We start from the raw sequence: 416,628 nt of genomic DNA on the forward strand, positions 1-416,628 counted from the left end.
CCGCGCGCTGGAACACATTCGCAAGCATCCGGACATCTGGGTTCTGAGCTTCCGCTTCGTTTACGGACTGCGCACGGTGATGCCGGTGGCGATCGGCCTGTCGGGTTATCCGCCGGGACGTTATCTGTTGCTCAACGGTATCGGCGCAGCGATCTGGGCCACCGCCCTGGCAGCCGCCGCCTACCACTTCGGCGCGGTGCTCGAAGGCATGCTCGGCAGCATCAAGAAGTACGAGCTGTGGGTGCTCGGCGCGCTGCTGATTCTTGGCGTTGGTCTGTGGCTGCGTCGCCGCTTCAAGAATGCGCGACTGGCAAAACAGGTTTACGCCGACGAGCAAGCAGCAAAAGCGGCACTGCTGAATCAAGCCGAAGTGGCCAAACCTGCCGAACCGAAGACGCCAGCCGAATAACGCGCTGACGCCTGGCGCACAGCCCTGCGCAAAGCCCGGGCTGGCCGGCTCTTTTAGTCATTTATCCCCTCTGCGCCAGCGGACTCCCGTTCGCCAGCGGTGTTCTCACGCCAAAAATCTCCTGCTCGTCACGAGGCAGGCAACCGCAAATAATGAACACCCCGCCGTTGTTGCGATCCATTTAGAAAGCGCTCCATGCAGGTGCCGCCGCCACTTCAGCCTATGGCAACGCGCGATAAATTAGTGGACATTTAGCGCCATGAATCTGGAGAGAAACCCATGAGCAAAAAAGTTGCAGTGATCTTGTCCGGCAGTGGTGTGTACGACGGCGCCGAGATCCACGAGAGTGTCATCACCCTGCTGCGCCTGGATCAACGCGGGGCGCAGGTACAGTGCTTCGCGCCGAACATCGCGCAATTGCATGTGATCAATCACCTGACCGGTGAAGAAATGCCCGAAACGCGCAACGTGCTGGTGGAGTCGGCGCGCATTGCCCGCGGCAACATCAAGGACATCCGCGAGGCCGACGTCGATGACTTCGACGCGCTGATCGTACCTGGCGGTTTTGGCGCCGCGAAAAACCTCTCGAATTTCGCCGTTGAAGGCGCCGGTTGCGCAGTACAGCCTGAGGTGCTGGCCTTGGCGGAAGCATTTGCCGAAGCGGGCAAACCGGTGGGCCTGATGTGCATCTCGCCGGCGCTGGCAGCGAAGATCTACGGCCCGGGCGTGACCTGCACCATCGGCAACGATGCCGACACCGCGACCGCGATGAACAAGATGGGCGCCAGCCATGAAGACTGCGCGGTGACCGACATCATCGAAGACAAGGCACGCAAACTGGTGACGACCCCGGCTTACATGCTGGCGCAGAACATCAGTGAGGCGGCTTCGGGGATCAACAAACTGGTGGACCGGGTGCTCGAACTCACCCACGAAAACGATGTTTGATCTCTGACTGCATGCAGAGCGAAATGTGGGAGCGGGCTTGCTCGCGAAAGCGGTGTGTCATTCAAATCAATGTTGTCTGATTCGACGCCTTCGCGAGCAAGCCCGCTCCCACAGGGGAATGGTGATTATTTCAAGGTTTGCGGGTCAGGCGGGTGAGGATGCGGTCCAGCGCATTGGCAAACGCCTGCTTCTCACGCTCGCCGAACGGTGCCGGGCCGCCGCTGATCTGGCCCTGCTCACGCAGGTCGGTGAACAGGTTGCGCACCGCCAGCCGCTCGCCCATGTTCTGCGCATCGAACTCCTTGCCGCGCGGGTCCAGCGCCGCCACGCCCTTCTTCACCAGACGATCGGCCAGCGGGATATCGCTGCAGATCACCAGTTCACCAGGCACCGCGTGCTCGACCAGATAATCGTCCGCCGCATCCGGACCGCTGGGCACCACGATCAGTTTGACGATGGCCAGCCCCGGCTTGGTCTGCGGCTGCCCGGCCACCAGCACCACTTCGAACTGGCGCTTGAGGGCGAACTTCACCACCAGATCCTTGGCGGCCCGGGGGCAAGCGTCGGCATCGATCCATACACGCATGATTTTTTCCTCTTCAAAAAAGCATCGCGGGCAAGCCCGCTCCCACAAGGTTAACGCTAAACCTGTGGGAGCTTGGCTTGCCCGCGAATGTGAGCGCAGCGAATGTGTTAAGCAGTGACCCGCTTCTTCTCCGCGATCCGACTCCGTCCGTACAGCACAACAATCGCCAGAATCGCCACGGCCTGAGCCGTCAGCGAATAGGCGTCGGCGTGAATCCCCAGCCAGTCGAATTCAAAGAACGCCACCGGTCGCGTGCCGAAGATCCCGGCTTCCTGCAGCGCTTTCACGCCATGCCCGGCGAACACCACCGACAAGGCACAGAGCAGACCGGCGTTGATGCTGAAGAACAGCGCCAGCGGCAGTTTCGCCGAACCGCGCAGGATCACCCAGGCCAGACCGATCAACAGCACCAGTGCGGTCGCACCACCGGCCAGCACCGCGTCATGCCCGGCGGGGCCGGCCTGCAGCCACAGGGTTTCGTAGAACAGGATCACTTCGAACAACTCGCGGTACACCGAGAAGAACGCGAGGATCGCAAAACCAAAGCGCCCGCCGCCGCCGACCAGACTCTGCTTGATGTAATCCTGCCAGGCCGCGGCGTGGCGCCGGTCGTGCATCCACACACCGAGCCACAGCACCATGACGCTGGCGAACAGCGCCGTGGCGCCTTCGAGCAGTTCACGCTGCGAGCCGCTGACGTCGATCACATACGCCGCCAGCGCCCAGGTGCCAAGACCGGCGAGCAGCGCCAGGCCCCAACCGATGTTGACGCTGCGCACTGCCGACTGCTGGCCGGTGTTGCGCAGGAACGCGAGGATCGCCGCCAGCACCAGAATCGCTTCGAGGCCTTCGCGCAGCAGAATCAGCAGGCCGGAGATAAAGCTCAGCGACCAGCTCAGACCATCGCTGCCGAGCAGTTCGGCGGACTCTTTCAACTTGCCCTTGGCTACGTCCAGACGCTGTTCGGCCTGCGCCACCGGCAAGCCGTCCTGCAACGATTGACGGTAGGCCATCAGCGATTTTTCGGTGTCCTTGCGCACGTTGGCATCAACGTTGTCCAGCGAGCTTTCGACCAGCTCGAAACCTTCCAGATACGCCGCCACCGACAGGTCGTAAGCCTGATCGTGTTCACCGGCGCGATACGCCGCCAGGCTCTTGTCCAGCGTGGCGGCAGTGTAATCGAGCAACTGCGCCGGGCCACGCTTGACCTGCGGCGGCTGCGCGCGTTGGGCACGGAAGCTTGCGGCGACCTGCGGGCCTTCGGCGGCCTGCACTTCGGCCGGCGTCTGGCGCGCCAGATCAGCGATGTTGAAGTTCTTGTCGGACTTGGCCGCAGCCGGGTCGGCACTGAAACCGGCAATGTAGGTCGCCAGATCCCAACGCTGACGGTCGTCCAGTTGATCGGCGAACGCCGGCATGTCAGTGCCTTCGACGCCTTGGCCGAGGGTGCTGTAGATCGCGTACAGGCTCAGGTGATCGATGCGTGCGGCATCGCGCAGATTGGCTGGCGGCGGCGTCATGCCGAGCCCCGCCGGGCCGTCACCGGCGCCGGTTTCACCGTGGCATACCGAGCAGTTCTGCGCGTACAGCGCCGCGCCCCGGGTCGGATCGGGAGTGATGATCGGCGCTTGGCTGACTTCATACGCCACCGCCAGTTTCGCCCCCAGTTGTCGGGCCTGACGCGCGACTTCAGCGCCGTCCTGTTTCGCGGTGATGGCGGCGTGCAGAGCCTCGACACCCTGCTCCAGCTCAGCCTTCTCCGGTTTGGCCGGCAGATCGCCGATCAGCCCTTGCAGCACCTGGGTGAATTCCAGTTGCTCGCGGTATTCGCCGTCGTCGACGACCTTGCCCGCCTCGACCGTCGGCGGATAGTCGGCGCTGATGTAATCGAGCAGGTGCAGCGCCTGCGGGGCGCCTTCCACGGTGTCGGCCAGCAGGTTGAAACTGCTCAGGGCAAACAGCGGGAACACCAGCCAGGCCAGGAATCGGGACGCGGCAGTCATGAATGAGTCTCAAATGGAAATGCGAAGTTACATATTGTTCACTTCGAACGCCTTTCACTCAAGCTTTGTCGACGTCTCGTGGCGTTTTAACGCAGCGCTGCGGCGGTGTTGCGGTAGTGCTCAAGCATGAATTCGACGAACACTTGCACCTTTAGTGCGACGTGCCGGGCATGCGGATAGAGCGCGTAATAGTGGCGCCGCCCAAGGCTGTAGTTGGGCAGGATTTGCACCAGCCGACCGCTGAGCAGATCGTCCTGCACTGTGGCCCGGGTGAACGCGGCGATGCCAACCCCAGCCAACGCGGCGGCGTGCAGCGAACTGATCGAATCGGCCTTGAACCGGCCCTGCACGCGCACGCTGGTGGTGAGTCCACGCGTATCGGTCAGCACCCAGTCGCTGCCACCGGCAAACGCCAGCAACTGCTGCTCGGCGAGTTCGCGCACCTGTCGCACCAAACCATTGCGCGCCACATACACAGGCGAAGCCACCAGCAACATGTCCGAGACAGTCAGCAACCGCGCCACCATGGATGAATCGGCCAACGGCCCGCAGATGCGCAGGGCCACATCGAAACCCTCGGCGATCAGATCGACGAAACGGTCATCGCATGACAGGTCCACTTCAATCTCGGGATAGCGCTGCTGAAACGCCGGCAACCAGCTCGCCAGTTCCAGCGTACCGATCACCATCGGTGCACTGATGCGCAGCACACCGCTGGGGCTTTCATGTGCCTGCCCCACCGCCAGTGCGGCTTGATCGAGGCGATCGAGAATGTCCACGCACGCCGCGTAATACTGCTGCCCCGCCGTGGTCAGGCTGAAACCTCGGGTGTTGCGGTTGATCAGCCGCGTGCCCAGCTCGCGTTCCAGCTGCTGCAACTGCCGGGAGATGGTCGAGTGAGTGGTGTCGAGGCGCTCGGCAGCGGCGCTGAACCCGCGACACTCGACGATGCAACGAAACGCGCGCATGGCTTGCAGTTGATTCATTAAAGCCCCGGATCTGTTGAGCGCTGAGCGCGCAAGCCTAGCGCAATCCTTGTCCACCCGGCAGCAGCAAAGCGCCCCTATAATGCGTCACCTCCGTGCTTTTGCCGTTCAAGGAAGAACCCGTCTCCATGCGCCATTGCCTGCCGCTCTACCTGCTGCTTAGCCTCATCATGCAACTGAGTGGGTGCGCCGCTTACCGCAATTACGATCAGGAAATGCAGCAGACCATCGATCAGATGGCGCAGGGCAATCTCAACGAAGCGCTTTATCTGATGGAGCTGCACAATCCTTGGGAAGACAAGGATCTGCTGTATTTCATGGAACGCGGCGCGATCCTCAGCGCCGGCACCAACCTGCCAAAAAGCCAGGAAGCGTGGCGCAGTGCTGACCGGATGATTTTTCAGCGCGAAGAAGCCGTGCCCTCCGCAGGCATGAAGTTGCTGACCCGTTTCGGTAATGAAATGGGCACCATGCTGGTCAATGACAAGCTGCAGCGTTACGAAGGCTACGACTACGAAAAAGTCATGCTGACCACCGAAATGGCCCTCAACCAACTGGCGGAAAACGATTTCGACGGGGCCCGCGCCGACATCAAGAAAACCCACGAGCGCGAAACCCTTATCGCCCGCCAGCGGGAGCGGCAATACGAAGAAGCGCAAGAGCAAGCTACGCAACAGGGCATCACCCTGCACTACAAGGATCTGGAAGGCTATCCGGTGGCCATCCTCGATGCCCCGCAAGTGCTTGAGCTGAAGAACGGCTACCAGAGTGCATTCAGCCATTATCTGGCCGGCTTCACTTATGAAGCGCTGGGCGAACGCGCGCTCGCAGCGCCGGGGTATCGACAGGCGATCGAATTGCGCCCGGGCGTGCCGCTGCTCGAAAACGCTTTGCGCAACCTGGACAAACCCGGACCGGCAGCCGATGAAAGCGAGATTCTGATCGTGGTCCAGGCCGGTTTCGCCCCGGCACGCAGTTCGGTGCAAGTGCCGATCCCGGTGCGGCTGAACGAAAACCTGACGATTGTTGCACCGATCTCGTTCCCGGTGATGGTGCCCGACACCCTCACACCTGGCGTGACCCAGATCCTCGTCGACGGTAAAAAGCACCCATTGACCATGATTAACAGCGTGTCGGACATGGCCATCCGCACCTTGCGCGATGACATGCCGGCGATCATCTCTCGCGCCATGTTCCGCGCCAACATGGCCGCCATCAGCCAGGCGCAAAAGAACGAGCGCGATCCGTCCAAGGCGTCGTTGGTGGTGACCGATCCTGATCCTTTTGAAGAGGCTGACACTAGAACCTGGCGCACGCTGCCGGACAAAACCCTGGTCGCCCGTCTGCGCCTGAAAAAAGGCCTGCACCGCGTGCGTTTTCCGTATTTTCGTGCAGAAGACGGGTTCACGGTACGCGTCGACCGCAGCCATCAAGTGTTCAACCTGCGGGTATTCATGGGCCAGAACTATTACATCGGATCGGCATTGGTCCTGCCCGAAACGCCATGAACGAAAGGTGTCAGATAATGCAGAGGAGTAATGGCACCAAACTAACAAGTGCGATTAAAAAGCTATTACATGGCCAGCATCGCCCGCTTATAATGCCGCGCCCGCGCTATAGCGACGCGGCATAAAAGCTCCTCTGGTTATGAGGAATTGGCAGGAGGCCAGCGCCACTGTCGATGGGTCACACCAGCCCGACCAGCACCGGCGGCTGATGCAGTTTCTAGCTCAGGGAAGAAGTACCCCCATGGCATTGCGCACTCCCACCTTGATCGCGCTCAGCGCGGTTACTCTGCTGTCCGGCTGTTCGGCGTTTCGCAACTACGATTCGGAACTGGCCCAGACCAACCAGCAACTGGCCACCGGCAACGTCGACGCCGCGCTGAGCCTGCTGGAAAAGAACAACACCGGTCCGGACAAAGACCTGCTCTATTACTTCGAGAAAGGTGAGTTGCTGCGCGCCAAGGGCGACCTGTCCGGCAGCCAGAACGCCTGGACCAGCGCCGATCAGGTGGTTGGCCAGTGGGAAGATTCGGTCAAGCTCGACACCGGTAAATACCTGGCTCAGTTCGGCAGCTTCCTGGTCAACGACAAGGTGCGTCGCTACGAAGGCTACGACTACGAAAAAGTCATGTTGACCACGCAGATGGCCCTCAACCTGCTGGCAGTCAATGACTTCGATGGCGCCCGCACCGCGATCAAGAAAACTCACGAACGTGAAGCGGTGATCGCCGACCTGCGCGACAAGGAATACCTCAAGAGTGAGGAAGAGGCCGAGAAAGAAGGCATCAAGACTCAGTACAAGGATCTGCAAGGCTACCCGGTCGCCAGCCTCGACGCGCCAGAAGTGGTCAGCCTGAAAAACAGCTACCAGAGTGCGTTCAGCCATTACCTGGCCGGTTTCGTCTACGAAGCCCTGGGCGAGAAAGACCTGGCTGCGCCGGGCTACCGCAAGGCGGCCGAACTGCGCCCGAACACCCCGCTGCTGGAGCAGGCGCTGGTCAACCTCGACAAGCCGAGCAAGTCCGACGACAGCGATATCCTGATCGTCGTGCAAAGCGGTCTGGCACCCTCGCGTGATTCGATCCGCGTGCCGCTGCCATTGCCGATCTCCAACAACGTGGTGATCACCCCGCTGTCGTTCCCCATCATCAAGCCTGACACCTCTACCGCACCATTCACGCAGATTGGCGTCGATGGCCAGCAAGTCAACCTGACCGCCCTCAACAGCACCACCGCCATGTCGCGCCGCGCCCTGCGCGATGACATGCCGGGGATCATCGTGCGCACCACCGTGCGCGCGATCACCAAAGGTGTGGCGCAGAAGAAGATCAACGAAACCAACCCGCTGGCCGGTCTCGCCGTGGGTATTTCTTCAGCGGTGCTGGAAGGTGCCGATACCCGTACGTGGCGCACCCTGCCGGACAACACCCAAGTGGTGCGTCTGCGCTTGAAGAAAGGCGAGCATCAAGTCAGTCTGCCGAGCGCTGTCGGCGGCTCGCTGGTCAAGGTCACCGTCGATCAGCGTTATCAAGTGATCAGCCTGCGTGCCGTGGGAAATCAGGTATTTGCCGGTGGCGTCGCCGCCCACGTCATTCCGAGCGCCGGCGCGACCAACGTCGCCAGCCTCAAACAACCTTAAGAACGGAGTCTTTGCATGCGCTTCAAACTCTTCACCGTTGCCGCCCTCGCCGTGCTGGCCAGCGGCTGCGCCACCCCGCCACCTCCTGAGCCGGGCAGCGCCGCGAGCAAGGTCGTTGCCATGGGTCCGCAGAAACACATCGCAGTCGGCGCCATGCGCGTCGCCCGAGAGAACGGCTTCATGACCGTCAATGTGCAGTTGACCAACACCCTCAACAGCAACAAGACGTTCTACTACCGTTTCGCCTGGCTGGGCCCGGAAGGTTTCCCGATCGCCGAAGAAGAAGTCTGGAAAAGCCAGATGATGTACGGCGCTCAGACCAGCTTCATCCAGGGCATCGCCCCGACCCCGAAAGCCGTGGATTTCCGTCTCGAACTCAAGACGCCTTAAGTCCGCCACCCTATTCCTGTTTTAGAGAGCATTCCCATGTTTGCACGCTTTTCCCTGATCGCTGTCCTCGCCCTGCTGGCTTCCGGTTGCGCCAACACCTCGCCGACCCTGGGCAGCAAGAACATCAGCTACGGCGACACCAAAGCGGTTGAAACCGTGACCAACGAATTCGGCTCGACCGACCTGCAAATGATCGCCGAATCGATGACCCGCTCGCTGGCCCAGTCCGGCATTCTGCAGGGCCGCCCGGTGGTGCAGGTTTACGACGTGAAGAACAAGACCAGCGAGTACATCGATACCCGCGAAATCACCACCAGCATCAAGACTCAGCTGATGAAGTCCGGCACCGCCCGCTTCGCCAGCGACAACACCGCGATGCAGAGCCAGGTCGACCAGCTCAAGCTGCAGAACCAGAGCGGCCTGTACAAGAAGAGCACCGTGGCCAAGACCGGCAACATGATCGCCGCCAAATACCGTCTGGAAGGCTCGATCAGCTCGATCGTCAAGCGCAGCAGCGACTACAAGGACGTCTTCTACAAATTCAGCCTGCAACTGATCGACGTCGAAAGCGGTCTGGCCGAGTGGATGGACGAAAAAGAGATCCGCAAAACCACGGAGCGTTAATTGATGCGCGCATGGATTGGCATGATGGCCCTGGCTTGCGCGTTCAGCGTGCAAGCGGCCCCGAAAGTCGCGGTAACGGATCTGGCGTATCAGGAACGGGTGGAGCAGTACATCCACATCGTTTCGGCGCAGAACAATTACCGCGAGGGTTACTACAGCTCCAGTGGTTCGTCGAACTACAACGAGCTGGAAGCGACCACCAGCTACATCGAACAAGGTGAGCTGCGTAAATTCACCGGCGACATCAAGGGCGAGATCCTCCGCACCGGCATGTTCCAGCTGGTGCAGGGCACGCCGTACACCGCGTCGTCCAAGGGTGACGTCTACGACGTGATCAAGCGCATCAAGGCCGGCAACTTCAAGGGTGCCGACTACGTGCTGTTCGGCACCGTGTCGGACATCGACTTCACCCAGGACATGAACGAGCTGGCGCACACCGACAGTTATTCGGCGGTGCTGGGCCTGACGCTGGTGGCGGATTTCAGCCTGATCAACACCAAGACCTACGAGATCACCTCGGCCTTCACGGCAATGGGCGAAGCGCAGGACACCAAACTGGTGAACGGCCGCGACATCAAGATCTCGCTGAATCGCCCTCGCGTGGTACGTGAAGTTTCGAAAGCGCTGGGTGAGGACGTGGCCGGGCAACTGAGCATGCAGCTCGGTGGCGGCGGTTACGAGCAGCCGCGTGAGGCGCAGCAGCGCAACAATCTGCCGCGTGATACCGCGCCGGTGATTTTGCACTGACCGGCTGAGTGAATAACTCTGTGGTGAGGGGATTCATCCCCGATGGACTGCGCAGCAGGCCCCTTCTTGTCAGGTCAAGAGCGGGGCCGCTTCGCGCCCCATCGGGGATGAATCCCCTCGCTACAGCGGAGTTCACTGGAGAAATCAGTAGGAATAAAAAGGCGACCTCAAGAGGTCGCCTTTTTTCTGCCTGCGGGTTTTACACCGCCGCTTTACGCAACGTCGCCATGAACGCCGCCGCACCGATGAACAGCCCGGCAAAGGTGCGGTTCATGCGTTTCTGCTGCTGCGGTGTACGCAACAGGCGCAGCACCTTGGACGCCAGCCCGGTGTAACCGGCCATGACAATCAGATCCACGCAGATCATGGTCGCACCGATCACCACATACTGAATCAGCAGCGGTGCGTGGGGATTGATGAACTGCGGCAACACCGCGAGCATGAACACCAGCGCCTTGGGGTTACTGATGTTCACCAGAAACCCACGGAACACCAGCGCCAGCGGCTTGCCGATCGGCCGTACCGCCGCGTCATCGCTCATGTCCATCGGCAGCGCACGCCACTGCTTGATCGCCAGATAGACCAGATACGCCACACCGAACCATTTGATCGCGTGGAATGCGGTGGCCGATGCGGTGAGGATCGCGCCGACACCGGCGCCGACAATCGCGATCTGCACCGCCAGGCCGATCTGCAGGCCGAGGGCGTTCCAGTAACCGCGCCAGAAACCGTATTGCAGACCGCTGGACATCGACGCAATGGCGCCCGCGCCCGGGGACAGACTGATCACCCAGCAGGCGGCAAAGAATGCCAGCCATGTTTGAAGCTCCATCGCACACCTCGACTCATGCTCGTGACAAGACGTCAAAGCTAATGCGCTTTGGCGCGGATGACTACCGATTTTTGCTGGAGGGTTCGGGCGCGGCTGATGGCCTCTTCGCGAGCAAGCCCGCTCCCACATTGGATTTGTGTCGATCACAGATCCAATGTGGGAGCGGGCTTGCTCGCGAAGGCGTCAGATCAGACGCCCGAGGACTACTTCTCGAAACCGCTCGAAGGAAACACATCACTCCCGCGCCAGCGCCGCACCGAACGCTGGAAGAACAGGCTGTTCGGCACTTGCACCATGGCGCTGCCCGTCCCGAGCTCCTCGGCTTCGACCAGCGTGGTGTAGAGCAGATTGATCGCCACCACCCGGCCTTTGACACCCGGCTTGTCGGTGGTGTCCACCAGCTCGACCACATCGCCCAGGCGGAACGGGCCGACGGTGAAGATCAGAATCGCGCAAAGCAGGTTCGACAGCACACTCCACATGGCGAAGAACGCCACCGCCGCCACCGCGACGAAACCCGACAGCGCCGTCCACAACACCGTGGCCGATACGCCGAGGCGCTCCAGCACAAAAATCACCGCGCTGCCCATGATCAGCCAGCGCAATACGCCACGCAGGGGCATCAGCAACTGCGGCGGAAACGGATAGCGCTCGCCCAGGCGGGTGAGGAATCGAGCGACGACACGTTGAGCGAAGTAACCGGCCAACAGGATCAGCAGAATCTGCACGCCGAGCCAGATCGGCTCGACCCACATCGCCGGCAGCGGCAGCTTGAACGCTTCCATCAGGACAGCGCCTCCAGCTCCGCCTGCATGCTTTCCAGCGTTTCGAGTGCCTCCATCCACGCTTCTTCCAGTTCGGCTTCGCGCACTTTCAGCTTGGCCTGCTCTGCCAGCAGATCACGCAATTCGTTCTTGCGCGCCGGCTCGTAGATGTCGCTGTCACCGAGGCTGGCATCGACCTTGGCGAGTTTTTCGTGGAGCTTGCCCAGTTCGGCTTCGAGCTTGTCGGCCTCGCGCTTGTGCGGTGCCAGTTGCTGACGCAATGCAGCAGCGGCCTGGCGCTGGGCCTTTTTGTCGGTCTTGTCCGGGTTGACCGGGGTGTTGCTGACCGGCGCATTGCGTTGACGATATTCCACCAGCCAGCGCGCGTAGTCTTCGAGGTCGCCATCGAACTCTTCGACCTTGCCGTCCGCGACCAGGTAGAAGTTGTCGGTGGTGCTCTTGAGCAAGTGCCGATCGTGAGACACCACCAATACCGCGCCGCTGAATTCCTGCAGCGCCATGGTCAGCGCCAGGCGCATTTCCAGGTCGAGGTGGTTGGTCGGTTCGTCGAGCAGCAACAAGTTCGGCCGTTCCCAGGCGATCAATGCCAGCGCCAGACGCGCTTTCTCGCCACCGGAGAAATTCAGCACCGGCTCGTCGATGCGTGCACCACGGAAATCGAAACCGCCGAGGAAGTCGCGCAGGGTCTGCTCGCGTTCGGTCGGCGCCAGACGCTGCAAGTGCAGCAGCGGGCTGGCCTTGGCATCCAGCGAGTCGAGCTGATGCTGGGCGAAATAGCCAACCACGGTGTTTTCGCCACGGGTCAGGCGCCCGGCCAGCGGTTCAAGCTCGCCGGCGAGGTTCTTGATCAGGGTCGATTTACCGGCACCGTTCGGCCCGAGCAGACCGATCCGCGCACCCGGGGTCAGTTGCAGCTTGACCTTCTCCAGGATGGTTTTGTCGCCGTAACCCAGGCGCGCATCGGACAGGTCGATCAGTGGACTGGAGATCTTGGTCGATTCGCGGAACACGAAGTCGAACGGTGAATCGACGTGGGCCGCCGACAGCTCTTCCATGCGCTCCAGGGCCTTGATCCGGCTCTGCGCCTGACGGGCCTTGGTGGCCTGAGCCTTGAAGCGGGCGATGTAGCTTTCCATGTGCGCACGTTGCGCCTGCTGCTTCTCGTAGGCCTGTTGCTGCTGGGCCAGACGTTCGGCACGGGCGCGTTCGAACGCGGTGTAGCCGCCACGGTACAGGGTCAGTTTGCGCTGATCGACATGAGCCACGTGATCGACCACTTCATCGAGGAAGTCGCGGTCGTGGGAAATCAACAGCAAGGTGCCCGGATAGCTTTTCAGCCACTCTTCGAGCCAGATGATCGCGTCGAGATCCAGGTGGTTGGTCGGTTCGTCGAGCAGCAACAGGTCCGACGGACACATCAAGGCCTGCGCCAGGTTCAGACGCATCCGCCAGCCACCGGAGAAATCTCCTACCTGACGATCCATCTGTTCATTGGTGAAACCGAGACCGGCCAGCAACTTGCGCGCCCGCGCATCGGCGGTATAGCCGTCGGCGCTGTCGAGTTCGGCGTGCAGACGGGCCAGAGCCGTGCCATCGTGGGCCGCTTCGGCGGCGGCGAGGTCACGTTGCACTTCGCGTAGACGCAGGTCGCCATCGAGCACATAGTCGACCGCCAGGCGTTCGAGGGTGTCGACCTCCTGGCGCATGTGCGCGATCCGCCAGTCGGCCGGCAGCAGGCAATCGCCCGAGTCCGGGTGCAACTCGCCGCGCAGCAAGGCAAACAGGCTGGATTTGCCGGCGCCGTTGGCACCGATGAGGCCGGCTTTGTGGCCGGCGTGCAGGGTCAGCTCGGCGTCTTCTAGCAGACGTTGCGGGCCACGCTGTAAAGTCAGGTTCTGAAGTCGGATCATAATGGCGGCGGAGTCTACCAGCTTCGCTCACAACTGGCGCGAGTAGCACGATGTCCTCTGACCTGTGGAGCTTTTCCCTTGCCACCTACGCCAGACCGGGCGTGGAACCTGCCTGCCTGCAACTGCAAGCGGCGGGGGCCAATGTCTGCCTGCTGCTGTGCGGTTTATGGCTGGAGCAGCGCGGCGCGGCCTGCGACGAACAGCGCGTGCAGCAGCTGAAAACGCTGGTGGGGCCGTGGGATGCGGAGGTGGTGCAGCCACTGCGTGCGTTGCGTACTCAGTGGAAAACCCTGGCCGAGGAAGATCCGGTGCTCAAGGGGCTGCGAGCACAAATGAAGGCGCTGGAGCTGGAAGCCGAACGGCATCTGCTGTGGCAACTGGAACAGGTTGCGCAGGATTGGCCGCGCGATGACGCATCAGCGTCGGGGGAGTGGCTGGAGAGTCTGACGGGATCGGCCGCCAGCCCGAACCGCGACGCGCTGCAAGTGCTGCGCGTCGCGGCAACCGGCACTTAGGAAGCGCTGGTCGGGTTGCTGCTGGCGCTCGACGCAGCGGCTGGCGTTGGCGCAGTCGTGGTGGTCGAGGTGGAAGCGGCTGGAGCAGGCGCGGCGGCGGCCGGCGCCGGAGCGGCTGGCTTGGCGGCAGGTGCAGTCGCCGGCTTGGCGGCAGCTGGTTTGGCAACGGCCGGTTTTTTCGCGGCAGGTTTGGCAGCTGGCTTGGCGGCTGGTTTAGCGGCTACTGGTTTGGCGGCAGGCTTGGCTGCAGCGGTCGCAGGTTTTGCTGCTGCAGGTTTGGCAGCGGTTTTAGCGGCAGGCTTGGCCGCTGGTTTGGCAGCAACCTTGGCAGCAGGCTTTGCCGCGACTGGTTTGGCCGCAGTCTTGGCTGCCGGTTTTGCCGCAGCGGTTTTCGCGGCAGGTTTGGCAGCCGGTTTTACCGCTACTTTGGCAGTTGGTTTAGCAGCAGCGGTTTTTGCCGGAGCGACTTTGCGCGCAGCAGGTTTTGCTGCTGGCTTGGCAGCCGGTTTGGCCGCTGCAGGTTTGGCAGCGGCAGTACGTGCGGCCGGTTTCGCAGCGCTCGCCGCAGCCGGTTTTTTCACTGCGGTTTTGGCGGCGGTTTTAGCCGGTGCCTTGGCTGCTGGTTTGGCTGCCGGTTTGGCTGCCGGTTTTGCCGCAGCGGTTTTCGCCGGGGCTTTCGCCGCAGCAGGTTTGGCTGCCGCTTTTTTCGCAGGCGCTGCTGCTGGTTTGGCGGCGCGGGAGGACAGCGCTTTGCCGGCGGCCTCTTGCACCCGGCCGACACCCTGGGCCAGTTTCAGGCTTTCCTGGGCATCGCGCTTGAGTTGCAGAATGTAGCCGCGAGTGTCGGACTGACGATCCTTCAACGCATCGAGCAGGTCTTCAAGTTCTTTGACGGCAGCCTTGGCCTTGTTCTGCGCCTTGGCTTTACCGGCAGAGGCTGCGTCCTGCAATTTGGTGCGGGACTTGTGCAGTTTTTCTTGCGCCTTGCCGCGTTGCTTTTCCAGTTTGGCGAGCAGTTTTTCAGCATCAGCCAAGGCTTGGGAGCAAGCGTTTTCCAAATGCTCGAGCAGGCTGCCCGAGAGTTGTTGGAGTAAGTGCAACGGAGTGTTTACAGGCTTCTTGGTGGCCGACATGGTTTACCTCCTGGCTGACGTGAGTGCGGCTCATACTAGACCTCTGCAGTTACCGCCGCTAGGTCATCTTGACAGTATCGAAACCGTTGCGTTGCAACGAAGCGAAAATGTTCTGCACAAAGACAAAAGCAGTTCACCGTTGCAGACCTTCGCGCTGGCATAATCGCCCGCATCTCAGGACGGAGAGTGCCCATGTCGCGCTACCTTTTTTTATCCCTCTGGATGATTTTTTCCGTGGCCTACGCCGAGGAAAAAACCACCGCGAACGATGCTCACGATCTGGCCTACAGCCTCGGCGCCAGCCTCGGTGAACGGCTGCGTCAGGAAGTGCCGCAATTGCAGATCCAGGCATTGGTCGACGGTTTGCAGCAGGCCTATCAAGGCAAGCCGCTGGCACTGAGCGAAGCGCGGATCGAGCAGATCCTGGCCGATCATGAATCGCAAAACGCCGAGCACTCATCGCTGCCGTCGAGCGACGCCGCGATGGAAAACGAACAACGTTTTCTCACCGCCGAAAAAGCCAAACCGGGCGTGAAGGAACTGGCCGACGGCATCCTGCTGACCGAGCTGACACCGGGCACCGGTGCCAAGGCCGGCCCCGATGGAAAAGTCCAGGTGTTGTATGTCGGACGACTGCCGGATGGCACCGTGTTCGATCAGAACACTCAGCCGCAATGGTTCAGCCTCGACAGCGTGATTGCCGGCTGGCGTACTGCGTTGCAGAACATGCCGGTGGGTGCCAAGTGGCGACTGGTGATTCCATCGGATCAGGCCTACGGCGCTGACGGTGCGGGCGATCTGATTGCGCCGTTTACCCCGCTGGTGTTTGAGGTCGAGCTGCGGGGCGCAACGAGCTGATCGCACCCAGCACGCAGGCATAAAAAAACGCGGTGCGCTTTCGACGCACCGCGTTTTTTTGTATGCGAGAAACGAATCAAGCCTGAACCGGATCTTCCTGCTTGTGTGCCGTGTGCAGCACTTCAATCAGGCAGTCTTCCAGTTCGAAGCGTTCGTGCAGCAGGCCACCCAGCTCCTTGAACTTCTCGGCGACGCATTTGCCTTCATCGCAAAGGTCGTTGAACGCGAGGAGTTTTTCGGTGATGACGTCGATTCGCGGATAGAGCGTTTCGGCAAGTTCGAGGCCGCGCTTGTCGTTGAAGGCCTTGGCTTCACCGGTCAGCTGTTCGTAGATCTCGAAGTGCCCGGCCGACACGTAATCGACCAGCACGCCACAGAACTCCTGCAGAGGCTTGCGGCTCTCGGAGAGCGACTCAGGCTGTGCACCGAGATTATCGTAGGCGTCGATCAGCTCCTTGCGCTCTTGCAACCAGCGGTCGATCAGCAGATGAACTCCACCCCAGCGTTCCTGAGCATTCTGACAACTTTCGAGCATGGCGATCTCTCTTCCCTTGTGGGTCATGCTGCTCTACACCCGCGCCCCTCTTCTGGCTGTTATCGCTTGGGGGCCGACCGGGCAGAGCGTCATCGAGCAACATAAATCCAATGACACGTGCGGGCCAGATTATGCCCGCACGCCTATGGCTTCAAGGTACGCAGGAGATAAAGTTCATACAAGTGTTTAATCCCTGACCAGCGTGTGGTGCGACGCTTCGCCGCTGAGCGGTCGCTGCAGAGCGCTCCAGACCAGCCGCAGCAATTGATAGACCGCCAGGATCGACATCGCCACAAAGAACAGCAGGCTCCATTCCGGAATGCTCAAATCGAACAGCGTCCAGGAAATTTCTGCGCAATCTACACCGCCCCTAAGCATCCGCAACGTTGCACACAACCACGGCAGGTTGCTGAACAACGCTTCGGCATCAGGCGCGCACCTCGTCATCTGCATCAACGGGTCACTCTGCAACAACACCTGTCGCCAGGCCGCCGTCGTCCCGCCCAGGCTCAGGCCAAGCGCGGCGACCCAGTACAGCGACAGGCCGACACGCCGTGGGCCGTGGACCGCCGCCAACCCGCAACAGAACGTCAGCAACGCCATGAAAAACCTTTGCGCCAGGCACAGGCTGCAGGGCGTCAGCCCGACCGCATACTCGAGATAATAGGAAGCTCCCAGGGCCATGGCCCCTGCAGTGAAAGCCGTGAAAAACAAGGAGCGTGAACAGGCCAACGACATGGCTTTTCCGTAACAGTGGAGACAGGCAGTTACGGTAGAGGAAAGCTTGTCAGCCTTTCAAGGCGGGGCCTTGGCGACAGTTCACCAGAAGTGTAGGGAAAACCCGACAGGTGCGAGAGGAATAGGTGTAGTCCGTTGTAGGACTTTGCCCAAGACGCCCGCCACAGGTAATTTTTCGCTCACTGAACGTTAACGAGGGAGCATGCTCCCTCGCGATATCAGGCGTGAACCGGCACCGGCAACGGCGCGGCCAGCAGACGCTCATCCAGCAATCCGAGACCCTCCTGGAACAGCTGGTTACTGCGCTCGGTGTCACCCAGTTGCGCAAGCAGACGTGCCAGCTCGGCGCAGGCTTCCGGGTTACGCTGCACTCGCAGACTGCTTTCCAGGTAATCCCGTGCCTTGCCCCACAAGCTGGCTTGCAGACAGAGACGACCGAGGGTCAGCAACAGGCTCGGATCCGCTGGATGCTCCTTGAGCCAGCCTTCAGCGGCCTGCAACTGACGCGCCGGATCGCTGCCGCGCACCAGGCCATACTGACGCGCGAGATGGCTGTCGTACTTGCGCTTGAGGGCGCTGCGCAGGATTTCTTCAGCTTCGACCTGAGCACCCAACTGACGCAATTGCTCGGCGTATGCCAGCACCAGCGCCGGCTCCTGACGCTGCGCGGAGGTCAACTGCTCCCAGGCACGAGTGAGTGACTGCAGACCGACCTTGCCGTCCTCGTCCCGATGCGCCGCCAGGGACAGGTTGTTACCCCAGGCACGCCGCTCCAGTTCAGCCAGTTCGGCCGCAGGCAAAGCCTTGTCCTTGCGCAGCTCCGGCAACAGGCGAATCACCGCCGACCAGTCGCCGCGCTGCTGATGCAGACGCTGCAACTGACGCAGGGTCTGCACGTTATGCGGATGCCGTTCGTGCATCGCCTGCAGGGTCACCAGAGCGCCGTCGGTGTCACCACGATCGGTCTGCAACTGCGCATGGCTCAAGGCAATCGCCAATTCGGCCTGAGGCTGGCGCTCCAGCGCACGTTCAAGCAACTGATCACACTCTTCGTACTTGCCTTGTTCGTTGGCCGCGCGTGCCGCGCCGAGGTAATACAACAGCGGCTGGCGCTCGGCCTCGGCGGCGCGAGACAGATGACGTTGCGCGCTGGCCCAGCGACCTTCGGCCAGATCCAGCTGCCCGTGTTCGATGGCCACCTGCACCCGCCGGCTGCGGTTGCGGCGCGACCACGGATTGACCACGCCACTGGAGGCCATGACCAGCTCGACCAAGGCCTTGATCCCCCAGATCAGCAGCCACAACACCGCGATCAGGCCCAGCGTGGCCCACAGACTGGCCTCGTAGCGGAAGCTCTTGTAGGCAATCAACACGTACCCGGAGTGTTCGGCAATCGCCAGGCCCAGTGCCGCCGTCGCCGCGATCACCAGAAACACGATCACATACAGGCGTTTCATGGCGTGGTCTCCTGCGCGGTGTTGGCGGCAGGTTTGGCGAACGGTTTGACCGACTCTTCAGCGTTGACGTTACGGCGCTCCAGATAAGCCTGCACCGCACTCAGCGTGCCGGTCAGGTCCGGCGTCTTGACGGTGACCGGTTGCTGGCTCAGCTCGGCAACCTGTTCAAGCATGATTTTGCTCTGCGGATTGTCCGGATTGAAATTGCCCTTGAGCACGTCCCGCGCTTCGGTCAGTGCCTGGGTGTAGACCGGCGCCTGGCCATTGAGCGCAGCCCACTGCGCCTGCTCCAGCGCGAGACTCAGGGCCAGACGCACCTGACTCAGGCTCTGCCCGGCCAGCAGTGGCTTCACATTCTTGTCGGCATTGAAATCGATGCGGATGTAACGCGACACCTGATCCCACCACTGCGCCCAGCGACTGGCGCCATCGCCGTCAGCGGTCAGGCCCAGCAGCGATTCGCCGCGATCCTTGTACTCAGGCGCCAGCTCGGTCAGTTCGATGACCTGATCACGCAAGGCACCAATGCGCAGGAACAGACCGGTGCGATCCGGCTGCTCGGTGCTGCGCAGCGCCACGAGGGTTTTCGCCACTTGCTCGCGGGCGGCGAACGAGCCGGGATCGTTCTGCTCACGCAGAATTTCGTCGGCACCCTGCACCAGCGCCTGGGCGCTGCTGATGTCCTGCAAGGCCGACAGACGCAGGCTGGCCAGACGCAGCAGATGCTCGGCCTCGGCCAGACGCCAATCCTTGCGGCTGGCGCCGAGAACGGTTTCCAGACGCTGATTGAGGCGCTGCTGATCCCCCTGCAATTGCGTCACCAGACGCTGACGTTCGGCGAGTTCATCGGCACCGGGCAATTGCGCGAGGCGCTCGGTCAGACGCTGTTCGTTGAGTTTGAGGCTCTGCGCCTGATCGTTCAACGCCTGCACCTGATCCGACTGCTGTGCGGTGTTGCTCTGCAGGTGACGCACCTGCCAGACACCCCAGCCACCGATCGCCACGCCGGCAGCGCCGAGCAACAGGGCGACAATGGCCAGTCCGTTGCCTCGGCGCGGCTCTTTGGCCGGCGGTGGAGTTTCAACCTGGGCATCGATCACAGGCTGGACATCAACTTTAGGCAAGGCTGTTTCGCTCACGTATCCATCCTTTGCATTAGAGAACGGGCACGGGATGCTCCCGTAACGCCGTCAGCAAAGCCGCGGCATTCGCGCCGCGGCAATCCACAACTGTTCGGGCCCCGGCGGCATGTGCCAGCTCGGCAACCCTTGGGCTTGGCACAAACAACGGCAACTGCGCAATTGAAGGCCAGGCATCGCCGGCCATCTGGCGCAAGTGCTCGAAACCCTGTCCACTGCTGACCACCAGCCCGTTCAAGCGTTCCGCTGCAATGCGCCGCGGCAGCTCTTGCGGCGGGTAGGCCGGCAGGTCACGCCGATACAACTCCAGATACTCGACACTAGCACCAAGCGCGCGCAGGCGCTCGGCGAGCAGCTCGCGGCCACCCTCGCCACGCAGGATCAGCACCTGCGCGCCGGGCTCGGTGACCGCCTCGCGCAGACGCGACAATTGCAGCAGGGCTTCACTGTCATCGCCGTCGGCGGGAAAGTGTACGTCGAGACCGTGATCGCGAAGAATCTGCGCGGTCGCCGCACCGACGCTGAACCACGGCATCGACAGCGACTGAAGCCCATGAGCGTCCAGCAGATCAAGCGCAATCCGCGCCGCCGGCTTGCTGACCACGATGACCGCGCTGCAACCCGGCAGCTGCGCCAGCGCCTGACGTATCTTGTCAGAGACCGGCAGCGGCGCGATGTCCAGAAGCGGCAGGCAACTGCTGAAAATCCCCTGTCCGGCCAACACCGCGGCCAGCGCCGCACAGTCATCCGCAGGGCGCGTCAGCAGCAGGCGCCAGCCAGTCACTCGTGACCTGCCTCGCCATACACCGCTTTGAGAATGTCGTCGGCACCCTGGCTGAGCAAGTCTTCGGCAACCTTCACCCCCAGCGTCTCGGCATCGGCACGCGGCGCGCGCGCCTCGGCGCTGAGCAGCTTGCCACCACTCGGTTCGCCCACCAGCCCACGCAACCACAACTGCTCACCTTCGAGCACGGCGTAGCAGGCAATCGGCACCTGGCAGCCGCCATTCAGGTGTTTGTTGAGGGCACGTTCAGCGGTCACGCGCGAAGCGGTGTCGGCGTGATGCAACGGTGCGAGCAAGGCGTGGATTTGCGTGTCGGCGCTGCGGCACTCGATGCCGACGGCGCCCTGACCACCGGCCGGCAGGCTGTCATCGACGCTGATGGCCGAGGTGATGCGGTCTTCAAAACCGAGACGGATCAGACCGGCCGCCGCGAGGATGATCGCGTCGTACTCGCCGGCATCGAGCTTGGCCAGACGAGTGTTGACGTTACCGCGCAGGAAGCGGATTTCCAGATCAGGACGACGGGTCAGCAACTGCGCCTGTCGCCGCAGGCTGGAGGTGCCGACGATGGCGCCGGCAGGCAGCGCATCCAGGCTGGCGTAGGTATTGGAAACGAAAGCATCGCGCGGGTCTTCGCGTTCGCAGATACAGAACAGGCCAAGGCCTTCGGGGAAGTCCATCGGCACGTCTTTCATCGAATGCACGGCGATGTCGGCTTCGTTTTCCAGCAGCGCGGTTTCCAGCTCCTTGACGAACAGGCCCTTGCCGCCGATTTTCGACAGCGGCGAGTCGAGCAGCTTGTCGCCGCGACTGACCATGGGCACCAGCGTCACCAGCAGACCCGGATGGGCCGCTTCCAGACGGGCTTTGACGTATTCGGCCTGCCAGAGGGCCAGCGCACTTTTACGGGTGGCGATGCGGATTTCGCGAGAGGACATGGATCAATCCGTACTGAATAGATACGGCGGATAATAACAGCTCAGCCAAATCCACTTTGACTTGAATCAGAAACGGCGTGGCCTCCCTGGCCTGCGATGCCCGGTAGAAGAAAGTGAAACCAAGCGCGAAGGCCGGGTCAGAGGCCCTGCATCATCTTGCGCACACCGGCCACATGTCGACGACTGACGATCAGCGCATCACCATTGAGGCCTTTGAGGAACAGCTGGAAATGCCCCAGCGGCGTGCGTTGCAGACGCTCGATGCGGTCACGGGCGACCAGCGCGTTGCGGTGGATACGCACGAAACGCTCGCCGAATTCGTCTTCGAGGGCTTTCAGCGGCTCATCCAGCAGCACCTCGCCGCTTTCATGGCGCAGGGTCACGTATTTGTGATCGGCAATGAAATAGACCACCTGATCCAGCGGGATCAGCTCGATGCCTTTGCGGGTGCGGGCGCTGATGTGACTGCGCGGGCCATTACCGCTTTCGGCGGCGGGACGGGTCAGGGCCGAGAGTTGCGCCCGGTTGGGACGTTCAGCCCGTTTCAGGGCGTCATGCAGATGTTCGGTTCGCACGGGTTTCACCACATAGCCCACGGCGCTGGCCTGCAGGGCTTCCACGGCAAATTCATCGGGGCCGGTGCAAAACACCACGGCCGGTGGCGTTTCGCGTTCGCACAGACGGGCAGCGACCTGCAGGCCATCGAGGCCCGGCATGCGGATATCGAGCAGCACGATATCCGGCTTGTGGCTGTCGATCAGCGCCAACGCCTCTTCGCCATTCGTGGCGCTGGGCTCCAGGACTGTATAACCCTCGAGCTCGCTTACCATTCGGCTTAGGCGCTCGCGAGCCAGTGGTTCGTCATCAACGATCAGGACATTCATATTGCGCTGGATTCCTGCGTGAGTCTCGCACAAGGATAGCGTAGACAGGTGAAGTGACGTCCGTCACCGCGATCCACGCTAAGACTAGCCCGAGCGCCAAAAAGTGCCGTACGTCGGCCAGCAATATTTGCCAGTGTCCGGGTCGTACTGCTCAAAGCCCGCTGTTTCCTGCGTTTTTCACGGGGTATGCCAAAGGACAAAACCACCCACCCCCTCTTCTTATAGTCGGCGTCCGGACCTTTGTGCGATCCGCAGTCGCGCCGACCCTTATGTCCAACTGTAGACGCTTGCCGGGCCGATATTGCTCAATCGAAAAATATCCTTGCGCAAATCCCCCACAGACGGCGCCGACTATGAATGAGCAGATGAGAAAAAAACGTATCGACCGGTGTCAGCGACAGGATTGGCAACCCTGTTATTATCCGCGCCAGCGTTTCACGCCTTCTTTCTTCAAGCCGATACGAGCGAATTCATGAGCACTGACAAGACCAATCAGTCCTGGGGCGGCCGCTTCAGTGAACCCGTCGACGCCTTCGTCGCCCGCTTCACCGCCTCCGTCACCTTCGACCAGCGCCTGTATCGCCACGACATCATGGGCTCGATCGCCCACGCCACCATGCTGGCCAAGGTCGGCGTGCTGACCGATGCCGAGCGCGACAGCATCATCGACGGCCTGAAGACCATTCAGGGCGAAATCGAAGCCGGCCAGTTCGACTGGCGCGTCGACCTCGAAGACGTGCACATGAACATCGAAGCGCGCCTGACCGATCGCATCGGCATCACCGGCAAGAAACTGCACACCGGGCGCAGCCGCAACGACCAGGTCGCCACCGACATCCGCCTGTGGCTGCGCGACGAGATCGACCTGATCCTGGCCGAGATCACCCGCCTGCAAAAAGGCCTGCTGGAGCAGGCCGAACGTGAAGCGGCGAGCATCATGCCCGGCTTCACTCACTTGCAAACTGCTCAGCCAGTGACCTTCGGGCATCACATGCTGGCCTGGTTCGAAATGCTCAGCCGCGACTACGAGCGCCTGGTCGACTGCCGCAAGCGCACCAACCGCATGCCACTGGGCAGCGCCGCGCTGGCCGGCACCACCTACCCGATCGATCGCGAATACACCGCGCAACTGCTGGGCTTCGACGCCGTGGGCGGCAACTCGCTGGACAACGTTTCCGATCGCGATTTCGCCATCGAATTCTGCTCGGCCGCGAGCATCGCGATGATGCACCTGTCGCGATTCTCCGAAGAGCTGGTGCTGTGGACCAGCGCGCAGTTCCAGTTCATCGATCTGCCGGACCGCTTCTGCACCGGCAGCTCGATCATGCCGCAAAAGAAAAATCCGGACGTGCCGGAACTGGTTCGCGGCAAGACCGGCCGCGTGTTCGGCGCCCTGATGGGTCTGCTGACCCTGATGAAGGGCCAGCCACTGGCCTACAACAAGGACAACCAGGAAGACAAAGAGCCGCTGTTCGACGCCGCCGACACCCTGCGCGATTCGCTGCGGGCGTTTGCCGACATGATCCCGGCGATCAAACCGAAACACGCGATCATGCGCGAAGCGGCCCTGCGTGGTTTCTCCACCGCGACCGACCTGGCGGACTACCTGGTGCGCCGTGGCCTGCCGTTCCGTGACTGCCACGAAATCGTCGGTCACGCGGTGAAGTACGGCGTCGACACCGGCAAGGATCTGGCCGAGATGAGCCTGGAAGAACTGCGACAGTTCAGCGACCAGATCGAGCAGGACGTGTTCGCCGTGCTGACCCTGGAAGGCTCGGTGAATGCCCGTGACCATATCGGCGGGACGGCGCCGGCGCAGGTCAAGGCAGCGGTGGTTCGCGGTCAGGCCGTCATCGCCAGCCGCTAAAGGTCAAAAGCTTCGCGAGCAAGCCCGCTCCCACATTTGGATTGATGTTGAACACAACATTGTGACCAACGAAATCCCCAGTGGGAGCGGGCTTGCTCGCGAATGCGTCCTTCAGAACGCCAAAAAACTTACTTCTTGGCAGCGATCATCGCCAAAAACGCCGGCATCGCCGCCTCTTTGTCCGCTGCAATCTTCTGCACATGCGGATTCTGCTCTAGCCGCTCCAGCAGCGCCTTGGCTTTCGGCATCTCTGCCAGCAAATCGATCCCGAACAGTTTCTGCCCGACCGCACAGGCCAGCGGCACGCTGTACAGGAAATACAAATCCGCGATGCTCAAACTGTCGCCCGCCACGTACGGGGCGAATTTGCCGTGGCGGCCCAGTGCCGCGAAACCCAGCAGCAGCTCGGCTTGGGTTTTCTCCTTGATCGCCTCCGGCACCGGCGAGCCGAAGAACGCTTCGCCATAACAGGCGCGGCCCGGCAGTTCGATGTACAACTCGATTTCCTTGGCGATCGCCAGCACCTGCGCCCGCTCGAATGGATCGCTCGGCAGCAGCGGCGTGCCCTTCTGGGTCTGCTCGAGGTATTCAAGGATGATCGCGGTTTCGTTAATAAATCCGGCATCGACGCCGAGTACCGGTACTTTGCCGCGCGGGCTGATCGCCAGCGATTGCGGGGTCGGCGTCGGGTAGAACGTCACCTCTTCGAACGGCAGGCCTTTTTCCAGCAGCGCCAGCTTGACCATGTTGTAGTAGTTGCTGACAGCGAATCCGTAGAGCTTGAACATCACATAGCCTCCAGGCCGTGCGGGGTGGGCAGTCACTGTTTATAGATCGCCGGGCGTGATCCTGCCAGCAGCATCACGCCGCTGAATGCGGGTAAACTGGCGCCTTTCCTTGAGGAGCCTGCCATGAGCGAGCCGACTGACATCGACAATGATGAAGAAGAGTTCACCGAATCGACGCTGATCGAAGCGATCGAGAACCAGATCGAAAGCGACAACCCGCCAGCGGCCAAGGCAACCTTCAACAAGCTGACGCTGGTCGGTTACGAGCGTGATGACATCCTGAATCTGATGGCCCACGTGCTGGCCTACGAAATCGACGCGATGCTCGACGAAGACCGCGCGTTCAATACCGAGTGGTATGAAACCGCGCTGCGTGCGTTGCCAGAGTTGCCACCGGAAAAGCAGTAACAACACATTTCCCCTGTGGGAGCGGGCTTGCTCGCGAAGGCGGTGGATCAATCACGAACAGGGCGACTGACCCGACGCCTTCGCGAGCAAGCCCGCTCCCACAAGGTTTGTAACGTATCCATCCAGCCATCTCTCCGGCCCCGACTACACTGGAATTCGCCTCAAGACAAAATCCCTGATCTGAGCACTGGACATGCCGCAAAAGCGGGTTCACCTTAGGGGCGCTGTCGTCCAATTCCTAGAAAGTCTGGAGTCCTTATGTCGCTTACCCCTGAGCTGGTTGCCGAACTGGAAGTCCTCGCACTCTTTCCCCTGGACAGTTCCCAGGAAGGTTTGAAAATTCATCAGACCGCTGCCCCGAAACATATCGCCGCCGCCAAACGCCTCTTCGAGAAAGACCTCACCGACAAGCCCGATGGCGGGTATCTGACCAGCCTGGGTCGTGATGCCGCGCAAAATGTGCAAACCGTGCTGACCATTCTGAGAGAACAGGAAACCGCCTGATTTTTCCCGTCTTCGCCCACGGGAACTCCTGCCACGGGATTTCCGCGGGCCCGCTTGATCGCTCACCGCTAAAAATCTGACGTCAAAAAACAAATTCAGCTTAAAAGTCCCGCTGCGCAAAGGCTAAACTGCCTCCCATTCCGAGACCCTCTTCGTCCGAGCCTGCGAGCCGGTTTGAGCTGACATGACGCGCACCCATGAAATCCGCCCCGACCTGGACGAAGGCATCGACCGCAAGGTGCTCAGCCAGCTGCGCGCGCGTTTTCTCAAACTCAATGAAGGCCGGCTCGGCCGGGCACTTGAAGGCCTGTCGAGCCGCCAGCAAGGCGTGCTGACCCTGCTGCCGCTGTTCTTCCACGTCAATCACCCGCTGTTGCCGGGCTATGTTTCCGGCAGCACCCCCGCCGGGCTGTCCAACTATGAACCGGACGCCAGCGCCCTCACCGAAGCGCAGCGCCTGACCCGCTCGTTCTCCTACAAGCCGCGCCATGGCAGCAACCCGCCTCGGCCGATTCACGGACTGTTTCTGATGGGCAGCCTCGGCACCCTGGCCCAGGCCGATCAGAGCGACATGGACGTGTGGGTTTGCCACGCACCGGACCTGAGCGAAAACGAACTCGCCGAGCTGCGCAAAAAATGCCAGCTCCTCGAAGCCTGGGCCGCGACCCAAGGCGCCGAGGCGCACTTCTTCCTGATCGACCCGGTACGCTTCGTCAAAGGCGAACGCGACACCCAGCTCAGCTCCGAAAACTGCGGCAGCACGCAGCACTATCTGTTGCTGGACGAGTTTTATCGCACTGCGATCTGGCTGGCCGGGCGCACACCGATCTGGTGGCTGGTGCCGGTCTACGAAGAAAGCGCTTACGACCTGTACACCCACACTCTGCTGTCCAAGCGTTTCATTCGCGCCGACGAGACGCTTGATCTCGGGCATCTGGCGACAATTCCGCCGGGCGAGTTCATCGGTGCCGGCCTGTGGCAATTGTTCAAGGGCATCGAATCGCCCTACAAGTCGGTGCTCAAGCTGTTGCTGACCGAGGTCTACGCCAGCGAACACCCGCAAGTGCAGTGCCTGAGCCTGCGCTACAAGCAGGCCGTGTTCGCCAATCAGCTGGATCTGGATGAGCTGGATCCGTACATGGTGGTGTACCGACGCATCGAGGAATACCTCAGCGCCCGCAACGAGCCGGAGCGTCTGGAGCTGGTGCGGCGCGCGCTGTACCTCAAGGTCAACCGCAAGCTCACCGGCAACAGCCGCACCCAGAGCTGGCAGCGCTCGTTGCTGGAACGCCTGGCGCACGAATGGCATTGGGATCAGCGCCAGCTGGCCTTGCTCGACAGCCGCAGCCAGTGGAAAGTCCGCCAGGTCAGCGCCGAACGCCGCGCGCTGGTCAATGAGCTGAATTACAGCTACCGCTTCCTGACCCAGTTCGCCCGCAGCGAACAGACCGTCAGCCTGATCAACAAGCGCGACCTGAACGTGCTCGGTCGTCGCCTGTACGCCGCGTTCGAGCGCAAGGCCGACAAGGTCGAATTCATCAATCCCGGCATCGCCCCGGATCTGGCCGAAGACACCCTGACGCTGGTGCAATCGCCGAATAAAAAAGAGCCTGGGCAAACCCAGTGGGGCTTGTACAACGGCAGCCTGAATGCCCTGGAATGGGAGCACTTCGCGCCGATCAAGCGCAGCCGCGAACTGCTCGAACTGCTGACCTGGTGCCATCGCAACGGTGTGATCGATAGCAGCACCCGACTGGCGCTGCACCCCGGTACCAGCGACATGAGCGAGTTCGAGTTGTTCAACCTGCTCGGCAGCCTGCAGCAGTGCATCGCCCTGCCCCTGCCGACCGTTGCCGAAGAACGACTGCTGCGCGCTGCGGTGCCGAGCGAAGTGCTGATGCTGGTCAACGTCGGTGTCGATCCGCTCAAGCACCACCGCGACCTGAACATCCTGATGACCACCGAGCGTACTGACTCGCTGAGTTACGCCGGGGTGCGCGAAAACCTTGTGCTGACCCTCGATCAGGTCACGCTCAACAGCTGGAATGAAGTGCTGGTCAACCGTTTCGACGGCCCCCACGCGCTGCTCGATTGCCTGCGCGACTACCTCAACAATCTGCCGCGCGGCGCGCAGCAGCCGTCATTGAAGGTGCGCTGCTTCTGCCACAACCGCGCGCAGTTCATTGCCCGGCGCGTGGAAGAAGTCATCGACACCGCGCAGACCCTGCTGCTCAGCGAGCTCAATCACCGCTACCTGATTCAGGTGCAACAGCACTATCACGTGCTGGAGCTGGTGCCGGGCCAGGTCAACCATGTCGCACTCGCCACACTGCCGGCGCTGCTCGATTATCTGGGCGAAGAACAGCCGCGCTACAGCCCGCTGCACCTGGACCCGATGGCGCTGGAGGATCACGACCTCGCGTTGATCCTGCCGATGGGTCAGCCGGAATCGATTCAGGTGTTCTACCGGATCAGCGAACAACAGGCCGAGCTGTACGTGCTGGATGAGTTCAACGCGCTGTGGCAACAGCATCTGCCGTATCACGATGAACAGAGCCTGCTGGTACCGCTGCAGCGCTTCCTGCAATCGATCCAGTACCGACGCGAAGCGCTGTTGCCGATGGATGGCAGCCCGGCGGTCGGCCTCGACACCTTGTATTACCAGCTATTGCCTTCCGGCCCCGGGCGGGCGCGCCGGGTCGAACCACGACCGGCGCCGCAGACACCGGTCAACAAACCGTTCTACGACGTGCAGGCGATCGTCGGCAAAGCCGCACCGGGAGAGGTGCAGGTCACCTTATATTGCAATCAACGGGAATTCAGCGAGCTGGAATATGGCGACCAGCTGTTCCATGTGGTCGCCCGGGAGATCGTCGAGCAGCGCCGCGAGACCGAGCGCTATCGCTGCTACATCACCGACCTGGACCTCTCGGGCCTGCTCGGTGATGGTCAGAGTTCAAGCAATTTGTATCTGCGCTACAAGGCCGACCTGGAGCGCGCCCTGAACGAGGCGCTCGAACAGGTCTGAGGCGGGATCACTCGCGGAATTCACCGCCGTTGGCAGGCTGCGATTCAACTTCCAGCAACGTCAGTTTCAGGGTCTTGCCACCCGGAGCCGGCCAGTCGATGTGCTGACCGACCTTCAGGCCCAGCAGCGCGCTGCCGACCGGCGCGAGGATCGAGATCTTGCCTTCGTCGGCGTTGGCATCCTTGGGGTAGACCAGCGTCAGGTGATAGTCCTTGCCGCTGCCTTCTTCGCGGCAGTGCACGCGGGAATTCATCGTCACGACATCGGCGGGCACTTCATCGTGGCCGACCAGCGTATCGGCGCGGTCCAGTTCGGTTTGCAGCGCGATCACGCCCGGCGCAGCCTGGTCTTTCTCATTCAGGTTGTCGATCAAGCGCTCCAGACGTTGCACGTCCAGACGGGTAAGAGTGATGGAAGGTGCGGTCATGATCCGGGCAGACTCCTTTCTTCTGCACACAAAAAAAGCAAAACCCCGCCAAAAAAGACGGGGTTTTCACCATGCCTCGATGGGTTGAGGCGTGTTCGGACACTATCACAGCTCAAAAAATATACAAGCCACCCACTTTTGATCTGGCAAGAACCCCTGTGGCGAGGGGATTTATCCCCGATGGGTCGCGCAGCGGCCCCAAGCTTCTGAGACTGCTGCGCAGTCTATCGGGGATAAATCCCCTCACCACAAGGTCGAGTCAAGTCAGGGCTTTTCGTGCGGCAGCCTGCTGGCAGATGATCCGACGGCGCTGATCGTCTGCCGAGCGCCATTCGCGAATATCCTCGACATGGCGGAAGCAGCCGAGACAAACCTTCTGTTCATCCAGCCGGCACACGCCGCTGCACGGCGAAGGCACGGCCGGGCTGATGTTGCTGTAAAGCGGCTTTGGCGGACGAACAGGTGCGCTATCAGTCACGAAATCACAGACCTTCGAAATCGAATTCGACACCGGCCTGCTGCTTGACGATGCGCTCGAGCATCTCGCCCAGTTGCTCTTCGCTCTTGTCGCACATCCAGCGCTCGCTCTCTTCGTCGTAGTCGAAGTGGAAACCGCCGGAGACCGCCGCCAACCACAGCTGGCGCAACGGCTCCTGACGACTGAAAATCAGCTGCGTGCCGTTTTCAAACTTCACAGTCAGTACACCGGCCGAGCTTTCCAGGTCGATATCCAGGTCGCTTTCGTCAAAGATGTCCTCCAGTTTTTCCTGGGTTTCATCGACCAGATCGTGGAAACGCGCTTCGGACAAACTCATTGTGGCAACCTCAAAAAATGTCTGATCAGGCTCAAGCGCCGCAAGATACGGACGCTGCCGGCCGATTGCAAAGATTAACGACCAAGCACCTGCCGGCACATCCAACACAACACTTGTGGGAGCGGGCTTGCTCGCGAAGGGGCCGGCACATCCAGCATTTTTCTCGACTGGACCGACGCCTTCGCGGGCAAGCCCGCTCCCACAGGGGTTTATGCGTATTCAGACAGCCCCGCCGGACGGGAACCCCCTCGCATAGGCAAGCTGCCGGGTGGCCGGTATACTCCGGCGCAATTAACGCATTTTCAAGGATTTCGCCATGAAGCGCCTGATCTCTTCCCTTGCTGCGCTCGTCGCGGTTGCCTGCCTCGTTTCGGCCTGTGGTCAAAAAGGCCCGCTGTACCTGCCGGATGACGATCAGGACCCGGCCGAGCAAGCCCAGTCTTCGCAGAAGCAGCCGTCCAAAGCACACAAGCACGACGTTTACCAATAAGGGATCGCCATGGACGCTTTTAACTACCGTGGCGGGGAGCTGTTCGCGGAAGGTGTGGCGCTGTCCGCCATCGCCGACCGCTTCGGCACGCCCACCTACGTCTACTCGCGTGCGCACATCGAAGCCCAGTATCTGGCCTACGCCGACGCGCTGGCCGGCATGCCGCACCTGGTCTGCTACGCCGTCAAGGCCAACTCCAACCTCGGGGTTCTGAATGTCCTGGCCCGTCTCGGCGCCGGTTTCGACATCGTTTCCCGTGGCGAGCTGGAACGTGTACTCGCCGCTGGCGGCAGCGCCGACAAAATCGTGTTCTCCGGCGTCGGCAAGACCCGTGACGACATGCGTCGCGCGCTGGAAGTCGGCGTGCACTGCTTCAACGTCGAATCCACCGACGAGCTCGAGCGCCTGCAAGTCGTGGCTGCCGAGCTGGGTGTTCGCGCACCGGTCTCGCTGCGCGTGAACCCGGACGTCGACGCCGGCACCCACCCGTACATTTCCACCGGTCTCAAAGAGAACAAGTTCGGCATCGCCATTGCCGACGCCGAAGACGTGTACGTGCGTGCCGCGCACCTGCCGAACCTGGAAGTGATCGGCGTCGATTGCCACATCGGTTCGCAATTGACCACGCTGCCACCGTTCCTCGATGCCCTCGATCGCTTGCTGGATCTGGTCGACCGCCTCGGCGATTGCGGCATCCACCTGCGCCACATCGATCTCGGTGGCGGCCTGGGCGTGCGTTATCGCGATGAAGAGCCGCCGCTGGCCGGCGACTACATCAAGGCCGTGCGCGAGCGTCTGAACGGCCGTGACCTGGCGCTGGTGTTCGAACCGGGCCGCTTCATCGTCGCCAACGCTGGCGTGCTGCTGACTCAGGTCGAGTACCTCAAGCACACCGAACACAAGGATTTCGCCATCGTCGACGCGGCGATGAACGACCTGATCCGCCCGGCGCTGTATCAGGCCTGGATGGACGTCACTGCGATCAAACCGCGTGACTCCGCTGCGCGCAAATACGACATCGTCGGCCCGATCTGCGAAACCGGCGATTTCCTCGCCAAGGATCGTGAGCTGGCGCTGGAAGAAGGCGACCTGCTGGCCGTGCATTCGGCCGGTGCCTACGGCTTCGTGATGAGTTCCAACTACAACACCCGTGGCCGTGCCGCTGAAGTGTTGGTAGACGGTGATCAGGTTTTTGAAGTGCGCCGCCGCGAAACCGTGGCCGAGCTGTTTGCCGGCGAAAGCCTGCTGCCGGAGTAACCCATGCTGCTGCGTTTTACCAAAATGCACGGCCTGGGCAATGACTTCATGGTTCTCGACCTGGTCAGCCAGCACGCGCATATTCAGCCCAAGCACGCCAAGCAATGGGGCGACCGGCACACCGGTATCGGTTTCGACCAGTTGCTGATCGTCGAAGCGCCGAGCAACCCGGACGTGGATTTCCGTTACCGGATCTTCAACTCCGATGGCTCGGAAGTGGAACAGTGCGGCAACGGTGCGCGCTGCTTCGCCCGCTTCGTGCTCGACAAACGTCTGACGGCCAAGCGGCAGATTCGCGTCGAGACCAAGGGCGGCATCATCGAGCTGGACGTGCGTAACGACGGCCAGATCGGGGTGAACATGGGCGCGCCGCGTCTGGTGCCGGCGGATATTCCGTTCGACGCACCGGCGCAGGCCAGCAGCTATCAGCTGGAAGTCGACGGCACCACGGTCGAACTGGCCGCTGTGTCAATGGGCAACCCCCATGCGGTACTGCGCGTACAGGACATCAACAACGCACCGGTGCATGAACTGGGGCCGAAAATCGAACACCATCCGCGCTTCCCGGCGCGGGTCAACGTCGGCTTCCTCCAGGTCATCGACCGCAACCGCGCGCAGTTGCGCGTCTGGGAACGCGGGGCCGGGGAAACCCAGGCCTGCGGCACCGGCGCTTGCGCCGCGGCTGTCGCGGCAATCAGCCAGGGGTGGATGGATTCGCCGCTGTTGATCGACCTGCCCGGCGGGCGTCTGTCCATTGAATGGGCAGGCCCTGGCCACCCGGTGCTGATGACCGGCCCGGCAGTGCGTGTATACGAAGGACAAGTGCGTCTTTGAGTGAGCAGAAGCCATGACCGATAAGCCTCAGGTACCCGCCCGACAGTCCGACGAATCAGCGTCCGAGAGCCTGGAGGCGGCAGCGGTTGCCGCATACCTGGAGGCTCATCCGGACTTCTTCGTCGAGCACGAAGAACTGCTGCCTGCCATGCGCATTCCCCACCAGCGCGGTGACACCGTTTCGCTGGTCGAACGCCAGATGAGCATCCTGCGCGACCGCAACATCGAGATGCGCCACCGCCTCTCGCAGTTGATGGACGTCGCCCGCGACAATGACCGGCTGTTCGACAAGACCCGCCGCCTGATCCTGTCGCTGATGGACGCGGCCAGTCTGGAAGACGTGGTGATCAGCGTCGAAGACAGCCTGCGCCAGGACTTTCAGGTGCCCTTTGTCAGCCTGATCCTGCTCGGCGACAACCCGGCACCGGTTGGCCGCTGGGTGACTCATGCCGACGCGCAAACCGCGATCGGCGGTCTGCTCACCGAAGGCAAGAGCGTCAGCGGCACTCTGCGAGAACATGAGCTGGACTTCCTGTTCGGCGAAGAACAGCGCAAGCAGATCGGCTCCACCGCGGTAGTCGCGGTCAGCCATCAAGGCATCCACGGCATTCTGGCGATCGCCAGCCGTGATCCGCAGCACTACAAGAGTTCGGTGGGCACGCTGTTCCTCAGCTACATCGCTGAAGTCATGGGCCGCGTGCTGCCACGGGTCAACAGCTCCCTGCGCTCGGTACGCTGAGCATGGAACGACAACTGGACGCTTACTGCGAACACTTGCGCAGTGAGCGACAGGTGTCGCCGCACACCCTGTCGGCCTATCGCCGCGACCTCGATAAAGTCCTCGGCTGGTGCCTCAAGCAGAACATTGGCAGTTGGGCGGCGCTGGATATTCAGCGCCTGCGCAGCCTGATCGCCCGCCTGCATGCGCAGGGGCAGTCGTCACGCAGTCTCGCCCGATTGCTTTCGGCGGTGCGCGGGCTCTATCACTACCTCAATCGCGAAGGCCTGTGCGACCACGACCCGGCCACCGGACTGGCGCCGCCGAAAGGCGAACGGCGCTTGCCGAAAACCCTCGACACCGACCGTGCGCTGCAACTGCTTGAGGGTGCGGTCGAGGACGATTTTCTCGCCCGTCGTGATCAGGCGATTCTCGAATTGTTCTATTCCTCGGGCCTGCGCCTGTCCGAGCTGACCGGGCTCAATCTCGATCAGCTGGATCTGGCCGACGGCATGGTTCAGGTGCTCGGCAAGGGCAGCAAGACCCGCCTGCTGCCGGTCGGCAAAAAGGCGCGCGAAGCACTGGAGCAATGGCTGCCGCTGCGGGCCATGACCAACCCGGCCGACGACGCCGTATTCGTCAGCCAACAAGGTCGGCGCCTCGGCCCACGGGCGATTCAGGTGCGAGTAAAACTGGCCGGCGAGCGCGAACTGGGGCAGAACCTGCACCCGCACATGCTGCGGCATTCCTTTGCCAGCCACTTGCTGGAATCCTCGCAGGACCTGCGCGCGGTGCAGGAACTGCTCGGCCACTCGGACATCAAGACCACGCAGATCTACACCCACCTGGACTTCCAGCACCTGGCGGCGGTCTATGACAGCGCCCACCCACGGGCCAAACGCAGCAAAGGCGACGATTCATGAACATCCAGTTGATCACCTTCGACCTCGACGACACTCTGTGGGACACCGCCCCGGTGATCGTCAGCGCCGAAGCGGTATTGCGCCAATGGCTGAGCGAACACGCGCCGAATCTGGGCGCAGTGCCGGTGGAGCATTTGTGGGGGATTCGTGAGCGGGTGCTGGCCAGCGAACCGGGCCTCAAGCACCGCATCAGTGCGTTACGTCGGCGGGTGCTGTTCCACGCACTGGAGGAAGCCGGGTACGCCCACGGCGAAGCTGCGGATCTGGCCGACAAAAGCTTTGAAGTATTCCTGCATGCGCGGCATCAGATCGAGGTGTTCCCGGAGGTCGAACCGACCCTGGAAATCCTTGCCAACCATTACGCACTCGGCGTGGTCACCAACGGCAACGCCGACGTGCGTCGGCTGGGCCTGGCGGATTACTTCAAGTTTGCGCTGTGCGCCGAAGATATCGGCATCGCCAAACCGGATGTGCGGCTGTTTCAGGAGGCGTTGCAGCGTGGTGATGCCACAGCCGAAACCGCCGTACATATCGGCGATCATCCCGGCGATGACATTGCCGGTGCGCAGCAAGCCGGCATGCGCGCAATCTGGTTCAACCCGGCGGGCAAGGTCTGGGAAGCGGAGCGGCTGCCGGATGCCGAGATCCGTAGCCTGACCGATTTGCCGGCAGTGCTCGCCCACTGGAATGCCCTCTCGAACTGATCCACTATCCCCTGTGGGAGCGGGCTTGCTCGCGAAGAGGCCGTGTCAGTCGACATACAATTTGAATGACACACCGCTTTCGCGAGCAAGCCCGCTCCCACAGGGGATTGCGTGTATCCATGACCTCTTTGTTTCAGGCATGAAAAAGCCCGCAGCGACGGCGGGCTTTTTCAGCAAGCAGGTAGCACGCCTCAGATAGGGCGGCTGCCGTACTTGTTATCCGGCTTCTTGGGCGGATCGGCGACCACGTTGGCCTCCACTTCCTGCACCTTGCCGCCGCGCGCAAGGAATTCTTCCATGGCCTTGGCCAGGGCGTCGCGCTCCTTGTTCTTGGCTTCGATGCTCGGCAACTCGTCGATCGACACCGCAGCCTTGGCTTTGCCTTTGGCAGCCGGGGCCGGCGTATCGTCACCGCCATCGTCGTCAGCAACGTCTTCCGCTGCTGCTTCCAGGCCTTCCTCGGCCTCGTCTTCGTCGCCTACTTCGAGGTCGTCGTTTTCCAGATCATCGTCGCTCATGTTCTACCTCATGACTTGCGAAAAGCAGATTAGTTATAGACCAGCTTTGGCGACTGTCGAAAGTCGCCGTAAAAAAATCGGTAACCGCTGGTGACCAACGGTTTACGCCCCTTCACCGTGCAGGGTGGCGAGGACTTTACGGGCACCGCCATGATCACGGTGCTCGCCCAGATAAACACCTTGCCAGGTGCCCAGAGCCAGTCGCCCTGCCGAAACCGGCAGACTGATCTGACAGCCAAGTACGCTGGCCTTGAAGTGCGCCGGGAGGTCGTCCAGGCCTTCGTCGTTATGCTCATAGCCGTCTGTTCCTTGTGGGATCAGACGATTGAAAAATCGTTCGAAGTCGCGACGGACCGCCGGATCGGCGTTCTCGTTGATGGTCAACGACGCCGAGGTATGCTGCAGCCACAAATGCAACAGACCGACCCGGCACGCCTTGAGTTCAGGCAGGCCGGCGAGTAACTCGTCCGTTACCAGATGAAAGCCCCGGGGCCGTGCCCGCAGGGTTATCAGAGTCTGTTGCCACATACAGTTCTCCGCACGTTCGGGGCGCATTCTAGCGCGCTCTGGGAAAAAACAAAGGCCCTAATATTCCTGCAATGATGTAAGCGATTGGCCGCAGAAAAATGCCCGCCGTAAACACGACCAAAGCCGTACGAAAAATCCTTTCAGCCTTCCTTTCAATGACAAATTCCAGACAAAAAAATGCCCGGCGAACCGGGCAAGTTTTTTAATGCGCGTACTTACAGGTTGTAGCCGCGTTCGTTGTGTTGTGCCAGATCCAGACCCACTGCCTCTTCTTCCTCGGTGGCACGCAGGCCCATGACCACGTCCAGTACCTTGAGGATGATGAAGGTGACGATCGCGGTGTAGATCACCGTGAAGCCGACACCTTTGCACTGAATCCACACTTGCGAAGCGATGTCGGTCACGGTGCCGAAGCCACCCAGCGCCGGCGCGGCGAACACGCCGGTGAGGATCGCGCCGAGGATACCGCCGATACCGTGCACGCCGAAGGCATCCAGGGAGTCGTCGTAACCGAGTTTGCGTTTCAGCGTGGTCGCGCAGAAGAAGCACACCACACCGGCCGCCAGACCGATGATCAGCGAGCCCATCGGGCCCACGGTACCGGCTGCCGGCGTGATTGCCACCAGACCTGCAACCACACCCGAGGCAATGCCCAGTGCGCTAGGTTTGCCGTGGGTGATCCACTCGGCGAACATCCAGCCCAGTGCAGCGGCAGCGGTCGCGATCTGAGTCACCAGCATCGCCATACCGGCGGTGCCGTTGGCGGCTGCGGCGGAACCGGCGTTGAAGCCGAACCAGCCGACCCACAGCATGGCCGCGCCCATCAGGGTGTAACCAAGGTTGTGCGGTGCCATCGGGGTGGTCGGGAAGCCTTTGCGCTTGCCCAGCACCAGGCACGCCACCAGACCGGCGATACCGGCGTTGATGTGGACCACGGTGCCGCCCGCGAAATCGAGCACGCCCCAGTCGCCCAGCAGCGAACCCGGACCGCTCCAGACCATGTGCGCGATCGGCGCATAGACCAGCGTGAACCAGACGCCCATGAACACCAGCATCGCGGAGAACTTCATGCGCTCGGCGAAGGCACCGACGATCAGCGCCGGGGTGATGATGGCGAAGGTCATTTGATAAGTGACGAACACTGCTTCAGGGAACAGCGCTGCCGGGCCGGTAATGCTGGCAGGCGTGACGCCCGCGAGGAAGGCCTTGGCAAAGCTGCCGACGAAGGAGTTCAGGTTGACGACGTTGGCTTCCATCCCGGTGGTGTCGAACGCCATGCTGTAGCCATAAAGGAACCACAGGATGGTGACCAGGCCGGTAATGGCGAAGCACTGCATCATCACCGAAAGAATGTTTTTCGACCGCACCATGCCGCCGTAGAACAGCGCGAGGCCCGGAATAGTCATGAACAGCACGAGGGCTGTGGAGGTCAGCATCCAGGCGGTGTCGCCGGAATTGAGGACTGGAGGCGCCACCGGATCTGCCGCCATAGCCAGGCCGGGCATTACGATGGACAACAGGGCGCCTAGCCCTGCGAATTTACGCAGAGTCATATTGTTTTCTCCTGGGGCGTTGGGTTTGTGGCGGCGTTTAGATCGCGTCGGTATCGGTTTCGCCGGTACGGATGCGGATCGCCTGTTCCAGATTGACCACGAAGATCTTGCCGTCACCGATCTTGCCGGTGTTGGCAGCCTTGGTTATCGCCTCGATAACCCGATCCAGATCCTTGTCGTCGATAGCAACGTCGATTTTCACCTTGGGCAGAAAATCGACCACATACTCCGCGCCGCGATACAGCTCGGTGTGACCCTTCTGCCGGCCGAAGCCTTTGACTTCAGTAACGGTAATGCCCTGCACGCCGATTTCGGACAGCGACTCGCGCACGTCGTCCAACTTGAACGGCTTGATGATGGCAGTGACTAGCTTCATGAAACTCTCTCCCGAATTGGTGGACTTGCCCCAGGAAAACAAACCCGACTCAAGTCTAAGCGCAGTGCCTGGCTTTGTAACGCATCGTCGGCCTTACCTGCCCGACTGACGCCAGCTAACCGCTGCCGGCGAAACTCCCCGTCCCGCCTGCCGCACTGCATTCGTCACAGCGACTGCATCAGTGCATGGGTCACTACCGACTAAGCAGAAAGCTTGCCATCTCGCCAAATTCCTCTGATTTCAAGCCCTTGGCCGCTGCCACAGGCGCCCGCGCAAAAAAGCCCCGACGGTTACGCACAACAACGGTGCGCTGCCGTCCGTCCGCTTGCGCGAAAAGCGTGCATCCGTGCCTGCGTCAATGACTATAGACACTGCGTGATACACTGCCCGCCACTGTTTACAGGACACATTCCATGCTCGCGCCCAAAGACTTCCTCGACGCCCTGAGCGGTACCGCCTCCCGCCTGTTCAGCGGCGACACTCCGCTGCCGAAAGCCGAAATCGAAAGCCAGTTCAAGATGCTGCTGCAGAGTGCGTTCAGCAAACTCGATTTGGTGAGCCGTGAAGAGTTTGATAGTCAGATGGTTGTGTTGGCGCGTACCCGCGCTCGCCTCGAAAGCCTTGAGGCCAAAGTCGCCGAGATGGAAGCCAAGCTGACGCCGCCGGCCGAGTAAGTCTGCAGACCCTGAGCAAAAATGCCTTGAAGTTTGCGAAAGAAATTAAACCGCTCCTGCCGAGGCAGGAGCGGTTTCCGTCAGATCAATCCTCTACAATGAATTATTCCAACGGTCTCGCAGAAACTCGTACAGGCGAAAAGCCCATAACGCGATTCTGACGAGGCGCCACATATGTTTAAGAAACTTAGACATACTTTGGCCCTCCTTGCGTGGGGCCAAACCTCCGATGCACTTTCCGGCGTACGAACACCTTCGGGACTACACGTGAGTGTGTCCGCCAAGGCGGCCGGGTGTGAGTCCCTCAAAAAAAGCACCGGCACGGGTCTCACACCGTGTCGAGGAACATGAAGTCTTTGCGCTCCCGGCCACACTTCGCGAATACCCCATGAGTGGGCATCGTCATTGCGGACTTTATGACCGCCCTTAGAAAGCGATTTAAACAACTTGTATCAAGTTGTTAGGAGGCGCTATCAACGGGACCGTTGCCCCCCCTTTCAAGCCCATCTGATACTTGCGCCAATGAGCAAACATGCATAACCTGATCGCACGTGAGTGTGTCCGCAAAGGATACGCAGGCCTTGGCCTCACCGAAGCCTGCAAACTGAAAACCGTCTCCTCAAGGCGGTTTTTTTTCGCCTCGAAATTGGTTGACCGCTTTCCCGCAACATCCAGTGAAAGTTCGCCCCCGCCTGATCGCCCTTCCCCAACTACCCTTCAAAAACCCGCAGGAAGCGGTCCCCGATTCAGCTCAAGGAACGACCATGTCCCTCTCCATCGTCCACAGCCGCGCCCAGGTTGGCGTGGATGCTCCCGCTGTCACCGTCGAAGTCCATCTGGCCAACGGTCTGCCGTCGCTGACCATGGTCGGCCTGCCCGAGGCGGCGGTAAAGGAGAGCAAGGATCGCGTGCGCAGCGCGATCATCAATTCCGGGCTGCAGTTTCCGGCGCGGCGGATCACCTTGAATCTCGCGCCGGCGGACTTGCCCAAGGACGGCGGGCGCTTTGATCTGGCGATTGCCCTGGGGATTCTGTCGGCGAGTGTGCAGGTGCCGTGTCTGACGCTGGATGAGGTGGAATGCCTTGGTGAACTGGCGTTGTCCGGTGCTGTGCGGCCGGTACGCGGGGTGTTGCCGGCGGCACTGGCGGCGCGCAAGGCCGGGCGGGCACTGGTGGTGCCGCGGGCGAATGCCGAGGAAGCGTGCCTTGCTTCGGGTTTGAAGGTGTTTGCGGTGGATCATCTGCTGGAGGCAGTGGCGCATTTCAACGGGCATACGCCGGTCGAGCCTTATGTCTCGGACGGGCTGATCCATGCGGCGAAACCTTATCCCGACCTCAATGAGGTGCAAGGACAGATGGCCGCGAAACGGGCGCTGCTGATCGCGGCGGCGGGCGCACACAACCTGTTGTTCAGCGGGCCGCCGGGGACCGGCAAGACCTTGTTGGCAAGTCGCTTGCCGGGCCTACTGCCGCCACTCTCCGAATGCGAGGCGCTGGAAGTGGCGGCGATTCAATCGGTCGCCAGCGGCGTGCCACTGACCCATTGGCCGCAACGGCCCTTTCGCCAGCCACACCACTCGGCCTCCGGGCCGGCGCTGGTCGGTGGCAGCTCGAAACCGCAACCCGGCGAGATCACCCTCGCCCACCACGGTGTGCTGTTTCTCGACGAGCTTCCGGAATTTGATCGCAAGGTGCTGGAGGTGCTGCGCGAGCCGCTGGAATCCGGGCATATCGTGATTGCCCGAGCCAAGGATCGCGTGCGTTTTCCGGCGCGCTTCCAGTTGGTGGCGGCGATGAATCCGTGCCCTTGTGGATATCTTGGAGAGCCGAGCGGCAAGTGCTCTTGTACACCGGACATGGTGCAGCGCTACCGCAACAAGCTATCGGGGCCGTTGCTGGATCGGATCGATCTGCACCTGACGGTGGCGCGGGAAGCGACGGCGTTGAATCCGGCAGTGAAGCCAGGCGAGGACAGCGCCAATGCGGCAGCCGTGGTGGCCGAGGCACGCGAACGTCAGCAAAAGCGTCAGCGTTGTGCCAATGCGTTCCTCGATCTGCCAGGCCTGAAGCGGCACTGCCAGTTATCCACAGCCGATGAGAAATGGCTGGAGTCAGCCTGCGAACGGCTGACCTTGTCACTACGCTCAGCTCATCGTTTGCTCAAGGTCGCCAGAACCCTGGCAGACCTTGAGCAAGTCGATGCAATCAGCCGTGAGCATCTGGCCGAGGCGCTGCAATACCGGCCGGCGACGCCTTAATGCTCGGTCAGATCCACCAGCGGCGCCTGTCGCACTTCGGTTTCACGCCCGGCCTGGATTTCGCTCACGCGCTTCAAGGCGTTATCCACAGCGCCTTTGTCTGCCAGCAGGCTGTAGCTGATCTGAAACTGTTGGCTGGCCTTTGGCGCAATGGTCGGCACCAGATTCAGCGGACGCTGATAGCGGCGGTTGTAGGAAAAGCTGGTGCCCGGCTCAAGCCCAGTGACATAGCCCTGCCCTTGGGTATCGGTATTTTTCCACAGGGAAAACACTGGCAGCTGTTGTGTATTGAAGCCAACAGAGACACCGAGGCTGCCAGCCTTGTTGTGCAAAACAGTCAGGGTTTCGCCTTTTGCGTCGGCGTAGGGCACGACGTTATAGACGGTTTCGTCGTAGTCCTTGGTTGGACCGCGATAAGTCTGCCAGTCCGCCAACTCGGCTTTGGCCTTGTCGTTGAACGGCGAGACCTGTTTCACCGGCGCCGCGAACCGCGCGCCCTGCTCAAGGAACGGTGTACTGAAGTTGCTGTGATACAGCGCCTGGTATTCCTTCGGATAATCGCCGTTGTTGGTCAGCGTATCGTTGAGGGCAAAGCGCACGCTGCCCGGCTCGGTGACCAGCTCAGTGACGACCGAGAAATCGACTTTCTTGAACGCCTGTTCCTTCAGTTCACCGCGCAGACTGATGGCGTAGGGTGGTTTTTCATCGATGTGCAGCGTGACAGTGCTGGCCGGAATGTTCGCGGCGCGGCCGTGCAGGGTCAGCATCTCGCCATTGTCGATGCCCGGATGGCCGACCCATTCGTAACCGCAGCGGGTCACCAGCTCATTGAAGCCTTCCAGCCAGCCCAGACCACCGCGTCCATTGAGTTCGATGAAGGCCGGGTTGACCACTTCCTTGACCGGCGAATCCCAACCCATGCGCACGTTACCAACCGACGCCTGCAAGACATTCATGCCGCGGGTCGGCACCACCGAGAGTTTCATCGTGCCGTTATCGATATCGACGATGCTGACACCTTCCTGTCGTCCGCCGTGCAAGGTTCGCAGACTCACGGAGAAAGGCTTGTCGGTTTTCAACCCGAGCTGCTCACTGGTAATGCTCCAGTTTTGCGCGGGCTTGTTGGTATCGAGGAGTACGTAATCCCAGGCCATGGCGTGGGAAGCAGCAGAGAGTGCGCCGAATGCAACGGCGAGTTTGAACGGGGTCATGGCAGCAGCCTTTATTGGAGTTGTGCCATTTTTATAGCGCTGCGGAAACGTTTCAGCAAGTCCAGGAGAGTAAGAGATCGAGTGCTTTATCCAGAATTGGCAGTGATGCATTCGCGAGCAGGCTCACTCCTACAGGGGTCTTCAGTGATCACAAATATTGTGATCGACCAATACACCTGTAGGAGTGAGCCTGCTCGCGATAGCTATTTCATCTGCGCATCAACGAAAACGATCAACCTCAGAACGCAAGTCCGCCGCCAATTTCTCAAGCTCCTTGGCGGTCACGGCCAAGTTAGAAACAACCTCACGCTGCTCACTGTTGGCCAGCGCAATGCTCTGCAGGTTACTGCTGAGCAAAGTAGCCGTGCTGCTCTGCTCCTGGGTCGCGGTGGTAATCGCGGCGAACTGCTGCCCTGCCGAACGGCTCTGCTCATCGATCCGCGCCAGCGCCGACGCCACGTTGGCGTTGCGCGACAGGCCTTCCTGCATCAGCAGGTTGCCCTGCTCCATGGTGCTGATGGCGTTGCCGGTTTCCTGCTGGATGCTGTGAATCATCCCGGAGATTTCATCAGTGGCCTGACGGGTGCGCGACGCCAGGTTACGCACCTCATCAGCGACCACGGCAAAACCACGGCCCTGTTCACCGGCACGGGCCGCTTCGATGGCCGCGTTGAGCGCCAGCAGGTTGGTCTGTTCGGCAATCGAGGTGATCACACTGACAATGCCGCCGATTTCCTGGGAACGCTGGCCAAGGGTGTTGATCACGGTAGCCGTGGTGTTCAACGCACCAGCGATTTGCTCAAGCGACGAAGACGCTTCGTCCATGGAAGTACGACCGATCTGCGTCTGCTGAGCGTTTTCCTGGGCCAGACGCTGGGTGGCACCCATGTTGTCGGCAATGTTCAGCGAGGTGGCGCTGAACTCTTCAACTGCGCCGGCCATGCTGGTGATTTCGCCGGACTGCTGCTCCATGCCTTCGTAGGCACCACCGGACAAACCGGACAATGCCTGGGCGCGGCTGTTGACCTCTTCCGAGGAGCGGCGGATGTGTTCGACCATCGTCGACAGCGCCTGGCTCATCTGGTTGAACGCACGGGACAACTGTCCGATCTCGTCGTTGCTCGACACGTTCAGGCGCACGCTCAGATCACCTGCGCCCAGCGCTTCGGCCTGACGCACCAGATCACTCAGCGGCGCCAGTTTGCTGCGCAGCAACCACACCACCGAACCCACCGCCAACAGCATCGCCAGCAGGCTGCCGATGGCCAGTTGCGTGCCGACGCTCCAGGTCACCGCGCGAATCTCGGCTTTCGGCATACTCGCCACCACCGCCCACGGCCCACCGTCGAACGGTACCGAAACACTGTAGAAATCTTCGTTCTTGTCGCCCCAGAACTGACCTTTGCCAGGGGTCTTGGCCAGAGCGCCAATCACCGTAACCGCCTGATCCAATGCCTGGACGCCCGCCGGGGACACCAACCATTTGTTCTGCTCATCCAGCAGCGCCAGCGAACCGGTCTGGCCGATGCGGAAGCGCTTGAGGTTGTCGAACTGGGCGTTCTGCGCATCGGTGTAATCAAAACCAACGAACAACACCGCAATCACCTTGCCGCTGCCATCGCGCACCGGGGTGTATTGGGTCATGTAGGAACGATCGAACAGCAGCGCGCGGCCGACGTAACCCTGACCCGCCATCAACTTCGCGTAGGCCGGATGTGCGTGATCGAGCAAAGTGCCGATGGCGCGCGTGCCGTCCTGTTTGGTCAGCGAGGTGCTGACCCGCACGAAGTCTTCGCCGCTACGCACGAACAGCGTGGCAACGCCGGCGGTCATCTGCTTGAACTCGTCGACTTCCTTGAAGTTGTTGTTCAACACTTCGCTGCCCAAGTGCAGGCCCGGGGTCTGGGTGCCGGCGACGTTCACCGGTTCATCCGGGTGAATGCTCAGGCCCGCGCTGAAGCGCTTCTCGAACAGCCCGCTCAGGCGCTGGGTGCTTTCGCGCAGCGTGCCGTGGAAAGTGCTCAACTGGTCGGCCAGCAGCCGCGCCTCACTGGCGAGGTGCTCTTCACGGGTGGCGAGGTTGGCGGAATCCAGCGAACGCAGGGCGAACACCGTACTGCCGCTGATGACGATCGCCAGTATCACAGCGAGCGCGAGGCCCAGCTGCGAGGCGATCCGAGCGCGAGGTTGAGACATGGACAGCTCCTGGCCGAACTTGCCGATCCTCCTTGATCGCAGCTCGGATAATTTTCTAATGGGGGTGAATCGTGGATACCTGCACGGCGGTTCCACATGCACGTATTCGGCGGTAAAGCCGAATACTTGAGCGAACAGCAGGGTTATGGCACAAGGCCGGCATTGTGGCGGCTCTAACGTTTCAGCTCAAGCGCTTGACCACCGGCAACGCCATGGCCCGCACTTCGCCTTGCAGGAAGTCGCTGAGACGGCGCAAACGTTCACCTCCCGGACGGGTTTTTGGCCATACCAGGTAATAATTCAGGCCGCTGGCGACCGCGGTCGGCCAGGGCAGGCTCAGTCTTCCTTGCGCCACATCTTCGGCGACCATCAGCAGATCGCCCATTGACACCCCGTAGCCTCGCGCCGCGGCGATCATCCCAAGTTCGAGGGTATCGAACACCTGTCCGCCCTTGAGCGAAACCTGATCGGACAGCCCCATATGTTCCAGCCAACTGCGCCAGTCACGCCGATCCGGGGTCGGATGCAGCAACTCCGTGGAGGCCAGCCGCGCCACATCCCACGGCTGGTCATTCAGCAGGTTTGGCGCACCGACCGGGATCAACTCCTCGGGAAACAGCAGGCTGGCCTCCCAGTCGGGCGGGAAGTGCCCATCGCTCAGCAGCACCGCGCAGTCGAAGGGCTCGTTGTTGAAGTCCACCGAATCCACGTCCATCCACGCACTGGTCAGCTGTACCTCATTGCCCGGTTGTAGATGGCGAAAGCGGCTGAGTCGCGCCAGCAGCCAGCGCATGGTCAGGGTCGACGGCGCTTTCATGCGCAGGATGTCGTCTTCGGCGCGCAAGGTGTTGCAGGCGCGCTCCAGCGCCGCGAAACCATCGCGAATGCCGGGCAACAGCATCCGCGCCGATTCCGTCAGTTGCAGGTTGCGCCCACTGCGATGAAACAGCTTGCAGGCGAAATGTTCTTCCAGCGTCTTGATGTGCCGGCTGACTGCACTCTGGGTGATCGACAATTCCTCGGCCGCCCGGGTGAACGAGCTGTGCCGCGCCGCCGCTTCGAATGCGCGCAGGGCATACAAGGGTGGAAGACGACGGGACATACACAAAGCTCCTTTGGCGGCATCCGGCCACCCCGGCGAGGTTTACTCATGATGAGTTTTAATCATGCCACCCATCCTTTTTATCCTTTTGTGCAAACCCTGCCAAGCGCCGAGAATCGACGGTCTCTTGTTCCCTCTGATTGATGGGTGGTGATGACCATGCAGCATCCTGTGCGTACCGAACTCTGGGCCATCCTGCGGCTGGCGGGGCCGTTGATTGCTTCGCAGTTGGCGCACATGTTGATGGTGCTGACCGACACCCTGATGATGGCGCGCCTCAGCCCCGAAGCCCTGGCCGGCGGCGGACTGGGGGCAGCGAGTTATTCATTCGTGTCGATTTTCTGCATCGGCGTGATTGCAGCGGTCGGCACGCTGGTGGCGATCCGTCAGGGCGCCGGCGACATCATCGGCGCGGCCCGCCTGACCCAGGCCGGGTTGTGGCTGGCATGGCTGATGGCGCTGGGCGCCGGGTTGCTGCTGTGGAATTTGAAACCGGTGTTGCTGCTGTTCGGCCAGACCGAAACCAACGTCCATGCCGCCGGGCAATTCCTCATCGCCCTGCCCTTCGCCCTGCCCGGCTACCTGAGCTTCATGGCCCTGCGCGGTTTCACCAGTGCGATCGGCCGGGCGACCCCGGTGATGGTCATCAGCCTCGGCGGCACCGTGGCCAACTTCCTGCTCAATTACGCACTGATCACCGGCATGTTCGGCCTGCCGAAACTGGGGTTGACCGGCATCGGCCTGGTCACGGCAATCGTTGCCAACTGCATGGCGCTCGCGCTGGCCTGGCACATCCGCCGGCACCCGGCCTATGACGCTTACCCGTTGCGCGCCGGCCTGTCGCGGCCAAATCGTCAGTATCTGAAAGAACTGTGGCGCCTCGGTCTGCCGATTGGTGGCACCTACGCGGTCGAAGTCGGCCTGTTTGCCTTCGCGGCCCTGTGCATGGGCACCATGGGCAGCACGCAACTGGGCGCACACCAGATCGCCCTGCAGATCGTTTCGGTGGCATTCATGGTGCCGGCCGGGATGTCCTACGCGATCACCATGCGCGTCGGCCAGCACTACGGCGCCGGGCAACTGAGCGATGCGCGGATGTCCGGCCGGGTCGGCATCGTTTTCGGTGCGGTGGTGATGCTGGGTTTTGCCATGGTGTTCTGGCTGTTGCCGAATCAGTTGGTCGGGTTGTTCCTTGATCACAACGATCCGGCCTTTGCCGAAGTGATTCGTCTGGCGGTGAGCCTGCTGGCGGTGGCGGCGTGGTTCGAGCTGTTTGACGGCACGCAGACCATCGCCATGGGCTGCATCCGTGGACTCAAGGATGCGAAAACCACGTTTCTGGTTGGCCTTGCTTGTTATTGGTTGATTGGCGCACCGGCGGCGTGGTGGATGGCGTTCCACCTGAACTGGGGGCCGACGGGCGTCTGGTGGGGATTGGCGCTGGGCCTGGCCTGCGCGGCGGTGAGCCTGACGCTGGCGTTTGAATGGAAGATGAAGCGGATGATTCAGCGCGAACCTCTGTCATCAAACCAGTACACAGTCGCTCAGGCAGACTGAGATTCCCTTGTGGGAGCGGGCTTGCTCGCGAAAGCGGTGGGTCAGGCAGCCTATGCTTTGACTGACACGACGCCTTCGCGAGCAAGCCCGCTCCCACAGGGATTCATGCCTAACCCGGAGATTGCGTTCAACTGACGATTTCGAGGGCTGGCTGCTGGCTAGAGCCGAAGGTCAGGTATTCAACCAGCTCTGCCAACGGCAACGGCCGGCTGATCAGATAGCCCTGCACCTGATCACAGCCAAACCCGCGCAATAACTCCAGTTGCTCCGGGGTCTCCACGCCCTCCGCCACCACTTCCAGATGCAGGTTATGCGCGAGGTTGATCATCGCGTGCACCAGTTTGCGATTCTCTTCGCGCTGCTCCATGCCGCCGACAAAGCTTTTGTCGATCTTCAGCAAGGTGATCGGCAGGCTGTTGAGGTGCACGAACGAGGAGAACCCGGTGCCGAAGTCATCCAGCGAGAAACGCACGCCGAGACGGCCGAGGGCGTCCATGGTCTGTTTGACCAGATCGCTGCGCCGCATGACGGCGGTTTCGGTGAGCTCAAACTCCAGCCACTGCGCCTCGACCCCGCGCTCGGCAATCAGCCGGCTGAGCGTCGGCAGCAACTGGCTGTCCTGAAACTGGCGGAACGACAGGTTGATCGCCATGTGCAGCGCCGGCAGCCCGCGCTCGCGCAGTGCCTGCATGTCGCGCAACGCGCGGGAAATCACCCAGTAGCCCAGCGGCACGATCAGACCGCTCTGCTCGGCCAGCGGCACGAATTCGCTCGGCGGTAGCAGACCGCGCTCGCCATGGCGCCAGCGCACCAGGGCTTCGAGGCCGACGATCTGCCCGTCTGCAAGATTCAGCCGTGGCTGGTAGTGCAACTCCAGCTCATCGCGGCGCAAGGCCCGGCGCAGCTCACTTTCGAGGTCGGCCATGCTCCGGGCGTTGCGGTTGATGCGTTCGTTGAAGATATGGAAGGTGCAGCCCTGCGTACTCTTGGCCTGCTGCATGGCAATGTGCGCGTGCCACATCAGCGGGTCGGCACCACCCTGTGCACGGGCATGGGCGATGCCGAGGCTGGAGCCGATCAACAGGCTTTCGCCATCGACCCAATACGGTTCGGCGAGGGCTTCGGTAATGCGTTCGGCCATCCACTCGGCGCGTTGCGGCGCGCGGCGGGTGTCGATCAGCAAGGCAAACTCGTCGCTGCCCAGCCGCGCCAGTTGATCCCCGGCCTCAAGCTGACTTTTCAGCCGCGCGACGACTTGCAGGATCAACCGGTCGCCGGCCTGATGACCGAGGGCGTCGTTGGCGTGACGGAAGTTGTCGAGATCGAGATGCCCGAGGGCCAGACCACGGCCGTCGTTTTCCGCCAGGCGCGCCGCGAGCAGGGTCTGGAAGCCCTGGCGGTTGGCGATGCCGGTCAGCGGATCCTGTTCGGCCAGGCGTTGCAGGGTGTTTTCGAGGACGCCGCGTTCACGCACATGGCGCAGACAACGGCGGAGCATGCCGGCGTCGAGGGCGTCGAACACCAGCCAGTCACTGACGCCAACCGGCGCGGTGGCCGGTTCGTGATCCAGCAGCAACACCGTCGGCAGGCTGCAACGGCCCGGGGCCGGCTGCAACGCGGGAACGGTCAACAACACCGCGTGACGATTGTCTTCGAACAGACTGCTGACCGACTCCCAGCTCGGCGCACTGATCAGCACCGCCGCGCTCCCCATCGGAGCCAGACACTCGCGCAATAACGCTGTCCACGCTGGCTCTTCGGCCAGTAGCAGCAAACGCAAGGGTTCGACAGGCGTAGACAAGCTAGCTCCCTAGACTCTGCAATGATGTGGGCGGGGCATTATGCCGTTGCGATGTTCAATGACAACGATTATCAGAACGTTATTTTGTGTCACGAATGAGAACATTAGCCGCAAAATCACCGTGTATCCTCCGCGAAAGTAACAAAACCGGCAAATTTGAGTCGCGTGGTACGTCACAAGTCGGACAGAGCAGCACAAATCGCTGAGCCTGTTAAAATGCCGGCCCATTTCGTCAACGACTCCCGAATTTTCGTATGTCCCGACTCAATCCCCGGCAGCAAGAAGCCGTGAACTACGTCGGCGGCCCTCTATTGGTGCTCGCCGGCGCTGGCTCCGGCAAGACCAGCGTGATCACCCGCAAGATCGCGCACCTGATCCAGAACTGCGGCATCCGTGCGCAGTACATCGTCGCCATGACCTTCACCAACAAGGCTGCGCGCGAGATGAAGGAGCGGGTCGGCACCCTGCTGCGTGCCGGCGAAGGTCGCGGCCTGACGGTCTGCACCTTCCACAACCTGGGCCTGAACATCATCCGCAAGGAGCATGCGCGGCTGGGCTACAAACCCGGTTTCTCGATCTTTGACGAGACCGACGTCAAAGCCCTGATGACCGACATCATGCAGAAGGAATACGCAGGCGACGACGGCGTCGACGAGATCAAGAACATGATCGGCGCCTGGAAAAACGACCTGATCCTGCCAGCCCAGGCGCTGGAAAACGCGCGAAATCCGAAAGAACAGACTGCCGCCATCGTCTACACCCATTATCAGCGCACGCTCAAGGCGTTCAACGCGGTGGACTTCGACGACCTGATCCTGCTGCCGGTAAAGCTCTTCGAAGAGCACGCCGACATCCTCGAAAAGTGGCAGAACAAGGTGCGTTACCTGCTGGTCGACGAATACCAGGACACCAACGCCAGCCAGTACCTGCTGGTGAAGATGCTGATCGGCAAGCGCAATCAGTTCACCGTGGTGGGCGACGACGACCAGTCGATCTACGCCTGGCGCGGCGCACGGCCGGAAAACCTGATGCTGCTCAAGGATGACTACCCGTCGCTGAAAGTGGTGATGCTCGAGCAGAACTACCGCTCCACCAGCCGCATCCTGCGCTGCGCCAACGTGCTGATCTCGAACAACCCGCACGAATTCGAAAAACAGCTGTGGAGCGAGATGGGCCACGGTGACGAGATCCGCGTGATCCGCTGCCGCAACGAGGACGCCGAAGCCGAGCGCGTGGCCATGGAAATCCTCAGCCTGCACTTGCGCACCGACCGCCCGTACAGCGATTTCGCGATCCTCTATCGCGGCAACTACCAGGCCAAGCTGATCGAACTGAAGTTGCAGCACCACCAGGTGCCGTACCGCCTGAGCGGCGGCAACAGCTTCTTTGGCCGTCAGGAAGTGAAGGACCTGATGGCCTACTTCCGCCTGATCGTGAACCCGGACGACGACAACGCCTTCCTGCGCGTGATCAACGTGCCGCGCCGGGAAATCGGCTCGACCACCCTGGAAAAACTCGGCAACTACGCCACCGAACGCAAGATCTCGATGTACGCCGCCACCGACGAAATCGGTCTGGGCGAGCATCTGGACAGCCGCTTCACCGATCGCCTGTCGCGCTTCAAGCGCTTCATGGACAAGGTCCGTGAGCAGTGTGCCGGCGAAGACCCGATCTCGGCGCTGCGCAGCATGGTCATGGACATCGACTACGAGAACTGGCTGCGCACCAACAGTTCCAGCGACAAGGCTGCGGACTACCGGATGAGCAACGTCTGGTTTCTGATCGAGGCCTTGAAGAACACCCTGGAAAAAGACGAAGACGGCGAGATGACCGTCGAGGACGCCATCGGCAAACTGGTCCTGCGCGACATGCTCGAGCGGCAGCAGGAAGAAGAGGACGGCGCCGAAGGCGTGCAGATGATGACCCTGCATGCGTCCAAGGGCCTGGAATTCCCTTACGTGTTCATCATGGGCATGGAAGAGGAAATCCTCCCGCACCGCTCCAGCATCGAAGCCGACACCATCGAAGAAGAACGCCGCCTGGCCTACGTGGGTATCACCCGCGCCCGTCAGACCCTGGCGTTCACCTTCGCCGCCAAGCGCAAACAGTACGGCGAGATCATCGACTGCGCGCCAAGCCGCTTCCTCGATGAGCTGCCACCGGACGACCTGGCGTGGGAAGGCAACGACGACACACCGACCGAAGTCAAAGCCGTGCGCGGCAATAGCGCATTGGCTGATATACGCGCGATGTTAAAGCGCTAGAATTGACCACTTTTTTAAAGCTTAGGGCGCACAAGCGCTGAACGAGGACAGCTTCATGGAAGCATTGCAGCAGAAAATCCGCGAACAAGGCATCGTGCTTTCCGACCAGGTCCTGAAAGTCGACGCCTTCCTGAACCACCAGATCGACCCGGCCCTGATGAAGCTGATCGGCGACGAATTCGCCACGCTGTTCAAGGATTCGGGCATCACCAAGATCGTCACCATCGAAGCCTCGGGCATTGCCCCGGCGATCATGACCGGTCTGAACCTGGGCGTGCCGGTGATCTTCGCCCGCAAGCAACAGTCCCTGACCCTGACAGAAAACCTGCTGTCGGCGACCGTTTACTCGTTCACCAAGAAGACCGAAAGCACCGTGGCCATTTCGCCGCGCCACCTGACCAGCAGCGACCGTGTGCTGATCATCGACGACTTCCTGGCCAACGGTAAGGCTTCGCAGGCGCTGATCTCGATCATCAAACAGGCTGGCGCCACCGTCGCCGGTCTGGGCATCGTGATCGAGAAGTCGTTCCAGGGCGGCCGTGCCGAGCTGGATTCGCAGGGCTATCGCGTTGAATCGCTGGCCCGCGTGAAATCGCTGAAGGATGGCGTCGTTACCTTCATCGAATAAGCCACACCGCATTACCCCCTGTGGGAGCGGGCTTGCTCGCGAAGGCGTCGTGTCAGTCGAGCTATTCTTTGACTGACACGACGCCTTCGCGAGCAAGCCCGCTCCCACCGTTGGTTTTGGGGTGGCCCGTTACTGTGCGGTGGCTTTGAGGCCGGTGAGCAGCAGACGCTGGAACAGGTCTTCTTTCAGGCCTTCCGGGTGGGTCAGTTGCATACGTTCAAGGTGTTCGGGGAACGTCGAAGCCTCCGGCGCATCCAGCGCAGCCTTGCCCAGCTCCAATATCTCACTCAGCTTGAACTTACTTTTCAGCCAGTTCAGCGCCCGCAGCAGATCCCGTTCGATCGCGGTGAAATCACAACCCAGCGGATACTCGGGAAACAGATTCGGATGCTTCGCGGCGATCGCCTGCAAGCGTTGCGGGGTGTTGTCGGCAAAGCGTGGATCGAGGCGGAAATCCTTCGGCAGTTTGCCGACCTTCTGCGCCTGTTCGATCAGCCCCGGTTGAAAGCGTGAATCGCTGATGTTCAGCAACGACTCGATTACCACCGCATCGGTCTTGCCGCGCAGATCGGCAATGCCGTATTCGGTGACCACGATGTCGCGCAGGTGCCGTGGAATCGTGCAATGGCCGTACTCCCAGACGATGTTCGAGCTGACCTCGCCGGCGGACTCGCGCCAGCTGCGCAGGATCAGAATCGAACGCGCATCGTGCAGCGCGTGGCCCTGGGCGACGAAATTGTATTGCCCGCCGACACCGCTGAGCACCCGCCCGTCTTCCAATTGATCGGCCACACCCGCGCCCATCAGCGTCATAGTGAACACGGTGTTGATGAACCGGGCATCGAGGCGCTGCAAGCGCTTGAGCTCTTCCTGCCCGTACAGCTCGTTGATGTAGCTGATGCGGGTCATGTTGAATTCGAGGCGCTTGCTCAGCGGCAGCTCGCGCAGGCGCTCGTAGAAACTGCGCGGGCCGAGGAAGAAGCCGCCGTGCACCGAGATGCCATCGGTCTGCGCCGACTCATCGAGGGTGCCGGCGTTGGCCTGCTCCTGAGTGTGCACGTCGGGGTAGACCTTGCGCCGGATGATCCCGGCATCGGCCAGCACCAGCAGGCCGTTGACGAACATTTCGCTGCAGCCATACAGACCTTTGGCGAATGGCGCAGTGCCGCCCTCGCGCTCGATCAACTGTGCCCACTGACTGAGATTGATGTCGTTGAGCAAGGCTTGGTAACCGGCGTTGTCCGCCTGCCGCGCGAGCAACGCGGCGGTGAGTGCGTCGCCCATCGAACCGATGCCGATCTGCAAGGTGCCGCCGTCGCGCACCAGGGTGCTGGCGTGCAAACCGATGAAGTGATCCTGAAAACCCACCGGCATGTTCGGCGTGGAAAACAGCGTGCTGCTGTCCTTCGCGTCGATCAGCAGGTCGAAGGTGTCGATATCGACTTCGGCATCGCCGGGCATGTACGGCAGATCGGTGTGCACCTGACCGACCAGCAGAATGGTCTCCCCGGCGTCGCGACGCTTGGTGATCATCGGCAACAGGTCGAGGGTGATGTCCGGGTTGCAGCTCAGGCTCAGGCGATCGGGATGCTCGCTGCTGCTGGCGAGCAATTGCGCCACCAGATTGAGGCCGGCGGCATTGATATCGCGGGCGGCGTGGCTGTAGTTGCTGCTGACGTAATCCTGCTGGGCCGGCGGGCTGTTGAGCAGGCTGCCGGGCTGCATGAAGAACTGTTCGATACGGATGTTGGCGGGCAGGCTGTCACGCTGCAGATCGGCGAGGAAATCGAATTCGGGGTAGTCGCCGAACACGCGCTCGACGAAGGGTTCGATGAAGCGCTTCTGCAGACCGTCGCCCAGCGTCGGCCGCCCCAGGCATAGCGCGGTGTACATCGTCAGCTGTCGTTCGGGCAAATCCTTGATCCGCCGGTACAGCGCGTTGACGAAGTGATTGGGCTTGCCCAAGCCCAGCGGCATGCCCATGTGGATATGCGCCGGCAGGCGTGCAAGCACCTCGTCCACTGCCTGTTCGATCGAACACAACTGCACCATCTGAAGCCTCCTGCCCGTTCCGTGAATAGGGGTAGACCGAGCTTGCCTCGACTTTGCTGCAAAGGACAGCGAAAGCCGTGAATCGCAGGCACAAAAAAACCGTCCGAAGACGGTTTTTTTCGTCAGAAGCGCGGCTTATTTCAGGCCGGACATCTTCTGGATCGCGCCTTTCAACTCGTCATCCGAGCAGTCGGCGCAGGTACCTTTGGGTGGCATCGAATTCAGGCCAGTGATGGCTTTGGCCAGCAGGCCGTCGAGGCCGCCCTGGTGATCAGCACGGTCTTTCCAGGCCGCTGCGTCACCGATTTTCGGGGCGCCCAGCAGGCCCGTGCCGTGACAAGCGTTGCAATGTTTTGCAATCACTTCATCCGGCGTCTTCGCCCCACCACCGCCTCCAGCGGAGGCAGCGACTTCCATCCCTTTGCATTCCTGCCCCTGAACGCACACCTGGCCGACCGGCTCGAGGCGCTTGGCAATGTCGTCATTCGTCGCAGCTTGAGCGCTGACAGCCCAGAGGGCCAGTACGGTTGCTGGTGCGGCCAGCATTTTCATAATTAGGTTCACGCGTTCACCCTCAATGGTGGCTATTCACGCCTGCGGCCACGGTTCGCAGGCGGGCGCAAGTATAGCGGGTAGCCCGCCACACTGAAACAACCCCATAGTCGAAGGGGTTATACCGCGCGGTGAAAAAACTCTGCGGATGCCTTCGCCGTCATGGCTTGGCGCCTCTATCGTTAAAAATTTGCCGGCGTGGCTGCGCTGATTAGTCGCGCAGGCGCGTCGAACGGATTACGGAAACGGTGCGGCTTGGTACTTTCAAAATAGTAGCTGTCGCCGGCTTCGAGAATAAAAGTTTCCAGACCCACCACCAGTTCCAGACGCCCTTCCACCAGAATCCCGGTTTCTTCGCCTTCATGGGTGAGCATTTCTTCGCCGGTATCAGCGCCCGGCGGGTAGATCTCGTTGAGAAACGCGATGGCCCGGCTCGGGTGCGCACGGCCGACCAGTTTCATGGTCACGGCGCCGTCGGAGATGTCGATCAGCTCGTTGGCCTTGTAGACGATCTGAGTCGGGACTTCCTGCAGGATTTCTTCGGAAAAGAACTCGACCATGGACATGGGAATCCCGCCAAGAACCTTCCTCAGCGAACTGATCGAAGGGCTGACGCTGTTCTTTTCGATCATCGAAATGGTGCTGTTGGTGACGCCCGCGCGTTTGGCGAGTTCACGCTGGGAAAGCCCTTTGAGCTTGCGGATCGATTGCAGTCGTTCACCGACGTCCAAGGCGGGAGCCTCCTGATGTTGTAAGAATATTGAGCGTTATCATGGCGACAGCGTTCAGTATTTACAACACTTGGCCCCCGCAGCGGCGTCAACCCTCGGAATAGAGCCTTGGCACGCGACGCAGGTTGCAGAAGATCTGGTACGGAATGGTGTCCGCCCACTGCGCCACTTCGCTGGCGAGGATGTTTTTGCCCCACAGTTCGACGGTCGAACCGAGGTCCGCTTCCGGCACATCGGTGAGGTCGATGCAGAGCATGTCCATCGATACGCGGCCAAGCAGGCGGCTGCGTTTGCCGGCCACCAGCACCGGCGTGCCGGTCGGGGCATGACGCGGGTAGCCATCGGCATAGCCCATGGCAACCACGCCGATGCGCATCGGCTTGTCGGTGATGAATTTGGCGCCATAGCCGATCGGCTCGCCGGCGGGCAGTTCGCGCACGCAGATGACTTTCGATTCGAGGGTCATCACCGGTTGCAGGCGCTCGGCCACGGCGTTGGCTTCTTCGAACGGGGTCGCGCCGTAGAGCATGATGCCCGGGCGCACCCAGTCACTGTGGATCTGCGGCCAACCGAGCACGGCCGGCGAGTTGCGCAGGCTGACTTCGGCAGCCAGACCCTGACGCGCCGCTTCGAACACCGCGACCTGATCGGCGCTGCTCTGCTCATGCAGTTCATCGGCGCGGGCGAAGTGGCTCATCAGCACGATTTTCGCCACTTTGCCGCTGGCCAGCAGGCGCTGGTAGGCGGCTGCGTAATCCTTCGGATGCAGGCCCACACGGTGCATGCCGGAATCGAGCTTGAGCCACACGGTGATCGGTTTGCTCAATGCCGTCTGCTCGATGGCTTCGAGCTGCCACAGCGAATGCACCACGGTCCAGAAATCATGTTCGACGATCAGTGCCAGCTCGTCAGCCTCGAAGATGCCTTCGAGCAACAACACCGGGGCCTTGATGCCGGCCGCGCGCAGCTCCAGCGCTTCTTCAATGCAGGCGACGGCAAACCCGTCGGCCTCGGTTTCCAGCGCCTGGGCGCAACGCACCGCGCCGTGACCGTAGGCATCAGCCTTGATCACCGCCAGCGCCTTGGCGCCGGTGACTTCGCGGGCAATTCGGTAGTTGTGGCGCAGGGCTTCTAGGTCGATCAGGGCACGGGCAGGACGCATGGCGGCAGACTTCTAGGCGGTCATGGAAATAAAAAACCGGCGCCGACTGACGACGTGAACCGCCAACAGCGCCGGGAGAGGGATCTTTGAAACGGTTACGGCAACGCGGCGACGATGGAAATCTCGACCAGGATGCTCGGCTTGGCCATCTTCGCTTCGACGGTGGCCCGGGCCGGCGCGGCGCCTTTGGGCAGCCACTGATCCCACACCGAGTTCATCCCGGCAAAGTGCGCCTCGATGTCGTTCAGGTAGATCGTTGCCGACAGCAGATGCTGCTTGTCAGTCCCGGCCAGATCCAGCAAACGCTCGATATTGGCGAGCACCTCGCGGGTCTGCTGTTCGACTCCGGCGTCGAAGTCGTCGCCGACCTGCCCGGCCAGATACACGGTGCCGTTGTGGGTGACGATCTGACTCATGCGCTCATTGGTGAGCTGGCGCTGGATTGCCATGTTTTGCGGACTCCTGAGGCTTGTTGCCGTAACGGGAAATATCGAGGCCTTCGGCGCTGATCTGCGGCTTTTTCTTCGCCATCAGATCGGCCAGCAAACGACCGGAACCGCACGCCATGGTCCAACCCAGGGTGCCGTGACCGGTGTTGAGGAACAGGTTCTTGAACGGCGTGGCGCCCACGATCGGCGTGCCGTCCGGGGTGGTCGGACGCAGGCCGGTCCAGAAGCTCGCCTCGGCCAGATTGCCGCCCTGAGGATAAAGGTCGTTGACGATCATCTCCAGGGTTTCACGCCGACGCGGGTTCAGCGACAGGTCAAAACCGGCGATTTCGGCCATGCCGCCGACGCGGATGCGGTTGTCGAAACGGGTGATCGCGACCTTGTAGGTTTCGTCGAGAATGGTCGAGGTCGGGGCCATGGCCGGGTTGGTGATCGGCACGGTCAGCGAGTAACCCTTGAGCGGATACACCGGAGCCTTGATGCCCAGCGGCTTGAGCAGTTGCGGTGAGTAGCTGCCGAGGGCCAGCACGTAGCGGTCGGCGGTTTCCAGCTTGCCGTCGATCCATACACCGTTGATGCGGTCACCGGCGTAGTCGAGGCGCTGGATGTCCTGGCCGAAGCGGAATTCCACACCAAGTTTCACGGCCATTTCCGCCAGGCGCGTAGTGAACATCTGGCAGTCGCCGGTCTGGTCGTTCGGCAGACGCAGGGCGCCGGCGAGGATGTCGGTGACATTGGCCAGGGCCGGCTCGACACGGGCAATGCCGGCGCGGTCGAGGACTTCAAACGGTACGCCGGATTCTTTCAGCACGGCGATGTCTTTAGCGGCGCCATCGAGCTGTGCCTGAGTGCGGAACAGTTGCGTGGTACCGAGGCTGCGGCCTTCGTAAGCGATGCCGGTTTCGGCGCGCAGTTCATCGAGGCAGTCGCGACTGTACTCGGACAGACGCACCATGCGCTCCTTGTTCACTGCGTAACGGCTAGCGGTGCAGTTGCGCAGCATTTGCGCCATCCACAGGTACTGGTCGATGTCGGCAGTGGCCTTGATCGCCAACGGCGCGTGGCGCTGCAGCAACCACTTGATGGCCTTGAGCGGTACACCCGGCGCAGCCCATGGCGAGGCATAACCCGGCGACACCTGGCCGGCGTTGGCGAAACTGGTCTCCATGGCCACGGCTGGCTGCCGGTCGACCACCACCACTTCAAACCCGGCACGGGCCAGATAGTAAGCACTGGCGGTACCGATGACGCCGCTACCCAAGACCATTACGCGCATTTTTGTATCCCTCATCGCGGCGGGGCCGCGTACGTCTGTTGTTAGAGCAATGATGCGCGCAGTGTAAAAAAGAATGGCCAGTGCATTTCACTATATAAGCGCCTATATTTGGCGACAATTCTCGGCAAAAACCCTTTTCACGGAGGCGCATCCCCTATGCGTACCAACACTCAGACCAAACGTGAGCTGGACAAGATCGACCGCAACATTTTGCGGATCCTGCAGGCGGACGGGCGCATATCGTTTACCGAACTCGGGGAGAAGGTTGGTCTGTCCACCACACCGTGCACGGAGCGGGTGCGCCGGCTGGAGCGCGAAGGGATCATCATGGGCTACAACGCCCGCCTGAATCCGCAGCATTTGAAGGGTAGCCTGCTGGTGTTCGTCGAGATCAGCCTCGATTACAAATCCGGCGACACCTTCGAAGAGTTCCGCCGCGCGGTGCTGAAGCTGCCGCACGTGCTGGAATGCCACCTGGTGTCAGGAGATTTCGACTATCTGGTGAAGGCGCGGATTTCCGAGATGGCCTCGTACCGCAAACTGCTGGGCGACATTCTGTTGAAGTTGCCGCATGTGCGTGAGTCCAAAAGCTATATCGTGATGGAAGAGGTGAAAGAGAGCCTGAGCCTGCCGATTCCGGATTGAGATTTGTGCTTCCTGATCCGGCCCCATCGCTGGCAAGCCAGCTCCCACAGGTTCAGTGATTAACACATATTCTGTGAACGACAACGATCACTGTGGGAGCTGGCTTGCCAGCGATTGGGTCGACTCGGTTCCAGCAATTGCGCTAAACCAGCACCTGCCGATTCGCCGCCATGTATTCGAAGATCTGCTTTTCAACCCGTGGATGAATCAACTCCACCGGCCCCCGCCCGTTCGGGCATGGCAGGGTTTTGGTGGTACCGAACAACCGGCAAATCAGCGGTCGCTCGCCATACACCGTGCAGCCATTCGGCCCCAGGTGTACACAGTTCAGTTCTTCCATCGCCGCATCCTGCTCGGCGCGGGTCTTGCGCGGCAGGCGTGACATTTCTTCCGGCGAGGTGGTCACCGGCCCGCAGCAGTCATGGCAGCCCGGCACGCACTCGAACGTGGGGATCTGCTGACGCAGGTCGCGAATGGTCTGGCGGTTGCAACTCATCGAAACGGTAATCCACATGAAATAGGCGGCAATTGTGCCGCAAAAGCCGAGATCCACACAGCAACGGCCGACCAGTGTTGCCCGTCTTCGGCCGTGCGGCTTATGCTCCGTCAAATTTTCTCGACACCCAGCCGTTGGATGATGCCCATGAATGCCCGCGCCCGAACCTTCGCGAGCCAACCCCACGTTGCCTCTTACTACGCCGCCAGCAGCCTGCCACAGCCCGACTATCTGGTTCTGCAAGGCGAGATGAGCGCAGACGTGTGCGTGGTCGGCGGCGGCTTTTCCGGGTTGAACACCGCGCTGGAACTGGCCGAACGCGGCCTCAGTGTGGTGTTGCTGGAAGCGCACCGGATCGGCTGGGGCGCCAGCGGCCGCAACGGCGGGCAGTTGATTCGCGGGGTCGGCCACGGCCTCGACCAGTTCAGCAACGTCATCGGCGCTGACGGCGTTCGCCAGATGAAACTGATGGGCCTGGAAGCGGTGGAAATCGTCCGCCAGCGCGTCGAGCGTTTCCAGATCCGGTGCGATCTGACCTGGGGCTACTGCGATCTCGCCAACAAACCGGCCGATCTCGAAGGCTTTGCCGAAGATGCCGAAGAGCTGCGCAGCCTCGGCTATCGCTACGAAACCCGCCTGCTGCAAGCCGATGAAATGCACACCGTGGTCGGCTCCAAACGCTATGTCGGTGGCTTGATCGACATGGGTTCCGGGCATTTGCACCCACTGAACCTGGCGCTGGGCGAAGCCGCTGCCGCACAGCAATTGGGCGTGCAGCTGTTCGAGCAATCGGGGGTGAAGCGTATCGATTACGGCACCGAGGTTCGCGTCCACACCGCTCAAGGTTCAGTGCGGGCGAAAACCCTGGTGCTGGGCTGCAACGCTTACCTCAACGATCTCAATCCGCAACTCAGCGGCAAAGTACTGCCCGCCGGCAGTTACATCATTGCGACCGAACCGCTGTCCGAAGAACTGGCGCACAGCCTGCTGCCGCAAAACATGGCGGTCTGTGACCAGCGGGTGGCGCTGGATTACTACCGGCTCTCGGCGGATCGGCGCCTGCTGTTCGGCGGTGCCTGCCACTATTCCGGGCGCGACCCGAAGGACATCGGCGCCTACATGCAGCCGAAGATGCTCGAAGTGTTTCCGCAACTGGCGGGCGTGAAGATCGACTATCAATGGGGCGGCATGATCGGCATCGGCGCCAACCGTCTGCCACAGATCGGCAGGCTCAATGATCAACCGAACGTGTATTACGCCCAGGCCTATTCCGGGCACGGAGTGAATGCCACGCACCTGGCGGGCAAGCTGCTCGCCGAGGCGATCAGCGGGCAGCACAGCGGTGGCTTTGATCTGTTCGCAAAGGTGCCGCACATCACCTTCCCCGGCGGCAAGCATTTGCGCTCGCCGTTGCTGGCGTTGGGGATGTTGTGGCATCGGATTAAAGAGTTGGTCTGATGTTTTTTTGAGGCCCTGAATACGCCTTCGCGAGCAAGCCCGCTCCCACAGGTGACCGCGCTCCACCTTGAGAACACGGTCGAATGTGGGAGCGGGCTTGCTCGCGAAGGGGCCGAAACAGGCGCTAAAACGTTCAGATCCGCCAGAACGGCTTCAACCCCTCTTCATTTGCCTGCTCCCGGGTCAACCCGACGTCCTTGAGCTGCTCCGGCGTCAGATTCATAAGCGCCTTGCGCGTGTGCAGACGATGCCAGAACAGGCCCCAGCGACTCAGGCCGGATGGCGCGTTACGCATGGCGCTATTCCATGCACTGTCCTCCTGCCCTGCCGCCAGTTCCTGACTGCGTAACGTCAGCCGCACATCGCTCAAGCCGTTCATTTTTGTTGCTCCTGTTTACTTGGGTAGCCAGAGATTCCATGATGCGCGGGTCGGCAAAAGCATTACAGATTCAACACATCTGTATTAACTCCATACAGATTTGCCATTCCTGAGACTGAATTACCGATTTTTGCTGCATCTGTACTGGTTTAACGAATAACCTGCATCGAGGCAGTGCCATGACCCTGTATGTGAACCTCGCCGAACTGCTCGGCACCCGCATCGAACAAGGCTTCTACCGTCCTGGCGATCGCCTGCCTTCGGTGCGCGCCTTGAGCGTAGAACACGGGGTCAGCCTCAGCACGGTGCAGCAGGCCTATCGCATGCTTGAGGACAGCGGTCTGGCGACACCGAAACCCAAGTCCGGCTACTTCGTGCCGGTGGGTCGCGAGCTGCCGGAGCTGCCCGCAGTCGGGCGCCCGGCGCAGCGGCCGGTGGAGATTTCGCAGTGGGATCAGGTGCTGGAGCTGATTCGTGCGGTGCCACGCAAGGACGTGGTGCAACTGGGTCGGGGCATGCCCGACGTGACCACGCCAACGATGAAACCGCTGTTGCGCGGACTGGCGCGGATCAGCCGACGCCAGGACATGCCCGGTCTGTATTACGACAACATCCACGGCACCCTTGAACTGCGCGAACAGATCGCCCGGTTGATGCTCGATTCCGGTTGCCAGTTGAGCGCCAGCGACCTGGTGATCACCACCGGTTGCCACGAAGCGCTGTCCACCAGCATCCACGCCATCTGCGAACCGGGCGACATCGTCGCGGTGGATTCGCCGAGCTTCCACGGCGCCATGCAAACGCTCAAAGGCCTGGGCATGAAAGCCCTGGAAATCCCCACCGATCCGCTCACCGGCATCAGCCTCGAAGCGCTGGAACTGGCGCTGGAGCAGTGGCCGATCAAGGTCATCCAGATCACCCCCAACTGCAACAACCCGCTGGGCTACATCATGCCGGAGTCGCGCAAGCGCGCCCTGCTCAACCTGGCACAGCGTTTCGACGTGGCGATCATCGAGGACGATGTGTATGGCGAACTGGCCTACACCTACCCGCGTCCGCGCACGATCAAGTCCTTCGACGAAGATGGTCGAGTGCTGCTGTGCAGCTCGTTTTCCAAGACCCTGGCGCCGGGGCTGCGCATCGGCTGGGTCGCGCCGGGTCGTTATCTGGAACGGGTGCTGCACATGAAATACATCAGCACCGGTTCCACCGCACCGCAGCCGCAGATCGCCATCGCCGAATTTCTCAAGGGCGGCCATTTCGAACCGCACTTGCGGCGGATGCGCAGCCAATACCAACGCAATCGTGACGCGATGATCGACTGGGTTACCCGCTACTTCCCGGTCGGGACCCGCGCCAGTCGCCCGCAGGGCAGCTTCATGCTTTGGGTCGAATTGCCGGAGGGTTTCGATACGCTGAAACTCAATCGCGCGCTGCACGATCAGGGCGTACAGATTGCCGTCGGCAGCATCTTTTCCGCCTCGGGCAAGTACCGCAATTGTCTGCGGATGAATTACGCGGCCAAACCGACACCGCAGATCGAAGAGGCGGTGCGCAAGGTCGGCGCAGCGGCGATCAAACTGCTGGCCGAAGCCTGATCATTCCAGCTGAAACGTACCGAATCCCTCAAATCGCTGAAGGTCGGCGACACGACTTGAGGCATCACTGACGCGCGCTTCGATTTCCAGCTCCACCTCCAGATGGCGCCCGGCGGCGAGGCTGCCAGAGCGCCAGGCGGTGATGCGATCGCCAGGCTGCAACAGGCCCGCCTCGCCATCATCGCGCTGCCATTGCACCGGCGCGCCATCCAGACGCGCTGCCACAATGCGTATCTGCAACCGTCCCGGTGCCCAGCGGTAATGCAGCGCATCGCTGCTCGGGGCAGCAAAGTACCACCTGATCGCGCGCGCAGCCGGACATTGAATCCGTAGATGAACCGTGCGCACACCAAAACTGCCTTCATTGCCCGATGGCCGGGCGAGCAGCTCCGCCCGCGTCGAAACGCCATAGTCCACAGCGCTCGGTGAGAGTGTCATCTGGCAGGCCTCGCTGGCCATGACCGAGGTCGATGCCAACGATGCCAGCGTGATCAGGACAATCCATCGATGCATGCGCAATAACTCGGTCATGTAAGGTTCAAAGGCTGACAGAGCGCGTCGACGGGCTCGATCAATGCTTGCTCGTCCGGCGCTTCAGCCAAATTGAATTGCAGGTCGCAGTGCGCGCTATCCGACAGTTGCACCCGCAGCGACTGACCGGGTTTGATGTCCGGCAGAAAGATCGCCCCGGCCTCAAGCACCGTGGTCACGTATTCGCCTTGCCCGTTCTGTACGGCGAGGCCACTGGGCAACCATTGCCGGTCAAGCGTCCTGGCCTTCAACAGCACACGCCGCACGCGGGTGATGGAAAAATCCATATGCTGAACCGAGCCACGCCCGGCCTCGACCTCCTGATAACCGTCGAGCACCTCGACGTTGCGCGGCAAACTCAACGGATCGACTTCCAGCCGGGCTGTGGAATAGGCCGGCAAACTCGCCACCACCGCCCGGCCCAATCCATCCGTCCACACCGGGCCTTGCGGCGTGTACAGCTTCAGACCCGCACGGTCGCCAGCCTTGAGCACGGCAAAGGTCTCGCGCAGCGGATACGGCGACAGCGTCACACCGTCGCGATGCAACGCCATGCCGCCGCGCAGCCCCAGGTCGAATTCGCTTGCCCCGGCTCGCTGGTTCAGGCCCAGATCCAGACTGGTGTAATGCGCCAGTGCGTTGACCCGCAAACCCAGCGATGGCGCCGCAGCTTCACGCTGTTCGGCACTGGCGCTATAGGCCAGGGTTTCACTGAGCACTTCACTCATCGACACGCCACTGCGCACCCCTGATCGCGGATCGCTGCGCAGGTAACTGCGAGCCCTGCGCTGATCGCCCAATGGTATCCCGGCCGTCAGATAGACCGAGGTGCCCCGCTGCCTCGCGTCGGCATCGCCGATCCCTCGCTCCAGACTCAACGACAGGCTGATGCGCGCGGGCAGTGTCTGCGACCAGGACAATCCCAGGCGCATGTTGGGTGGCTCGTCCACGCTGGTGTAGCGCGACCAGGTCATGCCGAATGCCCCCCAGCGCTCGACAGTACCGTTGAGCGAAAATGTCCAGTGATCGCGCCCGGAGGCGTCGGCCCGTCCCTGCTGCTGGCTCCAGCCGGTGTCCGACAGGCTGCGAAAGCCCTTGCCACGGTGCACCGCAACCACACTGGTGGACAGATTCGGCGACAACACGGCACTGACGGTCATTTGCACCTCATGACCTGCAATGCCTGTGTCTCGATCGCTGGACAGCACCTGGCGCACACCGGTGCTCAGATTGCCCGGCCATTGACGCTGCAGCCCCCAGCCTGCCGACAGATAATCCGCCCCACCGAGGAACCCGCCGCTCACGCGCAACGCTCGTGACAGACTCCACTCCCGGCCAAGGGTGGCAAATGACGGCGCCTGACGATCATCCGAACCCTGGCGTCGCACCGTGCCCAGCGCCAGATTGAAGCCGTCGGCGCGATCGAATTGTGGATCCTGCAGGCTGGCTGCCGGGACGCGAAAGCGCCGCACTTGCCCTTCCTGCTCGTGCACGCTGACCTCGAGGTCGAGCTGGTTGCTCAACAACGGCAGCGCGCGCAAGGTGAAGGGGCCGCCGGGAACCAGCGTGGTGTAGATCAGCACGCCGTTCTGCCGGACTTCGATTCGCGATGGCGACCAGGCTATGCCCTCGACCTCGCCACGTGCGCCCTCCTGTGCCGCGCGCATTTGCGCGAACGCACCTTCCGGCAGAATCTGCACTCCGTTGAAAGATTCGCCGGCGAACAATGGCGACTGCAAGTTCAACTGGCCGATCTGCACGTTGGCTTCGTAAGCTTCCAGAGTGCGCGTGCCATAGGCATACAGATGCTCGAAACGCGTGCTGTCGGGCAACTGCGTATAGGACTGGCGACTGCGCAAGACCCAGTTGCCGGCATTCAGGCCGAACTCCGAACCCAGCCTGCGAAAATCGCTACGTTGCCCCTCGTGCTGGCTGCCCATGACCAAAACATCGTAGTTGAACACGCCGCCCACTCCGCCATTGGCGAAGCTGCGTGGCTGAAATTCCGGCAATGCCAACAGGTCCGTCGGCAGCAGCAGGTCGATCTGTTCCTTACCGGGATGCAATGCAACGGTGGCCGCTGGCAGACCTTCGCCCAGCGTCAGGCACTGCTGCGGTTGAACGGGGGGCAAAGCCGCTTGCGCGCGCACACCAGCAGCCTTGAGCAAGGCCGGTTGCAGGCACGGCTCGCCCTGTTCATTGAATGTCACGAACACCCGCCCCCGTGGCTGTCCATTGACCTCAAGCGCGACCAGCCATGTGCCTTGGGAGAAACGCGGTGCCTGGCGAAAGTACTCAGCCAATGCGGGGTCGAGCCCGCGCTCGCGAAGCACCTGCGCATCGAATTCCACCCCTTCACTGGCCATCGTCATGCCGATCGCATTCGCCATCAGCAGTGCCAGTCCCTGACGGGCACACGTGCGCATCAGTGCGTAACCGGGGCATCAAAGTGATCGACCGCAAAGCCATATGTGGTCGCCGGAAAGATCCGCACTGCCATGGTTCGCACTGTTACGTTCAACGGCAAGCCGACAGACAGGCGCTCCCCTGGCAGGATCCAGGTACGCGGCAGATCCACCGCCTGCGTGCCCGGCAGCGGAACAATCGCTTTAGCCAGGCGCACCACGTAAGGACTGGGATTACTGACCAGCAAACCTTCAGCCGTGGCTGACCAGCTCAGGCGTTTCCATGGCTCGCGCTCCACTGGCAGATCGGCGGGGCGCAGGATCACCGGCAGGTTTTGCCGAACACCCAGATTGACCCGGGCACCGTCGACACCTGCCACAGGATTGATCCCCTCAAAAATCACCCGTTTCAGACGCTCGGTCTGCAATGGTTCGGCGCTCTGCAACATGAACCGTACCTGCTGCACCGCACCAGGCTCGACACGGGCAATCGGCGGACTGAACAGCAACAGCTGTTGATCGTGCGGCTCGATATTTTCGACCGTGGTGTGCAGCAGGGCCGGACGCGTTTCGGTGTTTCGCACATTCATCGTCGCTTCACCGACACCCTCATCCACCACCAGCACAGGGGTTTGCGGCACCATTCCGGCAGCGTGAACCCCGGGCATCAAAATCAAGACGAGCAGGCACAGTGGCAACGCCCGCAAGCCTGGGCGGCACATTGAAATCGGCATCGGTATTGCTCCGCAGGGGGCAGCGCACCCGGCAAAGGGCGCGCTGAATGAACCTGAAAGAACCCGGTAATGGCCGGGTTCTGACGATCAGAGGTAGAACATCTCGAAGGTCACCGAGCCATCGAGCGGGATCTCGCTGGTGATCGGCAGCGCGTTGCTCGGGCCGATGATCGGCAACAGGCTCATCGGAAACCCGTGGTGACGGGCCGCGACCGGGCCAGCTGCCACGCCGGAACCCCATGAGTAGAGCGCCGGGGCATTGCCCACCAGCGGCGAAGCAGGCAGTTGCCACGCCGGTGCTGCCAGAGTGCGTGTCATCAGAGTCTGCGGCGCACCGTCGGCTTCCGGACGACCGTGACGCAGCGCAAATCCGCCGATACGGATGCCGTTGATTTCACCCAGGCCGTAGAACAAAGCCGGATCGTTATTACCGGCACCATCGTTGATGCCCGGCAATTTGGTGGCTGTACGATTGTCTCTGACCGACACCTCGACCGATGCCTCTGCATCACAGTTGATGTGCAGCGAAATGTCGTGGGTCGGCAGCAGCGTCTGCGTGGTCTTGTTCAGGGTGGCTGCGGATATCTTGCGCAAATCTACCGTGCCGCCACCGGCAAATGCGGGGATGCACGACGTCGGAATAATGGTTCCGACCACACTCAGGTCTACGCTCTCGGCGACCACCAGGGTGGGTAATACTGCAGCCGCGACGGCTACCATCCATGTTGTTTTTTTCATCAGTCCCTACTTCATCGGTTATTGATCAATGGCAGTTGTTCAGCGCATTGCCTTCACAAGACGCTGAACACCGGGGGCGATGATTTCGTTTTTTGCAGGATTCGTATGTAGGAATAGGCACCGACCAGGAGCTGAAAAAACAACAAAGCAAATAGTCCAAAACCACAGGCGAACTCATTCCTACTTTTGAACGACTAATTGTTTACACAGTGTGGCGAGGATCCGCCGGAAACGGTCTTGGAAATCCTCTGCGTGCCATACTCCGTCACCCCCTGCCTCCAGCCGAGAAACCAACGTGCAACCCGGAAAAAAATTGCTCGCTGTCTGTGTGTTGTGTTCGTTGGCCAGTGGTTGCGCCACCCTCGATGCGCCGCGCGAACCCAGCCAGGCGTTGCCGGCCGCGGGCTCCGCATTCGGTCGCTCGATTCAGACCCAGGCAGCGCCCTGGCAGGGCCGTTCCGGCTTCCGCTTGCTGTCCAACAGCACAGAAGCCTTCACCGCCCGCGCCGAGCTGATTCGCAATGCGCAAACCAGCCTCGACTTGCAGTACTACATCGTCCATGACGGCGTCAGCACGCGGATGCTGGTGGAAGAACTGCTCAAGGCCGCCGACCGCGGCGTGCGCGTACGCATCCTGCTCGACGACACCACCAGCGACGGCCTCGACACGATCATCGCCACGCTGGCGGCGCATCCACAGATCCAGATCCGCCTGTTCAATCCGCTGCACCTGGGCCGCAGCACCGGCGTTACCCGCGCTGCCGGACGCCTGTTCAACCTGTCGCTGCAACACCGGCGCATGCACAACAAACTGTTCCTGGCGGACAACAGCGTGGCCATCGTTGGCGGGCGCAATCTGGGCGACGAGTATTTCGATGCCGAGCCGAATCTGAATTTCACCGACATCGACATGCTCAGCGTCGGCCCGGTGGCCGAGCAACTCGGGCACAGTTTCGACCAGTACTGGAACAGCGCGCTGAGCAAGCCGATCAATGAATTCCTCTCCAGCAAACCGAGCATCAAAGACCTGCAAAACACCCGCACGCGCCTGGAAGAGTCGCTGGATGAAACCCGTAAACAGAATCACGCGCTGTATCAACAGTTGATGACGTTCAAGACCGCGCCACGCATGGACATCTGGCGCAAGGAACTGATCTGGGCCTGGAACCAGGCGCTGTGGGATGCGCCGAGCAAAGTGCTGGCCAAGGACGAACCGGACCCGCAACTGCTGCTGACCACGCAACTGGCGCCGGAGCTGCGCGGCGTCAGCAAAGAGCTGATCATGATCTCGGCGTACTTTGTGCCCGGCCAGCCGGGGCTGGTGTACCTGACCGGGCGCGCCGACGCCGGGGTCTCGGTGAGCCTGCTGACCAACTCGCTGGAAGCCACCGATGTGCCGGCGGTGCACGGCGGTTATGCGCCGTATCGCAAGGCGCTGCTGGAGCACGGGGTAAAACTGTATGAGCTGCGCCGTCAGCCTGGGGATAACTATGGCAGTGGCCCGCACCTGTTTTACAGCAAGTCTTTCCGTGGTTCGGATTCCAGCCTGCACAGCAAGGCGATGATTTTCGATCGGCAGAAAGCGTTTATCGGCTCATTCAACTTCGATCCGCGCTCAGTGCTGTGGAACACCGAAGTCGGGGTTCTGGTGGACAGCCCGGAACTGGCCGAACACGTGCGCGAACTGGCGCTGCAAGGCATGGCGCCGGCTCTGAGCTATCAGGCGAAATTGCAGGATGGGAAGATTGTCTGGGTGACCGAGGACAACGGCCAAATACACACGCTGAGCAAGGAGCCGGGGAGTTGGTGGCGGCGCTTCAATGCGTGGTTCAGCACCACTGTCGGTCTTGAGCGGATGCTCTAGTCGAATTGAAAACTCATTTGTGGCGAGGGAGCTTGCTCCCGCCTGAGTGCGCAGCGCTCACGAAGTCTTTGGGGCCGCTGCGCAGCCCAGCGGGAGCAAGCTCCCTCACCACAAGAATTCTTTCGCTTTAAGAGCTGACTTAAGCAGGCTCGGCCACTGTGCCGAATGCCCCCTGACGCATCAGTAGAATCACCAATCCAAACGCCCCCGCCGCCATCAACAACGGCAACGCATGCCCGCTGATCCACTGACTGCCCGCCCCCGCCAGCAACGGCCCGATCAGACAGCCGACACCCCACAGCTGCGCAATGTGCGCATTGGCCCGCACCAGCGCATCGTCGCGATAACGCTCACCGATCAGGATCAGCGACAGAGTGAACAAGCCACCCGCGCTGGCGCCGAACAACACCCACAACGGCCAGATCAGCAGCGTATCGATCAGCATTGGAATCGCCAGGCTCGACAGCATCAGCACCACCGCGCAACCGGTGAACAACGTGCGTCGAGACAGGTAATCCGCCAGCGCGCCAATCGGCAGTTGCAGTAGCGCATCGCCGACCACCACCGTGCTGACCATCGCCAGCGCAATCTCGGCGGTGAAGCCCTGTTGCAGGCAATACACCGGCAACAGCGTGAGGATCATCGCTTCGAACGCGGCGAACAGTGACACCGCCCAGGCAATCGCCGGCAGCTCCCGGGCAAACCCCCACAGATCGCTGAACGTCACACTGCTGGCTTCACTGCTCGGCGCACCGCTGCGGCCCATCAACAGCAATGGCGAGACTGTCAGCAGCCCGACACCGACCCAGAAACCATAATCATGCTCAGTGCCTAGCGCACCCAGCAGCAGCGGACCAGACAGTTGGCTCAGCGCATAGCTGCTGCCATACAGAGCGACGAGACGACCGCGCCAGTGTTCGACGACCAGTTGATTGATCCAGCTCTCGCCGAGGATGAATACGATGGTCAGGATCACCCCAATCATCAGGCGCAGCACCAGCCAGACCGGATAACTCGGCAACAGCGCGAGCAAGCCGATCGACAACGCCCCGGCCCACAGGCAAAGACGCATGAGGTTCGCGGTGCCGAAACGTGCCGCCAGATGACTGGAAATCTTCGCGCCCAGCAATACGCCAATCGCCGGCATCGCCGCCATCACGCCGATGGCGAAAGAGCCGTAACCCCAGCTCTCCAGACGCAACGACACCAGCGGCATGCTGACCCCCAGGGCCAGGCCGACACTCAAGACAGACGCCAACACGGCGAAATACGTCGCCCAACGCATGGTCCACGCTCCTGTGGATATTCTTATGTGCGCCACAAAATCAAATGTGGGAGCAAACCCTGTGGTGAGGGGATTCATCCCCGACAGGTCGCGCAGCGACCTCAAAACCTGCACCCTCGCATGCACTGGTTTTGCGACTGCTTCGCAGCCGATCGGGGATAAATCCCCTCACCACAGAGACTTGCTCCCACAGGGGATCTCCGTAAGTTCGAAAGCCTGAACGAATCAGGCTCCCGCTAACGGCTTACAGCTTGATCCACGTCGCCTTCAGCTCGGTGTATTTGTCGAACGCGTGCAGCGACTTGTCGCGACCGTTGCCCGACTGCTTGAAGCCGCCGAACGGTGCGGTCATGTCGCCGCCGTCGTACTGGTTGACCCACACGCTGCCGGCGCGCAGTGCTTTGGCAGTCAGGTGCGCCTTGGAGATGTCCTGAGTCCATACCGCAGCGGCCAGGCCGTACGGCGTGTCGTTGGCGATCTGGATCGCTTCTTCGGCGGTATCGAAGGCGATGACCGACAGCACCGGGCCGAAAATCTCTTCCTGAGCGATCTTCATCGCGTTGCTCACGCCGTCGAAAATCGTCGGCTCGACGTAAGTGCCACCGGTTTCCTGGAGGATGCGCTTGCCGCCCGCCACCAGTTTGGCGCCGTCGGTGTGACCGGATTCGATGTACGACAGCACGGTGTTCATCTGCTGGGTATCGACCAGCGCACCGACATTGGTTGCCGGGTCCAGCGGATTGCCCGGCTTCCAGGCTTTCAGCGCCTCGATCACCATCGGCAGGAATTTGTCCTTGATCGAGCGTTCGACCAGCAGACGCGAACCGGCGGTGCAGACTTCGCCCTGGTTGAAGGCGATGGCGCTGGCGGCGGATTCGGCAGCGGCTTGCAGGTCCGGCGCATCGGCGAAGACGATATTCGGGCTCTTGCCGCCAGCTTCCAGCCACACGCGCTTCATGTTCGATTCGCCGGAGTAGATCATCAGCTGCTTGGCGATCTTGGTCGAACCGGTGAACACCAGCGTGTCGACGTCATTGTGCAGCGCCAGCGCCTTGCCGACGGTGTGGCCGTAGCCCGGCAACACGTTGAGCACGCCTTTCGGAATGCCGGCCTCAACCGCAAGCGCAGCGATGCGGATGGCGGTCAGCGGGGATTTTTCCGACGGTTTGAGGATCACCGAGTTACCGGTCGACAGCGCCGGGCCGAGTTTCCAGCAGGCCATCATCAGCGGGAAGTTCCACGGCACGATGGCGCCGACCACGCCCACCGGCTCGCGGGTCACCAGACCCAATTGATCATGCGGAGTGGCGGCGACTTCGTCGTAAATCTTGTCGATCGCCTCACCGCTCCAGCTCAGCGCTTGCGCCGCGCCCGGGACGTCGATGTACAACGAGTCGCTGATCGGCTTGCCCATGTCGAGCGTTTCGAGCAACGCCAGCTCTTCAGCGTGCTGCTTGAGCAGGCTGGCGAAACGAATCATGGTGGCTTTGCGTTTGCTCGGCGCCAGGCGCGACCAGACGCCGGAATTGAACGTGGCACGAGCGTTTTCCACGGCGCGCTGGGCGTCGGCGGCGTCACAGCTGGCGATCTTGCCCAGCAGACGGCCATCGACCGGGCTGATGCACTCGAAGGTCTCGCCGGAGACGGCGTCGGTGTATTCGCCGTTGAGGTAGGCGCGGCCTTCGATCTTCAGGTCGCGAGCACGTTGTTCCCAATCGGCACGAGTCAGGGTGGTCATTCGAGTGTCCTCCTCTTGTTGAATACGAGCGCCGCGTTCTTCGCGGACGTCTTCAGGAATGCTGCCCGGCCGGCCTGCTTTTTCGGCCCAAGGCACCCGCCACCCTAAACCAGCGACCGGGGTTGTTTCAATATATTTGACATAAGAGCGCCATACGGCCTTGCGGTGTTCATTTTAATAAACATAGACTTTGGCCCTTTCAAGCCACCGCGCCGTCATCACGGGAGAAAACAACAATGAACATCCAGAACGTCGTCGATATCAGCCTGACCAGCAGCGAAGCCGAACGCTATCGCCCGGACCCGGCCAAAGTGCTCAAGGGCGATCCCGAGCAAGCGGTGTTCAACCAGTACGACAGCCCTTGTGGGCAAATGGGTGTTGGCGTGTGGGAAGGCGCGGTCGGGCAGTGGACGGTGAACTACACCGAGCATGAATACTGCGAAATCCTGCAAGGGGTTTCGGTGCTGCGTGACAGCGATGGCAATGCCAAGACCTTGCGTGTTGGCGACCGCTTTGTGATTCCGGCCGGTTTCCGTGGTACCTGGGAAGTGCTGGAGGCTTGCCGCAAGATCTATGTGATCTTCGAACAGAAGGCCTGAGTCTTTCGCTGATATTACCGGCCCCTTCGCGAGCAGGCTCGCTCCCACATTCGACCGCATTCCATTGTGGGAGCGAGCCTGCTCGCGAAAGCGTCGCAACAGTCAGCACAAAACTCCAGGCAACAAAAAAGGCCCGTATCGTGAGATACGGGCCTTTTTCGTAAGTCGGGAAAAATCAATTACTTGATTTTGCCTTCCTTGTAGATCACGTGCTTGCGAACAACCGGATCATATTTCTTGATCTCGATTTTGTCCGGGGTAGTACGCTTGTTCTTGTCGGTAGTGTAGAAGTGACCAGTACCGGCGCTCGAGATCAAACGAATCAATTCACGCATGATTAGCTCCCTTAAATCTTGCCATCGCGGCGAAGTTCGGCGAGCACGACACTGATGCCACGCTTGTCGATGATGCGCATGCCTTTGGCAGATACGCGCAGACGCACAAAACGTTTCTCTTCTTCAACCCAGAAGCGGTGATGCTGCAGGTTCGGCAGGAAACGACGACGGGTTTTGTTGTTTGCGTGGGAAATGTTATTCCCGGTTACCGGACCCTTACCGGTAACTTGACATACTCTCGACATGCCTCAGCCCTCTAAAACCACATGCCCAACCCGGCATGGGTTGGCCGCTTAATCTCTCAGTCATTTGGCGCCAGGCGCCGCGTTTCTTTAGAGGTCTTACCGGCTACACCTACAGTGAAGGAACCGGGCCCCTAGAAAAGAGCGCTGCTTTATACCAGAAAGACCGGGGTGCAACAACAATGGATGTGCAATCAAGCGGTAAAAAGGCGCATTTTCCGCCTGCAGACGCTTTGGATAAAGGCTGAGGCGAGTTTTGACCACTCGTCGCAGAAAACCGCTCTAACAGACGTTTCCGACTTTTCCTCGTGCACCGCGGTCTGAAAAACGTCACTGCGCTGCCCCAAAAATGCAAAAAGGGGATAGTCATTTGCAATCCAGCCCTCTAGGGTAACCCTTTTCCAGACTGCACCTGCAGATGGCCTTCGATCTGTAAAGGAAGCCGACCATGCGCCTCGCTGCCCTACCCCTGTTGCTCGCCCCGCTTCTGCTGAGCCCCCTGGCCCAGGCCGCCGCCCTGAGCGTCTGCACCGAGGCCAGCCCTGAAGGGTTCGACGTGGTGCAATACAACTCGCTGACCACCACCAATGCCTCGGCCGACGTGCTGATGAATCGCCTGGTGGACTTCGACACCGCCAGCGGCAAAGTCGTGCCGAGCCTGGCCGACAGCTGGGAAGTCAGCACCGACGGCCTGACTTATGTGTTCAAGCTGCACCCGCAGGTGAAGTTTCACAGCACTGACTATTTCAAGCCGACCCGCACCCTGAGCGCCGAAGACGTCAAATTCAGCTTCGATCGCATGCTCGATCCAGCCAACCCATGGCACAAAGTGGCGCAAAGCGGCTTCCCGCACGCCCAGTCCATGCAGTTGCCGGCGCTGATCAAGAAGATCGACGCGCTTGACCCGCTGACCGTGCGCTTTACCCTCGACCACCCGGACTCGACGTTCCTCGCGACCCTGAGCATGGGCTTCGCCTCCATCTATTCCGCCGAATACGCCGACAAGCTGCTCAAGGCCGACGCCACCGACAAGCTCAACAGCCAGCCGATCGGCACCGGTCCGTTCGTGTTCACGCGCTTTCAGAAAGACGCCTCGGTGCGCTACAAGGCCAACCCGGACTATTTCGGCGGCAAGCCGGCGGTCGACCCGCTGATCTTCGCCATCACCCCGGACGCCAACGTGCGCCTGCAAAAGCTGCGGCGCAACGAGTGCCAGATCGCCCTGTCGCCAAAACCGCTGGACGTGAAGGCTGCGCAGGAAGAGCCGACGCTGAAAGTAGAAAAGACTGACGCCTTCATGACCGCTTTCGTCGGCATCAACAGCCAGCACCCACCACTGGACAAACCAGAAGTGCGCCAGGCGATCAACCTCGCCTTCGACAAGGCCAACTACGTCAAAGCCGTGTTCGAAGACACCGCCGAACCCGCCAATGGCTCTTACCCGCCGAACACCTGGAGCTACGCGAAGAACCTGCCGGGCTATCCGCACGACGTGGCCAAAGCCAAGGCGTTGCTGGCCAAGGCCGGACTCAAGGACGGCTTCCAGACCACCATCTGGACGCGTCCGTCCGGCAGTCTGCTCAACCCGAACCCGAGTCTGGGCGCGCAGTTGCTGCAATCGGATCTGGCGGAAATCGGCATTCAGGCGGAAATCCGCGTGATCGAGTGGGGCGAGCTGATTCGCCGCGCCAAGGCTGGCGAGCATGACCTGCTGTTCATGGGCTGGGCCGGCGACAACGGCGACCCGGATAACTTCCTCACGCCGCAGTTTTCCTGCGCGGCGGTCAAATCCGGCACCAACTTCGCCCGCTACTGCAATGCCGACCTGGACAAGTTGATCAGCGCCGGCAAGACCACCAGTGAGCAAGGCGTGCGCACCAAACTGTACGAACAGGCACAGGCGCAGATTCAGCAGCAGGCGCTGTGGCTGCCACTGGCGCACCCGACCGCCTATGCGCTGACGCGCAAGGATGTGCAGGGTTACTCGGTGAGCCCGTTCGGGCGGCAGGACTATTCCAAGGTCAACCTGAAATAACCCGTCACAACACAATTCACCTGTGGGAGCGGGCTTGCTCGCGAAGGCGTCGGATCAGCCAAACTCTTATTGACTGACACATCGCCTTCGCGAGCAAGCCCGCTCCCACAGGGGTTGGTGTTTGTTGTTGAAAGCTACATCCAGCCACATTCCGCCATCGACAGCGGCTCGCCGTCGCCAATGATGAAGTGATCCAGCACCCGTACATCAATCAGGTCCAGAGCCTTCTGCAAGCGCTTGGTCAGTTGTCGATCCGCCTGGCTCGGATCGCTGTTCCCCGACGGGTGGTTGTGGCAGAGAATCACCGCCGCCGCGTTGTTGGCCAATGAGCGTTTCACCACTTCCCGGGGATGCACGCTGGTGTTGTCGATCGAGCCGCGAAACAGCGCCTCGAACGTCAACACCTGATGCTTGGAATCGAGAAACAGGCAGCCAAACACCTCGTGTGGCTCGTGGCGCAGCATGGATTTCAGATAGTCCCGAACTGCCTGCGGATTCTCCAGCGCCGGTTTTTTACGCATGCGCTCGGCCAGATGTCGCCGCCCCATTTCCAGCACCGCCTGCAACTGCGCGAATTTCGCAGGCCCCAATCCCAACTGTCCGCTGAACGCCGCAAGATCGGCCTCCAGCAACGCGCGCAGGCTGCCGAATTGCGTCAACAGGTGTCGCGCCAGATCCACCGCGCTTTTTCCCGTGACCCCGGTTCGAAGAAAAATCGCCAGCAACTCGGCGTCCGAAAGACTTCCCGAGCCCTGTTCAAGCAGCTTCTCCCGCGGCCGCTCCGCCGCAGGCCAATCGCGAATACTCATACACCTTCCTTGTCTGTGGGCACCGCTGTTCCGTAGCGGTCGCTGTGATATCGTAGCCCATCTTTTTTGCGGGCGAATTCACCCTGGGGAGGGGGTTTCGCCACGTATGTCACCCACGAAATGTAAAGGCAGACCTATGCAGCGGCTGTATCGGAAACGCATCGTTCTGGGCGTCGGCGGCGGCATTGCGGCCTACAAGAGCGCCGATCTGGTTCGTCGCCTGATCGACCAGGGCGCCGAAGTGCGTGTGGTCATGACCCATGGCGGCGCCGAGTTCATCACCCCGCTGACCATGCAGGCCCTGTCCGGGCACCCGGTTCACCTCGACTTGCTCGACCCGGCCGCCGAAGCGGCGATGGGCCACATCGAACTGGCCAAATGGGCCGATCTGGTGTTGATCGCCCCGGCCACCGCCGACCTGATCGCCCGTTTGGCCCAAGGCATCGCCAATGATTTGCTGACCACTTTGGTTCTTGCTACCGACGCCGTGGTGGCCGTCGCGCCAGCAATGAATCAGGCGATGTGGCGCGATCCGGCAACCCAGGCCAACCTGCAACTCCTTGAAAGCCGTGGCCTGAAGACTTTCGGCCCGGCCTCTGGCAGCCAGGCCTGCGGCGACGTCGGCATGGGCCGGATGATGGAAGCCACCGATCTGGCGCAGTGCGCGGCGGACTGCTTCCAGCGTCAGGCGCTGACCGGCAAGCACGTGGTGATCACCGCCGGCCCGACCCAGGAAAACATCGACCCGGTGCGCTACATCACCAACCACAGCTCCGGGAAAATGGGCTTCGCTCTGGCCGAAGCCGCGGTGGAAGCCGGCGCCCGCGTGACCCTGATCAGCGGCCCGGTACACCTGCCGACGCCGGATCGCGTCACGCGTATCGACGTGGTCAGTGCCCGCGACATGCTCGCAGCGTGCGAGTCGGCCATCCCGTGTGATGTGTTCATCGCCTCGGCAGCGGTGGCGGACTACCGTCCGGAAGTCGTTGCCCCGCAAAAACTCAAGAAAGACCCTACAAGCGGCGACGGCTTCGTCCTGCAAATGGTGCGTAACCCGGACATCCTGGCCACCATCGCGACCCGTCCCGACCGTCCGTTCAGTGTCGGCTTCGCCGCCGAGACCGAACACCTGCTCGACTACGCTGCACGCAAGCTGAAAGACAAGAATCTCGATTTGATCGTCGCCAACGACGTCGCCAACCCGAGCATCGGATTCAACAGCGAAGAAAACGCCTGCAGCGTGATCGACCGTGAGCTTCATGCCACTGTTTTCGCCCAGACCAGCAAGAGCAAGATCGCTCGCCAACTGGTCACTTTTATCGCCGAACGTCTGAACCAGGTTTAATTTACATGCACGCTTTGCAAGCCAAGATCCTCGACCCACGCATCGGTACCGAATTCCCGCTGCCGCAATACGCCACCCCAGGCTCCGCCGGCCTCGACCTGCGCGCCATGCTGGAACAGGACATCGTGATCAAGCCGGGTGAAACCGTGCTGATCCCAACCGGTCTGTCGGTGTACATCGGCGACCCGAACCTCGCCGCACTGATCCTGCCGCGCTCGGGCATGGGCCATAAGCACGGCATCGTGCTCGGTAACCTCGTTGGCCTGATCGACTCCGATTACCAGGGCCCGTTGATGGTGTCCTGCTGGAACCGTGGCCAATCCGACTTCACCATGACCGTCGGCGAACGTCTGGCGCAGCTGGTGCTGGTACCCGTGGTGCAGGCGCACTTCGAAATGGTTGAAGAGTTCGTCGAAACCGAACGCGGCGCGGGCGGTTTTGGCCATACCGGCACGAAATAACCCTGAAATATTATTGTGGCGAGGGGATTTATCCCCGATGGGCTGCGAAGCGGCCCCAAGGCTTTTGGATCTGCTGCGCAGCCATCGGGGATAAATCCCCTCACCACAAAATTTGTGCTTTTTCGGCAGCAGGCTTTAACACCGAAAATCAAGGTTTTGCCGGCCGCAGGCCACGCCAGACGAGGCGTCATGGCCCTTTCACACCACGAACTCTCTGCGGAAAACGCCGTCATACCCTTCAGTTTGAGCCTGCCGCCGAGTGAATCGTCGGTGTGTCCCGCCACTTTCGAGATGGAGCATTTGTGCAGATGAGCACCCCCGCCAAGATCGCCCCGAAGCTTCCCGACAGCATCTTCCGCGCCTATGACATTCGCGGCACCGTGCCGGAATTCCTCAATGCCGAAACCGCTTACTGGATCGGCCGCGCCATCGGCTCACAGAGCCTGGCCCAAGGTGAACCGAATGTTTCCGTCGGTCGCGACGGTCGCCTGTCCGGCCCGGAGCTGGTTGCAGAACTGATCCGCGGTATCGCCGAGAGCGGCTGCCACGTCAGCGACGTCGGCCTGGTGCCGACACCGGCGCTGTATTACGCGGCCAACGTGCTGGCTGGCAAGTCGGGGGTAATGCTCACCGGCAGCCACAACCCGTCGAACTACAACGGCTTCAAGATCGTGATCGCCGGCGACACCCTGGCCAACGAGCAGATCCAGGTGCTGCACGAGCGCATCAAGACCAATGACCTGACCAGCGGTCAGGGCAGCGTGACCCAGGTCGAAATCCTTGACCGCTACACCACCGAAATCGTCAAGGACGTCAAACTGGCCCGCCGCATGAAAGTCGTGGTCGACTGCGGTAACGGCGCGGCCGGCGTGATTGCCCCGCAACTGATCGAAGCGCTGAACTGCGAAGTCATCCCGCTGTTCTGCGAAGTCGACGGCAACTTCCCCAACCACCACCCGGACCCGGGCAAGCCCGAGAACCTCGTCGACCTGATCGCCAAGGTCAAGGAAACCAATGCCGACCTCGGTCTGGCCTTCGACGGTGACGGCGACCGCGTCGGCGTGGTGACCAATACTGGCAGCATCGTCTACCCGGATCGCCTGCTGATGCTGTTCGCCCGCGACGTGGTGGCGCGCAACCCGGACGCGGAAATCATCTTCGACGTCAAATGCACCCGCCGTCTGGTGCCGCTAATCAAGGAATACGGCGGTCGCCCGCTAATGTGGAAGACCGGTCACTCGTTGATCAAAAAGAAAATGAAACAATCCGGTGCTCTATTGGCCGGTGAGATGAGCGGCCACATCTTCTTCAAGGAGCGCTGGTTCGGTTTCGACGACGGCATCTACAGCGCCGCACGGCTGCTGGAGATCCTCAGCAAGGAAAAATCCACCGCCGAAGAGCTGTTTGCGACCTTCCCGAACGATATTTCTACGCCGGAAATCAATATCCATGTGACCGAAGAGAGCAAATTCAGCATCATTGATGCACTGCACGACGCACAGTGGGGCGCAGGCGCCGACCTGACCACCATCGACGGCGTGCGAGTCGATTACGCCAAAGGCTGGGGCCTGGTGCGCGCCTCCAACACCACACCGGTGCTGGTGCTGCGTTTCGAGGCCGATGACGAGGCAGAACTTGCGCGTATCAAGGCTGTGTTCCACGCCCAACTGAAACGCGTTGCACCTGATCTCCAACTACCGTTCTGATTCACCCGGAGCCCTGAATGACCCTCGAACGCGAAGCCGCCGCCCACACCGCCCAGGTCCTGTCCGAAGCGTTGCCTTACATCCGACGTTATGTCGGCAAGACCCTGGTGATCAAATACGGCGGCAACGCGATGGAAAGCGAGGAGCTGAAAACCGGCTTCGCCCGCGACATCGTCTTGATGAAAGCCGTGGGCATCAACCCGGTGGTGGTTCACGGCGGCGGCCCGCAGATCGGTGATCTGCTCAAGCGCCTGTCGATCGAAAGCCACTTCGTCGATGGCATGCGCGTCACCGACGCCGCGACCATGGACGTGGTGGAAATGGTCCTCGGCGGTCAGGTCAACAAAAGCATCGTCAACCTGATCAACCGTCACGGCGGCAGTGCCATCGGCCTGACCGGTAAAGACGCCGGGCTGATTCGTGCGAAGAAACTGACCGTCACCCGCCAGACCCCGGAGATGACCCAGCCGGAAATCATCGACATCGGTCAGGTGGGCGAAGTGGTCGGGATCAACACCGAGTTGCTGAACCTGCTGGTCAAAGGCAACTTCATCCCGGTGATCGCGCCGATCGGCGTCGGTGAGAACGGCGAGTCGTACAACATCAACGCCGACCTGGTGGCCGGTAAAGTCGCCGAAGCGCTGAAAGCCGAGAAGCTGATGCTGCTGACCAACATCGCCGGCCTGATGGACAAGTCCGGCACCGTGTTGACCGGCCTGAGCACCCAGCAGGTCGACGATCTGATCGCCGACGGCACCATCTACGGCGGCATGCTGCCGAAGATCCGTTGCGCACTGGAAGCGGTTCAGGGTGGCGTTGGCAGCTCGCTGATCATCGACGGTCGCGTACCGAACGCGATCCTGCTGGAAATCTTCACCGACACTGGTGTGGGCACGCTGATCAGCAATCGCAAGCGTCCGTAAGCCGTCGCGGAAACAAAAAGACCCCGCTCAGCCTGACTGAGCGGGGTCTTTTTTTGCCTGCGGCCTTCCATCTATTGTGGCGAGGGAGCTTGCTCCCGCTTGAGTGCGCAGCGCTCACAAGCTTTTCGGGTCTGCTACGCAGCCCAGCGGGAGCAAGCTCCCTCGCCACAAAAGCTCATTCCACAGTTCAGACGCCGAACTGGGCGCGATACGCTTCCACGGCTGGCAAATGCTGCTTGAGCTGCGGGTCGTCGGCGAGGAATTCCAGCACCTGGTTCAGCGAAACGATGCTGATCACCGGAATACCGAAGTCACGCTCGACTTCCTGGATCGCCGACAATTCACCGTTGCCACGCTCCTGACGGTTCAGGGCGATCAGCACGCCCGCCGCCTTGGCGCCGTCCTGGGACGCGATGATCTGCATCACTTCGCGGATCGCGGTGCCGGCAGTGATCACGTCGTCGATGATCAGCACGTCACCGGTCAACGGCGCGCCGACCAGGCTGCCGCCTTCGCCGTGGGCCTTGGCTTCCTTGCGGTTGAAGCACCATGGCAGGTCGCGGTCGTGATGCTCGGCCAGCGCGACAGCGGTGGTGGCTGCCAGCGGGATGCCTTTGTAGGCCGGGCCAAACAATACGTCGAAAGGAATGCCGCTTTCGGCGATGGCTGCCGCGTAGAAACGCCCCAGCTGCGCCAGGGCCGAACCCGAGTTGAACAGGCCGGCATTGAAGAAGTAAGGACTGGTGCGCCCGGACTTCAGGGTGAACTCACCGAAGCGCAAAACGCCGCGATCGATGGCAAAACGAATGAAATCGCGCTGATACGCTTGCATGAAAAAAACCCCAAATACCACGGATTTAGCTAATTAGCTTGACGCCGTGTATCATACACGCACGCGATTTTTGGGGCCATTTATGCGGATCATCAGTGTGAACGTCAATGGTATTCAGGCTGCAGTCGAGCGTGGTTTGCTCAGTTGGCTGCAAGCACAGAATGCCGACGTCATCTGCCTGCAGGACACCCGTGCCTCCGCCTTTGAACTGGATGACCCAGCCTTCCAACTGGATGGCTACTTCCTTTATGCCTGCGATGCTGAAGTCCCTGCCCAAGGTGGCGTGGCTTTGTATTCGCGGTTGCAACCGAAGGCTGTCATCAGCGGTCTCGGTTTCGAGACGGCCGACCGCTACGGGCGCTACCTGCAAGCAGATTTCGACAAAGTCAGTATTGCCACCTTGCTGCTCCCTTCGGGGATGAACGGCGATGAGGACTTGAACCAGAAGTTCAAGCTCATGGACGACTTCGGCAAGTACCTGGACAAGCAGCGGCGTAAACGTCGCGAGTACATTTATTGTGGCTCGCTGTACGTTGCGCAGCAGAAGCTCGACATCAAGAACTGGCGCGACAGCCAGCAATCCCCGGGCTTCCTGGCGCCAGAACGCGCCTGGATGGACGAGATTGTCGGCAACATGGGCTATGTCGATGCCCTGCGCGAAGTCAGCCGCGAAGGTGACCAGTACAGCTGGTGGCCGGACAACGAACAGGCCGAGATGCTGAATCTGGGCTGGCGCTTCGACTACCAGCTGCTGACCCCAGGCTTGCGCCGTTTCGTACGCAGCGCGCGCCTGCCACGTCAGCCACGGTTCTCGCAGCACGCGCCGCTGATCGTCGACTACGACTGGACGCTGACCATCTAAGCGTCGATCCGTCGTTAAAAAAATGCCCGTATCGCGAGATACGGGCATTTTTTATGCCGCGCCTGAAGCCGTCCTGACCTCAGACGGCGACAAAAAACGGCAAGGCCAGGTAAAGCTTGATGACGATCACGTTGATGATGTCGATGAAGAATGCACCGACCATCGGCACCACCAGAAACGCAATCTGCGAAGGCCCGAAACGCTGCGTCACCGCCTGCATGTTGGCAATGGCGGTTGGCGTTGCGCCCAGGCCAAAACCGCAATGCCCCGCCGCCAGGACCGCCGCGTCGTAGTTACTGCCCATCACTCTGAATGTCACAAAAATCGCAAACAGCGCCATGACCAACGTTTGCGCAGCCAGGATGATGAATATCGGCAGTGCCAACGCTGCCAGATCCCAGAGTTTGAGAGACATCAAGGCAATTGCCAGAAACAGCGACAGGCTGACATTGCCCAGCACCGACACTTCACGCTCGAATACCTGATACAGGCCCAGCGCCGATAGCCCGTTACGCAGCATCACCCCCACAAACAAAACGCAGACAAACGTTGGCAACTCGAATGCGGTTCCGTGCAGAAAGCCATTCAGAAGATTGCCAGCCAATAAACTGACCGCGATCAATGCAAGTGTCTCGATAAACGAAAAGGGCGTAATCGAGCGCTCTTTGTTCGGCTGCTCAAAACCCTTTGGCATCCGTGGCGTTTCTTGAAACTGGCAACCGGGCACCTCAACGCGTTTGATGAGCAGGCGGGCCACAGGCCCACCTATCAAACCGCCCAGGACCAAGCCGAAGGTTGCCGAGGCGATTGCAAGCTCGGAGGCCGAAGCAAGGCCGTACTTTTCACTGAATACCGTGCCCCACGCCGCCCCCGTACCGTGACCGCCCGCAAGCGTGATCGAACCCGTCAGGAGCCCCATCAACGGATCAAGACCCAACGTTTTGGCAAGGCCAATGCCCAAAGCGTTCTGAACCACCAGAAGCCCGGTAACCGCCAGTAGAAATATGCCGACTACGCGACCACCCTTTTTCAGGTTGGCAAAGTCTGCGCTCAAACCGATTGTGGCAAAGAACGCCAACATCAACGGCGTCTGCAGTGAAGTATCGAATCTGATTTCTATATCAAAAGTTCGCAATATCAATAAACCCAGCGCAACCACCAGTCCACCGGCGACGGGTTCAGGAATATTGTAATTACGCAGAAATCCGACTCGTGCAATAAGTCCGCGCCCCAGTAATAGCACCAGAGAGGCGGCCACGAGCGTTCCATAAAAATCGAGCTGGATCATTGGGGATATTCTTGGCTATTTATTCATCAGGCGCACTTTTACCCGCGCACGCCTATTGAATCGGCTGATTGTCTCAACACTGATTGATGTGGAATTCAAGGGCCTTTGATGGCTTGAATATATCGAGATATTTCTGAAGCAATGTTGCGCGGAGCAACCTTAACAATCGACAAGTCCTGTTGCCAAGGACTGAGATCGCGTTAAAGCATTGCAGTTGTGACTAAAAGTGTAGGCGTTAGATATATAAAAATATCCACTACCGCTTGTCGCAGATAGAACTGCTCCTACACGAAAGAGTAATTATTCGAGTTGCAAAAACACAAATGCCCTGACAAGTCAGGGCATTTACATTAAAACTTTACGAGTCACGGAGGCTTTGCATTGATCGTTATTTGATCAGTCGCCAAGTGAATGGATAACGGTAGGGAAAGCCTTCGTTCGCCTTCACCCCGGCAATGATCGTCAGCACCAACGCGCCGATGGCCAGCAGGCCCAGCAAGAAGAAGCCGATGATCAACACCATCAGCAGCAGACAGATCGCGGCAGCAATCGCCACGGTGATTTGAAAGTTCAGCGCTTCCTTGCCCTGTGCGTCGATGAATGGATCGGTCTCGCGCTTCATTTGCCACAGGATCAGCGGCCCGATCAGGTTGCCGAACGGAATCCAGATCCCCAGCAAGGCGGACAAGTGACAAAACATCGCCCATTGGCGAACCTCCTGGCTCGGCTTGGGCAGCAACTCTTGCTCATCACTCATCACGTCCTCCTTGCGGGTTGCGAACCTGCTCAGTCGGCCAGTGCAGCCTTTTGCAGTTCGAAGATTTCGTTCATGCCTTTCTTCGCCAGTTCCAGCATGGCGTTCAGATCTTCAGGCTGGAACGGCGCGCCTTCGGCGGTACCCTGGACTTCGATGAAGCCACCGGTGCTGGTCATCACCACGTTGAGGTCGGTCTCGGCGGCGGAATCTTCAAGATAGTCCAGATCCAGCACCGGCTCGCCCTGATACATGCCGACCGATACCGCGCCGATCATTTGCTTGAGCGGGTCGCCGCCTTTCAGGCCGCCGCGCTTCTTGATCACTTTCAGTGCATCGACCAGTGCCACCATGGCGCCGGTGATAGAGGCGGTGCGGGTGCCGCCGTCAGCCTGGATCACGTCGCAGTCGACGTACAGGGTCACGTCGCCCAGCTTGGACATGTCCAGCGCAGCGCGTAGCGAACGGCCGATCAGGCGCTGGATTTCCAGGGTGCGGCCGCCCTGCTTGCCACGGCTGGCTTCACGCTGGTTACGCTCGCCAGTGGCGCGCGGCAGCATGCCGTACTCGGCGGTCAACCAGCCCTGGCCTTGCCCTTTGAGGAAGCGCGGCACGCCGTTTTCGACGCTGACGGTGCAGATGACCTTGGTATCACCGAATTCGACCAGTACGGATCCCTCGGCGTGTTTGGTGTAGTTGCGGGTAATGCGGATCGAGCGAAGCTGATCGGCAGCGCGACCACTTGGACGTTTCATAGGGAATACCTGTACTGGGGACGGAAAACTGCCGAGCATTATAGAGCGCTGCACCGCGCCTGGGCACGGGTTAAAAATTCCGACCGTCGACCCAGAGGCCTGAAACGCGCATAACCGACGGCCTGCAGCCCTTTGTCACACCGTGTGTTTGGGCGCATCCGCCGCACTGCGCTACAATCCTGCGCCTTTGCTGCCAGTCGGCTTAAATTCATTGATATCGAGCCTGCGGAACATCCCTTCTGCGCCGATCTGCATTGCGAGGTCACCGCCATGGTGCACAGCATGACCGCCTTCGCCCGCGTCGAGAAAGCCGGCGTCCAGGGCACCCTGAGCTGGGAGCTGCGCTCGGTCAACAGCCGCTATCTGGAACCGCACCTGCGCTTGCCGGAGTCGTTCCGCGACCTCGAGGGCGCGGTGCGTGAAGCCCTGCGTCAGGGCCTGTCGCGGGGCAAACTGGAATGCACCCTGCGCTTCACCGAAGAAAGCACCGGCAAGCCGTTGCAGGTCGACCGCGAGCGCGCCGCGCAACTGGTCGCCGCCGCCGAAACCGTTGCCGGCCTGATCAAGAACCCGGCAGCACTCAACCCGCTGGAAGTGCTGGCCTGGCCCGGCGTACTGGTGGCCGACGCCACTGATCCACAGGCGCTGAACGCCGAGGCGCTGGCGCTGTTCAATCAAGGTCTCAAGGAACTCAAGGCCGGCCGCGAGCGCGAAGGCGCGGAGCTGGCACGCCTGATCAACGAGCGCCTGACTTCCATTGAAGAGGACGTCGTGACCTTGCGTGAACTGGTGCCGCAGATGCTCGCGACCCAGCGTCAGAAAGTCCTCGACCGCTTCACCGACATGAAGGCCGAACTGGATCCGCAGCGCCTGGAACAGGAAATGGTCATGCTCGCGCAAAAAAGCGATGTGGCCGAAGAACTGGATCGCTTGAGCACCCACATCATCGAAGTGCGCCGGGTGCTCAAGTCCGGCGGTGCCGCCGGTCGGCGCCTGGATTTCCTGATGCAGGAGCTCAACCGCGAAGCCAACACACTGGGCTCCAAGGCCTTCGATCCGCGCAGCACCCAGGCCGCCGTCAACCTCAAGGTGTTGATCGAGCAGATGCGCGAACAAGTGCAGAATATTGAGTAAGGCAACAGACATGACCCACAGCACCGGCACCCTGTACATCATTTCCGCGCCATCGGGCGCAGGCAAGAGCAGCCTGGTCAAGGCTTTGACCGATGCCAATCCGGAGATCCGCGTCTCGATCTCCCACACCACCCGCGCCATGCGTCCGGGTGAAGTGGACGGCGTGAACTATCACTTCGTGACTCGCGAAGAGTTCGTGAAGATGGGCGAGCACGGCGATTTCCTCGAACGCGCCGAAGTCTTCGGCAACTTCTATGGCACCTCGCAAAGCCGCCTGCAGCAGACGCTGGACGAAGGTCACGACCTGATTCTGGAAATCGACTGGCAAGGCGCCGAACAAGTGCGCAAGCTGATGCCGCAAGCACGCTCGATCTTCATCCTGCCGCCGTCGTTGCAAGCATTGCACCAGCGCCTGACCAACCGTGGCCAGGACAGTGACGAGATCATTGACGGGCGGATGCGCGAAGCCGTCAGCGAGATGAGCCACTATGTCGAGTACGACTATCTGATCATCAACGACGATTTCGCCCATGCACTGGACGATCTTAAGGCGATTTTCCGCGCCAATCAGCTGCAACAGAAACGCCAGCAGGTACGTTTCGGCAAATTACTGGCCGAACTGCTCGGTTAATCAGCACTTCCCAAAACCGCTGCAAGCGCTTTACATTGGTGCTTGCAGCGCGTTGAAGGGTCTGGTCAAAAAATCAGCGCTTCCCTAATCGCTGGTGATTTTTTAAACTGCTCAGTCCGCTCGCCCAACCGGGCAGCGCGCATATTGCATTCGCTCCGAGGAATACCATGGCCCGCGTAACCGTTGAAGACTGCCTAGAACACGTGGAAAACCGCTTTGAGCTGGTCATGCTCTCTACCAAGCGTGCCCGTCAACTGGCCACCGGCGGCAAAGAGCCACTGGTCCAGTGGGAAAACGACAAGCCGACCGTTGTCGCCCTGCGTGAAATCGCAGAAGGCCTGATGAGCTACGAGTTCATCGCCGAGCAGGAAATCGTCCACGAAGACCCGGTCTTCGCTGCGTTCGAGGACGAGTCCAACGAGGCCGTCTAAGCCTATGCCTGGTCGACGTAGCACGGCGCGGGAACACAGCCTACGGCAGGAGTCATCATGCCGAGCATAGACGCCCTCGCCGATCGCTTATCGACCTACCTCGGCAATGACCAGGTCAACCTGGTCCGCCGAGCGTATTTCTACGCCGAACAAGCCCATGACGGCCAACGCCGCCGCAGTGGCGAGGCGTACGTCACGCATCCCCTTGCCGTGGCAAATATTCTTGCCGACATGCACATGGACCATCAGAGCCTGATGGCCGCGATGCTGCATGACGTGATCGAAGACACCGGTATCGCCAAGGAAGCGCTGCAAGCGCAGTTCGGTGAAACCGTGGCCGAACTGGTCGACGGGGTCAGCAAACTGACCCAGATGAACTTCGAGACCAAGGCCGAAGCCCAGGCTGAAAACTTCCAGAAAATGGCCATGGCCATGGCACGCGACATTCGCGTGATCCTGGTCAAGCTCGCCGACCGCCTGCACAACATGCGCACGCTGGAAGTGCTGTCCGGGGAAAAACGTCGCCGGATCGCCAAGGAAACCCTCGAAATCTACGCGCCCATCGCCAACCGGCTGGGCATGCACGCGATTCGTATCGAATTCGAAGACCTCGGCTTCAAGGCGATGCACCCGATGCGTTCCGCGCGGATCTACCAGGCGGTCAAGCGCGCCCGGGGCAACCGCAAGGAAATCGTCAACAAGATCGAAGAGTCCCTCGGCCACTGCCTCGCGATCGACGGCATCCAGGGCGAAGTCAGCGGTCGCCAGAAACACCTTTACGGCATCTACAAGAAAATGCGCGGCAAGCGTCGGGCCTTCAACGAGATCATGGACGTCTACGCGTTCCGGATCATCGTCGACAAGGTCGATACCTGCTACCGCGTGCTGGGTGCTGTGCATAATTTGTACAAACCGTTGCCGGGACGCTTCAAGGATTACATCGCGATTCCCAAGGCCAACGGCTATCAGTCGCTGCACACCACGCTGTTTGGCATGCACGGCGTACCGATCGAGATCCAGATCCGCACCCGCGAAATGGAAGAAATGGCCAACAACGGCATTGCCGCTCACTGGCTGTATAAATCCAGCGGTGACGAGCAGCCGAAAGGCACTCACGCCCGCGCCCGCCAGTGGGTCAAAGGTGTGCTGGAAATGCAGCAACGTGCCGGCAACTCGCTGGAATTCATCGAGAGCGTGAAGATCGACCTGTTCCCGGACGAGGTCTACGTGTTCACGCCCAAAGGCCGGATCATGGAGCTGCCCAAAGGCTCCACGGCGGTCGACTTTGCCTACGCGGTGCACACCGACGTCGGCAACAGCTGCATCGCCTGCCGGATCAACCGCCGACTCGCACCGCTGTCCGAACCGCTGCAAAGCGGCTCCACGGTCGAGATCGTCAGCGCCCCTGGCGCGCGGCCGAACCCGGCGTGGCTCAACTTCGTGGTCACCGGCAAGGCACGTACGCATATCCGCCATGCACTGAAACTGCAACGTCGCTCCGAGTCCATCAGCCTCGGCGAACGCCTGCTGAACAAGGTGCTCAACGGTTTCGACAGCTCACTGGAGAAGATCCCGGCCGAGCGCGTCAAGGCGATGCTCACCGAATACCGCCTCGAACTGATCGAAGATTTGCTCGAAGACATTGGTCTGGGCAACCGCATGGCCTATGTCGTGGCGCGCCGCCTGCTCGGCGAAGGCGAGCAGCTGCCGAGCCCGGAAGGCCCGTTGGCGATTCGCGGTACCGAAGGTCTGGTGCTCAGTTACGCCAAATGCTGCACGCCGATCCCGGGCGACCCGATTGTCGGGCACCTGTCGGCGGGCAAAGGCATGGTCGTGCACCTGGACAACTGCCGCAACATCAGCGAAATCCGGCACAACCCGGAAAAATGCATCCAGCTCTCGTGGGCCAAGGATGTCACCGGCGAATTCAACGTCGAGCTGCGCGTCGAGCTGGAACACCAGCGCGGCCTGATCGCCCTGCTGGCCAGCAGCGTCAACGCGGCCGACGGCAATATCGAGAAAATCAGCATGGACGAGCGCGATGGCCGCATCAGCGTCGTCCAACTGGTGGTCAGCGTCCACGACCGTGTGCACCTGGCCCGCGTGATCAAGAAACTGCGCGCCCTGACCGGGGTCATCCGCATCACCCGCATGCGTGCCTAATTCACACCTAACAAGGAGTCATACATGACCAAGACCGTTATCACCAGCGACAAGGCCCCAGCCGCCATCGGTACCTACTCCCAGGCGATCAAGGCCGGCAACACCGTCTACATGTCGGGCCAGATTCCTCTGGACCTAAAGACCATGGAACTGGTTGAAGGCTTCGAAGCCCAGACCGTCCAGGTGTTCGAAAACCTCAAAGCCGTGGCTGAAGCCGCTGGCGGTTCGTTCAAGGACATCGTCAAGCTGAACATCTTCCTCACCGACCTGAGCCACTTCGCCAAGGTCAACGAGATCATGGGCAAGTACTTCGACCAGCCGTACCCAGCGCGCGCCGCCATCGGCGTTGCTGCCCTGCCGAAGGGTTCGCAAGTCGAAATGGATGCCATCCTGGTCATCGAGTAATGCGCACGGCGCAGCCTTCAAACGCTGCGCCGACTGCTCTGCGGTAAAGAAAAGGTTTTGAAAGGATTCCACCATGCGCAAAGCGCTTGCTCTCTCGCTGCTCGCCATTTTCCTCGGCGGCTGTGCCAGCGACCCCGCCGACCGTGACATCAGCGGCACCTGGATCAACCAGGTGGCGATCGACGCTGCTGCCAAGGGCGGCCCCCTGCGCGAAGCGCTTCAGGCCTATGGCCCGAACCTGGAGTGGGACGTCAACACCAAGGCCGGTCAGGCCCGCTACACCAACGGTTTCGAGAACGTCGAAGGACGGCTGCAGGGTGAACAGTCCGGCGCCTGGAAAGTCGACTTCTATGGCAGCTCCGGCAGTGAGCTGAAGCGCGACGGCGGACGGATGAAACAAGCCGCCACCGAGAACGAGCCGGATCAGTTGTTCGACCGCGCACAAATCCCCGTGCCGGAAGGCGCACCGATTGGCGCCAGTTTCGAACGCGCACTGTATTCGGCCTATCTGGGCGGCAGCTGGAAGATCGCCAGCGGCGACGGCGAAGGCAACACCGTGCAGTTCCAGGCCGATGGCCAGGTCTCCGGCCTGCCCGGCGCCGACCGCTATGCCCTGTGCCTGGCAGGCGACTGCGCCTCGATGAACAGCGACCACGACAGCATGTGGCTGCAACTCAACGGCCAAGGCAACAACTGGATCTTTGCCCGCAAAGGCAAGGCGCTGGAGATCTTCCAGGCAGTGAACAGCGCACTGGCGGATGAAATGCCGCAGTTCACCCCGGGTGAGCGCAAGTGGTTGCTTGAGAAGCAGTAAGCTTCCCCGAGACAGCACATAACCTTGTAGGAGTGAGCCTGCTCGCGATGACGGTTTAACAGCCAACATAAGTGTTGAATGTTATAGCCACATCGCGAGCAGGCTCACTCCTACAGTTGTTTTTGGGTGTCTGGAAGTCAGCACTTACCTTCAAGAATCGCCGCATAGCCTTCACGGTAACTCGGATACTTCGGCGTCCAGCCCAGCGCCTTCGCCCGGGCATTGCTGCAGCGCTTGCTGCCGGTGCGGCGTACGCTGGCATCTTCCGCCCAATCGGTGACCCCCTGATACTCGCGCAGCCAGGCGACCACCTCGGCCAGCGGTGCCGGCGCGTCGTCCACGCCAATATAGATATCCTGCAATGGCTCGCCGCGATTAGCCGCCTGCAGCAGAAATGCCATCAGCCCCGCCGCGTCATCAGCATGAATACGATTGCCGTACAGCGGCGGCTCGACCGCCACCCGATAACCGCGACGCACCTGGGTCAACAGCCATTCACGTCCGGGGCCGTAAATGCCGGTCAGGCGCACGATGCTCGCCGGGATACCGCTTTTCAGCGCCACTTGCTCAGCCTCAAGCATCACCTGCCCGGAATAGCCGCTGGCGACGGTCGCTGAATGCTCGTCGACCCACTCCCCTTCCTGCTGGCCGTACACGCTGCTGCTGGACACGAACAGCAGTCGCTCAGGCACCTGGCCAAAGTCATTCAGCCAGCTCAGCACATTCTGCAAACCCTGTACGTAGGCGGCGCGATAACCGGCTTCATCGTGATCGGTGGCGGCCGCGCAATACACCAGATAATCCACCGCCCCGAACGGCCAGTTTTCCGGGCAATCTTCCTTGAACAGGTCACCAGCGACGCCGATGACGCCATCCGGCAAACGCGAAACATCACGGCGCAGACCATGCACCTCCCAGCCGGCGGCCAACAATTGCGTAGCCAGACGACTGCCGACGTCACCACAACCGGCAATCAAAATAGAAGGCGCGGACATCAAAAAACTCCCAAACGAAAGGAACAGACTAGCCCTCGCAAAGGACGAACGGCTAGCAATGAAGGAAAAAAAGAAACTCTATTACTTTTGTTAACAAGAATTACTTGCAATAATGCACCCCACTTTTGTTCTCGGCCTCACGAGGCCTGGAAGAGCATCAACCGTTTTCTACTTCAGGTCCGGCCAGCATGACACGTAATCAAAACCCCGCTTCGCCAACCACACGACCTCGCGCCTGGAGCGCGGTGGCGGCCCTGCTGCTCAGCCTGATGCTGGCGCCGACCGCTGCTTTCGCTGACGCACAAGCGCCAGCCGCTCCGGCTGCCACCGAACAGCACGCGCCTGCTACCGCCGCGCCAGCCGCCACCGACCCGGTACAGGCTGTAGACGCCAGCGCAGCAGACGCGCCTGAAGTGCTCGAACCTGACAACAGCTTGGGCATGGCCCACGACCTGTCGCCATGGGGCATGTACCAGAACGCCGACATCATCGTGAAAATCGTGATGATCGGTCTGGCCATCGCTTCCATCATCACCTGGACCATCTGGATCGCCAAAGGCTTCGAGCTGATGGGCGCCAAGCGTCGTCTGCGCGGTGAAATCGCTGCCCTGAAAAAAGCCGCGACCCTCAAGGAAGCCAGCGCCACTGCGGCAAAGGAAGGCACCCTCGCCAATCTGCTGGTGCACGACGCCCTCGAAGAGATGCGCCTGTCGGTCAACAGCCGCGAGAAAGAAGGCATCAAGGAGCGCGTCAGCTTCCGTCTTGAGCGTCTGGTCGCAGCCTGTGGCCGCAACATGAGCAGCGGCACCGGCGTCCTCGCCACCATCGGTTCCACCGCGCCGTTCGTCGGCCTGTTCGGTACCGTGTGGGGCATCATGAACAGCTTCATCGGCATCGCCAAGACCCAGACCACCAACCTCGCCGTCGTGGCGCCGGGCATCGCCGAAGCGCTGCTGGCCACCGCGCTGGGGCTGGTTGCCGCGATTCCTGCGGTGGTGATCTACAACGTGTTCGCCCGCTCCATCGCCGGCTACAAGGCGCAGGTGTCCGACGCTTCGGCGCAGGTCCTGTTGCTGGTCAGCCGTGACCTCGATCACCAGCCTGAGCGCAGCAGCTCGCAACCACACATGGTGAAAGTGGGGTAATCGGCCATGGGCCTGCATTTGAAAGAAGGCGCAGACGACGATCTGGCCGAGAACCACGAAATCAACGTCACGCCGTTCATCGACGTGATGCTGGTGCTGTTGATCATCTTCATGGTGGCCGCGCCGCTGGCTACGGTGGACATCAAAGTCGACCTGCCGGCCTCGACCGCCAAACCGGCGCCGCGCCCGGAGAAACCGGTGTTCCTCAGCGTAAAAGCTGATCAGCGCCTGTACATCGGCGACGATGAAGTGAAAGCCGAAACCCTTGGCGCCGTGCTCGACGCCAAGACCCAGGGCAAGAAAGACACCACCATCTTCTTCCAGGCCGACAAGGGCGTGGACTACGGCGACCTGATGAGCGTGATGGATAAATTGCGTTCCGCCGGTTACCTGAAGGTCGGTCTGGTGGGCCTTGAGAGCGCAGCCAAGAAATGATCACGACGCGCCATAAGCTGACGCGTTACAGCGGTAGCCTGGCCGTGGTGCTGGGCGTTCACGCGCTGGCCATCGCGCTGGCGCTGAACTGGACCGCCCGCCCGCCCATCGAACTGCCGCCGCAGGCAATGATGGTCGAGCTGGCACCGGTTCCGACCCCGCCACCGCCTGCTCCGCCGAAAGTCGTCACACCGCCGCAGCCACCGGCTCCGGTCGAAGAGTTGCCGATTCCGAAACTGGCTGAAGCACCCAAGGCCGAGATTGCCGTACCGAAGCCCAAACCCAAGCCAAAGCCGAAACCGCAGCCGCCCAAACCGGTGGAGAAAAAACCGGAACCGGTGAAGGAAAAACCTTCCGAGGAAAAACCGGCGGAGACGCAGCCGACCCAGGCCCCGACGGAGAAATCCGCCCAGCCGGCACCGGGACCGTCGGCCGCACAAATGGCCGCCAAGGCCAGCTGGCAAAACACCCTGCTCGCGCACTTGGGCAAGTACAAGAAGTACCCGCAAAGCGCACAGGCACGGGGCAAGGAAGGCTTGAACCGTCTGCGTTTCGTCGTCGACGCTGAAGGCAATGTGTTGTCGTTCGAACTGGTAGGCCGCTCGGGCAACGCCGATCTGGACCGGGCCACCCTGGAAATGATCCGCCGCGCGCAACCGCTGCCCAAGCCACCGGCCGACATGCTCAATAACGGCTCGATCGAAATTGTCGCGCCGTTTGTGTACTCGCTGGATAAACGCCGCTGACCCATTGTGGGAGCGGGCTTGCTCGCGAAAGCGTCGTGTCAGTCGACATCCATGTATCTGACACACCGCATTCGCGAGCAAGCCCGCTCCCACAGGGTCGACAGTGAGATCGAAAAGGCACCGAAAGGTGCCTTTTGCCTATCTGGCAACGGCAAACTCACATTGCCCGGTGTCGCATTCCTCACTCAGTCTGATAACGTGCGTCTATCGATTGCAGCCGTTATGCTTGGCCCGCAACTTCATGGACGCTTGCTATGACCCTCACAGAATTACGCTACATCGTTACCCTCGCCCAAGAGCAGCACTTCGGCCACGCCGCCGAGCGTTGCCACGTCAGTCAGCCGACCCTGTCGGTGGGCGTGAAAAAACTTGAAGACGAACTCGGTGTGCTGATTTTCGAGCGCAGCAAAAGCGCCGTGCGCCTGACCCCGGTCGGCGAAGGCATCGTCGCCCAGGCGCAGAAAGTCCTGGAACAGGCGCAAGGCATCCGTGAACTGGCCCAGGCCGGCAAGAACCAGCTGACCGCCCCGCTGAAAGTCGGCGCGATCTACACCGTCGGGCCGTACCTGTTCCCGCACCTGATTCCACAACTGCACCGGGTCGCCCCGCAGATGCCGTTGTACATCGAAGAAAACTTCACCCACGTGCTGCGCGACAAACTGCGCAATGGCGAGCTCGACGCGATCATCATCGCCCTGCCGTTCAACGAAGCCGACGTGCTGACCCTGCCGCTGTACGACGAGCCGTTCTACGTCTTGATGCCGGCCCAGCACCCGTGGACGCAAAAGGAATCCATCGACGCTGCCCTGCTCAACGACAAGAGCCTGCTGCTGCTCGGCGAAGGCCACTGCTTCCGCGACCAAGTGCTTGAGGCCTGCCCGACCCTGACCAAGGGCAACGACGGCGCCAAGCACACCACGGTGGAATCCAGCTCGCTGGAAACCATCCGCCACATGGTCGCGTCCGGTCTGGGCATCTCGATCCTGCCGCTGTCAGCGGTGGACAGCCACCACTACGCCCCGGGCGTGATCGAAGTGCGTCCACTGTCGGCGCCGGTGCCATTCCGCACCGTGGCGATTGCCTGGCGCGCGAGCTTCCCACGGCCGAAAGCCATCGAGATCCTCGCCGACTCTGTTCGCCTGTGCTCGGTGGCCAAGCCCGCCGCACCGGTCACGGCCGGTTAAGCCAGGGTCATGACCGAGCTGTCGCAAGTGTCGGTGACGGCACTCAAGGGTGTCGGCGAAGCCATGGCCGAGAAGCTGGCCAAGGTCGGCCTGGAAAATCTCCAGGACGTGCTGTTTCACCTGCCGCTGCGTTATCAGGATCGCACCCGCGTGGTGCCGATCGGCCACTTGCGCCCTGGCCAGGACGCCGTGGTCGAAGGCACCGTCAGCGGTGCCGACGTGGTCATGGGCCGGCGTCGCAGCCTCGTCGTGCGCATGCAGGACGGCACCGGCGGCCTGAGTCTGCGCTTCTACCATTTCAGCAACGCGCAGAAAGAAGGCCTCAAGCGCGGCACACGGATTCGCTGCTACGGCGAAGTGCGCCCCGGCGCCTCGGGGCTGGAAATCTACCACCCGGAATACCGCGCCATCACCGGTGACGAACCGCCGCCGGTGGACGAAACCCTGACCCCGGTTTACCCGCTCACCGAAGGCCTGACCCAACAGCGCCTGCGCCAGTTGTGCATGCAGACCCTGACGCTGCTCAAGCCGAACACCCTGCCCGACTGGCTGCCGACCGAACTGGCCCGCGACTACCAACTGGCGCCGTTGGCCGACGCGATCCGCTACCTGCACAACCCGCCCGCCGATGCCGATGTCGATGAGCTGGCCCTCGGTCATCACTGGGCCCAGCATCGGCTGGCCTTCGAAGAGCTGCTGACCCATCAACTGTCGCAACAACGTCTGCGCGAAAGCATGCGTTCACTGCGCGCGCCAGCGATGCCGAAGGCGAAAAAGCTGCCGCCGAAATACCTGGCCAACCTCGGTTTCAACCCGACCGGCGCCCAGCAACGCGTCGGCAACGAAATCGCCTACGACCTCAGCCAGCACGAACCGATGCTGCGGCTGATTCAGGGCGACGTCGGCGCGGGCAAAACCGTGGTCGCCGCCCTCGCGGCACTGCAAGCACTGGAGGCCGGTTATCAGGTCGCACTGATGGCGCCGACCGAGATCCTCGCCGAGCAACACTTCATCACCTTCAAGCGCTGGCTCGAGCCGCTGGGCATCGACGTGGCGTGGCTGGCCGGCAAGCTCAAGGGCAAGAACCGCGTCGCCGCGCTGGAGCAGATCGCCAGCGGCACGCCGATGGTGGTTGGCACCCACGCGCTGTTCCAGGACGAAGTGCAATTCAAGAATCTCGCGCTGGTGATCATCGACGAACAACACCGCTTTGGCGTGCAGCAGCGTCTGGCGCTGCGGCAGAAAGGCGTCGGCGGGCGCATGTGTCCGCACCAACTGATCATGACCGCCACGCCGATCCCACGCACGCTGGCGATGAGCGCCTACGCCGATCTCGACACCTCGATCCTCGACGAACTGCCGCCCGGTCGCACCCCGGTCAACACCGTGCTGGTCACCGACACCCGTCGCGTCGAAGTCATCGAACGGGTGCGCAGCGCCTGCGCCGAAGGGCGTCAGGCCTACTGGGTGTGCACGCTGATCGAAGAGTCGGAAGAGCTGACCTGTCAGGCCGCCGAAACCACGTTCGAAGACCTCACCGCCGCACTCGGCGAGCTGAAAGTCGGGCTGATCCACGGGCGCATGAAGCCTGCCGAGAAAGCAGCGGTCATGGCCGAATTCAAGGCCGGCAACCTGCAACTGCTGGTCGCCACCACCGTGATCGAAGTCGGCGTCGACGTGCCCAACGCCAGCCTGATGATCATCGAAAACCCTGAGCGTCTGGGCCTCGCGCAGTTGCACCAATTGCGTGGCCGCGTTGGCCGGGGCAGCGCGGTCAGCCATTGCGTGCTGCTCTACCATCCGCCGCTGTCGCAGATCGGCCGCCAGCGCCTGGGCATTATGCGCGAGACCAACGACGGTTTCGTCATCGCCGAAAAAGACCTCGAACTGCGCGGCCCCGGGGAAATGCTCGGCACGCGTCAGACCGGCCTGCTGCAATTCAAGGTCGCCGACCTGATGCGCGACGCCGATCTGCTACCCGCCGTGCGCGATGCTGCGCAAGCGCTGCTGGAACGCTGGCCGACTCACGTCAGCCCATTGCTCGACCGTTGGTTGCGCCACGGGCAGCAATACGGCCAAGTGTGAGCACCGTCGCAGTTTGTGCAGGATCGTTCCTACAGAGCTGGTTATACTCCTGCCATTGTTTCAAAAACGGATACAGACCATGACTGACGCAGCTCTCGCCCCTGAACTTCCGCACGCGCCGTCTGTAATTCGGCTGCTGCTCGGCAAGCTGGGGATCGCCTACGAAGAAGTGCTCGACCACCACGGCCTCAACGCTTCGCGCAAGGTACAAGCCGTGTTGCTGGACGATGCCGTCGGCGCGCTGATGGTGCTGTTTCCGCAGAGCCAGTTGCTCGACCTCAACCGCCTCGCCGAACTGACTGGCCGACGCCTGACCGCCGTGTCCACCGAGCGCCTGGAAAAGATGCTCGGCAAACACAGCCTGAGCCTGCTGCCGGGCCTGCCGGCACTCACCAGTTCGCCGTGTCTCTACGAAGAGAGCCTGCTGCGCGAGCCGAAGCTGCTGATCAACTCCGGCGAGCCGGGCCTGCTGCTGGAAATCACCAGCGAAGCCTTCAAGAGCATGCTGACCAAGGCCAGCGCCGCCAACTTCGGCGAAGCCCTGAGCAGCATCCGCCCGAACCTTGATCGCCCGGACGATGACCGCGAGGAAATCACCCAGGCTGTGCAGGCGTTCACTGCACGCCGGATTCAGCAGCGTCTGGAAGCGACCATCGAAATTCCGCCGCTGGCCGAGACCGCGCAAAAAATCATCAAGCTGCGCGTCGACCCCAACGCCACCATCGACGACATCACCGGCGTGGTCGAAACCGACCCGGCGCTGGCTGCACAAGTGGTGAGCTGGGCGGCGTCGCCGTACTACGCCTCGCCGGGCAAGATCCGTTCGGTAGAAGACGCGATCGTTCGCGTGCTCGGTTTCGATCTGGTGATCAACCTCGCGCTGGGCCTGGCCCTCGGCAAGACCCTGAGCCTGCCGAAAGACCACCCGCAACACACCACACCGTACTGGCAGCAATCGATCTACACCGCCGCCGTCATCGAAGGCCTGACCCGCGCCATGCCGCGCGCCCAGCGCCCGGAAGCCGGTCTGACCTATCTGGCCGGTCTGCTGCACAACTTCGGCTACCTGCTGCTGGCCCACGTGTTCCCGCCGCACTTCTCGCTGATCTGCCGTCACCTGGAGGTCAACCCGCACCTGTGCCACAGCTACATCGAGCAGCACCTGCTGGGCATCAGCCGCGAACAGATCGGCTCGTGGCTGATGCGCTACTGGGACATGCCCGACGAACTGGCCACCGCCCTGCGCTTCCAGCACGACCCAAGCTACGACGGCGCCTACGCCGAATACCCGAACCTCGTCTGCCTGGCCGTGCGCCTGCTGCGCAGCCGCGGCATCGGTTCCGGCCCCGACGAAGACATCCCCGACGCCCTGCTCGAGCGCGTTGGCCTGACCCGCGACAAGGCCAATGACGTGGTCAGTAAAGTCCTCGAAGCCGAAGTCCTGCTGCGTGAGCTGGCTTCGCAATTCAGCCAGGCTTAAAAACTTCGCGAGCAAGCTCGCTCCCACAAGGTTTCGGTGACCTCCTGTGGGAGCGAGCTTGCTCGCGAAGAATCCACCCCAATCTACCTGCCTGACACAAAACCTGTGGTGAGGGGATTTATCCCCGACCGACTGCGCAGCAGTCGCAAACCCAGGCAACAGGGTGTGTCAGTTATATCGAGGTCTCAGGTTTTGGGGCCGCTGCGCAGCCCATCGGGGATAAATCCCCTCGCCACGACAGCCCATCTTCTCAAGCCCTTCTACTCAAGCCTTGGGCTTGGCCTTCCTCGGCTTCAAATACTTCATCAATCCCTGAAACCACATCACCAGCGCCGGATTCCCCTTCAGTTGGATCGACTTGTCCTGAATCCCCTGCATAAACGCCAACTGCTTGTTCTTCGCCTGCATCGTGGCAAAGGCATAACCCGCATCCTTGAACGCAATCGCAAACGCCGGCTCCGCCACCACCCCAGACTTGCTGGTGATGCGCTGATTCTTCACCACGAAATGCCGCGCCACCTTCCCGTCCAGCGTTTGCAGCTGAAACACCAGATCCTTGTCACCCAACTGCTGCTGGAACGCAGGATTTGTCCGGCTGGCCTTACCCATCAACAGACCCAGCATCCACAGAAGAAAACGAAATTTCATGCGCACAGCCTCAAAAGGAAAATGAACGGCCGGGGCAGTGTAAGGGATTCAGACGATAACGCCACTATCGGCCGCTATTGGAAGATGATGCAGACCATTTCCCGCACGATGACCGCCAAGTCACGCTTCTGCATCCCACTTCCTACACCTGTTGAAACACATCCCTGTAGGAGCTGCCGAAGGCTGCGATCTTTTGATCTTCCGGCCTGCAAACCTATGGGAAATTTCCTGCAAGGCGTGGTGTTGTGCGTGAACTAGGCAGGATGAGGGTTCATCGATAGCCTCAATAGGTCACCACGAATTGGTGATACGGACGTGCAAGTCCGGCGGGAGTCCACATTGGTTATGGCAATTCGCCGAGCGTTTTCCTATGCTCGCGGATCGTTATGGCTGCTGTGTATGGGAGGCCTTCGGGTCTGCCGGGTGACTCCACCGGTCTTGCACACCTATGCACAGCTGCCACCACTTTCGAAGTGCGAGCGAAACGGTGTCGGCTCCTGAAACTGGAGTAAGACCGAATGATCAAACCAACACCCAATCCCCCCGAAACCCCAGACATATCGCCCTACGAATCGCTTGAATCCAAGAAATTCCACGAAGCCGCCGAACGCGCCCTCGACCACCACTTCAAACCGCGCACCGAATCCCAACCCAAACGTGAAACCGGCCTCTTCAGCCTCACCCCAGGCACCGATGCCGAAGCCCTGATGGCCAACGCCTCCGAAGACCTCCTGTCCATCAGCGCCATCGCCTGCGACCTCGCCGACGACCTCCACGGCTCCCGCCGCTCGGTAGCACTGGCCCTGAGCAGAATGGCGGATGGGGTGCGATTGATGGTGGAAGGGACGCTCGACCATATTGAAGTGCGGAACCTGGCAGCCAAGTCCTAGCGAAATTTGCGGATGAAAAAAGGGGACGTTAAGTCCCCTTTCTGCACCTATCGGTAAAAAATCCAGACACAAAAAAACTGCCAATCAGGCAGCTTTTTCGAGAATCCGAAACCTTCAGCCGGCCAGTCGACCGACAGGCTCGAAATCACTGCCTTTGGACAGTGCGACATCCAGAAAGCGGCTGCGCTTACCGGAACGTTTGGCCAAAACCTCACGAGCTTCGGCCTGGAACCGGGCAGCCATCATAGGCTTGGGTTCATGTTTGGACTTTTTCATGGAAACCTCTCGGGTCTCGAAATTTGACTGGATAGTATTACCGCTCAACCCCAATAACAAGCCGGCCCGTCGGATCAAAGCCAAACCCTAAACTCTCATACAACGGTATAGCAGCGGCGGCTGGTTCTTGAACTTCAATTTCCGTACAACCTATTAAGATCGCGTAGTTTTCAATCGCGGTTAGCGCCAAAGCAGCCACGGTGCCTCGCAACGGATGAGATCTGTCCGGCTTGCCCTCCAGAATCACAATCTTGATGCACAGCTTGCTCTTGCGAGGTGAGGCATAACACAACCCACATAATTCCCGGTCGAACCAAAGCGAGACATCAAAGCCTCGGATGTCAGCCTGCTTCCATTGATGCACGTCATGCCATGGGTATAGCGTAGCCTCATCCCCCCACAGATCGGCGGCTTCAATGGCAGCAAGAGTAATGGGCTCATATCGAATTTGAGTTGTATCAATACCTCTGGTTATGAGGTTCTGGTTCTCGCGCGCCAGGGCTTCCGCTGCCTTACGCGCCTCAGATCTCCAGATCTGGTAGCGATACCCGTTCCCTCGACTCTTGGACATGGACAACCACTGGCAATTTTCAAGGTCGAGAGAGTAACGGCGTTTGAAAGCTTTTGAACATCAACAGAAATACCCTGACATTGATTATCTGGTCCGAGCAATCCGCGGCCCTTTAGCCTCAGCCCACTTACGCCATCGTTCATCGGCAGGACGGGTGAGATTGGTTACGCCGTAACGAGATTTGTGGATGTAAAAAAGGGGACGTTAGGTCCCCTTTCTTCAAGACTTTATCCCCACTGACAACCCGTCTCTGGGGAGGCCTCGATGCTGAAGTCTTCATCGAACGAATACTGTTTTCCGGATTTGTAATTCGTGTAACGCATTGAGTTCACCCGAGCGCCTTGCGTTGCAATGACATACTGCCCTGTCACTGCACCGTCTGAAACTTCCACCCAAGTCGTCGTGAATTCGTAGGGGCCGTCCTCCGTCATGACGTATTCTTCGGTTCGGTGATGAACCAGAGCAATGGCGTTCTTCGACTTGCTATACCTGACACTTGCGCCGCTCCATTTGGCGGCCGCGTCGTAATAGGTTCTGAATTCAAAATCGATATTTTTGCCTTCCAGCGAGCGGAAGCACCTTACCTGTGTAGAAACTTCACTGTGCGCAGCCAGTGGCATTAGAAGAAGCACAGAAATAAACGCAGGCAAAAATTTCAAACCGAACATTCCTTTAGCGGTTTCATGAGGTATCAGAAAACACATCTACAGCAACTCAACGAGCGTTGATCACGCCTCGGGCGCCAAAGCGCAGCGCTCACCCACCCTCGCCGGGATCTTCGAAGCCTTCCCCGCTTCAGACATTCGCGATGAGTATTGCTTGTATGCCGCCACCGCCCGCTCTTTATCGTTCAGGGCCCAATAACTGTCAGCGAGATTCAGATAAGCAACCGTCCTGTTTGGGTGGTTGGCAATCACTGCATTGAGCAACTCAATCGACTCAGCGTAGTAATCCGCCTCGCCCAGTAAAAACCCAAGGTCGTTGGACCAGCCGGGACGCTGCGGGTAGTAGTACTTTGCGACGATATAGCTTTCCGGGGGACAAGTGTCATGCGAGCCGCCGCCCATCAACGCGTAGCTCATCGTATCCTTGAAGGAAGAGTCATCACCCTTTCGGTAGGCTGCCAGCGCCATATCCAGCAAATCAGCCGAATCGACGGTCATCAATTTCTTTCTCACGCCCTTAATACTGCCAGTACGAGCAACCTGCAGCTTCTGCAGCGCTTCACGCCCATCGAAAGAAGCGAGAGTGATGGGGCCCAATGTCTGCACCGGCAACTCCACTACGCTGACAAGCGACCGGTCACAGGAGTCGTTGTTCGCCACTTCCAGGAGAGCTTTCAGCTCAAACTGCTTTGAACCTCTGTTGAAGGCGAACAACAGGTTGAAGTTATAAACCGCGTTATCTTCTTCGCTGGTTACTAGCGCGATGTAATCCCCAGCCTCAACAAACGGTTGCTTGACCACAGCTTCCTCAGCCTGTGGATCAATGACGGTCATTACGCCAGGGCGACCTTTGAGTACATGGACGCTGAATTCACCCTGAAGCGCAGACGAGTACTGACTTTTGATCAGAGGCAGCGCCTTCGACGTATCGAGCAATATGTCCTCATCACGTGCCTGTACCGGCGCAATCAACAACCGGTTAGAGGCCTCGTCCGCGTCTCCTGCCAGAACGAATACGTTCTGCCGTGATGCATCACCCAGCAAACTCGCAGGAATTTCCTTGAGGACTTGCGGGGTAGAAAATGCGTAGGAAGTGGATAAAAGCCCAAGGCTCAACACGATAAAGCGGAAGAACATATTCACTGTTTCATTCCCTGAATTTCAGATCGCTCAACGACGCGTTGCGAAATCTTCTGCGCTTTGCCGGCGGCACTCATCGCGTCGCGGTACTCGCGGTAATACCGCTGCGCTTCCTCTTGCCGATCAAGTCGCCACAGCGAATCAGCCATGTTCAGCATCAGCACTGTGCGTTTGCCGACAGCTTCAACGCCTCGATAAAACTTCATTGCCAACTCATCGTTACCGCCCTCGGCCAGATAAAAACCGAGGTCGTTGTAAGCCTGAACATTTTGCGCCGGGGGATGACACGCCATATAGGATTCCGGGCTTAAAAAGCTCAGGCTCCATTCGATGGACTCTGCTCGGGACTGCGCAGGCTTAATACTCGAAGAATTTTTCAGAAGGTCCTTTGGTGGCTTAGTCTCCAAGACAGGATTGAGTACCTCGCCCTCTTCAGAAACCCATTGATTACCCACCCATTTACCCTCACAAAACCGTTCGTAAGTCTCAGCAAGTACGCAACCGGTTTCCATCGAGATCACATCGCAATGTCCCTGTGATGTCGCTATTTCCTCGCCGTTCTCACCTATGACAACGCCGTACTCCACCGCAGTCGCCAGTAGAAATTTTTTGTCAGGGCTGAGCCACTCGGGATAGGCCTGAGCACCAATGCCGGCATGGAACAAGGGGAACGTTTGTCCATTCGCGGTGAACCAGGCGGTCGTAGATTCCACGACGGGCGTTGTCCATTTTTTTGCCTGGAACGTAACGGTGTTTCCGGCGGCTCCCACTATTGGCGGGTCAACGGCAAAGACATTGGCAGCGCTGAACAAACTGCCGATCATCAACACCCACTTAAGGCTGGCCATAGCTAATCCTTTTCGCCGTTAGCCGGCCTTTTGTTTTGTCAGGCACTTTGCATAGCCGTCCGCAAACTTGGCATCGAATGACAATGCCACTGGCTCCTCCAACTCCGCCGAGCTATTGAGCAATACACGGGTAGCCGGGGTGTATTTGATCCAGCCAATCGTGCCGGTGCCGTCGGTGTCGAAAAACAGCTGAGCGCGCACTACTTCACCGTCGTCCTCATCGATCAGCAAATTGACCTTGTCCTTGCCGACATAACGAAACGGAAAATCGCTGCTCCTGACAAGCTCAGTAAGGTAGCCGTAGCAACTCCCTTCGCTGGCAGTCGCGGTCAGTGAATGAGGTAATAGCGAAAGCGCAATCAGCACAGGCCGAATGAAAAACCGGTTCATCCACTCACTCCTCATCCATCGGCGGCGATTCCACGTCGGTCATGCTCAGCAGCCGAAACTCATTGTTCACAAACTCGTAGTAACGATCCCGATTACCACTTTCCAACGCATTCCCCTGCGCATCTTCTTCGCCGTCGAGCGTGATGCCGGAGACGATGATCAAGCGGCTATCTGGCTGGTAAACCATGCCAAAAGTGCTGCCGTCGTAAGCATTCGGCAGACCGCCAACTACTTCACCGGTCTGGGCGTCCAGCACTTCGCCGCAAATGGCGCTACCGCCACAGCCGAGCCTGTGCAGGATGTAATGGCCGGCGAAGTTGACCTTGCCTTTCAGGGCTTGTGCCCGCGCTTGGTCCATCATTGGGCTGCTGTTTTCTTGCGGCACCAGATTATGGTTGGGGCCGTTGAAAACTGGCGTGACGGTGTAATCCTTGAAGGTTGGATCTGCAGCGAAGGCCATGGCGGTTGAAATTGCCAAGAGACAGCCCGCTAACAGTGACAGCCAGTTCATACGCAACAACCGTCGTTTCACTTCGTATCCTTCGAATTCATCAATTCCAGTTCACCATCCCGATACAACACCTCACACCCCAACCACGCCGGATCCACCTGCGGCATCACCGCCGACGGCTTGCGCAACTCGCGCAACAACGTCGAACCATGGGACAACCGCCCGCCCATACGCGCAATCACCGCTCGTGCTGCTTGATAGTGCGCATGCCGCCCCGGATCTAGGGTGTCTTCCAACAAAATGTCCACGCCGAGAATGCCTTGCACTTGCCCCGGATAAATCATGAAACCGGTGGCCTGCTCCGCACCTTCGCGACCGTCCTGCCAGAAGCTGCCGTCGCGAGTGCGTACGTCCGGATGCGGCGCGAACCAATGTTCGCGATCCGCCATGGGCATGGCGTGGTGCAGACGGAAGAAGATGCGCATCAGGTTGTCGCGATACCACTCGCGTACTTGCAGGTAGTAGCCGCGCAGGCCCGGCAGGCCGGTCGAATGCGCGAGGCGGATCAGCCCGGACCATTGCGGGAATGGCTGTAGCGGCAGTTCGCTCGACGCGGGTCGCGGGGTGGCCGGGTCGGTTTCCCACGGCAGTCGATGAGGACTGTTTTCCAGATTGTCGTAAGCGGTCGGCGGACGGCCCAGCCAATCGCCACCGCTGCTGGCCAGTGCCGTGGCGATGCACAGATTGCCTTGCACCACGAACACGTAGAACCGGGTGAACCAGTCTGCCAATTGCTGGCCATCGGCAGCTTGGGCGACCAGTTCGGCCAGCTCCCGATCGAAGCGCTGCAAGCCGTTTTCAAGGTTCAGCAAATGGCTCCGAGCCTTGCGTTGCATACGCAAAAACAGCGGCAACGAACGCAGCATTTTGAGTGGTTGCCACGGCAGATGCGGGGTCGCGCCACCGACTTCACCAGCGTAGTTGCTGGCGCTGATACCCCAGTCGGCCAACCGGGCAAGAAACAGATCATTGTTGATGTAGGACGCACCGCCGAACACAGCAGTGAACGGCTCGTTGTCCTGCAACACTCGCGCATCCCAGCGCGCCATGATCGCCGGAATACTCGCAGCGGCTCGGCGCTGGGCGTACTCCACCAGCACGCTCGGTTGCGGTGGCAGAATCTCGGCGATGTTGGCGGCGGTCAGGTGGCGGCGCCAGCCGTAGTCACTGATCGGCCGGTATTGCAGCAGCCAGAGTTGCGAGCCGTCCCAGGCCCATTCGACGTCGCCGGGCACGTAGTGGAACACGCGCAACACGTCTTGCAGAAAGCGCCAGAGCAGGTCCTCGGTCAAGCCGTGAGATGGCGTGAACATGCCGCTACGCCACGCATCACCGAGTCGCGAAAGCGTTGCTCGTGAGGGGCTGACGTGACCGTCGGCCAACGATTCGAGATGGCCTTCAACCCATTCCAGTTCTACCGAGAGATGGCGCACGAACGCGATCCCGGAAACTACCGGCGTGATGAAGCGTTGCACCACCACTTCCTCGACGCCCTCGGCCGTCAGTTCAGCGATGCGTTTCGGCACATTGGCGGGCGGCTCGCGCAGATAGGTTGTGCTCAAACCGGCATTCGCCGAATCGGCCTGATCCTCGCCATAACTGGAGGAGCGCACCGCCCAGGTCACATCAGGTTGGGCGGCGAGAAATGCCGGCAGACGCGGATCGGTGCAATCGTTGAGCGTCAGCGCCGCCGGCACCGCTTGCCGCGCCAGTTCAGCCAGGCGCAAACGCCCGCCCTTGGTGTGCGCGACAAACCCGCGCTCGCCCGACTCCAGCCACTGTGCGAACTGCGCGGGCGAGTCGATCCACGGGTAATGGCCCCAACCGGGTTTGAGACTGATAGTCAGATCAGCGCGAGCGAGAATCGCAGACCACGCTGCCGCTTGCTCGATGCCGAGTACAGCGTCCTGATCGCCCCAAACCAACTCGACCGGATCGGTGATCCACTCCAGCAGTGGCAGCGCGGTGTCGGCGCGAATCAGGTCCCAATGCGGAACGAACGCACGGCAACGCGCATAGCCGGCGCCCATGCGCTGGTACTGCGCGGGCGTCCAGGTCTGGTTGGAAAACTTGCGCGCGAACAGTGTGGGTTTGTTCGAAAGCAGCCAATGAATGCTCTTTCGGATTGGCAGCGGTGACATCAACGCCGGCAATCGACGCTGCCACAAAAAGGCGCCCACCGGCGCCAGCAACACACTGCGAGAAAAGTGCCCGGGCCGACGTTGCAGCGCATGCAGCACCAGCAACGCGTTGACTCCGACGGCCATGATCGCGCTGCCCTTTTGCGTCATCGTCAGCAAGGTCTGCGCATAAGCCGCCAGATCCTCGCAGGGCGGCTGCGGGTTGGCGCCGAAACCCGGCAGCTCCAGCGGCACCACCTCGTAACGCTGAAAATGCGGCAGCGCGTCATCCCACCAATCGGCGGCGCTGCCGTTGCCGGCCAACAGGTACATCAGGGGCTTGCTCATGGGCGATCCTCAGGTCAGGTCGCGCAGAGCGGCGTCGAGGGTTGGATAACGGAACGTGTAGCCAGCCTCCGTCAAACGCTGCGGCACCACGCGCTGACCGTCAAAGAACAACTGCGCCATCTCCCCTGCCAGCGCACGCACTGGCGCGGCGGGAATATGGAACCACACCGGACGCTTGAGGACCTTGCCGGCCTGCTCGGCGAACGCTGCCTGACTGACCGTTTCCGGCGCCACCATGTTGTAGGTACCGCGCAGACTGTCGTCATCGAAAGCCCTTGCGATCACCTGAAGCACATCATCGCGATGCACCCAACTCATGATCTGCCGACCATCGCCCATGCGCCCGCCGAAGCCCAAGCGGAATGGCAGCAGCAACGGCGTCAACGCGCCGCCCGGGCCGAAGACCACGCCGAGGCGTAGCACCACCTGACGCACGCCAAACTCAGTGGCCGGTTGCGCGGCGGCTTCCCAACGCGCGCAGAGTTCGGCCATGAAACCGTCGCCCTTGCTGGCGTGTTCGTCGAGGTTTTCACTGGCGTCGCGCACGCCGTAGAAGCCGATGGCCGAGGCTTGAATCCACAGCGTTGGTTTTTGCTTGGTGTTCTTCAGCCAGGTCATCAACGCTTCGGTGGTGCCGACTCGGCTGGCGAGCAGTTGCGCCTGACGCTTGGGACTCCAGCGTGGGCCGGCGACGGGTGCTCCGGCGAGATTGATCACTACGTCGAAGGCTTCGTCGTGGCTGAGTTCGCCGAGCGAATGCATACAGCGGACGCGGCCGTTGAACAAGGTGGCGGCGCTCAACGGATCACGCGTTAGAACGCTAATTGAATGACCGGCGTCGAGTAACTGGTGGACTAAAGCTTCACCTATAAACCCTGTGCCGCCGGTGATCAGTACGCGTTTGAAAGCGCTGCCAACAAACGGGTTGGATGTGCTCGGAGTCTTTACTGAAGGGGATTTTCGGCGGTCATGGCGATATAGCCAAACCAGCGGTGGCAACAACACCAGCAACGCAAAGCCGTCGAGCCACAGGTGCGACCAGACCTGCCGTTGCGCTGAAAGCCACATGTCCTGCGGCGCCCATAACAGGATGCCCGCGATCAACCAACCCCAGACTGCCGGGGCTTTCAAGCGATTGCCCAAGTGCACCAGAGCGAGCATGTACAGCGAATAGCTTTGCAGCGTCGCGCCGAAAAGCGCGAGCCACCAGACTTGTTGTTCGTGGCCGGCCGCAGGCACCGCATCGGCGCCCCAGAATGCGAGTTCGAGGGTGTGCAAATAGCCGTCGAGTAAACCGGAGTGACCGGCCCAAGTCAGGGTGAGGCCGGCGAGAATGTGCACGATTGCGGCGGCGTATAGCCAGAGCACTAGCGCAGGGCGAAGGGAGTTCGAGGGGGCTGGCATTCCGTGTCCTGAACGCATTCCTTGGGGGTGGGGGAGTTTAAAGGAAAATGGGAGTTGTCAGACGCTTAAGCACTAAACGTTTTATGGTGACGGATTCAGGCTCAGCGCGTGCGAAAGCGCATCAAACATGCCCCAAAATTCAAATGCAGTGGCAAGCCTCAATCGGCGCGGCGCCTGACGATCCCAATCGCCCCACGATGAAGAGGCCCAACTGATTACCTTTGTCAGCCGCCATTTGATAACAGGCTAACGCCCGAGACATATCCTTCGTTCTAAGCTCGCCACAACAAACCGTTTCACTGTGTTCTTCCTTGAGTCATTCAGGCTTTGCGTTTGGAGAACCGGGTGACGCATTGCTTGGTTATGTTCATTTCCCAGTAGGTGCTGAGCAACACTTTACGCTTTTTGTCGACGCGCAAATTAACGAATCCATCGCCGCAATCCGGCTGCAATTCTTCGAAGGTGCCGATTCTGGCTTGGTAAATGAACACCCGGTAGTAGTCGTAAGTACCCATGCCGTCATCAAGCTGCCAGATCGCGAAATCCTGAGCGCCGTCGAAATTGAAATCGTCGAACTGCATGTGGAGTTCGTTTACGGCTTCAAAATCGACCGTCCGCGACTCGTGATGCGTTTCGCCTTTAACCGCGACGTTCAGCGTGGAGCCTTTGAGAACCAGCGTTGTTTCAACGCCTTGGGTTGGGCTGAACGTAGCGGTTTCGGCTAGCGACGGGATCGTCCACAGCAGGCCCAGCAGTGATAACGCTAAAGTTTTGAAATGCATGTACTCGCCCTATTCCCACTTGCATCCGGACTCCGGAGAGGAGTCGATGCTGGTATTGATTCCGAAGCTGTACACCTTGCCGTTGGACTGCTTTGTGTAAGACATCGAGACGATCTGCGAGCCTTGTGTCATTAACTCATAAGTGCCCGTGACCTCGCCGTTGATGACTTCGGACCAAGTTCTGGTGTGCTGCCAAGGCGCGTCCGGATCGAGGATTTCATTCTGAGAATCCGTCAACACAATGGAAATAGGCTCGCTGGATTTGGCGTACTTCACAAAACCACCGGACCATTTGCTGGCTTCGTCATAGTAGGTACGGAGTTCGAACTTTACCGGGCTCGATTGGGATAGTTCGAAGCAAAGTGATTCGGTGGTGACTGCGCTTTGAGCGCCTAAAGGAAATAGCGCAAAAAAGAGAAAGAAAAGTTTATGCATGCTCATCCAAGTCGTCGCTTTCGCGCGAATGCTCTGGCTTGTCCGTTTCAACGTCTGCTCTTGTCCGGTGCCAAAGCCAATTGGCGAGCACGCTCTATCGTCGCGCGAATTAGGCAGGCATCGGACCACTCACCGAAAACAGATTTATACGATTTCGGGTCGGCCTGGCACTCCGCATCTCGAAATTTCATCCAGGCTCTTTGAGTTTCCCTCAGTGCTTTCTGACCGCTTTCGTCCAGCCGACTCATACGATCCCGATATACAGAGTTCAACAATGCATCCGCGTCAGGAACCATCAGATCAAGAACACCATTTCCCGAGGGAAACCACTCAACGTCCGCCAATGCCTGTTCGCTTTCATTGTTCCAATTGTAGAGGCCGTTTTCTTCGATCTTCAGTGTGGCGGATCGCTGATGGTGATTCGTCGGATCACTCTCGCTGACCTCCGAGCGATAAACAATTTCCAAATAGATAGGGTCGGTTGTTCGCTGAGGATCATTCAATAGCGTTTGCCGAACAATGGCCCGTTGCTTTTTGCTCTCAGTGATCTCTATCGAAAAGCACGGATCCGGCCCAGGACGTTCTGCGGACGCCTTCCTCTCCAGGCATTGATTACGAACCGCCATGGAAGGGCTATCCGAACCGCCACCCACATCAACGACTCTGACAAGCAACCGGACTTCCGGATCCTCGGAAAAGTCGGCCTGAAGGATGGTGGCAATCATCGTGCCCTCAGCCATGACCACAGGCGACAGTATTGAAAGTAAAATAATGAGACTGAATCTGAAAATCTGCATTCCTTGGCGTCCGTAAAAAAGTCAGTGACCCGTTCAATTCTGAACGGGTTTGCGACAGAAAATAGAGTCAGAACCGACAAACGGGCCAGATCTATTTAAGTTCTCAACCAAATTCAAAGCGGTCGAGCGCAAAAAATAAATCCGGCTCCTTTACCAGAACAGATCCATTAAAGCTTCGTAGTAAACGTCCCATCAAACAATAACGTTTCTAAGGCCTAGTCATGACCCGTGAGCCTTAACAGAAGAAGAGAAGTCTGCAACTTCTTCTATTACTGCGTTGTAGCACGCTGCCTAACCCGATCAGGAACCTTGGCTTGCTTGCCATTCTCGCTCATGAGATCGGTGTATACCTTATAGTTCTTTCCAGCGGATGCTTTATCACCCGCCTCCCAATAAGCATCTGCGAGATTAAGATAGGCAACTGTCCGCTTCGGATTTTCTGAAATAACTTTTTTCAAGAGCCAAATTGCGTCGGAATTGAAGCCTGCTTGCTGCCAAAAAAATGCTACGTCATTGAACACTTGTTGGCTGGCAGAAGAGTAACCATACTCACCAATGTAGCGTTCAATAAAATTACGTTTCGGAAAGCGAGAAAATCTTGCTTTATCCTTATAAAGGCGCGACGTGGCGTTTTTGAACTCGACCAAAAGTTCTTCTTTTATATTTTTCTCAACACCAGAAACCATTTCTAGCTTACTCAGACATTCAGCGCTTTCACATTTCTGCGCTTCATCATGTTCAAGCACTGAATAGCAATATGGTTGTGGTTGCCCAGCGGAGCTAGGACCTTTCTGTATATACACCAGACTTTCACCACTTGCATTAATTGGTTGGCAATAAGGAACCACACCGAAAGCGTCAGGTACTCCGGATTTATTTTTGATAATATCCACGCCACTTACGATCTTGCTCGCATCAAGTGTTTGCACCTTTCCGTCAGCACTCAAAATCCAGAAGCTGTTTTCCTGAGAGCTACAGTTACATTCACAGCTCAATATATAACTCTGGCTCCTGATATCAAACTTTGCCTTTGGAACGCCATCAGAACCACAGAAGTTCTCAGAAATAGCCACTGAGCAAATATTGGTATCAGGATCGCATGCCAGCTTTTTCCCTTCGCTCCACGCTGGAGACGAAAAAAAAATCAAAATAATAAACCAGCGAAATTTAAAGCTCACAGATGTCACCCTCTACGATTATTCCGTAATTGCCATTTTCTCGCGTGGCAGTATTGCCACTCATTGTAGCGGTATACTTTTGCCCCTGAATGATTCCCATCCGGCGACTGAAGGCATCGGCCCTATACGCCTCTGAGGCTTTTTCCGCTCGTTTTTTACAGACAAAAATCAGTAGCTCTTTTTGGGTAGTAATATTAGCACTAGGGAACTCGGTTCTAATAAGCTGCTCCGCCTTCGCGAGATGATTTTGCTGAACACACAAGTCGTATAGCGCACAGTAAGTACGCAGTTGAATTTTCACCATCAGATTCGGTGCCAATTCGCGCATCAACTTGATACAAGCCATCACATTCTCATTATATTTCGCCGCATGATTCAGCTGAATCTTTTGAAACGCTTCGACCTCGCCAAGCTTCTTGAAAGCCGATTTCCATCCTGCATTGTTGCTGGCGATTACTCCCGTCGCCCAACTCATTTGGGCGGCGGTATTCGCAGAGTTCAACGAATTTATCAGTGTCTGGAAATTCATGTTGGCACCAAAACATCCGTCAAACGTGGCTTGATCTGCTCCACGCATCTCCAGCAGAACTGGCCCTAACGTGCCCTGCCCGAAGTTCCACTGAATAACACCGAAAGACATGCCTTGACCATCGAAATTACCGGCCAGTGCCTCATAATCCAACTTGCTCTTTCCTTCGTATCCGGAGGAAACCAATAGTGCGATTTCTTTGGCCTTGTTGAGTGGAATGCAAACGGCCGACAGCGCATTCGCTACAAAGGCAATCGAATGGAAATGCCATATCAAGTCGGTACTGATAGCAGCCTTTTCTTTCAGTTCATCCCAAAACACATAGCTGCTGATCCTTTCTTTCTCATGCTTCAGTGTCTTCGGGGCGTGCTCAAGCTCGGTATCAAGCCGGCTCCATTTTGGAGCATCTGCTTTCGCTTTCCACTCCGTCGGATGATGTGCAACCAGCTTGGACCATTGCGACCGCGTATCAGGGTTTTTCAACGCCTCGGCCAACTCGGCCGGATCGACGTCGCCGCTCTGGTCTTTATCGACCTTCGTGAACAGATCCTGAAAGAACGCAGGCATGTCCTTCGGATCGAGAAACCCGTCCGCTGTCGCATTGGTTTCTTCGACGATCTGAAACCCCAGCTTTTCCCAATCATGCTGAGTGATAATTTGTGCGCCCACTTTCTTGACTAGACCATTGACGGCCTGAGCATTGTCAGTAACGGTCACATCGTAGTAATCGTCGGTACCCACCTTGATGACCGGCGTCTTGTTCAAATCAACTGCATGTTCCTTTTTCAGCACCGTACTGTCTGTCGCAGGTGCTTTTTTCTTCAGATCGCTTCCGGCTGGCAAGTACAGGTATTGCTTGCCGATCTTCAGACCAGCCGTATTCTTGAGGAAGTCTTTTACGTCTGCTTCAGCAGTGAATATCTCGACGTGCACTTGATACTTACTCGCTACACCGCCATCTTCGCCGGTCAGGTTTTCAGTCAATCCCAGGTAGCCAATCGGATCTCCAGCCTTGATTCCAATGCTTGCGGACTCCACAGAGTCAAAGCTGCTCGGGATTACATCCCAAGCAACAAAGTCGTTTTCCACAATTGCCCAGAAGCTGGGAGGAAGGTTTCCATCCCCAGCCAAGCTACCGCTGCTCGTACATTTCGCCATTCGACGAATTGTCCCTGCAACATTGAGGTTCAGTACCTCTTTGCTTTCAAATTCCACCGAACTTTGAGGGTTAAGTTGCAGTGAGCCAATCTTATCACCGGCATTCTGCCCATTTTGGGCAGAGATAGGACCCTGATAAAGATCCAATCTTGTCAACGCGGTTCCTTTCACCTTACCTTGCCAATATTTTGGCTTTAAACGCTCCGGGATCGGGTCTGCCAGCCATATACGTGCGGGTTTGGAGTTTTTGTAGGGTTCTCCGTCTTTCAAATATGCGAACCAGACCTCCTTTCCAGTCTCGCGAACTTTGTGACCGTTCTTTTTAACGCTACCTGAAAGAATTTTCCCTTTCGCATAGGTAACGTTGCCTAGGGCCTTTTGATCCAGTATTTCAAGTTTGGTCCCCGCAACGAGCTTGCCAACGTTCTGAACGCTACTGGATTCAGGGAAATCGTCGTAAGCGTTGAAGTCACTTACCTTCATGGTCACTTGAGGCTTCGGAGTTTCTTCCTCAGTCAGCGGATAACGCTTGAAGGGCAGAAGGTGCATGTACAAGCTGTAGAAATTCAGCTTGTTTTGCTTGCCTTTATTCGGTCCTTCTTCTGGGTTTGGCGCAGATTTGTACTCATGTCGCACCAAACAAAACGAGTTGGAATACTGCAGTTTTTTCTCATTTTCGCCGAACGTAGATTCTAGATAGTCTTCGTTAAGCCGATAGGCCACAACCTCGCCGTCAGCCATGCAGCGGATCGGTTCGTTCAAGATGCATTGAGGGGCACTGGCATTGCTAATGTGAATACCACCATGCCAGAACTTATTACTGCCCAAGAGATAGTGGCCCGATGTTTCTTTTTCTAGTGCTTTATATATTTCGTCGGCGCTCTCGAATTGCTTCCCGTCCGCCTTTCTGAACGGGTATTGAAAACTCATGAGCGGTGATCCTGCCGGAGCCGGGGTCGCTGCAGGGGCCGGAGCAGGAGCAGGCGTCGGTTGCGCACCGCTCCTATACTCCGCCTTAGGCCGGAGGTACTTGTTTGGCATCGGCCAATAGCCGCTGCCCTCACCGTACTTTGCGGACTTTGGCCCGGTCGAACTCTGTGAGCCAAAAAAATTTCCCTTGACCCGATTAGCGTCCATGTCCTCGATCACACCGGTATGGTGCATACCTGTCCATAGCGCGATATCACCCGGCTGAACGCTGTTAAGGGCAATGAACTCGAAATGCGTGGTGTCTGTCGCAAGTTGACTTGTAGTGCGGTAGGGGATGTCATACCCCGCATCACGGAGCATTAGGTTTAGTAAGTGAGAACAATCAATTTCCTTCCGACCGTTACCGTTTTCGTCCGCAGATCCGCCCTTACCATAGCCGTATTCGTATCCGCTGTAAGGGTATTTGGCGCGCTGTTCAAGTAGACCCGTGCTCATTGATAGCATCCTGCTTTAAAGGCAATGAATTGAATTATTTGCGGTAATGCCTTGGGTGCTTAGTCGTTCGACGCCTCTAGCACCTGCCTCATTGCCTTTCTTGTCGGCCTCCTGATAACACGCCATCGCCCGAGCCAAATCACTAGGGATGATTGCGCCGGCTTCATAGGCGCCGCCTAGTTGAATCAATGCACTCGGGGAACCGAGCCGGGCAGAGCTTACAAGAGCCCCCAGTGACTTTTCTGGATTTACACAGGCTCGCTTCTCTTCGTAATTGCCTTCATCGCAATAGAAGTCAGCAAGGGCAATCCCTGCTTCAGGTACGCTCTTGGCAGCTGACTCCAGTAGTTGAAGGATCTTTACGTTTTCCAACCGCGGCGCTTGACCTGAAAGGCTGATACCCGCTGCTGCGAAAGCCGCCTCCGCGGAGCCTTGGTCTGCCCCATGCAAATAACTGTTCAGAGCAGAAATGTACAACTGGCTGGAAGAGGAGGATTCGATATCGATAGCCAGTTGGTTATACATCGCCCCTCTTTTTAGTGCGCGCTCAGCCGGTGAAGCCTTTAACTTCGGGTATTGAGCATCAAGTGCAGACTCAAGCGACCAGTCTTCAGCACGGCTCAATATCCAACAGTCGTTATGTTTGAAAGTGAAGATCTTAAGTACTTCACCGTTTGAATCGCGAACAATCACATTGTTTGGCAGCTGGACTTGCATGCTCAGCCCAGACTTCGCGATGTTGGCAGGAGCAAGCATCACCAGCGATTGAAGGTCCAACACCCTCGACTTTCGCTCCACCACTCGCGGCTTTGACTCGGTGGAGACTACCTTTTGCTCGATCACGGGCGAGGCGATAAACGCTTGCTGCACCTCAGGCTTGGACGAGAACTCTTTTACGAAATCTGCGAAGTTGTCGCTCGGGCATTGCACGGTGCTAGATTGTGCCGCAAAGGCGTCTGAACAAAACCCAAACGCCAAAAGCACCAGACATTGCAGCTTGAATTGACGCACTCGATTGTTCCTTGTCATCACGAACTCATCACTCAGAAAACACAAAAAAAGCCTTCGGCTTAACCTTCTCAGGCACCGCATTCCCCAACGCCTGATCCATCAAACTCCCCGCCTTATCCTTATCCGCCGCCCCCGGCAGCACCGGCGGTTTAATCCCGATCCCGGTGCCATTCCCCGGCGAGCCCCCGGCATTAATCTTCACCACCGGCCCAACCACGGTCACACCACCACCATCAAGCTTGATAAAGCTCCCACCCCCCAGGATGGTCAGCTCCGTCCCCGCCTCGATAACAATCTTGTCCCCAGCCTTGAGGTGAATCTCTTTCCCCACGCTGGTCAGTTGTGCCGTGCCCAGCTTCACATGCTGGTTCTGCCCAACCGTCAGGTGGTCATCCAGCTTCGCTTCAACCTTGCGGTCGGAAATCGTGGTGCGATGTTCTTCGGCCTTCAGCTCGGTGTAGGTGTTCTTCACCACCGTGTCATGACGTTCGTTGCCGACGCGGATTTTCTGGTCGTGCTCGATGTTTTCGTCCCAGTCGCGCTGGGCGTGGATGTAGATCTGCTCCGCACCCTTTTTGTCTTCAATGCGCAGTTCGTTGTAACCGCCGCCACCCGGGGAGCTAAGGGTCTTGAACACGCTGCGGGTTTTGTTTGCCGGCAGGGCGTACGGCACCGGGTTTTCCTTGTGGTACAGGCAGCCGGTGACGAGGGGTTGGTCGGGGTCGCCTTCGAGGAAGGTGACGAGGACTTCCATGCCGATGCGCGGGATGCTGATCGCGCCGTAGCGGTCGCCGGCCCAGGAGCTGGAGACGCGCAGCCAGCAGCTGGTTTTGTCGTCGGCCAAGCCTTCGCGGTCCCAGTGGAACTGGACTTTGATGCGGCCGTATTGGTCGCAGTGGATTTCTTCGCCTTTGGGGCCGGTGACCATGGCGGTCTGGCTGCCGAGCACCCGCGGTTTGGGGTGCTCGAGGGCCGGGCGGTAGAACACGTCCCACGGGGTGGCGAGGAAGGTGTTGCGGTAGCCCTGGTGGAAGTCGTCCTTATTGTCGGTGGTGTCGCTGGTCACGCCTTCTTCGAGGACTTGCGGCTGTTTGCCTTCGTGGAAGATTTCGGTGAGCAGCCACAGGTCGTTCCACTCGCTGCGCGGGTGGTCGGACAGGGCCATGAAGTGGCCGCTGACCAGTTTGGTCTGGTCGCCGCGACCTTCGGCCTGGCGGTAGTCGGCGCGATGGCGTTCGAGGGCGCGCTGGCTGAGGAGCTTGCCGCGCGCGCGGTCGATGAATCGGCCCGGGTAGTCGTAGTCTTCGAGATCCGGTTCAGTGCTCTCGCCATCGGGTTTGTACGCGGCTTCCATTTGCAAGCGCGGTTTTTCAAAGTCGTAATCGCGGCGCGTGGTGCGGCTGGTGCGGGTTTCCAGGCGCATTTTGAAGCCTTTGATCACCGGTTCTTCGGCGACCATGCCGCTGCCCTGTATGTAGGCGGTCGGCTGGCCGAGGTCGGGGAACACGGTCTGGTCGTCGCCGAACACCAGCAGGTGAGCCTTTTCGCTGTGCTGGAAGTGGTAGTGAATACCCTCCTCTTCGCACAGGCGCTGGACGAAGTGCAGGTCGGTTTCGTCGTACTGCACGCAGTAGTCGCGATCCGGGCACGGCTGGCTCAGTTGGAAGCTGTAGGCGTTGCCCTTGATCCCGTGTTCGTCGAGGATCAGCGCGATGATTTTCGGCGCCGACATCTGCTGGTAGATGCGCTGGTTGGTGCGGTGATGCAGGTATTGCAGCTGCGGCACCAGCGAGACCTTGTAGCGGGTCAGGCGCTTGCCGGCATCGCCCTGGGCGACGCGGTAGATCTGCCCGTGGATGCCCGAGCCCTGTGGATCGAACGCGAGGAACGCCTGCTTGTGCAGGAGTTTTTCCAGGTCCAGATCGGGGTTTTCGCTGACCAGTTCGAGGTCGAAACGAAACGGCTGGCTGATGCCTTCAGTGCCGGTGAACGACAGCACTTGCAGGTCGCCCACGTAGTCTTCGACCTTGAGGCTGAAGTGGGTTTCGTTAGCTGGGTTGAACATAAAGCGCTCCCTGTTCGAATGTCGTCCGTTACGCCCGAAGTCGCAACCGTTGCAGCCAGGACGAAGTGGCGCCCAAGGCGTCACGCAATTGGTCGGCAGTGATGGTGCGTTCTGCCGCATTGAAGCTCAGCGCGGTTCGCAGCGCTGGCCAGCCGTGTTTCGGTAAGTTCGCCGGGGCTTGCAGCTCGCGCTCCAGGTGCTCGTCGCGGGCCTGGGTCGAGGGCAAGCGGCGGAACGGGTGTTTGCCGCTCGCCAGTTCATAGATCACGCAGGCCACGCCGTACACGTCCGCGCTGGCCGACAACGGTTGGCCCTCAAGCAGTTCGGGGGCGGCGTAGCCCGGGGTCCAGGCGTTGAAACGCTCGCGGCTCAGGTGCGGCAGGCCGGGCAACACGCCCTCGTCTGCCTGACCGAGACCGAAGTCGAACAGGCGCAGGCCGTCTTCGCTGAGCATGACGTTGCTCGGTTTCATGTCACCGTGCAGCACGCCGCGACGGTGGGCGTAGGCCAGCGTATCGAGCAGCGGCAGCGCGATGTCGCGCGTTTCTTTCCACGGCAGGCCGAGGGGCCGCTCGCAGAGCAATTTGTCCAGGGTCAGGCCACGCATGTATTCCATGGTGATGAAGGCCCGCTGGCAGTCGGTGTCGACTTCAAAAGTGTGCGCACGCACGACGTTGTCGTGGCGCAGGCGTCGGGTCAGGGCGAACTCGCTGTAAAGCAAGGCACTGGCGTCCGGCGATTCGGCAAATTCTTCGCTGAGGATTTTCAGCGCAATGTAAGGGTCGGGATCGCCGAACTGTTCGTGCAGCAGATCCCGTGCCCGATAGACCGCACCCATGCCGCCCGCCCCGAGCAGACGCTCGAGGTGGTAACGGCCGGCGAGTACGTCCGGCAATGCACCGATGCTGGCCTTGGTCGGCGCCAGCAACGGCTCGGCGTTGTTTGCCTTGGCGAAGGCGAAGTAGGTCAGGTTGCTGGCCTGCTCTTCGCTCATCAGCAAGTCATCGACTGAGGATTCGATTTCAGTCATTGGCGGATCACCACGGCAGTCAGGTTGTCCCGGGCGGCGCCACGCAGGGCGCCGTCGAACAGACGTTCCAGCGCCACATGCGGCGCGCTGAGGCTGAGGGCGTTGCCCAGGGCATCGCTGCTCAGGCCCTGATACAAACCATCGCTGCACAGCAAAAACGCATCGCCCGGATAGACCTCGAGTTCGAGGACATCCAGGGTCAGCTGTTCGGCGGCACCGACGGCGCGGGTCAAGGCCTGAGCCGCCGGGTGCGCTGCCGCCTGTTCGACGCTCATCTGTTGCTCGTCGATCAGTTGCTGTTGCAGCGAATGATCCTTGGACAGCTGATACAGCCGCTGCCCACGCCACATATAGCAACGGCTGTCGCCAGCCCAGATGCAGGCCGCGCGATTGCCCTCCACCAGCAGCGCCACGACGGTGCTGCCCATGATGCTGTCGTGACGCCCGGCGGTGACCGTCAATTCCTGCCCCAAACGCCGGTTCAGCCAGTGCAGGCACTGGCGAATGGCTTTGAGGCGTTCGTCGAAGTCCTCGTGTTGCGGCAGTTCAGCCAGGCTGGCGACGATCAACTGGCTGGCGATGTCGCCACCCTGATGACCGCCCATGCCGTCCGCGACCACCCACAGCCCCTGCTGTGGCGAGTCGAGGAAGGCATCTTCGTTGCGCGCCCGCACCTTGCCCGGGTCGGTACGCGCCGCGCTGCGCCAGGGACTGGCCACCAGCATCAGAGCTGCACCGGCATACGGAAGGTACGCAGCACGCCCATGTCGAACGGGTTCGGCGTGCGTTGGCTGGTCAGCAGGTAGTTGGCGCGCAGGCCACCCACGTCGGCTTTGAGCACCAGCACGTCGCGACCGGTCAGGTACTCGGTCTGCATCAGGTCGAACAGACGGAACAGCGACCATGGGCCGGAGTTCTTCTCGATGCCGATCGGACGCCCCGCCATCTTGTCCATCACCAGGCTGGTGCGACCGTCTTCAGCATCGGTCGGCCACTTGAACGTCATTGGCAGGATCGGACCGTGGCGGTACTCCATGGTCTTGTCGCCGAACTTGAACTCGGAACGGCTCACCGCCGGATCGAGGGTGTACGGCTCCAGTTTGAACTGCACGGTCGGCTCGGCCGGGTTGATCGAGAAGAAGCTCTGGCGAATGGTCAGGGCTGCGGCCATCTGGTCGAGGTACATCTTCGATACCGGCAGGCTGTGACCGTCGACGCTGCGCATCCGGTAGTTGCCCGGATCACCGCTGACGAACGGACGCATGTAGCTGTCGAAGAAGCGGTCGACGGTGCCTTGAGCGCGGAAGAACTCGCGGAAGTCGCTGATCGCCACGTCGCTGGTGCTGCTGGCGCTGAACGGATAACGCTTGCTGATGGTTTTGCCATACACGCTGTACAGCTCGTTCTGATAACGGCCGTTCAGGTATTGGTAAGCGTCGTTAAGCACCAGGCGCCACGAGTCTTCGGCCAGCACGTTGAACCACACGCTCAGCGGACGCGGCAGGCGACCCGAGGCTGCACGCAGGTTGGTCAGCGCATCACGCTGGCCGCTCATGCGGGTTTTCGCCATTTCGAACGCGGCTTGTTCCGGCGTGCTGGAACGGGCCAGACCGGACAGTTGCAGTTGCAGGTCGTTGAGCGCGCTGATGGCCGGGGTCAGGTCAGCGGCCGGGCCGTTGTTGTCATCGAGCAAACGGTGCAGCGGCTCGAAGCGGCGTTGCAGCGACTTCTTCGCGGTGTCCGGCAGGCTTTTCGCCACGGCCATCGCCGAAGCCTTGTCGGCGACAGCCGAGGCCAGTTTGCCGACCTTGCCCAGTTTGCCCTTCTGCCCGGCCAGTGCATCGGCGGCATCACCGGCTTCATCCACCGGATCGGCGGCGGCCGGGAAGCGCGTGTTCTCGCGCACTTCAGTGAGCAACGCCAGCACCGGCGAGTTGGCTGAAGTCAGGCCCGCCAGTTGCTCGGCGCCTTCACCGGCGTCGCTGATCGGCGGCAAGGCCACCTGGCCAACGGCTTCGCTCCAGTAGTTGGCGTAGTCGCGGAAGTACAGTTGCTCCAGTTCGACCATCAGGCGACGCAAGTCCATGTCGCTGATGCCCGCGCCTTCGCCCAGCACCCAGTTGTCACGCAGGATGTCGGTGACCAGCGCCGAACCCTGCACCGAGAAGTACTGCTGATAACCCTGCTGGGTGTAGAAGCCCGGGATCACATATTCGGTGCCGATGAACAGCGAGCCCTGCGGGCCGAGGTGTTGGCTGAAACGGTATTCCGGCAGGTTGCGCGCCTGCTCGCGGAGCATGCGGTACACCACGGTAGCCAGCGATTCGGCGCGCAGCACCTGACGTGCCTGAGTCACCAGTTGATCGTTCAGCGGGTAGATGAACGGCTGCTTCAGCAGGCGCTCAAGGTGGGTGTTCAGACCATTCTGCACCGCGGTGTTGCCGGTGTAGCGCTGCGACCAGTCAGTGGCGACCCAGTCCTTGAGCCACACGGCGTCACGACGGTCTTTCATGTTCAGCATCAGGTACGCACGCAGGCTGTTGAGCAGCTTGTCGCGGTCCTTCATGTTGGCGCGGATCTGCCCTTCGAGCATCGTCGCGACCCGTGGCAGCAATTGTGCTTCGAGCTCATGCTCGTACGCTTGCTTGACCACCGGATTGACGTCTTCGCCCTGATACAGGCCGCCACGCTCGTGGTACGAAACGTCGCCTTTTTTCGGGAACACCTGAGTCGCGGCGTAGCTGGTGTCGAGGGTTTTCAGCACGCCCATCGCGTCATCACGCGGGGTCAGCGACGAACGCTGCTGAGTCCAGTTCTGCGCCAGCGTGCGCAGGTTTTCCAGACGCTCATAGTTGGCCGAGAAACCACCGGCCCAGAGCATGCCGAACAGCGCCAATGCCGCCAGTGCGCCAACGTACAACGCACGCTGACCCCAATGGATGCGGCTGCGCTCGCGTTTGTCGAGGCCGGCCAGATCCGACTCGGGGAAAATCACCCGACTGAACAGATGATGGATGAAGCGCGAACGGCCACTGCGCAGGGTCGGCAGCACGCCGGCATTCATGCCGAGGTTGGCGCCGATGCCGGCGGTGGTTGCGTCCATTTCCTGCGTCAGGTGCGGAGCACTGGTCAGGTAGAAACCCCGCAGCAGCGACGCGCGCTGGTAGCGGTTGCCAGTGAACGCCATGTCGACGAACAGGCACAGGCGCTCGCCGATCTGCCCCAGTTGATGCGGGAAGTCGAGGATGCGGCCACGGCGCTGGGTATCGCGCTCGGAGTGCATGCGCATGATCACCTGATTGTTCAGGCGCCGCAGCAGTTCTTCGAACTCGCCGCGCAGTACCGCGACGTCGGTGCCGACCTGATCCTTGCGGAAACTGGTACCCAGCACCTGATCGCTTTCTTCGCGGGTCAGTTGATCGAAGAACTCGTCGAAACCGAGCAGCTTGTCCGCCTTGCTCAGCACCAGATACACCGGCACATCGACGTGCAGTTTCTGATAGACGTCTTGCAGACGGCCGCGCACCTGGCGCGCCAGGGTGTCGATGTCCTGCTCGCTGCCACCGATCAGCGATTCCACCGGAATGGTCACCAGCACACCGTTCAACGGACGCCCACGACGACGCTTGCGCAGCAGTTCGAGCAAGGTAGTCCAGGCATTGCCGTCGACTTCCGCGTCCGGCTGGGTGGTGTAGCGCCCGGCGGTGTCGATCAGCACACCGTGATCGGCGAAATACCAGTCGCAATGACGGGTGCCGAGGGTGTCGCGGGTCAGCTTGCGGTCGATCTTGTTGATCGGGAATTCCAGCCCGGAGAAGTCCAGCAGACTGGTCTTGCCGGAAGCCTGCGGACCGATCAGCAGGTACCACGGCAAGTCGTTGCGCCAGCGTTCGCTGCGGCCGCGATACAGGCTCGAAGTCTTCAGGGTTTTCAGCGCGTCCTTGAAGCGCGCCTTCAACTCTTTCTGCTCTTCTTCGATCAGCTCGTCACGACGGATGCGATCCTGGCCATCTTCGGTTTCTTCGACGGCTTTCTTGCGGATGCCCGCGCGCCAGCTGACGAAGACCATGGTCAGGCCCCAGATCAGGAACAACACGGCGATGGTCAGCAGACGCGAGGTCGCGCTTTCCCAGAACTTGTAGTCATCCACCGCCAACAACGGGCCGACGAACCACACCAGCAGCGCCACGAACAGCACCAGCAGCAGAGTCCAGACCCAGGTCTGGCGCAGGAAGGCGCCGACTTTCTTGAAAAACTTTTTCATCACACGTCCCTGTTTACGGCTGCGACTGCGGTTGCACCGCGGCCGGATCAAGCGGCTGATAAGGTTGCAGAACGGTGTCGCGCTGCTCGCCCAGGACCCAGGCGAAGCCCGAATACATCACCACCAGGCAGACCAGCGTGAACAGCACCACCATCCACGCCGGCACGATGCGCACCAGGTTGCGGCGCTGGTCGTTGAGGCCTTCCCAGTGCGGCGACAACTCGCGCGGCACGTCGCCACGCAACTGACGGATCTGCCGGTACAGGGCGTCGCGGATGCCTTCAAGCTCAAGCATGCCACGGGCCTGCACGCGGTACTTGCCTTCGAAACCAAGGGACAGGCACAGGTACATCAGCTCGAGCATCGGCAGGTGTTTGACCGGGTTCTTCGACAGCCGATCGAGCAGCTGGAAGAACTTCTCGCCACCGAACGTCTCGTTATGGAAGCTGCTGAGCAGGCTCATCTGCGACCACTCGCTTTCGTTGCCCCACGGCGTGGTCACCACAGCTTCGTCGACCACGGTGCAGAGCACGTAACGCGCGGCCATCACCTGGCTGCTTTCGGCGCCGTTGTGCAACGCGCGCACTTCAAACAGCTTGAGCCCGGCGGTCAGGCGCTCGTTGAGCGCGTAGAGGTCTTCGCGGGTTTCGCTGTGCTTGAGGCGCACCACTTCCGAGAGCAGTTCGGACGACGCCGCCACCAGCGAATTCAGGCTGATGTTGAACGCCTCCGCCGGGCGCAGGCGCGCGGCGTAGATCATCCGTTCTTCCAGTTGCTCGAAGCGCGGCGGCGCGGCGAAGTCGGTCAGCGGACTGGCTGCCGGTCCGTGGCCCTGACGATCGAGCAGGACGGTTTTGTCGTCCTGGTTGTAATCCGTTTCCTTGATCATGTCGGTCAGTTCCTGATGGCCCAGAATTTCAGTTCAAGCTCGGCGAATTCGCCGGACACGTGGAACGCGAAGCCGCCGGAGCGCTCGAGTTGCGCCAGGTCTTCGGAACTGAGTTCGAGGATGAAGTAGGTTTTGTTCGAGTGGAACGCGATCTGCCGCGGGGCCACCGGCAACGGTTTGACCTTGATCCCCGGCAAGTGCAGGTTGACCAGTTGGCGGATACGCTCCACCGGGCCGACCTTGAGGTGCGCCGGCAAGCGGTGGCGCAGTTCTTCGGAGTCGCAGTTGGCACTTGCCGCCAGCACGAACGATGCCGAGCCGAGCAGTTTGTGGTCGTGCAACGGCGACACGATGATGCCGTACTGACGCGCTTGCAGGATCAACTCGATGGCGTGCTGTTCCAGCACCATCGACAGCACCTGACGAATCGCTTCCATCAGTTTGCGGAAGCTCGCGCCCTGATCGGCGTGGGAATAGCGGCTGTCCAGACGCGGGCGCTTGCTGTCGCTGGAGAAGGTCGCCAGATCACCGAGCATGGTCAGCAGCGTGCGGTACAACTCTTCCGGGTGCACCTGCTCCAGACCGAGGTAGTGGCGCAGCAGCAGTTCGGTACGGTTGATCAGTTGCAGCATCATGAAGTCACCGACTTCCGCGCCGCCGACCTTGCCGTTGGAGCGGATCCGCTCGGCAATCGTGTCGCCCCGGTGGTTGAGCATGCTGATGACTTCTTTCAGGCACGACAGCAGATAGCTGGACGCGTGGGCCTGGATGTAGGTCGGCACGAAATCCGGGTCGAGGCTGATCACGCCGTCCGGCGTGGTGTCGAGCACGTCGCAGATCTTCAACTTCACGTAGGCCTGATCGCTCTGCTGCTCGCCGAGCAACAGTTTGAAGTCCGGGCGACCACAGCTGACCTGGCTGGCGGAATCGTCGCCGGCGTTGGAGTCGGCCACTTCGGCGTCGTACGCGGTGTAACGTGCGAGCACGTCGGACTGCTCCGGGCGGCGCGCTTCGATGTGGTTACCGGTGACCAACGGCAGCGCCAGGTAAATCGGCGTGTTACCGGTGTTCGGCGGCACGTCCAGCGCCAGCGGCTCGGTGTTGCCGCCGAGTTCGAACAGGCTGCCGTCCGGCAGGATCCCCGAGGCGGCACTGATCACCAGTTTGCCCATGTTGAGGAACTGCAGGTCGATCTCCAGATTGAGGAAACCCCAGGTGTAGCCACCCAGCAACTGGGTGCGGGTTTTCATCTGGTGATCGTAGTAGCGATCGTTGTGCTGGAAGTGCTGCGGCCGCAGCAACATGCCTTCCTGCCAAATGACTTTATGGGTATTCATGTTCAGTCATCCGCCTTGGCGAGCGCTTCGTGGGTGTTGCGGATACCCGCCTGATCGAGGGTCAGATCAGCTTCGGTCAGCTCCAGCGGCGTGACCTGAACGGTGTAGCGCCACTTGGTTTCCGGCAGATCACGGTACGCAGCGAGGACACCGACGTAGCGGCTGCCCTCCTCCACGCTGAGTTTCATTTCCACGGTTTCACCCGGGCGCAGTTCGAGTTCTTCGCTGGCCACCAGATCCGGGTTGAGGGATTCCTTGGCGCGCTCGTAGAGGCTGAAGAAATCAGCGTTCTCGAAGGTCACCGGGTGCTTGAGTTCGAACAGGCGCACGACGATCGGCGAAGGACGGCCGTTGAGGTCCGGGTTGAGCTGATCGCTGCCGGTCAGCTTCAGATTGATCTTGGTCACTTTCGAGTACGGCGACAGCGACGAGCAACCGGCGAGCAGCACCAGCACGGTGAGCGCAGTCAGCGTCTTGAAAAAAGCGGTCGAGCGGCGAGACATGCGCATCATCCTTGGTGGTCGGTGTGGAGGGTGGAGATCAGGCGGATCTGTTCTTCGTAGGCCTGGGCGAAATCGCGGGCCAGCAGACGCTCGCTCCAGTCATCGTCCTGACGCAGGGCCTGGTGGTAACGGCCGAACGCTCTCCAGCGTCCGCCCGAGGTGGCGATTAACGGCTTGTTGTCGCGCTCGAAACGCAGGGTCAACTGCTCTGGCGAGAAGTGCTCCAGCGTGCCGCGCACGGCGGCGCGGCTGGCGGTGAGCAGCGCGACCTGATGCGCTTGCAGATCGCGGAATGCACGGGAGATCGCCTGCTCGGCCGGCAGGTGCCCTGGCTTGTGCGGCTGCAACAGAATCTGCAGCGCTTCGCTCGGATCGACGGCGAATTTCAGCGGGTTCTTGTTGGTGCCTTGCACGGTGGTCTGGGCCAGACGCAGTTCGTTTTTCAGCTCCGAACGGGTGCGCAGGCTCTGCTGCAAACCGCCGATGCTCTGGCGCAGCAGACGCGCGGCGTTCAGCGCCAGGGCTTCGCGGGCGTCGTGATCCAGGCCTTTAACATCCACGCCCAGCGCCGCGCCGAAATGCTCCCAGAAACCTTCGCTCTGACGCTCGACGGCTTTCGGGGCCGGAGCTGGCTCGGGCTCAACCGGGGCGATCAGCTCCGGCACCATCAGGCTTTCCATGTCGATGCGCGCATAGTCGGCACGCTGACGGGAGTCCTCGGGCTTGGCGGTCGGGGCCAACAGTTCGTCGATTTCCGAATAGACGCGCTCTTGCTGCTCGATCGCGTTCAGCGGATCAAGATCGAGGAAGGCGTCGTCCGGAATGATGCTGCCGGCGGCACGCGGACGGCCGACCTCACCGTCGAAGGTCGCCGGGTCACGCACCAGCCGCGCACGAATCTCGAAGTCACCGAGCACGTAGGTGCTGCCGTGCTCGATGCGCACCGGCTCGCCCTTGTGCAGGCGTGCGCCGCTGCCGCCGTCCTGGACCCCGTTGCTGCTGGTGTCGGTGAGGAAAAACGTGCCTTCACGGTAGCTGACAATCGCGTGGTGATTGGACAGATGCCGCTTGCGGTCAGGAATGATCCAGTCGCAGTCCTCGCCCCGCCCGATTACGCCGCCGGCCTGTTTGAAGGTCTTCTGGCACAACTCGGTGGGCACGAACTGCTTGGTGTTCAGCATTTCGAAAACCAGTTCCATGTTTGATGCTCCTTGCGGTCACTTGCCGCGATTGACCGCTTGCGGGTCACCCAACGGGCGATAGTCGTTGTCGTTGAATTTGTAATTGCCGCTACAGCCGCCAAGGCCGCATAGAACGACGAGGGTCAGCAGGACAGCGTTCCAGTGACGAACAGACATCAGAGGGTCTCCAGGGGTAGACAAAGCACAAAGCGCCGACCCTTGCGGGCGGCGCTGAAATTAATTCTTTGAATGGTCTCGAAGGCTCTACATCGGGGCCTTGAGCCAGACCACCGAGGCGTACGCACCTCCTGTGGCAAGTGAGCAATTTGTGGCGAGGGGACTTGTCCCCGATGGGCTGCGAAGCAGCCCCAAAACCTGATTACCGGTTCTTTCAGGAGAACCGCGTTTGCTGGATTACGGCTGCTGCGCGGCCGATCGGGGATAAATCCCCTCGCCACAGAGAAGCCCTTCAAGACAGGAGTTGTGCAAACGGCAAGAGCCAGGTTCAGATCAACCATCGAAGTCACCCAAATTGATATTCAGGCGCCCGAGGCGGTACAGCAGGGTGCGGCGCGGCAGGCCCAGTTCGCGGGCGGCGAGGGTCTGGTTGCCGTCGTTCTTGCGCAGGCAGTCGAGCAACAGCGTGCGTTCGACCTTTTCCAGGCGTTCGCGCAGATTCAGGCCGCTGTGGTCTTCGGGCATCGGCTCCATGCGCAGGGAGAAATGCTCGGCCAGCAACTCGCCGCCCTCGCACAACAGCACCGCGCGTTCGACCAGTGCCTTGAGTTCGCGCACGTTGCCGGGGAAGGTGTAACCGGACAGGTGTTCCAGCGCCGCGCTCGACCAGCGCACCGGATCACGCTGCAAATACGCGCAGGTCTTCTCGGCAAAATGCTGAGCCAGTTCGAGGATGTCGCCTTCGCGCTGACGCAGTGCCGGCAGCTCGATCGGGAATTGCGCGAGGCGGTAATACAAGTCCTCGCGGAATTTGCCTTCGCTGACCAGCGTCGACAGATCGCGGTGGGTCGCGGCGATGATGCGCACATCGATTTTGTGCGTGTCGTTGGAACCCAGTGGACGAATCTCGCCCTCCTGCAACACCCGTAGAATCTTCGCTTGCAGCGACAGCGGCATGTCGCCGATCTCGTCGAGCAACAGCGTGCCACCGTTGGCCGCATCGAACAGCCCCGCGCGGTCGCGATCGGCACCGGTGAAAGCGCCTTTGCGATAGCCGAACAGCTCACTTTCCAGCAGGTTTTCCGGGACGGCCGCGCAGTTCTGCACGATGAACGCCTGAGAGCGGCGCGGGCCGCAATCGTGAATCGCCCGGGCCACGACTTCCTTGCCGGTGCCGGTCTCACCGCGCAGCAGCACGGTGTACGGGCTGTGCAGGACTTTGCTGATCAACGAGTGGGTCTGGCGCATGGCGGCGCTTTTGCCGATCAGGCCATAGCCGTTGATGCTCGGCACACTGCGCGCCACCGTGGCCGATTCTGCCGGCGGCTGGCGCAGACGCTGCAGCAAGTGCAACTGACCGAGCACGAACGAGCCGAGCTGGCCGAGGGAATCGGCGAAGCCTTGCAGGTCGACGTGACGACGACTGGCGCACAGCAACAGGCCTTCAACCGCCTTCTGCTGATTGACCAGCGGCACGCACAGCAGCGATTGCCAGGCACCAGCGGTGGCCGGCAGGAAACTGGTTTCGTGCAGGCTGGCGCCCAGATCATCGAGGCAGACCACGCGGTTCTGGCACAGGGCAAACTGCAGCAGCTGCTCACCGTTGTAGTCCGCCGGCAGGCTGGTGGCGGCGCGCGGTTGCAGCGCGCCGTCGAGGCATTCGGCGTTCATCCCCAGGCAAGTGTGGGTGGCGTCGAGCAGGTACAGCTGGGTCAATTCGCAACCGCTCAGTTCGGCCAGCCCACGCACGAAGTCACCCAGCAGCGCAGCACCGTCCGCCGCGCGCGACAGGCTGGCGAACTGCGCCAGCAAGGCTTCGGCATAGACCAGTGGCTGCGGTACTTGAGTGAACATCACACCCACCTCAGGCGAACTCGCACGTCACGCTGGCGTTGCCGTCGAGCGTGGCATGCACACGCTTGAGGCTTTCACCGGTGGCCATCGCATCGAGCAGGCGGTCGGCTACCAACGGCAGCACATGCTGATCGAGCAGATGGTCGATCAGGCGCGCGCCGCTTTCGCTTTGCGTGCAGCGCTCGGACAGGTGATCGACGAGGTTCTGGCACCAGCTGAAATCCAGCTGACGACGGTTGAGGCGCTCGCCGAGACGACCGAGTTTGATCTCGATCAGCTCGCGCAACACCGGACCGCCCACCGGGTAGTACGGCACCACTTTCATCCGCGCCAGCAGCGCCGGTTTGAAGTGTTTGCTCAGCACCGGGCGAATGGTCTCTTCGAGCAGCTCGGCGGTCGGGCGGGCGCCGTCTTCGCAGAGGTCGCTGATCTTGTCGCTACCGAGGTTCGAGGTCATCAGGATCAAGGTGTTGCGGAAGTCGATCTCGCGACCTTCGCCGTCGTTGGCCACGCCCTTGTCGAAGATTTGGTAGAACAGGTTGAGCACGTCCGGATCGGCCTTCTCGACTTCATCGAGCAGCACCACCGAGTACGGCTTCTGGCGCACCGCTTCGGTGAGCATGCCGCCCTCGCCGTAACCGACGTAGCCCGGTGGCGCACCGATCAGACGCGATACGGTGTGCTTCTCCTGGAATTCGGACATGTTGATGGTGGTGATGAAACGGTCGCCGCCGTACAGCAGGTCAGCCAGGGCCAGCGCGGTTTCGGTCTTGCCGACGCCGCTCGGGCCGACCAGCAGGAACACGCCGACCGGTGCATCAGGTTTGTTCAGGCCGGCGGCAGTGGCGCGCATCGAGCGATCCAGCGCGTGCACGGCTTGTTCCTGACCACGGATGCGCGTGCGCAGGTCGGTGGCAAAACTCGCGACCTTGGCGTTGTGCTCGCGGGCCAGTTGCGCCAGCGGCACGCCGGTCCAGGCGCTGATCACTTCGGCCACCAGACGCGGGCAGACTTCGAAGCTGACCAGACGTTCTTTGACTTGAGCAGCGGTCAGGGCGCTGTGGGTCTGGTGCAGTTCGGCTTCCAGCGCTTCAACGCTCTGGCCTTCCTCGACCTCGGCGGCGATGGTTTCGATCACCGTGCCTTCGGCGTCTTCTTCAACGCTGACGGTCGGCTCGACAGCGGCAGCTTCACGGGCCTTGGCCAGTTGCTGACGCAGTTCCAGCAGGCGCTCGGCCAACTGCTTTTGTTCAGTCCACAGGCTTTCCAGCGCGACCATTTCGCTTTCCGCTTCGTCCAACCGCGCTTCCAGCGCATCCAGCGCTTCGTGGTCGATCAGCAGACCGGCCTCGGCATCGCGACGCAGAGCCTGACGTTGACGGCCACCTTCAGCCAGTTCGCCACGCAGGCGTTCGAGGCTTTCCGGAGCAGCGGCGAGGCTGATGCGCACGCGGGCACATGCGGTGTCGAGGACGTCGACGGCTTTGTCCGGCAGTTGGCGACCGGCCAGATAGCGGGCCGACAGCTCGGCAGCGGAGACCACCGCGTCATCCCGCAGGTAGATGCCGTGGCTCTTCTCGTAGACCTGCGCCAGCCCACGGAGAATGGTCACCGCTTCGCTGACAGTCGGCTCATGCAACTGCACCGGCTGGAAACGACGGGCCAGCGCCGGGTCCTTCTCGAAGTATTTCTTGTACTCGGCCCAGGTGGTGGCGGCGATGGTGCGCAGTTCTCCGCGAGCCAGCGCCGGTTTCAGCAGGTTGGCCGCGTCGGAACCGCCGGCGTTGCCGCCCGCGCCGATCAGGGTGTGGGCTTCGTCGATGAACAGAATGATCGGTTTCGGCGAGGCTTTGACTTCGTCGATCACGCCTTTGAGGCGACGCTCGAATTCACCTTTGACGCTGGCGCCAGCCTGCAGCAGGCCCATGTCCAGCGACAGCAGCTCGACGCCCTTGAGCACCTGCGGCACTTCACCGGCAGCGATGCGCGAGGCCAGGCCTTCGACGATGGCGGTCTTACCGACACCGGCCTCACCGACCACGATCGGGTTGTTCTTGCGGCGACGGGCGAGGATGTCGACCATCTGCCGAATCGCGCCATCGCGGCACAGCACCGGGTCGAGTTTGCCCTCGCGCGCCTGCTGGGTCAGGTTGTGGGTGAAGCGCTGCAACAGCGATTCGCCCTGCGCCGCCGGCTTGCCGTTGGCCGCCGGTTGCTCCTGTTGCGACAGGGCGAATTCCTTCAGGCGATCGATGTTCAGCTTGGCGAGCAGCGGCTGGTAACGGCTGCCGGCGTAGCGCATCGGGTTGCGCAGCAGCGCGAGGATCAGCGCAGCGTCTTCGACCTGGGTCTGGCCCAGTTCGAGGTTCGCCACCAGCAGCGCGTCTTGCAGCCATTGCACCAGTTCCGGGGCGAACACCGGGTTGCGCGAGGCGCTGTGTTCAACGCGAGATTGCAGTGCGGCGCTCAGCTCACCCGCGTCGACATCCGCATCCTGCAGCGCGCGCGACAGCAAGCCGTTCGGACGCTCCAGCAGACCCAGCAACAGGTCTTCGACGAGGATCTTGCTGCCGCCACGGGCCACGCAACGTTCGGCCGAACGCTCCAGATCGCGACGGGTTTCGGCGTCCAGCGCCTGGATGAGTTGTTGCAGGTCTACGTTGATCATGGCTCACGTCCTTAATGAATTTTGCTGCCCAGGGTGACCACGCCGTCTGCTTTTTCGCAGCCCAACCAACTGGTCCACCCCAGGCGACAGTCGTTCTTCTCACCAATGCGCAGTTCGCGGATTTCTTCCGGGCGCAGCACCAGGCGAATGTCGTAATCGAGCGGGTCACGCAAGGTGAACCGCACCAGCGCGCACAGCGGCTGGTAACCGAAACCGATCGGCAGGAATTCGTGGAATCGCTCCCAGTCGAGTTCGGTGATGTGAATGCGGAATTTGCCGCTGCGGTCGCGCACCTGCTCGCCCAGCACCAGGTCTTCACCGAGCAGGCTGTTGGCGCGACCGAGGCGGTTGCGCTGCTCGTCGAGGATCTCCACGCGACGCTCGATGCACTGCTCGATGACCAGGTCTTCGTGCTTGAAGTAATAACGCAGCACGGCTTCGATCAGCGCCGCCGAGTGCGCACGCAAGCTGAGCAAACCGAGGTACGGCAGCAGGCGTTTCCAGTTCAGTTCCTTGGCCTTGCGGATCTCGTCGCCACCCAGACCGATCAGGGCGAACAGCTGCGACGAGAACGGGTCGATCGCGCCACTCTGGAAGCTGGCGCGATAGCGATACTTGCGCCAGATCGGCAGCATCAGCCGTTGCAGGCGATGGTGGAACAGGTCGAGGAAGTTGCGCGTCGGGTTGCCGTCCTCGCTGTCGCCCAGAGCCTGCTCGCCGTAAAACGCCGGCAGCGGCGAACCGGAGCCGACCAGCCCGATCAGGTTGAAACGCATGCGTGCGCGCATCTGCCCGTGCTCTTCGAAAAACTCCACGCGATCGACGTCGCTGCGCGGAAAGCCCAGGCTCGGGTTGGCCTGGAACTCCACTTGATCGTACAGATCGTCTTCGCTCAGGTACGGGTGCGCCTCGCGCAGCCGGTCGATCACCAGCAGCACGGCCTGAAACAGCGAGTACTCGCGTATTACCTTGGTCAGCCCGCTTAAAGCAGGGGCTGCAGGCCCATACGTGGTGTCCATTGGTACACCTCTCCCTGTGTGCTTTTTACCCGCAGCTCGTGGTACGAATTGAGACTGGCGTAAAGCGCGAAAAACTCGTTAAGAACCGAGGCGAAAACGAACAGGTCGCCTTCGCCGATATACCCTTCCGGGTCGATGGTCAGTTCGGTGCGCAGACCGCGCACCGGCAAGCCACGGTGCAGCCGGTCGACGTGGTGGTGCTTGATGTGCTTGAGGCCGCCGAGCAGGCGTTTGCTGACCTTCTCCGCGTGCTGGTCGTAGTAGCGCGGCAGGTCGTAGGTTTCGAGAATCACCTTCAACGCGTTGACGTCGGCCAGCGACAGATAGTTGAGCGACATGTTGCTGATCAGCTTCCACAGGAAGTCACGGTTCAGCGGCGGCGCAAAGCTCGACGTGGCCGGGGTGATGTTGCGGAAACTGAGGAACTCCGGGGTCTCTTCACAGGCCATGCAGATGTCGCCGAGCTTGAGCTTGCGCGGCAGGTTCTGGTTGGTGCAGATCAGCTCGATCGACAGGGTTTCGTGGGCTTCGGTGTGGCGGATGCCGAAGCTCAGGTAGGTGTCGAGGCCGTCATGCAGCAACGACGAACGCTGGCGGATGCTGTAATGCGGACGGCTGTTGGGCACGTCGAAACTCGGGTCATGCTCGAAGGATTCGAACGGCACGTACTCCTGATAACCGAGGCCGCCGGGCTTCCAGCCAGTCACGGTTTCCACCGAGAACACGCCGCAGTTTTCCAGATCGTATTCCGCCGGCAGCAGCAGGTATTCATCCTGTTTGCCGTCGAGGCGGATCGGCAGGGCGTCGTGGGCGAACAGGTTGGCAATCGGCGTGCAGAACAGCTTCACGTTATCCAGGGTCGGCCGCATGCGCATGATCCCGCTCTTGCGGATATCGAAACGCAGCTCGAGGCCGCGCATCTGCTTGAGCGTGTCTTCCGGCAGCGCCTTGAGGATGTCCAGACCGTTGACGTCGACGAACAGGAACTTGTCCTGGAAGGCGAAGTATTCCTGCAGATAGCGATAGCCACGGAAGGTGTTCAGCGGATACGGGATCAACGCTTCTTCTTCGGCAAAGCCCACTGGCTTGACCCGGTCACCCGGAATCTTGAACGCCATCGGCTTGCCGGCCACGCCATCGATTGGCTTGCCGGCGCCGTCGAGCGGGATCAGCTCGATGCCTTCCAGGTTGCGCAGCAGACTCAGGTAGAGCATCTGGCTGATGTAGCGCTCGCCGGCAAAGTGCAGGCGCAGTTTGCTCAGTTCCAGCTCACCGAGATGGCCGTCAGCGCTCATTTCCAGACGCAGGCTGAGCAGCGAGCCGTCGCCCTTCACCGAGTAGTTCAGCGCGGCCAGATCCAGCGGCAAGACTTCGGTCGGGTAGCAGGTGCGGAAGCGGCAACGCACGTCTTCGATCGGTTTGCTTTCGATCGGCGTATCGCGCTCGACCACCAGCGCCGGGCCCGACCGCTTCAGCGGATCGAACTGCAGAATGCTGAACGCCGGCAGCGGGCGCATGTAGTTCGGCCACAACAACTGCATCAGCGAATGGCTGAGCTCCGGCAGCTCGTCATCGAGCTTCTGCCGCAGCCGCCCGGTGAGGAACGCAAAGCCTTCCAGCAACCGCTCCACATCCGGATCCCGCCCGGCCTGGCCCAGGAACGGCGCCAACGCCGGACTACGCTCGGCGAAACGGCGGCCCAACTGGCGCAGTGCGGTGAGTTCGCTTTGGTAGTAGTGGTTAAAGGACACGGGTTACCTGCCTGGTAGTGGAACTCATGGAATAACTGTCCTGCGGATTACGCTGGATGTCCGACCTGGTCATTGGATTGCACCTGCAGGCTGACTTGGCTGAATGCGACCTGCGATGTTTCGCAAAGCCCAACGCAACTCGATGACTTGAGTGGTGAGGATCGCCAGCAACGTGACGCAGCCTTGAGCTACGCCGTAAAACAGGGCTCTTAACGGGTTGTCGGGTAGCATCCAGAGCAGGATGAAGCCCACCATCAGAAAAAGGATGGCCAGCTTGGCGACCAGACCTGGAATCAGCGCAACGATCAGGTTGACGCCCAGAAAAATGTAAAACAGTGCGTAACTCGCAATGCCGATGGCGACACCATGGGAGGTAAATCCGCCGTTAAAAAGCCTGTAAGCATGCACAACCGCGTCATTCAAAAATGCATAAGCCACGCATCCGAGGGCGTGGATTAATAGGCATAGGGCGAGACGAACGTAGCTACTCATGCAAGCCTCAAATTCCCATACCACGAACCAAAGCCATGGATAGCAACAATGGCTACCAGAACTGAAAACGTCATCACACGGTGCAGGTGCGAATTCCGAGCAGCGGGAAAAATTGCTGCCGCGAGTAAAAAAAAGCTCAACAGGGCCAGCCAGCCGAACAGGTCGCTGTCGGCAACAAAGGCGAGGTAGCCTTGAATTTCACCTGCTTCAGATATTTTCATCAGCTTCCAACGTATACCCAAGAATGCCTTTCAATATTTGCTCATAGTTATTTCGCTTTAGCTTTTTCAGAACTTAGGACTTTGCGTTGCTGAAGATAAATAACACCTTCTCCTGAAAAGGCAATTACACTGTTAGATGTGAGTGGCTCGCTATTCTCGTCTCCAAACTTGAGCCATCCTTCATCCCACAACTCACCACTTTCATGCCTGACTTGAACGAAATAATATGGAGGTTCTGACTTAGTCACTTCAATGTATTGACCTCCATCAGCACCACCTCTCCAATGAGCATTTGGATATTCGCTGAGTACATGCGGCTTATCTTCTGAAAAATCCATAAAAAACATTACCCCGAATGCTATCAACAGAGACAGTGCACCAACGGCCATCAGAAAACGCTTCAACCAGATCAATCTTTTATCTCCAACGTATCGTTGCTGAATGTGTAATCCAGATCTGGCTTTGTTTCTTGGAAATCCTCCATATAATCTTTTGGTATCACTGCAAAATAGGATCTTTTAGGCGCACCGAGATCCAGACTATCAACTAAATCAGCCACAAACGTCATGCAGTTGTGGCTTCTTATGCTGTACGGTTCTCTATTCATGTTGTCGTTGTCTTTTTCTTTATTTTTAAGCCACGCTTCGGCCTGAGAAAAAGCGGCCCCCCTGAGTACAACCCCAGACACATTGCTCGACTGACCATAAGCTAAAGACATACTTCTCAACGTTTTTTTGAGTGATGACTCAGTAATCGCTCCGCCTTTGATCGTCACATTAGGAACAGGGCGTAACCTCACAATTCCCGGTGGACCTGCTCCTTCATAACGCCCGTACTCTCCGTACTTCGTCAGCCCCGTTTTACCGTTGACAATTAGTACACCTGCGTGGCCTAGGTCAGAGAACTTATGACTAATACCCAAAGCCTCCACATGAATTTTGTAGTCCGGAAACACAACAGGAATCACAAAATCATGATCACTTACCAAGTAAATTTGTACTGGGGTCTTATCCTTAGCAGGAGTGGTCGCTACAGTTGCGACTTTTACGGCTTGAGGCATTTCACTCCCCCCTAACCAACCAGTTTGGTATAGCCGAAATTTGTATATTTTGGACTTGAGCTTTTGAGCCCAGCGACTTGGATAGTCCGGTATCGTCTGTTACGCCTCGAATTTCCGAACCATCCTCAAGCGTAGCGGTGTATGCAATATTTTTAAGTGGGGCTCCCGATACTGGGTCCATTAACTGAACACGTACATCAAAGCCAAATATGTTCAACGGAATTGGCGGCACAAACGGCGCCGGCGAGTGCGAATTACCGATAATCACCGTCCCGGAACCTGCCGTGACTTTATTGCCGTGAGAACCAACCGAACCTACGGTCGCAGCTGGTTTGCCATTGATCAAAACGGTAGTCGCCAGATCGCCAACCAACGCACCACCACACGCCGAGGCATCGCCTTGGCGGGCGGCCGCGAGGCCGTCGAAGAACACGTCGCCGGAACCGGCGGCGATCGGGTTGGTACCGTGGCCAGGAAGTGGGCAAGCGGTGGGGTCGGATAAGCGTGCTGCGGGTTTGCCAGACATCGGGAATCTCCTTAGGTGACCTTCACTTGACCGCTGCCATCCAGGCGCGCGGAAAAACTGACCTGACGCTTGAAACCCTCGACTTCCAGCAGGCCTTCGATGCTGAAGGCCAGCCGCAACTGGTCGTGGTCACGCGGCAGGGAAATGACACGCACATTGCTCAGGCGCGGCTCGTAGGCTTCGATGAAGTTTTCGATGGCCAGACGGGCCTGACTCAGGGAGTCGTGCAGGCTCAGACGCATGTCATTGAGATCGGGCAACCCGTAGTCGGCCAGCGTTTGCACGCTGCCGGCCCGGGTGCTGAGCATTTTGGCCAGATGGGCAGCCACTGACGCCATGGCACAAGCCTCAAGGCTGTTGCCCTTGCGTAGTTGCGCGTCGCCGTTGAGGCGCTCGAACAGGCTGCCGTATCCGTCCATGAGTCGCTCTTACTCTTTGTCCAGCTTGCCAACCAGCGACAGGGTGAAATCGGCACCCATGTACTTGAAGTGCGGACGCACGTTCAAGCTCACGCGGTACCAGCCCGGCTCGCCTTCAACGTCGCTGACGATCACTTGCGCAGCGCGCAGCGGACGACGGCCACGGACTTCGGCGCTCGGGTTTTCCTGGTCGGCGACGTACTGGCGGATCCACTTGTTCAGTTCCAGCTCGAGGTCGGTACGCTCTTTCCACGAACCGAGTTGCTCGCGCTGCAGCACTTTCAAGTAGTGAGCCAGGCGGTTGACGATCATCATGTACGGCAGTTGGGTGCCGAGCTTGTAGTTCAGCTCTGCCGCCTTGCCTTCTGCACTGATGCCGAAGAACTTCGGCTTCTGCACCGAACTCGCGGAGAAGAACGCCGCGTTGTCGGAGCCTTTGCGCATGGTCAGGGAGATGAAGCCTTCCTCGGCCAGTTCGTATTCACGACGGTCGGAGACCAGAACCTCGGTCGGGATCTTGGTTTCGATTTCGCCCATGCTTTCGAAGTGGTGCAACGGCAGGTCTTCAACCGCGCCACCGCTCTGTGGACCGATGATGTTCGGGCACCAGCGGAATTTGGCGAAGCTGTCGGTCAGCTTGGTGCCGAACGCGAACGCGGTGTTGCCCCACAGGTAGTGCTCGTGGCTGTTGGCAACGGTTTCCTTGTACACGAACGATTTGACCGGGTTTTCTTCCGGATCGTACGGGTTACGCAGCAGGAAACGCGGCACGGTCAGGCCGACGTAGCGGGAGTCTTCCGAAGTACGGAAGCTCTGCCATTTGGCGAATTGCGGGCCTTCGAAGTGGTCTTTCAGATCTTTCAGATCCGGCAGGCCGGTGAAGCTTTCCAGACCGAAGAATTTCGGGCCGGCGGCAGCGATGAACGGCGCGTGGGACATGCACGAAACGCTGGCCACGTACTGCATCAGTTTCACGTCCGGCGAGCTTGGGGACATGAAGTAGTTGGCGATGATCGCACCCACCGGCTGACCACCGAACTGGCCGTATTCAGCGGTGTAGATGTGCTTGTACAGGCCCGACTGCATGACTTCCGGCGAGTCTTCGAAATCGTCCAGCAGGTCTTCTTTGGAGACGTTGAGGATTTCGATCTTGATGTTTTCGCGGAAGTTGGTGCGGTCGACCAGCAACTGCAGGCCACGCCACGACGATTCCAGTGCCTGGAAGTCCGGGTGGTGCAGGATTTCGTCCATCTGACGGCTGAGCTTGGCATCGATCTCGGCGATCATGCGGTCAACCATGGCCTTCTTGACCGGCTCACCGTTGTTCTGCGGCTTGAGCAGTTCTTCGATGAACGCCGACACGCCACGCTTGGCGATGTCGTAGGCTTCGTCGTCCGGGGTCAGACGGGTTTCGGCGATGATGCTGTCGAGAATGCTGTATTCGCCGCTTTCGGCGCTCTTCTCTTGTGCTGCGCTAGTGCTCATTGTGTTGGCTTCCTTGGCTGGAGTCTCAGGCGTCCGGGGCTGCGGCGTTCAGGCCCAGCTCACCGAGTACGCGACCGCGGGATTCGTCGTCGGCGAGCACGCCTTCGATCGCTTTACGGAACGCAGGTGCGTTACCCAGCGGGCCTTTGAGGGCCACCAGCGCATCGCGCAGTTCCATCAGTTTTTTCAGCTCAGGCACTTGCTCGACCAGGCTGGCCGGGTTGAAGTCCTTCATCGAATTGACGCGCAGTTGCACAGCCAGCTCGTCGGCCTCGCCATCTTCCTGCAGACGGTTCGGCACGCTCAGCGTCAGACCCAGCTCTTGCTTGGCCAACACTTCGTCGAAGGTCATCTTGTCGATGCTGATCGGCTTGCGATCTTCGATTTTGCGATCGTCCTTGCGGTGGGTGTAGTCACCGATTGCCAGCAGCTTCAGCGGCAGTTCAATCTCTTCCTGAGCACCGCCGGTGGCGGGTTTGAAGGTGACGTTGATGCGTTCCTTGGGGGCTACCGAGCCTTCTTTGGCCATGGCTTTTCTCCTTGCGGTTGTGGCCCTGGGGCCTATTCGAGTACCACTTCGAGATCGAGGTGGCACAGCCTGCGATAAATCTCTTCCTTGCGTTCACGCACTGCATGGTTCTGCGGCAACAGCTCGCAGCAACTGTGCAGCAGGTGCAGCACTTCCAATGCAAGATCGGGCTCCCAGGCGTGCAGGCCTGAGTCCTGTAATGTCTGATCGAGGGTTTCGAGCTGGTTCTTGGCCAGTTCGTACTTCTTGGCCATGAAGCACAGCCGGGCGAGGGCGAACTGCCAGAAGAACCGCTCGCGGCCACCGTGAGCCGTTTGCAGCCCTTGCTTGAGCGTCTGCACGGCAGGCTTGAGGCCTTCCTTGCGCAGCAGCGGCAGCACTTCCTGCAGGGCCTTTTCCCAGGCGGGCTGGGTTTCGACGTCGTCGGTTTCGACCTTGCGCGGCGCGCTGGCGCTCTGCAGGTGCGGCATGACATTGCCGGCGATCCACGCCCGGGTGGACGGATCGGCAAACGGCGCGCCGTCATGGAAACGACATTCGATGATCCCGGGCAGGCGCTGAACCAAAAGCGCGAAGTGGATTTCCACTTCGCGCATTGCCATCTCGGCGTTGAGGTTCTGGAGACATTCCCAGACCATCCTCTGGCCATCGAACCAGAACGGCGCCTTCGCCAGGCTCGCCTCCAGTTCCACCAGCAGGTCGGCGTATTTGCCCTGATCGAAGCGATCCTGGTACTGCTTGAGTTTGTCCACCGGCAGGCCGCGCAGCACGGTGATCTGCTCGGCATTGCGCTCAGGCACCGCGTCGATCGGCAGCCAGAGCAAAGTGCGGTTCAGGCGCAGGGCGCGCAGGTCGGTGGCCTTCTGCTTGAGCCACCAGGCACACAACGGACGCGCGCTTTCCTGCTGCGCGCGCAAAGCCTTGTAGGCATCTTTTTCGTTATCGATCGGTGCGCCGGGGGTCAGCAACTGGCTCGCGGCCTGCTTGACCTGCGCCACTGCTGCACCCACCACACCGGGGGCCGGCTGATTGTCGGCGGCACGCTGGATCATGGTTTTCAGGCGACGCGAGAGCGGCAGCAGCAGCGGTGCGTCATCGCCCAGGTGCTCGGTGCATGCGGCATCGAGGCCGGCCAGATGCTCGGACAGTTGCCGGAACATCGGCAGCTGTTCCTTGATCGCAATGTTTTCGGTGAGCACCTGCTCCAGACGCGGCACCAGCCAGCCGATGGCGGCAGCGCGGGTGCGCGGTTTGAGCGGGTGAACGTCGGCCCAGTGGTTTTCCGACAGATGGTGCAGCAGACCGAGGCCGGCCAGCAGCCCGGGGAAGGATTCACGCTGGTACAACGACCAGGTCAGCCAGGCGCCGACGCGTAAATCCTTGGATTGGGTACGCAGCAGATTTTCGCTGTTTTCACGGATTTTCAGCCAGTCGATCTGCCCGCTTTCGTGCATCGACGAGGCTTTGGCCAGCTCGCTTTCCAGCGCCTCGAATTCGCTCGAAAAACGAACGTCTTCACCCGCGAAATTCTCTTTGGAAACAGAGACTTTTGCGAGTTCGAGGTAATGGGCGGAAAGTTTGCTTGAGTAGGACATCCATGGCCTTTAATTAGGATTACAGTCATGCGCCTATTGGAGTTGCCGCGGCGCGGGACAGTATCGAAGAGCAGTGAAGCGACTCATCCAATTGAGATGTGCTCTTTCAAGTGGGCGCATCGTAATCACTATGATGGCCACTAGCAAGCATCTGGTTAAACAACAAGACGAAGTGTTCATTGGGCCGTGTAGGAGATCGCCCTATATGTGGCAGGGGAATCCCTGATGGCGATTTATATTGTGAACATTTGCCCTGCGCCCTCAGAACCCTTGATCCAGAGCGGCCCGATCCAGCCTGCGCGAATCGCGTCGAACATCCGTCCTATTACACGGGGGCCAGCATGACAACTCTCGAAAAAAATAGAAGTAGGATTTTTCCGAGAACCCGCTGGAATTACAAACAATTCAGCGGCGACAACGCTCAACAAAAAAAGTGCCATCAATTTGATGGCAATTCATTTTTCTGAAACTTTATTCATCTCGTGAATGCTGTACTTCAGTGCCAACTCAATAATTATCGAAGTGCGATCCAACAGTCATTTCCACCACTTACGCAACACTTCCACGCCGAAAATACTCTGACAAATGTCAGGGATAATTCTTACATCGTTTTATTTCCCACGTTGCCAGCTTGCCTTGGTAAATTCTTTTCGACCGGCAATGTCAACCAGACCGGCTGACTGTAGAGCCACGGTCCGAAGCCTGCATCTCATTCGGCTCCCGAGCCCGGAGCCGCCAAGGAGCTTTACCTCATGGAATTGAAAGCCATATTTTTCGCAGCACTTATTTGGTTGCCAACAACTCAAGCGTCAGCGGACACCCCGCCACTGGACGGTCATTACTATCTGACCGGTGCAATGGAGATGGGCGCCGAGTTGCTGCTGCGCAAGGACGGCACGTTTGACGCGGGCGTGTCGTACGGCAGCGCAGATGGCATTGCCAAGGGCACCTGGCAGGTGGAAAACCACACCGTGACGCTGAAGAGCGATACCCAACCGGCGTCGAACAGCGATTTGTCCGGCCTGTTTCAGGATCTGCAACTGGCAATCGAGCCGAACTGCCTGGCCGTGGATTTCGGCAACGGCAAGGCCTGCTTCCGGCGTCAATAAGCCGATTGGCAGGCACAAAAAATGGGCACCCGACCGCAATCGGTGTGCCCATTTTTTATTGCAGTTCTCCCCGCTACTCAGGGAGTTCGCCGCAATTTAAGGATTGACGCTGTCTTTCAACGACTTGCCTGGCTTGAATGCCACGGTGTTGCTGGCCTTGATCTTCACCGGCTCACCGGTTTGCGGGTTCTTGCCGGTGCGGGCGCCGCGGTGGCGTTGCAGGAAGGTGCCGAAGCCCACCAGCGTGACGCTGTCCTTGCGGTGCAGAGCGCCGGTGATTTCTTCGAGGACGGCGTTGAGAACGCGGTTGGCCTGTTCTTTGGTCAGATCCGCTTTTTCAGCGATTGCAGCGGCGAGTTCTGGTTTACGCATTAGTGAAGCCCCTTTGACGGTTTTTTGTTGTTATGTCCGTGCTGTTCTCGTTGGAACAGCGCCCAAGGCGCCGCAGGCTCTACTCTGCGGCAGACGGGAGTGAGGATGGCACGCGGATACCGGCGGCGCCAGTCTCCCCGCGACCTTTGTAGGGGCAAAAGCGGGGTGATTCCGACAGAACGACCGGTATTTACGCCAGCAGGGGCGGAAGCTGTTTGTTCAGAGCAAGTTTTTCCATCACCGCCGCACCGGTCAGTGCATAGCCGAGCAACTGACCATCGGCACTGTGGCACAGGGCCTTGATGTCGGCGCCCTGCCCTTCAACGGTCCAGACGCCTTCGCTGCCCCGTGGCGGTGGCGAAACGACCAACGGGCACACCGGAGTTTTCACCGTGATCGGCATCGGGCCGTAACTCACGGCCGTCGGATTGCCGGCCAGGGTTTGTGCCAGCGCACGCGCACAGCTCATGAGGGGCATCACGTACAACAAATTCAGCCCATCGACCTCGGCACAGTCGCCCAAGGCGTAAATATTGGCGTGGGACGTCTTCAGATACCGGTCGACTACGACACCGCGATTGACCTGCACCCCGGCCGCCGCGGCCAGATCGATGCGCGGGCGCAGGCCGATGGCCGACACCACCACATCGCAGGCAATCACCTGCCCGTCGGACAGATGCGCTTCCAGCCCGTCTGCGACTTTTTGCAGGCGGGTCAGCACCGGGCCGAGGTGAAAACGCGCGCCCAGGCTTTCCAGCCCGGCCTGCACGGCGGCCGCAGCGGCCGGGTGCAGCAGCATCGGCATCACTTGCTCGCACGGCGCCACCAGTTGCACCTCGTAGCCGCCGAGGATCAGGTCGTTGGCGAATTCACAGCCGATCAGCCCGGCGCCCAGCAGCAACACGCGGCGCTTGCCCGCAGCGGCTGCACGAAAGCGCGCGTAATCTTCGAGATCGTTGATCGGGAACACCAGATCAGCACCGTCACCTTCGATCGGCACTCGCACGGTTTCCGCACCCCAGGCGAGGATCAGATCGCGGTAGTACACCGCTTCTTCGCCGATCCACAGGCGCTTGTGGCCGGCGTCGATGCCGCTGATGCGCGTGTGGGTGCGCACTTCGGCCTTCAATTGCTCGGCCATGGCGCCGGGTTCGGCCATGCTCAGGCCATCGGCGTCCTTGTTCTTGCCGAAACCGGTGGAGAGCATCGGCTTGGAGTAAGAGCGCCCGTCATCGGCGGTAATCAGCAGCAGCGGGGTTTCGCCATCGAGTTTGCGAAACTCCCGGGCCAGGTTGTAACCCGCAAGCCCGGTGCCGACGATTACGACAGGTGCGTTCATGCCTTACTCCTTGGTTTTTCTCAGTTGATTTCGATCATTTCGAAGTCCGACTTGCCCACGCCGCAGTCCGGGCACAGCCAGTCTTCCGGCACGTCCTGCCACAGGGTGCCCGGCGCGATGCCGTCATCCGGCCAACCGTCAGCTTCGTTGTAGATCAGGCCGCAGACGATGCATTGCCACTTTTTCATTCAGGTACTTCCTCAGGATTCAGGCTTTTGTCGGCGCGGACGGTCGATGGTGGGAGCGCTGCCATCCGGCTCAGGGCGTTTTGTACTGAGGGTGCCGGGCAGATGCAAGCCTGTTCGGCGCAACGGCGCCCCGGATCCATCAAATTCGCAGCACGCCATGTTAAGCTCGCCGCCTCATTTGCGGCCAATAATGACTCATTGTGCAACATTCAAATGCCTGCCCGACCCCGCTCTGGCTGACTCAAAGCCGACTGACGTCCCTTCCCGATTCGTTGACCCTGAACTGGTTGTTCGACGAAGGCTCGCTGACCCGCCGCCTGACGCGGCTGTCGAATGACGGCTTCAGCGTCACACCGTTGTTCGAAGGCTGGGACACTTTGCGCAGCGACGAATGCGCGGCGCTGGATCTGGCCGAAGGCAGCGAAGGCTGGGTGCGCGAGGTGTATCTGCGCGGTTACGGCGAGGCCTGGGTGTTCGCCCGTAGCGTGGCGTCACGCGCCGCCCTGCAAGGCGACGGCCTGCACATGGACGAACTGGGCAGCCGCTCGCTGGGCGAACTGCTGTTTTGCGACCACGCCTTCCAGCGCCGCGCCATCGAGGTCTGTCACTACCCGCAAGACTGGTTGCCGCCAGCCTGCCGCGCGCCCGAGCTGTGGGGCCGGCGCTCGCGTTTCGACCGTGGCGCCTTGAGCGTACTGGTGGCGGAGATTTTCCTGCCGACATTGTGGAGCGCCGCCCGCGCCCATCCGGAGAACTGCTGATGTACCAGAGCCTGCTCAAATCCCTGAACCGCTTGAACCCGCGCGCCTGGGATTTCATTCAGCTGACGCGCATGGACAAGCCGATCGGCATTTACTTGCTGCTGTGGCCGACGCTGTGGGCGCTATGGATTGCCGGTAAGGGCTCGCCGTCGCTGGCCAACATTGTGATTTTCGTCCTCGGTGTGGTGCTGACCCGCGCCGGTGGCTGTGTGATCAACGACTGGGCCGATCGCAAGGTCGACGGCCACGTTAAACGCACCGCGCAACGACCGCTGGCCAGCGGCAAGATCAGTTCGAAAGAGGCGCTGGTGTTCTTCGCGCTGCTGATGGGCGTGAGCTTCCTGCTGGTGCTGTGCACCAATGCGCCGACCATCTGGCTGTCGCTGGGCGGCCTGGCGCTGGCATTCACCTACCCGTTCATGAAGCGCTACACCTATTACCCGCAAGTGGTATTGGGCGCAGCGTTCTCGTGGGGCATGCCGATGGCATTCACCGCCGAAACCGGCGCCGTGCCCGCCGCCGCCTGGCTGCTGTGGATCGCCAATCTGCTGTGGACGGTGGGTTACGACACCTATTACGCGATGACCGATCGTGACGACGACCTGAAGATCGGCGTGAAATCCACGGCGATTCTGTTCGGCGATGCGGATCGGGTGATCATCCTGACGTTGCAGGCGCTGTCGCTGGGCTGCCTGTTGCTGGCCGGGTCGAAGTTCGAGCTGGGCATCTGGTTCCATCTCGGCCTGTTGGTGGCCGCTGGATGCTATGCGTGGGAGTTCTGGTACACCCGTGATCGCGACCGGATGCGTTGCTTCAAGGCGTTTTTGCACAACCACTGGGCCGGGTTGGCGATTTTCGTCGGGATTGTGCTGGATTACGCGCTGCGTTGATCCACAAAACCTGTGGGAGCGGGCTTGCTCGCGAAAGCGTTTTGCCAGTGGCCTCTTCGTCAACTGACACACCGCTTTCGCGAGCAAGCCCGCTCCCACAGGGGATTTGCGTTTACTTGGCCTTGGCGACGTGCCAGGCGCCGTCCATTTTGCCCTCACCGGTCATGTCACCAGCCTTCTTGTCCATGACGAAGGTGTACAGCGGTTTGCCCTCGTAAGCCCATTGCATCTTGCCGTCATCGCGCTTGATCACGGTCCAGTCGCCCATGGACTTGTCGCCGGCCGTTGCCATTAGCGGTGGCCAGTTCGCCGCACACTTGTCGTTGCACATGGACTTGCCCGCAGAGTCTTTGGCAAAGGTATACAGGGTCATGCCCTTGTGATCGGTAAACATGCCGTCCTTCTCCATCGCTGGCTCAGCAGCAAACGCCATGGTCGGTAAAGCAACGGCAGCAGCCATCAGCAGAGCTTTGAAAGAAGCAGTCATTTGAGTCATGGAAACCTTCTTTTGTGGTTGTCAGGATTCGGACTTAGAGCTTAGTCCAGGATCACGCCAACCGCCGGGCGACTAAAATACTGTCACACGACTGCAATAATTCCGTTATCTAATGCGGCGCAAGACAGTTAAATGACAAGAGGATTAAGGCATGGTTGGCAGGAGCATTCTGATCGTCGACGACGAAGCGCCCATTCGCGAAATGATCGCCGTTGCGTTGGAAATGGCCGGCTATGACTGCCTCGAGGCGGAGAACTCGCAGCAGGCACACGCCATCATTGTTGACCGTAAACCGGACCTGATCCTGCTCGACTGGATGCTGCCTGGCACCTCCGGCATCGAACTGGCCCGCCGTCTCAAGCGCGACGAGCTGACCGGGGACATCCCGATCATCATGCTCACCGCCAAGGGCGAAGAGGACAACAAGATCCAGGGTCTTGAAGTCGGCGCCGACGACTACATCACCAAACCGTTTTCTCCACGCGAACTGGTCGCACGCCTCAAGGCTGTGCTGCGCCGCGCCGGCCCGACCGATGGCGAAGCGCCAATCGAAGTCGGCGGCCTGCTGCTCGACCCGATCAGCCACCGCGTAACCATCGACGGCCGTCCGGCCGAGATGGGCCCGACCGAATACCGTCTGCTGCAATTCTTCATGACCCACCAGGAACGCGCCTACACGCGCGGGCAGTTGCTGGATCAGGTCTGGGGCGGCAACGTCTATGTTGAAGAGCGCACCGTCGACGTGCACATCCGCCGCCTGCGCAAGGCCCTCGGCGACGCCTACGAAAATCTGGTACAAACCGTGCGCGGCACCGGCTACCGGTTTTCCACCAAGGCCTGATCCGACCGCCAGACTCGCTGACAAGGACCGTATTTTCCGTGAATCAAAACTGGCATGGCACCCTGATTCGCCACATGCTGTTGCTGGTCACAGCGTGTCTGGTGATCGGCCTGATCACCGGCTACTACGGCTGGAGCCTCGCAGCAGGCCTGGGGATTTACCTGGCCTGGACGCTCAAGCAACTGCTGCGTCTGCACGAATGGCTGCGCCTGCACCAACCCGATGAAGCACCGCCCGACGGCTATGGCCTGTGGGGCGAGGTGTTCGACAGCATCTACCACCTGCAACGCCGCGATCAACGGGTACGCGGGCGCCTGCAAGCGGTGATCGACCGGGTGCAGGAGTCCACCGCCGCGCTCAAAGACGCGGTGATCATGCTCGACAGCGACGGCAACCTGGAATGGTGGAACCGCGCTGCCGAAACCCTGCTCGGCCTCAAGACCCCGCAAGACAGCGGCCAACCGGTAACCAACCTGGTACGGCATCCCCGCTTCAAGGAATACTTCGAGCAGGAAAGCTACGCCGAACCGCTGGAAATCCCTTCGCCGACCAATGATCGGGTGCGCATTCAGCTGTACCTTACGCGCTACGGCAACAACGAACACCTGATGCTGGTGCGCGACGTCACGCGCATCCATCAGCTGGAGCAGATGCGCAAAGACTTCATTGCCAACGTCTCCCACGAACTGCGCACGCCGCTGACGGTGATCTGTGGCTATCTGGAAACCCTGCTCGACAACGTCGAGGAAGTGAATCCGCGCTGGAGCCGCGCGCTGCAGCAGATGCAGCAACAGGGCGGGCGCATGCAGACGCTGCTCAACGACCTGCTGCTGTTAGCGAAACTGGAAGCCACCGATTACCCGTCGGACAACCAGCCAGTGCAGATCGACGCCCTGCTGCAGTCGATCAAGAGCGACGCCCAGCAGTTGTCCGGGCAGAAGAACCAGAAAATCACTCTCGAAGCCGATGCGCGCCTCCTGCTCAAGGGCAGCGAGGCGGAGCTGCGCAGTGCCTTCTCCAACCTGGTGTTCAACGCGGTGAAATACACCCCGGCCGAAGGCAATATCCGCATTCGCTGGTGGGGCGACGAGCAAGGTGCGCACCTGAGCGTGCAGGATTCCGGGATCGGCATCGACAGCAAGCACCTGCCGCGCCTGACCGAACGCTTCTACCGCGTCGATTCCAGCCGCAACTCCAACACCGGCGGCACCGGGCTGGGCCTGGCGATCGTCAAACACGTGTTGCTGCGCCATCGCGCGCGGATGGAGATCAGCAGCGTGCCCGGTCATGGCAGCACGTTCACCTGCCATTTCGCCCCGGCCCAGGTGGCCCAGGCACGGGCCATCAGCGCCGCCGAGTGATACCGGCCAGCACGCGCCACTAGGCAATCGCCATGTCAGCCGCTACATTGGCTGACTTGCGTCTGCCTTTCAGGCGCGATTTCTTCTCTCTTACGAATCACACGGAACCTGCAAAACTCCATCATGGACCCTTCCCCTGGCTTGTCCCTCGCTACGATATTCGCCGATTTCGGCATGATTCTTTTCGCTCTGATCCTGGTTTTGCTCAACGGCTTCTTCGTTGCGGCGGAATTCGCCATGGTCAAACTGCGCTCGACCCGGGTCGAGGCCATCGCCGACAAGAACGGCTGGCGCGGGCACATCCTGCGCACCGTACACAGTCAGCTCGATGCGTACCTCTCGGCGTGTCAGCTCGGTATCACCCTCGCCTCCCTCGGCCTCGGCTGGGTCGGTGAGCCGGCATTCGCGCACATTCTCGAACCGCTGCTGAGCGCGGTCGGCGTGCAGTCGCCGGAAGTGGTCAAAGGCATTTCGTTCTTTACCGCGTTCTTCATCATTTCCTACCTGCACATCGTGGTCGGTGAGCTGGCGCCCAAGTCGTGGGCGATCCGCAAACCGGAGCTGCTGTCGCTGTGGACGGCGGTGCCGCTGTACCTGTTCTATTGGGCGATGTACCCGGCGATCTACCTGCTCAATGCCAGCGCCAACGCGATTCTGCGGATCGCCGGCCAGGGCGAACCCGGCCCGCACCACGAACACCATTACAGCCGCGAAGAACTGAAACTGATCCTGCACTCCAGCCGTGGTCAGGACCCGAGCGACCAAGGCATGCGCGTGCTGGCCTCGGCGGTGGAGATGGGCGAACTGGAAGTGGTCGACTGGGCCAACTCCCGCGAAGACCTGATCACCCTCGAATTCAACGCACCGCTGAAAGAAATCCTGGCGATGTTCCGTCGCCACAAGTTCAGCCGTTACCCGGTGTACGACAGCGAGCGCCAGGAGTTCGTCGGCCTGCTGCACATCAAGGACCTGCTGCTGGAGCTGGCGGCGCTGGACCACATTCCCGAGTCGTTCAACCTGGCTGAGCTGACCCGCCCGCTGGAGCGCGTATCGCGGCACATGCCGCTGTCGCAGCTGCTGGAGCAGTTCCGCAAGGGCGGCTCGCACTTCGCCGTGGTTGAAGAGGCCGACGGCAATATCATCGGCTACCTGACCATGGAAGACGTGCTGGAAGTGCTGGTCGGCGACATCCAGGACGAACACCGCAAGGCCGAACGCGGGATCCTCGCGTATCAGCCGGGCAAGCTGCTGGTGCGTGGTGATACGCCGCTGTTCAAGGTTGAACGCCTGCTCGGAATCGACCTGGATCACATCGAAGCCGAAACCCTCGCCGGTCTGGTCTACGAGACCCTGAAACGAGTGCCGGAAGAGGAAGAAGTGCTGGAAGTCGAAGGCCTGCGGATCATCATCAAGAAGATGAAAGGGCCGAAGATTGTGCTGGCGAAGGTGTTGATGCTGGATTGATGGGTGTTTTGGGAGACGCTTCTGTGGTGAGGGGATTTATCCCCGATGGGTCGCGGAGCGGCCGTGTAATCTGCAATCGCGTAACTCCTGACTCAATGCCTTCAATGATTTTGGGACGGCTGCGCCGTCCATCGGGGATAAATCCCCTCACCACAAAAGCCCCTCCACAGCGGCCCCCTAACGCTTCTACTGTTTGCCCAACGCAAAGTTGGGCAACGCCCCCAGTGGCTGGTTGAACTGATACGGAATCGACACCAGCCCCTGCCCGGTATTGCGCTGCACCACAAAGTGCAGGTGCGGGCCGCTGCTGTTGCCGGTATTGCCTGACAGTGCCAGTGGACTGCCAACCGCCACTCGCTGCCCCTCGCGCACGCTCACCGAACCTTGCTTGAGATGCAGGTACACACCCATCGTGCCGTCGTCGTGCAGCACCCGGACGAAATTGCCGGAGGCATCATTGCCGCGCCCGCTCTGTGAATTTTCGGTTTTCACCACCACCCCGGCCCGTGCGGCAATGATCGGTGTCCCCACCGGCATGGCGATGTCCATCGCATACCGGTTCTTCGGCCCATAGTGGCTGTACTGACCGTTGGCACCCTGACTGAGGCGGAACGGCCCGCCCCGCCACGGCAACGGATAGCGATAACTCTGCGCGGCTCCTGTGGGGTCACCCAGCGAGTACTGGAATTGCGGCGAATACACCAGCGGCTGACCCCGGCTGATCGCCGTCAGCAACGCCAACCGGGTATTGCTGCGCGCCGGCAGCACCCGGCGAATCGTCTGCGCCGGAGCGCCACGCACATTGCTCAGGCCGGTAAACGCCAGTGCAATCTCGACCGGCGCATACAGATCGTTGCGCACGAACACCACGTCGCTGCCCTTCTGTTTCTTGATGTCGAGGTACACCTGACGTTCGAGGTGCTCGACCATGCGGTCCTGAAACACGAACACCTGCGAGCCCTTGCTCGGCCGGTCGCTGTACGAGACCACGCCGTTGGCATCGGTGGATTTGTAGATGGTCATGGCCACAGTCGAGGTGGAGGCCAGGAAAAGACCACAGAAAAACAGCAGGCGCGCGAGCATGGGCAAAGAGTCTGTCGAAGGAAGGCCTGGAAATGAGCCTAGCAGCTGAGACAGACCAGGCTAGTCGACAGATGTTTCAAATTGGGCAGTCTGGAAAATGGACGTCGTCAGTGATGACCCCTTCGCGAGCAAGCCCGCTCCCACCTTGGAATGCATTTCAAAGGTGGGAGCGGGCTTGCTCGCGAAGGCGGTGTGTCAGGCGACGAGGATCAAGCGCCCGGAACGAAGTGCTTCTGCGCCGTGCCGCGGGCGATCAGGCGGGAGATGTAATCGAGCTTCTGCGCATCCTGGTCGACGAAACGGAAAGTCAGTTGCAGCCAGTCGCTGTCGGCTTTCTGCTCGTGGGCAACGATGGCGTGCAGGTAGCCGTTGAGGCGGGCGATTTCGGCGTTGTCGCCCTGCTCCAGATCGAGCACGGCGCTGTCGAGGATCTGCGGCAGGGTGTCGGTGCGTTTCACCACCAAAAGCGCTTCCTTGATGCTCAGGGCCTTGATCACGCATTGCTGGGTGCCGCTCGGCAAGCGCAACTGGCCCTGGCCACGACCACCGGCCGGCGCTTTCGAGGCAGCCGGTGCCTGCACCGGCGGGCTGTTAAGCAAACCGCGCGACGGCGCAGCAGCTGGCGTTGGCGCGACAACAGCCGGTTTGGCAAACGGATTGACCGCAGCAGCGGCCGCCGGCGCAGCACCGACCACGGCAGGCTTGCCGCCGGTCAATGCGCTCAGGGAATCGTTACCGAACGCCGAGTTCATCTTGGTCGGTGCGCTGTTCATCAGGGTGTCGAGCTTGCCAACCTTGTTCAGCGCCTGCTTGACCTTGGTCAGCAGTTGTTCGTTGGTGAACGGCTTGCTGACGTAGCCGGAAACCCCGGCCTGGATCGCCTGCACCACGTTCTCTTTATCGCCACGGCTGGTGACCATGACGAACGGCATGGTCTTGAGATTGTCCTGCTCGCGGCACCAGGTCAGCAGCTCGAGGCCGGACATTTCCGGCATTTCCCAGTCGCACAGCACCAGGTCAAACGCTTCCCTGGCCAGCATGGCCTGGGCCTTTTTGCCGTTGACGGCGTCCTCGGTGCGGATCCCCGGGAAGTAATTACGCAGGCACTTTTTCACCAGGTCACGAATGAACGAAGCATCGTCCACGACCAACACACTGATCTTGCTCATCCAACACCCCTATAAAAATCCCGGCAAGCATACCGCTTTTACTGATGGCACATTGCCAACAATCTTCAGTCACGCCGGGACTTTTCGTTCGCGGGTGCTGCTTTTTAATTCGATTTCCTGATTCAGGCGCCCTAAACAAAAACGCCCGGCCAAAGGGCCGGGCGCTTTTCTCAGGCAATCTTACTTATCGTCAGCATTGCCCGGAACATTAGCGGTTTCGCCGCTTGTACCTTCAACTTCTTCTTTCATGCGTTTGAGGCCCAGGTGACGCACATCGGTGCCGCGCACCAGGTAGATCACCAGTTCCGAGATGTTGCGCGCATGATCGCCGATGCGTTCCAGCGAACGCAGCACCCAGATGATGCTCAGAACCCGCGAGATAGAGCGCGGGTCTTCCATCATGTAGGTCGCCAGCTCGCGCAGGGCGGTCTTGTATTCGCGGTCGATGACCTTGTCGTATTGCGCCACCGACAGGGCCAGATCGGCGTCGAAGCGGGCAAACGCGTCCAGCGCATCGCGAACCATATTGCGCACCTGATCGCCGATGTGACGGACCTCGACGTAACCACGCGGCGCTTCGCCTTCTTCGCACAGCTGAATGGCACGGCGGGCGATCTTGGTCGCTTCGTCGCCAATGCGCTCCAGATCGATCACCGACTTGGAGATGCTGATGATCAGCCGCAGGTCGGACGCCGCCGGCTGACGACGGGCGAGAATGCGCAGGCATTCTTCGTCGATGTTGCGTTCCATCTGGTTGATCTGGTCGTCGATCTCGCGCACCTGCTGGGCCAGACCGGAATCGGCCTCGATCAGCGCGGTGACCGCGTCGTTGACCTGCTTCTCGACCAGCCCGCCCATGGCCAGGAGGTGGCTGCGCACTTCCTCAAGCTCGGCGTTGAACTGCGCGGAGATGTGGTGGGTAAGGCCTTCTTTACTAATCATGTTGGCGTCCTTGGAGCGTCCGGTAAGGTGCGGTGGGCCGCAGCGTCAATTCTGTGAATAACCGCAACTGTCAGCCATAACGACCGGTGATGTAGTCTTCGGTCTGTTTCTTCGCCGGATTGGTGAACAGGGTATCGGTGTCGCCGAATTCCACCAGTTTGCCCATGTACATGAACGCCGTGTAGTCGGAAACCCGCGCGGCCTGCTGCATGTTGTGGGTCACGATGACGATGGTGAACTTGGACTTCAGCTCGTAGATCAGCTCTTCGACTTTCAGGGTTGAGATCGGATCGAGGGCCGAGCACGGTTCGTCGAGCAGCAACACTTCCGGTTCAACGGCGATGGTGCGCGCGATCACCAGACGCTGCTGCTGACCACCGGACAGGCCGAGTGCCGAGTCGTGCAGACGGTCTTTGACTTCGTCCCACAGCGCCGCGCCTTTCAACGCCCACTCGACCGCTTCGTCGAGAATGCGCTTTTTGTTGATGCCCTGGATGCGCAGCCCGTAGACCACGTTTTCGTAGATGGTCTTGGGGAACGGGTTGGGCTTCTGGAACACCATGCCGACGCGGCGACGCAGCTCGGCAACGTCTTCACCTTTGCGGTAGATGTTGTTGCCGTACAGGTTGATCGCACCTTCGACACGGCAACCGTCAACCAGGTCGTTCATACGATTGAAGGTACGCAGCAACGTGGACTTGCCGCAGCCGGACGGGCCGATAAACGCGGTCACGCGCTGTTTCGGGATGTTCATGCTGACGTCGAACAGCGCCTGCTTCTCGCCGTAGAACAGGCTCAGGCCCGGGACTTCGATGGCCACGGTTTCCTGCTCGAGGCTCAGGCTCTGCTTGTCGCGACCCAGGGCCGACATGTTGATGCCGTGGGTATGTGTTTCGTGCTGCATGGGAGGCTCCCTGTGCTAACAAATTCGGTTCGGTTAGCCGCTTGGTGCGGCTGTACTCAATCTAGGGTGGGAGCGGGCTTGCTCGCGAAGAGGCCGGCACACTCGACATCAATGTCGCCTGACCCACCGCTTTCGCGAGCAAGCCCGCTCCCACAGGAATATCAACTGTCCAAAGCTTTGTATTTTTCACGCAGGTGGTTACGAATCCACACCGCCGACAGGTTCAACGTGGCGATCACCAGCACCAGCAGCAGCGCCGTGGCGTACACCAGCGGTCGTGCCGCTTCGACGTTCGGGCTCTGGAAGCCGACGTCATAGATGTGGAAGCCCAGGTGCATGATCTTCTGGTCCAGGTGCAGGTACGGGTAGTTGCCGTCCACCGGCAGCGACGGCGCCAGTTTCACCACACCCACCAGCATCAGCGGCGCCACTTCACCGGCGGCGCGGGCCACGGCGAGGATCATGCCGGTCATCATTGCCGGGCTGGCCATTGGCAGGACGATCTTCCACAGCGTTTCCGCCTTGGTCGCGCCCAGCGCCAGCGAGCCTTCACGGACGGTGCGCGGGATACGCGCCAGACCTTCCTCGGTCGCCACGATCACCACCGGCACCGCCAGCAGCGCCAGGGTCAGCGAGGCCCAGAGCAGACCCGGAGTACCGAACGTCGGCGCCGGCAGTGCTTCGGGGAAGAACAAACGGTCGACCGAACCACCCAGCACGTAGACGAAGAAGCCCAGACCGAATACGCCGTAGACGATCGCCGGAACGCCGGCGAGGTTGTTCACGGCGATGCGGATGATCCGGGTCAGGGCGTTCTGCTTGGCGTATTCACGCAGGTAGACCGCCGCCAGCACGCCGAACGGAGTCACGATCATCGCCATGATCAGGGTCATCATCACCGTGCCGAAAATCGCCGGGAAGATCCCGCCTTCGGTGTTCGCTTCACGCGGATCGTCGGAAAGGAATTCCCAGACCTTGCTGAAGTAGAAACCGATCTTGGTCATCGTGCCCATGGCATTCGGCTGATAGGCGTGAACCACTTTGCCCAGGCTGATTTCGATCTCTTTGCCGTTGGCATCGCGAGCAGTCAATGCGTCGCGGTTGAACTGCGCATGCAGATCGCTCAGACGCGCTTCGATGTCCTGATAACGCGCGTTCAGCTCGGCACGCTCGGCGTCCATGTCCGCTTGCGCGGTGGCGTCGAGCTTGCCGTCGAGTTCCAGTTTGCGCCCGTGCAGACGGATGCGCTCGAGCCCTGCGTTGATCGCACCGATGTCGGTCTTTTCCAGCGATTTGAGTTGTGCAGCAAGGCCGTTCACACGGTTGATCCGCGCTTGCAGCTCAGGCCAGGCCGCTTCGCCTTCGGCGATCACCTTGCCGTCCTGTTTGACGTTGACCAGGTAGCCGTAGAAGTTGCCCCACTCGCGACGCTCGATCGCCATCAGTTCCGGCGGCGTGGTCTGCTTGGTCAGCCACTCGCCGACCACCCAGGTGAAGTCGTTGCCGTTCAGGTCACGGTTGCCGACCTTGATCAGCTCGCGGGTCATGAATTCCGGGCCCTGATCAGGCACCGGCAGGCCAGCGCTTTTCAGGCGTGCGCGCGGCACTTCTTCTTTCTGTACCACTTCGCCGATGACCAGATGATTGGCCTGGCCCGGTACGTCGTAGCTGGCGTGGATCAGGTCCGCCGGCCAGAAGTGACCCAGACCGCGCACGGCAATCACCGCCAGCAGGCCAATGGTCATGATGACCGCGATGGACACCGCGCCACCGCTGATCCAGACGCCCGGGGCGCCGCTCTTGAACCATCCATTCAGGGAGTTCTGTTTCACAGACTTCTACCTTTCTTAAAGCGACGAGTATTTCTTGCGCAGACGCTGACGAATCAGTTCTGCCAGGGTGTTCATGACGAAGGTGAACAACAGCAGCACCAGCGCCGAGAGGAACAGCACGCGGTAGTGGCTGCCGCCGACTTCCGACTCGGGCATTTCCACCGCGACGTTGGCGGCCAGGGTGCGCAGGCCTTCGAACAGGTTCATTTCCATGACCGGGGTGTTACCCGTGGCCATCAGCACGATCATGGTTTCGCCGACCGCACGGCCCATGCCGATCATCAGCGCGGAGAAGATCCCCGGGCTGGCGGTGAGGATCACCACGCGGGTCATGGTCTGCCACGGCGTGGCACCGAGCGCCAGGGAACCGAGGGTCAGGCCACGCGGCACACTGAACACGGCATCTTCGGCAATCGAGTAGATGTTCGGGATCACCGCAAAACCCATCGCCAGACCGACCACCAGAGCGTTGCGCTGGTCGTAGGTGATGCCCAGGTCGTGGGAGATCCACATGCGCATGTCACCGCCGAAGAACCAGTTCTCCATGTACGGACTCATGTATAGCGACAGCCAACCGACAAACAGGATCACCGGAATCAACAGCGCACTTTCCCAGCCATCCGGGACTTTCAGGCGGATCGACTCAGGCAGACGACTGAAGGTGAAGCCGGCGACCAGAATGCCGATCGGCAACAGCATCAGCAGGCTGAAGATGCCCGGCAGATGCCCTTCCACATACGGGGCGAGGAACAGACCGGCGAAGAAACCGAGGATTACCGTCGGCATCGCTTCCATCAGCTCGATCACCGGTTTGACCTTGCGGCGCATGCCCGGGGCCATGAAGTACGCGGTGTAGATCGCTGCGGCAACCGCCAGCGGCGCAGCCAGCAGCATGGCGTAGAACGCCGCCTTCAGGGTGCCGAAGGTCAGTGGCGAGAGGCTCAGTTTCGGTTCGAAATCGGTGTTGGCGGCGGTCGATTGCCAGACGTATTTAGGTTCGTCGTAGTTCTCGTACCAGACCTTGCTCCACAACGCGCTCCACGACACTTCCGGGTGCGGGTTGTCGAGCAGCAGCGGTTGCAGCTTGCCGCCGGCCTCGACGATCACCCGGTTGGCGCGCGGCGACAGACCGAACAGGCCCTGGCCTTCGGCTACCGGCTCGACCAGCAGGGTGCGGTGCGCGGTGCTGTGGAACACGCCGAGCTTGCCGCTGGCATCGAGGGCCACGAAGCCCTTGCGACGCTCTTCGGCGGTGATTTCAACGATTGGCGCGGAGCCCATCTGGAAGGTACGGATCTGCTTCAGGCGCAGCTCGCCGTCGGTATCGCGAGCCATGAACCACTGGGCCAGGCCACCCTTGGAGTCACCGATGATCAGCGAGATGCCGCCCACCAGCTGGGTGCTCGCGGTGACTTCGGCGTCAGCGTTTTCCAGCAGTTTGTAGCGACCGTTGAGGCTCTTGTCGCGCAAGCTGAACACGTCGGCCTGGGCACGCCCGTTGACCACGTACAGCCATTGCTGGCGCGGGTCGACGAAGATGTTTTTCACCGGTTCAGTCATCTGCGGCAGCTCGATTCGCTTCTGCTCGTTGGTGACTTCACCGGTCATCATGTTTTCTTCGCTGGTCAGCGCCAGCACATTGAGTTGCGAACCGGTAGAACCGACCAGCATCAGCGTCGAATCGGTGGCGTTGAGGCTGACGTGCTCCAGTGCCCCGCCGCCCTCGTTCACTGCGATCGGCGCTTCGCCGTACGGGTATTCGATGGCCGGGGTGATGGTTTTCTTGCCATCGGGGTAGCTGACTTTATAGGTGTGACGGAACACCAGCGCCTGGCCGTTGGACAGGCCCACCGCCACCAGCGGATGACCTGGCTGATCTTCGCCAATGGAAGTTACGCTGGCGCCGGCAGGAACCGGCAGATCGACGCGCTTCAATTCAGCGCCACTGTCGATGTCGAAGAACAGCGCCTGGCCCTTGTCGGAAACGCGCATCGCCACCTGATTCTGCTCTTCGAGCGAAATCATCAGCGGCTTGCCGGCGTCCTGCATCCAGGCTGGGGTAATGGCATCTTTCGCGGTCAGGCTGGCACCCTGGAACAACGGTGCAACGACGTAGGCGAGGAAGAAGAAGATCAGGGTGATGGCTGCCAGCACCGCCAGACCGCCAACGAGGACGTACCAACGGGTGAAGCGATCCTTGAGCGCGCGAATGCGGCGCTTGCGTTGCAGCTCAGGCGTATTGAAATCAATGCGCTTGGGAGGGGAAGTCGTAGTCATTGGGGAATTGGCCAGATCATTCATGCGCTCACCCTAGCGATCCTGTATGACAGAAAGATGACAGTGCAGTGACGCAGCAAATCCACCACCAGCGGGTACTGGAGGAGGATCAGAGAATTCGAAGAATCTGTGGGAGCGGGCTTGCTCGCGAAAGCGCTTATTCAGTCAACGAAGATGCCGAATCTGAAGGCCTCTTCGCGAGCAAGCCCGCTCCCACAGTGGAGTCCGAAGGGTATTTACTACGGACTCAGTTTGTTACTTTTTTGCGACTTCAGCGCCGCCTTCCTGCAGACCCAGGTCAGCCAGTGCTTTTGCAGCAACCTTGGCCGGCAGTGGGATGTAGCCGTCTTTCACCACAACTTCCTGGCCCTGTTTGGACAGAACCAGTTTCACGAACTCGGCTTCCAGCGGGGCCAGAGGCTTGTTCGGGGCCTTGTTCACGTAAACGTAGAGGAAGCGCGACAGCGGGTACTTGCCGTTCAGGGCGTTTTCTTCGGTGTCTTCGATGAAGTCAGTGCTGCCTTTCTTCGACAAAGCAACGGTCTTCACGCTGGCAGTCTTGTAGCCGATGCCCGAGTAACCGATGCCGTTCAGCGAGGAGCTGATCGACTGCACAACCGACGCCGAACCTGGTTGCTCGTTGACGTTAGGCTTGTAGTCGCCTTTGCACAGGGCTTCTTCCTTGAAGTAGCCGTAAGTGCCGGATACCGAGTTACGACCGAACAGTTGCACTGGCTTGTTGGCCAGGTCGCCGGTCACACCCAAGTCGCCCCAGGTTTTCACGTCGGCTTTGGCGCCGCACAGACGGGTGGACGAGAAGATCGCGTCAACCTGCTCCATGGTCAGGTGCTGGATCGGGTTGTCCTTGTGCACGAACACCGCCAGGGCGTCCACGGCCACCGGGATAGCGGTTGGCTTGTAGCCGTATTTCTGTTCGAAGGCCGCCAGTTCGGTGTCCTTCATCTTGCGGCTCATCGGGCCGAGGTTGGAGGTGCCTTCAGTCAGCGCAGGTGGCGCGGTGGCGGAGCCAGCGGCCTGAATCTGGATGTTTACGTTCGGGTATTCTTTCTTGTAGTTCTCAGCCCACAGGGTCATGAGGTTGGCCAGAGTGTCGGAACCAACGCTGGACAAGTTGCCCGATACACCGGTGACCTTGGTGTAAGCCGGAATTGCCGGGTCAACGCCAGCGGCTACCGCGTGGGCAGTCGCAACGCCAGCAGCGACAAAAGTCATTGCCGCCATCAAACGCTTCAGTTTCATGCCTTACTCCTAGCAGATAGGGTGTGTTAAGTCGGGGCCAAGTATCAGCAGGCCGTGTGAACACTCTATGGCTGAAATATGACAATTGGATGAAAGGCCAGTATCGGGGTTTTGCAGGATGATTCGAAGATCTCAGAGAACAACACAGAACTAATGTGGGAGCGGGCTTGCTCGCGAAGAGGCCGTGTCAGCCTATTCATATGCAGACTGACACAACGCATTCGCGAGCAAGCCCGCTCCCACAGGTGAAAATTTTCAGCGCCCCTTTTTCCAGAGCCACGCCCCCACCAGAATCCCCATCGTGCACAGCACCGCCACATAGTAAGCCGGGCCCATCGCACTCTCTTTAAGCAGCAGGCTGACCACCATCGGCGTCAGGCCACCGAAGATCGCGTACGCCACGTTGTACGAGAACGACAATCCGCTGAAGCGCACCACTGGCGGGAACGCCTTGACCATCACGTACGGCACCGCGCCGATGGTGCCGACCAGCAGACCGGTCAGGGCATACAGCGGGAACAGCCAGTTCGGGTGATCGGCGAGGCTGTGATAGAAGGTCCAGGAGCTGATCAGCAAGCCCAGCGAACCGAAAACGAACACCCGACCGGCGCCGAAACGGTCGGCCAGGGCACCGGAGATGATGCAGCCAACGCTGAGGAACACGATCGCCAGACTGTTGGATTGCAGCGCCACCGTTGGCGAGAAGTGATAGACCGTCTGCAGCACGGTCGGGGTCATCAGGATCACCACGACAATCCCGGCGGACAGCAGCCAGGTCAGCAGCATCGAGACCGCAATCGCCCCGCGATGGTCACGCAGTACCGCGCGCAGCGGCACTTCTTCGGCCAGCGCCTTGCGCAGTTGCAGCTCGGCGAACACCGGGGTTTCATGCAGCCAGCGGCGCAGGTACACCGAGAACAGACCGAACACGCCTCCGAGCAGGAACGGGATCCGCCAGGCGTAATCGGCGACTTCCCCCGGGGTATAAATGCTGTTGATCGCCGTGGCGACCAATGAGCCGAGCAGGATGCCGGCGGTCAGGCCGCTGGTCAGGGTGCCGCAGGCGTAGCCGATGTGCTTTTGCGGCACGTGTTCGGAAACGAAGACCCACGCCCCCGGCACTTCCCCGCCAATCGCCGCGCCCTGGATAACTCGCATCAACAACAGCAGGATCGGCGCCCACATACCGATCTGCGCGTAGGTCGGCAGCAGGCCCATGATCAGGGTCGGCACGGCCATCATGAAAATGCTCAGGGTGAACATCTTCTTGCGCCCCAGCAGGTCGCCGAAGTGCGCCATGACGATGCCGCCCAGCGGCCGCGCAAGGTAACCGGCGGCGAAAATGCCGAAGGTCTGCATCAGGCGCAGCCACTCGGGCATGTCGGCCGGGAAGAACAGCTTGCCGACCACGGTGGCGAAGAACACGAAGATGATGAAATCGTAAAACTCCAGCGCACCGCCCAGGGCCGATAGCGACAGAGTCTTGTAGTCATTGCGGGTCAGGGGGCGTGCAGGTTGCTCGGGCTGCGCGAGGCTCGAAGGCGCTGTGGTCATGGCAAGGGCTTCTCTTATAGGCGGATCTACCGCCACAACAACGCTGGCTGTGGCTTGGGCAGGTTCGGCACCATAGCAAATTGTTCGAAAAAGCACATAGAGGCGCGTATTTGCCGGTCAAAATCAGAACCCGATGGTCGTCGCGGAGTCTACCGACCGATATACTCGCAACCTTGCTCCGGTTTGTAGGGGGTTGCTGTGCGAAAACGTCGTTGGCCCGACCTTTGAACGGGATCAGCCGGTTTCGCAGAGTTTCCCCTTTAGGCGCCTATGGAAAACGTGACGAACGCAGTATGTTCGGTGCTGAATCGTTTTTCCTGAAGACGGCTACCACCAGCAATACCAACGAAGAGTCACGGGTCAGAGGCACCCCCGGCATGATAGAGCTCGAACAAGAAGATCCGATCCCGCAAGGCGACCTGGCCTTGCAAATTACCGCACTCCCGCGCGAAACCAACGGCTTTGGCGATATTTTCGGCGGCTGGCTGGTGGCGCAGATGGATCTGGCGGGTACCGCAATGGCCAGCCGCGTGGCCGGTGGTCGCGTAGCCACTGTCGCCATCGACCGCATGGCCTTCCTGGTGCCGGTCGCGGTGGGCGCGCAATTGTCCTTTTATACCCAGACCCTGGAAATCGGCCGCAGCTCGATCCAGATGATGGTCGAAGTGTGGAGCGACGATCCGCTGTCCAGCGAGTGGCGTAAAGTGACCGAGGCGGTATTCGTCTTCGTCGCCATCGACGGCAGCGGTCGCACCCGCTCGGTGCCACCACGCGCGCGTTAAACATCGCCGCGGTTTTGCGGTCGATAGTCGTCCCAAGTGTCTGATCGAGAGTTGCCCCATGAACACGCCCAACGTTGAAGCGGTGAAACTGGATGAACTGAACTGCTGGCGCATCCGCCACGGTCAGGCCGAAGTGCTGGTGGCCCAGCAAGGCGCGCACATCCTCAGTTATCAAATCGACGGCCAGCCGCCGATCATCTGGCTCAACGACAAGGCTGTGTTCAAGACCGGCAAGAGCATCCGTGCCGGTGTGCCGGTGTGCTGGCCGTGGTTCGGCAAGTTCGAACGCAACCCGCAGAGCGTGCAGGCCATGTATACCGGTGAGCAACCGGCACCCGCGCACGGTCTGGTGCGGGCGATGGATTGGGAGCTGGGCGGCATCGAATCAGAGGCTGACGGCGTCAAGGTTGAATTCAGGCTGCCCTACCCCGAAGGTGGCCTGCCGGGCTGGCCGCATCAGGTCGATCTGACCCTGACCCTGCATCTGAGTGATCAGTTGCACATCAGCCTGACCAGCCACAATCGGGGTGTCGAAACCGTCAGCATCAGCCAGGCGCTGCACACTTATTTCGCAGTCAGTGATGTGCGCAACGTGCACGTCGAGGGTGTGGCCGGTCTGGATTACATCGAGACGCTGGATGAGTGGAAAACCCACAGCCAGCAAGGTGACCTGCATTTCGCTGGCGAAACCGACCGCATCTACCTCGACGCTCCGCCGCAACTGAGCATTGTCGACCCGACCTGGGAACGGCACATCGTACTGAGCGCCAGCGGCTCACGCACGGCAGTGATCTGGAACCCGTGGATCGACCGCGCGGCAGCACTGGCCGACATGGACGACGATGGCTGGCAGCGCATGCTGTGCATCGAGACGGCGAATGTGATGGATGATGTGGTCACGCTGGGCTCGGGTGCGAGCCATACCATGGGCGTCAGCATCGGCAGCAAACCGCTCTGACCAACACCGCAATATCAATGTGGGTGAAAGCCTTTGTGGTGAGGGGATTTATCCCCGATGGCCTGCGGAGCAGGCCCCTGCCCCTGATTCAAAGCGGGGGTCGCTTCGCAACCCATCGGGGATAAATCCCCTCGCTACAATTGTTCAGATGTTAGAGATCGGACTCCTGCACCACCCGCACTTTGTCAGCTTCCAGCGCATACGCCGCATCGGCCAGGTCATTGCTGACCTTCTCGATCTTCAGCGTGCCGGTCACCCACAGCGGCGTGTAGATATCGTCCAGCTTCAAACCCTTCGGATAACGCACCAGCACCAGTTGATTCGGTGGTGGCGGTGGCACGTGGATGCAGGCGCCAGGGTACGGCACGAGGAAGAACAGCGTGCTGCGGCCCTTGGCGTCGGATTCCAGCGGCACCGGGTAGCCGCCGATGCGGATGTGCTTGTCGTTCATCGACGCCACGGTCTTGGTCGAATACATCACCGCCGGCAGGCCTTTAGCCTGTTTCATCCCGCCCTTCTCGGTGAAGGTGCCGGTGGCTTCCGGGGAGTTGTGGTCGATTTCGGGCATGGCCTCGAGGGCTTTCTGGTCCGACTTGGGCATCAGTTCCAGCCAGTCGGTTTCCGGCAGTTCGCCGGCGTGAGCCAGACCGCTGCCCAGCAAAAGAAGAGTCAACAGAAGACGGCGCATGGAGGTGCTCGGTAAAAGATGCTCGGATAAAGGAAGGACGTTAAATCGCCGAGCATTCTAGCCCTCCCTGCCACGTTGGCAGAGAGGACTTGGTCGCTTGGATCAGTTCTTTTTGATCAGGCCGTAGATCACCAGCAGCACGATCGCGCCGACCAGTGCACCGATGAAGCCTGCGCCCTGACCTGCCTGATAGATACCCAGGGCCTGGCCGCCGTAAGTGGCCGCCAGCGAACCGCCGATACCGAGCAGGATGGTCATGATCCAGCCCATGCTGTCATCGCCCGGTTTGAGGAAGCGTGCCAGCAGGCCGACGATCAAGCCGATAAAGATGGTTCCGATAATTCCCATGGCATTTCCCTCTGACTCTGAATGGTAGATATGCCAAAGCCTAGTCAGACTTTGGCATCCTGCCATGAGAGAACGGCGGCTCCCGAAGGTTCCGCCGTTGCCAGATGAAACTGTGGTTACTCGGCGATAAGCGCTTCGACCATGACGATCTGTGCTTGCAGCGTGGCCATGTCGGCGCAGCGCAGGTTGGCGTGACCGACCTTGCGCCCGGCCTTGAAGGCTTTGCCGTAGTGGTGCAGATGGCAATCTTCGATGGCGATCACTTTCTCAACCGGCGGAACCACGCCGATGAAGTTGAGCATCGCGCTCTCGCCGACCTTGGCGGTCGAACCCAGCGGCAGGCCGGCCACGGCACGCAGGTGGTTTTCGAACTGGCTGCACTCGGCGCCTTCGGTGGTCCAGTGCCCGGAGTTGTGCACGCGCGGGGCGATCTCGTTGGCCTTGAGGCCACCGTCGACTTCAAAGAACTCGAACGCCATCACGCCGACGTAATCCAGCTGCTTGAGCACACGGCTGGAGTAGTCTTCGGCCAACGCCTGCAGCGGGTGATCGGTGCTGGCTACCGACAGCTTGAGGATGCCGCTGTCGTGGGTGTTGTGTACCAGCGGATAGAACTTGGTTTCACCATCACGGGCACGCACGGCGATCAGCGAAACTTCGCCGGTGAACGGCACGAAGCCTTCCAGCAGGCAGGCAACGCTGCCCAGCTCGGCGAACGTACCCACCACGTCTTCCGGCTTGCGCAGGACTTTCTGACCCTTGCCGTCGTAACCCAGGGTGCGGGTTTTCAGCACGGCCGGCAGACCGATCGAAGCCACGGCGGCGTCCAGGTCGGCTTGCGATTGAATGTCGGCGAAGGCCGGGGTCGGGATGCCCAGGTCCTTGAACATGCTCTTCTCGAACCAGCGGTCGCGAGCGATGCGCAGGGCTTCGGCGCTCGGATAGACCGGCACGAATTGCGAGAGGAACGCCACGGTTTCGGCCGGGACGCTTTCGAACTCGAACGTCACCAGGTCGACTTCATCCGCCAGTTGGCGCAGGTGATCCTGATCGCCGTAATCGGCCCGCAGGTGTTCGCCCAGTGCTGCGGCGCAAGCGTCCGGCGCCGGGTCGAGGAAAGCGAAGTTCATGCCCAGCGGAGTGCCCGCCAGCGCCAACATGCGGCCCAACTGGCCGCCACCGATTACACCGATCTTCATCTCAACAACCTCAGGCAATACGTGGGTCTGGATTGTCCAGGACGCTGTCTGTCTGCTCGGCACGGAAGGTTTTCAGTACCGCGTGGAACTGTGGATGCTTGGCGCCGAGAATGCTCGCCGAGAGCAGCGCGGCGTTGATCGCGCCGGCCTTGCCGATGGCCAGGGTGGCAACCGGAATGCCCGCCGGCATCTGCACGATCGACAGCAGCGAATCGACGCCCGAGAGCATCGACGACTGCACCGGAACGCCCAGTACCGGCAGGTGGGTCTTGGCCGCACACATGCCTGGCAGGTGGGCTGCGCCACCGGCACCGGCGATGATCACCTCGATGCCGCGGCCCTCAGCCTCTTCGGCGTACTGGAACAGCAGATCCGGGGTGCGGTGAGCAGAAACCACCTTGACCTCGTACGGGATGCCGAGCTTTTCCAGCATATCGGCGGTGTGGCTAAGGGTGGACCAATCGGACTTGGAGCCCATGATCACGCCAACCAGTGCACTCATCGTCGCGCCTCTTCTCTCTGGGCGCCCGCAGGCGCGTCAAAAACAACAAGCCACGCAGGATTGCGTGGCTTGATTGTACGAAAAATGGCCGGACGTACCGGCCGAAGGCCGCGCAGTATACCGCAAAGAAAGCAATAAACAGCCCCCGAAACGACCATCTGTCAAATCAGCCAAAGGCCCGGTTTTATTGACTTGAAGGTCAGCGACAGAACACCGCAAATCCGCCCTGTGGGAGCGGGCTTGCTCGCGAAGGCGTCAGGTCAGATACATGAATCTCGACTGACACACCGTATTCGCGAGCAAGCCCGCTCCCACAATTGGATCTGCGATGGTTCAGGAAGCCTGTGCAGCGCCGCCTTCAAGCTTGCGCCACAGCAACCGCACGTTGGCCTTGCGCACCAGTGCGCAGCGATACAGGCGAATCTCCAGCGGCACGTGCCATTGCGGGCCGCCGCAGACAACAAGTTCGCCACGGGCCAGCTCTGCGCGCACACTCAACTGCGGCACCCAGGCGATGCCGAGCCCCTCCAGGGCCATGCTCTTGAGGCTGTCGGCCATGGCGGTTTCATAGATGGTGGTGAAACGCAGCTGGCGCTGGCGCAATAATCCATTCACCGAACGCCCGAGAAACGCCCCGGCGCTGTACGCCAACAGCGGCACACTGGCCTCGCCTTCCAGATCGAACAGCGGTTTGCCATCGGCATCGGCTGCGCACACCGGGAGCATTTCAGTCTGGCCCAAGTGCAACGACGGGAAAATTTCCGGGTCCATCTGCATCGCCGCGTCCGGGTCGTAGAACGCCAACATCAGGTCGCAGCCACCCTCGCGCAGCGCATGCACCGCATCGCCGACGTTGGTCGCCACCAATCTCGTCGCTATGTTCAGCCCTTCGTTGCGCAGTTGTGCGATCCAGCGTGGAAAGAAACCCAGCGCCAGCGAGTGCGCCGCCGCGACCTGGATCACTTCGCCCTGCCCACCTTCCAGGTGATGCAGATGGCGCAGCACTTCGCCGAGCTGTTCGACCACGGTACGCGCGGTCACCAGAAACAGTTGCCCGGCCGCCGTCAGCTCGATCGGCGTGCGCGAGCGATTGACCAGCGTCAGCCCAAGCGCAGCTTCCAGGCTGCGGATCCGCCGACTGAACGCCGGCTGGGTCACGAAGCGTCGCTCGGCCGCCTGCGAGAAGCTGCGAGTGGCGGCCAGGGCACTGAAGTCCTCGAGCCATTTGCTTTCCAGATTCATCACGTCCTCCCGGACACGCACCAAAACAGGTCACACGTCTGCCGCACACGCGGCGTCACACGGGCATTATGCCGAATGTGCATAGGCCAGTGTTTAACAGCATTGGCCCAAAAAATCCCACAAGCCTAGCATTCGCAGCGTTCCGGCACAGACCGGGTCCATATCGAGATGATTTCTATCATGTCCTCCGCTGCATCTTTCCGCACAGAAAACGACCTGCTTGGCGCCCTCGAAGTACCGGCTCAAGCGTATTACGGCATCCAGACCCTGCGAGCGGTGAACAACTTCCGTCTCTCCGGCGTCCCGATTTCGCATTACCCGAAACTGGTTGTCGGTCTGGCCATGGTCAAACAGGCCGCTGCAGACGCCAACCGTGAACTGGGTCATCTGAGCGAAGCCAAGCACGCTGCCATCAGCGAAGCCTGTGCACGACTGATCCGCGGTGATTTCCACGAAGAATTCGTGGTCGACATGATTCAAGGTGGTGCCGGTACGTCCACCAACATGAACGCCAACGAAGTGATCGCCAACATTGCGCTCGAAGCAATGGGTCACCAGAAAGGCGAGTACCAGTACCTGCACCCGAACGACGACGTCAACATGGCGCAGTCGACCAACGACGCCTACCCGACCGCGATCCGCCTGGGTCTGCTGCTGGGTCACGACGCGCTGTTGGCCAGCCTCGACAGCCTGATTCAGGCCTTCGCGGCCAAGGGCAAAGAATTCGATCACGTCCTGAAAATGGGTCGTACCCAGCTGCAAGACGCCGTGCCGATGACCTTGGGTCAAGAGTTCCGTGCCTTCGCCACCACCATGGGCGAAGACCTGGCCCGTCTGAAGACGCTGGCCCCGGAACTGCTGACTGAAGTGAACCTGGGCGGCACCGCGATCGGCACCGGCATCAACGCCGACCCGCGCTATCAGGCGCTGGCCGTTCAGCGTCTGGCGCTGATCAGCGGTCAACCGCTGGTGCCCGCCGCCGACCTGATCGAAGCCACCTCCGACATGGGCGCCTTCGTGCTGTTCTCCGGCATGCTCAAGCGCACCGCGGTCAAGCTGTCGAAGATCTGCAACGACCTGCGCCTGCTGTCCAGCGGCCCACGCACCGGCATCAACGAGATCAACCTGCCGGCGCGTCAGCCAGGCAGCTCGATCATGCCCGGCAAGGTCAACCCGGTGATTCCGGAAGCCGTTAACCAGGTGGCCTTCCAGGTCATCGGTAACGATCTGGCGCTGACCATGGCAGCCGAAGGCGGCCAACTGCAGCTGAACGTGATGGAGCCGCTGATCGCGTTCAAGATCCTCGACTCGATCCGTCTGCTGCAACGCGCCATGGACATGCTGCGCGAGCACTGCATCGTCGGCATCACCGCCAACGAAGCACGCTGCCGCGAACTGGTCGAGCACTCGATCGGTCTGGTCACCGCGCTGAACCCGTACATCGGCTACAAAAACGCCACCCGCATCGCCCGTATCGCCCTTGAAAGCGGCCGCGGCGTGCTGGAACTGGTGCGCGAAGAAGGTCTGCTCGACGAAGCCATGCTCGCCGACATCCTGCGCCCGGAAAACATGATTGCCCCGCGTCTGGTTCCGCTCAAAGCCTGAGCCGACGCGTTACTTGTAGCACCGCTCACCAGGTCGAGGGACTAGACACCTCTCACCTTTTGAGGGCTTGGGGATCAGTCCCCAAGCCCTTTTTTTTAACTTTCTGATCCTGAGACCCGTATGTCTGGGGATTGCTCAATGTAGAGGTGAGCCCTTGTGGTGAGGGGATTCATCCCCGATGGGTCGCGAAGCGGCCCCAAAACCTGCAATCGCGATGTAACAAGTACACCGCATGCAATGATTTGCGACTGCTCCGCAGTCGATCGGGGATGAATCCCCTCGCTACAGGGTTTGCATCAACAGGAATGCAGTTCCCGCACAAGCCCGACGCCGGTAACGTCGGGTGTTTCAAAGCTTCGTTTCGTCGCTTGCACCACGAGCGTGCAGACGGGCGCCGCACTGATCGGTATAGTGCCGCCCCTCTTCGCGTGAGCGGTCGTCGGTAACGAGGCCATAACCCATGCGAAACCCGAACTAATAACAAACCCGCGAAATGGATCCGGGACGAAACCTTCGCCTCACCTGTCGTGCCGCGCGCAAACCGGTGTAACGCGATGTTTCGGAACATCCAGCATTTGCTTAAACAAAAAACAGCGAGGAAAAATCCATGCTCGAAGTCATCAACGACTTCCTCTCAGGGAAAGTACTGATCGTGCTCATTGTCGGGCTCGGTAGCTACTTCACGATTCGCTCGCGTTTCGTTCAATTGCGGCACTTCTTCCACATGTTCGCGGTGTTCCGCGACAGCCTGAAAAGCAGCGGCGGGCAACTCAGCTCGTTCCAGGCCCTGATGCTCAGCCTTGCCGGCCGCGTCGGTGCAGGCAACATCGCCGGTGTCGGCATCGCCGTGACCCTGGGTGGTCCGGGTGCGGTGTTCTGGATGTGGGTGACCGCACTGGTTGGCATGTCCAGCAGCTTCTTCGAGTGCACCCTGGCGCAGGTCTACAAGCGCGCCGAAGGCGACGGCCTGTACCGTGGCGGCCCGGCCTACTACATCCAGCACGGCCTGAAGTTGAAAGGCATGGCAGTGGTGTTCTCGGTCCTGCTGCTGGTCACCTACGGCTTCGCCTTCATCGGCCTGCAGTCCTACACCGTGACCCACTCGCTGCAAAACGCCTTTGCCTTCGACCCAAGCCACACCGGGATCGTCCTGGCGGTGCTGCTGGCCATCACCTTCATCGGCGGCATCAAGCGCATCGCTGCAGTGTCCGACCTGCTGGTACCGGTCAAGACCCTGGCCTATATCGGCGTGACCCTGTACGTGATCGGCACCCAGATCGAACACGTGCCAGCGATGCTGGAAACCATCTTCAAGAGCGCCTTTGGTCTCGACCCGGCCTTCGGTGGCCTGCTCGGCAGCGCCATCGTCATGGGCGTGAAGCGTGGCGTGTTCGCCAACGAAGCGGGCCTGGGCAGTGCGCCGAACGTCGCCGCCGTGGCCTCGGTGAAACACCCGGGCGCTCAGGGCGTGGTTCAGGCCTTCAGCGTATTCCTCGACACTTTCGTGATCTGCACCTGCACCGCGCTGCTGATCCTGTTGTCGGGCTTCTACACCCCGGGCTTCGAAGGTGACGGCATCGTCCTGACCCAGAACTCGCTGGCCGCCGTGGTCGGTGACTGGGGCCGCATCTTCGTCAGCGTCGCGCTGTCGCTGTTCGTCTTCACCTGCATCCTCTACAACTACTACCTGGGCGAAAACAGCCTGCAGTTCCTCAGCCGCAACCGCGCCTTGCTGATGGTGTTCCGCGGTCTGGTCCTGGCGCTGGTGGTATGGGGTTCGATGCAGGATCTGTCGACCGTGTTCGCCTTCGCCGACATCACCATGACCTGCCTGGCCTTCGTCAACCTGATGGCCCTGGCCATGCTGTTCAAGGTCGGCATGCGCGTGATGCGCGACTACGACGAGCAGCGCCGCGCCGGCATCAAGCAGCCAGTGTTCGACGCCAGCAAATTTGCCGATCTGGATCTGGACCTGAAGGCCTGGCCGACCGAGGCGCCAGCCGCCGGCAAGACCGCAGTCGAGCCGCAAGGCGTGCCTGCAGCGCAACGCTGACAGGTGAATGACGGGCGCATCCCCTGCGCCCGTCAGTTATTGTGATGCAATACCTGTAGGAGTGAGCCTGCTCGCGATAGCTGTCTTTCAGCCAACATTAATGTTGAATGATGAACCGCTATCGCGAGCAGGCTCACTCCTACAATGTCATCTCTTGTGGAGACCCTCAGATGATTGCCAATACCTTCCCCGCCGCCCAACACGTCATGGTGCTCTACACCGGTGGCACCATCGGCATGCAGGCCAGTGCCAACGGTCTGGCCCCGGCGTCCGGTTTCGAAGCCCGCATGCGCGACTACCTGCACAGCCAGCCCGAACTGGTGGTGCCGCAATGGCGCTTCCGGGAGATGTCGCCGCTGATCGACAGCGCCAACATGACTCCGGCCTACTGGCAGCAACTGCGCGAAGCGGTGGTCGATGCAGTGGACGTGCACGGCTGCGACAGCGTGCTGATCCTGCACGGCACCGACACCCTGGCCTACAGCGCTGCGGCGATGAGTTTCCAGTTGCTCGGCCTGCATGCCCGTGTGTGTTTCACCGGCTCGATGCTGCCGGCCGGCGTGACCGACAGCGATGCCTGGGAAAACCTCGGTGGCGCGCTGGTTGCTCTGGGTCAGGGTCTGGCGCCGGGCGTGCACCTGTATTTCCATGGCGAGCTGCTGGCGCCGACCCGTTGCGCGAAAGTGCGCAGCTTCGGCCGGCATCCGTTCAAGCGCCTGGAGCGTCAGGGCGGCGGGGTGAAAGCGCCGTCGATTCCGGCCGCACTGAACTACAACCAGCCGAAACAACTGGCCAAGGTTGCTGTGCTGCCACTGTTCCCCGGCATCGACGCCGAGGTGGTTGATGGCCTGCTGGCCAGCGGTATCAAAGGTCTGGTGCTGGAGTGCTACGGCAGCGGCACCGGACCGAGCGACAATCCCGAGTTCCTCGCCAGCCTCGGCCGCGCGCGGGACAACGGTGTGGTGGTGGTTGCGGTCACGCAGTGCCATGAAGGCGGGGTCGAGCTGGACGTTTACGAGGCCGGCAGCCGGCTGCGTGGTGTTGGCGTGCTGTCCGGTGGCGGCATGACCCGCGAGGCGGCGTTCGGCAAGCTGCACGGTTTGCTCGGTGCCGGCCTGGACAACACCGAAGTGCGACGCCTGATCGAACTCGACCTGTGTGGCGAATTGCGCTGAGCCGTGTCCGGCGTCGGCGATAATCCGGCGCCCTACATATCTACCACCCATGCTGCATCGTGCCTCCCTAGCATGGAGCGACCCCGAGACTTGTCCTCGGGATCGCCTCCATCACCAGAACGCAGGGACGCACGATGAGTTCAGTAACCACAAGCTCCACCCGGCAGACGGCTGCCGGCACCAATCCCACCGAAGCCCTGATCACCCAATTGAGTGTCGGCCCCGACTTGCGCGACGTGGCCGGTGTGCTGTTGCGCGAGCATTTGCGCAAGCTGTATCCCACGCTGGATCTGGAGCCGAGCATTACCATGATCGGCACGCCGCAATGGTCCATCGTCGACGAACAGATCGTTGCCGGAAATCCGACCTACCAGGCCTTGACCGAAATCCTCGCCGCCCAGGTCGTGCAGGGCACGCCGACGCTGTATATCGAAGGTGAACACTTTCTGACGCAACAACCGATCAGCGATCCGGCCGTCCACCTGCCGGTACGGATCGACGAAATCGCCAGCCTGCTCAACCTGCTGGCACCGGTCATGCTCACGGCGTTTCAGGAGCAACAGCTGGCGTACTGGAACAACGCCGACGACAGCAACGGCCCGCGTTGGCATACATTGTCGAACACCCTGCGCGAGATCTGGAACGTCAATCAGGTACAAGGCTGGAGCGAGAGTGACTGCGCAATGGCCCGCGCGCTGTATCGCACTGCCGGTCTGGCCGGCAGGAAAATCGATGACCAGAACAGCGCCTGCCTGATCGCCATTGATCTGATCGATGGCACAACCGTAAAGCATCTGAACGAAGTATCGATGGCCGTGCTGATCGGCACACAACAGGGAAAGACGGTCATCCTCGCCCATTCACTGCTCAAGGGTTATCAGAAGTTCGACTCTCTTGATGACCTGGGCAAATCCTTGCCTGCGCACGTGGGCAATCTTCAGCCGTACCAGCAGTTGAACTGGCGATTGCTGGAACCCTCGGGCAGCATCTTCGATTATCAGGCGTGTGCACTGGTCTCGATTCAGATCGATGTGATCGGCGCGCTGGATTTTTCTCCTGCCACACCTGCCCCGCTCGACAAGCCATTGTCCACGGCCACCCCCGAAGTCGACGCCACGGCGAAAAAGCCCGGCCCGCCATTGAGCTGGTTTCAGAATGCCTTGCCTGACTGGCTCATTGCTGCATCACTGCCGGATCTGAACAACTATTCCCGGCACTTGAAGGATCTGGCTGCACTGCATAACCAGAACACCGGCAAGTCCTATCTGGATGGCATCCTGCCAATCAGCGAATACGCGCTGAGCGAAATGAACGCCTTGCATGCCGAGACCCTTCGCGCGCACGCCGATGCGCAGCGTACCGATCTTGAAACAGCTCTGGAGTCGATCCAGTTGCGGGTCAAAAGTCCGGTGATCTGGGGCACCTTTACTGTTCCGGGAAAAATCGAGACTTACAATTTCAGCGTCACCGATCTGGCCTTGCAGAATCTGATTGCAGTGCCGGTAGGCAACAAGACCCTGCACTCCACCCGTGGCAAGCCATTGCCGACATGGCTGACCGTAAGCTATCTGGAAGACCTGGTAACCCGCGCGGATATCGGTACGACCTATCCGGCGCTGATCAAGCGTCAGTTGGTCGACACCACGCCAGCTTCCGCCGGGAGACAGGCACTGTTCACTCAACACTTGCGCATCCAGTTGCCGCTGCTGGCCCTGCAATCGAAAATTCGCGGCAAGGCCGGTATCGACGCACGCGGTTACCGCTATGTCGTCGCGGTGCTGGATCCCGACAGCAACCATCGCATGGTCGAGGACCAGACCATCGTCATGCGGCCTCTGGCTTTCGTACCTCAACGCAGAACAGACGGCAGCCATGACGAAGTCGCCAACATGTTCGTGATCGGTCCTGAGGACCCGAGCGCCGGGCCGTGCCTGCTGTATCGACCGATGCTCGACCAGCCGTTGACCCAATACCCTTCCCCCAGCAACTTGCTGTACGCCATCCAGCAATCCGCCAGTCTGCGTGACTCGGTGCTCGCCTGGCTCCCGGACCGCGTGCGCAGCGACTACGCCAACTATGTGTTTCCAGGCACGTTGCCCTCCCCCTGGGCCGTCACCGAGTTTCTGGTGGATGCGGAAAAAATGAGGGTCATGAGTGGGCCGATCAGCCTCGGTAGAAAGACCGTGGAGGGCGATCTGCCAGGCGCTCTGTACAAAGCCAACGCGTCGGCGCTGGTCGAGCTGGCCGACCGCCAGTCGGTGTCAAATGCGGAAAGTCGCTGGGCCAGTTTCAAACAGGCCGGATGGACCCTGTTCAATGCCGTCTTGCCGTTCCTCGGACGCACGGTGGGTGTCGCGACGTGGATCTGGCAGGTGATGGAGCAACTGCAAGCCCTGAAGGAAGCCCGGGAGCAGGATGACTCTTCCGCGCAATGGTCAGCGTTCACCGAGGTGTTGCTCAATCTGGGGATGGCGATCACGTTGCACATCGCAGGTCGCTCCCGACCACGGCTGGCCCATGAGACAGCGGCACGCGAAACACCGAAAAACCCTGACCCCACGACCACTGAAATCACCGTGCAACAACTGGAAAAAAGTGCTCCCCATGAAACCGCTGACCTGCAGCAAACCCTGAATATCAGCGGCGCCGCGAATCGCACGCCCGCAAGTCTGGGCACCGTGCTGTCCCACTTCAAAATCCTTCGCCCGCAACGTCTGGGTAGCGCCAACACCACGCCAGGGCTCTATCGCAATCTCTACAGCTACAACAGCAAATGGTACGCCCCGGTGGGCCATGACTGGTTCGAGGTCGCGGTGGACGAAAACGGTACCGTCATGATCATCGATCCGCAGGATCCAACCCGTACCGGCCCAGCCTTGATCGGCAATCTGCGTGGCGATTGGTTCGTCGATACCCGACTGCGTCTGCGCGGTGGCGGCTCGGCCGGCCTGACACAGCTGGCTGAAGCACAACGCCGCATCGAAGCGGAAAAACTGCGCACCCGCCTGACCGCCTTCGAAAGCCGTAAGGCGGCAGCGCAAGGCGAGCTGGAACAGGTCCGCCAGGCAATGAACGCTGCCACCGCTCAGACCGCTGCGGCCCACCGCCAGCTCTTTCTACAGTCTCTGGACAGGCAACGCGTCGCTTATGCCCAGGCGTTGAGCGATCTCAAGGCGTTGCATGTATTCTCGCCAACGGCTGACTACCAACAGAGATCCCTGAGCTACCTGAAGGCGCAGCTCGAACTCATCCATGCAGGGATTCGCGAAGCGCTGACCCTGTTCACGCCGACATTGCGCAGCGTACTCAATCATCTCGAAGAACAGGCTGAACAGCCCCAGAACCGGCATATTGCCGAAACGCGGCAGATGCTTGAGCTCAATCTGGACATGATCACGCGTCTGGAGCAGATCCAGGCACAATTGGTGCAACTCAAAGAGTTCGAGAGAGACGGCTTGCGCTTGATTCAACTGACCCGCAAGGCACTCCCGGCGTACTCGATCGAGGATCTCAAGGCACTGCAGGTGACACTGGCGCGCAATGTCTGCCTGCCCGAACACTCGGTAGCGACCGCCGCGGATGCCTGGCTCAGTCTCGACCAGATTGTCGATACCGCCGATATCGCCGTTCAAGCGCTGCGCGACACCCTTGAGGAGCGCAGCGTTTCCCGGCTCGACGAACGCATCGACTGCCTCAACGATCTGATCGAACAATTCAACGTACTCGACGAGCGCCTGGCAGACTTCAAGTCCGCGTTCGCTGACAGTGTGCAAGAGGCACCGCTGACAAACCTTCGCCAACAGCTCGAGCAATTCAACCGCAGCGCCCGCCACAACCTGGTGCTGTTGCTCGAAGAGCGCGACACCCTGCGCAGCCGCCCGGCGCTCCCCGTGCAACCGCCAAGGCCGAAAAAGAAGTTCATCCGCACCCGCTACAACGGCGTGCTGATCGGCGAGCCGCGCCTGACGGCACAGGGCCTGGAAACCGACCTGGTCGACATCAAGTCACCGCTCACGGACAAGGTCATCTCGACCTTTCATCAAAAAACTCCCGGGGTGTGGGTCGAACGTATCAGCACTGCCTTGCCGACGCCGACGCCAGCGCTCGAAACCAGCCTGAACAAGGGGCAGGACCTGCTCGACGGCCTGCCGGCGTTCACCCTGCGCATGAACGAACTCATGAAGCAGGCCGGACGCTCGGCGGTCGGTATCGAGTACCTGTTTCACCAGCACGCCCTGCAACTGGAACACGTCAGCGCGGCCATTGAACAGGCCCTGACCGACAGCAACGCCACGGACAGCAGCCAGCGCTCGGCTGCGGTGCTGAACAAGGCGCTGAGCGATGCCGTCGACAGCCTATATCAGCAGGCCAAAACCGCCATGTCGATGATGACCAGGGCACAATCACCCACACCATCAGGTGTCGCCTGGCTTCAGACCAATGACAGCATCCGTATTGCAAAAACTGTCAGTCGACGCCGCCTCAAGGGCGGCAAGGCGCTCTACCTGGACGAATACAGCATCACTGACCAGACCACGCGCAAGGTGCTGTGGTACGCGCATTTTCTGTACTCCACCTCATGGGTGCCGGACAAGGCCTTCCTCTCTGCACGTTTGAAAACCCCCGCGGAGCGGCAACTGGGATCCGATGCCGACAGCACTCGCGGGTTGAGCCGGGCCGAACGGCTGGCGTACTACCGCAGCATGATCGGCGTGGAGCAGGCCCGACAGCTGTTTTTCAGCGCGAGCTAAGGCATACGCTGATGACCGTGCACGACGTCGCCCCTGCCTGTGGGCGTCGTGCACGGCACGCTACTTGCTGCCTCTTTTGCCAAAAACCAGCGGATGCCGCCTCATGCTCCACTCCCACCTCACGACGCTCAATGCCGTCTCACTGGTACTCAACACCTTCAAGACCGAAGGCCTGTCGAGCGAAGCGCTGCTGGCCGGCAGCGGCATCAGTACGGCGGATCTGGCCCGTGCCGACACACGCATCACCACCAATCAGGAAATGCAGGTCTGCGCCAATGCGGTCGCGCTCAAGCATGACATCGGCCTGGAACTGGGCCGGCGGATGCACGTGTCCTGCTACGGCATCCTCGGTTACGCCCTGCTCACCAGTGCCACCTTAGGTGACGCTTTGCGCCTGGCGATTCGCTATCCGGCGCTGCTGGGAACACTTTTCGAACTGAGACTGGAAGACGACGGCGAGCGGGTCTGGTTCGTCGCCGCCGATTACCGCGAGAGCCCGTCGATGGCGGTGTTCAACGCGGAGTTCTGCCTGGTGTCATTGAAGGTCATCTGCGACGATTTGCTTGGGCATCCGCTGCCGCTACTGGCGACACGTTTTGAACATGCCGCGCCGGATTACCGCGACAGCTACGCTGAGCACTTCAACAGCCCTCTGCACTTCGGCGCCAAGGACAATGCTTTCGCCTTTGACCGGCGCTGGCTCGATCAGCCGTTGCCTTTGGCCGACAGCATCACCCACCAGGCCATGGCCGACCGCTGCCGCAAACAGAACATCGAGTTCACCGGACGTCAGGCGTGGCTGGGGCGGATTCGCCAGTTGCTCAGTGCCCAGCTCAATGCAGCACCGGGGCTGGAGGGGCTGGCCCAGCAAATGAAGTGCTCGCCGCGCACCTTGCGCCGCCATTTGAAGGACATGGGCAGCAGTTATCAGGAACTGCTCGACGAACTGCGCTTCGAGCGGGCCAAGCAGATGCTGTGTGAGGATCAACTGCCGATCTACCGCATCGCCGAGACCCTGGGCTTCAGCGAGACCGCGAGTTTCCGCCATGCGTTCGTGCGCTGGAGCGGGGTGGCGCCGAGCCAGTTTCGCCCTCATTGATGTTCCAATGTGGGAGCGGGCTTGCTCGCGAATTCGCAGTGTCAGTCGCGATCAATTTATCTGACCTACCGTATTCGCGAGCAAGCCCGCTCCCACCGGGACGCATTTCATGCCTGAATCGAAGCAAGGCTGTACTGAAAAGAGGGGCGAATTGCGGTCAGAGTTTTTGGCCATATCGATCCCCTTTTGGCCTTTCCTGCCGTTCTCCGATTCGCCGCGCGCCGCAACACTGGGGGCAACCGAATCAGCCCCCTGCGGAGAACAACAAATGCTGACGATCTACTCGGACGATCACCACCTGCACCACGGCCGCTGCGAACTCATCGACGGCCAGCTCAAGCCGTGTTTCGAAATGCCGTCGCGCGCCGACCACGTGCTGCAACGGGTACAGCACCAGAACCTCGGCCCGGTAGAAGCGCCAAAGGATTTTGGCCTCGAACCGATCGCGCGCATCCACAGCCGCGATTACCTCGACTTCTTCAAAGGTGCATGGGCACGCTGGACCGAATTCAACACCGACGGCGACCTGCTGCCCTACACCTGGCCCGCCCGCACTCTGCGGCAAATCAAACCGACCAGCCTGCACGGCCAGCTCGGCTACTACAGCTTCGACGGCGGCGCGCCGATCACCGCCGGCACCTGGCAAGCGGCGTACAGCGCAGCGCAGGTCGCCCTCACCGCCCAAGCGGAAATCCAGCGCGGCGCACACAGCGCCTTCGCCCTGTGCCGACCACCGGGACACCACGCCGCCAGCGACTTGATGGGCGGTTATTGCTACCTCAACAATGCCGCCATCGCCGCCCAGGCATTTCTCGATGCCGGCCACAGGAAAGTCGCGATCCTTGACGTCGACTATCACCACGGCAACGGCACCCAGTCGATCTTCTACGAGCGCAGCGACGTGCTGTTCACCTCGATCCACGGCCATCCGGAAGCCGAGTTTCCGTTCTTCCTCGGCTACGAGGATGAACGCGGTGAAGGCGCCGGTGAAGGTTTCAATTTCAACTATCCGCTGCCGGCCGGTTCCGGCTGGGATGTGTGGAGTGCGGCGCTGGAACAGGCCTGCAACGAGATCGACAGCTACGGTGCCGACATCATCGTCGTGTCGCTGGGCGTCGACACCTTCAAGGACGATCCGATCTCGCAGTTCAAGCTCGACAGCCCGGATTACCTGGCCATGGGCAAACGCATCGCCGCCCTCGGCAAGCCGACGCTGTTCGTCATGGAGGGTGGTTACGCGGTGGAGGAAATCGGCATCAACGCAGTGAACGTGCTCGAAGGGTTCGAACAATGAACCGACTCAAGCACTGCATTGCGCCAGCCCTGTGCGCCGCGCTGCTCAGCGTCGGCGCCCACGCCGAAGAACGCACCCTGCGCGTCTACAACTGGTTCGACTACATCACGCCCAAGGCGTTGGAAGACTTCAAGGCACAGAACACCCAGACCAGACTGGTCTACGACATCTTCGACACCAACGAAGCACTGGAAGCCAAGCTGCTGACCGGCAACTCCGGCTATGACGTGGTGGTGCCGTCCAACGTGTTCCTCGCCAAGCAGATCGAAGCCGGGGTGTTCCAGCCGCTGGATCGCAGCAAGCTGCCGAACTGGAATCATCTCGATCCGAAACTGATGAAGCTGATCGAAGCCAACGACCCGGGCAACAAATTCGCCGTGCCGTACATGTACGGCACCATCCTGATCGGCTTCAACCCGGCCAAGGTCAAAGCCGCGCTGGGCGATAACGCGCCGGTGGACAGCTGGGACCTGATCTTCAAGGAAGAGAATCTCAGCAAGCTCAAGCAGTGCGGCGTCGCCCTGCTCGATTCGCCGTCGGAGATCCTGCCGCTGGCGCTGCAACACCTGGGTCTGGATCCCAACAGCAAGAACCCGGCGGATTACGCCAAGGCCGAAGCGCTGCTGATGAAGATCAGGCCGTACATCACCTACTTCCACTCATCCAAGTACATGGCCGACATCGCCAACGGTGACATCTGCGTCGCGGTCGGTTATTCCGGCAGCTTCTCGCAAGCGGCCAACCGCGCCAAGGAAGCGAAGAACGGTGTGGTGGTCGACATGCGCCTGCCCAAGGAAGGCGCACCGATCTGGTTCGACATGCTCGCCATTCCCAAGGGCGCGAAGAACACCGAGGACGCCTACACCTTCATCAACTACCTGCTGCAACCGGCGGTGATCGCGCCGGTCAGCGACTTCGTCGGATATCCGAACCCGAACAAGGACGCCACGCAACTGGTCGATCCGGCGATCCGCAACAACCCCAACCTGTACCCGACCGATGCGGCGATGGGCACGCTTTACACCCTGCAACCGCTGCCGCGGGATGCCGAACGGGCACGCACCCGGGCCTGGACCAAGATCAAGTCCGGTACCTGAGCCGACGCTGACGACAAGACCCGCCGCCGTGCGGGTCTTTTTTTGCCTGCGATATCTATCTACCACCTTCGGTGCTCGGCCCGTCACTACCTTGCAACGCATCGCCCGCCGCCACTTTCGCGGTGCCTGCTGTTCTGACCAAGGATGTGACCATGCCAGAAACCCTCAACTCTCCCGCCGACCACAAGCTGCCGGATGATCAAGACGCCCTGCTCACCCAACTGATCGCCGGCCCCTCAATCAGGGAAGTCGCCACCCGCGCCCTGCAACCGGCACTGAAGACGCTATACCCCAAGTTACAGATCGACCCGCGACTGGCAATGGTGGTGACACCTGGCTGGACCTTGCGTGACCAGCGTGTCGTCCCCGGGCCGCGACACTTCGAATCGCTGACCGATGCGCTGGTGCGTCATGGCGTCGCCAACAAGCCAGTGACCTACCTGGATGGCGAGCACTACCTCACCTTGCATCCTGCTCACGAGACGCCGGTACAACTGCCCGTCAACATCGAGGCTATCGCCAGGCTGCTCAATGAACTGGCGCCGCTGCTGTTTGTTGCCTTCGAGGAACAACAGGTCGATTACTGGAACCAGTTCACCCGCGCCTCCGCCCCGCGCTGGCAGGGATTGTCCAGGTCCCTGCGCGAACTGTGGAACGTCGGGACGAACCCGGCGTGGGACGACGACCAGCGCGCCATGGCCCAGAGTCTTTTCGACCATCCGCAAAAAACTGCCCGCAGTACCGATGATCGCTATCAGTCCCGCGCCTGCCTGATCGATCTGGACACCACGCGCGATGGCACTTCCACTCACCTGCACGTCCTCGATATGGCCGTACTGATCGGCACGCTCGGCAGCCGCACGCTGATTCTCACCCACACCATCACTCGCGGTTTCCAGGCCTTCGATACCCTGCAGGAACTGGGTGCCTCACTGCAGAGCCAGACGGAGGGACCGCCGCCTGCAACCCTGCAATGGCGGCTGATCGAACCTGACGGTGACTACTTCGATCATCTGGCGTGCAATCTGATCGCCCTGCAGGCCGACGCGATTGGCGAGCTGGCAAACGAACCGGCGACAACCAACCTGACGCCCCACGTCAGCCGCACGACCAATGAACTCGATCCCACGGACAAGCAGTCGTCTTCACGCTTCAACCTGGTCGAGCAAGCGTTGCCAGAGTGGATGGTCGACGCCTCGCCCAGCGACCTGACTGCCTACAGCCGTCATCTGATGGATCTGGCGCAGGTGCAAAGTCAGAACGCCGAGCAGTCCTTTGACGACGGTATCAAACCGATTCGCGAGTTCGCGCTGGAGCAACTGCAGGCGGCCCTGCTCAAGGAGCATCCCGAAGCCACTGAACTGAATCTGGCCGAGATTCGCATCGTGGTCGACAGCGTGGTGGTGTGGGGCAGTTTCACACCGTTGCTGGAGCCCGAACGCAGCACCTTCAGCCTGGTCGATCTGGCGTTGCAGAACCTGATTGCCTTGCCGCTGGGCAACAAGACCGTGAGCAATATCGGCAGCACTCCGGTGCCGGCATGGATGACGGCCGATTATCTGGAGAGATTGATCGTCAGTGTCGACATCGGCCAGACCTATCCTGCGCTGATCAGGCAAAAACTGCGCGATGACCCGCTGGAAAGCCTGCGACGGCAGAACCTGTTCACCAGCCGGCTGCGTGTCGAATTGCCGTTACTGGCGTTGCAGCAGAAGATTCGCGCGCAGGGCGGGGTCGACGAGGCGGGCTATCGCTATGTCGCGGCCGTGGTTCAGTTGCTGGACGCCAATCGCCGGGTGGACGGTCAGGAGATTGTCATTCGACCGCTGGCCTTCAATCCCGCGTGGCGCCCGGGGACGACCACCGATGAAGTGGCCAACATGTTCGTGATCGGGCCCCGACAGATGGACAAGGGACCCTGCCTGCTGTACCGGCCGCTGTCCGATCACGCCTTGCTCCAGTACCCGTCGCCGGCCAACCTGGTGTACGCCATCAAGCATTCACCGACATTGCGTCAGGCGGTCCTCGCCTGGTTGCCGGACAGTGCGCGCGCCAACTATGCCAATTACGTGTTCAGCGATGATCGCCCCTCGGTATGGTCGCTCTCACAACTGCTCGCCGACCCACTGACTTCCTTGCAGATGAGCGGCACGCTGACCTTGGGAACAGCAGTCATCGCTACCGATTACCTGGCTGTTCTGTTCAAGGCCAACGTCAGTGCAATGGTCGAACTGGCGAATCGGCAATCGGTGTCCAATAGCGAAAGTCGCTGGGAGAGCTTCAAGCATGCGAGCTGGATGATCCTCAGCGCCGCGCTGCCGTTTTTCGGTCGAACCGTCGGTACCGCCGCCTGGATCTGGCAAGTGCTGGACGATCTGCAACAAACCTTCGACGCCGCCGCCACAGGCGACACCGCGCAGCAGAAAACCGCGATGACCGATCTGTTGCTGACCCTGGCCATGGTGCTCGCCCATCACGCCAGCACCCGTAACGCGACGCCTCGGGACATCACTGAAAAGAAGCCGGTGACCGTCGAGACCGAGCCCAGGGAGCCGGCACCACCAACGCCGGTAAGCATCGTGCAACGCCCTGATGTGATCGGTGAGTATCCGGCGCAACACCAGACTTCGCTGATGACCGACACCGCCCTGAGCCTGACCCAAACCCTGGATCGGTTTGCCGTTACGCGCCCCGAAGCGCTCACCCCGACCGCCAGCGACGCCGGCCTTTATCGTCACCTTTATCGACATGCCAGCGGGTACTACGCACCCGTGGGTGAGCGCTGGTTCGAAGTAGCGGTCACCGACACCGGTGAGGTATCGATCATCAATTCGCAGCGACAGCCCGGACGTGCGGGTCCGGGGTTGATCCGCAATCGACGGGGCGAGTGGTTCGTCGACACTCGCCTGCGTCTGCGCGGTGGTGGTCTGTCGAGTCGGCGCAAGGCCAAACGACGGGAAAACAATGAACGCATCGCCGAACTCAAGAAACAACTGACCGAGTTCGATAACACGCGCGAGCAGGCCCGCACAGAGCTGACAGCCGCTCACACCGCCATGACCGCGGCCAGCGATGACACTCTGGTGGCGCAGCAGACCACGTTTCTTGCAGCACTTGAACGCCGCACCGAGGAATACGCGGCGCCCATCGAACAGCTGAAATCGCTGAACCTGCTTGAGACCGTACCCCATTTCCGCACCGCCATGACCGAGATGCTCGGTACCCAGTTGTTCTTCAACCAGACATGGCTCACTCAACGTGACCCCCTCTTCGCCAGAACCCTCAAGGAAACCCTGGTGCTGCTCGAGGCCGAGGAAACGGCTGCAGGCACCGGTGACCCCGTCATCTACCGCAGAATGTACGATTTGACCGAGGACATGATCAGCAGGATCGAGTTTGCCCAGTCACGTTTTCAGGAGTTGAGCCGACTGGGCAAACGTGCCGCTGAAGTCGCCAATACCTATCGCGCAAAGCTGCCTGTGTTCAGTCTCAATGATCTCAAGGCGCTTCAGGTGTCGCTGGCTCGCGACATCTGCCTGCAAGAGCAGGCTTCGCCAGCGCTGACTCAGGCACAAGGCGATCTGGTACGCCTGCTCGACACAACCAACCTGGTGATTCAGACCTCCCAGGAACTGCTGCTTGACCACACCAGCCTGGGGGCCAACGAGCGGATCGAAGGCCTCAACGGCATGCTCGAACAGTTTGCCGCCATCGATCAGTCGTTCGAGGATTTCGCCCTCAACCACAAGGATGTGCTGCTCGACGAGCCCTTCAGCCATACGCGTAAACGAATCAACGAGTTTCAGCACCAGACCGAAGAGCACCTGGCGCAATTGCTCCTCGAACACCGGCCGGTGGAGCCTCGGCCCGGTCCTTCAAGGCCAGCGCCAGCCTCACGTAAACGGATTATCAAAACCCGCTTCAAGGGCACAGTGGTCGGCGAGTTGCGTTCCTCGGCGCCAGGGCAACCGGTCCTGCTTGACGTGAAAGCGCCCATGACCGGGAACGTCATCGCCACTTTTCACGAGAAAACGCCCGGTGTCTGGGTCGAACGCATTCAGCCCGGACGGCGCCGCCCGCCTGCTCCGGTAGCGGATCTCGCCACCCAGATCAGCCAGGGCCAGGCGCTGCTCGATGGCGTAGAAAGCTTCATCCGGCAAACCGAAGCCCATGCCAAAAAACCCGGTCGGATTCCGGTGGAGATCGAAGAGCAGTTCCAGCGCAAGGCCGAACAGCTCGATGAAAGCGCGAAAAGCCTTGAACAGGCCCGGCTGCGGGCGAACAGCACCGAGGAGCCGCCAGCCCTGATCGCCCAATTGAACCAGGCGGGTGAACGCCTGTACGCCGAGGGCTACCGGATACGGGTCGAGATGACCAAGCAACAACCGCCAACCGCTGCCCGGGTCGAATGGTTATTGCACAAGGATGAGATTGACATTGTGTCTGGCGGTGCCCGGCGTCGCCTCAAAGGCCCGCGCAGGGATTATCTGCAGGAGTACGAAATTCGCGAGCGGCGCAGCGGCAAGACGTTGTGGTACGCGCACTTCCATTACAACAGCCCCGATGCACCGGCCGACGCCTTCACCGCCGCCCATTTGAAACTGCAGGAGCAACGGCGGATGGCCGGCGCCTTCGACCTGGACTCAGCCACCAGCAGCCCGCAAATCATCGCTATCTATCGCAGCGCGATCAGCCCGCAGCTGGCGCGTTCGCTGTTTTTCTCATAAGCCCCAAACGTCAAAAAGGACAATGACAATGACTGAGCATTCAGCGAACACCGAAACCCATGCATTGCTGCAAAAGAGCCAGATCGTCCATCAGACCAGTCGCGGGCCCACAGTCGATGAAGTCGCCAGCGCAGTGCTGCGCCAGGCGCTCGAAGCGCTGTATCCACAACGCAAGATCGATCCCGAGCAGGCCATGATCGGCACGCCACAATGGCAATGGCTGAACGCGGAACGAGTGGCCCTGCCGACCCGATTTGAATCACTGACAGAGGCACTCGTCCGGCAATTTTTCAACGGCTCCAGCGCCAACTATCTGGAGGGTGAACACTTTCTGACCTTGAACCACCAGGCCACGCCAGTGGTGCATATGGATGTCGATATCGAGGCCATTGCCGATCTGCTCAACGATTATGCGCCCCTGTTGTTTGTTGCCTTCGCCGAGCGACAGCTGGATTACTGGAACAGCACCCGACGCCAATTGCCGCGCTGGCAAGAACTCTCCGATGCCCTGCGCGAAGCCCTGAACGTCCATAACGCCGAGGGCTGGGACGATGAGCAGTGTCTGGTCGCCCGGGCGATTTCGCGGCGCCCCGACAAACAGGAGCGCCAGCGTCACGACATAACACTGTCGGACATCCGCGTGTGCCTGATCGACATCGACTCGGTCGATGCTCAAGGCGCTGCCCGGCACCTGATTCTGGGCGGCGCCGTGGTGATTTTCGGACGCTATGGCCTGCGCGATCTGGTCATGATGTACACCGTGGAAGATGGTTACGAGACATTCGACTCTCTGCAGCAACTGGGTGAATCACTGCCGCAGCGTATCGAACTGTTGCCGGCCGGACAGAATCTGCAGTGGCAGTTGTTCGAACCCGAGGGCAATTTTTTCGACCACATGGCGTGGGTCCTGATTGCCAACCAGCTCGATGCCATCCGGGCAATCACCCGACAAAGTCTCGACGAGGAGACCGAGGACGGTACCTCCCTTCTGCCCCTGATCGAGCAAGCCAGCGAACCGCAGAAAAACACCCTCATCGACCTCGATGATTCGATACCCGACTGGCTGCTCGACGCTTCGGCTGCCGAGCTCGATCAATACAGCCAATCGATCAATGCGCTGGGCCAGTTGTACCGGCAGGCAGACAAGGCGCTGTTGCCAATCCCGCCGATCGATACGTATGCGCACAATTGCATGCGTGAGGCGATCATTGCCGATCAGCCATCGGCGGCCGGGCTGCCTTTGGACAAATTGCAAATCCGCATCACCAACAGCTTCGAATCGGGAGGCGTGACACTGCCCGATCCGCATGACACCCATATCGAAACCCTGGGCGAGTACGCCTTGCAAAACCGCACGCCGTATCTGGCGACGCTGCAATTCGACCCGCCACAAGCGCTGCCGCAGTGGCTGACTGTCGCCTACCTGACGAAGATGGCAAACAAGATCGACATGGGTGAGGTCTACCCCGGATTGATCAGGGACAGACTGATCAACGATCCGCTGCAGGCCCCCCTGCAGCAGCGCTTTTACATCCGCCAGTTGCACGCAGTGTTGCCGCTGATTGCACTGGAATCCAAGCTGCGACGCCTCGGCGGCGTAGATGAGCAAGGTTATCGCTGCGTTCAGGAGTGGCTCAAAACGACACCGGGTCATCCACACACTGTGGTCATTCGCCCGCTGACGTTTATCCATGCCGGGGAGACTGCTGGCGATGTTGTCACCAACATGTTCATCATTGCCCCGCGCCTGCCTGGAGCCGGGCCATGCCTGCTGTATCGTCCGTTGCTTGAGCAGCCATTGCTGCAATTCCCTTCAACGCAAAACCTGCTGTACGCCATCCATCAGCCAGGCGAATTGAGGGATTCGGTGCTGGCGTGGCTGGCGGATTCGCAAACCAGTTTCAAATATGCCCAATACACCTTCCCCATCGGTCTGCCCAGTCCGTGGCTGGGCGCGCAATTGCTCGCCGAACCCTGGACCAGCGTCAAGTGGGCCGGGCCGGTCGGGCTTGCCTCCACGGCACTGACTGGCGAGGTGTTCCCGGTGCTGTTCAAAACCCATGCACTGGCGATGGCCGAACTCGCTGACCGACAGTCGTTGTCCAATGCGCAACGCCGCTGGGCCTTGCTGCGAGACAGTGGGTGGGCGTTGTTCAACGTTGCCGCGAACTTTCTCTGCGGCCCGGCAGGCGCGGCGATCTGGGTCTGGCAAAGCATCAGCGAAATCGATCAGGTCGTGGACGCCCACAATCGTGGCGATACCCACGCGCAGTGGAGCGCCGTCGCCGATATGTTGCTGAACTTGGGCATGATCCTGGCCCATCATGCGGCCACACAACGCACAACCGGCCCCCGCACAGCGTTGCGCAGCGAAGGCGTAAGCGAAATCGAAAGCGAAGGACTGCCCCGGATCCAGGCCCCCCCTGTACAAACGCCTGTCCCACCCACGGTTACACACGTCACCGCGCTGTTGAGTGACCAGCTCCCGGCCAGCCATTACTCCTCCCTTGAAGCCTACGGCTCGGTGCCCCGGCGCTCGCCCGGTGCCTTGGCAACGTTTCTGAATACTCTGGCCGTGCCGGCTCCCGACCTCACGACAGCCGCCGTGGAAACCCTGCTGCGCGGCAAGGCGACCCTGTATCGCCTCGCTACCAGCACCTATGCGCAGGCGGGCGATCGCTGGTTCCGCGTGATTGAAAACGATGACCAGCAGGTGCAAATCGTTGATCCGCAGACACCGTCAAAAACCGGTCCGCTGCTGATTCACAACCAGCAAGGCCAATGGTTCGTGGATACCCGACTGCGTCTGCGCGGTGGCGCCGGCGGCACCAGCCTGCAAAGTCAGCTCAAGGCCCAGCGCAAGGAAAAGGAAATCCAGAGGAACCAGCTCGGGGCGGCTCTGCAAGCATTCAGAAATCAGGAAGCCGTCGGCAACGCAGCTCTGGAGCAAGCCCAGTCAGCCATGCTTGGCGCCTCCGGACAAGCCCACCAAGAGGCGACCCGGCGTTACCTTGAGCAGGTCGAAAAGCTGATCGGGGATTACGACGAGGCCCTGAAAATACTCGGCCAATGGCGCCTCAAAGGGGGGAGCGATGGCTATTTCGTCGAATTGCAGCGCATGACCACTTTGCTGCAAAAAAACCTCAGCCTCTGGTTCGTTCTCAAACGCAACGCATACGCGGTATTGACCCGTAAATTGGCTCGGCACACGGTCATCGATACACCGGCGGCGCTGCAAAGTTACAACGAGGAACTGCACCAGGCTCTGGCGTTGAGCCAGGACATGATCGCCCGCCTGCAGCTGTCCCGTACCTCCTTGGAAACTCTCGACACCATCGGCAGCGCAGGCATGACCACCGCACAACGCTTGCGCCAACTGCTCCCGGCGTTTAACCAGTGGGATCTGAAGTCCAATGCCATCGGCATGTCTCACGAGTTGTGCATGCAGGAAACTGCCACCGAAGCGGCGCGGGAAGCCACCGGTTGGCTGATAATCGAAGCCGCCACCGCCACACATCGCCACGCCGCCCTGATCAGGAAACCCGACAACGGCGACAGCACTGCGCTGCGCATTGATCGTCTGAGCCGACTGATCGATGTCTATGTCGATGCCGATCAGCGTCTGGGGGACTTGCCAGGCGAATACCCGGGCATGGTGGTTGCGGCAGAACTGGCGCGGCTAAGGAGCCTGCTCGGCGAATTCAGACAACTGGCGCAGGAGCAACTGAGCGAACTGCTGCCGGAAACCGGAGCAAGCAGCACGCCGGTCACACGGGGCCCCTCTGTCGCAGGACCGTCTCGGCCGGTTGGCAAGGTCACCAAGAGCCGGCCTCGTGACCCTGCGCCCGCCAGACCCGCAGCCGCCAGCGAATCACCTCTGGAAGAAATGCTTCCCGTCAGACCCACCGCCTCCCCGACGACGCACGTGGGCGACATCGAGTTCATTGCCGATGCCCTGACCCAGAATGAGCGAGTGCAGGCGTTCATTGACCGAACCCGTCGTGACGCTCTGAAGCCCAACCGTATACCGGCAGACATGCAGGATCTGTTCGATCAGCAGGCGCGGCGACTGGAGCAGATTGCGGTCAGCGTCGAACAGGCGCAGGCCCGCATTGTCGCCTCCGGCGGCACGCGGTTGCCGGTGGGCAATTTGAGTGCGGAACTCAACAGTGCGGCGATCCGGTTACGCGCTCAAGGCATCGCCGTGCGCGCCAGTCTGCTCAAGGATCGCCAGCCTCGACAAGCCTATTTGCAATGGTTGCTGGACAATCATCAGGTCCGGATCGTCAGGAACACCAAAGGCCGGATCAAGACCAAAAAGCGCCAGGATTACTTTCAGGAGTATCAGATACTCGACAGCACCCAGCATGATCAGCCGTTATGGCTCGCGCATTTTCACTACGACTCGCCCGAAGCCGCGCCGGAACAATTCACCGCGGCGCACCTGAAAATCGCCGATGCGCATTTGAAGACCCTCAGCGCAGAACGTCGACAGGCCCTGACTGCTCTGACACCCATCGACTACGTGCTGCGCCGGATTGGCGATCCGAGCCTGTTCCTGCAACTCGAAGCACAACCGTGATGCCACCGTCGGGCGCATCGATCTGCGCCCGCTTCAGAGGGTGTGCCACACGATTCGCAAACGCTCGAGCGCCGCTTCGATTGCGCGCTCAGGCACCGCGGCAAAGCCCAGCACCAGTCCGGCGCGCTGGTCGACCGGGGTCGTGGAATCAGGCAGCCAATAGCTACTCAGACCATTGATCTCGACGTCGGCGCTACGCGCCAGTTCGATCAGTTGGCTTTCACGCGCCACACTGGCGACCGGCACGGTCAGGTGCAGCCCGGCGGCAACGCCGGGCAACTGGCCGACGCCCGGAATATTCTGCGGCCAGCCACCGAGCAGGACATTGCGTCGGCTCAGCGCCGCGCGGCGCATGCGTCGGATGTGCCGCTGGAAATGCCCGGCGGCCATGAACTCGGCCATCACCGCCTGGGTACTGACTTCGGAGTGACGCACATCCACCGCACGCCTTTGCGCAAATGCCTCCACCAACCCCGGCGGCAACACCAGATACCCCAGGCGCAACGCCGGGAACGCGACCTTGCCGAACGTGCCGACATACAGCACTCGCCCCTGTCGATCGAGAGCGGCCAAAGGCGCCAGCGGCGCGCCGCTGTAACGATACTCGCCATCGTAATCATCCTCGACGATCCAGCCCTGCGTGCGCTCGGCCCAGGCCAGCAATTCGAGGCGGCGGGCCAGACTCATTACCACCCCCGTGGGGTACTGGTGGGATGGCGTGACATAGGTCAGGCGGCAATCGGTCAGTCCTGCCAGTTGCTGACAGTCGATTCCCTCGCTGTCCACCGCCACCCCGTGCAACCGGGCACCGGCCACGGCGAAGGCATGACCGGCCGCTCGATACCCGGGATTTTCAATCGCTACGCCGTCGCCCGGCGCTACCAGCAACTGTGCACAAAGGCTTATGCCCTGCTGTGCGCCACTGGTGATCACAATTTGCTCAGCCGTGCACTGCATGCCCCGTGAGCTGCGCAAATAGGCCGCGATCATCCCGCGCAACCGCGCATCGCCCGCCGGATCGCCATAACACAACTGCTGCAAATCCGGCTTGCGCCAGAAAGCCGCGTTCAGCTTGGCCCAGACGTCAAACGGGAACAGATCGAAGGCTGGAACGCCGACCCGAAAAGCACGCGGCGGACCACTGGGTGGCAGGGCCAGATGATTGTTTTCAACCCGCTGAATTGCGTCGCTGTGGATAACTTTACTGGATGGAACCACAGGTAAATCCAGCCAATTTGTGGATAAGGCTGTGGGTAAGCTTGTTGAAAACCCTGTGGATACTTTTGTGGATAGTTTTTTCGTGGGCAATGCGCTGCGCGGCAACTGGGCGACATACGTGCCGTCCCCGACCCGGCCTTCGATGAAGCCTTCGGCGTACAGCTGATCGTAGGCGCGCACCACGCTGTTGCGGGAAATCGCCAACGCCGTCGCCAGATCACGGCTGGCCGGCAGCCGCGTGCCACTGGCCAGACGCCCGTCCAGCACGCGCAGACGTAGCGCCTGATAGAGCTGGCGGCTCAAACCCTGACGGCGGTCGAGCTCGATACCGGCCGGATTAAACGGCATGGACAGCGTGGGCGATTCGGGCATGACAATGGACCTATGAAATTGGTCATCAATGGCTCTTACAACAGACCAATAGCCTGCCTAGGATGCAGGCATTCGCCAAGGAAAATCTATCCATGTACACGCCCCGCGCCTTTGCCATCGACGAACTGTCGCAACTGCACGAACTGATCCTCGCCACTCGCCTCGCGATTCTGGTGAGCCACGGTGAAAACGGCCTGCAAGCCAGCCACGTGCCAGTGCTGCTGCACCGCGAACAGGGTCCGAACGGCACGCTGTACGGGCACCTGGCCAAAGCCAATCCGCAATGGAAAGACCTGCGCGACGGCGCTGAAGCGATGCTGATATTCGCCGGCCCCGACGCCTACGTCAGCCCGGGGTTTTACCCGAGCAAGGCCGAGCACGGCAAAGTCGTGCCGACCTGGAACTACGTCGCTGTGCACGCCTACGGCCACGCCGAAACCTTCAGCGACGGCGGGCGCCTGCTCGACATCGTCAGCACGCTGACTGATCGCCATGAAGCCGGTCGCGCACAACCGTGGAAGGTCGACGATGCGCCGGCCGACTACATCGACGGCATGCTCAAGGCCATCGTCGGTTTCGCCATTCCCATCGACCGCCTCGAAGGCAAGCGCAAGCTCAGCCAGAACCGCAGCGCCGAAGACATTGCCGGCGTGCGCGAAGGCCTGGCTGCCAGCCCCGACATCGCCGACCGAACCCTCGCCCACTTGATGCGTTAAGGAAATCAGCATGAGTCAGATCCAGATCCGCCCGGTGACCGCCGGTGATCACGCCGCCTGGTTGCCGCTGTGGCAGGCCTACCTGCGCTTCTACAATACCGAGTTGCCGGACGCCGTCACGCAGAGCACCTGGCAGCGTTTCCTCGATCCGAGCGAGCCGACCCACGCCGCCCTCGCCTGGGCCGACGGCAAAGCGGAGGGCATGGTGCATTTCATCTATCACCGTTCGAACTGGAGCATCGAAAACTCCTGCTACCTGCAGGACCTGCTGGTGGCGCCAGAGACTCGTGGCACCGGCGTCGGTCGCTTGCTGATCGAACACGTCTACGCCACTGCCAAGGCCGACGGTTGCTGCAAAGTGCATTGGCTGACCCACGAAACCAATGCCACCGCGATTCAGCTCTACGAGCGCATCGCCGAGCGCCCGGGATTCATCCAGTTTCGCAAAGCCATTTAAGGAGCCGCGTACATGACCACTGCACTTGCCGACTGGAAAGGCGTCCCCGCCCCCACCGCCACCTTGCTCGAAGGCCGGTTCATCCGCCTGGAACGCCTCGACCCGGCGCGCCACGGCGACGAGTTGTTCAACGCCCTCGAAGGCCCCGGCGCCGACCCGAAGCTGTGGGATTACTTGCCCTATGGGCCGTTCCCCGAGCGCAGCGTTTTCAATGACTGGTTGAACAACCATGCGGCCAGCAGCGATCCGTATTTCTTCAGCGTCATCGACCGCGTCACGGGCGAGGTGCAAGGCATCCTCAGCCTGATGTCGATCGTCCCGGCGCAGGGGCGCATCGAGATAGGCCACGTCACCTTCGGTGCGCCGATGCAACGTTCACCAAAGAGTACCGAAGCGGTTTACCTGTTGGCCAAATACGCCTTCGAACAGGGCTATCGTCGCCTGGAGTGGAAGTGCAACAACGGCAACGCCCGCTCCAAATACGCCGCCGAACGCCTGGGCTTCAGCTTCGAAGGCGTGTTCCGCCAGCACATGGTGGTCAAGGGCCAGAACCGCGATACCGCGTGGTATTCGATTGTGGATGCGGAGTGGCCGGCGATTGCGACAGGGTTCGAGCAGTGGTTGAGCGATGCCAACCAGACGCCGACCGGGCAGCTCAAAGGGTTGGGCGAGTGCCGTAGTTAAATCGTCAAAGCAAAAGATCGCAGCCTGCGGCAGCTCCTACAGGGTGAACGTCAATCCCATGTAGGAGCTGCCGCAGGCTGCGATCTTTTGATCTGTTGTTTACCCCAACTTTTGCGCCAGCACCGCGATGTGTTCCGGCCCGATCCCGCAGCAACCGCCCAAATGACTGGCGCCCCGCTGCTGCCAATCCTTCGCCCAGTGCAGATACCCCGGCGGATCCAGATCGTCGCGCAACGGGTCGAGGCCGTCGTTGGCGGTCGCCTCTTTCGGTTGCGGTGGAAACGCGTTGGCATACGCGCCGATGTGAATCTGCACACCCAGGCGTTCGAAGGTATCGCGCGCCGCATCAATCGCCGCACCGATCACTTCCGGCTGGCTGCAGTTGAACAGCAGCGTCTCGACGCCCAATTCCGCCGCCACCGCCGCTGCTTCGGCCACCGGTTCGCCGGAACGCAGACGCGGCACCTCGTCGGTGTCTTCATCCTTCAAAGTAAACGACAGCCAGAACGGTTTGCCGTCCTGCGGCAGACCGGCGCGAATGGAACGCGCCTCGATGATCGAGCTCTGGGTTTCCGCCAGCCACAGGTCGACATGTGGCGCCAGGCCGGTCACCAGTGGCGTCAGCAATTCGTTCACCCGCGCCGCTTCGAACAGATCCGGGCGATAGGAGCCGAACAGCGGCGGCAACGAACCGGCCACTCGCACCGCTTTGCCCGAGGCCTGCACCGCACGCTGTGCCAGCTCTCCGGCCAACGCCGCCAGTGCCTGACCTTCAGCGGCAAACCGCGCCTCGCCAATATGAAACGGCACGACCGCATAACTGTTGCTGGTGATCACATTGGCGCCGCTGGCGATGTAGGCGGCGTGCACCGCTTCGACCGCTTGCGGTGCTTCGATCAGGGCCAGCGCCGACCACTCGGGCTGCCGAAACGGCGCCCCGGCGCGTTGCAACTCACGGCCCATGCCGCCATCGAGAATTACCGTGCTTGCTGTGCCCATATGCTTTTCGCTCATATGCTTATGAAAATTACTCACTACCAGAGTAGTTCTTATAACTATTTAATACGCACCATTCGGTTAATAACAACCCCTTTTTTTCAGGTGTCGACTGTGAAACTTCAACCGCTACTGGCCCTGGGCCTGACGATTCTTGCCGCGTCCACTCAAGCCTTCGGCGGCGCCACACTTGATCGCGTCGAACAGAAAAAACAACTGGTCGGCGTGCTGATGGAAAGCTACCCACCCTTTTCGTTTCTCAATGAGCAGAATCAGCTCGACGGCTTCGACGTGGACGTCGCCAAAGCCGTTGCGGACAAGCTGGGGGTCAAGCTGCGCCTCGAAACACCATCCTGGGACGTGATCGCTGCCGGCCGCTGGAGCGGGCGCTATGACATCTGCATCTGCTCCATGACTCCGAGCAAAGCCCGCGCCGAAGTGTTCGATTTCCCGGTCGAGTACTACGCCTCGCCCGCCGTGATCGTGGTCAACGCCAAGGACGATCGCATCCACGGCGCCAAAGACTTGAGCGGCAAGAAAGTCGGCCTGACCAGCGCCTCCAGCTACGAAAGCTATCTGAACAAGAATCTGGTCATCGAAGGCGCCGAAGACACGCGTCTGGAGTACCCGTTCGAGGATGTGCAGATCGCTCCGTACGATACCGACAACGTCGCCTTCCAGGATCTGGGCCTGGGCGCCGGTGTGCGCCTGGATGCCATCCTCACCAACTTGGTGACCGCGCAGCCGCGCCTGAATCAGGATCAGCGTTTCAAACTGGCGGGCGCGCCGCTGTACTCGGAACCTAACTCGGTGGCCATCGAAAAGGGTGATGCCGAGTGGGACGCCAAAGTGCGCGAGGTGTTCGCGCAACTCAAGCAGGACGGCACGCTGAGCAAGCTGTCGCAGAAATGGATCGGCGCCGATATCAGCCAATGACTGCCTTCCCGACACCTCCACAGCCGCCGCAACCGGTGGCTGAATCGCGCCTGCAACGGCTGTTCGGTTTCCGCACGCGCCTGTACCTGACCTGGGCGGCGATGTTCAGCCTGTTCGCCGGGTTTTTCCTCAGCTTCGATCTGAAGCTCTCGATCATCCTCGACAAGCTGCCGAATCTGCTCGGCGTGCACCTGGCGCCCAACGGCTTTCTGCAGGGCGCGGCACTGACCCTGTTTCTCTGCGCCTGCGCGATCGTCGCCTCATCCTTGCTGGGCTTCGTCACCGCTCTGGCGCGTCTGTCGAAAAGCGCCGTGGCGTTCGGGATCGCCAGTTTCTACACCTCGTTCTTTCGCGGCACGCCGCTGCTGATCCAGATCCTGTTGATCTACCTCGGCCTGCCGCAACTGGGCGTGGTGCCCGGCGCGGTGGTGGCGGGGATCATTGCCCTGTCACTCAACTACGGCGCCTACCTCAGCGAGATTTTCCGCGCCGGCATCCTCGGCGTGCCCTACGGCCAACGCGAAGCTTCGCTGGCGCTGGGCATGCGCGAGAGCGTGATCTTCTGGCGCATCACCCTGCCCCAGGCGATGCGCACGATTATTCCGCCGACCACCAACCAGTTCATCTCGATGCTCAAGGATTCGTCACTGATCTCGGTGATGGGCGTCTGGGAAGTGATGTTTCTGGCGCAGTCCTACGGACGCTCGAGCTACCGCTATATCGAGATGTTGACCACGGCGGCGATCATTTACTGGCTGATGTCGATCGGTCTGGAGCTGATCCAGGCGCGCATGGAGCGGCATTACGGCAAGGCTTATGTGCGGCGTAGCTGAGCGGATCCGCCGACAGACTTCCACCACGGGCGGATCGAGCAGTGGCAGATGAATTTCTGATCATTACAAGCGGCTAATGGCACCGTAACTTGTAGGAAACGACAACGCGGCGCCACGACGCAATCCGCCAATCCGTGTCGAGCCGCTCTTTTCCGAAGATCAAACAGACGCAGCCCGCAGCACCGAGCGATCCGGCTGACATCGGCGCCTGCCGGCTCCAACTTAGAGTTTGGCCTCCTTCCACGAGAGGCTGAACTCGATGCCCGTTCAATTCCACTTTCGACCAAAACACCTGACATTAGCCATTGCTTTGGCCATGGGATGTGCCGATCTGTCCATCGCCCAGGACGCACCGCCCGACACTCAAGGCATCTCTGCCGCCTCCCCTGAAACATTCAAATCAGCGATCACCGCTTTCGCTAATCATCCGGAAACCGTCCAGCTGAAGGTCAGCAAAGCCTATCCGGCACAGGAGGGTGTGGCGCTGGCGCTTGATGAGCGCAATGACCTTGTCACCGTGCAATCTCGGGGCAGCTTCGCCGGCCTGGTCGACGGTGGCGGGGGCGACAACCTGCTGCAACTCGACGCGAACAGGAAAGGCGTGCTGGGTGAAACCCGTAACTTCAGTGGGCTGGAGGTCAGGCGCGGGAGCTGGACCCGCAGCGGACCGGGTGATTTCAGCCTCGGTGTACTGGTTCATCCAAAGGCATTGCTGGTCAATGAAGGGCAAATTCTGGGTACGGCAGTGACCGAGGGCATCTTGATCAACAAAGGGGCGATCAATGGCGGCGCCACTGTCGCGTCTGGCGGCGACCTGACCAACCAGGGCCTGATTGACGGCATGGTGGAGGTTCAGGAAAACGGCCATATAGCCGGGAATGGTGCGGTTAATCATTTGAACGTGTACGGACGCATGACCGTCGACGATGTCTACGGCGCACCCAAGGTCGCGGGAGATCTGCGCCTGACCCGTTCTGCCGTGCTGTCCTATGCCGTGGATGCTTCCGGCAACAGTCAGACGGTGGTCGTAAAGGGAACCGCTCATTTGGGTGACGCCACCCTGAAACTCGTCACCACCGGCGACTACCCGCAAAGCAGTCAGCACACCATTCTGGAAGCGGGAAAGATTGAGGGGCAGTTTGGCACCGTTGAAAACGATCTGGCATACATGACTCCGACGCTGCACTACGAAGCACAACGAGTGGGCTTGCTCTATGCCCGTAACGATGTGCCGCTCGAAAACCTTGCGACCACGCAGAATAGTCAGGCGCTCGCGCAAAGCATTGACGAGACACCCTCCACCCCTCAGCAACCTCAGCAACCTCAGCAACCTCAGCAACCTCAGCAACCTCAGCAACCTCAGCAACCTCAGCAACCTCAAGAGCCTGAGACACCTCGCCAACCAGATAAAGCCTCGGAAGCGGCCACACCTCAAAATACTGCCGTCACGGCCCTGATCGGCGCCAGCAAGCCGACGGCCAGCGTGGCCCTCGAACAACTCGCCGCCGGCAGCAACGCCAACCTCGCCAAAGCTACACTGAGCAGCGTCAATCCGCTCAGCGCCAGCATGCTCTCGGCCATGCATCAATTGGACGGCCGCCATGGCACGCAAGGATCGGGGAATACACCGCGGCTGGCGGCTGGCGGCGAAGGCAACGGGCGGGTCTGGCTGCAGGCTCTGGGAAATGGCGGCAAGGTCGACCGGGACGCCGACAGTGTCCTGAAGCATTCCACTCAAGGTCTGATCATGGGGGCCGACTGGCGAATCGACGAGCAATGGCATGTCGGCCTGATGGGCGCAAAAGCGCAAACCCGCTTCGATGCCCAACAGTTCGACGGCGATCTCGACAGTTGGTACCTCGGCGCCTACGCCCAGCGACAGGACGGCCCGTTCGCCCTGCGCCTGGGCGCCTCGTACGGCAGTCATGACGGCAGTGGCAAACGTCGCGTTGCCTTCAAGGGTTTCAGTGATCGCCTCAAGAGCAGCTATGACGCCAGTACCCAGCAGGTGTTTGCCGAAGTCGGCTACGACCTGGGGCGTGGCAACGTCAGCTTCGAACCATTCGCCAGCGTGGGTTATCAACGCTACCAGCGTGACGGCTACACCGAGAAAGGTGGCGATGCGGCGCTCAAGGTTCAGGGGCAGACCCGGGCGAACCCGAGCAGCACCGTCGGCCTGCGCCTGGCGAAAACCAGTCACCTGGCCAACGGCATGCAGTTGACGCCACGTCTCAGCGCCAGCGTGAAACATACCTACGGCGAGCTCGATAACGAAACGCGCCAGCAACTGGTCAAGGGTGGCAAAAGCTTTGCAGTCGCCGGGGCCGAGATGGATCGCAACAGCTTTACGCTGGATGCGGGTGTGGATCTGACTCTGTCCGCCCGCAACACCTTGGGCATTGGCCTCACTGGCGAGGCCGGCAACGACAGCCGCAGTTACGGCGTGACAGGCCAGTGGCGAATGGCGTTCTGATGAGTTGAGCCCCCCCTTGTAGGAGTGAGCCTGCTCGCGATAGCGGTAGATCAGTCGACGTACGTAGAAACCAATACACCGCTATCGCGAGCAGGCTCACCTCTGCAAAGGGCCTTGGTGCAGATAAATTGCAGGCAAAAAAAAGGGGAGCACATGCCCCCCCGAGGTTTAAAGCGTTGGATCGCGGCAGTTATCTCAGCCTTCGATCTCGATCAGGATTTCGCCAGGATTCACCCGGTCGCCCTTGGCCACATGGATGGCGGTGACCTTGCCGGCAATCGCTGCCTGAACTTCGGTTTCCATCTTCATCGCTTCGGTGATCAGCACCGCCTGACCAGCCTTGACGGTGTCGCCTTCCTTGACCAGCACATCGACGATGTTGCCCGGCATGGTAGTGCTGACGTGGCCCGGTGCCGACGCCTGCTTGCGTTTGCTGCTGCCTCCGCCGACGAATTCGTTGAGCGGTTCGAACACCACTTCTTCCGGCATGCCGTCGATGGACAGGTAGAAGTGACGCTTGCCTTCGGCCTTCACACCAACACCGGTGATATCGACCCGGTAGGTTTCGCCGTGGACGTCGATGACGAACTCGGTCGGCACGCCTTCGCCGCCGGCCTTCGCCACACCACCGGCCTCAGGGATCGGCAACAGCACTTCCGGAACGAGGGTGCCGGCGGCACGCTCTTCGAGGAACTTGCGGCCGATGTCCGGGAACATGGCGAAAGTCAGCACGTCTTCTTCGGACTTGGCCAGCGCACCGATGTCGGCACGCAGCTTGGTCATTTCCGGCTTGAGCAGATCGGCCGGACGCACGTCGATCACCTCTTCGCTGCCGATGGCCTGACGACGCAACTTCTCGTTGACCACGCCCGGCGCCTTGCCGTAGCCGCCTTGCAGGTACAGCTTCACTTCGTTGGTGATGGTCTTGTAACGCTCGCCGGCCAGCACGTTGAAGAACGCCTGAGTGCCAACGATCTGCGAAGTCGGGGTCACCAGCGGCGGGAAGCCGAGGTCTTCACGCACCCGCGGGATTTCCGCCAGCACTTCGGCCATGCGGTTCAGTGCGCCCTGCTCTTTCAGCTGGTTGGCGAGGTTGGAGATCATCCCGCCCGGCACCTGGTTGACTTGCACACGGGTGTCGACGGCAGTGAACTCGCTTTCGAACTGGTGGTATTTTTTGCGCACGGCGTAGAAATACAGACCGATTTCCTGCAGCAACTCCAGGTTCAGACCAGTGTCGTACTCGGTGCCTTTGAGCGCAGCAACCATCGATTCGGTGCCCGGATGACTGGTGCCCGAGGCGAAGCTGGAGATCGCGGTATCAATATGATCGGCACCGTTTTCGATGGCTTTCAATTGGCACATCGCCGCCAGACCAGCCGTGTCATGCGAGTGAATGAACACTGGCAGCGACTGCTCGGCTTTCAGTGCGCGAACCAGTTCGCCGGTGGCGTACGGTGTCAACAGACCGGCCATGTCCTTGATCGCCACCGAGTCGCAACCCATGGCTTCCATCTGCTTGGCTTGCGCCACAAACGCGTCGATGGTGTGCACCGGGCTGGTGGTATAGGCGATGGTGCCCTGAGCGTGTTTGCCGGCAGCCTTCACCGCTTCGATCGCTACGCGCAGGTTACGCACGTCGTTCATTGCGTCGAAGATGCGGAACACGTCGATGCCGTTGACCGCTGCCTTGGCAACGAAAGCTTTGACCACGTCGTCGCTGTAGTGGCGGTAGCCCAGCAGGTTCTGCCCGCGCAGAAGCATTTGCAGACGGGTGTTGGGCAGCGCGGCGCGCAGTTGGCGCAGACGCTCCCACGGGTCTTCTTTCAGAAAGCGCACGCAGGCGTCGAACGTCGCACCGCCCCAGCACTCCAGCGACCAGTAGCCGACCTTATCGAGCTTGTCGCAGATCGGCAGCATGTCTTCAGTGCGCATGCGGGTGGCGAGCAGCGATTGGTGAGCGTCGCGCAGGATGGTGTCGGTTACGAAAATTTTCTTGGACATTGTTGTATTCCTCACAGGCCTGCGTGGGCGGCGATGGCGGCGGCGATGGCCAGGGCCAGCTCTTCGGGTTTGCGCTTGATCGAGTAGTTGGTCAGTTCAGGATGGCTTTCAACGAAGCTGGTATTGAACTGGCCGCTACGGAATTCCGGATTGCGCAGGATTTCCTGGTAGTACGCGGCGGTGGTTTTCACGCCTTGCAGGCGCATGTCGTCGAGGGCGCGCAGGCCCCGGTCCATCGCCTCTTCCCAGGTCAACGCCCAGACCACCAGTTTCAGGCACATCGAGTCGTAGAACGGCGGAATGGTGTAGCCGGTGTAGATCGCTGTATCGGTGCGCACGCCCGGGCCACCGGGGGCGTAGTAACGGGTGATCTTGCCGAAGCTCGGCAGGAAGTTGTTTTTCGGGTCTTCGGCGTTGATGCGGAACTGCAACGCGAAACCACGGTGCTGGATGTCTTCCTGCTTAACCGACAGCGGCAGGCCAGAGGCGATGCGGATCTGCTCACGAACGATGTCGATCCCGGTGATTTCTTCGGTGATGGTGTGCTCCACCTGCACCCGGGTGTTCATCTCCATGAAGTACACCTCGCCCTCGGCGAGCAGGAACTCCACGGTACCGGCGTTCTCGTAGCCCACAGCCTTGGCCGCACGCACCGACAGGTCGCCGATGTAGGCGCGCTGTTCCGGAGTCAGTTGCGGGCTCGGGGCAATCTCGATCAGCTTCTGGTTGCGGCGCTGAATCGAGCAGTCGCGTTCGAACAGGTGCACGACGTTGCCGAAGCTGTCGCCGAGGATCTGCGCTTCGATGTGCTTGGGATTGACGATGCATTTTTCCAGGAACACTTCTGCCGAACCGAAGGCCTTGGTCGCTTCGGAGATCACCCGAGGGAAGTTCTGTTCGAGTTCTTCGCGGCTGTTGCAGCGACGGATACCGCGACCGCCACCACCGGAGGTGGCCTTGAGCATCACCGGATAACCGATACGGTCGCCTTCGGTCAGGGCTTCTTCGATGCCCGACACGTTGCCTTCGGTGCCCGGGGTGACCGGTACGCCGGCCTTGATCATGCTGCGCCGGGCTTCGGTCTTGTCGCCCATGCGGCGAATGACTTCTGCCGACGGGCCGATGAATTTGATCCCGCGTTCGGCGCAGATGTCTGCCAACTCGGCATTTTCCGAGAGAAAGCCGTAACCGGGGTGCAATGCATCGCAACCGGTTTCCACCGCCAGGTTCACCAGCTTGCGCGGGTTGAGGTAGCCGGCCAGTGGCTCGGCACCGATGCTGTGGGCTTCGTCCGCACGCTTCACATGCAGGGCATGGCGATCGGCGTCGGAAAAAATCGCTACCGAGCGAATGCCCATCTCGGCGCAGGCCCGCACGATTCGTACGGCAATCTCACCACGGTTGGCGATCAGGATCTTTTTTATCACTTGGAAATTCCCTTGAGCCGGTGGCACCACGACCTGCTAGACCCAGGTCGACGCGTGACTAAATGTTTCAATTTAGTCGCAGCCCCACACTAGCCCTCACAAGGGATTAACAAAAATGAATAAAAATTGGGTCAGGCATAAGCAAAGACTTATAGTTAAACCATCAGCCTGCCGTCAGAGCCCATAAAAAATGCGTAAGTCCTTGATGCGTATGACATTACGCCAATTGCAGATTTTCAACGAAGTGTGTGATTTACGTTCCTACAGCCGCGCAGCCGATGAAATGTCTCTGACACAACCGGCCGTCAGCCTACAAATTCGTCAGCTGGAAGAGCTGATCGGGCAGCCATTATTCGATTATGTCGGCAAAAAACTTTACATGACCGAGGCTGCCGAAGCCCTGCAGCGTGCCAGCCGGGACATCTTCGGCCGCCTGGAAAACCTCGACATGCAGCTGTCGGACATGCAGGGCTCGCTGCAAGGCCAGTTGAAACTGGCCGTGGAGTCCAGCGCCAAATACTTCGTGCCGCACCTGTTCGCCGCGTTCAAGCGCCAGCACCCGGAAGTGAACCTGCAACTGACCGTGGTCAACCGAGGCCAGGTGATTCGCCGCCTCTCGGACAATCGCGATGATCTGGTGATCATGTCGATGGTGCCGCAGGACATGGGCCTGGAATTTCTGCCGTTTCTCAACAATCCGATTGTTGCCGTGGCGCGCCCGGACCATCCGTTGGCACACATGGGACCGCTGCGTTTGCAGGATCTTGAACCTTACACGCTGCTGATCCGCGAACCCGGTTCGGGTACGCGGCTGGCCTGTGAAGAGTATTTCAAGGAGAAACGCGTGCACTTCACCCAGACCCAGGAAGTGGCCTCGGCTGAAGCCCAGCGCGAATGCGTAGTGGCGGGTCTGGGCCTGGCGCTGTTGACGCGCCACGCCCTGAACCTGGAGCTGGCGACCGGCGGCCTGGTCGAGTTGCCGGTCGAAGAGTTGCCGCTGTTTCGCAGCTGGTGCCTGGTGCAAGCCAAGGCCAAACGCCTGTCACCGGTGGCGCACGCCTTCCTGGCGTTTATCCGCAGCGAACGGGTGCAGATCAGCGCGCTGGTTGAGCGCTTCGACGGGAAGCTGCGGGCGCTGCCTGCCAGTAGTTGAGTTCGATGTCCTCGGGAAAATCGCTGATTTCGCTTTGAAGCTGACGAAGTTCGAAGCGATCTTCGATCGCGCGACGGAATTCCATGCGGCGCTGGTCTTCCTGCTGACGACGGGTTTTCGCGGCGCTGTTGCGTTCTTCGTAGGGCTGAGCCATTTCGAGTCTCCCAAGGCGAGTACGGGAGTTTCACGATAGGCGGGACGGATGACGGTTTGGCTGCGCAGGGATGACAGTGCGATGAAACTTTGCCGATTGCGGTGCTATTGAGGACGCTTTCGCGAGCAAGCCCGCTCCCACATTTGATCTCGATATGACACAAAATCTGTGGTCACCAGAGATCCCCTGTGGGAGCGGGCTTGCTCGCGAATAAGGTCGGAACGACCTTGCTTTAATCGTCCAGAGCTTTCACGGCCTTGGGGGATAGCCGCAAGCTGCGCAGGCTGCGCTTCACGCTCTTCAGGTGATTGACCAGACTTGGCCCGCGCGCCATGGCCACGCCCATGGCCAGCACGTCGATCACCACCAGATGGGCGATGCGCGAGGTCAGCGGCGTATAGATTTCGGTGTCTTCATGCACATCGATCGCCAGGTTGACGGTCGACAGCTCGGCCAGCGGTGTCTGGCTCGGGCACAAGGTGATCAGCGAAGCGCCGCTCTCGCGAACGAGGTTGGCGGTGATCAGCAGATCCTTGGAGCGCCCGGACTGAGAAATGCAGATCGCCACATCGGTCGGCTTCAAGGTCACCGCCGACATCGCCTGCATGTGCGGGTCGGAATACGCCGCCGCCGTCAGCAGCAGACGGAAAAACTTGTGCTGCGCATCCGCCGCCACCGCGCCTGACGCACCAAAGCCATAGAACTCGACACGCTGGGCCTGGGACATCAACGTCACCGCACGCTGCAATTCCACCGGATCGAGCTTCTCGCGAACCTCCATCAGAGTGTGCAGGGTAGTGTCGAAAATTTTCAGGCTGTAGTCGGCGACCGAGTCGTCCTCATGGATCGCGAACTGACCGAAGCTGGCACCAGCGGCCAGGCTTTGCGCCAGTTTCAGCTTGAGATCCTGAAACCCGGAGCAGCCGATGGCCCGGCAGAAACGCACAATGGTCGGCTCGCTGATGCCGACGCTGTGGGCCAGGTCGGCCATGGAACTGTGCATCACGGCCGCAGGGTCAAGCAGCACGTGGTCGGCGACCTTGAGCTCCGACTTGCGTAACAGGTGACGTGACTGGGCGATGTGTTGCAGCAGATTCAAGGGGCTGGACTCTTCTTATGGGCAAGGATGTAGCACGCTTGTAGTTATACTACATGAATTGGCTTTTTGCCTGCTCAATGCGTAACTCCATGTCCCCGTATCAGGCGCGATGGAGTGCATGTAGCCCTTAAAGCGGATTTCCCTGTTCGCGTAAAAGCCCAGCCAGACGCTCAGCCTCCACCGGGCGACTGATCAGATACCCCTGCACTTCGTCGCAGCGTTCAGCACGTAAAAACTCCAGCTGCTCCTGCCGCTCGACACCTTCGGCGACCACTTTCAACGACAGCCCGTGAGCCATGGCAATGATCGCCCGAGTGATCGCCGCATCCTCGCTGCCCTGCCCCAGTCCGCGAATGAACGCCTGATCGATCTTCACGTAATCCACCGGGATCCGTTTGAGGTAACTGAGCGACGAATAGCCGGTGCCGAAGTCATCGATCGCCAGCTTCACCCCCAGATCGCGCAACTGCTGGAAGGTCGCGATGATGTGTTCGACGCTGTCGAGCAGTTGGCTCTCGGTGAGTTCCAGTTCGAGGTAGTGCGGCGCCAGCCCGGTTTCCTCCAGCACCTGGCGCACCAGGCTGACCAGTTTGCCCTGACGCAGTTGATGCACCGACAGGTTCACCGATACCCGAATCGGCTCCAGCCCTTGCCGCTGCCACTCGCACGCCTGCCAGCAGGCCTGGCGCAGCACAAACTCGCCGATCGGGCCGATCAGTCCGGTTTCCTCGGCCAGACCAATGAAGTCCCCCGGCGGCACCCGGCCCATGCTTGGATGATCCCAACGCACCAGCGCTTCCGCCGCATTCAGGCGCCCGGTTTGCAGGCACAGCTTCGGCTGGTAGAACACCTTGAGCTGCTTGTCTTCGATGGCTTTGCGCAGTTGGTTTTCCAGTTGCAGGCGCTCAAGGGTACTGGCCTGCAGGCTGTCGGTGTAGAACTGGAAATTGTTGCCGCCCAGATGCTTGGCGTGTTGCATGGCCATGTTCGACTGACTGACCAGCGCAGAGATTTCCCGGGCGTTGTCCGGCAGCATGCTGATGCCCATCGAGGCGCTGACCACCAGTTCATGCCCTTCGACCGTCAACGGCAGGCGCAGCTTGCTCGACAGCCGCGTGGCGACCCGCGCCAGGCTCGACAGGTTGCCGTAGGCATCGAACAACACGGCAAATTCATCACCGGACAGTCGGGCGATGGTGTCGGCCTCCGGCAAGGCGTTGACCAGGCGTCGAGCCATTTTCTGCAACAGCTGATCCGCCACCTCGTGGCCGAGGCTATCGTTGAGCAATTTGAAGCGATCCAGATTGATGTGCAGCAGCGCCAGACTGCGGCGCCCGCCCTGACGCACGCGCTGATGGGCTTCGTGCAGGCGTTCGCGGAACAGCGAGCGATTGGCCAGCCCGGTCAGCTCATCGTAATGCGTCAAGAAGCGCATGCGCTCTTCGGATTCGCGCCGCGCCGATAGATCGGCGAAGAAGCCGACGATATGGCTGACATTTCCTCGACTGTCGCGCACCGCGTTGAGTTGCAGCCACTGCGGATACAGCTCGCCGTTCTTGCGGGTTTCCACCAGTTCGCCCTGCCAACTGCCGTGCTGCTCCAACGCGTGGCGGATCGAGACGTAGTGCCGCCGCGCATCACGACTGCATGGCAGTTCGACGACGTTGCGCCCGAGCATGTCTTCGATGTCATAACCGGTGACGCGGCTGAACGCCTGATTGATCGCGATCAAGGCGTAGTTCGGATCAAGAATGACGATGCCTTCGCTGGCCGCTTCGAACACCGTGGCCGCCAGTCGCTGCTGTTCTTCAAGGCTTTTGCTCGCGCTGATGTCGCGCCGGGTGCCGACCATGCGGATCACCCGGCCAGCGTCGCTGCGTTCCACGGCGCGGCCGCGATCCTCGATCCACACCCAATGACCGTCGCCGTGACGTACGCGGTATTCGATCTGATAGTCCTCGGTGCGCCCTTTCAGGTGTTCGATCAGCGCCTGCTTGAGCCCTGGCACATCCTCCGGGTGCAGGCGTGGCTTGAGGTCGCGCAGGATCGCCGTGACGTACTCCGGCGCGAGGCCGAACAACTCCTGAATCTGCGTGTGATGGACTTCGTCGGTCTGCAGGTTCCAGTCCCACAGCCCCAGCTCACTGGCCTTCAACGCCAGGGCCAGCCGGGCTTCGCTTTTGCTCAGCGCCTGATTGGCCACGTCCAGCTCGCGGCTGCGCTGGGCCACGCGGTCTTCCAGCTCGATCTGTGCTTCACGCAATTGGCCCTCGGCACAGCGCCGCTGTTCGATCTCCTTGGCCAGCGCCTGATTGAGCTGCTCGCTGCGGTTCTGCGCTTGCTGCAGGTGTTCGATCAGGTGTTGATTCTGAAACCGTCGCAGCAAGCCACGATCAATCAGCCGATTGACCTGCCAGGCGACCACGCTTAGCGAACCGAGCAGAATCAGCCCGAGCCAGCCCCAACCGCGCGCCTGCTCATCACCGCCCCAGAACAGGTAGCCGATCGCCGGCAGCAGGCACGGCAAGGTAAAGGACAGAAACGCCGGCAGGCTGACGGCATAGGCAACGCTGGCCGATAACGTCGCGGCACCGATCAGGCCGAACACCCAGGCTTGCTGCATGAAGTTGTCGGCGGGCACCAGGGCGATGCCGGCACCGGCCAGGGTCAGACCGGTCATGGTCGAGCCGAGCAGGAACATGCGAAACCAGATCGGCTGGGCCTGGCGATCCGGGATCGCCGAATCGAACGCGGCGACCTGAATCACCCGCAGTGCCACCAGCGACAACAACCAGACCAGCCAGATGCTGACCACGAAATAGCGCTGCGGGCTCCAGAGCAAAGCGGCGCAGACCAGACCATTGAGTAACATGAACATCGTCGGCAGCAGCGAGCCCTGATACAGCAGGCGCGTGCGTTCGACCGCCATTTCGGTGGCGTAATGCTTGCGGATGACCCGGGGTTCCACAGAGGGGCCCGACAGGTCTGAGCTGAGGGTCTTGTGCAATGTTGTTGTTCTTATAAGAGTGAGCATGGGCCCGAAACGTGGACGGAGCATACACAAGCCAACCCCGTTGCCAAACTGCTCCAGATCATAATTTGCCGGAAACTTTCCGCCGTCCGATCACTGGCAAAACCCGCAGAGTGAGGCGGGCCGAAGCCTGTAGCCAGTGACCGACCGGTCGTCATCGACGGCGCTTTCATCGGCTAATGCAAAGCTCGGTTTGCCCGGGCCTGCGGCGCACCCTAGAATGCCCCGATGCGCGATGATCTCTCCCTTCTGCTGAACTCCCTCAACGATGCCCAACGCCAGGCCGTAGCAGCCCCCGTTGGCCGTCAGTTGGTCCTGGCCGGTGCCGGTTCCGGTAAAACCCGAGTGCTGGTGCACCGTATCGCCTGGTTGATCCAGGTCGAAAACGCCTCGCCCCACTCCATTCTGTCGGTGACCTTCACCAACAAGGCCGCTGCCGAGATGCGTCATCGCATCGAGCAGTTGCTGGGTATCAACCCGGCCGGGATGTGGGTCGGTACCTTCCACGGCCTGGCGCACCGCTTGCTGCGGGCGCACTGGCAGGAAGCGGGCTTGAGCCAGACTTTCCAGATTCTCGACAGCGACGACCAGCAGCGGCTGGTCAAGCGGGTGATCCGCGAGCTGGGACTGGACGAACAACGCTGGCCAGCCCGTCAGGCCCAGTGGTTCATCAACGGGCAGAAAGACGAAGGTCTGCGTCCGCAACACATTCAGGCCAGCGGCGACTTGTACCTGGCGACCATGCGCGGCATTTACGAAGCTTACGAGGCGGCCTGCCAGCGCGCCGGCGTCATCGACTTCTCCGAACTGCTGCTGCGCGCCCTCGACCTGTGGCGCGATCACCCGGGTCTGCTGGCGCACTATCAGAAGCGCTTCCGTCATATCCTCGTCGACGAGTTCCAGGACACCAACGCCGTGCAATACGCCTGGTTGCGCCTGCTCGGCAAGGGCGGCGACAGCCTGATGGTGGTCGGCGACGACGACCAGTCGATCTACGGCTGGCGCGGGGCGAAAATCGAGAACATTCATCAGTACTCCTCCGACTTCCCGGATTCGGTGACCATTCGCCTGGAGCAGAACTACCGCTCCACCGCCGGCATCCTCAAGGCGGCCAACGCCCTGATCGCCAACAACACCGGACGCCTCGGCAAAGAGCTGTGGACCGACGGTGGCGACGGTGAAGCGATTAACCTGTACGCCGCGTTCAACGAACACGACGAAGCACGCTACGTTGTCGAAACCATCGAAAGCGCGCTGAAAACCGGCTTGGCCCGTAGCGATATCGCAATTCTCTACCGCTCCAACGCCCAATCGCGCGTTCTCGAAGAAGCCTTGCTGCGCGAACGCATTCCGTACCGCATCTATGGCGGCCAGCGCTTCTTCGAACGCGCGGAAATCAAGAACGCCATGGCCTACCTGCGTTTACTTGAAGGCCGTGGCAACGACGCCGCACTGGAGCGGGTGATCAACGTCCCGGCCCGCGGCATTGGCGAAAAAACCGTCGAAGCGATCCGCGACCATGCTCGCCACAGCGATGTATCAATGTGGGAAGCGATGCGCCAACTGGTCGCCAATAAAGGCCTGACCGGTCGCGCTGCCGGCGCCTTGGGTGCGTTTATCGAGCTGATCGAGAACCTTGCCGCCAAGTGCATGGAGATGCCGCTGCACCTGATGACCCAGACCGTCATCGAGCAATCGGGACTGATCGCCTATCACGAAGCGGAAAAAGGCGAGAAAGGCCAGGCCCGGGTGGAAAACCTTGAGGAACTGGTCAGCGCCGCGCGCAACTTCGAAAACACCGAAGACGACGAAGAGCTGACGCCACTGGCGGCATTCCTTGGCCACGCGTCGCTGGAAGCCGGCGACACTCAAGCCGACGAGCACGAAGACAGCATTCAGCTGATGACCCTGCACAGCGCCAAAGGCCTGGAATTCCCTTACGTGTTCCTGGTGGGCATGGAAGAAGGCCTGTTCCCGCACAAGATGAGCCTGGAAGAACCGGGTCGTCTGGAAGAAGAGCGCCGCCTGGCCTATGTGGGCATCACCCGTGCCATGCAGAATCTGGTGATGACCTATGCTGAAACCCGACGCCTGTACGGCAGCGAAACCTACAACAAGGTCTCGCGTTTCGTCCGTGAAGTGCCGAAGGGGCTGATTCAGGAAGTGCGCCTGTCGAACAGTGTCAGCCGACCGTTCGGCGGCAACCAGTCGATGAGCGGCAGCAATCTGTTCAGCGGTAGCGAGATCCCGGAAACCGGCTTCAGCCTCGGTCAGGCGGTACGACATTCGATCTTCGGCGACGGCGTGATCCTCAACTTCGAAGGTTCCGGCGCGCAGGCGCGGGTGCAGGTGAACTTCAGCGAAGGCAGCAAGTGGCTGATGCTGGGATACGCGAAGCTGGAAGCCATTTAACGCCTTGCTCGATTGCTTCTATAGGAGTGAGCCTGCTCGCGATAGCGATTTATCATTCAATATATTTATTGTCTGACACGCCCTCATCGCGAGCAGGCTCACTCCTACAAGGCTTTGTGTCGGCTCATCTTTAAGGATATTTCCATGGGCTCAGGCTTCTTTTCTTCCTGGACATTCTGGGCCCTGCTCTCGGCGACTTTCGCCGCGCTGACGGCGATCTTCGCCAAGATCGGCATCGAAAACGTCAATTCCGACTTCGCTACCCTGCTGCGCACCATCGTGGTCCTGGTCAGCCTGGCCTTGATTTTGTACGCGACGGGCCAATATCAGTCATTGGGATCAATTTCCGCCAAGAGCTACTTGTTCCTGCTGTTATCTGGCCTGGGTACCGGCGCATCGTGGCTGTGTTACTTCCGCGCGCTGAAAGTCGGCCCGGCTTCGCTGGTCGCGCCAGTGGACAAGCTCAGCGTGGTACTGGTGGCGGTGCTCGGCGTGATCCTGCTGGGCGAGAAACTCGACCTGCGCCAATGGGGCGGCATCGGCCTGATCACCGCCGGTGTGGTAATGCTGGCGTTGCGTCGATAAGCAGGTTTCCCGCTGAACCTATCCCATTTTCCTACAGACAAAAGTACATGGCCTTATTGCTTCGATGGAGCTGAACCTAAGCTGTCAGGCAAAAGCCCGAAACACTCTCTCGCTAGCCAGTAACACTTCAGCTGTGCAACATGGCGCGCGTGTCTCCACAAACGGGAATTCCCTTTATGAAACGTTTTCTTAGCATCGCCATGGCGTTGTGCATCGGCCTGACGATGAGCCTCGACGCCAACGCCAAGCGCTTTGGTGGTGGCAAAAGCGCCGGCGCTGCGCCGACGCACCAGACCAGCCAGATGGCTCCTTCTTCCCCAGGCATGGGCGGCGCAGCAGCGACCGCTGGTGCAGCCGGCGCTGCCGGTGCCGCGGCCAAGGCTGGCGGCGCTTCTAAATGGCTCGGCCCTCTGGCCGGTATCGCCGCCGGTGGCCTGCTCGCGTCCATGTTCATGGGCGGCGGCTTCCAGGGCATGCAGATCTTCGACATCCTGATCATGGCCGTGATCGCGTTCGTGATCTTCCGCTTCATCGCTGCGCGTCGACGCAAGCAGCAGGAGCATCTGGCTCCGGCCGGCGCGCCGATGCAGCGTGAAGTCTTCGAGCAGAAGCCTGCCGCCATGGGTTCGATCTTCGGTGGTTCGGCCGCGCCGGTTGCCGCTCGTCCGGTGATCAACGCACCGGCCTGGTTCAACGAGCAGAACTTCCTTGCCGCTGCGCGCAGCCACTTCCAGTCGCTGCAGCAGCACTGGGACGCCAACGAAATGGACAAGATTGCTGAGTTCGTGACCCCGCAGATGCTCGACTTCCTCAAGCGTGAGCGTGCGGACCTGGGCGACGGCTTCCAGTCGACCTACATCGACAACCTGCAGGTGCAGCTGGACGGCGTGGATGATCGTGCCGACAAGACCATCGCCACCCTGACCTTCAGCGGCGTGTCGAAGACCTCGCGTTTCGACCAGGGCGAAGTGTTCAGCGAAAGCTGGAACATGGAACGTCCGCAGGGCGAAAACCAGCCTTGGCTGGTGGCCGGTATCCGCCAGAACGGCTGATCCCCATCGCGTTACGCATGTGGTAATGAAAACCCCGGCCTCGGCCGGGGTTTTCTATTTCGCAGTTGCATCTATAGCGAGCTACTGTATAAACCGGCCCATATAAACCGCGCCATTCAAGCAAGAGGATCCCGGACGTGGAAGAAATCATCGAACAACTGCGCGAAGCCAACGAACCCGTACCGGTTCCCCTGGAGTTGCCCGACGAAGACCAATTGGTGGAGATCGAAGAAGAACTCTTCATCAACATCCCGTTCGTCTTCAAAGAGTTTCTGCTGACCGTCAGCGACGTGGTGTACGGCAGCCTCGAGCCGGTGACCGTCACCGACCCGCAATCACACACTTACCTGCCGGATGTCGCGGCCAACGCCTGGGATGCTGGCGTACCGCGCGACCTGATCCCGATCTGCCAGGACGGCGACAACTACTACTGCGTCGAAGAAGACGGCACCGTGGTGCTGTGGTCCGGCGAAGAAGAGCTGATCACCGAAGAGTCCTGGGAGTCGGTGTGGCATTGGGCGCGGGATGTCTGGCTGGAGAGCTGATTAGCCGGATGCCCGGGCCGGTCAGTGCCCCGACGACTCCTTGTGGTTGTCGAGGGTTTCCAGCAGGGCCACCTGCATCCGCGTGTGCACGCGGATGAACCAGCGCCAGAGCAGCGCCGCCACGGCGGCCGCGACCACGGCGACCAGCACCAGCAACTTGTTGGTCGGCAGGATACTGGCCGACAAGGCTGCCAACGGCAGGAAGATCACCAGCAGCGAGAGGATCGGGATCACTTCGGAGATCACCCGACGCACTCGCTGCGTGTGACGCCCGGCCATCTCCGGCTTCACACCCATCTCCGCCAACAGCATCGACAACGCCTTGAGCTTGCGATACGCCGCAATCAGGAACGGCAGCGACAGCAGCAGCGCCCCGCCCCAGATCAACGCCTTCTGCCAGCTCGGATCAGTGATCCAGTCCTGCATCCACACCGACAACCGTCCGGCGAAGAACGCGCCGCTGAAGAAGATCGCGATCACCAGCGCCAGATTGACCCCGACCTGCAACAGGATCCGCCGGATCATCGCCGCCAGCATCGCACCCTCGCCTTGCGGTTGAATGCTGCGCAGCCATTCGCCATACATGCCGAACACCCGGCCCAGACGCTTGGGCACTGCCGCCGAGAGCTTGATCGACAGCGGATCGGCCGCACGGATCAGATACGGCGTCAGCAGCGTGGTGATCACCGACACCGCCACCGCAACGGGATAAAGGAAGTTGCTGGTGACCTGCAGCGTCATCCCGAGCGCGGCGATGATGAAGGAAAATTCGCCAATCTGTGACAGCCCCATCCCCACACGCAGTGAGGTGCGTCCGTCATTGCCGGCGATAAACGCCCCGAGGCCGCAGGACAACATCTTGCCGAGCACCACCGCCACGGTAATGACTGCAATCGGCCAGGCGTATTGCAGCAGGATCATAGGATCGAGCATCAGGCCGATGGCGACGAAGAAGATTGCACTGAACAGGTCGCGAACCGGCTCGATCAGCCGTTCGATCTTCAGCAGCTGCCGCGACTCGGCCATGATCGCGCCGATCAGGAAGGCGCCGAGCACCATGCTGTATTCAAGCTTGACCACCAGCAGGCAGAAGCCGAAACACAAGCCCAGCACGGTGATCAGCAGCATCTCGTTGCTTTCGAATTTGGCGACATACGCCAGCAGACGCGGTACCAGCAAAATGCCGACCACCAGCGCGACGATCATGAACAGCGACAGTTTGCCGACCGTGGAGAACACTTCGCCGGAGCTGACCGTGCCGCTGACCGCGATGCTCGACAGCAAGGCGATGATGCCAATGCCGAGGATGTCCTCGACGATCAGTACGCCGAAGATCAGCTGCGCAAAGCGCTCGTTTTTCATCTTCAGGTCGTTGAGCGCCTTGACGATGATGGTGGTTGAGGAGATGGCGAGGATTGCGCCGAGGAACAGCGAGTCCATGGTGTTCCAGTCGAACCAGCGACCGATCTCGTAGCCAATCCAGATCATCAGGACGATTTCAAGGAACGCTGCGATAAACGCCGTGGCCCCGACCTTGAACAACTTGCGCAGACTGAATTCCAGCCCGAGGCAGAACATCAGGAAGATCACCCCCAGCTCGGCGAGGGTCTTGATGGTTTCTTCGTCGTGGATCAGGCCGAACGGCGGTGTGTGCGGGCCGATGATGAAACCGGCGACGATGTAACCGAGCACCACCGGCTGCTTGAAGCGGTGAAACAGCACGGTGACCACACCTGCGACCAACATGATCACTGCCAGATCCTGAATAAAGCTGATGGCATGCATGGTGTGGGCTCCTTGTATGACGTGACCCGCCGTCAGACTTCAGAAAGGTCTGAGCGAGCTGGGTAAAAATCCGCTTTTCGTGTAGGAATTGCCCTTGGGCAGGGCCTTTTGCAGGTTAACACCGCGACTTCCGGCTGGAAGGCGGTGCAATATAAGGAAACAGATCGGTCGTGGCGTGACGGCAGCCAGTCGTCTGGCGTCCCGATAACGGTGCTTTTGAAAAAACCACCAGGCACCCGCAGAGGTGCGTCCAGCCATCCAGCCTTGATCCGTGAGAACGTTATGGAACCCGGAAACGCCCAACTGTCGATGACGGTATTGATGACCCCCGACATGGCCAACTTCTCTGGCAATGTCCACGGCGGTACCCTGCTCAAATACCTCGACGAAGTGGCCTACGCCTGCGCGAGCCGCTATGCCGGCCGCTACGTTGTAACGCTGTCGGTGGATCAGGTGATTTTCCGGGAGCCGATCCATGTCGGCGAACTGGTGACCTTCCTCGCGTCGGTCAACTACACCGGCAACACCTCGATGGAAGTCGGCATCAAAGTGGTGACCGAAAACATCCGCGAGCGCTCGGTGCGCCACACCAACAGCTGCTTCTTCACCATGGTCGCGGTGGATGACCAGCGCAAACCGGCCCCCGTGCCGCCGCTGCAACCGCAGAACAGCGAAGACAAGCGTCGCTACATGCAGGCGCAGCAGCGTCGGCAGATTCGTCAGGAGCTGGAAAAGCGTTATCAGGAGATCAAGGGCGACGCCTGATCAGCCCTTTGGCATGATGTCGCTTTACAGATCGCCTTCGCGAGCAAGCCCGCTCCCACATTGAATCGCAGTCCTCCCATGAGAACGCGGTCGAAGGTGGGAGCGGGCTTGCTCGCGAATGGGTGTAACGCGGTCTTACAGACTGATCGCCGTCGCCTCAAACTTCACCCGCGGATGCGCGATCCGGTCCTGCGCTCGCACCAGTTGCAGCTCGTAACTGGCACACGCCTGGGTTTCCAGCAGCACCTCATGCACCGCCGCTGCGGTGAACTCAAACGCCGCCACCAGACTGTCGCCGAGCAGTACCCGCGCGAGGAACAGCCCGGACGTCAGATCGCCGACACCCACTGGCTGACGCGGAAACGCCAGTAGCGGACGGCGCAGGTGCCAGCTTTCGTCGGCGGTCACCAACAACATCTCGAAACCGTCCGCCGGCTTGCCCGGATAATCCAGATGCTTGACCAGCACCGCTTTCGGCCCACGTGCCAGCAACGCCCGAGCCATCGCCAGACAATCGAACAGCGACTGCGGCTTGCGCCCGGAGAAGCTGTCCAGCTCCAGTTGGTTCGGGCACATGATGTCCGCCACCGCAGCGGCTTCTTCCAGCAGGAAATCGCTGACTTCGGCCGGCACACTGCAGCCCTTCTCCGGATGACCCATCACCGGGTCGCACAGGTACAACGCCTTCGGATTGACCGACTTGATGCGCTCGACGCCACTGAGAATTGCCCGGCCCTGCGCCGCGCTGCCCAGATAACCGGAAAGCACGGCGTCGCAATTGCCCAGCTCGCCAATGGCGGCAATGCCTTCGACCAGTTCGGGGATCTGGTGCGGCGCCAGCACTTCACCGGCCCACTGCCCGTACTGGGTGTGATTGGAAAACTGCACGGTGTTGAGCGGCCAGACATTCACCCCGACCCGCTGCATCGGAAACACGGCGGCGCTGTTGCCGGCGTGGCCGAAGACCACATGGGACTGAATGGCGAGCAGATGAGGCGTACGTTTCATTCGGGTTATTCCGTAAAACGATTGAAATTCAAGCCGCGCAGTATGCGACGAAACACAGCCTGTACGACAGACCGGCGACGCAGTTAAGCTGAGCTTATCTTTTGGAGTTTCCTGTTGATGCTGACCCTCGAAAACATCTTCGTGCTGATGCTGTTCGCCGCTGCCGGCGCATGGTTATGGCACAACCACGGCTTGCGCGAGCGGGCGCTGGAGCGGGTCAAGCAGCATTGCATCAACGTCGGCGTCGAACTGCTGGACGGTAACGTCGCGTTGAAAAAAATCGGTTTGATCAAGGATGCCAGCGGGCGGCGGCGCCTGGCCCGGGTCTATAACTTCGAGTTCACCGTGACCGGCGAAACCCGGCACAACGGCACCATTACCCAGTTTGGCGCGCACAGCGCACAGATCGAACTGGCGCCCTACCCGGCGCCGTTCGACGATACGCCGCCGGTGGTCGAAGTTACCCGCCCACGGGCCGAAGTGATCGAACTGAGCCAGTGGCGGCAGGAACACAATAAGTGGAAGCCTTGAGCTAACCCGCCTGCACCCGGCATTGCGTCAGGCCTGACTGCAAAGCATCGATACGTTGTGCATCGGCAAAGATCAGCTCTATACGTGAATCCCGTCGCCACTCACTCGGTTGCCAATCCAGTTCGGCGTTATCCACCGCATTGGCCGACACCCAGCCCTCGGCGCTGTGGATAACCAGTTTGGCCCGCCGCCAGTCCAGGCTCTGCAGCCATTGGCTCAGACGTTGCGTATCGAACGTCTGTCCAGGGTGCCAACGCCAGCCGATGCTCCAACCGCCCTCCTGTGCCTGACTCAGGCAGATCGGCACGGCCGGATCGCTCCAGAGCGCCGGAATCGGTCCCGCCCCCTGAGGCACGACGAGGTTATCCACACCCGCCATTGCTTGCGCCGTGACACCCGGCAACTCGCGTAAAGGCAGTTGCGCCTGCTGCGTCCAGATCAGTTTGACTGCCGGCAAACGCTCGGCGATGGTCTGCCGTGCAGCCTCATCCAGACTTTCTGCCTTGTTCAGCAACAGCAGGCCGGCGCTGGCCAAAGCCTCCTGCTGAGCGGTCGGCAAGGCTTTCCCGGCGGCCAGCGCCTGGGCATCCAGCACTAACACGCAGGGCTGCAGCGCCAGCACACCCAACCACGGCGCCTCGCCTAACTGCTTGAGCAATTGCGCCGGATGGCCCAGTCCGGACGGCTCGATGAGCAGCCGATCCGGCCTGGCCTTGCGCAGCAAACGGCCGAGGCCGATCTGAAACGGCGCTCCATTCACGCAACACAGACACCCTCCGGCGACTTCGCCCAGTGCGATACCATCGGCGTCGCGGGTCAGCAACGCAGCATCGAGGCCGATCTGACCGAACTCGTTGATCAGCACCGCCCATCGCTCGCCGTCCGGCCGTTGGGCCATGAGCTGGCGAATGAGGCTGGTCTTGCCAGCGCCCAAAGGGCCGGCGATGACATGGGTAGGAATGTTCTGCAACATGACTGGGCGTTTTCTGAGGGGATTGGACATGCGTTGGATGGGATGGTCGTTGCTGTTGACGCTGCTGTCGAGCGAAGCATGGGCCCAGGCTTGCGTGGTGCACAGCCAGGGCGAGCGGCTCGACGTCAAAGTCTGCCAGCAGAACCGCAATATTCCCGAGAAGCTGTTCAGCGACGGCTTCTGCCAACCGACCCTGGCCGGGCAGAAAGTCGAGGTGCAGTACGTCGATCAATGCCCGAGCGGCGCGTTCGGCGTGTGCAGCAACGCGCAAGTCGCCAATATGCCCTATCGCCAGGATATCCACTATTACGGCGTCGCCTCCGACGCGGCGTATTTGCAGCCGTACTGCGAAGGCCAGAGCCAGGGCAAGTGGCTCAAACCTTGAGCCGTCAGCCGAGCCAGTCGAGAGTCAGCAGCAGCCGTCGTTCGCCCGGCCCCGGTTGCGGAGAACGATGAATCAGGCCGAAGCCTTCGTTGCCGTGCCACTTCTCACCTTTCAATAACGCCACGTCACCACGCTTGAGTTGCTGGATTTGACTCATGCCGTACGGCTCAGCGTTGGCCTGGCCCAATTGCTCGCGATCCATCACGCCCTCCTTGAGCCATTGGCTGCCAATCCCGGCATAGGTGGTGATCAAGCGCACCGGCACATGATCGACATGGAAGCGTGGGCACATGGCTTTGTCCAACACCCGCAGGCGCAAACCGATGCGGCGAGCGCCCAGCAGACAGGCGAAGGCACTCACCAGCCATTGCAGGTCCGCGATGAAGCCCTCGTAGCCTTGCAGATCACGGAACCCGGCGGCCAGTCCTTGCAGATCAGGGTCGGCGTCTTCATTCGGCAATTCGATGCACAGTGATTCCGCCAAAGGCTCGTTGAGCGAGAGCAGCAACTCTGCGAAATCGGCGATGTGCAGCGGCATTTGACGCTGCCAGACCGCGAGATTGACGTCGTCTTCGAGGATTCGCGCCAGCGTTTTCGGCGTCGCCCCCTGATGCTGATGGCGCACCCGGTTTTGCTGCAGTTTGAGCGCAAGCATCAGGCGGCCTCTTCGTGCCAAGGGCCGAACGGGTCCGGCAGCCTGCGCCAACCATCTGCGCCAATGGCCATTTCTTCATCAGTCAGCAGGCAGGCGTCGAGCTCCGACTTGAGCTGTACGAAGTCGATGTTCTGGCCGATGAATACCAGCTCCTGACGACAATCTCCAACGCTCGGTGTCCAGTTCTCCATGATCGCTGCGGTACTTTCCTGATCCTGCGGCCATTGGTTTTTCGGCACGAAACGCCACCAGCGACCGGCGAAACCATGGCGCATCAAACCGCCGGCCTGCGACCAACTGCCTGCGTCGGAGGGTTTGCTGGCGAGCCAGAAGAAGCCTTTGGAGCGCAGCAGTTTGCCGTTCGGCCATGGACGATCGATGAAGTCGAAAAAGCGCTGCGGATGGAACGGGCGACGTGCGCGGTAGGCCGTCGAGGCGATGCCGTATTCCGTGGTTTCCGGCACGTGCTCACCACGCAATTCCTGCAACCAGCCCGGGGCCTGAGCGGCTTTCTCGAAATCGAAACGCCCGGTGTTGAGGATCTTCTCTAGCGGCACCTCGCCCATCACCATCGGGATGATTTCCGCCTGGGCGTTGAGGCGTTTGAGGATGGCCATCAGCTCTTCGCGCTCCTGGCGGCTGATGAGGTCGATCTTGCTGATCAGCAGTACATCGGCGAACTCGATTTGTTCGATCAGCAGATCGGTGATCGAGCGTTCATCTTCATCGCCCAGTGTCTCGCCGCGGGACGCGAGGCTCTCGGCAGCCTGATAGTCGAGGAGGAAATTCACACCGTCGACTACCGTGACCATGGTGTCGAGCCGCGCGACGTCAGCAAGGCTCTGGCCCTGCTCATCGCGGAAGGTAAACGTTTCGGCGACCGGCAGCGGTTCGGAAATCCCGGTGGATTCGATGAGCAGGTAATCGAATCTTCCTTCGCGGGCGAGTTTGCTGACTTCTTCGAGCAAGTCTTCGCGTAACGTACAGCAGATACAACCGTTGCTCATCTCCACCAGCTTTTCTTCCGCACGATTCAGGCTGACATCACGCTGGACTTCGCCGCCATCAATGTTGATCTCACTCATATCGTTAACGATGACCGCAACACGCAAGCCTTCTCGATTACGTAGTACGTAATTCAAAAGTGTACTTTTTCCGGCGCCGAGAAAGCCCGATAGAACGGTCACGGGAAGCGGTGATGACATTGGATAATCCTCATCATGTGGTGGCCGATGTGCGTTTTGGCCTGGTTTGGCGTAGCGCACCGCGCTCTAGAGCTTCAAAACAGCGATATGGCAGAAGCAGACGCTTGAAATCGGCGAGCTCAGGCTCAATTCAATTTTATGTTATAGTATAACAACACGAATAAGCCAGTCCTGCTCTTGTCCGAAACGATGAAGAGCAGGAAGCTGTGTACGCAATCCGCCCATCGAGAACCGCGATGAAAGATGCCATGAAATGCTCGCTGCTGAGTCTCGCGTTGCTGTCGGGAGCCAACGCGTGGGGGCAAATTCCCGCGCTCGCCAACTGCACACGCAGCGCCAATCTGCTGGCCTGCATCGATGCGCAGGGCAATACCTACAGCGTAAACACGGTGGGCAGCACGATTTACCTGCGTGGCTTTGAAAAGGACGGCAATCGCTACTGGGCACAGACCAACAGTCGTTTCGGCCAGCTGACGTTCTTCACCGGGCTCGCCTCTGACGGCGAAGCCTGGGTTGGCTACACCCGTCGCGTTGGCTGGACGACAATCAATCGCTTTTCCAGCTCTGGCGGCAGCAGCGCCAAGTTCACCTGCAGTCGGATCACCGGCTGCTAAACCTGCGCTTCTTGCTGCTCCTGCTGCCAGGCGATGTAGCTATCTACTGGCGGATTCTTCTGGAAGTAACGCTGCAGCCCTTCGAATAAACCATCCGCCACGGCCTGCTGATGTCGAGGCGTGACCAGGCGCTGGCTGTCACGGGCGTTGGAAATGAAGCCGGTTTCCACCAGAATCGACGGCACGTCCGGCGACTTCAGCACGGCAAACCCTGCCTGCTCCACGCGCTTCTGATGCAGCGTGGTAATGCCCGCCAGACTGCCGAGAACGGTGCTGCCGAGTTGCAAACTGGCGGCAATGGTGGCGTTCATCGACATGTCGAGAATCACGCCGGCGAGCATCGGATCCTTGTCCTTAAGGTTGAGCAGACTGGTCGCGCCCAGCAGATCCGCGCCGTTCTCCCGCTGTGCCATGAAGCGTGCAGTTGCTGACGTCGCACCACCTTCAGACAAGCAATACACAGATGCTCCCGTCGCGGTAAGACGCGGCGCCGCATCGGCGTGCACCGAAATAAACATGTCGGCCTTGTGCTGACGTGCGATGTCCACACGCTTGCGCAGCGGCACGAAGAAGTCGTCATTGCGCACCAGTTTTACGTCGAAGCCTTTCTCCCTTTTCAGGCGTTTGGCGAGCAACTGAGCGATGGCAAGAACCACATCTTTTTCCCGCTCACCCTTGGCGCCAACCGCACCTGGGTCTTTCCCGCCGTGCCCGGGATCAACGACAACGATGATGTCGCGCTTGGGGTGAGCCTGATTCGAGGGTGTTTCACGTGGAACCATTGCCGGACTTGATGCCTGTTTGGCGTTTACCAGATCAAGCACCAAGCGGTGCCCTTGGCCATCTTGAGGCGCCAAAAGGAAGCTGCTCAATAGCACCGGATGGTTCAGATCGAGAACGATCCGTGTATCACCCTGACCAAAGCGCCCTGATCGAATCGAATGAATAGCTGTATCGACAAGCGTCAATTGACTGAAATCGCCACTCAAACTCGCCCCGGAAAGGTCGATGATCAAGCGTTCTGGAGCGCTCAGGGAGAAGGTTTTGTAGCGCACCGGACCGCTCAGATCGAACACCAATCTGAGCTTGTCATCCGAACGCCAGAGGCGTGCATTGCGAATTTGTGTAGCCGAAACGGTGAAGGGAAAAACCAAAGCCGTGCTGGCCACAAGCAGGTTGAGCAGATGACGTCGGTGCATATGAAAGCCTGTTCATGAAAAAGGCATCGTGATTTGAATTGTTATAATGTAACATCTAATTCAATCAACACGATGGTTCCGAACATGAATTCGCTGACACTTCCGGATATTGCGACTCAAGCCGCTCGGCAGGCGTTACCGCTTGATTGGGTGGGAATGTGCGGCATTGCTCTGCCTGTTTTATTGCAATGCCAACGTCTGAGCGCAAAAGCTGATGCAGGCGTGAGTCTCGATGATGGCGAGGCGCGCGGCATTCACATGTCGCGGCTATATCTCGCACTGGCGGCACTTGAGCGGCAGGACCTCTCTCCCTCTCTATTGCGCCAGGTTCTCGAGGAATTTCTGGTCAGCCATGACGGTTTATCCAACAGCGCCTACCTGAAAATCCACTGCGAGGTGCTGCTGAAAAGGCCTGCGTTAGTCAGTCCTCTAGCGGGTTGGAAGAGCTACCCAGTGAGCATTTCAGCGAGTCTGAAAAACCAAATGTTCCACGTGGAACTTAAAATCGAGGTGCCCTACTCCTCAACTTGCCCCTGCTCAGCAGCGCTGGCGCGACAGTTGATTCAGCAGCAATTCATCGATGACTTCGCCAACAAGCCACTGCAACATGCCGAAGTTTTGGCTTGGCTAGGATCAAACCAAGGCATTGTCGCCACCCCGCACAGCCAACGCAGCACCGCGCAATTGCATATGCACCTCGACGAGTTCATCGACGAGCTACCTCTGAGCGTCATCATCAATGATGCCGAAGCGGCACTCGGCACCGCCGTACAAACCGCCGTGAAACGCGCCGACGAACAAGCCTTCGCTCTGGCCAATGGGCAAAATCTGATGTTCTGCGAAGACGCCGCGCGACGACTCAATTTGGCCCTGCGCCGCTCCCCCGGCGTCAGTGGTTTCCACCTGCGGGTGATCCACGCCGAAAGCCTGCACGCCCACGACGCTGTCGCGGAAAGCCACTGGCACCGAGAACTCGCATGATCCGTTGCCAAACTCTGACTTGGGGCGCACCCGGCCAACCACTGACTTCGCCACTGACGCTCTCGCTGGAACACGGCAGCCTCAGCGCCATCATCGGCGCCAACGGCTGCGGTAAGAGCAGCTTGCTGAAAGTCATCGCCGGATTGCTGAAGCCGCTATCGGGAAAAGTCGCACTGGGTGTTCCACGCCAGGGCGGCCTGGCGTTCCTGCCGCAACAGCAACACCTCGACCGGCAGTTCCCCATCAGCCTCGAAGAACTGGTAGCCGCGGGTTTCTGGGGGCGTCGATTGTCGACGCAACTGCGCGCACAACGACTCGTTAACGCCCTGGAAAATTGGCACTTGAGCGGATTGGAAAAACGTCCGCTGATGGCCCTTTCCGGTGGCGAGTTGCAGCGCGCCCTGCTCGCCCGCTTGAGTCTGACCGACGCCCAATTGCTGCTGCTCGACGAACCCCACGCAGCTCTCGATGAACTGGGCCAGCAGTTACTCTGGCAACACATCCATGCCTGGCACTCCGAAGGACGAACACTGCTGATGGTCTGCCATGACCTCGCCGCCGTCCGCCAACACATCCCGCAGACACTGCTGATCAAAAACCGCGAATGCGTGTTCGGACCCAGTGCCGAACTGATCCAGCAAACACCCGATATGCAGGTGGCCTGATGCTCACCGTCGCCCACCTCTGGCAACCGTTCAGCGAGTTCGTGTTCATGCGCCGAGCGCTGCTCGGCGGACTGGTATTGGCCTGTAGCACAGCGCCGCTCGGTGTGTTCCTGATTCTGCGGCGCATGAGCCTGATCGGTGACGCCGTCGCCCACGGCATCCTTCCCGGCGCAGCATTGGGCTTCTGGTTCGCCGGTCTGAGTCTGCCCGCGTTGACCTTCGGTGGTCTGGGCGCCGGCCTGGGCATGGCCGGTCTCGCCGCCTGGATCACCCGTCGCACCGGTCTGCGCGAAGACGCTAGCCTCGCGGCGATCTATCCGATCTCACTCGCCAGCGGCGTGCTGATTCTTGGCATTGCCGGCAAGCGCCTGGACCTGCTGCACTTGCTGTTCGGCTCAGCGCTCGCCGTCGACGGTCCGACCCTCAATGGAATGTTGTGGGTGTCGGGACTGAGTCTGGTCGCCATGGCCTTGATCTACAAACCGCTGCTGCTCGATACCCTCGACCCATTATTCCTGCAAACCGTCAGCCGCCTCGGCCCTCTCGCCCACGGTGTGTTCCTGACCTTGGTGGTGCTCAATCTGGTGATCGGTTTCCAGGCCATCGGCGCCTTGATGGTGGTCGGCCTGATGATGCTGCCCGCCGCCGCGTCACGGTTCTGGAGTCGTCGCCTGCCGAGCCTGATTGCCATCTCGGTGCTTATCGGCTGCGTCTCGGTGTGGTGCGGATTGCTGATCTCGTTCTACTACTCGCTGCCGAGCGGTCCGGCGATCGTGCTGGTCGCCGGCATGGGTTATCTGCTGTCCGTGGTGTTCGGACCGGTGCACGGTTTGCTGCACCGCCCGCCTTTGCTCACATCCCAATGAGGTGTTTCCCGATGCGCGCTCTACTCGTGTTGTTCGGCCTGCTGCTGTCGATGTCGTTGTCGGCGGCGGAAAAATTGCCGGTGGTCACCAGCTTCAGCATCCTTGCCGACATGGTTCATCAGGTGGGGGGCGAGCATATTCAGATCACCAATATGGTCGGCCCGGACGCCGATGCCCACACGTATGAACCGACACCCGATGACGCCAAAGCGTTGCTAAAGGCCAAACTGATCATCAAGAACGGCTTGGGTTTCGAGCCTTGGCTTGATCGTCTGGTGACCAGCACCGACACCAGAGCCCCCATCATCAGTGCCAGTCATGGCGTGATTCCACGCTCGCTGGAGGAAGACGGCGAGACCATTCCCGACCCGCACGCCTGGCACAACCTGGCCAACACCGAGCTGTACATCGCCAACATCACCAAGGCGCTGATCGCCGCTGATCCGGCGAACATGGCCGACTACCAACGCAACAGCCAGACCTACCTGAAACAGATCTACACCCTGCTCGCTGAAGCCAAGGCCAAGCTCGGCTCGCTGCCACCGGGCAATCGCAAGATCGTCACCAGCCACGATGCCTTCGGTTATCTCGGGCAGGCCTACGGCATCGACTTCATGGCGCCGCAAGGTCTGTCCACCGAGCGTGAACCGTCAGCCGCCGAAGTCGCCGCACTGATTACCCAAATCCGTCAGGCCAAGGTCAAAGCGGTGTTCATGGAAAACATCAAGGACGCGCGCCTGCTCAAGCAGATCGCCGAGGAAAGCGGCGCGCACATCGGCGGCACGTTGTACTCCGATGCCCTCGCCGCCAGTGGCCCGGCCAGCACCTTTATCGGACTGTTCGAATACAACCTCAACACCCTTTATGACGCACTGAGCCAGCCATGATCCGCAAAAATCCTTCCGGCGATCTGCCGCAAATTGCCGAGTCGGCCTACGTCGATAAAACCGCGATCATCTGCGGCAAGGTGGTCATTGGCGAGAACGTGTTCGTCGGTCCCTACGCCGTGATTCGCGCCGATGAAGTAGACGCTTCGGGCACGATGGAGCCGATCACCATCGGCGCCAATTCGAACATCCAGGACGGCGTGGTGATCCATTCCAAATCCGGCGCCGCGGTGACCATCGGCGAATTCACCTCGATCGCTCACCGCTCGATCGTGCACGGCCCGTGCGTAGTCGGCGACCGGGTGTTCATCGGTTTCAACAGTGTGCTGTTCAATTGCGTGGTCGGTGACGGCTGTGTGGTGCGGCACAACTCGGTGGTCGATGGCCGCGATTTGCCGGATGCGTTCTACGTGCCCTCCACCACCCGCATCGGCCCCAATACCGACCTCTCGCAGTTCCCGCCGGTGAGTGTCAGCGCCTCGGAGTTTTCCGAAGACGTGGCACGCACCAATGTCGATCTGGTGCGCGGCTACAAAGCCTTGCAGAACGAGTTCTGAACCATGAGCAGCGTGCTGATTCGCAACGCCAGGCTGGTCAACGAAGGGTGCGAGTTCGACGGCGATCTGTTGGTCAGCCATGGCCGCATCGTCAAGATCGCGCGCAGCATCGACGGTGAAAATGCGCGTGTGGAAATCGACGCCAACGGTCAATGGTTGTTACCGGGGATGATTGATGACCAGGTGCATTTTCGCGAGCCGGGGGCGCCGGCCAAGGGCTGCATCCACACCGAATCGCGCGCAGCGGTGGCGGGCGGCATCACCAGTTTCATGGACATGCCCAACACCCAGCCGGCCACCCTCACCCTCGAAGCGCTGGCGGATAAAAAGCGTCGGGCGGCGATCAACTCTGTGGCCAACTACGGCTTTCATTTCGGTGTGAGCCGGCACAACCTCGACACCGTCGCCGCACTCAACCCCTGCGAAGTGGCCGGGGTCAAAGTGTTCATGGGCGCGTCCACCGGCAACATGTTGGTGGACGATCCGAGGACTCTCGAGCGTTTATTCGCCGAAGTGCCGACAATACTGCTGGCGCATTGCGAACACACGCCGAGCATCGAGGCCAATGCAGCACGTCTGCGCGAACGCCTCGGCGAACACCTGCCAGCGAGTATCCATGCACTGATTCGCGATGCCGAGGCTTGCTACCGCTCCTCTTCGCTGGCGGTGGAACTGGCCAGACGTCACGGCACCCGCCTGCACGTTTTACACCTGACCACCGCTCGCGAACTCGAGTTGTTCGAGGACAAGCCGCTCGCACAGAAACACATCACGGCCGAAGTCTGCCTGCATCATCTGCTGTTTGATGACCGCGACTATCCGGCCCTCGGCAACCTGATCAAATGCAATCCGGCGATCAAGACCCAAGCCGACCGCGATGCCTTGCGCGCGGCGCTGCTGAGCAATCGCCTGGACGTGATCGGCAGCGATCACGCACCGCATACCTGGGCAGAAAAACAGCGCCCGTATGCCGAAGCGCCGTCCGGTTTGCCACTGGTGCAACACGCTTTGCCGGCGCTACTGGAACTGGTGGCCGATGGCGTGCTGCCGATCACCACGTTGGTGGCGAAGACCAGCCATCGGGTGGCGGATCTGTTTGCGATTCCGGATCGGGGTTATTTACGCGAGGGGTATTGGGCGGATCTGGTGCTGGTTGAGCCCTTGGCTCTTGAGGTGTCGCGGCAACCGATTCTGTCGCAATGCGGGTGGACGCCGTTTGCTGACAAGACTTTTCGCTATCGGGTGAATACCACGTGGGTGTCGGGGCAGATCGCCTGGCGGGAGCAGCGTATCAACGAAGGATGTCAGGGGCTGGCGCTGCGATTCATGCGGTGACAACCAAGACGCCTTCGCGAGCAAGCCCGCTCCCACAAGGATTGTGCTGTCCCCTGTGGGAGCGGGCTTGCTCGCGAAGCTTTTAAGCTCTTGGCTTCACGGTGCCGCAATCCTGACCTAACCACACCGCTCGGGTTTCCAGACTGCCCTTCTGGTTGATGCCGATGGCGTTGAACGTGCCATTGGCCACCGTGGTGAACTCACGATCACTGAGGAACGTGGCAACCCCGGTGCCTTGCGCTTTCGGGCAGCTGAAGCGGAATTTCCACTGGTTACCGGTGCGTTCGGTGATCTGCTGTTTGCAGCCCGATTGCGGATCGGCCAGCGGGATGTCGTTGGTCGCCACTTGCTGCGGCGTCAGGCAGGCACGAATGCCCTTGCCGCCGATGTTGATTCCGTTCTTTTCCAGCGCCGCACGCTGCTGCGGAGTCATCTGGCCTTGCAACTGGCCAAGGATCGATTGCACATCCATGGGCTGGTCATCGACCTTGACGTTGCTTGAGGTCATTTCCCATAGCCCCGGCTGCAGCATTTGCGCCTGCGCAACCACCGGCATTGCCAAACCCAGGCCCAGCGCCAAACCCAGCAGACGAACGTTCATCGAAAAACTCCTGATCAGTAGTGGCCGTTAGACGTCGGCCGATTGCTTCGGTTCATGCACCAATTAAATAGCGACATTCGCCTCGGAACATGGTCTGTTACGCATTGAGTCTTCAGGAGCAAGGCTGCCCCATGGATTATTTTGGACCGCACATTTTCGGTTATCTGATCGCCCTGATACATAGCCTCGGCTTGATCGCCGCCATCCATGCGGTGCTGACCGTACGCACCGCCCAAGGCTCGATCGCCTGGGCATTGTCGCTTATTTTCATTCCCTACCTGACCCTCATCCCTTATCTGGTTTTCGGCCGCAGCACCTTCGACGGCTATATCAAGGCGCGGCGTCAGGCCAACGAACAGATGCGTCAGGCGATCTCCGAGTTGAACTGGCGCCCATGGGTCGAAGAAGCCCTCACCGCCCGCGCCTCGAAGGCCTACGCCTCGCTGCGCGCCATGCCCAAACTGGGACGCATGCCGTGCCTGGCGAACAACCAGGTGCAACTGCTGGTGAATGGCCACGCGACCTTTGAGGCGATTTTCCAGGCTATCGATCAAGCGCGCGAAGCCGTACTGGTGCAGTTTTTCATCATCCATGACGACCGCCTCGGGCAGCGCCTGCGCGACCTGTTACTGAAGAAGGCCGCGGAAGGTGTGGCAATTCATCTGCTCTACGACCGCATCGGCAGCCACGCCCTGCCCCACAGTTATGTGCAGGCGCTGCGCGATGGCGGTGTCGAGGTCAAAGCCTTCGCCACACGCAGCGGCTGGCTCAATCGCTTCCAGGTGAATTTCCGCAACCACCGCAAAATCGTCGTGGTCGATGGCGTACTCGGCTTCGTCGGCGGGCATAACGTCGGCGATGAATACATGGGCGAGAAACCGCCCCTGGCGCCGTGGCGCGATACCCATGTTCAGGTGCGCGGGCCGGTGGTGGCCTGCATGCAGGAGTCGTTTGCCGAGGACTGGTTCTGGGCAGCACGGACGTTGCCACCGCTGATCCTGCCGGATGTCTACCCGGAAGATGGCGTGCTCTGCCAATTGCTGGCGAGCGGCCCGGCGGATGCCTACGAAACCTGTTCACTGTTCTTCGTCGAAGCCATCCACGCGGCGACGGAACGAGTGTGGATCACCAGCCCGTATTTCATTCCCGATGAGGCAGTATTCGCCGCGTTGCGCCTGGCGGTGCTGCGCGGCGTCGACGTGCGCCTGCTGCTGCCATCGCGTCCGGATCACCGCATCGTCTACGCCGCGTCCAGCCTCTACGCGTTCGAAGCAGTACGCGCCGGCGTGCGGGTATTCCGCTACGAGCCGGGGTTCCTGCATCAGAAAGTGGTGTTGATCGACAGCGAAATCAGCGCCATCGGCAGCGCCAATCTGGACAACCGTTCGTTCCGGCTGAATTTCGAAGTGATGCTGCTGACCGTCGACAGCGAATTCGCCGCCCACGTGGAACAGATGCTCAACGAAGACTTCGAGCAGGCTTATGAAGTCGCCAAAGAAGAAAGCCGGGAGATCCACCGCCTGCAACAGCTCGGCATGCGGATCGCCCGGCTTATTTCACCGATTCTTTGACTGACCGCTCGCTCGAACGAGCGAACGGTCGTCAGGCCTCAGGGGTGATAAATGTCGTCGCGGGTCCAGGGCAGTTCATGGCTGCCATCCGGATGCGCCTTCACCGCCAGGATCTGGTGCAGGTTGATCCAGCCACGCGCGAACGCATAGGCACACCCGGCCAGATACAGCCGCCAGATGCGCAATGCCTGATCCGGCACCAGTTTCCCGGCCGCTTCGAGGTTGTCCTCCAGCCGCTCGCTCCAGTGATCCAGCGTGCGCGCGTAATGCAGACGCAGGCTTTCGACGTCGACAATCTCCAGCCCGGCTTCGCTGATCTCGGCCGAGATCATCGCCAAGTGCGGCAGCTCACCGTTGGGGAACACGTATTTCTCGATGAAGTCGCCAGCGCCGCGTCCTACCGGACGGCCATCGGTGTGTTTGGCGGTGATGCCGTGGTTCATCACCAGACCGCCCTCCTTCACCGCGCCGAACAGGACCTTGCAGTACTCGGCGAGGTTGGCGTGGCCGACGTGTTCGAACATGCCGACGCTGACTACCTTGTCGAAACGCCCGTCCTGCGGCAGATCGCGGTAGTCGAGCAATTGCAGCTCAACCTGATCTTCCAGGCCCTCGGCCTTGACCCGCTCCCGGGCCAGTTCCAGCTGTTCCTTGCTCAAGGTGATGCCGAACACTTTGGCGCCGAATTCACGTGCCGCGTAACGCGCCAGACCACCCCAGCCGCAACCGACATCCAGCAGGTAATCGCCCGGCTGCAAACGCAGCTTGCGACACAGATGGCGGAACTTGGCCTGCTGTGCCTGTTCCAGAGTTTCACTGCCGGTTTCGAAATACGCGCAGGAATACGCCATGTCGCTGTCCAGCCACAGCTGATAGAACGCGTTGGACAGGTCATAGTGATAGGAAATGGCTTTGGCGTCGGTTTCCTTGTCGTGCACCGCACGCACTGGCTGCGCGCTTTCGCCTTCATCGAGCAAGGCGCTGCTCAATTCGTCGCAGACCCGGATGACCTCGCTGATCGAGCCCTCCAGTTCCAGCCTGCCTTCGACAAACGCCGCCCCCAGCGCGTCGAGACTCGGATGGGTGAACTGGGTGACCATCGTCGGGTCCTTGACCACAATGGTGACGCTGGGCGTCGGCCCCAGGTTGAACTCATGGCCATCCCAGAGTCGCAAGCGAAGCGGAAGCTGCAGATTCTGTAAGGCCGGTGGAAGTTGCGCGAGCATGGAAGATCCCCCTTGTTTCAGACGTCAGATCTGAGGGTAGACCATCCTTGAAAAATAGCAGGCTATCGATTTAATTAGCCGAGACTATCGTTCCAGGCGCTCCTGCATGCCGTCATGCACCCACTACTGCTTTAGCCCAGGTAACGGCGTGAAGTGTGCGCCCTCTCCATAGATGACTGCCTATTCGGCGCACAGTTCGCTGAAATTCACTTCAGTGATCATCCTTGAGCTTGAGCAATGGCTCCTGAAACCGCAGCAGCCGTCCGGCATTGCCCAACACCAGCAGCGTACTGAGGTTGTGCAGCAGCGCGGCAATCATTGCCCCCGCCGCGCCGAGCCAGCCGAATGCCGCGAACACCACGATCGCCAGGGTCCAGCCCAGACCGATGATCACATTGACCTGCAAGGTCCGCCGGCACTGGCGACTGAGCCGCACACAGGTGCCGAGGCGGCGTAGGTCGCTGCCGATCAACACGATATCCGCCGAGGCCAGCGCGATGTCGGCACCGCCGGCGCCCATCGCCACTCCGACTACACCGGCCTTGAGCGCCAGCGAATCATTGATGCCGTCACCCACCACCATCGGCCGGAAACCGTTGTCGATTTCCTTGAGCACGCGATTGAGTTTGTCCTCGGGCAGCGCTTGGGCTTCCACCTCTTGCAGGCCGACTTCGCGGGCCAGTGTCTGGGCGACACTCTGGCGGTCGCCGGTCAGCAGCAACTGGCGACCCAGCCCCAGTTCGCGCAATTCAGCTAGGGCAAAGCGCGCTTCCGGTTTGACGCTGTCGGCCAGCAACAGCCAGGCGACAAATTCGCCGTTCAGTGCCAATCCGGCAATCGGCCCGTCGTGCTCGGGAACGATGGTAGTGACGATACCCAGTTGCGCGAACAGTTCGGGACGCCCCAGCGCCGCCTCGCCCTGCGCGGTCATGGCCACGACCCCGAGGCCCTGACGCTCGTGAATGTCCGTCAGCGGCAGGCTCTGCTCCTGAATGACCAGCCCCGCCAGTGCCCGGCTGACCGGATGACTGCTGGCCGCGCCAAGACTGGCCGCCAACGCCATGACCGCGGACTGTTGCAGACGCGGGCTGTTGATCGATTGCAGACGCAAGGTGCCGTAAGTCAGGGTGCCGGTCTTGTCGACCACCAGTGATGTGAGGTCTGCCAACTCCTCAAGGAACGCCGAGCTGCGGATCAGAATACCGTGGCGCGCCGCCACCGCCACTCCGGCAATTGCCGTGGCCGGTGCCGACAGCACCAAGGCGCAAGGACATGCGGCTACCAGCACCGCGAGCATCGCTTGCGCGTCATGGGTGACAAACCAGGTCACCGCCGCCAACAGCAACACCAGCACCATGTAGCTGCCGGCATAGCGTTCAAGCAGACGGGTGATCGGCGGCTTCGAACGCTCGGCGTTCTGCATCAGCGCGATGACTTTGCCCAGCGTCGATTGATCACCGGTGCGGGTCACTTCAATGCGCAGCAAACCGTCGAGGTTGATCGCGCCGCCGAACACCGTCATGCCCACTGCCGTTTCCACTGGCACCGACTCGCCGGTAATTGACGCCGTGTCGAGGCTGGCCTGGCCCAACAACACCCGGCCATCCGCCGGCACCCGATCGCCCGCGCGTACCTCTACAGTGTCACCGGGTTCCAGCGTGCCGTTATCGACTTCGATGATCGAGCCATCTGCCTGAATCTTGCGTGCGTGGCTGCGGGTCAATTGGCCGAGAGCGTGAATCGCTTCCTGCGAGCCGATCACGCTGCGCTCTTCCAGCACGTGGCCGAAGATCATGATGATCGGCAGCAACGCGGCGGTCAGCAGATCGCCAGTCGCCCACGCACCGAGCATCGCCAGGGCAATCAGTTGATCGGTGATGCCGTGCAGGCTTGGATAACGCAGGCTGTACCACGCCGAGCGCATCACCGGCACCGCCACTAATAAGGAGGCGAAACCCAGCAGCAACTGACTGACACCGGTTTGCTCCGGCACCAGCCAACGCCAGATCAGACCGAGGCCGAGCAAGCCAAGGGCGAGCATCGCCAGTGTCAATTGCCGTGCAGCGCGGCGCTGTTCGGCCGAGGACAACAGGCTCGGTGCAGCGGTGGTCGCAGTCATTTACTGGCTCCCTGAATGATCAGGCGGGAATCATCTTTCGGATCGACCGTGGTCACTGACCCGGCCTGGCCGAGGATCTTCGGCATGCGTTCGCGGTATAGCCGCAGGAGCATCTGCGGGTCGGTGCCCTGTTGTTGCGCCTTGGCCAGGCTCATTACCGTGGCAGTGTCGGCAGAGGCTTTTGCCAGCCGTTCGCCGGCCTGAGCATGGGCCACTTGCAGAGTACGGTCGGCTTGTTCGTTGGCGGTTTGGGTGAGTTTTTCCGCCTCGGTGCGTGCATTGGCGACGGCTTTGTCGGCCTGCTGACTGGCGGTCAGTACCGCATTAAAAGCACTGACCGCCGGATCCGGCAGACTCGACTGAACGTCGACCCGCGCCACTTCGATGCCGATGCCCTGCCCGCTCGCCTTCAATTCAGCCAGACGCTTGTTGATGCCTTGCACCAGATCACCGCGCAGACGCTCACGACGTTCAGCCGCTTGATTGTCGGCACCGATCATTTCCGGTCGAGCGACCAGAATCGTATCCAGATCCCGTGCAGCGGTCAGGGCCACAGCGCTGCGGGTGACCAGCCGATCCAGTGCTGGCAGCACATGATCACCCTGCAGCACGAAGTCATAGGGATCGCTGACTTTGTAAAACACCCGCACATCCAGTTGCACCACGCCGGCGTCGCCGGTTAGCAGATAGCCGGAACCGGCCAGTGCATCGCTCAGTGGCGTGGCGAAGGTTGCTACACGATCAGCCTTGATCGCCTCACTGCTGCGCAGCAGGTTTTCCACTCGGCGCTCGATGACCCGATCCGCCGCCGGCAGCAAAACCACCTGCTCGAACGGCTGCGGCCAGGCCAGCAACAGCCCGGCATTCTGGACGCGTTGCAGTGCGCCAAAGTGCAAGACCACCGCGCGATTTTGCGGATCAATCTGCCGCACATTGGAAAACGCCCACGCCAACGCAGCCAATACCGTCACCGCATATAAGGCGAAAAACGCCAGACGTCCGGCCTGAATCCACGGACTGCTCAACGAATGTGTTCCACGTGGAACTTCATCACTCATGGCTGCGATCCGAATTTATTTTCAACATTCGGCGGGCCGTCCACCAGCACGCGGAATGGCGCGGCGTCGGTACGGAGGATCAGCTTGGTGTCCGGCGTCACGATAGTGCCCAGGGTGTCCAGCGAACGCAGCAGGTTGTACAACTGCGGCGAGCCAGCGTAGGCACGGCCGTAGATTTGCGCGGCTTCGACCCGCGACTGTGCTTCGATTTCTGCGGCCTTAACCGTGGCATCGGCCTGGACAATTCGCGCATCGCGCTCGGCGGCGGAACGAATTTGCGCGGCTTCTCGCTTGCCGATGGCGGTGCGTTCGGTGGCAATTGTTTCACGCTCGGCGCGCATCCGATCGACTGTGGCGGTGAGCGTGACCGAAGGCAAGGTCAGGCGTTCGATGCCCACCTGCACCACACGCACACCGTAGGTGGCGAGCAGTTGCTGGTCGATCTGCTGACGCAGTTGCGCTTCGAAATCGGCAATACGCACTTTGCTGGCATCGGTGTTCACCAGATCCGCCAGGTCGAAACTGCTGGCGGTGGTCTCCAGCGCCGAGCCGACAAAGGTGCGAATCTGCCGCGCCGCTTCGTCCGGCTGGTTCTGCACCGCGCGCATGAAACGCTGCACATTGTCCGGGGCGCCCTGCACCTGCCACGCCACGTAAGCCTGAACGATGATGCGCAAGCCATCGCGGGTGCCGACATCCTGCAAACCACTCGAGGTGGTACGCAGGCGCAGATCCACCGGGATCGCCGCTTCGAACGGCGCCGGCCAACGCCAGCTCAAACCCGGCTCAAGCAGTACCCGCGACGGATTACCGAAACGAGTGATGACGGTGGCCTCGCCCGAGCGCACCTGGACCAGGCTTGCCGCCGCGATGGCAAACCCCACCAGCAACAACGCCCAGCCCATGCGCCGCCACGGGAATGGCCCCGCCTCTTCCGGCACACCGTGGTGATGATGCCCATGATGATGGTGATGCCCGGCGTGGCCATGATCGTGGCCGCTGTGGTCATGGGAATCGTGAGTGTGCGACTGGCTCAAGGGGCAACTCCTGGTTGAGCGGTGGTGCGCGCAGGCGTGGGATCAGCCGGCAGCGTAAACGTACGCAGATCGATGGTCGGCGCATTGCTGCTGCCGCCTAAACGGTGGTCGAGTACCAATAGTTTGGCCTTGCTCAAGCCGAGGCTGAGCTGACTCAGATATTGCTCGAGCACGAATGCCTGGCCAGCGCTGGCATAGGCTTTCTGCTCAGCGCTGAACTTCAGGTCTGCCGCCTGCGCCGCCGCATTGATTTCACGGGCGCTGGCACTGGCCTGATCGCGAGCGAGACTGGCTTGCAACTGCGCCTGATTACTGGCTTCTGCCGCAGCACCGCGCTCACGGGAGATCAACGCCTGCGCGCCGATCTGCGCGGCTTGCACGCCGTGATAAGCATTGGCGGCGCCGGCGGGTGGATGAATTGCTTCGACCACGGTGGCGAGAATCTCCACACCGCTGTCGAGTTTCTGTAGATCACCTTGCACTGCGCGGCCGATTTCTTCGCCCAGCCCTACCCGGTCAGCACCGAGTAGACCGTCGAGGGTGCGCGAGGCAAAATCGTGCACCAGAATCCGGCTCGCGGTGCTGCGGATCAGCGTCGGCACATCAGCGTTGTTGTAAGTGGCGGCCAAGGCATCCTGATCACGCAGACCAATGCGATAAACGAAGCGCACGTCCATGTTGACGATCTGAAAGCTCTGCTGATCGCCACGGCTGCTGGCGATCACCTGGGATTTGTCATTGACGTGGCTGGCATCCCACAAGCGGTTGGCGGCCATCGGCGCCGGGCCTTCGGCAGGATCAGCCTGGGTCGGGGCAGGAGCATCGCCGACGCTGGTTGCCAACTCGTGCACCACGCCATTCTCGACGCTCAATACACGGCCCAATGGCCACGGCAGACCGGCGTGCAATCCGGGGCCAAACACTTGCACCGGCTTGCCGAAGCGCTCGTAGATACCGCGCCCTTGCAGCGGGATTTCGTGGATACCGGTCAGTAACCAGCCGACCGCAGCGACCAGCGCCAGCACCGGCAGAAAGGCGCGGCGCATGTAACTGAACGCCCAGATCTGGCGCAGATCGATGCCGAAACGATTGTGCAATTCGTGCTGCAAGGCCAGAAGCGGCTGCGGCGGCCAGCGCAGCATGTCAGCGACAAAACTGCGTGCCAGCAGGGTCGGTTCGAGCTGTTCACGACGAGGACTGAATATCGACAGGACTGCGCGCAATAGCAACTCGATCGCGACGAATCCCGGCAAGATCCCGATCAACACCGCAAGCCGTACTGGCCACACCGACGCCTCGCTGGCGAACAGCAGGCACAACGCGCCCAGCACCAGGCTGATGATCGCCACCCGCACCAGTTGCGCGAGGGACCCGGCTTCCGGCCATTGCGCTGGACTCTCCTGAGCCAGTTGCCGCTCCAGCACCAGCAAGCCGAAACCCAACAGCAACATCAGCGCCGCGCCCACCGTGGCCGACAACCCGACCGCAGCGGCAGGCAATGCCAGATTCCACACCTGCCCGACGGCGAGCACCACCAGTACTGACCAGCCGCCCAGCCACAACGTGGCCGCGCCAATCTGACCGAGCAGGTGCAGGCCGCACTGACTCAACCGCTCCAGCAGCCGTTCGTACCAGCCATCCGGCGCTACTGGCTCCAGCTCCTCGGTCAGCGCCACCGATACCGGCGGGTCAATCACCCCTGCACGCCATTGCGTCACCCACCACGCCGACTGCAAGCCGGCGACTAACACCAGCAAAGCCGCGCCCAAATTCACCAACAAGGCCGGCCATATCGATTGCGCGGCAAACAGTTCGACAAACAGCGCCAGCAGCCACCCTGCCCCGGCCAATCCGCCGAGACCGATGGCCAGACGACGCAAACGTCGCCCCTGCGTGGACGCTTGTTGAAAGCGCGGCAACCCGGTCACTTGCGTGCCATCGACATCCAGATCGACTTGCATATCACCCCAAAGCCATTGATTCACCGGTCTTATCGTTACGATATAACGAAAAGCGTGAAATATTCGTACACAAATTCGCTTATCTAAAGATGCGCAACCTGTCGCTTGCCTGAAGCCTTGACCGAAATGTCCGGAAACGCACATATTACGTTCGTAATTTTATCGACCGACTACTTTTAGCGATCCGCATCCCCAACGAGGAGCAACAGCATGAGCAACTACGACGTGGTCATTCTGGGCGGCGGCCCCGGTGGTTATAACGCGGCGATCCGCGCCGGCCAGCTGGGCCTGAAGGCAGCCTGCGTGGAAGGCCGCGCCACCCTCGGCGGCACCTGCCTGAACGTCGGTTGCATGCCGTCGAAGGCCTTGCTGCATGCTTCGGAGCTTTACGACGCGGCCATGGGTGCGGAATTCGCCAACCTCGGCATCGAGGTCAAACCCACGCTCAACCTCGCGCAAATGATGAAACAGAAAGACGAAAGCGTGAGCGGCCTGACCAAAGGCATCGAGTTTCTGTTTCGCAAAAACAAGGTCGACTGGATCAAAGGCTGGGGTCACATCGACGGCCCGGGCAAAGTCACGGTGACCGACGATCAAGGCAACAAAACCGAGCTGAGCGCCAAGGACATCATCATCGCCACCGGCTCCGAACCCACGCCCCTGCCCGGCGTCGAGATCGACAATCAACGCATCCTCGACTCCACCGGCGCGCTGTCGCTGGGTGAAGTGCCCAAGCATCTGGTGGTGATCGGCGCGGGGGTGATCGGCCTGGAACTGGGCTCGGTCTGGCGGCGTCTCGGCGCCCAGGTGACCGTGGTCGAATACCTCGACCGCATCTGCCCGGGTGTTGATGGCGAGGCCGGCAAAACCCTGCAGCGTGCGCTGAGCAAGCAAGGCATCAGCTTCAAATTGAGCTCGAAGGTCACCAGCGCCACCCCCTCGGTCAACGGTGTGCAGCTCAGCGTCGAACCCGCCGCCGGTGGCAGCGCCGAGTTACTGGAAGCCGACTACGTGCTGGTCGCGATCGGCCGGCGCCCGTACACCAAAGGCCTGGGCCTGGAGAACGTCGGCCTGAGCACCGACAAGCGCGGCATGCTCGCCAACCGCCAGCACCGTACCGAGGCAACCGGCGTATGGGTGATCGGTGACGTGACATCAGGCCCGATGCTTGCGCATAAGGCCGAAGACGAAGCGATGGCCTGCGTGGAACAGATCGTCGGCAAGGCCGGCGAGGTCAATTACGACTTGATTCCCAACGTCATCTACACCCGGCCCGAGCTGGCCAGCGTCGGCAAGACCGAGGAGCAGCTCAAGGCTGAAGGGCGCACCTATAAAGTCGGTAAATTCCCGTTCACCGCCAACAGCCGGGCCAAGATCAACCATGAGACCGAAGGCTTCGCCAAAGTCCTCGCCGACGAACGCACGGACGAGATCCTCGGCGTGCACCTGGTCGGACCGAGCGTCAGTGAAATGATCGGTGAATACTGCGTGGCCATGGAGTTCAGTGCGTCTGCCGAAGATATCGCGCTGACTTGCCATCCGCACCCGACCCGCTCCGAGGCGCTGCGTCAGGCGGCGATGAATGTCGAGGGGATGGCGACGCAGATGTAGGTGGTCACCCAAACCCTGTGGGAGCTGGCTTGCCAGCGATGGCGTCAGTCCTTTAACCGTTGCGGTCGCTGACACACCGCTATCGCTGGCAAGCCAGCTCCCACAGTTGACCGTGTTCCTGCTGGAGGATTGCGGTCGAATGTGGGAGCAACCCGCTCTACAGCGGAAGATGCCCCAACGGCAACGCCCCCGGCGTCTTCACCGTGTGAATCGCAAAGTTGCTGCGAATGTCACTCACCCCCGGCAGCTTCAGCAGGCAGCCGCTGAGAAAGCGGTCGTATGCGCGCAGGTCCGGCACCACCACCTGCAACAGAAAGTCCGATTCGCCCGACACCAGAAACGCCGAGATCACCTCCGGCAGGGCGGTGACTGCCGCGTAAAAGGCTTCGGCCTGCTCATCGTTGTGGCGCTCGACCTTGACCCCGACAAACACCGTCAGCCCCAGTCCCACTTCATCGCGATCGAGGTTGGCCTGGTAGCCACGAATCACCCCGGCCTCCTCCAAAATCCGCACCCGGCGCAAGCAAGGTGACGCCGACAGGCCGATCTCGTCCGCCAGCTCGACATTGCTCAGCCGTCCGTTGCGCTGCAAGGCAGCGAGAATCTTGCGATCAAAAGCGTCAAGTTTCATGTTTGGCAGATCCTGCGGGTCAAGGCGCAAAAAGAAAGCAGGTTATGCCAATCCCAAGGGTTTTTGAAGCTGACTTCGCAAGCACCTGCCCCGCCCTTGCGCCATAGACTTTGCTCACCGAATCGATAACGAAAGGGCTGCGACATGACGAGTTTCTGGCTGTTTTTTCTGGCATTGGCGGTGGTCTTCCTGTTGCCCGGCCCGGACATGATTCTGTTGCTGCAAACCGGTGCCCGCCAGGGTCGCGGTGCGGCGCTGGCAACCGCCGTTGGCCTGGCGATCGCCCGGGGCTGTCACGTGGCATTGGCGGCATTGGGTCTGGCGGCGCTGTTCAAGGCGGCGCCGTGGACGTTTGATCTGGTGCGCCTGGCCGGTGCGGCGTACCTGCTGTGGATCGGCATTCAATGCTTGCGCAGCAGCCTGCTGCCGAACCTGAATACGGCTGCCGTGACTGCCACCCAAGGACAATGGCGCGAGGCGATTCGTCGTGGCCTGCTGACCAATCTGCTCAACCCCAAGGCCTTGCTGTTCTGCTCGGTGCTGTTGCCACAATTCATCGTCAATGACGGCGCAGCAGTGCTGACCCAGTTTGCCACCCTCGGCGGGTTGCTGGTGGGCATCGGGCTGCTGTTCGACAGTGCCTATGCCCTGACCGGCGCGGCGCTGGGCCGTTGGCTGCAACACAGTCCAACCGCCCAACGCGTTCAGCAATGGCTGTTCGGCAGCCTGCTGATCGGCTTCGCCGTACGCCTGACGTTTATCCAGCAGGCCTAGGGTTTGCGGACCTTGCGTTGGCGCCGGCTGATCAGCGCCAATGCAACGCCGACCGCCAGTACGATCGCGCCGATCTGTACCGGCCATTTGTAAGGCCGCAGAGCCATGCGCGCGGCATCGGTCACCTGGGTGACGTAACGCTTGTCGGCGTTTTCGAAATCCGGATAGGGGCACTGATTACCGAAGTCCACCGCCCACGGCACGTACGCGCCTTCATTGACATAACGCCGATACAGCGCGCTCTGCTCTTCCAGGCTGCTGTTGAAACCCGCAGCGTTACACAACACCGCCGCAAACGCCTGACTGGTGTGCGGCAAATTATCCGCGGCCCGGCTGGCCAGCGCGGTGGCGACAAAACGGTAGTGATAACGCTCATCCGGCTGCGCTTCACTGGCCTTCTGGCGCTGGACTTCAGCCTCGGCCACCAGCGGCCCGACTTTCAGCTCGGTGTTTTCCAGGCTGTAGTTGCCGCCAAACGTGGCGTAGTCCGGCGCCATCTCGTAACCGAGAATGTCCATGCCCCATTCACGCGCGGTCCACGCCGCGTTGTACAAGGCGCTGGCGCGTTTGGTCGGCCACCACGCAGCGTCAGCCTTCATCCGTTGCTCGCCGTACAGACGGGCCTTGTGCTGCAGATCGGGATTGTCGAAATAGCCGACCGCTTCCTCGTAATGCCCTTCACGCAGCAAGCGCCGTCCCAGCAGATTGCGCAGGCTGGCGGCGACCGGCAGCGGCACGTAGTTGTCGCGCTGCTGCTGGGTCAATGCCGGCGGCGCCGGTACGTTGTCATCGACATAGCGCTTGAGCTCATCGACCGTCAGCACGCGCTCGGCCACCGTCGCCGCGTCGAACCAGTAGATGCTGTTGCTGCGATACAACTGCACGAACGCTTGCAGGTATTCGCCACGTTGCAGCGCCAGAATCGCACTTTCGCCCTCGACCCGGCATTTCGGCTGGACGGTTTCGAAGTCCCAGTCAGGGGTGCGCCGGTAGCCCCAATCTTCGCTCTGCGGGAACGCCTGCGCGGCTTTGGCATAGGCGGCAGCTGCGGCATTTTTATCGCCGTCACGCACCGCCAGTTTGGCCCGCAGCCACCACGCCAGTCCGCCGTCACCGGCGTTTTCAAGGAAGGCCTTGGCGCTGGCGTAATCACCCTGTTGATAATTCATCGCCGCCAGTCGATCGGCGTTTTCCAGGCTGCCACGGGTGCTGTCCTGCAGCAGCTTGATCAGTTTCTTCTCGTTCGGCGGTTGTTCGTCGAATGACCAACCCATGCGGCTGATCAACGAAGCGGTAACCAGTTGCTGCACGGCTTTGCGCTCCAGCAACTTGGCCAGTTGCGGCTCGGGCAGTTCGGCCAGCTCATTCATCAGTTGTTTCAGCGAGGTGTAACCCACGGCCGAACCGTGCAGGTTCTGCGCTTCATACAGTTCGATGGCGCCGTTCCAGTCACCAGCGTTGCGCAGCACCCGCGCCTCTTCACCGAGGCTGGCAACCCCCAGCTCCAGCGGATCACTGAAGCCATCGATGCTCAGTTGTCGAGCCTGACGGAAGGCCCCACGTGCGTCCTCCAGCACTTCGATGACATCGCCCGCCTCGGCACTCGTGGCAAACCAGGCACGGCCCAGGGAATACGCCGCCCAAGTGCTGCGCAGCGGGCGCTGATCGGCCGGCAGTGCCAGCACTTTGTTGAAGTATTCGATCGCCAGCGGATGATCGCCAGTGGCAAACGCCACCGCGCCGGCCACGTACAAACGGATTTCCGCCGGCAGACTGGCGCCCTGCGCCTCGACCTGACGCGCATCGCTCAGGCCACGCAGTTGCTTGACCAGCGCCTGTTGTTCGGCGCTCAGACCGACCTGCTCGGCTTTTTCGCGCAGCGCCGCAGGCTCGCTTGCGTCGCCGTACATGTCGTCGGGATTGTGCGTCGCAGCGGTGACGTTCTTCAGCCCGGCAATGGTCTTGCCGAGGCGGCTGATCTCGAAGTTGAAGTTGCCCTCCGGCAAATCGGCCAGGCTTTGCCCGCGATTGTCGAGCAGGCGCATCGGGAAGTCCGGGCCGCAGGCCAGCGCCGAACCCAGCGGCAGGCTGAGGCTCAGGCAGAGCAGATGGCGGGGCCAGTTACGGGTCAACATGCGAACCTCCTTGATCAATAAATGCACAGCGCGCCCAACCGATGGCGCGTTGTCCACCCGCCGGCAAACGACCGTCGCGCAGGCGGGTGAAGGTAAGCAGATCCGCGCTCTGTTGCAACGAGTAACCGGCGAGCGCATCGGCGCCTTCGCAAGCGCTGGCCTTGACGATGATCCGTGCGGGCCAGGCACTGTCGAGGTTTCCGACATTGCGCAGGGCGATGTCCTGCAGGCCATCGTGGTCGCTGAACGCCAGACCGAGTTGGCTGCTCAACGCATCGCCGCGGGCCACGGAGCGCAACGTGGTCAGGCTCCAGGCCCGACGATCATTGGCCAGCGGCAGGCGAAACCAGATCAGCCCGGCCAGATGTTCCGGCGGGTCCTCGCGCAGCGCTTTTGCAAGTCGGCTCAGTTGCAACGGATCGGCGAGCAGTTCCCGGCGTTGCCCTTCACGTTCGATCGGTACTTCGCTTTCCACCACCGGGGCACCGTCGGCATCCGGCAGCAGCGCCACGCCATAGGCCGGCAACGCCAGATAGAACGGTTTGCTGCTGATTTTGCCCCAGGCGCTGGCCCAGCGCCGAGCCTGCTCGGGGTCGAACAAGCCGCGTCGCGGATCGCTGACGGCGTGCACCTGCAGCACGCTGCTGTCGACTGTGGCCAACAACGCCGGCAGCTGTGAACTGCCGAGCCACGCCGGCAGCGCGGTGATGCTCAGCGGCAACGATGCGGGCAACACGGAATGCAGATGTGTCAGGAACTCGGTGTATTCCGGCAGACGCGCATTACCCGCGTCATGATCGATCTCGACGCCACTCAGGGTCAGCCCCTGCGCCTGCCAGTCGGCGACAACCTGAAGAATCTGCGCCGTGACCTGCGACTGATCCAGACTTTTGAGCTGACCGTCGAGACGAATCACCGCGATCAGAGGCCGGCCATCGTGCTTGAGCAACGGCGCATCGATCCGCGCCCGATGCCAGCCGTCACTGGGGAATGCCTGCAAGGCCAGCACGCGCAAGGTCGAAAAGTCGCTACGGCTGTCTTTCAGCGCGAGCTCATGGGCGGACGTCCATTGCCGTTGCCAGACGTAGAGTTGCTGATCGAGTGGCGCTGCGTCCTGTCGTTCACAAGCACAGAGCAACAACACCGCCAGCATGGCCGACAACCCGACGATAACGCGCATACCTTGCAGATCCCTGAGACATCAGGCTGCAAGGTTACACAAAAGCACTCAAGGCTTGCGGGCAATGATCACCTGACTCTTCGCCACCACCGCGTCCAGCGCCTGCTTGATCTGTGCACCACGGGGCGAATCGAGCACCGCTTGCCAGGTATTGGCCCAATGCTCGAGCAACGGGTGATCGGGGTTACTGAATTCGACCTTGGCTTCCCAGAACAACAGCATCCACATCGACCAGTAAAAGCCGTACTGACTGTGGCTGATGATCTCCAGCCCGGCGTCACTGACCATCGCCTTGAACTGCTCTTCACTGATGATGCGAATGTGGTTGGGTTTCTGGAAATAATCCGGCGAGGCAATGTCTTTCTGCAAATCTTCCGAGCTGGGATGCGGCACGCTCAGCAGGTACAGCGCTCCCGGCTTGCCGACCCGTACCAGTTCGGCGAGAAATTGCGCCGGATCGTCGACATGCTCGATGACTTCGGTGGAGACCACGCGGGTGGCGGTGGCATCGGCAATCGGCAGCGGGTTGCAGTCGGTCACGTGGCATTCGACGCTGCGTGCCGGGGTATCGCTCAGACGCTGGCGGGTGGCCTCGACTTTGGCCGCGTCGATGTCGGCAATGATGATCTTCGCCCCGCGCATGCCGCAGAAATGCACATTACCGCCGTCGCCACAGCCGACATCGAGCAACGTGTCATCGGCGCTCACCCGAAAGCCTGTGAACAGCTCGTCGGTCTCTTGATTGAACCAGCCACTGAGCTTTGCGTCGTACAGGCCGAGCATGTACGGATCAACCTTGTCGGCGGCAGATGGCACAGCAACCGGTGCGGGAGACGTTGCCGTGAGTTTCTTCAAAAGGCTCAGCATGAGGTAGCTCCAGAGGATGGGACGGCGGTTCGCGACGTACCGAGGCGGCGCACCAGCGCGGCGCCGCGATTGCGCATCGGCATTTCGATGAATCGGTAATTCAATTCGCTGAGCAGCGCAATCAGCCCGCCGGCGATCAGCACCGTGAGAATCGGGTGCCCGGCCGGACTGGGCAGGCCCGCGCCCTGCAAGCGGAAGATCAATTCACGGATCAGCAGATAGGCCGGAATATGGATCAGGTAGATGCCGTAGGAACGGCTGCCGATCCACGCCATCAGCCGTTGCAACCTTCCGCGCGGCAGCAGGTAATCGCGGTTGTACGAGGCAATCCACACCAGCAGCGCGCTGAGCATGGCGATCGAGCCGATGCGGTAAGAGGCGAACGTGAAGCGGTCGGTGGCCATGTAACTCAGCAGCAACGCCAGCACAATCAGTACCGACACGCCGGCCCACGGCCGCCGCAGGAACCTCGGTTCCCAACGGGAATACCCCGGCTGCGCGCTCCACATCGCCAGTAATACGCCGAGGGCCAGGGCATCGGTGCGCACCACCATCAGCAAGGGGGTGCGCAACGTGAACAGTTGTACTGCGACCAGCGCCAGCAATACCCAGACCAGATGTCGGCGACACACGACAATCAGCAGCGGGAACAGCAAGTAGAACTGCTCCTCCAGTGCCAGGCTCCAGTAGACGAAACTGCTGCCGTATTCGTACTGAAAGAAACTGTCGGCAAAACGGAAATTGGCGTACTGCAACACCCCGGCCAGCGTTGCCTGCAGGTTGGCGTGCAGCGTGCCGAACGCACCTGAGCGATTGAGCAAGACACAGGCCAGCAACATCAGCGCCAGCCACAGCCAGGCCGAGGGCAATAAACGAAAGGCCCGGCGCAGCCAGAAATTGCGTGTCTGCTCCCAGCACTGCCGACGGCTCGTGCAGCCTTGCAGAGCGGGGATCAGGCTGCGGGCGATGACAAATCCGGAGATCGCAAAAAACAGGTCAACGCCCCACCAGGACTGCGCCCAATGGTGGACTGTTTGCAGCAGCGGCACGGTGTCGGTGAACAGGCTGCCCTGCAGGTGATGAAACAGCACACCGAGCACCGCGATCGCGCGCAGTACCTCGATGTCCATGATCCGTTTGCTGTTCATGCCCCGCGCATCTCGGGGTCTGCGGCAACCCGGCGTTCGAACAACTGCCCCAGAAACACCTGCAACCGCTGCTCGGCCACTGCCTGACTGCAGAAATCCTGCAGGCTGCTCACCGCCTGAGCGGCCATCTGTGCATAACGTTGCGGATCGTCTTTGGCGACCGCATAGCTGGCGCGATAGGCCGTGCACAAAGACGTCCAGTTAGTCACATAACGCAGGGTGCGGAAGGCCTTGCGCGGGTCATGCGGCCAGGCCGTGAGCTCGTCGGTGGAGTCGATCAGAAAGGCATTGTCGGCACTCAGGTAATCGATCATTGCCGTCGTACGCGGCGCCACCGCCGGTTTGCCGCAGGACATGAATTCCATCAACGGCAGGCACTGGCCCTCGCCGTAGGACGTGTTGACCACATAGCGGGTCGCCTGCACCAGGCGCTCATAATCGGCGTCCGCGAGGTAGCCGTAGATCAGCACGATCCGGCAGCGGTAGGACTGATTCTTGTACAGGTGGTGGAGGATGTCGCTCAGCGCTTCTTCGGCATCGTGGTGCGTCAGTTTCAGCACGAGCGTTGCGTCCTCGACCTCGCGGAACGTCACGCAGAATGCACTGAGCATGTCCTCCCAGTTCTTGCGCCCATCGCCGGGATTGAACACTGAGGTGTAGACCACGCCGTCGAGCAGCAACTCCTGCTCCCTGACCGGCGCATGGAAATCGAGTCCCTTGCCCGTGCGCAAAGGCCGGGGGGCGAATGCGTTCAAGTCAAGTTTGCGACTGTCGGCCACCAATCCCTTGATCTTCAACCGTACCGGTCCATTCGGTGGCTGGCCCTGCAACGGCGCACCGCGGGCGGCAAAGCGATCCCATACCGGCGCAGGCACCGCGACGATCGGGTAATCGCTGTCCATTGCCTCGCGCACCGCGTTAACGGTGTAGCTGGAATGGGTGATCGCCGCTCCGCAAGCCTGCAGCACCGTGCGCCAGTCGTTGCGCGGCTCACCGGCAAACGGCTCATTGGGGATGGTGCTGAACTCCCACGCAAACACCGGCAAAGTCGGACACATCAGGTGTACCGGCGTGCGATGGGGCGGCGAGAACGACAGGAAGACGCACGGCTCGCCACTGGCGCGGCATTCCTCGTAAAGCGCGTCGACTTCGGTCAGCGGATCGGCCACTTCCACCACGCGTCCGAGACGCTCGAGTACCGGGCGATATTCCTTGAGCACGAAGTAATAGCTGTACTCCGAGCGCCCCAGATTCTGGGCAATGGTGTGCTGGTTGGTTTCCGAATGAATGATGATCAGCATGAGGCGTTTTCCGTCACTGACACAGCATTGGCGGGATGCGGTGCAAGCCCGAAAAATTCCGCCATGCGCGTTTGCACGGGGGCAAAAGCGCAGTAGTCATGCATGCGCTCGACCGCTGCCGCCGACATCTGCCGGTACCGCTCCGGCTGGTCTTTGGCCATGCGGTAGCTGTCCTCGTAGGCTTGTTTCAGCGAAGCCCAATCCGGGCGGTGGCGCAGGGTGCGGTAAATCAGCCGCGAGTCCTGCGGCCAGATGGCGGGTTCTTCGCTGGACTTGATCACGAAGGCGACGCTGTCGTCGATGTAGTCTTCCATGGCCGTGTGATCCGGGGCGATTACCGGTTTGCCACTGGACATGAACTCCATCAACGGCAGACACAGGCCCTCACAGCGCGAGGCGTTGACGTAGTAACTGGCAGCAGCGTAAAGCCGGGTGTACTGGGCGTCATCCAGATAACCGTGCAACACCACCACCCTGCAGGCAAAGGGTGAGAGCTGCGCCAACAGCGTCATTAATTCGCTGTAGTAAGACGCCAGGTCGTTCTGGGTGATTTTCAATACCAGCGTCGCATCGGCCGTTTCCCGAAACGCCCAGCAAAACGCGGTGATCAGTTGATGCCAGTTCTTGCGGCCATCTTTGGGGTTGAACACGGTGACGTAGACCACACCGTCGACCGTGGTGTCGACCACCGACGTGGTGTCCGGCAGATCCAGCGGCGGCGGTTCGGCCACTGCCACCGCCTGTGGACCGGCGATACTCGGCAGCTGTCGCTCCAGCCAGGCATGCGCCCTGCGTGAGAAAAGATCACGCAGTCCCTCCCAATACCAGTGATGCAGAAACTTCACCCGCGGCTGTAGCTGTTCGCGGCCTGCATCCAGGCGCCACTGGCGCAGGTAGTGCCGGGCGATGACCAGGCGCCGTTTGAAGGTCAGCGGAGGAGGTCGCTGTGCCTCGATCGCGGCCAGTTGCTCGGCGGTCAGTGGTTTGGGCAGCAGGTCATCGGCTGAGAGCGCCAGCGTACGGCTGTCGAAAATGCAGCCCTTGATCGCCAGCGGCGTGCCTGGATTGACCGGCGCCGGAACTTGCTGCTGACGAATCGCCGCAAAGTTCTCCCACAACGGTGTCGGCAACACCAGTACCGGAAAGTCCTCGCCCAGCGCCCGGCGAATCGCCCGGGCAGTATGGCTGGACAGAGTAATCACCCGCCCTTGTCGGGCCAGCATCTGCGTCCAGTCGTGGCGCGGATCGTTGTCCCAGATCTCGTCCGGGATCGAATCGAACTCCCAGGCAACCACACACAGGGTCGGACACTCGAGATCGGTCGGCGTATTTTGCGGCGGGGTGAAGGAGAGAAACAGGCTGTCTTCGCCCGCCTCGCGCAATTGGCGAAAGAGCGGATCAACCTCGGTGATGGCGGACACCACACGCACCCGCCCAAGGCTTTCCAGCACTGGGCGATAAGCCTTGAGCACGAAGTAGTAACTGTATTCGGGACGCCCGAGACTCTGGCTGATGGAACGGTCGTTGACGTCCGAGTAAAGAATGAAGTTCATGGCATCCCACGATGAAGCCGCCATCCCGGCTGCTTCAATCCATGACGGCGAAGCGCTGAATCGTGGTCGGCATGCCGACACTCGTCCTGCATCTTCCAGCCCGTCTTTGTTCTTGTTTTTAGTGGTCGGTTTGACTGGGGCTGAACAACCCCTGTTGAACGCGACGAGGGGCATTCTAAACACATCCGTCGCGGATTCGTGAACCGCCCGGCGAGAATAAATCCGTCTACTCTGACGAGAACTGACCAGTCACGGTTTGCACTGTTGAAATTGCCAAGCATTTGGCACAGATTGGTAACAAACAACTACAACAACGACTTCGCCTGTCATCCTGTCGGCCTTTTTCATGCGGCCTGACAGACTTCCCCTCAAAGCCTGTGGGAAGGTGGCGAATGTTAAAGACCAAGGGGTCGCTGTTTGAAAAAGCGTCTGTTCGTCACGGGCCTCAGTGGGTTCGTGGGACAACATATCCAGTCGCGTCTGGCCCAGCCTGACTCGACGTGGGAACTGCTGCCTGCCACCGCACCCTACGATCTCACGTCAGCGGCGAGCCTCGTCGACCTGTGGCCACAATTGCCCGACGCGGTGATTCACCTCGCTGGTCAGACCTTCGTTCCCGAAGCCTTCCGTGACCCGGCCCGTACGCTCGAGATCAATCTGCTGGGTACCCTCAATCTGTTGCAGGCCCTCAAGGCCCGCGGATTTCGGGGGACCTTCCTGTATGTCAGCTCCGGCGACGTCTATGGGCAAGTCGACGAGCGCGCCCTGCCCATCACCGAACTGCAACCGCCCTGCCCGCGCAACCCCTATGCGGTGAGCAAGCTCTCGGCCGAGTTTCTCAGCCTGCAATGGGGCCTGAGTGAGGGCTGGCCGGTGCTGGTGGCGCGGCCGTTCAACCATATCGGCGCCGGACAGAAAGACAGCTTCGTCATCGCCAGCGCCGCACGCCAGATCAACCGCATCAAGCAAGGCTTGCAGGCAGCACGACTGGAAGTCGGCGACATTGACGTCACGCGCGACTTCCTCGATGTCGGCGATGTGATCGCGGCTTATTTCGCCCTTCTGGAAAAAGGCACACCCGGGCAGGTCTACAACATCTGCTCGGGCCGCGAACAAAGCATCCGCAGTCTGATCGAGCAGTTGGGCGATCTGGCGCAGGTCGAAGTGCAACTGGTGCAGGATCCGGCACGCATGCGGCGCGCCGATCAGCGTCGCGTTTGCGGCAGTCACGCAAAGCTGGTCCAGACCACGGGCTGGGCACCGGCAATCACCACACAACAATCCCTGCGGGCGATCCTGTCCGACTGGGAGCAGCGAGTAAAACAACAATGAAAAGTGCACTGATCACGGGGATCACCGGCCAGGACGGCGCATATCTGGCCAGGTTGCTGCTCGACAAGGGTTACAAGGTTCACGGCCTGGTAGCACGCCGTAGCAGCGATTCGCGCTGGCGCTTGCGCGAGATGGGCGTCGAAGGCGACATCGTCTACCTGGACGGTGACATGGCCGATGCCTGCTCGGTACAACGTGCAGTCATTCAGTCGGCGCCGGACGAGGTCTACAACCTCGCTGCACAAAGCTTCGTTGCCGCTTCCTGGAATCAGCCGGTGACCACCGGCATCGTCGATGGCCTGGGCGTCACCCACTTGCTCGAAGCGATCCGCCAGTTCAGCCCGCACACACGTTTCTATCAGGCCTCCACCAGCGAAATGTTCGGTCTGATCCAGGCCGAGCAACAGGACGAGAACACCCCGTTCTACCCGCGCAGCCCCTACGGCGTGGCCAAACTCTACGGTCACTGGATCACCGTCAACTACCGTGAAAGCTTCGACCTGCACGCCAGCAGCGGCATCCTGTTCAACCATGAATCGCCGCTGCGCGGCATCGAATTCGTTACCCGCAAGGTCACCGACGCCGCCGCCCGCATCAAACAGGGCAAGCAGCAGGAACTGGCCCTGGGCAACATCGACGCCAAGCGCGACTGGGGCTTTGCCGGCGACTACGTCGAAGCCATGTGGCTGATGCTGCAACAGGACAAGCCTGACGATTTCGTGGTCGCCACCGGCGTCACCACCACCGTGCGCGAGATGTGCCGCATCGCCTTCGATCACGTCGGCCTGAACTACCGCGACTACGTGAAGATCGACCCGGCGTTCTTCCGCCCGGCCGAAGTCGAAGTGCTGCTCGGCAACCCGGCCAAGGCTCAGCGGGTACTGGGCTGGAAGCCGAAAACCGACCTCGACACCCTGATCCGCATGATGATGGATGCGGATATGAAACGCGTCGCCAAGGAGTAGGTCATGCTCATTCCCGTGATTCTGTCCGGCGGTGCCGGTACGCGTCTGTGGCCGGTGTCCCGCGAGGGCCATCCCAAACCGTTCATGACCCTGCCCGACGGGCAGTCGCTGCTCGGCAAGACCTACCAGCGGGCGGCAGCACTGCTCGACGGCTGGGGCGACATCGTCACGGTGACCAACCGCGAGTACTACTTCCAGAGCAAGGATCACTATTGCGCCGCCCACGTGTCGCGCCATCGCGGGCACTTCCTGCTGGAGCCGACCGGGCGCAACACCGCCCCGGCGATTGCCGCCGCCGCCCTGTCGCTGCAGGCGCTGCACGGCGACGATGCAATCATGGTGGTGATGCCCGCCGACCATCTGATCGTTAATCAGGAAGCGCTCAAGAGCGCCGTCGAACACGCGGTCAATCTGGCGAAGGACGGTTATCTGGTGACCTTCGGTGTGCTGCCGACCGCCCCGGAAACCGGCTTCGGCTACATCGAAACCGGCGCACCGCTGGACGCCAAAGGCGCAGCGAAAGTGCAGCGTTTCGTGGAAAAGCCCGACCTGCAAACCGCCACCCATTACCTGGAAAGCGGCAACTTCCTGTGGAACTCGGGCATGTTCTGCTTCACCACCGCGACCCTGATCAACGAACTGCAATTGCACGCGCCAGAGTTGCTGGAACAGACCCGCGCCTGCATGCAGGCCAGCGCCGCGGTGGAAACCGTCGGCTGTCTGCAACAGGAACTGTCGCCGACACTGTTTGCTGAAATCACCGACATCTCCATCGATTACGCCTTGATGGAGCGTTCGGAGAAAGTCGTGGTGGTGCCCGCCGGTTTCGACTGGAGCGACATCGGTTCGTGGGGGGCCGTGGCAGCGCTGGTACCGGCCGATGCCGACAACAATCGCGCCAGCGGCGAAGCGGTGTTCATCGACAGTCACAACAACTTCGTGCAGAGCGAAGGCCGGCTGGTGGCTGCCGTGGGTGTGGATAACCTGATCATCGTCGACACCGCCGACGCCGTGCTGGTGGCCCACGCCGATCGCGCCCAGGATGTGCGGCGCGTCGCCAAGCAGCTCAAGGAAAAATCCCACGAAGCCTACCGCCTGCATCGCACGGTCAGCCGTCCGTGGGGCACCTACACCGTGCTCGAAGAAGGCCCGCGCTTCAAGATCAAGCGCATCGTGGTCAAGCCCGGCGGCAAGCTGTCGCTGCAAATGCATCATCACCGCAACGAACACTGGGTGGTGGTCGAAGGCATGGCCAAGGTCACCAACAACGGCAGCGGCACGCATCTGGTGGCCAAGAACGAATCGACGTTCATTGCCGCCGGCCATCGCCATCGCCTGGAAAACCCCGGCGTGATCGACCTGGTGATCATCGAAGTGCAAAGCGGCGAATACCTGGGTGAAGACGATATCGTGCGCTTCGAAGACCAATACGGCAGGACGGTTTGATGCTGCTTTCCCTGTACCGCTCGCTTTACAGCTATCGAGGATTCATCCTCGGCAGCGTACAGCGAGAGTTTCAAGCGCGTTATCGCAATTCGCTGCTCGGCGCCTTGTGGCCCGTGTTCAATCCACTGTCGATGATCATCGTCTACACCGTGATCTTTTCTCACATCATGCGCGCCCGCCTGCCGGGCGTGGATGACAGCATGGCCTACAGTGTCTATCTCTGCGCCGGGCTGCTCGCCTGGGGAATGTTTTCGGAAATCACCCTGCGCAGCCAGACCATGTTTCTGGATAACGCCAACCTGCTGAAGAAAATCAGCTTCCCCCGCATCTGCCTGCCGGTGATCGTGCTGTGCAATGCGGCGATCAATTTCGCCATCATCATCGGCCTGTTCCTTGGATTTCTATTGATCAGCGGGCGTTGGCCCGGTATGGCGCTCCTGGCGCTGATTCCCCTGATTGCGCTGCAGATGCTGTTCTGCGCTGGTCTGGGCATGATCCTCGGCGTGTTGAATGTATTCTTTCGCGATGTCGGCCAGCTCTTCGCCATCTGCCTGCAGTTCTGGTTCTGGCTGACGCCGATCGTGTATCCGATCACCATCCTCCCGGAGTGGGTCCAGCGGCTGCTGCAACTCAACCCGATGACCAGCCTGATCGGCAGCTATCAGAACCTGTTCCTGTATGGGCAATGGCCGGTCTGGAACTCGCTTTTACCGGTGTTCATCGTCACGGTGGTGATGTGTCTGATCGCCCTGCGGTTGTTCCGCCAGCGCGTCGGTGAAATGGTGGATGAACTCTGATGGGACTTATACGCGTAACGGGCCTGGGCAAGGCTTATAAACAGTATCCGACACGCTGGAGCCGTCTGGCGGAATGGCTGATCCCGTTTTCCCCGGTGCGCCACCGCGAGCATTGGGTGCTGCAGGATGTCGCTTTCGAGATTGCCCCCGGCGAGGCCGTGGGTATCGTCGGCGCCAACGGTGCGGGCAAAAGCACTTTGCTGAAGATGATCACCGGTACCACTCAACCCACCTGCGGCAAAATCGAGATTGAAGGGCGCGTAGCGGCATTGCTGGAGCTGGGCATGGGTTTTCACCCGGACTTTACCGGGCGCCAGAACGCGATCATGGCCGGGCAGTTGCTGGGCCTGCAGGTTGGCGAAATCGAAGCGCTGATGCCTGACATCGAACACTTCGCAGAAATCGGCGAAGCCATCGACCACCCCGTGCGCACCTACTCCAGCGGCATGCAGATGCGCCTGGCCTTCAGCGTCGCCACCGCGCGGCGTCCGGACATTCTGATCGTCGACGAGGCCCTGTCGGTGGGCGACGCCTACTTTCAGCACAAGAGCTTCGAACGCATTCGCGGCTTCCGCAAGGCCGGCACGACCCTGCTGATCGTCTCCCACGACCGCTCGGCCATCCAGTCGATCTGCGATTCGGCGATCCTGCTCAAGGACGGCCACATGGCCATGTACGACAAACCGGAAGTGGTGCTCGACTATTACAACGCCTTGATGGCCGAGCGCGAAGGTCAGATCGTGCGCCAGGAAATGCTCGCCGGCGGCGAAGTGCAGACCGTGTCCGGCACCGGCGAGGCAGGCATTCTGAGTGTGCGCCTGCTGGACGAACACGATCGCGCCATCGACGCTGCCGAGGTCGGCCAGCCAGTGGTACTGGAAGTGCAGGTCGAAGTTCGCCGCGACATTGAACGGCTGGTGCTCGGCTTCATCCTCAAGGATCGTCTGGGCCAGATGATGTATGGCATCAACACCCATCGCCTGAACAAGGCCCTGACCGATCTGCGCGCCGGCGAACGCTTCACTTATCGCTTCGCCTTCGTCATGGGGCTGGGCAAGGGCAACTATTCGGTATCGTTGAGCCTGTCGCGCCTGGACTCGCATCTGGACCGCAACTTCGAATGGCGCGATTACGGTCTGGTGTTTCACGTGATCAACAACCGCCAGGAAGATTTCGTCGGCTGTTCCTGGCTCAATGCCAACACGACGATCACCCCTCACACCGAGGCAGCGCTGACCGAGCGTGCGCCATGACCCGCCTGTTGGTCGAGTGCACCCACGTCTTCAAACACCCGAAGATCAACTCCGGTATTCAACGCGTGGTGCGCAACGTCATCAAGCAATTGCCGGAGCGGGTGGGTGATGTCGAGTGCCTGCCGGTCATTTCGCTGAGGGGCCGGCTGTATCGGGTCACGCGCCTGGCCCCGCTGGACGCGCCGCTGTTCAACGCCATTGCGACATTCGGCGAACGACTGGAACGCCTTGCGCACCGTTTCTGGCAATGGCATCAGCGCCTCGAAAGCCGCCTGCAGGCAAAAACCCCACGACGCCTGTTGTACGTCGGCTATCGGCTGAGCGCTTTCGCGGCGTTTGGCGTACCCCTGCGGCTGATCGAGCGGATCAACCGCCAGCAACTGCCAAAACGCTGTGCCCCCTTGCAGCATCAGCCCGGAGACCAACTGGTGCTGCTGGATTCGTCCTGGCACTCGGACTTTTTCTCCCACGCCGAACAGCTAAAGCGCGAGGGTGTCGGTATTGTCGCGGTCATCTACGACTTGATACCGCTGACCCACCCGCAGTTCTACGACACGCGGCTGGTGCAGGTCTTCAGTGAATGGTTCGACTGGATCACGCGCACGGCCGACGGCTACCTGGCCATTTCCGCCACGGTACGCGATCAGGTGCGCGCCGAACTGCAGCAACGGATCGGCACGGTACAGGCCGAAAAACGCTGGTTCGATTATTTCCACCTCGGTTCCGAACTGGATCTGCACAGCGCCGGGGAAACCGTCGAACCGCGCCTGCAACAACTGTTCAATACACCGGAGCCGCTGTTCCTGATGGTCAGTACCATTGAGCCGCGCAAGAACCACGCATACCTGCTCGATGCCTTCGAACGGGCTTGGACCGCCGGCTCCCCGGCGCGTCTGTGCATCGCCGGGCGCATCGGCTGGAAGTGCGACGCCCTGCTCGCCCGGGTGCGCAGTCATCCCGAACTGAATCGCCGCCTGTTCATGTTCAACAACTTGAGCGACACCAGCCTCGAACATGCCTACGCCCACGCCAGTGCGCTGGTATTCCCTTCGTTTGTCGAAGGCTTTGGCCTGCCGCTGGTGGAAGCCATGCAGCGTGGCTTGCCGGCGATGGGCAGCGACATTGCGGTGTTCCGCGAAATCGGCGGCGAATTCATGGCCTATTTCGATTTGCAGGATCCGCAAAGCCTCGCTGACTTGATCATGCGGTTCCTGCAGAGTGGCCAATTCCCCGCTGCTCGCGATGTGGCGGACTGGCGCTGGATCGACTGGCACGAGGCGAGTGCGCAACTGGCCGAGCGCACCGTACGCAATGCAGTGCAAGCGCCATTGGCGCCAGCGAGGCCGCATGCGCATTGCCCTTAATGCCCGGATCCTGCAGGCACCGCGCACCGGCATCGGCCATTACGTCGCCGAGTTGGTGAATGCGTTGCGCAGCGATACCGATATCGAAATTGAGTTGTTCCACGGCTGGGGCTGGAGTTCGGCCTTGCCGGAGGCGGCGATGCCCGGTTATTCGCGCCTGACGCCACTGCTGCGGCAGATCCCCGGGGCTTATCAGGCGCGGCGCTGGCTGGAACAAAAGCGTTTCGATCAGGCGCGCGCGCATGGCATCGATCTGTATCACGAACCGAGTCTGTGGCCACTGGCCTTCGACGGCCCGACCGTGATCACCCTGCACGACCTGACGCACCTGCATTACCCCGAAACTCAGCCGCCGGCACGCTTGCAAGAGATCGAGCGCCGACTGGCTACCGGCGTGCGGCAGGCACAAGTGATCCTCACCGATTCACAAGCGATCGCCGACGAAGCTCAAAGCTGTTTCGGCCTGCCCGCTGAACGTTTCGTGGTCGCTCCCTTGGGCGTGGCCGAGCGCTTTCATCCGCGTGACGCACACACCATCGACCCGGTACTCAAGGCCCATGCCGTTACGGCGCGGGAGTATTTCCTCTGTGTCGGGACGCTGGAGCCACGCAAGAATCTGCGGCTGGCCCTGCGCGCCCATGCCTTGCTGCCGGAGGCCGTGCGCCAACGCTTTCCGCTGCTGATCGTCGGCATGGCTGGCTGGCAGCGCGAACAGTTCAGCGCCGAACTGCGTCAGGCATTGGCAAGCGGGCATGTGTGCCTGCTCGGCTACTTGCCCGATGAACACCTGGCCCAGCTGTTGGCCGGTGCCCGGGCGCTGATTTTTCCTTCGTTATACGAAGGCTTTGGCCTGCCGGTGTTGGAGGCGATGGCCAGCGGCACGCCGGTGGTACTCACCCGCGCTTCGGCCATGCCGGAAGTCGCGGGCGACGCGGGCAACTATATTGAACCTGACAATGCAGACGGCTTGCGCGACGCGCTGATCCGTCTGCTCGACGATCAGGTGCATTGGCAAGCATGCCGAGAAGCCGGATTGCAGCGGGCGCGGCTTTTTTCCTGGCAGCGCTGCGCACAGGCCACGGCCGGTGCCTACCGCCAGGCCATGGGAGGTTGAATGCGAGTTCTTCATTTTTTCAAAACCTACTTGCCTGACTCGGTCGGCGGTATCGAGCAGGTGATATTTCAGCTGTGCGAAAGCGGTGCGCATCACGGTATCGACGGCCAGGTGCTGACACTCAGCGCCGACCCGACCCCGCCGGTGGTGCAACTGGGTCAACACGAAGTGCATCGCGCCAGACTCGACATTCAGTTCGCCTCCACCGGGTTTTCCTGGAGCGTGTTCAAACAGTTTCGCGAGCTGGCCGCCGAAGCCGATGTGGTCAACTATCACTTTCCGTGGCCGTTCATGGACCTGGTGCACTTTGCCAGCGGCATGAACAAGCCGAGCGTGGTGACCTACCACTCGGACATTATTCGTCAGAAGCATCTGCTCAAACTCTACCGACCGTTGATGAACCGCTTCCTCGCCAGCGCCGACCGGATTGTCGCGGCCTCGCCGAACTACCTGCACACCAGCGACGTGTTGCAGCAGTTTCAAAACAAGACCCGGGTGATTCCATACGGTTTGAACAAGGCCGGTTATCCACAGGCCGACAGCGAACGGATGAATCGCTGGCGCCAGCAGCTTGGGGGTAAGTTTTTCCTGTTCGTCGGGGTCATGCGTTATTACAAAGGTCTGCACATCCTGCTCGACGCCTTGAAGGACGTGGACTATCCGGTGGTGATCGTCGGTGCCGGGCCGCTGGAACTGGAGTTGCACGCCCAGGCTGCTGCGCTGGGGCTGCGTAACATCCACTTTCTCGGGCGCCTGGGCGATGAAGACAAGGTCGCCCTGCTGCAACTGAGCTACGCCATCGTGTTCCCGTCGCACCTGCGTTCCGAAGCGTTCGGCATTTCGCTGCTCGAAGGCGCGATGTACGGCAAACCAATGATCTCCAGCGAAATCGGTACCGGCACCAGCTACATCAACATCCACAACGAAACCGGGCTGGTGGTGCCACCGAGCAACCCCCAGGCGTTTCGCGAGGCAATGCGCAGCCTCTGGGAAAACCCCGAACGCGCAGCAGCCATGGGCATAAAGGCCGAGGCGCGTTACCGGCAGTTGTTTACCGCCGATGAAATGGGCCGCAAGTGGACCGAGTTGTATCAGGAGTTGCTCGAAGAGAAAGACCTGTCTTACGCCTGATCCCGTTGCTGAAACACATCACCCTGTGGGAGCGGGCTTGCTCGCGAAAGCGGTCTTTCAGTAAACAATGATGTCGACTGATCTGACGCCTTCGCGAGCAAGCCCGCTCCCACAGGGGGGTGTAGTGATTTCAAATGAGCCGTTAGAGATCTAGCACCAACAACTGCTCACTCTGCGCCGGCACCGCGCAACAAATCAGCACCTGCCCCGCTTCCGGCAGGTCTGCCGGGGGCTGTGGATAATTCACCGCGCCACTGACCAGACGTGTCTTGCAGGTGCCGCACGAACCTCCACGGCAACTGAACTCGGGGCGCAGGCCACGGCTTTCTGCGAGCTCCAGCAGACTGCCGCCGTCCGGCTGCCAGCGCGCCTCTTTGGCCGAACGCCCAAACATCACCGGCACAGACGTGATGGCCGCCGGTGGTTGCTCGATGACCGCCGCATCCGGGTCCGGCTGGCGCTTGAGCGTCGACGGGCCGAAGGTCTCGGCATGGATCCGCGCGTCGCGAATGTCCAGCTCGCGCAGACTGTCGTAGACACTTTGGGTAAAAGCGCCGGGCCCACAGACAGCAAAATCGATCTGGTCGTAATCTTCGACCTCCAGCAGATCACGCAGCAGTGCCCGATCAATGCGCCCATGGCGGTCGAAATCTTCGCCTTCATGCACGTCGGCCTCCGGCTGACTGAGCAGGCGAATCACCCGTACCGCATCGCCAGCACTTTCCAGCACGCGATCGAGTTCCTCGCGAAACGGCTGATCGGCCAGGCTGCGCGAACTCTGCAGCAACCACGTCGGCCGAATCCGCCGGGTGCGCAGACCTTGGTACACCACCTCACGCAGCATCGACAGCAACGGCGTGATGCCAACCCCCGCCGCCAGCAGCACCAGCGGCCGGTGTTCCAGTGGCGCCACCGTGAAGTGCCCCTGTGGCGCCCGTGCCTCAAGAACATCGCCGACCCGGATCTGCTGGTGCAAATGGCCTGAAACCAGGCCCTCGCGTTTCACACTGATGCGCAGGAAATCATCCGATGGCGCACTCGACAGGCTATAAGTGCGAATATGCGTTTCACCATCCAGAGTGAAGCGCAACGGCAGATGCTGGCCAGCCTGAAACACCGGCATCCCTGCGCCATCGTCCGGTTGCAGATAAATCGAGCGGATGTGCTGGCTCTCCCTTTCGATGCGGGTCACCCGCAGCGGCCGCCAGCGGTCACCCAGCGCTTTGGCCTGCAAACGTGCATCGGCCTGGGCCCAGGTGCCGGTCAGCAGACTGGTGGGCGACATGCCGTCGAAGCGCCAGCGCAGGGCCAGTGCCGCCGGGCGCCGCACCAGTCTCTCGACCTCGAATGTCCAGAGGCGCTCGGCGCCCTGGAACGCTTCGATCTGCGGCCCGTCGAGGATGATTTCGGTCCGCCCGCTCAGTTGCAGCACATCGCCTGTGGAAAAGTCGATGAACAGCAGGCCGGCCTTGGGATTGAGCAGCAGGTTGCCGAGCGTGTTGAAGTGCAGGTTGCCGGCAAAATCCGGGATGGTCAGACGATTACCTTCAACCCGGACAAACCCGGCCTGCCCGCCACGATGGGAAACATCCACCGCACGTTGTCCGTCCACATCGACGTAACTGGCGACAAAGAAGGTATCGGCGTCTTCGATCATGGCTCTGGCTGCGTCATCAAGACCGTCGTCGTGCTGCGCTGGCCGCGTCTGCGGATCGCTCAGCGGCACGCGCTGGAACTGGCGCAGTTGAATGTATTGCGGACAGTTGCCGAAAGCCTGATCCACGCTCACCTCGAAACCCTGCACGGTCAGATTGTCGACATGACCGTTGAGGCGATTGCGGCGGCGGGTATGCAATTCAATGCCGAGCAACCCGATCGGCTCGCCATTGCGCAATTGCGCCGGATCATCGGCAGCGGGTTGGCTGGCGAAATGCAGATGCTCGGGATCAGGCGAATGCGCAAACCCCGGCGCGCCTTCGAGCACACTGGCCCAAGGACGCCCGTCGGTATCGACCGCGCCGTACAGCATGAACGGTAACTGCTCATAAAAGGCGCGGTGCTGATCCGGCATCCAGTCACGAATCACTTTTCGGCCGAAGGCCTCCATGCGCTCGGCAACGCCGACATGGGCCTGCAGTTGTTGCTCGCCAGCGTGCCACGGTGAACGTTCCATCACGCATCTCCCCGCGCCGCCGGCGCATTGTGGATAACTCGATCAGATCGGGCCGACCTCTCAGGCAGTCTTTTGCAGACCGGCGACCGTGCGCGGCATGCCGACAAAACCGGGCAAGGCCTCGATATGCGCCAGCCAGGCGCGCACGTTGGCGTAGTCGTCCAGCGACACGTTGCCTTCCGGCGCATGGGCGATGTAGCTGTAGGCGGACACGTCGGCGATGGTCGGCTCGCTGCCGGCCAGATACGGGGTCTTGCCCAGTTCCACCTCCATCACTTTGAGCAGGTTGTGCGCACGGGTAATCGCTTCTTCAGCATTCAACTGTGCGCCAAACACCGTTACCAATCGTGCAGCAGCAGGTCCGAAAGCAATCGGCCCTGCAGCGGCCGACAACCAGCGCTGCACTCGCGCCGCACCGACCGGATCGGTTGGCAGCCAACGGCCGTTGCCGTATTTGAGCGCCAGATACACCAAAATCGCGTTGGAGTCGGCCAGCACCACACCGTCATCGTCGATCGCCGGCACCTGGCCGAAACTGTTGATCGCCAGATACGGCGCCTGCTTGTGCTCACCCTTGGCCAGATCGACCAGGATCAATTCGGTCGGCAATTGCAGCAGGGACAACATCAGTTCTACCCGATGGGCGTGGCCGGAACGCGGGAAGTTGTAGAGTTTGATCGCTTGCATGGTCGACTCCGCTGGAGAGGGCGCCGTTCGGGATGGCAGCGCCGATGGAGGCCATCTTCCACCCATCTTCAAATCAACAGAATCACCAGCAATCGCAATCAATTATTTCACTGGATGAAATAACGCCGCGTTCTGCAGCGCCGGATGTTCTCGCAGCACCTTCACCGCGTGGTCGACAAAACTGCGCACCCGCGCCGGTGCCTTGCGCCCGCCCTGATACACCACATGAATCGGCAGCGGAGGCAGTTCGAAATCGGCGAGGACAATTTCCAGTTCACCGGAAGCCACCTTGCCGGCGACCTGATAGGACAACACCCGGGTCAGCCCCAAGCCCAGGCAAGCCGCAGTAATCGCCGCCTGGTTGGCGGTGACCACCAGCCTCGGTTCTGGCCGCACGCTGATCGCTTCGCCCTGATCCACAAACGGCCAACTGCGCAACTGGCCGATGGCCGAGGTCGCCACCACCGGCGCGCCGGCCAGCGCCTGTGGATGCTCGGGGCGGCCGTACCGGGCCAGGTAGGCCGGCGACGCACAGATCACCCGCCGCACTTCGCCAACCCGGATCGCGTGCTGATTGCTGTCCGGCAACTCACCAATGCGTACCGCGACATCGATGCCCTCCTCGACCATGCTCACCACCCGATCGACCAACAGCGCATTGATCGAAACGTCCGGGTATTGCGTCAGATAACTGGTCATCAGCGGCGTGACAAACAACTCACCGAACAAAACCGGCGCAGTCACCGTCAATTGCCCACGGGGCTGGGCGTGACTGCCGGCCGCCGAATCCTCGGCTTCCTGCACCTCGGCGAGAATTCTCCGACAATCTTCCAGATAACGCTGACCGGCCTCGCTGAGGTGCACAGTGCGTGTCGTGCGAATCAGCAACTGTGTACCAATGCGCTGCTCTAGCGCCGCCACGGCGCGGGTGACACTGGCCGCGGACAAGCCAAGACGCCGCGCCGCCGCCGAGAAGCCCTGCTCCTGGGCCACGGTGGCGAAGATCTGCATTTCCTGGAAGCGGTCCATGGATGTCCTCGATTCAGATACAAAAATCGCAGCCGAGGCTGCGATTTTTGCGGGTCTGGATTTTGAGAATTAAAGCTATCGCAGTATGAGGCGGATTTCGGGGCCTCCAGCTGGCTGCGAAGAAATCGCAAAACTGTCGCAGAAGGCCCAGATGCTGATACGGACTCAAGCGCTAGAGAATTAAAACTGTCCCAGCCAATCAGGGCTGCTGCTCCGCGGATAGCTGACGGCTACGCTTACTCTCTGGCCTCTTTACGACTGGATCAAAGTCGCACCAGCAACAAGAACCTGCCAACCCTATGCAGTCTGACGCTCAGGACATGTTTCTATTTAGAGAAGCACGTTCCACATCGTGTCGCAAATATATTAGGCCAACCTGGCAGCACCGTCGCTCCCTTCCCTGTAAACCAGCCCGAGAAATCCTTGAATGTGTCTCGTGCTGCATTGTCCAATTTTTTGCGGCATAGGCGGTTTTCGCCACCATCCTCGGATGCCCATACCTTGCACCGTGAGAAATAACGAGTTGCGAGAAACGCTGTGAGATTTAGCTTCCGAGCAATTGAATCGAGATTGATGAAGACAGGCTCGGAACACTCACTTAGATTGACTAATCTGAGATTCTTTGCCTGTTTTTGGTTACTTGGTCGCTGCTCTGTCGTCTTTCTGCGTTAATCGATAGCCGTTTACTCGGCTTTCTGTAAGTTTTGAACTATTTCGAAAAACTCAGTGTAATCCGAGAAGCTGCAGAAACCAGCCTGTTCGCCACGAGTTGAGATGGATATCAGTGGAGGTACTCCTGATTGGATGTCCGCCAATACACCCTCAATGAAGCTACTAACAATATTGACCTGATTGTAATAAACTTCACCAGTATCATTCTCAGAAGGCTTTTTCTTCGGCTCCTTCAGGAAGTTTTTTAAAATGGCCATTCCGGCGGCGGGGTTATTTGAAAAAAGTTTTAGTATGCCTTTAAAGTAATTAGCGCTTGATGCATGTGTTGCCTCTGCGAGCTCATTTAACATGCTTTCAAGTGGTTCAGCTTGGATTTTTAACATATTTTTCAGATTGGTTATCTGAAAGATAGACATATAGGCAATATCGGAACCACCATCGGCAGATATTATCAAGCAACGTAGAGAGTCGATGTGATTTCCCTTGGCTGCAAGGTGCAATGCCATTTCGTAGCACGCCCCGAGATGACCTCTGTTATGAGCCATCGATAACCAGAGTAGACAATCATCACTCCGCCCCCCCCCAAGCGAGGCTCCGATCCGGTACATGGCGCTGATATGCCCATTGGACGCCGCTTTAGCTAACTCATAGCTTTCGTTATCAGAGTGCTGATACTTCAAAAGTAAGGGTATACAGACGTCATTTATTCTTTTCTTGAGCAACTCAATTAATTTATCCCAGTTTAGCCCAAAATCACTCAGCGAGCAGTCGTTGAGATATTGTTTCGCTGATGAACGAGGACTGCGTGGTTGGGCATTGTACTCAGCCCTCTTTTGTGCCTTGTAGATCGCTACTGTTTTTTCAGTAGGAAGTATAATGTCATCTGTATGTACCTCACGAAGTGCTTCCGAGGCCTTTCCGTGAAGGTGCTGAAACCAGCTTCCGAACCTGATTTCATACGTTACATTGTTATGTGAGATAGCTGTCATTTTCTTCATCATGGCTGTCCTTGCTTAATCATGTGCTCGATCAAGATAAGCTCGCGCCGCGAAGAGAGCCTGGTCCCAAGACATATTTGGGTGACGTTCCATATAGTCCACTGCAATATTGAGAAGTAAGCGCTCGGCGCCAAGCGGACCGGACTCCAGCATTTTTTGCTCGCGATCAAGGCGTGCAAGTGCACGTCCCTTCTTCTTGCGAAATTCGGGAACAGGGAGAGGAGAAGGTAAGATTTCTGACATAATTGCCTCCAGAGTAAGAGGCAGTTTCGCGAATGCAAAGATCCACCTCTCACTATTTAAAATTAGTGAAAAAGAGAATCCGTAACTTGCTTTCGCCGGCCACGAATAAAGCCGTATCGAAAACTTAGCTAAAAAGCACAGAAAGGTCAACCACAAAAGCAGACTTGGTGGAAAAAGTGCATAGCCTCCAGGGTGTATACGGATGCGGAGCCCTTCTTAGCCGGAGGAGCATGAGGCCAGTGAGAGAGGTCTGCAGCAAAGTGGTCGAATGGTGGGCGCGCTGGGCGTCAGCGGGATGGGTATGAAGGCCAGGGAAGGCTGATTGATCGCCTGTCGTGCTTCTTAAGCTAAGGAACAAGTAAAGCAAACGACAATGACTGCACATTAGTCGAAAGGATTCAGCTCGAAGCGCCGATCGCGCACTGCAATCTTGAGCTCCCGCTTGACAGTCCTGACATCATCCAGCGAACAGTCTCCGGCTGAGCTCGCAAGATCAAGGCTTTCAAGGCATTTGCTGGCGGCTTCCTCGATTTTGAGATCTCCGCCAGCGCGAGCTAGACGTTCCTTGGTACTCTCCAGAATTGTATTGGCTGCATCTCCAAGCAAAACAAGATCAACACATTCGTGAATGGATCGGCCAATCATAGGCGCCTCATTTGTATTGATGTCGCATAATGTTAGCGGCTAGCTCTGGCAACGTCTAATGCCGATGATTAGCGGCTGCCAGCATTAAGCTCCGACCAGCATGCACCGAGGCCCAACCCTGAATCCAGTGCCAGGTTGGATTCGCAAGAACATAGAATATGCAGCTGCGCTACGAGAGACCTAGCGTTCAAGATCGGCAGAGGAGGAAATCCTCCTCTGCGACAGTCTTTATTGTTCAGCGACAGTTTTTATTGTCTAAAACCAGGTTATGGGTGCTTACAACAAAGTCTGACACAAACACCCCAACAACCATTGGGCGAAACCGGAACGAATCGTACGCCGTATCACAATAAAGATTGACACCGCCACCCTGACTTTTCGAATAACGCTCTGACCTTCTTACATCATAGTTTGACACAACCAGTGTGCACGACTGCCAGACATTCTCATGAAGCGGCAAACGGCAGCGATACCAAGAACTAACAGAGGCGAGGAGTGATCGCTAGGTAGAGGCCATCGGTTGCCCACTGCATCGCACCCGTCAGCTCTGTCCCTGGTGACTTACCGTACTGCGTGTCGGCTCACCGAGATTGGGCGGATCAACTTTCTGGATCAGGCGCTTGATCGGTGTGCCCTCGGGTAATTGCATAGAACTGAAGACAATCCGCGCTTTCATCTGCGCGCCAAGTAGCGCTAAGCGGCATTCCGACACATTGTAGATGAAGGCTTGGCGGATTAGCGGATGGTCACGGCAAAAGATCAACAGATTAAAGCGGATGTTGGCCATCAAACTAGCATTGATCAATACCAGATCGAAGCTAATGTCGCCGTACTCCAGCAACATCAGCATATCCTCAAGATTCGATACCGGCGCGATGCCGTGATAGCCCTCGCGGTTGAAATTACGTTCCAGGCGTAGGCGCTGAAAGTGTTGTGGGTCGGCAATCATGATGCGCAAGGCTTTATTGGTCATGGGGCGCATATCAAAAGCACACGCTCATAGTTCAGGGCTTTGTTGCGCTCGGGCAAGGTGTAGGGCGCGAGACAGCGTTTGCCATCCCATTTGATAGTCAGAGTGGCTGAATCCTCTTCCACCAGCGCAAGGGCTTTACCGCTCGGGTCGGAAATGCCCAGTTGTTTACCCGCCGCATCCTCCAGCGCAGCGCCAAATGGAATGGCCTTGTTCTGCGCATCAAACAGCTCGAACTGCACCCGTCGACCGGTCTTGCCAATATATTGCGCCAGCACTACTGCGCCTCGCCTTGGTACGACTTGCTGGGTGGCATTATCGATCTCGATCTCCGCACCCAGATCCCGGGTATCCAGGCTGATCCAGTTCACACGATAGGGCTGAATGTTGGGCACGACGGCAAAGCCATTGGCGCCGGTCTCTGCACCGCTGTAGCTGCCGATTTTTGCGCCGGAAACGCCCGGCACTTCGGCCAAGGCAAAGGTTTCACCCACGGTCTGCCCCAGATTGATACCTCCGGCATGGGCAACCACAGAGCCGGCCAGGTTAAGGGTTTGCGAGGTGTAACCGCGCCCCTGGCTATAACCCGCGCTAATATCCGCAACCGAGGTGCGGGTGCTGATGTTGCCCGAGGCCGAGCTGCCACCGATGCTGCTGTTACCACCTTGCAGTGAGTAATAGGTATCGCTGGTTTCCGACACGTAACCGTTGATGCCGACTTGCGTGCTGCTGCTGTTCTTCTGCGTGTTGGCCGAAACAAAGGCCCGTGGCGCTCGGGGTTTTGAGCCCAGGGGAAACGACAGAGACAGGTTGATCAACGTGTCATTATTTGACGATCCGAAATCTCCGACGTCCTTAGTATAGGTCGCGCTAACGTTGTAGCTAACCTCACCCCAGTAGTTGCCATAACCGGTAGAAAGACTCTGGGAACCGCCGCGCCCCCAGTAACGCTGGTCGCTGGCGTTCATGTAAACGCTGCCATATTGCCGGTTGCGGCCCAAGCTCTGGTTGATGGTCAGGTCGGTACGAGTTTTTGAGTTGCCGAAGGGTTTCTGGCCATCGGCGTTGAGTTCCTCGACGTGGTTGGTCAGCGTTCGGTAGCCCTCGGTCGAATAGCGATAGGCCGCCAGGGTAAAGTTGGTATCGGTCCCGGTGAAAGTCTTGGCGTACAACGCCCGTAGGCTATTACCTTGCACCGTCTGGCCTACGGTAAGGCTGGAGGAGCGAGTCAGGTCGACGGAGACGGCACCGATCGGGGTGTTGCGACCCGCACCGACGGACAGTGCCTTGAAGTTCTCCGAGGCCTGGACACCGACGATTCCGGTGAGGTTGCTGTTGATCCCGTAGGCCAGGGTGCTGCTGACAAACTCCGGCGACGCCAAGCCATCATTGTTGCTGTTGTACTGGCCCGCGGACACGCTGTACTTCACCTGGCCTTCGCGGACCATGATTGGCAAGCTGGAAAACGCCTGCATCGTTACCCGTCGACGACCATCGGCTTCGATGATGGTCACTTCCAGGTCGCCGTTGGAGCCACTGGGATAGATATCGCTGATCTCGAACGGGCCCGGCGGTACGTTGGCGGTGTAGAGAATGTAGTTGTTCTGACGGATCTCCACCGTGGCGCTGGTTTCCGCCACGCCGCGAATGATCGGCGCATAGCCGCGTTCGCTATCGGCGCGCATGCCTTCATCGGAGGCCAGTTTCAGGCCGCGATAACGCACGCTGTCGAACAGGTCCGTGTCGGAAAAGATGTCGCCCGCAGAGAATTGGCCCTTCAGCGCCGTTACATCATGCTGCAAGAAGCTACGGTTGCTCTTGAAGGTGCTCGGCTGCCCCGTGGTGGTGCTGAAGTTCGACTCGTTACGCAGCCGCCAGCCGCCCAGATTGATCCCATTACGCAATCCCAGGTTATTTGAAAGCGCGGTGCTGTGATCCGAGCTGTTGCGGTTGCTGCTCAACTGATAGTTGATGAAGGCTGCCGGAACCCCCTGATCCCACAAAGCCGGGTCGATATACCCGCGCATACCTCTCTGCATGGCTATTTGCGGCACACTGGCCAACAGCCGCAGGCGGCTTGCGTCGTAGCGCAAGGTAGCTTTGTCGATAAGTGACGGCAAGTCGTAGCAGCCTTGCGGTACATTTGGGTTGATTTTGCCCGCCGCTTCCAGCTTGTTCATATCGATGCCCAGTTGCAGCAACATATCCAGGGTCAAGCAGGCTTCGACCTTGCCGTTCTTCGCGTTTCGTTGGAAGTCGATATCGCGGCGCCCCACCAGCACTTCGTTGCTGTAGAGGTCGACCCGGTACTGCCCCGGCACCACATTGTTGGCGGATAACAGCAACTGCAGATCCAGCGACGAGTGAGCGCCTTGCAGAAATGTGGTGTTGAACTGTTCGAGTTGTTCGGATTCTAACTCCTCCGCACCGACAAACATGGAGAGGGTGGTGGTAACAGCAACAAATAGCGTACTTAAAAGAGTGTAGGTACCCGAGTACCAAGTTTGGTCGCTCGCGCCTGAACCGGATCGGTTGCTTGGAAACAAAAGCATTTAAAGCACCTATATCACCTCCGATACGAACTTCTAAACGGAGCGAAGAGAAATACGGCAAAAGAATAAATTGGCCCTTATGGCAAGCGTATCAAAGCTACTCTTTATTCAGACTAGCCTGACTTGAGGCACCATCGGAAAGTTTTGCAATGTAACGATCTTGTGCACCGTAGTCGTTAATACTCGTAAACAGTAAATTTGGCGTAGCCGTGCTATTGAATTGTTTAACAACGAATTCTTTATTTTCGCCCGGCGCGATCATCGTTGAGTCTGCAGTTTGTTCGGTCATTGTTCCTGATTGAAGTTTTATGTCCGCCATGGACACGTGAAAGAGTCCTGTATTATTCACCGCCAAGACCGTTTTTCCGCCCCGATTCTCCAGGCGCCATAACAGTTTGGTCGGTGCCAGATAGGCATCTGCGCTCAACTCGACCGGACGGAAGAACACCTTGATGCGCTGGCGCACTGCGAGTTGCAATGTATTTTTCTCTTTCGAAGCCTGAGGGATTTCCTGAACATTGAGCCAGACTACCGACTCTTTATCGGATGGCATGCCGGAGCCTTCATAAATCACTCGCAATAACTGCTGCTCCTTACCTACCACTCGAGCCAACGGCGGAGTTACGGCAAAGGGTACCGATGTAACGCCAGGGGTATCTGTATCGAGCCAAGACTGGATCAATACGTCTTCACCGCTATTGCGCACGGTGATGCTAGCTTCCTTGTGCTTTCCGTCAAAGACCAGACGAGTAGTACTCAAGGAGATGCCAGCATTGGCTTGGGAAACAACTAAAACGCCCAAGAGGCCCAGGCAGAAAGATAGGGAGGGACGACGAAACATAATAATTACCGTTTGATTCAAGGCGTGCGCGGGGCCGATAAGCCCCGCACTAAGTCCGTTAATTCCCTGCGATTACTCGTATTGCAGGGTAAATGGCAGGGTTGCATCACCGCGACCTGCAACGGCAGTACCCGCTGCGCCGGTCGTGACGTAGACGGCGGAGAACTTTAGCGAAGTGCTGCCATCTTGCAGTTTGTTCTCGATTTTCGCGGTAGTAGGCGAGCTCAAGTTAATCAGCGCACCATTAGCATCGAGAAGAGCGATACCAATGTTCTTTGCAGCCCCCAGACCATCGACCAGGTTCAGTACACCATTGCTATCGACACCCGAACCGGTCCCTTTATTGGGCTCAAAGATCATAGAAACTTTGGCACCGGCGTTGCAGCTGATCTTCATATCGAAGTTTTCGGCACTCAGTCTGCCACTGCCAATTGGCGCGGCGGCCGTGCCCATGTCTTTGATCGACACTTCACCCATCGCTACGGAGATGGTCTTGTTGACGCCGGAGCCTTGTACAGAACATGCATCGTTGTTGATGATGCCGGAAAAGTTGATAGTGCCACTACCAGCTTTGGTGACGACTGGTTCTACTGCGAAAGCGCTACCAGTAGCTGCCAAAATTGACAGTGTCATCATTGCCAAGGAAAGCTTCTTCATTCTGATTACCATTGGGTGGATTGAGATTCTATTCGTTGCAGAAGCAAGATATAGAACCGACCCATACAGGAACATCAGACGATTCTTAAAGAAAAATAGACGGTGGGACGCGATAATTACTAATTGAAAAAGTTGCGCTCGAAGCAGTATGCCAATAAATCTTGGTCACTATTAACTTCGAGTTTACGCATGGCAGATGTCTTTTGCGCACTGATAGTTTTTATACTTCTATTCTGGCCACGGGCGATGTCGGAAACACTTTGCCCGGACACAAACAAGCGTAAAATTTCGTGTTCTTTGGACGATAGCTTGGCGAATCGGTCATCCATAGATACGGCGGACTCGAGCACCGAGGTGGGTTCCGGTCCTAAACTTCGGAACGGATTGCCTTGGGCGACAGCCTTGAGCGCGACTTGAATTTCATTGTGCATTTGGCTTTTCTGGATGACCCCAACCACCCCCAGCTCATGCAACAAGGTCAAGATCAAGGGATTGGAAATCATGGTCAACACCAGTATTTTCAATGTTGGAAAGTTACGTTTGAGGTACTCAACCAATTTCAGGCCGTCACCATAGGGCGAGTCTGCAGGCATATTGAAGTCGGTGATGATCAGGTCAACAGACAGGCTCTCAAGCAGGTTGATCAACTGATTGGAACAGACCGCCTCCCCCACCACATGAAAGCGTTCGTCTCGCTCTACTAGCTCACGAACCCCAAACAGCACAATGGGGTGATCATCAGCGATGACAACATTTAGTTTTTTCATGACCAGTTACCCACAGTGAGATAGAGATTATTAGAGCCTATCCAATAAAGCGCTTAGTCGATCAAGTTGAGTGTTGACCTCCAGCGCGAGCGCCTGCGTGAAGGTCAGCCCCGTGAGCCGATGCTCCAGTTCGGCGAAGGCAATTGCCATGGCCCCAGCCTCTACAGCGCCCAAAGCTCCGGCCATGCTGTGCAGTTGTCGCGCAGCGGTGTTGATATCACCTCTGTCCAGAGCTGCAAGCGTAGCCAGCCTGTCCTTCTGCATAGTGCTGATAAACAGTTCACGCATTTTTGGCGAGAGCCGCACCGAGTCAACTGCAACTTCAGGCGCGAGGCTGTCACCCGCGACGGCGGCGTGCGCGGGCACTGCCATCTCGGAGTATTCCAATAATTGAGTGCGCAAGGCTTTCAGGTTCAGCGGCTTGACCATCCAGGCGTTCATACCCGCTGCAGCGCAGCGTTCGCCTTCCTCACGCAGAGCGTTAGCGGTCACACCGATAATGGGCAGATCCACATCATGTTGGCGCAGGGTCGCGGCGAATTCATAGCCATTCATGATGGGCATGTTGATGTCGGTCAACACAAGGTCGAACAGGCCAGGCAGCCACTGTGCGAGGGCCTGCTCGCCATTGGCCGCCAAAACGACTGAACAACCCAGGGCTTCCAGTTGTTCCTTGATTATCTGCGAGTTGATAGGGTTGTCTTCTGCCACGAGGACATGCAAGTTCAGGCTTCGGCTTCTTTCCGGCAGTGCTCTGTGGTCAGCCCGGTCGACACCCTGCTGCGCGAGGCTGATGCTCCAGGCAATGGCGCGCACATCATTGGCATCTACATTCCAGCCACTACCCGAATACTCAGGCGGGTTACTCCCATCGGCCATGGCGATAATCCGTGGTCCCGGCCAGGGTATTTCGTTGCCTAATGGCAGCATGTCCACCAGCAATGTTGACGGCCCTGCTTGCAACTGGCCGGAGCTAACCGATTGGGATTCAATACCCAGTCGGTTGAGCCAAGTGCAGAGATGTTGCGTCAACTCCTGCACTGGCGCCCGAACATAGACTGCCGGCGCTCCTGGCTCGAACTCGGGGCAATCGGCCAGTTCCCCCGGCAAGTGCTCAAGCGCCAATTGCAGAGTAAAGCTGCTGCCGAGACCCGGTTCGCTGACCACTTTCAACTGGCCAGCCATCAGCTCACACAGCCACCAGCAAATCGCCAGGCCTAACCCCGCACCCGAATCGTTGACTCCATCGCGGACTTGATAGAAAGGATCAAATAGTCGCGCCTGCTGGGCTTGGGCTATCCCCCGCCCCGTGTCACTGACTTGCCATTGCAGGCTGACGTTTGAGCCATCGGTTTGCAGTACTCGAACCCGCAACACGATCCGACCATGGTCGGTGAACTTGATGGCGTTGCTCAGCAGATTATTGAGTATCTGCCGAATCCGTAGTGGATCACCCCGAACCCGGTTCGGCAGCGTTGCGTCAATACAGGCATAGAATTGCAAACCCTTGGCTTGAGCGAACGCGCTGTAGGTACGTAGGGTGTCCTCCGTCAGTTCCAGAGGACAGAACTCATGAGACTCGATGGTCATCTGTCCGGACTCGATCTTCGAGACGTCCAGCACATCGCTGATCAACTGAGACAAATTCGCGGAAGAGCGTTGGATGGTGTGTAGATAGGCCTGCTGCCGCGGCTCAAGCTTGGTTAGTCCCAGCAGTTCCAGGGTGCCGAGTACGCCGTACAGGGGTGTGCGAATTTCATGGCTCATGGTGGCCAAAAAACGGGTCTTGGCCTCGTTGGCCGAGTCGGCCGCCCGACGGGCTTCCTCAAGGGCTGCTGCGTCCTCAATATGCCGGGTCACGTCGTGAAAGGCACAGAGCCAGGCGTCCTGGCCTTGATAACGAGTAGAAATGAAAGCGACTTGTAAATGGCGGCCATCAACTTCCAGATCGACCTGCCCTGGCTCGGTGAGGCCATGCTGTCGGCTGAGGGCGCTGATCAGTTGGGGAGTATCTTGCCATTGCTGGGCGCGCTGGTTTTCCAGCAACACCTTATGGTCGCCGCAGCGCACCACGTACAGGCCGGTTGGCGCGGTGTCGATCACGGCACGGCTGAATGCCTCGCTCTCGGCAACCTTTTGGTGAGCCTGATGTGCAGGGAGTACAACATGCCTTTTATACCAGCGATTGAAGGCCCAACCGCAAACCAGTCCCGTCAGCACCAGCGCAGCCATACAGAGCAATGGCCACAAGGCGTAATCCACAAAACTTTTGAAACTGATGGTGTAGATCGCCGTCCAGGCGTGTTCATCATGGTTGGTCAGTTTGAAGACCAGGCCGTCACGGTTGAAATTCATCCCTTCACGCAACATGCTCTCCGGTTCAAGTGCACCAATCAGCACTCTACCGGCCGGTGAAATCAGGGTGAATTGGTCGTAGATCGACCACTGCATAATTCGCTCAATGTTGTTGACCTGAGTCAGATTCAGCAAGGACGCGAGCGCCACCCGAGGACTGGCGCCTTGAATATTCGATGTTGTCGAAGCGAGATCAATATTGACGTAGCCGAGGAGGGTTGGCGTCTTCACGTCATCGGACGCTGCGCCGTACCGAACCCAATGAACCTGATTGTCCAACGTCTGGTCATGCAGTTGCTTCTTGACCTGCTTCACGACATCGCCAAATACGCCGCCCTGAATCTGCCCATCTCGACGCAGGTACCCGGTTGCCGGTACCGTGATATCGAAGTTGTCCGGTACGTTGAAAAGAAAGACCTGTGGTGACTGATAGTGCGACGCGGACCAGAACGCGCTGTAGTAATCGCTCAGGTGCGCGGCCAAGGCAAAGACTTTTGGTTGTTCGCTGGCCGCGATTTTATCGGTGGCGATTTTCACACTGAAGGGCAGCGAAAACGAAAACTGCTGCCCTTCATAAACATCCGGTCCTTGGTCGGGCAGTTTTTTTTGCTGAAACAGCGGCGAAATCCTGCCGTCCAGGATGGAGCTTTTTGCACCTTGCTGCTGGATAGCATTAAGGAAGGCTTCCTGTTCGCGAATGTTTTCCATCAGCCGGGCAAAATGAAAGCCCATTGTGTCACGCTGCTCTTCCAACGTGCGCTGCACGCCCAAGTAGCTGATGCCAACCAAGAGCAATACCAGCGCGCCGAGCACTATCAAGCCTTTATTCAGACGAAGAGAGCTGCTGGCAAGTTTCTCCAGTAATGAGTTGGAACGATTCATCGCACAGCCCCGCAGGGGGCGAGCCGATAGCCGTTGAACACAATGACCTCATAGAAAGAGACTTTCGGGTGCATCAGCACACGTTTGTCGGACCGTCATGGCTCAACAACTTTTGGAACTGATCCGGGGCGACAGCATGGGAAATCAGGAAACCCTGGACCTGAGTGCAGTCGATCTTACGCAACAGAGCAAGTTCTTGCGCGGTTTCGACACCTTCAGCTACCACAGTCAAACCTAACTGCCGCCCCAAGCCAACAATACTGGTCAACGCTTGCGCCAGTTCCTCGCTGTCGTTACAGCCATGTACCAGTGCCCGATCGATCTTCAACTCGGTAAACGGTGCCGATACCAGATTCATGTAAGAGCTGTAGCCCTTGCCAAAATCATCCTGCGACAGACCGAAGCCCTTGATCCGCAAGCGGCAGGCACCAGCGTAGAAGTTGCTGATATCGTCAGGCACCGAACACTCCATCAGCTCGAAGCAAATTTTCCCTGGAATACCTTCACGTTTGAGCACGAACGCGAGAATACGGTCAGGCAGGTCATGGCTGTTGAGCAAGTGTGTCGGCAGGTTGATCGACACAGGAATGTCATAGCCCTGCTCACGCCATTGGGCCTGGGCCGCTATGGCCTGTTCCAGAACCCGCCATAACAGGTGCTCTTCCAGACCGAACGTTATGAGTGAGGGTAGAAACATCCCAGGCAAGAGCATGCCGTGCTCAGGATGAACCCAGCGAATCAGCGCTTCAGCGGCGACGATGCGTGCATTGACCAAGGCTTTTTTGGGTTGAAACCAAGCCTGCAATTCGCCGTTATCCAACGCATCAAGGATCGTCTGCCGGTCAATACCGGGTAAGGGTAATGGCTGAGCGGCTTGGCGCAGTCCCTGCAATTGCTCGATCAGGCAGCGCAGGGCCGCTGAATTCACCGGTTTGGAGATCAGCCCTATGACCTTTACCTGCAGGTTGCTGGCCACCAGGCTTGCCCCCATTAGCATTCGGCGCGAGGCCGCACTCATGATCGCCAGCACTGGCCCCGAACGTAAGGCCGCCAGTCCCTGGATGAATTGCACGCCATCCATGCCGGGCATCAGTAGGTCGGTGAGGACCAAATCGAAATTGCGCCGCTTCAAGCAGGCCAACGCTTCTTCGCCGTCGCACGCAGACTCCAGATAAAAATCTCCCAGTTCGCTGAACAAATGCTGCAAGTACACCTGCTGGAAGGGGTGGTCTTCGACTATCAAAATGCTACACGGCTTCATGGGCTGCTCGCTCATAAGGAGCCAGGTAGTTAAACAAGGCTCGCAACGTAAAAGGTTTGACCAGGCAGTGATTCATACCGGCCGCCAGACACAGTGCTTCTTCTCCACGCATGGCGTTGGCCGTCGCACCGATGATCGGCGCAGAGCAACCTTGGCGACGCAGTTCGCGGGCCAACTCGTAGCCGTTGAGTCTCGGCATGTTCACATCGCTGAGGACAATATCGAATGGTGTACTGCGCCATATCGCCAATGCTTCTTCACCGTTGCAAGTCAGCTCCACGGTACAGCCGAGTTCCTCCAGTTGGTCGCGCAGGATCAACTGATTGATCACGTTGTCCTCGGCTACAAGGATGTGCAGGTTAAGTTTGCGCAGGTCGCGATGCTCAATCAGCGGCTGAGGCTTGACCATTCGTACACCCTGGGCCCGGCTTACTGCTTGATAAATAGCGTTCAAGTCATTGATGTTGACCTTCCAGCCACCACACATGGCCTGCGGCTCATTTGAACCATCGCTGGTAGCCAACACCAACGGACCGCCCCACTCTTGCACCAAGCGCGGTTCGATGGAGCCCGCGTGTAGCTCGACTAATACGCACTCCGGGCCAACGTTCTGGTGTGATGGACAACCGATCTGCGGGCGGGCCCCCCACCGCCGCAACCAGCCACTGATGGCTTCGGCCACTTCACGGATCGGTGAGACCACGTAGACTACTTCGGGCAACAGTCCTGTCATCGTTGCCGACAATGAATAGATTGTTGGCTCCTCCAGCGGCAAGGTCAGAGAAAAACTGCTACCCAGACCCTGCTCGCTAACCATGCGGATATTGCCGTTCATCAAGTTTGTCAGGCGCAAGCAGATAGGCAGACCAAGGCCCGTACCGGCGATTACATTGGTATTGCCTCCGGTCTGGTAAAACGGCTCAAAAATGAATGGCTGATCGTCATGTGCGATGCCTCTGCCGGTGTCCGAGACCTGCCATTGCAGACTGGCGCGTTCACCATCGCGGCTGAGCAACTTGACTCGTAACACTACCCGCCCGGAGTCGGTAAATTTGACGGCGTTGCTCAACAAATTGTTGAGGATTTGACGGATACGACTGACATCACCGATAACTCGATCCGGCATTTTCGGGTCCAGACAGGCGTACAATTGCAGGCCCCTGCTCTGCGCCGCAGCCGCATAACCCTGAACCACTTCCCTCACTAGTTCCAGCGCCGAAAACTCGCTCAACTCCAGAGCCAGTTGCCCAGCCTCGATTTTCGATACGTCCAGCACATCGCAAATCAATTGCAGCAAAGTTGCCGATGAACCTTCGATTGCCCGAAGGTAATTTTTTTGCTGGGCATCCAGATCTGTACGCGCCAGTAATTCCAAGGTACCCAGCACCCCATACAACGGCGTGCGAATTTCATGGCTCATGGTCGCCAGGAACAGGGTTTTCGCCTCGTTGGCAGCATCGGCCATCTGTCGGGCTTCATCCAGGGCGACTTCGATTTCAGTGCGCGCACTGATGTCGCTGAACGCACAGAGCAAGACGTCTTCACCTTTGTACCGGGTGGGCGCGCAGCTCAGATAAAGGTGCTTCCCATCGATGGTCTCAAAGTAGTCGCTTAGGGCAGGGTCGAGCGTATCGAAAGCATCGCGAATCCATCCATGGCACAGCTGATCGCGCTCTCCTCCCTGTCCCAGCCATTGCTGAGACAAGGTGTTTTCCAGAACCACCTGACCGTCGGTGCGCCGCAATACGCATAGGGCTACGGGGGCGGTCTGGATGACGTCGCGGCTGAACCGCTCGCTTTCAATTAGGGCCTGAATCCGCATGATCGCTGGCTTAATGAAGCGGCGCTCCATACGATGGGTCAGCAGCCACACCAGACTGATGCTAAAAAGGCAAAACAAGAGAGCAGCGCTCAATTGCGGCCACAGAGTCGACAGCACGGCGCGCAAGTCAATGGAGTACGCGAGTTGCCAGTCGGAAGACTTCAACTGCTTGCGCAACACAACGCGGTCGGGCAGCCAGCTTTCGCCGACAAAGCCAAAGAAGTCTTGTCGCTGAAGGTCCGGCAGATTCTGGCTTGAGTGAGGACTGCGGCTGTTGCTGAAAAGCGGCATGCCTTGGGCGTTGAACATGGTGAACTCGCCTGCGCTGTGGTCACTCAAGGCTCTGGAGACTTCCCGGTCGTCCATCTCCAGACCCAGCCAGCCGGAGTTCACGTCGCGCTCGTCCAGACGAATGAATATGTACAGCTGCGAATGCCCCGCCGACTGATGGGTCAGCCACAACTCTTGAAGGGCGGGGGCGTTGTCACGTTTAAGGGTCTGGAGTTCATTCAGCATGGTTTCGGAGAAATCACCTGCTACTGGTGTGGCGTTGTACAGGCGCGCCACCGTGGTCTCGACATCGCTGCTGACATAGATCAAGTTGACTTGTTGCGCTTTCAAATAATCACGCATGCGCTGGGTCAGCCAGATGTTCCACTGCTTGCCGGGCGAATCGCCCAACAGCAGATGAATTTCTTCTTCGGTCACCGCCGGATCGAACTGCCAGTCGTGGCGCGTAGATGACAAGCTGAGACTTTTGAGAAGTGCTTCACGGGTAGTGAAAAAGGTATGGGCTTCGGCAATCGCACTGCTCATATAGCCGCGCCGCTGAGAAATTTCATTGTTGAAGGTGAACAGTAAAAAGTTATAAACGCCGCCGAGGATGCCGACCAGCAGCACCAAGGCAAAAATACGCAGTAATCGCCGCGCCGCGTCTGGCGTGGAAAGGACTGGATTCAACTGGTGGAGATACGTTTTTAATTTCATTCCGCTACTTTAATTGGAGCAGAAAGCAGGGAAAATCAGACGATTCTTAGTTTCACAGATAGCTCATAATGAAGGATACTTCACTATTGGCAGTACCGGCTTCAAGTCTATTATCGGCAAGGCGAATATAAGCGGCAGATAACGGAATATTGAAATCCGTGCCCGAGGGATTGAAACCATTAAACGTGTATGGCGTGTCTAATTCTATAGGCTGCCCTGCGTCGTTCCTCAACTGCAAGCCAATTCCTTTGGCTGATGATCCGGCGTTCAGCGCAACGACACCATTTTTAGAATCGATAACAGGCGTATTAGCTTTGAGCTGATATGTCACTTTCTGGATGCCTCGCTGACATTGATTCAAGGCAATGTTAAATTTCATCAGCCGAGAGGTTTCGCCGACTTTTTCGAACTCTCCCAGACGATAGCCTTCTCCCATCGCCACCGTTATCGAGGGTGTTTGGCAGGTCGCTGCGTTCACGACTATAGGATTGATTAGATTAAAATTACCCAATACTACTTCACCGGCGCGATACTGACCTAGAGATCCAGCAGGGATCGGGCTTTGCGACAAGATCTCTCCAGACTTGAAAATTTCAAGGCTATAGATACGGGGAGGAAAGTGCATAGTAAAACTTCCCAACTCAAGCGTTGGCGCCGGCAAAGGATTGCCTTCTTTTAGTATTCGAAATGAAAGCCCGGGCACTCCCAAAGGAAATACGCTACCACTAGTCACACTTCCAAAAGCGGGATTAACACTAAATCCGATCAAAGGTTCAAAACAATGAAGTATAGAAGTTCGCACCACACTACTGGAAGTTTCTTTGTAAATAATCGTGCCGTTAGGAGCATCTTGGGGAATCGTAAAATTAGGTGTCAGGCTCTTACCGAAATTTATGGTAAATGTCGATAGCTCTACAACACCGCAACCACCTGCCACTGCCCCTGATGAGTAGGCCAGTACTACCGAAGCAGCAAACGTCAGAAATAAATTCGAATGTTTCATGTTGATACCGATAAGAGTTATCTGAGAGACCAAGCACTCTAGCGACCGTTATAGATTATGAACATAGGACGTTTCTTAGTTTATGGGCGGCTGAAAACTGGAGCGATGAATCCAAACCAAAGGGAAAGCCTGGAAAGAAAAAACCCCCGTAGATACGGAGGTTTAAGCCTTGTGTCAACATATGTTTGCGTGTGTCAAACTTTATTATTTAGTGTCAATCTATATTGTTCAAATCCAGCGGGTCAATGTCAGCTGTGGATAACTTATTCCACCGTCACCGACTTCGCCAGGTTGCGGGGCTGGTCGACGTCGGTGCCCTTGAGCACGGCGACGTAGTACGACAGCAACTGCAGAGGGATGGTGTAGAGGATCGGCGAAAGAATGTCGTGGATGTGCGGCATCTGCACCACATGGGTGCCTTCGCCGTTGGTCATCCCGGCTTTCTCGTCAGCGAATACGATCAGTTCACCACCACGGGCACGGACTTCCTGCAGGTTGGACTTGAGCTTCTCCAGCAGTTCGTTGTTCGGCGCCACGGTGACCACTGGCATGTCGTTATCCACAAGCGCCAGAGGGCCGTGCTTCAGTTCCCCAGCCGGATAGGCTTCGGCGTGGATGTAGGAGATTTCCTTGAGTTTCAAGGCGCCCTCCATTGCGACCGGGAACTGCGCGCCACGGCCGAGGAACAGGGTGTGATTCTTCTCGGCGAACAGTTCGGCGATTTTTTCCACCGTGCTGTCCATCGCCAGCGCTTCGCCCAGACGGGTCGGCAGGCGACGCAACTCTTCCACCAGCGTGGCTTCAACGCCTTTGCCGAGCGTGCCGCGTACCTGACCCAGAGACAGGGTCAGCAGCAGCAGGCCGACCAGTTGCGTGGTGAACGCCTTGGTCGAAGCCACACCGATTTCGCGACCGGCCTGGGTCAGCAGCGTCAGGTCGGACTCACGCACCAGCGAGCTGATGCCGACGTTGCAGATCGCCAGGCTGGCGAGGAAGCCCAGCTCTTTGGCGTTGCGCAGCGCGGCCAGGGTGTCGGCGGTTTCGCCGGACTGGGAGATGGTGACGAACAGGGTGTCCGGCTGCACCACCACCTTGCGGTAACGGAATTCGCTGGCGACTTCGACCTGACACGGAATACCGGCCAGTTCTTCGAGCCAGTAACGCGCGACCATACCGGCGTGGTAGCTGGTACCGCAGGCGACGATCTGCACGTTGCGCACTTTGGCGAACAGTTCGGCAGCCTGTGGACCGAAGGCCTGCACCAGTACCTGACTCGGACTCAGACGGCCTTCGAGGGTGCGTTGGACAACGGATGGTTGCTCATGGATTTCCTTGAGCATGTAGTGGCGGAACTCGCCCTTGTCGGCAGCTTCGGCACCATCACTGTACTGCACGGTCTGACGCTCGACGGTTTTGCCATCTACGTCCCAGATCTTCACGCTGTCGCGGCGAATTTCGGCGATATCGCCCTCTTCCAGGTACATGAAGCGGTCAGTGACCTGGCGCAGGGCCAACTGGTCGGACGCGAGGAAATTCTCGCCCAGGCCCAGACCGATCACCAACGGGCTGCCACTGCGTGCGGCAACCAGACGATCCGGCTGTTGTGCGTTGATCACGGCCAGACCGTAGGCGCCGTGCAGTTCTTTGACGGTGGCTTTCAGCGCGACGGTCAGGTCAGGCTGATCCTTGAGTTTATGGCTCAGCAGGTGCGCGATGACTTCGGTGTCGGTGTCCGAAGTGAACACGTAACCCAGCGCTTTCAGTTGCTCACGCAGGGCTTCGTGATTCTCGATGATGCCGTTGTGCACCACCGCGATATCACCGGAGAAATGCGGGTGCGCGTTACGCTCGCACGGTGCACCGTGGGTCGCCCAACGGGTGTGGGCGATACCGAGACGGCCGACCAGCGGCTGTGCGGCCAGCGCCGCTTCCAGCTCGCTGACCTTGCCCGGACGGCGCATGCGCTCGAGCTTTTCATCGTTGGTGAAAACTGCCACACCGGCGCTGTCATAGCCGCGGTATTCAAGGCGCTTGAGGCCTTCGAGCAGGATGGCGGTGATATTACGTTCAGCAACTGCGCCGACAATTCCACACATGCTTATTTCTCCTGACTGACAGCCGCGCAAATCACGCTGATACCGCGGGCCTGTATCTGATCGCGGGCCTCTTGTGGCAGGCGATCATCGGTAATGAGGGTATGGACGCTGCTCCACGGCAGCTCCAGGTTGGGAATCTTGCGGCCGATCTTGTCGGCCTCGACCATCACGATGACTTCACGCGCCACGTCGGCCATCACCCGGCTCAGGCCAAGCAACTCGTTGAACGTCGTGGTACCGCGCACCAGATCGATGCCATCGGCGCCGATAAACAACTGGTCGAAGTCGTAAGAGCGTAGTACCTGCTCGGCCACCTGGCCCTGGAAGGACTCCGAATGCGGATCCCAGGTGCCGCCGGTCATCAGCAGCACCGGCTCGTGTTCGAGTTCGCTCAAGGCGTTGGCCACGTGCAGGGAGTTGGTCATCACCACCAGACCCGGCTGCTGGCCAAGCTCGGGAATCATCGCCGCAGTGGTGCTGCCACTGTCGATGATGATGCGGGCGTGCTCGCGGATACGTTTGACGGCGGCGCGGGCAATCGCCTGTTTGTACTTTGAAACGCTTTGGCCCGGTTCAGCGACCAATTCCTGCGGCATGGTGATCGCCCCGCCGTAACGGCGCAGCAACAGACCATGGCTTTCCAGTGCGGCCAGATCCTTGCGAATCGTAACTTCAGAAGTTTCGAAGCGCTTGGCCAGTTCATCCACACTGACTTCGCCCTGCTCATTGAGCAAGGCGAGGATATTGTGTCGGCGCTGGGGTGTGTTGCGTTTCGACATGGCGGCTTAAGTTTCGATTCGAAAGATAACGGAAGCAATCAAAACCTATCGGCCATAAATCGTCAAGCGACAGATCGAAAATTTTAGAAACGACCCAGACGAATGTGGGAGCGGGCTTGCTCGCGAATGCGGAGGGTCAGTCACTGAAATGTGAAACTGAAACACCGCATTCGCGAGCAAGCCCGCTCCCACAGTGCAGCTGTGGATAAATCAGCTTTTCTTGATCTTCTCCGGCCGCTTCCAGCCATCAATATTTTTCTGCCGCGCCCGACCCACGGCCAACTGCGCGTTATCCACATTCTGCGTGATAGTCGAGCCAGCCGCCGTGGTTGCACCGGACGAGATATCCACAGGCGCCACCAACGAGTTGTTGGAGCCGATGAACACGTCCTCGCCCAACACGGTTTTCCACTTGTTGGCGCCATCGTAGTTGCAGGTAATGGTGCCCGCGCCAATGTTGGTGCGGGCGCCGATTTCCGCGTCGCCCAGATAGGTCAGATGCCCGGCCTTGGCGCCCTCACCCATGCGCGCGTTTTTCAGTTCGACAAAGTTACCCACATGCGCGCGTGCTTCAAGCACCGTGCCCGGACGCAGACGGGCGAACGGACCGGCATCGCTGCCTTCACCCAGCACCGCACCTTCGATGTGGCTGTTGGCTTTGATCACCACGCCTTTGCGCAGGGTGCTGTCCTTGATCACGCAGTTCGGGCCGATCACCACGTCGTCCTCGATGACAACATTACCTTCGAGAATCACGTTGATGTCGATCAGCACATCGCGACCGACGGTGACTTCGCCACGCACATCGAAACGCGCCGGGTCACGCAGGGTCACGCCTTGCGCCATCAGCCGGCGGCCGGCGCGCAGCTGGTAATGCCGCTCCAGTTCCGCCAGTTGCTTACGATCATTGGCGCCCTGCACTTCCATCGGGTCGTGCGGTTGTTCAGTGGCAACCACCAAACCATCGCTGACCGCCATTTCGATCACGTCGGTCAAGTAGTACTCGCCCTGGGCATTGCTGTTCGACAGGCGGCTCATCCAGTCGGCCAGACGATTGGCCGGGACGGCGAGGATGCCGGTGTTGCCTTCGGTGATTGCGCGCTGGGCTTCGCTGGCATCTTTGTGCTCAACGATGGCTGCGACCTTGCCGTCAGCATCACGCACGATGCGGCCGTAACCGGTCGGATCTTCCAGCTCGACGGTCAACAGGCCCATCTGCCCCGGTACGACATGTTTAAGCAGGCGCTGCAGGGTTTCGACCTCGATCAATGGCACGTCACCGTAGAGGATCAACACGGTGTCGGCGCTGATGAACGGCACAGCCTGAGCCGTTGCATGACCAGTGCCCAATTGCTTGTCCTGCAGCACGAAATTCAAATCGTCAGCCGCCAGACGCTCACGCACCACATCGGCACCGTGGCCGATCACCACATGAATGCGCTGTGGATCGAGCTGCCGTGCGCTGTGGATAACATGCCCAAGCATGGAATTGCCGGCTACCGGGTGCAGCACTTTCGGCAACGCCGAACGCATACGGGTGCCTTGACCGGCCGCGAGGATAACGATTTCGAGAGACATGACTGGCTACCAATCCTGGGTGGTCAGCAACTGCGACCGGGTTGTAAAAATCGGAAAAGAAAAAAGGGTAGCCGAGGCTACCCTTTTTTATCAATCGCACAACAAGTGGCTGACGGATTAACCGCCAAACTTCTTGCGGATCTGCTGGACGGTGCGCAGCTGAGCTGCAGCCTCGGCCAGACGTGCGGACGCAGCTCCGTAATCGAAATCTGCGCTCTTCTCGTGCAGAGCAGCTTCGGCAGCCTTGAGAGCTGCCTGGGCTTGAGCTTCATCCAGGTCGGCGGCACGTTGCACGGTATCGGCAAGCACCTTGACCATGTTCGGCTGAACCTCGAGGAAACCACCGGAGATGTAGAACACCTCGGCTTCCCCGCCTTGCTTGATCAGGCGGATCGGACCTGGCTTCAGATTAGTGATCAGCGGCGCGTGACCCAGAGCGATACCAAGATCACCCAGTGCACCGTGCGCAATCACCATCTCGACCAGGCCGGAAAAGATTTCCCCTTCCGCGCTGACGATATCGCAATGGACTGTCATAGCCATCTGATTGCCTCAACCTAAATTAGCGCCCGTTGCCGGGCGCCGGGATTACAGTTTCTTGGCTTTCTCGATCGCTTCTTCGATGCCGCCAACCATGTAGAACGCTTGTTCTGGCAGGTGGTCGTAGTCACCGTTGAGGATGCCTTTGAAGCCAGCAATGGTGTCTTTCAGGGAAACGTATTTACCCGAAGCACCGGTGAAGACTTCAGCCACGAAGAACGGCTGCGACAAGAAGCGCTGGATCTTACGAGCACGGTTAACCAACTGTTTGTCGGCTTCCGACAGCTCGTCCATACCCAGGATCGCGATGATGTCTTTCAGCTCTTTGTAACGTTGCAGAACGTACTGAACGCCGCGAGCGGTGTCGTAGTGGTCCTGACCGATTACGTTCGGATCCAGCTGGCGCGAAGTCGAATCCAGTGGATCTACCGCTGGGTAGATACCCAGGGAAGCGATGTCACGGGACAGAACGACGGTGGCGTCCAAGTGGGCGAAGGTGGTCGCTGGCGACGGGTCGGTCAAGTCATCCGCAGGTACGTATACCGCCTGGATCGAGGTGATCGAACCTTCTTTGGTCGAAGTGATACGTTCTTGCAGAACGCCCATCTCTTCAGCCAGGGTCGGCTGGTAACCTACTGCCGAAGGCATACGGCCCAGCAGTGCGGACACTTCAGTACCGGCCAGGGTGTAACGGTAGATGTTGTCGACGAACAGCAGAACGTCGTTACCTTCGTCACGGAACTTCTCGGCCATGGTCAGGCCGGTCAGGGCTACGCGCAGACGGTTTCCCGGCGGCTCGTTCATCTGACCGTAAACCAGTGCCACTTTGTCCAGAACGTTGGAGTCCTTCATCTCGTGGTAGAAGTCGTTACCCTCACGAGTACGCTCACCCACACCGGCGAACACGGAATAACCGCTGTGCTCGATGGCGATGTTACGGATCAGTTCCATCATGTTTACGGTTTTGCCTACACCGGCACCACCGAACAGACCGACTTTACCGCCTTTGGCGAACGGGCAAACCAGGTCGATAACCTTGATGCCGGTTTCCAGCAGGTCGTTGCCGCCTGCTTGCTCAGCGAACGAAGGTGCTGCGCGGTGAATGCCCCAGCGCTCTTCGGTGTCGATTGGACCGGCTTCGTCGATCGGGTTACCCAGAACGTCCATGATCCGGCCCAGAGTCGCTTTACCGACCGGTACGGAGATGGCTGCGCCGGAATCGGTAACTTCCAGACCGCGCTTCAAGCCCTCGGTGGAACCCATCGCAATGGTACGAACCACGCCGTCGCCCAGCTGTTGCTGAACTTCCAGAGTGGTTTCGGCCGCGCTGACTACTTTCAGCGCGTTGTAGATGCTCGGTACGCTGTCGCGTGGAAATTCCACGTCGATAACGGCGCCGATGATTTGAACGATACGTCCGCTACTCATAGCTGGATCCTCTGAATATTTGAACCGTTAAACCGCGGCAGCGCCGCCGACGATTTCCGAGATCTCTTGGGTGATCGCAGCCTGACGCGCCTTGTTGTAGATCAGCTGCAAATCGCTGATCAAATCACCGGCGTTGTCGGTAGCGTTCTTCATCGCGATCATCCGCGCAGCTTGTTCAGCTGCGTTGTTCTCGACCACCGCCTGGTACACCTGCGACTCCACGTAGCGCACCATCAAGCCGTCAAGCAGCTCTTTGGCGTCTGGTTCGTAGAGGTAGTCCCAGTGGTGCTTGAGTTCTTGATCCGGGGTTGCCACCAGTGGAATCAACTGCTCCACGGTAGGCTGTTGTGTCATGGTGTTGATGAACTTGTTGGATACCACGGACAGGCGATCGATACGGCCCTCCAGGTAGGCATCCAGCATCACCTTGACGCTGCCGATCAAATCATTGATCGACGGCTCTTCACCCAGGTGGCTGATAGCTGCAACGACGTTACCGCCGAAGTTGCGGAAAAAGGCCGCACCCTTGCTACCGACTACACACAGATCAATCTCGACGCCGTTTTCGCGGTTTACCGCCATGTCCTTGACCAGGGCCTTGAACAGGTTGGTGTTCAAGCCGCCGCACAAACCACGGTCACTGCTCACGACGACATAACCGACGCGCTTTACTTCACGGTCGATCATGAACGGGTGGCGGTATTCCGGGTTGGCGTTGGCCAGATGCCCAATTACCTGGCGGATACGCTCCGCATAAGGACGGCTGGCTGCCATGCGCATTTGTGCCTTGCGCATTTTGCTCACCGCCACTTTTTCCATGGCGCTGGTAATTTTTTGCGTGCTTTTGATGCTCGCAATCTTACTGCGAATCTCTTTTGCGCCTGCCATGTAACACCTATCAGGTTAGCAAGCGGGAGCCTTGCGGCTCCCGCTGCGGCTTACCAGGTTTGGGTGGCCTTGAACTTCTCGATACCGGCTTTCATGCCAGCGTCGATTTCGTCATTGAAGTCACCTTTAACGTTGATCTTGGCCATCAAATCGGCGTGATCGCGGTTGAAGAAAGCAATCAGCGCTTGTTCGAAGCTGCCGATCTTGGCGATTTCAATGTCAGTCAGGAACCCACGCTCAGCGGCATACAGCGACAGCGCCATGTCAGCGATCGACATTGGTGCGTATTGCTTCTGCTTCATCAGCTCGGTAACGCGCTGACCATGCTCAAGTTGCTTACGGGTCGCTTCGTCCAGGTCAGAAGCGAACTGGGCGAATGCCGCCAGTTCACGGTACTGAGCCAGAGCGGTACGGATACCACCGGACAGCTTCTTGATGATCTTGGTCTGAGCGGCACCACCCACACGGGATACCGAAACACCGGCGTTCACTGCAGGGCGGATGCCCGAGTTGAACATGGCCGATTCCAGAAAGATCTGACCGTCGGTGATGGAAATCACGTTGGTCGGAACGAACGCGGAAACGTCGCCAGCCTGGGTTTCGATGATTGGCAGTGCGGTCAGGGAACCGGTTTTGCCGGTCACTGCGCCGTTGGTGAACTTCTCTACGTATTCTTCCGAAACGCGGGATGCGCGCTCCAGCAGACGGGAGTGGAGATAGAACACGTCGCCTGGGTAAGCTTCACGGCCTGGTGGACGGCGCAGCAGCAGGGAAATCTGGCGGTAAGCCACTGCTTGCTTGGACAGATCGTCATAAACGATCAGCGCGTCTTCACCGCGGTCGCGGAAGAATTCACCCATGGTGCAACCGGAGTACGGTGCCAGGAATTGCAGCGCAGGAGATTCCGAAGCACTGGCAGCCACGATGATCGTGTTGGCCAGGGCGCCGTTTTCTTCCAGCTTGCGAACCACGTTGGCGATGGTCGATTGCTTCTGACCGATCGCTACATAGACGCAGAAAATGCCGCTGTCTTTCTGGTTGATGATCGCGTCGATCGCCAGAGCGGTTTTACCGATCTGACGGTCACCGATGATCAGCTCACGCTGGCCACGGCCGACAGGGATCATGGCATCGACAGCCTTGTAGCCAGTCTGTACAGGCTGGTCTACCGACTTACGCCAGATCACGCCCGGTGCAACTTTCTCGACCGCGTCGGTCAAGGTGTTGCCCAGTGGACCTTTGCCGTCAACAGGGTTACCCAGTGCATCGACTACGCGACCCAGCAGTTCCTTACCCACCGGAACTTCGAGGATGCGGCCGGTGCACTTGGCGCTCATGCCTTCAGCCAGACTGGTGTATGCGCCCAGTACAACGGCACCTACGGAGTCTTGCTCCAGGTTGAGGGCCATACCGTAGACGCCGCCCGGAAACTCGATCATCTCGCCGTACATGACGTCGGCCAGACCGTGAATCCGCACGATGCCGTCAGATACGCTGACGACAGTGCCTTCGTTACGGGCTTGGGAGGTCACATCGAGCTTGTCGATGCGGCCCTTGATAATTTCACTTATTTCGGAAGGATTGAGTTGCTGCATTGCTCTGCTGCCCCTTCAAACTCAAGATTTCAATGCTTCGGCAAGTTTCGCGATTTTGCCGCGAATCGAGCCATCGATAACCAGGTCGCCGGCGCGGATAACGACACCCCCTATAAGGGCAGCATCCTCCGCAACTTGCAGGCGCACTTCCCGGTTGAGTCGTGCACTGAGAACCTTGGCGAGTTTGTCTTGCTGTTCTTGGTTCAATGCGAAAGCACTGGTCACTTCAACGTCTACCGACTTCTCTTGTTCGGCCTTGTACAGGTCGAACAGAGCGGCGATCTCCGGCAGAAGCGGGAGACGGTCGTTTTCGGCAACGACATTGATGAAGTTCTGTGCCTTGGCATCAAACTTGTCGCCGCACACGTCAATGAACGTGGCGGCCTTTTCTGCGCTCGTCAGTCGCGGGGCCTTGAGCACGCGCTGCATGGTGTCATCTTGTGACACCGCTGCAGCCAGGCCGAGCATGGCTGACCAATTGGCCAGTTGCTGGTGGGCCTGAGCGTGCTCGAAGGCCGCCTTAGCGTAAGGTCGGGCCAACGTGGTCAGTTCTGCCATGATCGCCCTCGCTTAGATTTCAGCAGCCAGTTGGTTAACCAGCTCTGCGTGCGCGTTTTGATCGATTGTGGCACCCAGGATCTTCTCGGCGCCGCCGACAGCCAGCAAGCCCACTTGGGCGCGCAGCTTGTCTTTGACACTGTTCAGTTCCTGTTCGATCTCGGCTTGAGCCTGAACCTTCACACGGTCAGCGTCGATACGGGCTTTTTCAACAGCCTCTTCAACGATCTGGTTACCGCGTTTCTTGGCTTGCTCGATGATTTCAGCTGCCTGAGCTTTCGCTTCGCGCAGTTGCTGACCCGCTTTCTCTTGGGCCAACTCCAGGTCGCGAGCTGCACGGCTGGCAGCGTCCAGACCATCAGCGATCTTCTTTTGACGTTCGTGCAGAGCAGCGATGACCGGAGGCCATACGAACTTCATGCAGAACAGTACAAAAATCAGGAACGCAACGGACTGGCCAATCAGGGTCGCATTAATGTTCACGCCAACACCTCGCAGTTACGTTGTCCATCACACCAAATTACTCGGAAGAATCCGGGTAATTAGCCAGCGATCTGACCAACGAACGGGTTCGCAAAGGTGAAGAACAGAGCGATACCAACACCGATCATGGTTACGGCGTCGAGCAGACCGGCAACGATGAACATTTTAACTTGCAGCATTGGAACCATTTCTGGCTGACGCGCTGCGCCTTCCAGGAACTTGCCGCCCAGCAGGCCGAAACCAATTGCGGTACCCAGTGCGCCCAGGCCGATCAACAGTGCAACAGCGATAGCGGTTAGACCAACTACAGTTTCCATCTTTCCTCCCGACTTTTACGTCGTATGGTTTAGGTTTTTTAGATTAAAGCGGTAAAACAAATCGTTTCAGAGGCCCGGTTAAGAGCCCCCTCCCGTTTGACCGGGAGGGACATCAGATCAGCCGAGGCTGCTCTTAATGGTTTTCTTCGTGCGCCATCGACAGGTAGACGATGGTCAGCATCATGAAGATGAACGCCTGCAGGGTGATGATCAGGATGTGGAACACAGCCCACGCCCACTGCAGAACAACGCCCAGGCCACTCAGCCAGAGCAGGCCGCTGCCGAACATCACAGCGATCAGAATGAACACCAGCTCGCCGGCATACATGTTGCCGAACAGACGCAGGGCCAGAGAGATCGGCTTGGCGATCAGGGTCACGAATTCCAGCAGGAAGTTCACCGGGATCAGCAGGGCCTGAACGAAGATGTTCTTGCTGCCGAACGGGTGCAGGGTCAGTTCGCCGATGAAGCCGCCGATGCCCTTGACCTTGATGCTATAGAAAATGATCAGTGCGAAAACCGAGAACGCCATGCCCAGGGTCGCGTTCGGGTCGGTGGTCGACACGGCACGGAACGGGATGTGGTGGTCGCCGGTGATCAGGATGGCCAGCTGAGGAATCCAGTCGACCGGTACCAGGTCGACGGCGTTCATCAGGAACACCCAGACGAAGATGGTCAGTGCCAGCGGTGCGATCACCGGGCTACGGCCATGGAAGCTGTCTTTCACGCTGCCATCGACGAATTCGACCAATACTTCAACGAAGTTCTGCAAAGCACCTGGCTGACCCGATGTTGCTTTCTTTGCCGCCATGCGGAAAAGGAAAACGAAGATCAGACCCAGCGCGACCGACCAGCCGAGGGTATCGACGTGGAAAGCCCAGAAGCCCATTTCCTTGGCTTCTGCTGCGGTATGGGCAAAGCCCCAGCCGCCGTTAGGTAGCTGACCGAAGGTCAGGTTCTGCAAGTGGTGCTGGATATAGCCCGAAGCGGTTGTTTCTGCCATGGTTGCCTCAAACGCCCTAAGGTCTCGAAAGTCTTGTTCTCATCAGCAGGGGAGCGAACCAGCTGACCGACTGAGTCAGCACGAAAGCGCCGAATACTGCGATCGGCGCCAATGGCTTCACACCTGCAAACACCAGTGCAAACAGCACTGCCGTCAAAATCAGTTTGCCTGCCTCGCCGGCATAAAATGACCGGACGATGGACTGGGCTGCTCGGGCGCCGGAAAACCGAAATGCCTTGTGAGCGAAATAAACATTGGGCAGCAAGGCTATCAGGCCTCCGCAAAGTCCCGAGTATCCGGCAACGACTCCGTGCCATTGCCAGAGCGCCAAAGCGGCAATGAGCAAAATGACAAATTGAGCCATCAACACCGGAAAAACCGCCAGGCGATGGAACGGCAGGCGGTTTGGCTTGCGGGTTTCCATCACGTTTGCTCTCCAATGGTCGGCTGCCAGAATTCAATAACTTGGCATAATTTGTGCCGACAAAATGCGCGCAGAGTATAGGGGCGGTTCTGCCCCTATTCAACTGTCAGGTAGTGATTTCCGACTGCGCGCTACATGAGGAAATGTTTCAGCGGATGTGTGCGAGCACACCTTGAAGCTCATCGAGGGAGTTGTAACCGATCACCAGCTGACCTTTTCCCTTCTTGCCGTGGCGAATCTGCACCGCAGAGCCTAGGCGCTCGGCCAGACGCTGTTCGAGCCGGGCGATATCCGGGTCGGGTTTGGCCGCTTCCACAGGCTCCGGTTTGCCACTCAACCACTGACGAACCAGTGCCTCGGTTTGGCGCACAGTCAGGCCGCGTGCGACAACATGTCGCGCCCCTTCCACCTGCTGATTGTCCGGCAGACCGAGCAAAGCACGGGCATGACCCATTTCCAGGTCACCGTGGGACAGCATGGTCTTGATGACTTCAGGCAGTGCAATAAGTCGCAACAGGTTAGCCACAGTCACGCGGGACTTACCCACAGCCTCGGCCACCTGCTGTTGAGTGAGCTGGAATTCCTGCTGCAGACGCTGCAAGGCGACGGCTTCCTCAATCGGGTTCAGGTCTTCACGCTGGATGTTCTCGATCAGCGCAATGGCGATCGCGGTCTCATCCGGCACATCACGAACCATCGCCGGGATAGTTTCCTGGCCGGCCTGCTGGCTGGCGCGCCAGCGGCGTTCGCCGGCGATGATTTCGAAACGGCCACCGCCAATCGGGCGCACCACGATCGGCTGCATCACGCCTTGCGCCTTGATCGACTGCGCCAGCTCTTCCAGCGCCTGCGGGTCCATGTCGCGGCGTGGCTGGTATTTGCCACGCTGCAGCAGGTCCAGCGGCAGATGTTGCAGTTCACGGGTATCGGCCTGCGCCGCCTGTTCTTCCAGCGCGCTGACGGTCGGACCACTCAGCAGTGCATCCAGTCCACGTCCGAGACCTCGTTTCTTGACGGCCATGGGGATTCCTTAAGTTGGCTGGGCAGCGGCGATGCGTGAATTTTTGCGCTGACGGCGAACCATCTCGCCCGCCAGGGCCAAATAGGCCAGCGCGCCGCGCGATTGCTTGTCGTAGGCCAGTGCCGGCATACCGTAGCTCGGTGCTTCGGCCAGGCGGATGTTGCGCGGGATCACCGTGTCGTACAGCTGCTCGCCAAAGTGTTCCTTGAGCTGCGCCGAAACATCGTTCATCAGGCTCAGCCGCGGGTCGTACATGGTGCGCAGCAGACCTTCGACCTTGAGGTTGGGGTTCAGCAGTTCGGCGATGCGCTTGATGTTATCCACAAGGTCGCTCAAGCCTTCGAGCGCAAAGTATTCGCACTGCATGGGGATAATCACCCCGTCAGCGGCGACCAGTGCGTTCAATGTGAGCATCGACAGCGACGGCGGGCAGTCGATCAAAATGTAATCGTAGTTTTCACGGATCGGCGCCAGCGCGCTGCGCAGACGGCTTTCCTTCATCTGCATTTCCAGCAGAACCACTTCTGCCGCGGTCAGGTCGCGGTTGGCCGGCAGCAGTTGATAACCGCCGTGCTCGGAGTATTGCATGGCCTGGGCCAGATCGCATTCGCCGATCAGCAGGTCGTAGACCGAGTTTTCCAGGCCATGTTTATCCACACCGCTACCCATGGTGGCGTTGCCCTGTGGATCGAGATCGATCAACAGCACCCGGCGCTTGGTCGCGACCAGGGATGCTGCGAGGTTGATGCAGGTGGTGGTCTTGCCCACACCACCCTTCTGGTTCGCTATCGCGAATACCTTAGCCATTCTTGCTTGTGTTCCCAATCATGCCGTGCGGCGCAGTATCAGCAGATGGCGTTGGCCTTGGCAACCGGGTACGGCCAGGGCGTGTTCGCTATCGAGTTTGAAGTCTGCCGGCAATGCTACCAGCTCATCGGCCGGATGAACGCCCTTCATTGCCAGCCAGCGCGTGTCGGCATCGCCGAGGTGGCGAGTCCAGTTGGTGAAGTTCTCCATACTGCTGAAAGCCCGGGAAATGATCCCGTTGAATGGCTGGGCAGGCTGGAAGGCTTCGACGCGACTGTGGATAACTTGCAGGTTATCCAGTTTGAGTTCGAGTTTGACCTGAGTCAGAAAGCGGGTTTTTTTGCCGTTGCTGTCCAGACAGGTGACTTGCGAGTCCGGATACAGGATCGCCAACGGGATCCCCGGCATGCCGCCGCCACTGCCGACGTCGAGCCAACGGCCGTTTTCGATGAAAGACATCACGCTCAAGCTATCGAGCAGATGCCGCGAAACCATTTCATCAGGATCGCGCACTGCAGTCAGGTTGTAGGCCTGGTTCCATTTGATCAACAGGGCCAGGTAACCCAGCAGCAATTCGTGCTGGGCTACGCTGAGATTGACACCGAGCTCGCGGGCTCCTGTGGATAACTCTTCGGCGTGTTGCGAAGTGACCTTAGAACTCAAGCGCTTTGCTCCAACTGACGGCCCGCGCCGCGTTTTTTCAAATGAATCATCAACAGCGAAATCGCTGCCGGGGTCACGCCCGGGATCCGCGAAGCCTGGCCGAGCGTCTCCGGACGCGTCGCACCGAGCTTGCTCTGAATCTCCTTGGAGAGACCGGAAATGTTGGTGTAATCGATATCCACAGGCAATTTCGTGTCTTCACTGGCGCGCAGACGGGCGATTTCGTCCTGTTGACGGTCGATGTAACCGGCGTATTTGGTCTTGATTTCAACCTGTTCGGCGACCTGTGGATCTTCGGCGCCCTGCCCGGTCACTTCGACCAGACCAGCGTAGTCGATTTCCGGACGGCTCAAGAGGTTGAGCAAGTTGTATTCGTGAGTCAGCGGCGTGCCGAATTTTTCCGCAATCGCATCGCCCTGCTGGGTGCCCGGGCGAACCCAGGTGCTCTTCAGGCGCTGCTCTTCCAGTTCGATGCTTTCGCGTTTCTTGCAGAAGGCCGCCCAACGCGCGTCATCGACCAGACCCAGTTCACGACCTTTTTCGGTCAGACGCAGGTCGGCGTTGTCCTCGCGCAGAATCAGGCGGTACTCGGCACGGGAAGTGAACATGCGGTACGGCTCTTGGGTACCGAGGGTGATCAGGTCGTCGACCAGCACGCCGATGTACGCCTCATCGCGACGCGGACACCAGGCTTCTTTGCCCTTCGCGCGCAGCGCAGCGTTGGCCCCGGCGAGCAAACCTTGCGCACCGGCTTCTTCGTAACCAGTGGTGCCGTTGATCTGGCCAGCAAAGAACAGGCCGCCGATAACTTTGGTTTCCAGGCTGTATTTCAGGTCACGCGGGTCGAAGTAGTCGTACTCGATCGCATAACCCGGACGCACGATGTGCGCGTTTTCCATGCCGCGGATCGATTGCACGATCTGCAATTGCACGTCGAACGGCAAGCTTGTGGATATCCCGTTCGGGTACAGCTCATGGGTGGTCAGGCCTTCCGGCTCGATGAACACCTGATGGCTTTCCTTGTCGGCAAAGCGATGAATCTTGTCTTCGATCGACGGGCAGTAGCGCGGACCGATGCCCTCGATTTCGCCGGCAGCGGAATACATCGGCGAACGATCGAGGTTCGCCGCGATGATTTCGTGGGTGCGCGCGTTGGTATGGGTAATCCAGCAACTGACCTGGCGCGGATGCTGTTCTTTTTTGCCCATGAACGACATGACGGGGATCGGCGTATCGCCCGGTTGCTCGGTCATGACCGAGAAATCCACAGATTTGCCATCGATGCGCGGTGGCGTACCGGTTTTCAGGCGACCGACACGCAGCGGCAGTTCACGCAGACGATGTGCCAGGGCGATCGATGGCGGGTCACCGGCACGACCGCCGGAGAAATTCTGCAAACCGATGTGGATAAGTCCACCGAGGAACGTACCAGTGGTCAACACCACGGAATCGGCGAAGAACCGCAGACCCATTTGCGTGACAACACCGCGAACCTGGTCCTGCTCGACGATCAGGTCGTCAGCGGCCTGTTGAAATATCCACAGGTTCGGTTGGTTTTCCAGAATTTCGCGGACAGCGGCCTTGTACAAAATACGGTCGGCTTGCGCACGAGTCGCTCGTACGGCCGGACCTTTGCGGCTGTTCAATACGCGAAACTGGATGCCGCCCAGATCGGTAGCCATGGCCATCGCGCCGCCGAGGGCGTCGATTTCCTTGACCAGATGGCTTTTGCCAATGCCACCGATGGCCGGGTTGCAGCTCATGGCACCGAGGGTTTCCACGTTATGCGTCAGCAACAGGGTTTTTGCCCCCATACGTGCTGAGGCCAGTGCTGCCTCGGTACCGGCATGACCGCCGCCGATGACGATCACTTCAAAACGGGAAGGGAAATCCACCACGCACCTCGTGCCTGCTTAAGTAGGTATTCAGGAATAGTTTGAGATCAGGTTTCTGGACCTGGTCGACAAGTATAGGGACTTCGCCCTTCCTAAAGAACCCTTTGCACAAAATTTAACCAGCTGTGGAGAACTCGAGGTTAAAAGAATAAAAAAGAGAGAAATTTATAAAACCTTTGTTTTAATGCTTATTCTTACTGACCGACCTTTCTGTGGATAGATTGCTACAGGCCTTATTATTCAATGTGTACAGGGTTTCAAAACCCTGTTATCAGGTCCTCGGGAGGCCCTTGGATAACCGGTTTAAGCCTGTGGATGAATGGGGTGGTTATCCACAGAGGCAGTTATATCCAGTTTTCACGCCCTGTTATCAACTGACCTCATTGGCAGTTATTCACAGGGCTTAATCCACAGAAATCAGCTGAATGATTGGTTGGCGGGCAAGGGAAATCCGCCCAGGGCGAGAGAGTCTGCCCGGCACTGGAGAAAGGAATTGAGAAATGAGGAGTGCAGACAGGCCGCGAACGGGCCTGTCTGTGAACAGCAGAAGGGTTATTTACCGATGCAGAAGCTGGAGAAGATCCGGCCAAGCAGGTCATCGGAGCTGAATGCCCCGGTTATTTCTCCCAGGGAGTGCTGGGCCTGACGTAAATCTTCGGCCAGCAGCTCACCGGCACCGGCCAACGTCAGCTGTGCGCGACCATGTTCCAGCGCTGCACTGGCATGGCGCAGAGCCTCCAGATGACGGCGACGGGCACTGAAGCTGCTTTCCGAGGTTTGCTCATAGCCCATGCAGGCCTTGAGGTGTTCGCGCAGCAACTCCAGACCATCGCCGGCGGATTTGGCGCTAAGGCTTATGGTCACGTGGCCATCGTCGCTGACTTCCAGGGCAATCGCTTCACCCGTCAGGTCAGCCTTGTTGCGAATCAAGGTGACTTTGGCCGGATCCGGACGGGTTTCGAGGAATTCCGGCCAAAGGGCAAACGGGTCTGCAGCTTCCGGCGCGGTGGCATCGACTACCAGCAGCACCCGATCCGCTTCAGTGATCGCTTTCAACGCACGCTCGACGCCGATCTTTTCCACCTGATCATCGGTATCACGCAGACCTGCCGTATCGACAACATGCAGCGGCATGCCGTCGATGTGGATATGTTCGCGCAGGATATCGCGGGTGGTGCCGGCAATTTCGGTCACGATCGCGGCTTCGCGGCCGGCCAGGGCATTCAACAGACTGGACTTGCCGGCATTCGGACGACCGGCGATCACCACCGTCATGCCATCACGCAACAACGCGCCCTGCCCGGCTTCACGCAGCACGGTGGACAACTCTTCTCGCACCTTGTCGAGCATGCTCAGCACGTGGCCATCGGCGAGGAAGTCGATTTCCTCTTCCGGGAAGTCGATGGCGGCTTCGACGTAGATGCGCAGGCCGATCAGTTGTTCGGTGAGGTTATGCACACGCTGGGAAAACGCCCCCTGCAGGGAGCGCAAGGCATTGCGTGCAGCCTGTGCAGAACTGGCTTCGATCAGGTCGGCAATGGCCTCGGCCTGAGCCAGGTCCAGTTTGTCGTTGAGGAACGCGCGCTCGCTGAATTCACCCGGACGGGCCAAACGGCAACCCAGTTCCAGGCAACGCTTGAGCAACATGTCGAGAACGATCGGGCCACCGTGTCCCTGCAGTTCCAGCACGTCTTCGCCGGTGAACGAGTTGGGGCCCGGGAAATATAGCGCCAGACCTTCGTCCAGCACCTGCCGGTCATCACTGAAAAACGGCCCGTAATGCGCGTAACGCGGTTTCAGTTCGCGGCCGCTGATGGCTTTGGCCGCAACACTGGCCAACGGCCCGGAAATACGGACGATGCCGACACCGCCGCGACCTTGAGCGGTGGCGACAGCAGCGATGGTTTCACGAGGTACGCTCATAAACCGGAATCCAGACAAAAGTGGCAGATAGCAAAACGCCCCACTAGGGGGCGTTTTGAGTGGTGTTATCCACAGAGTAAGTTACGCCTCGGCTTTTTTCGTCGCCGCTTCGATCTTACGCGTGATGTACCACTGTTGGGCAATCGACAGGCAGTTGTTCACAACCCAGTACAGCACCAAACCAGCAGGGAACCACAGGAAGAAGAAGGTGAAGATGATTGGCATCATTTTCATGACCTTCGCCTGCATCGGATCCGGTGGAGTCGGGTTCAGACGCTGCTGGATGAACATGGTCGCGCCCATGATGATCGGCAGGATGAAGAACGGATCCTTGATCGACAGGTCAGTGATCCACAGCATGAATGGCGCTTGGCGCATTTCCACGCTTTCCAGCAGAACCCAGTACAGCGAAAGGAAAACCGGCATCTGCACGAGGATCGGCAAGCAGCCGCCCAGCGGATTGATCTTCTCTTTCTTGTACAGCTCCATCATGGCTTGCGACATTTTCTGCCGGTCATCGCCATGTTGCTCTTTCAGTGCAGCCAGTTTCGGTGCTACGGCACGCATGCGCGCCATGGATTTGTAGCTGGCAGCCGACAGCGGGAAGAAGATGCCCTTGATCAGCATGGTCAGGAAGATAATCGACCAGCCCCAGTTACCCACGATCGCGTGGATGTGTTGCAGCAACCAGAAGATCGGCTGAGCGATGAACCACAGAATGCCGTAGTCGACTGTCAGTTCCAGACCTGGGGATAACTGTTTCAGTACGGCCTGGCTTTTCGGCCCGGCGTAAAGAATGGCGCTGGTTTCAACTTTGGCACCCGGTGCAGCGGTCAGCGAAGGACCGGTGTAACCGATGATGTAGTTGCCTTTGCTGTCCTTACGCGTCTGAACAATGTTGTTTTCGCCCTTCGGCGCAACCCATGCAGTCACGAAGTAGTGTTGCAGCCAGGCTACCCAGCCACCGGTGACGGTTTCCTTGAGCTGACCTTTGTCCATGTCTTTCATGGACACTTTCTTGTACGGCTCGGAACTTGTCCACAGGGCGGCGCCCAGGTAAGTCGCGGTGCCGGTGGCAGTGGTCGACGAAGGGTCGGCACTGGCGTCGCGCTTCAGTTGGGCGAACATCGAACCCGACCAAGGCTGAGCGCTCTGGTTATCCACAAGGTAGGTCACGGTAACGTCATACAGGCCGCGTTTCAGGGTGAAACGCTTGATGTAGTTGACGCCGTCCTTGCTGAACTTCAGGTCGACGACCAATTGGTCCTGACCGTCAGTCAGTTGATAACTTTTCTTCTCCGAGGCGTAAACCGGACGACCGGCCGGGCTTGCGTCCGGACCGTTGGTGCCGATCAGGCCGCTTTGTGCCAGATAAGTACGTTCGCCGCCGTTGTCGAACAGCTGGAACGGTACATCAGGACGATCCTGACGACGTGGATACAGTGGCAAAGTCAGTTGAGCAACGTCACCGCCCTGGGGATCGATCGCCAGATCGAGCACGTCGGTTTTGACCTGGATCAGATCCTTGCTGGCAGCGACCGGGGTTTCCACAGGTGCGCTGGTGTCGCTTGCGGCACGCGGAATATCGTCACTGGCGGAAGCGTTATTGCCAGGAACGGTGTCCGGCAAACCGGATGCAGTCGTACTGGAAGCAACATTCTGAGTCGGCAGGGCAGCCTGGCCATAGTCCTGGTTCCATTTAAGAACCATAACGTAGGACACGATTGCCAGGGCGACGATCAGGATCGTGCGTTTGATATCCATGATTACTCGGCCATCGAAGAAGAACGGGAGGTAGGGATAGGTGGAACCGGGTCATAACCACCGGGATTCCACGGATGACAGCGACCTAAACGACGAAAGGCCAGCCAGCCACCGCGCAGAAGGCCATGATTTTCGATGGCTTCATACGCGTAGCAAGAACAACTGGGGTAGAAACGACAGTGACTGGCCATCAAAGGACTAATGGCGTAGCGATAAAACTGGATCGGAACGAGTGCCAGTTTACGCATCTGGACTGTCTACCCCTACAGTTTCGGTTTTGACTGCTGGAACTGGCTTGTTACGGGCCAGACGCTTCCAGAGTTTGCCGAAATGCTGAATCAATTCGGGGTTTTCTACATCGCCCAAACCTTTGCGCGCGACGATAACGATATCCCAGCCGACCAGAGAATCCTGGTGCAGACGGAACGATTCGCGCATCAGACGTTTGAGGCGATTGCGCTCAACGGAGAGCTTTACGCTCTTTTTCCCGATAACCAGCCCGAGACGGGGGTGATCAAGATCGTTGTTGCGCGCAAGGAGCAGGAGATTTTTCCCCGGAACCTTGCCGGTAGGGGAGTCAAAGACTGCCTTGAAATGCCGGGGGGTAAGCAGACGCTTTTCCCGACTGAAGTCCTGACTCACCTCCAGTACCGGATTATCAAACTGCCAGACGCGCACGACCTTTGGCGCGACGACGCGACAGGACAGCGCGACCGTTCTTGGTAGCCATGCGAGCACGGAAACCGTGGGTACGAGCGCGTTTGATAGTGCTTGGTTGGAAAGTACGTTTCATGTCGTGTTACCTGGTTCGTCCACAACGGGCCGGAATGGCCCCCGTTTTAAGAGACCGGGGATTCTAGAGAAAGCAAGCCCGCAGGTCAATTTCCAACCAACGTTTCCTTATAAATAGATCTCTGGAGCTTGCGGAAGCGAAATCCTGTTTGCCAGACATAAAAATAAAGAAGGGAATTATTTAAAGCTTTTCTGTAAAGCTTGTAAAAGCTAGGGCAGCCGTCTTCTGTGGATAACCACCTTCAGCCCTTGTAGAGCGTGATGTACAGAGAATGACAACTACAGTGGAAAACCGTGTTCAGCCTGTGCTGCGCTGTCGGATAACCTGTGTGTGGAATGGCCTGTTATCCACAGGCTGGTTATCCACCGAGTTCCACCCCCAGTTGTCCAGTGCCCTCAGAGGCGGTTATCCACAGAGCTTATGCACACACCGTTGGTCGCCTTTTTACCGGTTAACGCATTGATTAATCATGGTCACCACACAACCTGCATGTGGATAAGTGGACGGCTCGCCGCTACAATGACCGCTTGTTTTTGCCTCACCGGCTTTCAACTTAGGGGATATCCGTGTCAGTGGAACTTTGGCAGCAGTGCGTGGAGCTTTTGCGCGAGGAGCTGCCTGCCCAACAATTCAACACCTGGATCCGTCCACTACAGGTCGAAGCCGAAGGCGACGAGTTGCGCGTCTACGCACCGAACCGTTTTGTGCTGGACTGGGTCAACGAAAAGTACCTCGGTCGCGTCCTTGAACTGCTGGATGAGCACGGCAACGGCATGGCGCCAGCGCTTTCCTTATTAATAGGCAGCAAACGCAGCTCGGCACCGCGTGCCGCGCCGAACGCGCCGTTGGCCGCTGCGCAGGTGTCCCAGGCTCAGGCCAATACCGTGCCGGCCAGTGCGCCAGCACCCGCTCCAAGTGCAGCTCCGGCCAAGCGCTCGACGCAGAAAACCGAGGAAGTCAGTGAAGAGCCGTCCCGCGACAGCTTTGACCCGATGGCCGGTGCGGCCTCGCAACAGGCCCCGGTTCGCGCCGAACAGCGCACCGTTCAGGTCGAAGGCGCGCTCAAGCACACCAGTTACCTGAACCGCACCTTCACCTTCGAGAATTTCGTCGAAGGCAAGTCCAACCAGCTCGCCCGCGCGGCAGCCTGGCAGGTGGCGGACAATCCCAAGCACGGTTACAACCCGCTGTTCCTTTATGGCGGCGTCGGCCTGGGTAAAACTCACTTGATGCACGCAGTGGGTAACCATTTATTAAAGAAGAACCCGAATGCCAAGGTTGTGTACCTGCATTCCGAGCGCTTCGTGGCCGACATGGTCAAGGCGCTGCAACTGAACGCGATCAACGAGTTCAAGCGTTTCTACCGTTCGGTGGACGCTCTGCTGATCGACGATATTCAGTTCTTCGCCCGTAAAGAGCGTTCCCAGGAAGAGTTTTTCCACACCTTCAACGCCCTGCTTGAAGGTGGCCAGCAGGTCATTCTTACCAGTGACCGCTACCCGAAAGAAATCGAAGGCCTTGAAGAGCGCCTCAAATCCCGCTTCGGTTGGGGCCTGACGGTTGCCGTCGAGCCGCCGGAGCTGGAAACCCGTGTGGCGATCTTGATGAAGAAGGCCGACCAGGCCAAAGTCGAGTTGCCTCACGATGCGGCGTTCTTCATCGCCCAACGAATTCGTTCCAACGTCCGTGAGCTGGAAGGCGCGCTGAAACGCGTGATCGCCCACTCGCACTTCATGGGCCGCGACATCACCATCGAGTTGATCCGCGAATCCCTGAAAGACTTGTTGGCACTGCAGGACAAACTGGTCTCTGTGGATAACATTCAGCGCACTGTCGCCGAGTACTACAAGATCAAGATTTCCGACCTGCTGTCCAAGCGCCGTTCGCGCTCGGTGGCACGTCCGCGTCAGGTGGCCATGGCGCTGTCCAAGGAGCTGACCAACCACAGCCTGCCGGAAATCGGCGATGTGTTTGGTGGTCGCGACCACACGACGGTGTTGCACGCCTGCCGCAAGATCAACGAACTTAAGGAATCCGACGCGGACATCCGCGAGGACTACAAGAACCTGCTGCGTACACTGACCACTTGATGAACTCCAGCGCAGCTTATTAAGGCAAGGGACTAGACCATGCATTTCACCATTCAACGCGAAGCCCTGTTGAAACCCCTGCAACTGGTCGCAGGCGTTGTCGAGCGCCGACAGACCTTGCCGGTACTGTCCAACGTGCTGTTGGTCGTCGATGGCCAGCAACTGTCGCTGACCGGTACCGATCTGGAAGTCGAGCTGGTCGGTCGCGTGCAACTCGAAGAGCCGGCTGAAACCGGCTCCATCACCGTGCCTGCGCGCAAGCTGATGGACATCTGCAAGAGCCTGCCCAACGACGCGCTGATCGACATCAAGGTCGACGAGCAGAAGCTGGTCGTGAAGGCCGGCCGTAGCCGTTTCACCCTGTCGACCCTGCCCGCCAATGATTTCCCGACGGTTGAAGAAGGCCCGGGTTCGCTGACCTGCAGCCTGGAGCAGAGCAAACTGCGTCGCCTGATCGAACGCACCAGCTTCGCCATGGCCCAGCAGGATGTGCGCTACTACCTCAACGGTATGCTGCTGGAAGTCTCGGCCGGTGTGATCCGCGCCGTGGCAACCGACGGTCACCGTCTGGCCATGTGCTCGATGCAGGCCGATATCGGTCAGCCGGATCGTCACCAGGTGATCGTGCCACGCAAAGGCATTCTGGAACTGGCGCGTCTGCTCACCGAGCCGGATGGCAACGTCAGCATCGTTCTGGGTCAGCACCACATCCGCGCCACCACCGGCGAATTCACCTTCACCTCGAAGTTGGTCGACGGCAAGTTCCCGGATTACGAGCGCGTTCTGCCGAAGGGTGGCGACAAGCTGGTACTCGGCGATCGTCAGGCCCTGCGTGAAGCGTTCAGCCGTACCGCGATTCTGTCCAACGAGAAGTACCGCGGCATCCGTCTGCAACTGGCCAATGGTCAGTTGAAGATCCAGGCCAACAACCCGGAGCAGGAAGAAGCGGAAGAAGAAGTGGGCGTTGAATACAACGGCGGTTCGCTGGAAATCGGCTTCAACGTGAGCTACCTGCTCGACGTGCTGGGCGTGATGACCACCGAACAGGTTCGCCTGATCCTGTCCGACTCCAACAGCAGTGCGCTGGTGCAAGAGTCCGACAATGACGACTCGGCTTATGTTGTCATGCCGATGCGTCTGTAATCAGCTGATTCTGGATGTCCTTAAGTCGTGTTTCGGTCACCGCGGTGCGTAATCTGCACCCGGTGACCTTCTCCCCCTCCCCCCGCATCAACATTCTTTACGGCGCCAACGGCAGCGGCAAAACCAGTGTTCTGGAAGCCATTCATCTGCTGGGGCTTGCCCGTTCGTTTCGTAGCACGCGGCTGTTGCCGGTCATCCAGTACGAGCAACTCGCCTGCACCGTGTTCGGTCAGGTCGAATTGGCCGAGGGTGGTCACAGTGCGTTGGGGATATCTCGCGACCGTCAGGGCGAGTTCCAGATCCGCATCGACGGGCAGAACGCTCGCAGTGCCGCGCAACTGGCCGAGATCCTGCCATTGCAACTGATCAACCCCGACAGCTTCCGCCTGCTCGAAGGTGCGCCGAAGATTCGCCGGCAGTTTCTCGATTGGGGCGTGTTCCACGTCGAACCGCGTTTCATGGCGACCTGGCAGCGTTTGCAGAAGGCCTTGCGCCAGAGAAACTCCTGGCTGCGGCATGGTACACTTGACGCCGTTTCGCAAGCGGTTTGGGACAGGGAACTGTGCCAGGCCAGCGCTGAAATCGATGAATACCGCCGCGCTTACATCAAAGCCTTGAAACCAGTCTTTGAACAAACCTTGAGCGAACTGGTTGAGCTTGAAGGTTTGACGCTCAGCTATTACCGAGGCTGGGACAAGGACCGGGAATTGAGTGCCGTACTGGCTGGCTCCGTGCAACGGGACCAGCAAATGGGTCATACCCAGGCCGGACCGCAACGCGCTGACTTGCGCCTTAGATTGGGCGCACACAATGCCGCGGACATCTTGTCCCGGGGTCAGCAGAAGCTGGTGGTTTGTGCCTTGCGAATTGCCCAGGGGCATCTGGTGAGCCAGGCCCGACGCGGCCAGTGTATTTATCTGGTGGATGACTTGCCGTCCGAGCTGGACGAGAGCCACCGTCGCGCGCTGTGCCGCTTGCTGGAAGACTTACGCTGCCAGGTTTTCATCACCTGTGTAGATCACGAATTATTGAGGGAAGGCTGGCAGACGGAAACGCCAGTCGCTCTGTTCCACGTGGAACAGGGCCGTATCACCCAGACCCACGACCATCGGGAGTGAAGGCATTGAGCGAAGAAAATACGTACGACTCAACGAGCATTAAAGTGCTGAAAGGCCTGGATGCCGTACGCAAACGTCCCGGTATGTACATTGGTGACACCGACGATGGCAGCGGTCTGCACCACATGGTGTTCGAGGTGGTCGACAACTCGATCGACGAAGCCCTCGCCGGCCACTGCGACGACATCAGCATCATCATCCACCCGGATGAGTCCATTACCGTCAAAGACAACGGCCGTGGCATCCCGGTAGACGTGCACAAAGAGGAAGGCGTTTCCGCCGCCGAGGTCATCATGACCGTCCTCCACGCTGGCGGTAAGTTCGACGATAACTCCTACAAGGTATCCGGCGGTCTGCACGGTGTAGGTGTGTCGGTCGTGAACGCCCTGTCCGAAGAGCTGGTACTGACCGTACGCCGCAGCGGCAAGATCTGGGAACAGACCTACGTCCACGGCGTGCCTCAGGCTCCTATGGCGATCGTTGGCGACAGTGAAACCACAGGTACCCAGATCCACTTCAAGGCTTCCAGCGAAACCTTCAAGAATATTCACTTCAGCTGGGACATCCTGGCCAAGCGCATTCGTGAACTGTCCTTCCTCAACTCCGGTGTCGGCATCGTCCTCAAGGACGAGCGCAGCGGCAAGGAAGAGCTGTTCAAGTACGAAGGCGGCCTGCGTGCGTTCGTTGAATACCTGAACACCAACAAGACTGCGGTCAACCAGGTGTTCCACTTCAACATCCAGCGTGAAGACGGCATCGGCGTGGAAATCGCCCTGCAATGGAACGACAGCTTCAACGAGAACCTGTTGTGCTTCACCAACAACATTCCGCAGCGCGACGGCGGTACTCACCTGGTGGGTTTCCGTTCCGCACTGACGCGTAACCTGAACAACTATATCGAGCAGGAAGGTCTGGCGAAGAAGCACAAAGTCGCCACCACCGGTGACGATGCCCGCGAAGGTCTGACCGCGATCATCTCGGTGAAAGTGCCGGATCCGAAGTTCAGCTCGCAGACCAAAGACAAACTGGTGTCTTCCGAAGTGAAGACCGCGGTCGAGCAGGAGATGGGCAAGTACTTCTCCGACTTCCTGCTGGAAAACCCGAACGAAGCCAAGCTGGTCGTCGGCAAGATGATCGACGCGGCGCGTGCCCGTGAAGCGGCACGCAAGGCCCGTGAGATGACCCGCCGCAAAGGCGCGTTGGACATCGCCGGCCTGCCGGGCAAGCTCGCTGACTGCCAGGAAAAAGATCCTGCGCTGTCCGAACTGTACCTCGTGGAAGGTGACTCCGCGGGCGGCTCTGCCAAGCAGGGACGTAACCGCAAGACTCAGGCGATCCTGCCGCTGAAGGGCAAGATCCTCAACGTCGAGAAAGCACGCTTCGACAAGATGATCTCGTCCCAGGAAGTGGGCACGCTGATCACTGCACTCGGCTGCGGTATCGGTCGCGAAGAGTACAACATCGACAAGCTGCGCTATCACAACATCATCATCATGACCGATGCTGACGTCGACGGTTCGCACATCCGTACCCTGCTGCTGACCTTCTTCTTCCGTCAGTTGCCGGAACTGATCGAGCGCGGCTACATCTACATCGCCCAGCCGCCGCTGTACAAGGTCAAGAAAGGCAAGCAAGAGCAATACATCAAAGACGACGACGCCATGGAAGAGTACATGACGCAGTCGGCTCTGGAAGATGCGAGCCTGCACCTGAACGAAGAGGCTCCGGGCATTTCCGGTGAAGCGCTCGAGCGTCTGGTGAACGACTTCCGCATGGTGATGAAGACCCTCAAGCGTCTGTCGCGCCTGTACCCGCAGGAACTGACCGAACACTTCATCTACCTGCCGGCCGTGAGCCTGGAAATGCTCGGCGACCACGCCAAGATGCAGGACTGGCTGGCTCAGTACGAAGTGCGTCTGCGCACCGTCGAGAAGTCGGGTCTGGTCTACAAGGCCAGCCTGCGTGAAGATCGTGAACGTGGCGTGTGGCTGCCAGAGGTCGAGCTGATCTCCCACGGCCTGTCGAACTACGTCACCTTCAACCGCGACTTCTTCGGCAGCAACGACTACAAGACCGTCGTCACCCTCGGCGCTCAACTGAGCACCCTGCTCGACGAAGGCGCGTACATCCAGCGTGGCGAGCGCAAGAAAGCGGTCACCGAGTTCAAGGAAGCCCTCGACTGGCTGATGGCCGAAAGCACCAAGCGCCACACCATCCAGCGCTACAAAGGTCTGGGCGAAATGAACCCGGATCAGCTGTGGGAAACCACCATGGACCCAAGCGTGCGCCGCATGCTGAAAGTCACCATCGAAGACGCCATTGGCGCAGACCAGATCTTCAACACCCTGATGGGTGATGCGGTCGAACCTCGCCGTGACTTCATCGAGAGCAATGCGCTGGCGGTTTCGAACCTGGATTTCTGATCCTGGTCGGCGGCAAATAAAAAGGCCAACGCTCATGCGTTGGCCTTTTTATTGGCAGATCAAAAGATCGCAGCCTACGGCAGCTCCAGATGGATTACCGGTAGGAGCTGCCGCAGGCCGCGATCTTTTGATTTTTACTCGGATGCAACCGTCACACTCTCCAACCGATACCCATACCCATAAATCGTCAGCAACTGCCAACCCCGATCCGCCGTCAGCCCCAGCTTGTTGCGCAGGCGATAGATGTGCGTATCCAGCGGCCGTGACGACGCCACTTCTTCGTGGGGCCAGAAGCGTTCGTACAGGTACTCCCGCGACAATGGCCGACCCAAGTTACTGAACAGGCAGCGCGCCAAGCGGTATTCACGCTCCGTCATGACCACTGCCTTGCCCTCGCGGGTGACGCTCAGTTCGGCGTCGTCGAAGGTCAGGTCATTGAAACTCAGGACTTCAGCAGCGCTGCTACGTTGCTGGCTGTGCCGGCGCAGTACGGCGGCGACTCGGGCTTTCAGCTCGTTGGGGCGGAACGGTTTGCTGACGTAATCGTCGGCACCGGCGTTCAGCGCCTGGACGATATCGCTCTCGCCGTCGCGGCTGGTCAGCATGATTGCGGCGGGCGGCGCCTCCATGTGTTCGCGGGTCCAGCGCAGGAGTGCCAGGCCGGACAGGTCGGGCAGTTGCCAGTCGAGGATCAGCAGGTCGAAGGTGTCCCGGCGCAATTGGCGCAACAGGTCCTCGCTCCGTTCAAAGCTGTGCAACGACCAAGGCTGGTCTCCCTCCGCAGCCATCTGCTGCAGGGTTTGCTCGACCCGACGCAGTTCGGCGGGTTCATCGTCCAGTATCGCAACGCGCATACGCGTGGGTTCCTTGTTGCTTGAGCAGTGGCCGGCAACCCTGAAGGCTCGGCCTGTGCGGTAAAAGTAAGCAGTCCACCATCGGTCGACGTCCGCTATGATTCTTCGGATCTACATCCTCAGACCTGTGGCCCATGAAACCATTCACTGTCCCCTGCCCTGTTTGTCATGAATAGCCCGCGTCGGCGTGAAAGCCGCGAGCCAAGTCAGGTCCAGCGTCTGTTTCGACGGCTGGTGCGTGAGTGGTTGTGGATAAGTCTAGTGCTGTTGCCGCTGACTGCCTTGTTGTCGTATCGCGCGCAGATCAATCTGCACGACGTGGTACCGATGTGGAGCGCGTTGCTTTCGGTAGGGCTGGTAGCCTGCGTACTCGGATTGCTGCTGTGGCGCCCGCGCTGGGCGATCTGGGTGACATCGTGCGGTGTGGCTTGTGTGCTGCTGGCTAGCGCCGGGCTGGCGGAAGTTCGACACTGGTGGTCACCGACTCCAGCGGCGCTGGGCATGTTGTTCGGCTACCTGATCTGGAACTGGCGGCGCCTGAGTGTGGTGCTGACGTATTTTGGCTGGGAGCTGGCCCGACTGGACCGCGAGCCGAAAGTATTTCCCGAGCGGCGCCGTGCGCAATTCACCAGCGCTGATCAGCTGCAGGGCCAGATCATGGCACTGGAGCAAGCCATGAGCCGCACCCGCGATACCCGGCGTTTCATTGCCGACGGTCTGGAATACCTGCCGGTGGCGACGCTGATCAGCGATCCCAAGGGGCAGATTCTGCTGGGAAACCGCAAGGCCCGGGTATTGTTCGATGACCCGCTGGTCGGTGACTATGTTCTCGAGCAACTGGCCCGCCTCGGTTATCCGGAATTGTCCACAGAACCACGCCCGGCGCTGTCGGACCTGACGCTGCTGGAGTTTCGCGATCACAAGGAACGCAGTTTGCGTCTGGAACGGGCGGCTTTGCTGCCGGTGGATGGCGATACTCCCATCGGCTGGCTGCTGAGCCTCACCGATCTGAGCGCCGAACGCGCCGCAGAAGAACAGCGTGGGGTCTTGCTGCGGTTCCTTTCCCACGATCTGCGCGCCCCGCATTCGGCGATTTTGGCCCTGCTCGATGTACATCGCCATCAAGCCGGCGCGGATTCACCGCTGTTCGAGCAGATCGAGCGCCAGGTACGCCGGGCGCTCGATCTGACTGACGGTTTTGTTCTGCTGGCGCGAGCCGAGTCCGAGGCTTATCAGTTCCAGCCCAGTCTGTTCGCGATGCTGGTGCTGGACGTACTGGATCAGGCGCTGCCCATTGCTCAGCAGAAAAGCATCAAACTGCTGCACACGATGGACGAACAATCCCAGGAGCGTCTGATCAACGCTGACCAGGGCCTGCTGACCCGCGCCTTGTTCAACCTGCTGGAGAACGCCATCAAGTACAGCCCGGTCGGTACCACGATCAAGTTGAACGTCAGTTGCCAGGGTGAGTGGCTATGCTGTGAATTGACCGATCAGGGCAAAGGCATTGCCGCCGAGGAGCTGCCGGATCTGTTCACCCAGTACCGGCGCTTTTCGTCGGCGCAGGGGATTGATGGCGTCGGGTTGGGGCTGTCGATGGTCAAGGCAGTAGTCGACCATCATGGCGGTAACATCGAGTGCCACAGTATCGTCGATCAAGGCACCACGTTCCGGCTGCAGTTACCGCTTATCTGCGAGTGAACAGGCACAAAAAAACCGGCTATATCAGCCGGTTTTTTTACTTCCGAAAAAAACTTATGCACCTTTTACGATGTTTTATGAGCTTGAGAAATATATAAGTAAATCAATTGGTTACTTTCAATATTCAGGCTTTTTCAACAAAACCGTACACAGGTTATCCACAAAATCTCAGACAGCCACCTGATCATTCGCGGCAGGCGCCTGCGGTGCTGGTGGCAGCGAACCCATTTCGCGCTGGGTCTGTTCGTTCCAGGCCTGTACCCGGTCGTTCAGCTCGGCGATGGCGCGCGGACCAGTGCCTTCGGCATACATCGGCTCGCCGATGACCACGGTGATCACACCCGACGTCTTGCCCCAGCCGATTTTCGGCCAGAACTTGCCGGCATTGTGTGCAATCGGCAGCACCGGAAGCGCCGCATTTACCGCCAACGCGCTGCCACTGCGCGAGAACTTGCCGACAGTGCCGTAGGGAACCCGGGTGCCTTCAGGGAAGATCAAGACCCAGACGTTGTCCTTGAGCAGTTCATCGCCCTTGGCCGCGACTTGTTTGAGCGCCGCTTTCGGGTTGTCGCGGTCAATCGCGATCGGCCGCAGCATGGCCATGGCCCAACCGAAGAACGGTACGTAGAGCAATTCACGCTTGAGCACCTGGCTCAAGGGCGAGAAATAAGCAGAGAGAAAGAACGTCTCCCAAGTGCTCTGGTGGTTCGACTGAATCACGCAGGGCCGGTCCGGCACGTTTTCCGCGCCTTTGATCTCGTAACGAATGCCGAGAAACACCTTGGTCAACCACAAGGCACAACGGCACCAGTACACGTTGATGAAGCGATAGCGCGCCTTGAACGGCAGAAAGGGCGCGATAAAAAAGCTCAGGCTGCACCACAGCAAGGCAGTGGTGCCCAGCAGCAGGTAAAAGAGAAAAATTCTGATGGCCTGCAGTATCGACATGGCGACGTTTACCGTTACGGGCAATGCCCGACTGTTCAAGCGCACTCCCGATCAATCCCTGGTCAGGAACTTCAGAAGCACTCTAGTTGTGGATAAGTTCTGCGGCAATCGCCGCCAGATCGTCAAAAATCAGGGTGCCGACCGGAAGGGTCTTGCCCAGAGTTTTTTCGCCTTTCCCGGTCTTTACCAAAACGGGCTGTGAATCGACGGCTTTGGCGGCCTCCAGGTCACCAAGGCTGTCGCCGACGAACCAGACATTCGTCAGCGCCACGTTGTAATGCGCCGCGATGGTTTGCAACATCCCCGGCTTCGGCTTGCGGCAATCGCAACCCTCGTCCGGACCATGCGGGCAGTACACGATCAGCCCGACTTCACCGCCCTGCTCTGCCACGAGCGTGCGCAGGCGCGTGTGCATGGCGTCGAGGGTGGCAAGGTCGTAATAGCCGCGAGCAATGCCCGACTGGTTGGTGGCGACCGCCACCGTCCAGCCGGCCTTGCTCAACTGCGCAATCGCCTCGATCGAGCCGGGCAGTGGAATCCACTCCTCCACCGACTTGATGTAAGCGTCGGAGTCGTAATTGATCACTCCGTCCCGATCGAGAATCAGCAGTTTCAACAGCAATCCCTCAACCCAGCAGCGAAATGTCGGCAACCCCGAGGAACAGACCACGCAGACGCGCGAGCAGCGCGTAGCGGTTGGCCCGGACCTTGGCGTCTTCGGCATTGACCATCACCGCGTCGAAGAACGCATCCACCGGCTCACGCAATGCCGCCAGACGCGCCAGCGATTCGTTGTACTGACGCGCTGCGGCCATTGGCTGCACCGCCTGATCCGCTTGCTGAATCGCCGAGTACAGCGAGAACTCGTTGGCGTTGTCGAAGTACTTGGCCTCGACCACGGTCGGCACCGAGCCTTCAACCTTGCTCAACAGGTTCGATACACGCTTGTTGACCGCCGCCAGCGCTGCCGCTTCCGGCAGTTTGCGGAAGGCCTGAACCGCTTGCACACGCTGGTCGAAGTCCAGCGCCGAACCCGGCTTCAGGGCACGTACCGACAGGTAAGTGGCGACATCGACGCCCTCGTCTTCGTAACGCGCACGCAGACGGTCGAAGATGAATTCCAGCACCGCGTCGTTCAGACCGGCAGCCTTGACCTTGGTACCGAAAGCAGCCACAGCGAAAGCCACGGCGTCGTTCAGGTCCAGATCCAGTTGTTTCTCGATCAGGATGCGCAGCACGCCGAGGGCCGCACGGCGCAGGGCATACGGGTCTTTGCTGCCGGTCGGCAGCATGCCGATACCGAAGATGCCGACCAGGGTGTCGAGCTTGTCGGCGATCGCGACAGCGGCACCGGTCAAGGTCGCCGGCAGTTCAGCACCGGCACCGCGTGGCATGTACTGCTCGTTCAGCGCCAGCGCGACGTCTTCCGGCTCGCCGTCATTGAGCGCGTAGTAGTAACCGGCGACACCTTGCATCTCCGGGAACTCGCCGACCATTTCGGTGGCCAGGTCGCACTTCGACAGCAGGCCGGCACGGGCCGCCCAGGAAGCGTTGCCGCCAATCCGCGCGGCGATGTAGGCCGCGAGTTTCGAAACGCGCTCGGCCTTGTCGTAGACGCTGCCGAGTTTTTCCTGGAACACCACGTTCTTCAGGCGATCATTGAAGGCTTCGAGCTTTTGCTTCTTGTCTTGCTTGAAGAAGAACTCGGCGTCGGTCAGGCGTGGGCGAACCACTTTCTCGTTACCGGCGATGATCTGCTGTGGATCTTTGCTTTCGATGTTGGCGACGGTGATGAACCGTGGCAGCAACTTGCCGTCGGCATCCAGCAGGCAGAAGTACTTCTGGTTGTCCTGCATGGTGGTGATCAGCGCTTCCTGCGGCACGTCGAGGAAGCGTTCCTCGAACGAGCACACCAGCGGCACCGGCCATTCGACCAGCGCGGTCACTTCATCGAGCAGCGCCGGCGGCACGATCGCGGTGCCTTCCTGACGGGTCGCCAGTTCTTCGGTGCGCTTGCTGATGATCTCGCGACGCTCGTTGGCATCGGCCAGCACGTAGGCGGCACGCAGGTCGGCCAGGTAGCTCGACGGCGAACCGATGCGCACGCTTTCCGGGTGGTGGAAACGGTGACCACGGGAGTCGCGGCCAGCCTTCTGCGCGAGGATGGTGCAGTCGATGACCTGGTCACCGAGCAGCATCACCAGCCACTGGGTCGGACGCACGAACTCTTCCTTGCGCGCACCCCAACGCATGCGTTTCGGGATCGGCAGGTCGTTCAGCGAATCTTCGACGATGGTCGGCAGCAGGCTTGCGGTTGGCTTGCCGGCGATGTTCTGGCTGTAACGCAGTTTCGGGCCGCTCTGGTCGATTTCGCTCAGCTCGACGCCGCACTTCTTGGCAAAGCCCAGGGCTGCCTGAGTCGGGTTGCCTTCAGCGTCGAAGGCGGCCTGACGTGGCGGGCCATCCAGGTTGATGCTGCGATCCGGTTGCTGGGTCGCCAGCGCCGTGATCAGCACCGCCAGACGGCGCGGCGCGGCATAGACCGTTTTGCTTTCGTAGCTCAGGCCGGCAGCTTGCAGGCCCTTGTCGATACCGGCGAGGAACGCTTCAGCCAGGGTGTTAAGGGCTTTTGGCGGCAGTTCTTCGGTGCCCAGTTCAACCAGAAAATCTTGCGCACTCATTGTGCAGCCTCCAGCTTGGCCAATACTTCGTCACGCAGGTCCGGGGTTGCCATCGGGAAGCCCAGCTTGGCGCGGGCCAGCAGATAGGCTTGCGCAACGGAACGCGCCAGGGTGCGTACGCGCAGGATGTATTGCTGACGCGCGGTCACCGAGATCGCCCGGCGCGCGTCCAGCAGGTTGAAGGTGTGCGAGGCCTTCAGGACCATTTCATAGCTTGGCAACGGCAGCGGCTGGTCGAGCTCGATCAGGCGCTTGGCTTCGCTTTCATAGAAATCGAACAGTTCGAACAGTTTGTCGACGTTGGCGTGTTCGAAGTTGTAGGTGGACTGCTCCACTTCGTTCTGGTGGAACACGTCGCCGTAGGTCACCTTGCCGAACGGACCGTCAGCCCAGACCAGGTCGTAGACCGAGTCCACGCCCTGCAGGTACATGGCCAGACGCTCCAGACCGTAAGTGATCTCGCCGGTCACCGGGTAGCACTCGATGCCGCCGGCCTGCTGGAAATAAGTGAACTGAGTCACTTCCATGCCGTTGAGCCAGACTTCCCAGCCCAGACCCCAGGCGCCGAGGGTTGGCGATTCCCAGTTGTCTTCGACGAAGCGGATGTCGTGGACCAGCGGGTCCAGGCCGACATGCTTGAGCGAGCCCAGGTACAGTTCCTGGAAGTTGTCCGGGTTCGGCTTCAGCACGACCTGGAACTGATAGTAGTGCTGCAGACGGTTCGGGTTTTCCCCGTAGCGGCCGTCAGTCGGACGGCGGCTTGGCTGCACGTACGCGGCGTTCCAGGTTTCCGGGCCGATGGCGCGCAGGAAGGTCGCGGTGTGGAAAGTGCCGGCGCCTACTTCCATATCGTAGGGCTGAAGTACCACACAACCTTGCTCGGCCCAGTATTGCTGGAGCGCGAGGATCAAGTCTTGGAAGGTACGCACGGCTGGCGTAGGCTGGCTCACGAAATTCACCTGTTTCTTGGGCTGCGATTTAAAGAGCGGGAGTATACCCGATTCAGTCGCACCTCCACCCCCTGGAGCCTTATGCCACGCTGCTTTTGGTGTACCGAAGATCCGCTGTACATGGCTTATCACGATCAGGAGTGGGGCACGCCGCTACGCGATGCGCAGGGTTTGTTCGAGTTGCTTTTGCTCGAAGGGTTCCAGGCCGGGCTGTCGTGGATCACCGTGCTGCGCAAACGCGAGCGCTACCGCGAGGTGTTGTACGGCTTCGACGTGCAGCGCGTGGCGCAGATGAGCGACGCCGAAATCGATGAACTGATGCTCGATCCGGGGATCATCCGCAACCGCCTCAAACTCAATGCCGCCCGACGCAATGCCCAGGCCTGGCTGGCGCTGGAGGACCCGGAGGCCTTCCTCTGGTCGTTCGTCGGCGGCCGACCAATCATCAATCATTTCAAGGATCGCAGCGAAGTCCCGGCGATCACCCCCGAAGCGCTGGCGATGAGCAAAGCCCTGAAAAAGGCCGGCTTCACCTTCGTTGGCCCAACCATTTGCTACGCACTGATGCAGGCTTCGGGCATGGTCATGGATCACACTCAGGACTGTGACCGCTACGCGCAGCTGGTCAACGGCGGTTAGAATGGCCGCCTCGCGCACAGCACAAAATCAGGAGTGACCTGTGGAAAAGTTTAAAGGCGCCTTGCTGGTAGGCGCTCTGCGGCTGTTTGCCCTGCTGCCATGGCGGGCCGTGCAGGCCGTGGGTTCGGCGATCGGCTGGATCATGTGGAAAACCCCCAACCGTTCCCGCGACGTGGTGCGGATCAACCTCGCCAAATGTTTTCCACAGATGGACCCGGCCGAACGTGAGCGCCTGGTCGGCCAGAGCCTGAAAGACATCGGTAAATCCCTCACCGAAAGCGCCTGCGCCTGGATCTGGCCGGCCCAGCGTTCCATCGATCTGGTGCGCGAAGTCGAAGGCCTCGACATCCTCAAGGAGGCGCTGGCCTCGGGCAAAGGCGTGGTCGGCATCACCAGCCACCTGGGCAACTGGGAAGTGCTGAACCACTTCTATTGCAGCCAGTGCAAACCGATCATTTTCTACCGCCCGCCAAAGCTCAAGGCTGTGGATGAATTACTGCGCAAGCAACGCGTGCAGCTGGGCAACAAGGTCGCTGCCTCCACCAAGGAAGGCATCCTCAGCGTCATCAAGGAAGTGCGCAAAGGTGGTGCAGTGGGCATTCCCGCTGACCCGGAACCGGCCGAATCCGCAGGGATCTTCGTGCCGTTCTTCGCCACCCAGGCATTGACCAGCAAATTCGTGCCGAACATGCTCGCGGGCGGCAAAGCGGTCGGCGTGTTCCTGCATGCCCTGCGCCTGCCGGACGGCTCTGGCTACAAAGTGATCCTCGAAGCGGCACCCGAGGCCATGTACAGCACCGATACCGAGGAATCCTGCGCAGCGATGAGCAAAGTCGTTGAACGCTACGTTGCCGCGTATCCAAGCCAATACATGTGGAGCATGAAGCGCTTCAAGAAACGCCCACCGGGCGAAGCGCGCTGGTACTGAGCAAGTTGGCACACTCTGTGGATAACCTGTAGGAACGCCGAAGGCTGTGATCTTTTGATCTTGCTTGAGGTTATCCACAACCCGTTCATTCAAGGGCGCATAAAGATGTCCGAACAACGCAAATCCTTCCGCATCAAGATCACCCACGACAGCTTCGGCGAATGCCTGGGGCAGACGCGCAATCTGTCGGCCACCGGCGTGTATGTGCAGCATCCGCGTCTGGCGTCATTGCCCAAGGGTGCGGTGGTTTATGGCCAGGTGCAGGATTTACCCACAGGCGCGCCGCGGGTGCGAATGGAAGTGGTGACGGTGGATGCCGAGGGCATCGGCCTGCGTTATCTCTAACTTATTGCGCCTGGCGGTCGAGCTTCTTCAGAAACACCGTCATTTCCTTCTCGGCCTGCTTGTCGCCATGGGCGCGGGCGGCTTCCAGACCTTGTTCCCACGCCTGCCGCGCGGCCGCGTGATCGCCGAGTGCGAGTTGCGCTTTGCCCAATAGCTTCCACGCCGCCGAGTACTTCGGGTCGAAACCGACACAGCGCTGGAAATGCTCGGCGGCTTTGGCGTTCTCCCCCAGATCCAGATAACCCTTGCCCAGGCCAAAGCGCAGCAATGAGTTATCCACACCCTTGGCGAGCATTTTTTCCAGGGATTCGAGCATGGGCGGAGTCCTTTTCTGTGGAGTGTCAGGTGTTGATCGGTGTCAGTTACACCGCTTTCGCGAGCAAGCCCGCTCCCACAGGGGAATGCATTCCAAATGTGGGAGCGGGCTTGCTCGCGAAGAGGCCATTACAACCGACGATATTTCTGGATCAGAAGAAGCTCAGACCCACATGAAACAGCTTCTCCACATCGCGAATATGCTTTTTATCCACAAGGAACAGAATCACATGGTCGCCGGTTTCGATCACCGTGTCGTCGTGGGCGATGATCACTTCTTCGTTGCGGATGATCGCGCCAATCGTGCTGCCCGGTGGCAGGCCGATTTTCTCGATCGGCCGGCCGATGACCTTGCTCGACTTCGCATCGCCGTGGGCAATCGCCTCGATGGCCTCCGCCGCGCCCCGGCGCAATGAGTGCACGCTGACGATATCGCCACGGCGTACGTGGGCCAGCAAGGTGCCGATGGTCGCCAGTTGCGGGCTGATGGCGATGTCGATGTCGCCGCCCTGGATCAGATCGACGTAAGCCGGGTTGTTGATGATCGTCATCACCTTCTTCGCCCCCAGCCGTTTGGCCAACAGCGACGACATGATGTTGGCTTCGTCATCGTTGGTCAGCGCGAGGAAGATGTCGGCGTCGGCGATGTTCTCTTCCAGCAGCAGATCACGGTCCGAGGCGCTGCCCTGCAGCACCACGGTGCTGTCGAGGGTGTCGGAGAGATAGCGGCAGCGCGCCGGGTTCATCTCGATAATCTTCACCTGATAACGGCTTTCGATGGCCTCGGCCAGGCGCTCGCCGATCTGCCCGCCACCGGCAATCACGATGCGCTTGTAGGTTTCGTCGAGACGGCGCATTTCGCTCATCACCGCGCGAATATTCTCACGGGCGGCGATGAAGAAGACTTCGTCATCGGCCTCGATCACCGTATCGCCCTGCGGCAGGATCGGCCGGTCGCGGCGGAAAATCGCCGCGACACGCGTCTCGACATTCGGCATGTGCTCGCGCAACTGGCGCAATTGCTGACCCACCAGCGGCCCGCCGTAATAGGCGCGCACCGCCACCAGTTGCGCCTGGCCTTCGGCGAAGTCGATCACTTGCAGCGCACCCGGATGCTGGATCAGACGCTTGATGTAGTTGGTCACCACCTGCTCGGGGCTGATCAGTACGTCGACCGGAATCGCTTCGTTCTGGAACAGCTGTTCTTCGCGATTGAGGTAGGACGCTTCGCGCACCCGGGCGATCTTGGTCGGGGTGTGGAACAAGGTGTGCGCGACCTGGCAGGCGACCATGTTGGTCTCGTCACTGTTGGTCACCGCCACCAGCATGTCGGCGTCGTCGGCGCCGGCCTGACGCAGCACCGATGGTAGCGAGCCGCGGCCCTGAATGGTGCGGATGTCGAGACGGTCGCCGAGGTCGCGCAGGCGTTCGCCGTCGGTGTCGACCACGGTGATGTCGTTGGCTTCGCTCGCCAGGTGTTCAGCCAGCGAACCGCCGACCTGCCCCGCACCGAGGATGATGATTTTCATCCAGTCACTCCATTGAATCCGTTTAGCCGCGCGCGGCAGCGATCTTGATCAGCTTGGCGTAGTAGAACCCGTCATGCCCGCCCTGCTGGGCCAGCAATTGGCGACCATGGGGCTGTTTGATCCCGGCCGTGGTGGCCAGGTCGAGTTCGCGGGCACCGGGCGTGCGCTCAAGGAACGCGGCAATGACTTCGGTGTTCTCGGTCGGCAAGGTCGAGCAAGTGGCGTAGAGCAGGATGCCGCCGACTTCGAGGGTTTTCCACAGGGCGTCGAGCAGCTCGCCTTGCAGTTGCGCGAGGGCAACGATGTCGTCCGGCTGACGGGTCAGCTTGATGTCCGGGTGGCGGCGGATCACGCCGGTTGCCGAACATGGCGCGTCGAGCAGGATGCGCTGGAACGGTTTGCCGTCCCACCACGCGGCGGTATCGCGGCCGTCGGCAGCGATCAGTTCGGCGCTCAGCCCCAGCCGCTCAAGGTTTTCCTTTACGCGCACCAGACGCTTGGCTTCCAGATCCACCGCCACCACGCCGGCCAGCGCCGGTTCGGCTTCGAGGATATGACAGGTCTTGCCGCCCGGCGCGCAACACGCATCGAGCACGCGCTGACCCGGCGCCAGATCGAGCAGATCGGCGGCCAGTTGCGCCGCTTCGTCCTGCACGCTGATCCAGCCTTCGGCAAAACCCGGCAGGCTGCGCACGTCGGCGGCGGCTTCAAGGACGATGCCGTCGCGGCTGTAAACACACGGCGTGGCAGCGATGCCGGCGTCGCTGAGCAAGCCAAGGTAGGCATCGCGGCCGTGATGCCGGCGGTTGACCCGCAGGATCATCGGCGGGTGCGCGTTATTCGCCGCGCAGATCGCTTCCCATTGCTCCGGCCAGAAGGCCTTCAGGGATTTTTGCAGCCAGCGCGGGTGGGCGGTACGCACCACCGGATCGCGCTCCAGCTCGGCGAAAATCGTCTCGCTTTCGCGCTGGGCATTACGCAGCACGGCGTTGAGCAGACCCTTGGCCCACGGCTTTTTCAGCTTGTCGGCGCAACCGACGGTTTCGCCGATGGCCGCGTGCGGCGGCACGCGGGTGTAGAGCAGTTGATAGAGACCGACCAGCAGCAATGCCTCGACATCGGCGTCGGCAGCCTTGAACGGTTTCTGCAAAAGTTTTTCCGCCAGCGCCGACAGCCGCGGCTGCCAGCGTGCGGTGCCGAACGCCAGATCCTGGGTGAAACCGCGATCACGGTCTTCGACCTTGTCCAGTTGCGTCGGCAGGGAGCTGTTCAACGAAGCTTTGCCGCTGAGCACGGCGGCGAGTGCCTTGGCGGCGGCCAGACGCGGGTTCATTGCGCGTCCACCACGGCGCCGAGCACGGTGCCAACGGCAAATTTCTCGCGACGGCTGTTGAACAGGTCGCTGAAGTTCAGCGCCTTGCCGCCGGGCAGTTGCAGACGGGTCAGGCACAGCGCCTGTTCACCGCAGGCGACGATCAGGCCGTCCTTGCTGGCGCTGAGGATTTCACCCGGCGCGCCTTTGCCGTCAGCCAGTGTCGCGGCCAATACCTTCAGCGCTTCACCGCTGAGGGTGCTGTGGGTAATCGGCCATGGGTTGAAGGCACGCACCAGGCGCTCCAGCTCAACCGCCGGACGGCGCCAGTCGAGGCGCGCTTCGTCCTTGTTCAGTTTGTGGGCGTAGGTGGCGAGCTCGTCGTTCTGCACTTCGCCTTCGAGGGTTCCAGCGGCCAGGCCGGCAATTGCCTGAACCACGGCGGGCGGGCCCATTTCGGCGAGGCGGTCGTGCAGCGTGCCACCGGTGTCATCGGCGCTGATCGGGGTCACGACCTTGAGCAGCATCGGCCCGGTGTCGAGGCCGGCTTCCATGCGCATCACGGTCACGCCGCTTTCGGCATCACCGTGTTCCACGGCGCGCTGGATCGGCGCCGCACCGCGCCAGCGTGGCAGCAGGGAGGCGTGGCTGTTGATGCAGCCCAGACGCGGAATATCCAGCACCGCTTGCGGCAGGATCAGGCCGTAGGCGACCACCACCAGCAAGTCCGGTTTCAGCGCGGCCAGCTCGGCTTGAGCATCGGCGTTGCGCAGGGTCGGCGGCTGCAACACCTGGATATTATTTTCCAGGGCCAACTGTTTGACCGGGCTCGGCATCAGTTTTTGCCCGCGACCGGCCGGACGATCCGGTTGGGTGTAGACCGCAACGATCTCGTAAGGGCTGTTCAGCAGGGCCTTGAGGTGTTCGGCGGCAAATTCCGGGGTACCGGCAAAAACGATGCGCAGTGGCTCAGTCATGAAGGGAATCTCATAAAAAGAAAAAGGCTTGCCGGAGCAAGCCTTTGAAGAGGGGCATCAAGCGTTCTGGCGGTGCAGCTTTTCCAGTTTCTTCTTGATCCGGTCGCGTTTGAGCGTGGACAGGTAATCGACGAACAACTTGCCGTTGAGGTGGTCGCATTCGTGCTGGATGCACACCGCGAGCAGGCCTTCGGCGATCAGTTCGTAAGGCTGGCCGTCGCGGTCCAGCGCTTTGATTTTGACCTTCTGCGGGCGGTCGACGTTTTCGTAGAAACCCGGCACCGACAGGCAGCCTTCCTGGTACTGATCCATCTCGTCAGTCAGCGATTCGAACTCGGGGTTGATGAACACCCGGGGTTCGGTGCGGTCTTCGGAAAGGTCCATCACGACGATACGTTTGTGCACGTTGACCTGGGTCGCGGCGAGGCCGATGCCCGGCGCTTCATACATTGTTTCAAACATGTCATCGACCAACTGACGCACTTCGTCGTCCACTACTGCCACAGGCTTGGCGATAGTACGCAGACGCGGGTCCGGAAATTCGAGGATGTTTAAAATGGCCATAGGCTGATTGCTGCACGTATTGAGTAAAGTCGGGTCGATGGCCTGGCAGGTCCGAAGATGCAGGCTACCGTTGTGAAGCGTAGCTAATGCAATTTGCAGTAGCGAGCCACGGGGGCTCTGACGGTTCACGCGAACGCACATGATAAAGGGATTCGCTGCATGAGGAAAACACTACTCGCCCTGCTGCTTCTGGCTTCGGCCGCGGCTGCGCAAGGGCAAGTGCAACTCAGGGATGGTTTTCCACAGCAATACACGGTGGTTTCGGGAGACACCCTCTGGGACATTTCCGGCAAATACCTGCGCGAGCCCTGGCAATGGCCACAGCTGTGGCGGGCCAATCCGCAGATCGAAAACCCCAACCTGATCTACCCGGGCGACACGCTGACGCTCAGTTACGTCAACGGCCAGCCGCAGCTGACCCTCAATCGCGGCGAGTCACGGGGCACCATCAAGCTGTCGCCACGCATCCGCACCAGCCCGGTGGCCGAGGCGATTCCGAGCATTCCGCTGAAATCAATCAACAGTTTCCTGCTGAGCAACCGCATCGTCGACAAGGTCGAGGACTTCGACAAGGCGCCGTATATCGTCGCCGGCGATGCCGAGCGCGTGTTGAGTGGCACTGGCGACCGGATCTTCGCCCGGGGCCACTTCGATCCGAATCAACCGGTGTACGGCATCTTCCGCCAGGGCAAGGTCTACACCGACCCGCAGACCAAGGAGTTCCTCGGGATCAACGCCGACGATATCGGTGGCGGTGAAATCGTCGCCACCGAAGGCGACGTCGCCACCCTCGCCCTGCAACGCACCACCCAGGAAGTACGTCTGGGCGATCGTCTGTTCAGCGGCGAAGAGCGCTCGATCAATTCGACTTTCATGCCCAGCGCCCCGAGCACCAACATCAACGGCCTGATCATCGACGTGCCGCGCGGCGTCACGCAGATCGGCGTGATGGACGTGGTCACCCTGAACAAAGGCAAGCGCGACGGTCTGGCCGAAGGCAATGTGCTGGTGGTGATGAAAACCGGGGAAACCGTGCGCGACCGGATCACCGGCCAGCCGCTGAAAATTCCCGATGAACGGGCCGGTCTGCTGATGGTGTTCCGTACCTACGACAAGCTCAGTTACGGCCTCGTACTCAACGCATCGCGCTCGCTGGCGGTGCTCGACAAGGTGCGAAATCCTTAGCTGGCTTCACAAGTTACCAACAGAGTTATCCACAGCCTGTTCCGAATGGTTCGGGACTTATAACGATCAAGGATGATCCACGATGCTGTCTGCCTGTACGCCGGTTTCCCCTGCGGAACTGGAAGCGCGTTTGCGCCTGCACCGCTTGCCGGAAATCGGTCCGAAACGTTTTGCCAAACTGCTTGAAGCCTTCGGCTCGGCGTCAAAAGCCCTGAGCGCGCCGGCCAGTGCCTGGCGAGCGCTGGGTCTGCCAGCGGCGTCGGCCGAGGCCCGGCGCAGCCCGCAAGTGCGCGACGGCGCCAGCCATGCATTGCGCTGGCTAGAGCGGCCCGGCCAGCATCTATTGATGTTGGACCAAGCGGATTATCCGGCGCTGCTGGCGCAGATCCCTGACCCGCCACCGCTGTTGTTCGTCGCCGGTGATCCGCTGATTCTGGAAAAACCGCAACTGGCGATGGTCGGCAGTCGCAGCGCGTCGCGCCCGGGAATGGATACCGCCGCCGCGTTTTCCCGCAGCCTCGCCGGGGCCGGTTTTGTCATCACCAGTGGCTTGGCGCTGGGTATCGATGCGGCTGCGCATCAAGCGGCTCTGGACGTCGGCGGGCAAACCGTCGGTGTACTCGGCACCGGCCTGGAAAAGTTTTATCCACAGCGCAATCGTCGACTGGCCGACGCGATGATTGCGTCGGGCAGCGCAGTGGTTTCTGAGTTTCCACTGGACGCCGGGCCAACGGCGAGCAACTTCCCCAGGCGCAACCGGATCATCAGCGGTTTGTCCCTCGGTGTGCTGGTGGTCGAGGCGAGTGTCGCCAGCGGTTCGCTGATCACTGCCCGGCTGGCGGCGGAACAGGGCCGCGAGGTGTATGCGATTCCCGGCTCGATCCATCACCCCGGTGCGCGCGGCTGCCATCAGTTGATCCGCGACGGCGCGGTGCTGGTGGAAACCATCGAACACATTCTCGAAGCTCTGCGCGGCTGGCAGCATTTGCCGTTATCCACAGACCCGCCGGATTCCGCGCATCCCTTGCTTGATCTGCTGCACGCCGCGCCGCACACCAGCGAAGCCTTGGTCGAAAGCAGCGGCTGGGCGTTGCCCAAAGTCCTCGCGGCGCTCACCGAGCTGGAAATGGACGGCCGCGCAGTGTGTGAAAACGGTCGCTGGCTGGCGAGGACACGCTAGGTTTTACAGGGAAGATCGGTAAACTGCGCAAAACCTGTTTTCGGAGAGTTTTTTCATGGTCAACAGTTGGCGTGTGCAACAAGCCGCACGAGAAATTCGCGCCGGGGCGGTGATTGCCTATCCAACCGAAGCCGTCTGGGGGCTGGGTTGCGACCCGTGGAACGAAGAGGCAGTGGATCGGCTGTTGGCGATCAAGAACCGTTCGGTGGACAAGGGCCTGATCCTGGTCGCCGACAACATCCGCCAGTTCGACTTCCTGTTCGAAGACTTCCCGCAAGAGTGGATCGACCGCATGGCCAGCACCTGGCCGGGGCCGAACACTTGGCTGGTGCCGCATCAGAACCTGTTGCCGGAATGGGTGACGGGCGTGCATGACACGGTGGCGCTGCGGGTCAGCGATCACCCGCAGGTGCGGGATCTGTGCTCGATGGTCGGGCCGCTGATTTCCACCTCAGCCAATCCGCAGGGGCGGCCGGCGGCGCGCACGCGGTTGCGCGTCGAGCAGTATTTCCGTGGGCAGATCGACCTGATCCTTGGCGGGCAACTGGGCGGGCGCAAGAACCCCAGCGTGATTCGCGATCTGGCAACCGGCAAGGTCATTCGTCCCGACTGATCCTGCGTCGAAAACCTTTACCGTGAGTCTTCCTCGCCTTGATGGCGAGGAAGACTACGCGTGCCTGCGATTTATCCTGCAATGACGCCAGTTTCTCTGTCGGAAAAGTCGCCAAGTCCCCAGATTCATTGGCTTTTCCCACTTGATTATCAGACTTTCTGGCGTGGCGGAATCGGCAAAAGCAACCATCCTTTCCCTGCACTCGAAACACTTCGATAAGTTAAGGTCTGCGGAGAAAGAATGGACACTACCAATTTGCAACTCACGGATTACCTGCAGGCGCTTCAGGTGACGTTGAAGAGTCACCATGAGGGTTGTCGCATCGTGATGCTTGAGGCTGGGGCGGATACTCAGGAGTTCGACCGGTTTATCGATCGGCAATTTCGGCTTCGGTTGCAGCATTACATGCTGACTTCACGGGCGCGGATGCTCGAAACCAGACTGGCGATAAAGTCGCGCAGTACCCATTTCCTGCTGTATCGGCACGATCAACTGTTGGCGGTATTGAGAGCGACTCCGGCACCGTTCGAGTGGGTATCGCTGGCGCAGCAACACGTTTCTCCCACGGTGGCGCTGTCGCGCCATGTCGAATTCAGTCGATTGATGTCGTACACGCCCAATCAGTTGCCCATCGCGGTCAACGGTCTGCTGGCGGCCGCTACCGAGTGGGCCATTAAATGCGGTTATAACGGGGTAACCGCGTTGTGCAGATCGCAACAACTGCGCTTCTACCAGCGTTTCGGCCTGATGCCGATCGCCTCCAATGCCCTGCATATCGACCAGCGCGCACGCGGCGATTACTGGGTGCTGTCAGCCGAGTGGCGGCAAATTCTCGCGGCGGTCCAACCGCCTGATCCGGCGGTTGGCCACGTGGTGCAAAAACCGTTGGAGTGTCATCTGTCGAGGTGTTGAACGCGTTCGAACTGACTTGCCAGCCGTGGGTTTGCAACCCTGACTGGCAAGACGCCGAAGGTTTGTCAGGGCAGCAGGATGGTCGAACCGGTGGTGCGCCGTGCCGACAATTCGGTCTGCGCCTTCGCCGCATCAGCCAGTGGATAGCGCTGGCTGATGCTCACCTTGAGCTTGCCGCTGATGATCATCTCGAACAACTCGTCGGCCATGCGCTGCAGGTTCTCGGCGTTGTTGGCGTAGGTCGCCAGGGTCGGGCGGGTCACGTACAGCGAGCCCTTGGCCGAAAGAATCCCCAGATTCACCCCGTCCACCGCACCGGAGGCGTTGCCGAAACTCACCACCAGCCCACGCGGCGACACACTGTCGAGCGAGGTCAGCCAGGTGTCTTTGCCGACGCCGTCGTACACCACCGGGACTTTCTTGCCATCGGTCAGCTCCAGCACCCGCTGTGCCACGTTTTCGTGGCTGTAATCGATGGTTGCCCAGGCACCGTTGGCCTTGGCCAGTTCGGCTTTTTCCTTCGAGCTGACCGTACCGATCAGCTTCACGCCCAGTGCCTTGGCCCATTGGCAGGCCAATGAACCGACACCCCCGGCAGCGGCGTGGAACAGAATGGTTTCGCCACCCTTGAGTTCATAGGTCTGGCGCAGCAGGTACTGCACGGTGAGGCCCTTGAGCATGACCCCGGCTGCGGTCTCGAAGCTGATTTCGTCCGGCAGCTTCACCAGATTGGCTTCGGGCAGGGTGTGCAACTGGCTGTAGGCACCCAGCGGGCCGCTGCCATATGCCACGCGATCACCGACCTTGAACCGGGTGACGTCGCTGCCCACCGCATCGACGATGCCGGCGCCTTCAGCGCCGAGGCCGGACGGCAAGGCTGGCGGGGCATACAGACCGCTGCGGAAATAGGTATCGATGAAGTTCAGGCCGATCGCCTTGTTCGCCACCCGCACCTGATTCGGGCCGGGCGCGGCGGGTTCGTAGTCAACAAACTCGAGCACTTCGGGACCGCCGTGGGCGCGGAACTGGATACGCTTTGCCATCTGCCTGCTCTCCTTGGGTCGTCTGTAAGCCCCCTATCCAACTCCCCTGCTTGATCTTCGTCAACTGCGGCGCGCAGGTTTGCGGTGTTATGCTACGCGCCCATTTGCGCCGCCCCCTGCCTGCGGGGCGCCCGCGTAGTTATGCCCGATTCAAGGTGAAGCCATGACGACCCGCACCGACGCCGTAAAGGCCTATCTGCTCGATTTGCAAGACCGCATCTGTGCCGCGCTGGAAACCGAGGACGGCGGCACGCGCTTCGTCGAAGACGCCTGGAACCGGCCTGCCGGTGGTGGCGGCCGTACCCGCGTGATCGAAAACGGTACGGTGATCGAAAAGGGCGGCGTCAACTTTTCCCACGTGTTCGGCAGCGGCCTGCCACCGTCGGCCAGCGCCCATCGCCCGGAACTGGCCGGTCGCGGTTTCGAAGCCCTCGGCGTGTCGCTGGTGATTCACCCGCACAACCCGCATGTGCCGACGTCCCACGCCAACGTGCGCTTTTTCATCGCCGAGAAGGAAGGTGAAGAGCCGGTCTGGTGGTTCGGCGGCGGCTTCGACCTGACCCCGTATTACGGCAACGAAGAAGACTGCATCCACTGGCACCGCGTCGCCGAGCAGGCCTGCGCGCCGTTCGGGCCGGACGTCTATCCGCGTTACAAGGCCTGGTGCGACACCTATTTCCACATCAAGCATCGCCATGAACCGCGTGGCATCGGCGGCCTGTTTTTCGACGACCTGAACGAGTGGGATTTCGACACCAGTTTCGCCTTCATGCGCGCCATCGGTGATGCCTACATCGACGCTTACCTGCCCATCGTACAGCGCCGCAAGAACGATGCGTTCACCGCACAGCAGCGTGAATTCCAGGAATTCCGCCGTGGCCGCTACGTCGAGTTCAACCTGGTCTACGACCGAGGCACCCTGTTCGGCCTGCAATCGGGCGGGCGTACCGAGTCGATCCTCATGTCGTTGCCGCCGCAAGTGCGCTGGGCCTATGACTTCAAGGCCGAACCCGGCAGTGAAGAAGCGCGCCTGACCGACTACTTCCTGCAAGACCGCGACTGGCTGGCCGAGGCCTGAGGACTGCTGATGGATCGTTACGTCGTTTTCGGTAACCCGATCGGCCACAGCAAGTCGCCGATGATTCACAAACTGTTCGCCGAGCAGACCGGTCAGCGCCTCGACTACAGCACCCTGCTGGCGCCGCTTGACGACTTCAGTGCCTGCGCCATGGCGTTCTTCCAGGACGGTCGCGGCGCCAACGTCACGGTGCCGTTCAAGGAAGAGGCCTATCGCCTGGCGAACAGCCTGACCGCTCGCGCGCAGCGCGCTGGTGCAGTGAACACCTTGAGCAAACTGGTCGACGGTTCGCTGCTCGGCGACAACACCGACGGCGCCGGTCTGGTGCGCGACCTGACGGTGAATGCCGGTTTCAGCCTGACCGGCAAACGCATCCTGTTGCTCGGCGCTGGCGGCGCGGTGCGTGGCGCGCTGGAGCCGTTGCTGGCGGAGAAGCCGGCATCGGTGATCATCGCCAATCGTACGGTGGATAAAGCCGAGCTGCTGGCCGAGCTGTTCTGTGATCTGGGGCCGGTGTCGGCTAGTGGTTTCGACTGGTTGCAGGAGCCGGTGGACGTGATCATCAACGCCACTTCCGCCAGCCTCACCGGCGACGTGCCGCCGATTGCCGCGAGCCTGATCGAGCCGGGCCAGACCCTGTGCTACGACATGATGTACGGCAAAGAGCCGACTGCGTTCTGCCGTTGGGCCAGCGAGCATGGCGCGGCAGTGTCGATGGATGGTCTGGGAATGCTGGCTGAACAGGCGGCCGAGGCGTTTTTCCTGTGGCGCGGGGTGCGTCCGGATACGGCGCCGGTACTGGCCGAACTACGCCGCCAGTTGGCCCTTTAAAAGCTTCGCGAGCAAGCCCGCTCCCACATTGGAATGCGATCAAATGTGGGAGCGGGCTTGCTCGCGAATGGCCGCACCGCCGATCCTGGATCAATCCTCAAACCGGATCGGACACTTTTCCGGCCCTTCGAGCTTCCGCAACTCCTCCACCACCTGCGGCCGCGCCCGGCGCAGGGTCAGGCTGCGATCCTGACGCAGCAGGCGCCGCGCCTCCTGATGCAGCATCTCCACCCCCGAATAATCGATGAAGTTGATCTGCTGCGCCTCGATCACCACCCGCGTACCGTGCAGCCGTTGCAGGCGCACTTGCAGGTAATGGCTGGCGCCGAAGAAGATCGAGCCGCCGACTCGCAGTACGTCCTCCTCACCCTCGCGGGAATGCTGCACTCGCGGTTGCGAGGTGCGCTTGAGGTAGAAGAACAGCGACGCCAGCACCCCGGCATAGATCGCCGTCTGCAGTTCCAGTAGCAGCGTGGCGAGGCAGGTCAGCGCCATGACCACGAACTCGGCACGGCTGACCCGCAGCAACGAACGAATCCCGCGATGATCCACCAGCCCCCAGGCGATCAGTAGAATGCTCCCGGCCATCGCCGGAATCGGAATGTGTGAAATCAGCCCGGCGCCGAAAATCGCGAACAGCGCGACCCAGATCGCCGAAAACACCCCGGCCAGCGGCGAACAGGCACCCGCCTCGTAACTCAGGCCTGAGCGGGTGAACGAACCGGCGGAGAGCGATCCGGAAAAGAACGCCCCGACAATATTCGACAAGCCCTGTGCGCGGACTTCCTGGTTGGCATCAAGCAACTGCTGCGAACGTGCAGCAATCGAACGGGCAATCGACAGGCTGGTGACCAGACCGAGCATGCCCACCGCCACCGCGCTCGGCAGCAAGCGCAGCACCAGATCGAGATCCAGCGGCAGCGCACTGAACGGTGGCAGGCGTCCGACAAAGGCGCTGACCAGATGCACGTGGCCGAACATCGCCGGCCATAACCACACCACTGCGCTGCCCAGCACCAGCGTTATCAACAGAGTCGGCCAGCGCGGCAGCAGTTGTCTGAGGACAAAACCGACCAGCACCGTGGCCACACCCAACACCAGTGATGGTTTATCCACAGCCCGCAGGTGTTGCAGCAGGTCCATCAGACTGGCCAGCGCCGTGGCTTTCGCCGGCAGGTCCAGCCCCAGCAGATTGGGCAACTGGCCGATGGCAATCACCACCGCCGCGCCGAGGGTGAAGCCGAGCACCACCGAGTGCGAGACGAAATTCACCAGTGCACCGAAGCGCAGCAGGCCGAGCAGCCACTGGAAAATCCCCGCCAGAAAGCTCAGCAGCAGGATCAGCGTGATGTAGTCCTGTGATGCGGGTACGGCCAAGGGACTGACGCTGGCATACAGCACAATCGAAATCGCTGCAGTCGGGCCGCAGATCAGATGCCACGACGAACCCCACAGACAGGCAATCAGCACCGGGATGATCGCGGCGTAAAGACCATACTCCGGCGGCAGGCCGGCGATCAGCGCGTACGCGATCGACTGCGGCAACGCGAGAATCGCACCGCTCAGGCCAACGACCAGATCCCGGCCGACGCTGGCGCGGGTTTGCCGGGGCAGCCAGGTCAGGAAGGGAAAGAGTGAATGGCGACTGGGCAGGGCCATGGGTCCTCGCGGGCGGGTTTTGTTCAAGGTTATCAGGGTGCCAGGGTAAAGGCCCTCACCCTAACCCTCTCCCGGAGGGAGAGGGGACTGATCGAGGTGAAAGAGGGAAGTACGCCGACCTGAGATATCCAGTCGAACTCAGGTTCTGAACAACATAAAGATCGGCTCCCTTCCCCCTCGCCCCCTCTGGGGGAGAGGGCTGGGGTGAGGGGGCAAAAATCTCAAGCCGAGCAAAATTCAAAGCCACCCCACGGTCAAAGCTTTGCCTTTACAGCCGCCAAAGCATCCTTGCCATCCACGGTCTTCACCCCCTCCAGCCACTTGTCCAGCACCGCCGGATTGGCCTTGATCCATGCCTTCACCGCATCGGCATTGCTGACTTTCTTGTTCACCACCTCAGCCATGATGCTGTTCTCCATGTCCTGGGTGAACGTCAGGTTGGTCAGCAACTTGCCCACATTCGGGCAGGCCTCGGCGTAGCCTTTGCGCGTCAGGGTGTAGACGCTGCCGGTGTCGCCGAAATACTTCTCGCCGCCCTTGAGGTAATGCATCTTCAGCTGCACGTTCATCGGGTGCGGGGTCCAGCCGAGGAAGGTGACGAATTTCTGCTTCTTCACTGCCCGCGACACTTCGGCGAGCATCGCCTGTTCGCTGGATTCGATCAGCTTCCACTGGCCGAGGTCGAAGTCGTTCTTCTTGATGATTTCCTGCAGCGAGATGTTCGCTGGCGCACCGGAGCCGATGCCGTAGATTTTCTTGTCGAACTTGTCGGCGTATTTGTTCAGGTCGGCAAAGTCATGCACACCGGCATCCCACACATAATCCGGGACGGCCAGAGTGAACTCGGTGCCGTCGAGATTCTTCGCCAGTTGCGTGACGTCACCGGTGGCGACGAACTTGTCGTAGAAGCCCTGCTGCGCCGGCATCCAGTTGCCGAGGAACACATCCACCTGACCGTCCTTCAAACCGCCGAAGGTGATCGGCACCGCGAGGGTGTCGACCTTGGCTTTGTAGCCCATGCCGTCCAGCAGAAACCCCGTGATGGCGTTGGTCGCGGCAATGTCGCTCCAGCCCGGGTCGGCCATTTTCACCGTTTCGCAGCTTTGCTCGGCGAATGCCGAGGCGCTGCCCAGAGCCAGCAGGCCAATCGTCAGTGCTGTGGATAACTTGCGCATGGACTTCCCCTTACATTATTGATTTTGGCAGGGTTGTGGATAACGGGCCTTGCGTTCCAGATCGTCGAGGTCGATGTGGTTGCGCATGTATTGCTGACTGGCATCCACCAGCGGCTGGTGATCCCAGCTCTTCAGCTTGCCGATGGTCAGGGCATCGGCGACAAAACGCCGGCGACGCTGGCTGGCGAGCACCTCGCGGTGAATCGCCGGGATGTCCCACTTGGCCCGCGCTTCGGCGAGAAAATCGTCGAACAGCTGGCGATGTTGCGGCGACTGGCTGAGTTCTTCGAGTTCACGCGGATCGTTGTGCACATCGAAGAGTAGGCACGGGTCGCTCTCACTGTAGATAAATTTGTAGGCGCCGCGACGGATCATCATCAGCGGGCTGACCGTACCCTCTGCCATGTACTCGCCGAACACTTCGTCGTGCCCGCCCTGCCCTTGCAGGTGCGTCAGCAGCGAGCGGCCGTCCAGCGGCAAGTTCGGCTCCAGGCTGCCGCCGGCCAGTTCAACGAAGGTCGGCAACAGGTCGGCGGTGGACACTGCCGCGCTAACCCGGCCAGCAGCGAACTGCCCCGGCGCACTGATCAGCAGCGGCACCCGTGCAGCCATCTCGAACCAGTGCATTTTGTACCAGAGGCCTTTCTCGCCGAGCATGTCGCCGTGGTCGCCGGAGAACACGATGATGGTGTCATCGATCAGCCCGGTATCTTCGAGGGTTTGCAGAAGTTTGCCGACGTTGGCGTCGATATAACTGCAAGCGCCGAAGTACGCCCGCCGTGCATCGCGAATCTTATCCACAGGCAATGGCTTGTCCCACAGGTCGTAGACCTTGAGCAGGCGCTGCGAGTGCGGATCGAGGGAGTGCTGCTCCGGAGTTGTCGGCAACGGGATGTCACCGTCGTCGTACAAATCCCAGAACGCCTTGGGAATCGTGTACGGGTCGTGTGGGTGGGTCATCGACACGGTCAGGCAGAACGGCTGATCGCCGTCCTCACGAATGTGGTCAAACAGGTATTGCCGGGCCTTGAACACCACCTCTTCATCGAAGTCGAGCTGGTTGGTGCGCACGCACGGCCCGGCCTGCAGCACCGAGGACATGTTGTGATACCAGCTCGGGCGCACGTCCGGCTCGTCCCAGTTCACCGCCCAGCCGTAGTCGGCCGGGTAGATGTCGCTGGTCAGGCGCTCTTCATAACCGTGCAACTGATCCGGGCCGCAGAAATGCATCTTGCCCGACAGCGCGGTGCGGTAACCGAGGCGACGCAGGTAGTGGGCGTAGGTCGGAATATCGGCAGGGAAATCGGCGGCGTTGTCGTAGGCGCCGATCTTGCTCGGTAACTGGCCGCTGACCAGAGTGAAACGCGACGGCGCGCACAGCGGACTGTTGCAGTAAGCGGCATCGAACACCACGCCTTGGGCGGCGAGGCGCGAAAGATTCGGCAGTTTGATTGGCGACAGGCCGTAGATCGGCAACATTGGCGCGGCCATTTGATCGGCCATGATGAAAAGAATGTTCTTGCGCTTCATGTGATCGCGGCATTCCATAGTGAATATTTATGCGACATTGCTGCGATCGAGCATGGAGTCCATGCCCCGTCCGGTAAAGCCTGCGCCGGACAATGACTAGGATAAGCACAGCTTATGTATGACGCCCTCGGCAATCTGTCCCTCGACCTGTTGCGCGCATTCGAAGCGGCGGCGCGTCATCACAGTTTTACTGCGGCGGCGGTTGAGCTGGGCACCACGCAGCCAGCGATCAGCCAGCAGATCAAGCGTCTGGAAGAACAGCTGGGAGTACGACTGTTTGACCGGATCTATCGCGGTATTGAACTGACCGAGGGCGGCGCGATCCTGTTCGAGCAGGTTCAGCTCGGTTTGCAGAATATCGACGCAGGATTGAGTGCTATCAGTACGCAGCAACAACACGAGGTATTGCAGGTCGCCACCGATTTCGCCTTCGCCGCCTACTGGCTGATGCCACGCCTGTACCGCTTCCACGAAGCCAACCCGAACGTCGATGTCAGCCTGGTCACCAGCGAGCGCAGCCACAACATGCTGCGCACCGACATCGATGTCGCGATCTTGTTTGGCGACGGGCGTTTCAAGCAAGGCGAAAGCCATTGGCTGTTCAGCGAGGAAGTGTTTCCGGTGTGCAGTCCGCAATTGCTCAAGGAGCGTGCCCTGCCCTTGCCTGCCCAGGCGTTGCTGGAGTTGCCGCTGCTGCACCTGCGCGGTGAAAACAGCAGCAACTGGTTTGACTGGAGCGGGCTGTTTCGCGAACTGGGCATCAGTACCCCGCCAGCACCGGGCCAATTGCGCTTCGACAACTACACGCTGTTGATTCAAGCGGCGATTGGCGGCCAAGGCGTGGCCATCGGCTGGCGCCACCTTGTGGATAACTTGCTGAGCCAAGGCTTGCTGTGTCGGCCGATCGCCGAGACCACGTTGTCGCGCCTCGGTTATTACGTGGTGCTGCCGCAACGCAAACGCCGGGGCGCGTTGATTCAGCAGTTTGTCGACTGGTTAATGGCCGAGCAGGCCAGCAGCGCCGAATCGCTCGCCGGGGTAGCGTTACCGTCGATTGCGGTTTGAAGGCTCAGCCAGTTGCGGCGACAAAATTCACATGCTGCCCCACATGCAGATTCAACCGCAGCTCATCGGCAATCCCCACCGCGACCCGGTTCAGTCGTTCCAATGGCTCCGCCAGCCCCGGCTCCAGATTGCCGCCCACCTGACTGAAATGCTCAATGGTCAGCCCCGCCACCCCGTGCGGCGCATTCACCAGCGTCCACTGCAATGGGCTGCTTTGCAGGGCTTCACGGATTTCTTCGGCGGCGTGGCGTTGCAACCCGTCGTCCAGCTCCACCTCATCGAGTACGGCAAAATTCCCCACCAGAAACAGCCGTGGCACGTTGGCCATTTGCAGGCCGTCGACTAGCGCATCGACCGCTAAAACCTGTTCCACCGGGCCGAGCACCACGGACCTTTCCACCTGGTCGCTGTTGAACGGCAGACCCGGTGCGTCCAACAAGCAGATCACTGCCGAGCTGCCCGCTACGCTTTGCTTGACCCGCTCGGCATCGAACAGATCGCCGCTTTTGGTGCGCAGGCCAGGACGTGGTGCGAGTACGTTCAAATCGTCGAGAATCGCGATGACTTCGTGCTGCCGTCGCAGCAATTCAGCCATCAACGCACCGCCCAGGCTGGCCATGGCACCATAGAGCACCACTTTCACCGTCGGGGTTTCGGCATTTTTCATGGCTGATTCCTTTTTGTTGTCCCTCGTATGGCGTGTGACACGCAGCCTGCGCCGAGGGTTCGAACCGATTCAGAGGCTTTCAGATGCACGCAATCAATGGCTATCACGCCCACGTCTATTTCGACGCTCACTCAATTGATCAGGCGCGCGCTTTGTGTGAACAGGCGGCGCAGTTGTTTCCTCTGAAGATGGGGCGCGTCCATGAGCGCCCGGTCGGCCCGCATCCAGACTGGAGCTGCCAGTTGGCTTTCGGCCCGGAGCTGATCGGTGAGGTGTTGCCGTGGCTGGCGCTCAATCGCAAGGGGCTGGTGGTGTTTTTGCACCCCGACACTGGCGATGATTTGCTCGATCACACCGAGCACGCGATTTGGATGGGCGCGATGCGGCCGCTGGATCTGTCTATTTTCTGATCAAAGCGTTTCTTCGGGCTCGCCCGGCAGATGCTCGTCCAGATGCAGCCAGGGCAATTGGCTGTCCGTCCAGATGTGCCGCTCGGCCGGCGCCCGCTCCGGGTGATCCAGCGTGGCGATGGTCACATCGATGCTCTCGGGACTGAGCAATGTCACCAGCGCCAGCTGCGCGCCACAACGCGGACAGAAATACCGCGCGCAACTGCCCGACGAGTCATAGCGCGAAGGCGTCCCCGCCAGCCAATGAAAGCTGGCTGCCGGAACCGTGATCCAGGTGGTGACGATTCCACCGCTGACCTTGCGGCAGATCGAGCAGTGGCAGTGGGCAATGTCCTGCAATGGCCCGCTGAACTGATAGCGGATGTGTCCGCAGTGGCAGCCACCGCTGTGCACTTCTTCCATGTCCCTGCCCTCCCGTCCCCGAAATGATTGACTCTAGCCGCATCCGACAGCCGGTTGGCCATTCGCCTGAAGCTTTCGTCAGCGAAAGGTAGCTGAAAGGTTGCCCGATTAGGATCGCCGCCACTACCGGCAACAGACCGGTTGGCCAACGCGTGTGATCGCTCGCATGTCAGGCCCAATTAACAACAACAATGGTGATTCTGATGTCCTCTGTAGCCCGCCTTCTCGCTGAAACTCCGCCCGTACGTCTCGTGCTTCCCGTTCTGCGCTGATCCCTTCCGATCCGCTCACTCAATTAGCCGCGCTACGCCTGGAGTAATCCCATGCTGACTTTCCTTGGCTTCGCCATGGTCATCACGTTCATGTTCCTGATCATGACCAAGCGCCTGTCTGCGCTGATCGCCCTGATCATCATCCCGATCCTGTTCGCCCTGTTCGGTGGTTTCGCGCCGAAGATCGGCCCGATGATGCTCGAAGGCATTACCAAGCTTGCGCCGACCGGCGTGATGCTGATGTTCGCCATTCTGTACTTCGCTCTGATGATCGACTCCGGCCTGTTCGACCCGGCCGTGCGCAAGATCCTCAAACTGGTCAAGGGCGACCCGTTGAAAGTTTCGGTCGGTACCGCCGTGCTGGCGCTCGTCGTTTCCCTCGATGGTGACGGCGCGACCACTTACATGATCTGCGTGGCCGCCATGCTGCCGCTGTACAGCCGCATCGGCATGAGCCCGCGGATCATGGCCGGTCTGATCATCCTCGCCGGTGGCGTGATGAACATGACCCCGTGGGGCGGCCCGACCGCGCGTGCCGCCAGTGCGCTGCATGTCGACCCGTCGGACATCTTCGTACCAATGATCCCGGCGATGGCTGCCGGTGTGGTGGCGATCCTGATCATTGCCTACTTCTACGGCAAACGTGAGCGTGCGCGTCTGGGCGAGCTGCACCTGATCGGCGACGAGATTGATCACAGTGAAATCAGCGTCTCGCAGTTCCCCGATGCCCGCCGTCCGAAGCTGATCTGGTTCAACGGCCTGCTGACCCTGGCGCTGATGTGCACCCTGATCGCCGGCCTGCTGCCGCTGCCGGTGCTGTTCATGGTGGCGTTCAGTATCGCGATGATCGTCAACTACCCATGCCTGCAAATGCAGAAGGACCGCGTTGCGGCCCATGCCGGCAGCGTGCTGTCGGTGGTCAGTCTGATTTTCGCTGCGGGTATCTTCACCGGTATCCTGTCCGGAACCGGCATGGTCGACGCCATGTCGAAAAGTCTGCTGGCAGTGATTCCGGACTTCCTCGGCCCGTACCTGGCGGTGATCACGGCGCTGGTGAGCATGCCGTTCACGTTCTTCATGTCGAACGACGCGTTCTACTACGGCGTGTTGCCGGTGCTCTCCGAAGCGGCCAGCCATTACGGCATCACCGCAGTGGAAATGGCCCGTGCCTCGATCGTCGGTCAGCCCGTCCACTTGCTCAGCCCGCTGGTACCGTCGACGTACCTGCTGGTGGCGCTGGCCGGTATCGAATTCGGTGATCACCAGCGTTTCACCCTGAAGTGGGCAGTGCTGGTCTGCCTGTGCATACTGGTGGCCGCCTTGCTGCTGGGGACGTTCCCGCTGTTCAGCACGTTGTAACGGCATTCACTCACCATGACGCCAGCTGCTTGCTGGCGTCATGGTTTAACACTCGCTCAAAGGAATACACATGGATTGGCTGACCAACCCCGAAATCTGGGTTGCCTTCTTTACCCTGACCGCCCTGGAAATCGTTCTGGGCATCGATAACATCATCATGATTTCGATCCTGGTCAGCCGCATGCCCAAGCACATGCAGCAGCGCACGCGGATTTTCGGCCTGGGCCTGGCGATGATCACGCGGATCTTGTTGCTGCTGTCGATCACCTGGGTCATGCGCCTCACCGCCGACCTGTTCGTGGTGTTCGGCCAGGGCATTTCCGGTCGCGACCTGATCCTGTTCTTCGGTGGCCTGTTCCTGCTGTGGAAGAGCTCGCAGGAGATGTACCACGCGCTGGAAGGCGAAGACGAAACAGGCGACGAGCCTTCGGGCAAGGGCGGCAACTTCCTTTACACGATCATTCAGATCGCGATCATCGACATCGTGTTCTCGCTGGACTCGGTAATCACTGCCGTCGGCATGGTCTCCCATGTGCCGGTGATGGTCGCGGCAATCGTCGTCGCCGTGCTGGTGATGATGGCGGCCTCGGGCAAGATCAGCGAGTTCATCGACAAGCACCCGTCGCTGAAGATGCTGGCGCTGTCGTTCCTGCTGGTGGTCGGTACCGTACTGATCGCCGAGTCGTTCGACGTGCATGTGCCGAAAGGCTACGTCTACTTCGCCATGGCGTTCTCGCTGGCGGTGGAAGCGATCAACATCAAACTGCGCGGCGCGATGGCCCGGAAGAAACAGCAGCAGGATCCGGTGAAACTGCGCAAGGATGTTCCGGGGCAATAACCCGGTAGTCCTGAATCACGCAACACCCCTGTGGGAGCGAGCCTGCTCGCGAAGACGGAGTGTCAGTCGACAACAATGTTGGCTGATCCACCGCTTTCGCGAGCAGGCTCGCTCCCACAGTTGTTCAGGGGTACTGAAGAATCCGGGGCAGCCGTAATACCTGTAGGAGTGAGCCTGCTCGCGATAGCGGTCCGTCAGTCAGCAACGATGTTGAAGCTGGTCGCCCTATCGCGAGCAGGCTCACTCCTACAGGGGACCGCGTTGATTTCAGATGAGGTGAATAAACCCGTTTTCATGACACTTTTGTTTCAATCCGCACTTTAGCTGTGCAATGCTGGCGCCCAGTCCGTTAGCCAACTACAGCTTAAGTATCAAAAACGTAGAAACCGCGCGGTACCGTCAACTTGCCCCTTTGGGGCTCTGCAACTACAGGGGGTCTGCATGCTCACCCTGCTCAATTTGCTGTCTGCCGTGGCCCTGCTGATCTGGGGCACGCACATCGTCCGAACCGGCATCCTGCGGGTGTACGGCACCAATCTGCGCCATGTGATCGGCCAGAACATGTCCAAACGCTGGCTCGCGTTCGTCGCCGGCATCGTCGTGACTGCGATGGTGCAGAGCAGCAACGCCACGGCCATGCTCGTCACCTCCTTCGTTGGTCAGGGCTTGATGGCGCTGACCCCGGCGCTGGCGACCATGCTTGGCGCCGACGTCGGTACGGCGCTGATGGCGCGGGTGCTGACCTTTGACCTGTCGTGGCTGTCGCCGCTGCTGATTTTCCTCGGGGTGATTTTCTTTCTGTCGCGCAAACAGACGCGGCTCGGGCAGATGGGCCGGGTCAGCATCGGTCTGGGGCTGATCATTCTCGCGCTGCAACTGATCGTGGAGGCCGCCGCACCGATTACCCACGCCCAAGGGGTGAAGGTGATCTTTGCTTCGCTGACCGGCGACATCCTCCTCGACGCCCTGGTTGGTGCGTTGTTCGCGATGATTTCCTATTCCAGCCTCGCCGCCGTGCTGCTGACCGCGACGCTGGCCGGTGCCAGCGTGATCAGCCTGCCGGTGGCGATCGGTCTGGTGATCGGCGCCAACATCGGCAGCGGCGTGCTGGCGTTCATGAGCACCAGCATGCAGAACGCGGCCGGGCGGCAAGTGGCGCTGGGCAGCCTGCTGTACAAACTGATCGGTCTGCTGCTGATCATCCCGGTGCTCGATCCGCTGGTGCACTGGATGGACGGCCTGGATTTCAGTCCGCAGGAAATGGTCATTGGTTTCCACTTGCTCTACAACACCGCGCGCTGCCTGATTCTGCTGCCCAGCGTCGCGCCGATGGCACGCCTCTGCGCCTGGTTGCTGCCGGAGCGCCCGGAGGTCAACGGCACCGCCAAGCCGCGGCATCTCGATGCGACGGCGCTGGTCACCCCGAGCCTGGCGCTGGCCAACGCGGCCCGCGAGACCCTGCGCATGGGCGACCTGATCGACAACATGCTCGACGCGATGCTCGATGTGCTGCGCGGCAAGCAGACCGCCATTACCCAGGAAATGCGCCGACTGACCGATGACGTCGAAGCGCTGTACAGCGCGATCAAGCTGTATCTGGCGCAAATGCCCCGCGAGGATCTCGGCGAACAGGACAGTCGGCGCTGGGCAGAGACCATCGAATTGGCGATCAACCTGAAACTGGCCAGCGACCTGATCGAACGCATGCTGCGCAAGGTGCAGCAGCAGAAGACCTCCCAGCGTCGGTCGTTTTCCGAAGAGGGCCTGGAGGATCTGGCCGGGCTGCATCAGCAACTGATCGCCAACCTGCGCCTGGGCCTGTCAGTGTTCCTCAGCGGCGACAAGGAAAGCGCCCGTCAGCTGTTGCGCGAGAAACGTCGCTTTCGCGCACAGGAACGGCGTCTGGCCCATGCCCATGTCAGCCGTTTGCAACGTAAGATCGTGCAGAGTCTGGAAACCAGTTCGCTGCATCTTGAGCTGATTGCGGATATGAAACGCTTGAATTCGCTGTTTTGCAGCAGTGCTTATGTGGTGCTGGAAACGGCCGATACCGGGGCGCTGGAAGCGGATGATATTGCCGACATTACGCATTCGCCTTGAACGTCTGGGGCTGGGGTCAGTCAGTAACATTGATTCAGCCTTAAGACCTTCGCGAGCAAGCTCGCTCCCACATTTGAAATGCATTCCCCTGTGGGAGCGAGCTTGCTCGCGAATGCCGGCCTGAATAGCGACACGGATCTCCAAATCAGCCGTATGGAAGCCTGTTATGCGTTGCCTGTTGTTCGCCTGTCTGTTGCTCGGTTCCCTGCCCGCCTTCGCCGTTGATCGCTTTCAGGTCGAAGGCTACGCGCTGCCCAACGGTTTGCAGCTGTTGCTCAAGCCCGGCACCGAGCGCGGGCATGTGGCGATTCGTCTGGTGGTGGGCGTCGGTCTCGACGATTTCGACTGCGATGAAAAAGAGCTGCCGCACCTGCTTGAGCACCTGCTGTTCAGCGGCGTCGATGCCACCGGCGAAGGCGGCCTCGAGGAGCGCATGCAGGCGCTGGGCGGTGAGTGGAACGCGTTCACCAGCAACGCCGACACCACGTTCGTCATCGAAGCCCCGGCAAAGAATCAGCGCAAGGTCCTCGACCTGTTGCTCGACCTTTTGACCCAGACCCGCATCGACGACAACGCGATCAACGCTGCCAAGCGCGTAGTCGAGCGCGAGGACGGCGGCCATTACACGCGCCTGCAACGCTTTCTCGACCGCCAGGATCTGGGCCACACCGCGAGCAATCAACTGGCGGTGGAATTGGGCCTGAAATGCCCGCAGCGGGCCGAGGTCGGTCACCTGACCCAGAAGCAACTGGAGAAGGTGCGCAAGACCTGGTACGCGCCGAACAACATGACCCTGATCGTCGTCGGTGAACTCGACAAACTGCTGCCGGCCTATCTGGAACGCACCTGGGGCGCGCTCGAAGCGGTGGAGCCGGCGGAGCACCGTGAGCTGCCGGACATCCGCACCAGCGCCGCCCATGAACGCACCCTCACCCGTGGCTTCATCGGCGACAGCGCCAAGTTGCACTGGCTGGTGCCGGAGCCGATGCTCGACGATCAGTACGACGAGACCTTCGACATCCTCAAGGACTACCTCGACTGGGCGCTGTACCGGCAGATTCGCCTGAATCACGGCTTGTCCTACGGGCCGTGGGCCGAGCGTGAAGTGTTTGGCGGGGTCGGCTTCATGAGCCTCAACGCTGACGTGGATCGCGATGACCTCGCCGAAGCCCAACAGGTGCTGGAAGACCTCAAGGCCGATCTGCTGAAAAACGGCCTCGACCCGGACACTTTCGCCCGGATCAAACAAGCCGCCATCGCCCATCAGGCCTGGGCGGTACAGGGCAACAGTGCCATGGCGGATTACTACTGGAGCGCGCTGGGCGATTACGAGGACGGGCGCTTTGCCAACCCGGCCCGCGAGCTGCAAGGCGTGACCCTGGAAACGGCAAACAAGGCCATGCGCGAGTTGCTGTTGCAACCGGGATATCTGCGGATCGAGAAGCCGTTGCTTAGTGATGATCAAGTGTTGTGGCTGATTGCCGGTGGTCTGGGCGTGGTGTTGCTGGTGCTGATTGGCTGGCGCTTGCACCGTCGTAAGCCAGCCAAACACTGAACCTGTGGGAGCGGGCTTGCTCGCGAATGCGGTGTGTCATTCAGCAATGATGTCGACTGACACGGCCCCTTCGCGAGCAAGCCCGCTCCCACAGGGATCTGTGGTGATTTTACTGACCGGGAGCCTCGCCACGTCGCCCGGCGGACGGTACTCTGTCGAGGTTTTTTCCTACTCAGTCGTGAACCGCCAACATGCAGAAAATCCCCCTCCTGATCCAGCGCATTCTCGAGCTGATGAAGCGCTATCCCGGGGTGATTGCGCTTGGCGGTTTCATCTCCGGGGTCGGCAGTTTCATTCTGGTCGATCGCCAGCAGGGACTGGCGAGCTGGATCACCATCATCATGCTGCTGAGCTGGATCTGGCTGATGCTGGAGAACACCCTGACCGGGCTGTTCACGCGCATCTTCAAGCGGGAGATCCCCCAGCCGCTGCTGCGTTACGCGACGCAGATGATCCATCAGGAAAGCCTGTTTTTCGTCCTGCCGTTCTTCTTCATCACCACCACCTGGAACAGCGGTCAACTGATCTTCACCGGGCTGCTGTGCATCGCCGCGCTGATCTCGATTGTCGATCCGCTCTATTACAAATGGCTGGCGCCACGGCGCTGGGCTTTTCTCGCATTGCACACCCTGACCCTGTTCGCCGCCCTGCTCACTGCGCTGCCGGTGATCATGCACCTGACCACCGCGCAAAGTTTCAAATGGGCACTGGGCACGGCGGTGGTGTTGTCATTCCCGAGCCTGGCGTCGATCTTCCCGATCCGCACGGTGCGCAACGCGCTGGCCATTCTGTGCATTACCGTCGGCATAGGCGCGGTCGGCTGGACCCTGCGCTCGTGGGTGCCGCCGGCGACGCTGTGGATGACCGACGTGGCGATCAGCACTCAGTTGCAGGATCGCACCCCGGGCGACAGCCTCGAACAGGTCAGCGCCGAGCAGATCCGCAACGGCGGTCTCTACGCCTACACCGCAATCAACGCGCCGCGCGGGCTGGATGAGCGGATCTACCACGTGTGGCAGTTCGACGGCAAAGAGGTCGACCGCATCGCTCTCGATATCCACGGCGGGCGCAAGGAAGGTTACCGGGCGTGGACGCACAAGCAGAACTTCCCCGGCAACCCGGCGGGCAAGTGGCAGGTGCGGGTGCTGACTGAAGACGGTCAGGTGATCGGCGTACTGCGTTTCGAAGTGACCGACAGCACAGCGATCAAAGAAAAGTAATCCGGTTCGTGCTATTACGTTAGTTCGCTTAATAGCCGGACAAGCACGGAGCTTATGATCAGCAGCTCAATGAGCGGTAATGCCCAACTGGACACGTCAATCAGCCCTGCCCGCCTGCGGGTTTCCGGGGACTGGACGCTTGCCCATTACGCCGACCTCAAGCACCTGACCGAAAAACTGACCGGCCAGTACGACGCCAATACCGTGGTCGACCTCAACAGCCTCGGTGCGCTCGACACTGCGGGCGCTTCGTTGCTGGTGGAACTGCTCGGTTCCGAGCGTCTGGGCAAATCCGCCGAACACCCCGACTGCACGATTTCCCAGGCTGACCGCGCGCTGCTGCAGACTGTGTATCGCTCGCTGACTGATTTCTGTGTGCCGGTCAAAGAGCCGGAAGTCAGTGTCAGCGTGCAACTGCTGACCCGCATCGGGCGCGCGGTGGAAACGGTCTGGCAGGACACCCTGCAAGTGCTGGGCTTCATCGGCCTGATCCTCGAAACCATCGCCCGCAATCTGCTGCGCCCCAAGCGTTGGCGCATCACCCCCGTCGTCGCCCACATCGAACAGACCGGTCTCGACGCTGCGCCGATCGTGGCGCTGCTGACTTTTCTTGTCGGCGCGGTGGTGGCGTTTCTCGGCGCCACGGTGCTGGCCAGTTTCGGCGCGACGATCTTTACCGTGGATCTGGTGGGCTTCTCTTTCCTGCGTGAGTTCGGCGTGTTGCTCACGGCGATCCTGATGGCCGGGCGCACTGCCAGTGCTTTCACCGCGCAGATCGGTTCGATGAAGGCCAACGAGGAGATCGACGCGATCCGCACCCTCGGCCTCGACCCGATGGAGCTGCTGGTGGTGCCGCGCGTGCTGGCGATGCTGGTGGCGCTGCCGATGCTGACGTTTCTGGCGATGCTCTGCGGGATCATCGGCGGTGGCGTGGTGTGCGCGGTGTCGCTGGGGATTTCGCCGGCGATGTTTCTCTCGCTGCTGCAGAGCGACATCGGTATTCAGCACTTTCTGGTCGGCCTGGTGAAAGCGCCGATCTTTGCCTTCCTGATCGCCACGATCGGTTGCCTGGAAGGCTTCAAGGTCAGCGGCAGCGCCGAATCGGTCGGTGCGCACACCACGTCAGCCGTGGTGCAGTCGATTTTCGTGGTGATCGTGCTCGATGCGGTGGCTGCGCTGTTCTTCATGGAGATGGGCTGGTGAGTCGTCTACCCCGCGCGCCCTCGGAGGCGGTGATCGAAGTCCGTGGCCTGTGCAATCGCTTTGGCAGCCAGAGCGTGCACGAGAATCTCGATCTGGATTTGTACAAAGGTGAAATCCTCGCCGTGGTCGGCGGCTCCGGCAGCGGTAAATCGGTACTGTTGCGCAGCATTGTCGGTCTGCGCCGGCCCAGCGAAGGCAACGTGAAGGTGTTCGGGCAAAACCTGCCGAGCCTGTCCGAGCATGAGCGTTCGCTGGTCGAGCGGCGCTTTGGTGTGTTGTTCCAGAAAGGCGCGCTGTTCTCCTCGCTGACGGTGACCGAAAACGTCGCCCTGCCGCTGATCGAACACGCCGGCCTGAGCCGCAACGACGCCGAGCATCTGGCGGCGGTGAAGCTGGCGCTGGCCGGGCTGCCGTTGTCGGCGGCGGACAAATACCCGGCTTCGCTGTCCGGCGGGATGATCAAGCGCGCTGCGCTGGCCCGGGCCCTTGCGCTGGATCCGGACATCCTGTTTCTCGACGAACCCACCGCCGGCCTCGATCCGATTGGCGCGGCGCAGTTCGATCAACTGATCCTGACCCTGCGCGATGCGCTGGGCCTGAGCGTGTTTCTGGTGACCCACGACCTCGACACGCTCTACACCATCACCGACCGGGTGGCGGTGCTGGCGCAGAAGAAAGTGCTGGTGGCCGGCCCTATCGATGTGGTTTCGGAAACCGACGACGCGTGGATTCACGAATACTTCCACGGCCCACGTGGCCGCTCGGCGCTGGACGCCGCCAAATTGCTCAACGAGGTCTGACATGGAAACCCGAGCCCATCATGTGTTGATCGGCCTGTTCTCAGTGATTGTCGTGGCAGGCGCCCTGCTCTTCGGCCTGTGGCTGGCCAAGTCCAGCGTCGACAGCGAGTTCAAGGATTATGAAGTGGTCTTCAACGAGGCGGTCAGCGGCCTGTCCAAGGGCAGCCCCGTGCAGTACAGCGGGATCAAGGTCGGTGACGTGGTCAACCTGCGTCTCGACCCGAAAGACCCACGTCGGGTGCTGGCGCGGATTCGTCTGGGCGGTGACACCCCGGTCAAGGAAGACACCCAGGCCAAATTGGCACTGGCCGGGATTACCGGGACTTCGATCATCCAGCTCAGCGGCGGCACCCCGGAGAGCCCGAAGCTGCGTGGGCATGACGGCGAGCTGCCAACCATCGTCGCGGCGCCCTCGCCTATTTCCCGGCTGCTCAACGACAGCAACGACCTGATGACTGGCATCACCGCGCTGCTGAGCAACGCTAACCAGATGTTTTCCCCGGAGAACGTCGAGCGCGTCAGCAACACCTTGGCGCATCTGGAGCAGACCACCGGTTCGATCAACGATCAGCGCGGCGACCTGCGCCAGGCCATGCAGCAACTGGCGAGTGTCGGCAAGCAGGCCGGCAGCATGCTCGAGCAAACTTCGGCGCTGATGCGCAACGCCAACGGCCTGCTCAACGATCAGGGCAAGCAGGCGCTGGGCAGTGCCGAGCAGGCGATGAAGTCGCTGGAACAGAGCAGCGCCACCATCAACGGCCTGCTGAGCAAGAACCAGAACTCGCTCGACAACGGAATGCAGGGCCTCAATGGCTTGGCGCCGGCGATCCGCGAACTGCGCGAAACCCTGACTTCGCTGCGTGGCATTTCGCAACGTCTTGAGGCCAACCCCAGCGGCTACTTGCTGGGCAGTGACAAGAACAAGGAATTCACCCCATGAAGCTGATTCACTTTGCTCTCCTCGCCAGCCTCGCTTTGACCAGTGCCTGCTCGATCCTGCCCAAGGCCGAACCTTCGGACGTCTATCGCCTGCCTGCCGCGCAAGCGCCCGCCTCGGTCAGCTCAGCAGCGACCCAGCACTGGTCGCTGCGCCTGAACAAGTTGCAGGCCAGCGAAGCGCTGAACCGGCCGAACATCGCGGTGATCCCACAGGGCGACGTGATCAGCAGCTACAAGGCCTCGCGCTGGAGCGATCCGGCGCCGGTGCTGGTGCGTAATCGGCTGCTGGATGGTTTTGCCCGGGATGGTCGGGTGACGCTGCTCAGCACCGATGACAGCAACTTCGCTGCGGATCTGGAACTGGGCGGCAGCTTGCAGGCGTTTCAGACTGAGTATCAGGGCAATCAGGCCAGCGTCGTGGTGCGGGTCGATGCGTTGCTGGTGCGCGGCTATGACCAGAAGATCCTCGCCAGTCGCCGCTTCGAAGAGCGTCAGCCGTTGAATGATGTACAGGTGCCGGCGGTGGTCGCGGGGTTTGGACTGGCCAGTGATCGGCTGACGGCCAAGGTTGTCGCGTGGGCTGTTCAGCAAGGCCAGCAATTCACCCAACAACCCAGACCTTAAACCTTATACATAACCCCTGTGGGAGCGGGCTTGCTCGCGAAGGCGGTGTGTCAGTCAATATACAGGTCGACTGACCCGCCGCTTTCGCGAGCAAGCCCGCTCCCACAATGGGGATTCGTGGTTAACCGAAGAACCAGTAGCAGACGCCGATGGCGCCGAGTACGCCGGCCAATTCAGCCAGCAGCGCGCATCCAACGGCGTGCCTTGCGCGCTGAATCCCCACCGCACCGAAATACACTGCCAGCACATAGAACGTGGTCTCGGTACTGCCCTGAATCGTCGCCGCCACCAGTGACGGGAAGCTGTCGACGCCGGAGGTCTTCATGGTCTCGATCAGCATCGCCCGTGCGGCGCTGCCGGAAAACGGTTTGACCATCGCCGTCGGCAACGCATCGACAAAACGCGTATCCCACCCGGCCCACTGCACCAGATGCCGAATGCCATCCAGACCAAAGTCCAGCGCGCCCGAGGCACGCAGCACGCCAATCGCGCAGAGCATCGCCACCAGATACGGCAGCAGGTTCTTGGCGACGTCGAAGCCCTCCTTCGCGCCCTCGACGAACGCTTCGTAAACCTTGACCTTGCGTAACGCGCCGATCACCAGGAACAGCATGATCAGGCCGAACAGCGTCAGGTTGCCAAGGATCGACGACAGCCCGGCCAGTGCCGTGGCCGACATCGTCGCCAGCAGCGCCATGAAGCCGCCGAGGATCAGTGCGCCGGGAATCAGATAGGCCAGCACCACCGGGTCCCAGATGCGCAGGCGCTGCATGAACGCCACCGAAAGGAAGCCGACGATGGTCGAGCAACTGGTCGCCAACAGGATCGGCAGAAACACCAGGGTCGGATCTGGTGCGCCTTGCTGGGCGCGGTACATGAAGATTGTCACCGGCAACAGGGTCAGCGACGAGGCGTTGAGCACCAGGAACAGGATCTGCGCGTTGCTGGCGATGGTCGCGCTGGGGTTGAGCTCCTGCAGCGCCTTCATCGCCTTGAGGCCGATCGGCGTGGCGGCGTTGTCCAGGCCCAGGCCGTTGGCGGCGAAGTTCAGGGTAATCAGACCGAGCGCCGGGTGCCCGGCCGGGACTTCCGGCATCAGCCGCAGAAACAGCGGCCCGAGCACCTTGGCCAGCCATTCGACGATCCCGGCCTTCTCGGCGATGCGCAGAAAGCCCAGCCACAGGGTCAGCGTGCCGAACAGCAGCACCATGACCTCGACCGAGAGTTTGGCCATGGCGAAAATGCTTTCCACCATCGCCGCGAAAATCCCGGCGTTGCCACCGACCAGCCACTGCACCAGCGCAGATATTGCTGCCACGACGAAGAAGCCAAGCCACAGGCCATTAAGCATCAGTCAAATCCCCCGGAAGATGCGGCGAATGATAGCGGGGTCGCCAGAAACGACAAACCCCGGATTGCTCCGGGGTTTGTTGGTAAGGCTTGCATCAGTCACTGTGGGAGCGAGCTTGCTCGCGAAGGCGGTGTGTCAATCAACATAATTTTTGGATGTGCCGGCCTCTTCGCGAGCAAGCTCGCTCCCACAGGGGTTTGCATTACGGCTTGGAGATTTCGCCAGCCGGCAGTTTTTCCTTGCTGCGCCAGTGCGGCAGGGAGTTCCAGTAGCGCTCGCCCTTGGCGTCGTCGTACATGCCTTCCCAACGCGCGATAACCAGCACTGCCAGGGCGTTGCCGATCACGTTCAGTGCGGTACGCGCCATGTCCATGATGCGGTCGACACCGGCGATGAACGCCAGGCCTTCCAGCGGGATACCGACACTGCCCAGCGTCGCCAGCAGCACCACGAAGGACACGCCCGGTACGCCGGCGATGCCTTTGGAGGTGACCATCAGGGTCAGCACCAGCAGCAGTTGCTGGCTGATCGACAGATCGATGCCGTACAGCTGGGCAATGAAGATCGCGGCGATCGACTGGTACAGGGTCGAACCGTCGAGGTTGAACGAATAGCCGGTCGGTACCACGAAGCTGCAAATGGCTTTCGGTGCGCCGTAGGCTTCCATCTTCTCGATCACCCGTGGCAGAACGGTTTCCGAAGAGGCGGTGGAGTAAGCCAGAACCAGCTCATCCTTGAAGATGCGCATCAGCTTGATCACCGAGAAGCCGAACAGCTTGGCGATCAGGCCCAGCACCACGAAGGCGAAGAAGGCGATGGCGACGTAAACCAGGATCACCAGTTTGGCCAGCGGCAGCAGCGAGGCGAAACCGAAGTTGGCCACGGTCACCGCGATCAGGGCGAACACGCCGATCGGCGCGTAGTTCATGATCATGTGGGTGACTTTGAACATGCTTTCCGAGACGCCCTGGAACATCTTCACCAGCGGCTCGCGCAGGTCCGACTGCAGGCTCGACAGACCGAGACCGAACAGCACGGAGAAGAAGATGATCGGCAGCATTTCGCCACGGGCCATGGCCGCGAAGATGTTCGACGGGATCAGGTTGAGGATGGTCTCGATGAACGCGTGTTCATGCTGCACTTCGGCGGCGGTCGCCTGGTACTTGGAGATATCCACCGTGCCCAGGGTGCTCATGTCGATGCCGGCGCCCGGGTGGAACAGGTTGGCCAGCAGCAGGCCGACGATGATCGCGATGGTGGTGACGATTTCGAAGTAGATGATGGTCTTCAGACCGATACGCCCGAGTTTCTTGGCGTCGCCCACGCCGGCGATGCCGACGATCAGGGAGGAGATGACGATCGGGATCACGATCATCTTGATCAGACGGATAAAGATATCGCCTGCCGGTTGCAGGACGTTGCTGATCCACCAGGCTTTTTCGGCACTGAAGTGGTTGAGCAACGCACCAATTGCAATCCCTAAAACCAGACCGATGAGGATCTGCCAGGCGAGGCTGAGTTTTGCCTTCTTCATTATCTTTACCCTTACTTGCGTTTGACTCAGGCACATGCAGGAACTGGAACGCTCTGTCAGCGGAAAAGTCTGTGCATCTGCCTCCGTATAAGGTGCCCCGAAGCGCGTATTTACGGCTCTTCGGCAGGCGAAAAAAGGCGCAACTATTCCGATGCAAGGTTGCGCCGTCTAATGCCGTAAACGCCTACCCTATGCCGAATCGGCATGAGCTTTTTTAATTGAAACTGGCGTCCCAACCGGTTCGATTACGACATTTCAGCCGGCATAAGTGCCGTGAACCGGCCATTGCAGCGTAGATTGGTTATTTTTTAAACGAGAAATTTCGACGGAAATCTTAAGAAAAAGCCTACGTTTGCAGACTAGATGTCCCACTGTTTAAAGGGACTCTTTCTCGATATACGGTCGCCAGGAAACACCGCGTAATGTTTTCGCGCGCAGTGTGAGGCATAAAAAGATGAGCAGGACGCTCTGGATCAATGTTTTTGCATCGGATGAAGCTCAGCGCAAGTCCGTCGAACCACTGAGGGTCGGCGAACCTGCGTCGCAGCTTTTACCCTGACCCGGCCCTCGCGCAGGCACTCCCTGTACCCGTAGGTCACTCCGACCCTGCAACAGTCAGAACGTCCCGGCCCCTTGGTCATGCGCCAGCCTTCCTCGGGTAGGCGCAATAAAGGGCAGCGGGGCGCTGCCCTCATGTTCGAATCAATACCACTTCGGGTCTTTCTTCAGCGTTTCCATCAACAGGTTCTGCATACCCTCATCCGGTTTGCCGAGGAAGCGGTAGGTGGCATGTCGCGTTGGCGACTTGTCGGCCGGCAGTCCTTCGGGAACATCGACGAGCATGGCGTACGCGTCTTTCTTGTCGAAGCTGAAAGCCACGATCAAGCGATGGTTGAGGCACTTGTCTGCGGATTCACAGAGCGGGCCGACCAGGTACTTGTCGCCGTCTTCAGTCACGGCATTCATCTGCTGGTCTGGCGTGCCGGACAGGTTCATCACCCATTCCGGCAGGCGTTCTTCGTGCTTCACAACGCCTTGCCAGGTTTCGCGGTATTGCGGGTCGGAGCTGAGCAGCTCGTTGACCCGCGCCTGGCCATCATTGGCCGCCATCGCCATGGCACTACCGCCCATAAGCAGGGCGGCTGCCAGTGTCTTCAAAGCAATCATCGTTAACCTCGGCCGCGACGGCCAAAGAAGAAGGAAGCGATGAACATCACCAGGAACACGACAAAGAGAATCTTGGCGATACCCGTGGCGGTGCCCGCGATACCACCGAAGCCCAGTACGGCGGCGATGATGGCAATGATCAAGAATGTAATTGCCCAGCTCAACATGGTGATTCTCCTTACTTGTCTATTTAGGGATATTGCGTGTTCCGGCGCGATGCGCCTGAATTCTTCGGTTCGTCAGAAAACCCAGCGCTCTTCACGTGGCAGTTGATTCAGCGGCTGTGGCTGATCGACATCCATCATGCGCATCGAGGCGCTTTCGGCCTGACTGCTGCTGACGGCGCTGAAGTGCGTCTGCGTGCTGTGTTGAATCGAGATCAGCGGCTCAGGCTTCTGGCTGTTTTCCCAGCTCAGGTATTGCTGGCAGGCAATCAGGGTGATCAACAGTGCAAGTACGCCAAACAGGCCTTGCTGGATATGCAGTGGCGAGATACGCACTTGGGCGGCACGTTGGCGAGTCATCCTGGGTTCCTCACTCTTATTCGGTTAGGGCAGTGGAATCTGCCCGGGCTGAATGAGTTATTGCAGGCTGCATGCCAGTTTTTTATTTGAAAAATATTCAATAAAATCAATGGTTTACGAGTGGGTGGAATTCAGCGACGGACGCATCCTGCACGATGGGTCATCTACGGTCGTGCGAAATGCATGATTATTTCGTAGGAGATTTCATTCTTATGGAATTGAGAGCACGTCCCGGATGTCAGAAAAGTACGCAGGGAACCCTCTGTAAATCGGTGATTGTTTAAAAACTCAACAAAATCAACGGATTGGACGTCAAGGCAGGAGAGAGCTACCCTCCCATGGCTCGCATCGTTCAGAATCAACCATGCAACTTGCCCGATTTTTCCGGGACTAACCCAAGATCAATCACTATGGAGCGTAGGAAAAATGGAATCTGCCACTGAGCATCAAGGCCGCATTCTGCTGGTGGACGACGAGTCCGCCATCCTGCGAACCTTTCGTTACTGCCTCGAAGACGAAGGTTATACGGTGGCCACCGCCAACAGCGCGGCTCAGGCTGATGCACTGTTGCAACGCCAGGTATTCGACCTGTGCTTCCTTGATTTGCGTCTGGGTGAAGACAACGGTCTCGATGTACTGGCGCAGATGCGCGTTCAGGCGCCATGGATGCGGGTGGTGATCGTCACCGCGCATTCGGCGGTCGATACCGCGGTGGACGCGATCCAGGCGGGCGCCGCCGACTATCTGGTCAAACCGTGCAGCCCCGACCAGTTGCGTCTGGCCACCGCCAAGCAGCTGGAAGTGCGCCAGCTCTCGGCGCGTCTGGAAGCCCTCGAAGGCGAGATCCGCAAACCCAAGGACGGCCTCGACTCTCACAGCCCGGCGATGAAAGTCGTGCTGGAAACTGCGCGGCAGGTTGCCGGTACCGACGCCAACATCCTTATCCTCGGCGAATCCGGCACGGGTAAAGGGGAACTGGCCCGGGCCATCCACGGCTGGAGCAAGCGCGAGAAGAAATCCTGCGTGACCATCAACTGCCCGTCCTTGACCGCAGAGTTGATGGAAAGCGAGCTGTTCGGTCACAGTCGCGGTGCGTTTACCGGCGCCAGCGAAAGTACGCTTGGTCGAGTCAATCAGGCGGACGGTGGCACGCTGTTTCTCGACGAGATCGGCGATTTTCCGCTGACTTTGCAACCCAAGTTGCTGCGTTTTATTCAGGACAAGGAATACGAGCGGGTAGGGGACCCAGTGACTCGCCGCGCCGATGTGCGGATTCTCGCCGCGACCAACCTCAACCTTGAAGACATGGTGCGCGACGGGCGCTTCCGTGAAGACCTGTTGTATCGCCTCAACGTGATCACCCTGCATCTGCCGCCATTGCGCGAACGTGCCGAGGACATCCTGACCCTGGCCGACCGCTTCCTCGCGCGCTTCGTCAAAGAGTACGCGCGTCCGGCCCGGGGCTTCAGTGACGAGGCGCGGGAGGCGCTGCTGGGTTATCGCTGGCCGGGCAATATCCGCGAGCTGCGCAACGTAGTGGAGCGGGCGAGCATCATCTGCCCGCAGGAACGCGTGGAAATCAGCCACCTCGGCATGGCCGAGCAGCCGGCGAACAACGCACCTCGAGTCGGCGCCGCGCTGAGCCTCGATGAACTGGAAAAAGCCCACATCGGCGCGGTGCTGGCGACGGCAGGCACGCTGGATCAGGCGGCGAAAACCCTGGGCATCGACGCGTCGACCCTGTATCGCAAGCGCAAGCAGTACAACCTGTGAGCGCCCGACGATGAAGCTGGCGATGAAGTTGCGCACTCGCTTGTTCCTGAGCATTTCTGCGCTGATCACGGTCGCCTTGCTCGGGCTGTTGCTCGGGCTGGTCAGCGTGATGCAGATGGCCGGTACTCAGGAAGCAACGATCCGCAGCAACTTCGTGACCCTCGACCTGGGGCTCAAGTTGCGTCAGACCCTCGGCGACCAGTTGGTGCTGATGCTGGCCGAAAAACCCGATCCCGCCGCGTTCGAAGCGTCAAAGCAGCATTACCTGCAATTGCTGGATGAAGGCATTTCGCAGGAGGCCGACGGCGATGGCCGCCAGTACGGGTTTACCCAGGCCAAGGCCGACTATCTGAGTTTTCTCCAGGCGTTCGAGCTGTCGCGTAATCCGGGCAATGTGCTCAGCGGCAACAGCGACCTCAGAGAACGCTTCAACATCTTGCGCAACGGTTTGATTGCCGAGCACAAGCATGCGCTGGACAACATCAACGCCGTGCAGCATGACGCCCGGGAAAGGGCGCTGCTGGTCTCCGGCCTGCTAGGGTTGGTGGGACTGGCGGTGCTGATCATCGGCTTTGTCACCGCGCATGCGATTGCCCGGCGTTTCGGCGCACCGATCGAGGCGCTGGCGCAAGCGGCGGACAACATCGGCCAAGGCAATTTCGAGGTGACGCTGCCGATTTCCTCGGCGATGGAAATGAACCAGCTGACCAAGCGCTTCGGGCTGATGGCCGAGGCGCTGCGCGAGCATCAGGCGACCAACGTCGACGAGCTGCTGGCCGGTCAGCAACGCTTGCAAGCGGTGCTTGACGGTATCGACGATGGCTTGCTGATGATTGACCGCGAAGGGCATCTGGAGCACCTCAATCCAGTGGCCCAGCGCCAGTTGGGCTGGGACAGTGATCGACTCGGTCAGGGCTTGGGCACAGCGCTGGAGCGCCCGGAACTCGACGCACAACTGCAACTGGTGTTGCGCGGCGGCACCCTTGAGCGTGCTCCGGAAGATTTGAGCATCGAGGTCGATGGCGAATCACGTCTGCTGACTTACAGCCTGACGCCGGTCAGCCACACCCAGGGGCATATTCTTGGCGCGGTGATGGTGCTGCATGACGTCACCGAGCAGCGCGCCTTCGAGCGCGTACGCAGCGAGTTTGTGCTGCGTGCTTCCCATGAGCTGCGCACGCCGGTCACCGGCATGCACATGGCGTTCGGGCTGTTTCGCGAGCGGGCGAAGTTTCCCCCGGAGTCACGCGAGGCGGACCTGCTCGACACGGTCAACGAAGAGATGCAGCGCCTGATGCAGTTGATCAACGACTTGCTCAATTTCTCGCGTTATCAGAACGGTTTACAGAAACTCACCCTGGCGCCGTGCTCCATCGAAGATTTGCTGACGCAGGCGCAATCGCGCTTCGCGGCTGCGGCGGCGGCCAAAGGCATTGCGTTGAACGTCGAAGTGCAGGGGCCGTTGCCGCGCCTGCAAGCCGATCAGGCGCAACTGGACCGGGTACTGGATAACTTGATCGATAACGCCCTGCGCCATACCGCCCGCGACGGGCAGATTCGCTTGCAGGCGCGTCGGCATGGCGAGCGGGTCATCATCAGCGTCGAGGACAACGGCGAAGGCATTGCCTACGGGCAGCAGGGGCGGATTTTTGAACCGTTCGTGCAGGTCGGGCGCAAAAAGGGCGGCGCCGGCCTTGGCCTGGCGCTGTGCAAGGAAATCGTCCAGTTGCATGGCGGGCGCATGGGCGTCTATTCGCGGCCGGGACAGGGCACGCAGTTCTACATGGCGCTGGCGGTCTAGGCTTCGTCATCCAGCCGGCGTCCGGCGAGGCGCCGTCCACGGGTGATCAGTTCAATGAACTGCACCGCACTCAAGGCCTGGGCGAAAAGCCAGCCCTGACCGAACTTGACCCCCTCGCTGCTGAGAAACACGGCTTGCGCTTCGTGCTCGATGCCCTCGGCAATCACCTTCAGATCCAGTGCCTGCGCCATGTGAATGATGTGCGGAGCAACGCCACTGCTCGCCGCGTCATGACCGAGTGCGTCGATGAAGGCCTTGTCGATTTTCAGGCAATCCACCGGCAGCGTCTGCAGATAGGCGAGGCTGCAATAACCGGTACCGAAATCGTCGATCAACACTTGATGGCCGACATCGCGCAAGGCTTGCAGGTTCTCCCGCGCCACCACCACATCGATCAGCCCGCGCTCGGTGACTTCGAAGGCAATCTGCCGCGCCGCAACCCGGTGCAGGGTCAACAGCCTGGCCATGACTTGACCGATGCGCGGCACCATCACGTCGCACGCCGCAAGGTTGACCGAGATGTACAGTTGCGGATTCGCGCGTAGCACCGGCCCCAATTGCTCCAGCAGCCGCTGCAGGACGAAATCGGTCATCTGCCGTATCTGCCCGGTGTTTTCTGCCAATGGAATGAACAGGTCGGGGCTGGTCAGGGTGCCGTCCGGGCGGCGCCAGCGCAGCAGGGCTTCGGCGCCCACGCAATTGCGGCTGTCGAGGTCGAAGATTGGTTGATACAGCACTTGTAGCTCGCCACGCCGAATCGCACCCTGCAGCTCGGCGTCCAGTGACTGGCGCTGACGCACCAGTAGAAACACGAAGAAACCGGCAAACGCCCCCAGCAGCAGGCAGGCCGGCACCATCCACCACCAGACGGTCGGGATGTGCATGCCACTGCGCGGGGTGATCAGCACCAATTGGTATTCCGGATTGTTGGTTGGCATGCGATAGATCAGCCGTGACTGGGTGACTTGCAGGGCCTCGCGGCTCTTCGGTGGCCAGACTTCGCTCGGTGGCCAGGTCTGGGCTGTGCCGAGCACCGGAATCGCTCGCCTTCCATGATCGAGTACCACCAGCAGGCTGCTGTCCGGTGGCAGGTCGACCATGTCGGTCAAATGCCCGCGCGATGTCGCCACGCGGAAGTTGCCGCGCCCGAGCATCAGCGCCGCGCGGTTTTCATCGGGTTCGGTGGTGGTGTTGAGCCAGTAGCTGTAAGTCGGGCCCTTGATGTCCGGCGCGCGGACGACCGACAGTCCCTCCTGCCGGGGGCGGTTGGAGCAGATCCGCGAGCCGTCCATGTAGGCCGCTTCATACACGAAGCGATAGTTGAACGTGACCTGTTGCAGGGTGGCGATCATTTCCTCATCGCAACTGCGCAACGGCTGCGCCTGGAGGTCGTCGAGACTTTCGCGCAATTGCCCGAACAGCTGCTCAAGGCGGGCCAGAAAACGCTCGCCCTGGGCGTTCATCTCCTGACTCTCGTTCTGCTCGATCTGGCGCATGGCGACGAACATTCCGCCGGCGATCAGCAGGCTTGCACTGAGGACAGCCGCGATCATCGCCAAAAACCACGGGCGATAAAACCAGCTACGCAGCGTCGCTCGGGTAGCAACCATCATGGAATATCCGAAGAATTACCAATGAGTTATAGCTGCTGATTGCGATTTCGCCCTGACCGTCGGGCGGGCGTCATTATTTTGTCTGGTTGAGTACCAGCAACAACGCGGCTGTTTGCGCGTCCGGCATACCGTCGAAACGTGAAGGGCGGAAATGCATCTGGAAGGCGGCGAGTACATGACGGGTCGCGACATCCAGCTCGCCGGTTTGCGGGGTGTCGTAACCGACGCGCGCCAGTTGTTCCTGGAACCAGCTGATGCTCGGCAATTCGGCGTTGAACAGCACCTGCTGCCGTGCCACCGCTTGTTCATTAGGCCATACGCCCAGGCCTTCGGCGGCCAGGCGTTTCCATGGGAACAGTGGGCCGGGGTCGAGTTTGCGCAGGGGCGCGATGTCGCTGTGACCGATGATATGGCGCGGGCTGATGCCTTGGCGCTTGCTGATGTCCTTGAGCAGGACGATCAGCGACTGAATCTGCGCTTCGCTATAAGGGAACCACAGGCGCCCGGTCGGCGTGTCCTTGAAGCCCGGATTGACGATCTCGATACCGATCGAGCTGGAGTTGAGCCAGGTGCGGCCCTGCCATTGGCTTTCCCCGGCGTGCCAGGCGCGCTGGTTTTCATCCATCAGTTTGTAGATGGTGCCGCCCTTGTCGTCGCCGATCAGGTAGTGGCTGCTGACTTCGCCGTGGGTCAGCAGTTGCAGCGAACGCGAGAGCGACGCCGAGGTGTAATGCACGATCACGAACTGCACGCGGCTGTCGTGATTGGCCGAAGGATGGCTGGTGTCGTAACGCGGGCCGCTGGCACAACCGGCCAGAATGAGCAGCGACGCGAGAAGGGTAAAAAATTTCATGGCAAGAGGCAGTACACGCAAGACAGTAATGCAACAGTGTAACGTACTGCCTCGGGTCTCGACGGCCGGCGGGCTGAATTAAACAAAATGGAACAATTGCTCAGCCCAGCTCGACCCGGTTGCGTCCGCCATTTTTCGCCCGGTAAAGCGCCTGATCGGCTCTTTTGAGCACCAGATCGCTGTGTTCTCCCGTTTTGAACGACGCCAGGCCCATGGAAATGGTGATGGTCACCCGTTCGCCCTTGAAGTGAAACGGGCAGGCTTCGATCGCCGCGCGCAGGGTCTCCAGTAGTTTGGCACCCACCGCAGGCGTGGTCGCCGGCAGCAGCAGAACGAATTCCTCACCGCCAAAACGGGCAATGAAATCCGCAGCGCGCAGGCGTTTGCGCAGCACTGTGGCGATGATCTTCAGCACCTTGTCGCCGGCCAGATGGCCGTAGTTGTCGTTGATGCGCTTGAAATGATCGAGGTCGAGCATCGCCAGGCTCAAGGTGTTGCCGTGTTGCTGCCACTGCTTGATCTCGTGTTCCAGGCGCTCGCTCCAGGCGGCACGGTTGGGCAGGCCGGTCAGCGGATCGATCAGGGCTTTCTGCCGCTGTTCTTCCAGGTGTTCGCGAAAGCCCAGGGCTTCCTGCTCCATGTGCGCCACACGCTCGGCCAGACCCTTGAGGCGTGCCGCCACTTCCTGCTCGCGGGCATCGCGTTGTTTCTGGTGCTGATCCATGGTGCCGAGCAGGCCTTCCAGATGGTTCTCCAGCACTTGCTTGAGGTCATCCAGATCGGCCGCTTCCTGCATGCTGGTCTGCAAACCATCGACCTGCTCGCGGATCTGCGTGTCCATCGCCCGCGCCGCCGAGCTGTTGTCGGCGTGGCCTTCGCTGGCGGCCTGCAGGTTGCTCTGGAACGCTTCGAGGCGCTCGTTGAGTTGCTGCAGATAGGCTTCGAATTCGTGCTGGCCGCTGTCGGTGATCGCCAGCATCAAGGTCGCCAGATCGTCGAGAATCGGCAGCAGTTCGTACCAGTTCAGGCCATTTTTCAACCGGTCGCGCATCGCCTCAGCCTGCGGGCGATGGCGCTCGGGCAGGGTCAGGTCGTCGAGCAGCCCGATCAGCGTGTCTTCGATGTGTTTGGCCACTGAACTGTAAGACGGCTCCGGGGAATCGGGCAGGGCGTACAGAATGTCCTGCTCGGGTTGCTCCGGATCAATGGCGGCCAAAGCCTGGGCAATCGGTTCGGGCAGGGGCAGACTATCGAGGAGCAACGGTGCCGGGATGTCGCCCGGGTGGATCAACTCGTCGGGGTTGAACGCGGCAGCAGGTGCTGGCGCCGTGATCGGGGTGGTCGGCCGTTCGGCTTCAGGTTCGGCCGCTGGCAGTGCAGGTGCAGCAACGGGTTCGCTGATCGGCTCGGCAGCAATGACCGGAGGCACGAACGCGAACACAGGTGATTCGGCCGCGGGCTGCACTGCTGGCGTTTGCTTAAGCTCGGCCTCTGGTGGTTGCGCGATGGCCGCTACGGTGACGGGTGCTGCCGGAATCGGCTCGACCGCTGCGGTTGGCGCGGGTACCGGCTCAGGCGCAGGTTCAGCGTTGGCCGGCGTCGGCGTCGGCGTCTGAGGCTGATCCGAAGACTCTGGCACCCCTTCACTGTCACGGCTGCCAAACAGGCGCTGCAAAAAGCCCGGGCGGTCGGGCTCGGGCGGTGTTTCCAGCTGGCTCAACGCCTTGCCCTGCAAGCCACTGAGTTCGCTCAGCAGCAGCGGCATTTCCCGCGCCTGGCCGACCCGGCTGTCGAGTTGCTTGGCGAATTTCTTCAGCGGCTGGGCGACTTCCCGGGGCAGCGGCAGCGCTTGTAGCTGGGTGACCAGCGCGGTAAGCGCGGTGCTGACCTGATCGATTCGGGTTTCGCGACGTTGCTCGGAATCGAGCACGGCTTTTTCCAGGCGCGGCAGCAGGGCGGCGAGGCCGGCGTCCATGTCGTCGGTGCGCACCACGTCGCGCATCTCTTTCATGCACTGATCAACGACCTTGTCGGTGCCTTCAGCGGCCAGCGTGCTGCGCACCAGACCGCGGCGCAGCAAGTCGAGCCGGGCGGCCCAGCGACGTTCGAGCTTGTCCTGTTGTTCGATGCTTTTGAGGTACTTCTCTTTCCAGCGCTGGGCGTCGTCGCTCATTCAGGGGTTCCGCGAGGGGCAGGACTCAACGCGGGCAATGCATCGGCCGTGAGCGAACCCGGCAGACGAATCTCTACCGCGACCGGCAGGTGATCGGAAATGGGTTGGGCCAGCACTTCGACCTTTTCCAGGGTCAGGGTCGGGCTGAGCAAAATATGATCAAGGCATCGCTGTGGCCGCCAACTGGGAAAGGTGGCTTGCATCTGCGGGGCCAGCAGGCCGAGATCGCGTAACGGTGACTGTTGTAGCAGATCACTGGCATGGGTGTTCATGTCGCCCATCAATATCTGGTGCTTGTAGCCACTGATCAGGTCACGAATATAGGCCAGTTGCAGGCTGCGCACCCGTGCGCCGAGCGCCAGATGCATCATCACCACCACCAGCGCCTCCGGACCTTCACCGAAGCGCAGCAGGATCGCGCCGCGACCTTTCGGGCCGGGCAGCGGATGATCTTCGATCGCCCACGGTTTCAGGCGACTGAGCACGCCGTTGCTGTGCTGGGCCAGTCGGCCGAGGTTGCGATTGAGTTGTTGATACCAGTAGGGGAAGGCGCCGAGGTGGGCCAGGTGTTCGACTTGATTGACGTAGCCTGAGCGCAGACTGCCGCCATCGGCTTCCTGCAGGGCGACCAGATCGAAGTCGCCAAGCAGGTCACCGATCTTCTGCAGATTGCCTGAGCGCCCGGTGTGCGGTAGCAGGTGCTGCCAGCTGCGGGTCAGATAATGCCGATAGCGCTCGGTGCTGATGCCGACCTGGATATTGAAACTGAGCAAGCGCAGACGATGGTCTGCGGGCAGGCCCGTGGACTCCAGGTGATGCTCGTTGACCTGCGGATCATGCAGGCCAACGCTGCGTTCGGTGCCCCAGCGGCGCATGGCGGTTACCGCGCTTAGTTGGCGGCTGCCTTGTTGGCCGCTCGCTCTTTGGCGACCAGTTGATCAGCCAGTTTCAGGGCTTGCTCGGCACCACCGGCAGAGCCGATGTCGAAGCGGTACTTGCCGTTGACGATCATGGTTGGCACGCCAGTGATTTCATACTTCTTGGCCAGCTCACGCGCTTTGACGATCTGACCTTTGATCGCGAACGAGTCAAAGGTGGCGAGGAACTTGTCCTTGTCCACGCCTTGTGTGGCGAGGAAGTCAGCCATGTCGTTCTTGTCGGTCAGCTTCTTGTGTTGTTTCTGGATTGCTTCGAAAACCGCAGCGTGAACCTTGTGCTCGACGCCCATTGCTTCCAGGGTCAGGAACATTTGGCCGTGAGCGTCCCACGGGCCGCCGAACATGGCAGGAATGCGTACGAAGTTGACGTCGGACGGCAGTTTTTCAACCCAGGGATTGATCACCGGCTCAAACGCGTAGCAGTGCGGGCAGCCATACCAGAACAGCTCGACCACTTCGATCTTGCCAGGCTCTGCCACCGGTACCGGGTTGGCCAGCTCGACATAAGGGGCGGCCGGTGCTTCGGCGGCCTGGGCGGTCACGCCGAACAGGCTGGCAGCGACGAGAGCGGCGCTGATGATCAGATTACGCATGCTTTACTCCTGGACAATTTTGGTCGCCTCGCGCGACCTGTTTTCAGACAGATCCTGGCGGGCATGAGTTCTGTAGTGTAACGGCAGCGGCCACAAAAAAGGGCGGCCAAAGCCACCCTTTTTATACTTGCTGCGACGGATTAATCGAGCGTTAACGTTGCAGGAGATGTCCATCAGCGTTAACGCTCGATTCAGGGCGGTTAGTGCAGGCCCTGGATGTAGCTGGAGACTGCGGCAATGTCTTCGTCGCTCAAGCGCTTGGCGATGGTCTGCATCGTCATGGTGTCGCCGTCGTTGTTGCGGCCGCCTTCTTCCTTACGGAAATCGGTCAGTTGCTTGGCGATGTATTGAGCGTGTTGACCACCCAGATGCGGGAAGCCAGCGGCGGCGTTGCCGGCGCCATTCGGCGAGTGGCAACCGGTGCAGGCTGGCAGCCCCTTGGCCAGATTACCGCCGCGGAACAAAGCTTCACCGCGAGCGACGATCTTCGGATCGGCTGCGCCGACGCTGCCTTTCTGGCTGGCGAAGTAGGCTGCGATGTCAGCCAGATCCTGGTCGCTCAGGTTGGTCAGCAGGCCGGTCATTTCCAGAACGGTGCGCTTGCCCGACTTGATGTCGTGCAGTTGCTTGGTCAGGTAGCGTTCACCCTGACCGGCCAGTTTCGGGAAGTTTGGCGCCATGCTGTTCCCGTCAGGGCCATGGCAGGCTCCGCAGACGGCAGCTTTCGCCTGGCCGGCGGCGGCATCACCGGCAGCATGGGCGAAGCCTGAAATTCCCACGGTCAACAGCAGACTCACGATCAATTTGTTCATCAGCTAATCCAACTACGGCTAAGGGTTAAGAGTTATGGACCGGGTTTACTCTCGCTCATCCAAAGGATGATGGCCTGGTAATCCTCGGCACTGCAGTCCATGCACAAACCACGCGGCGGCATCGCCTTGAAACCCTGGGTCACGTGTTGCACCAGCGTCTCCATACCTTTCGCCAACCTCGGCGTCCAAGCTGCCTGATCGCCTCTTTCGGGCGCCATGGGTAGTTGGCCGGAATGACAGGCACCACAAACACGGTTGTACACGGCTTCCGGTTCCTGTGTAGCCTGTGCGCCGCAAAGCGGTATCAGGACTCCGGCAGCCAGCAGCCATTTCGTCATAAAACGACCTTTTCAGGGTTGAGAGCGTTCTGCGTTCTGATGCGCAATCAAGGTCTTTGGCTCTCGTGAACTTCATCCTTCGCTGGGACAAAGCACACACAAAATCTGCGGCATTATATACTGGCGTCACTGAAACGGAAGCGACACCGCGTTCCGCGCCCAATCCCGGCGCCGCCCACATCGGAAATCCCATGCAACTCAAGAATCCCATCCTCGGCCTGTGCCAACAGTCCACGTTCATGCTCAGTGCCGCCAAAGTCGATCAATGCCCTGACGACGAAGGCTTCGAAGTGGCGTTCGCCGGTCGTTCCAACGCCGGTAAATCCAGCGCACTGAACACCCTGACTCACGCCAGTCTGGCGCGCACCTCGAAAACCCCGGGTCGCACACAGCTGTTGAACTTCTTCAAGCTAGACGATGAACGGCGTCTGGTCGACCTGCCGGGCTACGGTTATGCAAAAGTACCGATCCCGCTCAAGCAACACTGGCAGCGTCACCTTGAGGCGTACCTCGGTGGCCGGGAGAGTTTGAAGGGTTTGATTCTGATGATGGACATCCGTCATCCAATGACCGACTTCGACCTGCTGATGCTCGACTGGGCCGTTGCGGCCGGCATGCCGATGCATATTCTGCTGACCAAGGCCGACAAGCTGACGTACGGCGCCGCCAAGAACACGCTGCTGAAGGTGCAGGCGGAAATCCGCAAGGGCTGGGGCGATCTGGTGACAATCCAGCTGTTCTCGGCGCCAAAACGCATGGGCCTGGAAGAGGCCTACACTGTGTTGGCAGGCTGGATGGAACTGGCTGACAAGGGCGCCGAAGCGGCGACCGAGGCAGAATAAGGGAATATCAAAACTGTCTGTGGTGCTGCCAGGCAAGGCAAAAGTGCAACAAAAAAGCGGAGTTTAGGGGACCTAAATGAGCATTTTTTGTTGCGCTTTTAACGCAGCATGGCTGCGTCACAGGCAGTTTTGAGGCAAAAAAAGCCCCGGACTTCATATGGGGAGGGAGAAGTTCCGGGGTTCAAGTTCCGAACCGCTAGGGCGGGGTTCAGATATCTGCCAACACTTAACACAACATAGGAGCATCGAAGGGCTTCACCAGCCATTCAGTATCTCTGAGTAGTGAGTTGTCAGATTAGTTCAGATTTTTTTCAAAAAGCTTTGGAATAACCGCAAGCGCGATTCGAAATAAGCGCTTTTCGGCCGTTTGCCGCGACAGTGTGTCGCGGCAAACGCCCGACCTAGACGCCTCAGTGCGCCTCATCCCAGTTGTTGCCGACGCCGACTTCCACCAGCAACGGCACGTCCAGTTTCGCCGCTTCGCTCATGTGCAGGCGGATTTCCTGACTCACCTGATCGACCAGATCCTCGCGAACCTCCAGTACCAGTTCGTCGTGCACCTGCAGGATGACTTTGGCGTCCAGCCCCGAAGACGCCAGCCAGTTATCCACCGCCACCATCGCTTTCTTGATGATGTCGGCGGCGGTGCCTTGCATCGGCGCGTTGATCGCCGTGCGTTCGGCGGCAGCGCGTTCCTGCGGCTTGTTGGAGTTGATTTCCGGCAGATATAGGCGACGACCGAAGAAGGTCTCGACGTAACCCTGATCCGCTGCCTGCTTGCGGGTGCGCTCCATGTATTCGCGCACACCCGGGTAGCGGGCGAAGTAGGTGTCGATGTAAGCCTTGGCGGTCTTGGTGTCGACGCCGATGTCCTTGCCGAGCTTCTGCGCGCCCATGCCGTAGATCAGGCCGAAGTTGATCGCCTTGGCGCCACGGCGCTGGTCGGACGTCACTTCGCTCAGCTCGACCTTGAATACTTCAGCGGCGGTTGCGGTGTGCACGTCCAGATTGTTGCGGAAGGCATTCATCAGGCCTTCGTCCTTGGACAAGTGGGCCATGATCCGCAGTTCGATCTGCGAATAGTCCGCTGCCAGCAGTTTGTAGCCTTTGGGCGCGACGAACGCCTGACGGATACGCCGGCCTTCAGCGGTACGCACCGGAATGTTCTGCAGGTTCGGATCGCTGGAGGACAAGCGCCCGGTCGATGCCACGGCCTGGTGGTACGAGGTGTGGATACGCCCGGTGCGCGGGTTGATCTGCTCCGGCAGGCGATCGGTGTAGGTGCTTTTCAGTTTGCTCATGGAACGGTGTTCCATCAGCACTTTTGGCAAGCGGTGATCGTCCTCGGCCAGTTTCGCCAGCACTTCCTCGGCGGTCGATGGCTGGCCCTTGGCGGTTTTCTTCAGCACCGGCAGGCCGAGCTTTTCGTAAAGAATCACACCCAGTTGCTTCGGTGAGCCGAGGTTGAACTCTTCGCCGGCGATCTCGAACGCTTCGCGCTCCAGCGCGACCATCTTGTTGCCCAACTCGATGCTCTGGATGCCGAGCAACTCGGCGTCGACGAACGCGCCCTGACGCTCGATGCGCGCCAGCACTGGCACCAGCGGAATCTCGATGTCGGTCAGCACGTTGGCCAGACTCGGGATGGCGCTGAGTTTTTCAAACAGGGTCTGGTGCAGGCGCAGGGTGATGTCGGCGTCTTCGGCGGCGTACGGGCCGGCCTGTTCCAGAGCGATCTGGTCGAAGGTCAGCTGCTTGGCGCCCTTGCCGGCGATGTCCTGAAAGCTCACGGTGGTGTGATCCAGGTACTTCTGCGCGAGGCTGTCCATGTCGTGGCGGGTGGCGGTGGAGTTGAGCACGTAGGACTCAAGCATGGTATCGAAGGCGATCCCGCGCACGTTGATGCCCTGGCTCTGATCGCCGCCGATGGCGCAGTTGGCCAGAATATTCATGTCGAACTTGGCGTGCTGACCGACCTTGAGCTTGTTCGGGTCTTCCAGAATCGGCTTGAGTGCGCGCAGCACGGTGTCGCGATCCAGCTGCTCGGGCACGCCGATGTAGGAGTGGGTCAGCGGAATGTACGCCGCTTCGTTGGCCTGCACCGCGAACGACAGGCCGACCAGTTGCGCCTGTTGCGCGTCGATGCCGGTGGTTTCGGTGTCGAAGGCGAACAGTTTGGCGTTATTCAGTTTCTCCAGCCAGACGTCGAAACGCGCCTGATCGAGGATGGTTTCATACGCTGCTTCGGTCGGAGCGGCAGGGGCTTCTTCTGCGCGGGGGCTGAACAGATCGCCAGCCGGCGCAGGTTCCGCGGCAGCGCTCAGTTCCTGGCGCTTGGCGTCGCGATCCAGATCATTGATCCAGCTTTTGAATTCCAGCAGGGTGTACAGCTCGTAGAGCTTGGCCGGGTCTTCCGCGCCCATCTGCAGGTCATCGAGGCCGATGTCCAGCGGCACGTCGACTTTGATGGTCGCCAGTTGGTAGGAGAGGAAGGCCATCTCCTTGTGTTCTTCAAGCTTGGCCGGCAGGGTCTTGGCCCCACGAATCGGCAGGGTCGGGACGATGTCGAGATTCGCGTACAACTCGGTCAGGCCGCCGTTGACGCCGACCAGCAGGCCGGAGGCGGTCTTTGGACCGATGCCGGGAACCCCCGGAATGTTGTCGGAAGAATCGCCCATCAGCGCCAGATAATCGATGATCTGCTCGGGTGCGACGCCGAATTTCTCCTTCACGCCCTCCACATCCATCGAGCTACCGGACATGGTGTTGACCAAGGTAATGTGGCCATCGACCAGTTGCGCCATGTCCTTGTCGCCGGTGGAGATGATCACCGGACGATCCGCCGCCGCGCTGCTGCGTGCCAGGGTGCCGATCACGTCGTCAGCCTCGACGCCTTCCACGCACAGCAGCGGGAAGCCGAGGGCGATCACGCTCTGGTGCAGCGGCTCGATCTGCACGCGCATGTCGTCGGGCATGCTCGGGCGGTTGGCCTTGTATTCGGCGTACATCTCATCGCGAAACGTCCCGCCCTTGGCATCGAAGACCACGGCGAACGGGCTGTCCGGGTACTGCTTGCGCAGACTCTTGAGCATGTTCAGCACACCTTTGACCGCGCCGGTCGGCAGGCCTTTGGAGGTGGTCAGCGGTGGCAGGGCGTGGAAAGCGCGGTACAGGTAAGACGAACCGTCCACCAGGACGAGGGGGGCTTGGCTCATGAGCAGAATCAACCTTTTCGGCGGGCCCGGCGCTAGAATAGCGGGACCGTTGACGACAAAGGGACAAGGTTATCATGCGTACGTTAAATCGCTTGCTGCTGGTCGGTTTGATTGCGGCCTCACCATTGGCCGCGATGGCGGCGGATGATGCGCCGTCAAAGGAGCCGGAAGTTACCATTAACACGCACACCGAAGGCGACAAGGTCATTCAGGAATACAGCCGCAGTGGCTTCGTGTATGCGATCAAGGTCACGCCGAAGGGCGGCAAACCGTATTTTCTGGTGCGCGCCGATGGTTCGGACGTGAACTACATCCGTTCCGACCAGCCGGATATGCTGATTCCGTCGTGGGAAATCTTTACCTGGAAGTAAGATTCCCGACTTTTAATCGGCGCCGCTTGATCGCGGCGCCCGAACTGAGCAGTTTTTAACCATGTCTGTGTTCACCCCCCTGGCTCGGCCCGAGCTGGAAACCTTTCTCGCCCCTTACGGGCTCGGCCGTCTGCTTGATTTCCAGGGGATCGCCGCCGGCAGCGAAAACACCAATTTCTTTATCAGCCTGGAGCAGGGCGAATTCGTCCTGACCCTGGTCGAGCGCGGCCCGGTGCAGGAAATGCCGTTCTTCATCGACCTGCTCGACGTGCTGCACGAGGCTGATCTGCCGGTGCCCTACGCGCTGCGTACCACTGACGGCGTGGCCCTGCGTGAACTGAAGGGTAAACCGGCATTGCTCCAGCCGCGCCTGTCCGGCAAGCACATCAAAGTTGCCAACGCCCAGCATTGCGCGCAGGTCGGCGAGTTGCAGGCGCATCTGCACCTGGCGACCCAGGGCGAGCGCATGATCAAGCGCAAGACCGATCGTGGCCTGGACTGGATGCTGGAGGAGGGCACGGAGTTTCTTTCGCATCTGGCGGACGAGCCGCGTGCGCTGCTGCACAAGGCGCTGGAGGAAATCACGGCGCAGAAAGACAGAATCCTCGCGCTGCCACGGGCGAACATTCACGCAGACCTGTTCCGCGATAACGCGATGTTCGAAGGCACGCACCTGACCGGGTTGATTGACTTCTACAACGCCTGCTCGGGACCGATGCTCTATGACGTGGCGATTGCTTTGAACGACTGGTGTTCGGATGAGGATGGCTTGATTGACGGGCCGCGTGCCCGCGCATTCCTCGGTGCCTATGCGGCGCTGCGTCCGTTCACGGCCGCTGAAGCGGAGCTGTGGCCGACCCTGCTGCGCGTGGCATGTGTGCGGTTCTGGCTGTCGCGGTTGATCGCCGCCGAGCAGTTTGCCGGGCAGGACGTGCTGATTCACGATCCGCGGGAGTTCGAGCAGCGCTTGGCGCAGCGGCAGCAGGTCAACACCCCTCTACCGTTCGCGCTTTAAATTGTGGCGAGCGAGCTTGCTCGCGCTGGGTTGCGAAGCGGCCCCAAAATTCTGGCAGTCAGCCATATTTTGTGAGTGCTGCGCACTCAAGCGGGAGCAAGCTCCCTCGCCACGGGTCTTGTGGGGTTACAACGATTCCAGGCACCCGGCCAAATCGTTGCCCAGCTTCTCCAGCACCTGCTCATACCCCTGAGCTGTCGCCGGTGTATAGCCGCCCAACGCATCCAGCTCCGCCAGTTTCACCGGCAGGCCCGCCACCAGGGTTTCCGCCAGACGTGGACGCAGCGGCGGTTCGCTGAACACACAGGTCTTGCCGACTTCCTGCAGGCGTTTGCGCATTGCCGCCACATGCTGCGCGCCGGGCTGCACTTCCGCTGCCACACTGAATACCCCGGTGTGCTTCAGGCCGTAAGCGTCTTCGAAGTAATCGAACGCTTCGTGGAACACGAAGTACGGTTTGCCCTCGACATCAGCCATGCGCTTCTTCAAGCGTGCATCCAGTGCGTCGAGGCGCTCATCGAAAGCCTTGGCGTTGCTCTGATAGCGTTCGGCGTTGGCCGGATCGGCTGCGCTGAGGTCGGCAGCCATTTTCTCGGCAATGACCCGAGCATTGACCGGCGATAGCCACAAATGCGCGTCCAGGGTGCCCGGGCGGTGATCGTGATCATGCTCGTCGGCATCTTCGGCGTGGGAGTGGCTGTCTTCGGCAAAGCGGCGCAACTTCATGCCCGGCAGGTCCTGCACGGCGACGCTCGGCAGCGTACGACCGTTCAGCACGCGCGGCAGGAAGCCTTCCATGTCCGGGCCGATCCAGTACAGCAGATCCACCGATTGCACCTTGCGCACGTCGGACGGGCGCAGCGCGTAGTTGTGCGGCGACGCGCCCGGCGGCAGCAGCACTTCCGGAATGGCGATCCCGTCCTGCACCGCCGCGGCAATCAACTGCAGCGGTTTGATGCTGGTGAGAACCCTGACCTCGGCCTGAGCCGAACCGATCAGCAGAAAACTGGCGATAAACGCCACAAAAACAGAAAAAAGTCGGGACACGATGACCACTCAAGGAGGCGAGAACGGGTAACATAATAACGTCTCTATCAAAACGCGTCGCCGCCCATGCCTATTACACCGATTGCCAGCCGTCCCCACGACCACTCTCATTGCGTGCACAGCGCACTGACCGAGGCCGATACCTTGTGCGCCCAGAAAGGCCTGCGCCTGACTGCGTTGCGCCGGCGGGTGCTGGAGCTGGTGTGGCAGAGCCACAAGCCGCTGGGCGCCTACGACATTCTGGCGGTGCTCAGCGAGCAGGACGGCCGCCGCGCCGCGCCGCCGACCGTGTACCGTGCGCTGGATTTCCTTCTGGAAAACGGCCTGGTGCACCGCATCTCCTCGCTCAACGCTTTCGTCGGTTGTGTGCATCCCGAGCATGCGCATCAGGGCCAGTTTCTGATCTGCCGCGAGTGCCACGCCGCGATCGAGCTGGAACAGAAAGCCATCAGCGACGCGATCATCCACAGCGCCAGGGATGTCGGGTTCATCGTCGAAGCACAGACCGTCGAAGTGGTCGGCCTGTGCTCCGGTTGCCAGGGGGCCTGATGAGCAACCCGTTGATCCGTCTTGAGCAGGTTGCCGTCACTTTTGCCGGGCAGACCGTGCTGGACAACATCGAGCTGAGCGTCGAACCGGGGCAGATCGTCACCCTGATCGGCCCCAACGGCGCCGGCAAGACCACACTGGTGCGCGCCGTGCTTGGCCTGCTGAAGCCTGACAGCGGCAGTGTCTGGCGCAAGCCGAAACTGCGCGTTGGCTACATGCCGCAAAAGCTGCACGTCGATCCGACCTTGCCGCTGTCGGTACTGCGCTTCCTGCGCCTGGTGCCCGGCGTAGACCGTCCTCGTGCATTGGCGGCGCTCAAGGAAGTCGGCGCCGAACATGTCATCGACAGCCCGGTGCAAAGTGTTTCCGGCGGTGAAATGCAGCGCGTGCTGCTGGCCCGAGCGCTGCTGCGCGAGCCGGAGCTGTTGGTGCTGGATGAGCCGGTGCAGGGCGTCGATGTCGCCGGGCAGGCCGAGCTGTACAGCCTGATCACCCGCCTGCGTGACCGTCACGGTTGCGGCGTGCTGATGGTGTCCCACGATTTGCATCTGGTGATGAGCACCACTGATCAGGTGGTTTGTCTGAATCGCCACGTCTGCTGCTCCGGGCACCCCGAGCAGGTCAGCGGCGATCCGGCGTTTGTCGAGCTGTTCGGCAAGAATGCGCCGAGCCTGGCGATCTATCACCACCATCACGACCACGCCCACGACCTGCACGGTTCGGTGGTCAAGGCGCCCGGTGCGGGCCACACCCACGTTCACGGAGACCACTGCAAGCATGGCTGATTTTCTGTTGTATGCCCTGCTTGCAGGTCTGGCGCTGGCGCTGGTCGCCGGGCCATTGGGTTCGTTCGTGGTCTGGCGGCGCATGGCCTACTTCGGCGACACCCTGTCCCACGCTGCGCTGCTCGGCGTGGCCCTGGGCTTTCTGCTGGATGTCAGTCCGACGGTGGCGGTGACCGTCGGCTGCCTGCTGCTGGCGGTGCTGCTGGTGACCTTGCAACAGCGTCAGCCGCTGGCCTCCGACACGCTGTTGGGAATTCTCGCACCGAGCACGCTCTCTCTCGGGCTGGTGGTACTAAGCTTCATGCATGAAGTGCGGATCGACCTGATGGCCTATCTGTTCGGCGACCTGCTGGCGATCAGCCCGACTGACCTGGCGTGGATCCTCGGCGGCAGCGCGGCGGTACTGGTGTTGCTGGTGACGCTGTGGCGGCCGCTGCTGGCGATCACCGTGCATGAGGAATTGGCCAAGGTCGAAGGCCTGCCGGTGGCGGGCCTGCGCATGGCGCTGATGCTGTTGATTGCGGTGGTGATCGCGGTGGCGATGAAAATCGTCGGTGTGTTGCTGATTACTTCGCTGCTGATCATTCCGGCGGCTGCGGCACAACGTCACGCCCGCTCGCCGGAGCAGATGGCCGTGGGCGCGAGCCTGCTGGGCATGCTCGCCGTGTGTGGCGGGCTGGCGTTGTCATGGTTCAAGGACACCCCGGCGGGGCCGTCGATCGTTGTGACGGCGGCCGCACTGTTTCTGCTGAGTTTTGTTCTGCCCCGTCGAGGGGTGTAGACTTGCTCGCTTTTTGCGCAATTAGAGAGTCGCAGGAATGAAGCCGTTCGCCTCCCGTTATCTGCTCCTTGTCGCATTTTCCGTGCTGCTGGGCGCCTGCCAAAGCACGCCGCCGGTGGCCGAAGCCCCCGACGCGCGGGCCACGGCCATCGCACAGCTGGAGCAAAGCCTGGCCAGCAGCGAACTGGCCACCGCCGAAGACCAACTGGCCGCCTTGCAGGCACAAACCCCCAACGATCAGTCCCTGGAGCAATACCAGCGCCAGTTGGCTGAGGCCTACCTGCGCCGCAGCCAGATCGTATTGCAAAAGGGTGATGTGAACGCCGCAGCCACTGCGCTGAGCCGTGCCCGTGCCCTGATGCCGAAAGCCCCGGCGCTGACCGGTGGCGTCAATGGTGCCATCACCGAAGCGCGCAAAGCCGAGCTGGAGAAAGCCGAAGCGGCGCTGCTGGCGGCTGAAGCCAAGCCGAAAGCCAAGGTCATCGATCCGACTGCCGAAAGCACCACGGTGGCGCTGAACATTAACGATAGCCGCAAGCTTCGCCGGCAACTCGACGCGATCGCCGCCGATGTGGTGAATTATGAGTGTGCCGTGAGCATTCAGGCGCCGCGCACCCAGGATTACCCTTGGCTGGCGACTCTGCTGAGCAAGCGGGTGAAGAAACTGAATCCGGATTTCGAGTTGCGCATCGAGAAGCAGATTCTGCGCACGGTGCCGGCGCAGATGGTCTTGAGCCCGCGTAAACCTTAAAAGCTTCGCGAGCAAGCCCGCTCCCACAGGTACAGCGTGAACCCTGTGGGAGCGGGCTTGCTCGCGAAAGCGTCCTCTCTGCCAGCCAAGAACTTAAGCTGGAATGGCCTTGGCCTTAGGCTCCCGCGCCCAGACCCGATGCTGCCCGATCGCCGCGAAGAACGGCTTGGTCAACCCCGGCACATCCTTGCCCTGCAGCAGTCCTGCATCCGCTTCCAGCTTCAGTAGATCCTGCAACTGCTTGGCCTCGCCGTGCAGCGCAATCGCCTTGAGGTGCTTGTAGGCTTCCAGCAGGTAATGCAGCGCCACGCCGTCGCCACTCAACGCCTTGATCGACGCCGCACCACCCGGCACGAACACCGCATCGAAGATCACTGAAGGCATACCTTCCATGGATGCGTCCACCGGCAGGGCTTTGCCGTCGGCAGTCTTCACCGGTGCCGAAGTCGGGCCGAGCAGCTTGGCGTGCGCACCTTCTGCTTCCAAGGCCTTTTTCATCGCATCAATCGCTGCACCATCGACGCCGTTAGCGGCAAGAATCGCCACTTTGCGGGTTTTGATGTCCTCTGGCAGCAGATTCGCCTGACTCAGCGCTGGCGAATGATCGAACGAGGTTTTACGCACCTCGACCGTGCCTTTGCTTGGCGCTGGCAATCCGAGGTTGGCCGCCACACGTTTGGCCAATTCCAGGTCGATGTTGGCGAGAATCTCGTTCACCTGCCGTGCACGGATGAACTCGCGTTCGACCTTGCCCAGCTCGAAGCTGTAGGCGGCAATGATGTGTTCCTTCTCGTGCTCACTCATGCTGTTGAAGAACAGCCGCGCCTGGGAGAAATGATCGCTGAACGACTCGCTACGCTGGCGGATTTTGTTCGCATCGATGCGTTCCGGGTAGCTCTCGAAGCCGCCGTCTTTAGCCGCCGGCGGGGTTTCCTTCGGCCAGCCGCCATCAATCGAGTTCGGCTCGTAGGACGCGCGCCCCTTGTCGATTACTGTGCGGTGCTGCGCGTCGCGCTGGCCGTTGTGGAATGGCGCGACCGGGCGGTTGATCGGCAGCTCATGAAAGTTCGGCCCACCGAGTCGGCTGATTTGCGTGTCGGTGTAGGAAAACAGCCGGCCTTGCAGCAGAGGATCGTTGGAAAAGTCGATCCCCGGCACGATGTGGCCCGGGCAGAATGCGACCTGCTCGGTCTCGGCGAAGAAGTTGTCCGGATTGCGGTTGAGGGTCATCTTGCCCAGCGGGGTGATCGGCACGATTTCTTCGGGGATCAGCTTGGTCGGGTCGAGGATGTCGAAATCGAAGTCGTGTTCGTTTTCCTCCTCGATGATCTGTACGCCCAGCTCCCATTCCGGGTAGTCGCCCATCTCGATGGCTTCCCAGAGATCGCGACGGTGGTAGTCGGTGTCTTTACCGGCGAGCTTCTGCGCCTCGTCCCACACCAGCGAACAGGTGCCGGCGGTAGGGCGCCAGTGGAATTTGACGAAGCGCGATTTGCCCTCGGCGTTGACCAGGCGGAAGGTGTGTACGCCAAAGCCCTGCATGCTGCGCAGGCTTTTCGGGATTGCCCGGTCGGACATCGCCCAGATCACCATGTGCGCCGATTCCGGCACCAGCGAGACGAAGTCCCAGAAGGTGTCGTGGGCCGAGCCGCCAGTGGGGATTTCGTTGTGCGGCTCGGGTTTCACCGCATGGACGAAGTCGGGAAATTTGATCGCGTCCTGAATGAAGAACACTGGCATGTTGTTGCCGACCAGATCGAAGTTGCCTTCGTCGGTGAAGAACTTCACCGCGAAACCGCGCACGTCGCGCACGGTGTCACCGGAACCGCGCGGCCCCTGCACGGTGGAAAAACGCACGAACACCGGAGTCTTTTTCCCCGGATCCTGCAGGAAGCCGGCCTTGGTCAGTGTCGAATGGTTCTCGTAGGCCTGAAAGAAACCATGCGCGCCAGTGCCGCGCGCGTGAACAATGCGCTCCGGAATGCGTTCGTGGTCAAAGTGCGTGATTTTCTCACGCATGATGAAGTCTTCCAGCAACGACGGTCCGCGCGGGCCGGCCTTGAGTGTGTTCTGGTTATCGGCGACCTTTACCCCTTGGTTGGTGCGCAGGGCCTGGCCGGTAGCGTCGGAGCGAAATTTCTCCAGGCTGTCGAGTTTGGCGTTGGTGTTGGCGCGATCCTTGGTATCGGTTCCGGCCAGCTGGCTTTTGTCGGTCGTAGGTTTCTTGCTGCTCATCAGACGTAAACTCCTCGGTTGACCCCGTTTCAACGGGGACTCTTGAGCGTTTCCGGGCACGGTTACCCAGGGTTTCAAGTCGCTTAACTAGTGACCAATGAGCGGGAACGGGCGTTCCTTTTTTATGACCTTTGATCTTGTTATTGCCAAATCGAAGGTTAATTGCGAAATAAATGCTAAGAACCTCTATACGGACAGGCTAAAATGCGCGCCCGGCTAACCGCTGATCCTTTTCTAACGCGCCCCACAAGGTTCGCTACGTGATCGAGTTTCAAAACGTCCACAAAACTTACCGCGTCGCCGGTAAGGACATCCCCGCCCTGCACCCGACCAGTCTTTCGATTGAAAACGGTCAGGTCTTCGGCCTGATTGGCCATTCCGGTGCGGGCAAAAGTACCCTGCTGCGTCTGATCAATCGCCTGGAAGATTCCAGCGGCGGCAAGATCATCGTCGACGGCGAAGAAGTCACCGCGCTGGACGCCAACGGCCTGCGCCGTTTCCGCCAGCAGGTCGGGATGATCTTCCAGCACTTCAACCTGCTCGCCTCCAAGACCGTGGCCGACAACGTTGCGCTGCCGCTGACCCTGGCCGGCGAACTGTCGAGCAGTGAAATCAATCAACGCGTCGCCGAGTTGCTGGCGCGGGTCGGTCTGTCTGATCACGCCAAAAAGTACCCGGCACAATTGTCCGGCGGCCAGAAACAGCGCGTCGGCATCGCCCGCGCCCTGGCGACCAAGCCGAAAATTCTGCTGTGCGACGAGGCCACCAGCGCCCTCGACCCGCAGACCACTGCTTCGGTTCTGCAACTGCTGGCCGAGATCAATCGTGAACTGAAGCTGACCATCGTCCTGATCACCCACGAGATGGACGTGATCCGTCGCGTCTGCGATCAGGTGGCGGTGATGGACGCCGGGGTGATCGTCGAGCAAGGTTCGGTGGCCGATGTGTTCCTGCATCCGCAGCACCCGACCACCAAGCGTTTCGTCCAGGAAAGCGAGCAGATTGACGAAAACGAGCAGCGTGATGACTTCGCTCACGTGCCGGGTCGCATCGTCCGTCTGACCTTCCAAGGCGAAGCGACTTACGCGCCGTTGCTCGGTACCGTTGCCCGGGAAACCGGGGTCGACTACAGCATCCTCGCCGGTCGCATCGACCGCATCAAAGACATTCCTTACGGGCAATTGACCCTCGCCGTCACCGGTGGCGACATGGAAGCGGCTTTCGCTCGTTTCACCGCCGCTGACGTTCACATGGAGGTGCTGCGTTAATGGAAATGTACGACGCTGCAATCAAGAACTACGACGCCGCAGTAGAAGCCATCAAGCTGTTCTTCCAGAACATCGACTGGCTGGAAATCGGCTTGGCCACCAACGACACCATGCTGATGCTCGGTGGTTCGCTGTTGTTCACCGTTCTGCTCGGCTTGCCGCTGGGCGTGCTGCTGTTTCTCTGCAGCCCGCGCCAACTGCTGGAAAACCGGGTGGTCTACGCGATCATGTCGTTGGCGGTAAACATCCTGCGTTCGTTGCCGTTCATCATTCTGCTGATCGTGATGATTCCGTTCACCGTGCTGATCACCGGCACTTCGCTGGGCGTGGCCGGTGCGATTCCGCCGTTGGTGGTGGGTGCGACGCCGTTCTTCGCGCGTCTGGTGGAAACCGCGCTGCGTGAAGTCGATCGCGGCATCATCGAAGCCACCCAGTCGATGGGCGCGACCACCCGGCAGATCATCATGAACGCCTTGCTGCCGGAGGCCCGTCCGGGCATCTTCGCAGCGATTACGGTGACCGCGATTACTCTGGTGTCCTACACGGCAATGGCCGGTGTGGTCGGTGCCGGTGGTCTGGGTGACCTGGCGATCCGTTTCGGTTACCAGCGTTTCCAGACTGACGTGATGATCGTCACCGTGGTGTTGCTGCTGATACTGGTACAAGTGCTGCAAATGGTCGGCGACCGTCTGGTCGTGCATTTCTCGCGCAAATAACCGGTTTTTGTAATCAAGAGATGAGCCGGCCATTCGCTGGCAGGCGCCAGACGGGCGCTTCATAAGGAGTTAGCTGAATGAAAAAACTGATCGCTGCTTTCGCTGCCGTAGCCGCTTTTTCGGCCCACGCCGAAACCCTGACTGTCGCCGCCACCCCGGTGCCGCACGCGGAAATCCTCGAATTCGTGAAGCCGGCCCTGGCCAAAGAAGGCGTGGAGCTGAAGGTCAAGGTCTTCACCGACTACATTCAGCCGAACGTGCAGGTGGCTGAAAAGCGCCTGGACGCCAACTTCTTCCAGCACCAGCCATACCTCGATGAGTTCAACAAGGCCAAGGGCACCAGCCTGGTGGCGGTGACCGGCGTGCATCTGGAGCCGCTGGGCGCCTACTCGAACAAGATCAAGGATCTGAAGGATCTGCCAAGCGGCGCCAACGTGGTGATCCCGAACGACGCCACCAACGGCGGCCGTGCACTGTTGCTGCTGGCCAAGGCCGGCCTGATCACCCTGAAGGATCCGACCAACATTCTGTCGACCCCGAAAGACATCGCGCAGAACCCGAAAGACCTGAAAATCCGTGAGCTGGAAGCCGCGACCATCCCGCGCGTGCTGACCCAGGTCGATCTGGCGCTGATCAACACCAACTACGCGCTGGAAGCCAAACTCGACCCGTCCAAGGATGCGCTGGTGATCGAAGGCAACGACTCGCCGTACGTCAACATCCTGGTGTCCCGTGCGGACAACAAGGACAGCGCCGCGATGCAGAAACTGGCGGCTGCGCTGCACAGCCCGGAAGTGAAGCAATTCATTACCGAGAAGTACAAAGGCTCGGTATTGCCGGCGTTCTGATTTAGATTGCTGCAAAAAAAAGGGGGCGCCATGAGCGCCCCCTTTTTTTTGCCTGAAACACCGTCCTTGTGGGAGCGGGCTTGCTCGCGAATGCGGTGTGTCAGCCAACATTTCTTTATCTGACCCACTGCATTCGCGAGCAAGCCCGCTCCCACAATGGTTCAGTGGTGTTGCTACTTGCGGTTGAGCATTACTGGCAGCTGCGCAACCAGTTTGGCGTTGTTCAACGGCGCACGAATAAACCCGCGCTGCGTCCCATCCGGCCCGATCACCGCCAGATTGCCGCTATGGTCGACGGTGTAATTCGGTTTGCTGGTATCGGCCGGAATGAACGGAATACTCACCGCATTCGCGACCTTCTGCAGTTCTTCGATCGACTTCGGAGTCAGGCCCACGAACTGTGGATCGAAGTAGCCCAGGTACTGCTTCAACTGCTGCGGGTTATCGCGGTTCGGGTCGACGCTGACCAGCACGATCTGCAACTTATCCACAGCATCCTTGGGCAACTCGCTCTTGATCTGGCGCAGTTGGGCGAGGGTGGTCGGGCAGATGTCCGGGCAGAAGGTGTAGCCGAAGAACAGCAGGCTCCACTTGCCTTTCAACTCGTCGATGGCGACCGGTTGGCCGTCCTGATTGGTCATGGTCACGCCCGGCAGGGTGCGGCTCTGCGGCAGCAGGATGATGCCCGCGTCGATCAGCGCGGTGGGGTCGCCCTGGCCCTTGCCACTCAGGACTTTGTTGACGGTCAGTCCCAGGATCAGCGCGATCACGGCGACGAGGATGAAGACGGTTTTCTGGGTTCGAGTCATAGGTTCAACAGTAAGTAGTGGTCTACGAGCAGGGCGATGAACAACAGGAACAAGTAATAAATAGAGTACTTGAAGGTGTTGATCGCCGCGTGCGGCCGAGTGCCACGGTACAGCACCACGGCCCATTGCAGAAACCTTGCGCCCAGCGCGAGGGCGCAGATGAGGTAGAGCACGCCGCTCATGTGGATCACATACGGCAGCAGACTCACCGCGAGCAGGGCGAAGGTGTACAGCAGAATATGCACTTTGGTGTAGTGCTCGCCGTGGGTTACCGGCAGCATCGGGATGTCGGCCTTGGCGTATTCCTCCTTGCGATGGATCGCCAGCGCCCAGAAGTGCGGCGGGGTCCAGGCGAAGATGATCAGCACCAGCAGCAACGGTTCGGCGCTGACATGGCCGGTGGCGGCGGTCCAGCCGAGCAGCGGAGGGGCGGCGCCGGCAAGACCGCCGATGACGATGTTCTGTGGCGTCGCGCGTTTGAGGAAGCCGGTGTAGATCACCGCGTAGCCGAGTAACGAAGCGAGGGTCAGCCATGCGGTCAGCGCATTGGTGAATGTCAGCAGCATCGCCTGCCCGAGCAGCGCCAGCACCAGCGCAAAGGTCAGCGCCGCTGCCGGCGAAACCCGGCCCTCGGCCAATGGCCGTTTGTGGGTGCGCGCCATCACCGCGTCGATACGCCGATCCACCACATGATTGACCGCCGCCGCGCCGCCGGCACACAACGCAATCCCCAGATTGCCGAACACCAGCACCGTCCACGGCACCCCGGCGCGGGTCGCGAGGAACATGCCGACCAGCGAGGTGATCAGCATCAGCACCACCACTTTCGGCTTGGTCAGCTCCAGATAGTCACGCCACAGTGCTTGCGCGGGGCGTTCGCCGATCAGAAGCGCCATGGCGTTTCTCCTTTTATCGTGATGGGCGCCGCCGAATGTTTACGCGGGCTCAGACGCCAGCGCGCCAACATCGGCTGTTTGACCCGGACCAGACTGGTGCGCGCGTGATAATTGACCAGCACCATGCTCAGCAGTAGCGCGGCGCCACCGGCGTTGTGGGCCACGGCCACCGGCAGCGGCAGATGGAACAGCACGTTGCTGATGCCGAGGGTGATCTGTGCGCCGAGGGCAATGACGACTAGCCCGGCCAAACGCGTCATGCCGACAGCCCTGAGTTGCCAGGCCAGACCGAGCAGGACGATCGTCACCAGCAGCGCACCGATGCGGTGGGTCAGGTGAATCGCTGTGCGTGCATCGCTGTCGAGTTGGCCGCCGAGATAATTGGGGCCGATGTGCTGGGTCAGGTGAAAGCCGTTGGCAAAGTCCGCCGGTGGCAGCCATTGACCGTGACAGGTCGGGAAGTCGATGCAGGCCACCGCCGCGTAGTTGGAACTGACCCAACCACCCAGTGCGATCTGGCCGATCACCAGCAACAGCCCCGCCGTCGCCCAATACTGCAAACGCTTGGGCACGGTCAGTGCCGGCAGCACGCCGGACAATCTTAAGGTCAGCAAAAACAACAGACTCAACGTCGCAAAACCGCCGAGCAAATGCCCGGTGACCACCTGCGGCCAGAGCTTGAGCGTCACCGTCCACATGCCGAACGCCGCTTGGGCGAACACCACCGCCAGCAGAAACAGCGGCAGTTTCAGCGGCTGGCCCGGATGACCACGATTGACCCAGGCACGCCCGGCGAGAATCGCAATCAGCAGGCCGAGAGTGCCGGCGAAGTAGCGGTGGATCATCTCGTTCCAGCCCTTGTGCGCCACCACCGGCGAGTCGGGGTAATGCAGTTCGGCATGGGCCAGTTGGGCTTCGCTTTTCGGCACGCTGATAAACCCGTAGCAGCCAGGCCAGTCCGGACAGCCGAGGCCGGCATGGGTCAGGCGGGTGTAGGCGCCGAGCAGCACGACGATCAGTGCCAGCAGGGTGGCAAACAGCGCGAGGCGAAATCCAGGTTTGGCCATGACGATGCCCTTATCCGATGTTCGACAGTTTCAGCAGGTGGCGCAGGTCGTTGAGCAGATCCTTGCCCTTCACACTCGGGTCGTAGCGCAGCACCAGGTTGCCGTGGGGGTCGATGATCCACAGGTGCGGCGTGGCCTTGTCGCCGGTGGCCTTGCTCAACGCTGCGCTGTCCAGCGGGTAGCGTTGCAGCTGCGGGTATTCGCGGCTCAGCTTGGCTTCGTAGTCGGCGCTCAGCGGTTGGGCAGCGGCGAGGGCGTGGCTGGCGCGCCCGGCATCGCGGCCGAGGCCGATCTGGATCTGCCGGGCGAGGTACACCAGTTGCTGACAGTCCACCGCGCAATCCTTCGGCGCGGTCACCAGCATCTGCCAGCGCTGTTCATCGGCCTGCACGCCGAGGTCGGCGCGGGTCTGGCCGTTGCCGAGCAGTTCGCCGTGATAGCTGCGACCTTCCGGCACCCAGAACTGCAATTTGTACATGCCGGTGGCGAGGATCATCGGGCCGACCACGCCGAGCACAATCAGCAACAGCTGGATCCGCCCGCGGCGGCGGGTAGCCGGGGTTTTTGCCTCAGACATGCTGGGTGGATTCATGGCCGTTCCCATGGGTTTTCTCCTTTGCGTTGTGCAAGCCCAAATAGATGTAGAGACCGAGCAGGGCGGTGGCCATGGCGAACCACTGCACGGCGTAACCGAGGTGTTTTTCCGGACCCATGGCCACGACCGGCCAGTCGGCCTCGTAGCTGGCAGGGCCGGGTTCGGCACGAAGTTCGTAGGCGAAGCCGTCGCGTTCGAGGGTTTTCCACAACCTGGTCGGCTCGACGGCGGTGATCGTTTGCGGCCAGGTGCTGCTGGCCGGGTCGGCGTGCAACTGAAAGGTCGCGCCGGGGGCTACGTAGACCCAGGCATCCAGATTGACCGCGTCGGTGGGGGTAGCGAATTGCGGCGTCACCCGGCGATCCGGCCATGGCAGCCAGCCGCGATTGACCAGCAGCCACTGGCCGGTGGCCCGATCCTGAAACGGTTGCAGCAGCTCGATACCGACCTTGCCGTTGCGCTGGCGGTTGTCGAGCAGCAGGCTGTGGGCGCCATCGAACTGGCCGTACAGATGCACACGGCGAAAGGCCGGGTCGGCGCTGTGCAGCAATTCGCTGCTGGCCATCGGCTCGGCGGCGCGGCGCTCGGCGTAAGTGGCGAGCAGGGCGGTTTTCTCCGCCCCCCGGCCCAGTTGCCAGAAACCCAGCGATACCAGCAGCGGCAACAGCAACGCCACCACCACGGTCGGTATCACGCCCGGCCGGAAGCGCTTCATGGCCGCGCCACAAAGTCAGTCGTCGCGATCGCTATACTCAACTGCATCGCCTGTCCCCCGGAGTCTTCCCATGCTCAAAGCAGCCATCGTCCTGCTGCTGATTGCCACGGTGATCAGCCTGTTCAGCGGCCTGTTTTTCCTGGTCAAGGACGACAGCAGTTCCAATCGCCTGGTGATCGCCTTGAGTGTTCGGGTGGCACTGGCCGCTGCCACCGTCGGCTTGATCGCCTGGGGCTTCTACAGCGGCCAACTGGTGTCGCACGCGCCTTGGTAATGCAGATCCTCAGAGTACGTAAACGAAGATAAAGAGGCCGATCCACACCACATCGACGAAGTGCCAGTACCAGCTCGCCGCTTCGAAACCGAACTGATGCTCGGCATCGAAATGCCCCTTCATGATGCGCATCAGCATCACGAACAGAATGATCGTGCCGATGGTCACGTGGGCACCGTGGAAACCGGTGAGCATGAAGAACGTCGCACCATAGATGCCCGAACCCAGGGTCAGGCCCAGTTCGTGATAGGCGTGCATGTACTCCTCGGCCTGCAACGCGAGGAAGCCGCAGCCCAGCAGCACGGTGATCGCCAGCCAGATTTTCAGCGCACCGCGATGGCCTTTTTTCAAGGCGTGGTGGGCGATGGTGATGGTCACGCTGGAGCTGACCAGCAGGATCGTGTTGATCAGCGGCAGGCCCCACGGGCTGATGACTTCCTTGGGTGGCGGGAACAGTTTCGGATCCGGCGTGTGCAGCAGCGGCCAGGTGAACTGGAAGTTCGGCCAGAGCATGTGCGCGATGCCTTTCGGGCCTTCGCCGCCCAGCGCCGGCCCGGAAATGTGCCGCACGTAAAACAGCGCACCGAAGAAGGCGGCGAAGAACATCACCTCGGAGAAGATGAACCAGCTCATGCCCCAGCGGAACGAGCGATCGAGCTGCGGGCTGTACAGCCCGGCACGACTTTCCTTGATCACTGCCCCGAACCAGCCGAACAGCATGTACGCCAGCAACAGCCCGCCGACGAAAAAGATGTACGGGCCGTGGGATTCCGGGCGCGCTGCCTTCAGATCGTTGAACCAGGTCGCCAGGCCGTACACGGTGATGACCATGCCGAAGGTGGCGATGATCGGCCATTTACTCTGGGCCGGAACGTAATAGTGCTCATGAGTTGCCATTTATTGTTCTCCTTATCGGGCACGCTTAACCGCCAGTGTTTGCAGCCACCGGAGGATGTCGGGCGGTGATATCGAACAGCGTGTAGGACAGCGTCAGGTGCTTCACGTCCTTGGGCATGTCGCGGTCAACGATGAAACGCACCGGCATCTCGATCTGCTGACCCGGCTGCAGCACCTGCTGGGTAAAGCAAAAGCATTCGGTCTTGTGGAAATACGCCGCCGCTTCGCTGGGTGCGATACTCGGCACGGCCTGGGCGCTCATCGGTTTGTCGGTGGGGTTGCGGGCGACGAAGATCATCTCGTTTACGCCGCCAGGATGGGTCACCAGTTCCTCACCCTTGGGGTAGAACTCCCACGGCATGTCGGCGTTGTTCATCGACAGAAACTGCACGCGCACTTGCCGCGAGTTATCCACCACCTGCTCACCCTCGTACTGCCCTGCGGTTTTGCCATTGATGCCGAAGGCCTTGCACATCACGTCGTAGATCGGCACCAGAGCAAAGCCGAAGACAAACATCGCCACCACCACGCCGAGCAGGCGGGTGACCAGTTTTTTCAGCGAGATCGAGTCAGCCATTATTGTCAGCCTCCACTGAGATCCCCTGTGGGAGCGGGCTTGCTCGCGAATGCAATTCATCATTCAACCCATGAGTGGAATGATCTGACGCATTCGGGAGCAAGCCCCCTCCCACAAAGGCAAGGCGTTTCATTTCACTTCCGGCGGCGTAGTAAAGGTGTGATACGGCGCCGGCGACGGCACGCTCCACTCCAGGCCTTCGGCGCCATCCCACGGTTTGGCCGGGGCCGGCGCGCCACCGCGAATGGTCTTGATCACGATGAACAGAAAGAAGATCTGCGTGGCGCCGAACATGAACGCGCCGATCGAGGAGACCATGTTGAAGTCGGCGAACTGCAGGTTGTAGTCCGGAATCCGTCGCGGCATCCCCGCCAATCCCACGAAGTGCATCGGGAAGAAGGTCAGGTTCATGCCGACGAACGACAGCCAGAAGTGCAGCTTGCCGAGGGTTTCGTCGTACATGTGCCCGGTCCACTTCGGCAGCCAGTAATAGGCCGAAGCGAAGATCCCGAAGATCGCCCCCGGCACCAGTACGTAGTGGAAATGCGCGACCACGAAGTAGGTGTCCTGGTACTGGAAGTCCGCCGGGGCTATGGCCAGCATCAGCCCGGAAAAACCGCCGATGGAAAACAGGATCACAAACGCTACGGCGAACAGCATCGGCGTCTCGAAAGTCAGCGAGCCTTGCCACATGGTGCTGGCCCAGTTGAACACCTTCACCCCGGTCGGCACGGCGATGAGCATGGTCGCATACATGAAGAACAACTCGCCCACCAGTGGGATGCCGACCACGAACATGTGGTGCGCCCAGACGATGAACGACAGGAACGCGATGCTCGCCGTGGCGTAGACCATCGAGGTGTAGCCGAACAGCGGCTTGCGCGAGAAGGTCGGGATGATCTGGCTGACGGCGCCGAAGGCCGGCAGGATCATGATGTACACCTCGGGGTGGCCGAAGAACCAGAATACGTGCTGGAACAGCACCGGGTCACCGCCACCGGCGGCACTGAAGAAACTGGTGCCGAAGTGGATGTCCATCAGCATCATCGTCACGCACCCGGCCAGCACCGGCATCACCGCGATCAGCAGGAACGCGGTGATCAGCCAGGTCCAGACGAACAGCGGCATTTTCATCAGGGTCATGCCGGGGGCGCGCAGGTTGAGGATGGTGGCGATCACGTTGATCGCGCCCATGATCGAACTGATCCCCATCAAGTGGATAGCGAAAATGAAGTAGGTGACGCTTTCCGGCGCGTAGGTGGTGGACAGCGGGGCGTAGAACGTCCAGCCGAAGTTCGGCCCGCCACCGGCGGTGAACAGGGTCGAGACCAGCAGCAGGAACGCCGCCGGCAGCAGCCAGAAGCTGAAGTTGTTCATCCGTGGCAGGGCCATGTCCGGCGCGCCGATCATCAACGGGATCATCCAGTTGGCGAGGCCGACGAACGCCGGCATCACCGCGCCGAAGACCATCACCAGGCCGTGCATGGTGGTCATCTGGTTGAAGAACGCCGGTTCGACGATCTGCAGCCCGGGCTGGAACAGCTCGGCGCGAATCACCATGGCGAACGTGCCGCCGAGCAGGAACATGCAGAACGCGAACCACAGATACAGAGTGCCGATGTCCTTGTGGTTGGTGGTCAGCACCCAGCGCATCAGGCCTTTGGCGGGGCCGTGGGCGTGGTCGGCATGACCGTGGTCATCGATTACAGCGCTCATGGCCGGTCTCCTTTACGTGAGTGGACGGGGCGGGCCGGGGCGCATTGCCCCGACCGATTCACGAAGTACGCGATAGACCGGCTCATTTGCTTTCCGCCTGTTTGAGCTCCAGCACTTCTTTTGGCGTGACCATGTCGCCCTTGTTGTTGCCCCAGGCGTTACGTTCGTAGGTCACGACCGCTGCAATATCGACTTCCGACAACTGCTTGCCGAACGCTGCCATGGCGGTGCCGGGTTTGCCGAAGTACACGCGGTGCAGGTGGTCGGCTTTGGGCCCGGTGGCAATCGGCGAGCCCTTGAGCGCCGGGAACATCGGCGGCAGGCCCTGGCCTTCGGCCTGGTGACAGGCCACGCAGGTGGTGTGATAGATCTTGTCGCCGCGCTCTTTAAGCTCGTCCAGCGTCCATTCCTTGCTGGTCAGCTCCTTGAGCTGCGCGGCTTCGGCTTTGCGGTCGGCAAGCCACTTGTCGTAATCGGGCTTCTCTTTGACGTCGACCACGATCGGCATGAAGCCGTGATCCTTGCCGCACAATTCGGCGCACTGCCCGCGGTAGATGCCGGGCTTGTCGATGCGGGTCCAGGCTTCGTTGACGAACCCGGGGATCGCATCGCGCTTGACCGCAAAGGCCGGCACCCACCACGAGTGGATCACGTCGGCGGAAGTCACGAGGAAGCGCACCTTGGCGCCGACCGGCAGCACCAGCGGCTTGTCGACTTCGAGCAGGTAGTGCTCGCCCTTGGCTTCCTTGTTGTGGATCTGTTCGGCGGGGGTGGCCAGGTTGCTGAAGAACTCGACATCCTGACCGAGGTATTTGTAGTGCCACTTCCACTGATAGCCGGTGATCTGGATATCGATATCCGGCTCACTGGTGTCGTACATGCGGATCAGGGTAGCGGTCGCCGGAACCGCCATCGCCACCAGGATCAGCAGCGGCACGACAGTCCAGAGAATCTCGACGGTGGTACTTTCGTGGAATTTTGCGGCGACCTGCCCGGTCGAGCGACGATGCACGATCATCGACCAGAACATGGCGCCGAAGACGATGATCCCGATCACCACACAGATCCAGAAAATGGTCATGTGCAGGTCGAATACTGCGTGACTGATTTCAGTCGCTCCAGGCGCCATATTCACAGTCCAGGCCGCTTGAGCCGGGCTGAAAATCGACCACAACAGGAGGCCCATCCAGACGTGTGGATGTCGCATCATTGCGGGTTCCCCTTATCGTTCTTGTTATCCCGTAGGCGCAACGCCTTCGGCAAGGGAGCGGCTGCATCAGACTACGAACTTGAATCGCCGGGCCTTGCTGCGTGGGCAGTCGGGCGTCATCAGCTAACTCCATTCAATGGCGAGTATAGACAGCCACCGGGAATTGCAATGTCGACGCGTAAATGATCTGAAACAGCCGGGGCTTGCGCTCAAGGGTACGAATGGAGAAGGATGCAGACGAGTGGTGGCGAACCGATATAACGCTGCTGCATCAAGGATGAAATAATTATGACAAATGCGTCTTAGCATTTTTCGTAAGCCAGCTAAGTTATGTCTTCCCTATTTCATTGCCTTGTTCCCTGGAGTTTTCATGAACACCGCCGCATTGCGCGAGCAGATCCAAAAAGCCCGACAGACCGAAAACGAAACCGGACGGCTCAAGCGTCAGCTGGAAGCCAAGTTGCCTCATCTGCATTCGGCCATTCAGTTGCCGGACGCTAACCGCGAAGACGCGTTGACGAGTTTTGTCACCGCCTATATCGATGAAGTACCAGACATGCTGGACGCAGCCAATGAAGTTGCCAGGGAAGCGGGAATCGAGTCGCAGATCAAACCGGTGCTGAAAATCGCCGAGCAGTATTTCCTCCAGCCGCCGGTCGGCCTGGACAGCCTGCTGGATGAAGCCTATCTGGCGCACCGCTTTGTCGAAGAGGTCAACGACCTGTACATCAAACACCTCGGCCAGCCACTGATCCCCTTGGACATGACGGTCGCCAACCTGATTGCTCACCAATTGCTCGGTGAGGAATTTGCCAATCAACTGGACGAAGTGGTGCATCACGCCATCGACAAGATGCTCGACGACGATAGTTTTGCCCTGGAATCGGTAGAGGCCTACCGCGACAAACTGAGCAGCCCGGATACCGGTGCCGCGTGGAAGCGCTGGCCGTGCATGGGCCGTCGCTTGGGGGTGGGCCTGGAGCTGGATCAGCCAGCCGCCTGATTCAAAGCCCGGTACAAATCCCAATTGTGGGAGGGGGCTTGCTCCCGAAGGCGATGGGTCAGTCAATATCAATATCGACTGATCCATCGCCTTCGGGAGCAAGCCCCCTCCCACAGGGGTTCTTTGCAAGCGGGGGATTTAACCAGCCGCACCGATCCCGGTATTGGTCCGAATCCGTCCCTCAAGCCGTCGCTTCAACCCGCGCGACTCGATCACCAGCTTCGACCCCTTGGCCGCATTCGCCCGGCCCCACTCTTCCAGCAATTCCAGACATGAATGGTCGATGTAGCTCAGGTTATTGAGCGGCACATGCACTGTCGTGCCCTGCGGAATACTGCCCAGCACCTGGGTCAGCGCCGGCACCTTGAGGAACGTCGCCGCGCCCACCAGACGCAATTCCATCTCACCGTCCTGCGGCAGATCGATCAGGCTGATCTTCAATCGCGAAGCCTTGAACGCCAGTTTCAACATCGTCAAACCGAAACCGATCAACACACCGGTCAGCAGGTCGGTGAAGATGATCGCCAGCGCCGTGGCGGCATAGGTGAACATCGGCATCCGCCCGTAACGGCCCAGACCACGAAAGGCCTTGAGGTCCACCAGTTTGAACCCGGTGTACACCAATACGCCTGCCAGGCTCGCCACCGGAATGCTTTGCAGCACGCTCGACAGCAACAGCACGAACGCCAGTAGCCACAGACCATGGAAGATCGTCGAGTAACGGGTGGTTGCACCGGCCTGGACGTTGGCCGAGCTGCGCACGATCACCCCGGTCATCGGCAGCGCACCGAGCAGACCGCAGAGCATGTTGCCGACACCTTGCGCCGACAGCTCACGGTCGAAGTCCGAGCGCACACCGCTGTGCATGCGGTCTACAGCCGCTGCAGACAACAGGGTTTCGGCGCTGGCAATGAACGCCACGGCAAAAGCCGCAATCAGCAGGGTTGGATCAGCGAGGCTGAGCAAGTCCGCCGGTTTCAGCCAGTCGATGGCTTCGGCCAGATTCTCCGGCACCTCGACCCGTTTAACCTGCAACGCCAGCAACAGGCTGGCGCCGGTCGCCAGGCCAACACCGAGCAGCGCACCGGGAATGAAGCGCAGCGAATGCGGGCGAAACTTCTCCCACAGCCACATCACCGCAATGGTCGCCAACCCGAGCAAGCCGGCCTGCCAGCCGAACGACGGCAAGGCCTGCGCCACCGCTCCGGGGAACGCCGTCAGGTTATCCAGCCCGGACGGTTGCGGCTTGGCATCGAGCATCACATGCACTTGCGAGAGCACGATCAACACGCCGATCCCGGCGAGCATGCCGTAGACCACCGCTGGCGCCGTGACCCGAAACCAGCACCCGAGCTTCAGGCGCCCGGCCACCAGTTGCAGGAAACCCGCTAGCAACAGAATCGGCCCGAGCATCTCGATCCCGTGCTGGCGCACCAGCTCGAACACCAACACCGCCAGACCGGCCGCCGGCCCGCTGACCTGCAATGGCGAGCCTGCCAGCCAACCCACCACCAGACCGCCGATGATCCCGGTGATCAGACCTTTGGCCGGCGGCAACCCGGAAGCGATCGCAATGCCCATGCACAACGGCAGCGCGACCAGAAACACAACCACCGAAGCCAGCAGCTCCCGTGGCAACACCGCTTTCAATTGAGCAGCACGCATGGTGACTCTCCCGAAGTTTTCTTCAGGCATGGCTTCGCCGAACCGCTGAAACAGCGGCCGGCATCAAACCACACAGATTTTTAGGAGGATTTAGAAGCGCGCTTTGGGCGTCGCCACCGGAATCGGATGGCTGCCGTCGAGCGGCAGGAAGCGTCCCTGATCCGCGTCGTAAGCCTTGATTTCGCTGGTTTCGATGTTGTAGACCCAGCCATGGATGAACAGTTGACCGTTCGCCATGCGTGAGGCTACCGAAGGATGGGTACGCAAGTGCTGCAGTTGGGCGATGACGTTCTCCTCGGTGAGGATCGGCATGCTTTCTTTTTCGTCGGTGCAGTTACAGTTTTCGTGCACCATGGTTTTTGCCACTTCGGCGTGGCGCAACCAGGCTTTGACCGTCGGCATTTTTTCCAGGCTGTCCGGATTGAGCACTGCGCGCATGGCACCGCAATCGGAGTGGCCGCAGATGATGATGTGTTGCACGCCCAGCGCCAGTACCGCGTATTCGATGGCAGTGGAAACGCCACCGTTCATCTGGCCGTAAGGCGGCACGACGTTGCCGACGTTACGGGTCACGAACAGATCGCCTGGCGAACTCTGGGTGATCAGCTCGGGCACGATGCGCGAGTCGGCGCAGGTGATGAACATCGCCCGTGGCGATTGCGCCGTGGCGAGTTTCTTGAAGAGTTCTTCCTGCTGCGGGAAGACCTCATGATGAAAATGCAAAAAGCCGTCAACGATCGTTCGCAGCGCTGCATCGGCGGATTCCGCCCCAGGGACGGCTTGCGCCGACGCAGCCAACGGCTGTTTATCCTTGTCACTCATGATTCATCCTCTTTGGCGGATTCGGGGAGTCGTTCCCGTGTATTCCGGTATGAAGCCAGTGGCTGTTTAAAACATCCGGGCCATCCCGACCCGTCAGTCACTCGATGAACAAGGTAGCTGCCGAAACTTAACTCAAACTGAATCAAGCGCTCTAGAACGTGTGTTCCAGGTCACAAAAAACGTGACTGGCGTGTTTCGACGCAAGGATTCCAACCCTCAACCCTCAACCCTCAACCATAAGCCAATTGTCGCTAAATCAACGACATGTGGCGACCCGGCGGACAGAAGGCTGCGCGATCAAGCTGAAGAATTTTTTATCTATGTCATTTGATAATGAGGAGGAAGTTAGTATTAGTTGGCTTGAGTCTCATGTTAGTTGTTCTGTTTGTAGTCGAGTTTATTATTTTGAAATGACTAAGTTGTTGTGGTTCAATCGTTTTATTCCTATAGTTTTTTGGCGGGCATGATTAGTGTGTCCGTCTAATTAATTATTCAGGGATTGAAAAAATGACAACTCAAACTACTTTTGTTACTACCATGAATGCATTGCGCGAATTTCATAAAGCAAGTTGCGATCATACGCCTGGGGCGCGCCGCCAAGTTCTGGCCAAACCGGTTTATCCAACCGTTTCTGCGCTCACTTCGCTGACCCCGGAAGAAGCCGCGGCGGTTGAAGGCTTGAAAGAAGATTCGCAAAGAAACGGTGCCGTTAACACCAATGAAATTCAGAATCAGATCACCGCGGACACCGAGCGGTTCAAGGAAAGCGGTGGTGGTGACGCTGCCAGCGAGGAGTTCAGGAAGCGTATGGAGGAGAAGCGTGCAGCGCAGAAAGAATCTTCCAACAAAATGATCGATGATATGTTCGATAAGGCAATTGGCATTGGTGAAAAGTATCCAGCGACTCAGGGGGCAATCCTTTCTGTGTCGGACCAGATCATGGCGTTTTTCAGCAAGTTATACAACGAGATCTATTTCTGGGTCAGCAATATTGTTGAACAGTTTGTCGAATGGGTGAAAAACGCTTGGGAAAACATCAAGAATACCGCCCGACGCATCGTCGACTGGATCGGTAACTGGTTCAAGTAAATAGCTTCTCCGAATCCGGTAGATCTAATTAATCGCTTGATGGAGCCAGACTCCCTCAGGCGATTTTTTATTGTTTGCGATCTGCCTACAGCAGAGCCATTTGTGCCCCTGGCGGACAGAAGGCCGTGCAGTCGAGGTTATAGCCCTCACGATGGTTTAAACCGAGACGTTTAATGGCTTTGGCGAAACGTTGCGCCAGCAGGTCGGCGAACGGCCCCTCGCCGCGCATCCGCGCACCGAACCGGCTGTCGTAGAGCTCACCGCCTCGGCTCTGGCGGATCAGGCTCAGGACATGGGCCGCACGCTGTGGATAGTGCGCCTGCAGCCATTCCTCGAACAGCGGCGCCACTTCCAGCGGCAAGCGCAGCATCATATAGGCGGCACTTTGTGCACCGGCGGCATGTGCCTCGGTCAGCAGGCTTTCGATTTCGCTGTCGTTGATCATAGGGATCATCGGCGAACACAGCACCCCCACCGGAATGCCTGCTTCGCGCATCACCCGGATCGCCCGCAGCCGTGCTTTCGGTGCAGCGGCACGGGGTTCGAGGATGCGTTTGAGTTCATCGTCCAGCGTGGTCAGGCTGATCATCACCGTCACCAGCCGTTGCTGCGCCAGCTCGGTGAGCAGGTCGAGGTCGCGCAAAATCAGCGAACCTTTGGTGACAATGGTTACCGGGTGCCGGTAGCGCAGCAGCACTTCAAGAGTCTGCCGGGTGATCCTGTGCTCGCGCTCGATGGGCTGATACGGATCGGTGTTGGAGCCAAGATTGATCGGCGCGCATTGGTAACCGCGTTTGCTCAACTGTTCCTCAAGCACCTGGGCGGCGTTGGTCTTGGCGATTAGCCGAGTTTCGAAATCCAGCCCCGGCGACATGTCCCAATAGGCGTGGCTTGGTCGCGCATAGCAATAGATGCAACCGTGCTCGCAGCCGCGATAAGGATTGATCGACCGATCAAAGGGCAGGTCCGGCGAGGTGTTGCGGGTGATGATGGTTTTCGCGGTCTCGATCATCACCTCGGTGTTCTGCGTTTCGGGCACTTCCTGATACCAGCCGTCATCCTCGGCCACCGAACGGTTCGGCGCAAAGCGGTTGTGCGGGTTGGTCGCGGTGCCGCGGCCGCGCGGTGGCAATGGAGTAGACATGAAAACGCCCCGATACTGTGTGCATATACAGTATCGGGGCGTTGCTCATCTGGCTAGTGCCGTCGGGCGACTGGTCAGTTGTGTTGCGTGACCTGACCGAGGTCATCGCCGGAGGTGTGCTTCATATCCTCCTTGCGTAGTTCGGCAACGTCAGTGGCTTTCACCGGCGCCCCTTTGTTGCCCCAGCTGCCACGGATGAAACTCACCACATCCGCCACTTCCTGATCCGACAACCGCCAGGCGAATCCCGGCATGGTGAAGGTCGACGGTGCAGTGTGTGTCGCCGGCAGGGTGCCGCCCTTGAGCACGATGTGGATCAGCGATGTCGGATCCTCCGATTGCAGCACCGGATTGCCCGCCAGCGCTGGGAACACCCGGGTGTAGCCGTGGCCGTCGGTACGGTGGCAGGCCGCGCAGTTGTCGATGTACACCGCTGCGCCACGCTGGCTGTCGTCGCCGTTCCACAGGGCTTTGGCCGCTTTCTCATCGTACTGGTGCGGCTGATCGTTCGGATCAGTTGCGGGCAGCGACTTGAGGTAGCGGGCGATCGCAGTGAGGTCGGCATCGGTCATGTATTGCATGCTGTGGGTGACCACATCGCTCATGCCGCCGAACACTGCGCTTCGGTCGCTGCGGCCGGTCTTGAGGAATTGCACCAGTTGCTCTTCGCTCCAGCTGCCCAGGCCATCCTTGTGGTCACCGCGCAGACTTTTGGCGATCCAGCCTTCCAGCGGCGCACTGCCGGCGAGGAAGTTGTTGCCGTCCGCCGCGCTCAGGGATTTTTCCTGCATGGTCAGCGCCCGTGGCGTATGGCAGGCGCCGCAATGGCCGAGGCCTTCGACCAGATAGGCGCCACGATCGATCACCGGATCATCCGAGGTGGCCTTGTAGTCCTCGACCTTCGGCGCAAACAGCCAGCGCCAGCCCATCAACGGCCAGCGCATGCTCAGCGGCCATGGAATGTCGCTGGCCTTGTTCTCCTGCGCCACTGGTTCGACGCCGTGCATGAAGTAGGCGTACAGCGCCTGCATGTCGGTTTCGCTGACACGGGCGTAGGACGGATACGGCATCGCCGGGTACAAGGTACTGCCGTTTTTCGCCACGCCATGGCGCACGGCTTTGTCGAAGTCCTCAAAGCTGTAATCGCCGACACCGGTTTGGTGCGGGGTGATGTTGGTCGAGTAGATCGTGCCGATCGGCGTTTCCATCGGCAGGCCGCCGGCGAACGGCTTGCCGCCCTTGGCGGTGTGGCAGGCCACGCAGTCACCCGCGCGGGCGAGATATTCGCCTTGTTTGATCAACGCCTGATCAACGTCGGCGGCGTGTACAGCAGCACTGCCAAGTAGGGCCAGGGTGGCGATAACGAGATTTTTCATGGTCATCGCTCCTTAAGCCTGAACCAGCGGGCCGGGGTTTTTCAGGTACTGCTCGCGGATCGCCTTGGCCGACCAGTAGGTCAACGCCGCCACCAGCCCGGTCGGGTTGTAACCCAAGCCTTGCGGGAATGCCGACGCACCTGGCACGAACACGTTGTGCACGTCCCAGCTCTGCAGATAACGGTTCAGGGCACTCTTCTTCGGATCGGTGCCCATGATTGCGCCACCGTTGAGGTGGGTGGTCTGGTAGGCCGCAGTGTTGAAATGATCACCGACCTGCTTGCCGATCACCGCGATGGCTTTCGGGCCCATGGCTTGAGCGACCTTGCCCATTTTCTCGACCATGAAGCGGTTCATCTTGATGTCGTTTTCCTGCCAGTCGAAGGTCATGCGCAGCAGCGGCAAGCCGTAGGCATCGCGGTACACCGGATCCAGATCGAGGTAGTTGCCACGGTAGGACTGATGCGCGCCGTGGGCATCCATCGACACCTGGTGGGTGTAGTAATCGGCGGTCGCGCGTTTCCACTGGCTGCCCCAGGCCGGAGTGCCGGGCGGGTTTGAGGTGCCGGCAATCGGGCGGCTGCCCGCCTGGTTGACCCACATTGGCGAGCCGCCGACGAAGCCGTGCGGGCCGTGATCGAAGTTGTCGGCGTTGAAGTCATCCAGCGCCACACCGTTGCCGCCGGCACCGATGAAGTTGTTGGTGTGGGTGTCCTTGTCGAAGAACGCCTTGATGGTCGCCATGTTCTGGTAGGCGAAGTTGCGCCCGACCACGCCTTCGCCGCTGATTGGGTCGTACGGTTTGCCGATGCCCGAGAGCAGCATCAGGCGCACGTTGTGCAGCTGGAAGGCGCCGAGGATCACCAGATCCGCCGGCTGCTCGATCTCGCGGCCCTGGCCGTCGATGTACGTCACGCCGGTGGCCTTGGACTTGGTGCTGTCGAGGTTGACCCGCAGCACATGCGAGTTGGGCCGCAGCTCGAAATTCGGCAGTGGCTTGAGCGCCGGCAGAATGTTCACGTTCGGAGAGGCCTTGGAGTACATGTAGCAAACGTAACCGCTGCAGAACCCGCAGAAGTTGCACGGGCCCATCTGTGCGCCGTAGGGATTGGTGTACGGGCCTGAGGTATTCGCGGAGGGCAGGTTGTAGGGTTTGTAACCGACCTCTGTCGCCGCTTTGCCGAACAGCTGTGCGGAAACCGTATTCTTCTGCGCTTCCAGCGGGAACGGATTGGAGCGATCCGGTGCGTAAGGGTTACCGCCCTTGCCCTGACCGACCAGTTGGCCCTTCACGGTCCAGGCCTGGCCGGAGGTGCCGAAGACCTTCTCGGCGAAATCGAAGAACGGCTCCAGCTCTTCATAGCTGACGCCGAAGTCCTGGATGGTCATGTCCTTGGGGATGAAACTTTTGCCGTAACGCTCTTCGTAGTGGCTGCGCATGCGTAGCTCGATCGGATCGACGCGAAAGTGCACGCCCGACCAGTGCAAACCGGCGCCGCCGACGCCATTGCCCGGCAGAAATGCACCCAACTGGCGATTCGGCAGGGCGATGTCGTTGACGCTGTGGCGGATGGTGACGGTTTCTTTCGAGATGTCCTGAAAGAGTTTTTTCCGCACGCTGTAGGTGAGTTCGTCGATCACCTGTGGATAGTTGCCGTCGGGGTAGGTGTCCTGCATCGGCCCGCGCTCCAGCGTCAGCACGTTGAGCCCGGCTTCGGTCAGCTCCTTGGCCATGATCGCGCCAGTCCAGCCGAAACCGACGATCACTGCGTCGACCTTCTTCATTACGGTTGCCATGCTCAAGCCCTCTCGCCGCGAATCGAAACTGCCGGGAAGGGGTATTGCTCGTTGCGTTCCACCCAATCCATGAAATCGGCGCGGGCGCCGGGGAAGCCGATCATGGTCCAGCCGACCATGCCTTTATTGCCGCCGTGGATCGGGTCGCAGAAGAATCCTTCCTTGGTGTTTTGCAGCAGCAGGCTGAAGAAAATCTTCGCTGGAACCGCATCGAACTGTGGTTTGCCGGCTTCGAGCTGCTTGAGCAAATCTTCTCGGGTAGCGCTGTCTTGCTCAGCAAATGTTTTACCGTTGAGGGATTTTGCCCACTGATCCGTGGCAGCGATGCCCAGGCGATAGATCTCTTTTGGCACCAGTTTGCTCTGCCAGCCCATCTCCGGCGCGGCGTCGGCGTTGAACGGGCCTTGCATGTACCACAGGGCACCGGCGGCATACGGGGTGTTCATCTGGCGGTCGATGTATTCCGGCACGCCGGCTTCCAGAGCCCCCGGGCCTTGCTCGTCATTGGGGATGAGGTGTGCCACGGCGGCGTTGATGAAGGCCCATTCCTCGGCGGTGAAATAGCTCGGCTGATAAGCGCTGGCGTCAGCTTTGGCCGGTGTGGCTGCGGGCGTCGACGGGGCCGCTTCAGGCGCCGCTTGCAACACGCTGCTGCCCAGACCGCTACCGGCGAGGGTGACCACGGGAATCAGGGTCAGGGATTTGCGCAAGAACTCACGCCGCGGGTTGTCTCGATCTGCGTCAGACATGGGGGTGCACCTCATCAGGCATTGATGGTTGTCCGCCGTTTCTGCGAACGGCGTGAGCATTTTTTCGTCGCGGCGTGGCCCGGTGGTTGACCGGGAAAAGGGGGACGCCTGCAACATCGTGTGACAAATGGTAGCAGGCTATGCATCGGGTTGAACCGATTCAGCGGAAAAAGCTGCGGTTTTTTACCTGAGTGCTCAATGAAATCGCACGGATTCACGATTCTTTGACAAGTGCCTCACAGGGCTTTGACCGTCAGACGTGGAAGCTGCGAGGCCTTTCATTGATGAATTCCGATACGGTCAGCCCAGCATGTCTCGAGTGCGCCTTTTCCCTGCTTTGTGTTTGTCGCTTGTTGCCTTGTTGCACTTGATGCCGGCCCAGGCTGACGCCGCTGCAACATCGCGTCCCCCTGAATGGGCGCAACCGGTTGAAGTGCAGTACAACCTGTTCCAGATGTCGCCAACCCTCTACCGCAGCGCCTTGCCGGATGGCGGCGCAGTGCCGTTGCTGAAGAACCTGAAAGTGGCGACGGTGATCAACTTCCTGCCGGAAGCTGACAGCAGCTGGCTGTCCGAGCCGGGCATCAATCAAGTGCAACTGCCTTATCGCACCAACCATGTCGATGACGCCGATGTGCTCAAGACGCTGCGCGCGATTCAGGCTGCCGAAGCCAATGGACCGGTGCTGATGCATTGCAAACATGGCTCCGACCGCACCGGCCTGATGGCGGCGATGTACCGGATTGTGGTGCAGGGCTGGAGCAAGGAAGACGCGCTGAATGAAATGACGCAGGGTGGTTTTGGTGAAAGCGGCCATTTCAAGGATGGCGTGCGTTATGTGATGCAAGCCGATGTCGACAAACTGCGCACCGCGCTGGCCAACGGCGACTGCAGCACCAGTGCCTTTGCCACCTGCTCGATGAAGAGCTGGTTCCAGTCGGTCAACCTCAAGTAAGCCGCACCCTCCACGGCATTGCACCGTGGAGGGTCATGCGTCGGCTCAGTCTTCGGACTTTTTCTTCAGCTTCGGATTCGGAAAGAACTGCACGGCCTGGACGGTCTTGTCCGGCGCCGGCTTGAGCGCGCTGGTATTGACCCGCGTGCCCAGTTCCTTGGGAACCGACAGCCCTTGCTCGTTCAGCGTATCCGAGTAACCGCAGGCCACGCACTCACGGTGCGGCACGCTGTCCTCGTTCCACATCATCAGTTTGTCCGGCTCGCTGCACGCCGGGCAGACAGCCCCGGCGATAAAGCGCTTCTTGGTAATCACAGGTGCCTCACTCATGCTGCTGCGTCCTCACTCAGGCCGCTATGGCGCAAGAGTGCGTCAATCGATGGCTCACGGCCACGGAAGTCGACGAACAGCACCATCGGTGCCTGCGAGCCGCCACGCGCGAGAATCGCTTCGCGGAAGGCGCGCCCGGTCTCGGCGTTGAGCACGCCGTCTTCTTCGAACCTGGAGAAGGCATCGGCTGACAGCACTTCCGCCCACTTGTAGCTGTAGTAACCCGCGGCGTAACCGCCGGCGAAGATGTGCGCGAAGCTGTTGGGGAAGCGGTTGTACGCCGGTGGACGCATCACCGACACCTCGTCGCGCACGCCTTCCAGCACTTGCGCCACGCTGCGGCCATCACCGTGGGTGGCGTGCAGCTCGAAGTCGAACAGCGAGAACTCCAACTGCCGCACCATCATCAGCCCGGACTGGAAGTTTTTCGCCGCGAGCATTTTCTCCAGCAGGTCCTGTGGCAGCGGCTCGCCGGTTTCGTAATGACCGGAGATCAGCGCCAGGCCTTCCGGCTCCCAGCACCAGTTTTCCATGAACTGGCTTGGCAGCTCGACCGCATCCCACGCCACGCCGTTGATCCCCGAGACACCTGCGTGATCAACGCGGGTCAGCAGGTGATGCAGGCCGTGACCGAATTCGTGGAACAGGGTGGTCACTTCATCGTGGGTCAGCAGCGCAGGCTTGCCGCTGTCTGCCGGGGTGAAGTTGCACACCAGGTTGGCCACCGGGCTTTGCAGCACGCCGTCAGCGGTACGGCGGCGGTCGCGGGCGCCGTCCATCCACGCACCGCCACGCTTGTTGGCGCGGGCGTAGAGATCGAAGAAGAAGCGGCCGACGTGCTGGCCGTTTTCCTTGATTTCGAACAGGCGCACGTCCGGGTGCCAGGTGTCGAAGCCTTTCAGTTCGGCGATTTCGATGCCGTACAGACGCTGGACGATAGCGAACAGACCGCCGAGGACTTTATCGATCGGGAAGTACGCACGCAGGGTTTCCTGAGCGACGCTGTAGCGTTGCTCGCGGAGTTTTTCCCCGTAGAAACCGCTGTCCCAGCTTTGCAGATCGGCGCAGCCCTGTTCGGCGGCGTAGGCGCGCAGCTGCTGCAGGTCCTGCGCAGCGAACGGCTTGCTGCGCTTGGCCAAGTCGCGCAGGAAGCTCAGCACCTGATCACTGGACTCGGCCATTTTCGTGGCCAGGCTCAGCTCGGAGAAACTGGCGAAGCCCAAGAGTTTTGCCAGCTCCTGACGCAGGTCGAGGATCTCTTCCATCACCGGGCCGTTGTCATTCTGCCCGGCGTTCGGGCCTTGGTCCGACGCACGGGTGCAGTAGGCGGCATAGACTTCTTCACGCAGCGCGCGATCCTGGGCATAGGTCATCACCGCGTAGTAGCTCGGGAATTCCAGGGTGATCAGCCAGCCATCGAGACCTTTGGCCTGCGCGGCGGCAGCCATTTGCGCCTTGGCCGAATCAGTCAGGCCGGCGAGGGCAGCCTCCTCAGTGACGTGCTTGGTCCAGGCTTGTGTGGCGTCGAGCAGTTGGTTGGAGAAGCGGCTGCCCAGCTCGGACAGCTTGCTCTGCACTTCGGCGTAGCGCTTCTGTTCGGCTTCCGGCAGGTCGATACCCGACAGACGGAAATCACGCAGGGCGTGTTCCAGAATGGTTTTTTGCGCCACGTCGAAACCGGCGGCTTCCGGGCTGTTGGCCAGAGCTTCATAGGCCTGGAACAGTTCGCGGTTCTGGCCCATCTCGGTGGAGTAGGCGCTCAGGGCCGGCAGGCACGACTCGTAGGCTTCGCGCAGTTCGGCGCTGTTGCACACGGCATTGAGGTGGCTGACCGGACTCCAGGCAGCGCCGAGGCGATCGTTGAGTTCGTCCATCGCCAGCACCAGGCCGGCCCACGTCGGATTCTGGCCTTGGGTCTTGAGGATTTCGGCGATGGCGGCGCGGTTGTCGGCCAGGATCGTTTCGATGGCTGGCAGCACGTGTTCGGCACGGATCGTGGAGAACGGCGGCAGGTCGTAGGACTGCAGAAGAGGGTTGTTCACGCTCACGGTTGGCACCTTGGCTGGAAGAAACATGCGCCCATCTTAATTACAATCGACACTCACCGCAGCTATCGGCGACAGAGAGAGAACTTATCGTGCCCGTTCGCAAGTACCAGAATCACACCCCGCAACTCGGCAAGGGCGCGTTTGTCGACGCCTCCGCGGTGGTGATCGGCGACGTCGAAATCGGCGAAGACAGCTCCGTGTGGCCGCTGACCGTGATCCGTGGCGACATGCACCGCATCCGTATCGGCGCGCGCACCAGCGTGCAGGACGGCTGCGTGCTGCACATCACCCACGCCGGCCCGTTCAACCCGGATGGTTTCCCGATGTTGATCGGCGATGACGTGACCATCGCCCACAAGGTCATGCTGCATGGCTGCAGCGTTGGCAGCCGTGTGCTGATCGGTATGGGCAGCATCGTCATGGACGGCGCGGTGGTCGAGGACGATGTGATCATCGGCGCCGGCAGCCTGGTACCGCCGGGCAAGCGCCTGGAAAGCGGCTTCCTGTACGTGGGCAGCCCGGTGAAACAAGTCCGCTCGTTGACCGACAAGGAGCGTGCCTTCTTCACCTACAGCGCGGCGAACTACGTGAAGCTCAAGGACCTGCATCTGGCCGAAGGCTACGATCAGCTCTGAATCGACCTATACCTGCTCAGGATTTCTCATGCACTACCAGACCGTACTGTTCGACCTCGATGGCACCCTGACCGACCCGCGTGAAGGCATCACCCGTTCCATCCAGTTTGCCTTAAGCAAACTCGGCATCGACGAGCCGGACCTGAGCAAACTCGAACACTTCATCGGCCCGCCGCTGTTGCAGGCGTTCATGCAGTTCTATGGCTTCGACGAGGCCAAGGCCTGGGAGGCGGTGAATTTCTATCGTGAGCGCTTCAAGGTCACCGGCCTGTACGAGAACCGTGTGTTCGACGGCGTCACGCTGTTGCTCGAGACCCTGAGCGGCCAGGGGCGGCAGCTGTACATCGCGACCTCCAAACCTTGGGAATTTGCCCGGGAAATCGCCCGGCATTTCGACTTCGCTAAACACTTCAAGGTGATCTACGGCAGTGAGCTGGATGGGACGCGGACCAACAAGGTCGAGCTGATTGCGCACCTGATCGCCGAAGAAGGGCTGGATCCGGCCAATACGCTGATGATCGGCGACCGCAAGCATGATCTGATCGGCGCGCGCAGCAACGGCGTGGACGCGGCGGCAGTGGGCTATGGGTTTGGCAGTTTTGAAGAGTTGAGTGCCGAAGCGCCGGCTTATCACTTTGAGACTTTGGCTGAGTTGCATCAGGCGTTTTTGCGGCGCTGATCAGTCAGTCTTCGCGAGCAAGCCCGCTCCCACAGGAGGCATGCATGTCACCTGTGGGAGCGGGCTTGCTCGCGAAGAGGCCAGTACAGACCGCGAAAAATCAGGCTTCTGCCAATGCTTTGAGTGCTGCCTTACGCTCGATAACCGGCAAATCTCCCAGCTTCTCAACCTCAACATAAAACCGCACCCAATCCCCCCCAACCTGCCTGAACAACGCTGCAAACGCCGGCACCCACTGGTCATACAGCCCGAACGGCAACAATCGCGCATTGTTCAACGGCATATTCACCCACGCGTCGTAACGCTTGTCCCCGGCCCACCGGCGGTCGCGCATCAATCGATATTCGCGGCGAAACTGCTCGAACGTCGCCGCTTTGCGTTCGCGCATCTGCTCGGCTGGCAGCGGCTGAGCGTAGAGCTTTTCCAGGCGCGAGCGCGTTTCCAGCACCAGTTCGATGAACTGATCGCGCTGCTTGAGCCTGGCATCGGTGTCCGGCGGCAGGCCACGAAACGCCCGCCACTGGCGGGTGCCTTCCTGCTCGACAAACGTGGCAAACGACTCATTGAACTCGGTGTCGTCCTTCACATAGAAACGCTGATGCGCCAGTTCATGAAAGATCAGCGTGGCCAGGCGTTCGTCACCCCAGCCCATCATCGAATTGAGGATCGGGTCATTGAACCAGCCGAGGGTTGAATAGGCCTCGACACCGCCAATCGCCACGTCCATGCCTTGCAGGCGCTGAATCGCCGCTTCGCCGCGCGCGGCGCTCTGGCTGTAGTAGCCGCGATAGGCCACGCAACCGGCGATCGGGAAGCAATGGTTCTGCGGGGTCAGGGAAAACTCCGGGGTGGCGAATACGTTCCACACCACATACGGCCGGCCGATGTCGGCGTACAGCCGATAGCTCTGGTTGTCCGGCAGGTGCAGCTGTTCGCTGGCGAAGTCCCGGGCCTTTTGCGACTGGGTCAGGTGCGTGCGCAGGGTTGCATCGCGGCTTGGGTCGGCAATCACCTTGGCCACCGGCTCACGCGCTCGCAACAACTGCAACTGACCGCTGGCCAACTGGCTGTAATAGCTGACGCTGGAACAACCGTTGAGCAACAAAAACATCACCCCCGGAAACAAAATCCGAAAAACGCGATCAAGTAACCCATGGCTTGGAAGCGGCCTGCTCAAAATAAAAATCCTTTGGAAAGTCTGCCCGCAAGACTATCCCGCCATTTGGAGCTTCGCTATGCGCATGTTGTTGCTGACAGGAGGCCTGCTGACGCTGGCCGGTTGTGCCGGATTCGGAATGCCCGATCCTGACCCCTCGCAAGCCTGGATTGATCTCGATGCCCGGCAACAGGACACGGCGTTGCAAGCGCTGAAAGTCGATGACAAGGCAACTGTCGACAAACGTTATTTCGAAGTGCAGCCCGGCAGCCATGAGTTGAAGGTGCGTTATCAGTTTCCGGTCGAAGCCACCAACATCGGCCCCGACGCCGAACCGCTGTGGCGCGATTGTCAGTTGAAGGTGAAATTCAAGGACTTCAACGCCGGTCAGCGCTATCAGTTGCAAGCCGGCAGCATCGGTTTTCGGCCATGGGCCAGGCTTTATGATGAACAGCGCAAAGTCGTAGGGCAGGGCACACCCGCAGGCTGCCAGAAAACCTGATCGGGATTATGCTGGATGTCCAAATCACGGGACATTGATCATGCACAGGTTGACGTTGTTGCTCGCTGCAAGTCTGCTTGCTGGCTGCCAGAGCCCGATGCCGGCAGCCGATCCGGGCAAGGCCTGGGTCGACTTTTCGATGCCGACACCCGGCGGTAAGGTGCTGATGGCTGAACGGCTGGACAACGTGCGCCTGCGGGACGGGCGCTTTTTCCAGGTCGCGCCGGGCAGTCATGAGCTGACGGTGCGCTTCGATTTCGAGATCTTCGGTGGCAGCCAGGGCTTGGACACCGACCCGCAGGAGCGCCTGTGTTACATGACCGTGCGCTACGATCATTTCGAAGCCGGGCAACGTTACCGACTTGAAGCCCGGTCGCTGGCGTTCACGCCGAGTGCTCGGTTGATCAATCGCCAAGGGCAGATAGTTGCCGAAGAGCGCCAGATCAACTGCGTGCCTTGAGCGGACTGTCAGATGTCGTTCCTCTGGTAGACGATCGCTTTTGTGCCGTTTTCGCAGGTGCCGACAACCATCGCCACGTCGTGCTTGTCGGCCTCTTCCTTGCTGACAATTTCCAGTGTGTAGGACGGCACTGCATTCGCCTGGATCTTTACTTCGATCTCTTTCTTCAATTCTTCGCAGTCTTTCGGTGCGGAGAGAACCGTTGTGGCCAGTGCACTGCAAAGAATCGCCAAGCCAATACGTTTCATAGATGAAGCTCCCTGATGCAGCGCGCACGGGCGTGCGCTGAAGCTGCTGTCACTTATTCGACCATATTTTTGCGGGGCAGGTTCTGACTTCGCTCACATCTTCAGGAATTGTGGTGATTGTTGGATTGCCATCGCGAGCAGGCTCACTCCTACAGGGGATCCCGATTGTTCACACTTGATGTGTCCGCTGGAGATCGAATGTAGGAGTGAGCCTGCTCGCGATGGCGCCAGTGCAGTTAATGCCTGATCAGCTGACCAGCGAAGCCTCAAGGGTAATCTTCGCATTCAGTACCTTGGACACCGGGCACCCTTCCTTGGCCTTGTTGCTCAGTTCCTCGAACTGCGCCTGAGTAGCGCCCGGGATTTTCGCCTTGAGGATCAACTTGATCGCGGTGATGGCAAAGCCACCCTCGACCTGATCCAAGGTGACTTCAGCCTGGGTGTCGATGCTCTCGGCCTTCAGGCCCGCATCACCGAGAATCATCGAGAACGCCATGGAAAAACAGCCGGCATGCGCGGCGCCGATCAGTTCTTCCGGGTTGGTGCCCTTGCCGCCTTCGAAGCGGGCCTTGAAGCCGTACGGCGCTTCTCTGAGGACGCCAGTCTCGGTAGAGATCGAGCCGATGCCGGTTTTCAGATCGCCTGCCCAATGTGCGGATGCTTTCTTCACGATAGCCATGTCTGCCTCCTCAAGATCTGGCGCGGAACGCCGCGCCGTCGTGGTTTTTACTTGCAAGGCTTCTGAGGATAGACGTCGGGACAAAGTTCAGCCCGGCTGAATCGTTGACTTTTTTAGTAGGAAATTTCATCGCGGCTATTGAAACTCGGGTATATGCCCTCATTGCATAAAACACGCTTATGGATTGGGCAGGTTTTCGTTCGCAAAAAAAACCTGCCTCCTCATTCGGAGACGCAGGTTTATGAAGCAACTGTCCGACGTAAAGTTTTCCACCCTCGATCTGGTGCCGGTGCGCGAGAACGGTAGCCCGGCGCAATCGCTGCGCAACTCGCTGGACCTGGCGCAGCACGTCGAGAAATTCGGCTACACCCGCTTCTGGGTGGCCGAGCACCACAACATGGACGGTATCGCCAGTTCTGCCACCTCGGTGTTGCTGGGATACCTGGCCGGCGGTACCTCGACGATTCGTGTCGGCTCCGGCGGGGTGATGCTGCCGAACCACGCGCCGCTGGTGATCGCCGAGCAGTTCGGCACTCTCGAAAGCCTGTATCCGGGACGCATCGATCTGGGTCTGGGCCGCGCGCCCGGCTCCGACCAGATGACCGCCCGCGCTCTGCGCCGCGAACGCTCCGGCAGTGCCGATGATTTCCCGGAAGACGTTGCCGAGCTGGCGCGTTTCCTCGGCCCGCGCACCCCGGACCAACGGGTGATCGCCATGCCCGGCACCGGCACCAACGTGCCGATCTGGTTACTCGGTTCCAGCCTGTTCAGCGCGCAGCTGGCCGGTGAGCGCGGGTTGCCCTACGCCTTCGCCTCGCACTTCGCCCCGCGCTTCATGCATGAGGCGATTCGCGTCTACCGCAACCACTTCAAGCCGTCGGCAGTGCTCGACAAGCCGTACGTGATGCTCGGTGTGCCGCTGGTGGCGGCCGATACCGATGAGCAGGCCGACTACCTGGCGACCTCGGTGTACCAGCGAATTCTCGCGCTGATGCGTGGACAGAGTCTGGTGCAGCGTCCGCCGGTGAAAACCATGGACGGCCTGTGGCTGCCCCATGAGCGCGAGGCGGTGGGAGATTTCCTCGGCCTGGCGATGGTCGGCAGCCCGCAGAAGATCCGCGCGAAGCTGGAGGTGCTGGTCGAGCAGACCCAGGCCGATGAGCTGATTTTCACCTGCGATCTGTATGAGCATGCCGATCGCCTGCATTCCTATGAGTTGCTGGCCCAAGTCATGAAGGGCTGACTCTGGAATACGGCTTCTGTGGGAGCGGGCTTGCTCGCGAAGACGGAGTGTCAGACACCCTGGATGTCGGCTGACATAACGCTTTCGCGAGCAAGCCCGCTCCCACATTGGGAACCAGTGGCCCACAAAAAAGCCGACGCCTTCGCGTCGGCTTTTGCATTTCAATCGCGATCACCCGCGTTTGTAGACGATTTCCTTGGTGCCGCCTTCACAGGTGCCCACAACTTTTCCGCCATTGGCTCCCTTGTCGACAACCTCCAGCGAATACCCGGAAACGCCCTTGGCATCCAGCTTCGCCGCGATCTCGCTTTTCAACTCTTCACAAGGCTTGCCAGCAGCCAACGCGCCACCCGCAAGGCTCAACAAACCTACTGCCAATATGAACTTCTTCATCGGTCGCACTCCCTGGTCGGATTAAAAGAGGCGGGCACCGGCTGTGCCGATGCACTCACCTTGTAGCGCTTTGCCATTCCTATGGCACTCGGCCAGCGCGCAAGTTCAGAAGCGTAGCCCAAACTCAGCTGCTGGCAATCCGGAAGCCGACTTTGAGTGTGACCTGGAAATGCGCAGCCTTGCCGTCCTTGATGTGGCCACGGGTCTCGACCACTTCAAACCATTCCAGATGTTTGATGCTCTTGTTCGCTTCAGCCAGCGCATTGTTGATGGCGTCTTCGATGCTGGTGGTGGACGAGCCGACCAGCTCGACTTTCTTGTACGTGTGATGGTCACTCATGGCGATCTCCTGGATGTGTGGATTTGAGACTAGCAGTGAATCTGCACTGTTGATTTCGGCGGCTCAATGCAAGCGAAGTTCAGATTTTCTGCACTTTCTCAAACCGCTGAAGTCCCAACCAACACACGCCACTCATCACCAATGCAGGAGAGCCACCATGGCCAACACCTCTTTACGTAAAGCCTCGTTGCAAAGCATGGAAGCCGAGATCGAGAGTCTGCTCAAATCGTTGGAAAGCCTGAAGGACGACGCGTCCGACGAGTCGCGCAAGACCCTCAAGGCGCTCAAGAGCAACGCTGAAAGCGCGCTGAAACATTCGCGCAGCCTGCTCAGCGATGCCTATGAAGAAGTCAAAGTGAAAACCCGCGAGACCGGCATCGCCACCCGCGATTACGCTCAGGAACACCCTTGGACCACCGCCGGTGTGGCGGTCGGTGCAATCGGTCTGCTGGCTGCTTATTTGCTGTTCAAGCGCGGCGAGTGATCCGTCTGGCGCAGCTCATTCTTGAGCCATTGCGCCAGTTGCCGGGCGCGTCCGTCTGCGGCGCGCTTGGGTAGCCACAACGCCAGTTGCGCCGGGGTTTCGCAAAAGCCCCACGGCGCAACCAGGCGACCGGCCTTCAAGTCCTCGGCCACCAGCGGCTCTGGCGCAATTGCCACTCCGAGTCCGGCCACTGCGGCTTCCAGCAGATAATACAAATGCTCAAAACCTTGCCCCCACTTCAACGCCTTGGCGTCGAGGTGATTTTGCTGTGCCCAACTCGGCCAGGCTTGCGGGCGCGATGTGGTGTGCAGCAGCGGCTCGCTGAGCAAGGCTGACGCCGGCGCCGCTTGCAGGCGTTGGTAGCCGCTGAACAGCGGGCTCATCACCGGGCCGATGCGTTCTGCGGCCAGTTCGTAGACCTGCATGTCTGCCGGCCATGGCGGCTCGGCGAACAACAGCAAGGCATCGAGTCCGGGGCGCCGCGGGTCGAGATCGCCTTCACCCGCCGACAGATGCAGACGCAAGTCCGGCAAGTCCGCGTTGAGTCGTCCCAGGCGTGGAATAAACCAGCGCGCCAACAGACTGCCGGAGCAGCCGAGTACGAACGGCGCATCAGCGGTGCTCTGCGTCAGCTCGGCACACACACTGCGCAACCGATCAAAGGCCTCACCGCTGGCATCTCGCAGACGAACGCCGGCATCTGTGAGTTTCAAGCCGCGACCATCCTTGACGAACAGGCTCACGCCCAGATGCTCCTCGAGCACTTTGAGCTGACGGCTGACTGCACCATGAGTGACGTGCAGCTGTTCGGCCGCCTGACTAACGCTGTTAAGCCGGGCGGTGGCTTCGAACGCGCGCAAGGCGTTCAGCGGGGGAAGGTCGTGGCTCATGGTATCTGTGAGTTTTCCTGACAGGTTGTGGCGATCTTATCGGTTTTCAGCCTGGAAGGTCAGGGGTAGAGTGGACGCCATTGTCTTCTTACCCGAATTCACCTGGAGCACATCATGACCCAGACTTCGAACACCTCCAACCTGCGCAGCGGCCCTGACGATAACGGCCTGTTCGGTGCGTTCGGCGGCCGCTACGTGGCGGAAACCCTGATGCCGTTGATCCTCGATCTGTCCCGCGAATACGAGGCGGCCAAGGAAGATCCGGCGTTCAAGGAAGAGCTGGCCTACTTCCAGCGTGACTATGTCGGTCGTCCGAGCCCGCTGTACTTCGCCGAGCGTCTGACCGAGTTCTGCGGCGGCGCGAAGATCTACCTCAAACGCGAAGAGCTGAACCACACCGGCGCGCACAAGATCAACAACTGCATCGGCCAGATCCTGCTGGCGCGGCGCATGGGCAAGAAACGCATCATCGCCGAGACCGGTGCCGGCATGCACGGCGTGGCAACGGCCACCGTGGCCGCACGTTTCGGTCTGGACTGCGTGATCTACATGGGCACCACTGACATCGAGCGTCAGCAGGCCAACGTGTTCCGCATGAAGCTGCTGGGCGCCGAAGTGATTCCGGTGGTGGCCGGCACCGGCACCCTGAAAGACGCGATGAACGAAGCGCTGCGTGACTGGGTGACCAACGTCGACAGCACCTTCTACCTGATCGGCACCGTGGCCGGCCCGCACCCGTATCCCGCCATGGTGCGCGACTTCCAGGCAGTGATCGGCAAGGAAACCCGCGAGCAGTTGCAAGCTCAGGAAGGTCGTCTGCCGGACAGCCTGGTGGCGTGCATCGGCGGCGGTTCCAACGCCATGGGCCTGTTTCACCCGTTCCTCGATGATCAAAGCGTCGAAATCATCGGGGTTGAAGCGGCCGGTTACGGCATCGAAACCGGCAAGCACGCGGCCAGCCTCAACGGTGGCGTACCGGGTGTGCTGCACGGTAACCGCACCTTCCTGCTGCAGGACGACGATGGCCAGATCATTGACGCCCACTCGATTTCCGCCGGTCTCGACTATCCCGGCATCGGCCCTGAGCACGCCTGGTTGCATGACATCGGCCGCGTCCAGTACACCTCGGTGACTGACGACGAAGCCCTCGCCGCGTTCCACCAGTGCTGCCGCCTCGAAGGCATCATCCCGGCACTGGAAAGCGCGCATGCGCTGGCTGAAGTGTTCAAACGCGCACCGAAACTGCCGAAGGATCACCTGATGGTGGTCAACCTCTCCGGCCGTGGCGACAAAGACATGCAGACCGTCATGCACCATATGGAACAGTCGAAGCAGGAGAAACACTGATGAGCCGCCTGCAAACCCGTTTTGCCGACCTCAAGCAACAGAATCGCGCCGCGCTGGTGACTTTCGTCACTGCCGGTGATCCGGACTACGACACTTCGCTGGCGATCCTCAAAGGTTTGCCCGGCGCTGGCGCCGACGTGATCGAGCTGGGCATGCCGTTCACCGACCCGATGGCCGACGGCCCGGCGATTCAACTGGCGAACATCCGTGCCTTGGGCGCCAAGCAGAATCTGGCGAAAACCCTGCAAATGGTTCGCGAGTTTCGCGAAGGCAACAGCGACACGCCGCTGGTGCTGATGGGCTATTTCAACCCGATCCACATGTATGGCGTTGAACGTTTCATCGCTGACGCCAAAGACGCGGGCGTCGACGGCCTGATCGTGGTCGACATGCCGCCAGAGCACAACAATGAACTGTGCGACCCGGCACAGGCTGCGGGTCTGGACTTCATCCGCCTGACCACCCCGACCACTGATGATGCGCGTCTGCCGAAAGTGCTCAATGGCAGCTCGGGCTTCGTTTACTACGTGTCGGTGGCCGGTGTGACCGGTGCCGGTGCGGCGACTCTGGAACACGTCGAAGAGGCGGTCACCCGTTTGCGTCGCCACACTGACCTGCCGATCAGCATCGGTTTCGGTATCCGTACTCCGGAGCAGGCGGCGTCCATCGCTCGTTTGGCGGACGGGGTGGTGGTGGGTTCGGCACTGATCGATCACATCGCCAATGCGACCACGCCGGCCCAGGCTGTCGATGGCGTGCTGGGTCTGTGCAAGGCGCTGTCCGAGGGCGTGCGTCAGGCCCGCGTCAGCTGAAGGTAAAGTTCCTGATACAGAGGAATTAGCGCCTCACATCACGGCCTAATTGAGCAAGACCGAGGGATTCAGAACCACGTTCTGAATCCCTTTTTGCTGTTGGTGCAGTGAGGAAGACTTGATGAAAATGCCGAAACGTCTGATTGCCGGATTGGGCGTGCTGATGCTCAGCGCGACGCCGCTGCTGGCCAGCGCCGATCCACGCGATGATCATGACCACGGCGGCCCGCAGCAGGGCCACTACGATAACCGTGGTGACGATCACCGTGGCCCGCAGAACGACCACCGAGGCGGCCCGCCACGCGACTTCGGCCCGGTACGCCAGACCATTCGCGACAATCACGGCTACTTCGTGCGCGGCGCACCGCCGCCACCGGGCATCCATCTGGAACGCGGCCGGCCGTTGCCGCGCGGGTATTACGGCGAGCGACTTGACGGTCGGGCGCTGAGTCGTCTGCCAGTGTATCCGGGTTATGAGTGGCGCCGGGCCGGGGGTGACATTGTCCTGATCGCGGTGGGTACCGGGATCGTTTACGAAATTCTGGATGGTGTTTTGTACTGATTTGGCACGAGCATCTGTGGCGAGGGAGCTTGCTCCCGCTGGGGCGCGGAGCGGCCCTGAAAATTCGGCATTCAACCGATTTACGACTGCTGCGCAGCCGAGCGGGAGCAAGCTCCCTCGCCACAAGATTCAGTTCCAGTCTTCTGTCTCAGGGTAGCTCCAGTCCGCCAGATGCCTTGTGCAGTCTGCGCAGATGCTCGCCGATCTGCTTCACGTTGGCTTCGCTGGCGGCAATTTCGGCCGCTCGCTTGGGTTCCAGCAACTTGCGCACTTCCTTGTCCAGATCGCCGCTCAGCGCCAGCAGTTGTTTCTGGCGTTGGGCGCTTTCGTCCTGCAGGCGCTTGAACTCGCTTGGTTGCGGCAGCCCGTAGCCACGGCTGTCGAGCAGTTCTGCCGGACGACTGAGGAAGCCGCTGTTGGCGAGAATTTCCTGCAGGGTGGCGTTGGCCTTGTCCATGCCGCCGTTTTCCAGCTCCCGGGCGCCGAGGTAGCGCTGCTTGACCTCGTCCTGGGCCAGCAGCAACTGGCGGCGATAGCTCGCCTGTTCCAGCAGGAGCAATGCAGCGCTGGTGCGCAGGTCTGCACGTTCGAACCACTGGCGACGTTCTTCGGCAGACAGCGATAGCCAATCTTCGACGCTGGTTTGCTTGATCGGCAGCTGCTTTTTCAACACATCGAACATCGCCTGATAGCGATCGCGGAACGAATCGAAGCGATAGCCCAGGCGCAGGGCTTCCTTGGGATTGTCGAGCACGCTGGTGTCGGCCAGCCCCCGGCCTTTGAGCACTTCGAGCAAGCCGTTGGGCATGATGCTGTCGAGGCCGACGAGTTGCTTGTTGTTGCTGCCGCTGCGCAGCAATTTCAGGCCTTCCACCGCGCAGTTGTTCGACAGGAAGAAGTAGTTGCCGTCATAACTCCAGTGCATTTCGGCAGCGTGTTCGACCACGCCTTCGATCTCGTCGCGTGACAGATTCAATGGCACCGAGGCGAGGCTGCGCAATTCAGTCTTGGTGTATTCGTCGATGACCTGCGCAAGCGGCAGGACGAACAGGCGTGATGGATATTTGCCGACCAGTCCGTCCCAGCTCGACAGCTGCACGTCGCCGACAAAGGCGCGGTAGGACAGCACCAGATGCTGGTCGAGGTCGAGCCGGCAATCCGGGCCCCGTGGTCGACCCGGCGCGCAGATCACCAGCCGCAGCATGCTGTGGCCCCAGCGGCTGACCCAGTTCTGGTTGGCTTCAGCCAGCAGATAATCGACGGCATACACCCGCTCCGGGTCGACCTGGCCCAAGGGCTGTTTGGCGAAGTCGTTGCCGGCGTTGAGAAAGGCGAAGGTATTGCTGCAGGTGTCCTTGGCCGGTGGTGCCCAGCCGAAGCGCGCCTTGTAGTAGCGATAGAGCGCCGGACGGCGGCAGGCGTAGCTCGGGTCGAGGAGGAAATACTCCATGTTGACCGCGACAAACTCTTTCGGGCTGGAGATCTCGTACAGGTCCGGGCTGCGGGCCACCTGACGATTGTGTTGTTCACGCTCGCCGCGGCGCCCGACGTACTGTTGCCAGCCGGCGAGATCGAGCAGACGTGGATCATCGCTGAGGGTGAAGCGGCGCTCGGTCTGGCCTCGGCACTCGTCGGGAATGCCGACCAGGCCGGCGCTGTTGCTGCGGCGAGTGCAGCGCTGAATCAGCGTGCGCTCGGCGGCGGGCCACAGGCGCGCGCGGTCATAAATGTGGGTGAGTTCATGCAGCACCGTTGCCAGCAGTTCCTGGCGCACAGTGCCATGGGGGCGATTGGTTTTCTCTGTGGCCGCGCTGCCGTCGGTGAGACCGGCGAGCAGTTTGCGGTTCAGGTCTAGCTCGGCAACCAGGGTCGCCTGGCCGTAGGCGTTACCGGGCATGTCGTCGGTCCAGCCGACATCGATGCGCCGGTCCAGTTGTTCGACGAAGCTGGGCGGCAACTTGTGCATGGCTTCATCGAGCAGCGCCTGGCTGGCCTGCTGCTGAGCGGGGCTCAGGCCGTCGGTCTTGAGCCGCAATTGCAGGCTGGCGTGGGCGCTGTTGCCAAGCAGCAACAGTGCCCCGGCCAGCAGCCAGGCGCCGAGTGACTTCACAGGGCGAGGATGGCTTCGGCGAGCACCTGATCACTGGCGTCGCGAGCTTCCGGCACGCGCGTGCGCAAGGTGTTGAGGGCGGCTTCCAGGTGCGCACCGCGGATATCGCCGTTGGTGGCAACGAAGCTGGCCGCATCGTCGTGGGCTTCGCGGATGATTTTCGAATCGCGAATCGACGTCGTGGTATCGGAGGTGAAATCGATGGTGCGCTGGGAGGCACGAACGATGATGTTACTGGTGGCTACCAGGGTGTGTGCCTGGGCCACGTCGGCCAACAAAAACAGGCCAAGGGCGGCAGCAATCAGCGGGCTACGCATGGAACGACTCCGGAGGGCAATGTTAACGAGGGATCATGATTACTATTGGACGAGAATTGCCTGTGCCAGTTCAAGGTCGCTGACATGAAGTTTTGGTCGGGATTTGCGCAAGTAATGCAGGGCGGATTCGAGCTGCGCGCCGCGCAATTGACCGTCACTGGCGACAAACGCCGCCGCGTCATCGTGAGCGGCGATGATCAGTTTACGGTCGAATGGTGCGGAAGACACCATTCCGGTCGCCCAAACGCTGACCACGGTGTTTTGTGTGGAGACATCAAAGGCATCGACCGAGGTCGCCCAGAAGGCACTGACCAATACGCAAGGGAAAAACAGTCTGAATAAACGCATGAGACTCGGTAACGGTTAACGAGCTTCAAGGCTAGCGCAAATGCCCGGGCCAGAGCCAGCGGCGAAACATCGGGACACGACTGGCGTGCCCCGTCCGGCAATGGCGGATCAGATCGCGAGGATGGCTTGCGCCAGTTGGAAGTCGGTCGCGTTCAGTTGCGGTGCCTGATGACGGATCAGGTCCAGAGCACTTTCCAGTTTCACGCCACGGATCTGGCCTTCACTGGCGACGAAGCTGGCAGCGTCGTCACGGGCGGCGATCACGACTTTGTTGTCACGCAGCGAAGAGCTGACATCGGAGGTGGCGTCCGAGGAGGATTTCAGCGCGCCAACCACGGCATCGGTGGTCACAATGAAGCTGGAGGCACTGGCGTTGGCAGCCACGGCCAGCAAGGCGGCAGCGCTGAGCAGGCGAAGACGGGACATGGTGGATCTCCTGATAGTAAACCGTATTGAGAGGTGGCTTGTGTCTGATGAGTCAGACGCGGGTTACAGAAGATTCGCCACGTTCTGGCGTGGATATTAGGCCTGCGCGCGAGGTTCGGACAGTGGGCAGAATGCTAGCGCCAGAAGGGTTTCTCCAGTTCTCTGAGCCGATCGGCATGGCTGAGGCCCAGATCCGCTAGGTCGCGCTGGTCCAGTTGAGCCAGCAGGCGCCGCGTCCTGGCGCGCTCCAGTCCTTGCCACAGGGGTCGAAACAGGCGCCGCAGCAGGTGCGAGTGAGCGCGGGGTAGAGTCGATGCTGTCGAAACATCCTGTAAGCCTTTCATGGCGTTTTCCTTAAACCGAGGAGGGTTAAGGACATGCTGCGCCCGATGCAGTTTGGCGAGCAGATACACTCATGAAAAATTGTACTGGTTCAGATTTTGTTTATTGAGAACTGTACCTGTACTTTGATTATTCTGCTGTACGGGCATTTTCAAACCCTGAAACGACAAAACCCGTCGCGGTTTCCCGCGACGGGTCTTGTGTGTTCAATTCGGGTTGCTGGCGGTGGGTCTGACGACCAGAGCCAGCGACGCTACTTAGCGCCAGAACGGCTTGCTCAGCTCTTCGTAGCGTTGTGCTTCGCTGATACCGGCGTCAGCCAGCAGACGCGAATCCAGACGAGCCAGTTGGTGGCGGCTGGAGATGCGGCGCTGCCACAACATCAGGTTGGCGATAACGCGCAGAGGCAGGGAAGCCTGGTTTTTTGCAGCTTTGTCTTCGAAGAACAGTTCGGAACTGAGTGTACGTTCCATGGTTGACATCCTTCCGCTTGTGGCGGGATCAGGTAGTGGTTTAACTGGTGCCCATGATCCTCTCGTTTGCCTAGTCTCTCTAGATACAGTTCAACTGTATTGTGAGTGACCAGTTAACTGTTTATAGGGGGTGTACGGGTCGAAATTGAGCAAACTGTACCTGTCAGCACTAATTTGGTGCGTTTTTGCTCAATTCAAGGAAGGAGGTAGGCAAAATCTGTAGGAAACAACCGGTACAGCAGTACAGTTTTTGCCAGATGTGGCGGGTTAAAAAATCCGCTGACACAAACTGTGTTTGCATCAGCGGTTTGACTGTGTGATTACACCGCGAGCATGCGTCCGTTTTCTTCCAGGTTGATGTGCCAGCTCAGGGCTTCTCGCAGGATGTGTGGGGTATGGCCGCCGATGGCGCACGCTGCGGTGAAGTAGTCGTTCAGCGCCTGGCGATAGTCCGGGTGCACACAGTTGTCGATGATCACCCGGGCGCGCTCGCGCGGGGCCAGGCCGCGCAGGTCGGCCAGGCCGATTTCGGTCACCAGGATGTCGACGTCATGCTCGGTGTGGTCAACGTGGCTGACCATCGGCACCACGCTGGAAATTGCGCCGCCCTTGGCGATCGACTTGGTCACGAACACCGCGAGGTGTGCGTTGCGCGCGAAGTCGCCCGAGCCACCAATGCCGTTCATCATCCGCGTGCCGCAGACGTGGGTGGAGTTGACGTTGCCGTAGATGTCGAACTCCAGCGCAGTGTTGATGCCGATGATACCCAGACGACGCACTACTTCCGGGTGGTTGGAGATTTCCTGCGGGCGCAGCACCAGTTTGTCCTTGTACTTCTCCAGGTTGCCGAACACGTCGCTGTTGCGTCGCTCCGACAAAGTGATCGAGCTGCCCGACGCAAAGCTCAGCTTGCCGGCGTCGATCAGATCGAAGGTCGAGTCCTGCAGCACTTCGGAGTACATGGTCAGGTCTTCGAACGGCGAATCGATCAGACCGCACATCACCGCGTTGGCGATGTTGCCGATCCCGGCCTGCAACGGGCCGAGCCTGTTGGTCATGCGCCCGGCGTCGACTTCCTGCTTGAAGAAGGTGATCAGGTGCTCGGCGATGGCATTGGTGTCGACATCCGGGGTCGACACCGTGGACGGCGAATCCGCCTGCTGAGTGATGACGATGGCGACAATCTTTTCCGGCGGGATCGGGATCGCGGTGCTGCCGATGCGATCGTCGACTTTCACCAGCGGGATCGGCGTGCGCGTCGGGCGATAGGTCGGGATATAGATGTCATGCAGGCCTTCGAGGTTGGCGTTGTGCGCCAGGTTGATCTCGACAATCACCTGCTTGGCGAAAATCGCGAAGCTCGCCGAGTTGCCCACCGAGGTGGTCGGCACGATGTGGCCTTGCTCGGTGATGGCCACGGCTTCGATCACTGCGATGTCCGGCAGCTTCAGTTGCTGGTTGCGCAGTTGCTCGACGGTTTCCGACAGGTGCTGGTCGATGAACATCACTTCGCCGGCGTTGATCGCCTTGCGCAAGGTGCTGTCGACCTGGAACGGCATGCGCCGCGACAGCACGCCGGCCTCGGTCAGTCGCTTGTCGAGGTCGTTGCCCAGGCTGGCGCCGGTCATCAGGCTGATCTTCAGCGGCGTGACCTTGGCTCGCTCGGCCAGTGCGTGAGGGACGGCTTTGGCTTCGCCAGCGCGGGTGAAGCCGCTCATGCCGACGGTCATGCCGTCTTCAATCAGCGCGGCGGCGTCGGCGGCGCTCATCACTTTATCCAACAACGAAGGCAGGCGAATACGGTCACGATACATGGATTATTTTCTCGGGAAGCGAGTAGCAGGATGCGCAGTCTAGTGAATTTCGCGGGCGCCTGTCCCGCTACCAAGGTCGCAAACGAGGCGTCTATTTAGCGGGTTTGAAGTAAAACACCGTTACTGGATCTGCAACAACGTGGCAAATTGTCCGACGGTTTGCGCAAACAAAAACGCCCCGACAAGTCGGGGCGTCCGGTGCAACTGCGGAGGATTACTCGACCGCTTTGACCATGTCTTCGATGACTTTTTTCGCGTCGCCGAACACCATCATGGTCTTGTCCAGGTAGAACAGTTCGTTGTCCAGACCGGCATAACCGCTGGCCATCGAGCGCTTGTTGACGATGATGGTCTTGGCCTTGAACGCTTCGAGAATCGGCATGCCGGCAATCGGCGATTTCGGATCGTTCTTGGCGGCCGGGTTGACCACGTCGTTGGCGCCGAGTACCAGCACCACGTCGGCCTGGCCGAACTCGGAGTTGATGTCTTCCATCTCGAACACCTGGTCGTAAGGCACTTCGGCCTCGGCGAGCAGGACGTTCATGTGCCCTGGCATGCGACCGGCCACCGGGTGGATCGCGTACTTCACGGTCACGCCGCGATGGGTCAGTTTCTCGGTCAGCTCTTTCAATGCATGCTGCGCACGGGCCACCGCCAGGCCGTAACCCGGGACGATGATCACGGTGTCGGCGTTGGTCAGCAGGAACGTTGCGTCGTCGGCCGAACCGGATTTCACCGGACGGGCTTCTTTCGCACCGGCAGGTCCTGCGTCGGCCGTGTTGCCGAAACCGCCAAGCAGTACATTAAAGAAGGAACGGTTCATCGCCTTGCACATGATGTACGAGAGGATCGCACCGCTCGAACCCACCAGAGAGCCGGCAATGATCAGCATCGAGTTGTTCAGCGAGAAGCCGATACCTGCTGCCGCCCAACCCGAATAGCTGTTGAGCATCGACACCACCACCGGCATGTCGGCGCCGCCAATCGGGATGATGATCAGCACCCCCATCACGAACGCCAGAGCCAGCATCAGCGCGAACGCGGGGAGGTTGCCGGTGAGCATGAAGGTCACGCCCAGCACCAGTGTCGCCAGACCGAGTACCGCGTTCAGCTTGTGCTGACCGGCGAACTGTACCGGCGCGCCCTGGAACAGGCGGAACTTGTACTTGCCCGACAGCTTGCCGAAGGCGATCACCGAACCGGAGAAGGTGATTGCACCAATCGCCGCGCCGAGGAACAGCTCCAGACGGTTACCCGCCGGGATCGAGTCGCCCAGTTGCTTGACGATGCCCAGCGATTGCGGCTCGACCACCGCAGCAATGGCGATGAACACCGCCGCCAGACCGATCATGCTGTGCATGAACGCGACCAGCTCTGGCATCTTGGTCATTTCGACGCGCTTGGCCATGATCGAACCGGCGGTGCCGCCGATCAGCAGGCCGACGATCACGTAACCGATACCGGCAGTCGCCAGTTCCGCACCGAGCTTATAGATGAGGCCGATGGTGGTGAGGATGGCCAGCGCCATGCCGAGCATGCCGAACAGGTTGCCGCGCCGCGACGTGGTCGGGTGCGACAGGCCTTTAAGGGCCTGGATAAAGCAGATTGACGCGATCAGGTAGAGCGTCGTGACGAGATTCATGCTCATTACTTCGGCGCCTCTTCTTTTGCTTTCGGGGCTTTCTTCTTGAACATCTCAAGCATGCGGCGGGTGACCAGGAAGCCACCAAACACGTTGACCGCAGCCAGTGCCACGGCGAGGGTGCCCATGGTCTTGCCCAGCGGCGTGACGGTCAGCGCAGCAGCGAGCATGGCGCCGACGATCACGATTGCCGAAATGGCATTGGTCACCGCCATCAACGGCGTGTGCAGCGCAGGTGTAACGTTCCAGACCACGTGGTAACCGACATAAATCGCCAGCACGAAGATGATCAGGTTGTAGATACCGGGGGAGATAAGCTCTTCCATCGTCTGAATCCCTGCTTAGGCGTTTTTGCGGATGACTTGGCCGTCGCGGCACATCAGGCACGCGGCGACGATGTCGTCTTCGAGGTTGACGTCGAACTGGCCTTCTTTGGTGAACACCAGCTTGAGGAAGTCCAGCAGGTTGCGGGCGTACAGCGCCGAGGCGTCTGCAGCGACTTCACCGGCCAGGTTGGTCGGGCCGACGATGGTCACGCCGTTCTCGACCACGACCTGATCGGCGACGGTCAGCGGGCAGTTGCCGCCCTGCGCAGCCGCGAGGTCGATGACCACCGAGCCCGGCTTCATCTGCGCCACGGTGTCTGCGCTCAACAGTGTCGGCGCCTTGCGGCCCGGGATCAGTGCGGTGGTGATGACGATGTCGGCCTGCTTGGCGCGTTCGTGCACAGCCTGGGCCTGACGTTGCATCCAGCTCGCCGGCATCGGGCGAGCGTAACCGCCGACACCGACCGCGCATTCACGCTCTTCGTCAGTCTCGTAAGGCACATCGACGAACTTCGCGCCGAGGGATTCGATCTGTTCCTTCACCGCCGGACGCACGTCAGACGCTTCAATCACCGCACCCAGACGTTTCGCCGTGGCAATCGCCTGCAACCCGGCCACGCCCGCGCCGAGAATCAGCACGCGCGCCGCTTTCACGGTGCCCGCAGCGGTCATCAGCATCGGCATGAAGCGCGGATAGTAGTGCGCGGCCAACAACACAGCCTTGTAGCCGGCAATGTTCGCCTGCGACGACAGCACATCGAGACTCTGCGCCCGAGAGGTACGCGGCGCCGCCTCCAGGGCGAACGCAGTAATCCCGCACTCGGCCATTTTGGCGATGGTGTCGTTATTGAAGGGGTTGAGCATGCCCACCAGCACCGTGCCGCGCTTGATCAGCGCCAGTTCGGCGTCGCTGGGGGCGACCACTTTGAGAATCAGCTCGGCGCCGAACGCGTCGTTGGCACTGCCAATGGTTGCGCCCGCCGCTTCATAGGCACTGTCGACAACACTGGCTTTAACGCCGGCGCCGGTTTGCACAGTGACCTTATGGCCTTGGCTGATCAGCTTTTTAATGGTTTCCGGGGTTGCAGCAACCCGTGTTTCACCGGTCTGGGTTTCGAGAGGAACACCAATGTGCACGTCAAATCTCCTGCGTGATCTTATTGAGTAAACCCAGGCACTGCGGATGGTGCGACTGGGGCGGCCGATCAGCACGATCCCGCCAAATCAGGGCGGGGCGCGGCATTTTGCAGGCGAACTTTATGCCCTTCAAGGGATTATGACGGGTGACGGAAAATTAACTACAAGTCATCCCGTGACCGAATGTCGCAGATGGCCAGTTGAATCCCTTGCAGGCCGTGCCTTGCAAGGATTCTGGCTGAATTTGAAAATATTTCTCATCGGTGGCGTGAATAGGCCGTAATGAGTCGTGGATGGAGGCTCAAAGCCACGTCTTCAGGCGCTTGTGGGACGTCTGTACGACTTTCGGATACAGTCTGTGATTTTGCGACAAATACTTATATCTGTAGGGCTTTGATTTTCCTGACTACCGGGTTAGTAATCGCTGTAAGGCCTTATCCTTCTAGGCTGTAGCTGTTTGCCTGGTTGACCAGCCAATCGCGAAAAGCCTTGAGTGATGCCGATTCGACCTTTCGCTCCGGAATCATCAGGTAATACGCCTTAATGCTGGAGAGCGCATTCGGGTTGGCGACCACCAGGCGTTTCTCGGCCAGTTCGCGCTGAATCAGAAACGGTGGAATCAGCGCGATGCCCATGTCGTGCATGGCGGCCTGAGCCAGCATGGAGAATAGCTCGTAGCGCGGACCTGTCATGTCGCGTGGGATGTTCAGGTTCAGGGAGTTGAACCACTGCCGCCAGGCGTAGGGACGGGTGGTTTGCTGCAACAGAGGCAGCTCGGCAATCTCGTTGGGTGTCAGATGTTTCTTGCTGCCGAGGAGAGCGGGGCTGCATACCGGCATCGGATTTTCGCCCATCAGCCTGTGGGATTCGGTACCCGACCAATCGGCGTCGCCGAAGTAGATCGCTGCGTCGAAATCAGTGTCGGCAAACAGGAACGGGCGGGTGCGGTTGGTCAGGTTGACCGTTACTTCCGGGTGTTTGAGCTGGAAGTCCTTGAGTCGTGGCAGCAGCCATTGCGTGCCGAAGGTGGGCACCACCGCCAGTTCGATCACGTTGACGCCCTGCTGGCCCATGACCGAGAGCGTGTCGCGCTCGACGGCATCGAGTTGCGTGGCCACCCGACGGCTGTAGGACAGCCCCGCCTCCGTCAGCTTCACACCGCGTCGCGAACGTCGGAACAATTCCACACTGAGGAACTCCTCAAGGCTGGCGATCTGTCGGCAAATGGCGCCCTGGGTGAGGGAAAGTTCTTCGGCAGCCTTGGTAAAGCTTTCGTGGCGGGCGGCGGCTTCGAAGCTGATCAGGGCCGTGGTGCTGGGTATCTTCCTGCGCATGTACGTCAACCTCACTAATGCGCCGCATAAAAGGCATTCAGCGACGTTTCGGAGTGAGAAATTAGCACAACAGGATGCGAAATCCTCGTTTGCCGCGCTGGCGAACCGGGCCTAGGATCAATGCCACGTTAATTCACCGATTTGCGAGGACTCACTCATGGGCGGTAAAGCTAGCTTCAACTGGATCGATCCCCTGCTGCTGGATCAACAGCTCACCGAAGAGGAGCGCATGATCCGCGACACCGCCGCCCAATTCGCTCAGCAGAGCCTGGCGCCACGCGTGCTTGAAGCTTTCCGCCATGAGAAAACCGACCCGGCAATCTTCCGCGAAATGGGCGAAGTCGGTCTGCTCGGCGCGACCATCCCTGAACAATACGGTGGCAGCGGTCTGAACTACGTCAGCTACGGGCTGATTGCTCGCGAAGTCGAGCGTGTCGACTCTGGCTACCGTTCTATGATGAGTGTGCAGTCCTCATTGGTGATGGTGCCGATCAACGAATTCGGCACTGAAGCACAGAAACAGAAATATCTGCCGAAATTGGCTTCCGGCGAATGGATCGGCTGCTTCGGTCTGACCGAGCCAAACCACGGCTCCGACCCGGGCGCGATGATCACCCGAGCGCGCAAGGTTGACGGCGGCTACAGCCTGACCGGCGCCAAGATGTGGATCACCAACAGCCCGATCGCCGATGTGTTCGTGGTCTGGGCCAAGGACGATGCCGGCGACATCCGCGGCTTCGTACTGGAGAAAGGCTGGAAAGGCCTGAGCGCTCCGGCGATTCACGGCAAGGTCGGTCTGCGCGCATCGATCACCGGCGAAATCGTCATGGACAACGTATTTGTGCCGGAAGAGAACATCTTCCCGGACGTGCGCGGCCTGAAAGGCCCGTTCACCTGCCTTAACTCCGCACGCTATGGCATCTCCTGGGGTGCATTGGGAGCTGCCGAGTTCTGCTGGCACACCGCTCGCCAGTACACCCTTGATCGTCAACAGTTCGGGCGTCCATTGGCTGCCACCCAGCTTATTCAGAAGAAGCTGGCCGACATGCAGACCGAGATCACTCTGGCGCTGCAAGGCTGTCTGCGCCTGGGTCGCATGAAGGACGAAGGAACCGCTGCGGTCGAGATCACCTCGATCATGAAGCGCAACTCCTGTGGCAAGTCGCTGGATATCGCCCGCATGGCCCGTGACATGCTGGGTGGTAACGGTATCTCTGACGAGTTCGGTGTGGCCCGTCACCTGGTCAACCTGGAAGTGGTGAATACCTATGAAGGTACTCACGACGTTCACGCGCTGATCCTCGGTCGCGCGCAAACCGGTCTGCAGGCGTTCTATTAACAGGAGAGCGACCATGGGCGCGCTGTCGCATCTGCGAGTACTGGATTTATCGCGTGTGCTGGCCGGGCCGTGGGCCGGGCAGATTCTCGCCGACCTTGGCGCCGAGGTGATCAAGGTCGAGCGCCCGGGCAATGGTGATGACACACGTGCCTGGGGGCCGCCCTTCCTTAAAGACGCTTATGGGGAAAACACCAGCGAGGCGGCCTATTACCTGTCGGCCAACCGCAACAAGCAATCGGTAACGATCGACTTCACTCGGCCTGAAGGGCAGAACCTGGTACGGGAGCTGGCGGCGAAGTCGGACATTCTGATCGAGAACTTCAAGGTCGGTGGGCTGGCTGCCTATGGGCTGGACTACGAGTCGCTGAAGGCGATCAATCCGGACCTGATCTATTGCTCGATCACTGGCTTCGGTCAAACCGGGCCGTATGCCAAGCGTGCGGGTTATGACTTTATGATCCAGGGACTGGGCGGGCTGATGAGCCTGACCGGTCGCCCTGAAGGTGATGAAGGCGCCGGGCCGGTGAAGGTGGGAGTGGCGCTGACGGACATTCTTACGGGGCTGTATTCGACCGTGGCGATACTGGCGGCGCTGGCTCATCGTGATCACGACGGTGGCGGGCAACACATCGATATGGCTTTGCTGGATGTGCAGGTCGCATGTCTGGCGAATCAGGCGATGAACTATCTGACTACCGGCAATGCGCCGAAGCGTCTGGGTAATGCACACCCGAACATCGTGCCTTATCAGGACTTCCCGACGGCCGACGGTGATTTCATTCTTACCGTTGGCAATGACGGCCAGTTCCGCAAGTTTGCCGAGGTGGCGGGCCAGCCGCAGTGGGCGGACGATCCGCGATTCGCGACTAACAAGCTGCGGGTGGCTAACCGCGCGGTGTTGATTCCTCTGATCCGCCAGGCGACGGTATTCAAGACTACCGCCGAATGGGTGGCTCAGCTGGAGCAAGCGGGTGTGCCGTGTGGGCCGATCAATGATCTGTCCCAAGTGTTTGAGGATCCGCAGGTGAAGGCGCGTGGGTTGGCGATAGAGCTTCCGCACGCATTGGCGGGGATGGTCCCGCAGGTGGCGAGTCCGATCCGGCTGTCGCAGACGCCGGTCGAGTACCTTCGCGCGCCTCCTTTATTGGGCGAGCATACGTTGGAGGTTTTGCAGCGGGTGCTGGGTCTGGGCGCTGGCGCGGTAGAGGCACTCAAGGCTGATGGAGTGCTTTGAGTATCGCTTCTATATAGAAGAAGGCTGTTTCCTGCCTATATATAGATGGATTTGTGCGTTTTTTAACCGATCTGTAAGTTGTTGAAAGAAAACTGAAATTAACGGTTGACGGCAGATTCAGGAG

General features: G+C 60.3%; 378 protein-coding genes and 2 pseudogenes (1 of these 380 cut by a window edge). 149 read left to right on the forward strand and 231 right to left on the reverse strand.

Annotated features, from left to right (window positions below; all coding sequences use genetic code 11):
• Together KCG87_RS01790 and elbB are read left to right on the forward strand one after the other, a co-directional pair.
• On the forward strand, positions 1–409 hold the 3' portion of the coding sequence (locus tag KCG87_RS01790) for a DedA family protein (RefSeq protein ID WP_027610469.1). 242 nt of this gene lie to the left of the window's left edge; only the last 409 of its 651 coding nucleotides appear in the window; the start codon falls outside the window, past its left edge; it ends in the stop codon at positions 407–409.
• A gap of 279 nt (positions 410–688) precedes the next feature.
• Positions 689–1,357 (forward strand): isoprenoid biosynthesis glyoxalase ElbB, encoded by a 669-nt coding sequence (gene elbB, locus KCG87_RS01795; protein ID WP_210556355.1) that lies wholly within the window; start codon positions 689–691, stop codon positions 1,355–1,357.
• Positions 1,358–1,487: 130 nt separating this feature from the next.
• Here elbB and KCG87_RS01800 read toward each other — a convergent pair whose 3' ends face one another.
• The 3 genes from KCG87_RS01800 to KCG87_RS01810 all read right to left on the reverse strand — a co-directional run bounded on the left by KCG87_RS01800 (position 1,488) and on the right by KCG87_RS01810 (position 4,932).
• Positions 1,488–1,943, reverse strand: coding sequence for a YaiI/YqxD family protein (locus KCG87_RS01800; protein WP_098966204.1), 456 nt, complete (start codon positions 1,941–1,943; stop codon positions 1,488–1,490).
• A 107-nt stretch (positions 1,944–2,050) separates the two neighbouring features.
• Complete coding sequence (locus tag KCG87_RS01805) at positions 2,051–3,946, reverse strand: FTR1 family protein (RefSeq protein WP_134784936.1); 1,896 nt, start codon at positions 3,944–3,946, stop codon at positions 2,051–2,053.
• 86 nt (positions 3,947–4,032) lie between these two features.
• The gene (locus KCG87_RS01810) at positions 4,033–4,932 is read right to left on the reverse strand and encodes a LysR family transcriptional regulator (RefSeq protein ID WP_134784937.1); all 900 of its coding nucleotides are present in this window, start codon (positions 4,930–4,932) and stop codon (positions 4,033–4,035) included.
• A gap of 128 nt (positions 4,933–5,060) precedes the next feature.
• Here KCG87_RS01810 and KCG87_RS01815 point away from each other — a divergent pair, with 128 nt between their 5' ends.
• From KCG87_RS01815 to KCG87_RS01835, 5 genes are all read left to right on the forward strand, one after another.
• Complete coding sequence (locus KCG87_RS01815; protein ID WP_134784938.1) at positions 5,061–6,440, forward strand: hypothetical protein; 1,380 nt, start codon at positions 5,061–5,063, stop codon at positions 6,438–6,440.
• Positions 6,441–6,681: 241 nt separating this feature from the next.
• Positions 6,682–8,076 carry a hypothetical protein gene (locus tag KCG87_RS01820; protein WP_134784939.1) on the forward strand — a complete coding sequence of 465 codons (1,395 nt, stop codon included), beginning with the start codon at positions 6,682–6,684 and terminating at the stop codon, positions 8,074–8,076.
• Between the two features lie 15 nt (positions 8,077–8,091).
• The gene (locus tag KCG87_RS01825) at positions 8,092–8,466 is read left to right on the forward strand and encodes a YcfL family protein (protein ID WP_134784940.1); all 375 of its coding nucleotides are present in this window, start codon (positions 8,092–8,094) and stop codon (positions 8,464–8,466) included.
• 36 nt (positions 8,467–8,502) lie between these two features.
• Positions 8,503–9,090, forward strand: coding sequence for a penicillin-binding protein activator LpoB (lpoB, locus tag KCG87_RS01830; RefSeq protein WP_003229365.1), 588 nt, complete (start codon positions 8,503–8,505; stop codon positions 9,088–9,090).
• Positions 9,091–9,093: 3 nt separating this feature from the next.
• Positions 9,094–9,837: a hypothetical protein gene (locus KCG87_RS01835; protein WP_027610462.1), complete on the forward strand. Its 744-nt coding sequence runs from the start codon at positions 9,094–9,096 to the stop codon at positions 9,835–9,837.
• A gap of 199 nt (positions 9,838–10,036) precedes the next feature.
• Here the strand turns inward: KCG87_RS01835 and KCG87_RS01840 are convergent, their stop codons facing one another.
• The 3 genes from KCG87_RS01840 to KCG87_RS01850 all read right to left on the reverse strand — a co-directional run bounded on the left by KCG87_RS01840 (position 10,037) and on the right by KCG87_RS01850 (position 13,364).
• On the reverse strand, positions 10,037–10,669 hold the full coding sequence (locus tag KCG87_RS01840; protein ID WP_027610461.1) for a LysE family transporter: 633 nt from the start codon (positions 10,667–10,669) through the stop codon (positions 10,037–10,039).
• Positions 10,670–10,872: 203 nt separating this feature from the next.
• The gene (locus KCG87_RS01845) at positions 10,873–11,454 is read right to left on the reverse strand and encodes a mechanosensitive ion channel family protein (protein ID WP_134784941.1); all 582 of its coding nucleotides are present in this window, start codon (positions 11,452–11,454) and stop codon (positions 10,873–10,875) included.
• Positions 11,454–13,364 carry an ATP-binding cassette domain-containing protein gene (locus tag KCG87_RS01850; protein ID WP_003229372.1) on the reverse strand — a complete coding sequence of 637 codons (1,911 nt, stop codon included), beginning with the start codon at positions 13,362–13,364 and terminating at the stop codon, positions 11,454–11,456. Before KCG87_RS01850 ends, KCG87_RS01845 begins: the two co-directional genes overlap by 1 nt.
• 50 nt (positions 13,365–13,414) lie before the next feature.
• On the opposite strand from KCG87_RS01850, the gene KCG87_RS01855 reads away from it, so the two are divergent.
• Positions 13,415–13,879: a TIGR02444 family protein gene (locus tag KCG87_RS01855; protein WP_098966214.1), complete on the forward strand. Its 465-nt coding sequence runs from the start codon at positions 13,415–13,417 to the stop codon at positions 13,877–13,879.
• Here the strand turns inward: KCG87_RS01855 and KCG87_RS01860 are convergent.
• Positions 13,876–15,012 carry an AlgP family protein gene (locus KCG87_RS01860; RefSeq protein ID WP_210556353.1) on the reverse strand — a complete coding sequence of 379 codons (1,137 nt, stop codon included), beginning with the start codon at positions 15,010–15,012 and terminating at the stop codon, positions 13,876–13,878. The genes KCG87_RS01855 and KCG87_RS01860 overlap by 4 nt on opposite strands.
• 192 nt (positions 15,013–15,204) lie before the next feature.
• Here KCG87_RS01860 and KCG87_RS01865 point away from each other — a divergent pair, with 192 nt between their 5' ends.
• Entirely contained in the window at positions 15,205–15,870 is a 666-nt protein-coding gene (locus KCG87_RS01865; RefSeq protein ID WP_210556351.1) for an FKBP-type peptidyl-prolyl cis-trans isomerase, read from the forward strand.
• 76 nt (positions 15,871–15,946) lie between these two features.
• Here the strand turns inward: KCG87_RS01865 and rsd are convergent, their stop codons facing one another.
• The 7 genes from rsd to KCG87_RS01900 form a co-directional block, all read right to left on the reverse strand.
• Positions 15,947–16,405: a sigma D regulator gene (gene rsd / locus KCG87_RS01870; RefSeq protein WP_098966219.1), complete on the reverse strand. Its 459-nt coding sequence runs from the start codon at positions 16,403–16,405 to the stop codon at positions 15,947–15,949.
• 186 nt (positions 16,406–16,591) lie between these two features.
• Positions 16,592–17,143: a disulfide bond formation protein B gene (locus KCG87_RS01875; RefSeq protein ID WP_098966221.1), complete on the reverse strand. Its 552-nt coding sequence runs from the start codon at positions 17,141–17,143 to the stop codon at positions 16,592–16,594.
• Positions 17,144–17,361: 218 nt separating this feature from the next.
• Positions 17,362–18,600 (reverse strand): heme biosynthesis protein HemY, encoded by a 1,239-nt coding sequence (locus KCG87_RS01880; RefSeq protein WP_098966222.1) that lies wholly within the window; start codon positions 18,598–18,600, stop codon positions 17,362–17,364.
• Positions 18,597–19,739, reverse strand: a complete 1,143-nt coding sequence (locus KCG87_RS01885) for a uroporphyrinogen-III C-methyltransferase (RefSeq protein WP_210556350.1) — start codon at positions 19,737–19,739, stop codon at positions 18,597–18,599. The genes KCG87_RS01880 and KCG87_RS01885 overlap by 4 nt, the downstream gene beginning before the upstream one ends.
• Positions 19,740–19,755: 16 nt before the next feature.
• A complete protein-coding gene (locus tag KCG87_RS01890) occupies positions 19,756–20,523 on the reverse strand; it encodes a uroporphyrinogen-III synthase (RefSeq protein ID WP_134784944.1) in 768 nt (255 codons plus the stop codon).
• Entirely contained in the window at positions 20,520–21,461 is a 942-nt protein-coding gene (gene hemC / locus KCG87_RS01895) for a hydroxymethylbilane synthase (protein ID WP_103483673.1), read from the reverse strand. The genes KCG87_RS01890 and hemC overlap by 4 nt, the downstream gene beginning before the upstream one ends.
• Positions 21,462–21,598: 137 nt before the next feature.
• A complete protein-coding gene (locus KCG87_RS01900) occupies positions 21,599–22,345 on the reverse strand; it encodes a LytTR family DNA-binding domain-containing protein (RefSeq protein WP_003229385.1) in 747 nt (248 codons plus the stop codon).
• A 472-nt stretch (positions 22,346–22,817) separates the two neighbouring features.
• Between KCG87_RS01900 and argH the strand changes: the two genes are divergently transcribed.
• Positions 22,818–24,212 carry an argininosuccinate lyase gene (argH, locus tag KCG87_RS01905; protein ID WP_135296821.1) on the forward strand — a complete coding sequence of 465 codons (1,395 nt, stop codon included), beginning with the start codon at positions 22,818–22,820 and terminating at the stop codon, positions 24,210–24,212.
• A 128-nt stretch (positions 24,213–24,340) separates the two neighbouring features.
• On the opposite strand, the gene KCG87_RS01910 is transcribed toward argH, so the two are convergent.
• Complete coding sequence (locus KCG87_RS01910; RefSeq protein ID WP_210556348.1) at positions 24,341–25,000, reverse strand: glutathione S-transferase; 660 nt, start codon at positions 24,998–25,000, stop codon at positions 24,341–24,343.
• Positions 25,001–25,123: 123 nt separating this feature from the next.
• Here KCG87_RS01910 and KCG87_RS01915 point away from each other — a divergent pair, with 123 nt between their 5' ends.
• The 3 genes from KCG87_RS01915 to KCG87_RS01925 all read left to right on the forward strand — a co-directional run bounded on the left by KCG87_RS01915 (position 25,124) and on the right by KCG87_RS01925 (position 28,940).
• A complete protein-coding gene (locus KCG87_RS01915) occupies positions 25,124–25,408 on the forward strand; it encodes a hypothetical protein (RefSeq protein WP_027610447.1) in 285 nt (94 codons plus the stop codon).
• Between the two features lie 258 nt (positions 25,409–25,666).
• The gene (locus KCG87_RS01920; protein ID WP_098966233.1) at positions 25,667–25,912 is read left to right on the forward strand and encodes a TIGR02647 family protein; all 246 of its coding nucleotides are present in this window, start codon (positions 25,667–25,669) and stop codon (positions 25,910–25,912) included.
• Positions 25,913–26,096: 184 nt separating this feature from the next.
• Entirely contained in the window at positions 26,097–28,940 is a 2,844-nt protein-coding gene (locus KCG87_RS01925; RefSeq protein WP_210556347.1) for a class I adenylate cyclase, read from the forward strand.
• Positions 28,941–28,947: 7 nt separating this feature from the next.
• Here KCG87_RS01925 and rnk read toward each other — a convergent pair whose 3' ends face one another.
• From rnk to cyaY, 3 genes are all read right to left on the reverse strand, one after another.
• On the reverse strand, positions 28,948–29,367 hold the full coding sequence (rnk, locus tag KCG87_RS01930; protein ID WP_003229397.1) for a nucleoside diphosphate kinase regulator: 420 nt from the start codon (positions 29,365–29,367) through the stop codon (positions 28,948–28,950).
• 259 nt (positions 29,368–29,626) lie between these two features.
• On the reverse strand, positions 29,627–29,845 hold the full coding sequence (locus KCG87_RS01935) for a DUF1289 domain-containing protein (protein WP_081730175.1): 219 nt from the start codon (positions 29,843–29,845) through the stop codon (positions 29,627–29,629).
• A gap of 4 nt (positions 29,846–29,849) precedes the next feature.
• Entirely contained in the window at positions 29,850–30,182 is a 333-nt protein-coding gene (gene cyaY / locus KCG87_RS01940; protein ID WP_003229398.1) for an iron donor protein CyaY, read from the reverse strand.
• A 316-nt stretch (positions 30,183–30,498) separates the two neighbouring features.
• Here cyaY and KCG87_RS01945 point away from each other — a divergent pair, with 316 nt between their 5' ends.
• The 6 genes from KCG87_RS01945 to KCG87_RS01970 are packed head-to-tail and all read left to right on the forward strand — an operon-like array spanning position 30,499 to position 35,108.
• Positions 30,499–30,672 (forward strand): lipoprotein, encoded by a 174-nt coding sequence (locus KCG87_RS01945; RefSeq protein ID WP_007911098.1) that lies wholly within the window; start codon positions 30,499–30,501, stop codon positions 30,670–30,672.
• Positions 30,673–30,681: 9 nt separating this feature from the next.
• A complete protein-coding gene (gene lysA / locus KCG87_RS01950; protein ID WP_098966238.1) occupies positions 30,682–31,929 on the forward strand; it encodes a diaminopimelate decarboxylase in 1,248 nt (415 codons plus the stop codon).
• Positions 31,930–31,932: 3 nt separating this feature from the next.
• On the forward strand, positions 31,933–32,763 hold the full coding sequence (dapF, locus tag KCG87_RS01955) for a diaminopimelate epimerase (RefSeq protein WP_139055128.1): 831 nt from the start codon (positions 31,933–31,935) through the stop codon (positions 32,761–32,763).
• Between the two features lie 13 nt (positions 32,764–32,776).
• Entirely contained in the window at positions 32,777–33,502 is a 726-nt protein-coding gene (locus tag KCG87_RS01960; RefSeq protein ID WP_097089519.1) for a DUF484 family protein, read from the forward strand.
• A 2-nt stretch (positions 33,503–33,504) separates the two neighbouring features.
• The gene (gene xerC / locus KCG87_RS01965) at positions 33,505–34,404 is read left to right on the forward strand and encodes a tyrosine recombinase XerC (protein WP_003229409.1); all 900 of its coding nucleotides are present in this window, start codon (positions 33,505–33,507) and stop codon (positions 34,402–34,404) included.
• Positions 34,401–35,108, forward strand: a complete 708-nt coding sequence (locus KCG87_RS01970) for an HAD-IA family hydrolase (RefSeq protein WP_210556346.1) — start codon at positions 34,401–34,403, stop codon at positions 35,106–35,108. The genes xerC and KCG87_RS01970 overlap by 4 nt, the downstream gene beginning before the upstream one ends.
• Positions 35,109–35,299: 191 nt before the next feature.
• Here the strand turns inward: KCG87_RS01970 and sutA are convergent, their stop codons facing one another.
• The 4 genes from sutA to glnK all read right to left on the reverse strand — a co-directional run bounded on the left by sutA (position 35,300) and on the right by glnK (position 38,083).
• Positions 35,300–35,626 carry a transcriptional regulator SutA gene (gene sutA, locus KCG87_RS01975; RefSeq protein ID WP_003229413.1) on the reverse strand — a complete coding sequence of 109 codons (327 nt, stop codon included), beginning with the start codon at positions 35,624–35,626 and terminating at the stop codon, positions 35,300–35,302.
• A gap of 102 nt (positions 35,627–35,728) precedes the next feature.
• Complete coding sequence (locus KCG87_RS01980; RefSeq protein WP_003229414.1) at positions 35,729–36,154, reverse strand: secondary thiamine-phosphate synthase enzyme YjbQ; 426 nt, start codon at positions 36,152–36,154, stop codon at positions 35,729–35,731.
• Between the two features lie 215 nt (positions 36,155–36,369).
• The gene (locus tag KCG87_RS01985; protein WP_134784949.1) at positions 36,370–37,707 is read right to left on the reverse strand and encodes an ammonium transporter; all 1,338 of its coding nucleotides are present in this window, start codon (positions 37,705–37,707) and stop codon (positions 36,370–36,372) included.
• Between the two features lie 37 nt (positions 37,708–37,744).
• Complete coding sequence (glnK, locus tag KCG87_RS01990; protein WP_002555808.1) at positions 37,745–38,083, reverse strand: P-II family nitrogen regulator; 339 nt, start codon at positions 38,081–38,083, stop codon at positions 37,745–37,747.
• 413 nt (positions 38,084–38,496) lie between these two features.
• Here glnK and KCG87_RS01995 point away from each other — a divergent pair, with 413 nt between their 5' ends.
• Positions 38,497–38,757, forward strand: coding sequence for an accessory factor UbiK family protein (locus KCG87_RS01995; RefSeq protein ID WP_007920416.1), 261 nt, complete (start codon positions 38,497–38,499; stop codon positions 38,755–38,757).
• A 764-nt stretch (positions 38,758–39,521) separates the two neighbouring features.
• The gene (locus KCG87_RS02000) at positions 39,522–41,015 is read left to right on the forward strand and encodes a YifB family Mg chelatase-like AAA ATPase (RefSeq protein WP_210556345.1); all 1,494 of its coding nucleotides are present in this window, start codon (positions 39,522–39,524) and stop codon (positions 41,013–41,015) included.
• On the opposite strand, the gene KCG87_RS02005 is transcribed toward KCG87_RS02000, so the two are convergent.
• The 3 genes from KCG87_RS02005 to KCG87_RS02015 form a co-directional block, all read right to left on the reverse strand.
• Positions 41,012–42,226 carry an aldose 1-epimerase family protein gene (locus KCG87_RS02005; protein ID WP_098966246.1) on the reverse strand — a complete coding sequence of 405 codons (1,215 nt, stop codon included), beginning with the start codon at positions 42,224–42,226 and terminating at the stop codon, positions 41,012–41,014. The genes KCG87_RS02000 and KCG87_RS02005 overlap by 4 nt on opposite strands.
• Positions 42,227–42,445: 219 nt before the next feature.
• A complete protein-coding gene (locus tag KCG87_RS02010) occupies positions 42,446–44,422 on the reverse strand; it encodes a methyl-accepting chemotaxis protein (protein WP_139055125.1) in 1,977 nt (658 codons plus the stop codon).
• Positions 44,423–44,603: 181 nt separating this feature from the next.
• A complete protein-coding gene (locus KCG87_RS02015; RefSeq protein WP_210556344.1) occupies positions 44,604–45,524 on the reverse strand; it encodes a LysR substrate-binding domain-containing protein in 921 nt (306 codons plus the stop codon).
• A gap of 159 nt (positions 45,525–45,683) precedes the next feature.
• On the opposite strand from KCG87_RS02015, the gene KCG87_RS02020 reads away from it, so the two are divergent.
• The gene (locus KCG87_RS02020; RefSeq protein WP_135296827.1) at positions 45,684–47,081 is read left to right on the forward strand and encodes a NorM family multidrug efflux MATE transporter; all 1,398 of its coding nucleotides are present in this window, start codon (positions 45,684–45,686) and stop codon (positions 47,079–47,081) included.
• Positions 47,082–47,208: 127 nt separating this feature from the next.
• Here the strand turns inward: KCG87_RS02020 and KCG87_RS02025 are convergent, their stop codons facing one another.
• Positions 47,209–48,882, reverse strand: coding sequence for a bifunctional diguanylate cyclase/phosphodiesterase (locus KCG87_RS02025; protein ID WP_027610431.1), 1,674 nt, complete (start codon positions 48,880–48,882; stop codon positions 47,209–47,211).
• A 254-nt stretch (positions 48,883–49,136) separates the two neighbouring features.
• On the opposite strand from KCG87_RS02025, the gene rep reads away from it, so the two are divergent.
• Both rep and KCG87_RS02035 read left to right on the forward strand, forming a co-directional pair.
• A complete protein-coding gene (rep, locus tag KCG87_RS02030; RefSeq protein ID WP_027610430.1) occupies positions 49,137–51,146 on the forward strand; it encodes a DNA helicase Rep in 2,010 nt (669 codons plus the stop codon).
• 55 nt (positions 51,147–51,201) lie between these two features.
• Positions 51,202–51,774, forward strand: coding sequence for a xanthine phosphoribosyltransferase (locus KCG87_RS02035; RefSeq protein ID WP_007962388.1), 573 nt, complete (start codon positions 51,202–51,204; stop codon positions 51,772–51,774).
• A gap of 129 nt (positions 51,775–51,903) precedes the next feature.
• Here the strand turns inward: KCG87_RS02035 and KCG87_RS02040 are convergent, their stop codons facing one another.
• The 6 genes from KCG87_RS02040 to dadA form a co-directional block, all read right to left on the reverse strand.
• A complete protein-coding gene (locus KCG87_RS02040; RefSeq protein WP_210556342.1) occupies positions 51,904–53,826 on the reverse strand; it encodes an acetyl-CoA hydrolase/transferase C-terminal domain-containing protein in 1,923 nt (640 codons plus the stop codon).
• A gap of 135 nt (positions 53,827–53,961) precedes the next feature.
• Positions 53,962–54,378 (reverse strand): c-type cytochrome, encoded by a 417-nt coding sequence (locus KCG87_RS02045; RefSeq protein ID WP_025112727.1) that lies wholly within the window; start codon positions 54,376–54,378, stop codon positions 53,962–53,964.
• 182 nt (positions 54,379–54,560) lie between these two features.
• The gene (locus KCG87_RS02050) at positions 54,561–55,109 is read right to left on the reverse strand and encodes a cupin domain-containing protein (RefSeq protein WP_007920393.1); all 549 of its coding nucleotides are present in this window, start codon (positions 55,107–55,109) and stop codon (positions 54,561–54,563) included.
• Between the two features lie 88 nt (positions 55,110–55,197).
• On the reverse strand, positions 55,198–56,271 hold the full coding sequence (gene alr, locus KCG87_RS02055) for an alanine racemase (RefSeq protein WP_210556340.1): 1,074 nt from the start codon (positions 56,269–56,271) through the stop codon (positions 55,198–55,200).
• Between the two features lie 95 nt (positions 56,272–56,366).
• On the reverse strand, positions 56,367–56,720 hold the full coding sequence (locus KCG87_RS02060; RefSeq protein ID WP_027610426.1) for a RidA family protein: 354 nt from the start codon (positions 56,718–56,720) through the stop codon (positions 56,367–56,369).
• On the reverse strand, positions 56,692–57,996 hold the full coding sequence (dadA, locus tag KCG87_RS02065; protein WP_007962383.1) for a D-amino acid dehydrogenase: 1,305 nt from the start codon (positions 57,994–57,996) through the stop codon (positions 56,692–56,694). The genes KCG87_RS02060 and dadA overlap by 29 nt, the downstream gene beginning before the upstream one ends.
• A 156-nt stretch (positions 57,997–58,152) precedes the next feature.
• Here dadA and KCG87_RS02070 point away from each other — a divergent pair, with 156 nt between their 5' ends.
• Positions 58,153–58,641, forward strand: a complete 489-nt coding sequence (locus KCG87_RS02070) for an Lrp/AsnC ligand binding domain-containing protein (RefSeq protein ID WP_003177284.1) — start codon at positions 58,153–58,155, stop codon at positions 58,639–58,641.
• A gap of 142 nt (positions 58,642–58,783) precedes the next feature.
• On the opposite strand, the gene KCG87_RS02075 is transcribed toward KCG87_RS02070, so the two are convergent.
• Positions 58,784–59,137: a YkgJ family cysteine cluster protein gene (locus tag KCG87_RS02075; protein ID WP_027610425.1), complete on the reverse strand. Its 354-nt coding sequence runs from the start codon at positions 59,135–59,137 to the stop codon at positions 58,784–58,786.
• Positions 59,138–59,284: 147 nt separating this feature from the next.
• Here KCG87_RS02075 and KCG87_RS02080 point away from each other — a divergent pair, with 147 nt between their 5' ends.
• Positions 59,285–60,595: an FAD-binding oxidoreductase gene (locus KCG87_RS02080; RefSeq protein WP_210556338.1), complete on the forward strand. Its 1,311-nt coding sequence runs from the start codon at positions 59,285–59,287 to the stop codon at positions 60,593–60,595.
• Between the two features lie 133 nt (positions 60,596–60,728).
• Here KCG87_RS02080 and KCG87_RS02085 read toward each other — a convergent pair whose 3' ends face one another.
• Complete coding sequence (locus tag KCG87_RS02085) at positions 60,729–60,974, reverse strand: DUF1127 domain-containing protein (protein ID WP_134784980.1); 246 nt, start codon at positions 60,972–60,974, stop codon at positions 60,729–60,731.
• 179 nt (positions 60,975–61,153) lie between these two features.
• Between KCG87_RS02085 and KCG87_RS02090 the strand changes: the two genes are divergently transcribed.
• The gene (locus KCG87_RS02090) at positions 61,154–62,572 is read left to right on the forward strand and encodes a PLP-dependent aminotransferase family protein (protein ID WP_134784981.1); all 1,419 of its coding nucleotides are present in this window, start codon (positions 61,154–61,156) and stop codon (positions 62,570–62,572) included.
• Here the strand turns inward: KCG87_RS02090 and KCG87_RS02095 are convergent, their stop codons facing one another.
• The 4 genes from KCG87_RS02095 to KCG87_RS02110 form a co-directional block, all read right to left on the reverse strand.
• Complete coding sequence (locus KCG87_RS02095; RefSeq protein ID WP_210556336.1) at positions 62,573–63,103, reverse strand: hypothetical protein; 531 nt, start codon at positions 63,101–63,103, stop codon at positions 62,573–62,575.
• Positions 63,100–65,529 carry a fimbria/pilus outer membrane usher protein gene (locus tag KCG87_RS02100; protein ID WP_210556335.1) on the reverse strand — a complete coding sequence of 810 codons (2,430 nt, stop codon included), beginning with the start codon at positions 65,527–65,529 and terminating at the stop codon, positions 63,100–63,102. The genes KCG87_RS02095 and KCG87_RS02100 overlap by 4 nt, the downstream gene beginning before the upstream one ends.
• Positions 65,529–66,242 (reverse strand): fimbria/pilus chaperone family protein, encoded by a 714-nt coding sequence (locus KCG87_RS02105; protein WP_210556334.1) that lies wholly within the window; start codon positions 66,240–66,242, stop codon positions 65,529–65,531. The genes KCG87_RS02100 and KCG87_RS02105 overlap by 1 nt, the downstream gene beginning before the upstream one ends.
• 87 nt (positions 66,243–66,329) lie before the next feature.
• Positions 66,330–66,980, reverse strand: a complete 651-nt coding sequence (locus tag KCG87_RS02110) for a DUF1120 domain-containing protein (RefSeq protein ID WP_097089501.1) — start codon at positions 66,978–66,980, stop codon at positions 66,330–66,332.
• Positions 66,981–67,275: 295 nt separating this feature from the next.
• Between KCG87_RS02110 and KCG87_RS02115 the strand changes: the two genes are divergently transcribed.
• On the forward strand, positions 67,276–68,844 hold the full coding sequence (locus KCG87_RS02115; RefSeq protein WP_210556332.1) for a phospholipase D family protein: 1,569 nt from the start codon (positions 67,276–67,278) through the stop codon (positions 68,842–68,844).
• A gap of 139 nt (positions 68,845–68,983) precedes the next feature.
• On the opposite strand, the gene KCG87_RS02120 is transcribed toward KCG87_RS02115, so the two are convergent.
• The gene (locus KCG87_RS02120; protein WP_134784984.1) at positions 68,984–70,129 is read right to left on the reverse strand and encodes an MFS transporter; all 1,146 of its coding nucleotides are present in this window, start codon (positions 70,127–70,129) and stop codon (positions 68,984–68,986) included.
• A gap of 244 nt (positions 70,130–70,373) precedes the next feature.
• Positions 70,374–71,867 (reverse strand): aldehyde dehydrogenase, encoded by a 1,494-nt coding sequence (locus KCG87_RS02125; RefSeq protein WP_210556330.1) that lies wholly within the window; start codon positions 71,865–71,867, stop codon positions 70,374–70,376.
• A 236-nt stretch (positions 71,868–72,103) separates the two neighbouring features.
• On the opposite strand from KCG87_RS02125, the gene KCG87_RS02130 reads away from it, so the two are divergent.
• Positions 72,104–72,466 (forward strand): cupin domain-containing protein, encoded by a 363-nt coding sequence (locus KCG87_RS02130; protein ID WP_097089496.1) that lies wholly within the window; start codon positions 72,104–72,106, stop codon positions 72,464–72,466.
• Positions 72,467–72,645: 179 nt separating this feature from the next.
• On the opposite strand, the gene rpmG is transcribed toward KCG87_RS02130, so the two are convergent.
• Positions 72,646–72,801 carry a 50S ribosomal protein L33 gene (gene rpmG, locus KCG87_RS02135; RefSeq protein ID WP_003177274.1) on the reverse strand — a complete coding sequence of 52 codons (156 nt, stop codon included), beginning with the start codon at positions 72,799–72,801 and terminating at the stop codon, positions 72,646–72,648.
• 11 nt (positions 72,802–72,812) lie between these two features.
• Entirely contained in the window at positions 72,813–73,046 is a 234-nt protein-coding gene (gene rpmB / locus KCG87_RS02140; RefSeq protein ID WP_003229474.1) for a 50S ribosomal protein L28, read from the reverse strand.
• Between the two features lie 445 nt (positions 73,047–73,491).
• Between rpmB and KCG87_RS02145 the strand changes: the two genes are divergently transcribed.
• Positions 73,492–75,078, forward strand: coding sequence for an ABC transporter substrate-binding protein (locus KCG87_RS02145; protein ID WP_210556328.1), 1,587 nt, complete (start codon positions 73,492–73,494; stop codon positions 75,076–75,078).
• Positions 75,079–75,212: 134 nt separating this feature from the next.
• Here KCG87_RS02145 and radC read toward each other — a convergent pair whose 3' ends face one another.
• Positions 75,213–75,887, reverse strand: a complete 675-nt coding sequence (radC, locus tag KCG87_RS02150) for a DNA repair protein RadC (RefSeq protein ID WP_098966267.1) — start codon at positions 75,885–75,887, stop codon at positions 75,213–75,215.
• 136 nt (positions 75,888–76,023) lie between these two features.
• On the opposite strand from radC, the gene coaBC reads away from it, so the two are divergent.
• The 4 genes and pseudogenes from coaBC (at position 76,024) to argB (ending at position 80,322) form a co-directional block, all read left to right on the forward strand.
• A complete protein-coding gene (coaBC, locus tag KCG87_RS02155) occupies positions 76,024–77,232 on the forward strand; it encodes a bifunctional phosphopantothenoylcysteine decarboxylase/phosphopantothenate--cysteine ligase CoaBC (RefSeq protein WP_003229480.1) in 1,209 nt (402 codons plus the stop codon).
• A gap of 5 nt (positions 77,233–77,237) precedes the next feature.
• Positions 77,238–77,693, forward strand: coding sequence for a dUTP diphosphatase (gene dut, locus KCG87_RS02160; protein ID WP_003229483.1), 456 nt, complete (start codon positions 77,238–77,240; stop codon positions 77,691–77,693).
• Positions 77,694–78,001: 308 nt separating this feature from the next.
• A pseudogene (locus KCG87_RS02165) lies at positions 78,002–79,399 on the forward strand (phosphomannomutase/phosphoglucomutase); the annotation flags it as partial.
• Between the two features lie 17 nt (positions 79,400–79,416).
• Complete coding sequence (argB, locus tag KCG87_RS02170) at positions 79,417–80,322, forward strand: acetylglutamate kinase (RefSeq protein WP_003229488.1); 906 nt, start codon at positions 79,417–79,419, stop codon at positions 80,320–80,322.
• A 187-nt stretch (positions 80,323–80,509) separates the two neighbouring features.
• Here argB and pyrE read toward each other — a convergent pair whose 3' ends face one another.
• Entirely contained in the window at positions 80,510–81,154 is a 645-nt protein-coding gene (gene pyrE / locus KCG87_RS02175; protein WP_008078597.1) for an orotate phosphoribosyltransferase, read from the reverse strand.
• 82 nt (positions 81,155–81,236) lie between these two features.
• On the opposite strand from pyrE, the gene KCG87_RS02180 reads away from it, so the two are divergent.
• Complete coding sequence (locus tag KCG87_RS02180; RefSeq protein WP_003229491.1) at positions 81,237–82,016, forward strand: exodeoxyribonuclease III; 780 nt, start codon at positions 81,237–81,239, stop codon at positions 82,014–82,016.
• 79 nt (positions 82,017–82,095) lie between these two features.
• Here KCG87_RS02180 and gltS read toward each other — a convergent pair whose 3' ends face one another.
• The 3 genes from gltS to rph all read right to left on the reverse strand — a co-directional run bounded on the left by gltS (position 82,096) and on the right by rph (position 84,813).
• Positions 82,096–83,304 (reverse strand): sodium/glutamate symporter, encoded by a 1,209-nt coding sequence (gene gltS, locus KCG87_RS02185; protein ID WP_096796084.1) that lies wholly within the window; start codon positions 83,302–83,304, stop codon positions 82,096–82,098.
• A gap of 388 nt (positions 83,305–83,692) precedes the next feature.
• Positions 83,693–84,061: a DUF4870 domain-containing protein gene (locus KCG87_RS02190; RefSeq protein ID WP_003229492.1), complete on the reverse strand. Its 369-nt coding sequence runs from the start codon at positions 84,059–84,061 to the stop codon at positions 83,693–83,695.
• A gap of 29 nt (positions 84,062–84,090) precedes the next feature.
• Positions 84,091–84,813, reverse strand: a complete 723-nt coding sequence (gene rph / locus KCG87_RS02195; protein ID WP_027610407.1) for a ribonuclease PH — start codon at positions 84,811–84,813, stop codon at positions 84,091–84,093.
• A 270-nt stretch (positions 84,814–85,083) separates the two neighbouring features.
• On the opposite strand from rph, the gene KCG87_RS02200 reads away from it, so the two are divergent.
• From KCG87_RS02200 to KCG87_RS02225, 6 genes are all read left to right on the forward strand, one after another.
• On the forward strand, positions 85,084–85,947 hold the full coding sequence (locus tag KCG87_RS02200) for a YicC/YloC family endoribonuclease (RefSeq protein WP_102356281.1): 864 nt from the start codon (positions 85,084–85,086) through the stop codon (positions 85,945–85,947).
• Between the two features lie 10 nt (positions 85,948–85,957).
• Entirely contained in the window at positions 85,958–86,578 is a 621-nt protein-coding gene (gene gmk, locus KCG87_RS02205) for a guanylate kinase (RefSeq protein ID WP_003229498.1), read from the forward strand.
• Between the two features lie 167 nt (positions 86,579–86,745).
• A complete protein-coding gene (rpoZ, locus tag KCG87_RS02210) occupies positions 86,746–87,009 on the forward strand; it encodes a DNA-directed RNA polymerase subunit omega (protein ID WP_003229503.1) in 264 nt (87 codons plus the stop codon).
• Positions 87,010–87,066: 57 nt separating this feature from the next.
• Complete coding sequence (gene spoT, locus KCG87_RS02215) at positions 87,067–89,172, forward strand: bifunctional GTP diphosphokinase/guanosine-3',5'-bis pyrophosphate 3'-pyrophosphohydrolase (protein ID WP_007920338.1); 2,106 nt, start codon at positions 87,067–87,069, stop codon at positions 89,170–89,172.
• Positions 89,173–89,196: 24 nt separating this feature from the next.
• Positions 89,197–89,577, forward strand: a complete 381-nt coding sequence (locus tag KCG87_RS02220) for a RidA family protein (RefSeq protein WP_210556319.1) — start codon at positions 89,197–89,199, stop codon at positions 89,575–89,577.
• A gap of 73 nt (positions 89,578–89,650) precedes the next feature.
• A complete protein-coding gene (locus KCG87_RS02225) occupies positions 89,651–90,391 on the forward strand; it encodes a hypothetical protein (protein WP_007962358.1) in 741 nt (246 codons plus the stop codon).
• A 137-nt stretch (positions 90,392–90,528) separates the two neighbouring features.
• Here the strand turns inward: KCG87_RS02225 and KCG87_RS02230 are convergent, their stop codons facing one another.
• A complete protein-coding gene (locus KCG87_RS02230; RefSeq protein WP_210556317.1) occupies positions 90,529–91,386 on the reverse strand; it encodes an SDR family oxidoreductase in 858 nt (285 codons plus the stop codon).
• Between the two features lie 188 nt (positions 91,387–91,574).
• On the opposite strand from KCG87_RS02230, the gene exbB reads away from it, so the two are divergent.
• From exbB to KCG87_RS02260, 6 genes are all read left to right on the forward strand, one after another.
• Positions 91,575–92,531 carry a tonB-system energizer ExbB gene (gene exbB / locus KCG87_RS02235; RefSeq protein ID WP_210556315.1) on the forward strand — a complete coding sequence of 319 codons (957 nt, stop codon included), beginning with the start codon at positions 91,575–91,577 and terminating at the stop codon, positions 92,529–92,531.
• A gap of 6 nt (positions 92,532–92,537) precedes the next feature.
• A complete protein-coding gene (gene exbD, locus KCG87_RS02240) occupies positions 92,538–92,966 on the forward strand; it encodes a TonB system transport protein ExbD (RefSeq protein WP_047297280.1) in 429 nt (142 codons plus the stop codon).
• Positions 92,963–93,712: an energy transducer TonB gene (locus KCG87_RS02245; protein ID WP_210556313.1), complete on the forward strand. Its 750-nt coding sequence runs from the start codon at positions 92,963–92,965 to the stop codon at positions 93,710–93,712. Before exbD ends, KCG87_RS02245 begins: the two co-directional genes overlap by 4 nt.
• A 254-nt stretch (positions 93,713–93,966) precedes the next feature.
• Complete coding sequence (locus tag KCG87_RS02250) at positions 93,967–94,896, forward strand: hydrogen peroxide-inducible genes activator (RefSeq protein WP_027610401.1); 930 nt, start codon at positions 93,967–93,969, stop codon at positions 94,894–94,896.
• Positions 94,897–94,905: 9 nt separating this feature from the next.
• Positions 94,906–96,981, forward strand: a complete 2,076-nt coding sequence (gene recG, locus KCG87_RS02255; protein ID WP_027610400.1) for an ATP-dependent DNA helicase RecG — start codon at positions 94,906–94,908, stop codon at positions 96,979–96,981.
• Between the two features lie 79 nt (positions 96,982–97,060).
• The gene (locus KCG87_RS02260; protein WP_095137709.1) at positions 97,061–98,461 is read left to right on the forward strand and encodes an aminoacyl-tRNA deacylase and HDOD domain-containing protein; all 1,401 of its coding nucleotides are present in this window, start codon (positions 97,061–97,063) and stop codon (positions 98,459–98,461) included.
• Positions 98,462–98,725: 264 nt separating this feature from the next.
• Here the strand turns inward: KCG87_RS02260 and KCG87_RS02265 are convergent, their stop codons facing one another.
• A complete protein-coding gene (locus KCG87_RS02265; protein ID WP_210556311.1) occupies positions 98,726–99,109 on the reverse strand; it encodes a helicase in 384 nt (127 codons plus the stop codon).
• A 518-nt stretch (positions 99,110–99,627) separates the two neighbouring features.
• Between KCG87_RS02265 and KCG87_RS02270 the strand changes: the two genes are divergently transcribed.
• Entirely contained in the window at positions 99,628–99,999 is a 372-nt protein-coding gene (locus KCG87_RS02270) for a DUF6124 family protein (protein ID WP_027610398.1), read from the forward strand.
• 114 nt (positions 100,000–100,113) lie between these two features.
• Here KCG87_RS02270 and KCG87_RS02275 read toward each other — a convergent pair whose 3' ends face one another.
• The 37 genes from KCG87_RS02275 to tssA form a co-directional block, all read right to left on the reverse strand.
• Entirely contained in the window at positions 100,114–100,275 is a 162-nt protein-coding gene (locus KCG87_RS02275) for a hypothetical protein (RefSeq protein WP_177434699.1), read from the reverse strand.
• A gap of 37 nt (positions 100,276–100,312) precedes the next feature.
• Complete coding sequence (locus KCG87_RS02280; protein WP_064589829.1) at positions 100,313–100,846, reverse strand: N-acetyltransferase; 534 nt, start codon at positions 100,844–100,846, stop codon at positions 100,313–100,315.
• 227 nt (positions 100,847–101,073) lie between these two features.
• A complete protein-coding gene (locus KCG87_RS02285; protein ID WP_102356290.1) occupies positions 101,074–101,514 on the reverse strand; it encodes a hypothetical protein in 441 nt (146 codons plus the stop codon).
• Positions 101,515–101,574: 60 nt separating this feature from the next.
• Positions 101,575–102,648, reverse strand: a complete 1,074-nt coding sequence (locus KCG87_RS02290; protein ID WP_210556588.1) for a tetratricopeptide repeat protein — start codon at positions 102,646–102,648, stop codon at positions 101,575–101,577.
• A 2-nt stretch (positions 102,649–102,650) separates the two neighbouring features.
• Positions 102,651–103,499, reverse strand: a complete 849-nt coding sequence (locus KCG87_RS02295) for a tetratricopeptide repeat protein (protein WP_210556310.1) — start codon at positions 103,497–103,499, stop codon at positions 102,651–102,653.
• An 18-nt stretch (positions 103,500–103,517) separates the two neighbouring features.
• Complete coding sequence (locus KCG87_RS02300; protein ID WP_135296843.1) at positions 103,518–103,889, reverse strand: hypothetical protein; 372 nt, start codon at positions 103,887–103,889, stop codon at positions 103,518–103,520.
• A gap of 4 nt (positions 103,890–103,893) precedes the next feature.
• Positions 103,894–104,400, reverse strand: coding sequence for a hypothetical protein (locus KCG87_RS02305; protein WP_135296961.1), 507 nt, complete (start codon positions 104,398–104,400; stop codon positions 103,894–103,896).
• A 17-nt stretch (positions 104,401–104,417) separates the two neighbouring features.
• Positions 104,418–106,868: an alpha/beta fold hydrolase gene (locus KCG87_RS02310; RefSeq protein ID WP_210556308.1), complete on the reverse strand. Its 2,451-nt coding sequence runs from the start codon at positions 106,866–106,868 to the stop codon at positions 104,418–104,420.
• A 9-nt stretch (positions 106,869–106,877) separates the two neighbouring features.
• Positions 106,878–108,272 (reverse strand): TIGR01777 family oxidoreductase, encoded by a 1,395-nt coding sequence (locus KCG87_RS02315; protein WP_210556306.1) that lies wholly within the window; start codon positions 108,270–108,272, stop codon positions 106,878–106,880.
• A 320-nt stretch (positions 108,273–108,592) separates the two neighbouring features.
• Complete coding sequence (locus KCG87_RS02320) at positions 108,593–109,054, reverse strand: hypothetical protein (protein WP_210556305.1); 462 nt, start codon at positions 109,052–109,054, stop codon at positions 108,593–108,595.
• A gap of 9 nt (positions 109,055–109,063) precedes the next feature.
• Positions 109,064–109,540, reverse strand: a complete 477-nt coding sequence (locus tag KCG87_RS02325) for a hypothetical protein (RefSeq protein ID WP_246881617.1) — start codon at positions 109,538–109,540, stop codon at positions 109,064–109,066.
• A complete protein-coding gene (locus KCG87_RS02330; RefSeq protein WP_246881616.1) occupies positions 109,537–110,286 on the reverse strand; it encodes a lysozyme inhibitor LprI family protein in 750 nt (249 codons plus the stop codon). Before KCG87_RS02330 ends, KCG87_RS02325 begins: the two co-directional genes overlap by 4 nt.
• A gap of 269 nt (positions 110,287–110,555) precedes the next feature.
• The gene (locus tag KCG87_RS02335) at positions 110,556–111,464 is read right to left on the reverse strand and encodes a tetratricopeptide repeat protein (protein WP_210556303.1); all 909 of its coding nucleotides are present in this window, start codon (positions 111,462–111,464) and stop codon (positions 110,556–110,558) included.
• Positions 111,454–114,576: a calcium-binding protein gene (locus tag KCG87_RS02340; RefSeq protein WP_246881615.1), complete on the reverse strand. Its 3,123-nt coding sequence runs from the start codon at positions 114,574–114,576 to the stop codon at positions 111,454–111,456. Before KCG87_RS02340 ends, KCG87_RS02335 begins: the two co-directional genes overlap by 11 nt.
• 15 nt (positions 114,577–114,591) lie before the next feature.
• Positions 114,592–115,587, reverse strand: a complete 996-nt coding sequence (locus KCG87_RS02345) for a sel1 repeat family protein (protein WP_348983720.1) — start codon at positions 115,585–115,587, stop codon at positions 114,592–114,594.
• 28 nt (positions 115,588–115,615) lie between these two features.
• A complete protein-coding gene (locus KCG87_RS02350; protein WP_210556300.1) occupies positions 115,616–117,652 on the reverse strand; it encodes a type VI secretion system tip protein VgrG in 2,037 nt (678 codons plus the stop codon).
• Between the two features lie 28 nt (positions 117,653–117,680).
• Positions 117,681–118,682 (reverse strand): serine/threonine-protein kinase, encoded by a 1,002-nt coding sequence (locus KCG87_RS02355; RefSeq protein ID WP_027610390.1) that lies wholly within the window; start codon positions 118,680–118,682, stop codon positions 117,681–117,683.
• Positions 118,679–119,407 carry a PP2C family serine/threonine-protein phosphatase gene (locus tag KCG87_RS02360; RefSeq protein ID WP_027610389.1) on the reverse strand — a complete coding sequence of 243 codons (729 nt, stop codon included), beginning with the start codon at positions 119,405–119,407 and terminating at the stop codon, positions 118,679–118,681. Before KCG87_RS02360 ends, KCG87_RS02355 begins: the two co-directional genes overlap by 4 nt.
• Positions 119,407–122,946: a type VI secretion system membrane subunit TssM gene (gene tssM, locus KCG87_RS02365; protein ID WP_210556299.1), complete on the reverse strand. Its 3,540-nt coding sequence runs from the start codon at positions 122,944–122,946 to the stop codon at positions 119,407–119,409. Before tssM ends, KCG87_RS02360 begins: the two co-directional genes overlap by 1 nt.
• Before the next feature lie 13 nt (positions 122,947–122,959).
• Positions 122,960–123,835, reverse strand: a complete 876-nt coding sequence (icmH, locus tag KCG87_RS02370; protein WP_003229559.1) for a type IVB secretion system protein IcmH/DotU — start codon at positions 123,833–123,835, stop codon at positions 122,960–122,962.
• Between the two features lie 5 nt (positions 123,836–123,840).
• Complete coding sequence (tssK, locus tag KCG87_RS02375) at positions 123,841–125,172, reverse strand: type VI secretion system baseplate subunit TssK (RefSeq protein ID WP_007962327.1); 1,332 nt, start codon at positions 125,170–125,172, stop codon at positions 123,841–123,843.
• Positions 125,173–125,174: 2 nt separating this feature from the next.
• The gene (tssJ, locus tag KCG87_RS02380; protein ID WP_007962325.1) at positions 125,175–125,675 is read right to left on the reverse strand and encodes a type VI secretion system lipoprotein TssJ; all 501 of its coding nucleotides are present in this window, start codon (positions 125,673–125,675) and stop codon (positions 125,175–125,177) included.
• 5 nt (positions 125,676–125,680) lie between these two features.
• Complete coding sequence (gene tagH / locus KCG87_RS02385) at positions 125,681–126,874, reverse strand: type VI secretion system-associated FHA domain protein TagH (RefSeq protein WP_134785008.1); 1,194 nt, start codon at positions 126,872–126,874, stop codon at positions 125,681–125,683.
• 18 nt (positions 126,875–126,892) lie between these two features.
• The gene (locus KCG87_RS02390; RefSeq protein ID WP_095137719.1) at positions 126,893–127,033 is read right to left on the reverse strand and encodes a type VI secretion protein; all 141 of its coding nucleotides are present in this window, start codon (positions 127,031–127,033) and stop codon (positions 126,893–126,895) included.
• Between the two features lie 333 nt (positions 127,034–127,366).
• Positions 127,367–128,887, reverse strand: coding sequence for a sigma 54-interacting transcriptional regulator (locus KCG87_RS02395; RefSeq protein ID WP_097089472.1), 1,521 nt, complete (start codon positions 128,885–128,887; stop codon positions 127,367–127,369).
• Positions 128,888–128,897: 10 nt separating this feature from the next.
• The gene (tssH, locus tag KCG87_RS02400) at positions 128,898–131,555 is read right to left on the reverse strand and encodes a type VI secretion system ATPase TssH (protein WP_098966305.1); all 2,658 of its coding nucleotides are present in this window, start codon (positions 131,553–131,555) and stop codon (positions 128,898–128,900) included.
• A gap of 11 nt (positions 131,556–131,566) precedes the next feature.
• The gene (tssG, locus tag KCG87_RS02405) at positions 131,567–132,574 is read right to left on the reverse strand and encodes a type VI secretion system baseplate subunit TssG (protein ID WP_003229570.1); all 1,008 of its coding nucleotides are present in this window, start codon (positions 132,572–132,574) and stop codon (positions 131,567–131,569) included.
• Positions 132,538–134,325 (reverse strand): type VI secretion system baseplate subunit TssF, encoded by a 1,788-nt coding sequence (tssF, locus tag KCG87_RS02410; protein WP_007962320.1) that lies wholly within the window; start codon positions 134,323–134,325, stop codon positions 132,538–132,540. The genes tssG and tssF overlap by 37 nt, the downstream gene beginning before the upstream one ends.
• Before the next feature lie 69 nt (positions 134,326–134,394).
• Positions 134,395–134,817: a hypothetical protein gene (locus KCG87_RS02415; RefSeq protein WP_027610383.1), complete on the reverse strand. Its 423-nt coding sequence runs from the start codon at positions 134,815–134,817 to the stop codon at positions 134,395–134,397.
• The gene (locus KCG87_RS02420) at positions 134,814–135,038 is read right to left on the reverse strand and encodes a hypothetical protein (protein WP_134785012.1); all 225 of its coding nucleotides are present in this window, start codon (positions 135,036–135,038) and stop codon (positions 134,814–134,816) included. Before KCG87_RS02420 ends, KCG87_RS02415 begins: the two co-directional genes overlap by 4 nt.
• A gap of 47 nt (positions 135,039–135,085) precedes the next feature.
• The gene (locus KCG87_RS02425) at positions 135,086–135,442 is read right to left on the reverse strand and encodes a hypothetical protein (protein WP_225136803.1); all 357 of its coding nucleotides are present in this window, start codon (positions 135,440–135,442) and stop codon (positions 135,086–135,088) included.
• Positions 135,443–135,447: 5 nt separating this feature from the next.
• Positions 135,448–136,098 carry a hypothetical protein gene (locus tag KCG87_RS02430; RefSeq protein ID WP_134785013.1) on the reverse strand — a complete coding sequence of 217 codons (651 nt, stop codon included), beginning with the start codon at positions 136,096–136,098 and terminating at the stop codon, positions 135,448–135,450.
• Position 136,099: 1 nt separating this feature from the next.
• Entirely contained in the window at positions 136,100–136,624 is a 525-nt protein-coding gene (locus tag KCG87_RS02435) for a PAAR domain-containing protein (RefSeq protein WP_210556298.1), read from the reverse strand.
• An 11-nt stretch (positions 136,625–136,635) separates the two neighbouring features.
• Positions 136,636–137,043 carry a type VI secretion system baseplate subunit TssE gene (gene tssE, locus KCG87_RS02440; protein ID WP_007920274.1) on the reverse strand — a complete coding sequence of 136 codons (408 nt, stop codon included), beginning with the start codon at positions 137,041–137,043 and terminating at the stop codon, positions 136,636–136,638.
• A gap of 9 nt (positions 137,044–137,052) precedes the next feature.
• Complete coding sequence (gene tssC, locus KCG87_RS02445; RefSeq protein ID WP_003229584.1) at positions 137,053–138,528, reverse strand: type VI secretion system contractile sheath large subunit; 1,476 nt, start codon at positions 138,526–138,528, stop codon at positions 137,053–137,055.
• Positions 138,529–138,553: 25 nt separating this feature from the next.
• On the reverse strand, positions 138,554–139,057 hold the full coding sequence (gene tssB / locus KCG87_RS02450; RefSeq protein WP_003229587.1) for a type VI secretion system contractile sheath small subunit: 504 nt from the start codon (positions 139,055–139,057) through the stop codon (positions 138,554–138,556).
• 32 nt (positions 139,058–139,089) lie between these two features.
• Entirely contained in the window at positions 139,090–140,652 is a 1,563-nt protein-coding gene (gene tssA / locus KCG87_RS02455; protein WP_210556297.1) for a type VI secretion system protein TssA, read from the reverse strand.
• 752 nt (positions 140,653–141,404) lie between these two features.
• Here tssA and KCG87_RS02460 point away from each other — a divergent pair.
• The gene (locus KCG87_RS02460) at positions 141,405–141,761 is read left to right on the forward strand and encodes a hypothetical protein (protein WP_210556293.1); all 357 of its coding nucleotides are present in this window, start codon (positions 141,405–141,407) and stop codon (positions 141,759–141,761) included.
• Positions 141,762–141,857: 96 nt separating this feature from the next.
• Here KCG87_RS02460 and KCG87_RS02465 read toward each other — a convergent pair whose 3' ends face one another.
• The 3 genes from KCG87_RS02465 to KCG87_RS02475 all read right to left on the reverse strand — a co-directional run bounded on the left by KCG87_RS02465 (position 141,858) and on the right by KCG87_RS02475 (position 143,660).
• The gene (locus KCG87_RS02465) at positions 141,858–142,133 is read right to left on the reverse strand and encodes an HU family DNA-binding protein (protein WP_003213368.1); all 276 of its coding nucleotides are present in this window, start codon (positions 142,131–142,133) and stop codon (positions 141,858–141,860) included.
• A 190-nt stretch (positions 142,134–142,323) separates the two neighbouring features.
• Positions 142,324–143,472, reverse strand: a complete 1,149-nt coding sequence (locus KCG87_RS02470) for an FAD-dependent oxidoreductase (protein ID WP_027610377.1) — start codon at positions 143,470–143,472, stop codon at positions 142,324–142,326.
• Positions 143,473–143,492: 20 nt separating this feature from the next.
• Positions 143,493–143,660, reverse strand: a complete 168-nt coding sequence (locus KCG87_RS02475) for a rubredoxin (RefSeq protein ID WP_003229600.1) — start codon at positions 143,658–143,660, stop codon at positions 143,493–143,495.
• Positions 143,661–143,860: 200 nt separating this feature from the next.
• Here KCG87_RS02475 and KCG87_RS02480 point away from each other — a divergent pair, with 200 nt between their 5' ends.
• Positions 143,861–144,421, forward strand: a complete 561-nt coding sequence (locus KCG87_RS02480) for a chorismate lyase (RefSeq protein ID WP_134785016.1) — start codon at positions 143,861–143,863, stop codon at positions 144,419–144,421.
• Positions 144,421–145,311, forward strand: coding sequence for a 4-hydroxybenzoate octaprenyltransferase (gene ubiA / locus KCG87_RS02485; RefSeq protein WP_134785017.1), 891 nt, complete (start codon positions 144,421–144,423; stop codon positions 145,309–145,311). The genes KCG87_RS02480 and ubiA overlap by 1 nt, the downstream gene beginning before the upstream one ends.
• Positions 145,312–145,423: 112 nt before the next feature.
• Here ubiA and KCG87_RS02490 read toward each other — a convergent pair whose 3' ends face one another.
• Complete coding sequence (locus KCG87_RS02490) at positions 145,424–145,807, reverse strand: hypothetical protein (RefSeq protein ID WP_027610374.1); 384 nt, start codon at positions 145,805–145,807, stop codon at positions 145,424–145,426.
• A 151-nt stretch (positions 145,808–145,958) separates the two neighbouring features.
• On the opposite strand from KCG87_RS02490, the gene phoB reads away from it, so the two are divergent.
• The 3 genes from phoB (at position 145,959) to KCG87_RS02505 (ending at position 149,473) form a co-directional block, all read left to right on the forward strand.
• The gene (phoB, locus tag KCG87_RS02495; RefSeq protein WP_003229608.1) at positions 145,959–146,648 is read left to right on the forward strand and encodes a phosphate regulon transcriptional regulator PhoB; all 690 of its coding nucleotides are present in this window, start codon (positions 145,959–145,961) and stop codon (positions 146,646–146,648) included.
• 74 nt (positions 146,649–146,722) lie between these two features.
• Positions 146,723–148,009, forward strand: coding sequence for a phosphate regulon sensor histidine kinase PhoR (gene phoR, locus KCG87_RS02500; protein WP_246881625.1), 1,287 nt, complete (start codon positions 146,723–146,725; stop codon positions 148,007–148,009).
• A 123-nt stretch (positions 148,010–148,132) separates the two neighbouring features.
• Positions 148,133–149,473: a hemolysin family protein gene (locus KCG87_RS02505; protein WP_003229612.1), complete on the forward strand. Its 1,341-nt coding sequence runs from the start codon at positions 148,133–148,135 to the stop codon at positions 149,471–149,473.
• 186 nt (positions 149,474–149,659) lie between these two features.
• On the opposite strand, the gene KCG87_RS02510 is transcribed toward KCG87_RS02505, so the two are convergent.
• The 8 genes from KCG87_RS02510 to KCG87_RS02545 all read right to left on the reverse strand — a co-directional run bounded on the left by KCG87_RS02510 (position 149,660) and on the right by KCG87_RS02545 (position 160,494).
• Complete coding sequence (locus tag KCG87_RS02510; RefSeq protein WP_210556291.1) at positions 149,660–150,556, reverse strand: M23 family metallopeptidase; 897 nt, start codon at positions 150,554–150,556, stop codon at positions 149,660–149,662.
• Positions 150,557–150,765: 209 nt separating this feature from the next.
• On the reverse strand, positions 150,766–151,725 hold the full coding sequence (locus tag KCG87_RS02515; protein ID WP_202369221.1) for a response regulator: 960 nt from the start codon (positions 151,723–151,725) through the stop codon (positions 150,766–150,768).
• 180 nt (positions 151,726–151,905) lie between these two features.
• Positions 151,906–152,667, reverse strand: coding sequence for a phosphate signaling complex protein PhoU (gene phoU / locus KCG87_RS02520; RefSeq protein ID WP_003229617.1), 762 nt, complete (start codon positions 152,665–152,667; stop codon positions 151,906–151,908).
• Between the two features lie 70 nt (positions 152,668–152,737).
• Positions 152,738–153,571, reverse strand: coding sequence for a phosphate ABC transporter ATP-binding protein PstB (gene pstB, locus KCG87_RS02525; RefSeq protein WP_007962289.1), 834 nt, complete (start codon positions 153,569–153,571; stop codon positions 152,738–152,740).
• Positions 153,572–153,732: 161 nt separating this feature from the next.
• Positions 153,733–155,403 (reverse strand): phosphate ABC transporter permease PstA, encoded by a 1,671-nt coding sequence (gene pstA, locus KCG87_RS02530; RefSeq protein ID WP_007962288.1) that lies wholly within the window; start codon positions 155,401–155,403, stop codon positions 153,733–153,735.
• Positions 155,404–155,418: 15 nt separating this feature from the next.
• Positions 155,419–157,452: an ABC transporter permease subunit gene (locus KCG87_RS02535; protein WP_210556585.1), complete on the reverse strand. Its 2,034-nt coding sequence runs from the start codon at positions 157,450–157,452 to the stop codon at positions 155,419–155,421.
• Between the two features lie 483 nt (positions 157,453–157,935).
• Positions 157,936–158,940, reverse strand: a complete 1,005-nt coding sequence (locus tag KCG87_RS02540; protein WP_086792482.1) for a phosphate ABC transporter substrate-binding protein PstS — start codon at positions 158,938–158,940, stop codon at positions 157,936–157,938.
• 255 nt (positions 158,941–159,195) lie between these two features.
• Positions 159,196–160,494, reverse strand: a complete 1,299-nt coding sequence (locus KCG87_RS02545) for an MFS transporter (protein WP_210556289.1) — start codon at positions 160,492–160,494, stop codon at positions 159,196–159,198.
• Between the two features lie 377 nt (positions 160,495–160,871).
• On the opposite strand from KCG87_RS02545, the gene KCG87_RS02550 reads away from it, so the two are divergent.
• Both KCG87_RS02550 and KCG87_RS02555 read left to right on the forward strand, forming a co-directional pair.
• Positions 160,872–161,276 carry an acyl-CoA thioesterase gene (locus tag KCG87_RS02550; RefSeq protein ID WP_003229628.1) on the forward strand — a complete coding sequence of 135 codons (405 nt, stop codon included), beginning with the start codon at positions 160,872–160,874 and terminating at the stop codon, positions 161,274–161,276.
• 58 nt (positions 161,277–161,334) lie between these two features.
• Positions 161,335–162,234, forward strand: a complete 900-nt coding sequence (locus KCG87_RS02555; RefSeq protein WP_210556287.1) for a D-hexose-6-phosphate mutarotase — start codon at positions 161,335–161,337, stop codon at positions 162,232–162,234.
• A gap of 151 nt (positions 162,235–162,385) precedes the next feature.
• Here the strand turns inward: KCG87_RS02555 and KCG87_RS02560 are convergent, their stop codons facing one another.
• The 5 genes from KCG87_RS02560 to KCG87_RS02580 form a co-directional block, all read right to left on the reverse strand.
• The gene (locus KCG87_RS02560) at positions 162,386–162,922 is read right to left on the reverse strand and encodes a DUF3299 domain-containing protein (RefSeq protein WP_027610367.1); all 537 of its coding nucleotides are present in this window, start codon (positions 162,920–162,922) and stop codon (positions 162,386–162,388) included.
• 102 nt (positions 162,923–163,024) lie between these two features.
• Positions 163,025–163,270 carry a GlsB/YeaQ/YmgE family stress response membrane protein gene (locus KCG87_RS02565; protein ID WP_003229635.1) on the reverse strand — a complete coding sequence of 82 codons (246 nt, stop codon included), beginning with the start codon at positions 163,268–163,270 and terminating at the stop codon, positions 163,025–163,027.
• A gap of 116 nt (positions 163,271–163,386) precedes the next feature.
• A complete protein-coding gene (locus KCG87_RS02570; protein ID WP_210556286.1) occupies positions 163,387–164,469 on the reverse strand; it encodes a 5-(carboxyamino)imidazole ribonucleotide synthase in 1,083 nt (360 codons plus the stop codon).
• Positions 164,470–164,479: 10 nt separating this feature from the next.
• Positions 164,480–164,971 carry a 5-(carboxyamino)imidazole ribonucleotide mutase gene (purE, locus tag KCG87_RS02575; protein ID WP_003229641.1) on the reverse strand — a complete coding sequence of 164 codons (492 nt, stop codon included), beginning with the start codon at positions 164,969–164,971 and terminating at the stop codon, positions 164,480–164,482.
• Between the two features lie 333 nt (positions 164,972–165,304).
• The gene (locus KCG87_RS02580; protein ID WP_096795416.1) at positions 165,305–166,213 is read right to left on the reverse strand and encodes a LysR substrate-binding domain-containing protein; all 909 of its coding nucleotides are present in this window, start codon (positions 166,211–166,213) and stop codon (positions 165,305–165,307) included.
• Positions 166,214–166,393: 180 nt separating this feature from the next.
• Here KCG87_RS02580 and aspA point away from each other — a divergent pair, with 180 nt between their 5' ends.
• The 9 genes from aspA (at position 166,394) to KCG87_RS02625 (ending at position 188,596) form a co-directional block, all read left to right on the forward strand.
• Positions 166,394–167,818 carry an aspartate ammonia-lyase gene (aspA, locus tag KCG87_RS02585; protein WP_027610364.1) on the forward strand — a complete coding sequence of 475 codons (1,425 nt, stop codon included), beginning with the start codon at positions 166,394–166,396 and terminating at the stop codon, positions 167,816–167,818.
• A 607-nt stretch (positions 167,819–168,425) separates the two neighbouring features.
• Positions 168,426–169,871: an alanine/glycine:cation symporter family protein gene (locus KCG87_RS02590; protein ID WP_210556284.1), complete on the forward strand. Its 1,446-nt coding sequence runs from the start codon at positions 168,426–168,428 to the stop codon at positions 169,869–169,871.
• Positions 169,872–170,041: 170 nt separating this feature from the next.
• A complete protein-coding gene (locus tag KCG87_RS02595; protein ID WP_210556283.1) occupies positions 170,042–171,046 on the forward strand; it encodes an asparaginase in 1,005 nt (334 codons plus the stop codon).
• A 134-nt stretch (positions 171,047–171,180) separates the two neighbouring features.
• Positions 171,181–175,797, forward strand: a complete 4,617-nt coding sequence (locus tag KCG87_RS02600; RefSeq protein ID WP_210556282.1) for a hypothetical protein — start codon at positions 171,181–171,183, stop codon at positions 175,795–175,797.
• 103 nt (positions 175,798–175,900) lie between these two features.
• Positions 175,901–176,896, forward strand: a complete 996-nt coding sequence (locus KCG87_RS02605) for an AraC family transcriptional regulator (protein WP_210556281.1) — start codon at positions 175,901–175,903, stop codon at positions 176,894–176,896.
• Positions 176,897–177,164: 268 nt separating this feature from the next.
• The gene (locus KCG87_RS02610) at positions 177,165–178,190 is read left to right on the forward strand and encodes a histone deacetylase family protein (protein ID WP_134785022.1); all 1,026 of its coding nucleotides are present in this window, start codon (positions 177,165–177,167) and stop codon (positions 178,188–178,190) included.
• A complete protein-coding gene (locus KCG87_RS02615; protein WP_134785023.1) occupies positions 178,187–179,287 on the forward strand; it encodes a polyamine ABC transporter substrate-binding protein in 1,101 nt (366 codons plus the stop codon). Before KCG87_RS02610 ends, KCG87_RS02615 begins: the two co-directional genes overlap by 4 nt.
• Before the next feature lie 152 nt (positions 179,288–179,439).
• Complete coding sequence (locus KCG87_RS02620) at positions 179,440–184,014, forward strand: hypothetical protein (protein WP_210556280.1); 4,575 nt, start codon at positions 179,440–179,442, stop codon at positions 184,012–184,014.
• A 28-nt stretch (positions 184,015–184,042) separates the two neighbouring features.
• Entirely contained in the window at positions 184,043–188,596 is a 4,554-nt protein-coding gene (locus KCG87_RS02625) for a hypothetical protein (RefSeq protein WP_210556279.1), read from the forward strand.
• Between the two features lie 33 nt (positions 188,597–188,629).
• Here KCG87_RS02625 and KCG87_RS02630 read toward each other — a convergent pair whose 3' ends face one another.
• A complete protein-coding gene (locus tag KCG87_RS02630; protein WP_210556278.1) occupies positions 188,630–190,186 on the reverse strand; it encodes a PLP-dependent aminotransferase family protein in 1,557 nt (518 codons plus the stop codon).
• Positions 190,187–190,278: 92 nt separating this feature from the next.
• Here KCG87_RS02630 and KCG87_RS02635 point away from each other — a divergent pair, with 92 nt between their 5' ends.
• From KCG87_RS02635 to KCG87_RS02645, 3 genes are read left to right on the forward strand one after another with little or no spacing between them, the layout of a single operon-like run.
• Positions 190,279–190,902: an FMN-binding negative transcriptional regulator gene (locus tag KCG87_RS02635; protein WP_027610354.1), complete on the forward strand. Its 624-nt coding sequence runs from the start codon at positions 190,279–190,281 to the stop codon at positions 190,900–190,902.
• A gap of 10 nt (positions 190,903–190,912) precedes the next feature.
• A complete protein-coding gene (locus tag KCG87_RS02640) occupies positions 190,913–191,359 on the forward strand; it encodes a GNAT family N-acetyltransferase (RefSeq protein ID WP_210556277.1) in 447 nt (148 codons plus the stop codon).
• 12 nt (positions 191,360–191,371) lie between these two features.
• Entirely contained in the window at positions 191,372–192,043 is a 672-nt protein-coding gene (locus KCG87_RS02645) for a GNAT family protein (RefSeq protein WP_210556275.1), read from the forward strand.
• 99 nt (positions 192,044–192,142) lie between these two features.
• Here KCG87_RS02645 and KCG87_RS02650 read toward each other — a convergent pair whose 3' ends face one another.
• Positions 192,143–193,042, reverse strand: a complete 900-nt coding sequence (locus tag KCG87_RS02650) for a homocysteine S-methyltransferase family protein (RefSeq protein WP_027610351.1) — start codon at positions 193,040–193,042, stop codon at positions 192,143–192,145.
• 111 nt (positions 193,043–193,153) lie between these two features.
• Here KCG87_RS02650 and KCG87_RS02655 point away from each other — a divergent pair, with 111 nt between their 5' ends.
• The 3 genes from KCG87_RS02655 (at position 193,154) to KCG87_RS02665 (ending at position 197,281) form a co-directional block, all read left to right on the forward strand.
• Positions 193,154–193,975 (forward strand): ABC transporter substrate-binding protein, encoded by an 822-nt coding sequence (locus tag KCG87_RS02655; protein WP_027610350.1) that lies wholly within the window; start codon positions 193,154–193,156, stop codon positions 193,973–193,975.
• Complete coding sequence (locus tag KCG87_RS02660) at positions 193,972–194,808, forward strand: amino acid ABC transporter permease (RefSeq protein ID WP_003229672.1); 837 nt, start codon at positions 193,972–193,974, stop codon at positions 194,806–194,808. Before KCG87_RS02655 ends, KCG87_RS02660 begins: the two co-directional genes overlap by 4 nt.
• Before the next feature lie 259 nt (positions 194,809–195,067).
• A complete protein-coding gene (locus KCG87_RS02665) occupies positions 195,068–197,281 on the forward strand; it encodes an autotransporter outer membrane beta-barrel domain-containing protein (RefSeq protein ID WP_210556273.1) in 2,214 nt (737 codons plus the stop codon).
• A gap of 195 nt (positions 197,282–197,476) precedes the next feature.
• On the opposite strand, the gene oadA is transcribed toward KCG87_RS02665, so the two are convergent.
• Together oadA and KCG87_RS02675 are read right to left on the reverse strand one after the other, a co-directional pair.
• Positions 197,477–199,285, reverse strand: a complete 1,809-nt coding sequence (oadA, locus tag KCG87_RS02670) for a sodium-extruding oxaloacetate decarboxylase subunit alpha (protein WP_007962245.1) — start codon at positions 199,283–199,285, stop codon at positions 197,477–197,479.
• 11 nt (positions 199,286–199,296) lie between these two features.
• A complete protein-coding gene (locus KCG87_RS02675) occupies positions 199,297–200,712 on the reverse strand; it encodes an acetyl-CoA carboxylase biotin carboxylase subunit (protein ID WP_027610345.1) in 1,416 nt (471 codons plus the stop codon).
• Between the two features lie 190 nt (positions 200,713–200,902).
• On the opposite strand from KCG87_RS02675, the gene KCG87_RS02680 reads away from it, so the two are divergent.
• Positions 200,903–201,865 carry a LysR family transcriptional regulator gene (locus tag KCG87_RS02680; protein WP_027610344.1) on the forward strand — a complete coding sequence of 321 codons (963 nt, stop codon included), beginning with the start codon at positions 200,903–200,905 and terminating at the stop codon, positions 201,863–201,865.
• On the opposite strand, the gene KCG87_RS02685 is transcribed toward KCG87_RS02680, so the two are convergent.
• From KCG87_RS02685 to KCG87_RS02695, 3 genes are all read right to left on the reverse strand, one after another.
• Entirely contained in the window at positions 201,807–202,019 is a 213-nt protein-coding gene (locus KCG87_RS02685) for a hypothetical protein (RefSeq protein ID WP_007962241.1), read from the reverse strand. The two genes, KCG87_RS02680 and KCG87_RS02685, sit on opposite strands and share 59 nt — an antisense overlap.
• 232 nt (positions 202,020–202,251) lie before the next feature.
• Entirely contained in the window at positions 202,252–203,118 is an 867-nt protein-coding gene (hexR, locus tag KCG87_RS02690) for a transcriptional regulator HexR (protein WP_007962240.1), read from the reverse strand.
• Positions 203,119–203,245: 127 nt separating this feature from the next.
• Entirely contained in the window at positions 203,246–206,176 is a 2,931-nt protein-coding gene (locus tag KCG87_RS02695) for a GGDEF domain-containing phosphodiesterase (protein WP_210556271.1), read from the reverse strand.
• 201 nt (positions 206,177–206,377) lie between these two features.
• Here KCG87_RS02695 and uvrD point away from each other — a divergent pair, with 201 nt between their 5' ends.
• The 4 genes from uvrD (at position 206,378) to KCG87_RS02715 (ending at position 210,743) form a co-directional block, all read left to right on the forward strand.
• On the forward strand, positions 206,378–208,561 hold the full coding sequence (gene uvrD, locus KCG87_RS02700; RefSeq protein ID WP_098966360.1) for a DNA helicase II: 2,184 nt from the start codon (positions 206,378–206,380) through the stop codon (positions 208,559–208,561).
• Positions 208,562–208,705: 144 nt separating this feature from the next.
• On the forward strand, positions 208,706–209,146 hold the full coding sequence (locus tag KCG87_RS02705; RefSeq protein ID WP_027610340.1) for an EamA family transporter: 441 nt from the start codon (positions 208,706–208,708) through the stop codon (positions 209,144–209,146).
• 176 nt (positions 209,147–209,322) lie between these two features.
• Positions 209,323–210,198, forward strand: a complete 876-nt coding sequence (locus KCG87_RS02710; protein WP_007962237.1) for a Tim44 domain-containing protein — start codon at positions 209,323–209,325, stop codon at positions 210,196–210,198.
• Between the two features lie 137 nt (positions 210,199–210,335).
• Positions 210,336–210,743, forward strand: coding sequence for an SMI1/KNR4 family protein (locus KCG87_RS02715; RefSeq protein WP_024164487.1), 408 nt, complete (start codon positions 210,336–210,338; stop codon positions 210,741–210,743).
• Positions 210,744–210,764: 21 nt separating this feature from the next.
• Here the strand turns inward: KCG87_RS02715 and KCG87_RS02720 are convergent, their stop codons facing one another.
• Entirely contained in the window at positions 210,765–212,528 is a 1,764-nt protein-coding gene (locus tag KCG87_RS02720) for a cation:proton antiporter (RefSeq protein ID WP_210556269.1), read from the reverse strand.
• Between the two features lie 282 nt (positions 212,529–212,810).
• Between KCG87_RS02720 and KCG87_RS02725 the strand changes: the two genes are divergently transcribed.
• Positions 212,811–213,293 carry an acyl-CoA thioesterase gene (locus KCG87_RS02725; RefSeq protein ID WP_041073853.1) on the forward strand — a complete coding sequence of 161 codons (483 nt, stop codon included), beginning with the start codon at positions 212,811–212,813 and terminating at the stop codon, positions 213,291–213,293.
• Positions 213,294–213,428: 135 nt separating this feature from the next.
• On the opposite strand, the gene pdxY is transcribed toward KCG87_RS02725, so the two are convergent.
• Positions 213,429–214,301 carry a pyridoxal kinase PdxY gene (gene pdxY / locus KCG87_RS02730; RefSeq protein WP_027610337.1) on the reverse strand — a complete coding sequence of 291 codons (873 nt, stop codon included), beginning with the start codon at positions 214,299–214,301 and terminating at the stop codon, positions 213,429–213,431.
• A gap of 117 nt (positions 214,302–214,418) precedes the next feature.
• On the opposite strand from pdxY, the gene KCG87_RS02735 reads away from it, so the two are divergent.
• Positions 214,419–214,832, forward strand: a complete 414-nt coding sequence (locus KCG87_RS02735; protein WP_025112628.1) for a DUF3301 domain-containing protein — start codon at positions 214,419–214,421, stop codon at positions 214,830–214,832.
• 1 nt (position 214,833) lies between these two features.
• Here the strand turns inward: KCG87_RS02735 and KCG87_RS02740 are convergent, their stop codons facing one another.
• Positions 214,834–215,805, reverse strand: a complete 972-nt coding sequence (locus KCG87_RS02740; RefSeq protein WP_098966362.1) for a CobW family GTP-binding protein — start codon at positions 215,803–215,805, stop codon at positions 214,834–214,836.
• A 28-nt stretch (positions 215,806–215,833) separates the two neighbouring features.
• Between KCG87_RS02740 and KCG87_RS02745 the strand changes: the two genes are divergently transcribed.
• The gene (locus KCG87_RS02745; RefSeq protein ID WP_027610335.1) at positions 215,834–216,190 is read left to right on the forward strand and encodes a hypothetical protein; all 357 of its coding nucleotides are present in this window, start codon (positions 215,834–215,836) and stop codon (positions 216,188–216,190) included.
• A gap of 4 nt (positions 216,191–216,194) precedes the next feature.
• On the opposite strand, the gene KCG87_RS02750 is transcribed toward KCG87_RS02745, so the two are convergent.
• Entirely contained in the window at positions 216,195–216,845 is a 651-nt protein-coding gene (locus tag KCG87_RS02750; RefSeq protein ID WP_210556267.1) for a DUF1826 domain-containing protein, read from the reverse strand.
• Positions 216,845–218,050, reverse strand: coding sequence for a zinc metallochaperone GTPase ZigA (gene zigA / locus KCG87_RS02755; protein WP_210556265.1), 1,206 nt, complete (start codon positions 218,048–218,050; stop codon positions 216,845–216,847). The genes KCG87_RS02750 and zigA overlap by 1 nt, the downstream gene beginning before the upstream one ends.
• A gap of 236 nt (positions 218,051–218,286) precedes the next feature.
• Between zigA and KCG87_RS02760 the strand changes: the two genes are divergently transcribed.
• Positions 218,287–218,664 (forward strand): glutamine synthetase, encoded by a 378-nt coding sequence (locus KCG87_RS02760; protein ID WP_098966365.1) that lies wholly within the window; start codon positions 218,287–218,289, stop codon positions 218,662–218,664.
• On the opposite strand, the gene KCG87_RS02765 is transcribed toward KCG87_RS02760, so the two are convergent.
• Positions 218,661–219,863, reverse strand: a complete 1,203-nt coding sequence (locus KCG87_RS02765; RefSeq protein WP_210556264.1) for an N-acetylmuramoyl-L-alanine amidase — start codon at positions 219,861–219,863, stop codon at positions 218,661–218,663. The two genes, KCG87_RS02760 and KCG87_RS02765, sit on opposite strands and share 4 nt — an antisense overlap.
• Positions 219,864–219,947: 84 nt before the next feature.
• On the opposite strand from KCG87_RS02765, the gene folE2 reads away from it, so the two are divergent.
• From folE2 to KCG87_RS02795, 6 genes are read left to right on the forward strand one after another with little or no spacing between them, the layout of a single operon-like run.
• Positions 219,948–220,844, forward strand: coding sequence for a GTP cyclohydrolase FolE2 (folE2, locus tag KCG87_RS02770; protein ID WP_210556263.1), 897 nt, complete (start codon positions 219,948–219,950; stop codon positions 220,842–220,844).
• On the forward strand, positions 220,841–221,509 hold the full coding sequence (locus tag KCG87_RS02775; protein WP_210556262.1) for a metal ABC transporter ATP-binding protein: 669 nt from the start codon (positions 220,841–220,843) through the stop codon (positions 221,507–221,509). The genes folE2 and KCG87_RS02775 overlap by 4 nt, the downstream gene beginning before the upstream one ends.
• Positions 221,509–222,375 carry a metal ABC transporter permease gene (locus tag KCG87_RS02780; protein ID WP_134785041.1) on the forward strand — a complete coding sequence of 289 codons (867 nt, stop codon included), beginning with the start codon at positions 221,509–221,511 and terminating at the stop codon, positions 222,373–222,375. The genes KCG87_RS02775 and KCG87_RS02780 overlap by 1 nt, the downstream gene beginning before the upstream one ends.
• A gap of 11 nt (positions 222,376–222,386) precedes the next feature.
• Positions 222,387–223,262, forward strand: coding sequence for a metal ABC transporter substrate-binding protein (locus KCG87_RS02785; protein ID WP_134785042.1), 876 nt, complete (start codon positions 222,387–222,389; stop codon positions 223,260–223,262).
• Positions 223,259–223,819, forward strand: a complete 561-nt coding sequence (locus KCG87_RS02790; protein ID WP_041073832.1) for a carbonate dehydratase — start codon at positions 223,259–223,261, stop codon at positions 223,817–223,819. The genes KCG87_RS02785 and KCG87_RS02790 overlap by 4 nt, the downstream gene beginning before the upstream one ends.
• A 3-nt stretch (positions 223,820–223,822) precedes the next feature.
• A complete protein-coding gene (locus KCG87_RS02795) occupies positions 223,823–225,154 on the forward strand; it encodes a dihydroorotase (RefSeq protein WP_210556260.1) in 1,332 nt (443 codons plus the stop codon).
• An 82-nt stretch (positions 225,155–225,236) separates the two neighbouring features.
• Here KCG87_RS02795 and KCG87_RS02800 read toward each other — a convergent pair whose 3' ends face one another.
• Positions 225,237–225,755 (reverse strand): DUF3617 domain-containing protein, encoded by a 519-nt coding sequence (locus KCG87_RS02800; protein ID WP_027610324.1) that lies wholly within the window; start codon positions 225,753–225,755, stop codon positions 225,237–225,239.
• Positions 225,756–225,886: 131 nt separating this feature from the next.
• Between KCG87_RS02800 and cls the strand changes: the two genes are divergently transcribed.
• A complete protein-coding gene (gene cls, locus KCG87_RS02805; protein ID WP_098966376.1) occupies positions 225,887–227,326 on the forward strand; it encodes a cardiolipin synthase in 1,440 nt (479 codons plus the stop codon).
• Positions 227,327–227,364: 38 nt separating this feature from the next.
• On the opposite strand, the gene cfaB is transcribed toward cls, so the two are convergent.
• From cfaB to KCG87_RS02830, 5 genes are all read right to left on the reverse strand, one after another.
• On the reverse strand, positions 227,365–228,552 hold the full coding sequence (cfaB, locus tag KCG87_RS02810; RefSeq protein WP_098966378.1) for a C17 cyclopropane fatty acid synthase CfaB: 1,188 nt from the start codon (positions 228,550–228,552) through the stop codon (positions 227,365–227,367).
• 211 nt (positions 228,553–228,763) lie between these two features.
• Complete coding sequence (locus KCG87_RS02815) at positions 228,764–230,671, reverse strand: heavy metal translocating P-type ATPase (RefSeq protein ID WP_210556258.1); 1,908 nt, start codon at positions 230,669–230,671, stop codon at positions 228,764–228,766.
• A complete protein-coding gene (locus KCG87_RS02820) occupies positions 230,668–231,729 on the reverse strand; it encodes a protease modulator HflK (protein WP_134785048.1) in 1,062 nt (353 codons plus the stop codon). Before KCG87_RS02820 ends, KCG87_RS02815 begins: the two co-directional genes overlap by 4 nt.
• Positions 231,726–232,766 (reverse strand): protease modulator HflC, encoded by a 1,041-nt coding sequence (locus KCG87_RS02825; RefSeq protein ID WP_210556257.1) that lies wholly within the window; start codon positions 232,764–232,766, stop codon positions 231,726–231,728. Before KCG87_RS02825 ends, KCG87_RS02820 begins: the two co-directional genes overlap by 4 nt.
• A complete protein-coding gene (locus KCG87_RS02830; protein WP_210556583.1) occupies positions 232,763–234,727 on the reverse strand; it encodes a protease modulator HflK in 1,965 nt (654 codons plus the stop codon). The genes KCG87_RS02825 and KCG87_RS02830 overlap by 4 nt, the downstream gene beginning before the upstream one ends.
• A 210-nt stretch (positions 234,728–234,937) precedes the next feature.
• Here KCG87_RS02830 and lpdA point away from each other — a divergent pair, with 210 nt between their 5' ends.
• The gene (gene lpdA, locus KCG87_RS02835) at positions 234,938–236,338 is read left to right on the forward strand and encodes a dihydrolipoyl dehydrogenase (RefSeq protein ID WP_135296885.1); all 1,401 of its coding nucleotides are present in this window, start codon (positions 234,938–234,940) and stop codon (positions 236,336–236,338) included.
• Positions 236,339–236,495: 157 nt separating this feature from the next.
• Here the strand turns inward: lpdA and KCG87_RS02840 are convergent, their stop codons facing one another.
• A complete protein-coding gene (locus KCG87_RS02840; protein WP_210556256.1) occupies positions 236,496–236,969 on the reverse strand; it encodes an Lrp/AsnC family transcriptional regulator in 474 nt (157 codons plus the stop codon).
• 144 nt (positions 236,970–237,113) lie between these two features.
• On the opposite strand from KCG87_RS02840, the gene KCG87_RS02845 reads away from it, so the two are divergent.
• On the forward strand, positions 237,114–237,743 hold the full coding sequence (locus KCG87_RS02845) for a LysE family translocator (RefSeq protein WP_134785051.1): 630 nt from the start codon (positions 237,114–237,116) through the stop codon (positions 237,741–237,743).
• Here the strand turns inward: KCG87_RS02845 and KCG87_RS02850 are convergent.
• The 6 genes from KCG87_RS02850 to KCG87_RS02875 are packed head-to-tail and all read right to left on the reverse strand — an operon-like array spanning position 237,740 to position 245,927.
• Entirely contained in the window at positions 237,740–239,878 is a 2,139-nt protein-coding gene (locus KCG87_RS02850; protein ID WP_210556255.1) for a hypothetical protein, read from the reverse strand. The genes KCG87_RS02845 and KCG87_RS02850 overlap by 4 nt on opposite strands.
• Positions 239,865–241,058 (reverse strand): DUF3142 domain-containing protein, encoded by a 1,194-nt coding sequence (locus KCG87_RS02855; protein WP_135296887.1) that lies wholly within the window; start codon positions 241,056–241,058, stop codon positions 239,865–239,867. Before KCG87_RS02855 ends, KCG87_RS02850 begins: the two co-directional genes overlap by 14 nt.
• Positions 241,059–241,106: 48 nt before the next feature.
• A complete protein-coding gene (locus KCG87_RS02860; protein WP_027610312.1) occupies positions 241,107–241,925 on the reverse strand; it encodes a class I SAM-dependent methyltransferase in 819 nt (272 codons plus the stop codon).
• A complete protein-coding gene (locus KCG87_RS02865) occupies positions 241,919–243,073 on the reverse strand; it encodes an acyltransferase (RefSeq protein WP_135296888.1) in 1,155 nt (384 codons plus the stop codon). The genes KCG87_RS02860 and KCG87_RS02865 overlap by 7 nt, the downstream gene beginning before the upstream one ends.
• Positions 243,070–244,374 (reverse strand): glycosyltransferase, encoded by a 1,305-nt coding sequence (locus tag KCG87_RS02870; RefSeq protein WP_210556254.1) that lies wholly within the window; start codon positions 244,372–244,374, stop codon positions 243,070–243,072. The genes KCG87_RS02865 and KCG87_RS02870 overlap by 4 nt, the downstream gene beginning before the upstream one ends.
• On the reverse strand, positions 244,368–245,927 hold the full coding sequence (locus tag KCG87_RS02875) for a glycosyltransferase (RefSeq protein ID WP_246881613.1): 1,560 nt from the start codon (positions 245,925–245,927) through the stop codon (positions 244,368–244,370). The genes KCG87_RS02870 and KCG87_RS02875 overlap by 7 nt, the downstream gene beginning before the upstream one ends.
• A gap of 417 nt (positions 245,928–246,344) precedes the next feature.
• Between KCG87_RS02875 and KCG87_RS02880 the strand changes: the two genes are divergently transcribed.
• Genes KCG87_RS02880 through KCG87_RS02915 form a run of 8 tightly spaced genes read left to right on the forward strand, consistent with a single transcriptional unit; the run spans position 246,345 to position 255,329 of the window.
• Positions 246,345–247,259 (forward strand): GDP-mannose 4,6-dehydratase, encoded by a 915-nt coding sequence (locus KCG87_RS02880; protein WP_139055049.1) that lies wholly within the window; start codon positions 246,345–246,347, stop codon positions 247,257–247,259.
• Complete coding sequence (gmd, locus tag KCG87_RS02885; RefSeq protein ID WP_027610307.1) at positions 247,256–248,224, forward strand: GDP-mannose 4,6-dehydratase; 969 nt, start codon at positions 247,256–247,258, stop codon at positions 248,222–248,224. Before KCG87_RS02880 ends, gmd begins: the two co-directional genes overlap by 4 nt.
• 3 nt (positions 248,225–248,227) lie before the next feature.
• Complete coding sequence (locus KCG87_RS02890; protein ID WP_210556252.1) at positions 248,228–249,670, forward strand: mannose-1-phosphate guanylyltransferase/mannose-6-phosphate isomerase; 1,443 nt, start codon at positions 248,228–248,230, stop codon at positions 249,668–249,670.
• Positions 249,670–250,467, forward strand: a complete 798-nt coding sequence (locus KCG87_RS02895; protein WP_098966401.1) for an ABC transporter permease — start codon at positions 249,670–249,672, stop codon at positions 250,465–250,467. The genes KCG87_RS02890 and KCG87_RS02895 overlap by 1 nt, the downstream gene beginning before the upstream one ends.
• Complete coding sequence (locus KCG87_RS02900) at positions 250,467–251,720, forward strand: ABC transporter ATP-binding protein (RefSeq protein ID WP_210556251.1); 1,254 nt, start codon at positions 250,467–250,469, stop codon at positions 251,718–251,720. Before KCG87_RS02895 ends, KCG87_RS02900 begins: the two co-directional genes overlap by 1 nt.
• Positions 251,717–253,084 carry a glycosyltransferase family 1 protein gene (locus KCG87_RS02905; RefSeq protein ID WP_210556250.1) on the forward strand — a complete coding sequence of 456 codons (1,368 nt, stop codon included), beginning with the start codon at positions 251,717–251,719 and terminating at the stop codon, positions 253,082–253,084. The genes KCG87_RS02900 and KCG87_RS02905 overlap by 4 nt, the downstream gene beginning before the upstream one ends.
• Positions 253,068–254,198 (forward strand): glycosyltransferase family 1 protein, encoded by a 1,131-nt coding sequence (locus KCG87_RS02910; protein WP_027610302.1) that lies wholly within the window; start codon positions 253,068–253,070, stop codon positions 254,196–254,198. Before KCG87_RS02905 ends, KCG87_RS02910 begins: the two co-directional genes overlap by 17 nt.
• A complete protein-coding gene (locus KCG87_RS02915) occupies positions 254,199–255,329 on the forward strand; it encodes a glycosyltransferase family 4 protein (protein ID WP_210556248.1) in 1,131 nt (376 codons plus the stop codon).
• A 142-nt stretch (positions 255,330–255,471) separates the two neighbouring features.
• Here KCG87_RS02915 and KCG87_RS02920 read toward each other — a convergent pair whose 3' ends face one another.
• From KCG87_RS02920 to rpmH, 36 genes are all read right to left on the reverse strand, one after another.
• A complete protein-coding gene (locus KCG87_RS02920) occupies positions 255,472–257,502 on the reverse strand; it encodes a pyridoxamine 5'-phosphate oxidase family protein (protein WP_210556243.1) in 2,031 nt (676 codons plus the stop codon).
• A gap of 60 nt (positions 257,503–257,562) precedes the next feature.
• The gene (locus tag KCG87_RS02925) at positions 257,563–258,189 is read right to left on the reverse strand and encodes a glutathione S-transferase (protein ID WP_210556242.1); all 627 of its coding nucleotides are present in this window, start codon (positions 258,187–258,189) and stop codon (positions 257,563–257,565) included.
• 102 nt (positions 258,190–258,291) lie between these two features.
• Positions 258,292–259,218 (reverse strand): LysR family transcriptional regulator, encoded by a 927-nt coding sequence (locus tag KCG87_RS02930; RefSeq protein ID WP_210556241.1) that lies wholly within the window; start codon positions 259,216–259,218, stop codon positions 258,292–258,294.
• Between the two features lie 683 nt (positions 259,219–259,901).
• On the reverse strand, positions 259,902–260,891 hold the full coding sequence (locus KCG87_RS02935) for a hypothetical protein (RefSeq protein ID WP_210556240.1): 990 nt from the start codon (positions 260,889–260,891) through the stop codon (positions 259,902–259,904).
• A 12-nt stretch (positions 260,892–260,903) separates the two neighbouring features.
• Positions 260,904–261,131 carry a hypothetical protein gene (locus KCG87_RS02940; RefSeq protein WP_081730173.1) on the reverse strand — a complete coding sequence of 76 codons (228 nt, stop codon included), beginning with the start codon at positions 261,129–261,131 and terminating at the stop codon, positions 260,904–260,906.
• Positions 261,132–261,515: 384 nt separating this feature from the next.
• Complete coding sequence (locus tag KCG87_RS02945; protein WP_027610296.1) at positions 261,516–261,776, reverse strand: hypothetical protein; 261 nt, start codon at positions 261,774–261,776, stop codon at positions 261,516–261,518.
• A 541-nt stretch (positions 261,777–262,317) separates the two neighbouring features.
• Complete coding sequence (locus KCG87_RS02950; protein ID WP_210556238.1) at positions 262,318–262,749, reverse strand: response regulator; 432 nt, start codon at positions 262,747–262,749, stop codon at positions 262,318–262,320.
• On the reverse strand, positions 262,746–265,184 hold the full coding sequence (locus KCG87_RS02955) for a fimbria/pilus outer membrane usher protein (RefSeq protein ID WP_210556582.1): 2,439 nt from the start codon (positions 265,182–265,184) through the stop codon (positions 262,746–262,748). The genes KCG87_RS02950 and KCG87_RS02955 overlap by 4 nt, the downstream gene beginning before the upstream one ends.
• Positions 265,185–265,395: 211 nt before the next feature.
• On the reverse strand, positions 265,396–266,139 hold the full coding sequence (locus KCG87_RS02960; RefSeq protein ID WP_210556236.1) for a molecular chaperone: 744 nt from the start codon (positions 266,137–266,139) through the stop codon (positions 265,396–265,398).
• 72 nt (positions 266,140–266,211) lie between these two features.
• The gene (locus KCG87_RS02965; protein ID WP_210556234.1) at positions 266,212–266,796 is read right to left on the reverse strand and encodes a fimbrial protein; all 585 of its coding nucleotides are present in this window, start codon (positions 266,794–266,796) and stop codon (positions 266,212–266,214) included.
• 119 nt (positions 266,797–266,915) lie between these two features.
• Entirely contained in the window at positions 266,916–267,563 is a 648-nt protein-coding gene (locus KCG87_RS02970; protein WP_210556229.1) for a response regulator, read from the reverse strand.
• A 30-nt stretch (positions 267,564–267,593) separates the two neighbouring features.
• Positions 267,594–270,800 (reverse strand): hybrid sensor histidine kinase/response regulator, encoded by a 3,207-nt coding sequence (locus KCG87_RS02975; RefSeq protein WP_210556228.1) that lies wholly within the window; start codon positions 270,798–270,800, stop codon positions 267,594–267,596.
• Between the two features lie 73 nt (positions 270,801–270,873).
• Complete coding sequence (locus tag KCG87_RS02980; RefSeq protein WP_210556580.1) at positions 270,874–272,061, reverse strand: EAL domain-containing response regulator; 1,188 nt, start codon at positions 272,059–272,061, stop codon at positions 270,874–270,876.
• Positions 272,048–274,870 carry an ATP-binding protein gene (locus KCG87_RS02985; RefSeq protein ID WP_210556227.1) on the reverse strand — a complete coding sequence of 941 codons (2,823 nt, stop codon included), beginning with the start codon at positions 274,868–274,870 and terminating at the stop codon, positions 272,048–272,050. The genes KCG87_RS02980 and KCG87_RS02985 overlap by 14 nt, the downstream gene beginning before the upstream one ends.
• 52 nt (positions 274,871–274,922) lie before the next feature.
• Positions 274,923–275,873: a fimbrial protein gene (locus KCG87_RS27410; protein ID WP_246881612.1), complete on the reverse strand. Its 951-nt coding sequence runs from the start codon at positions 275,871–275,873 to the stop codon at positions 274,923–274,925.
• Positions 275,874–276,136: 263 nt separating this feature from the next.
• Complete coding sequence (gene glmS, locus KCG87_RS02995) at positions 276,137–277,969, reverse strand: glutamine--fructose-6-phosphate transaminase (isomerizing) (RefSeq protein WP_210556226.1); 1,833 nt, start codon at positions 277,967–277,969, stop codon at positions 276,137–276,139.
• A 2-nt stretch (positions 277,970–277,971) separates the two neighbouring features.
• A complete protein-coding gene (locus tag KCG87_RS03000) occupies positions 277,972–278,748 on the reverse strand; it encodes a DeoR family transcriptional regulator (protein WP_098966413.1) in 777 nt (258 codons plus the stop codon).
• A gap of 210 nt (positions 278,749–278,958) precedes the next feature.
• Positions 278,959–280,326 carry a bifunctional UDP-N-acetylglucosamine diphosphorylase/glucosamine-1-phosphate N-acetyltransferase GlmU gene (gene glmU / locus KCG87_RS03005; RefSeq protein ID WP_210556225.1) on the reverse strand — a complete coding sequence of 456 codons (1,368 nt, stop codon included), beginning with the start codon at positions 280,324–280,326 and terminating at the stop codon, positions 278,959–278,961.
• Between the two features lie 117 nt (positions 280,327–280,443).
• Positions 280,444–280,869 carry a F0F1 ATP synthase subunit epsilon gene (locus KCG87_RS03010; RefSeq protein ID WP_007954164.1) on the reverse strand — a complete coding sequence of 142 codons (426 nt, stop codon included), beginning with the start codon at positions 280,867–280,869 and terminating at the stop codon, positions 280,444–280,446.
• A gap of 45 nt (positions 280,870–280,914) precedes the next feature.
• A complete protein-coding gene (gene atpD / locus KCG87_RS03015; protein WP_027610292.1) occupies positions 280,915–282,294 on the reverse strand; it encodes a F0F1 ATP synthase subunit beta in 1,380 nt (459 codons plus the stop codon).
• A 27-nt stretch (positions 282,295–282,321) separates the two neighbouring features.
• Complete coding sequence (gene atpG, locus KCG87_RS03020) at positions 282,322–283,182, reverse strand: F0F1 ATP synthase subunit gamma (RefSeq protein WP_010565870.1); 861 nt, start codon at positions 283,180–283,182, stop codon at positions 282,322–282,324.
• Between the two features lie 50 nt (positions 283,183–283,232).
• Positions 283,233–284,777: a F0F1 ATP synthase subunit alpha gene (gene atpA / locus KCG87_RS03025; RefSeq protein WP_047596971.1), complete on the reverse strand. Its 1,545-nt coding sequence runs from the start codon at positions 284,775–284,777 to the stop codon at positions 283,233–283,235.
• A 21-nt stretch (positions 284,778–284,798) separates the two neighbouring features.
• Positions 284,799–285,335, reverse strand: coding sequence for a F0F1 ATP synthase subunit delta (locus tag KCG87_RS03030; RefSeq protein WP_007911956.1), 537 nt, complete (start codon positions 285,333–285,335; stop codon positions 284,799–284,801).
• Between the two features lie 12 nt (positions 285,336–285,347).
• Positions 285,348–285,818, reverse strand: a complete 471-nt coding sequence (locus KCG87_RS03035) for a F0F1 ATP synthase subunit B (RefSeq protein ID WP_011336718.1) — start codon at positions 285,816–285,818, stop codon at positions 285,348–285,350.
• A 59-nt stretch (positions 285,819–285,877) separates the two neighbouring features.
• Complete coding sequence (atpE, locus tag KCG87_RS03040) at positions 285,878–286,135, reverse strand: F0F1 ATP synthase subunit C (protein ID WP_003097235.1); 258 nt, start codon at positions 286,133–286,135, stop codon at positions 285,878–285,880.
• A 133-nt stretch (positions 286,136–286,268) separates the two neighbouring features.
• The gene (gene atpB / locus KCG87_RS03045) at positions 286,269–287,138 is read right to left on the reverse strand and encodes a F0F1 ATP synthase subunit A (protein WP_007960779.1); all 870 of its coding nucleotides are present in this window, start codon (positions 287,136–287,138) and stop codon (positions 286,269–286,271) included.
• Positions 287,139–287,154: 16 nt separating this feature from the next.
• On the reverse strand, positions 287,155–287,562 hold the full coding sequence (locus KCG87_RS03050; RefSeq protein ID WP_003229783.1) for a F0F1 ATP synthase subunit I: 408 nt from the start codon (positions 287,560–287,562) through the stop codon (positions 287,155–287,157).
• A gap of 148 nt (positions 287,563–287,710) precedes the next feature.
• A complete protein-coding gene (locus KCG87_RS03055) occupies positions 287,711–288,583 on the reverse strand; it encodes a ParB/RepB/Spo0J family partition protein (RefSeq protein WP_007960777.1) in 873 nt (290 codons plus the stop codon).
• A 9-nt stretch (positions 288,584–288,592) separates the two neighbouring features.
• Positions 288,593–289,390, reverse strand: a complete 798-nt coding sequence (locus KCG87_RS03060; protein ID WP_098966416.1) for a ParA family protein — start codon at positions 289,388–289,390, stop codon at positions 288,593–288,595.
• A gap of 18 nt (positions 289,391–289,408) precedes the next feature.
• A complete protein-coding gene (rsmG, locus tag KCG87_RS03065; RefSeq protein ID WP_210556219.1) occupies positions 289,409–290,053 on the reverse strand; it encodes a 16S rRNA (guanine(527)-N(7))-methyltransferase RsmG in 645 nt (214 codons plus the stop codon).
• Positions 290,050–291,948: a tRNA uridine-5-carboxymethylaminomethyl(34) synthesis enzyme MnmG gene (gene mnmG / locus KCG87_RS03070; RefSeq protein WP_210556217.1), complete on the reverse strand. Its 1,899-nt coding sequence runs from the start codon at positions 291,946–291,948 to the stop codon at positions 290,050–290,052. The genes rsmG and mnmG overlap by 4 nt, the downstream gene beginning before the upstream one ends.
• Positions 291,949–292,500: 552 nt before the next feature.
• Positions 292,501–293,871, reverse strand: a complete 1,371-nt coding sequence (gene mnmE / locus KCG87_RS03075) for a tRNA uridine-5-carboxymethylaminomethyl(34) synthesis GTPase MnmE (RefSeq protein ID WP_210556215.1) — start codon at positions 293,869–293,871, stop codon at positions 292,501–292,503.
• 81 nt (positions 293,872–293,952) lie between these two features.
• The gene (gene yidC, locus KCG87_RS03080; RefSeq protein ID WP_134785066.1) at positions 293,953–295,635 is read right to left on the reverse strand and encodes a membrane protein insertase YidC; all 1,683 of its coding nucleotides are present in this window, start codon (positions 295,633–295,635) and stop codon (positions 293,953–293,955) included.
• Positions 295,636–295,637: 2 nt separating this feature from the next.
• Positions 295,638–295,883 (reverse strand): membrane protein insertion efficiency factor YidD, encoded by a 246-nt coding sequence (gene yidD / locus KCG87_RS03085; RefSeq protein WP_080761984.1) that lies wholly within the window; start codon positions 295,881–295,883, stop codon positions 295,638–295,640.
• On the reverse strand, positions 295,876–296,277 hold the full coding sequence (rnpA, locus tag KCG87_RS03090; RefSeq protein WP_011336726.1) for a ribonuclease P protein component: 402 nt from the start codon (positions 296,275–296,277) through the stop codon (positions 295,876–295,878). The genes yidD and rnpA overlap by 8 nt, the downstream gene beginning before the upstream one ends.
• A gap of 16 nt (positions 296,278–296,293) precedes the next feature.
• A complete protein-coding gene (gene rpmH, locus KCG87_RS03095) occupies positions 296,294–296,428 on the reverse strand; it encodes a 50S ribosomal protein L34 (protein WP_003213577.1) in 135 nt (44 codons plus the stop codon).
• Between the two features lie 566 nt (positions 296,429–296,994).
• Here rpmH and dnaA point away from each other — a divergent pair.
• From dnaA to gyrB, 4 genes are read left to right on the forward strand one after another with little or no spacing between them, the layout of a single operon-like run.
• Complete coding sequence (dnaA, locus tag KCG87_RS03100) at positions 296,995–298,518, forward strand: chromosomal replication initiator protein DnaA (RefSeq protein WP_095139791.1); 1,524 nt, start codon at positions 296,995–296,997, stop codon at positions 298,516–298,518.
• 39 nt (positions 298,519–298,557) lie between these two features.
• Complete coding sequence (gene dnaN, locus KCG87_RS03105; RefSeq protein WP_003220202.1) at positions 298,558–299,661, forward strand: DNA polymerase III subunit beta; 1,104 nt, start codon at positions 298,558–298,560, stop codon at positions 299,659–299,661.
• A gap of 14 nt (positions 299,662–299,675) precedes the next feature.
• Entirely contained in the window at positions 299,676–300,779 is a 1,104-nt protein-coding gene (gene recF / locus KCG87_RS03110) for a DNA replication/repair protein RecF (RefSeq protein ID WP_003220208.1), read from the forward strand.
• Positions 300,780–300,784: 5 nt separating this feature from the next.
• Positions 300,785–303,202, forward strand: coding sequence for a DNA topoisomerase (ATP-hydrolyzing) subunit B (gene gyrB, locus KCG87_RS03115; RefSeq protein ID WP_007960764.1), 2,418 nt, complete (start codon positions 300,785–300,787; stop codon positions 303,200–303,202).
• A gap of 134 nt (positions 303,203–303,336) precedes the next feature.
• On the opposite strand, the gene KCG87_RS03120 is transcribed toward gyrB, so the two are convergent.
• Positions 303,337–304,056: a response regulator transcription factor gene (locus KCG87_RS03120; RefSeq protein WP_210556213.1), complete on the reverse strand. Its 720-nt coding sequence runs from the start codon at positions 304,054–304,056 to the stop codon at positions 303,337–303,339.
• A gap of 168 nt (positions 304,057–304,224) precedes the next feature.
• Here KCG87_RS03120 and KCG87_RS03125 point away from each other — a divergent pair, with 168 nt between their 5' ends.
• Positions 304,225–305,757, forward strand: a complete 1,533-nt coding sequence (locus KCG87_RS03125; protein ID WP_098966423.1) for a HAMP domain-containing sensor histidine kinase — start codon at positions 304,225–304,227, stop codon at positions 305,755–305,757.
• A gap of 168 nt (positions 305,758–305,925) precedes the next feature.
• On the opposite strand, the gene KCG87_RS03130 is transcribed toward KCG87_RS03125, so the two are convergent.
• The 4 genes from KCG87_RS03130 to glyQ form a co-directional block, all read right to left on the reverse strand.
• Positions 305,926–306,705, reverse strand: coding sequence for a lysophospholipid acyltransferase family protein (locus KCG87_RS03130; RefSeq protein ID WP_098966425.1), 780 nt, complete (start codon positions 306,703–306,705; stop codon positions 305,926–305,928).
• Between the two features lie 82 nt (positions 306,706–306,787).
• The gene (gmhB, locus tag KCG87_RS03135) at positions 306,788–307,327 is read right to left on the reverse strand and encodes a D-glycero-beta-D-manno-heptose 1,7-bisphosphate 7-phosphatase (RefSeq protein WP_167734075.1); all 540 of its coding nucleotides are present in this window, start codon (positions 307,325–307,327) and stop codon (positions 306,788–306,790) included.
• A 4-nt stretch (positions 307,328–307,331) separates the two neighbouring features.
• Positions 307,332–309,386, reverse strand: a complete 2,055-nt coding sequence (glyS, locus tag KCG87_RS03140) for a glycine--tRNA ligase subunit beta (RefSeq protein ID WP_103367979.1) — start codon at positions 309,384–309,386, stop codon at positions 307,332–307,334.
• Complete coding sequence (glyQ, locus tag KCG87_RS03145; RefSeq protein ID WP_003187265.1) at positions 309,383–310,336, reverse strand: glycine--tRNA ligase subunit alpha; 954 nt, start codon at positions 310,334–310,336, stop codon at positions 309,383–309,385. Before glyQ ends, glyS begins: the two co-directional genes overlap by 4 nt.
• Positions 310,337–310,417: 81 nt before the next feature.
• On the opposite strand from glyQ, the gene KCG87_RS03150 reads away from it, so the two are divergent.
• From KCG87_RS03150 to KCG87_RS03160, 3 genes are all read left to right on the forward strand, one after another.
• Positions 310,418–310,975, forward strand: coding sequence for a DNA-3-methyladenine glycosylase I (locus KCG87_RS03150; RefSeq protein WP_210556211.1), 558 nt, complete (start codon positions 310,418–310,420; stop codon positions 310,973–310,975).
• A gap of 40 nt (positions 310,976–311,015) precedes the next feature.
• A complete protein-coding gene (locus KCG87_RS03155; protein WP_003220227.1) occupies positions 311,016–311,903 on the forward strand; it encodes a lysophospholipid acyltransferase in 888 nt (295 codons plus the stop codon).
• 105 nt (positions 311,904–312,008) lie between these two features.
• Entirely contained in the window at positions 312,009–312,248 is a 240-nt protein-coding gene (locus KCG87_RS03160) for a PilZ domain-containing protein (RefSeq protein ID WP_007960749.1), read from the forward strand.
• Position 312,249: 1 nt separating this feature from the next.
• Here KCG87_RS03160 and KCG87_RS03165 read toward each other — a convergent pair whose 3' ends face one another.
• From KCG87_RS03165 to def, 5 genes are all read right to left on the reverse strand, one after another.
• Complete coding sequence (locus tag KCG87_RS03165; protein WP_027610275.1) at positions 312,250–312,564, reverse strand: tetratricopeptide repeat protein; 315 nt, start codon at positions 312,562–312,564, stop codon at positions 312,250–312,252.
• Between the two features lie 151 nt (positions 312,565–312,715).
• A complete protein-coding gene (trkA, locus tag KCG87_RS03170; RefSeq protein ID WP_003220233.1) occupies positions 312,716–314,092 on the reverse strand; it encodes a Trk system potassium transporter TrkA in 1,377 nt (458 codons plus the stop codon).
• Between the two features lie 22 nt (positions 314,093–314,114).
• Positions 314,115–315,425 (reverse strand): 16S rRNA (cytosine(967)-C(5))-methyltransferase RsmB, encoded by a 1,311-nt coding sequence (gene rsmB, locus KCG87_RS03175; protein ID WP_210556210.1) that lies wholly within the window; start codon positions 315,423–315,425, stop codon positions 314,115–314,117.
• On the reverse strand, positions 315,422–316,381 hold the full coding sequence (fmt, locus tag KCG87_RS03180) for a methionyl-tRNA formyltransferase (protein WP_210556208.1): 960 nt from the start codon (positions 316,379–316,381) through the stop codon (positions 315,422–315,424). Before fmt ends, rsmB begins: the two co-directional genes overlap by 4 nt.
• 57 nt (positions 316,382–316,438) lie before the next feature.
• Positions 316,439–316,945 (reverse strand): peptide deformylase, encoded by a 507-nt coding sequence (def, locus tag KCG87_RS03185; RefSeq protein ID WP_027610272.1) that lies wholly within the window; start codon positions 316,943–316,945, stop codon positions 316,439–316,441.
• A 159-nt stretch (positions 316,946–317,104) separates the two neighbouring features.
• Here def and KCG87_RS03190 point away from each other — a divergent pair, with 159 nt between their 5' ends.
• The 4 genes from KCG87_RS03190 (at position 317,105) to KCG87_RS03205 (ending at position 320,835) form a co-directional block, all read left to right on the forward strand.
• On the forward strand, positions 317,105–318,130 hold the full coding sequence (locus tag KCG87_RS03190) for a LysM domain-containing protein (protein WP_098966434.1): 1,026 nt from the start codon (positions 317,105–317,107) through the stop codon (positions 318,128–318,130).
• Between the two features lie 82 nt (positions 318,131–318,212).
• Entirely contained in the window at positions 318,213–319,310 is a 1,098-nt protein-coding gene (dprA, locus tag KCG87_RS03195; RefSeq protein ID WP_134785073.1) for a DNA-processing protein DprA, read from the forward strand.
• Positions 319,311–319,365: 55 nt separating this feature from the next.
• The gene (locus tag KCG87_RS03200) at positions 319,366–319,923 is read left to right on the forward strand and encodes an L-threonylcarbamoyladenylate synthase (RefSeq protein WP_007962683.1); all 558 of its coding nucleotides are present in this window, start codon (positions 319,366–319,368) and stop codon (positions 319,921–319,923) included.
• A 240-nt stretch (positions 319,924–320,163) separates the two neighbouring features.
• Positions 320,164–320,835 carry a hypothetical protein gene (locus KCG87_RS03205; RefSeq protein ID WP_210556206.1) on the forward strand — a complete coding sequence of 224 codons (672 nt, stop codon included), beginning with the start codon at positions 320,164–320,166 and terminating at the stop codon, positions 320,833–320,835.
• Positions 320,836–320,900: 65 nt separating this feature from the next.
• Here the strand turns inward: KCG87_RS03205 and KCG87_RS03210 are convergent, their stop codons facing one another.
• Positions 320,901–321,878, reverse strand: a complete 978-nt coding sequence (locus tag KCG87_RS03210; RefSeq protein WP_027610268.1) for a quinone oxidoreductase — start codon at positions 321,876–321,878, stop codon at positions 320,901–320,903.
• 163 nt (positions 321,879–322,041) lie between these two features.
• Here KCG87_RS03210 and hemF point away from each other — a divergent pair, with 163 nt between their 5' ends.
• Positions 322,042–322,956 carry an oxygen-dependent coproporphyrinogen oxidase gene (gene hemF, locus KCG87_RS03215; RefSeq protein ID WP_139055028.1) on the forward strand — a complete coding sequence of 305 codons (915 nt, stop codon included), beginning with the start codon at positions 322,042–322,044 and terminating at the stop codon, positions 322,954–322,956.
• A 9-nt stretch (positions 322,957–322,965) separates the two neighbouring features.
• Positions 322,966–323,787, forward strand: a complete 822-nt coding sequence (aroE, locus tag KCG87_RS03220; RefSeq protein WP_098966439.1) for a shikimate dehydrogenase — start codon at positions 322,966–322,968, stop codon at positions 323,785–323,787.
• Between the two features lie 90 nt (positions 323,788–323,877).
• Here aroE and KCG87_RS03225 read toward each other — a convergent pair whose 3' ends face one another.
• From KCG87_RS03225 to betC, 3 genes are all read right to left on the reverse strand, one after another.
• Positions 323,878–325,446 carry a SulP family inorganic anion transporter gene (locus tag KCG87_RS03225; RefSeq protein WP_210556204.1) on the reverse strand — a complete coding sequence of 523 codons (1,569 nt, stop codon included), beginning with the start codon at positions 325,444–325,446 and terminating at the stop codon, positions 323,878–323,880.
• 254 nt (positions 325,447–325,700) lie between these two features.
• A complete protein-coding gene (choX, locus tag KCG87_RS03230; protein ID WP_210556203.1) occupies positions 325,701–326,621 on the reverse strand; it encodes a choline ABC transporter substrate-binding protein in 921 nt (306 codons plus the stop codon).
• 15 nt (positions 326,622–326,636) lie between these two features.
• On the reverse strand, positions 326,637–328,151 hold the full coding sequence (gene betC, locus KCG87_RS03235) for a choline-sulfatase (RefSeq protein ID WP_210556201.1): 1,515 nt from the start codon (positions 328,149–328,151) through the stop codon (positions 326,637–326,639).
• Positions 328,152–328,265: 114 nt separating this feature from the next.
• Between betC and KCG87_RS03240 the strand changes: the two genes are divergently transcribed.
• Positions 328,266–329,216, forward strand: coding sequence for a LysR family transcriptional regulator (locus tag KCG87_RS03240; RefSeq protein ID WP_210556200.1), 951 nt, complete (start codon positions 328,266–328,268; stop codon positions 329,214–329,216).
• A 4-nt stretch (positions 329,217–329,220) separates the two neighbouring features.
• On the opposite strand, the gene KCG87_RS03245 is transcribed toward KCG87_RS03240, so the two are convergent.
• Positions 329,221–329,883: an NAD(P)H-binding protein gene (locus KCG87_RS03245; RefSeq protein WP_210556192.1), complete on the reverse strand. Its 663-nt coding sequence runs from the start codon at positions 329,881–329,883 to the stop codon at positions 329,221–329,223.
• Positions 329,884–329,966: 83 nt separating this feature from the next.
• Between KCG87_RS03245 and KCG87_RS03250 the strand changes: the two genes are divergently transcribed.
• Positions 329,967–330,293 (forward strand): DOPA 4,5-dioxygenase family protein, encoded by a 327-nt coding sequence (locus tag KCG87_RS03250; protein ID WP_210556190.1) that lies wholly within the window; start codon positions 329,967–329,969, stop codon positions 330,291–330,293.
• Here KCG87_RS03250 and KCG87_RS03255 read toward each other — a convergent pair whose 3' ends face one another.
• Positions 330,294–330,695 (reverse strand): GFA family protein, encoded by a 402-nt coding sequence (locus tag KCG87_RS03255; RefSeq protein WP_210556186.1) that lies wholly within the window; start codon positions 330,693–330,695, stop codon positions 330,294–330,296. It abuts the gene before it with no gap.
• Between the two features lie 323 nt (positions 330,696–331,018).
• Between KCG87_RS03255 and KCG87_RS03260 the strand changes: the two genes are divergently transcribed.
• The 4 genes from KCG87_RS03260 (at position 331,019) to KCG87_RS03275 (ending at position 336,819) form a co-directional block, all read left to right on the forward strand.
• Positions 331,019–332,326 carry a CitMHS family transporter gene (locus KCG87_RS03260; RefSeq protein WP_007954069.1) on the forward strand — a complete coding sequence of 436 codons (1,308 nt, stop codon included), beginning with the start codon at positions 331,019–331,021 and terminating at the stop codon, positions 332,324–332,326.
• Positions 332,327–332,396: 70 nt separating this feature from the next.
• A complete protein-coding gene (locus tag KCG87_RS03265; protein WP_003220266.1) occupies positions 332,397–333,164 on the forward strand; it encodes a TerC family protein in 768 nt (255 codons plus the stop codon).
• Positions 333,165–333,605: 441 nt separating this feature from the next.
• Positions 333,606–335,264 (forward strand): Na/Pi cotransporter family protein, encoded by a 1,659-nt coding sequence (locus KCG87_RS03270; RefSeq protein WP_027610257.1) that lies wholly within the window; start codon positions 333,606–333,608, stop codon positions 335,262–335,264.
• Positions 335,265–335,430: 166 nt separating this feature from the next.
• On the forward strand, positions 335,431–336,819 hold the full coding sequence (locus tag KCG87_RS03275) for an insulinase family protein (protein WP_210556185.1): 1,389 nt from the start codon (positions 335,431–335,433) through the stop codon (positions 336,817–336,819).
• Here KCG87_RS03275 and KCG87_RS27605 read toward each other — a convergent pair.
• A pseudogene (locus KCG87_RS27605) lies at positions 336,819–336,917 on the reverse strand (metal ABC transporter ATP-binding protein); the annotation flags it as partial. The gene KCG87_RS03275 and the pseudogene KCG87_RS27605 overlap by 1 nt on opposite strands.
• A gap of 93 nt (positions 336,918–337,010) precedes the next feature.
• Between KCG87_RS27605 and KCG87_RS03280 the strand changes: the two are divergent.
• From KCG87_RS03280 to KCG87_RS03300, 5 genes are read left to right on the forward strand one after another with little or no spacing between them, the layout of a single operon-like run.
• Complete coding sequence (locus KCG87_RS03280) at positions 337,011–338,039, forward strand: DUF5924 family protein (RefSeq protein WP_098966454.1); 1,029 nt, start codon at positions 337,011–337,013, stop codon at positions 338,037–338,039.
• 54 nt (positions 338,040–338,093) lie between these two features.
• Positions 338,094–339,242, forward strand: coding sequence for an ABC transporter permease (locus KCG87_RS03285; RefSeq protein ID WP_098966456.1), 1,149 nt, complete (start codon positions 338,094–338,096; stop codon positions 339,240–339,242).
• Positions 339,239–340,042: an ABC transporter ATP-binding protein gene (locus KCG87_RS03290; RefSeq protein ID WP_041073657.1), complete on the forward strand. Its 804-nt coding sequence runs from the start codon at positions 339,239–339,241 to the stop codon at positions 340,040–340,042. The genes KCG87_RS03285 and KCG87_RS03290 overlap by 4 nt, the downstream gene beginning before the upstream one ends.
• Before the next feature lies 1 nt (position 340,043).
• Positions 340,044–340,982, forward strand: coding sequence for an MlaD family protein (locus tag KCG87_RS03295; protein WP_096797615.1), 939 nt, complete (start codon positions 340,044–340,046; stop codon positions 340,980–340,982).
• Complete coding sequence (locus tag KCG87_RS03300) at positions 340,979–341,605, forward strand: ABC-type transport auxiliary lipoprotein family protein (protein WP_098966457.1); 627 nt, start codon at positions 340,979–340,981, stop codon at positions 341,603–341,605. Before KCG87_RS03295 ends, KCG87_RS03300 begins: the two co-directional genes overlap by 4 nt.
• 121 nt (positions 341,606–341,726) lie before the next feature.
• On the opposite strand, the gene KCG87_RS03305 is transcribed toward KCG87_RS03300, so the two are convergent.
• From KCG87_RS03305 to KCG87_RS03325, 5 genes are all read right to left on the reverse strand, one after another.
• A complete protein-coding gene (locus tag KCG87_RS03305; RefSeq protein WP_025112290.1) occupies positions 341,727–342,956 on the reverse strand; it encodes a spore maturation protein in 1,230 nt (409 codons plus the stop codon).
• 202 nt (positions 342,957–343,158) lie between these two features.
• Entirely contained in the window at positions 343,159–344,490 is a 1,332-nt protein-coding gene (gene gltP, locus KCG87_RS03310; RefSeq protein WP_103367992.1) for a glutamate/aspartate:proton symporter GltP, read from the reverse strand.
• A gap of 702 nt (positions 344,491–345,192) precedes the next feature.
• Positions 345,193–345,657, reverse strand: a complete 465-nt coding sequence (locus KCG87_RS03315) for an inhibitor of vertebrate lysozyme family protein (RefSeq protein ID WP_096797612.1) — start codon at positions 345,655–345,657, stop codon at positions 345,193–345,195.
• Positions 345,658–345,659: 2 nt separating this feature from the next.
• Positions 345,660–345,824, reverse strand: a complete 165-nt coding sequence (locus KCG87_RS03320) for a DUF1328 domain-containing protein (protein WP_003177151.1) — start codon at positions 345,822–345,824, stop codon at positions 345,660–345,662.
• 72 nt (positions 345,825–345,896) lie between these two features.
• Entirely contained in the window at positions 345,897–346,181 is a 285-nt protein-coding gene (locus tag KCG87_RS03325) for a hypothetical protein (RefSeq protein WP_210556184.1), read from the reverse strand.
• Positions 346,182–346,607: 426 nt separating this feature from the next.
• Between KCG87_RS03325 and algB the strand changes: the two genes are divergently transcribed.
• Both algB and KCG87_RS03335 read left to right on the forward strand, forming a co-directional pair.
• On the forward strand, positions 346,608–347,954 hold the full coding sequence (algB, locus tag KCG87_RS03330; RefSeq protein ID WP_027610247.1) for a sigma-54-dependent response regulator transcription factor AlgB: 1,347 nt from the start codon (positions 346,608–346,610) through the stop codon (positions 347,952–347,954).
• Between the two features lie 10 nt (positions 347,955–347,964).
• On the forward strand, positions 347,965–349,755 hold the full coding sequence (locus KCG87_RS03335; RefSeq protein WP_098966460.1) for a KinB sensor domain-containing domain: 1,791 nt from the start codon (positions 347,965–347,967) through the stop codon (positions 349,753–349,755).
• On the opposite strand, the gene KCG87_RS03340 is transcribed toward KCG87_RS03335, so the two are convergent.
• From KCG87_RS03340 to KCG87_RS03370, 7 genes are all read right to left on the reverse strand, one after another.
• On the reverse strand, positions 349,752–351,368 hold the full coding sequence (locus tag KCG87_RS03340; protein WP_098966462.1) for an EAL domain-containing protein: 1,617 nt from the start codon (positions 351,366–351,368) through the stop codon (positions 349,752–349,754). The two genes, KCG87_RS03335 and KCG87_RS03340, sit on opposite strands and share 4 nt — an antisense overlap.
• A gap of 73 nt (positions 351,369–351,441) precedes the next feature.
• A complete protein-coding gene (locus tag KCG87_RS03345; RefSeq protein ID WP_210556183.1) occupies positions 351,442–352,221 on the reverse strand; it encodes an N-acetylmuramoyl-L-alanine amidase in 780 nt (259 codons plus the stop codon).
• Positions 352,222–352,321: 100 nt separating this feature from the next.
• Positions 352,322–354,394, reverse strand: a complete 2,073-nt coding sequence (locus KCG87_RS03350; protein WP_210556182.1) for a GGDEF domain-containing protein — start codon at positions 354,392–354,394, stop codon at positions 352,322–352,324.
• The gene (locus KCG87_RS03355) at positions 354,391–355,269 is read right to left on the reverse strand and encodes an endonuclease/exonuclease/phosphatase family protein (protein WP_027610242.1); all 879 of its coding nucleotides are present in this window, start codon (positions 355,267–355,269) and stop codon (positions 354,391–354,393) included. Before KCG87_RS03355 ends, KCG87_RS03350 begins: the two co-directional genes overlap by 4 nt.
• A gap of 14 nt (positions 355,270–355,283) precedes the next feature.
• Entirely contained in the window at positions 355,284–355,925 is a 642-nt protein-coding gene (locus KCG87_RS03360; RefSeq protein WP_027610241.1) for a thiol:disulfide interchange protein DsbA/DsbL, read from the reverse strand.
• A gap of 200 nt (positions 355,926–356,125) precedes the next feature.
• Positions 356,126–356,737 carry a c-type cytochrome gene (locus KCG87_RS03365; RefSeq protein ID WP_016986443.1) on the reverse strand — a complete coding sequence of 204 codons (612 nt, stop codon included), beginning with the start codon at positions 356,735–356,737 and terminating at the stop codon, positions 356,126–356,128.
• Between the two features lie 32 nt (positions 356,738–356,769).
• Positions 356,770–357,075 carry a c-type cytochrome gene (locus tag KCG87_RS03370; RefSeq protein ID WP_041073683.1) on the reverse strand — a complete coding sequence of 102 codons (306 nt, stop codon included), beginning with the start codon at positions 357,073–357,075 and terminating at the stop codon, positions 356,770–356,772.
• 191 nt (positions 357,076–357,266) lie between these two features.
• Here KCG87_RS03370 and yihA point away from each other — a divergent pair, with 191 nt between their 5' ends.
• The gene (yihA, locus tag KCG87_RS03375) at positions 357,267–357,917 is read left to right on the forward strand and encodes a ribosome biogenesis GTP-binding protein YihA/YsxC (protein WP_007962753.1); all 651 of its coding nucleotides are present in this window, start codon (positions 357,267–357,269) and stop codon (positions 357,915–357,917) included.
• A 410-nt stretch (positions 357,918–358,327) separates the two neighbouring features.
• Here the strand turns inward: yihA and polA are convergent, their stop codons facing one another.
• The gene (gene polA, locus KCG87_RS03380) at positions 358,328–361,132 is read right to left on the reverse strand and encodes a DNA polymerase I (protein WP_210556181.1); all 2,805 of its coding nucleotides are present in this window, start codon (positions 361,130–361,132) and stop codon (positions 358,328–358,330) included.
• A 74-nt stretch (positions 361,133–361,206) separates the two neighbouring features.
• Between polA and KCG87_RS03385 the strand changes: the two genes are divergently transcribed.
• Both KCG87_RS03385 and KCG87_RS03390 read left to right on the forward strand, forming a co-directional pair.
• Entirely contained in the window at positions 361,207–361,503 is a 297-nt protein-coding gene (locus tag KCG87_RS03385; protein WP_007962757.1) for a DUF2782 domain-containing protein, read from the forward strand.
• A gap of 61 nt (positions 361,504–361,564) precedes the next feature.
• Complete coding sequence (locus KCG87_RS03390; RefSeq protein WP_210556180.1) at positions 361,565–362,518, forward strand: homoserine kinase; 954 nt, start codon at positions 361,565–361,567, stop codon at positions 362,516–362,518.
• Positions 362,519–362,644: 126 nt separating this feature from the next.
• Here the strand turns inward: KCG87_RS03390 and KCG87_RS03395 are convergent, their stop codons facing one another.
• Positions 362,645–363,565 carry a zinc ABC transporter substrate-binding protein gene (locus KCG87_RS03395; protein WP_134785090.1) on the reverse strand — a complete coding sequence of 307 codons (921 nt, stop codon included), beginning with the start codon at positions 363,563–363,565 and terminating at the stop codon, positions 362,645–362,647.
• Positions 363,566–363,631: 66 nt separating this feature from the next.
• On the opposite strand from KCG87_RS03395, the gene KCG87_RS03400 reads away from it, so the two are divergent.
• From KCG87_RS03400 to KCG87_RS03415, 4 genes are read left to right on the forward strand one after another with little or no spacing between them, the layout of a single operon-like run.
• Entirely contained in the window at positions 363,632–364,114 is a 483-nt protein-coding gene (locus KCG87_RS03400; RefSeq protein WP_097090199.1) for a Fur family transcriptional regulator, read from the forward strand.
• Positions 364,114–364,899, forward strand: coding sequence for a zinc ABC transporter ATP-binding protein ZnuC (znuC, locus tag KCG87_RS03405; protein ID WP_027610233.1), 786 nt, complete (start codon positions 364,114–364,116; stop codon positions 364,897–364,899). Before KCG87_RS03400 ends, znuC begins: the two co-directional genes overlap by 1 nt.
• Complete coding sequence (gene znuB, locus KCG87_RS03410; protein ID WP_008081222.1) at positions 364,892–365,680, forward strand: zinc ABC transporter permease subunit ZnuB; 789 nt, start codon at positions 364,892–364,894, stop codon at positions 365,678–365,680. The genes znuC and znuB overlap by 8 nt, the downstream gene beginning before the upstream one ends.
• Positions 365,681–365,717: 37 nt before the next feature.
• Complete coding sequence (locus KCG87_RS03415) at positions 365,718–366,431, forward strand: PA5502 family lipoprotein (RefSeq protein WP_098966478.1); 714 nt, start codon at positions 365,718–365,720, stop codon at positions 366,429–366,431.
• 93 nt (positions 366,432–366,524) lie between these two features.
• On the opposite strand, the gene katE is transcribed toward KCG87_RS03415, so the two are convergent.
• Positions 366,525–368,666, reverse strand: a complete 2,142-nt coding sequence (gene katE / locus KCG87_RS03420) for a catalase HPII (protein WP_134785091.1) — start codon at positions 368,664–368,666, stop codon at positions 366,525–366,527.
• A gap of 260 nt (positions 368,667–368,926) precedes the next feature.
• Between katE and KCG87_RS03425 the strand changes: the two genes are divergently transcribed.
• The 3 genes from KCG87_RS03425 (at position 368,927) to KCG87_RS03435 (ending at position 371,498) form a co-directional block, all read left to right on the forward strand.
• Entirely contained in the window at positions 368,927–369,934 is a 1,008-nt protein-coding gene (locus KCG87_RS03425) for a methionine ABC transporter ATP-binding protein (RefSeq protein WP_098966482.1), read from the forward strand.
• A 5-nt stretch (positions 369,935–369,939) separates the two neighbouring features.
• Entirely contained in the window at positions 369,940–370,650 is a 711-nt protein-coding gene (locus tag KCG87_RS03430) for a methionine ABC transporter permease (protein ID WP_193774905.1), read from the forward strand.
• Positions 370,651–370,727: 77 nt separating this feature from the next.
• Entirely contained in the window at positions 370,728–371,498 is a 771-nt protein-coding gene (locus KCG87_RS03435) for a MetQ/NlpA family ABC transporter substrate-binding protein (RefSeq protein WP_210556179.1), read from the forward strand.
• A gap of 173 nt (positions 371,499–371,671) precedes the next feature.
• On the opposite strand, the gene KCG87_RS03440 is transcribed toward KCG87_RS03435, so the two are convergent.
• From KCG87_RS03440 to KCG87_RS03460, 5 genes are read right to left on the reverse strand one after another with little or no spacing between them, the layout of a single operon-like run.
• Complete coding sequence (locus KCG87_RS03440; RefSeq protein ID WP_007962772.1) at positions 371,672–372,307, reverse strand: SCO family protein; 636 nt, start codon at positions 372,305–372,307, stop codon at positions 371,672–371,674.
• Positions 372,304–373,203: a heme o synthase gene (gene cyoE, locus KCG87_RS03445; RefSeq protein ID WP_003220336.1), complete on the reverse strand. Its 900-nt coding sequence runs from the start codon at positions 373,201–373,203 to the stop codon at positions 372,304–372,306. Before cyoE ends, KCG87_RS03440 begins: the two co-directional genes overlap by 4 nt.
• A complete protein-coding gene (locus tag KCG87_RS03450) occupies positions 373,191–374,270 on the reverse strand; it encodes a COX15/CtaA family protein (RefSeq protein ID WP_135294667.1) in 1,080 nt (359 codons plus the stop codon). The genes cyoE and KCG87_RS03450 overlap by 13 nt, the downstream gene beginning before the upstream one ends.
• A gap of 10 nt (positions 374,271–374,280) precedes the next feature.
• Positions 374,281–374,874, reverse strand: coding sequence for a hypothetical protein (locus KCG87_RS03455; RefSeq protein ID WP_210556178.1), 594 nt, complete (start codon positions 374,872–374,874; stop codon positions 374,281–374,283).
• Positions 374,840–375,580 carry an SURF1 family protein gene (locus KCG87_RS03460; RefSeq protein ID WP_210556177.1) on the reverse strand — a complete coding sequence of 247 codons (741 nt, stop codon included), beginning with the start codon at positions 375,578–375,580 and terminating at the stop codon, positions 374,840–374,842. The genes KCG87_RS03455 and KCG87_RS03460 overlap by 35 nt, the downstream gene beginning before the upstream one ends.
• Before the next feature lie 70 nt (positions 375,581–375,650).
• Between KCG87_RS03460 and KCG87_RS03465 the strand changes: the two genes are divergently transcribed.
• Positions 375,651–375,854, forward strand: a complete 204-nt coding sequence (locus tag KCG87_RS03465; protein ID WP_003220344.1) for a twin transmembrane helix small protein — start codon at positions 375,651–375,653, stop codon at positions 375,852–375,854.
• Positions 375,855–375,863: 9 nt separating this feature from the next.
• Here KCG87_RS03465 and KCG87_RS03470 read toward each other — a convergent pair whose 3' ends face one another.
• From KCG87_RS03470 to coxB, 4 genes are all read right to left on the reverse strand, one after another.
• Positions 375,864–376,751, reverse strand: a complete 888-nt coding sequence (locus KCG87_RS03470) for a cytochrome c oxidase subunit 3 (protein WP_210556176.1) — start codon at positions 376,749–376,751, stop codon at positions 375,864–375,866.
• A gap of 25 nt (positions 376,752–376,776) precedes the next feature.
• On the reverse strand, positions 376,777–377,328 hold the full coding sequence (locus KCG87_RS03475; protein WP_210556170.1) for a cytochrome c oxidase assembly protein: 552 nt from the start codon (positions 377,326–377,328) through the stop codon (positions 376,777–376,779).
• 129 nt (positions 377,329–377,457) lie between these two features.
• The gene (ctaD, locus tag KCG87_RS03480; RefSeq protein ID WP_041074772.1) at positions 377,458–379,044 is read right to left on the reverse strand and encodes a cytochrome c oxidase subunit I; all 1,587 of its coding nucleotides are present in this window, start codon (positions 379,042–379,044) and stop codon (positions 377,458–377,460) included.
• Between the two features lie 82 nt (positions 379,045–379,126).
• The gene (coxB, locus tag KCG87_RS03485; RefSeq protein ID WP_135294668.1) at positions 379,127–380,254 is read right to left on the reverse strand and encodes a cytochrome c oxidase subunit II; all 1,128 of its coding nucleotides are present in this window, start codon (positions 380,252–380,254) and stop codon (positions 379,127–379,129) included.
• A 370-nt stretch (positions 380,255–380,624) separates the two neighbouring features.
• Between coxB and KCG87_RS03490 the strand changes: the two genes are divergently transcribed.
• Positions 380,625–381,257, forward strand: coding sequence for a hypothetical protein (locus KCG87_RS03490; RefSeq protein ID WP_210556169.1), 633 nt, complete (start codon positions 380,625–380,627; stop codon positions 381,255–381,257).
• Positions 381,258–381,395: 138 nt separating this feature from the next.
• Here KCG87_RS03490 and KCG87_RS03495 read toward each other — a convergent pair whose 3' ends face one another.
• Both KCG87_RS03495 and KCG87_RS03500 read right to left on the reverse strand, forming a co-directional pair.
• The gene (locus tag KCG87_RS03495) at positions 381,396–382,922 is read right to left on the reverse strand and encodes a SulP family inorganic anion transporter (protein WP_210556168.1); all 1,527 of its coding nucleotides are present in this window, start codon (positions 382,920–382,922) and stop codon (positions 381,396–381,398) included.
• A gap of 90 nt (positions 382,923–383,012) precedes the next feature.
• Positions 383,013–383,744, reverse strand: coding sequence for a carbonic anhydrase (locus tag KCG87_RS03500; RefSeq protein WP_098966495.1), 732 nt, complete (start codon positions 383,742–383,744; stop codon positions 383,013–383,015).
• 507 nt (positions 383,745–384,251) lie between these two features.
• Between KCG87_RS03500 and KCG87_RS03505 the strand changes: the two genes are divergently transcribed.
• Complete coding sequence (locus KCG87_RS03505) at positions 384,252–384,833, forward strand: hypothetical protein (protein ID WP_210556167.1); 582 nt, start codon at positions 384,252–384,254, stop codon at positions 384,831–384,833.
• 85 nt (positions 384,834–384,918) lie between these two features.
• On the opposite strand, the gene KCG87_RS03510 is transcribed toward KCG87_RS03505, so the two are convergent.
• From KCG87_RS03510 to KCG87_RS03525, 4 genes are all read right to left on the reverse strand, one after another.
• Positions 384,919–385,977, reverse strand: a complete 1,059-nt coding sequence (locus tag KCG87_RS03510) for a PA0069 family radical SAM protein (protein ID WP_210556166.1) — start codon at positions 385,975–385,977, stop codon at positions 384,919–384,921.
• 74 nt (positions 385,978–386,051) lie between these two features.
• Positions 386,052–387,353 (reverse strand): cytochrome c, encoded by a 1,302-nt coding sequence (locus KCG87_RS03515; RefSeq protein WP_210556164.1) that lies wholly within the window; start codon positions 387,351–387,353, stop codon positions 386,052–386,054.
• Between the two features lie 12 nt (positions 387,354–387,365).
• A complete protein-coding gene (locus KCG87_RS03520) occupies positions 387,366–389,150 on the reverse strand; it encodes a GMC family oxidoreductase (protein ID WP_210556162.1) in 1,785 nt (594 codons plus the stop codon).
• Positions 389,151–389,152: 2 nt separating this feature from the next.
• Complete coding sequence (locus KCG87_RS03525) at positions 389,153–389,899, reverse strand: gluconate 2-dehydrogenase subunit 3 family protein (RefSeq protein ID WP_027610213.1); 747 nt, start codon at positions 389,897–389,899, stop codon at positions 389,153–389,155.
• Between the two features lie 310 nt (positions 389,900–390,209).
• Between KCG87_RS03525 and KCG87_RS03530 the strand changes: the two genes are divergently transcribed.
• Positions 390,210–390,854, forward strand: coding sequence for a dual specificity protein phosphatase family protein (locus KCG87_RS03530; RefSeq protein WP_027610212.1), 645 nt, complete (start codon positions 390,210–390,212; stop codon positions 390,852–390,854).
• A gap of 45 nt (positions 390,855–390,899) precedes the next feature.
• On the opposite strand, the gene KCG87_RS03535 is transcribed toward KCG87_RS03530, so the two are convergent.
• Both KCG87_RS03535 and prlC read right to left on the reverse strand, forming a co-directional pair.
• Positions 390,900–391,184 (reverse strand): YheV family putative zinc ribbon protein, encoded by a 285-nt coding sequence (locus KCG87_RS03535; RefSeq protein WP_007962808.1) that lies wholly within the window; start codon positions 391,182–391,184, stop codon positions 390,900–390,902.
• Positions 391,181–393,259 carry an oligopeptidase A gene (gene prlC, locus KCG87_RS03540; protein WP_167797057.1) on the reverse strand — a complete coding sequence of 693 codons (2,079 nt, stop codon included), beginning with the start codon at positions 393,257–393,259 and terminating at the stop codon, positions 391,181–391,183. Before prlC ends, KCG87_RS03535 begins: the two co-directional genes overlap by 4 nt.
• A gap of 62 nt (positions 393,260–393,321) precedes the next feature.
• Here prlC and KCG87_RS03545 point away from each other — a divergent pair, with 62 nt between their 5' ends.
• Both KCG87_RS03545 and KCG87_RS03550 read left to right on the forward strand, forming a co-directional pair.
• A complete protein-coding gene (locus KCG87_RS03545; RefSeq protein ID WP_210556161.1) occupies positions 393,322–393,867 on the forward strand; it encodes a gamma carbonic anhydrase family protein in 546 nt (181 codons plus the stop codon).
• Between the two features lie 28 nt (positions 393,868–393,895).
• Positions 393,896–394,546, forward strand: coding sequence for an HAD family hydrolase (locus tag KCG87_RS03550; RefSeq protein WP_135294674.1), 651 nt, complete (start codon positions 393,896–393,898; stop codon positions 394,544–394,546).
• A 100-nt stretch (positions 394,547–394,646) separates the two neighbouring features.
• Here KCG87_RS03550 and KCG87_RS03555 read toward each other — a convergent pair whose 3' ends face one another.
• Positions 394,647–395,723 (reverse strand): aminopeptidase, encoded by a 1,077-nt coding sequence (locus KCG87_RS03555; RefSeq protein WP_210556159.1) that lies wholly within the window; start codon positions 395,721–395,723, stop codon positions 394,647–394,649.
• Between the two features lie 58 nt (positions 395,724–395,781).
• Here KCG87_RS03555 and KCG87_RS03560 point away from each other — a divergent pair, with 58 nt between their 5' ends.
• Complete coding sequence (locus KCG87_RS03560) at positions 395,782–396,204, forward strand: hypothetical protein (protein ID WP_027610207.1); 423 nt, start codon at positions 395,782–395,784, stop codon at positions 396,202–396,204.
• 40 nt (positions 396,205–396,244) lie between these two features.
• Entirely contained in the window at positions 396,245–396,664 is a 420-nt protein-coding gene (locus KCG87_RS03565; RefSeq protein WP_027610206.1) for a hypothetical protein, read from the forward strand.
• Between the two features lie 8 nt (positions 396,665–396,672).
• Here KCG87_RS03565 and KCG87_RS03570 read toward each other — a convergent pair whose 3' ends face one another.
• A complete protein-coding gene (locus KCG87_RS03570) occupies positions 396,673–396,912 on the reverse strand; it encodes a DUF1161 domain-containing protein (protein WP_210556152.1) in 240 nt (79 codons plus the stop codon).
• Positions 396,913–397,159: 247 nt separating this feature from the next.
• A complete protein-coding gene (locus KCG87_RS03575) occupies positions 397,160–397,591 on the reverse strand; it encodes an OsmC family protein (protein ID WP_007962818.1) in 432 nt (143 codons plus the stop codon).
• A 241-nt stretch (positions 397,592–397,832) separates the two neighbouring features.
• Here KCG87_RS03575 and KCG87_RS03580 point away from each other — a divergent pair, with 241 nt between their 5' ends.
• A complete protein-coding gene (locus KCG87_RS03580) occupies positions 397,833–398,834 on the forward strand; it encodes an LLM class flavin-dependent oxidoreductase (RefSeq protein WP_047297487.1) in 1,002 nt (333 codons plus the stop codon).
• 171 nt (positions 398,835–399,005) lie between these two features.
• Here KCG87_RS03580 and KCG87_RS03585 read toward each other — a convergent pair whose 3' ends face one another.
• Both KCG87_RS03585 and KCG87_RS03590 read right to left on the reverse strand, forming a co-directional pair.
• Complete coding sequence (locus KCG87_RS03585) at positions 399,006–399,227, reverse strand: DUF1161 domain-containing protein (protein ID WP_098966508.1); 222 nt, start codon at positions 399,225–399,227, stop codon at positions 399,006–399,008.
• Between the two features lie 124 nt (positions 399,228–399,351).
• Positions 399,352–399,567, reverse strand: coding sequence for a dodecin (locus KCG87_RS03590; RefSeq protein WP_083367411.1), 216 nt, complete (start codon positions 399,565–399,567; stop codon positions 399,352–399,354).
• A gap of 157 nt (positions 399,568–399,724) precedes the next feature.
• Between KCG87_RS03590 and KCG87_RS03595 the strand changes: the two genes are divergently transcribed.
• A complete protein-coding gene (locus KCG87_RS03595; protein WP_003220391.1) occupies positions 399,725–400,051 on the forward strand; it encodes a DUF883 family protein in 327 nt (108 codons plus the stop codon).
• Here the strand turns inward: KCG87_RS03595 and KCG87_RS03600 are convergent.
• Positions 400,024–400,941, reverse strand: coding sequence for a LysR family transcriptional regulator (locus tag KCG87_RS03600; protein ID WP_134785107.1), 918 nt, complete (start codon positions 400,939–400,941; stop codon positions 400,024–400,026). The two genes, KCG87_RS03595 and KCG87_RS03600, sit on opposite strands and share 28 nt — an antisense overlap.
• A 114-nt stretch (positions 400,942–401,055) precedes the next feature.
• On the opposite strand from KCG87_RS03600, the gene trpB reads away from it, so the two are divergent.
• The 3 genes from trpB (at position 401,056) to KCG87_RS03615 (ending at position 403,662) form a co-directional block, all read left to right on the forward strand.
• Complete coding sequence (gene trpB / locus KCG87_RS03605; RefSeq protein WP_134785108.1) at positions 401,056–402,288, forward strand: tryptophan synthase subunit beta; 1,233 nt, start codon at positions 401,056–401,058, stop codon at positions 402,286–402,288.
• A complete protein-coding gene (trpA, locus tag KCG87_RS03610; protein WP_135294677.1) occupies positions 402,288–403,100 on the forward strand; it encodes a tryptophan synthase subunit alpha in 813 nt (270 codons plus the stop codon). The genes trpB and trpA overlap by 1 nt, the downstream gene beginning before the upstream one ends.
• 121 nt (positions 403,101–403,221) lie before the next feature.
• On the forward strand, positions 403,222–403,662 hold the full coding sequence (locus tag KCG87_RS03615; RefSeq protein WP_210556150.1) for an anti-virulence regulator CigR family protein: 441 nt from the start codon (positions 403,222–403,224) through the stop codon (positions 403,660–403,662).
• Positions 403,663–403,810: 148 nt separating this feature from the next.
• Here KCG87_RS03615 and KCG87_RS03620 read toward each other — a convergent pair whose 3' ends face one another.
• The 11 genes from KCG87_RS03620 to KCG87_RS03670 all read right to left on the reverse strand — a co-directional run bounded on the left by KCG87_RS03620 (position 403,811) and on the right by KCG87_RS03670 (position 413,931).
• Complete coding sequence (locus KCG87_RS03620; protein WP_210556142.1) at positions 403,811–405,772, reverse strand: DUF4105 domain-containing protein; 1,962 nt, start codon at positions 405,770–405,772, stop codon at positions 403,811–403,813.
• A complete protein-coding gene (locus KCG87_RS03625) occupies positions 405,769–406,089 on the reverse strand; it encodes a DUF2388 domain-containing protein (protein WP_007911662.1) in 321 nt (106 codons plus the stop codon). The genes KCG87_RS03620 and KCG87_RS03625 overlap by 4 nt, the downstream gene beginning before the upstream one ends.
• Before the next feature lie 42 nt (positions 406,090–406,131).
• Positions 406,132–406,437, reverse strand: coding sequence for a DUF2388 domain-containing protein (locus KCG87_RS03630; protein ID WP_098966511.1), 306 nt, complete (start codon positions 406,435–406,437; stop codon positions 406,132–406,134).
• Between the two features lie 108 nt (positions 406,438–406,545).
• On the reverse strand, positions 406,546–406,863 hold the full coding sequence (locus KCG87_RS03635) for a DUF2388 domain-containing protein (RefSeq protein WP_007962831.1): 318 nt from the start codon (positions 406,861–406,863) through the stop codon (positions 406,546–406,548).
• Positions 406,864–406,997: 134 nt separating this feature from the next.
• Positions 406,998–407,207, reverse strand: a complete 210-nt coding sequence (locus tag KCG87_RS03640) for a DUF1127 domain-containing protein (RefSeq protein ID WP_098966513.1) — start codon at positions 407,205–407,207, stop codon at positions 406,998–407,000.
• A 255-nt stretch (positions 407,208–407,462) separates the two neighbouring features.
• Positions 407,463–407,678: a DUF1127 domain-containing protein gene (locus KCG87_RS03645; RefSeq protein ID WP_007962833.1), complete on the reverse strand. Its 216-nt coding sequence runs from the start codon at positions 407,676–407,678 to the stop codon at positions 407,463–407,465.
• A gap of 320 nt (positions 407,679–407,998) precedes the next feature.
• Complete coding sequence (locus KCG87_RS03650) at positions 407,999–409,492, reverse strand: acetyl-CoA hydrolase/transferase family protein (RefSeq protein ID WP_210556140.1); 1,494 nt, start codon at positions 409,490–409,492, stop codon at positions 407,999–408,001.
• A gap of 214 nt (positions 409,493–409,706) precedes the next feature.
• A complete protein-coding gene (locus KCG87_RS03655) occupies positions 409,707–411,140 on the reverse strand; it encodes an NAD(P)(+) transhydrogenase (Re/Si-specific) subunit beta (RefSeq protein ID WP_135294679.1) in 1,434 nt (477 codons plus the stop codon).
• Complete coding sequence (locus KCG87_RS03660) at positions 411,140–411,460, reverse strand: NAD(P) transhydrogenase subunit alpha (RefSeq protein ID WP_003220416.1); 321 nt, start codon at positions 411,458–411,460, stop codon at positions 411,140–411,142. The genes KCG87_RS03655 and KCG87_RS03660 overlap by 1 nt, the downstream gene beginning before the upstream one ends.
• Positions 411,461–411,475: 15 nt before the next feature.
• Positions 411,476–412,597: a Re/Si-specific NAD(P)(+) transhydrogenase subunit alpha gene (locus KCG87_RS03665; protein WP_007962844.1), complete on the reverse strand. Its 1,122-nt coding sequence runs from the start codon at positions 412,595–412,597 to the stop codon at positions 411,476–411,478.
• Between the two features lie 434 nt (positions 412,598–413,031).
• Positions 413,032–413,931: a LysR family transcriptional regulator gene (locus KCG87_RS03670; protein WP_210556139.1), complete on the reverse strand. Its 900-nt coding sequence runs from the start codon at positions 413,929–413,931 to the stop codon at positions 413,032–413,034.
• 157 nt (positions 413,932–414,088) lie between these two features.
• On the opposite strand from KCG87_RS03670, the gene KCG87_RS03675 reads away from it, so the two are divergent.
• Positions 414,089–415,270 (forward strand): acyl-CoA dehydrogenase, encoded by a 1,182-nt coding sequence (locus KCG87_RS03675; RefSeq protein ID WP_003220420.1) that lies wholly within the window; start codon positions 414,089–414,091, stop codon positions 415,268–415,270.
• Between the two features lie 13 nt (positions 415,271–415,283).
• Positions 415,284–416,504: a CaiB/BaiF CoA-transferase family protein gene (locus tag KCG87_RS03680; protein ID WP_098966520.1), complete on the forward strand. Its 1,221-nt coding sequence runs from the start codon at positions 415,284–415,286 to the stop codon at positions 416,502–416,504.
• Positions 416,505–416,628: the final 124 nt, after the last annotated feature.

This window comes from Pseudomonas sp. MWU347, assembly GCF_017947305.1.
Lineage (GTDB): Bacteria > Pseudomonadota > Gammaproteobacteria > Pseudomonadales > Pseudomonadaceae > Aquipseudomonas > Aquipseudomonas putida_A.

Coding starts and splice junctions, on each gene's coding strand:
- KCG87_RS02915 (WP_210556248.1), top strand. CDS start 254,199: ATGCGAGTTCTTCATTTTTTCAAAACCTACTTGCCTGACTCGGTCGGC.
- KCG87_RS03000 (WP_098966413.1), bottom strand. CDS start 278,748: ATGTCGAAACGCAACACACCCCAGCGCCGACACAATATCCTCGCCTTG.
- KCG87_RS03505 (WP_210556167.1), top strand. CDS start 384,252: ATGACAACTCAAACTACTTTTGTTACTACCATGAATGCATTGCGCGAA.
- KCG87_RS02265 (WP_210556311.1), bottom strand. CDS start 99,109: ATGAAATTTCGTTTTCTTCTGTGGATGCTGGGTCTGTTGATGGGTAAG.
- KCG87_RS02435 (WP_210556298.1), bottom strand. CDS start 136,624: ATGTCTGGCAAACCCGCAGCACGCTTATCCGACCCCACCGCTTGCCCA.
- xerC (WP_003229409.1), top strand. CDS start 33,505: ATGGAACGACAACTGGACGCTTACTGCGAACACTTGCGCAGTGAGCGA.
- KCG87_RS03400 (WP_097090199.1), top strand. CDS start 363,632: ATGCCTATTACACCGATTGCCAGCCGTCCCCACGACCACTCTCATTGC.
- KCG87_RS02070 (WP_003177284.1), top strand. CDS start 58,153: ATGCGTACCAACACTCAGACCAAACGTGAGCTGGACAAGATCGACCGC.
- KCG87_RS02300 (WP_135296843.1), bottom strand. CDS start 103,889: ATGAACCGGTTTTTCATTCGGCCTGTGCTGATTGCGCTTTCGCTATTA.
- glyS (WP_103367979.1), bottom strand. CDS start 309,386: ATGAGTGCGCAAGATTTTCTGGTTGAACTGGGCACCGAAGAACTGCCG.
- KCG87_RS02830 (WP_210556583.1), bottom strand. CDS start 234,727: ATGCAAGTCGATCTGGATGTCGATGGCACGCAAGTGACCGGGTTGCCG.
- KCG87_RS02640 (WP_210556277.1), top strand. CDS start 190,913: ATGAGTCAGATCCAGATCCGCCCGGTGACCGCCGGTGATCACGCCGCC.
- KCG87_RS02130 (WP_097089496.1), top strand. CDS start 72,104: ATGAACATCCAGAACGTCGTCGATATCAGCCTGACCAGCAGCGAAGCC.
- KCG87_RS02145 (WP_210556328.1), top strand. CDS start 73,492: ATGCGCCTCGCTGCCCTACCCCTGTTGCTCGCCCCGCTTCTGCTGAGC.
- aspA (WP_027610364.1), top strand. CDS start 166,394: ATGTCCTCCGCTGCATCTTTCCGCACAGAAAACGACCTGCTTGGCGCC.
- KCG87_RS01875 (WP_098966221.1), bottom strand. CDS start 17,143: ATGTCGTTGGCCTGTTCACGCTCCTTGTTTTTCACGGCTTTCACTGCA.
- KCG87_RS03280 (WP_098966454.1), top strand. CDS start 337,011: ATGCAGAAAATCCCCCTCCTGATCCAGCGCATTCTCGAGCTGATGAAG.
- KCG87_RS02190 (WP_003229492.1), bottom strand. CDS start 84,061: ATGAGTGATGAGCAAGAGTTGCTGCCCAAGCCGAGCCAGGAGGTTCGC.
- KCG87_RS02745 (WP_027610335.1), top strand. CDS start 215,834: ATGCGTTGGATGGGATGGTCGTTGCTGTTGACGCTGCTGTCGAGCGAA.
- KCG87_RS02980 (WP_210556580.1), bottom strand. CDS start 272,061: ATGAAGCCGTGTAGCATTTTGATAGTCGAAGACCACCCCTTCCAGCAG.
- KCG87_RS03625 (WP_007911662.1), bottom strand. CDS start 406,089: ATGCGTAGCCCGCTGATTGCTGCCGCCCTTGGCCTGTTTTTGTTGGCC.
- mnmE (WP_210556215.1), bottom strand. CDS start 293,871: ATGAGCGTACCTCGTGAAACCATCGCTGCTGTCGCCACCGCTCAAGGT.
- tssG (WP_003229570.1), bottom strand. CDS start 132,574: ATGGACACCACGTATGGGCCTGCAGCCCCTGCTTTAAGCGGGCTGACC.
- KCG87_RS02925 (WP_210556242.1), bottom strand. CDS start 258,189: ATGCAAGCGATCAAACTCTACAACTTCCCGCGTTCCGGCCACGCCCAT.
- KCG87_RS02975 (WP_210556228.1), bottom strand. CDS start 270,800: ATGAATCGTTCCAACTCATTACTGGAGAAACTTGCCAGCAGCTCTCTT.
- KCG87_RS02010 (WP_139055125.1), bottom strand. CDS start 44,422: ATGTCTCAACCTCGCGCTCGGATCGCCTCGCAGCTGGGCCTCGCGCTC.
- KCG87_RS03510 (WP_210556166.1), bottom strand. CDS start 385,977: ATGTCTACTCCATTGCCACCGCGCGGCCGCGGCACCGCGACCAACCCG.
- KCG87_RS03655 (WP_135294679.1), bottom strand. CDS start 411,140: ATGAGCATGAATCTCGTCACGACGCTCTACCTGATCGCGTCAATCTGC.
- KCG87_RS02950 (WP_210556238.1), bottom strand. CDS start 262,749: ATGACCAATAAAGCCTTGCGCATCATGATTGCCGACCCACAACACTTT.
- KCG87_RS03225 (WP_210556204.1), bottom strand. CDS start 325,446: ATGGCCCTGCCCAGTCGCCATTCACTCTTTCCCTTCCTGACCTGGCTG.
- fmt (WP_210556208.1), bottom strand. CDS start 316,381: ATGACTGAGCCACTGCGCATCGTTTTTGCCGGTACCCCGGAATTTGCC.
- KCG87_RS02330 (WP_246881616.1), bottom strand. CDS start 110,286: ATGCAGATTTTCAGATTCAGTCTCATTATTTTACTTTCAATACTGTCG.
- KCG87_RS03430 (WP_193774905.1), top strand. CDS start 369,940: ATGTACGACGCTGCAATCAAGAACTACGACGCCGCAGTAGAAGCCATC.
- glmS (WP_210556226.1), bottom strand. CDS start 277,969: ATGTGTGGAATTGTCGGCGCAGTTGCTGAACGTAATATCACCGCCATC.
- zigA (WP_210556265.1), bottom strand. CDS start 218,050: ATGTCATCACCGCTTCCCGTGACCGTTCTATCGGGCTTTCTCGGCGCC.
- yidC (WP_134785066.1), bottom strand. CDS start 295,635: ATGGATATCAAACGCACGATCCTGATCGTCGCCCTGGCAATCGTGTCC.
- katE (WP_134785091.1), bottom strand. CDS start 368,666: ATGAGCAGCAAGAAACCTACGACCGACAAAAGCCAGCTGGCCGGAACC.
- glmU (WP_210556225.1), bottom strand. CDS start 280,326: ATGTCTCTCGAAATCGTTATCCTCGCGGCCGGTCAAGGCACCCGTATG.
- tssH (WP_098966305.1), bottom strand. CDS start 131,555: ATGATCAACGTAGACCTGCAACAACTCATCCAGGCGCTGGACGCCGAA.
- KCG87_RS03255 (WP_210556186.1), bottom strand. CDS start 330,695: ATGGAAGAAGTGCACAGCGGTGGCTGCCACTGCGGACACATCCGCTAT.
- KCG87_RS03390 (WP_210556180.1), top strand. CDS start 361,565: ATGTCTGTGTTCACCCCCCTGGCTCGGCCCGAGCTGGAAACCTTTCTC.
- KCG87_RS02560 (WP_027610367.1), bottom strand. CDS start 162,922: ATGCGCCGTCTTCTGTTGACTCTTCTTTTGCTGGGCAGCGGTCTGGCT.
- KCG87_RS02665 (WP_210556273.1), top strand. CDS start 195,068: ATGCCCGTTCAATTCCACTTTCGACCAAAACACCTGACATTAGCCATT.
- glnK (WP_002555808.1), bottom strand. CDS start 38,083: ATGAAGCTAGTCACTGCCATCATCAAGCCGTTCAAGTTGGACGACGTG.
- KCG87_RS03210 (WP_027610268.1), bottom strand. CDS start 321,878: ATGGCAAAGCGTATCCAGTTCCGCGCCCACGGCGGTCCCGAAGTGCTC.
- KCG87_RS03260 (WP_007954069.1), top strand. CDS start 331,019: ATGCTGACTTTCCTTGGCTTCGCCATGGTCATCACGTTCATGTTCCTG.
- KCG87_RS03120 (WP_210556213.1), bottom strand. CDS start 304,056: ATGCGCGTTGCGATACTGGACGATGAACCCGCCGAACTGCGTCGGGTC.
- KCG87_RS03550 (WP_135294674.1), top strand. CDS start 393,896: ATGCACTACCAGACCGTACTGTTCGACCTCGATGGCACCCTGACCGAC.
- cyoE (WP_003220336.1), bottom strand. CDS start 373,203: ATGGCGCTTCTGATCGGCGAACGCCCCGCGCAAGCACTGTGGCGTGAC.
- KCG87_RS02900 (WP_210556251.1), top strand. CDS start 250,467: ATGGGACTTATACGCGTAACGGGCCTGGGCAAGGCTTATAAACAGTAT.
- KCG87_RS02735 (WP_025112628.1), top strand. CDS start 214,419: ATGCTGACCCTCGAAAACATCTTCGTGCTGATGCTGTTCGCCGCTGCC.
- KCG87_RS02515 (WP_202369221.1), bottom strand. CDS start 151,725: ATGAGCAAGATCAGTGTGTTGGTCGTGGACGATGCTTCGTTCATTCGT.
- KCG87_RS02075 (WP_027610425.1), bottom strand. CDS start 59,137: ATGAGTTGCAACCGCCAGACCATTCGCGACCTGCGTCAGCAGATCCCC.
- KCG87_RS03615 (WP_210556150.1), top strand. CDS start 403,222: ATGAAAATGCCGAAACGTCTGATTGCCGGATTGGGCGTGCTGATGCTC.
- KCG87_RS02390 (WP_095137719.1), bottom strand. CDS start 127,033: ATGTCTGTTCGTCACTGGAACGCTGTCCTGCTGACCCTCGTCGTTCTA.
- KCG87_RS03370 (WP_041073683.1), bottom strand. CDS start 357,075: ATGACGAAATGGCTGCTGGCTGCCGGAGTCCTGATACCGCTTTGCGGC.
- KCG87_RS03285 (WP_098966456.1), top strand. CDS start 338,094: ATGATCAGCAGCTCAATGAGCGGTAATGCCCAACTGGACACGTCAATC.
- KCG87_RS02260 (WP_095137709.1), top strand. CDS start 97,061: ATGACTGACGCAGCTCTCGCCCCTGAACTTCCGCACGCGCCGTCTGTA.
- KCG87_RS02930 (WP_210556241.1), bottom strand. CDS start 259,218: ATGGACCGCTTCCAGGAAATGCAGATCTTCGCCACCGTGGCCCAGGAG.
- KCG87_RS03650 (WP_210556140.1), bottom strand. CDS start 409,492: ATGTATCGTGACCGTATTCGCCTGCCTTCGTTGTTGGATAAAGTGATG.
- KCG87_RS03060 (WP_098966416.1), bottom strand. CDS start 289,390: ATGGCTAAGGTATTCGCGATAGCGAACCAGAAGGGTGGTGTGGGCAAG.
- dprA (WP_134785073.1), top strand. CDS start 318,213: ATGCTGTCTGCCTGTACGCCGGTTTCCCCTGCGGAACTGGAAGCGCGT.
- KCG87_RS01915 (WP_027610447.1), top strand. CDS start 25,124: ATGAGCGAGCCGACTGACATCGACAATGATGAAGAAGAGTTCACCGAA.
- trkA (WP_003220233.1), bottom strand. CDS start 314,092: ATGAAAATCATCATCCTCGGTGCGGGGCAGGTCGGCGGTTCGCTGGCT.
- KCG87_RS02320 (WP_210556305.1), bottom strand. CDS start 109,054: ATGCATTTCAAAACTTTAGCGTTATCACTGCTGGGCCTGCTGTGGACG.
- KCG87_RS02850 (WP_210556255.1), bottom strand. CDS start 239,878: ATGTTGACCCGTAACTGGCCCCGCCATCTGCTCTGCCTGAGCCTCAGC.
- KCG87_RS03635 (WP_007962831.1), bottom strand. CDS start 406,863: ATGTCCCGTCTTCGCCTGCTCAGCGCTGCCGCCTTGCTGGCCGTGGCT.
- KCG87_RS02465 (WP_003213368.1), bottom strand. CDS start 142,133: ATGCGTAAACCAGAACTCGCCGCTGCAATCGCTGAAAAAGCGGATCTG.
- choX (WP_210556203.1), bottom strand. CDS start 326,621: ATGCGCAAGTTATCCACAGCACTGACGATTGGCCTGCTGGCTCTGGGC.
- KCG87_RS03010 (WP_007954164.1), bottom strand. CDS start 280,869: ATGGCTATGACAGTCCATTGCGATATCGTCAGCGCGGAAGGGGAAATC.
- gltS (WP_096796084.1), bottom strand. CDS start 83,304: ATGATCCAGCTCGATTTTTATGGAACGCTCGTGGCCGCCTCTCTGGTG.
- pyrE (WP_008078597.1), bottom strand. CDS start 81,154: ATGCAAGCGTATCAGCGCGATTTCATTCGTTTTGCCATCGATCGCGGC.
- znuC (WP_027610233.1), top strand. CDS start 364,114: ATGAGCAACCCGTTGATCCGTCTTGAGCAGGTTGCCGTCACTTTTGCC.
- KCG87_RS01860 (WP_210556353.1), bottom strand. CDS start 15,012: ATGTCGGCCACCAAGAAGCCTGTAAACACTCCGTTGCACTTACTCCAA.
- KCG87_RS03570 (WP_210556152.1), bottom strand. CDS start 396,912: ATGAAACGTATTGGCTTGGCGATTCTTTGCAGTGCACTGGCCACAACG.
- KCG87_RS03520 (WP_210556162.1), bottom strand. CDS start 389,150: ATGGCAACCGTAATGAAGAAGGTCGACGCAGTGATCGTCGGTTTCGGC.
- KCG87_RS03355 (WP_027610242.1), bottom strand. CDS start 355,269: ATGCGCCGCTGGGGCACCGAACGCAGCGTTGGCCTGCATGATCCGCAG.
- KCG87_RS02510 (WP_210556291.1), bottom strand. CDS start 150,556: ATGCTCGCGCGCCTGCTGTTTTTCTGTGGTCTTTTCCTGGCCTCCACC.
- KCG87_RS02860 (WP_027610312.1), bottom strand. CDS start 241,925: ATGCTGAGCCTTTTGAAGAAACTCACGGCAACGTCTCCCGCACCGGTT.
- KCG87_RS02795 (WP_210556260.1), top strand. CDS start 223,823: ATGAGCAGCGTGCTGATTCGCAACGCCAGGCTGGTCAACGAAGGGTGC.
- KCG87_RS01945 (WP_007911098.1), top strand. CDS start 30,499: ATGAAGCGCCTGATCTCTTCCCTTGCTGCGCTCGTCGCGGTTGCCTGC.
- KCG87_RS02775 (WP_210556262.1), top strand. CDS start 220,841: ATGATCCGTTGCCAAACTCTGACTTGGGGCGCACCCGGCCAACCACTG.
- KCG87_RS02355 (WP_027610390.1), bottom strand. CDS start 118,682: ATGACTGAAATCGAATCCTCAGTCGATGACTTGCTGATGAGCGAAGAG.
- atpA (WP_047596971.1), bottom strand. CDS start 284,777: ATGCAGCAACTCAATCCTTCCGAAATAAGTGAAATTATCAAGGGCCGC.
- KCG87_RS03465 (WP_003220344.1), top strand. CDS start 375,651: ATGCTCAAAGCAGCCATCGTCCTGCTGCTGATTGCCACGGTGATCAGC.
- tssC (WP_003229584.1), bottom strand. CDS start 138,528: ATGAGCACTAGCGCAGCACAAGAGAAGAGCGCCGAAAGCGGCGAATAC.
- cyaY (WP_003229398.1), bottom strand. CDS start 30,182: ATGAGTTTGTCCGAAGCGCGTTTCCACGATCTGGTCGATGAAACCCAG.
- recG (WP_027610400.1), top strand. CDS start 94,906: ATGACCGAGCTGTCGCAAGTGTCGGTGACGGCACTCAAGGGTGTCGGC.
- KCG87_RS03535 (WP_007962808.1), bottom strand. CDS start 391,184: ATGAGTGAGGCACCTGTGATTACCAAGAAGCGCTTTATCGCCGGGGCT.
- tssE (WP_007920274.1), bottom strand. CDS start 137,043: ATGGACGGATACGGCAGCCTGTTCGAGCGCCTCAACGGCGACGCGCAA.
- rsmB (WP_210556210.1), bottom strand. CDS start 315,425: ATGAACCCGCGTCTGGCCGCCGCCAAGGCACTCGCCGCCGTGCTCAGC.
- KCG87_RS02580 (WP_096795416.1), bottom strand. CDS start 166,213: ATGAATCTGGAAAGCAAATGGCTCGAGGACTTCAGTGCCCTGGCCGCC.
- oadA (WP_007962245.1), bottom strand. CDS start 199,285: ATGTCCAAGAAAATTTTCGTAACCGACACCATCCTGCGCGACGCTCAC.
- KCG87_RS03530 (WP_027610212.1), top strand. CDS start 390,210: ATGTCTCGAGTGCGCCTTTTCCCTGCTTTGTGTTTGTCGCTTGTTGCC.
- KCG87_RS02945 (WP_027610296.1), bottom strand. CDS start 261,776: ATGATTGGCCGATCCATTCACGAATGTGTTGATCTTGTTTTGCTTGGA.
- KCG87_RS02225 (WP_007962358.1), top strand. CDS start 89,651: ATGCGCAAAGCGCTTGCTCTCTCGCTGCTCGCCATTTTCCTCGGCGGC.
- KCG87_RS02710 (WP_007962237.1), top strand. CDS start 209,323: ATGAAACGTTTTCTTAGCATCGCCATGGCGTTGTGCATCGGCCTGACG.
- KCG87_RS02590 (WP_210556284.1), top strand. CDS start 168,426: ATGCTCGAAGTCATCAACGACTTCCTCTCAGGGAAAGTACTGATCGTG.
- KCG87_RS02960 (WP_210556236.1), bottom strand. CDS start 266,139: ATGTTTCGTCGTCCCTCCCTATCTTTCTGCCTGGGCCTCTTGGGCGTT.
- tssM (WP_210556299.1), bottom strand. CDS start 122,946: ATGAAAAAGTTTTTCAAGAAAGTCGGCGCCTTCCTGCGCCAGACCTGG.
- hemC (WP_103483673.1), bottom strand. CDS start 21,461: ATGTCCTCTCGCGAAATCCGCATCGCCACCCGTAAAAGTGCGCTGGCC.
- KCG87_RS01960 (WP_097089519.1), top strand. CDS start 32,777: ATGACCGATAAGCCTCAGGTACCCGCCCGACAGTCCGACGAATCAGCG.
- KCG87_RS02705 (WP_027610340.1), top strand. CDS start 208,706: ATGGGCTCAGGCTTCTTTTCTTCCTGGACATTCTGGGCCCTGCTCTCG.
- KCG87_RS03360 (WP_027610241.1), bottom strand. CDS start 355,925: ATGCGTAATCTGATCATCAGCGCCGCTCTCGTCGCTGCCAGCCTGTTC.
- KCG87_RS03335 (WP_098966460.1), top strand. CDS start 347,965: ATGAAGCTGGCGATGAAGTTGCGCACTCGCTTGTTCCTGAGCATTTCT.
- KCG87_RS02780 (WP_134785041.1), top strand. CDS start 221,509: ATGCTCACCGTCGCCCACCTCTGGCAACCGTTCAGCGAGTTCGTGTTC.
- KCG87_RS03645 (WP_007962833.1), bottom strand. CDS start 407,678: ATGGAACGTACACTCAGTTCCGAACTGTTCTTCGAAGACAAAGCTGCA.
- KCG87_RS03495 (WP_210556168.1), bottom strand. CDS start 382,922: ATGCGTGCTGCTCAATTGAAAGCGGTGTTGCCACGGGAGCTGCTGGCT.
- KCG87_RS02565 (WP_003229635.1), bottom strand. CDS start 163,270: ATGGGAATTATCGGAACCATCTTTATCGGCTTGATCGTCGGCCTGCTG.
- coaBC (WP_003229480.1), top strand. CDS start 76,024: ATGCAGCGGCTGTATCGGAAACGCATCGTTCTGGGCGTCGGCGGCGGC.
- KCG87_RS02045 (WP_025112727.1), bottom strand. CDS start 54,378: ATGAAAATGCTGGCCGCACCAGCAACCGTACTGGCCCTCTGGGCTGTC.
- KCG87_RS03325 (WP_210556184.1), bottom strand. CDS start 346,181: ATGACTCGCCAACGTGCCGCCCAAGTGCGTATCTCGCCACTGCATATC.
- KCG87_RS03595 (WP_003220391.1), top strand. CDS start 399,725: ATGGCCAACACCTCTTTACGTAAAGCCTCGTTGCAAAGCATGGAAGCC.
- KCG87_RS02785 (WP_134785042.1), top strand. CDS start 222,387: ATGCGCGCTCTACTCGTGTTGTTCGGCCTGCTGCTGTCGATGTCGTTG.
- KCG87_RS02245 (WP_210556313.1), top strand. CDS start 92,963: ATGATCACGACGCGCCATAAGCTGACGCGTTACAGCGGTAGCCTGGCC.
- KCG87_RS02695 (WP_210556271.1), bottom strand. CDS start 206,176: ATGCTCCGTCCACGTTTCGGGCCCATGCTCACTCTTATAAGAACAACA.
- KCG87_RS03385 (WP_007962757.1), top strand. CDS start 361,207: ATGCGTACGTTAAATCGCTTGCTGCTGGTCGGTTTGATTGCGGCCTCA.
- gmd (WP_027610307.1), top strand. CDS start 247,256: ATGAAAAGTGCACTGATCACGGGGATCACCGGCCAGGACGGCGCATAT.
- KCG87_RS01995 (WP_007920416.1), top strand. CDS start 38,497: ATGCTCGCGCCCAAAGACTTCCTCGACGCCCTGAGCGGTACCGCCTCC.
- KCG87_RS02855 (WP_135296887.1), bottom strand. CDS start 241,058: ATGCGCGTTATCGTCGGGTTGTCGGCCATGCTGGCGGTGTTGTTGCTC.
- KCG87_RS01815 (WP_134784938.1), top strand. CDS start 5,061: ATGCGCCATTGCCTGCCGCTCTACCTGCTGCTTAGCCTCATCATGCAA.
- KCG87_RS03200 (WP_007962683.1), top strand. CDS start 319,366: ATGGTCAACAGTTGGCGTGTGCAACAAGCCGCACGAGAAATTCGCGCC.
- atpE (WP_003097235.1), bottom strand. CDS start 286,135: ATGGAAACTGTAGTTGGTCTAACCGCTATCGCTGTTGCACTGTTGATC.
- KCG87_RS02840 (WP_210556256.1), bottom strand. CDS start 236,969: ATGAAACTTGACGCTTTTGATCGCAAGATTCTCGCTGCCTTGCAGCGC.
- KCG87_RS02340 (WP_246881615.1), bottom strand. CDS start 114,576: ATGAGCACGGGTCTACTTGAACAGCGCGCCAAATACCCTTACAGCGGA.
- tssK (WP_007962327.1), bottom strand. CDS start 125,172: ATGAATACCCATAAAGTCATTTGGCAGGAAGGCATGTTGCTGCGGCCG.
- lysA (WP_098966238.1), top strand. CDS start 30,682: ATGGACGCTTTTAACTACCGTGGCGGGGAGCTGTTCGCGGAAGGTGTG.
- KCG87_RS02760 (WP_098966365.1), top strand. CDS start 218,287: ATGAAAGATGCCATGAAATGCTCGCTGCTGAGTCTCGCGTTGCTGTCG.
- exbB (WP_210556315.1), top strand. CDS start 91,575: ATGACACGTAATCAAAACCCCGCTTCGCCAACCACACGACCTCGCGCC.
- aroE (WP_098966439.1), top strand. CDS start 322,966: ATGGATCGTTACGTCGTTTTCGGTAACCCGATCGGCCACAGCAAGTCG.
- znuB (WP_008081222.1), top strand. CDS start 364,892: ATGGCTGATTTTCTGTTGTATGCCCTGCTTGCAGGTCTGGCGCTGGCG.
- rsd (WP_098966219.1), bottom strand. CDS start 16,405: ATGCTCGAAAGTTGTCAGAATGCTCAGGAACGCTGGGGTGGAGTTCAT.
- KCG87_RS03565 (WP_027610206.1), top strand. CDS start 396,245: ATGCACAGGTTGACGTTGTTGCTCGCTGCAAGTCTGCTTGCTGGCTGC.
- KCG87_RS01880 (WP_098966222.1), bottom strand. CDS start 18,600: ATGAAACGCCTGTATGTGATCGTGTTTCTGGTGATCGCGGCGACGGCG.
- cls (WP_098966376.1), top strand. CDS start 225,887: ATGGATTATTTTGGACCGCACATTTTCGGTTATCTGATCGCCCTGATA.
- tssJ (WP_007962325.1), bottom strand. CDS start 125,675: ATGTCTCGCCGCTCGACCGCTTTTTTCAAGACGCTGACTGCGCTCACC.
- folE2 (WP_210556263.1), top strand. CDS start 219,948: ATGAATTCGCTGACACTTCCGGATATTGCGACTCAAGCCGCTCGGCAG.
- KCG87_RS01900 (WP_003229385.1), bottom strand. CDS start 22,345: ATGAATGTCCTGATCGTTGATGACGAACCACTGGCTCGCGAGCGCCTA.
- KCG87_RS03670 (WP_210556139.1), bottom strand. CDS start 413,931: ATGCGCAGGAAGATACCCAGCACCACGGCCCTGATCAGCTTCGAAGCC.
- KCG87_RS03600 (WP_134785107.1), bottom strand. CDS start 400,941: ATGAGCCACGACCTTCCCCCGCTGAACGCCTTGCGCGCGTTCGAAGCC.
- atpG (WP_010565870.1), bottom strand. CDS start 283,182: ATGGCAGGCGCAAAAGAGATTCGCAGTAAGATTGCGAGCATCAAAAGC.
- KCG87_RS02470 (WP_027610377.1), bottom strand. CDS start 143,472: ATGAACGCACCTGTCGTAATCGTCGGCACCGGGCTTGCGGGTTACAAC.
- uvrD (WP_098966360.1), top strand. CDS start 206,378: ATGCGCGATGATCTCTCCCTTCTGCTGAACTCCCTCAACGATGCCCAA.
- def (WP_027610272.1), bottom strand. CDS start 316,945: ATGGCCATTTTAAACATCCTCGAATTTCCGGACCCGCGTCTGCGTACT.
- atpB (WP_007960779.1), bottom strand. CDS start 287,138: ATGGCAGAAACAACCGCTTCGGGCTATATCCAGCACCACTTGCAGAAC.
- KCG87_RS03450 (WP_135294667.1), bottom strand. CDS start 374,270: ATGGCCAAACCTGGATTTCGCCTCGCGCTGTTTGCCACCCTGCTGGCA.
- KCG87_RS03365 (WP_016986443.1), bottom strand. CDS start 356,737: ATGAACAAATTGATCGTGAGTCTGCTGTTGACCGTGGGAATTTCAGGC.
- KCG87_RS02765 (WP_210556264.1), bottom strand. CDS start 219,863: ATGCACCGACGTCATCTGCTCAACCTGCTTGTGGCCAGCACGGCTTTG.
- sutA (WP_003229413.1), bottom strand. CDS start 35,626: ATGAGCGACGATGATCTGGAAAACGACGACCTCGAAGTAGGCGACGAA.
- dut (WP_003229483.1), top strand. CDS start 77,238: ATGCACGCTTTGCAAGCCAAGATCCTCGACCCACGCATCGGTACCGAA.
- KCG87_RS02965 (WP_210556234.1), bottom strand. CDS start 266,796: ATGAAGAAGCTTTCCTTGGCAATGATGACACTGTCAATTTTGGCAGCT.
- KCG87_RS03250 (WP_210556190.1), top strand. CDS start 329,967: ATGCACGCAATCAATGGCTATCACGCCCACGTCTATTTCGACGCTCAC.
- KCG87_RS01805 (WP_134784936.1), bottom strand. CDS start 3,946: ATGACTGCCGCGTCCCGATTCCTGGCCTGGCTGGTGTTCCCGCTGTTT.
- KCG87_RS03675 (WP_003220420.1), top strand. CDS start 414,089: ATGGGCGGTAAAGCTAGCTTCAACTGGATCGATCCCCTGCTGCTGGAT.
- KCG87_RS01855 (WP_098966214.1), top strand. CDS start 13,415: ATGTCCTCTGACCTGTGGAGCTTTTCCCTTGCCACCTACGCCAGACCG.
- KCG87_RS02095 (WP_210556336.1), bottom strand. CDS start 63,103: ATGACCGAGTTATTGCGCATGCATCGATGGATTGTCCTGATCACGCTG.
- trpB (WP_134785108.1), top strand. CDS start 401,056: ATGACCCAGACTTCGAACACCTCCAACCTGCGCAGCGGCCCTGACGAT.
- KCG87_RS01840 (WP_027610461.1), bottom strand. CDS start 10,669: ATGGAGCTTCAAACATGGCTGGCATTCTTTGCCGCCTGCTGGGTGATC.
- KCG87_RS01825 (WP_134784940.1), top strand. CDS start 8,092: ATGCGCTTCAAACTCTTCACCGTTGCCGCCCTCGCCGTGCTGGCCAGC.
- KCG87_RS02905 (WP_210556250.1), top strand. CDS start 251,717: ATGACCCGCCTGTTGGTCGAGTGCACCCACGTCTTCAAACACCCGAAG.
- KCG87_RS02290 (WP_210556588.1), bottom strand. CDS start 102,648: ATGTTCTTCCGCTTTATCGTGTTGAGCCTTGGGCTTTTATCCACTTCC.
- KCG87_RS02020 (WP_135296827.1), top strand. CDS start 45,684: ATGCAGCATCCTGTGCGTACCGAACTCTGGGCCATCCTGCGGCTGGCG.
- KCG87_RS03455 (WP_210556178.1), bottom strand. CDS start 374,874: ATGGGAACGGCCATGAATCCACCCAGCATGTCTGAGGCAAAAACCCCG.
- KCG87_RS02600 (WP_210556282.1), top strand. CDS start 171,181: ATGAGTTCAGTAACCACAAGCTCCACCCGGCAGACGGCTGCCGGCACC.
- KCG87_RS02250 (WP_027610401.1), top strand. CDS start 93,967: ATGACCCTCACAGAATTACGCTACATCGTTACCCTCGCCCAAGAGCAG.
- KCG87_RS03320 (WP_003177151.1), bottom strand. CDS start 345,824: ATGTTGAGCTGGGCAATTACATTCTTGATCATTGCCATCATCGCCGCC.
- KCG87_RS01800 (WP_098966204.1), bottom strand. CDS start 1,943: ATGCGTGTATGGATCGATGCCGACGCTTGCCCCCGGGCCGCCAAGGAT.
- KCG87_RS03190 (WP_098966434.1), top strand. CDS start 317,105: ATGAGGAAAACACTACTCGCCCTGCTGCTTCTGGCTTCGGCCGCGGCT.
- KCG87_RS02125 (WP_210556330.1), bottom strand. CDS start 71,867: ATGACCACCCTGACTCGTGCCGATTGGGAACAACGTGCTCGCGACCTG.
- KCG87_RS03055 (WP_007960777.1), bottom strand. CDS start 288,583: ATGGCCGTCAAGAAACGAGGTCTCGGACGTGGACTGGATGCACTGCTG.
- KCG87_RS03300 (WP_098966457.1), top strand. CDS start 340,979: ATGAAGCTGATTCACTTTGCTCTCCTCGCCAGCCTCGCTTTGACCAGT.
- KCG87_RS02395 (WP_097089472.1), bottom strand. CDS start 128,887: ATGTTCACTCAAGTACCGCAGCCACTGGTCTATGCCGAAGCCTTGCTG.
- KCG87_RS02985 (WP_210556227.1), bottom strand. CDS start 274,870: ATGAAATTAAAAACGTATCTCCACCAGTTGAATCCAGTCCTTTCCACG.
- KCG87_RS02790 (WP_041073832.1), top strand. CDS start 223,259: ATGATCCGCAAAAATCCTTCCGGCGATCTGCCGCAAATTGCCGAGTCG.
- KCG87_RS02285 (WP_102356290.1), bottom strand. CDS start 101,514: ATGTTCGGTTTGAAATTTTTGCCTGCGTTTATTTCTGTGCTTCTTCTA.
- KCG87_RS03490 (WP_210556169.1), top strand. CDS start 380,625: ATGAACACCGCCGCATTGCGCGAGCAGATCCAAAAAGCCCGACAGACC.
- yidD (WP_080761984.1), bottom strand. CDS start 295,883: ATGCGTAAACTGGCACTCGTTCCGATCCAGTTTTATCGCTACGCCATT.
- KCG87_RS02105 (WP_210556334.1), bottom strand. CDS start 66,242: ATGCCGATTTCAATGTGCCGCCCAGGCTTGCGGGCGTTGCCACTGTGC.
- pdxY (WP_027610337.1), bottom strand. CDS start 214,301: ATGAAACGTACGCCTCATCTGCTCGCCATTCAGTCCCATGTGGTCTTC.
- KCG87_RS02570 (WP_210556286.1), bottom strand. CDS start 164,469: ATGAAGATCGGTGTAATCGGTGGCGGCCAGTTGGGCCGCATGTTGGCG.
- KCG87_RS02650 (WP_027610351.1), bottom strand. CDS start 193,042: ATGGGCACAGCAAGCACGGTAATTCTCGATGGCGGCATGGGCCGTGAG.
- recF (WP_003220208.1), top strand. CDS start 299,676: ATGTCCTTAAGTCGTGTTTCGGTCACCGCGGTGCGTAATCTGCACCCG.
- KCG87_RS02550 (WP_003229628.1), top strand. CDS start 160,872: ATGATAGAGCTCGAACAAGAAGATCCGATCCCGCAAGGCGACCTGGCC.
- phoR (WP_246881625.1), top strand. CDS start 146,723: ATGCTGTTGCTGGTCACAGCGTGTCTGGTGATCGGCCTGATCACCGGC.
- KCG87_RS02230 (WP_210556317.1), bottom strand. CDS start 91,386: ATGTCCGCGCCTTCTATTTTGATTGCCGGTTGTGGTGACGTCGGCAGT.
- KCG87_RS02060 (WP_027610426.1), bottom strand. CDS start 56,720: ATGGCAATCCAGCGCCAGCTCACCAATGAGCGCATGAGTCAGATCGTC.
- KCG87_RS02275 (WP_177434699.1), bottom strand. CDS start 100,275: ATGAAAAAGTCCAAACATGAACCCAAGCCTATGATGGCTGCCCGGTTC.
- KCG87_RS02820 (WP_134785048.1), bottom strand. CDS start 231,729: ATGAGTGATGAAGTTCCACGTGGAACACATTCGTTGAGCAGTCCGTGG.
- rpmH (WP_003213577.1), bottom strand. CDS start 296,428: ATGAAACGTACTTTCCAACCAAGCACTATCAAACGCGCTCGTACCCAC.
- KCG87_RS03130 (WP_098966425.1), bottom strand. CDS start 306,705: ATGTCGATACTGCAGGCCATCAGAATTTTTCTCTTTTACCTGCTGCTG.
- KCG87_RS02555 (WP_210556287.1), top strand. CDS start 161,335: ATGAACACGCCCAACGTTGAAGCGGTGAAACTGGATGAACTGAACTGC.
- KCG87_RS02535 (WP_210556585.1), bottom strand. CDS start 157,452: ATGCAGGACGCCGGCAAGCCGCTGATGATTTCGCTCGAAGAGCAGAAT.
- KCG87_RS02895 (WP_098966401.1), top strand. CDS start 249,670: ATGCTGCTTTCCCTGTACCGCTCGCTTTACAGCTATCGAGGATTCATC.
- KCG87_RS02100 (WP_210556335.1), bottom strand. CDS start 65,529: ATGCGCACGTGTGCCCGTCAGGGACTGGCACTGCTGATGGCGAATGCG.
- KCG87_RS02615 (WP_134785023.1), top strand. CDS start 178,187: ATGAACCGACTCAAGCACTGCATTGCGCCAGCCCTGTGCGCCGCGCTG.
- cfaB (WP_098966378.1), bottom strand. CDS start 228,552: ATGCTCGCGCAACTTCCACCGGCCTTACAGAATCTGCAGCTTCCGCTT.
- KCG87_RS02110 (WP_097089501.1), bottom strand. CDS start 66,980: ATGAAAAAAACAACATGGATGGTAGCCGTCGCGGCTGCAGTATTACCC.
- KCG87_RS02430 (WP_134785013.1), bottom strand. CDS start 136,098: ATGCCTCAAGCCGTAAAAGTCGCAACTGTAGCGACCACTCCTGCTAAG.
- KCG87_RS01920 (WP_098966233.1), top strand. CDS start 25,667: ATGTCGCTTACCCCTGAGCTGGTTGCCGAACTGGAAGTCCTCGCACTC.
- KCG87_RS03160 (WP_007960749.1), top strand. CDS start 312,009: ATGTCCGAACAACGCAAATCCTTCCGCATCAAGATCACCCACGACAGC.
- KCG87_RS03050 (WP_003229783.1), bottom strand. CDS start 287,562: ATGGAAACCCGCAAGCCAAACCGCCTGCCGTTCCATCGCCTGGCGGTT.
- dnaN (WP_003220202.1), top strand. CDS start 298,558: ATGCATTTCACCATTCAACGCGAAGCCCTGTTGAAACCCCTGCAACTG.
- KCG87_RS03295 (WP_096797615.1), top strand. CDS start 340,044: ATGGAAACCCGAGCCCATCATGTGTTGATCGGCCTGTTCTCAGTGATT.
- icmH (WP_003229559.1), bottom strand. CDS start 123,835: ATGATCAAGGAAACGGATTACAACCAGGACGACAAAACCGTCCTGCTC.
- KCG87_RS02545 (WP_210556289.1), bottom strand. CDS start 160,494: ATGACCACAGCGCCTTCGAGCCTCGCGCAGCCCGAGCAACCTGCACGC.
- KCG87_RS02475 (WP_003229600.1), bottom strand. CDS start 143,660: ATGAAAAAGTGGCAATGCATCGTCTGCGGCCTGATCTACAACGAAGCT.
- KCG87_RS03590 (WP_083367411.1), bottom strand. CDS start 399,567: ATGAGTGACCATCACACGTACAAGAAAGTCGAGCTGGTCGGCTCGTCC.
- KCG87_RS03660 (WP_003220416.1), bottom strand. CDS start 411,460: ATGGAAGAGCTTATCTCCCCCGGTATCTACAACCTGATCATCTTCGTG.
- rpmB (WP_003229474.1), bottom strand. CDS start 73,046: ATGTCGAGAGTATGTCAAGTTACCGGTAAGGGTCCGGTAACCGGGAAT.
- KCG87_RS02460 (WP_210556293.1), top strand. CDS start 141,405: ATGGAATTGAAAGCCATATTTTTCGCAGCACTTATTTGGTTGCCAACA.
- yihA (WP_007962753.1), top strand. CDS start 357,267: ATGCAACTCAAGAATCCCATCCTCGGCCTGTGCCAACAGTCCACGTTC.
- KCG87_RS03460 (WP_210556177.1), bottom strand. CDS start 375,580: ATGAAGCGCTTCCGGCCGGGCGTGATACCGACCGTGGTGGTGGCGTTG.
- KCG87_RS02955 (WP_210556582.1), bottom strand. CDS start 265,184: ATGTTTGTCGGTGCGGAGGAGTTAGAATCCGAACAACTCGAACAGTTC.
- KCG87_RS02220 (WP_210556319.1), top strand. CDS start 89,197: ATGACCAAGACCGTTATCACCAGCGACAAGGCCCCAGCCGCCATCGGT.
- KCG87_RS03580 (WP_047297487.1), top strand. CDS start 397,833: ATGAAGCAACTGTCCGACGTAAAGTTTTCCACCCTCGATCTGGTGCCG.
- elbB (WP_210556355.1), top strand. CDS start 689: ATGAGCAAAAAAGTTGCAGTGATCTTGTCCGGCAGTGGTGTGTACGAC.
- pstB (WP_007962289.1), bottom strand. CDS start 153,571: ATGCAGCACGAAACACATACCCACGGCATCAACATGTCGGCCCTGGGT.
- KCG87_RS02720 (WP_210556269.1), bottom strand. CDS start 212,528: ATGCATGCCATCAGCTTTATTCAGGATCTGGCAGTGATCATGTTGGTC.
- rnk (WP_003229397.1), bottom strand. CDS start 29,367: ATGACCGCACCTTCCATCACTCTTACCCGTCTGGACGTGCAACGTCTG.
- KCG87_RS03680 (WP_098966520.1), top strand. CDS start 415,284: ATGGGCGCGCTGTCGCATCTGCGAGTACTGGATTTATCGCGTGTGCTG.
- KCG87_RS02090 (WP_134784981.1), top strand. CDS start 61,154: ATGACCCTGTATGTGAACCTCGCCGAACTGCTCGGCACCCGCATCGAA.
- exbD (WP_047297280.1), top strand. CDS start 92,538: ATGGGCCTGCATTTGAAAGAAGGCGCAGACGACGATCTGGCCGAGAAC.
- KCG87_RS02040 (WP_210556342.1), bottom strand. CDS start 53,826: ATGGTGCAGTTGTGTTCGATCGAACAGGCAGTGGACGAGGTGCTTGCA.
- KCG87_RS03270 (WP_027610257.1), top strand. CDS start 333,606: ATGCTCACCCTGCTCAATTTGCTGTCTGCCGTGGCCCTGCTGATCTGG.
- KCG87_RS02295 (WP_210556310.1), bottom strand. CDS start 103,499: ATGGCCAGCCTTAAGTGGGTGTTGATGATCGGCAGTTTGTTCAGCGCT.
- KCG87_RS01985 (WP_134784949.1), bottom strand. CDS start 37,707: ATGACTCTGCGTAAATTCGCAGGGCTAGGCGCCCTGTTGTCCATCGTA.
- dapF (WP_139055128.1), top strand. CDS start 31,933: ATGCTGCTGCGTTTTACCAAAATGCACGGCCTGGGCAATGACTTCATG.
- gmk (WP_003229498.1), top strand. CDS start 85,958: ATGACCCACAGCACCGGCACCCTGTACATCATTTCCGCGCCATCGGGC.
- KCG87_RS03500 (WP_098966495.1), bottom strand. CDS start 383,744: ATGAGTGACAAGGATAAACAGCCGTTGGCTGCGTCGGCGCAAGCCGTC.
- KCG87_RS02315 (WP_210556306.1), bottom strand. CDS start 108,272: ATGCCAGCCCCCTCGAACTCCCTTCGCCCTGCGCTAGTGCTCTGGCTA.
- KCG87_RS03630 (WP_098966511.1), bottom strand. CDS start 406,437: ATGCGTTTATTCAGACTGTTTTTCCCTTGCGTATTGGTCAGTGCCTTC.
- KCG87_RS02920 (WP_210556243.1), bottom strand. CDS start 257,502: ATGGAACGTTCACCGTGGCACGCTGGCGAGCAACAACTGCAGGCCCAT.
- KCG87_RS03345 (WP_210556183.1), bottom strand. CDS start 352,221: ATGAAATTTTTTACCCTTCTCGCGTCGCTGCTCATTCTGGCCGGTTGT.
- KCG87_RS02420 (WP_134785012.1), bottom strand. CDS start 135,038: ATGAAAATATCTGAAGCAGGTGAAATTCAAGGCTACCTCGCCTTTGTT.
- KCG87_RS03265 (WP_003220266.1), top strand. CDS start 332,397: ATGGATTGGCTGACCAACCCCGAAATCTGGGTTGCCTTCTTTACCCTG.
- KCG87_RS03245 (WP_210556192.1), bottom strand. CDS start 329,883: ATGAAAAATGCCGAAACCCCGACGGTGAAAGTGGTGCTCTATGGTGCC.
- KCG87_RS02815 (WP_210556258.1), bottom strand. CDS start 230,671: ATGACTGCGACCACCGCTGCACCGAGCCTGTTGTCCTCGGCCGAACAG.
- KCG87_RS03515 (WP_210556164.1), bottom strand. CDS start 387,353: ATGAAAAATCTCGTTATCGCCACCCTGGCCCTACTTGGCAGTGCTGCT.
- rpoZ (WP_003229503.1), top strand. CDS start 86,746: ATGGCCCGCGTAACCGTTGAAGACTGCCTAGAACACGTGGAAAACCGC.
- KCG87_RS02120 (WP_134784984.1), bottom strand. CDS start 70,129: ATGCGTTGGGCGACGTATTTCGCCGTGTTGGCGTCTGTCTTGAGTGTC.
- KCG87_RS02015 (WP_210556344.1), bottom strand. CDS start 45,524: ATGTCCCGTCGTCTTCCACCCTTGTATGCCCTGCGCGCATTCGAAGCG.
- argH (WP_135296821.1), top strand. CDS start 22,818: ATGAGCACTGACAAGACCAATCAGTCCTGGGGCGGCCGCTTCAGTGAA.
- gltP (WP_103367992.1), bottom strand. CDS start 344,490: ATGAAGAAGGCAAAACTCAGCCTCGCCTGGCAGATCCTCATCGGTCTG.
- phoB (WP_003229608.1), top strand. CDS start 145,959: ATGGTTGGCAGGAGCATTCTGATCGTCGACGACGAAGCGCCCATTCGC.
- KCG87_RS03315 (WP_096797612.1), bottom strand. CDS start 345,657: ATGATTGCTTTGAAGACACTGGCAGCCGCCCTGCTTATGGGCGGTAGT.
- ubiA (WP_134785017.1), top strand. CDS start 144,421: ATGTACCAGAGCCTGCTCAAATCCCTGAACCGCTTGAACCCGCGCGCC.
- KCG87_RS02865 (WP_135296888.1), bottom strand. CDS start 243,073: ATGAACAGCAAACGGATCATGGACATCGAGGTACTGCGCGCGATCGCG.
- KCG87_RS02645 (WP_210556275.1), top strand. CDS start 191,372: ATGACCACTGCACTTGCCGACTGGAAAGGCGTCCCCGCCCCCACCGCC.
- KCG87_RS01925 (WP_210556347.1), top strand. CDS start 26,097: ATGACGCGCACCCATGAAATCCGCCCCGACCTGGACGAAGGCATCGAC.
- KCG87_RS03585 (WP_098966508.1), bottom strand. CDS start 399,227: ATGAAGAAGTTCATATTGGCAGTAGGTTTGTTGAGCCTTGCGGGTGGC.
- spoT (WP_007920338.1), top strand. CDS start 87,067: ATGCCGAGCATAGACGCCCTCGCCGATCGCTTATCGACCTACCTCGGC.
- lpdA (WP_135296885.1), top strand. CDS start 234,938: ATGAGCAACTACGACGTGGTCATTCTGGGCGGCGGCCCCGGTGGTTAT.
- KCG87_RS03350 (WP_210556182.1), bottom strand. CDS start 354,394: ATGAGCGACGACGCCCAGCGCTGGAAAGAGAAGTACCTCAAAAGCATC.
- rep (WP_027610430.1), top strand. CDS start 49,137: ATGTCCCGACTCAATCCCCGGCAGCAAGAAGCCGTGAACTACGTCGGC.
- KCG87_RS03575 (WP_007962818.1), bottom strand. CDS start 397,591: ATGGCTATCGTGAAGAAAGCATCCGCACATTGGGCAGGCGATCTGAAA.
- trpA (WP_135294677.1), top strand. CDS start 402,288: ATGAGCCGCCTGCAAACCCGTTTTGCCGACCTCAAGCAACAGAATCGC.
- KCG87_RS03470 (WP_210556176.1), bottom strand. CDS start 376,751: ATGGCAACTCATGAGCACTATTACGTTCCGGCCCAGAGTAAATGGCCG.
- KCG87_RS02310 (WP_210556308.1), bottom strand. CDS start 106,868: ATGAGCAAGCCCCTGATGTACCTGTTGGCCGGCAACGGCAGCGCCGCC.
- KCG87_RS02680 (WP_027610344.1), top strand. CDS start 200,903: ATGCGTAAGTCCTTGATGCGTATGACATTACGCCAATTGCAGATTTTC.
- KCG87_RS02605 (WP_210556281.1), top strand. CDS start 175,901: ATGCTCCACTCCCACCTCACGACGCTCAATGCCGTCTCACTGGTACTC.
- KCG87_RS03030 (WP_007911956.1), bottom strand. CDS start 285,335: ATGGCAGAACTGACCACGTTGGCCCGACCTTACGCTAAGGCGGCCTTC.
- KCG87_RS02685 (WP_007962241.1), bottom strand. CDS start 202,019: ATGGCTCAGCCCTACGAAGAACGCAACAGCGCCGCGAAAACCCGTCGT.
- KCG87_RS02000 (WP_210556345.1), top strand. CDS start 39,522: ATGTCCCTCTCCATCGTCCACAGCCGCGCCCAGGTTGGCGTGGATGCT.
- KCG87_RS02080 (WP_210556338.1), top strand. CDS start 59,285: ATGAATGCCCGCGCCCGAACCTTCGCGAGCCAACCCCACGTTGCCTCT.
- KCG87_RS02725 (WP_041073853.1), top strand. CDS start 212,811: ATGGAACCCGGAAACGCCCAACTGTCGATGACGGTATTGATGACCCCC.
- KCG87_RS01845 (WP_134784941.1), bottom strand. CDS start 11,454: ATGGAAGCGTTCAAGCTGCCGCTGCCGGCGATGTGGGTCGAGCCGATC.
- KCG87_RS03305 (WP_025112290.1), bottom strand. CDS start 342,956: ATGCTTAATGGCCTGTGGCTTGGCTTCTTCGTCGTGGCAGCAATATCT.
- KCG87_RS02035 (WP_007962388.1), top strand. CDS start 51,202: ATGGAAGCATTGCAGCAGAAAATCCGCGAACAAGGCATCGTGCTTTCC.
- KCG87_RS03205 (WP_210556206.1), top strand. CDS start 320,164: ATGGACACTACCAATTTGCAACTCACGGATTACCTGCAGGCGCTTCAG.
- KCG87_RS01865 (WP_210556351.1), top strand. CDS start 15,205: ATGTCGCGCTACCTTTTTTTATCCCTCTGGATGATTTTTTCCGTGGCC.
- rph (WP_027610407.1), bottom strand. CDS start 84,813: ATGAAACGTCCAAGTGGTCGCGCTGCCGATCAGCTTCGCTCGATCCGC.
- KCG87_RS02270 (WP_027610398.1), top strand. CDS start 99,628: ATGATCAAACCAACACCCAATCCCCCCGAAACCCCAGACATATCGCCC.
- KCG87_RS02910 (WP_027610302.1), top strand. CDS start 253,068: ATGCGCATTGCCCTTAATGCCCGGATCCTGCAGGCACCGCGCACCGGC.
- KCG87_RS02200 (WP_102356281.1), top strand. CDS start 85,084: ATGGTGCACAGCATGACCGCCTTCGCCCGCGTCGAGAAAGCCGGCGTC.
- hemF (WP_139055028.1), top strand. CDS start 322,042: ATGACGACCCGCACCGACGCCGTAAAGGCCTATCTGCTCGATTTGCAA.
- KCG87_RS02940 (WP_081730173.1), bottom strand. CDS start 261,131: ATGTCAGAAATCTTACCTTCTCCTCTCCCTGTTCCCGAATTTCGCAAG.
- KCG87_RS03340 (WP_098966462.1), bottom strand. CDS start 351,368: ATGATGGTTGCTACCCGAGCGACGCTGCGTAGCTGGTTTTATCGCCCG.
- KCG87_RS02415 (WP_027610383.1), bottom strand. CDS start 134,817: ATGAGTAGCTACGTTCGTCTCGCCCTATGCCTATTAATCCACGCCCTC.
- prlC (WP_167797057.1), bottom strand. CDS start 393,259: ATGTTTCTTCCAGCCAAGGTGCCAACCGTGAGCGTGAACAACCCTCTT.
- KCG87_RS27410 (WP_246881612.1), bottom strand. CDS start 275,873: ATGAAACATTCGAATTTATTTCTGACGTTTGCTGCTTCGGTAGTACTG.
- KCG87_RS01820 (WP_134784939.1), top strand. CDS start 6,682: ATGGCATTGCGCACTCCCACCTTGATCGCGCTCAGCGCGGTTACTCTG.
- KCG87_RS02740 (WP_098966362.1), bottom strand. CDS start 215,805: ATGTTGCAGAACATTCCTACCCATGTCATCGCCGGCCCTTTGGGCGCT.
- KCG87_RS02610 (WP_134785022.1), top strand. CDS start 177,165: ATGCTGACGATCTACTCGGACGATCACCACCTGCACCACGGCCGCTGC.
- KCG87_RS02630 (WP_210556278.1), bottom strand. CDS start 190,186: ATGCCCGAATCGCCCACGCTGTCCATGCCGTTTAATCCGGCCGGTATC.
- alr (WP_210556340.1), bottom strand. CDS start 56,271: ATGCGTCCTGCCCGTGCCCTGATCGACCTAGAAGCCCTGCGCCACAAC.
- KCG87_RS02635 (WP_027610354.1), top strand. CDS start 190,279: ATGTACACGCCCCGCGCCTTTGCCATCGACGAACTGTCGCAACTGCAC.
- KCG87_RS02490 (WP_027610374.1), bottom strand. CDS start 145,807: ATGACTCAAATGACTGCTTCTTTCAAAGCTCTGCTGATGGCTGCTGCC.
- KCG87_RS02660 (WP_003229672.1), top strand. CDS start 193,972: ATGACTGCCTTCCCGACACCTCCACAGCCGCCGCAACCGGTGGCTGAA.
- KCG87_RS03275 (WP_210556185.1), top strand. CDS start 335,431: ATGCGTTGCCTGTTGTTCGCCTGTCTGTTGCTCGGTTCCCTGCCCGCC.
- purE (WP_003229641.1), bottom strand. CDS start 164,971: ATGAGTGCACTGGTTGGCGTGATCATGGGCTCCAAGTCCGATTGGTCC.
- dadA (WP_007962383.1), bottom strand. CDS start 57,996: ATGCGCGTAATGGTCTTGGGTAGCGGCGTCATCGGTACCGCCAGTGCT.
- KCG87_RS03435 (WP_210556179.1), top strand. CDS start 370,728: ATGAAAAAACTGATCGCTGCTTTCGCTGCCGTAGCCGCTTTTTCGGCC.
- KCG87_RS03240 (WP_210556200.1), top strand. CDS start 328,266: ATGTATGACGCCCTCGGCAATCTGTCCCTCGACCTGTTGCGCGCATTC.
- KCG87_RS02625 (WP_210556279.1), top strand. CDS start 184,043: ATGACTGAGCATTCAGCGAACACCGAAACCCATGCATTGCTGCAAAAG.
- KCG87_RS02845 (WP_134785051.1), top strand. CDS start 237,114: ATGACGAGTTTCTGGCTGTTTTTTCTGGCATTGGCGGTGGTCTTCCTG.
- KCG87_RS03440 (WP_007962772.1), bottom strand. CDS start 372,307: ATGACTCGAACCCAGAAAACCGTCTTCATCCTCGTCGCCGTGATCGCG.
- KCG87_RS03165 (WP_027610275.1), bottom strand. CDS start 312,564: ATGCTCGAATCCCTGGAAAAAATGCTCGCCAAGGGTGTGGATAACTCA.
- tagH (WP_134785008.1), bottom strand. CDS start 126,874: ATGGAACTGGTTTTCGAAATGCTGAACACCAAGCAGTTCGTGCCCACC.
- KCG87_RS02595 (WP_210556283.1), top strand. CDS start 170,042: ATGATTGCCAATACCTTCCCCGCCGCCCAACACGTCATGGTGCTCTAC.
- tssB (WP_003229587.1), bottom strand. CDS start 139,057: ATGGCCAAAGAAGGCTCGGTAGCCCCCAAGGAACGCATCAACGTCACC.
- tssA (WP_210556297.1), bottom strand. CDS start 140,652: ATGTCCTACTCAAGCAAACTTTCCGCCCATTACCTCGAACTCGCAAAA.
- KCG87_RS01980 (WP_003229414.1), bottom strand. CDS start 36,154: ATGTGGCAACAGACTCTGATAACCCTGCGGGCACGGCCCCGGGGCTTT.
- ctaD (WP_041074772.1), bottom strand. CDS start 379,044: ATGAGCGCTGTAATCGATGACCACGGTCATGCCGACCACGCCCACGGC.
- KCG87_RS01850 (WP_003229372.1), bottom strand. CDS start 13,364: ATGATCCGACTTCAGAACCTGACTTTACAGCGTGGCCCGCAACGTCTG.
- KCG87_RS02505 (WP_003229612.1), top strand. CDS start 148,133: ATGGACCCTTCCCCTGGCTTGTCCCTCGCTACGATATTCGCCGATTTC.
- radC (WP_098966267.1), bottom strand. CDS start 75,887: ATGAGTATTCGCGATTGGCCTGCGGCGGAGCGGCCGCGGGAGAAGCTG.
- KCG87_RS02935 (WP_210556240.1), bottom strand. CDS start 260,891: ATGATGAAGAAAATGACAGCTATCTCACATAACAATGTAACGTATGAA.
- KCG87_RS03640 (WP_098966513.1), bottom strand. CDS start 407,207: ATGAAAGGCTTACAGGATGTTTCGACAGCATCGACTCTACCCCGCGCT.
- KCG87_RS02890 (WP_210556252.1), top strand. CDS start 248,228: ATGCTCATTCCCGTGATTCTGTCCGGCGGTGCCGGTACGCGTCTGTGG.
- KCG87_RS02620 (WP_210556280.1), top strand. CDS start 179,440: ATGCCAGAAACCCTCAACTCTCCCGCCGACCACAAGCTGCCGGATGAT.
- KCG87_RS02360 (WP_027610389.1), bottom strand. CDS start 119,407: ATGCTGGTGGCCAGTCCCTGGCGCAGCGCGGCGCGTACCGACCCGGGC.
- KCG87_RS02750 (WP_210556267.1), bottom strand. CDS start 216,845: ATGCTTGCGCTCAAACTGCAGCAAAACCGGGTGCGCCATCAGCATCAG.
- KCG87_RS02800 (WP_027610324.1), bottom strand. CDS start 225,755: ATGAACGTTCGTCTGCTGGGTTTGGCGCTGGGCCTGGGTTTGGCAATG.
- KCG87_RS03475 (WP_210556170.1), bottom strand. CDS start 377,328: ATGGCTGACTCGATCTCGCTGAAAAAACTGGTCACCCGCCTGCTCGGC.
- KCG87_RS03125 (WP_098966423.1), top strand. CDS start 304,225: ATGAATAGCCCGCGTCGGCGTGAAAGCCGCGAGCCAAGTCAGGTCCAG.
- KCG87_RS02350 (WP_210556300.1), bottom strand. CDS start 117,652: ATGTTCAACCCAGCTAACGAAACCCACTTCAGCCTCAAGGTCGAAGAC.
- argB (WP_003229488.1), top strand. CDS start 79,417: ATGACCCTCGAACGCGAAGCCGCCGCCCACACCGCCCAGGTCCTGTCC.
- KCG87_RS03560 (WP_027610207.1), top strand. CDS start 395,782: ATGCGCATGTTGTTGCTGACAGGAGGCCTGCTGACGCTGGCCGGTTGT.
- phoU (WP_003229617.1), bottom strand. CDS start 152,667: ATGATTAGTAAAGAAGGCCTTACCCACCACATCTCCGCGCAGTTCAAC.
- KCG87_RS03525 (WP_027610213.1), bottom strand. CDS start 389,899: ATGTCTGACGCAGATCGAGACAACCCGCGGCGTGAGTTCTTGCGCAAA.
- KCG87_RS03150 (WP_210556211.1), top strand. CDS start 310,418: ATGCCACGCTGCTTTTGGTGTACCGAAGATCCGCTGTACATGGCTTAT.
- KCG87_RS02540 (WP_086792482.1), bottom strand. CDS start 158,940: ATGAAACTGAAGCGTTTGATGGCGGCAATGACTTTTGTCGCTGCTGGC.
- polA (WP_210556181.1), bottom strand. CDS start 361,132: ATGAGCCAAGCCCCCCTCGTCCTGGTGGACGGTTCGTCTTACCTGTAC.
- KCG87_RS02870 (WP_210556254.1), bottom strand. CDS start 244,374: ATGCTGATCATCATTCATTCGGAAACCAACCAGCACACCATTGCCCAG.
- KCG87_RS03415 (WP_098966478.1), top strand. CDS start 365,718: ATGAAGCCGTTCGCCTCCCGTTATCTGCTCCTTGTCGCATTTTCCGTG.
- KCG87_RS01810 (WP_134784937.1), bottom strand. CDS start 4,932: ATGAATCAACTGCAAGCCATGCGCGCGTTTCGTTGCATCGTCGAGTGT.
- KCG87_RS01910 (WP_210556348.1), bottom strand. CDS start 25,000: ATGTTCAAGCTCTACGGATTCGCTGTCAGCAACTACTACAACATGGTC.
- KCG87_RS02085 (WP_134784980.1), bottom strand. CDS start 60,974: ATGAACGGCTTGAGCGATGTGCGGCTGACGTTACGCAGTCAGGAACTG.
- KCG87_RS02970 (WP_210556229.1), bottom strand. CDS start 267,563: ATGAAAAAACTAAATGTTGTCATCGCTGATGATCACCCCATTGTGCTG.
- KCG87_RS02005 (WP_098966246.1), bottom strand. CDS start 42,226: ATGACCCCGTTCAAACTCGCCGTTGCATTCGGCGCACTCTCTGCTGCT.
- atpD (WP_027610292.1), bottom strand. CDS start 282,294: ATGAGTAGCGGACGTATCGTTCAAATCATCGGCGCCGTTATCGACGTG.
- KCG87_RS02305 (WP_135296961.1), bottom strand. CDS start 104,400: ATGAACTGGCTGTCACTGTTAGCGGGCTGTCTCTTGGCAATTTCAACC.
- KCG87_RS01835 (WP_027610462.1), top strand. CDS start 9,094: ATGCGCGCATGGATTGGCATGATGGCCCTGGCTTGCGCGTTCAGCGTG.
- rpmG (WP_003177274.1), bottom strand. CDS start 72,801: ATGCGTGAATTGATTCGTTTGATCTCGAGCGCCGGTACTGGTCACTTC.
- lpoB (WP_003229365.1), top strand. CDS start 8,503: ATGTTTGCACGCTTTTCCCTGATCGCTGTCCTCGCCCTGCTGGCTTCC.
- KCG87_RS02280 (WP_064589829.1), bottom strand. CDS start 100,846: ATGTCCAAGAGTCGAGGGAACGGGTATCGCTACCAGATCTGGAGATCT.
- coxB (WP_135294668.1), bottom strand. CDS start 380,254: ATGATGCGACATCCACACGTCTGGATGGGCCTCCTGTTGTGGTCGATT.
- algB (WP_027610247.1), top strand. CDS start 346,608: ATGGAATCTGCCACTGAGCATCAAGGCCGCATTCTGCTGGTGGACGAC.
- betC (WP_210556201.1), bottom strand. CDS start 328,151: ATGAAGCGCAAGAACATTCTTTTCATCATGGCCGATCAAATGGCCGCG.
- KCG87_RS02180 (WP_003229491.1), top strand. CDS start 81,237: ATGCGGATCATCAGTGTGAACGTCAATGGTATTCAGGCTGCAGTCGAG.
- KCG87_RS01970 (WP_210556346.1), top strand. CDS start 34,401: ATGAACATCCAGTTGATCACCTTCGACCTCGACGACACTCTGTGGGAC.
- KCG87_RS02875 (WP_246881613.1), bottom strand. CDS start 245,927: ATGAACTTCATTCTTTACTCGGACGTCAACGACCGTTCCATCAGCCAG.